The sequence below is a fragment of the Peribacillus sp. NPDC097895 genome (genome assembly GCF_050277555.1).
In the GTDB taxonomy this organism is placed as follows: Bacteria; Bacillota; Bacilli; order Bacillales; family DSM-1321; genus Peribacillus.
On sequence record NZ_JBNNSH010000001.1, the window covers coordinates 1970753 to 2346693 of the forward strand.

Annotated in this window: 348 protein-coding genes, 2 rRNA genes, 1 other RNA gene, 14 pseudogenes and 5 riboswitches (1 of these 370 cut by a window edge); of the genes and pseudogenes, 128 read left to right on the forward strand and 237 right to left on the reverse strand. The window is 38.9% G+C overall.

The features are described from left to right. The 10 genes and pseudogenes from ACQKMH_RS09450 to ACQKMH_RS09495 all read left to right on the forward strand — a co-directional run. Positions 1-434, forward strand: partial view of an SDR family NAD(P)-dependent oxidoreductase gene (locus tag ACQKMH_RS09450; RefSeq protein ID WP_427587128.1) — the 3' portion only. Its footprint begins 313 nt before the window's first position; only the last 434 of its 747 coding nucleotides appear in the window; its start codon lies off the left edge, out of view; the stop codon is at positions 432-434. A gap of 95 nt (positions 435-529) precedes the next feature. Then, the gene (locus ACQKMH_RS09455) at positions 530-778 is read left to right on the forward strand and encodes a hypothetical protein (protein ID WP_427587129.1); all 249 of its coding nucleotides are present in this window, start codon (positions 530-532) and stop codon (positions 776-778) included. Further along, a pseudogene (locus ACQKMH_RS09460) lies at positions 760-897 on the forward strand (3-hydroxyacyl-CoA dehydrogenase family protein); the annotation flags it as partial. The gene ACQKMH_RS09455 and the pseudogene ACQKMH_RS09460, both read left to right, overlap by 19 nt. A gap of 81 nt (positions 898-978) precedes the next feature. After that, positions 979-2127 (forward strand): acyl-CoA dehydrogenase family protein, encoded by a 1149-nt coding sequence (locus ACQKMH_RS09465; protein WP_427587130.1) that lies wholly within the window; start codon positions 979-981, stop codon positions 2125-2127. Between the two features lie 13 nt (positions 2128-2140). After that, a complete protein-coding gene (locus ACQKMH_RS09470; protein WP_427587131.1) occupies positions 2141-2920 on the forward strand; it encodes an enoyl-CoA hydratase/isomerase family protein in 780 nt (259 codons plus the stop codon). A gap of 62 nt (positions 2921-2982) precedes the next feature. Then, the gene (locus ACQKMH_RS09475; protein ID WP_427587132.1) at positions 2983-3735 is read left to right on the forward strand and encodes an SDR family NAD(P)-dependent oxidoreductase; all 753 of its coding nucleotides are present in this window, start codon (positions 2983-2985) and stop codon (positions 3733-3735) included. A gap of 374 nt (positions 3736-4109) precedes the next feature. Further along, the gene (locus ACQKMH_RS09480) at positions 4110-6197 is read left to right on the forward strand and encodes a heterodisulfide reductase-related iron-sulfur binding cluster (RefSeq protein ID WP_427587133.1); all 2088 of its coding nucleotides are present in this window, start codon (positions 4110-4112) and stop codon (positions 6195-6197) included. A gap of 218 nt (positions 6198-6415) precedes the next feature. Beyond that, complete coding sequence (locus tag ACQKMH_RS09485; protein ID WP_427587134.1) at positions 6416-6943, forward strand: acyl-CoA thioesterase; 528 nt, start codon at positions 6416-6418, stop codon at positions 6941-6943. Positions 6944-7532: 589 nt separating this feature from the next. Further along, entirely contained in the window at positions 7533-8105 is a 573-nt protein-coding gene (locus tag ACQKMH_RS09490) for a site-specific integrase (RefSeq protein ID WP_230155893.1), read from the forward strand. 83 nt (positions 8106-8188) lie between these two features. Further along, complete coding sequence (locus ACQKMH_RS09495) at positions 8189-8668, forward strand: DinB family protein (protein ID WP_427587135.1); 480 nt, start codon at positions 8189-8191, stop codon at positions 8666-8668. 299 nt (positions 8669-8967) lie between these two features. Here ACQKMH_RS09495 and ACQKMH_RS09500 read toward each other — a convergent pair whose 3' ends face one another. Continuing rightward, entirely contained in the window at positions 8968-9363 is a 396-nt protein-coding gene (locus ACQKMH_RS09500; RefSeq protein WP_427587136.1) for a GyrI-like domain-containing protein, read from the reverse strand. A gap of 353 nt (positions 9364-9716) precedes the next feature. Between ACQKMH_RS09500 and ACQKMH_RS09505 the strand changes: the two genes are divergently transcribed. The 4 genes from ACQKMH_RS09505 to glaH all read left to right on the forward strand — a co-directional run bounded on the left by ACQKMH_RS09505 (position 9717) and on the right by glaH (position 13259). Further along, positions 9717-10391: a GntR family transcriptional regulator gene (locus tag ACQKMH_RS09505; RefSeq protein ID WP_427587137.1), complete on the forward strand. Its 675-nt coding sequence runs from the start codon at positions 9717-9719 to the stop codon at positions 10389-10391. A gap of 14 nt (positions 10392-10405) precedes the next feature. Continuing rightward, a complete protein-coding gene (lhgO, locus tag ACQKMH_RS09510; protein ID WP_427587138.1) occupies positions 10406-11623 on the forward strand; it encodes an L-2-hydroxyglutarate oxidase in 1218 nt (405 codons plus the stop codon). A 27-nt stretch (positions 11624-11650) separates the two neighbouring features. Continuing rightward, positions 11651-11992, forward strand: coding sequence for a DUF3870 domain-containing protein (locus ACQKMH_RS09515; RefSeq protein WP_427587139.1), 342 nt, complete (start codon positions 11651-11653; stop codon positions 11990-11992). A 328-nt stretch (positions 11993-12320) separates the two neighbouring features. Beyond that, entirely contained in the window at positions 12321-13259 is a 939-nt protein-coding gene (glaH, locus tag ACQKMH_RS09520; protein WP_427587140.1) for a glutarate dioxygenase GlaH, read from the forward strand. Between the two features lie 413 nt (positions 13260-13672). Here glaH and ACQKMH_RS09525 read toward each other — a convergent pair whose 3' ends face one another. After that, a complete protein-coding gene (locus ACQKMH_RS09525) occupies positions 13673-14791 on the reverse strand; it encodes an NAD(P)/FAD-dependent oxidoreductase (protein ID WP_427587141.1) in 1119 nt (372 codons plus the stop codon). Between the two features lie 172 nt (positions 14792-14963). Here ACQKMH_RS09525 and ACQKMH_RS09530 point away from each other — a divergent pair, with 172 nt between their 5' ends. Both ACQKMH_RS09530 and ACQKMH_RS09535 read left to right on the forward strand, forming a co-directional pair. Next, on the forward strand, positions 14964-15557 hold the full coding sequence (locus ACQKMH_RS09530; RefSeq protein ID WP_427587142.1) for a branched-chain amino acid aminotransferase: 594 nt from the start codon (positions 14964-14966) through the stop codon (positions 15555-15557). 214 nt (positions 15558-15771) lie between these two features. Further along, positions 15772-16710 carry an MBL fold metallo-hydrolase gene (locus tag ACQKMH_RS09535; RefSeq protein ID WP_427587143.1) on the forward strand — a complete coding sequence of 313 codons (939 nt, stop codon included), beginning with the start codon at positions 15772-15774 and terminating at the stop codon, positions 16708-16710. 405 nt (positions 16711-17115) lie between these two features. Here the strand turns inward: ACQKMH_RS09535 and ACQKMH_RS09540 are convergent, their stop codons facing one another. Then, positions 17116-18210 (reverse strand): CdaR family transcriptional regulator, encoded by a 1095-nt coding sequence (locus ACQKMH_RS09540; RefSeq protein ID WP_427587144.1) that lies wholly within the window; start codon positions 18208-18210, stop codon positions 17116-17118. 307 nt (positions 18211-18517) lie between these two features. Between ACQKMH_RS09540 and ACQKMH_RS09545 the strand changes: the two genes are divergently transcribed. The 3 genes from ACQKMH_RS09545 (at position 18518) to ACQKMH_RS09555 (ending at position 21408) form a co-directional block, all read left to right on the forward strand. Then, on the forward strand, positions 18518-19663 hold the full coding sequence (locus tag ACQKMH_RS09545) for a glycerate kinase (protein WP_427587145.1): 1146 nt from the start codon (positions 18518-18520) through the stop codon (positions 19661-19663). Positions 19664-20081: 418 nt separating this feature from the next. Next, positions 20082-20429 carry a PadR family transcriptional regulator gene (locus ACQKMH_RS09550; RefSeq protein ID WP_427587146.1) on the forward strand — a complete coding sequence of 116 codons (348 nt, stop codon included), beginning with the start codon at positions 20082-20084 and terminating at the stop codon, positions 20427-20429. After that, the gene (locus ACQKMH_RS09555; RefSeq protein WP_427587147.1) at positions 20416-21408 is read left to right on the forward strand and encodes an HAAS signaling domain-containing protein; all 993 of its coding nucleotides are present in this window, start codon (positions 20416-20418) and stop codon (positions 21406-21408) included. Before ACQKMH_RS09550 ends, ACQKMH_RS09555 begins: the two co-directional genes overlap by 14 nt. Positions 21409-21626: 218 nt before the next feature. On the opposite strand, the gene ACQKMH_RS09560 is transcribed toward ACQKMH_RS09555, so the two are convergent. Then, positions 21627-22160: an IseA DL-endopeptidase inhibitor family protein gene (locus ACQKMH_RS09560; RefSeq protein ID WP_427587148.1), complete on the reverse strand. Its 534-nt coding sequence runs from the start codon at positions 22158-22160 to the stop codon at positions 21627-21629. A 696-nt stretch (positions 22161-22856) separates the two neighbouring features. Between ACQKMH_RS09560 and ACQKMH_RS09565 the strand changes: the two genes are divergently transcribed. The 4 genes from ACQKMH_RS09565 to ACQKMH_RS09580 all read left to right on the forward strand — a co-directional run bounded on the left by ACQKMH_RS09565 (position 22857) and on the right by ACQKMH_RS09580 (position 27766). Continuing rightward, on the forward strand, positions 22857-23249 hold the full coding sequence (locus ACQKMH_RS09565; RefSeq protein ID WP_427587149.1) for a sporulation protein: 393 nt from the start codon (positions 22857-22859) through the stop codon (positions 23247-23249). Between the two features lie 22 nt (positions 23250-23271). Continuing rightward, the gene (locus ACQKMH_RS09570) at positions 23272-24153 is read left to right on the forward strand and encodes a mechanosensitive ion channel family protein (protein WP_427587150.1); all 882 of its coding nucleotides are present in this window, start codon (positions 23272-23274) and stop codon (positions 24151-24153) included. Between the two features lie 455 nt (positions 24154-24608). After that, on the forward strand, positions 24609-25859 hold the full coding sequence (locus tag ACQKMH_RS09575; protein WP_427587151.1) for an MFS transporter: 1251 nt from the start codon (positions 24609-24611) through the stop codon (positions 25857-25859). Positions 25860-26284: 425 nt separating this feature from the next. Further along, the gene (locus ACQKMH_RS09580; protein WP_427587152.1) at positions 26285-27766 is read left to right on the forward strand and encodes a UDP-N-acetylmuramoyl-L-alanyl-D-glutamate--2,6-diaminopimelate ligase; all 1482 of its coding nucleotides are present in this window, start codon (positions 26285-26287) and stop codon (positions 27764-27766) included. Positions 27767-28048: 282 nt separating this feature from the next. On the opposite strand, the gene ACQKMH_RS09585 is transcribed toward ACQKMH_RS09580, so the two are convergent. Further along, positions 28049-28591, reverse strand: coding sequence for a ribonuclease H-like YkuK family protein (locus ACQKMH_RS09585; RefSeq protein WP_427587153.1), 543 nt, complete (start codon positions 28589-28591; stop codon positions 28049-28051). Positions 28592-29272: 681 nt separating this feature from the next. Here ACQKMH_RS09585 and ACQKMH_RS09590 point away from each other — a divergent pair. The 4 genes from ACQKMH_RS09590 to cobA (ACQKMH_RS09605) all read left to right on the forward strand — a co-directional run bounded on the left by ACQKMH_RS09590 (position 29273) and on the right by cobA (ACQKMH_RS09605) (position 36005). After that, positions 29273-30478 (forward strand): nitrate/nitrite transporter, encoded by a 1206-nt coding sequence (locus ACQKMH_RS09590; protein WP_427587154.1) that lies wholly within the window; start codon positions 29273-29275, stop codon positions 30476-30478. Between the two features lie 48 nt (positions 30479-30526). Next, entirely contained in the window at positions 30527-32848 is a 2322-nt protein-coding gene (gene nirB / locus ACQKMH_RS09595; RefSeq protein WP_427587155.1) for a nitrite reductase large subunit NirB, read from the forward strand. Positions 32849-32959: 111 nt separating this feature from the next. After that, the gene (nasC, locus tag ACQKMH_RS09600) at positions 32960-35110 is read left to right on the forward strand and encodes an assimilatory nitrate reductase catalytic subunit NasC (protein ID WP_427587156.1); all 2151 of its coding nucleotides are present in this window, start codon (positions 32960-32962) and stop codon (positions 35108-35110) included. Between the two features lie 115 nt (positions 35111-35225). Further along, positions 35226-36005, forward strand: a complete 780-nt coding sequence (cobA, locus tag ACQKMH_RS09605) for a uroporphyrinogen-III C-methyltransferase (RefSeq protein WP_427587157.1) — start codon at positions 35226-35228, stop codon at positions 36003-36005. 325 nt (positions 36006-36330) lie between these two features. On the opposite strand, the gene ACQKMH_RS09610 is transcribed toward cobA (ACQKMH_RS09605), so the two are convergent. Further along, a complete protein-coding gene (locus tag ACQKMH_RS09610) occupies positions 36331-36606 on the reverse strand; it encodes a MerR family transcriptional regulator (RefSeq protein WP_427587158.1) in 276 nt (91 codons plus the stop codon). 255 nt (positions 36607-36861) lie between these two features. Between ACQKMH_RS09610 and nirB (ACQKMH_RS09615) the strand changes: the two genes are divergently transcribed. From nirB (ACQKMH_RS09615) to ACQKMH_RS09675, 13 genes are all read left to right on the forward strand, one after another. Next, positions 36862-39279, forward strand: coding sequence for a nitrite reductase large subunit NirB (gene nirB, locus ACQKMH_RS09615; protein WP_427587159.1), 2418 nt, complete (start codon positions 36862-36864; stop codon positions 39277-39279). A gap of 17 nt (positions 39280-39296) precedes the next feature. Continuing rightward, positions 39297-39614 (forward strand): nitrite reductase small subunit NirD, encoded by a 318-nt coding sequence (gene nirD, locus ACQKMH_RS09620; RefSeq protein ID WP_427587161.1) that lies wholly within the window; start codon positions 39297-39299, stop codon positions 39612-39614. A gap of 327 nt (positions 39615-39941) precedes the next feature. Continuing rightward, the gene (locus ACQKMH_RS09625) at positions 39942-41567 is read left to right on the forward strand and encodes a family 14 glycosylhydrolase (protein ID WP_427587162.1); all 1626 of its coding nucleotides are present in this window, start codon (positions 39942-39944) and stop codon (positions 41565-41567) included. Between the two features lie 261 nt (positions 41568-41828). Further along, positions 41829-42254 (forward strand): OsmC family protein, encoded by a 426-nt coding sequence (locus ACQKMH_RS09630; RefSeq protein ID WP_427587163.1) that lies wholly within the window; start codon positions 41829-41831, stop codon positions 42252-42254. A gap of 358 nt (positions 42255-42612) precedes the next feature. After that, the gene (locus ACQKMH_RS09635) at positions 42613-42933 is read left to right on the forward strand and encodes a hypothetical protein (RefSeq protein ID WP_427587164.1); all 321 of its coding nucleotides are present in this window, start codon (positions 42613-42615) and stop codon (positions 42931-42933) included. A gap of 402 nt (positions 42934-43335) precedes the next feature. Next, on the forward strand, positions 43336-43794 hold the full coding sequence (locus ACQKMH_RS09640) for a hypothetical protein (RefSeq protein ID WP_427587165.1): 459 nt from the start codon (positions 43336-43338) through the stop codon (positions 43792-43794). A gap of 360 nt (positions 43795-44154) precedes the next feature. Continuing rightward, the gene (locus ACQKMH_RS09645; protein WP_427587166.1) at positions 44155-46089 is read left to right on the forward strand and encodes a transporter substrate-binding domain-containing protein; all 1935 of its coding nucleotides are present in this window, start codon (positions 44155-44157) and stop codon (positions 46087-46089) included. A 21-nt stretch (positions 46090-46110) separates the two neighbouring features. Then, positions 46111-47487 (forward strand): sigma-54-dependent transcriptional regulator, encoded by a 1377-nt coding sequence (locus ACQKMH_RS09650; protein ID WP_427587167.1) that lies wholly within the window; start codon positions 46111-46113, stop codon positions 47485-47487. Between the two features lie 171 nt (positions 47488-47658). Then, positions 47659-48666: a TAXI family TRAP transporter solute-binding subunit gene (locus ACQKMH_RS09655; protein WP_427587168.1), complete on the forward strand. Its 1008-nt coding sequence runs from the start codon at positions 47659-47661 to the stop codon at positions 48664-48666. Between the two features lie 19 nt (positions 48667-48685). Beyond that, positions 48686-49786: an ABC transporter substrate-binding protein gene (locus ACQKMH_RS09660; protein ID WP_427587169.1), complete on the forward strand. Its 1101-nt coding sequence runs from the start codon at positions 48686-48688 to the stop codon at positions 49784-49786. A gap of 82 nt (positions 49787-49868) precedes the next feature. Beyond that, positions 49869-50966 carry an ABC transporter ATP-binding protein gene (locus tag ACQKMH_RS09665; RefSeq protein WP_427587559.1) on the forward strand — a complete coding sequence of 366 codons (1098 nt, stop codon included), beginning with the start codon at positions 49869-49871 and terminating at the stop codon, positions 50964-50966. Next, positions 50930-51874 (forward strand): ABC transporter permease, encoded by a 945-nt coding sequence (locus tag ACQKMH_RS09670; protein WP_427587170.1) that lies wholly within the window; start codon positions 50930-50932, stop codon positions 51872-51874. The genes ACQKMH_RS09665 and ACQKMH_RS09670 overlap by 37 nt, the downstream gene beginning before the upstream one ends. Beyond that, entirely contained in the window at positions 51874-52680 is an 807-nt protein-coding gene (locus ACQKMH_RS09675; RefSeq protein ID WP_427587560.1) for an ABC transporter permease, read from the forward strand. The genes ACQKMH_RS09670 and ACQKMH_RS09675 overlap by 1 nt, the downstream gene beginning before the upstream one ends. A 35-nt stretch (positions 52681-52715) precedes the next feature. Here the strand turns inward: ACQKMH_RS09675 and ACQKMH_RS09680 are convergent, their stop codons facing one another. Continuing rightward, complete coding sequence (locus tag ACQKMH_RS09680; RefSeq protein ID WP_427587171.1) at positions 52716-53354, reverse strand: hypothetical protein; 639 nt, start codon at positions 53352-53354, stop codon at positions 52716-52718. 116 nt (positions 53355-53470) lie between these two features. Here ACQKMH_RS09680 and ACQKMH_RS09685 point away from each other — a divergent pair, with 116 nt between their 5' ends. The 21 genes and pseudogenes from ACQKMH_RS09685 to ACQKMH_RS09785 all read left to right on the forward strand — a co-directional run bounded on the left by ACQKMH_RS09685 (position 53471) and on the right by ACQKMH_RS09785 (position 74897). Continuing rightward, positions 53471-54802 (forward strand): FAD-binding oxidoreductase, encoded by a 1332-nt coding sequence (locus ACQKMH_RS09685; protein WP_427587173.1) that lies wholly within the window; start codon positions 53471-53473, stop codon positions 54800-54802. Further along, positions 54694-54981: pseudogene (locus ACQKMH_RS09690) on the forward strand (heterodisulfide reductase-related iron-sulfur binding cluster); the annotation flags it as partial. The gene ACQKMH_RS09685 and the pseudogene ACQKMH_RS09690, both read left to right, overlap by 109 nt. A gap of 351 nt (positions 54982-55332) precedes the next feature. Further along, the gene (locus ACQKMH_RS09695) at positions 55333-55788 is read left to right on the forward strand and encodes a HEAT repeat domain-containing protein (RefSeq protein WP_427587174.1); all 456 of its coding nucleotides are present in this window, start codon (positions 55333-55335) and stop codon (positions 55786-55788) included. Positions 55789-56186: 398 nt separating this feature from the next. Continuing rightward, positions 56187-58508 (forward strand): xanthine dehydrogenase family protein molybdopterin-binding subunit, encoded by a 2322-nt coding sequence (locus tag ACQKMH_RS09700; RefSeq protein WP_427587175.1) that lies wholly within the window; start codon positions 56187-56189, stop codon positions 58506-58508. Then, the gene (locus tag ACQKMH_RS09705) at positions 58508-59350 is read left to right on the forward strand and encodes an FAD binding domain-containing protein (protein ID WP_427587176.1); all 843 of its coding nucleotides are present in this window, start codon (positions 58508-58510) and stop codon (positions 59348-59350) included. The genes ACQKMH_RS09700 and ACQKMH_RS09705 overlap by 1 nt, the downstream gene beginning before the upstream one ends. Beyond that, the gene (locus tag ACQKMH_RS09710) at positions 59343-59819 is read left to right on the forward strand and encodes a (2Fe-2S)-binding protein (protein ID WP_427587177.1); all 477 of its coding nucleotides are present in this window, start codon (positions 59343-59345) and stop codon (positions 59817-59819) included. Before ACQKMH_RS09705 ends, ACQKMH_RS09710 begins: the two co-directional genes overlap by 8 nt. Before the next feature lie 62 nt (positions 59820-59881). After that, complete coding sequence (locus ACQKMH_RS09715) at positions 59882-60337, forward strand: hypothetical protein (RefSeq protein WP_427587178.1); 456 nt, start codon at positions 59882-59884, stop codon at positions 60335-60337. 642 nt (positions 60338-60979) lie between these two features. Further along, positions 60980-61801, forward strand: coding sequence for an alpha/beta fold hydrolase (locus ACQKMH_RS09720; RefSeq protein WP_427587179.1), 822 nt, complete (start codon positions 60980-60982; stop codon positions 61799-61801). Between the two features lie 339 nt (positions 61802-62140). Then, on the forward strand, positions 62141-62971 hold the full coding sequence (locus tag ACQKMH_RS09725; protein WP_427587180.1) for a methyltransferase domain-containing protein: 831 nt from the start codon (positions 62141-62143) through the stop codon (positions 62969-62971). A gap of 449 nt (positions 62972-63420) precedes the next feature. Then, the gene (locus ACQKMH_RS09730; protein WP_427587181.1) at positions 63421-64101 is read left to right on the forward strand and encodes a GntR family transcriptional regulator; all 681 of its coding nucleotides are present in this window, start codon (positions 63421-63423) and stop codon (positions 64099-64101) included. Next, positions 64088-65017, forward strand: a complete 930-nt coding sequence (locus ACQKMH_RS09735; RefSeq protein WP_427587182.1) for a DMT family transporter — start codon at positions 64088-64090, stop codon at positions 65015-65017. Before ACQKMH_RS09730 ends, ACQKMH_RS09735 begins: the two co-directional genes overlap by 14 nt. 310 nt (positions 65018-65327) lie before the next feature. Beyond that, the gene (locus ACQKMH_RS09740) at positions 65328-66047 is read left to right on the forward strand and encodes a MurR/RpiR family transcriptional regulator (protein WP_427587183.1); all 720 of its coding nucleotides are present in this window, start codon (positions 65328-65330) and stop codon (positions 66045-66047) included. A 127-nt stretch (positions 66048-66174) separates the two neighbouring features. After that, complete coding sequence (locus ACQKMH_RS09745; RefSeq protein ID WP_427587184.1) at positions 66175-67644, forward strand: glycoside hydrolase family 1 protein; 1470 nt, start codon at positions 66175-66177, stop codon at positions 67642-67644. 3 nt (positions 67645-67647) lie between these two features. Then, positions 67648-67959, forward strand: a complete 312-nt coding sequence (locus ACQKMH_RS09750; RefSeq protein ID WP_427587186.1) for a PTS sugar transporter subunit IIB — start codon at positions 67648-67650, stop codon at positions 67957-67959. Between the two features lie 29 nt (positions 67960-67988). After that, positions 67989-69335 (forward strand): PTS sugar transporter subunit IIC, encoded by a 1347-nt coding sequence (locus tag ACQKMH_RS09755; RefSeq protein ID WP_427587187.1) that lies wholly within the window; start codon positions 67989-67991, stop codon positions 69333-69335. A gap of 12 nt (positions 69336-69347) precedes the next feature. After that, the gene (locus ACQKMH_RS09760; protein WP_427587188.1) at positions 69348-69584 is read left to right on the forward strand and encodes a hypothetical protein; all 237 of its coding nucleotides are present in this window, start codon (positions 69348-69350) and stop codon (positions 69582-69584) included. Between the two features lie 12 nt (positions 69585-69596). Further along, positions 69597-70499, forward strand: a complete 903-nt coding sequence (locus ACQKMH_RS09765; protein WP_427587189.1) for an ROK family protein — start codon at positions 69597-69599, stop codon at positions 70497-70499. A 2-nt stretch (positions 70500-70501) separates the two neighbouring features. Next, on the forward strand, positions 70502-70816 hold the full coding sequence (locus ACQKMH_RS09770) for a PTS lactose/cellobiose transporter subunit IIA (RefSeq protein ID WP_427587190.1): 315 nt from the start codon (positions 70502-70504) through the stop codon (positions 70814-70816). A gap of 19 nt (positions 70817-70835) precedes the next feature. Next, positions 70836-72164 carry a 6-phospho-beta-glucosidase gene (locus ACQKMH_RS09775; protein ID WP_427587191.1) on the forward strand — a complete coding sequence of 443 codons (1329 nt, stop codon included), beginning with the start codon at positions 70836-70838 and terminating at the stop codon, positions 72162-72164. 659 nt (positions 72165-72823) lie between these two features. After that, entirely contained in the window at positions 72824-74140 is a 1317-nt protein-coding gene (locus ACQKMH_RS09780; protein WP_427587561.1) for a catalase, read from the forward strand. A 307-nt stretch (positions 74141-74447) separates the two neighbouring features. After that, positions 74448-74897 carry a DinB family protein gene (locus ACQKMH_RS09785; protein WP_427587192.1) on the forward strand — a complete coding sequence of 150 codons (450 nt, stop codon included), beginning with the start codon at positions 74448-74450 and terminating at the stop codon, positions 74895-74897. A gap of 86 nt (positions 74898-74983) precedes the next feature. Here ACQKMH_RS09785 and ACQKMH_RS09790 read toward each other — a convergent pair whose 3' ends face one another. Further along, positions 74984-75838 (reverse strand): STAS domain-containing protein, encoded by an 855-nt coding sequence (locus ACQKMH_RS09790; protein WP_427587193.1) that lies wholly within the window; start codon positions 75836-75838, stop codon positions 74984-74986. 511 nt (positions 75839-76349) lie between these two features. Here ACQKMH_RS09790 and ACQKMH_RS09795 point away from each other — a divergent pair. The 4 genes and pseudogenes from ACQKMH_RS09795 (at position 76350) to ACQKMH_RS09810 (ending at position 78902) form a co-directional block, all read left to right on the forward strand. Further along, positions 76350-76958 carry a DedA family protein gene (locus ACQKMH_RS09795; RefSeq protein WP_427587194.1) on the forward strand — a complete coding sequence of 203 codons (609 nt, stop codon included), beginning with the start codon at positions 76350-76352 and terminating at the stop codon, positions 76956-76958. After that, positions 76955-77427 (forward strand): annotated as a pseudogene (locus ACQKMH_RS09800) (CDP-alcohol phosphatidyltransferase family protein). The gene ACQKMH_RS09795 and the pseudogene ACQKMH_RS09800 overlap by 4 nt, the downstream one beginning before the upstream one ends. Before the next feature lie 185 nt (positions 77428-77612). Continuing rightward, positions 77613-77954: a cupin domain-containing protein gene (locus ACQKMH_RS09805; RefSeq protein ID WP_427587562.1), complete on the forward strand. Its 342-nt coding sequence runs from the start codon at positions 77613-77615 to the stop codon at positions 77952-77954. 255 nt (positions 77955-78209) lie between these two features. Further along, complete coding sequence (locus ACQKMH_RS09810; RefSeq protein ID WP_427587195.1) at positions 78210-78902, forward strand: aspartate/glutamate racemase family protein; 693 nt, start codon at positions 78210-78212, stop codon at positions 78900-78902. Positions 78903-81356: 2454 nt separating this feature from the next. Here the strand turns inward: ACQKMH_RS09810 and ACQKMH_RS09815 are convergent. The 4 genes from ACQKMH_RS09815 to ACQKMH_RS09830 all read right to left on the reverse strand — a co-directional run bounded on the left by ACQKMH_RS09815 (position 81357) and on the right by ACQKMH_RS09830 (position 86273). Next, positions 81357-81950 (reverse strand): NAD(P)H-dependent flavin oxidoreductase, encoded by a 594-nt coding sequence (locus tag ACQKMH_RS09815; protein ID WP_427587563.1) that lies wholly within the window; start codon positions 81948-81950, stop codon positions 81357-81359. A gap of 563 nt (positions 81951-82513) precedes the next feature. Continuing rightward, complete coding sequence (locus tag ACQKMH_RS09820; RefSeq protein WP_427587196.1) at positions 82514-83494, reverse strand: carbohydrate kinase family protein; 981 nt, start codon at positions 83492-83494, stop codon at positions 82514-82516. Between the two features lie 52 nt (positions 83495-83546). After that, positions 83547-85010 carry a glycoside hydrolase family 32 protein gene (locus ACQKMH_RS09825; protein ID WP_427587564.1) on the reverse strand — a complete coding sequence of 488 codons (1464 nt, stop codon included), beginning with the start codon at positions 85008-85010 and terminating at the stop codon, positions 83547-83549. Between the two features lie 21 nt (positions 85011-85031). Then, positions 85032-86273, reverse strand: a complete 1242-nt coding sequence (locus ACQKMH_RS09830; protein ID WP_427587197.1) for an MFS transporter — start codon at positions 86271-86273, stop codon at positions 85032-85034. An 832-nt stretch (positions 86274-87105) separates the two neighbouring features. Here ACQKMH_RS09830 and ACQKMH_RS09835 point away from each other — a divergent pair. Next, the gene (locus ACQKMH_RS09835; RefSeq protein WP_427587198.1) at positions 87106-88080 is read left to right on the forward strand and encodes a LacI family DNA-binding transcriptional regulator; all 975 of its coding nucleotides are present in this window, start codon (positions 87106-87108) and stop codon (positions 88078-88080) included. 280 nt (positions 88081-88360) lie between these two features. Here the strand turns inward: ACQKMH_RS09835 and ACQKMH_RS09840 are convergent, their stop codons facing one another. From ACQKMH_RS09840 to ACQKMH_RS09855, 4 genes and pseudogenes are all read right to left on the reverse strand, one after another. Continuing rightward, positions 88361-88693 (reverse strand): N-acetyltransferase family protein, encoded by a 333-nt coding sequence (locus tag ACQKMH_RS09840; protein WP_427587199.1) that lies wholly within the window; start codon positions 88691-88693, stop codon positions 88361-88363. A gap of 864 nt (positions 88694-89557) precedes the next feature. Continuing rightward, complete coding sequence (locus ACQKMH_RS09845) at positions 89558-90535, reverse strand: quinone oxidoreductase family protein (protein WP_427587200.1); 978 nt, start codon at positions 90533-90535, stop codon at positions 89558-89560. Positions 90536-91307: 772 nt separating this feature from the next. Beyond that, a complete protein-coding gene (locus tag ACQKMH_RS09850) occupies positions 91308-92135 on the reverse strand; it encodes a dihydrodipicolinate synthase family protein (RefSeq protein WP_427587201.1) in 828 nt (275 codons plus the stop codon). A 76-nt stretch (positions 92136-92211) separates the two neighbouring features. After that, a pseudogene (locus tag ACQKMH_RS09855) lies at positions 92212-92833 on the reverse strand (FMN-binding negative transcriptional regulator). Positions 92834-92955: 122 nt separating this feature from the next. Here ACQKMH_RS09855 and ACQKMH_RS09860 point away from each other — a divergent pair. Further along, positions 92956-94377, forward strand: coding sequence for a PLP-dependent aminotransferase family protein (locus ACQKMH_RS09860; RefSeq protein WP_427587202.1), 1422 nt, complete (start codon positions 92956-92958; stop codon positions 94375-94377). 812 nt (positions 94378-95189) lie between these two features. Here the strand turns inward: ACQKMH_RS09860 and ACQKMH_RS09865 are convergent. The 3 genes from ACQKMH_RS09865 to ACQKMH_RS09875 form a co-directional block, all read right to left on the reverse strand. Beyond that, the gene (locus ACQKMH_RS09865) at positions 95190-96086 is read right to left on the reverse strand and encodes an RCC1 domain-containing protein (protein WP_427587203.1); all 897 of its coding nucleotides are present in this window, start codon (positions 96084-96086) and stop codon (positions 95190-95192) included. A 501-nt stretch (positions 96087-96587) separates the two neighbouring features. Then, positions 96588-98654 (reverse strand): sigma-54 interaction domain-containing protein, encoded by a 2067-nt coding sequence (locus ACQKMH_RS09870; protein ID WP_427587204.1) that lies wholly within the window; start codon positions 98652-98654, stop codon positions 96588-96590. Between the two features lie 59 nt (positions 98655-98713). Beyond that, positions 98714-100141: a YfcC family protein gene (locus tag ACQKMH_RS09875; protein WP_427587206.1), complete on the reverse strand. Its 1428-nt coding sequence runs from the start codon at positions 100139-100141 to the stop codon at positions 98714-98716. A 370-nt stretch (positions 100142-100511) separates the two neighbouring features. Between ACQKMH_RS09875 and ACQKMH_RS09880 the strand changes: the two genes are divergently transcribed. Next, positions 100512-101654 (forward strand): M20 family metallopeptidase, encoded by a 1143-nt coding sequence (locus ACQKMH_RS09880; RefSeq protein WP_427587208.1) that lies wholly within the window; start codon positions 100512-100514, stop codon positions 101652-101654. A gap of 614 nt (positions 101655-102268) precedes the next feature. On the opposite strand, the pseudogene ACQKMH_RS09885 reads toward ACQKMH_RS09880, so the two are convergent. The 12 genes and pseudogenes from ACQKMH_RS09885 to cdaS all read right to left on the reverse strand — a co-directional run. Then, positions 102269-102373 (reverse strand): annotated as a pseudogene (locus tag ACQKMH_RS09885) (hypothetical protein); the annotation flags it as partial. A gap of 981 nt (positions 102374-103354) precedes the next feature. Continuing rightward, entirely contained in the window at positions 103355-105343 is a 1989-nt protein-coding gene (locus tag ACQKMH_RS09890; RefSeq protein ID WP_427587209.1) for an acetoacetate--CoA ligase, read from the reverse strand. A gap of 110 nt (positions 105344-105453) precedes the next feature. Next, on the reverse strand, positions 105454-106725 hold the full coding sequence (locus ACQKMH_RS09895; protein WP_427587211.1) for an ATP-binding protein: 1272 nt from the start codon (positions 106723-106725) through the stop codon (positions 105454-105456). 202 nt (positions 106726-106927) lie between these two features. Further along, complete coding sequence (locus tag ACQKMH_RS09900) at positions 106928-108067, reverse strand: acyl-CoA dehydrogenase family protein (protein ID WP_427587212.1); 1140 nt, start codon at positions 108065-108067, stop codon at positions 106928-106930. Between the two features lie 116 nt (positions 108068-108183). After that, positions 108184-109434 (reverse strand): GTPase, encoded by a 1251-nt coding sequence (locus ACQKMH_RS09905; protein ID WP_427587213.1) that lies wholly within the window; start codon positions 109432-109434, stop codon positions 108184-108186. A 119-nt stretch (positions 109435-109553) separates the two neighbouring features. Continuing rightward, complete coding sequence (locus tag ACQKMH_RS09910; protein ID WP_427587214.1) at positions 109554-110306, reverse strand: helix-turn-helix transcriptional regulator; 753 nt, start codon at positions 110304-110306, stop codon at positions 109554-109556. Between the two features lie 243 nt (positions 110307-110549). Next, positions 110550-111296 (reverse strand): type I methionyl aminopeptidase, encoded by a 747-nt coding sequence (gene map, locus ACQKMH_RS09915; protein WP_427587215.1) that lies wholly within the window; start codon positions 111294-111296, stop codon positions 110550-110552. 272 nt (positions 111297-111568) lie between these two features. After that, positions 111569-112366: an ABC transporter permease subunit gene (locus ACQKMH_RS09920; protein WP_427587216.1), complete on the reverse strand. Its 798-nt coding sequence runs from the start codon at positions 112364-112366 to the stop codon at positions 111569-111571. Positions 112367-112411: 45 nt separating this feature from the next. Then, a complete protein-coding gene (locus tag ACQKMH_RS09925) occupies positions 112412-113209 on the reverse strand; it encodes an ABC transporter permease subunit (RefSeq protein ID WP_427587217.1) in 798 nt (265 codons plus the stop codon). A gap of 6 nt (positions 113210-113215) precedes the next feature. Then, a complete protein-coding gene (locus tag ACQKMH_RS09930; RefSeq protein WP_427587218.1) occupies positions 113216-114100 on the reverse strand; it encodes an ABC transporter ATP-binding protein in 885 nt (294 codons plus the stop codon). Positions 114101-114168: 68 nt separating this feature from the next. After that, positions 114169-114792, reverse strand: coding sequence for a TetR/AcrR family transcriptional regulator (locus ACQKMH_RS09935; RefSeq protein ID WP_427587219.1), 624 nt, complete (start codon positions 114790-114792; stop codon positions 114169-114171). Between the two features lie 394 nt (positions 114793-115186). Then, positions 115187-115807 carry a sporulation-specific diadenylate cyclase CdaS gene (cdaS, locus tag ACQKMH_RS09940; protein ID WP_427587220.1) on the reverse strand — a complete coding sequence of 207 codons (621 nt, stop codon included), beginning with the start codon at positions 115805-115807 and terminating at the stop codon, positions 115187-115189. Positions 115808-116085: 278 nt separating this feature from the next. On the opposite strand from cdaS, the gene ACQKMH_RS09945 reads away from it, so the two are divergent. Further along, the gene (locus ACQKMH_RS09945; protein ID WP_427587221.1) at positions 116086-116406 is read left to right on the forward strand and encodes a 2Fe-2S iron-sulfur cluster-binding protein; all 321 of its coding nucleotides are present in this window, start codon (positions 116086-116088) and stop codon (positions 116404-116406) included. A gap of 246 nt (positions 116407-116652) precedes the next feature. Here ACQKMH_RS09945 and ACQKMH_RS09950 read toward each other — a convergent pair whose 3' ends face one another. Both ACQKMH_RS09950 and ACQKMH_RS09955 read right to left on the reverse strand, forming a co-directional pair. After that, a complete protein-coding gene (locus ACQKMH_RS09950) occupies positions 116653-117033 on the reverse strand; it encodes a VOC family protein (RefSeq protein ID WP_427587222.1) in 381 nt (126 codons plus the stop codon). A gap of 291 nt (positions 117034-117324) precedes the next feature. After that, the gene (locus ACQKMH_RS09955) at positions 117325-117816 is read right to left on the reverse strand and encodes a hypothetical protein (RefSeq protein ID WP_427587223.1); all 492 of its coding nucleotides are present in this window, start codon (positions 117814-117816) and stop codon (positions 117325-117327) included. A gap of 178 nt (positions 117817-117994) precedes the next feature. Here ACQKMH_RS09955 and ACQKMH_RS09960 point away from each other — a divergent pair, with 178 nt between their 5' ends. The 4 genes from ACQKMH_RS09960 (at position 117995) to ACQKMH_RS09975 (ending at position 120710) form a co-directional block, all read left to right on the forward strand. Then, on the forward strand, positions 117995-118462 hold the full coding sequence (locus tag ACQKMH_RS09960; protein WP_427587224.1) for a DinB family protein: 468 nt from the start codon (positions 117995-117997) through the stop codon (positions 118460-118462). A 130-nt stretch (positions 118463-118592) separates the two neighbouring features. Continuing rightward, positions 118593-119006, forward strand: coding sequence for a VOC family protein (locus ACQKMH_RS09965; protein ID WP_427587226.1), 414 nt, complete (start codon positions 118593-118595; stop codon positions 119004-119006). 511 nt (positions 119007-119517) lie between these two features. After that, complete coding sequence (locus ACQKMH_RS09970; protein WP_427587227.1) at positions 119518-120018, forward strand: VOC family protein; 501 nt, start codon at positions 119518-119520, stop codon at positions 120016-120018. Between the two features lie 131 nt (positions 120019-120149). Continuing rightward, positions 120150-120710, forward strand: a complete 561-nt coding sequence (locus ACQKMH_RS09975) for a DUF402 domain-containing protein (protein ID WP_427587228.1) — start codon at positions 120150-120152, stop codon at positions 120708-120710. 118 nt (positions 120711-120828) lie between these two features. Here the strand turns inward: ACQKMH_RS09975 and ACQKMH_RS09980 are convergent, their stop codons facing one another. Continuing rightward, positions 120829-121482: a lysozyme family protein gene (locus tag ACQKMH_RS09980; protein ID WP_427587229.1), complete on the reverse strand. Its 654-nt coding sequence runs from the start codon at positions 121480-121482 to the stop codon at positions 120829-120831. 201 nt (positions 121483-121683) lie between these two features. On the opposite strand from ACQKMH_RS09980, the gene ACQKMH_RS09985 reads away from it, so the two are divergent. Next, entirely contained in the window at positions 121684-121842 is a 159-nt protein-coding gene (locus tag ACQKMH_RS09985; protein WP_427587230.1) for a DUF4021 domain-containing protein, read from the forward strand. Positions 121843-122105: 263 nt separating this feature from the next. Here ACQKMH_RS09985 and ACQKMH_RS09990 read toward each other — a convergent pair whose 3' ends face one another. Together ACQKMH_RS09990 and ACQKMH_RS09995 are read right to left on the reverse strand one after the other, a co-directional pair. Further along, entirely contained in the window at positions 122106-122738 is a 633-nt protein-coding gene (locus ACQKMH_RS09990) for an SDR family oxidoreductase (protein ID WP_427587231.1), read from the reverse strand. Positions 122739-122776: 38 nt separating this feature from the next. Continuing rightward, positions 122777-122863: pseudogene (locus ACQKMH_RS09995) on the reverse strand (DUF2935 domain-containing protein); the annotation flags it as partial. A 440-nt stretch (positions 122864-123303) separates the two neighbouring features. Here ACQKMH_RS09995 and ACQKMH_RS10000 point away from each other — a divergent pair. Beyond that, positions 123304-125364, forward strand: coding sequence for a Na+/H+ antiporter (locus ACQKMH_RS10000; protein WP_427587232.1), 2061 nt, complete (start codon positions 123304-123306; stop codon positions 125362-125364). A 756-nt stretch (positions 125365-126120) separates the two neighbouring features. Here ACQKMH_RS10000 and ACQKMH_RS10005 read toward each other — a convergent pair. From ACQKMH_RS10005 to ACQKMH_RS10035, 7 genes are all read right to left on the reverse strand, one after another. Further along, positions 126121-126453 carry an AtuA-related protein gene (locus ACQKMH_RS10005; protein ID WP_427587233.1) on the reverse strand — a complete coding sequence of 111 codons (333 nt, stop codon included), beginning with the start codon at positions 126451-126453 and terminating at the stop codon, positions 126121-126123. Next, positions 126425-127810 (reverse strand): acyclic terpene utilization AtuA family protein, encoded by a 1386-nt coding sequence (locus tag ACQKMH_RS10010; RefSeq protein WP_427587234.1) that lies wholly within the window; start codon positions 127808-127810, stop codon positions 126425-126427. Before ACQKMH_RS10010 ends, ACQKMH_RS10005 begins: the two co-directional genes overlap by 29 nt. A 51-nt stretch (positions 127811-127861) precedes the next feature. Next, positions 127862-128725, reverse strand: a complete 864-nt coding sequence (locus tag ACQKMH_RS10015; protein ID WP_427587235.1) for an HpcH/HpaI aldolase/citrate lyase family protein — start codon at positions 128723-128725, stop codon at positions 127862-127864. A gap of 44 nt (positions 128726-128769) precedes the next feature. Then, entirely contained in the window at positions 128770-129930 is a 1161-nt protein-coding gene (locus ACQKMH_RS10020; protein ID WP_427587236.1) for a CaiB/BaiF CoA transferase family protein, read from the reverse strand. Positions 129931-129968: 38 nt separating this feature from the next. Next, positions 129969-131273, reverse strand: coding sequence for a CitMHS family transporter (locus tag ACQKMH_RS10025; RefSeq protein ID WP_427587238.1), 1305 nt, complete (start codon positions 131271-131273; stop codon positions 129969-129971). Between the two features lie 182 nt (positions 131274-131455). Beyond that, complete coding sequence (locus ACQKMH_RS10030) at positions 131456-132397, reverse strand: hydroxymethylglutaryl-CoA lyase (RefSeq protein ID WP_427587239.1); 942 nt, start codon at positions 132395-132397, stop codon at positions 131456-131458. A gap of 28 nt (positions 132398-132425) precedes the next feature. Next, positions 132426-133664: a CaiB/BaiF CoA transferase family protein gene (locus tag ACQKMH_RS10035; protein WP_427587240.1), complete on the reverse strand. Its 1239-nt coding sequence runs from the start codon at positions 133662-133664 to the stop codon at positions 132426-132428. A 254-nt stretch (positions 133665-133918) separates the two neighbouring features. Here ACQKMH_RS10035 and ACQKMH_RS10040 point away from each other — a divergent pair, with 254 nt between their 5' ends. Next, complete coding sequence (locus ACQKMH_RS10040; protein WP_427587241.1) at positions 133919-134584, forward strand: GntR family transcriptional regulator; 666 nt, start codon at positions 133919-133921, stop codon at positions 134582-134584. Positions 134585-135273: 689 nt separating this feature from the next. Here the strand turns inward: ACQKMH_RS10040 and ACQKMH_RS10045 are convergent. The 10 genes from ACQKMH_RS10045 to kdpA form a co-directional block, all read right to left on the reverse strand. After that, the gene (locus ACQKMH_RS10045; RefSeq protein ID WP_427587242.1) at positions 135274-135462 is read right to left on the reverse strand and encodes a carboxymuconolactone decarboxylase family protein; all 189 of its coding nucleotides are present in this window, start codon (positions 135460-135462) and stop codon (positions 135274-135276) included. Between the two features lie 48 nt (positions 135463-135510). Then, positions 135511-136260 (reverse strand): ABC transporter permease, encoded by a 750-nt coding sequence (locus ACQKMH_RS10050; protein WP_427587243.1) that lies wholly within the window; start codon positions 136258-136260, stop codon positions 135511-135513. Further along, positions 136261-137022, reverse strand: coding sequence for an ABC transporter ATP-binding protein (locus ACQKMH_RS10055; protein ID WP_427587244.1), 762 nt, complete (start codon positions 137020-137022; stop codon positions 136261-136263). Positions 137023-137221: 199 nt separating this feature from the next. Further along, on the reverse strand, positions 137222-137575 hold the full coding sequence (locus ACQKMH_RS10060) for a DUF1048 domain-containing protein (protein WP_427587245.1): 354 nt from the start codon (positions 137573-137575) through the stop codon (positions 137222-137224). A 71-nt stretch (positions 137576-137646) separates the two neighbouring features. Then, positions 137647-137967 (reverse strand): PadR family transcriptional regulator, encoded by a 321-nt coding sequence (locus ACQKMH_RS10065; RefSeq protein ID WP_427587246.1) that lies wholly within the window; start codon positions 137965-137967, stop codon positions 137647-137649. A gap of 1069 nt (positions 137968-139036) precedes the next feature. After that, the gene (locus ACQKMH_RS10070) at positions 139037-140836 is read right to left on the reverse strand and encodes a S9 family peptidase (protein ID WP_427587565.1); all 1800 of its coding nucleotides are present in this window, start codon (positions 140834-140836) and stop codon (positions 139037-139039) included. A gap of 138 nt (positions 140837-140974) precedes the next feature. Then, complete coding sequence (locus ACQKMH_RS10075; protein WP_427587247.1) at positions 140975-143290, reverse strand: universal stress protein; 2316 nt, start codon at positions 143288-143290, stop codon at positions 140975-140977. Positions 143291-143350: 60 nt separating this feature from the next. Next, positions 143351-143908: a potassium-transporting ATPase subunit KdpC gene (gene kdpC / locus ACQKMH_RS10080; RefSeq protein WP_427587248.1), complete on the reverse strand. Its 558-nt coding sequence runs from the start codon at positions 143906-143908 to the stop codon at positions 143351-143353. Positions 143909-143933: 25 nt separating this feature from the next. Further along, positions 143934-145973, reverse strand: coding sequence for a potassium-transporting ATPase subunit KdpB (kdpB, locus tag ACQKMH_RS10085; RefSeq protein ID WP_427587249.1), 2040 nt, complete (start codon positions 145971-145973; stop codon positions 143934-143936). 22 nt (positions 145974-145995) lie between these two features. Beyond that, a complete protein-coding gene (kdpA, locus tag ACQKMH_RS10090) occupies positions 145996-147669 on the reverse strand; it encodes a potassium-transporting ATPase subunit KdpA (RefSeq protein ID WP_427587250.1) in 1674 nt (557 codons plus the stop codon). A gap of 713 nt (positions 147670-148382) precedes the next feature. Next, positions 148383-148524: riboswitch (cyclic di-AMP (ydaO/yuaA leader) on the reverse strand. Positions 148525-148766: 242 nt separating this feature from the next. Here kdpA and ACQKMH_RS10095 point away from each other — a divergent pair. Further along, positions 148767-149141: a DUF2294 domain-containing protein gene (locus ACQKMH_RS10095; protein ID WP_179086106.1), complete on the forward strand. Its 375-nt coding sequence runs from the start codon at positions 148767-148769 to the stop codon at positions 149139-149141. Positions 149142-149687: 546 nt separating this feature from the next. Here ACQKMH_RS10095 and ACQKMH_RS10100 read toward each other — a convergent pair. The 8 genes from ACQKMH_RS10100 to ACQKMH_RS10135 all read right to left on the reverse strand — a co-directional run bounded on the left by ACQKMH_RS10100 (position 149688) and on the right by ACQKMH_RS10135 (position 159162). After that, positions 149688-150689, reverse strand: a complete 1002-nt coding sequence (locus ACQKMH_RS10100; RefSeq protein WP_427587251.1) for an NlpC/P60 family protein — start codon at positions 150687-150689, stop codon at positions 149688-149690. A gap of 28 nt (positions 150690-150717) precedes the next feature. Then, positions 150718-151800, reverse strand: a complete 1083-nt coding sequence (locus ACQKMH_RS10105) for a dipeptide epimerase (protein WP_427587252.1) — start codon at positions 151798-151800, stop codon at positions 150718-150720. Positions 151801-152260: 460 nt separating this feature from the next. Beyond that, complete coding sequence (locus tag ACQKMH_RS10110; protein ID WP_427587253.1) at positions 152261-153127, reverse strand: nitrilase-related carbon-nitrogen hydrolase; 867 nt, start codon at positions 153125-153127, stop codon at positions 152261-152263. Between the two features lie 65 nt (positions 153128-153192). Then, positions 153193-154677, reverse strand: coding sequence for a sodium:solute symporter family protein (locus tag ACQKMH_RS10115; protein WP_427587254.1), 1485 nt, complete (start codon positions 154675-154677; stop codon positions 153193-153195). Continuing rightward, positions 154674-154874, reverse strand: a complete 201-nt coding sequence (locus ACQKMH_RS10120) for a DUF3311 domain-containing protein (protein WP_427587255.1) — start codon at positions 154872-154874, stop codon at positions 154674-154676. The genes ACQKMH_RS10115 and ACQKMH_RS10120 overlap by 4 nt, the downstream gene beginning before the upstream one ends. A gap of 143 nt (positions 154875-155017) precedes the next feature. Beyond that, positions 155018-156250 carry a Zn-dependent hydrolase gene (locus tag ACQKMH_RS10125; protein WP_427587256.1) on the reverse strand — a complete coding sequence of 411 codons (1233 nt, stop codon included), beginning with the start codon at positions 156248-156250 and terminating at the stop codon, positions 155018-155020. Positions 156251-156306: 56 nt separating this feature from the next. Then, on the reverse strand, positions 156307-157926 hold the full coding sequence (locus ACQKMH_RS10130; RefSeq protein WP_427587257.1) for an amidohydrolase: 1620 nt from the start codon (positions 157924-157926) through the stop codon (positions 156307-156309). A gap of 345 nt (positions 157927-158271) precedes the next feature. Then, positions 158272-159162, reverse strand: a complete 891-nt coding sequence (locus tag ACQKMH_RS10135; protein WP_427587258.1) for a hypothetical protein — start codon at positions 159160-159162, stop codon at positions 158272-158274. Positions 159163-159442: 280 nt separating this feature from the next. On the opposite strand from ACQKMH_RS10135, the gene ACQKMH_RS10140 reads away from it, so the two are divergent. The 3 genes from ACQKMH_RS10140 (at position 159443) to ACQKMH_RS10150 (ending at position 163451) form a co-directional block, all read left to right on the forward strand. Beyond that, positions 159443-160234 carry a hypothetical protein gene (locus ACQKMH_RS10140; RefSeq protein ID WP_427587580.1) on the forward strand — a complete coding sequence of 264 codons (792 nt, stop codon included), beginning with the start codon at positions 159443-159445 and terminating at the stop codon, positions 160232-160234. Positions 160235-160692: 458 nt separating this feature from the next. Further along, a complete protein-coding gene (rocF, locus tag ACQKMH_RS10145) occupies positions 160693-161646 on the forward strand; it encodes an arginase (protein ID WP_230156089.1) in 954 nt (317 codons plus the stop codon). Between the two features lie 368 nt (positions 161647-162014). Further along, positions 162015-163451, forward strand: coding sequence for an amino acid permease (locus ACQKMH_RS10150; RefSeq protein WP_427587259.1), 1437 nt, complete (start codon positions 162015-162017; stop codon positions 163449-163451). 305 nt (positions 163452-163756) lie between these two features. Here ACQKMH_RS10150 and ACQKMH_RS10155 read toward each other — a convergent pair whose 3' ends face one another. Continuing rightward, on the reverse strand, positions 163757-164035 hold the full coding sequence (locus tag ACQKMH_RS10155; protein ID WP_427587260.1) for a hypothetical protein: 279 nt from the start codon (positions 164033-164035) through the stop codon (positions 163757-163759). Between the two features lie 442 nt (positions 164036-164477). Here ACQKMH_RS10155 and ACQKMH_RS10160 point away from each other — a divergent pair, with 442 nt between their 5' ends. Together ACQKMH_RS10160 and ACQKMH_RS10165 are read left to right on the forward strand one after the other, a co-directional pair. Beyond that, positions 164478-165809 carry an oligosaccharide flippase family protein gene (locus tag ACQKMH_RS10160; protein ID WP_427587261.1) on the forward strand — a complete coding sequence of 444 codons (1332 nt, stop codon included), beginning with the start codon at positions 164478-164480 and terminating at the stop codon, positions 165807-165809. 224 nt (positions 165810-166033) lie between these two features. After that, positions 166034-166225, forward strand: coding sequence for a DUF3934 family protein (locus tag ACQKMH_RS10165; protein WP_427587263.1), 192 nt, complete (start codon positions 166034-166036; stop codon positions 166223-166225). 177 nt (positions 166226-166402) lie between these two features. Here ACQKMH_RS10165 and ACQKMH_RS10170 read toward each other — a convergent pair whose 3' ends face one another. The 3 genes from ACQKMH_RS10170 to ACQKMH_RS10180 form a co-directional block, all read right to left on the reverse strand. Continuing rightward, positions 166403-166771, reverse strand: coding sequence for a DUF948 domain-containing protein (locus tag ACQKMH_RS10170; RefSeq protein WP_427587264.1), 369 nt, complete (start codon positions 166769-166771; stop codon positions 166403-166405). Between the two features lie 90 nt (positions 166772-166861). Further along, entirely contained in the window at positions 166862-167251 is a 390-nt protein-coding gene (locus ACQKMH_RS10175; RefSeq protein ID WP_427587265.1) for a DUF948 domain-containing protein, read from the reverse strand. 535 nt (positions 167252-167786) lie between these two features. Beyond that, a complete protein-coding gene (locus tag ACQKMH_RS10180) occupies positions 167787-167930 on the reverse strand; it encodes a recombinase family protein (protein ID WP_427587266.1) in 144 nt (47 codons plus the stop codon). Between the two features lie 187 nt (positions 167931-168117). Here ACQKMH_RS10180 and ACQKMH_RS10185 point away from each other — a divergent pair, with 187 nt between their 5' ends. The 5 genes from ACQKMH_RS10185 (at position 168118) to ACQKMH_RS10205 (ending at position 171346) form a co-directional block, all read left to right on the forward strand. Next, the gene (locus ACQKMH_RS10185) at positions 168118-168540 is read left to right on the forward strand and encodes a DoxX family protein (RefSeq protein ID WP_427587267.1); all 423 of its coding nucleotides are present in this window, start codon (positions 168118-168120) and stop codon (positions 168538-168540) included. A gap of 81 nt (positions 168541-168621) precedes the next feature. Then, on the forward strand, positions 168622-168951 hold the full coding sequence (locus ACQKMH_RS10190) for an ArsR/SmtB family transcription factor (protein WP_427587268.1): 330 nt from the start codon (positions 168622-168624) through the stop codon (positions 168949-168951). Further along, positions 168948-169370: an SRPBCC family protein gene (locus ACQKMH_RS10195; protein WP_427587269.1), complete on the forward strand. Its 423-nt coding sequence runs from the start codon at positions 168948-168950 to the stop codon at positions 169368-169370. The genes ACQKMH_RS10190 and ACQKMH_RS10195 overlap by 4 nt, the downstream gene beginning before the upstream one ends. A gap of 453 nt (positions 169371-169823) precedes the next feature. Next, positions 169824-170417, forward strand: coding sequence for a YdeI/OmpD-associated family protein (locus ACQKMH_RS10200; RefSeq protein WP_427587270.1), 594 nt, complete (start codon positions 169824-169826; stop codon positions 170415-170417). Positions 170418-171031: 614 nt separating this feature from the next. Further along, positions 171032-171346 (forward strand): hypothetical protein, encoded by a 315-nt coding sequence (locus ACQKMH_RS10205; protein WP_427587271.1) that lies wholly within the window; start codon positions 171032-171034, stop codon positions 171344-171346. 133 nt (positions 171347-171479) lie between these two features. On the opposite strand, the gene ACQKMH_RS10210 is transcribed toward ACQKMH_RS10205, so the two are convergent. After that, positions 171480-172166, reverse strand: a complete 687-nt coding sequence (locus tag ACQKMH_RS10210; RefSeq protein ID WP_427587566.1) for a hypothetical protein — start codon at positions 172164-172166, stop codon at positions 171480-171482. 277 nt (positions 172167-172443) lie between these two features. Here ACQKMH_RS10210 and ACQKMH_RS10215 point away from each other — a divergent pair, with 277 nt between their 5' ends. Beyond that, a complete protein-coding gene (locus tag ACQKMH_RS10215; RefSeq protein ID WP_427587568.1) occupies positions 172444-172650 on the forward strand; it encodes a YqaE/Pmp3 family membrane protein in 207 nt (68 codons plus the stop codon). Positions 172651-172724: 74 nt separating this feature from the next. Here the strand turns inward: ACQKMH_RS10215 and ACQKMH_RS10220 are convergent, their stop codons facing one another. The 3 genes from ACQKMH_RS10220 to ACQKMH_RS10230 form a co-directional block, all read right to left on the reverse strand. Then, the gene (locus ACQKMH_RS10220) at positions 172725-175295 is read right to left on the reverse strand and encodes a helicase-related protein (protein WP_427587272.1); all 2571 of its coding nucleotides are present in this window, start codon (positions 175293-175295) and stop codon (positions 172725-172727) included. A gap of 1298 nt (positions 175296-176593) precedes the next feature. After that, positions 176594-176773: a hypothetical protein gene (locus ACQKMH_RS10225; protein ID WP_230156111.1), complete on the reverse strand. Its 180-nt coding sequence runs from the start codon at positions 176771-176773 to the stop codon at positions 176594-176596. Continuing rightward, positions 176774-177523 (reverse strand): type II toxin-antitoxin system SpoIISA family toxin, encoded by a 750-nt coding sequence (locus tag ACQKMH_RS10230; protein ID WP_427587273.1) that lies wholly within the window; start codon positions 177521-177523, stop codon positions 176774-176776. A 269-nt stretch (positions 177524-177792) separates the two neighbouring features. On the opposite strand from ACQKMH_RS10230, the gene ACQKMH_RS10235 reads away from it, so the two are divergent. Beyond that, positions 177793-178878, forward strand: coding sequence for an MBL fold metallo-hydrolase (locus ACQKMH_RS10235; RefSeq protein ID WP_427587274.1), 1086 nt, complete (start codon positions 177793-177795; stop codon positions 178876-178878). Positions 178879-178913: 35 nt separating this feature from the next. Here the strand turns inward: ACQKMH_RS10235 and ACQKMH_RS10240 are convergent, their stop codons facing one another. After that, the gene (locus tag ACQKMH_RS10240; RefSeq protein ID WP_427587275.1) at positions 178914-179867 is read right to left on the reverse strand and encodes a DMT family transporter; all 954 of its coding nucleotides are present in this window, start codon (positions 179865-179867) and stop codon (positions 178914-178916) included. 317 nt (positions 179868-180184) lie between these two features. Here ACQKMH_RS10240 and ACQKMH_RS10245 point away from each other — a divergent pair, with 317 nt between their 5' ends. Further along, positions 180185-180511, forward strand: coding sequence for a YnfA family protein (locus ACQKMH_RS10245; RefSeq protein ID WP_427587276.1), 327 nt, complete (start codon positions 180185-180187; stop codon positions 180509-180511). 33 nt (positions 180512-180544) lie between these two features. Here ACQKMH_RS10245 and ACQKMH_RS10250 read toward each other — a convergent pair whose 3' ends face one another. The 4 genes from ACQKMH_RS10250 to ssrS form a co-directional block, all read right to left on the reverse strand. Next, entirely contained in the window at positions 180545-180946 is a 402-nt protein-coding gene (locus ACQKMH_RS10250; RefSeq protein ID WP_427587277.1) for a hypothetical protein, read from the reverse strand. A 100-nt stretch (positions 180947-181046) separates the two neighbouring features. Then, positions 181047-181178 (reverse strand): hypothetical protein, encoded by a 132-nt coding sequence (locus ACQKMH_RS10255; protein WP_427587278.1) that lies wholly within the window; start codon positions 181176-181178, stop codon positions 181047-181049. A 373-nt stretch (positions 181179-181551) separates the two neighbouring features. Continuing rightward, positions 181552-182919 carry an MFS transporter gene (locus tag ACQKMH_RS10260; RefSeq protein WP_427587279.1) on the reverse strand — a complete coding sequence of 456 codons (1368 nt, stop codon included), beginning with the start codon at positions 182917-182919 and terminating at the stop codon, positions 181552-181554. Positions 182920-183262: 343 nt separating this feature from the next. Beyond that, positions 183263-183450, reverse strand: a non-coding RNA gene (gene ssrS / locus ACQKMH_RS10265) — 6S RNA. 295 nt (positions 183451-183745) lie between these two features. Between ssrS and ACQKMH_RS10270 the strand changes: the two genes are divergently transcribed. Continuing rightward, positions 183746-183952 carry a twin-arginine translocase TatA/TatE family subunit gene (locus tag ACQKMH_RS10270; RefSeq protein WP_427587280.1) on the forward strand — a complete coding sequence of 69 codons (207 nt, stop codon included), beginning with the start codon at positions 183746-183748 and terminating at the stop codon, positions 183950-183952. Positions 183953-184273: 321 nt separating this feature from the next. Here the strand turns inward: ACQKMH_RS10270 and ACQKMH_RS10275 are convergent, their stop codons facing one another. Continuing rightward, the gene (locus ACQKMH_RS10275; RefSeq protein ID WP_427587281.1) at positions 184274-185572 is read right to left on the reverse strand and encodes a protoglobin domain-containing protein; all 1299 of its coding nucleotides are present in this window, start codon (positions 185570-185572) and stop codon (positions 184274-184276) included. A 751-nt stretch (positions 185573-186323) separates the two neighbouring features. On the opposite strand from ACQKMH_RS10275, the gene ACQKMH_RS10280 reads away from it, so the two are divergent. Further along, entirely contained in the window at positions 186324-187385 is a 1062-nt protein-coding gene (locus ACQKMH_RS10280) for a DUF3900 domain-containing protein (protein WP_427587283.1), read from the forward strand. 238 nt (positions 187386-187623) lie between these two features. Here ACQKMH_RS10280 and ACQKMH_RS10285 read toward each other — a convergent pair whose 3' ends face one another. The 3 genes from ACQKMH_RS10285 to ACQKMH_RS10295 all read right to left on the reverse strand — a co-directional run bounded on the left by ACQKMH_RS10285 (position 187624) and on the right by ACQKMH_RS10295 (position 189562). Beyond that, positions 187624-187896, reverse strand: coding sequence for a hypothetical protein (locus tag ACQKMH_RS10285; protein ID WP_427587284.1), 273 nt, complete (start codon positions 187894-187896; stop codon positions 187624-187626). A gap of 306 nt (positions 187897-188202) precedes the next feature. Further along, positions 188203-188406, reverse strand: coding sequence for a hypothetical protein (locus ACQKMH_RS10290; RefSeq protein ID WP_427587285.1), 204 nt, complete (start codon positions 188404-188406; stop codon positions 188203-188205). Positions 188407-188713: 307 nt separating this feature from the next. After that, positions 188714-189562, reverse strand: a complete 849-nt coding sequence (locus ACQKMH_RS10295; protein ID WP_427587286.1) for a pyridoxamine kinase — start codon at positions 189560-189562, stop codon at positions 188714-188716. Positions 189563-189771: 209 nt separating this feature from the next. Between ACQKMH_RS10295 and ACQKMH_RS10300 the strand changes: the two genes are divergently transcribed. Further along, positions 189772-190311, forward strand: a complete 540-nt coding sequence (locus tag ACQKMH_RS10300) for an ECF transporter S component (RefSeq protein ID WP_328143829.1) — start codon at positions 189772-189774, stop codon at positions 190309-190311. Positions 190312-190731: 420 nt separating this feature from the next. Continuing rightward, positions 190732-191115 carry a hypothetical protein gene (locus ACQKMH_RS10305; protein WP_427587287.1) on the forward strand — a complete coding sequence of 128 codons (384 nt, stop codon included), beginning with the start codon at positions 190732-190734 and terminating at the stop codon, positions 191113-191115. A 638-nt stretch (positions 191116-191753) separates the two neighbouring features. On the opposite strand, the gene ACQKMH_RS10310 is transcribed toward ACQKMH_RS10305, so the two are convergent. Together ACQKMH_RS10310 and ACQKMH_RS10315 are read right to left on the reverse strand one after the other, a co-directional pair. Then, entirely contained in the window at positions 191754-192260 is a 507-nt protein-coding gene (locus ACQKMH_RS10310; protein ID WP_427587288.1) for a GNAT family N-acetyltransferase, read from the reverse strand. 467 nt (positions 192261-192727) lie between these two features. Beyond that, entirely contained in the window at positions 192728-193870 is a 1143-nt protein-coding gene (locus tag ACQKMH_RS10315; RefSeq protein WP_427587289.1) for an Ig-like domain-containing protein, read from the reverse strand. A gap of 1527 nt (positions 193871-195397) precedes the next feature. Between ACQKMH_RS10315 and ACQKMH_RS10320 the strand changes: the two genes are divergently transcribed. After that, on the forward strand, positions 195398-196312 hold the full coding sequence (locus tag ACQKMH_RS10320; RefSeq protein ID WP_427587290.1) for an iron-hydroxamate ABC transporter substrate-binding protein: 915 nt from the start codon (positions 195398-195400) through the stop codon (positions 196310-196312). 159 nt (positions 196313-196471) lie between these two features. Here the strand turns inward: ACQKMH_RS10320 and ACQKMH_RS10325 are convergent, their stop codons facing one another. From ACQKMH_RS10325 to ACQKMH_RS10335, 3 genes are all read right to left on the reverse strand, one after another. Continuing rightward, a complete protein-coding gene (locus ACQKMH_RS10325; protein WP_427587291.1) occupies positions 196472-197746 on the reverse strand; it encodes an MFS transporter in 1275 nt (424 codons plus the stop codon). A 284-nt stretch (positions 197747-198030) separates the two neighbouring features. Further along, on the reverse strand, positions 198031-199218 hold the full coding sequence (locus tag ACQKMH_RS10330) for a CaiB/BaiF CoA transferase family protein (protein WP_427587292.1): 1188 nt from the start codon (positions 199216-199218) through the stop codon (positions 198031-198033). Positions 199219-199272: 54 nt separating this feature from the next. Continuing rightward, positions 199273-201069: an acyl-CoA dehydrogenase family protein gene (locus tag ACQKMH_RS10335; protein WP_427587293.1), complete on the reverse strand. Its 1797-nt coding sequence runs from the start codon at positions 201067-201069 to the stop codon at positions 199273-199275. Between the two features lie 431 nt (positions 201070-201500). Here ACQKMH_RS10335 and ACQKMH_RS10340 point away from each other — a divergent pair, with 431 nt between their 5' ends. Together ACQKMH_RS10340 and ACQKMH_RS10345 are read left to right on the forward strand one after the other, a co-directional pair. Continuing rightward, complete coding sequence (locus ACQKMH_RS10340) at positions 201501-202232, forward strand: IclR family transcriptional regulator (RefSeq protein ID WP_427587294.1); 732 nt, start codon at positions 201501-201503, stop codon at positions 202230-202232. Positions 202233-202284: 52 nt separating this feature from the next. After that, complete coding sequence (locus ACQKMH_RS10345; RefSeq protein WP_427587295.1) at positions 202285-202482, forward strand: DUF3898 domain-containing protein; 198 nt, start codon at positions 202285-202287, stop codon at positions 202480-202482. Between the two features lie 233 nt (positions 202483-202715). Here ACQKMH_RS10345 and ACQKMH_RS10350 read toward each other — a convergent pair whose 3' ends face one another. The 3 genes from ACQKMH_RS10350 to ACQKMH_RS10360 form a co-directional block, all read right to left on the reverse strand. Beyond that, complete coding sequence (locus tag ACQKMH_RS10350) at positions 202716-203135, reverse strand: hypothetical protein (RefSeq protein WP_427587296.1); 420 nt, start codon at positions 203133-203135, stop codon at positions 202716-202718. 823 nt (positions 203136-203958) lie between these two features. Continuing rightward, on the reverse strand, positions 203959-204921 hold the full coding sequence (locus ACQKMH_RS10355) for a peptidoglycan-binding protein (RefSeq protein WP_427587297.1): 963 nt from the start codon (positions 204919-204921) through the stop codon (positions 203959-203961). A 188-nt stretch (positions 204922-205109) separates the two neighbouring features. Then, positions 205110-205319: a hypothetical protein gene (locus ACQKMH_RS10360; protein ID WP_427587298.1), complete on the reverse strand. Its 210-nt coding sequence runs from the start codon at positions 205317-205319 to the stop codon at positions 205110-205112. Positions 205320-205573: 254 nt separating this feature from the next. Between ACQKMH_RS10360 and ACQKMH_RS10365 the strand changes: the two genes are divergently transcribed. Then, a complete protein-coding gene (locus tag ACQKMH_RS10365; protein ID WP_230156202.1) occupies positions 205574-205819 on the forward strand; it encodes a hypothetical protein in 246 nt (81 codons plus the stop codon). Between the two features lie 541 nt (positions 205820-206360). On the opposite strand, the gene ACQKMH_RS10370 is transcribed toward ACQKMH_RS10365, so the two are convergent. The 14 genes and pseudogenes from ACQKMH_RS10370 to ACQKMH_RS10435 form a co-directional block, all read right to left on the reverse strand. Beyond that, positions 206361-206828, reverse strand: a complete 468-nt coding sequence (locus ACQKMH_RS10370) for an antitoxin YezG family protein (RefSeq protein WP_377451212.1) — start codon at positions 206826-206828, stop codon at positions 206361-206363. Between the two features lie 42 nt (positions 206829-206870). Beyond that, positions 206871-207045, reverse strand: a pseudogene (locus tag ACQKMH_RS10375) (IS110 family transposase); the annotation flags it as partial. Between the two features lie 348 nt (positions 207046-207393). Continuing rightward, positions 207394-208092, reverse strand: coding sequence for an SMI1/KNR4 family protein (locus tag ACQKMH_RS10380; protein ID WP_427587299.1), 699 nt, complete (start codon positions 208090-208092; stop codon positions 207394-207396). A 55-nt stretch (positions 208093-208147) separates the two neighbouring features. After that, positions 208148-208720 (reverse strand): hypothetical protein, encoded by a 573-nt coding sequence (locus ACQKMH_RS10385; RefSeq protein ID WP_427587300.1) that lies wholly within the window; start codon positions 208718-208720, stop codon positions 208148-208150. Between the two features lie 341 nt (positions 208721-209061). Then, the gene (locus ACQKMH_RS10390; RefSeq protein WP_427587301.1) at positions 209062-209322 is read right to left on the reverse strand and encodes an immunity protein YezG family protein; all 261 of its coding nucleotides are present in this window, start codon (positions 209320-209322) and stop codon (positions 209062-209064) included. 1 nt (position 209323) lies between these two features. Continuing rightward, entirely contained in the window at positions 209324-209443 is a 120-nt protein-coding gene (locus ACQKMH_RS10395; protein WP_427587303.1) for an immunity protein YezG family protein, read from the reverse strand. Between the two features lie 471 nt (positions 209444-209914). After that, complete coding sequence (locus tag ACQKMH_RS10400) at positions 209915-210424, reverse strand: Imm6 family immunity protein (RefSeq protein WP_427587305.1); 510 nt, start codon at positions 210422-210424, stop codon at positions 209915-209917. Between the two features lie 435 nt (positions 210425-210859). Beyond that, entirely contained in the window at positions 210860-211135 is a 276-nt protein-coding gene (locus ACQKMH_RS10405; RefSeq protein ID WP_427587306.1) for a hypothetical protein, read from the reverse strand. A 345-nt stretch (positions 211136-211480) separates the two neighbouring features. Further along, positions 211481-211633 carry an immunity protein YezG family protein gene (locus tag ACQKMH_RS10410; RefSeq protein ID WP_427587569.1) on the reverse strand — a complete coding sequence of 51 codons (153 nt, stop codon included), beginning with the start codon at positions 211631-211633 and terminating at the stop codon, positions 211481-211483. An 85-nt stretch (positions 211634-211718) separates the two neighbouring features. Then, positions 211719-212225 carry an Imm6 family immunity protein gene (locus ACQKMH_RS10415; protein ID WP_427587307.1) on the reverse strand — a complete coding sequence of 169 codons (507 nt, stop codon included), beginning with the start codon at positions 212223-212225 and terminating at the stop codon, positions 211719-211721. Positions 212226-212238: 13 nt separating this feature from the next. Beyond that, positions 212239-214221: a ribonuclease YeeF family protein gene (locus ACQKMH_RS10420; protein ID WP_427587308.1), complete on the reverse strand. Its 1983-nt coding sequence runs from the start codon at positions 214219-214221 to the stop codon at positions 212239-212241. Further along, on the reverse strand, positions 214218-214508 hold the full coding sequence (locus ACQKMH_RS10425; protein ID WP_427587309.1) for a YwqI/YxiC family protein: 291 nt from the start codon (positions 214506-214508) through the stop codon (positions 214218-214220). Before ACQKMH_RS10425 ends, ACQKMH_RS10420 begins: the two co-directional genes overlap by 4 nt. Further along, entirely contained in the window at positions 214508-214936 is a 429-nt protein-coding gene (locus ACQKMH_RS10430) for a YwqH-like family protein (RefSeq protein ID WP_427587310.1), read from the reverse strand. The genes ACQKMH_RS10425 and ACQKMH_RS10430 overlap by 1 nt, the downstream gene beginning before the upstream one ends. 239 nt (positions 214937-215175) lie before the next feature. Next, complete coding sequence (locus ACQKMH_RS10435; protein WP_427587311.1) at positions 215176-215424, reverse strand: hypothetical protein; 249 nt, start codon at positions 215422-215424, stop codon at positions 215176-215178. Positions 215425-215786: 362 nt separating this feature from the next. Between ACQKMH_RS10435 and ACQKMH_RS10440 the strand changes: the two genes are divergently transcribed. Further along, entirely contained in the window at positions 215787-216197 is a 411-nt protein-coding gene (locus ACQKMH_RS10440; RefSeq protein WP_427587312.1) for a hypothetical protein, read from the forward strand. A gap of 154 nt (positions 216198-216351) precedes the next feature. On the opposite strand, the gene ACQKMH_RS10445 is transcribed toward ACQKMH_RS10440, so the two are convergent. The 11 genes and pseudogenes from ACQKMH_RS10445 to ACQKMH_RS10495 all read right to left on the reverse strand — a co-directional run bounded on the left by ACQKMH_RS10445 (position 216352) and on the right by ACQKMH_RS10495 (position 225122). Then, on the reverse strand, positions 216352-216645 hold the full coding sequence (locus ACQKMH_RS10445) for a hypothetical protein (RefSeq protein WP_427587313.1): 294 nt from the start codon (positions 216643-216645) through the stop codon (positions 216352-216354). 268 nt (positions 216646-216913) lie between these two features. Further along, a complete protein-coding gene (locus ACQKMH_RS10450) occupies positions 216914-217939 on the reverse strand; it encodes a serine hydrolase domain-containing protein (protein WP_427587314.1) in 1026 nt (341 codons plus the stop codon). A gap of 117 nt (positions 217940-218056) precedes the next feature. Beyond that, positions 218057-218887 (reverse strand): ammonia-dependent NAD(+) synthetase, encoded by an 831-nt coding sequence (gene nadE / locus ACQKMH_RS10455; protein ID WP_427587316.1) that lies wholly within the window; start codon positions 218885-218887, stop codon positions 218057-218059. Between the two features lie 34 nt (positions 218888-218921). Beyond that, positions 218922-220391 (reverse strand): nicotinate phosphoribosyltransferase, encoded by a 1470-nt coding sequence (locus ACQKMH_RS10460; RefSeq protein WP_427587317.1) that lies wholly within the window; start codon positions 220389-220391, stop codon positions 218922-218924. Between the two features lie 61 nt (positions 220392-220452). Further along, a pseudogene (locus tag ACQKMH_RS10465) lies at positions 220453-220596 on the reverse strand (isochorismatase family protein); the annotation flags it as partial. A gap of 135 nt (positions 220597-220731) precedes the next feature. After that, positions 220732-221169, reverse strand: a complete 438-nt coding sequence (locus ACQKMH_RS10470) for a hypothetical protein (protein WP_427587318.1) — start codon at positions 221167-221169, stop codon at positions 220732-220734. A gap of 313 nt (positions 221170-221482) precedes the next feature. After that, entirely contained in the window at positions 221483-222424 is a 942-nt protein-coding gene (locus ACQKMH_RS10475; RefSeq protein WP_427587319.1) for a hypothetical protein, read from the reverse strand. Continuing rightward, positions 222425-223309 carry a hypothetical protein gene (locus ACQKMH_RS10480; RefSeq protein ID WP_427587320.1) on the reverse strand — a complete coding sequence of 295 codons (885 nt, stop codon included), beginning with the start codon at positions 223307-223309 and terminating at the stop codon, positions 222425-222427. 1158 nt (positions 223310-224467) lie between these two features. Then, a complete protein-coding gene (locus ACQKMH_RS10485) occupies positions 224468-224542 on the reverse strand; it encodes an LPXTG cell wall anchor domain-containing protein (RefSeq protein WP_427587570.1) in 75 nt (24 codons plus the stop codon). 28 nt (positions 224543-224570) lie between these two features. Further along, positions 224571-224801: pseudogene (locus tag ACQKMH_RS10490) on the reverse strand (BclA C-terminal domain-containing protein); the annotation flags it as partial. 75 nt (positions 224802-224876) lie between these two features. After that, positions 224877-225122: a hypothetical protein gene (locus ACQKMH_RS10495; protein ID WP_427587321.1), complete on the reverse strand. Its 246-nt coding sequence runs from the start codon at positions 225120-225122 to the stop codon at positions 224877-224879. Positions 225123-225290: 168 nt separating this feature from the next. Between ACQKMH_RS10495 and ACQKMH_RS10500 the strand changes: the two genes are divergently transcribed. The 3 genes from ACQKMH_RS10500 (at position 225291) to ACQKMH_RS10510 (ending at position 226870) form a co-directional block, all read left to right on the forward strand. Next, positions 225291-225737 carry a CBO0543 family protein gene (locus ACQKMH_RS10500; RefSeq protein ID WP_427587322.1) on the forward strand — a complete coding sequence of 149 codons (447 nt, stop codon included), beginning with the start codon at positions 225291-225293 and terminating at the stop codon, positions 225735-225737. A gap of 347 nt (positions 225738-226084) precedes the next feature. Further along, a complete protein-coding gene (locus ACQKMH_RS10505; protein ID WP_427587323.1) occupies positions 226085-226507 on the forward strand; it encodes a LysM peptidoglycan-binding domain-containing protein in 423 nt (140 codons plus the stop codon). A gap of 75 nt (positions 226508-226582) precedes the next feature. Then, entirely contained in the window at positions 226583-226870 is a 288-nt protein-coding gene (locus tag ACQKMH_RS10510; protein ID WP_427587324.1) for a peptidoglycan-binding domain-containing protein, read from the forward strand. Between the two features lie 49 nt (positions 226871-226919). On the opposite strand, the gene ACQKMH_RS10515 is transcribed toward ACQKMH_RS10510, so the two are convergent. The 15 genes and pseudogenes from ACQKMH_RS10515 to ACQKMH_RS10585 form a co-directional block, all read right to left on the reverse strand. Beyond that, a complete protein-coding gene (locus tag ACQKMH_RS10515; RefSeq protein WP_427587325.1) occupies positions 226920-227360 on the reverse strand; it encodes a hypothetical protein in 441 nt (146 codons plus the stop codon). A 502-nt stretch (positions 227361-227862) separates the two neighbouring features. Continuing rightward, positions 227863-229392, reverse strand: coding sequence for an acyl-CoA carboxylase subunit beta (locus ACQKMH_RS10520; protein WP_427587326.1), 1530 nt, complete (start codon positions 229390-229392; stop codon positions 227863-227865). A gap of 23 nt (positions 229393-229415) precedes the next feature. Continuing rightward, complete coding sequence (locus ACQKMH_RS10525) at positions 229416-230198, reverse strand: enoyl-CoA hydratase (protein WP_427587327.1); 783 nt, start codon at positions 230196-230198, stop codon at positions 229416-229418. Between the two features lie 20 nt (positions 230199-230218). Then, a complete protein-coding gene (locus ACQKMH_RS10530; protein ID WP_427587328.1) occupies positions 230219-231118 on the reverse strand; it encodes a hydroxymethylglutaryl-CoA lyase in 900 nt (299 codons plus the stop codon). A gap of 17 nt (positions 231119-231135) precedes the next feature. Beyond that, positions 231136-231348, reverse strand: a complete 213-nt coding sequence (locus ACQKMH_RS10535) for an acetyl-CoA carboxylase biotin carboxyl carrier protein subunit (RefSeq protein ID WP_101221971.1) — start codon at positions 231346-231348, stop codon at positions 231136-231138. Positions 231349-231386: 38 nt separating this feature from the next. Then, a complete protein-coding gene (locus tag ACQKMH_RS10540) occupies positions 231387-232736 on the reverse strand; it encodes an acetyl-CoA carboxylase biotin carboxylase subunit (protein WP_427587329.1) in 1350 nt (449 codons plus the stop codon). Between the two features lie 12 nt (positions 232737-232748). Further along, on the reverse strand, positions 232749-234386 hold the full coding sequence (locus ACQKMH_RS10545; RefSeq protein WP_427587571.1) for an AMP-binding protein: 1638 nt from the start codon (positions 234384-234386) through the stop codon (positions 232749-232751). 120 nt (positions 234387-234506) lie between these two features. Next, entirely contained in the window at positions 234507-235649 is a 1143-nt protein-coding gene (locus tag ACQKMH_RS10550; RefSeq protein ID WP_427587330.1) for an acyl-CoA dehydrogenase family protein, read from the reverse strand. A gap of 73 nt (positions 235650-235722) precedes the next feature. Beyond that, positions 235723-236382 carry a TetR/AcrR family transcriptional regulator gene (locus ACQKMH_RS10555; RefSeq protein WP_427587572.1) on the reverse strand — a complete coding sequence of 220 codons (660 nt, stop codon included), beginning with the start codon at positions 236380-236382 and terminating at the stop codon, positions 235723-235725. Positions 236383-236558: 176 nt separating this feature from the next. After that, positions 236559-237320: a hypothetical protein gene (locus ACQKMH_RS10560; protein WP_427587331.1), complete on the reverse strand. Its 762-nt coding sequence runs from the start codon at positions 237318-237320 to the stop codon at positions 236559-236561. 28 nt (positions 237321-237348) lie between these two features. Then, on the reverse strand, positions 237349-238395 hold the full coding sequence (locus ACQKMH_RS10565) for a cytochrome d ubiquinol oxidase subunit II (protein WP_427587332.1): 1047 nt from the start codon (positions 238393-238395) through the stop codon (positions 237349-237351). Positions 238396-238410: 15 nt separating this feature from the next. Continuing rightward, positions 238411-239772 (reverse strand): cytochrome ubiquinol oxidase subunit I, encoded by a 1362-nt coding sequence (locus tag ACQKMH_RS10570; protein ID WP_427587333.1) that lies wholly within the window; start codon positions 239770-239772, stop codon positions 238411-238413. Positions 239773-240265: 493 nt separating this feature from the next. Then, a complete protein-coding gene (locus ACQKMH_RS10575) occupies positions 240266-240415 on the reverse strand; it encodes a hypothetical protein (RefSeq protein ID WP_427587334.1) in 150 nt (49 codons plus the stop codon). 200 nt (positions 240416-240615) lie between these two features. Next, positions 240616-240825: pseudogene (locus ACQKMH_RS10580) on the reverse strand (Glu/Leu/Phe/Val dehydrogenase dimerization domain-containing protein); the annotation flags it as partial. Positions 240826-241018: 193 nt separating this feature from the next. After that, on the reverse strand, positions 241019-241525 hold the full coding sequence (locus ACQKMH_RS10585) for an acyl-CoA thioesterase (protein WP_427587573.1): 507 nt from the start codon (positions 241523-241525) through the stop codon (positions 241019-241021). Positions 241526-241998: 473 nt separating this feature from the next. Here ACQKMH_RS10585 and ACQKMH_RS10590 point away from each other — a divergent pair, with 473 nt between their 5' ends. Continuing rightward, complete coding sequence (locus tag ACQKMH_RS10590; protein WP_427587574.1) at positions 241999-243450, forward strand: flavin monoamine oxidase family protein; 1452 nt, start codon at positions 241999-242001, stop codon at positions 243448-243450. Positions 243451-243546: 96 nt separating this feature from the next. On the opposite strand, the gene ACQKMH_RS10595 is transcribed toward ACQKMH_RS10590, so the two are convergent. Then, positions 243547-243744: a hypothetical protein gene (locus ACQKMH_RS10595; protein WP_427587336.1), complete on the reverse strand. Its 198-nt coding sequence runs from the start codon at positions 243742-243744 to the stop codon at positions 243547-243549. Positions 243745-243961: 217 nt separating this feature from the next. On the opposite strand from ACQKMH_RS10595, the gene ACQKMH_RS10600 reads away from it, so the two are divergent. Genes ACQKMH_RS10600 through ACQKMH_RS10610 form a run of 3 tightly spaced genes read left to right on the forward strand, consistent with a single transcriptional unit; the run spans position 243962 to position 247632 of the window. Then, on the forward strand, positions 243962-245440 hold the full coding sequence (locus ACQKMH_RS10600; protein ID WP_427587575.1) for a spore germination protein: 1479 nt from the start codon (positions 243962-243964) through the stop codon (positions 245438-245440). A gap of 18 nt (positions 245441-245458) precedes the next feature. After that, positions 245459-246550: a GerAB/ArcD/ProY family transporter gene (locus tag ACQKMH_RS10605; RefSeq protein ID WP_427587337.1), complete on the forward strand. Its 1092-nt coding sequence runs from the start codon at positions 245459-245461 to the stop codon at positions 246548-246550. After that, the gene (locus ACQKMH_RS10610) at positions 246547-247632 is read left to right on the forward strand and encodes a Ger(x)C family spore germination protein (RefSeq protein ID WP_427587338.1); all 1086 of its coding nucleotides are present in this window, start codon (positions 246547-246549) and stop codon (positions 247630-247632) included. The genes ACQKMH_RS10605 and ACQKMH_RS10610 overlap by 4 nt, the downstream gene beginning before the upstream one ends. Before the next feature lie 42 nt (positions 247633-247674). Here ACQKMH_RS10610 and cysI read toward each other — a convergent pair whose 3' ends face one another. Together cysI and ACQKMH_RS10620 are read right to left on the reverse strand one after the other, a co-directional pair. After that, complete coding sequence (gene cysI, locus ACQKMH_RS10615; RefSeq protein ID WP_427587339.1) at positions 247675-249393, reverse strand: assimilatory sulfite reductase (NADPH) hemoprotein subunit; 1719 nt, start codon at positions 249391-249393, stop codon at positions 247675-247677. A 27-nt stretch (positions 249394-249420) separates the two neighbouring features. Next, complete coding sequence (locus tag ACQKMH_RS10620) at positions 249421-251235, reverse strand: assimilatory sulfite reductase (NADPH) flavoprotein subunit (RefSeq protein ID WP_427587340.1); 1815 nt, start codon at positions 251233-251235, stop codon at positions 249421-249423. A 348-nt stretch (positions 251236-251583) separates the two neighbouring features. Between ACQKMH_RS10620 and ACQKMH_RS10625 the strand changes: the two genes are divergently transcribed. Next, positions 251584-252492, forward strand: coding sequence for a LysR family transcriptional regulator (locus tag ACQKMH_RS10625; RefSeq protein WP_427587341.1), 909 nt, complete (start codon positions 251584-251586; stop codon positions 252490-252492). A 306-nt stretch (positions 252493-252798) separates the two neighbouring features. Here ACQKMH_RS10625 and ACQKMH_RS10630 read toward each other — a convergent pair whose 3' ends face one another. The 12 genes from ACQKMH_RS10630 to ACQKMH_RS10685 form a co-directional block, all read right to left on the reverse strand. Then, positions 252799-253758 carry a VOC family protein gene (locus ACQKMH_RS10630; RefSeq protein WP_427587343.1) on the reverse strand — a complete coding sequence of 320 codons (960 nt, stop codon included), beginning with the start codon at positions 253756-253758 and terminating at the stop codon, positions 252799-252801. Between the two features lie 39 nt (positions 253759-253797). Then, positions 253798-254586 (reverse strand): SDR family NAD(P)-dependent oxidoreductase, encoded by a 789-nt coding sequence (locus tag ACQKMH_RS10635; RefSeq protein WP_427587344.1) that lies wholly within the window; start codon positions 254584-254586, stop codon positions 253798-253800. Between the two features lie 41 nt (positions 254587-254627). Continuing rightward, positions 254628-255137: an aromatic-ring-hydroxylating dioxygenase subunit beta gene (locus ACQKMH_RS10640; RefSeq protein ID WP_427587345.1), complete on the reverse strand. Its 510-nt coding sequence runs from the start codon at positions 255135-255137 to the stop codon at positions 254628-254630. A gap of 21 nt (positions 255138-255158) precedes the next feature. Beyond that, positions 255159-256460, reverse strand: a complete 1302-nt coding sequence (locus ACQKMH_RS10645) for an aromatic ring-hydroxylating oxygenase subunit alpha (protein WP_427587346.1) — start codon at positions 256458-256460, stop codon at positions 255159-255161. 39 nt (positions 256461-256499) lie between these two features. Beyond that, positions 256500-257285: an aspartate dehydrogenase gene (gene nadX, locus ACQKMH_RS10650; protein WP_427587347.1), complete on the reverse strand. Its 786-nt coding sequence runs from the start codon at positions 257283-257285 to the stop codon at positions 256500-256502. Between the two features lie 16 nt (positions 257286-257301). Further along, entirely contained in the window at positions 257302-258747 is a 1446-nt protein-coding gene (locus ACQKMH_RS10655; protein ID WP_427587348.1) for an aldehyde dehydrogenase family protein, read from the reverse strand. A 13-nt stretch (positions 258748-258760) separates the two neighbouring features. Next, complete coding sequence (locus tag ACQKMH_RS10660) at positions 258761-260449, reverse strand: thiamine pyrophosphate-binding protein (protein WP_427587349.1); 1689 nt, start codon at positions 260447-260449, stop codon at positions 258761-258763. Positions 260450-260478: 29 nt separating this feature from the next. Next, positions 260479-261270 carry an SDR family oxidoreductase gene (locus ACQKMH_RS10665; RefSeq protein WP_427587350.1) on the reverse strand — a complete coding sequence of 264 codons (792 nt, stop codon included), beginning with the start codon at positions 261268-261270 and terminating at the stop codon, positions 260479-260481. A gap of 105 nt (positions 261271-261375) precedes the next feature. Continuing rightward, a complete protein-coding gene (locus tag ACQKMH_RS10670; RefSeq protein WP_427587351.1) occupies positions 261376-262314 on the reverse strand; it encodes a VOC family protein in 939 nt (312 codons plus the stop codon). A gap of 126 nt (positions 262315-262440) precedes the next feature. After that, positions 262441-262974 (reverse strand): cupin domain-containing protein, encoded by a 534-nt coding sequence (locus ACQKMH_RS10675; RefSeq protein ID WP_427587352.1) that lies wholly within the window; start codon positions 262972-262974, stop codon positions 262441-262443. A 280-nt stretch (positions 262975-263254) separates the two neighbouring features. Continuing rightward, the gene (locus ACQKMH_RS10680) at positions 263255-264067 is read right to left on the reverse strand and encodes an IclR family transcriptional regulator (protein WP_427587353.1); all 813 of its coding nucleotides are present in this window, start codon (positions 264065-264067) and stop codon (positions 263255-263257) included. 139 nt (positions 264068-264206) lie between these two features. After that, on the reverse strand, positions 264207-265013 hold the full coding sequence (locus ACQKMH_RS10685) for an alpha/beta fold hydrolase (protein WP_427587354.1): 807 nt from the start codon (positions 265011-265013) through the stop codon (positions 264207-264209). Positions 265014-265695: 682 nt separating this feature from the next. Here ACQKMH_RS10685 and ACQKMH_RS10690 point away from each other — a divergent pair. Next, positions 265696-266985 (forward strand): MFS transporter, encoded by a 1290-nt coding sequence (locus ACQKMH_RS10690; protein ID WP_427587355.1) that lies wholly within the window; start codon positions 265696-265698, stop codon positions 266983-266985. 384 nt (positions 266986-267369) lie between these two features. Continuing rightward, entirely contained in the window at positions 267370-267552 is a 183-nt protein-coding gene (gene yppF, locus ACQKMH_RS10695) for a YppF family protein (RefSeq protein ID WP_427587356.1), read from the forward strand. Between the two features lie 206 nt (positions 267553-267758). Here the strand turns inward: yppF and ACQKMH_RS10700 are convergent, their stop codons facing one another. The 8 genes from ACQKMH_RS10700 to ACQKMH_RS10735 all read right to left on the reverse strand — a co-directional run bounded on the left by ACQKMH_RS10700 (position 267759) and on the right by ACQKMH_RS10735 (position 276638). Then, a complete protein-coding gene (locus ACQKMH_RS10700; protein ID WP_427587357.1) occupies positions 267759-269084 on the reverse strand; it encodes a gluconate:H+ symporter in 1326 nt (441 codons plus the stop codon). 54 nt (positions 269085-269138) lie between these two features. Beyond that, complete coding sequence (locus tag ACQKMH_RS10705) at positions 269139-269861, reverse strand: GntR family transcriptional regulator (protein ID WP_427587358.1); 723 nt, start codon at positions 269859-269861, stop codon at positions 269139-269141. Between the two features lie 17 nt (positions 269862-269878). Then, positions 269879-270892, reverse strand: coding sequence for a sugar kinase (locus ACQKMH_RS10710; protein ID WP_427587359.1), 1014 nt, complete (start codon positions 270890-270892; stop codon positions 269879-269881). Then, on the reverse strand, positions 270885-271640 hold the full coding sequence (dagF, locus tag ACQKMH_RS10715) for a 2-dehydro-3-deoxy-phosphogluconate aldolase (RefSeq protein WP_427587360.1): 756 nt from the start codon (positions 271638-271640) through the stop codon (positions 270885-270887). Before dagF ends, ACQKMH_RS10710 begins: the two co-directional genes overlap by 8 nt. After that, entirely contained in the window at positions 271637-272746 is a 1110-nt protein-coding gene (locus tag ACQKMH_RS10720) for a DgaE family pyridoxal phosphate-dependent ammonia lyase (protein WP_427587361.1), read from the reverse strand. The genes dagF and ACQKMH_RS10720 overlap by 4 nt, the downstream gene beginning before the upstream one ends. Next, positions 272724-273827 carry an amidohydrolase/deacetylase family metallohydrolase gene (locus tag ACQKMH_RS10725; RefSeq protein WP_427587363.1) on the reverse strand — a complete coding sequence of 368 codons (1104 nt, stop codon included), beginning with the start codon at positions 273825-273827 and terminating at the stop codon, positions 272724-272726. The genes ACQKMH_RS10720 and ACQKMH_RS10725 overlap by 23 nt, the downstream gene beginning before the upstream one ends. 406 nt (positions 273828-274233) lie before the next feature. After that, positions 274234-275826: a long-chain-fatty-acid--CoA ligase gene (locus ACQKMH_RS10730; RefSeq protein ID WP_427587364.1), complete on the reverse strand. Its 1593-nt coding sequence runs from the start codon at positions 275824-275826 to the stop codon at positions 274234-274236. A 365-nt stretch (positions 275827-276191) separates the two neighbouring features. Further along, entirely contained in the window at positions 276192-276638 is a 447-nt protein-coding gene (locus ACQKMH_RS10735) for a MarR family winged helix-turn-helix transcriptional regulator (protein WP_427587365.1), read from the reverse strand. Positions 276639-276760: 122 nt separating this feature from the next. Between ACQKMH_RS10735 and ACQKMH_RS10740 the strand changes: the two genes are divergently transcribed. Further along, the gene (locus tag ACQKMH_RS10740; RefSeq protein ID WP_427587366.1) at positions 276761-277948 is read left to right on the forward strand and encodes an MFS transporter; all 1188 of its coding nucleotides are present in this window, start codon (positions 276761-276763) and stop codon (positions 277946-277948) included. Between the two features lie 399 nt (positions 277949-278347). Here ACQKMH_RS10740 and ACQKMH_RS10745 read toward each other — a convergent pair whose 3' ends face one another. From ACQKMH_RS10745 to ACQKMH_RS10875, 27 genes are all read right to left on the reverse strand, one after another. Further along, positions 278348-279391: an oxidoreductase gene (locus tag ACQKMH_RS10745; RefSeq protein WP_427587367.1), complete on the reverse strand. Its 1044-nt coding sequence runs from the start codon at positions 279389-279391 to the stop codon at positions 278348-278350. Positions 279392-279444: 53 nt separating this feature from the next. Next, positions 279445-279867 carry a DUF1801 domain-containing protein gene (locus ACQKMH_RS10750; protein ID WP_427587368.1) on the reverse strand — a complete coding sequence of 141 codons (423 nt, stop codon included), beginning with the start codon at positions 279865-279867 and terminating at the stop codon, positions 279445-279447. Positions 279868-280353: 486 nt separating this feature from the next. Further along, positions 280354-281829 carry an N-acetylglucosamine-specific PTS transporter subunit IIBC gene (gene nagE / locus ACQKMH_RS10755; RefSeq protein ID WP_427587369.1) on the reverse strand — a complete coding sequence of 492 codons (1476 nt, stop codon included), beginning with the start codon at positions 281827-281829 and terminating at the stop codon, positions 280354-280356. A 174-nt stretch (positions 281830-282003) separates the two neighbouring features. Next, complete coding sequence (locus tag ACQKMH_RS10760) at positions 282004-283242, reverse strand: exo-beta-N-acetylmuramidase NamZ family protein (protein ID WP_427587370.1); 1239 nt, start codon at positions 283240-283242, stop codon at positions 282004-282006. Between the two features lie 12 nt (positions 283243-283254). Then, entirely contained in the window at positions 283255-285195 is a 1941-nt protein-coding gene (locus ACQKMH_RS10765; protein WP_427587371.1) for a glycoside hydrolase family 3 N-terminal domain-containing protein, read from the reverse strand. 212 nt (positions 285196-285407) lie between these two features. After that, positions 285408-286424, reverse strand: coding sequence for a MupG family TIM beta-alpha barrel fold protein (locus ACQKMH_RS10770; protein ID WP_427587373.1), 1017 nt, complete (start codon positions 286422-286424; stop codon positions 285408-285410). Further along, on the reverse strand, positions 286421-287788 hold the full coding sequence (locus ACQKMH_RS10775; protein WP_427587374.1) for a PTS transporter subunit EIIC: 1368 nt from the start codon (positions 287786-287788) through the stop codon (positions 286421-286423). Before ACQKMH_RS10775 ends, ACQKMH_RS10770 begins: the two co-directional genes overlap by 4 nt. Before the next feature lie 33 nt (positions 287789-287821). Continuing rightward, positions 287822-288679 carry a MurR/RpiR family transcriptional regulator gene (locus tag ACQKMH_RS10780; protein ID WP_427587375.1) on the reverse strand — a complete coding sequence of 286 codons (858 nt, stop codon included), beginning with the start codon at positions 288677-288679 and terminating at the stop codon, positions 287822-287824. An 11-nt stretch (positions 288680-288690) separates the two neighbouring features. Further along, positions 288691-289599, reverse strand: a complete 909-nt coding sequence (gene murQ / locus ACQKMH_RS10785; protein WP_427587576.1) for an N-acetylmuramic acid 6-phosphate etherase — start codon at positions 289597-289599, stop codon at positions 288691-288693. Positions 289600-290147: 548 nt separating this feature from the next. After that, positions 290148-291329, reverse strand: a complete 1182-nt coding sequence (locus tag ACQKMH_RS10790) for an ABC transporter substrate-binding protein (RefSeq protein WP_427587376.1) — start codon at positions 291327-291329, stop codon at positions 290148-290150. Between the two features lie 21 nt (positions 291330-291350). Beyond that, a complete protein-coding gene (locus ACQKMH_RS10795; protein ID WP_427587377.1) occupies positions 291351-292058 on the reverse strand; it encodes an ABC transporter ATP-binding protein in 708 nt (235 codons plus the stop codon). Further along, complete coding sequence (locus tag ACQKMH_RS10800) at positions 292051-292815, reverse strand: ABC transporter ATP-binding protein (protein ID WP_427587378.1); 765 nt, start codon at positions 292813-292815, stop codon at positions 292051-292053. Before ACQKMH_RS10800 ends, ACQKMH_RS10795 begins: the two co-directional genes overlap by 8 nt. Before the next feature lie 2 nt (positions 292816-292817). Next, complete coding sequence (locus ACQKMH_RS10805; protein WP_427587379.1) at positions 292818-293813, reverse strand: branched-chain amino acid ABC transporter permease; 996 nt, start codon at positions 293811-293813, stop codon at positions 292818-292820. Between the two features lies 1 nt (position 293814). Then, positions 293815-294678 carry a branched-chain amino acid ABC transporter permease gene (locus tag ACQKMH_RS10810; protein WP_427587380.1) on the reverse strand — a complete coding sequence of 288 codons (864 nt, stop codon included), beginning with the start codon at positions 294676-294678 and terminating at the stop codon, positions 293815-293817. Between the two features lie 1186 nt (positions 294679-295864). Then, complete coding sequence (gene coaA, locus ACQKMH_RS10815; protein ID WP_427587381.1) at positions 295865-296788, reverse strand: type I pantothenate kinase; 924 nt, start codon at positions 296786-296788, stop codon at positions 295865-295867. A gap of 324 nt (positions 296789-297112) precedes the next feature. Further along, complete coding sequence (locus ACQKMH_RS10820) at positions 297113-297259, reverse strand: hypothetical protein (RefSeq protein ID WP_427587382.1); 147 nt, start codon at positions 297257-297259, stop codon at positions 297113-297115. 128 nt (positions 297260-297387) lie between these two features. Then, positions 297388-297576, reverse strand: coding sequence for a hypothetical protein (locus ACQKMH_RS10825; protein WP_427587383.1), 189 nt, complete (start codon positions 297574-297576; stop codon positions 297388-297390). A 294-nt stretch (positions 297577-297870) separates the two neighbouring features. Continuing rightward, on the reverse strand, positions 297871-299571 hold the full coding sequence (locus ACQKMH_RS10830) for a sigma-54 interaction domain-containing protein (RefSeq protein WP_427587385.1): 1701 nt from the start codon (positions 299569-299571) through the stop codon (positions 297871-297873). 130 nt (positions 299572-299701) lie between these two features. Then, positions 299702-300103 carry a MaoC/PaaZ C-terminal domain-containing protein gene (locus ACQKMH_RS10835; RefSeq protein ID WP_427587386.1) on the reverse strand — a complete coding sequence of 134 codons (402 nt, stop codon included), beginning with the start codon at positions 300101-300103 and terminating at the stop codon, positions 299702-299704. Further along, complete coding sequence (locus ACQKMH_RS10840) at positions 300100-300552, reverse strand: MaoC family dehydratase N-terminal domain-containing protein (protein WP_427587387.1); 453 nt, start codon at positions 300550-300552, stop codon at positions 300100-300102. The genes ACQKMH_RS10835 and ACQKMH_RS10840 overlap by 4 nt, the downstream gene beginning before the upstream one ends. Before the next feature lie 17 nt (positions 300553-300569). Beyond that, entirely contained in the window at positions 300570-301334 is a 765-nt protein-coding gene (locus ACQKMH_RS10845) for an SDR family oxidoreductase (RefSeq protein ID WP_427587388.1), read from the reverse strand. Positions 301335-301354: 20 nt separating this feature from the next. Then, a complete protein-coding gene (locus tag ACQKMH_RS10850) occupies positions 301355-302530 on the reverse strand; it encodes an acyl-CoA dehydrogenase family protein (RefSeq protein ID WP_230156341.1) in 1176 nt (391 codons plus the stop codon). A 26-nt stretch (positions 302531-302556) separates the two neighbouring features. Beyond that, on the reverse strand, positions 302557-303708 hold the full coding sequence (locus ACQKMH_RS10855; protein ID WP_427587389.1) for an acyl-CoA dehydrogenase family protein: 1152 nt from the start codon (positions 303706-303708) through the stop codon (positions 302557-302559). Positions 303709-303744: 36 nt separating this feature from the next. Then, positions 303745-305346, reverse strand: coding sequence for a long-chain-fatty-acid--CoA ligase (locus ACQKMH_RS10860; RefSeq protein WP_427587390.1), 1602 nt, complete (start codon positions 305344-305346; stop codon positions 303745-303747). A gap of 302 nt (positions 305347-305648) precedes the next feature. After that, positions 305649-308093, reverse strand: coding sequence for a DNA topoisomerase IV subunit A (gene parC, locus ACQKMH_RS10865; protein WP_427587391.1), 2445 nt, complete (start codon positions 308091-308093; stop codon positions 305649-305651). Next, positions 308083-310068: a DNA topoisomerase IV subunit B gene (gene parE / locus ACQKMH_RS10870; protein ID WP_427587392.1), complete on the reverse strand. Its 1986-nt coding sequence runs from the start codon at positions 310066-310068 to the stop codon at positions 308083-308085. The genes parC and parE overlap by 11 nt, the downstream gene beginning before the upstream one ends. 404 nt (positions 310069-310472) lie before the next feature. Then, positions 310473-310883, reverse strand: a complete 411-nt coding sequence (locus tag ACQKMH_RS10875; protein WP_427587393.1) for a CoA-binding protein — start codon at positions 310881-310883, stop codon at positions 310473-310475. 495 nt (positions 310884-311378) lie between these two features. On the opposite strand from ACQKMH_RS10875, the gene plsY reads away from it, so the two are divergent. Then, complete coding sequence (gene plsY, locus ACQKMH_RS10880) at positions 311379-311966, forward strand: glycerol-3-phosphate 1-O-acyltransferase PlsY (protein ID WP_427587394.1); 588 nt, start codon at positions 311379-311381, stop codon at positions 311964-311966. A gap of 61 nt (positions 311967-312027) precedes the next feature. Here plsY and ACQKMH_RS10885 read toward each other — a convergent pair whose 3' ends face one another. Beyond that, positions 312028-313326, reverse strand: a complete 1299-nt coding sequence (locus ACQKMH_RS10885) for a protoglobin domain-containing protein (protein WP_427587395.1) — start codon at positions 313324-313326, stop codon at positions 312028-312030. A gap of 350 nt (positions 313327-313676) precedes the next feature. Between ACQKMH_RS10885 and ACQKMH_RS10890 the strand changes: the two genes are divergently transcribed. After that, the gene (locus ACQKMH_RS10890; protein WP_427587396.1) at positions 313677-313826 is read left to right on the forward strand and encodes a YycC family protein; all 150 of its coding nucleotides are present in this window, start codon (positions 313677-313679) and stop codon (positions 313824-313826) included. Between the two features lie 399 nt (positions 313827-314225). On the opposite strand, the gene ACQKMH_RS10895 is transcribed toward ACQKMH_RS10890, so the two are convergent. Then, positions 314226-314714, reverse strand: coding sequence for an NUDIX hydrolase (locus ACQKMH_RS10895; protein ID WP_427587397.1), 489 nt, complete (start codon positions 314712-314714; stop codon positions 314226-314228). Positions 314715-314803: 89 nt separating this feature from the next. Between ACQKMH_RS10895 and ACQKMH_RS10900 the strand changes: the two genes are divergently transcribed. Beyond that, positions 314804-315100: a HesB/YadR/YfhF family protein gene (locus ACQKMH_RS10900; protein WP_427587398.1), complete on the forward strand. Its 297-nt coding sequence runs from the start codon at positions 314804-314806 to the stop codon at positions 315098-315100. A gap of 43 nt (positions 315101-315143) precedes the next feature. Here ACQKMH_RS10900 and ACQKMH_RS10905 read toward each other — a convergent pair whose 3' ends face one another. The 7 genes from ACQKMH_RS10905 to acnA all read right to left on the reverse strand — a co-directional run bounded on the left by ACQKMH_RS10905 (position 315144) and on the right by acnA (position 320853). Then, a complete protein-coding gene (locus ACQKMH_RS10905) occupies positions 315144-315437 on the reverse strand; it encodes a hypothetical protein (protein ID WP_427587399.1) in 294 nt (97 codons plus the stop codon). 26 nt (positions 315438-315463) lie between these two features. Continuing rightward, positions 315464-315895, reverse strand: coding sequence for an acyl-CoA thioesterase (locus ACQKMH_RS10910; protein WP_427587400.1), 432 nt, complete (start codon positions 315893-315895; stop codon positions 315464-315466). A gap of 140 nt (positions 315896-316035) precedes the next feature. Continuing rightward, positions 316036-316281: a small acid-soluble spore protein Tlp gene (gene tlp / locus ACQKMH_RS10915; protein WP_427587401.1), complete on the reverse strand. Its 246-nt coding sequence runs from the start codon at positions 316279-316281 to the stop codon at positions 316036-316038. 72 nt (positions 316282-316353) lie between these two features. Continuing rightward, positions 316354-316497, reverse strand: coding sequence for an acid-soluble spore protein N (locus ACQKMH_RS10920; protein WP_230156360.1), 144 nt, complete (start codon positions 316495-316497; stop codon positions 316354-316356). 145 nt (positions 316498-316642) lie between these two features. Then, positions 316643-316771 (reverse strand): FbpB family small basic protein, encoded by a 129-nt coding sequence (locus ACQKMH_RS10925; protein WP_427587402.1) that lies wholly within the window; start codon positions 316769-316771, stop codon positions 316643-316645. A 629-nt stretch (positions 316772-317400) separates the two neighbouring features. Next, positions 317401-317934, reverse strand: a complete 534-nt coding sequence (locus tag ACQKMH_RS10930) for a TlpA disulfide reductase family protein (protein WP_427587403.1) — start codon at positions 317932-317934, stop codon at positions 317401-317403. Positions 317935-318141: 207 nt separating this feature from the next. Next, on the reverse strand, positions 318142-320853 hold the full coding sequence (gene acnA / locus ACQKMH_RS10935) for an aconitate hydratase AcnA (RefSeq protein WP_427587404.1): 2712 nt from the start codon (positions 320851-320853) through the stop codon (positions 318142-318144). Positions 320854-321238: 385 nt separating this feature from the next. On the opposite strand from acnA, the gene sspO reads away from it, so the two are divergent. Further along, positions 321239-321391 carry a small acid-soluble spore protein O gene (gene sspO, locus ACQKMH_RS10940; RefSeq protein ID WP_342605415.1) on the forward strand — a complete coding sequence of 51 codons (153 nt, stop codon included), beginning with the start codon at positions 321239-321241 and terminating at the stop codon, positions 321389-321391. Between the two features lie 165 nt (positions 321392-321556). Here sspO and ACQKMH_RS10945 read toward each other — a convergent pair whose 3' ends face one another. Beyond that, positions 321557-321820 (reverse strand): DUF2524 family protein, encoded by a 264-nt coding sequence (locus ACQKMH_RS10945; protein WP_427587405.1) that lies wholly within the window; start codon positions 321818-321820, stop codon positions 321557-321559. Between the two features lie 115 nt (positions 321821-321935). Here ACQKMH_RS10945 and ACQKMH_RS10950 point away from each other — a divergent pair, with 115 nt between their 5' ends. After that, entirely contained in the window at positions 321936-322079 is a 144-nt protein-coding gene (locus ACQKMH_RS10950) for a small acid-soluble spore protein P (RefSeq protein WP_061141525.1), read from the forward strand. A gap of 212 nt (positions 322080-322291) precedes the next feature. Here the strand turns inward: ACQKMH_RS10950 and ACQKMH_RS10955 are convergent, their stop codons facing one another. From ACQKMH_RS10955 to ACQKMH_RS11030, 16 genes and pseudogenes are all read right to left on the reverse strand, one after another. After that, positions 322292-323311 carry a thiazole biosynthesis adenylyltransferase ThiF gene (locus ACQKMH_RS10955; RefSeq protein WP_427587406.1) on the reverse strand — a complete coding sequence of 340 codons (1020 nt, stop codon included), beginning with the start codon at positions 323309-323311 and terminating at the stop codon, positions 322292-322294. Beyond that, positions 323308-324075 carry a thiazole synthase gene (locus ACQKMH_RS10960; RefSeq protein ID WP_427587407.1) on the reverse strand — a complete coding sequence of 256 codons (768 nt, stop codon included), beginning with the start codon at positions 324073-324075 and terminating at the stop codon, positions 323308-323310. Before ACQKMH_RS10960 ends, ACQKMH_RS10955 begins: the two co-directional genes overlap by 4 nt. Position 324076: 1 nt before the next feature. Continuing rightward, positions 324077-324280, reverse strand: coding sequence for a sulfur carrier protein ThiS (gene thiS, locus ACQKMH_RS10965; RefSeq protein WP_427587408.1), 204 nt, complete (start codon positions 324278-324280; stop codon positions 324077-324079). A gap of 14 nt (positions 324281-324294) precedes the next feature. Then, positions 324295-325419, reverse strand: coding sequence for a glycine oxidase ThiO (thiO, locus tag ACQKMH_RS10970; RefSeq protein ID WP_427587410.1), 1125 nt, complete (start codon positions 325417-325419; stop codon positions 324295-324297). A gap of 1 nt (position 325420) precedes the next feature. After that, on the reverse strand, positions 325421-326032 hold the full coding sequence (locus tag ACQKMH_RS10975) for a thiamine phosphate synthase (RefSeq protein WP_427587412.1): 612 nt from the start codon (positions 326030-326032) through the stop codon (positions 325421-325423). 41 nt (positions 326033-326073) lie between these two features. Further along, positions 326074-326850, reverse strand: coding sequence for an energy-coupling factor transporter transmembrane component T family protein (locus ACQKMH_RS10980; RefSeq protein WP_427587413.1), 777 nt, complete (start codon positions 326848-326850; stop codon positions 326074-326076). A gap of 16 nt (positions 326851-326866) precedes the next feature. Further along, entirely contained in the window at positions 326867-328333 is a 1467-nt protein-coding gene (locus ACQKMH_RS10985; protein WP_427587414.1) for an ABC transporter ATP-binding protein, read from the reverse strand. 12 nt (positions 328334-328345) lie between these two features. Beyond that, positions 328346-328930: an ECF transporter S component gene (locus ACQKMH_RS10990; protein WP_427587415.1), complete on the reverse strand. Its 585-nt coding sequence runs from the start codon at positions 328928-328930 to the stop codon at positions 328346-328348. A gap of 14 nt (positions 328931-328944) precedes the next feature. After that, on the reverse strand, positions 328945-329628 hold the full coding sequence (gene tenA / locus ACQKMH_RS10995; RefSeq protein WP_427587416.1) for a thiaminase II: 684 nt from the start codon (positions 329626-329628) through the stop codon (positions 328945-328947). Between the two features lie 129 nt (positions 329629-329757). Then, positions 329758-329885, reverse strand: a riboswitch (TPP riboswitch). Between the two features lie 265 nt (positions 329886-330150). Beyond that, positions 330151-330543, reverse strand: a complete 393-nt coding sequence (locus ACQKMH_RS11000) for an MFS transporter (RefSeq protein ID WP_427587577.1) — start codon at positions 330541-330543, stop codon at positions 330151-330153. Next, a complete protein-coding gene (locus ACQKMH_RS11005; protein ID WP_427587417.1) occupies positions 330510-331340 on the reverse strand; it encodes an MFS transporter in 831 nt (276 codons plus the stop codon). The genes ACQKMH_RS11000 and ACQKMH_RS11005 overlap by 34 nt, the downstream gene beginning before the upstream one ends. Next, entirely contained in the window at positions 331304-331489 is a 186-nt protein-coding gene (locus ACQKMH_RS11010) for a hypothetical protein (RefSeq protein ID WP_427587418.1), read from the reverse strand. Before ACQKMH_RS11010 ends, ACQKMH_RS11005 begins: the two co-directional genes overlap by 37 nt. 26 nt (positions 331490-331515) lie before the next feature. Then, positions 331516-331731, reverse strand: coding sequence for a hypothetical protein (locus ACQKMH_RS11015; protein WP_427587578.1), 216 nt, complete (start codon positions 331729-331731; stop codon positions 331516-331518). A 63-nt stretch (positions 331732-331794) separates the two neighbouring features. Continuing rightward, the gene (locus ACQKMH_RS11020) at positions 331795-331992 is read right to left on the reverse strand and encodes a hypothetical protein (protein ID WP_427587419.1); all 198 of its coding nucleotides are present in this window, start codon (positions 331990-331992) and stop codon (positions 331795-331797) included. A gap of 26 nt (positions 331993-332018) precedes the next feature. Continuing rightward, the gene (locus ACQKMH_RS11025) at positions 332019-332288 is read right to left on the reverse strand and encodes a hypothetical protein (RefSeq protein WP_427587420.1); all 270 of its coding nucleotides are present in this window, start codon (positions 332286-332288) and stop codon (positions 332019-332021) included. Then, positions 332285-332602: pseudogene (locus tag ACQKMH_RS11030) on the reverse strand (4-hydroxy-2-oxovalerate aldolase); the annotation flags it as partial. The pseudogene ACQKMH_RS11030 and the gene ACQKMH_RS11025, both read right to left, overlap by 4 nt. Positions 332603-332755: 153 nt before the next feature. Between ACQKMH_RS11030 and ACQKMH_RS11035 the strand changes: the two are divergent. Then, complete coding sequence (locus ACQKMH_RS11035; RefSeq protein ID WP_427587421.1) at positions 332756-333535, forward strand: protein kinase domain-containing protein; 780 nt, start codon at positions 332756-332758, stop codon at positions 333533-333535. Here ACQKMH_RS11035 and ACQKMH_RS11040 read toward each other — a convergent pair. The 17 genes from ACQKMH_RS11040 to ACQKMH_RS11120 all read right to left on the reverse strand — a co-directional run bounded on the left by ACQKMH_RS11040 (position 333532) and on the right by ACQKMH_RS11120 (position 348685). After that, on the reverse strand, positions 333532-333699 hold the full coding sequence (locus tag ACQKMH_RS11040) for a hypothetical protein (RefSeq protein WP_230156392.1): 168 nt from the start codon (positions 333697-333699) through the stop codon (positions 333532-333534). The genes ACQKMH_RS11035 and ACQKMH_RS11040 overlap by 4 nt on opposite strands. A gap of 324 nt (positions 333700-334023) precedes the next feature. Then, positions 334024-334296 carry an HU family DNA-binding protein gene (locus ACQKMH_RS11045; protein ID WP_230156393.1) on the reverse strand — a complete coding sequence of 91 codons (273 nt, stop codon included), beginning with the start codon at positions 334294-334296 and terminating at the stop codon, positions 334024-334026. 179 nt (positions 334297-334475) lie between these two features. Next, positions 334476-335993: a cobyric acid synthase gene (locus ACQKMH_RS11050; RefSeq protein ID WP_427587422.1), complete on the reverse strand. Its 1518-nt coding sequence runs from the start codon at positions 335991-335993 to the stop codon at positions 334476-334478. Between the two features lie 12 nt (positions 335994-336005). Further along, positions 336006-336542 (reverse strand): cob(I)yrinic acid a,c-diamide adenosyltransferase, encoded by a 537-nt coding sequence (locus tag ACQKMH_RS11055; protein ID WP_427587423.1) that lies wholly within the window; start codon positions 336540-336542, stop codon positions 336006-336008. A 14-nt stretch (positions 336543-336556) separates the two neighbouring features. Continuing rightward, a complete protein-coding gene (locus ACQKMH_RS11060) occupies positions 336557-337120 on the reverse strand; it encodes a nitroreductase family protein (protein ID WP_427587424.1) in 564 nt (187 codons plus the stop codon). Continuing rightward, positions 337099-337908, reverse strand: a complete 810-nt coding sequence (cobA, locus tag ACQKMH_RS11065; protein WP_427587425.1) for a uroporphyrinogen-III C-methyltransferase — start codon at positions 337906-337908, stop codon at positions 337099-337101. Before cobA (ACQKMH_RS11065) ends, ACQKMH_RS11060 begins: the two co-directional genes overlap by 22 nt. Before the next feature lie 14 nt (positions 337909-337922). Then, positions 337923-339323: a cobyrinate a,c-diamide synthase gene (locus ACQKMH_RS11070; protein ID WP_427587426.1), complete on the reverse strand. Its 1401-nt coding sequence runs from the start codon at positions 339321-339323 to the stop codon at positions 337923-337925. A 17-nt stretch (positions 339324-339340) separates the two neighbouring features. After that, entirely contained in the window at positions 339341-340465 is a 1125-nt protein-coding gene (locus ACQKMH_RS11075; protein WP_427587427.1) for a cobalt-precorrin 5A hydrolase, read from the reverse strand. Beyond that, positions 340462-341238, reverse strand: coding sequence for a precorrin-4 C(11)-methyltransferase (gene cobM / locus ACQKMH_RS11080; protein ID WP_427587428.1), 777 nt, complete (start codon positions 341236-341238; stop codon positions 340462-340464). Before cobM ends, ACQKMH_RS11075 begins: the two co-directional genes overlap by 4 nt. After that, positions 341235-341942: a precorrin-2 C(20)-methyltransferase gene (gene cobI, locus ACQKMH_RS11085; protein WP_098371853.1), complete on the reverse strand. Its 708-nt coding sequence runs from the start codon at positions 341940-341942 to the stop codon at positions 341235-341237. The genes cobM and cobI overlap by 4 nt, the downstream gene beginning before the upstream one ends. Then, positions 341935-343149 carry a precorrin-6y C5,15-methyltransferase (decarboxylating) subunit CbiE gene (gene cbiE / locus ACQKMH_RS11090; protein WP_427587429.1) on the reverse strand — a complete coding sequence of 405 codons (1215 nt, stop codon included), beginning with the start codon at positions 343147-343149 and terminating at the stop codon, positions 341935-341937. The genes cobI and cbiE overlap by 8 nt, the downstream gene beginning before the upstream one ends. After that, positions 343112-344245 (reverse strand): cobalt-precorrin-5B (C(1))-methyltransferase, encoded by a 1134-nt coding sequence (locus ACQKMH_RS11095; RefSeq protein ID WP_427587430.1) that lies wholly within the window; start codon positions 344243-344245, stop codon positions 343112-343114. Before ACQKMH_RS11095 ends, cbiE begins: the two co-directional genes overlap by 38 nt. 5 nt (positions 344246-344250) lie before the next feature. Continuing rightward, on the reverse strand, positions 344251-344898 hold the full coding sequence (locus ACQKMH_RS11100) for a precorrin-8X methylmutase (protein ID WP_427587431.1): 648 nt from the start codon (positions 344896-344898) through the stop codon (positions 344251-344253). A gap of 12 nt (positions 344899-344910) precedes the next feature. Then, the gene (cobK, locus tag ACQKMH_RS11105) at positions 344911-345681 is read right to left on the reverse strand and encodes a precorrin-6A reductase (protein WP_427587432.1); all 771 of its coding nucleotides are present in this window, start codon (positions 345679-345681) and stop codon (positions 344911-344913) included. Continuing rightward, a complete protein-coding gene (locus tag ACQKMH_RS11110; RefSeq protein ID WP_427587433.1) occupies positions 345678-346625 on the reverse strand; it encodes a sirohydrochlorin chelatase in 948 nt (315 codons plus the stop codon). Before ACQKMH_RS11110 ends, cobK begins: the two co-directional genes overlap by 4 nt. Positions 346626-346645: 20 nt before the next feature. After that, complete coding sequence (gene cobJ, locus ACQKMH_RS11115; protein WP_427587434.1) at positions 346646-348301, reverse strand: precorrin-3B C(17)-methyltransferase; 1656 nt, start codon at positions 348299-348301, stop codon at positions 346646-346648. Positions 348302-348319: 18 nt separating this feature from the next. Further along, complete coding sequence (locus ACQKMH_RS11120) at positions 348320-348685, reverse strand: (2Fe-2S) ferredoxin domain-containing protein (RefSeq protein WP_427587435.1); 366 nt, start codon at positions 348683-348685, stop codon at positions 348320-348322. 151 nt (positions 348686-348836) lie between these two features. After that, positions 348837-349026: riboswitch (cobalamin riboswitch) on the reverse strand. A 202-nt stretch (positions 349027-349228) separates the two neighbouring features. Beyond that, positions 349229-349422, forward strand: a riboswitch (cobalamin riboswitch). On the opposite strand from ACQKMH_RS11120, the gene ACQKMH_RS11125 reads away from it, so the two are divergent. The 5 genes from ACQKMH_RS11125 to ACQKMH_RS11145 all read left to right on the forward strand — a co-directional run bounded on the left by ACQKMH_RS11125 (position 349406) and on the right by ACQKMH_RS11145 (position 352285). Continuing rightward, the gene (locus ACQKMH_RS11125; RefSeq protein ID WP_427587436.1) at positions 349406-349561 is read left to right on the forward strand and encodes a hypothetical protein; all 156 of its coding nucleotides are present in this window, start codon (positions 349406-349408) and stop codon (positions 349559-349561) included. Its footprint overlaps the riboswitch before it by 17 nt. Before the next feature lie 40 nt (positions 349562-349601). Next, positions 349602-350345: an energy-coupling factor ABC transporter permease gene (locus ACQKMH_RS11130; RefSeq protein ID WP_427587437.1), complete on the forward strand. Its 744-nt coding sequence runs from the start codon at positions 349602-349604 to the stop codon at positions 350343-350345. A 1-nt stretch (position 350346) separates the two neighbouring features. Continuing rightward, positions 350347-350658 carry an energy-coupling factor ABC transporter substrate-binding protein gene (locus tag ACQKMH_RS11135; protein WP_427587439.1) on the forward strand — a complete coding sequence of 104 codons (312 nt, stop codon included), beginning with the start codon at positions 350347-350349 and terminating at the stop codon, positions 350656-350658. Beyond that, positions 350645-351421, forward strand: a complete 777-nt coding sequence (cbiQ, locus tag ACQKMH_RS11140) for a cobalt ECF transporter T component CbiQ (protein ID WP_427587441.1) — start codon at positions 350645-350647, stop codon at positions 351419-351421. Before ACQKMH_RS11135 ends, cbiQ begins: the two co-directional genes overlap by 14 nt. Before the next feature lie 18 nt (positions 351422-351439). Beyond that, positions 351440-352285 (forward strand): energy-coupling factor ABC transporter ATP-binding protein, encoded by an 846-nt coding sequence (locus tag ACQKMH_RS11145; protein WP_427587442.1) that lies wholly within the window; start codon positions 351440-351442, stop codon positions 352283-352285. Positions 352286-352373: 88 nt separating this feature from the next. Here the strand turns inward: ACQKMH_RS11145 and ACQKMH_RS11150 are convergent, their stop codons facing one another. From ACQKMH_RS11150 to ACQKMH_RS11175, 6 genes are all read right to left on the reverse strand, one after another. Next, the gene (locus ACQKMH_RS11150; RefSeq protein WP_427587443.1) at positions 352374-352586 is read right to left on the reverse strand and encodes a YozQ family protein; all 213 of its coding nucleotides are present in this window, start codon (positions 352584-352586) and stop codon (positions 352374-352376) included. Positions 352587-352929: 343 nt separating this feature from the next. Further along, positions 352930-354510 carry a class I adenylate-forming enzyme family protein gene (locus tag ACQKMH_RS11155; protein WP_427587444.1) on the reverse strand — a complete coding sequence of 527 codons (1581 nt, stop codon included), beginning with the start codon at positions 354508-354510 and terminating at the stop codon, positions 352930-352932. 26 nt (positions 354511-354536) lie between these two features. Next, complete coding sequence (locus ACQKMH_RS11160) at positions 354537-355709, reverse strand: acyl-CoA dehydrogenase family protein (RefSeq protein ID WP_427587445.1); 1173 nt, start codon at positions 355707-355709, stop codon at positions 354537-354539. 171 nt (positions 355710-355880) lie between these two features. Beyond that, positions 355881-356786, reverse strand: coding sequence for a LysR family transcriptional regulator (locus ACQKMH_RS11165; RefSeq protein WP_427587446.1), 906 nt, complete (start codon positions 356784-356786; stop codon positions 355881-355883). Between the two features lie 118 nt (positions 356787-356904). Further along, entirely contained in the window at positions 356905-358143 is a 1239-nt protein-coding gene (locus tag ACQKMH_RS11170; protein WP_427587447.1) for an MFS transporter, read from the reverse strand. 477 nt (positions 358144-358620) lie between these two features. Beyond that, positions 358621-359499 carry a LysR family transcriptional regulator gene (locus tag ACQKMH_RS11175; RefSeq protein ID WP_427587448.1) on the reverse strand — a complete coding sequence of 293 codons (879 nt, stop codon included), beginning with the start codon at positions 359497-359499 and terminating at the stop codon, positions 358621-358623. Between the two features lie 250 nt (positions 359500-359749). Between ACQKMH_RS11175 and ACQKMH_RS11180 the strand changes: the two genes are divergently transcribed. Beyond that, positions 359750-360373, forward strand: a complete 624-nt coding sequence (locus ACQKMH_RS11180; protein WP_427587449.1) for a chromate transporter — start codon at positions 359750-359752, stop codon at positions 360371-360373. A 47-nt stretch (positions 360374-360420) separates the two neighbouring features. Continuing rightward, complete coding sequence (locus tag ACQKMH_RS11185; RefSeq protein ID WP_427587450.1) at positions 360421-360966, forward strand: chromate transporter; 546 nt, start codon at positions 360421-360423, stop codon at positions 360964-360966. A 152-nt stretch (positions 360967-361118) separates the two neighbouring features. On the opposite strand, the gene ACQKMH_RS11190 is transcribed toward ACQKMH_RS11185, so the two are convergent. Both ACQKMH_RS11190 and ACQKMH_RS11195 read right to left on the reverse strand, forming a co-directional pair. Next, positions 361119-361658, reverse strand: a complete 540-nt coding sequence (locus ACQKMH_RS11190) for a hypothetical protein (RefSeq protein WP_427587451.1) — start codon at positions 361656-361658, stop codon at positions 361119-361121. A gap of 317 nt (positions 361659-361975) precedes the next feature. Continuing rightward, on the reverse strand, positions 361976-363316 hold the full coding sequence (locus ACQKMH_RS11195) for a Na+/H+ antiporter NhaC family protein (RefSeq protein WP_427587452.1): 1341 nt from the start codon (positions 363314-363316) through the stop codon (positions 361976-361978). 121 nt (positions 363317-363437) lie between these two features. On the opposite strand from ACQKMH_RS11195, the gene ACQKMH_RS11200 reads away from it, so the two are divergent. Continuing rightward, positions 363438-364310, forward strand: coding sequence for a LysR family transcriptional regulator (locus ACQKMH_RS11200; protein ID WP_427587453.1), 873 nt, complete (start codon positions 363438-363440; stop codon positions 364308-364310). Positions 364311-364380: 70 nt separating this feature from the next. Here the strand turns inward: ACQKMH_RS11200 and ACQKMH_RS11205 are convergent. The 5 genes and pseudogenes from ACQKMH_RS11205 to ACQKMH_RS11225 all read right to left on the reverse strand — a co-directional run. Beyond that, positions 364381-364767, reverse strand: a pseudogene (locus ACQKMH_RS11205) (dihydrofolate reductase); the annotation flags it as partial. Positions 364768-365353: 586 nt separating this feature from the next. Next, a complete protein-coding gene (locus tag ACQKMH_RS11210; protein ID WP_427587454.1) occupies positions 365354-366670 on the reverse strand; it encodes a Na+/H+ antiporter NhaC family protein in 1317 nt (438 codons plus the stop codon). Positions 366671-366860: 190 nt separating this feature from the next. Then, a riboswitch (SAM riboswitch) is annotated at positions 366861-366968 on the reverse strand. A gap of 311 nt (positions 366969-367279) precedes the next feature. Then, entirely contained in the window at positions 367280-367951 is a 672-nt protein-coding gene (locus ACQKMH_RS11215) for an SOS response-associated peptidase (RefSeq protein WP_427587455.1), read from the reverse strand. 60 nt (positions 367952-368011) lie between these two features. Beyond that, positions 368012-368167, reverse strand: coding sequence for a hypothetical protein (locus ACQKMH_RS11220; RefSeq protein ID WP_155727292.1), 156 nt, complete (start codon positions 368165-368167; stop codon positions 368012-368014). Positions 368168-368478: 311 nt separating this feature from the next. Continuing rightward, positions 368479-368682, reverse strand: a complete 204-nt coding sequence (locus tag ACQKMH_RS11225; protein ID WP_427587456.1) for a DUF3953 domain-containing protein — start codon at positions 368680-368682, stop codon at positions 368479-368481. Positions 368683-369883: 1201 nt separating this feature from the next. Here ACQKMH_RS11225 and ACQKMH_RS11230 point away from each other — a divergent pair. The 3 genes and pseudogenes from ACQKMH_RS11230 to ACQKMH_RS11240 all read left to right on the forward strand — a co-directional run. Beyond that, on the forward strand, positions 369884-370006 hold the full coding sequence (locus tag ACQKMH_RS11230; RefSeq protein WP_283902012.1) for a hypothetical protein: 123 nt from the start codon (positions 369884-369886) through the stop codon (positions 370004-370006). Positions 370007-370648: 642 nt separating this feature from the next. Further along, entirely contained in the window at positions 370649-371545 is an 897-nt protein-coding gene (locus ACQKMH_RS11235) for a S8 family peptidase (RefSeq protein ID WP_427587457.1), read from the forward strand. 50 nt (positions 371546-371595) lie between these two features. After that, positions 371596-372038, forward strand: a pseudogene (locus tag ACQKMH_RS11240) (GerAB/ArcD/ProY family transporter); the annotation flags it as partial. 227 nt (positions 372039-372265) lie between these two features. Here the strand turns inward: ACQKMH_RS11240 and ACQKMH_RS11245 are convergent. Together ACQKMH_RS11245 and ACQKMH_RS11250 are read right to left on the reverse strand one after the other, a co-directional pair. Then, positions 372266-372472 (reverse strand): hypothetical protein, encoded by a 207-nt coding sequence (locus ACQKMH_RS11245; RefSeq protein WP_427587458.1) that lies wholly within the window; start codon positions 372470-372472, stop codon positions 372266-372268. 376 nt (positions 372473-372848) lie between these two features. Beyond that, positions 372849-373331 (reverse strand): annotated as a pseudogene (locus tag ACQKMH_RS11250) (GH32 C-terminal domain-containing protein); the annotation flags it as partial. 521 nt (positions 373332-373852) lie between these two features. On the opposite strand from ACQKMH_RS11250, the gene ACQKMH_RS11255 reads away from it, so the two are divergent. Beyond that, on the forward strand, positions 373853-374092 hold the full coding sequence (locus ACQKMH_RS11255; protein ID WP_427587459.1) for a hypothetical protein: 240 nt from the start codon (positions 373853-373855) through the stop codon (positions 374090-374092). A gap of 568 nt (positions 374093-374660) precedes the next feature. On the opposite strand, the gene ACQKMH_RS11260 is transcribed toward ACQKMH_RS11255, so the two are convergent. From ACQKMH_RS11260 to ACQKMH_RS11270, 3 genes are all read right to left on the reverse strand, one after another. Beyond that, positions 374661-375512 (reverse strand): tyrosine-type recombinase/integrase, encoded by an 852-nt coding sequence (locus ACQKMH_RS11260; protein ID WP_427587460.1) that lies wholly within the window; start codon positions 375510-375512, stop codon positions 374661-374663. A gap of 162 nt (positions 375513-375674) precedes the next feature. Further along, positions 375675-375790 (reverse strand): 5S ribosomal RNA (gene rrf, locus ACQKMH_RS11265). A 63-nt stretch (positions 375791-375853) separates the two neighbouring features. Next, positions 375854-375941, reverse strand: a 23S ribosomal RNA gene (locus ACQKMH_RS11270); the annotation flags it as partial.

Genomic DNA, 375941 nt, shown 5'->3' on the forward strand with positions numbered 1-375941 from the left:
AATCAATTATTGACATTAATCTGATGGGTCAAATTCATACTTGTAAAGAAATATTGCCGATCATGATTGAGAATGGTTATGGGAAAGTTGTGAATATCGCTTCAGATTCAGGAAGAGTCGGTTCAAGTGGTGAAGGAGTATATTCAGCCGCAAAAGGCGGTGTGATTGCTTTAACAAAAACATTAGCTAGAGAAATGGCGAGACATAAATTAAATGTCAATTGTATTTCACCAGGCCCAAGTAATACACCATTGATTCAGGAAATTGGCTCGTATAATGAGGGCATTGTTTCAGCGTTAGAAAAAGCAATACCATTCAGGCGTTTGGCAGAACCAAGTGATCTTGCAAATGCGGTAGCGTTTTTCACTTCAGAGGAAGCAAATTATATTACAGGACAAACGCTCTCCGTTAATGGTGGATTAGCGATGTGTTAATCGCTTTCTAGAGGTATAGATCTTTTTTACAATTAACATTTCAAAAATGCCTTGTATCAATATCAATAGAAAGCCTCGACAGGCAGATAACACGCATGAATTTTCAATACTATTTATGCTTATTGGTGCTAAACCAGGATAAAAGTTTTTTCATTATGGAGGAAGATCATGAATCCGGTATATATAGACAATTCAGTTCAGAGCGCCGATTGGAAAATGGGTGTTACTTTAAAGGATGTGCAGTAGACTACCTAGCAGCAAAGGTTAATCAAGCGGTAGTTGATCGATCATATATCAAGAAGTACAAGATTAATGAAGTGATTTTGCTGAAGATATCGATATAGCGATTAAACTTGGATTAAATCATCCAATAGATCCCCTGGAAATGGCTGATCTTGTTGGTTTAGACATCCATCTCCGAAATATGGAGTATCTTTATCACAGTTTAGGGGATTGGTATCGACTATAAGCATTAGCTTGTTAAATACGTGAAAGCAGCGTTTGGGCAGGGATTTTAGCAATATAATCGAGAGGGCGTGAAGGTATGAATTTCGAACTAACCGAGGATGTAAAATTATTAAAAAAAGGAATTCGGAACTTTATTGATAATGAAGTAGATCCGCAGGCGATGTTAATTGAAGAAAGTAATGAAATTCCAGGAAGTATTATGGAAAAATCAAAGAAAATGGGATTATTTGGGCTTCATATTCCGGAAGAATATGGCGGACTGGGACTCGATATGGTAGGGAAGTGTGCTGCACTTGAAGAATTGGGAAGAACACATAATGGATATACAACAGTCATTGGTGGGCATACCGGCATTGGGGGTGTCGGCATTGTTGATATGGGAAATGATGAACAAAGACGCAAATATTTACCCGACATGGCAACCGGAGATAGAATTGGTGCATTTGCCTTAACAGAACCAAGTGCAGGCTCACATGCTACTAATCTGAAAACAACGGCCGTAAAGAAAGGGGATAAATATATTCTGAATGGAAGTAAGCATTATATTACTAACGCACCTATTGCTGATATTTTTACCGTAATGGCGGTGACCGACCCTTCAAAAGGCTCAAAAGGCATCACTTCTTTTATAATTGAAAAGGATTTCCCAGGGTTTCAAATTGGAAGCATTGAAAAAAAAATGGGCCTTCACGGGTCACATTCATCCGAAATATTCTTAGAAGATTGTGAAGTTCCTGCTGAAAATATTTTAGGCGAAGAGGGCCAAGGCTATGTAAACGCATTAAAGATTCTGGCAAATGGACGTGCAGGAATGGCTGCGCGAAACTTAGGATCAAGTGATAAATTACTCGAGATGTCGTTAGATTTTTCTCATATGAGAATCCAGTTTGGAAAGCCGATTTTCGAGCAACAAATTATTCAACATTATTTGGCAGATATGGCAATGGAAATAGAAGCATTGCGGTCTATGACCTACAGAATAGCCTGGATGGTTGATCAAAATATGAAAGTGATTAAAGAAGCAGCCATGGTTAAATTATTAGGTTCTGAAACGTATAATCGGGTTGCAGATAAAGCTGTACAAATTCATGGGGGAATCGGTTATATATCAGAATACCCAATTGAAAGATTTTACCGTGATGCCCGAATTACAAGAATTTACGAAGGAACGTCTGAGATTCAGAAGAATATTATTGCTGCTCAGTTGCACCGCAAATATCAATAAAGGGGGAGTTATAGTGAACTATCAAAATATTGTGCTTGAAAGAGATGACCGGATAGGTTTTATCACCATTAACCGTCCTGAAGTGCGAAATGCGTTAAATGATTTAACTGTATCCGAAATCCTGTCAGCATTTGAAGAATTAGAAAATGATCAAGATATTGGCGTAATTGTCTTTACAGGTGCAGGGGAGATGTCATTTGCCGCAGGAGCGGATATTAATCAGGTAACAAACAGGAACTCGCTTGATGCATTTGCTGCTAAAAATATGTCTGATGTGTATCGCTGTATAGAAAAAAGTAAGAAAGCAACTATTGCAGCCATTAATGGATTTGCACTTGGAGGTGGGTGTGAGCTGGCCTTGTCGTGTGATATACGAATGGCTTCTGAAAATGCTAAAATCGGGCTCCCTGAATTAAATTTATCGGTTATTCCCGGCGCTGGTGGAACGCAGCGATTAGCACGAATCATCGGTAAAGGCAGAGCCATGAATATGATATTAAGTGGGGATCTCATGACAGCGAAAGAGGCGATAGAGATCGGTTTAGTTTCATCTGTCGTTCCTTTAGAGAATTTACGGGCTGCTGTACAAGAAAAGGCTGAAAAAATATTAGCTAAAGGACCTTTATCCGTACAAATGGCAAAGCTAGTAGTCAATCGTGGATTTGATGTTGATATGGATACGGGATTGCTGATTGAAAGCTTGGCACAAGCTGTTTTATATGGAACGAGTGACAAGAGGGAAGGAACACAGGCTTTTCTCGAAAAAAGAGAGGCATCGTTTACAGGAAGTTAATAATTTAATCAAATTGCATGGTTATTTTTCTGAATTTTCTGGTTTTTAACGGAGGTAACTAGATGGATATCGGTTTCAAAGGAAAAAACATCTTAATTACAGGTGCCGCAAAAGGAATCGGAAGAGGAATAGCATTAGCTGCTGCTGCTGAAGGAGCAAATATTGGATTGCACTATCGTGAATCTGAAGCGGCGGTATTACAAGTTGCAAAGGAAATTAGTGATTATGGTGTGAAAGTGGCCCTTATTAAAGGAGATATTGCAAGATTGAAAGATGTCAAGCAGATGAAAGATACACTTGATCACGATCTAGGAAGCGTCAATTTTATTGTAAACAATGCTGGCTGGGCACAGGTGAAATCGTTCTTTAAATATGAACCGGAAGAATGGAAAAGGGAAGTAGATATTTGTTTTTACGGGGTGTTAAATCTCGTGCATACATTTATGCCTGAAATGATAAGTAAGAATCAAGGTAAGTTTATCAATATCGTAGGTGATTCAGCAAGGACTGGTGATCGGAATTTAATCGTTTCAGCCGCTGCTAGGAGTGGGGCGATCAGTTTTTTAAAGTCATTGGCTATTGATGGTGGTAGAAATAATGTGCAATGTAACACAGTGTCGTTAGGATTAATTGACCAAGGAGAATTAGGCTTTAGTGAAGTAGAACTTGAAAAGGTTTTAAAGCAATATCCTTTAAAAAGAATTGGTAAAGCGGATGATGTGAAGGGAATGGTTTTATTTCTATTATCTGATTCAGCAGATTGGATTACCGGACAAGTGATATCGATAACCGGTGGGCATAGTATGTTAGGATAAGGGCTTACAACACTACCTATAAAGCAAAAAACTATTGATATAAATTATAAACCTTTAATACTAGTAATGACCGGTTAATAGAATACGTTTTTAATAACAGGAGGAAAGGGCATGTGTATTTTCGTCATAATGATACGAATTTTTGATACAGAGGAATAAATTACGATAAGTTTCGAGGTTGTGCCAATGCTAACGGAGGAATTCAAAAAAAAAGCATGATTGATGCGGGATTCTAGAGTTTAAATGGGAGGAATCTATTTTTACTTTCTCCCATTTATTTAAAAGTTTTCAAAATAGTTGAAAATAATAGTATCGACATTTTGGTCCCAACAAAAGGAAACTAATTAAGAAACAACCATGAGGGGATGAAAAGGATGTTATCATTGCTGAATTTACTTGCTTTTCTAGCCTTGGCTGGATATGCAGTATATTTGTTTGTCAATCTTGTATACACCCGGTATTTGTTTATAAAGCTTGGCAAAAAAGCTGAGTTTGAACTAAACCTTAAAGAACGAATCAATCTGCTATTAATCAATGGCTTCGGTCAGTCAAAATTATTCAAAGACAAGAAAAGCGGTCTGATGCATTTAGTATTATTTTATGGATTTTTTATCATCCAAATAGGACTTATAGAACTCATCATAAAGGGATTTATTAAAGGGTATGAATTCCCCTTAGGTGAAGCGCATAAATATTTCAGTCTTTTACAAGAATGGGCTACGTTCCTCATGATGTTGTCCGTAATATATGCATTTTACCGTCGTTATATTGAAAAACTAAAGCGGTTGCAATGGATGCGTGATGGGAAATCAGCTTTCGTCATTATCGCCTTATTCATTCTAACTTTGTCGATCCTGCTTACATTGGGATTTGAAGCGATAATGTTAAGTCATGAACCAGATCTTATATATGCTCCATTCTCTGGTGCGATTGCTTTGATGTTTTCCAGCATCGGGGCAACGGCAGGAACTGTGTTGTACTACGTATTTTGGTGGGTTCATATGTTGACTGTATTTTCCTTTCTGGTGTTTGTACCACAGTCGAAGCAATTTCATGAGTTATTTGCCATGGTTAATATCTTCTTTAAGAAAAGTGGCCCTGTTGGAAAATTGAGGAAGATTAATTTTGAGGATGAAACAGCTGAAGAATTCGGCGTAGGTAAAATTGAGGATTTTACCCAACATCAATTGATTGATCTTTACGCATGTGTAGAATGCGGACGATGCACAAATATGTGCCCTGCTTCAGGAACTGGAAAAACGCTATCCCCGATGGCTCTCATTGTCAAGATGAGAAAACATTTGACAGAAAAAGGAGAAGCGGTAACCTCCAGACAGCCGTGGGCGCCTACTTTTGTTATAAAAAATACTAAGGACAATCAATTACCGCTAGCGGGGGCAGGTTCCAAAGAAGCAGCAGCAACAACTGAAAAAGTTAGTTTAATAGGGGATGTCGTGACAGAAGAAGAAATTTGGGCGTGTACGACTTGCCGTAACTGTGAGGATCAATGTCCTGTAATGAATGAGCATGTTGACAAAATCATCGACTTACGCCGTTACCTTGTCCTAACAGAAGGAAAAATAAATCCGGATGCCCAACGTGCGATGACGAATATTGAACGTCAAGGAAATCCATGGGGGATGAATCGTAAGGAACGGGCGAATTGGCGTGATGAATTAGAGAAAATCACGGTTCCAACAGCAAAAGAACTGAAAAAAGCGGGAGAAGAATTTGATTTTCTTTTCTTTGTCGGGTCCATGGGTTCTTATGATAACCGCAGTCAAAAAATCACAAGATCCTTCACGCGCTTAATGCATCATGCGGGAGTGAAGATGGCGATACTAGGGAATGAAGAAAAGAACTCTGGTGATACACCTCGACGTCTTGGAAATGAGTTTTTATTCCAAGAACTAGTGAATGCTAATATTGAAGTCTTTAAAAAGTATGATGTGAAGAAAATTGTCACAATAGATCCCCATGCTTATAACACACTTAACAATGAATACCCTGAATTTGGTTTAGAAGCAAAAATTTATCATCATACGGAATTGCTTGCAACATTAATAAAAGAAGGAAAGTTAACACCAAAAAATACTGTGAATGAAGTCATTACTTACCATGATTCCTGCTATTTAGGACGCTACAATGGTGGGTATGATGCTCCTCGTGACATTTTAAAAGCTATTCCAGGTGTTATGGTTGTAGAACCTGAGCGGAAACGTGAAACAGCTATGTGTTGCGGTGCTGGAGGAGGTCTAATGTGGATGGAGGAAGATACAGGAATCCGTATCAATGTTTCAAGAACCGAACAGCTTCTAAAAACCAATCCAACCATCATCAGTACAGGTTGTCCATACTGCTTAACGATGATCAGCGATGGGACAAAGACAAAGGAAGTAGAGGAAAAAGTACAAACGTTGGATGTCGTGGAAATATTAGAGAAATCGATAGTTCGGCAATAGAATGAGATTCTACTAGTTTAGTATGAAGGAAACGGGGACGGAACTACATTAATAAAACCGTCTTGTTGAAAGCTAATTTACTCTTAAACATAGATTTAAGAGAGCTTCGCTTACCACGTCCTTTTGAATGGGTTTGTCCTATTAACTTCTAGTTTCTTTATATTAAAATGTAGCCCATAACCGTTATATCAGATATGTATAGATAGAAGGAGGTAAGCATGAAAGCAAAATATTGTAGAGAATCAAGAGTTGTTCGAACAAGTCGCGTATTTCAAAATGATGTAAATAGTCATAATACATTATTTGGTGGTCGATTAATGAGCGATATAGATCAAGTTGCTTCCATTACCGCATTACGACATAGCCGCACAGATTGTGTAACTGCCTCAACGGATTCGGTAGACTTTTTATATCCAATCCGAACAACAGATGCAGTCTGTTTTGAATCGTATGTAACATGGGCAGGTACATCATCTATTGAAGTGTTTGTTAAAGTGATTGCCGAAGATTTAAAAAGTGGTGAGCGTAAAATGGCAGCGACTGCGCTTTTAACTTTTGTTGCATTAGATAAAGAGCAATGTCCAACTCGTGTTCCAGAAGTCATTCCTGAAACGGATGAAGAGAAAAAATTAAATGAAACTGCACCAGAGCGAGCTAGAATACGTAAAGTAAGGAAAGAAAAAAGTAAAGAATTATCCGTGTTTTATACAACAACTAGTCCTGGGATTGATAAGGTATACAGTTAATATAGATTTTGCTAGATAATAATTTTAAATAAAAACAAAAACCCAACTGCCTGGCCGGGACTTGCCAATATGAATGGCTGGAATCAAGGTACTAGCTGCATTCAATTTAAAAAAGCCGATGATTCCTTAGCACAAGGAATATCGGCTTTTTTAAATTGAAATAACTCTTCGTGTATGTTTTCCGCTTTTCGTACGACCTCTAAATAAATGGGACATGCAGACATTATAAATAATGAGAAAATTATAGAGAATATTCATATGCCATGTTTTCATAAACGTGTAGAAAAGACAAAAAAACGAGCTTCATATTTAGTTTTTAAAGGGGTTGTTTTAAATCACTAGAGTAATTGGTCTAGATTGAGTTAAAACGTCTCTATTGAATCTTTAGAGAGGTTATTTGATGTTGGTATTTTTTTGTATTAGCATGACTGATATTAACATAATATTCCGAATGTAACAAAGGACCTCTATTGATACATTCAAAATCCTTTTAAATCAACGTTTTTATGAGTATCTAATTTTAAAAAACTTGCCTTTTTTTCGCGTGTTCACGTACAATGAATTTAGGGGAAAGGGGAATGAGCCACTCATGCAAGCAACCTCTCAAAGAATCAAGAATGTCCAGCCGATACGCCGCCTGGATCACATAGAAAAGATGAAAAAGTCACTATTAAAATATTGCAGCTATAGGGATTATATGATGTTTACAATCGGGATAAACATTGGGTTACGTATAGGGGATCTTTTGCAGTTGCGTGTGAAGGATATTCTTGAAGGGACGCATATCGTCATAGTCGAGCAAAAGACAGAGAAAATTAAACGGTTCCTTGTCAATCCTCAACTTCGAAAGGAAGTAAGGAAATATGTCCGGAAAATGAACCTGAAAAATGAACAGTATTTGTTTCCAAGTAGAAAAGGAAATGGTCCAATCACCAGGGTACAGGCCTACCGGGTCTTAAATAAAGCAGCTGAAATGGCAGATATTCCGGATGTCGGTACACATACACTTCGAAAAACCTTCGGCTATTTGCATTATCAAAAATTCAAGGATATCGCGTTACTACAGCAAATCCTTAATCACTCCAATCCAAAAGATACGATGATTTACATAGGACTCACACAAGATTTGATGGACGAAACATTGATGGACTTCTATTATTAATAGAAAGGGGAAGTTATAACTTTTTCTGATTACTCAGTAATTTCCGTTTGCTCTTTATCGTTCTAAATAAGGGAGGTAGACCCGTGCAAACATTATTTCGATATAACTGGATGGTTCGTGCTGACTGGTATCATTGGTGTGAAGAGGTGGAGGAGGAAGAGCTTCTCCGCCCGAGAACTGGCGGAGTGGGGAGTATTCTGCAAACACTCTTCCATATAGTTGATGTAGAATGGAGTTGGATACGCCTTTTACAAGGAAAAAAAGAATTTAATGAGAGCTTTGAAAATTACGCGAGTTTGGGGAAAGTAGTGGAGCTGGACCTTGCTTTTCAGACGGATGTAAAGGACTTTGTTTACAGTTGGAAAGATGAAATGGAAGATAAACTATTTTACGATACCATGCCGGATGGGAGAATTGTAACGGATACTTGGGGTGAGATAATGCGGCATGTCATTGCTCATGAAATTCACCATGCAGGACAATTATCCATTTGGGCAAGGGAAGCAGGGAAAAGGCCTGTTTCAGCGAATCTTATTGGCAGGGGACTTCTATCCACCGAATAACTTTCTCATAAAGACTATAATATAGTCTTTTTTTGTTTCTCTAATACTTACTTTAGTATACTAAAAACATTTTACACTATTGTACTCTTATTTTTGAATAGGTCATGTAATGAGGATGAATCTGTCTATTTTCGGTAAAATGGAGTTCTAATATATTGGTTACGGTAATTATATTATGGTAACTAGTGATATGATAAATCATCACGTATTAAGAGTTTTAATAAGCGACGACATAATATTTTGTGATGATACTCTGTTTTGGCCACAAAAAAAAGCCTAATTGGCTTTTTTTTATGGCATTATTTAATCGCTATATGTATTTCCACTTTTCCATCAGGATAATATTTTTCAAAATCCAGACTATAATTCCTATTCAAATTTTTTTCATCTTCCAGCTGCCATATCTTTTTCCAAGTTTCACCTACTGAATGTCCTTCTTGTATGCATTCAAACACTTTGTATTTGTTTTCAGGAATGAGAATTTTTTCATTCGATAAAGGGCTTTCTATGGCAATTGATAAGGTATAATCACCACGATAATTATTTTCGTACTGGTGGTAAATACCATACTTCATATCATTTTCAATATTATAATCATTTGTTTTGCGCCATAGTGATCCGATCTTATCGAAAAGATCCTTATCCGAGAAATTATTCGTCCTTATTTCGCCAATCACGTAAACTTCTTTACTCATTAACTAGCAACTCCTTATTTGTATAAAATTGGATATTACCTCAATGATATCATATTCATATCAGATGACCAGCTTCTTTTGGTGCAATGGTATTTTTAGAGTTGGTCTTGTCGCTAGTTCGTGGTTTGGGCTTTGTTAATTTTAATGCTGTCGATGCAAATACGAAGTTGTTTAAATAGTATATATGGACGGGTGTCACAAATTATATTTATATATGAATTAGACGTTTTCCAAACATATTGTATCCAGGATTTTTTAAATTGGATACAATATATTTAATTTTCAGTATTGTAAACGCATTATTTACTTGATATAGTTAAAATTGTATCCAATATCGAAAGGTGGACGTTGAATTGGATAAAGCTAAATCCAATAGTGATAAGTCAACAATCGTTAAAAATGTAACAAAAAGCCTTAGGAAAGCGATTTTAAATGGGACGCTGAAAAAGGGTGAGCGACTAATCCAAGAAGAATGGGCCGATCGCCTGGATGTAAGCAGAATGCCCATTCGTGAAGCCCTTACACAGCTTCAAATGGAAGGGTTGGTAGAAATGGTTCCGCATAAAGGAGCTATCGTCACACCAATCACCCGGGATCATATCGAAGAAATATACCATACCCGGTCACTGCTTGAAGGACTTGCCGTGGAAAAATCACTTCCCTTTTTGACGAAGGAGGATAAAGAAAAATTAAAGGGAATTTTGATTGAGATGGAAGGTTTACAGTTATCTGATGAAACCAATGAGCATTATATCCAGTTAAATGCGGCTTTTCATGAAACCCTCCGAAAAGGGTGCCCTTGGCCAAGGGTTCAAAAAATGGTTGAAACGTTAGGTATCTCACCCATTGCTCCCAATTTACTAATTGATTATTACCCAGAAACGCAACGGGAACACAGGATGATATATGAAGCGGCACTAAGAGGGGATCCAACAGAATTAAGGGCAGCAGTAGAATATCACATTTTACGGACAAAGAATAATTTAATCACGTATATGGAGTTACTGAATACTAAAAATCATCAATAAAAGGAGTGTTAAATGTGTATGATTTCGCAATTGTTGGTGGAGGTATTGTAGGTTTATCAACGGGAATGGCACTTTATCAGCGTTTTCCCAATGCAAAAGTGGTAGTCATCGAAAAAGAGGCCGTTGTAGCTGATCATCAAACGGGACATAACAGCGGCGTCATCCATTCTGGTATTTACTATAAACCGGGCAGTTTCAAGGCACGGTTCGCCCGCCGAGGAAGCAAATCAATGACGGAATTTTGTCAAACGCATGGAATTGAACATGATATTTGCGGAAAGGTCATCGTTGCAACGAAGCCAGATGAGATGCCCCTTCTAGATGATTTATATACACGCGGTTTACAAAATGAGCTAGCTATACAAAAAATCGGTGTGGATGAGTTAAAAGAAATCGAACCACATGTTAATGGGCTTGGTGCGATTCGCGTCCCGCAAGCCGGCATCGTTAATTATCGACAGGTAAGTGAAAAGATGGCGGATATCATCAAGGAAAATGGCGGTGAAATCAAGCTGAATACAAAGGTGGAGAAGATTGACGAAGATGTTGATGACGTCATCATCGAAACGAACAACGGTACCATAAAGGCCAGGATGGTCATTAATTGCGCAGGGTTGCACAGTGACCGTATCGCAGCAGCCGCAGGGTATAAAACTGATATGAAAATTGTCCCGTTTCGCGGTGAGTATTTTAAATTGAAGCCTGAAAAGCGCTACCTCGTCAATCATTTAATTTATCCGGTACCTAACCCGAAGTTTCCATTTTTAGGGGTTCATTTTACGCGGATGATTAGCGGGGAAGTAGATGCGGGTCCAAATGCTGTACTTAGTTTTAAAAGGGAAGGTTATAAAAAAACCGACTTCAATGCGAAAGATTTAACTGAAGTATTAAGCTATAAAGGTTTTTGGAAACTGGCCAGTAAATTCATGAAGGAAGGGATGGATGAATATGTCCGTTCTTTTAGTAAAAAGCAATTTACGAAAAGCCTGCAGGAGTTAATTCCGGAGATTCAAGAAGATGATTTAATCCCTGCACCTGCTGGAGTCCGGGCACAGGCGTTACAGGATGATGGTAATATGGTGGATGATTTTCATATCATCATGGGGAAACGGACCATTCATGTATGCAATGCACCGTCACCTGCTGCAACAGCATCGATTGAAATTGGAAAAGAGGTCGTTAACCGCATTCCAGAACAAACACACTTATTGGAAGCTATATTGACAAAATAAAATTCATGAAAGAGAGGAAGAAGCCTCATGTTCAATGGTAAAACAATCTTTATTGCAGGTCATGCACGTTTACCTCAAGGGATGGCAGCGAAAAGTGTCTTTGAAACATTGACCATCACTGCAGAAATCGATGCTAAATACGGGGTTGTCCTGGAAGCATCTTGTACACTCGCAACAGAGCATGGCCGGGAATTTATTGGGCGTTTGTTAAAAGGGATCAGTTTAAACGATGGTGTTGAAGATGCGATAGAATCGATTCAATCCTATTATCGGGGGAAAGCAGCTAATGCCTTGATTGCTGCCTTGAAAGATTTGGATCTCCACTTTAAGCAAATTAAAGCAGGGGAAAAAACAAAACTACCAGGTTAGGAATATGATTTATCGGAATATTTTGTGAAAAGTGTTGACATTTTCACAAAAAAACGTTTTAATTGAATTAAGCTAATATTAAGACATTAACACCTTTTGGAAAATACCTTTTCAGAATCGTGTAAAGATCTTAATGATTGGAAACAGGAAAAATAAATCATACATAAACTGCATATTCGCTGTGACTCTATTTGCATAGAGCAGTGAAGTGAATATAAGCCAGTTGTACAGTTGGATTCCCATATTATTTGGGAATCATGTGCGACTGGCTTTTTATATTTCCCGTTAACTTTGTCACCTATATTACAAATAACAGGAGGAATTATTCATGAGCATTGCAGAAAAGAAGAGAGCTAAGTTTGAAAGGAAAACAGAAAAATACGAGGTGAAAGTTCACCCTCAAACGAGCCGTTTATATCATATTGAAATTTCAAAAGAGGCTATTGGCGCCTTTTTAGAAACCGTATCGAAGGATAATCAGTCTGTTCAACATCTGGAATATACACCTTATGCACGACTTATCATTGCATCATATCTATTGGAACAAGTAGGGGAAGAATTTGGCGAAGTGCTTCGTAACATCGTTCATGATCGGGATTCCGGCGGCTTCACTCTCGGCTTGGAAGGGGTAACTGAAAATACGGATGAATACGTTATTTTTGCAACGGCCATTTCATACCTGCTGGGAACGCCAAACCATGATGCGATGTCAGGAAAATATTATGCTCGATTTAGTGTTCAAGACACGGATAGCAGCGATTCATATTTACGTCAGGCCTATCGTTTATTTACACTTCATACGGACGGAACCTTTGTAGATGAACCAACGGACTGGTTACTGATGATGAAGACGATCGAACAAAATGCCCGCGGTGGCGAATCACGATTATTGCACCTTGACGACTGGAAAGAGCTTGATACGTACGTAAATCATCCATTATCAAGCCACAAATTCACGTATAAGGCCCCAAAAAGTAAAAATATTGATCAAGAAATTGATAGATTGACTTTCTTCAATCATAATAACAAACCTGGTGTATGCTTCATTGATCAATTTGTATATCCTGAATCCATTGAACAAGCAAAATACTTACGCGATTTATCCGCTTCATTGGAAAACGATGAAAATGTAATAGAATTGGAACTTCCTGTTGGTGATCTGGTTGTTGTTAATAATATTTTTTGGCTGCACGGCCGTGCAGCGTTCGAAAAGGATCCGAACCTGAACCGTGAATTACTTCGTCAGCGTGGAAGATTCAATCAATAGTATCATGTTGTAAACCCAAGTGTTTTTCTCCATCCCCAAACTATATTTTAAGATAAATACTTTTCAACCCTTATGGTTGGTAAGTATTTATCTTTTTTTTTGAAATGTTCTACTAAAGATTAAGTTAGTAAATAGGAATGTAAAAAGGTAACCATTGGGTCCTCTACGTTGCATTTTTTATGCATGCAGTTGTCACTATTTATGTTAGATGAGCGTCTTTAAAGTTGAATAAGAGGGACTGTTAAGTTGGTTTACTAAAGGTTCTGCAAAATTAATCTTGATTGTTGAAAAAATAAAAAAGACCACAGATGCATGATGGTCTTCTTTAACGTCTTTGATAATGTGGTAATATAGTTCAATTTAGATATTTGCAACTAGACCTACATTCAGACAGGTAGATGATGATTTGGCTTTTATATTTCTATAGCACCTCTTACATCATACTTTTCTAAATCGATATCAATATCTTTGTCTAGTGCGAGGTTAGCCAATTGCGCTCCAACATAGGGGCCCATTGTTAATCCGGAAGCTCCGAGACCATTTGCAACGATTATGCCATCCCAATCAGGTAAGGGACCAATAACTGGAAGGAATCCGGGCGTGAATGGACGAAACCCGACCCTTGCTTCAACAAACGTACTATCTGCCAAACCCGGGGCGGTAGTCATGGCTTTATTGAAAACTTCCTGCAACCCTCCTGCAGTCATACGATTATCGAACACTTCCGTATTTTCATGTGTCGCACCTGCGACAATTTTATTGTGATCGAATGCCAAAAGGTATTGATCACTGGGAGGCATGACGACAGGCCAGTTATTCGTATTTGCATTTGGTATTTCAAGATGAATGATTTGAGCTTTTTGAAAGCTGACTTGAAAATTCACGCCAAGGGGTTTCAGTAATTCCGGGGCCCATGCTCCAGCACAAACAATCACAATATCAGCAGGTAGGAATTCATCTTTTACTGTTACACCTAGCACTTGTGCACCGCTATATTTAAGTACAGCCTCACCATATATAAGTTTTGCGCCATTTTTTTGTGAAGCCCGCAATAAGGAATCACGAAGTGCCCGTCCATCGACCCGAGCGGCACCACTTACGTGAACTGCTGCATATTCACTGGAGAGAGGTGGGAATAGTGCACTTGTTTCCTCTGAGGAAAGTAATGTGATCGTCCCGATCTCCGGTGCATCTTCTTTCCGTTTTTGGGCTCTATTCTTCATTGCGATCAGTTTTTCTTCATCTGTATGTAAACTAATTGCCCCGACTTGGGCATAACCAGTCTCGGTTTCTCCATCTCGTTTAAGTTCTTCAATTAGCTCGGGATAAAAAGCCGCCCCATTTTTAGCAAGGTGATACCAAGCTTGATTGCGCCTTTGCGATATCCATGGGCATACGATTCCTGCAGCAGCAGAGGTTGCCTGTCCATTATCTTGGCGGTCTATTATGATCACTTCGGCTCCATTTTTAGCCAGCTGATAGGCAGTGGAGGCGCCCAAAATCCCAGCTCCGACTACAATGATTTTTTGCATATTTAACATCTCATTTCTCTCATATGTATAAACGCTTACCACTACTATATCGAAGACAAGGAACCATTGCCACAACCGATATTGTATTTTCTTTCACAAAGTTATTTTATCTGTAGTGAATATGCTATGATTAAAAAGGCATAAGCTTGAAAAGATACTAGGAGGACATACCATGTTAAAAAAACAATTGGAATCATACATATCAAAATCCATAATTGAAAACAAGGTTGAGTTGTTTAAAGAAGAGAGGGATTATGCAGTAAAGCGTGAATTGATCCCTGCTAATGTCACTATAGTGGAACTAGAAAATACATCTCGTTTTACAGATGCTTATATCGAGCGCAGCAATAAAGAGAGCGAAGAATTGATTTCTGTTGAGAAGTTTGCATTTTTATCCCAACCGATCGATTATTTAAAAAATAATAAAGAAGAATTCCTTTACTTTGAATCTAAATGGTTCGAATTAATCGGAGTTGAGGCACTTTCGTTTGAAGTGGATGATGTTTTTGGCACATATAACGCGATGTTCGGATTGAAATTCCAGAAGAAAATGGGTGAAGTTCTAAAAACGTATTTAAATAAGGAACTTCAAGAAGGCATCGGATCATTCAGTGTAATGTTTAACCAGGGCGACGGTCTATGGGATGTGAATTTTGCCTTGGATAACGTAAAAGGGTTTCGAGTAGACTTGTCATTAGAAGAAGCGTTTAATTTGATCCATCATTTTCTTTTTATCCTTGTTCAAACAATCGAGGAAGAAATGTAATTCAAAGGACTGTCATCAATTTTGATGGCGGTCTTTTTTTGCTCATATCTTTGGCCATTTTATTTTAATCAATGAGATAAATGTAGAAGCTGATTAGAGGAACATGAAAGAATTCGTCGAATTGATTATTGATATACCTTTATTTAGCAAATTCTTTTCATTCTGGTTTGAAGTAAAGGGAGATTGAAAGTTACATTGGAAGGAGAAGTTATACTTGCTGAACGAATTGAAAGTTACTCAAGTTACCATTCCAATGCCTTTTAGGCTGGACCATGTCCATTGTTTCCTAGCAGAAGGTAAAAAAGGATGGACAATCATCGATACGGGATTAAATAATGAAACAACAAGAGATATATGGAACCCCATTATTGAAAAATATGATATTAAAGACATTATCATCACACACTATCACCCAGATCATTTCGGTTACTCTGGAACTTTACAACAATTAACCGGTGCGGATGTTTGGATGACACAAGTGGATGAACATACGGGGACGACGTATTGGGAATCGGATTCACTGAAACAGCTTAAAGAAAATTATGATGCATGTGGAATGGATGAGGACTTAGCCGTAGCCTTATCCAGTGACGAAAGCAGCTTTATGCCTAAAGTAAAACCCTATCCTACTGTAAATCATCATCTTGACGAAGGGATGATGTTACGTTTTGGCAAGTGCGAGTATGAAGTGATTTTTACTCCTGGACATTCTGATGGTCTGATTTCCTTATACAATAAGGAAAATAGTGTCCTTTTCTCAACAGATCATATATTACCTAGGATATCTCCGAATATTTCTTATTGGTTTAAAGGGTTTTCCAACCCATTGGAAGAGTTTTTTACTTCTTTGAAAAAAATACAAAAGTTGGACGTTGAATATGTTATCCCATCACATGGGAAGCCGTTTCGAAATGCCAATGAAAGAATCAGCGAATTATTGGATCACCATCAGGACCGATTGCACCTCATTCACGAAAACATGAAAGAGCCTATTACTGTGAAAAGTGCTTGCATGATTCTGTTTGGAAATCTACCCATTCACGAATCTAGATTTGCTGTTGGTGAAACATTGGCTCATCTTGAATATCTCTTTTTGAATGACCAATGCAGAAAGTTTAAGCGTGATGGAATTTGGTATTATCAATCCATCTGATACGTATTTACTCATCTCTTATATGATTCAAGTTCATTTTATATGAGCTTTCAAACAGTGGGCAAACTCGAAGAAAATCGAGTTTGCCTACTGTTTTCTTATGACTTTTACAATTTAACTTTGATTGAAAGTAGGGCACTTGCTTTCCGCGGGCGGTCCGGGAGCAACCTCGGCTTGCTTCTGCGGGGTTTCCCCTAGGCGCACTTTTCTCGAAGGAGTCTCGTGCCTTCCGTTCCATCAACTTTGTTTTAATAGTTGGATGGAACTCTTATTGCTTGTCACCAAATTGTCCCTAAATTTCTTTCAGGATATTTCGAGGGATTTGACAGTCCCTTTATCGTCTTTATAGCTAATATGCTTTGCTAAACCTGCGGACTTAATAGGTCTAGAAAAAAATTTAATCCTTCAACTTTTCCTTTTCGATTGGTATATCCAAATGGCTAACTGCAAAGTTATAGCATCATTCAGCTCCTGTGGATTATAACCGGTCGTTTCCTTAATTTTTTTAATTCGGTATATAAGGGAATTACGATGGATATACATTCTTTTTGCACATTCCCCGATATTTAAGTTACAAAGGAAAAATTGGTGCAGCGTTTCAATTAATTTATCAGATAAGTTGCCTAATATTCTTTCTTGAAATTGCCGTTTAGTCCGTTCATCTAACTTTACCAGCAGAGCCTTTGTTTCCACATCAGTATATTTCGTTAAGGCTTGATTGACTTCACCTAGTAAAAGGGCAGATTCAGCTTCATGAAAGGTGTGGCATATGTATGATTCTTTTTCGACAATAGAGCCCATGCCGATTCGTATCACAAACCCTTTTGCTATTAATTGTTCGATGACTGTATTCATGCTTTGGATGATATTATTTTCAGTAAGGGCCGAAGTGAGAATGAATACTCGATTCACGTTCAGAAACCCAACAAGGGCGTGTTGTGTACCAAAAACATTTTCCATCATTTGAATCAATTCATTCTTTTTTAACGGATTTAATTTTAAGTCCATGATGCCAACTTGATAGGGAGGCTTTAATTTCATTCCAATCAGTTCTAGTCTCTGATCAATGGAGTGCTGATTAATCTTTTCCTTTAATAAGTCTTCAAATACCAATTCTTTCATATGTTGTTTCCATTCGAGTTGTTCTGCCATAAAAACTTGATGAAGCATCATTTCCGTAATCATTTTAACCAATTCCCCAAACTCCATAAGTTCTGTCGGATCACCGGTGATACCGATAACCCCAATAATTACATTTTGAAAGTTGATGGGTAAATTAATTCCTGGTAAAACGTCACCCCATAGATGACGATCCTTTTCATGAATGATTAATGGTTTACCAGTCTTCAGCACTTCGATCGCTCCAACATGCAAATGATCAATGCGTTCACGATTTCCAGAAGCGATGATTGTTCCTTTATCATCCATAATATTAATATTTCTATTAAGTCTCATTGTGGTTTGTTTGACAATTTCCATTGCAACTTCTTGGGTTAGCATACAAGTCATCCTTCAAGGTTTTTATAGTAAGTTATCCTATTTGGTAGCACAATGGTAAAAATATTTCATATAAACAAGCTATGTTTTTTTATGAAAAGGAATATGATACAAACTTTGAGCCTTCAGCTTTCTTATACATTATGAAATTGGGAAAATGGCATGAGCCCCTCTAAAATCATTTTTCTATATAGTATAGCCAAAAAAAACTAACATGTCATACTGATTTTCGTATAGGATGACCGATGATTAAATTATTCCTGAAGATTATAATTAATATAATGTAAATCCATTCGAGGAGGTATTCAGCATGAAAATTGTTATTGCACCAGATTCCTATAAAGGAAGTTTGTCAGCATTTGAAGCTTCGAAAGCAATCGAGCGAGGGGTCAGGAAGGCGCTTCCGGATGCCATGACGGAATTGGTTCCCGTAGCGGATGGCGGTGAAGGAACAATGGATAGCCTTGTGGCGGCTACAAATGGGCGAAAAGTTGAAGTGGCAGTAAAAGGACCATTACTTGATGAGGTACAGGCAGCATATGGAATATTGGGCGATCAGGAAACATGTGTGATTGAAATGGCAAGTGCATCCGGTTTATGCCTAGTCAATCCAGGTGATTTGAACCCGATGATCACTACTACGTACGGGACAGGGGAGCTCATTCAAAAGGCATTGAATGCTGGCTGTCGTAAGTTCATATTAGCGATTGGCGGAAGCGCGACCAATGATGCTGGGGTTGGAATGCTCCAGGCTTTGGGAATGAGAGTGATGGATGGTGAAGGTAAACCGATTGGATTCGGGGGTGCGGAGTTATTGCGTATATCTGAAATAAATACGGAAGATTTTGATCCAAGAATAGCAGAATCCGAGTTTTTGATTGCCTCGGATGTTCAAAATCCTCTAGTCGGTCACAATGGGGCATCGTATGTATTCGGACCCCAAAAAGGGGCGACTCCTGTCATGGTTGACATTCTTGAAAAAGCTTTATCTTCATGGGCTGATTTGGTCGAAAAAAAGACAGGTATTCACTTGCATGATAAAGCAGGTGCTGGTGCAGCCGGAGGAATTGGAAGTGCGTTTCAGGCATTTTTCCGGGCAGAAACAAAACGGGGCGTCGATATTGTTATGGAATATGCTAAACTAAGTGAAAAAATGTGCGATGCTGATTGTGTCTTTACTGGTGAAGGACAAATCGATTACCAAACAGCTTCAGGTAAAACACCCATGGGCGTGGCTCAAGAAGCGAAAAAGCACGGTATACCCGTATTTGTTTTAGCTGGTTCAATCGGAACTGGTATTGATGGTTTATATGACCACGGTATCACCAGCGTCCATAGTCTTGTAAACGCTCCTATGACATTAAAGGAAGCAATGGAAAGAGGAGCTGAATTTTTAGAACTTTCAGCTGAACAAGTAATGCGCACATTTTTGGCATCCATTAAAATTAGTGGGTAATCATTGTTTACGACACGCAAAAGTACAGGTAGTTCCATGTTTCCACTGAATTCCTAGTCATCACTTCATTGATTGCCCCAATGGTGCCAAAACGGATATTAAATGAGTTTTCCACTGGTTCTTGTGGCTTAAATCCAAGTGTATGATTACTTCTCGGTAGTCAATCCGTATGCTTACAAAGTTAAAAGGATGGCACCCTATTACAAGTAGTAGTACGTTAATTCCGAAGATGATAATAAGGGGCCATCTTGTCTGATTTTTATTAACGAAATGCAGAAAAGCGTAAAGCGCTTTTCTTTTTTGTGTACTTTTAATAAAATATATTTTCATTTTCATGTTAGTATTAGAACTAAAATAGTGTATGATGCATAGTATAAGGTATGGTGTACGTCACATAGTATAGAAGAGAGGTGATTGGATGAGCACATTACTTAATTCATTAACAACTGAGCTCCGCAGAGGCACATTGACATTAGCGGTTCTAAGTCAGCTCAAAAGCCCCCAGTATGGGTACTCGCTTGTCCAGCGTTTAGAGAAGTCAGGAATACCCATTGATCAAAGTACTTTATATCCGTTGCTTCGCCGCCTGGAAAAGCAAGAATTGGTGACCAGCAGCTGGGATACTTCTGAAAGTAGACCACGAAAGTATTATTCTTTAAGTGATTACGGGGATGAAATCTTCAATCAGTTAAAGCAGGAATGGGAAAAAACGTCTCAAGAGCTTTATATATTATTAAAAGGAGAGGATGAAGATGGAGTTAATTGAACTTTATATACAGGAAGTGACCCGCAGGCTGCCAGAAAAAAACCGAGAGGATATTGCACTTGAACTTCATTCTACAATTGAAGATATGCTTCCGGAGAATTATACCGAAGAAGACGTGAAAGGGGTTCTTTCAAAATTAGGAGATCCGGTTACACTGGCAAGTGGTTATAGAGATCGACCGATGCACCTGATTGGACCACGTTATTATGACGTATATATCAGCTTATTGAAAATGATTTTACCAATCGCGGCAGTTATTTCACTGATCGCATTACTTGGGGATAATCTGTTTAGCAATATTGGTGAAAAAACGGTCATTGAAGTTGTTATCATCATAATCGGGAAAGGAATAGCAGGTATCATCAGTACAGGAATCCAAGTATTTTTTTGGTTAACGCTTTTATTTGCCGTGTTAGAACGAACGGATACTTCAAAGGATCCATTGCCCTTAACGATAGGTTTGAAACGCTGGACTCCAGATGATTTAAAACATATTACGAACATTTCAAAGAAAAAAACGGTTCCAAAGATTGAGGTTTTTGGAAGTTTGCTAGGTATATCCATTTTTGCCGCCCTTTATTTCAATGCGGCCAATCTTTTGGGAGTCTATGAAAAAAGTAAAGAGGGACTCACTTTTGTGACACCTTCTTTTAATCAAGAGGTATTGAATTCCTATTGGCCGCTGATTTTTTGCATCATTATCTTTGGCGCCTTTCTGGCGATCTATAAACTGCTTGCAGGGCAATGGACCCGAAAACTTGCCTGGTTCCATGCTGGATATCAGCTTCTGACCACAATAACTTTCATCATCATCATCAGTAATCCGAATTTATTGACCGACGAATTTATTGCGTATATGTCAAAATTATTTTCAACTCTTGAATGGAATGTTTCAATATATTGGGGTCTCATCCTACTGACCACATTTTTTGCAGCATACGATTCTTTTCAAGGCTTTCGTAAAGCAAACATTCGTTAAGGCACAGCATGCTTGCTGTGTTTTTTTGTTTTAGAGTGTTAAAATTCGGCAGTGCGACAACGAAATTAAGGGAAAGCAACAATTAGAGAGTGAAGGGTGTATATAAATAATGGGAAGCTCTTTAATAGTGAGGTGGGAAAATATGCAAATAAAAAACCTCTTATGACATATAGTTTTTAACTATACGTCATAAGAGGAGTTTCAATTAAGACATGAACTTATTGAACTGCATCGAACTGATTGACTTTCCACGTAGATCCTGATTTGTAAAAGGTAACCGTTCTTTTAACAGACTCACCGTCGACAGTAGGTACAGTTAAATTATAGGATCTAACGTTTAGTTTTTGATAGACCAATTTAATTTTTGCTTTTTTCCATTCTAACATGCCGTCGCCGTCGCCGATAGGACGAGCTAATTTTCCTTTATGGGTAATGTATTTATATTTTGCCAACCCTTTTTCAACTGCATTATTAGTAAATGTTTCTGCTAAGTAGTCAGCCAGTTTATCTTTTGTATTGAATTCTTGGCAAAGGTAAGAATACTCTGTTCCTTTATAGTTGAACGTTTTTTGTGAACAAGTACGACTTTTATATCCATGTAATGCATTCCAAAAATGCTTGCTGGCATTATCGGCTATCTTTAATGCATTTGTGTCAGATAAATTCTGTGAAGTGGTTTGCGCTGTAACCCCCGAGCTTAATGTGAAAAATAGAATGATGATGGATAATAGCATACCTGAAAATTTTTTCATACTTTCTCTCCCCAATCCATATTAGGATACTTATGTAACGAAAGTGTAATTACTATTACAAATGTTACATTTATATTACAATAAATTTGCCGTAAGTAAAAGAGAAATCTTGTAAATTTTATTATATTTTTTTAGCTTTCTTTAAAACATGCACAAACTGTTCATTTTAATATCTCTAAAAGGAAGGTTCACCCCATTTTAAGTGCCCATTAGTGATTTATGGGTGAGAGGGGGTTACTTATATTCATATTACCCTTTCAAGTTCACCTAAAACCCGATTCTGAAATATTCAATATCTCCTATTCTTTATGATAAACAAACAAGTACATTCAATATATTTTCATTACGGTAAACATATGCTCAATGAACCCGATTTTCGGGCAGATTATTAAATTAATAGTATATAAAGGTTTGACAAACTTTCCATTCTTACCGTATGATAAACAATATACTTTAATATATTCTCCTAAGGGGAGTAGCTTTTACAACAATGTCGTCATTACGGAGTTACATACTCTCGGTGTTGTTGGCAACATATCGTTGTTAGCCAGACCTTACCTAATGGTAAAGGTCTATTTTCTGTTAAAAAACCTTTACCAAAATGGGTAAAGGTTTTTTTAGGTCTGTAGTATAGAAACTTTCAAGAAATGTATAAGTTGTTGGAAGAAAAAAATAATGATAAATGGAGTGTATTCTTTGATACTGAGAAAATCTTTGTTACTTTTAGGAATAGGGTCTGCACAGATAGATTTAATCCTTCCGAAAAACACGTATAAATCTGGTGAATGTATAAATGGTTATTTCTTGATTAAGGGTGGTACCTTGGAGCAAAGAATAAGGAGGATCGAATGTGATTTAATTATGGATACTCATTCTACCGGAATGGAAGAAGTCCTTAAGACGAGCACCATTTTGTCAACAAGAGAAATAAATTCAGGGGAAAGTAATGAAATTCCTTTTAACTTCTGTTTGCCTACTATGAAGGAGCCAAATAAGCGAGGGGTTTCCTATCGCCTTAAAACGAGACTAATTCTTGATAAAGGGATAATTGGCAAGGATGATGACTGGATTTTAATCGATTCTGAATAAGAGTTGAAATAGAGGTGAGAACATGAATATCTTAAAATTTACTGAGCTTGCTATTGATTATTTGGAAGAATTTTTATTATTGAGGCTTTTTATATTGGCTTTAATGTTATTGGCCATTTATTACATTTTGAATAAATTGGTTGAATGGTTCTTTCGAAGGTCCCATTTTTTTGAGGAAGAAGTCGAAAAAACGATACAGGGGGTTACTCGTTCTTCTCTTAGGTACGGCATTTCCGCTCTTTTCCTCATTTATCTGATTGGACAGTTTATAGACCTAAAAGGAATTTTAGCTGGAGCTGGGATTGTAGGGGTCGTTATCGGATTTGCCGCTCAGCAAATGCTAAAGGATATTTTATTAGGGTTTGTAAGGCTGTCAGATAATGAATTCCGAGTGGGGAATTTTGTGACGTTTAATGGGACAAGCTCCGGAACGGTTGAAGAAATCGGAATCCGGTTCATGCAGATTCGGGAATGGTCAGGAAAACTGCTGACCATTCCACACAGTGAAATCAGGACGATTCAAAATTATAATAAAGGGAAAATGCGAATCATTGAACGCATCACGGTTAGTTACCAAGAAAATCCTGATAAGGTGAAACGGTTGTTGGAAGATATATGTCTTATCTGCAACGAGAAGTATAGTGAAAGCCTTTTAAGACTGGAAGATGGCACACCTGAAGAGGATTTTAGATATATTGGCATCACGGATTTAAATCCGAATCTTAAATATGTTGGATATGAGCTATGTTTAGTGGGGCTTGTGAAACCAGATGATTACTTTGAAACTGCAAGAAATGTAAGGTTTGAGATGATTTCTGCCTTACATGAGCACCAAATTCAAATGCCATCTTCCCATTTACTTGTACAGACAAATCCAAAACATGAACGTTTGATGGAGAATTAAAAAGAATCCTCATTTTTACTTGTGCCATTCCGGGAAAGGGTCATGAAAAAAGGTGTTCATTCATTGGGCAGTAAATGATCCCTCCTTTCTTGCCCATGGAAGCGTAAGGGTATAACGGTCCCTCATTTGAAGAAGGACCGTTATTTAGACAAGACTTGAACAAGTTGGGGCAAAAAAAATAGGATGATTTTTATGAAATTTACCTTGATTAATGCGATTGATTCGATTATTATAAACTTAACATAAAATGGAAGGGTGACCTTAAAACAATGATCATTTAATCCTATTTTTTAAGAAAAAATGCGTGTTTAATACGATCTTTTTTTCTGGATAGGATTAGTCTGTACTTAAAAATACAAACAAAGATCATTGTATTCCTCCCATTGGGGATATTTTGCCTTTTTAATTTGTATTGTACTGCCTCCTGTCCAGATATTTTACAGGAGGTTTTTATATTGGAAAAAAACGCATCTGTACCATTAAGTAATAAGGAACCTAACATATTCACAAATCGTGTATTTCGGGCCATTATCTTTTCAGGCTTATTTTTACAAATAGGGATATGGGTACGGAATTTTGCCGTTTTGTTATTCGTCATGGAACAGACAAACGGTGATGCCTTTGCCATTTCAATGATTTCAGTAGCGGAATTTGCACCCATTTTTATTTTTTCATTTATTGGAGGAACGTTTGCGGACCGTTGGAGCCCGAAAAAAACGATGGTTTGGTGTGATATTTTAAGTGCAATATCCGTTTTTGCTGTGCTAATTGCCCTTATCTTCGGGACTTGGAAAGTGGTGTTTTTTGCAACTTTGATTTCTGCGATACTTTCACAATTTTCACAGCCATCGGGCATGAAGCTATTTAAGATGCATTTGCCAGAAAGTCAAATTCAATCAGGGATGTCAATATATCAGACTGTATTCGCTGTATTCATGGTTTTAGGGCCGATCCTCGGTACATTTGCATTCCAATCATTCGGAATCAACATCTCCATAGGGATTACTGGTCTAGCGTTTTTACTTTCCGCTGGTGCGCTGGCTTTCCTTCCAAAAGATCGCAAACTGGATGCGGAAGCCGTAAAAACAACAATATGGCAGGAAATGAAAAGTGGAGTGAAATATGTGCTGCAGAAAAAAGAACTGAGTCTTCTTGGTTTATGTTTTCTGGCAGCTGGCCTCGGACTTGGTTTCATTCAGCCGCTTTCGATTTTCCTTGTTACTGAACAATTAGGTTTGCCTAAGGAAAATCTTCAATGGTTATTCATGGTGAATGGCATTGGTATGATTTTAGGCGGAGCTGGAGTGATGATTTTTGCCAAAAAGGTAGCGCCTCAGAGATTATTAGCCTTAGGAATGCTGATGAATGCCATTGGATTAGCGGTAATGGGGCTTTCTACAAACCTTTGGATTACACTTACCGCCGAATTCTTTAATGGGCTTATGCTGCCTTGTATCCAAATCGGAATTAATACATTGATATTGCAGAGGACAGAAGGGGAGTTCATTGGAAGAGTCAATGGAATCTTAAGCCCGTTGTTCACTGGTTCGATGGTATTGACCATGAGCGCGGCAGGTATGTTGAAAGAGCAATTTTCACTCGTTGCCATATTTGAAATCGCGGCTTTCTTTTTTATTCTTGGGATGTTTTTCATTTTACCCTTGTACAATCAAAAAATGGAAACGAAATCCGTGGAAGTTCAATAGGAGCATTGAAAAAAGGGTTGTAAATGGTGTGATTAGCTTGACTGGAGATTATGAGATTACATTCTTCAATATAGGGAATTCCCCTAAGATGAGGTAGTTTCTTGCAGTTTGTCAATGTACTCTATACTTTGTGAACCTAAAGAAGGCAGCCGGCTTCCTCAGACTGTAGATAAACTCGATGAAAATTGAGTTTATCTACAGTTTTTTTTATTTTAAATATGAGACGTTACCCTTTGATAAGTAGGTTCTCACTGCCCCTGTTAAAAGATAAAAGAAGGTTATATTTTTACAATCAAATTAATTCTTGAATGACAAGTAATTTTGGAGTGCAGGTGAATACTAAAAATGGCATGTTAGTTAATATGATTTTTTTAAGACGCATATTTTGGAATAGGTGAATAGCTAATATAAAAGGAGAAAAGGTAATGATCCTTAAGGATATAATAGAAGACACATTCAACTGGGTTTTGCCAAAGGACGTTGAAGATATATTCATCACAGGTGTAACCGATAACTCTAAGGAAATAAAAAATGGATACCTTTTTGTTGCCGTAAACGGTTATAAGGCAGATGGACATAATTACATTAAAGATGCCATTCGTCTAGGGGCATCGGTTGTGATTGGGGATCGAGATATAAAAGGGGTGGATGTCCCTTATATACGTGTTAAGAACAGCCGCAAAGTATTAGCGGAAATCGCTAAAAGGTTTTTTGGGGATCCCAGCAATCAAAAAATAATGATAGGAATTACGGGTACGAATGGTAAAACCACAACAAGCTATATGCTTCAACAAATATTAGAAGAGAATGGAATATCCTGTTCCGTCATAGGTACGATACAACATATAATCAATGGAAACAAAGTCGATTCTCATAATACGACTCCCGGTACGGTGGAATTGAATACCTTACTGGCTGCTAGTGAGGACATGGTTGTCATTATGGAAGTGTCTTCGCATGGATTAGCCCAATACCGTTTAGAAGGAATTGAATTTGATTTCTGCGTCTTTACGAATTTATATCATGACCATCTCGACTTCCACGGAACGATGGAGGATTATTTCCTGGCAAAATTACTGCTTTTTGAAAAATTAAAAACCAATGGTCTTGCGATTATTAACGGAGATGATTTCTGGGGAGAAAAATTACAAGAATACTTACGAGAGAAGAAAGTCAGTACCTACGTTTTTGGTAAATCCAAGCTGTGCGATCTAATGATCACTAATTATAATACAGCAAAAAATCCCTTTATTTCATTGAAAGAGAATCATATATCTGTGAAAATCAATTTACCATTGCCTGGACTTCATAATTTATATAACGCAGCCGCAGCTTATTCGGTAGCGAAGATGTTCCCAATTAAAAAAGAGGATATTCTCTCCTCGCTTAATCGATTTTCTGGTGTTCCAGGAAGATTTGAAATGTATAAAAAAGAAGATGGTCCGACAATTGTCATCGATTATGCACATACTGCTGATGCCATTCATCACATGCTTCAAACTGCAAAAGAATGCGGGGCAGAAAAGATTTATCATATCTTTGGTTTCCGTGGTGGTCGAGATACAACCAAAAGGGCAGAAATGGTTAAGGTATCTTCAGAACTAAGTGATGTATCAATTTTGACGATGGATGATTTGAATACGGAGGGGACAGAGGTGATGGAAACATCACTCCATAAACTTCAATGCGATTACTCTTCTGGAAATGGGAAGGTTATTCCAGATAGGACCTTTGCTATTCAGGAAGCGTTACAAGCAGGGAAGGATGGGGATTGGATTATTATAACAGGAAAGGGAATGGAGAAATATAAACAAAATTTTGGCCTGCCTACTTTTTCTGACAAAGAAACGGTATTATATCTACAAGAAAAAAACAAAGGGGATTTTATCGGTTTCTTTGATCAATAGTAAATTGTTCTTAAGGAAGTCTGCATGATGTTAATTATTGGAAAGTAACTGCTCCCAAATGGAAATATGTTTTTGGTTAGATAACGATCCGTTGAGCTTGTACACCATTGGTTGAAAACGTTAAGGAAAACTCTAAAATTTAAACTGTTATTTAATTTAACATCGAATCATTATTATTGTGAAAATTAGAAATGGCTTTTGTCGACAAACGGAAAAAGATAGGGAAAAGATAAATCCAAATGTTCGCCGCTTAGGCGTCTTACCTATTGCTTTTGGCAACATTTACTCTTTCTTTGTATACCTGTTTGCATAACTTGAAGCAACGAAAGCATTCGGTTTAATTTTAGGTTCCACCCCCATGGACTCCATCCTGGCTACCATTTCTTTTACGAACTCACTTGTTTTGTTTCGTTTTCCAATCCCGATATCAATGTGGCCTTCCATGTTGAACGTTGCCCCTTGATATACAGCAGGCAGGACAATATCGATTAACTGATTTTTTCTTTCCTCCGTAAACATGGATACAATCCCCTCAGTTAACGACAATTCATGGGAAATACGTTCATGTAATTGCGTCATCCTTCTAGGTATCATCACTTTTCTTATACAAGCCCACACACCATTTCCGACCAGCTGTATCACAATGCCTGTTATGAAAACCGTATGTTTTTTATGTACTTGCGAATCTGTACCGATCATTAATCGGTAGTTACCCGCTGGATTTAATTTCATGAAATCTACAATGTGATCGAATACCTCTTCAAATGACATGTTTTTTTCCTGGAGATTTTGAAATGGAATATTATGAAATGGATATTGCTTCATATTTTATTGCACCCAACCTTTCCCCGACTTTTAATACGATTGAAAAAAATCTGCTTGTTCCCTTAAATACATCATATGATGGGGATCCTTGTTTCGTGCAGTAAGTAGAACCAACCCACAAATAAAGATGTCGTCATCATAATTCAAGAATGTGCTCATATTAAGGATGTAAAATCTTTAATGAAAAGTCTAATTTAGAGCTCTTGGTGGAACAAGCCACCTTTGCTGATGAAGGCTCATGGGATCGTATGGTACGGATATATAATTCCTTAATATTCATCAATGGAATGGTATCGTCTCCTAATATTTAATATGTAATGAAGTGAAGCCAAGAACCCGTGCTTCATTTTTTTTGTGAGAAGAATGTCATGGATGTTACGAAAAAATCTATTTGGAGTTAATGAATGATGCAGCCTTCTTTAACGGCAGAGTCTTGTAAATTTATATGTCACCTAGGTAATAATACTGACATGATCCTAAAGATTTGCAGAGTTAGAGGTTTATGAAAGGAAATCTAACCTGCAATTATGAAAATTCTCTCTACTAAACTTCATTAAAGAATCCGTATTATATATCTTTTAAAAAAGTGTGTGATGTTTTCTTACATAAACCAAGAAATCTCTCTTTTATAATAGTAAAATAAACGAATATTCAATTAATAAAGCATAGGAGAGATGAAAAATGAAAATATCTGATTTGAAAAAAAGCGGTCATGCCCCGTCATTATTAGCTTCATTTCTATATTTTGATATCAGTTTCATGATTTGGGTATTATTAGGTGCGCTTGGTGTTTATATTACAAAAGATTTCGGGCTTTCTCCAGCTGAAAAGGGTCTGGTTGTAGCTATTCCCATTTTGGGAGGCTCGTTTTTCCGGCTTGTTCTTGGTTTTTTGACAGATCGCATCGGTCCACGAAAAACTGCAATTGGAGGAATGCTTGTTACGATGATTCCACTTTTTTGGGGATGGTTGTTCGGAGAAAGTTTAGCAGAACTATATTTAATTGGGATTTTACTCGGAGTGGCAGGTGCAAGTTTTGCTGCAGCACTTCCTATGGCAAGCCGCTGGTATCCCCCTCACTTGCAGGGACTTGCGATGGGCATCGCGGGAGCGGGTAACAGTGGAACTTTGTTTGCGACATTGTTTGGACCGCGTATTGCAGAGTCTATTGGCTGGCATAATGTGATGGGTTTAGCGTTGATTCCTTTAACCATCGTGTTTGTCATTTATATTTTAATCGCAAGGGACGCGCCATCTCAACCGCCTGCAAAACCGATCAAGGAATATTTAAACGTATTTAAAATAAGAGATACTTGGTATTTCTGTATTCTCTATAGTGTTACTTTTGGGGGATTTGTTGGGTTTACTAGCTTTTTAAGCATCTTTTTTGTTGATGAGTATGGGTTAACAAGAGTAAGGGCCGGGGAGTTTGTCACATTATGTGTCATCGCTGGAAGCTTTTTTCGTCCCGTGGGAGGATTTATTGCCGATAAAATAGGTGGAGTTAAACTGCTTATGTTTTTATTCATTGGACTTACAATTTGTATGTTTGGTATTAGCTTTCTTTATTCTTTTTCTACTGTTACGATCTTACTGTTTATCGGAATGCTATTTCTTGGTATGGGCAACGGAGCTGTCTTTCAATTAGTTCCACAGCGATTTTCTAACGAAATTGGTTTTATTACTGGCATCGTTGGAGCTGCCGGAGGTGTTGGTGGATTCTTAGTTCCTAACATACTTGGAACATTAAAACAGATTACCGGAACATATGCTACAGGATTTGTAGTATTTTCAGCAATTGGAATTGTAGCTTTCATGATCTTGGTTCTAGCTCAGCTTTCATGGAGAAAAACATGGGTACTTGGAAAGAATTCAGTTAAGATTTAAATCCATGTAGTTATATTAGCTTCTTTCATTACTTGTTGGGGGGATAAAATGAATAAACAAAAGCTAGTCTTAGTAGGGAACGGAATGGCGGGATTGCGTTGCATTGAGTCGATTATAAGAAATGATCCGAATGCTTTTGAGATTACTATTTTCGGAAGTGAACCACATGTTAACTATAATCGAATCTTATTGTCGTCTGTGCTGCAAGGCAATACCTCCTTTGAAGATATTACGCTAAATGAACGGAACTGGTATACGAAGCATAATATCGAATTATATTCGGGAGAAACGGTCGTAAAAATCGATAAAGAGACTCGGAAGATAAAAACAGACAAAGAAAGGGAAGTCCACTACGATAAGCTTATAATTGCCACAGGTTCTGTCCCATTTATTCTTCCAGTTACCGGTTTTGAAAAAGAAGGAGTTATTGCCTTTCGGACGATTGAGGATTGCCAAAGGATGATTGAAACGTCACGGAAGTATAAAAAAGCAGTCGTCATTGGAGGAGGTGTATTAGGTCTAGAAGCAGCGAGAGGACTGCTAAATCTTGGGATGGAAGTGAATGTCGTTCATATTTCCAGCCATTTAATGGAAAGGCAGCTTGATTCAACGGCATCCATTTTGCTTCAAAAAGAGTTGGAAGACCAGGGAATGCACTTCCTTTTAAAAAAGGAGACACAGGAGATAATCGGCATTGAGCGTGTAGAGCGAGTCCGTTTTAAAGATGGAACGGAGCTGGAAGCCGATTTAGTAGTCATGGCTGCGGGAGTCAGACCGAATATACAGTTGGCCAAAGAAAGCGGAATTGATACAAATCGTGCCATTATTGTAAACGACCATTTAGAAACAAGCATCCCTCATATTTATGCGGTGGGTGAATGTGCTGAACATCAGGGCATTGTTTATGGACTGGTGAAACCACTATATGAACAAGGAGAAGTGCTGGCTAAGCACATTTGTAAGATGAAATGCCATGGATATCAAGGGTCGGTTCTTTCAACCCAGTTGAAAATATCAGGTGTTGAGTTATTCTCTGTTGGACAGTTCTTAGGGGATGAAACTACGAAATCAATCACAACTTTTGATGAAGTAGACGGCATTTATAAAAAAGTGGTCTTTCAAGGAAGAAAAATCATAGGTGCTGTGCTTTATGGAGATACAAAGGTCAGCTCTCGATTACTTGATCTGATTTTAAAGCGACAAGAAGTATCGACAGAGGTAAAAAGCGTGCTGTTTCACTCATCAGATACGAGTGAGGGTGTAATCGCATCTATGGCAAATCATGAAATCATTTGCAATTGTAATGCTGTTTCAAAAGGGGCAATCATTGATGCCGTTCAAAATAAAGGATTAACAACTGTGGAACAAATTAAACAATGTACAAAGGCTTCCGGTTCTTGCGGTGGGTGTAAGCCGGCAGTGTACGACCTTTTGGCATTTATTCAAAGTAATCCTATTGATGCTTCTAAGATACAAAAGGTAATGTGCTCATGTACGACATTAACGGAAGATGAAGTCGTGTATCAAATGCAGCTTCAAGACTTAACGTCTGTTCAAGCTGTGATGGATGTTCTGGGATGGGGAAATAGCGAAGGTTGTGCAACATGCCGGCCAGCACTGAGCTATTATTTAGGAATGATTCATCCAGAGTATGAAATGGAACAGGAAACTCTTTACATAAACGAACAAAAGAATGCAACTGTTCAAAGCGATGACAGATACTCTGTTATCCCACAAATGTACGGCGGTATGACGAATGCAAAAGCCTTGCGAAAAATTGCAAATGTTGCAGATAAATATGATATATCGCAGCTAGCCTTAACAAGTGAACAAAGGATTCATTTAATGGGTGTAAAAAAAGAAGATCTTCCAGGTGTGTGGGCTGATTTAGATATGCCTTTAAGTTCGAAATATGGCAATACCGTTCAAAACGTAAAAACATGTATCGGGGAACATGTTTGCCATTGTGATAAACAACAATCCATTTTACTTGCTGTAGACTTGGAAAAAAAATTGGAGCATCTATTAACACCTTACCGTATAAAGATGGGCATATCTGCTTGTATGCATAACGGTGCAGGATCAACAACGAAAGATATAGGTGTTATGGGCATTGACAGGGGCTGGGAAATCTATGTGGGCGGAAGCAGCGGACGTAATGTACGTGCCGGTGAACTGTTTTGTGTAGCCGGGACAAATGAAGAAGCGATAGAAATCATCATCGGCTTTATTCAATATTATCGTGAGACAGCTAACTATTTAGAACGTACTTGGCAATGGATTGAACGTGTGGGATTAATTCATGTTAGGGAAGTATTATTTGATAAAGAGCTTAGTCAGCAACTATCTCAACGATTGGAAATGGCGTAGCTTGGAGAAAGCACTAAGTGGCAAGTACCTACCTATGCTTTAAGACATACGGTAAATGTCTGGAAAAGGTGAAAATGTTCCAAAGAAATCCATGAGTAAAGGGTGGGAGACTTGACTGAATTACTATTAAAGTATTTCCGTATGAAGCAAATTGAAGTCCAATCAGAAAAAAGATATGATACACAATGTCCATTTTGCAGCGTGCAATGTAAGATGCAGTTACTGGAACAAACAATAGTCTCAAGAAAAAAGTATGTGACAATTGGAAAAGATAATCCAACCTCAGAGGGGCGCTTATGCATTAAAGGCATGAATGCACACCAACATGCGTTGCATAACGATCGAATTAAATACCCTTTGCTTAAAAAAAATGGCGAATTTATTCGCATATCTTGGGAGGAGGCATTAAACCACATTAAGGAGAATTTCACTAAGATTCAAACGGAAGATGGTATAAATGCATTATCCGTATACGGAAGTGCCTCCATTTCAAATGAAGAAGCATATTTGCTGGGGAAATTTGCAAGAGTAGCTTTGAAGACAAAATATATAGACTATAATGGCCGTTTGTGTATGTCCGCGGCCGCATCTGCTGCAAGCCAAACATTTGGTATGGACAGGGGCCTGACCAATAGCTTGTCAGAAGTTCCGTTCACAAAGTGCATTATCTTGGCGGGTACAAATATCGCGGAATGTCAGCCGACAATCATGCCATACTTTGAGAAAGCGAAAGAGAATGGGGCATATATCATTGCGGTTGATCCGCGAGAAACAGCAACAACGAAAATGGCTGACTTACATCTGAAAGTGAAACCTGGGATGGATGCCGCCTTAGCAAACGGATTATTGAAAGTAATCATTGATGAGGGGCTTATTGATGAAACATTTATTCGGGAACGTGCAAATGGCTTTAAGAAAGTTAAAGAGTATGTTTCCTCTTTAAAATTGGAAGAGATTGCATCGATGTCTGGAGTTCCAAGCGAACAAATCCGTAAAGCAGCTACAATGTTCGGGGAAGAACAATCAGGGATGATTTTTACAGCAAGGGGTGTTGAGCAGCAAACAGATGGTTCTGCAGCCGTTCGTAATTTTCTTAATATTCTTATTGCTACAGGCAAAATCGGAAAAGTTAATTCGGGGTATGGAGCAATTACTGGACAGGGAAATGGACAGGGAGCAAGAGAGCATGGCCAAAAGGCAGACCAGCTGCCAGGCTATCGTATGATCGAAAATGAAGAACACAGATTACATATGGCGAGAATATGGGGAATCGATGTAGATGATTTGCCAAGAAAAGGTGTATCTGCATTCGAAATGATCGAGAAAATAAATGAAGGTGAAATTACCGGCATGTTTTTAATGTGCTCTAATCCTATTGTCTCAAACCCTAATGCTAACTTTGTCAAAAAGGCTTTGAAAAAATTAAAGTTTCTTGTCGCAGTAGATATGTTTGTTTCAGAAACTGCTAGATTGGCAGATTTAATTTTACCTACTTCTTCTTATTTGGAGGATGAAGGAACGATGACAAATTTAGAGGGACGAGTCACCTTGAGGGAAGCGAGTTTTTCATCACCGGGAGAAGTAAAGCATGATTGGCAAATCATTTGCGACATAGCAAAAGTTCTGGGAAAAGGGGAGCATTTCTCCTTTCAATCTGCAGAAGAGATTTTCAACGAATTAAGAGTGGCAAGTCGCGGGGGAACTGCTGATTATTATGGTATAACGTATGATCGTCTAAGAAAAGAAGGAGGCATTTTGTGGCCGTGTCCAAACCTTGACCATAAAGGGACAAAACGGTTATTCGAATCGTCTTTTGCGCGCCCAGGTGGAAAGGCAGCTATGGTTGTCGTTAATAATGAGCCTATTGTTCCAAAAGAACGGACATGTATGGAGTTTCCCCTTTACTTAACAACCGGAAGGGTCATGTCGCATTATTTAACGGGAGTACAAACGAGAAAAAGCTCATCATTGGCAGCAAGAAATTTTGAATCATTTATGGAAATTCATTCGGATACAGCCAAGAAATATCACATTCCAGACAATTCTTTGGTCAAAATTGAATCAAGGAGGGGAAGTATTGTTGTAAGAAGTAAATGGTCAGATACCATTCGTCATGATACTATATTCGTTCCCTTTCATTGGGCAGACTCACAAAATGTCAATCGGCTCGTGTCGCAGGATTTAGACCCGACATGCAAAATGCCTGGTTTTAAAGTCAGTGCGGTAAACGTAAATCCTATTATTGAGAAAACGTCGAATTAAAGTGATATAACAATGCAGGTCCTATGCTATTTCAAAGGAAGATTAAAATACACACCCGAATAAAATTTTGAGGAAAAAGCATTTGTTCATGACTCATGAAAAAAGGGGCAATAGTATGGGAAAAGGTAAAGTTTATATTGTTGGTGCCGGACCTGGGGATCCAGATCTAATTACTGTCAAAGCAACCAAATGCATCGCGAAAGCAGATGTTATTCTGTATGATCGATTAGTAAATCGTGATTTGCTGCTATACGCCAAGAAGGATGCTAAATTCATTTATTGTGGTAAAGCGCCTGGTAAACATTGTGTCTCCCAAGTAGAAATTCACCAATTGATAATCAGTAAATCAATGGAAGGGAAAATGGTCGTTCGTTTAAAGGGGGGAGATCCTTTCATATTTGGACGAGGCGCTGAGGAAGCGGAAGAGCTTGTAAATCACGGTATTCAATTTGAGATAGTTCCTGGAATTACATCAGGAATTGCTGCGCCAGCTTATGCGGGAATTCCCGTGACGCATAGGGAGTGGGGAAGTTCCTTTGCAATTGTCACAGGACAACGTAAGACCGGTAAACTGGATAACATCCACTGGCACCATTTGGCACATGGTGTTGACACGATTGCTATTTATATGGGTATTAATAACCTTCCTTATATATGCAGTCAATTACAATCATGTGGAATGAAACCTCAAACCTCTATAGCTGTTATTGAACAAGGAACGACTGGCTTTCAACGGACCGTTACAGGCACGATCGAAACAATCGTGGAGGTTGTTAAAAGGGAGCGGATCTCCAATCCCGCAATGATTGTAATAGGAGAAGTAGTGAAATTATCCGGTGAATTATCATGGTTGTCAGAACGAACGAAAGATAAGGAGTTCGTACAAAAGAAATGAATTTGGTCATTCTTTATTATCTAGCTTGTTTATTTCCCTCGGGTAAAAGTGGTCAGTTCAAAATCCCATTTTAAGAATTCAGTCTCACCTCGTTATTGAAAATGCATCGACCAAACAAAGTGAGACTCCCCTTTATCGCCATGAATCTCCAGTAAATGAAAAAAAGGACATGGAAGATGCTATATCCATAGTAATGATAGATTTGTAAACAAACTCTAGTGGGAAAAAAGCATGGTATAAATTGGGGAATAGGTTTATCAGCGTCTAAACATGTGCGTATTGAACATAATTGAATCGTAAATATTGCTGTAAGGAACAAGTAAAATCAATTGCGCATCCCAAAGTGTGCATTTAATTGACCTTGCAGCATTTTTTTTCGCATTTTTTCCTGTTCGATTTTTTTAATTTCTTTTAATTTTTCCTGTCTAATTTCATTGGTTTGCACTCCATCCTCTATTTTATCGGCGATTTCCACTAATGCCTTGACGTCGGAAAAAGAGTATTTACGGTTACCACCCTTAGACCTTTCGGGGAAAACGAGTTTTCTTTCTTCATAATAGCGGATCTGTCTATCTGATAGTCCGGTTAATTCTCTGACCACTCCTATGGAAATTACTTTTCTGTCTATATAAGATTCTTTTTGCTGGACGATGAAAATCACCTCATTTTTGATTAATGCTAGATCAATAAGGATATTATATCCTAATTTTCTGAATATTTGTAACGAAAACTAACATTAATTATTAATTTTCAAAAATCATGTAAGATTTTATAACACGCTTGTTGTTATAAATAGTGACCTCACCTATAATCAAACTCATAATCCTTTCAAAAAAATCTTATTGGAGGAAAAAACATGGCTAAGCAGAAATTGGCACTCATTGGGAATGGTATGGCTGGAGTAAGATGTTTAGAAGAAATTTTAAAAATTCAACCAGAAAGGTTTGAGGTGACTGTCTTCGGAAGTGAGCCACATCCGAATTATGATCGAATCCAACTATCGAATGTATTGCAAGGGGCTACGACGATAGATGATATAACAATAAATGATTGGAACTGGTACAAAGAAAACAATATTACCCTATTTTCAGGTGAAATGGTCACGAACATCGACACGGAAAAGCAAATCATTTACTCAGACACAAATCGTGAAGTCGAATATGATCAATTAATTTTAGCTACGGGATCAATCCCTTTCATACTACCTATAAAGGGGGCGGATAAAAAAGGAGTGACAGCCTTTCGAAATATTGAAGATTGCGAAAAAATGATTGAATATTCAAAAAAAAATAAAAAGGCTGCAGTTATTGGTGGAGGATTACTGGGTCTTGAAGCAGCCAGGGGGCTTTTAAATCTAGGAATGCAGGTAGATGTTATTCACCTTTCGGAATATTTGATGGATAGGCAGTTAGATCCAACAGCAGGAAAAATGCTGCAAAGAGAGCTTGAAAGCCAGGGAATGAATTTTCATCTTGGGAAACAGACTCAGGAGGTTTTAGGTGAAATTGATGTTAAAGGATTACGCTTTAGTGATGGCGAGGAAATAAGCGCCGATTTAGTGGTCATGGCAGTTGGGATTAAACCAAATGTTCAAATGGCCGAAAATTGCGGCATCCCTGTCAATCGAGGAATTATCGTGGACGACTATATGGAGACAAGGATCCCGAATATTTTTGCGGTTGGTGAATGTGCGGAACACCGTGAGATGGTATATGGTTTGGTCGCTCCCCTATATGAACAGGGCAAAGTATTAGCCAAAAGGATTTGCGGGCTGGAAGGCAAAGCTTACGAGGGTTCAGTGCTGTCTACAAAGCTAAAAATATCTGGTGTCGATGTATTTTCGGCTGGAGAAATTTTCGAGGATGAACAAGCTAAATCAATCAAGGAATTTAATGAATGGAATGGTACTTACAAAAAAGTAATGATTCGAAATGGGAAAATTTCTGGTGCGGTATTATTCGGGGACACAACGGAAAGCAATAACCTATTGAGCATGATTAATAAAAATGCCGAAGTTTCCGAATATTTAGAAGTTGGAGCGAGTAAAGGACCCAGTGTCAGTCTTGTCACAACGATGTCAAATGAAGATATCATCTGTGGTTGTAATGGTGTAACGAAAGGCGATATTGTGACGGCAATCGAATCTAATGGGTTAACGAGTATTGAGGAAGTAAAAGGCTGCACAAGTGCTTCAAGATCTTGCGGGGGATGTAAGCCGTTAGTCGGTGATATTCTCGAAATGACATTGGGCGCTAATTTCAGTGAGTCAAACCAGAAGGAATCCATATGCACGTGCACCACTTTATCCAGGGATGAGGTTGTTGCTGAAATACGCGAAAAAAATCTGACCCATACTCGAGAAGTCATGAATGTTCTCGGCTGGAATACAAGTGATGGTTGCTCGAAGTGTAAACCAGCACTGAACTATTACTTAGGCATGATTCATCCTGTTGAATATGAAGATGAAAAAGAATCCCGCTATGTCAATGAAAGACTGCATGCAAATATTCAAAAGGATGGTACATTTTCTGTTGTGCCAAGAATGTATGGGGGCGTCACAAATCCTGATCAATTACGGAAAATAGCAAATGTTGCTGATAAGTATAATGTTAAGTTACTTAAGGTTACAGGCGGGCAAAGAATAGATTTGTTCGGCGTTGAAAAAGAAGACCTTCCAAGTGTATGGGCCGACCTGGATATGCCTTCTGGATATGCATATGGAAAAACCCTTAGAACTGTGAAAACATGTGTCGGTGAAAACTTTTGCCGCTTTGGCACCCAAGATTCAATCGGGCTGGGCATTGCCCTGGAGAAGAAATTTGAACGTGTAGGCACACCTCATAAGGTTAAGATGGCTGTGTCGGCATGTCCTCGTAATTGTGCTGAATCCGGTATCAAAGATCTTGGTGTTGTCGGTGTAGACGGTGCGTGGGAAATTTATATTGGCGGCAACGGCGGAACCCATTTAAGAGCCGCTGAATTATTATGCAAGGTAAAAACAAGTGATGAGGTAATTGAAATTACGGGTGCATACATTCAACATTATCGGGAGACTGCCAATTATTTAGAAAGAACGTCTGTCTGGGTGGAGCGTGTAGGGTTCGAAACCATTAAGGCGATTATTGGTGATAAGCAAAAAAGGATTGAGCTTAATCAACGTTTAAATGAAGCTTTATCGGTATTGCAAGAACCATGGAAAGAAATCATTGAGAGTAATGCGATCCAAACCGGTTTATTTCAAAAAGTGAAAATTCCAGCTATATCAAATAAATGAATATGGGGGAAGCCTAAATGGGGAAAACGCTTCAAAAGATAAAGGTTTCAACAGTAAAGGAAATGCCAAAAAATCTGGGGAAAACAGTAACCATAGGCTCTCAAGAAATTGCTCTTTTTCATTTAGCTAATGGTGAATTCCGAGCTATTGAAAATCGTTGCCCACATAAAGGTGGAGTTCTGGTAGAAGGCATTGTGAGTGGTGATTACGTCTTTTGCCCGATGCATGACTGGAAGATCAGTGTCAGGAATGGAAAAGTCCAAAAACCTGATAATGGCTGCGTTAAAACATTCAATGTTGAAATAGACAATGGCAATGTTTATATTGTTTTATAAAATTGAATGGAAAAGAAAAAGGATGATCGGGAACATATAATCTAAAAAGTAAAAATGGATCGTCCTTTTAAGGACTACCCATTTTTACTTTTCTTTGAGAAGTGAGCATCCAAATGAACAACCGGGAAGCCTGCTTAGCAAATACACTGCGAAGGAAATTTGAACAAAACCTCACTATTAATTGATAAATATTTCCAAGTGAAATATACTTTTTTGTATAGGAACAACTTTTTCATAAAGAAGGACGCTTTTGCATCATGACCCCTATGTTTTGATTTTTAATTAAGTCTCGGTTTCTACTATCAGTTTGGGGAAGAGGTGTTTTTTTTGAAAAAATTATCTATAGGCGTCGTTACCTTTATGCTGTATTTTGTTCCTTCATCAAGTACTTCACCTGTAATTGCAGAAGTAAAACCAGATTACAGGCTTTATGTGATGGCCCCATTGGGCGAAATAACAGATTGGGATGCATTTAAAGCAGAGCTTGTTCAATTGAAGGAACATGGAGTATATGCAATAACGACAGATATATGGTGGGGAATGGTCGAAAGTAAAAAGGATAATCAGTTTGATTGGTCCTATTATAAAAAGTATGGGGAAGTAGTGGAAGCTTCCGGTTTAAAATGGGTGCCCATTTTATCTACGCATCAATGTGGCGGTAATGTGGGGGATGATTGCAACTATCCTATCCCAAGTTGGCTCTGGAAGAAAGACACTGCCGAAAACATGGCCTTCAAGAGTGAAAGAGGTTATTGGAATAAAGAAGTACTTGCACCTTGGTGGGAAGGTACAGCCGTTCAATATGACGAATTGTACAAATCATTCGCAGAGAACTTTGCTGATAAAAAAGATCTAATCGTTAAAATATATCTTAGTGCAGGTCCAGCTGGGGAACTAAGATATCCTTCTTATCAAAATGCAGATGGTTGGGAATACCCTGAACGTGGACAGCTTCAAGTTTATACGGAGGGTGCAAAACGGGATTTCAGGCTTGCCATGAAAGAAAAATATTCGACTATAAAAAAACTAAATGCATCTTGGGGCAAAAAGTATAAAAACTGGAAGGAGATTCAACCGCCTATTAACGGGGATGAATTTTTCACAAGAGGTGGAGCGATCGACACACAATTCGGTAACGACTTTATGCAGTGGTATCAGGGTACTCTTGAAAAGCACCTTTCAAAAATCTCGAAATTTGCCCATAAACATTTTGATGAAGTCTTTGACGTACCAATTGGCGCTAAAATCTCGGGTGTTCATTGGAAAATGAATGATCCGCTCATGCCACACTCAGCTGAGTATAGTGCTGGGTACTATAACTATTCCCAACTACTTAATCAATTTAAGAAGTCAAATATGGCCATTACATTCACCTGTTTGGAAATGGGAGATCAAAACGCATATACAGCACCATATTATAGCGCTCCAAAAACGTTGGTTACCCAAATTGCTCATTTAGCTAATGAAAAAGGGATTTCATTAAACGGCGAAAATGCACTCCCGGTGATCAATAAGGAAGGGGGCTTTGATAATATTGCAGAAATGATTTTTAACTATGATTTTGAGGCCTTTACCTTCTTAAGAATGTCTAATTTATTCGATGAAGATGGAAATCCAACAGATGAATTCAAGATGATGGTAGATAAATTGGAAGGGAAATCAATTACCGTTACATTTACTGTTGAAAATGTACCTGCCAAACCGAATCATGGTGTTTACTTGATTGGTGATAGAGGGGAAATCGGCAGGTGGAAGCCTGAGGAACACGAATATAAGCTTACTCAAAATCCAGAAGGTAGCTGGAGTGGAACATTCCATTTAGCAGCAGATCGTTACTATGAATTCAAGTTCGTCATGAAAGATGAAAAAGGGAATATTACATGGCAAGACGGCGAAAATAATAGCTATAAAACTCCTGTAAAGGGCAAAGGAACCTATAAAACTTCATGGTAGATGGAGATTTAAAAAGCCTTGGAATATGAATGACTAACTAAGTAGGGCTTGTGGGAAGAATAGAAGGTATAGATTCCTTTTTTCGGCCCTCATGAAATGACGATTTCTTGAAATGTTACACTGGTCCCCTGTTTATTTTCGTACTATTGAAGGGGAGAAAAATGGCGGGAAATATTATGGTAAGACTAATCGATTCTTAATTGCTTTTAATAGATATGTTAACGATTTATTCGAGCAACAAGAAAGGGAGGAATGACATTAATGAAGACAATGATTAAATGGGAAGGGGAAATGGCCTTTTCTGGCGTAACTCCCTCAGGACATGAAATAAAGATGGATGCTGCCAAAGAATCAGGCGGAACAAATAGTGGAGCAAGACCTACAGAGTTACTTTTACATTCTCTTGCGGGATGCACAGGAATTGATATTGTAATGATTTTAAAAAAAATGCGATTTGAAACAACTGGTTTTCAAATAGAAATTGAAGGATCACGGGCAGAAAATCATCCAAAACGGTTTACCGATTTTCATATCCACTATATCCTCGAGGGGGAACTGCCTGAAGATAAAGTGGTCCGTGCAATCCAGTTATCGAAAAATACGTACTGTTCAGTGTACCACTCATTGAATGCAAATATTAGCATGAGCTATTCTATAAATGGTGTTAAAGGAAATAAAAAGTTATAAGGTTTAATGTAAAGTATAATATTTATTGACAAACAGCCTCCATTTCCTGCTCGAAACGGAGGCTGTTTTTGACAAAAATGAGCATTTTGATGAACGGATACCTCAAACATAGAACATTAACTACCCTAACGTGAAAACCCGAAGGAAGTAATTCCACGGAATGTTGATATCTGTATGGTTGGTATACTTCTATGGGCATTTACATCATTTAATCCAAAACCATTTATCGGTATAGATGGTCAATTTAGTAAGCAAGTTAGTCAGCAAGTAATCTAAATGTAATCCTTTGTCATTGGAATACCCTTGATGTTAGGAGTTTATCGATATAAACTTTATATACTGTTGAGGAGTGGTTAAGTTGAAAGAGATAACAATAGACAAATTGAATTTCAAAGATCATTTATCTATGATAGAACAATATTCATTGAAAGATTTCATGTTTAAATGGCTTGGTAGCCCTGAAGAAGGATTAGATGATTTTCTTCCGCTTACGTACACAGATCATGTCTTTGCAAAAATGGAAACAACATTGGAAACAAAAATAAAGATTCATGGTGATGAAACTTTCAGATATGTCACCATTACGGAAGATAATCAGATTGTAATAGGGTGCTTAGATTCGAATCAAGAACAAAGGTTTAGAATTTTGTCTCTGGAGGAGCGTTTGAAAAGCTACTAAAATATTTAAGGCTTTTACATTACGTTGCTAACTTTCCAGATTTGATTTATGTAATCAGATAAAAAAGACCATTCCTTATCAATTTTAAGGAATGGTCTTTTTTTTGTTCATTATGAACACGCGACCAAGAAGTTCGAACTTCTCCCCTCTTAACGGAAGGTTTGAACTGTCCCCAGCAGTAAAAGCCCTTTATCGTTTGCATTCGCGCCTGATATACAGGGTTACCTAGAACTTTGAGCGTTCGTTGTTCTCCCATCTTATCTTGACATGAGTTTGTTGCTCATTAATTTATAACGTTTGGATTTATTTTACAAAACCAAAACGATTATCTATTTTTCTAGTGTATTATTAAAGAGTGCAAGTTGATTAAAACTCTTGAGGGGGAATAGGGATGAGCGAGACGTGGGCGAGTTCAATAAAAACGCTTTTGAAGAAACGTTTGAGGGGCCGGGAAATCAAGGGAGCTATTATACTGATTCAAGACCTAATACAGGTATTTTTGGTACACTTGAGGGTATAACCGCAGAAGATGCTTCCCTTTCCATACATGGATCAACAATAGCTGCTCACTCAGACCATATACGTTATTATTTATGGGTAATTCGAACACTGATCAGTGGCATAGATTTTGAAAAGGATTGGGATGCTAGCTGGACCATAACTCAAGTTGATGAGGAGAAATGGTCGGAAATCAGGAAGGAATTACACAGGGAATACGCCTCTCTTTTGACCGAGATCGATACAATCGATTTAGAGAACTGGCTGACAAATGTCAACGCGACCATTGCCCACTCGGCTTATCACCTTGGAGCATTAAGGCAAATGATAAAGACGTTAGAAACTAAAAGTGATAAAACCTAATAAGGATTTCTAAATAGAGTATGAATTCCTGACTTAAGCCCAGCAACGAATGCTGGGTTTATTTTTAGTTTTAGAGTCTACATTACGTTATACTCTACCAGTCTATTTGCTTTTCACCTTTTAAGGATAGGTTTCATGCGTTTTGAAATACATAAATTTGTAGGTAATTGTTAGATTGTGTCAGATTTTCAGAATAATCTTTTACATTTTAAAGGGTTCAAGTCCTAATTGGAGAAGTATTATTATCAGGATGTTTTTTTAGCCGAGGATTGTTAACTGCATGAATATCGACAAAAAGGAGGGCTAGTAATTAAAAAACAGCTGTATAAATTACTTAGTATATTTTTTATTATTTTCTTTTTGCAAACATCGTGGTCTCATGCTGCCTTTGCCGAGCAAAGAACTTTTATCATTGCAGGAGAAAGCGCTCTTCCCCCGTTTTCATTTGAAAATGAAGCTGGTGAACTGACTGGTATCAATATTGATTTAATGGAGGAAATAGCTGAATATAATGGGGTTGATTTCGAATATATTCCGATGGGGATGCAAGATGCGGAAAAGGCCTTAATGAACGGAACCATTGATGCAATTGTCGGCAGTACCTATAGTACCGAAAAAGATTATCAGCTTGATTTCACTCAATCCTATTTCACAATGTCTCAGTCAATAATTATCCCTAGTCAAAGGAAAAAGGATATTCATACGTTAACGGATTTACGTGATTCGCATGTTGTTCTTGATCATAATACGCCAGTCATCAGCACTTTTCTGAATATGAGGAATACAAACTTAACAACTGTTTCGAATCAATATTCGGGTATTTTAACATTATTGAACAACCGTGCAGATGCTTTCATCGGAAACAAATGGACTGCAGATTTCTACTTGAAAAAATACCGCCAAGAAAAGCAGTACATCATTCTCGATGAAGTCATTGAGCCCGCCGATTATACGATTGCAGTTAAAAAAGGGAACCAAACGCTCCTTTTTATGTTGGACAATACACTAACTCAACTTAAAGCCAATCGAAATTTAAACGGGATAATCGATAAATGGGTCATGCCACAATCCAATCAAAAAATCGCCAGGTTGGAGCAATTCATAATTTGGTTAATCATAATCTTAACCGCAGTAGCCCTAATCCTTCTAATTATTTACATATGGAATCAAAAACTAAAAAAATCCGTTCATAGCCAAACGATGAAATTACATTTATTGAATATGGATTTAGAGAAACAACGTCAAAACATCGCTAATAGTAAAGCGTTCAAAGATCAAATTTTAAACAATATCAATACAGGCATCATAACATTCGACCTCGATTTCATGATTACTAGTTGCAATGCAAAGGCATCGGACATTCTTAACATTTCCAAGGAAATGATTCTGAATCTTTTGAATCATTCACAACTAATGAAGTTATTCGAAGCATCTCATCAAGATCAAAAAGAGAAAAACGGTACAGGTTCTTTTCGAATCTTGGTAATAAATGAGGAGAATGAACAGAAGGTCATTTCTTATTCCATGCATAAGATGTTCAATTCTGAAGAAATCCAAACCGGATACTTACTTTCCATGAATGATGAGACGGAGAAGAAAACATTGGAGAAAAAATTGGTTACACAAGAAAAGCTTCACGCACTGGGGCAACTAGTTGCAGGTGTCGCACATGAAATTAGAAATCCTTTAACATCCATTAAAACATTCATTGATTTACTTCCGAGTAAATATGATAATCCTCAATTCCGACAAGTACTAATGGAGTACTTGCCAAATGAAGTCAACCGACTAAATGCAATTGTTACTGATTTGATTGAATATGCAAGACCGCGCCCGCCAAATAAAACAAATTGCTATGCGCATGAACTTATATCATTACTTGCTTTTCATAAGGTGACGATGGAAAAAAAACAAATTAATTTTGAACAGGCAATTGATGAGGACCTTATATTTTATATAGATTTACAGCAAATTCACCAAGTTCTCCTTAACTTAGTGCTAAACTCCATTCAAGCCGTTGAAGAAACAAAGGACAAGACCATTAAAATCACCATTGATAAAGAGAATGAAAAGACTGGACGGATTACCATATTCGATACAGGAATAGGGATGAAACAGGAGGACCAAAACCATATTTTCGAGCCTTTCTTCACAAATAAAGAAAAGGGTGTCGGTTTGGGCCTTACGTTATCGTATAGGCTCATTAAAGAAAATAACGGAGATATCCAAGTCAAAAGCTATCCTAATTCTGGAACGACATTCATTATTTTACTGCCTTTGTATATTGAACAGTAGCCATGTAGGAGGACGAGTACTATGAAGATACATGTATTAGTGATCGATGATGAACCAGCTATTTGCACCGCTCTTAGCTTTGCATTGGAAGATTCTTATCAAGTCGTGACAACAACGGACCCGGGAGAAGGTCTTCGAAAAATCGAAAATCACTATTTTGATATTGTTTTGCTTGATCTACGAATTGGAAATATTAGCGGACTTGATATTCTTCAGAAAATCAAAAAAATAGCGCCTAACGTGACAGTCATCATGATGACTGCCTATTCATCCATTGAAACTTCGATCGAGGCCATAAAAAAAGGGGCCTACTATTATATTGAAAAACCCATCAATATAGAAGAACTTTCGCTGCTCTTGATGAGGGCTGCTGAATTCAAACAGATGTCCAATCAATTGGAGACACTTCATGAAGAATTGGAGATGCAAAGGGGGGGTGGGAACTTTCTTGGTAACAGCAAGGCTATGCACCGTATTTTTTCAATGATCGAAAGGGTGAAGGATATTGATTCAAGTGTCCTTATCACTGGTGAAAGTGGAACCGGAAAGGAGCTAGTGGCCCGGAACATCCATACGCTAGGAAGAAGGAAAAACAAACCCATGCAGATTGTCAATTGTGCTGCAATTCCGGAGATGCTGCTGGAATCCGAATTGTTCGGTTATGAAAAGGGAGCGTTTTCCGGTGCAACTCAAAGGAAGGAAGGGAAATTCGTTGCTGCGAATGGAGGCATTCTTTTTCTGGATGAGATTAGTGAAATGCCCCTTCCCCTTCAAGCCAAATTATTACGGGTGTTGCAGGAACGGGAAGTGACGCCCCTAGGCTCCAATACAAAAATATCACTGGATGTCCGTATTATAAGCGCAGCCAATAAAAACCTGGAACAAATGGTGATGGACGGGGAATTTAGGGAGGATTTGTATTTCAGGTTAAATGTCATTCCCATTCCCATGCCGCCATTAAGAGATAGAAAAGAAGATTTACCCATTCTAATGGATTATTTTTTGAAAAAACATGCTAAGGAAATGAATCGGGAAGACAAGACATTCTCAGCAAGCGCACGACGGATTTTGCTGGAGTATTATTACCCTGGGAATGTCCGTGAGCTTGGTAACATTATAGAATATGCGGTTGCTCTATCAAACTCGAAAATCATGGAAGATAGCGACTTGCCACAATATGTTCAAGAACAGAAGTTTATCTTTCAGCCGGATAGCCTTGACGAGGATGCAAACAGTTTTAGGATCCCCCTTGGCATCTCAATGAAAGAAATAGAGGAAAAAGTCATAACGGCCACTCTTCAATACTGTAAAAACCATCGGCAAAAAACAGCTCAAATTCTAAAAATTTCTGAAAGAAGCCTTCGCGATAAAATAAAGCTCATTTCAAAAGGAGAATAAAAGGCAAAAAAGATGTTTAGTATGAATCGGCATTTTTTTCTGGAAAACCGGCAAAAATTGCCGGTTTTTAACCGTGTACCATACAATAATTCGGCAAGATTTGCGTTTTAGGGCATTTTATCTATTTGGCATAGTACTTGCATTTTAATTCATTAAGAAAGGAGGGCCACTATGAAATATGGAGCACTCTTTATAAAAGTCGCTTTGTTATTTTGCTTTATAACAGGATGTACTTTTATGAATGAGCAGCAGGAAATATCTAAACCTGCTACTACCTTGATTCAGAGACAATTAACTTCAGAAGGACAGGGTTTAAATAATAGGATGCTAATCATTGCAACCGGAGATATGTCAGGTGTTTATTTTTCATTAGGACAAAAATTGTCATACATGTATGAAAAATATAACGGAGCCGTGTCGGGGACAAGAATCACCGATGCTTCCATCGAAAATACCGAGTTGGTAAGCCGGCATCGAGCAGAAATTGGTTTTACCACAGTAGATGTACTGGATTTGCCTGAAACCGATAAATCAAAGTTACGTGCTTTAACGGCCCTATATTCCAACTATGTTCAAATTGTTACTACTAAACAAAGTAATATTGATTCCTTAAAAGATTTAGTTGGGAAACGCATTAGTGTTGGTACGACCGGAAGCGGTACAAGGCTGATTGCAGAACGAATCCTTTTAGAAACGGATTTACCGCCTGATCAATTGAATTTATCCTATCTTTCTTTTTCTCAATCTGCAGAAGCATTGCGAAATGGTACCATTGATGCGGCTTTCTTCTCTTCTGGCATTCCGAATAATGATATCGCTTACATGTCCAAACAAACGGAACTCTCATTTATTCCAATTCCGGAAGACATCATCGAACGCCTTCAGAAACAATATGGCGTCTACACTCATAATGAAATTCCCAGTAATACATATAAGGGGATGAAAAAAAGTGTCAAAACGATTTCAATTAAAAATGTTTTGGTAACCTACGATGAAATGTCTGACCTGCATGCTTACAATCTTGTGAAAACATTTTATGAACATTTGCCTGAGCTACAGGATACACATCCGGCAGCTTCTGATATTTCAATTAATGAAGCAACCAAACAAGTTCCACTCGATTTTCATACAGGAGCCATGAATTATTTTACCGAACAAGGAATTATTGAAAATCAATGAAAAATGGGAGGTAATGACAATGAAGAAAGTATTAAGTCTTTTATCGATAATCGTATTGATTGCCCTTGCTGGATGTGGGAATCCCACTCCGCAAAAGCCAGGGGAAACAGCACAAACAAGTGCAGGTGAAAAAGGAGAGAAAAAAATAACGATCGCAGGTAACGGCGGAGTCATAGAAAGAACGATTCGAGATGAGATTGCACCAAAGTTCGAAGAAGAAACGGGTATCAAGGTTAATTATATTTCCGGTTTATCAGGTGAAATCCTTTCTAAAGTTGAATTACAAAAGAACGCTCCACAAATAGATATCGCCTTTTTTGTACCGGTTGATGTAATACGTGCCAAGGAGAAGGATCTGATTGTGCCAGTTGATGAATCAAATGTGCCAAATATGAAATCCGTCGACCCACGATTCACTGCGATTGAAAAGGCTGCTGCTCCTGTATTCGGCTTAGTCATTGCACCAGGATATAATACGGATACCTTTAAAAAGAAAGGATTAAAACCGATTGAATCATGGAATGATCTTATTTCTCCAGATTATGAGGGGAAAACGGCATTTTCAGATATTACGAATGACTGGGGTTTCAATACACTTAATGGTTTAGCGATTTCAAACGGGGGCAGCACGGAGGACATGGAACCAGGTCTTGAAAAAGCAAAGGATCTTGCAGGTTATTCCAATACTTTTTATAAAAACTCAACGCAAATGATGCCGGCCATTCAACAGGGAGCCGCTGATGTAACGGTCATGGGAAGTTACTCCATAGGTGAACTAGCCGTTTCAGGAGTTCCGATTAAAATGGCTGTCCCTAAAGAAGGTGTGCCGCTTCAAGCTTTCAGCGCGGGGCTTGTGAAAAATACGCCTAATAGTGAAGAAGCTCTTGAATTCATGAACTATTTAATAAGTGAAAAAGCACAAGCATTAATTTCCGAAAAAGGATTTTATCCTACGGTAGAAGGGATGAAAATCGCAGAAAAATATGAAGAGTCAATTGGACTTAAAGAAAGTGATAAAACATTCAAACCTGATTTTGCCAAGTTTGCCGAAATTCGTGCAGAGGTTTCCGACAGATGGGCGAAAGAGGTTACTCCTGAATTAGGAAAAAAACTAAAATAAAAAGGAGCGTGTTGATCACATGGAAGTATTAAAAAAAGACGTGGAAATCAAAAGGCATCACCTGGAGTCAGTCCCCCCGAGTGTGTCGAAAAAAAATGATGTGGAGATAAAGGGCGCGTTTAAACAATTTGGATCGAATGTTGTACTGAATGGCATTGATTTGGAAGTGAAACAAGGAGAGTTACTCACTCTTCTTGGCCCTTCCGGGTGCGGAAAATCCACAACCTTGAACCTCATTGCAGGATTCCTCGATGCCGATCGGGGCGAAGTCCATATTAAAGGAAATAATGTTACAAAAGTTCCGCCTTATAAAAGAGATTTAGGAATGGTTTTTCAAACATATTCACTTTTTCCTCATATGACTGTTTATGAAAATCTTAGTTTTGGCTTGAAGCTGCGCAAGGTTGGTAAAGCTGAACAAAAAAAGAAGATAAGTAAAGCACTTGAATTAGTTAAAATGTCTGGATTGGAGAATCGTTATCCAAGGGAATTATCAGGAGGTCAGCGCCAGCGTGTTGCGATTTCCAGGGCACTTGTAGTTGAACCTGAGCTCCTGTTGCTTGATGAACCCCTTTCAAACCTTGACGCCAAATTACGTCATGAACTGAGAGCTGAAATAAAGCGTTTACAAAAAGAAATTGGCGTAACGACCATTTTTGTAACCCATGATCAAGAAGAAGCTCTTTCCATGTCAGATCGAGTAGTTGTCATGAATGCAGGGAAAATTGAACAAATCAGTACTCCCACTGATATTTACAATCATCCCAAGACAGAATTCGTCTTTCAATTCATCGGTAAATCGAATTGTTTTGAAGGGAAAGTGTCAGCAGTGGATAAGAGGACAATTTCAGTCAAGATAGGTTCTGACATTTCTCATGTCGACGCGGATAATATCATGGGGAATGACAATGACTTGAAAACAGGGGATGAGGTGAAGATTTATATAAGACCAGAAAAACTGAAAATTGTTTCTGCTGAAGAAACCTCTTTATCACCTATTGATTTCCATCGTGCTAATATCAGCCAAATTAACTATCTTGGTACCTCATGGGAAATCAATGTTTTTTTACAAGGGAAAAGCATACAAGTATTAACCACTGACATCGATTCATCATGGAAAAATGGAAGTGAGGTGTTTATCGGATGGAGCCCATCAGAAGTTATGCTAGTCAAGAAATAAAACAGGAAACGAATCCGATTGAGCCGCAAAAGGAACCAAAATTAAAGAAAAGGAAAGTCTGGGTACCGGGATTACTCCTATTAACGCCAATCTTACTATTTATATTTGGTTTCTTTGTCATACCGATGCTATACATTTTATATTTAAGCTTCATATCCACAGATAATCTTGGAGCGAATGATGCTGTATATAGCATCAAAAACTACACCCAATTATTTTCCGATAGCTACTACCTATCATCCTTATGGTTGACTGTAAAAATCAGTTTATATTCGGTCTTGGTTGCTTTATTTTTAGGGTATCCGGTTGCTTTGACCATGGCAAAAAGTTCAGCTCGGATCAGAGGATATATCACTCTCTTGATCGTGTCACCCCTTTTGGTAAGTATAGTGGTCCGCAATTTTGGCTGGTACCTCTTGCTATTGCCTAACGGGACGATCAATCAAACCTTGATGTCCTTAGGGATAATAAATGCGCCATTGAAACTATTATTTTCGGAAATCGGAGTTGTGATTGGGCTTTCCAATGCCTATCTGCCCTTTATGATCTTATCCATCGTTGCCAGCTTGTATAATATTGATCCTTCCCTGGACAAGGCAGGAGCCATACTGGGGGCTAGCCCGTTCAGAAGGTTCTTTTCCATTACATTGCCTTTAAGTATCCCAGGTATCGTATCTGGTTGCATTCTTGTATTTAGTTTGTCAATGAGTGCTTATGTTACACCAGCACTGATGGGGGGAGCCAATGTACCAGTTATGCCTGTTGTCATATATGATCAAATAAATAACCTGCTTCACTGGACATTTGGATCTGCCCTTTCTTATATTCTATTAGCAACAACTGTCATTTCGGTTGCCATCTTTACTAGAGTATTTGAAAAAGGGAAATTCAAGGAGGTATTCCGATGATGAAAACGTTTGGTAGCCTTCGGATTGCCCTAGCCGTGTTGGCAATAATCTATATCTTGATACCGCTCATTGTGGTTATTCCCGCTTCTTTTACAAGTGCCAATTATCCAAGTTTTCCGGCTGACGGCTTCTCGTTGCAGTGGTATAGCAAAATCTTGGAGCGTCCTGAATTTTTGGAAGCATTTTTGAACAGTGCGAAGTTCGCCGCATTGGCTGCTCTTTTCTCCGTCATTTTCGGTACGCTGGGAGCTCTTGGCATCGCAAAATATGATATACCAGGAAAGTCATATATTACCGCCCTTTTAACTTCACCATTAAGTGTGCCGCAATTAGTTTTAGGAATTGCACTCTTAATGTATTTTACACCGATGATGCTCGCCGGTACGTCTACTGGTTTCTTAATTGCCCATATCGTCATATGTATCCCATATGTAATGCGGCTCGTACTAACCGGTTTAAGCGGTTTTGATTACAATCTTGAACGTGCAGCGGCTATACTGGGAGCTAACCCATTGACTGTATTCATGAAAGTGACGCTGCCTTTGATTGGGTCAGCAGCTATCTCAGGGGGGTTATTCGCATTTTTGACATCATTTGATAACGTAACGGTCTCTCTCTTTATGGTATCACCTGAAATGCGAACCCTGCCAATTGAGATTTTCTCGCAAATGCAGGATGCCTACAATCCGATCGTTGCTTCCGTATCAAGCGTGGTTATCTTCATATCAGTGCTACTAATCGTCATTCTTGAAAAAATTCAAGGTGTTGGAAAAGTTTTTGGTGGTTCTCATCATACGAACGGATAAAAAGTAATGTACCAATCAATCATATGAATATGTCATTAATACTCTTCATTCAAATGATCTAGACATCTTTTAGCTGCCAACAGTGGGGCCGTTAGGATCGGGACAGAAGGATTAACCTGCTTTGCGATATGCTCCATGCTATATTGGGAAAGCACAATCACTTCTGTCTTTCCATCCAATTGTTCCACCATCTTTATAACGCGGGCGTCATGTTCTTTCTTTTTTCCATGTGATAATAAGTGAATGATACCGGGATCCACCAATGATTGGATCATACAGTCTGGATTCTTGTTCAATAAGTAGTTTTGAAGGGCGATCGGTGTTTCTTTTACGGTTGAAACCAAGCCAATCTTCGTATAACGTAGTGCTTCGTCAAGCATAGCCTCATCTGAACGAAATAATTTTACAGTATAAAGAGGTTGTAAAATGGTAGTAACGTCATTAAAGGCAGAGCAAGTCAGTTGGATGCATGAAACACCGGAATCATAGGCTAAATTCACTAATGCAGAAAAGCGGTGAATGATGTCTGGAGTTAACTTGCCGCTTTTTTCCATCAAGGCGAGAAGGCTCGTATCCATGAAATGAAGGAGTTCAATGGTTGGAGCAACTTCCTGAAATGCCCTTTCAATTGGTTTTAGTGCTGTTGTGGTTGCGTGAATCAGTGCGATTTTCAATAAAAACCCTCCTACTCTTTTCACCATTATATCTAGCAAAACATTGAAATGCCATTATATTACATGTGAATGAAGTTTCCATAATATCTGTTCAGTCATGAAAGGAAGTGTGTAGCATGGAGAAAGAGGTCCTAGACTACCTTAGCCGCGTAATTCCAGGTGATAGAATATTCCTTGACCTGGCAGAAAGGTATTGTTATAGCTATGACGCTTCTTTTGGTGAATATTTACCACAAATCGTTATACAGCCAAAAAACGCGAAAGAAATCAGTGAAGTAGTGAAGTTGGCTAATATACACAAAATACCTGTTTACCCTCGGGGTTCCGGGACATCGCTAAGTGGCGGTCCCTTACCTGTTAAAGGAGGGATGGTTCTTGATATGACCCTTTTACGAGATAAATTGATTATTGATCGCGAAAATATGCTTGCCATTGTTTCTCCAGGCGTGATAACTGCAAATATCCATAAAAAAGCCGAGGAAGCTGGTTTGTTCTACCCACCAGATCCAAGCAGTTCAAATGTTGCCACAATAGGAGGGAATCTATTAGAAAACTCCAGCGGACCTAAGGGATTAAAATATGGAACGACAAAAGAATATGTTATTGGGTTAGAGGTGGTCACACCCACAGGAGAAATTATACGTACTGGCGGAAAGACCGTGAAAAATGTAACAGGGTACGATTTGACCCGTTTAATTGTAGGATCAGAAGGCACCTTGGGCATTGTGACAGAAGCCATCATTCGCTTAATCCCGAAACCGCAATCTAAAAATACATTTGTCGCCCACTTCAATCATTTGATAGACTCCGGCCATGCCATAACCAGCATATTATCGTCAGGAATTTTACCATCAGCCTTGGAATTAATGGATAATGCTTGTATCCGTGCTGTTGAAAGCTATCGGCCTTCAGGTTTGCCTCTCCATGCACAAGCCATTCTGATCATTGAAATAGATGGTCACCCTTTGGCCATTGAGGAAGAAATCAATAAATGTGCCGATTTATGCAGGGCTGAGGGTGCTTCCTACGTCAAAATCGCGGAAACGGAGGAAGAACGGCAAACCATTTGGAGTGCGCGAAAATTGGTTTCACCGGCGATTACACAAATGGGTCCTACAAAGATTTCTGAAGATGCGACAGTCCCACGCAGTCAAATTCCGGCGATGATGGAGAGATTGAACCAAATCCGGGAGAAATACGAGTTGAACTTGGTTGTTTTCGGTCATGCAGGTGATGGGAATTGGGGCCACTCCCCTTTACTGAAGAATGGCAAGGCATTGTTTCTTATCAAGATTCCTGTCATTTACGCAATGTTCAAAAGGTACAACAAGAACCGCGTTCCTTGCTGCAATCCATACCGGGAATTTCCTATGTGGAAATGGAAGGGTACGATCGTTGCTGTGCATCAGGAGGCATCTACAACCTTCTCCATTTTGATGAATCCATGAAAATCCTTGATGAAAAAATGAAGAACCTAAAAGAAACAAAAGCCACGACCGTTGTTACCATTAACCCTGGCTGCCAAATGCAAATGAGCATTGGCATTCAAAGGGAGGGCGCAGCAGCAAATCAAATTAAAAGCATGCATCTTGTTGAAATCCTAGCCAAGGCTTGCGGCTTGGATTGAAAAAGAGATTTTGAAAAAAGAAACGTCAGTATTTCCTGCTTCATTGGAGGAATTGCTGACGTTTTTATTTCTTCATTAAATCTTTCGGTATTAACCATAAATTAGATGGCTATAGGCGTAAAAGGTTATGCTGCCATGTCTGGGAGAACAATGAGGCAGAACATATATACGGAAACAAGGGGAAATCTTGTAGATTAAGTGTAAAAAGCGACATGTTAATAAGAAATATAACTATATTAAGATATGGAAAAGGGTATAATAAGTAAAGTACTAATTCATTATTGGTAGGGGATATTTGTAGGATCGGAAATAATTCCGTCACTATCCCGATTCATAAAGACAGAAGGAGAAATGATTCATTTGAATACTAAAGAAACAAAAGCTATCGAGTTACCTGCAAATTATGAGGAATTGAAAAAATCCGCCAATCGTAAATCCAATTGGAGAGAACGTTTAGATGCGATAGAAGAATTAGGTCAATCGAAAAATAAACAAGTAATCGATGTTTTAACACATATCATGAATAGTGATGCTGTCTATAAAGTTCAAGAAGCCGCCTACCGTCATCTGAAAAGATTAGGTGAAGATGTTCAGCTACCTGCTAGAAAAAAAGGCGAGTTGGTGAAAGGATTAACCAAAATCTTAGTACGGATCAAGAAAAGTTTACCAGAAAATCACACGTATTCTGATTTCAAAGAGAAATTGCAAAAGATGAGAATGGATATATATGATGCCTATGAAGGTGAAAAAGGAGCAGACTTTGATAAGTGGCTTGAAAACACTTGGTCTGATTTATCGAAAAGATAAACGTTCATCCACTAAAAGATAAATATGTCATATTTGATGTGGGAGCAAGATTTTTGCTCCTTTTTCTTATGTTTACCTATAAATTTATAAAATGGAAATACACCACTTACACCTATTCTATTACACTCCAAATGGGACATCCCCTACATACAAAAATTAAATGACTAAGTGTCTATAAAATGCAATCCAATAAAAACCATATTTTCTACCGCTTATTTCTTACTTAAACACATTTTCTTTATAACTCATCATAAAGTTATTGGAGAAGAGATAAGTGGGGAAACTTGTTCCTTTTTATGAGGAAAAATGGTTTGTTGATATTGAAAATATGAAAAAATACTTATTTTGGTAAAACGAAATAAATAACAATAAAATAATATTGATAACGAGGAGATTATATGGATATTATCGGAAAAGGAGTAATTCGTAAAGATGCATGGGATAAGGTCACGGGGCAAGCGATTTACACTGGGGACCATAACGAAACAAAAATACTCCATGTTAAAAAGGTAATTAGTCCTTATGCACATGCACATATCAAAAATATAGACAAAACGAAGGCTCAAAAAATTGCTGGTGTTCGAGCTATTATTACTGGTGGGAATTTACCGTTAACAGGCGAAGAAATTAGAGATCGGTACCCTATAGCTCAAGATAAAATCCGCTATCATGGAGAAGTTGTCGCACTTGTTGTTGCTGAAACACCGAAACAAGCAAAAATGGCTGCAGACGCCATTCAAGTGATTTATGATCTTTTACCTGTTATCAATTCACCAAGATCAGCCTTACACCCTAATTCTCCGATACTCCACCCAGATTTAAAAACCTATAAAAAAATATCCGAGGTATTTCCCGAGCCAGGGACAAATATAGCAAATCGAACAAAAATTAGGAAAGGAAATAAAAAAACAGGGTGGCAAGAGAGTGAAATCATTATTGAAGAGAAGTTTTCTTTTTCCCCTTCTGATCATGCAGCCATGGAAACAAGATGTTCTTTAGCAGAAATTCACTCAGACGGTAAGGTCGTTATCACTTCATCTTCTCAAGCACCATTCATGATTAAGCGTTTGATTAGTGATTACTTTGGTGTGGAAATCGGCAACGTCATCGTAAACACTCCACTTGTTGGAGGTGGATTCGGAGGCAAAGCCTCAGTGCAGCTTGAACTATTAGCCTATATCGCGTCAAAAGCCGTTAATGGAAGACTAGTAAAAGTTGAAAATAGTCGCGAAGAGGATATTTTGACATCACCTTGTCATATCGGACTAGACGCTTCTGTGAAATTAGGCTGTACACAATCTGGTTTGTTAAAGATGGCTGAAATGACGTATTTATGGGATGGTGGAGCATATGCCGACAAGGCAACTGACCTAAGTCGTGCTGGAGCAGTTGATTGCACGGGACCTTACCATATTGAAAATATTTGGTGTGATTCACTTTGTATGTATACCAATCATCCATACGCTTCGCCTTATCGTGGCTTTGCGCATTCAGAAGTATTATTTGCCTTTGAGCGGACTATGGATTCTCTTTCAAAAAAGCTCGGAATAGATCCACTTGAACTTCGCGAAATGAATGCCATACTCCCTGGGGATTCCACCCCAACGCAAGTTCAATTAAATTCTAGCTCGGTAGGTAATCTCCCTAAATGTATACAGGTGCTAAAGAAGAAAATGAATTGGGAAGAGGGCCAGTTAGTTAAAGTAAACGACAATAAAATAAGGGCAAAAGGGGTTGCTTGTATATGGAAGACTTCTACTATTGATACCAACGCTGGATCTGGTGTCATTTTAACTTTTAATCCTGATGGAAGTGTAAACCTTCTATCAGGATTAGTAGAAATTGGTACTGGAACGAAAACGGTATTGGCACAGATTGTTTCAGATATATTAAAGCTCGGTATTGATCGGGTTAAAGTTCAGATGGAAGTTAATACGCAAAATACTCCAGAACATTGGAAAACTGTCGCAAGCCGTGGGACATTCATGGCGGGGAGAGCAGCGATTCAGGCTGCTGAAGATGCGCTTTTACAATTAAAGAAACTTGCATCCAGTGTGTTAAGAGTTCCCGCCTCTGACATCGTCCTTGGTCATGAGAAGGTCTATGTCAGAGGGGAACCAAATATGGAGATTCCTTTTAACCAGCTAGTATATGGGTATACATATCCTGACGGAAGTTCAGTTGGAGGTCAGATCATCGGCAGAGGGTATTATACCATTCCACACATTACAAATTTGAATCCCGATACAGGTGCAGGCAAACCTGGTCCTGAATGGACAGTTGGTGCACAAGGGGTAGAAATAGAGTATGACATAAATGAATATACGTACAAGATAATAAGGGCAGTATCAGTCATTGATGCAGGAAAGGTTTTGAATCAAAAAACTGCAGAAGGACAAATAATGGGTGCAATGAGCATGGGCTTAGCTTTTGGTGGACGTGAAACCTTCTATTTTGATCACCTGGGCAGAGTGTTGAATCCTCAATTCAGAACCTATAGACCGTTAAGATATGGAGAAAACCCTGAATATGTTTGTGAATTTGTAGATACACCACAATTAGATGCTCCATATGGCGCTAGGGGGCTTGGGGAACATGGGCTTCTTGGTATGCCAGCTGCTTTAGGTAACAGTTTATCTTTGGCTGCTGGGATTCCTTTGAACCAATTGCCGTTACTTCCTGAACTCATTTGGAGGGGGAAGAGGGGGAGAAAATCGTAATGTTACCTTATAATTTTGATTATTACAAGCCACGAACGATAAATGAAGCAATTGAACTTTATCAAGTATTGAAATCACAAGAAAGAAAACCATTGTATTATGGTGGAGGCACGGAAGTTTTAACATTAGGACGTTTGAATTATGTTTACACCGATGCCATTATTGATTTAAAGGGGATTCCCGAATGCAATGTATTTGAGTTGCAACACCAAAATCTCATCATTGGCTCAACTTTGAGTTTACGTGTAATCGAAGAAAATAAGCTGTTCCCGTTATTATCGGATACTTCAAAGGAAGTTGCTGATTATACATCAAGAAATAAAATAACTATAGGTGGAAACATATGCGGTCAAATTTTTTATAGGGAGTCTCTCCTTCCATTTTTATTATCAGATAGCACTGTCATTATTGCAGGACCAAAAGGAACAAGGAAAGAATTGATTAGTGAGGTTTTCCATAAAGTGCTACGACTTGACGAAGGAGAATTTCTAGTACAAATTGTTACAGAAAAAGAATATCTGAAAGCAAAACACATTAGTGTAAAAAAGCGGAAGCAATGGGACACGGGATATCCGCTTTTAACTGTTGCAGCTTTAAAAAAAGAAGGATTTATTCGTTTTGCATTCAGCGGGCTCTGTCCACATCCGTTTCGATCAATTCAAATGGAAAACATACTAAATGATAAGAGTTTACCTTTAAAAGAACGAGTTTTAATTTCTCTTGAACATGTGCCATCCCCCATTTTAAACGATATAGAAGGATCTAATGAATATAGATTATTTGTTTTACAAAATACCCTTTTAAATATTTTGTCATATATAGGTGGTGAAGAGCATGAATAGCCATTCTTCGGGTGGTAAACGTACCATTCAATTAGAAATAAATAAAGAACGGTATGAGAGGGATATATTGGCATCAGATACATTGCTGGATGTACTTCGAAATGAAATTGGACTGACAGGAGCGAAACCTGGATGTTTAAATGGAGATTGCGGCGCTTGTACGGTGATAATAAATAAACAACCAATGAAATCCTGTATAATGTTAGCTATTGAAGCAATTGATACAGAAATTCTTACAATTGAAGGTCTCGAGAATACCCCGATACAGAGAGCTTTCGTGGAACATTTTGCTTTTCAATGTGGGTATTGTACATCAGGATTTATAATGATTTGCACTGCTTTACTCCTCAATGACAATAAGCCTAGCCCTGAAAAGATTCAAACATGGCTTTCTTCAAATATATGTCGGTGCACTGGATATAAAGAAATTGAAGAAGCTATACATTCAGTAATAAATCCTAGAAAATAAAAAATCAAACAATTATGTGACATTTGCCCGAATATATGAATAAAATGCCTACATGGGGAGTGGTGATATTGAATGAAACCTGTGTAGTTAATTCAGAAAAAAAGGTAATTCACTCCTTTCAACGCAGTCTCGAGATTACTACAGCCATCCTATTATTAACTGGACAAATTACAATCATTGGAGTATTTGTAAGGTCAGGAAGATTTAGTCTCTCGTTAGGCGGGCCTCTTTTTGGGGGGCATCGTTTAGAAGGGAGGGACCACTCGCAAATGGGAAATCTTTTTATCGATATATTGGACATCATTTTAGCTATATTATTAATCAATGATGTCATACATGTTACAGGGACATTTGTTTCGTCCGGTGATTTCTCAATAAATGTTTCCGGTCCGATTTTTGGTTATCCTGAAGTTGTTCCGGCTTTGCCAATTGAAGATTACAATTTTTTTAATACGATTGTAAAGAAGCATTATATCGTTCCACCAGAATTATTAACTACATTAAAAGGGAATGAGTAAAAATGTCATTGACAGATATTCCTACAATTAAAAGTTCGAGAAACAATGCCTTTCTAATAGCCATTCCCATTATCATCTTCATATTTTTTTTCACTCAGCAAAAGTCCACAGATGTCTAAATTATAATAAAGGAACCTACCTAAAACCTAGAAAAGATTGGGTTAGAAACTTTGAATCATTTACGGATTCAAATGAACTAGAAACACCCGTAAGGATTAGATCATGCATTATAGAGCGGAAGTACAATTTACCAATTAACTTTGATACTTTTAGAGTAATAAAGGTTTTAATCATTTCAGAGGTAAGGACTTTTTGTGGCTTTACCTTTTTTTGTTGTGCTGTCTGATGTTATATAGGGTAGAGATGAAAGCGAATAAATTTCGGACAAAGAATTGAAGGAGTCCATATCCACGATAAATCCATTTTTGAATAAACTTTGGATAAAAATCTAAAAACACAAGCATTAAATAGCAAACTAACATAGAAATGAGAGAGGGAATTTGATAGTAATTCCATTTACACTCTCTATATAGTTATTTTATCCATAGTCTATTCTAAAGTAATCCCCATTCTAGCCAGGAACTATGACCTGGCTTAATGCTAATAAGGTTTCAAAATACTTAATTCAGGAGGTAGATAAAAGTGGAAAAGAAAAAAATGATAATAAATGGAAAGATGGTATCTTATATCGAGAAAGGCAATGTTAATGATCCCCCAGTTCTTTTATTGCACGGGGTACCTGAGTCCAGCCTTTTGTGGAAGGAAATGATTCCATGCATTGTGTCTTGTGGATTTAGAACCATTGCACCGGATCTCCCTGGATTCGGCCAAAGTGAACAGTTTGATGAATCCTCAACATGGGAACGATATGAACAGTTTGTATCGGATTTTACAGGAGAACTAAAACTAGATAAATTCCACCTTATTGTACATGACTGGGGCGGACTTATTGGACTGAAATGGGCATGTGATCATCCAGAGAGAATACTAAGTCTCTTTGTTTCAAATACAACCATATCAGTAGATTATAAGTGGCACTCTCTTGCTCAGATTTGGAGAACACCAAATGCCGGAGAGAAAATAATGAAGCGCATGTCAGATGATCCCCAAGCTCAAACTGAATTGAAGAAAACGATTCCGAACATAGTTGACGAAATTCTGGAAGACTTCTTTCGTGTCTTTAGAACACCCGAATCTTGTAAAGTCATCTTAGATTTATACCGTTCCGGAAATATAGAAAAGGTAAAATCGTACAATCAAAAACTAAATCAGATCAAAATACCTGTCACAATAATTTGGGGAGAGATGGATCCTTATATACCTTTTGAGTTTGCCTACAAGCTCCAGAGAGAAGGTTTCCCACATGCACAGGTTCACATTATTCAAAACGCCGGGCATTTTATCCAAATCGAAGTGCCTGATAAAGTGAATTCTTATATCCAACAGCATTTTAAAAAAGTGTAAACCTTTTATAAGATAGATAGAATGGGAGAAGCGGATGAAACGTCAGTATTCCCCTTTTCGATTAATGTTAACAAAACTTTATTGATAATCTTATTGTATTATTAAAAAGAGTACCTATAAAATAGAGAAATAGAAAGCCCTAAAGCAGTGAGTCTTTGGACAAAACGCTGCAAGTAGTTGAGTATGACCAATTCTAATATGTTGAGAGATCATAATATAAAAAGGCTTTGTTCATTATCAGGAGCTGATTTGCAGCTCTTTTTCTTTTGCAACTATGGGGTATGAATAGTTTAAGAAAAAATTATTATACATAAATTATATAATTTGAGGAGCGCGCGGATGAAAACTGATAATTTTGATTATATCGAACTTTGGAAACAGGCAATGGCAGATCATACAGGGAAGATACCTAACAGGCTAAAAGACGATGCAGCAGAAGAAGCTTTTTGGTCTTCCAAGGTGGCAGAGAAAAAACAACATAAAGCGGATCCTTATGCAAAACATGTACAGCAAGAGTTATTGGCATTATTAAAACAGGATGATCATGTTTTGGAAATCGGCCCTGGATGGGGCAATTATACATTCGATATTGCAAAAGAAGTCAAGAAGTTAACTTGTATAGATAGCTCCAAAAGCATTATCAGTTTTTTGGAATCCCAGGCGAACGAAAAAGGTTTCGAAAACATGGAATTGATTCATGATAAGTGGGAAAGTGATACCAAAAGAGACAGATATGATGTAGTATTTGGTTTTAATTGTTATTACCGTATGACAGAAATCGGTCAAACCTTATTAAAAATGAATGAGTCAGCAACCCGTTTAGTTATCGTCGGTATGACAACTGGACCAGAAAAACCTCATTATATGGAATTGAAGCAACGAGGATACACGATCAATTTAAGAAAGAGGGATTACATACACATCTTGAATGTTTTATATCAACTTGGAATACTGGCGGACTGTAAGATCGTTAAATTGAAAAGTAAAAAAGTCTATTCCACCTATGAAGAAATGATTCGCGATAATACAACAAAAATTCTCGATGAACATTTTTCCTATGATGAAGTAAAAACGATTCTAAATAAATATGTGGTGGAAAAAGAAGGAGTTTTCGAATACGAATATCCGTTTCATGCCGCTTTGATGTATTGGAATCCGAAGGGTAATTGAATATCTTGGTACCTTTTTCCCGAATACTTTTTCCTCATTTTGAGGAACTTAAGGAAAAAGGTATTTTTATTTTAGTTTTTCGCAAAATATACTAATAAGTCTACAAAAAATGATGAGAAAACGGAGTGTGAATGATACATGAAAGAAATTACCGAAAAGAGATTTTGTGAAACGTGTAAAAAAGAGACAGTTCATACGGTAAGTGAAGATGCTTTTGAAATAGAATATTCCTGTAATGAGTGCAGTCAGCACCAAGAGATTTTCAAGACATTTTTTTAGAAAAATGTCTTTTTTTCTAGTTAAAGTGATAAGAGCACAAATTAATATGTAGAGATATCATTTGAAAAAATTGTACAGAGTTAAAATTTCTAAATTTATTTCCACGCCGTGTAATATGTGATATATTGCATATTACAAGGTAAATCATAATAGTAAGGGGGACATCGTCGTTGGTACATTCAACACAAAAAATCAATCGCACTTCTGTACGTGAAGAAGCTTATACAATTTTAATGGATTGGATTGTTCAAGGTACTCTCCTGCCAGGTCAACAATTACGTGATAAAGAATTAGCGGAACAATTAGGAGTTAGCCGTACCCCTATTAGAGAAGCACTGCTAAGGCTCGAAGATGAGGGATTTGTAGAAACTAAGCCGAGCCGTTCAACAATTGTGTCCCCTATTCGGTTCGATGAGATATTAAACGTCTATTCCATAGTATGGACACTTGAGAAGTTAGCCATGGAACAAGTTTTTGAAATCATTGAAGAAAAGCATATACATGAGTTGGAAGTCATCAATCAGCAGCTGAAAAAAGCAATGAACGAAGAAAATCAAAGTACTGCAGTACAGAAAGATGATGAATTTCATTCCATTTACATCAATCTTTCGAAAAATGATGAATTGAAGCGGATTCTTTCAGGGCTAAAACGAAAACTTATACGAATTGAACTGTTTTATTTTAATCAAGTACGTAATGTTCACCTTTCAATTGATGAGCATGATCAGATCATACAGGCATTAAGGCAGAGCAATCTCCCTTTGGTGCTTGAAACGATAGAAAAGAATTGGAAAGAAAGTTTTTATAGAATTCAATCGCAGCAGGAGGATAAGAAAAATGGGGAAGAATAATATGTTAATCGATCCTCTAGTTTTATCGTCTTCAAGGAATAAAGGGATTGCTTTAGTCCTTACAGGCGCAGTATTATGGGGGGTATCGGGAACTGCGGCCCAGTATTTATTTCAACGCCAAGGATTCAGTCCTGAGTGGCTCACGGTTGTTCGCTTATTGCTCTCCGGCGTCATCTTATTGGGGCTTGCATATAAAAAGGAAAAACAACAAGTTTGGGGAATTTGGAAAGCTAAAACCGATCGCTTTCAAATCATCCTTTTTGCAATTCTGGGTATGCTTTCTGTCCAATACACATATTTCGCAGCAATCGAACATGGCAATGCAGCTACTGCCACTGTTCTTCAATACTTAGCACCCGCCATAATCACATGTTATATAGCATTTCGTTTAAAACGTTTTCCAACCAGTACTGTTAGTATTGCTGTGATAATAGCGATTCTAGGCACTTTTTTGCTTGTAACAGGAGGCAGTGTCCGAGCACTTTCCATATCGGGGTGGGCGGTGTTTTGGGGAATTACATCAGCTTTTTCACTGGCTTTCTATACATTGCAACCATATAAACTGCTTTCAAAATGGGGTTCCATGATTGTTGTGGGATGGGGCATGTTAATTGGCGGCATTGCTTTTAGTTTCATTCATCCTCCATGGGCATTTGAAGGAAATTGGACGATTTCTTCCCTTTTTGCCGTTCTGTTCATCATCATTTTCGGGACGATCATCGCCTTTTATTTTTATTTGGAAAGTACAAAATACATCTCTGCTTCCGAGGTTAGTTTATTTGCATCGGTGGAGCCATTATCAGCTACATTTATTTCCGTTATCTGGCTAAATGTTACATTCGGTTTAGCCGAGTGGCTTGGTACACTTTGCATTATTATCACCATTACGGTTTTATCGTTAGTAAGAAACAAATAAAACTGGTTTTCAAATAGGCAGAGTGTATAAATTTGTAAAGCTAAATCAATCTAATAAACTTCAAATCTAGTTAAAATGAAATTATTATAGCTATCCACTCCGTTTTTTATCAAAGCAATTTCACATCATGTGAATTGCTTTTTTTGTATCGTTGATTAACTTCGCAAATTCAGCAGAACCATCCCTCCAAATAAACTATGAATTCACAGTAATAAAAGGAGAAATGGCATAGGAATCGAAATATAGATACGAGTATGGAAAATGAAAATGAGACTTTGGTCGTTAACTGACACTCAAAAGGAGTTTTTTTATGTTTACTAGAGAAGCCATTGCATCTTTTAATGAATTGGAATGTTCGCTGTATGGGTATATTACCAAAAATGCAGAAAAGGTCACATATATGAGGATAAGGGAGCTTGCAGATGAGACGCATGTTTCTACCTCTACCATCCTTCGTTTTTGCAGAAAGGTTGATTGCGCTGGTTACTCGGAATTTAAAGTGAAACTTAAGATATATATTAGTGAGAAGCAACATGTCAAGCTTAAGAGTACCCAGCATTCTCTGTCGGAATTTGTAGAGCGGACGTTAAAGGGAAGCTTCGAATCATATATCCAAGAAACGGCGAGGTTGATTGCCAAAGCAGAGAGTGTCATATTTCTCGGTATAGGGAGCTCGGGTATTATGGCTGAATATGGATCTCGATACGTTTCCAGTCTTGGGAAATCCTCCTTATATATTAAAGATCCTTTCTTTCCAATCCATTCGAAGTATTCCAGTAACAGTGTAACGATTGCCTTGAGCGTATCTGGAGAAACATCCGAAATCATAGAACTTATCAAATGTTTAAAAGAAGAGGGAAGCACCATTGTCAGCATAACCAATAATAAAGTCAGTACCATTGCAAGGATTTCCGATTTGAATATTTCTTATTTCGTGACAGAGGAATACAGTGGTAAATCGAATATAACCACGCAAATTCCAGTCGTGTATCTTTTAGAGGCGATTGCAAAAGAAATATACAAAAAATAGATTATTAGAAACATCCTGTTTCTTTTATGTAACAGGTGACAACTGACGACACAAAAAACAGAAAACGGGAATGGTATTTACCTCAATCGTGAAAGCGAATACAATTTCTTTAAGGAGAGGTGAGATAATGATTCATCGTAAGCGCGAACAATTCCCAGATGACTTTCTATGGGGCTCTGCATCAGCAGCATACCAAGTGGAAGGAGCATGGAATGAGGATGGTAAGGGTCCTTCCGTCTGGGATATTTACACCAAATTGGATGGAACGACTTATGAAGGTACGAACGGTGAAGTGGCGGTTGACCATTTTCACCGATACCGGGAAGACATTGCCTTAATGGCAGAAATGGGATTGAAGGCATATCGTTTTTCTGTAGCCTGGAGCCGGATTTATCCTGAAGGAAAAGGGAAAATCAATGAAGCGGGGCTAAGATTTTACGATGATTTGATTGATTACCTGCTAGAACACGGCATTGAACCCATTTTAACGATTTACCACTGGGATGTTCCTCAAGCATTAATGGAGGAATATGGGGCATGGGAATCGAGGGAGATCATCCATGACTTCAACGAATATTGCATAACGCTGTTCAAACGGTACGGAGGGCGGGTTAAGTACTGGGTCACTTTGAATGAGCAGAATGTATTTATCGGACTGGGATACCGCACTGGATTGCATCCACCGGGTGTAAAAGATCCAAGAAGGATGTATGAAGCCAATCATATTGCAAACCTGGCAAATGCGAAAGCCATACAATCGTTCAGAAGATTTGTACCTGACGGCAAGATTGGACCAAGCTTTGCCTATGGACCGACATATCCATATACTTGTGCCCCAGATAATATCCTTGCTTTTGAAAATGCCGAGGATCTCAATAACCATTGGTGGCTTGATGTTTATTGCTGGGGAACCTATCCCAAGATAAGCATGAAGTATCTAGAAAGAAAGGGTCTGGCTCCGACAATCCTGGAGGGAGATATGGAGCTTCTTGCCTTCGGAAGGCCTGACTTTATCGGAGTCAATTACTATCGAACGGGAACGGTGGAAATGAATTCGCTTGACGGCATTGAGCTTGGAGCCATGAATACGACTGGAAAGAAAGGCACATCAGAGGAAAGCGGAATACCTGGTCTATTCAAGTCTAAGAGAAATCCGCACTTAGATGCAACGAACTGGGACTGGGAAATTGATCCGACAGGCCTTCGCATCGGTCTTCGCAGATTGACCAGCAGATATAGGCTCCCGATCCTCATTACCGAAAATGGATTAGGTGAATATGACACACTCCTTGAAGGGGACGTGGTGAATGATGATTACCGTATTCAGTATTTGAAGAGTCATGCTGAGGCCTGTCAAGACGCCATCAGTGATGGAGTGGATCTCATTGGATATTGCACTTGGTCGTTCACGGATATTCTAAGCTGGCTGAATGGTTACAAGAAACGCTATGGTTTCGTTTATGTGAACAGGGATGAGCATAGTGAAAAAGATCTCCGGCGTATAAAGAAAAAAAGTTATTACTGGTATAAAGAGTTAATAGAAACAAACGGGAATAATTTACAGAATATTCAAACTACTTTTCAAGAGGAGGAATAAAGGATGAAAAAAATTCTATTAGTATGTGCGGCTGGAATGTCCACCAGCTTACTGGTAAATAAAATGAATGATGCTGCCAAAGCTAGGGGCATTTCCATAGATATTGTTGCCTTACCCATTTCGGAATGCGCAAAAGCGGCGGAGGAAGTGGACGTCGTGTTACTAGGTCCTCAGGTTAGGTATCAAAAAGCACAGGTGGACTCCATTGTTGTGGGAAGGGTACCTGTAGAAGTTATAGAAATGAGAGCATATGGAACGATGAACGGGAGTGCGATCCTCGATCGGGCTTTAGAGCTTATTGGTCAAAATCAATAACAAACAAACTTTGATTAAGGGGGTATATTATGGGATTCATGGCTGGTTTTGAGCGCGTAATGGAAAGAGCACTTGTTCCTGTCGCCGCTAAACTGAACTCTCAAAGGCATATTGTCGCTATTCGTGATGCGTTTATTTTAGCTTTTCCAATCACGCTGGCAGGTTCATTGATCGTTCTATTGAATTTTGCTGTGCTGGCTCCGGACGGTTTCATTGCAAAGATGCTGTTCCTGAATAAGTTATTTCCTAATTTAGCAGATTACCAGCAAGTATTTGCACCCGTTTTGAATGGATCAACCAGTATTTTATCGATTTTCATTGTCTTTTTAATCGCCAGGAATATAGCCTTAGCCATGAAGGCGGATGACCTTCTTTGCGGATTGACTGCCCTATCCACTTTCTTTATTGTATATCCCGCTTATACCGTTGTTGATGGGGCTAATTTTATTTCCACTCAATGGGTTGGCGCCCAGGGCCTATTCGTTGCCATGATTATTGGTTTGCTTGTGGGCGAGATCTTCAGTCGGTTGTCCAAATCGAAACGCCTTCAAATCACGATGCCTGCGTCCGTGCCACCAGCCATCGCGAGAACATTCAAAGTTCTTTTTCCAATCGTCATTATTACCGTATTATTCTCTGTTGGAAATGCGATCATTCTAGCAATCTATCCAAATGGGATTCATGAATTGATTTATGCAGTGATTCAGACCCCATTGAAAAACTTGGGAACCAATATTTTCTCGTTGATTGTCCTGGCCATTGTTTCGAATCTCCTCTGGGTTTTCGGAATTCATGGTCCCAATACGGTTGCGGCTATCAGGGAAGGAATGTTTGCGGAGGCAGGGCTTGAGAACCTGAACTATGTCGCTGCACATGGATCGGCATGGGGTGCGCCATACCCAGTTACGTGGGCGATCAATGATGCGTTTGCCAACTACGGAGGATCTGGCATGACCCTGGGATTGATCATTGCCATTTTCATTGCATCCAGAAGAAAGGATTATCGCGATATTGGAAAGCTTTCCATTGCACCAGGCATCTTCAACATCAATGAGCCGATCATTTTTGGATTGCCTGTCGTACTAAATCCAATATTGATCTTCCCTTTCATTTTGGTGCCGGCTGTAAACATCTTGATCGGATATATTGCGATCACAACAAAGTTGATCCCGCCTATAGCCTATGCAGTGCCGTGGACGACGCCAGGACCGCTTATTGCATTTTTTGGAACAGGTGGAAACTGGATGGCCCTGATTATCGGATTCGTATGCCTGGCTGTTTCAACCCTAGTCTATCTGCCATTTGTGCTAGCATCCAATAAAGCTGCAGCCATACTGCAATCCGAAGATGCCACTAATAACGACTTACCGGCATAGAAAGGAGAAAGAATGAACACTTATCAAATTCAAATGAATTGTGGGCAGATATCGTACCTTTGTGATTTTTTCTCGGTATATGAAGATGAACTAATAAAAACAAGCCTTCTATCCTCCAATCGGGTTCAGGCGGTATTTGAAGCTACGACTGCTCTTCAAATCAGAGAAGCGGTGATGCATCTGAAACAAGTCTTTCAGCAATCCAAGTTTGGCCCAGGGCTATATTATACAATTAAAAATATTTCGTAGAGGGGAGAAATCATGTCCAACTACTTAGCCTTAGATATAGGGGGAACAGAAATAAAATACGGATTGCTGACCGAATCGGGAGATATTTTGGAAAAGGGAAGATTTCCAACGATCCGCAATAATGGGAATGCCATTCTTCAAGCCATTCTAGCTAAAGTTTCCTTATTTCCAAGTTTACGAGGAATCGCCCTTTGTGCCCCTGGCTTTGTAAATGATCAGACCGGTTTTATTGAAATGGGGGGAGCCATTAATGATTTTGATGGCTTCAACATAAAAACCTATATGGAAGAAATGACGAAACTGCCTGTGACGGTGGAAAATGATGTGAATTGTGTAGCTCTTGCTGAGAAATGGTTAGGCAATGCTAAGGAAATGGAACATTTTCTATGCATGACTATCGGTACTGGAATTGGCGGAGCGGTTTTCATAAATAATCAATTATACAGAGGCATTTCTTTTGCTGCCGGTGAATTTGGATTCATGATCACCGATGGAATCAAGAGTGGTTCAGCTTTAAAAAGCACATTGAGCTGGAATGGTTCTATATCAGGCATCAGGCAAAGGTATGCCAAACATAAAGGAATTCCTGTTGAGGATGTAACAGGCGTAGATGTTTTTCAAGCGTATGAAGCACGGGATCCTATCGCTCTGGAAGAAGTTGAATCATTCTATGACAGTCTCGCAATCGGAATCCATAACTTGTATTTCATGTTTAACCCAAGCAAGATCTTGATTGGAGGAGCTGTAAGTGCAAGGGAAGAATTGATACCAGAGCTAAGAAGAAGAGTCGAATCATTAAATGGATATATACAAGGAAATCGTATTGAAGCATGCCATTTGAACAATGATGCAGGGTTGATCGGTGCTTTGTATCATCATCTGCAAACATATGTACAACAAGGAAGAAGGGAATAGCCATGGAAGGATTGGAAGCTGTAGCGTTTCAAATCATCAGTAATGTTGGAACAGCGAAGAGTTTGATCATGGAAGCATTATATGAAGCAAGAGATGGACGGTATGAAGAGGCAGAGGACAAGCTGAAAGAATCCCGCTTTTATATGCTCGAAGGCCACCATGCGCATTCAGGGCTTATTCAGCAGGAAGCATCAGGACAAAATGTGGAATTGTCACTTTTGCTTATGCATGCAGAGGATCAAATGATGAGTGCAGAAACAATAACTGACCTAGTTGCTGAAATGATCAGAATGTATCGGGAAATGCGACAAAAATAAGAATTGTGGGGTGTCTATTTTGAAGAATGGTATAAAAATTGTGACTATTGGTGGAGGCTCCAGCTACACGCCTGAACTGATTGAAGGCTTTATCAAACGGTATGACGAACTTCCTGTAAATGAAATCTGGCTCGTTGACATAAACAAAGGAAAAGAAAAGTTGGAGATCGTAGGAAATCTTGCAAGGAGAATGGTTGAAAAGGCAGGTCTGCCAATTGACATCCATTTAACGCTGAACCGGCGCGAAGCACTGAAAGATGCAGATTTCGTAACGACCCAATTCCGGGTCGGCCTATTAGACGCAAGAGCTAAGGATGAAAGGATTCCATTAAAGTACGATGTAATCGGCCAGGAGACAAATGGGCCTGGGGGTCTCTTTAAAGGACTCAGGACAATACCGGTGATTCTTGAAATCTGCAGAGATATGGAGGCGTTATGTCCTGATGCCTGGCTTGTGAACTTTACCAATCCAGCTGGAATGGTTACCGAGGCCGTCTTAAGATATAGCAATATCAAAAAGGTTGTGGGCTTATGCAACGTTCCGATCGGGATGAAAATGGGTATAGCAAAAGCTCTGGATGTAGAACCGGAAAGGGTACAAGTCGATTTTGCAGGATTGAATCATATGGTGTTCGGCCTTGATGTATATGTGGACGGAAAAAGCGTGAAGGATAAAGTAATAACCGCGCTAGGTAATCCGGACAATGAAATGACGATGAAAAACATTGCGGGCTTTGCCTGGGATCGTGATTTCATAAAAGGAATCGGCATTATTCCATGCGGATATCATCGTTATTATTATAAGACCGATGAAATGCTTGCCGAAGAAAAGGAATCTTCCGTAACAGATGGAACGCGGGCTGAGGTCGTTCAACAACTGGAAAAGGACTTATTCGAATTGTATAAGGATCCCGAACTAAATGTTAAACCGACTCAACTAGAAAAACGCGGAGGAGCATATTACAGTGAAGCGGCGTGCAGTCTCATCAATTCAATTTATAATGATAAGCGGGATATACAGCCAGTTAACACACGTAATAACGGAGCGATATCGAGTATTCCAGACGAATCAGCCATCGAAATCAACTGTGTGATTACAAAGGAGGGACCAAGACCCATTGCCATCGGCGACCTGCCAGTGGCAGTCCGGGGACTTGTCCAGCAAATTAAATCTTTTGAAAGAATGGCTGCTGAAGCTGCCGTTACAGGAGATTATCATAAAGCATTGGTAGCGATGACCATTAATCCTCTCGTACCATCAGACACTATCGCAAAAAAAATATTGGATGAGATGCTTGAAGCGCATAAAGAAGATCTGCCGCAATTTTTTAATCAAGTGAAATCTTAGATTTAGGGCAATGTGATGATAGGAAAAGATGACCCTTTTTAACAGGGGTCATCTTATTTTTACCACTACTAATGGTCATCCCTTAACCCTTAAAGTAATGATTATGAATTTTCATAGAGCATCATTCACCCGTTTACTGATAATAAAAACAATTGTCGATCTGCTATTTCCTACCTGATATTGTATTTTGTTGAATGGATAAGCATTTCACAAATAGTGTATATAATCATAATTGCCTTACAGTTCACATAAATATATCAGAAAGAATTGTGGACATGGGAGGTAGGATTATGGAAGAAAACAATGGTTGGTTTCAATTAGAAGCAAAATCTCCCTTAACAAGCACAACGCCCCTAAACAGAACGATATCCGAAAGTCCTTCGGTTCGGGAGCAAACCATGCAAAAACAAGATCAGAAAACTGAAAGAACCGATGATCATATATCAGAATCAATAATACAGGCTAACGAAAAAGAGCCTCAAAGACCCTCAGTGCAGAATACTGTAAAAAATGAAACAGGCAAAAGAAATTCCACGCATGACAATCTATCAAAATTAAACATACAGGCTAAAGAAATGGTTCCTCAAAGGCCATCAGTGCAGGATACTGTAAAGGATGAACCTATCAAAAGGAATAGCCCTACACAATGGGAAGGGGATATGCCCGCAGCTTTCCATTCACAGACTGTAGGTAAAAGAGGTCCCGTTACTGAACAGGACAGTATTTTGCATGAAACACTGGAGACTTTTGTCCATGAAAAAATCATAGAAAGGCCGGTACACGTCAAAGGCTTTGGCGCTTTCGGTTACTTTGAGAACATGCATTCAATGGCGGAATATACAAAGCTCAGCTTCTTGCAAACTCCTGGACAGCAGGTTCCCGTCACGGTGAGATTTTCGCTTGCCGTTAGCACGAAAGGAACACCGGATACTTCCCGAAATGTGCGCGGATTTGCCACGAAGTTTTACACGGAAGAGGGTATTTTTGATCTGATTTGCAACCATATTCCTGTGTTTTCCGTACGTGACGCCATACGTTTTCCAGAGTCCATCAAAGCCTTTTTGCCCTCGCCGAAAAACAATCTGATCGACCCCGAACGGTTTTGGAGCTTTGTTGCCAGAGCGCCGGAATCCACTCATTTTGTTGTCAGGCTCTATTCTGACGCAGGCACGGTAAAAAGTCTGCGCCATATCCCTGGCCATAGTGTGAACACCTACGTCTGGAGAAATGCCCAAGGCGTTCGCCATTATCTGAAATACCACTGGGTTCCTCTTGCTGGCGAGCAGTATATAGACAGTAAAGAAGCCGCCAGGTGGAATAGCGAGAATCCCGATATTGCAGGCAAGGATTTGTATGATACCATTGCAACGGGAAAGACCGTTGAATATGGGCTTTATGTGCAGCTTATGAATCCTGATGACGAGGCCACTCTTCCCTTTGATCCGTTGGATGATACCAAGGTCTGGGATGAACGGCAGTACCCTTTGATACCGGTTGGCCGGATGGTGTTGAACCGCAATCCGGATAACTTTATGGAGCAGGTGGAGAAAGTGGCCTTTTCGCCGTCTAATCTTTTGGAAGGAGCGGAACTATCAGACGATAAGATGCTGCAGGGACGCGCAAATATTTACACGGATTCACAGCGTCGGCGGATTGGTCCGGATTTTCGGGGAATACCCGTTAACGATCAGAAAGACTGGACACCGGCTTCACTTATAACAAGCGGAGAAGGAAGGTATGTGGAGGGGCATCTCGTAAGGTCCGACCTGTCCAAACAGGACGATTTCACTCAGGCCGGCCAGTATTATCTAACTCTTTCTCCTGTGGGGCAAGAACATCTGGTAAACAACCTTTCCGCCGATCTTGCCGGGATATCCCATGAGACGCGAAGCATTGTCCTGACCTATCTGAATAATGCTTCAGCGGAACTGGGGGAACGGGTTACCCGCCAAATTGAACATCAGTCAAATGAATAATTTTTTTGATATCACGGTGAATGGTAAAAGGTGACAAGGGAGGGTGCTATGATTAACAATAGCGCCCTATTTATATGTTTCATCAAGATAATTATCATTCCGCAGGGGTGAATGGATCAACACTCGATTTTTCTTTGTTCCATTCAAGATGTGCAACAGATGACGATCAAAAACAACCACTACATACATACATACGGATATTAAGGTTATTAATTGTACAAAGGAAAGTTAAGTGAAGAAGGAATAGAGCTGCTTAATAGAATTCATACAAACCGGATGATTGATGGTGTGTGCGAGGAGGTACTCATTGAAAACAATTCAAAAGATGTATGAGCATGTAAATTGGGCTAATCAACGCATTCTAGATACATTACAAAATGTTGGGGGTGACAACCAACAGGTGAAAAGATTATTTTCTCATATCCTTTATGCAGAACAAGTATGGGTAACTAGATTAAATGGAATGGATAGTTTACATTTGCCCATCTGGTCGGAGGGTGATATAGCGATTTGTGCAAAACTTATTAAACAAAATGAAGAAAACTTCAAAACATTTCTCACTGATATCGCAAAAACTGACCTAGATAACATAATAATTTACACAAATAGAAATGGAAAAGAGTTTAAATCTACTATACGAGATATATTAACTCATATAGCACTTCATGGTCAGTATCATCGCGGGCAGATTAACTTACGACTTCGCTTAGATGGTATTGAACCGGTTAACACGGATTTTATTACATTTATAAGATAAAATGATGGTAAGTGAGGCACTGCAAACAAGCAGATGTACGAATTCGTACATCTGCTTGTTTATATTTTATTTAATTCCCGTTTTGATTAAGGTTTTTTTAGTAATTGAATCTCATTGAATGCTTGTTGAAGATTTGCTTTCGAGTTTAATTTAGTTAGATTGATTTCGAGGCTCACCATTGTCTGGGCAACCTCTGGACGAATTCCTGTAATTATGGTCTCAACCCCAGTAAGAGATAAGGCATCAATTACTTTAAATAGCTGATTGGCTACCATCGTATCAACAAGCAGAACTCCAGATACATCAATGATGAGGTGAGATAGCTTTAGTTCATTAGAACGATTAAGTGTTTCTTCCATTAGTAAATGGGCTCTTTCTGTATCTAAATTCCCGATCAACGGCAGTACACCTATTCCTTTTGTAAGAGGAATGACCGGCACTGATAGTTCCAAAAATGCACTTTTCGCATTTTCCAACGTTTTCTGAAAGGATTTTACATAGGTCAGGCTAAAACTATAAACAGCTCGGTCTAAGAGGGGATCAAAGATATGGATGACATCAAATACGGTAGATGCAGCCATGTTTTTTTCTTTTACTTCTTTCTCAACGGCCTTCCATATATAGGTTCGGTAATAGCTCGTATCTTTTAACGCTTCGTCAAGTGGTGCTCCCAGCGTGTAAAAGTATTCCCCAGTTTCTTTCCCCCATTGGAATATTTTTTCAAAGGATTTTTCATTGTCCGCATGTTCAATTAACGATTCACCGAATAAGCTAATTAAATTACCTCGAATGTCCAAAATGTGTGCTTCTATTTGTTGAAACTCCTTTTTTTCCTGTTCGGTCATTTGGATTCCAGCCATTCTGTCTGTATGAACAGTGTGGGCAATTTCATGTTTCTTTTCTATAATCATTTTGCCTAACATTATTAATTCATTGTTCACAAGGGCTTCCTCCAGCCAATAATATAGATTACTTTTTTTACCTGCTCTTTATAATATAGTCTGTACCACCTTTAATGAAAAGCAAAACTTTAGCGTAAGCGGATAGAATAAGTATGATCATTATCGATTGTTAACTTATTGATAGTAAATTTGAATTGTCCTATTTGGAATTCATTAATGTATGGCAATAAAAACAGTTAAACCATGGGAAAAGGACCTCATGAAACGGTAGAGAGGCAGCGGAAAGCGGAAAAAAAACAAAGGAGACTGAGAGAGGTTATCAATGTCGAAAGTTAAGGATTTCAACTTAAAGGTGAACAGGTAAAGCCTATTTTCTTGGAATTCTGCATTCCTAACCCGTTATATGATTAACAGCCTCTTTATTTTTGTTAAATGGAATCATGAATTTTTTTGTTCATTTAACCTAAACATAAAATAGTTTACACACACATTTTGTATATTTTTCTTTTCGGATGATTGTTTGATATTACCTAAAAGGTGGAGTGAAAAAGTGGAAAATCAAATTACTTACCTTCTAGAGCATTATGGGTACTTCGGAATAATATTTGCTTTAATCGGAGGTATTGTAGGACTTCCTATACCCGACGAGGTTCTCCTTACATATATTGGTTACAATGTGTTTCAAGGGAAGTTATCTTACTTAATTTCAATAATAAGTGCCTTTGTAGGAGCAACGGTGGGGATTTCGCTTAGCTACTTCATTGGTTATAAATTTGGGCTGCCTTTATTAGAAAAGTTTGGACCTAAAATTCACATTACTGAACAAAAAATTAATAGAACAAAGAATTTGTTCAAAAAATTCGGACCTTATCTGTTATTATTTGGTTATTTTATTCCTGGTGTGCGCCACCTTACAGCGTATATGGCAGCTGTCAATCGCTTCTCTTTTAGAAAATTTATTATTTACGCCTATGCTGGGGCATTAATATGGAGTTTTACTTTTATTACACTAGGCAGGATATTAGGGGAAAATTGGACCAATGTTGAACTGTATATTTCAACATACAGAATTTATTTGATAACGAGTACCTTGGTTCTTACAATATTCATTTATCTTTTATGGAAGAGAAGAAACCGATTAAGAAGGGGGATTTCATAAAAGTCGCTTTAAGGAGCAATGTGGGGTTAATTGTCAAACATCAATTACCTAAATTTTTGGAAGTAGCATCGGTTTTCATTTTCTTTTCGGCTTTTTTTGATCTTCTTGATGGAAGGGCGCAAGAAAATTAAAAGTGAACAGTGAATTTGTTGTGGAATTGGATTCCTTGGCTGATATTATTAGTTTCGGAGTAACTCCTGCCATTCTATTTCATTCTCTAGCAGCACCAACGATTTTAACGTCTTTGGCATTTATCCTTTTCCCAACGATGGGAGCATTAATATTAGCTAAGTTTAGTGTTAAATCAACCATTGGATATTATAAAGGATTACCTTTTCCAGCTACTGGATTACCTTTGGCTGGTATGGGTTTCTTTTTATATAGCAATGCGTGGATTACTTTATTGCTCGCTTTTTTAATGGTAAGTCCAATTAGGGTATTTGTAAAAAAGCTAATAACCTCTTCTTGACAGACCTCTGAAAAACGTTGTAAGGCCATAAAAATATTCTTAATGTTGATAACCAAAGTTGCTGACGCAGCTCCTGCAATAACAGGGGTTGCTTAGGCAGCCTTTTTTTTACGACACTCACGGACAAGATCGTTCCATAAGGAATGCGTAAGAATGTATTATAAATACAAGGGGGAATAGAAATGATGAAAAAAAGTAAACACAATGCTGAACATTACATATGGGGAGACAATTGTGATGGGTGGCATTTAGTGAAAAATCAAGATTTAAGTATTATTCATGAACGTATGACTGCACATACAACTGAAATAAAACATTATCATCAACACGCACGCCAATTTTTCTTTGTCTTATCAGGTATAGCGACCATTGAGGTAGATGGAAAAGAAATTAACTTAAATCAGCAAGAGGGAGTGGAAATTCCTCCTTTGGTGCCACATCAACTGTTTAACAAGTCAAATAATGAAGTTGAGTTTTTGGTGACTTCTCAGCCGACAAGTAAAGGTGATAGGATATTAGTTGACTAGAACCAATAACGAGACGAGCTCCTTTTAGGCATCCAGCGTCCTTGGACAACCTTTGAAACCCCATAGCCGTGCAATTGGACATGGATGATTTAAAGAGGGTTTATGAAGCCCTCGAAGGCTTAGAGAAAGAGGGGAAATCTCCATTCAAACTGCTATTGTACACAAACATACATAACCATGCAATAACCAAACTGTACAAAGTCCTTGAATGCAAATGGGTTTTTCTGTATATATCAATGAAAAGGGGAATGTTTCATGAAAACAATTGGCCTTATTGGCGGAATGAGTTGGGAGTCATCTCTAGAATATTATCGTATTATTAATGAACAAGTGAAAAACAAATTGGGAGGATTACATTCAGCCAAGTGCATTTTATACAGCGTGGATTTTGAAGAAATCGAACGCTATCAAGCTCAAGGAGATTGGGAAAGTTCTGGTAAATTATTGGGGGATGTTGCTCAGTCTTTGGAAAAGGCAGGTGCAGAAATTATTGTAATTTGTACAAATACGATGCATAAAGTGATCGAATATATTGAAGAAAAAGTTAGCTTACCAATCCTGCACATTGCTGATTCAACGGCTAATCAAATTCAAAAGGCCGGAATAAGAACGGTGGGCTTACTTGGTACTAAGTATACGATGGAGCAAGACTTTTATAAAACAAGAATTGAGTTTAATGGTATTAAGGTTTTAATACCAAATGATGAGGAAAGAAAAGTAATAAATAAGGTAATTTATGAAGAGTTATGTTTAGGGGAAATTCAACAATCATCAAGGGATTATTACAAAAAGGTTATTAAGAGGTTAGTTGATGATGGAGCTGAAGGAATAATATTAGGTTGCACAGAAATTGGATTATTAGTAAAACCAGAGGATTCAGAAGTACCTTTATTTGATACCACGGTAATTCATGCCGTTGAATCTGTTAATATGGCATTAGAAAAATAATTCAATTACTACTTTGATCTGAGGTAGATAACTTTTTATTTCATCAACTAACTGGTGCGGTGGCCGAAGATCAGAGCTGTCGTTAAGGCAGCCTTTTTCTTATTACACTAATGAGAAAAGAAAATTTACTACCTTTTTTAATTATTAAAGATCGGTTCACTTTTTGCTGCTCCATTAACTGTAAGGCAATAGAATGAAAGGGAGAGGAGGCGTCATTCTGGCGTCTCATTCCTCTTTATTAATTCTACGGTGCCGCGGATCATGTTCTAAATAGTTGAATAATGTGTGAAGACCATAAGGAGATGTAGGCATTTTTCATCAGCTTAAAGTGTTTTGAATACCTGTTGAGATGTCAGAGTTAATGTAATTACCTAATGATTTTAAACACCAAATACAGCATTGATTGGCTAATCAAAACGGCGCATACTGGACGATTTAAGATCATCTAAGTCAAATGATCGGTTGTTAGCAATTAAAAACTCACCACAGAGCTTTAAATTGAATACGGAACAAGTTCAATTTCTTCAATGGACATGAGATAATCATCTGCAGCTTAAACTGAACTCCTTGGAATTAATCAGTTCAACCGAAGGAACTATGTTTGAAACCATCTATTATGAGAACCAACCAACTTATAGGAAGAATCATGAGAGTTATATGAAGCAACATGGATAGTCAACTTAAGAGAAGTTAGGGGATACTAATGAAGCATATGAGAACTGAAGTTGTAATCACTTAAATAATTATTTTTTTATTCTAGTTTACATAATATATATTATAGGAAGTTATAATTTTATTGATGATTTTATCTCATATCTTAAGAATACTTAACTTAGTGAGACAGAATACAAATTTTTTAATAAAACCATTATTAATTTATTATTTTTCATTTTTTTCCCTAATGACTCATTGGTTTAATACTTTAACTTTAAGTAAATATTGTTATTATTAAAAAAATGATTGATCTTCAATTTTAGTTTATTTTCGGATTAAACATTGGCATTTAGCTTTGCTTGGATTTATGGTAATCTCACAATGTGTTAACCAATGTCATTTAATTCACTGATTTTTATTCTAAATCTCCGTTTATCTGTTAAGTGCTAATATATTTCGTTTTTGGGCATTTTTAATTTATGGATGCTCAATGATCAAGTAATACTTTATTTCACTTATTATTTACCAAACTTAGTCTTTTACTCTGAGGATCTGTAATTGCTTTGTTGTAATAATCAAATCAATCGTAGTATTTCCCTTCGTTTAAACCTTCACTTTCACCCTTTCTCCATCCATTCGCCTTAATGGCTAATACATATCCATATGGTATACCATTCTCTTCAGATGCCCTTGACTAGTCATATCTTTTTCCATGTTCATTTAACTGAACCAATTCTGCATTTCGAGGTACAGGGAATTCATATAAATCTATTTTGTTTTTCCATTCCTAGAGACAAATTCAAAGAACCGATATCTAAAAATTCTATATTATAATCTGAAATGTCCTACTTAAGTGATCTAATTTATAAAATTTATTATTTTGATATATAAAATAAATGGCAATATGAGAAAAATCACGGGTTAACACTTTTATATAATTATATAGATATAATTTATTTCAATGACGAGTCAAAAGGTTTTTTATCTTAAAAGTTCCGCTTTCTTACTGAAAGTGATGATAGGGTCCTCTATTTAACCACAAAATCCCCCTATTTGCCTTTTTCATTTATCTGATAGCCCATGTAATGAATGCCATTAAAAAGTAAATGATTTATAAATCTTAATGATGATCAATCCGCTCTATATAAAATTTATTTCTAATGGAAAGAATTGCGTTTCAAGGAACTGCTTAGATATATCTGCAACAGCATGCAATGAATCATTAGAAATCTGCCAAGAATCATAAGGTAAAACCTTCAATCGAACTTGTGTATAAATACTATCTACTTTTTTTAGCAACTCCCCCTTTGTTACCATGAGTGCAATTCATTTATAAGTTAATCGTGAATGCTAACTTCTCTTTTTACAAATAAATGATATAAAAAGTTCAGAAATCAAAGCAGCTTATAGAAAATTGCGAAATGAACTTGTATAAAGCCCTAAGGCATTGTCTGATTAAATGGAATAATATTGTTATGTAAACTCTAATCGCCAATAAATTTGGTTCTTTTACATCTGATAACTTAATGAATAATTCAAGGTTATTATAATCTGACTGTATTTTTTAAAAAGTTTCTGAAAGTTGATTAACAAGTAATGGATGAGTTAATGTGTTTTTTTCTTTCTTGAATTGTCTTTTCGCGTCATAGTGGCGAATAAACCGGTCTTTCCTTCAACTTTCTGTCGTAAATAACTGTAAAGTTCCCTTCATTAAGAGGAATATTTGAAAAAGCCCATACTTGAACACCTATAAAAAAGAAACACGAAATCCACCTTGATCTCATGTTCTTGATAGATTATTTATGTTCGAATTGATTCGATACGGCTTTGTATGAATTCGAACGAGTTTTTTGCTTCTTGTACGATTTGGTTTATGAGTTCATTGACGGTCAAAACTTCTTTTACCAGGCCTACGGATTGACCGCACGACCAGATGCCACCATCTAAATCTCCATCAAAGTATACTTTTTTGCTCCTTTGTCCCGTTATTAGCGGAATAAGGTCTTCTAAAGTGGCTCCTTCACTTTCAAGTTTGTCCACTTCTTTACTGACGGCATTTAATGCTACACGTGAACGACTGCCAATATTCCGTTGGATGACAACCGTATCCAGCTCATCGGCTGATACCATCCAGTTCTTCACGTTATCATGAATCGACGCTTCTTGCGTTGCCATAAAGCGAGTTCCCATGACAATCCCTTCAGCTCCGAGTGACAAGGCACTAATAAGGCCTCGGCCATCCGAAAATCCCCCGCCTGCTATTACAGGTATTGAAACGGAGTCAACTACTCTAGGGAGCATGACAAGCGTGCCTACATCCCCCATGCCAGGATGCCCCCCTGTTTCATTCCCTACAATAATTATGGCATCGACTCCTAATTTCTCTGCCGAGATTGCGGTTTTGACCCCTAATAGGCTTCTTCACAATACCCCAAAAACAAAGAGCCGCACATCCAGCAATAATTCCACCCGAAATAAATGCTAACGTGTAAAGTACATCCCCTTTCCAGATCATGCGCTTTAATAATTGATATTGAACTCGATCGAAATTTTTCCACTTTGTTTTTGATCTTAGCTACTCACTCTTATGTATCCAAATTTACTGATATCCGTTTTTTTACTCCTTCTTCTACTTTTTTCTCTTTTATTTTATTAATAACGTTTGTAAAAGTGTATACAAAATCACGAACGTTCATAAAGTGTTTTCGAACTTTTACGAACATTAAAACAAGGTAATTTTGCATAAAAAATACCCGTTCGTTAAAGTGTATTTTTACGAACGGGATTTAAAATGATTATTTTGAGTAGAAAGAAGAGATTTTGCAGGAATTGAATGATAGTTCGAAAAACATGTCGAGTAATTAAAATCAGTTTGAATATCAATAATGACAAAGGTCTGGCGATTTTGAAACGCCCAATGTACGTAACTGGAACATTCTAATCCTCCTCTACCTATATCACGCCCGTTGAGTAGAAATAAAATTTAATACATGTCGTTTTCCAGGTGCTGCCTGAATAGCTCCTTTTACGGAAGCAGTGAGTGCTCCACTTGCATTTGCAAAAGTAAGTAATCGTTGATGATTTTCACTCACTCTTTCACATAGATTTTCATTAGATACTTCAAGTGACACTAGTTCGGATAAGAAACCTCCCATAAATGCATCACCTGCCCCTGTTGTATCCGAAACAATTACTTTAAATCCTTTGTCTTCATATTCCTCTCCATTTTCCAAATAAATTTTTGCGCCATCGCCTCCTTTTGTATATACGACTACTTTCACGTTACCGACAAAAAGGGATTTAATCGCATCTTTTTCCTTACTAATATTTGTTATAAAATATAATTCTTCATCGGATACTTTTACAATATCAGCTAGAGGCAAGAAGTTTAGTATGGTACGCCGACAGCTTTCTTCATCAGGCCATAAAGGAAGCCGGACATTAGGGTCAAAACTTACAATTCCACCTATTTTATTAAACCTGTCTATCACTTTTATATGAGTTTGTTTCATTGGACTTTCAACTAAATCCACTGAGCAAAAGTGAAGAATATCTCCTTGATTAAACCACTCTGACTTCACCTCTTCTGGTGAAAGTAATAAATCAGCTGTATTCTTTCGATAAAAATTAAAACTTCTTTCTCCGAAATTATCTACAGATACAAATGCTAATCCAGTTTCTCCTTCATCGCTTCGAATAATATAGGAAGTGTCTACATTATTTCCTCGAAGCACGTCCATTAAATAATCACCAAAATTATCATTAGCTATCTTGGTTAGTATGGCTGAATTTCCACCATATTTTGCAATTGCAATCGCAACGTTCATAGGAGCTCCACCGGCAACACGTTCAAAACCAGTAACCTCTTTTAATGATTTTTCTTTTTGAATAGGAATAAAATCAATCAATGTCTCACCAAGACAAAAAACCTTTTTCAATGTATTCACCCCTAAATTAGGAACAAGTGCTAGACACTTGTTCCTTGTTATTTTATTTCCAAATGTCTTTTAGGTTCCAATAAGTTATTTCCTTGACTTGTACATCACCCTTCTCAGTAAATAACTCAATACCTAGTCTATCTTCATTCGGATAGATACGACTTGTCATGGTCGTTTGTCCATCATTCGCAAAGATTTCAATGGAAGATCGGTCAATAAATACACGTAGGGAAAGCTCTTGATTTGTCTCAAGTATTGTGTTTCTAACACCATTTTCCACTTTTCCTGACTTGGAGCAATCAAGTGTTAGCTGTTGTTTATCTAAGTGATACGTTAATACTGTTTCTTCTTGGTTAACTCCACGAATCTTTAGACCTACAGATTGAGCACTACAATTAGTTAAGTCAAACACAGCTTTCACTTCAAGTAAATCCTCTTTCGTTTCTACCAAATAGCTTTCAGAAATGGATTGATTTATACACTCATTGTGTTCAGAATCACGTAATAAGATTAATTCCTCAACAGGATTCATTAAAATCTTGTTATTATCCCCTAGCGTTATTTCGCGTGGTAATGTTAAGGCTCCACACCATCCATCTGTTTTTGTTGGCATGTTTGACTCCCACATATCCATCCAACCAATCGCAATTCGACGACCTTTATCATCTAATAGTGTTTGAACTGCATAAAAGTCATGTCCATTATCTAATTCAGTAAATGATCCATGAACAAACTCGTTTGTTTCGTAATTATAATCTCCAACCAAATAACCTGTTTGGAATAGATTATTATATAAATCTCCATTTGATTTAATACCTTGAGGTGAGATCAGTAGAATATATTTTCCATCTAATTCAAAGAAGTCTGGGCATTCCCACATATACCCAAGTGAGCCGTCACTTTGTGCAAGAACGCCAATGTATTCCCACTTCAGTAAATCATAAGAACGGTATAAAATAACTCTTCCGACATTCTCCTTCGTCGAATTTCCTAAAACCATGTACCAGGCATCATTGTGCTTCCACACCTTTGGATCACGGAAGTGATGTGCACTATCTATTGGTGGTTTAGCAATAACCGGATTTTCTCCAACTTTCTCAAATGTTATGCCATCGGTACTGACCGCAATATTTTGATTTTGATAGAAGAGATCTTTTTCTTTGTCTGTATAGTGATGTCCTGTATAGATTAGGGTTAGTTCACCATTATTATCAACGGCACTTCCTGAGAAACATCCATCTGTATCACAAGCATCCCCAGGAGCTAAAGCAATAGGCAAATGCTCCCAATGAATGAGATCTTTACTTTTTACATGGCCCCAATGCATTGGCCCCCAATTTGCATCATATGGATGGCATTGATAAAATGCATGGTATTCCCCTTTATACTGTGCGAAACCGTTCGGGTCATTAATCCAGTTAGCTGGGGCCATGATATGGTAACCTAATCGATAACGATTATTTATTTTCTTGTTTGCAAGCTTCAGTGCCTCTTCAGCCTTTTTAATTCTATTAATTGTTAACATAATAACATCCTCCTATATTATCTTTCGTAACCTTTCCACATTGCCATTTAAGCCTTTGCTTTCTTTAGAACCTAATAAAGTAAAGATTGAAATAATGGTAAAACAGAAAACCATGATTCCCATGATAAGATAGGTATGACGAAATCCTACACTGTCGTATAATCTACCTGCGAGTGGTGAAAGAATAGATGCACCTACCTGAGAGGCAAATTGGAAACCAACTAGATAGAGCACAGAAGATAAACGTGTATCAAAATTCGCTGCTAAATATTTAAAAATAGCAATTAGCATAATAGGCAATTCTAGAGCATGAATTAATTTCATGGAAGAAATTCCGATTGGTCCAACAACAATTCCAGAACCGATGATTCGGAAGGACATTAAAAATCCTGCTAGAATTAAACTATTCTTTACACCAAACTTTTTTACGATAAACGGTGCAAGAAACATCATTCCAGCCTCTAAAAATACTTGAAATGAGTTTAGGTATCCAAATACTTGATTGCCTAACGCTTCAGTCGGAAATAAAGATGCGTAATAAAGAGGGAATTGCTGATCATAAACACTGTAGATACATGTCACCCCAATAATGTACATCATGAAAAACCAGAAATCTTTTAATAGAAAAAGATGTCCAACATCTTTTAGATTAATAGAGTTGGCTCTATTCATTTCTTGATCTGTCATTTCTATTTTCACAGACATAATAATGGCCACTAATATGATGGCCGAAACAGATGCAACCCAGAAATTGATATTTGGATTAATATTAAACAGCTGTCCTGCGAAAAATGTAGCTGCCGCCCACCCTAGAGAACCCCACATTCTTGATTTTCCATATTCGAAATCATATTTACGGCTAATCTTTTCAATATAGGATTCAATCGCTCCAATCCCTGCTAGAAAAGCAACTGCTAAATAGATTCCTCCAACAATTGCGCCCCAAAAGACATTGTATTTTAATAATGGTCCATAGATGAAAATATAAAATGGTCCTACAAATACGAGCAGCAAACTAATAAAAGTTAATACATTTTTCTTTAAACCTATTTTGTCAGATATATAACCATATAGTGGCTGCATACATAAGGCGAAGATAGCGTTTACAGAAAAGATAATACCTGTAGCTGACCCACTTAAGTTTATTTCTTGTCCTAACCAAATGGAAAATAAAGAGTAACTAGAAGACCAAGTAAAAAAGAAAAAGAAAAAGTACCCACTTAACATCCAATACAGAGTTTTTGAACCTTTCATCTTAATCGCTCCTTTAACTAGACATGTGTAAGAAATGAATAACTACTTGACGATATGAAAAAGAAGAAGTAGAAATGTGAATTTTAACTCCATTCATGGTTGTCGATTTTTAATGATGATACACTCTCTATTTAATACCTGTACCTGAACCACCAATCCCCTCTAAAATATAACGCTGAGCCACATTATAGATAATAATCAATGGAACGGTGGATATCGTCAGTACAGCCATGACTTGATTCTTCATACCTTTCACTTCCCCCTCATTATGTCTTTCGTTTTAAACAATGTTGTATAATAGCGCTTTCAACAAATTGTATGTCAACCGGTTGCATATGTCAATCGGTTGACATGTATTTTTTTTGAAAAATCAAACATTAATTTTCATTGGTAACGGACAGATGATTATTTTTGTGTAAAATGATAAAAAATATCATCAAGGAACGACACATCATTTAAAATGATCGTTAATCATTATAATTCAGTTACAAAAACTTCAAGTCAACTGTAATTAATCTCTAACTCTTGCACATATTAGTACTTTTCTCTAAAATAGGTGCGTGATCAGACTAATCTGAAATTATTTTATTATAGGGTTTTCCTAGTAGGTGACAGATTATGATATGCTATTAAACAGTTTATTATTGAATTTTTCATTTTTATCACCTTTGCTCTTTATACAATATTGATTCTAATGTTTAATATCTCTGTGAACCAACTGAGAAAATCTCAGTATTCAATCAATGGACAAAAACATGTAAACTTTATTCAAATGAGTAGTTAAAAAAGTTAAATAAAATGGATGTTTCTAAATAAGGTAGGAGGACATGAAATGAAGCCTAACATTCACGATGTGGCAAAAATTGCAGGTGTTTCATCAACAACAGTTTCCCGTGTATTAAATAACCGCGGTTACATAAGTGAAAAAACAAAAGAAAAGGTTTATAAAGCGATGGAAGAGATTAATTATTTTCCAAACGATTTAGCCCGTTCTCTATTTAATAAACGAACTAATTTAATAGGACTAATTATTCCAAATTCAAGTAACCCATTTTACGGTGAACTAGCCTTTCATATTGAAAGCATCTGCGCTTCATTAGGCTATAAATTGTTACTTTGTAACAGCTTAAACCGTATAGATAAAGAAGAAAAATATTTAGAAATGCTCATACGTAATCAGGTAGATGGAGTAGTCGTTGTGACATATAATCGAGGTATACTAAATTATGAGAAGCAGAATCTTTCTGTTGTAGCGATTGACCACTATTTATCGAAAAACATCCCTGTTGTTGGCTCTGACAATTATGGCGGAGGAAAACAAGCTACAGAATTATTATTAATGAAAGGTTGTCAGTATATTGTTCATATAAATGGACCAATTGAGTTGGAAACACCAGCAAACTTAAGAAGAAAAGCGTATGAGGATGTTATGAAGGAACATGAGAGACTACCAATTACATTTGAAGTTTCACCTCATCAAAGTCATCAAGAAGTAATCTCCAAGCTTTTTGATGAACATCCAGAAGTAGATGGGATCTTTGCAAGTGATGATTTAATCGCGGCATCTGTTATAGCTGAATCTAAAAAACGCGGAAAAGATATACCAACTCAATTAAAAATTGTCGGTTATGATGGAACAGAAGCCGTTCAAGTTTTACTGCCAGAATTGACAACCATACAACAACCAATTGATTTAATTGCCAAGACAGCAATTGATATTTTATTAAAACAAATTGAAGGTGAATTTAACAATTTTCCGTTTGAGACATATCTGCCTGTTAAACTTTTAGAAGGTGGAACGACTTAATTTTTTGTATTTGTATGATGGTTTTTGGAGGTGTCAAAACCGGTTTTGGTGCAAATACAAAGACGAATAGAAAAAAATTGTAGATTCACTCTAAATAGATAGTTATAAAAAAGAAACTGTATTACTTGAAGGGAGTCAGTTCACGTATTTTCTGGAAAAATGTGTACTTTCACGATTAATATGTAATTAAGCAGCATGCTAAAAACCCCTTAGGTCTCAAGGGGTTTAATGTCTTTCGTTTTTATTGTTTATGTATAGAAATAACGGGTTTTATTGTCTTCTAATACTTCAACAAAAACTCTATTGAAACTCCTATTCCTTGATATTCTTTAAGGAGATAAATAGATGTTAAATCACCAGAATTATTGACATTATTATTTTCTCTTTTTCCGCAATCTGCAAATCCTACGATTTCTCCCTCATTATTTTCTGCGACAAAGACATAATTTCCTTCTTTGGAGATATTACTATTCCACGCGTCAGTTCGCTGGTCATATGATAATTTCTTTAAAAACTCATCTGGAATAATGTTTTTATAAGTAGATTTCCAACTATCAACGTGTACTTTTGCAATATCTTTTGCATCTCCAAGCGTAGCTTTTCTTATATACATTGGATTCACCTCTTATAAAAATAATGACCAAAGTATATATTCCATTTAATTACAAATAATCCTTCTCTTATTAAACTAAACTGCCCCTATAGTTGCATAAGAAAAGGAGCTGCTGATCAGCTCCTGGTAATGAAGTAAAGCACCCTTTAGTTCAAGACAAATTGGGGTACGCAACGATTCGTTCTTTTTTGGGCCACTCACAAAAAGCTGGGGAGAATTCATTTATTTTGTTGTTGAATTTACCTTAACTTTTTTCTTTAGTGTTCACTTACAACAAAGTTGTTTAATTTTAATATTCCATACATTACACCGTTCGTAAATGGGACAGTTTTCAAAAAAATAGTTATTTAATTATCTTCACCCTGTACTCATTTTTACAAAAAATAAATAACAATAAAGTCGGTTAAATCTGCTTAAGCTTCAACAATTGCGCCCGATTCTGGAATATTGAAATATGGAAAGGCTGCTTGATTGATTTAACAACGTTGTGCAGTGACAATAAAGTCGTTTAAAAATAAGCTGTTCAAGGCATATTCTTACGTAAGTAATGGTCTCGATTCTTACCTTAAAGTTGTTTCATTTTGCACTGTCAACAAGACTGCATGATGCTCATTTAGGAAATATAATTGTTTGAAAAAACTGTGGAATGCGGGTTTTTGTGGTCATTAGCCACCTCGAATATCTGACATTTTTTAGGAAATATCTTGCATTGAAATTGCTATCGTTTTCTAAGTATGGTTCACGTCAAAGTTACGTTTATGGGGATCATGTAAGACCTACTAAATGGTTGACAGTTGGTCGATGAAGCAGGAAACTTCCGCCTCTTAGGCGGTGAGTAGTTCACCTATTCAAAACAGGTATTGTTTATTTCACCCGAAGCACTATTTTTCCCTTGGATGTCCGATTTTCGATACTCTCATGAGCTTTTGCTACTTCAGATAAATCCAGTACTTCTGTTACATCGACCTTCACTTCGCCACTTGCCACATAAGAAAGGGCTTTTCGTGCTGCTTGTGCAACGATTTTTGGATGGTACACACTTAGTAACTGTAGATTAAATCCAAGGACTGCTTTGCTACTAAACCAAAGTTCATTCGCAGATGGGGTAACGTCTGCTGCTTCACTTGCATTGCCCATGACAACCAATCGTCCTAATGGGGACAAGAGAGATAATCCTGTTGTTCTGGCTTCTCCTCCTACTTGATCAATGACAATATCTATACCACTACCTGCAATAGTTTGTGCGTATTCATCTCGTAAATAAACTTCGTCATAGCCTAAACTTTTGGCATATGCTACTTTTTGTTTGCTTCCTACTACTCCAATCACCCTACCTGCTCCAAGGGCACGGGCCATTTGCCCGATCGCACTTCCTACTCCACCAGCGGCAGCATGTACCAGTACCGTTTCGCCTTTTTGTAAATGTGCCACACTGGATAAAATCATCATGGCGGTCGTTACATTGGATGGATATGTTGCTGCTACTCGCATATCTACAGTTTTTGTTTCTTGATCCAACGGGATAACCAAATCCTCACTCACTTTCACTACCTCTGCATATCCACCTCCATTTACAATTGTTAGAGCTGCAACAGGTTGACCTACTCTTACTCCCATTACTCCTTCACCGATTTCTCGAATTGTTCCAGATACCTCAATTCCCGGAACAAATGGAAGCGCTAAATCCTCTACAACACCTTTGCGAAATAATACCTCCGCATAGTTAACACCTGCATAAGCAACATCAATTGTTACTTCTCCAATCCCAGGTTGTGGAGTTGCTACTTCTTTCTGTGTAAGTACGGATGCTTCTCCAAATTGTGGAATGATAATAGCCTTCATTTTTTCTCTTTCCCCTTTCGCTTGCCTGATAATTACTAGGCATTTTTTGTTTAATTTCTTTTCTATGATTTTATTCTAATAGCTACCAATATTATTACGAGTTTTTCGTTATACTAGTATTATCAGTAACACCTTAAGGAGAGAAATCTGGATGGAAAACAGAAATATAAAAGTGCTTGGGGAGTTTTTAAATTCACGACGAGCAAAGATTTCTCCTGATAGGCTACATGTTTCGACTGGCATGAGAAAACGAATTTTTTAAATAGAAGCATTATAAACCAGAGGTGATTTTCTCCTAACTGGCTCTAAATATGATTGCTGGCTGCTTACACCTAAAATGTTTTTAATGGTTCTGCAACGGACTAACATTCTTACACCTATGTTAGTTAGATTTTTTTTACGTACTATCCTGCCTTTATTGTCACCTTAAGAGGTAATTTGCGCTTATTTTAAGTGTTATTTTAAGATGCCTCATATTCCCCAACCCTTAATTCAATAAATTTACATTTACCATTCTATGCTAATTCTGTTAAAAAACATATCCCTTATTGAACTATCCTGCCCCGTTAGCTCTATAAGAAAAAAGAGCTGCCTAAGCAGCTCCCTTATTGAAGTAAAGCACCCGTCAGTTCATTAAGAAAATCGATTCTTATTAAAGAATAGAACCCTTTAGTTGAAGAACCTTGAGTAAGTAAAATAAATACCTACCCTTATAAAATGGGGCTAACTTTGTAGTAATCACACAAGTTTAAGAAAATAATGATCTATCTAATTAAATTATTCCAACTGGACTCCTGCAAATTCCCATTGGAATTCCCTTTTGATTAATACTTTTCTTTAGGTTTACTAAAGGTGACCCTTGATAAACTTGTTGAATGATGGTTTCTATCTTTACTCTTTCTTGTTGAGTAATATTTTTTTTCGTAAGCATTTTATTAAACCATTGACTGATTTCCATAGGTGAAATATTTCCAGCGATTGAAGAAAGACGATCAAATCCCTGTAATACTTTTTCCTCTAATTCCACTTCTCCACCAGCATAAAAATGAAAGTTGTTTCTGTTAATATCGTTTTTTAGTAGTCCAACTTTTTCTTTATTGCCAGCTTCTTTTAATCCAACTACTAATTCTATCTTACTTAACTCAATAATACTGTTTACTGATAAATTAAATCCAGTTCTTTTTGGATTGTTATATAAGATAGTAGGCTTATTACTAAGATTAATAATGGTTTTTGTATAAACTAATGCCTCTTCTTGTGTCGGTAGAACATACGGTGGATACCCAAGCAAAATACCTGATATTTTTGTAGTACGAATCTTTTTAGCTAGTTCTTCTGCTTCTTTTTGTCTAATAGATGACACCCCAAATAAAATTTCCATATTATTAATAAGTTCTTCTGCCAATACCAAACTGTTTATTATTTCAATTTTCTCTTTAAGGTTCAGACTATGCTGCTCACCAGTAGATCCAGAGACAAGAACAGACTTTACTCCTTGTTTATACAAATCTCTTATATGATCTATTGTCCCCTGAATATTTACAGATTCATCTTCAAAAAATGCAGTTGGCACAGCAATGTGAAATGTTTCTTTTAGCATAATACTATCTCCTTTATCCTTTTTTATCTCTACTTCAACTTACCTGCACCGTTACTGGAAGATCGTTTCAAAGACCTTATTTTTTCTTAAGTAGGTCTTTTTGCAGATAATCTTTCATATAAGATGCAATCTTTCGCTCATCCTCACTTTCAAATTTCTTTAGTTCTTGAATAACAAGCTTTCTCCGTTCGATTGAATGGTTCTGACTCAATTTCGCTTTTCCCTCTTTTTTTAATCTTGATTTTAAAACCCACAACGCCTTTTGTCATACCTTCCAGATATCTTGCATCGACTTCGTCTAATTGATAAGAACTGTCAGGTACTTCATATTTTTTTACTAAATCACTTAAAGATTCTTTTAATTCATCATCCTCAACAATTTCAACTTTCCCATATACATGGATTGCTAAATAGTTCCAAGTAGATACCGCTTGATTTGACTTATATCAAGAGGAAGAGATATAACAATGAGGGCCATGAAAGATTGCAAGAACATTTTGATTGTGAATGTCCTTCCGTTGAGAATTTGCTCGAGCGAGGTGACCATATAAGTATTCCTTATCTTCATCAATCATTAAGGGAATATGAGTTAAAGGTTCACCCTCATGTTGAGAGAAAAAAGTCACAAATCCTTACTCTTGAATGATGCCATAAATAATTTCATCATCTTCAATTTTAACGTGCGATGGGATGTACATTAGAACACACTCCTTTGCTTTTGTGATCACCAAAATGTAAACTTATTATAATAAAACAACTGGCATTATTAAAAGCGCCAGTTTATAAACATTTTAAAGAGCCAGTTTATAAGGAGGTTAATATGCTAGAAATAACGCCAACCTTAGATGTTGGAAAAAAAGAGCCCATTTATATCCAACTTTATGAGTATCTTAGAAAAGAAATACAAAGAAAAAATATCCCCCCTCACAGTAAGTTACCTTCTCAAAGAAATTTGGCAGATTATTTAAACGTGAGTCGTAACACGGTTGATGCTGCTTACCAACAACTTGTTGCTGAAGGTTATATTAGAAGTGAAGAAAGAAAAGGATTGTTTGTTGTAGAGATAAAAAATGACCTCTTCCTTATAGATTCTAACAACAACGATATGGATAAAACTGCAAATAGGGGATTTGATCATCTGGAAGATCAACCACCAAAGATTGAATACGATTTTAAGTATGGGGATGTAGATTTAACCCATTTTCCATTTAAGTTATGGCGTCAATTGACCATGAAAAGTCTCGCTGCCGAACAAGACCAACTGTTATTGTATGGAGATCCACAAGGAGAATTTGAACTTCGAAAACACATTGTTAGATACCTTTATCAATCTAGAGGAGTTAAATGTTCTGAAGATCAAATTGTCATTGGAGCAGGTACACAATACCTATTAAGCATGCTATGTAAAATGATTGGTAGAGAATTAGTTTATGGTATAGAAGAACCGGGTTATGACCGAGTACGCCTTATTTTTAAGGACTATGGAAGAACAGTTAAGCCCATTCATCTTGATAAAAATGGAATTAATGTTACTGAATTAACAGAGAGCGAAGCGAAAGTTGCCTACGTCACTCCTTCCCATCAATTCCCTTTAGGAACCGTTATGCCAATATCACGGCGCTTAGAATTGATAGAATGGGCGAAGGAGAAGGGTGGATATGTCATCGAAGATGATTACGATAGTGAATTTCGATACGAAGGAAAGCCTATTCCATCGCTTCAAAGCCTTGATCTATATGGAAATGTTGTATACATGGGGACTTTTTCCAAGTCACTAATTCCATCTTTGCGTTTGAGCTATATGGTACTTCCAACAAAGTTGTTAGTAAAGTACAATGAAAACTTTATTGGTTATATGCAAACTGTTTCAAGATTACATCAACATACTCTAAAGCTCTTTATGGAAAGTGGCCAATGGTCAAGGCATTTGAACAAAGTAAGAAATATTTATAAGAAAAGGCATAACGCTTTACTTACATCTATTAAAGCTAACATGAATGATCGGGTCCAAATAATTGGTTCAGGTTCTGGTTTACACGTGCTCTTGAAACCCCAGAATAACATGACAGAGAAAGAGCTCATCGCTACTGCTAAAGAGAAGGGAGTTTTAGTGTATCCAGTGTCCTCATTTTATGAGCGACCACCTTCTCAAGAATATTCTCAAGTGCTTCTTGGATTTGCCAGTTTAGATGAGAATAGGATTCATGAAGGTGTTCACTTACTTTCCAAAGCTTGGTTCTAACTAATGCCACTACCTATAAACATAAGCATACAAAAAGATGAAGAACCAATAAAGTCATTGGCTCTTCGATTTTCTTAGAACATTATAGTCTACCTAACTTCACCTGACTGTTAAGGCATTTATTATAGTCTCTTATTAAGCAACTGCCTGTTAGTTCTAGAAGACTTACTCCATTATATGGCCCTTTAATGGAATAACATGACTGACGTTTTTAAACAACTTTATTATGTTTTAAACGACTTTATTGTAAATTAAACAACTTTAATGTCACTTAACAGAATTCCTTATGGAACTAACCTGCCCCGTTAGTTCCATAAGAAAAAGCTGCCTTTAAGACAGCTCCGATCTACAGCTAACGCACCCGTTAGTTCAAGAAAAATTCATCTTAAATTCACTGAAACGTCTTTTTAATTCTTTCTTTAAACTCTTTAAACAAATAACCAAAACCAATAAATATAAATACAAAGGAAACAAATTCAACGATTTTAGAAGGATAATAGTATCCAAAGAAAGTAAGAAAATAAAATAGAAAACCAAATGATATATAAATTGATGCAATAAGCTGCCTCATAGTCCCCAATCCTTAATTTAACAATTTTAATAATTACCAATTTACTCTGATTTTGTTAAAAATAATATATTTCTTATGGAACTATCCTTCCCCGATAGTTGCATAAAGAAAAAACTGCCTTAAAGACAGCTTTGATCTTCAGCTAATGTACCCGTTAGCTGAAGAAGGAATTTTTACCTTTTATGTTTAATCCTTTTTTAAATTTACTAGTTGCAGGAACTGTATCCTTTTTACCCGAAAACTAATTGCCGGGCAGTTGGATGCCGCGTCTGCCGCTTACATCGCATTGGCCATATTCATTATCACCCACAGCAACCACCGTGCCGTCCGATTTTAGGCCGATGGTATGAGCGCAACCCGCCGCAATTGCTACAATATCGCACCAGTCACTTACATTGCATTGACCATACTCATTCCAGCCCACAGCCGCCACAGTACCGTCCGATTTTAGGCCGATGGTATGACTACTTCCCACCGCTATCGCCACAATACCGCGCCAGCCGCTTACATCGCATTGGCCTACCTTATTTTGACCCACAGCAACCGCCGTGCCATCCGATTTAAGCCCAACAGTATGAAGATAACCCGCCGCAACCGCCACTATGCCGCGCCAGTCGCTTACATTGCATTGGCGATACCTATTATTACCCACAGCCGTCACCGTGCCGTCCAATTTAAGACCGATGGTATGCCAGTCACCCGCCGCGACCGCCACAATATCATGCCAGTCGCTTACATTGCATTCACCTTCATTATTTCGGCCCACAGCTACCACCGAACCATCCGATTTAAGCCCAATGGTACGACGCCAACCCGCCGTAACCGCTACAATATCGCGCCATTCGTTTACTTCGCATTGGTCATGCTTATTCCAACCCACAGCCGCCACAGTACCGTCAGATTTAAGACCGATTGTATGAGCATTACCCGTGTTCGTCGCCATATGAACATTACCAGCCGCGACCGCCACAATATCGAGCCAACAGCTTACATTACATTGGCCATATTTATTATCACCCATAGCCGTCACCGTTCCGTCAGATTTAAGACCAACGGTATGACGACGACCCGCCGCTATGGTATCTTTAGGCCACCGTTTCACCTTTAACGCCGCTTCTTTCGGTGAAATGTAATCCATTTTTTACCTCCTTGAAAACAAGACCTATTTTATTATTATTGTATCACTTTTGCTTGTTATACTAACCTGCCCCTTTAGTTCCATAAGAAAAAGCTGCCTTAAGGACAGCTCCAATCTTCAGCTAAAACACCCGTTAGTTCAACAAGTACCCCAAAAATTGAATTTATACTTTACAATATAAGTTTACCTAATGAAGTAAAATCGGAAGTTAAAGGTTTTTAGTTTGCTCAATTAAGATACTGCAACCTTCTATCAACTAAATATTACAATTAAGAATGACACAACAAAAGCAGGAAGCATGATACACCATTGGGAAAATTACCCATAAGTCTTCTCGTAAAATTTTAAAAGGATAAAATATAGAATAAAGAAATATATAAGCGACTTTATCATTCTAATTGGATTGATAAAGTCGCTTTGTTGTTTTCTTATAAACTGTTTTTTGAAAAAAATGTGAGAATTACTTTCTAGAAACTTAAATATTTTGTACTAGATCCTTATTCACAATTTTAATCTACGAAGTATCTCTACACCCACTTCTGTAATCTCCGTTCCCTGTTTTTTAATTCCAACTTTAATGCATTTAGCTTTATTTAATATTGATAATCGATATCGCAATTGTGAATCAGACAAAAAATAAGGGAGCAATTCTTGCATAACTCCTCTCCCTACACTTATTTCTCTCTTTTTACAAATCCATAGTGCTTGTAGTATGGATTTAAAATCTTCTATGAAATTTCCTGTTTTTAAAAAGAGTAGTGTCTCATCAATCTCTGATAATGAATTATCTGATGAATTAACAGTTTCTTGTGATAATAAAATATGTTCTGGTATATGATTCTCAGTGACCATATTTCCTTCTACAATGACCATTAAATAATGGATGAAATTTTCAAGTTCTCGTATATTACCTGGCCAATTATAGTTCATTAATAGTTTTTTTACACTTGAGTCAAACATTAGATTTTTCTTTAATAATTTTAAAAAGAAATCTATTAGTATAAATAAATCTTGTTTTCTTTCTCTAAGTGAAGGGAGTTGTAACGGTAAAACATTTAGACGATAATATAAATCTTGACGAAACGTACCATCTTGAATCATTTGATGTACGTTTTGATTGGTGGCTGCAATAACTCGTACATTTATTGGTATGACCTTATGGCCACCTACACGCATAACTTGGCGTTCCTGAAGGACTCGTAAAAGGGAAGCCTGAATACTTAGTGAAGCATCTCCAATTTCATCCATGAAAATAGTGCCATTATGCGCTAATTCAAATAAACCCATTTTCCCTTCTTTCTTAGCGCCTGTAAACGCTCCACCTTCATAACCAAATAATTCACTTTCTATTAATGTTTCAGTTAACCCTGCAAAGTTTACTGCTACAAATGGACCGTCTTTCCTTTCAGAATTATTATGTATGGCCTGTGCAAATACTTCTTTCCCCGTCCCGTTTTCTCCAGTAATTAATACTGTATAATCACTTTGAGCCAACCGAATTGCTTTTTGTTTTGCAGATACCAGTAAATGGCTATTTCCAATAATATTATCAAATGAATATTTTGTAGTTAAACCTAACTCAGCGCTTTTTCGTCTAATTTCTTGTTCCATTCTTTGAACTCTTGTAACATCTTGAAACGTGATCACAAGGCCTGTTAGTTTTTTATTAAAGGTTAAGGGCACTTTCGTTACTAATAATGAACGATTATTTATTTGAAATAAGTTATCAAGTTGTTCCTTTTGATCAATAAACGTCTCATTAATCTGAAAACTAGGTATAACCTCATTGTAATGCTTTCCAATACAGTTAGACGGGAGTTGTAGAATTTGATGAGCATCTTCATTAATTAATGTAATGAATCCTTTTTCATCTAGCCCTATAATTCCTTCATGTACTGCATTTAAAACAGATTCTAATTTCTGTATTAGTTGTTTCTCATTTTGAATAGATAATGATAAATTCCTTCCCATCTTCACAAAATCTCTAAAAAATTCTGCTGTATAAAAATGGGACTTTTCTAAAGAAAGGTTCAAAAGACGAGCAATATCGAGCATAGTGGTTAAATCAATTGGTCGATTTTCTAAATTAATGATTTTTTTAATATGTTTAGGTACAAGTTCATCTTGTCCAAGCGTAATAGCAAAATCAATGTTTTCTGCCTGTTTGACATTTGTAACCCCAGGAACATAAGGAATTAAATTTAAATGCCCAAATCCGAAAGAGTGCAGAAGATCAATAGAATCTCTAACATTATTTATATAGTTAGTAACTAATAAAATATTTGTTTTTGGTGCCAAATCTAAAAGTTGCTCTAACTTTGCAATACGAATAGAACGTCTAGCAACCATAACAGGAATACTTGAATTCAATGCTTTAATAGAGTCTTCAAGCACTGGACTAGATAATAAAATTAAATCAGCGTTATGAATGATCTTCTCATTTAATTGTAGGGATTCATAACATGTCTCAATATAGATTTTTGAACCAAAAAACATTCTTAGATTTTCTTCAAATGTTTTGCATACTTTTTTGCTGATAGTCACAAGAAGTATAGTGGGCTTTTTCATCTTCTTCTCCTTACCACACGGTTGCATTTTGCTCTTATTCTATCAGATTTTAAAATAACTTAGAAAGGTCCCCATTTTATTAATACACCAATTGTTAAAAAGATAGCAGCTAGGATGGCCCATATAAGTGTTAACGGAATCATAAATTTAAGCCATTTACCATATGAAATACCACTAGTAGCCAGTATTGCCATTAGTACACCTGATGTTGGATTAATACAGTTTACTACTCCCTCCCCAAATAAAACGGATTGTACCGCTACCTGGCGAGTAATATGTAGCAAATCAGCAAGTGGTACCAATATTGGCATTAACATAGTCGATTCTCCTGAGCCAGACGAAATTAAAAAATGAATAGCTGCACTACCTATAAACATGCCAAGTGTTCCTGTAATTGGAGAAAGGGGAGCTAAAAGGGTAGAAAGACCATGCACAATCGTATCTAAAAGTTGCCCCTGTTCAAGCAAAATTATCACAGCTCGAGCCATTCCTACAATTAACGCCCCATATACAAGTTTCTGGCAACCATCCATAAATGTTTTGGCAATATCATTAACATTCATACGGGAAATAAGTCCAGCACCTATAGCCATAAAAATAAATAGACCTGCCATTTCGTTTTCAGTCCATTTAAAAATGAGCGTACAGATAATAAATGCTAGTAAAGATCCACCAGAAAACAATAAAATAATCTTATGTTGTAATGTTAGTTTCGGTGTTTTCATTTTGTTCTCATTTGTGCCTAATGAATTTGGAAACCTCTCTAAGCCCAGTATACTTTGACTAGCATCTTTCTGGATTTTTCGTGCATACCAATATATATAAGAAATAGTACATAGTAAGAACGTGAAATAAATGACAATGCGAAAGCTCATTCCAGATAATAGTGGCAGCTCAGCAATTCGCTGCGATAATCCTAATGTTTGTGGGCTTATCAGGGATACATTCCACCCTGCGTAAGTACCTAGATATATAAGAGATACCCCAAAAATGGCATCTAATTTTAATTTACGAGCAATCATTACTCCTATAGGGATAAATGCAATAACAGAGTTAACAATGATACCTGTGGTACCAAGTATAGAAAACATTAAACAAATAGGAATAATAAGTAGAAGAACTCTCCCCTTACATAAATTTATAACACTTCGAATAAACGTATCGATAGCCCCCGTCTTATCAATGACCGCTAAAGCACCACCAGTAAATAAAATAAGAAAGATCAAAGGAGCTCCAGCAACCATTCCGCTTTGAATTGCAGTAAAAATTTCAAGGAAATTAACAGGAGTAGATTCCACTAAATGATAACTTCCAGGAACAGTCATCGTAATGTCACCTTTTTTTACTCGATCAAACACCCCTGATGGAACAAGATAGGTAGCTATAGTGCAAATTATTAAAATATAGAACAAAAGGACATAAGCATCAGGTTTAAATAACTTTCTTCTAATAGGTTTATGAATCGTTTTTTGAGCTGTAGATTGCATAATATAATTTCCCTCCAAATTAATCTGTATGGTATTAAGAAACTCTCGCTATCCCTCCTTCACTTATATAGTGATTATTCAGAAATTTCACCTGAATATAACTAACACCATCTACCTAAACACAATGCAAAAAACATGCCAGTTTCTAAGATTAATAAATTATCCTTTTAAAGTAGTTTACATTAAAAAATTAGTATTTATAGGTCTATTTATTGGTTATTAATCAACCATAAAACACCCTATAAAAAAATTAATAGGTTAAAGATAGTCGATTTAATAAAAAATCAAAGTTGGCAAGGTTCTTGCAATAGTATTAATTAACAGTATATAAACATACAGAATTGTTTTACAGTTCAGAGGAGGAATTATTTTGAGTAAGTTACTAATTGAAAAAACCGTTTCTAGCTATCTGCAAGACCATGAACAAGCCATGTTAGATGATTTAATTGAATTCGTAAAAAAAGAATCACCTTCTTACAATAAAGAATTAGTAGATGAGTGCGGTACATATTTAAGCCAGCTTTTTCAAAGACGCTTAGACGTAGGATACGAAATAATAGAAGAAACAAAAGTGGGGAATCATCTGAAATTTACAATTGGAGAAGGAGAACAACAAATTTTGATCATAGGGCATTTTGATACAGTTTGGCAGGAAGGTAGACTTAAGCTTAGAAGAGAAGGAAATAAACTGTATGGTCCTGGTATTTTAGATATGAAAGGCGGCATTATCCAGTCTCTATGGGCAATTAAAGCCATCCAGGAACTCAAACTTTCATTAAATAAAAAGATCGTTTTCCTTTGCAATTCAGATGAAGAAATTGGTTCAATTGCTTCTAAAGAATACATTGAAGAAGAAGCAAAAAAAAGTGATGCTGTATTAGTTGCTGAACCTGCTGTGGCTGGGTCGGGAGCATTAAAAACAGCTCGCAAAGGTACAGGGATTTTCAAGATAAAAGTATGGGGACGTGCTGCCCATGCCGGTAACCATCACGAAGAAGGCATTAATGCTATTGAAGAACTAGCTCGGCAAGTTATTGTTTTACAAGAGTTAACCAATTATAAAAAAGGAACAACTGTAAATGTAGGAACTTTTACTGGAGGAAGTGGAACAAACGTGGTTCCAGAATACGCAGAAGCTCGCGTTGATTTACGTGTTTCAACAGAAGAAGCAGCAAAACGAGTAACGAATATTATTTTAAATTTAAAACCGATTTTAAAAGGAATTAAGTTGGAAGTAACCGGTGGTATGAATAGACCTCCAATGGTGAAAACTGAACAAACGAAAGAATTGTTTGGATGTGCTCAATCCATTGCATCGGAACTTGGCATGAAATTAGAAGAAGCATCTGTTGGAGGGGGAAGTGATGGGAATTTCACAGCAGCTATTGGTGTTCCTACTCTCGACGGTTTAGGTGCGTGTGGAAAAGGAATTCATGCAGAAAATGAACATATTCAAATTGAAACACTCGCTGAAAGAGCATCTTTATTTGCCAATTTGTTATTGAGACTGTAATTGCATGCAAACAAGATTGAATAACGTCAAAAGTAACTCTACATATAAGGAGTTTTATAACGTTAATACGAACAATTAAACAGTTAAAAGATTTGGACCGCCCCCAAACTAGGTGACGGTTCTTTTTAATATAAAAATAAAAAGAAGCCTCCTATATATATAAACTTAATTCTTCCACTAAACTGCCCCGTTAGTTCCATTAGAAAAAGATTGCCGCAACAACCTAGTTATTGAAGCAAAATCTGTTAGTTCTATAAAATAATTTATTTAATTGGATTTTCGTGTGTCCAAGGTTTAACTGGGTACACTTTTTTTGAATCAAGGAGAATTCCAAAAGAAAGAAGCCACTAAAGGAATGATTCCAGTAATTAAAACAACAAAACTATTCACCCTTCCCTGCCAATTTCTAACTATTTTAGCAGACTGTACTCAAGTCCCTTATTGAACAAACCTGCCCTTATAGTTGCGTAAAGAAAAAGCTGCCTTAAAGACAGCTCAGATCTTCAGCCTGTTAGTTCTATAAGAAAAGCGAAGCTTATTCAAGAATCGCGCCCGATTCTTGAATAAGCTTCGCTTTTCTACGACTGAAATTAATATGTTTTAAAAAAAACACTTTAGAATATTTTTACAAATATAGTGTTTAATAATGAATCAGCAGAGGAAATCTCTACCCCTTGGTAATAATACTTGACTATATCTTTATAACTTTTCCCTTCTTTCTGCTTATCCTTATTCCAGAAAAAGACACAAAAAAATGCTCACCTATTGGTAAGCTATTGTAAAGTAGTAGTATTATATTGAATGTTTAACCACATATCCTTTGCTCGAAGTAAAGAAGTTCTTCAAAAGTTGCCAGGAGTAGAGCAAACTATTTCTTTTCAATCCTATTAATCATTACTCACTTTAATTCCATATAAAATATACTTCTACTTCAACTCATGTTCGTATGAGTTTTTTTTATCATTTCCCGTTCTTCATGATTCAATTTCACGGACGCCGAATGGACTGCCAAGTGAGCTTGCCACCTGTATATGGCTTATTTTGAAATACAGCAAAGTCAATCAGAACGATATTTTTGCTATTTTCAACGATTAAAACAATAATGCCTATGATTGTGGCAACGAGTAGGACGATTGAAATCGGACTTATCCATCCTACTCTGCTCCGTAATTTATAAATACATTCAAGGCAATCATTATAATGGTAAAAATGATCAAGCCAGTGTAATCGAATTTATAGGCACCGTTTCCTTTCTGGTTTATCTTTCAGCAGAAACATACTAATTATTGCAAAGAATGAAAATCCACCTCCGCCACATGGAAAGTTGCGATTGCACCTTCGCAAAAGATATTACGTCTTTTCCCTTTTATCTTTCTCCTGCTTCCTCTAAATCAATTATAAGAATACTATTCAAATATAATGAGTCATTATTGGTATATTGCCTACAGGGACACTGTTGGATAGTTCTTATCGTCATCCAGGTGTTCATAAAGGCAGCGAAATTCATAATCATGAACTACTACGCCTGCAGCTCTGGATTTATGCTAATGAGCTTTCCTTTTTCGTACATCGAGTAAAAATATTTTCATGTTGACTTCGAAAATAAAAACCCATATCCAGAAATAGAAGTGCTTGTTGGGGAAATAGCACCAGGCCCATTAAACTAAAAAAGACGGAGCTTTTTACTCCGCCTTTGAATCTCAGAATATTTTTTTCTCATTTAGCTCAATGGCTAAATTCTTGAAAAATTGAAGCGATTCAGGGTTCCCCATGGAATCTGCATTCACCACTTTATCAAACTCGAAACCTAACAACACTTTACGTATCGGGACTTCCATTTTCTTTCCGTTCAACGTTTTAGGTATTTGATCAACAGCATAGATTTGGTCAGGGATAAAACGAGGGGACACTTGCCCTCTGATTTGTTCCTTGATTTTTGCTTTCAATGTTTCATCGAGGCTTAAACTTGGCTTAAGGACAACGAACAGCAGCAAGGAAGAACCGCGGCCAAGCACTTCCCTATCAATAATAAGGCTTTCCATAACCTCGTCGATCGCTTCGACAGCCCGGTAGATATCGCTAGTTCCCATACGTACACCGGAACGGTTGATGGTCGAATCGGAACGTCCGTAAATGATACAACTGCCCTTGTCGTCGATTTTTATCCAATCACCATGTTTCCATATCCCAGGATACGTATCGAAATAACTCTCGTAGTATCTTGTCCCGTTTTGGTCATTCCAGAAATATAGCGGCATGGAAGGCATCGGTTTCGTAATGACCAATTCACCGACTTCATTAATCAATGTTTGACCTTGTTCATCAAAGGCTTCTGCACGTACACCTAATGCTCTTCCTTGTATCTCCCCGATTCTTACTGGTAAAGTAGGAACACCACCTACAAATCCGGCACATACATCGGTTCCGCCACTGGATGAACTGAGCCAGATATCCTTCTTAACATTCTCATATACCCATTTGTATCCGTCACCCGACAATGGAGCTCCAGTAGAAAAAAGGGCCTTCAATTTCGACAAATCATAGTTTTCCTTTGGATTGATGCCTAACTTCATGGAATTCGTAAGGAATGGTGCACTTGTTCCAAAGAAAGTCATGCCTGTATCTTCAGCCAATTCCCAAAGGGCACCCATATTCGGATAAGAAGGACTGCCGTCATAAAGAACGATCTTCGCACCATTCAGCAAACCACCCATAAGGAGATTCCACATCATCCAGCCTGTCGTCGTAAACCAGAATACCGTATCCTCGGAAGTCATGTCTTGATGCAATCTTGTTGCTTTAAAATGCTCCAATAATATACCGCCATGCCCTTGTACAATTGGCTTTGGCATTCCTGTTGTACCTGATGAATAGAGAATCCACAGCGGATGATCGAACGGAACACGTTCATATGATAATTCCGCTGTTTCTATTAAAAGGTCATCCCATGGAATGGTATCTACTAGACTTTCTTTTAAAATCTTTTTATCTATGTAAGGAACCAATACTGTATGCTTGACAGTGACCAATTCTTTTTGAAGCTGTGAAACAACGGATGTTTTATCATATACATTTCCATTGTACTGATACCCATCAACCGCCAATAATACAACCGGTTCAATCTGTTTGAAACGATCTATGACACTTCTTGCCCCAAAGTCAGGTGAACAACTGGACCAGATGGCACCTATACTCACTGTTGCCAAGAAGGCTATGACCGCTTCGGGTATATTTGGCATATAGGCAACAACCCGGTCGCCGGATTTCACACCGAGTTTCCTTAATGAATGCGCGAATGAAGCTACTTTCTCTTTCAGCTCCCTCCAGCTAATCTCTTGCTGTTTGATATGTTCGGAACGAAAAAAAATCGCCGTTTTCTCTCCTTGATCATTCAATAATGCATTTTCAGCATAATTAAGCCTAGACCCCTCGAACCACTTCGCACCTGGCATTGAATGTTCCGTTAAAACCGTGTCATATTTCCTCCCGGCTTTTACCTCACAATATTCCCAAATTGAAGCCCAAAAGTCTTCCAGTTCATCAACTGACCATTTCCATAATTCGTGATAATCATGAAATGATAAACCCTTTTTTTCTTTTAACCATCCTACATATTGAGTCAATACCGTTTGCTCGATTTGTTCGTTTGTCGGTTCCCAAATGATTTGTCCATCTGTAAGCGATTTCATACAATCATCTCCCTTAGGTATCTAATGCATTATTGAATTTTTTCCTAATAATTGGTGGTTTAATTAAATTGTAAGGTATCGATATAAAACCGTCAATTTACACACTATACTCAAATAGGCTCATGGCTATGAAAAGGGAGGTTAATAGAGAAACATGTTCCTTTCCCTTGTACACTTGACACATGTATCGTGCCATCCATACTTTTGATAACGCTATATGAAACCATCATACCCAATCCCGTACCTTGATTTTTTGTCGTAAAGTAAGGCTCACCTAAACGGTATATTTGTTCCTGGGTCATTCCAATTCCTTGATCTTGTATCTTTATTTGGATCTTAGTGGCAGCTTGAAACAAATGTATGTATAATTCTCCCTCATGCTTCATCGATTCTATGCCATTCTTTAAGATATTGAACAAGCACTGTTGAAATTTTTTCCTGTCCCCCAATATATAATAAGCTTCATCTTCAAATAGGGATAACTTCAATTTAGTCCCATTATTGTTAGCCAAGGGAATGATACTGTTTACGACATGCTGAATTTCATCGGATACTCTTAATCTTTCGTTATTTTCAGGACTAATGGAAGCAAACGTCAAATAATCATTAATGACATCCGTAGCTCGATCTAATTCCTTCAGCGCAATATTCGCATACCTTACCTTTGTTTGTGTAGAAACGTCTTCACTTAACATTTGAATATATCCCCTCGTAACGGTAAGGGGATTACGAACTTCATGAGATATGCTTGCAGCGAGATGACTAACGACTTGTAACTTTTCCGCTTTCACTAATTCATCGAGAACCTGGAAATTCGCCAAAATGACTTCACATAGTATGATGACGACGACGATTCCTATGACCTGGATCGTAAAATATTGTTTCCATAGACTTATACCGATAGTAAGATCAAATATTTGAGTGGAAATAAACTGTGTAAGAATGTGAACAATAAAGATTAATGAGACACCGATGAAGATTTTTTTACTGACAGATATTTTGAGATAGTATTTAGATATAAAAAACAGGGAAATTCCAATTAACGGAAAAGTGATGCATGATATATAAAATCCATTTTCCCCCCCAGTTAAAAAACGAATAAGCAAAGTGATCACTATTAATATGATCCCTAACCTCCAGCCCCCATATAAACCGCCTAAAAGAAAAGGGATCCATCGAAGATCCCAAACAAAATCAACTTCAATGACAACTGGAAATAGCATACATAGGACAAGTGAAAGAATGGGGAAAATGGATAGGAACCATCCTTTTAATGAATCTAAACGATACACGAACTTCACTAGATAGCTCATTTGCAATAAAAAGAGCGGAAAAAGGATAATTAAAAAGTTAATCAGTAAATCTTTTGTTATAAGATTCATTTTCACACCGAACTTTCGATATTTTTCGAAGATTTAGACAGGTGTTTTAATAATAACAAGATAAAGAATGATAAGCTAGTAAAATTATCATGCGGGACTGAAAAAGAGGCAGCTAAAGCTTAGTGGTATCATCCAAAGAAAAAGAACGGGAAAAAACACTGAAACGACAAAGTCATCTCAGTGCCATAAGGAATTGTTTTCATTAATAAAGAGCTGATTTTGCGAGCAACGTGATTGTCGCATCATCCATCGGAGGGTTATGAAGTCCTGCACGGACATCCCTATAATAGCGTTGCAGTGGATTTTTCCTTTGTAAGCTTTTTGCTCCAACAACTCTCATCGCATTATCGACAATCGAAATCGATTTATTGACGACAGATAATTTAACTGCACCCAAATGTTTCGATAATTCTTCATGATCTTCGGGGTGCTGCTCCCATTTTTCAGCAACAGAGTAGAGAAAATGGTGTGCCTCGTTCAATTCAAGTTCCATTTCCCCAATTGTTCTTTGGACATTAGGAAGATCCCTGATCGGGCCCGTTAAACTATTGGGAGAATAGGTCTTCGCAAATTCCACAGCATAATTTCTGGAAGCCACAGCAATTCCCAAGTAGCAAGCAGGAATATGTAGGAGCCACGCTTCAGGTTTTCTTTTTTGACCATTGCTTTTCATGACATAATACTTTTCAGGCAGGCTGACATCATTTAACACTAAATCATGACTTCCTGTTCCCTGCATGGAAATCATATCCCAGGTTTCTTCTATGCTGACACCCAATTCATCACGGTGAACTAAAAAGGTGCCTTGCTGTTCATCTTCGGGTACCCATGCGGTTACAAGAAAAATATCAAGGACCGGAGAGAGTGTAGTAAAAGTCTTTCTCCCATTCAAACACCAGTGTTCCCCTTTTTTGATTGCAAATGTTTCCGGACGACCTCCACGCGTCGGGCTTCCTGTCCCCGCCTCTGATGCTGCCGTATTGATGAGAGCGCCTTTCGATACGTGATCAAACAATTCATCCATGACTTCTTTTTCCCAAGGTCTTTTTTCAGTTAAGGATAATACCGTTCCGACATGCCAACCTATTCCTAAAGCAGTTGGTCCGCAATGCTGAGCTATTTTTTCTTGGCATAGGAGAAAATCATATAAGGAACCACCGTACCCCCCATCCTTTTTTGCTAACGTTAATTTAGGGTATCCGAATTCTTTTAACTCCTGAATGTTTTCAAAGGGAAAACCATTTGACTCATCAAGTGCTTCAGATCGACCGGAAAAGGACTGAATCGCTTCCTCTAATTTTTGTAGATATTCTTTTTGCTTCTGTGATTGAAAAAAAGACATGAAGATCATCCCTTCTGTAATAAACGATATTCCTGACCCATCTAGCAGCAAAAAGCGTGACTACTAGAACTCCCCTTTATCATATCACTTTAGTGGAGTTTATGGTCTAAAACTGCTTATTCAGAGTCAATGTCTTCATTTTTATAATCTTTGTTCGCGTTCTTATAAGCTGCCTTCGCCTGATCCATATCTTTGTTTTCAATAAAATAAGCGATCGCAGCCTGACCGATTCCATAGGTGACCGCGCCGGCTACAGCACCTGAAACGGCTAGACCAGCTCCTGGAATGAAACGGACTGCTGCCCTGACACCTTCCCTGACGAGGAGGCCAATACCAACATTGATCCCTAATGCTGTAACGAATTCACTTGCCGTTTTAGTATTAATGTCTTTATCCGCGATAAAACCAATGACCACAATCATCAACCCTTGAATACCTGTCAATATGGGGAAATCGGCAAAAGGAATGGGCTCTGCACCAATTAAACCTGCGATGGCCGTAAACGTTCCCACGATTGTCCGCGCAAATTTCTTTTTAACGAATTGGCTTTGTATCGCTTTGGCCGTCTTCAGTTTCGCTTCACTGGGTAAGGCCTCGATTAAGTAATCAGATAGCAAATCGATGTTCCAACGCATATCGTATTCAATATTTCCATTTTCATCAAAATCAATATAAGAACAAATGGGAATGATGTTCAATAGTGGGATGTCACTTTCGATAAAGCGTTTGGACATCAAGGCGATGGCTTCATCAATATTCTGTTTTTTCTTAGGATTGGCATCAAAAGGCGCTTGTTTATAATGTGGCGGATCTAATTCATCCACTTGTGTGACTACACAGATAACGGGTACTTCATAATGGTGTATCTCTTTAACGATTTTGCGCAGCTTGTTCAACTCTTTTAAATCTTCTTCAATCCGTGAATCTGTTTCTTTTGCTTTAATCAGGAAAAGAAACACGTCAGGCTGTTCTTCAGTAACCGCTTTTATCAATTCATCCATCGGTGTTTCTTCTTCATATTCTTCTGTCGGAGCTTCACTTTCCCCCAATCCGCGTGAGTCCAAAAGACGTATTTTGGGCTCTGCATCACTGGGGTACCAAAGCCATTTACCCTTACCTGTTCCAGCTTTTACGGAACTGACATATTGCCGTTCCTGGCCAAACATCGCATTAATCAACGATGACTTTCCGGACCCGCGTCTCCCGACAAGAGCAATTCGCGGTTCCCTTGCATCAACTGTCATCGTTTTAAGCTTCAAGAGCTGGTCGAGCATTTTATTCTTTTTCGATTGTGAAATTGGCAGCTTATCTACCTGACCTTTAATGAAAGTGAATATGCTTCCCATTTCATCGTGTTTTTCTACCACCGTGCATTCCCCCTTGTTTTGAAGTTTTTTTATGTAACATTTACCCTTGAATGATTCAAGTTAAGCATGTTACTTGAATCTTCCTCACAAGAATAAGGGGTACCATTTCTGATAATGATTTAAGACTTTTCTTTTAGGAACATTACGACACTGGCCATGTATTTTTGGATTTCCTGTACTTGAAAAGCCGCGGAATCCGCAATCTGTTTGTAATGATGCTGACCTTCATCGGTGATTCGCAAATAACGTTTTGTTCGTTTTTCACTTTCCCACCTGCCAACAAGAAGTCCGTTCTCTTCCATCTCATGAGAAAGATCATATAAATACCCGTTAGAAGCAATCCATCCGAACTGATTTTTAAGCAAATCACCAATTTCCCCCATGTAAATGGGCTTTTTAGTAAAAGCCGCTTTTAAAGTGACATAACGGACAAGGTCCTTCACCGATATTATTTTCGAGAAATATGACCTATATTCTTCTGGAAGTTCATTAAGTACTGGAGGATTTTCACCCGAACCCCTCAAATCGAACATGAAGCGGTCAATGACCTTTTTCACTTCTGAAAACCGTTCAAGGAAATTCTTTTGGTACCATGCATAAAGCTCGTTTCCTTTTTCCGTTATTTGATAATAATTTCTTCCCTTACTTGTGTATAATGATAAATGGTTGGATTCGACAAGCGTATTGGATATTTTACATAGATAGTCATAGCTATGCACTTTTCCAGTAAACGTATTTTTCAGGTCCTGATGAATCGCCCTTGGATAATTCGCTTTTATTCTCAAAGAATGAAGTAAAAAAATCGTTAAAAATTCTCGTTGGCTTAACCCAACCGATTCTACAGTTGTCGATAATTTTTCCCCTTTCTTCACTGTCAAAACCTCCTTTTTATCCTGTTATATGACTCATCCATTAAATATTTCTTTCTTCTCCCTTATTATCCTGTGCTGCCACATATTAGTAAAGTGTTTAATCCCTAATTACGTAGTACTTATTTTTGCGGATTTGCTCTATATTGGGATAGATCAATTCAGAATATTCTGTCGAGGTTTATTATGGAATAGTTTCAACCAAAAAAAAGAAACAGCCCATGATTAGACCATTCCTTTTTTTGTTTACTGTTCCGTTAATATGATTGGATCTTCTTTTGTAATGACGAGAGTATGTTCATATTGAGCCGAAAGCTTTCCATCTGCCGTTTTTGCCGTCCAGCCATCTTGGTCCATTTTCATATGCCATGTTCCTGCATTCAACATGGGCTCAATCGTGATGACCATTCCTTCTTTTAGTCGTGCACCTTTACCAGGTTTCCCATAATGAAGCACTGTTGGGTCTTCGTGCATGGTTTTCCCGATTCCATGTCCTGTGAAATCGCGGACGACAGAAAATTTTTCACCTTCAGCATAAGATTGAATGGCATGACCAATGTCTCCGAGACGATTTCCTGCCCGTGCAACTTCGATGCCTCTATATAATGCCTTCTTGGTAACATCCATCAAACGCTGAGCTTCTTCTGAAACCTCACCGACTGCATATGTCCAAGCAGAATCCGCCAAACCACCGTTAAGATTCACAACCATATCAATCGTTACGATATCGCCCTCTTTTAGAGCTTTCTTTTGCGGGAAGCCATGGCATATTACATCATTCACTGATGCACACGTTGCATATTTGTAGCCATTATAGCCTTTTTGTTCCGGCGTTGCACCATGCTCTGCAAGATACTTGTCGACAAACTCTTCAATTTCCCAAGTCGTGATGCCCGGTTTGATCATTGTAGCGATTTCTCTATGCGTCGCAGCAAGAAGCTTGCCAGCTTCATGCATCAAATGTATTTCTCGTTCACTTTTTATTGTAATCATTTAAAATCCTCTTTCGTTTAATATCTTTTCTGATTGAGACTCCTTTTTTATCATATGCCTTTTTTCATATAAAAAGCAACCAAAAACCCGGTTAAAATCACCGGGTTAATAAATTGATCCTTTCCTTATCCATAATCAGCTGAGGACAAACAAAATAATTTGATGCCTAATACTTCTTCTGATCGTCTCTCATGTCTGGGGTTGTTAGCTCTGGCTTTTGCTGGACAAACTCGTCATCTTATACGCCATTGGATTAGAGTACGGTCTTTGTACTAAACATTCAAATCTCTTTTTTTATAAAAAACATAGGTTACGACCAAAAGTGTAAGAATCAAGATTAGTGAAATCACTACAAAGATTACATCCAAACCGCCGCCATACATTACATTTTCCGCTTCAAAATATTTAAATGGGGTAAGATATCTTAAGCCTTCAATGTTCTCATTCAAATCAATAACGATTGATAACATATACGTTAGTAAAAGGATTCCAGCCGCTACTGATGCAGCCGTTTTTGGCTTCTTTTTTACAGCGGCAAGTGCGCTGCCGATGACCATGAACAAGACCTGTAAAAAGAGCATTGCCGCCATTAATATCGCTATTTCACCATTAACCGCCTCACCATCGCTGTATTTCCCTAAAAGAATAATGGACGAAACGAATGTGGCGAGATTAAAAATTACGATATTAGTGAATGCTGCCAATAGCTTAGTTGTAATGACTTTACTTCTAGATACTGGTTTGACGAATAAAAACTCGGATGTTTTATCCCTTTCTTCTTTGGCAATAATGGTTGCTCCAAGCATTACCGCATGAATGGTGGCCATTAATAATAAATAGAGAAAAAGCATTCCATAGTAGCCGCTGGCCTTGGTCAAATCTAAATCACTGAAACCCAATACAGCCCGCATCGATTTTGGAATATCTGCGATCAAATCATTAATCGATTGCCCCGATGACGAATATGCTTCATATTTAGTCATTCCTGATGTCACCATAAGGAAGACACCGATGCTCCAAAATATGAGCGATTTTCGATGATGCTTCATTTCTTTTAAAAATATATTCATGACCCAACCCCTCCATTTAACTTCCCACAAGTAAAGCGAGCATTCTTAAACAGCATGTATATCCTTCTTGTTATAGACGACATAACTAGCTGCTATGGCAAGAAGGATAATAACTGCGCCAACAATCAAAAATGTTGCTTCATAGCTGGAATGTTTAATGATATAGGCCGCGTCGAAATATTTAAACGGCGAAATATAACGTTTCACTTCATCACCTGTCGTATTACTGAACATTCCCACAAAGTAGAAAACAAAGACAGTGGCAAGCGAGACGGTCAGCACGGATTTGATCCTTTGGACAATAATAGAAATGATGATCCCCAAGGCTAAGAATAGGAGTTGAATGAAAAAGATTGTAAGCGATAGCAAAAAGAAAATTTTCAAGCTAAACTCATCAGTCTTGACTTGTAATGCCACAAAGCTAGCTGCCGCGAAATAAACGATATTCGTCATAACAATCGAAACAAAAGCTGCCAATAACTTGGCTGTCAAAATCTTAGAACGGGTAACAGGCTTCGTTAACAAAAAGTCCGCTGTTTTTGCAAGAACTTCCTTGCTGACAATGGAAGTGCCTAGATTCATTGCCTGGATTGCTGCGCAAAGAGTAATAAACGATAATGGGAAGCTATAGAATCCTATAATAGTAAAGAAATTTTCTTGATTAAAACCAAGTGCGTTTCTTATCGTATCTGGATAATTTTCCAATACTTTTTTAAAATCCTCTGCATCCTCAGCAAATGAAGAATACATCGACATGAAAATAACGATGATCACAATTAACGATAGCGACCATATGATCGTAGACTTTCGATAAGCCTTCAATTCATGCATAAAGATATTCATAGTTTCTTAGGCCTCCTTTACGTAATAATGCATAAAGATCTCCTCAAGGTCCGGCTCTTCGATCCACAGGTTCGCGATTTCAATTTCCGCGATTCTTTTCAACACCGTATTGATATTACCTCTAAATAAAAAGCTGATTACGTTATTGTCGACTTCTAATTTATTGACTCCGCCGATTTGGAAATAATTCTTGTCTAGGGCAGATTTCGTCTCGATTTTAAATTTTTTATAGTTGTTCTCCTGTAACGTACTAATCTTTTCTACCGTTACGATTTTACCCTCTTTAATGATGGCAACTCGATTACATAATCTTTGAACCTCGCTGAGGATGTGCGAAGAAAATAGGATCGTTGCACCTTTTTTATTCTCTTCCTCTAATAGTTCAAAGAATTTTTGCTGCATTAATGGGTCAAGCCCGCTCGTGGGTTCATCCAAAATAATAAGTTTAGGTTCGTGGAGAAGCCCCTGAACAATCCCGACCTTTTTCTTGTTTCCTAAAGAAAGGTCATCAATTTTTTTATTTAGATCCAAGTCCATTATTTCTGCTAAATCTTTGATTCTCTTACTACAATCCTTTTTATAAAAACTGGCTGAGTATTTTAAAAGTTCCTTAACTTTCATATTGTCATAGTAAAAAACTTCTGATGGTAAATAGCCAATTTCCTTTTTTATTTCTGGAGCAAATCGAATACAGTCTTTCCCAAAGATCGTGGCGCTGCCGCTCGTTGGGTAAATGAGCGATAATAATGTGCGAATCGTTGTCGACTTCCCGGCACCATTCGGTCCAATAAACCCGAAAATTTCACCCTGTTCAACATTAAAACTAATATCGGATATTCCTCTAGATTTTCCGTAAGTTTTGGTAAGATTTTTAATTTCTATTACGTTCATTTATAATACCTCCCTTTTTCTCCTCAGTATGCGGTATTTACCAATTTCATATATGATTGATCACTGCCTTATTCGTACAAAGTATCCCTTAGTATTTCCAAGTATTCTTCCATTTCTGCCATTGTCTCATCGCTTGCGATTTGCTCCAGGGATAGGGACAATGCTTTTTCTTGCATTTGATACGCGAACCCTTCCACTGTCCAATTAATTATGTTAATCGCCTTTTTACTATCTATCCCTTTTTTAAATTTAGAAAGATCAATATCGGAAAATAATTTATTAAAGGAGCTTTCGAACAATTCCTTCCCCCTGCTGTTTATGTCCATTTTCACAGCAGGGGAGGTGTCTTTATAGATTGACTTAACGAAATTTAGCATTTCAGGATAAATTTGATATATTTCTATTTTCAGCAATGCGATTTGCCGATAGCGGACAAAAATATCTTTTTCTTCCCAATTTATTTTTTCCATAATTTTTTCCATTAGAATATCGATCATATGTTCATACAAGAATAAATATAATTGCTTTTTATTTTGAAAATAATGAAATAATAACCCCTTTGATATTCCTGCTTCCTTGACGATTTCATTGGTGGATGCATTGTCATATCCCTTCTGGGCAAATTCCTTTATCGCAGCATTTATTATACGGTCTTGTTTTTCTTTATCCATGTTCAAAAATTTTGAAAACATTGGTGCAGCCCTCTTTTCTTTCATTCTAAATTTACGGTTGACCACATCAGTCAATCAAATTGTACTATCGTTGACCTCTCTGGTCAATATTGTTCAAGCTATATTTTTTACAAAAAAATGAAATGGAATGTTTACTTAAATTGATACAGATTATCCTTGATAACGAACAAAAAGAAAGAGCCTGTTTTGAAAATGAATTTAATCAAAAACACGCTCTACATATATTCGTTTGAATCGTTCTTTTTGATAAAACCACCACCAAAGTTAGTTACTTTGAATAAAAATTCTTATTACTTCTTAACCTGTCCCTAATAAACACCTAATTTTATACACAACAATAAAGGGCCCAATACCTTTACAGTGCTCCTGAAGAAGGTTGCACAGAAAATTTCATCTATAGAGACCCATGATTGGTAATTGGGTACAGGTTCCCGTTTAAGGCGAATGAAACTCTGCCTGTTTCCTCAGATACAACCATTACAAGCGCATCACTTCGTTCAGTTAAACCTAAAGCAGCGCGATGGCGTGTTCCAAGCTTTTTACCGCCCGATGATCTATCTGAAAGTGGAAGGACATTTGCTGCGGAATTGATCTGATTAAGACTAACCAGGACAGCACCATCATGCAGCGGATTACCAGGAAAAAAAATTGATTCCAATAAAGAATGTGTTAACTCTGCTCCGATTGGAATACCTGGTTGTATCAAAGATTCAAGAGAATCCTCCCGTTGTATCACAATTAATCCCCCATGTCTCAGATTCGACATATTTTGTACGCCAATTGTTAATTCTGGATATTTGTCAGTAAAAGGAGACAAATAACAGTTTAAATAAAAGGTTGCAGCTTTCATATCAATGTTTACAAAATTTTCTTTGATTTTCTCAAAATTCCCAAGGAGACAATAGTTTTCATCATCCATTGCTTCTAAATTATTTTGTAAGGACGTTATTACTTGGCGAATATCTTCTTTTAAAATTTGTTTCATTGGTGAAAAGTCGCAATTGGCATTATTCACAGTCACGCACCTCCCTTTTCTTATAAATAAATTTGCCGCAAAAGTTTCGTTAATAAGGCTTGTTAAATATTTATTAATGTACTTAAAGTTTGTCTTTACGGGAATTATTTATTCATTGTGGAATAAGCATGTTAAACAAAAGTAGTTTTCTAATCTTCTTTCATCTTTAATGCCATCAATAATTGCTTCACATTTTATCATGTCATATGGGGCAAACTAAGACCCAAAACATGTTAGAGAGTAGTTGGAAGATATTCTATAATTTGAGGTGGTATAAAATGCCTTACGTAACTGTATTTGACCGGGGAACTTTTGAAGTTGAAATGGGAAAAAAATTAGTATTAGCACTAGAAGATAACGGTATAAATATTCTCCACCGTTGTGGAGGGAAAGCAAAATGTACGACTTGCAGAGTAGAAATATTGGCGGGTGATTTTTTCGAGGGCACAAATAAAGAAAAAAAGGCTTTGGAGGAAAAAGGAATGGAAGACCATTTGCGTTTATCTTGTCAAATATATGTGAGTGGAGACATAACCATTCGACCGATCATGACTGTAGAAAACTCTCGAATTGATGCTGGACCAAGACCAGCTGACTGAATTGAACCGATATATAGCGGACCATTCGTAAAAGCCTAACATCAAAAATATAAGCTTTAACCGGCATCATCTGATAGATTAAGCCCACTAACGAACAAAAATCCCCACAAAGCATCGACAGCAATCTGTCAACGTTTGTGGGGATTCGCATAACGGTTTGTAATGACTACTATTGTTATAGTGGTTCAGTTAAACATCAAAACGACTTATTATCGTTTCCTTAATTACGTTTTATTTTTATTTGAGTTACTTTTTTTCCATGACAGCAAAGTAGTTTTCTTCATTATCAGCAAAATTAAATACTCGTCCAGAAGGCATATTTACCATTTCTCCGACCTTGATGTTTTTATCCGAAAAGTCTTTATATAATTCATCGAGATTTTCCGAAAAAAACATTAAAGAGGGTGTATTAAGATTTAATTCAGGCTGCATTTTAGCAATGAATTCCTTATTGTGGAGAATGATACTCGTTTGTGCTTCCTTTGTTGGTGCAATTTCAATCCATCTCAGCCCTTGCCCGTTATCTTCCTCAGAAACTACACTAAACCCCACTTTTTCAGTCCAAAATTTCAATGTCTCATCTTGGTTATTTACATATAACATTATTTGACCGACTTGATTAATCATTTGCTTCCTCCCTTTCCATTGGCTCTGTTTTCAATAATATTTTTTCTTTTGAGCGTTATACCTATGCGTTTAACAGATAGCTACTTATCTAAATTATACTAGATGTAAACTTTAGTCAATTTCTACCATATTCCATCACTTCTAGGTAATTCAATAAAGGACGCGGCACCATTATTTTCATTGAAACCTTTCCAAATTGTTGCTAGAAACAGGACACTTTCAAATGTTCCTCATGTTTATGTATAGATATCTGCTGCGAACTTATCTCCATTGCTCCGCTAATCAAATCACTTACGAATTTTGCTTAATCATTTCTTCTACATATGATAACAAATCTGGGTACGACGATTTTGCTGTCAGACATTGCGCTGCCTCAGTTAAAGATAATATAGCTATATCATTCTTTTTGGAGTATAGAACTGACTCTTCTTTAATGGCTCTAGGCACTCCATCAAGTATAGAAGAATATTGAAATACCGAATCAAACTCATACCATTTATAATCCTTTTTGATTTCCCTTTTTATAACTTCTCCAATATATGCTCCGGTTCTTATCACAAACGTATCAAAATGAGCATCTAACAGTGACTTCCCCATTTCAGTAGTCATTAATCTTTTCGTATAAACATCAATATACCGAATGCTTTCAATAGTGAAGTCTAAATTTCTCTTCGTTAGGTTTTCTTGATCCCAAGTATCTTTTGACACATCCAGATACATAAGTTTAGCCATACCCTTTAAATCATTTGTTATTAATTTTGTTTTATTTAAGGAACCGAACATACTATGTAATATCTCCTTCATTAACTATCCAATCGTTACGACCATTATAATTATACATCTTTTTAAAGGGGTCTTCGCTGAAAATAAGAAATGTTGCTATTTATTGTAGAATTTGCAGGACTTTTCAATTTCCCATAGAACAACTATACAGAGTATTGAATCAAAAGGGAGTGAAAAAATGTTTCTATCGAAAGAAGGTTTGTTTGATATATTGGAAGGAAATAGGAGATTGACAATCCGGGCGATTGAATCTTTTCCTGAAGAGGAATTATTTCACTATACACCTGCTGAGAAGCTTCGTCCTTTCGCAGTGATGGTTAAAGAAATTATGAACATCGAGAGAGCTTATATGCGTGGAATTGCTCTTAACGAATGGGAATTTCAAGATTCAATTGCTTCAATTTCTAAAAAAGAGGATCTTCTGACAGCATGTGAAGAAGTAAGGGCAGAGACTAGAAAGATGTGGCAGAAAATTACCGAGGAAACACTCGAAGTGGTTGAAAAGGATCCATTTTTCGGACCCGCACAAAGCCATTTTTCGAGACTTCAATATGCCTTGGAAAATGAGATCCATCATAGGGGACAGGGTTTTATCTATCTTAGAACACTTGGGATTGAACCACCGGAATTTTTCGTCAGGGAATAGTCTAATTCATAAGCATATTTGAACATGAAGTGAGTCTATTAAAAGCAGCTTAATATCTTTGTGAATTATTTATAAAAAAAAGTGAAAGCTTAGGTATTCAAGAAACTATATTTGTTTAGGAGTGAGTTAAATGTCAGTTGATGCATATCTTAATTTTAATGGAAATTGTCGTGACGCAGTAGAGTTCTACGCACAGGTTTTTGGAACGGAAACACCACAAATCATGACCTTTGGAGAAACACCACCTAGCCCTGAATTTCCCTTGCCAGATGAAGCTAAAAATTTAGTCATGCATACAAGGCTAAATATTAATGGAAGCAATGTCATGTTTTCGGATGTGTTTCCTGGTATGCCTTTTATTGAAGGAAATAATATCAGCCTTGCATTTGTTTCTAATGATTTGGATGAAATCATATCGGTCTTTAATAAACTTAAAGAAGGCGGCACGGTTGGCATGGATCTTCAAGAAACATTCTGGAGTAAGCTATATGGTCAGTTAACGGATAAATTCGGAATTAATTGGCAATTCAACGTTGGTAGCTAATATATGTGATGTAACTTTTTTGAGGCATCTTCAATATGGATATGGGGCTTTTCACTAGTGAAAAGCTTTTATATCCTTTTTGGAATTTCCATCACCATGAGGCAAAAATGCCTGAAACTAGCATATGAAAAAAATACCTTTCGTTAATCCGTAGAGATGACATTATGGGGATGTTATATAAAGGCCTTTAAAATAAAGGAATTAGATAAATGATGGGTATAGTAAAAGATGAATAACACAAAGCGTTTATGACTTCACTCAATCCCTTATCGACCGTTCTTGAGAAATAACTTGGTGATAATTCCTATTGTTAATCCGTATCATTACTCCTTTTTCTTAAGCAATTCTTATGGTTATCGTTTACTTGGTTCATGATTAAGTGGTGTATAGTATTAGGGTACCTTCAAGATATTTAATCTGATCAAATAAATTCGCATTTTACTGATACCCCTATGGCAGCAGGGCATACTTATTAAAAACTTACTAAAATATATACCGAAAAGGAGAAATTATGAAAAACAAAATTCAAAGAATCACAACAAACTTGTGGTTTGATACACAAGCTGAAGAGGCGTCGAAGTTCTACACTTCTATTTTCCAAAATTCTAAGATCGGAAGAATCACTCGCTATGGAAATGAAGGAAATCAAATCCACGGAATGCCAGAGGGATCAGTAATGACCGTTGAATTTGAACTAGAAGGACAATCATTCGTAGCACTAAATGGCGGTCCGCAATTCAGATTTACAGAGGCAATATCTTTTATCATCCAATGCGAGGATCAAGAAGATCTGGACTATTATTGGGGGAAACTCTCCGAAGGCGGAGATGAAAAGGCGCAAGTTTGCGGTTGGCTGAAAGATCAATTTGGTGTGTCATGGCAAATTGTCCCAGCAAATCTATCCGAGATGGTAAATGACTCCAATCGTGAAAAATCGGAAAGTGTTATGAAAGCGCTGCTCCAAATGAAGAAAATTGACATGAAAACTTTAATGCAGGCATACAAGGGATAGGATCCTAATCTTGTAAGTTGTGCTTTTAAGTTGTACATCATTTTCCTGTGAGTACTCCGATTAGAAAAGAAACATCTCTCAAAGTATTCATGCAAATGATCTAGATAGCTTTTTAAGGAGAAATATAAACGATGGACAATATATTTACACCAGCCATTCAACGTGGAGATGAATTAATAGAAAGAAAAATCCGCTACGACTCATTAGTAGTAGAACATAACTGTTTGCTGTTAAAAGCACATAATCAACATGTCGTGCTTTTTCATGAAATCATGGATTCCTTCACGATGAACGCGGGTCATACAAAATTAACCATTCCTATTGGCAGTTATACAATCGCATATTATTGGAAAGATCGCCCTTATAATTTGTACATCTGGAGGGATCATGAAGGGAATTATTTAGGCTCCTATTTCAATATTGTAAAAAATACATATATGACGGATAGGTTGGTTTCTTTTGAGGATTTGATCATTGATATTTTGGTTCTTCCTAATGGGGATCACTTCATTTTAGACGAGGACGAGTTGCCTGTGCCTTTAGATCGATTTGAGAATGGGTCTGTCCGACAATCTCTAAACGCTTTATTGGATTCCATTGATCGTATCCTTTCTCAAACGATTTCTGATTCTGAGAATTCATTTAAACATGAAGACCTTCTTTCCTTGTGGAACAACGATAACAATTTATAGTTGTTATAGAATAGGTTCATCACAAAAGAAAGAGGCCTACATTCATTTGGTAGGCCAGTAGTCTTCATTGTATGGAAACAGATTTTAAAAATGTCACGTAAAAAGTGAAAAAGTTTTTTTACTCTCCATCTGCTTGAGCAGATATGCTTTCAAGTTCATCTATGTTCTTCTTTACCTTCGCACTATATGAGTAATCTCCGTAGCAATAGGGATAACGGAAATTTCCTTTGTCTCCGCCGCAATCATAAAGCGTGGGGTTTTTTTCGACCTGAATCATCGAGAACTTCTTCGCAAGCTCTTCAGAATGTTTGCCCCCTTTCTTTGCAATGTAATCAATATACCCAATTCCCATGTTATAAGCTTGAAGGATCGTAGCAAAGTCCACGTCCTTTTTGTTGCCGTATTCATTGATCCTCTTGAAATGTTTCACTCCATACTTAATGCTCTCCGTTGGATCTGTGATTGTATTCGGATCAAGTCCGGCAGATTCTGAGGCCTGCATGGGATCACCACCCCTTCCGCGACTTTCTTGCTGCATCAAAGCAATCAATGTAGAGGTATGCTCCTCGAGGCCATATTTTGCTAATTCGTTATTGAGAGGGGAACGATACTTTTCGACGTTCGCAAAAGAATTAAACGAATTTACCGATGTGGAAACATTGCCTGAAAACGGGCTTTTCATGATTTCCTTTATGAGCAAAAATGCAAAAATCAGGATAAAAATGATAAAAATGTTCTTTGATTTCTTTTGTTTCTTTCGTTTCTTCTTCACAATATCTCTCCGTTATTCCTAGGTTATATATTCATATATTAACAAATAGTAAGAGTAATAACTATTTAGAATACCATTTACATTGATCATGAAAAAAAGATTGCTTACACTTTTGAAAGGGTATCCTCATAAATTTCCGACTTAGTCCCAATAGTATATTTTTGTGACAATGAGACACCCTAGTAGTTGGAGGTGATATGTATGGATAAGAAAATTGATCAAGAAGAAATACTTGAAGTTAAAAATAAGAATAAATATACGAATGACTTTGGGGCAGATCCAGATGAACAAGAAATGAATGGTTTGTATGGGATGTTGGAAACCGAATATGAGGATAAGCTTCACGATAAAGAAAAGTAACGATTAGTACCTTTAATAGTTTTGTTAAGCGCCTTGTATGGCGTTTTTTTATGAGTTTCATCGCTATTGAACCTCTTGAAACTTGTTCTTTGGGTCCATACGCAGCTTTATCTAAACTGATTATTTGGAATACAAAAAACTATAAAGTCGTCAATTTCCCTATTCGTAGACGTTTTATCACTAACTATAAAGCATTACATAAACATCAATTTTCCATATTATAAAAAAGGGAGTGATCTAATACTGTCACTCCCTTTTCTTCATTAGTATAGTGAAGATTGTCCGCCATCAATCGGTATGACTGCCCCGTTGATGAAATCTGATTCCCCTGGTAAAAGGAAGGCGACTAAACGGCCGACTTCTTCAGGTTTACCAAAGCGTTTCTTAGGATTCACACTGACGAAATCCGCCATTGCTTCTTCCCATATCTCTCCTCCTATTTGCCTGAATGATCCTTCTACCATCGCCGTTAAGATAACGCCGGGTGCAATAGCATTTATGCTGGTTCCGTATGGACCATATTCTATGGCAGCTGTTTTTGTTAAACCTGCTACAGCATGTTTACTTGCAACGTACGCAGTTTGATTAAGCACAGCACGAATTCCACCGACAGAAGCAACATTTACCACTGCCCTTGACTCTTGTTCTTTCATGATTGGCAGAATGTATTTCATACCATAAAATACACCATTGATATTGATGTCCGTTACTTTGTTGAAAACCTCAATATCGTAGTCCGCCGTAGGTGCCTGTTTACCCTCGATACCAGCATTATTATAGAATCCATCGACTCTTCCGTATTTCCTGACTGTTTCGTCTACATAGTTTTTTACTGCTTCTTCATCCGATACATCTGCAGTGATCAAAAGCACTTCCGAATTTGGTGTAATTTCCAAAATTTTTTTTTGTTTCTTCTAAAGATGAATGATTTAAATCACCTAAAGAAAGTGTTTGTCGATTCAGCGAGTTTTGTTAAATAATAACATTCTTCACGCCACATATGATCTGCCATTAATGGGGAACCTCACTTATGATTTGTATTCCTTAGCCTACAAACTTATTAATACATTATGGACGATTTATCATTGCCGAATCGCTTAAATTGCTTTATATATGGTACCAACTGTATTACTGAAGATTTACTCTACAAAGCTCGTGAGCTTGGCCATCCTTCAACGTAACTGACTTGATCCATAATTATTGATGTTGACAGGATTAACGATTCCGTAGGCGGGTATGTTAGTAACATAAGTTTTTGTCTAAGCACTCTTTTCTTGAACAAAATATGCCTGCATGTCAGTAAGATGGATGCTGAATATAAATACAATACTTATATAGTAGGGGTTCTTTTTTAAAGGATTGATAATCACTTTAAAATGCCCCTGTTTTTTTTATCCTTTTAATAAAGGAACATTTGGTTGGGCCCGCAGACTAGACTATAAGAAAAGATAGGAGGACTCTATGTCGTTTTTGATCACTTTGCTCGGATTATTAGTTTCCATAATACTCGCTACGGTATTAAATGCCAAATGGTCTCGTATTCCACTACCGATTTACCAGATAGCCATCGGAGCAGCCCTTTCATTATTGCCACTTCGCTTATCGTTGGATTTTCATTCGGAATTATTTATGATTTGTGTCATAGCTCCACTACTCTTTACAGAAGGGAAAAATACCTCCCGAAAAGAAATGCTTGAATTGCGCAAGCCTATTTTGTTATTGGCTTTTGGGTTGGTATTTGTGACTGTGTTTGCAGGAGGGTATTTCATACACTGGTTAATACCGGATATGCCAATGGCTGTTGCTTTTGCTTTGGCAGCCGCAATTACCCCTACGGATGCTGTAGCGGTGCACTCGATTACAAAAGGTTTGAAGTTGCCGGGAAATATGATGCCGATCCTTGAAGGAGAATCACTTTTCAATGATGCCGCCGGAATCGTTGCTTTTAAAGTTGCCTTGACAGCTGCTTTAACAGGGGTTTTTTCTATAAAAAACGCTTCGCTTAATTTTATATTTGTGGCCTTAGGCGGAATCATGATTGGCCTCCTTTTCGGCTATTTAATCGTTAAATTACGATTGTTTTTACGGGTTCATGGACTTGAAGAAATCTCCATGTCTATCGTTATCGAACTGATTACACCTTTTGTCATATATATGGCAGCTGAAGAATTCCATGTTTCCGGAATCCTGGCAGTGGTTTCAGCAGGTGTCATTCATGGCATTGAGCGGGATCGCCTTCAGAGTTCCACAACTAAATTGCAAATTGTATCGACCAATACATGGTCAGTATTAGGTTATCTACTGAATGGGCTTGCATTTACTTTATTAGGATTTATGTTGCCGAGCGTTTATCAGGAAATCGAGTCCAACTTAAATAGGGGTGCTCTCTTTGGAATAAGTGTATTGATCGTTCTTTTATTATTGGTGATCCGCTTCATTTGGGTATACATCCTCCATGATACTTTCACAAAAAACAGAGTGAATCCATTAGAGCAATTCATTATGTCCCGGATTCATCGCGAAGAGATCAAAGTCACCGAGAATGTTACAAGATCACGATATGCATTATTGACATCCGTTTGCGGCATTCACGGAACCATTACATTAGCTACCGCTTTATCCTTGCCATACTTTATGCCGGATGACACCTTATTCCCTATGCGTAATACTGTCTTGTTTATCGCAGCTTGCGTTATTTTGTTAAGCGTCTTCTTGGCAACGGTACTCTTGCCGATACTAGTAAAGACACAGGCTGAATATGCAGATGAACGCCTAACCTCTGAGGAAGCTTATAAAATTGTATTAACAAAAACGATCAATCAGCTGAGCAAAGATACCAACATGGACAATCAAAAAGCGGTTTATCAAGTAATGGATGATTTAAATGAACAACTGATAGATTTGGAACGAGGCATTACGAATAGACCGGACAATCGGACAATACAGAACTTAGTGGAGCTAGGGGCCAATGCGGAATTGGAAGTCGTTTCTGGATTAGTCGAAAAAGGGACTGTATCGGAAACAACCTTTGAGCTATATAAAGTGTATATTTCAAGAACATTAAATTACATGCAAAAATCATACCTACAAAGAGCGTGGATTTTTTTGCAGGCATTTCTTTTCAAGAAAAAGCTCAATGTCAAATGGGATAAAAAATGGGAAGCAAAATTGGAGGACTCTTTGGATAAAAACTCGGAACTGATCCGGGAGTTCCGTAAAGCTCAAAAAGAAGCTTCAAAGGAAGCCATTTCGTTAATCAAACAACAAACTACACCAGAAAACCGACATGAAGTCATGTTTGTCATTCAAAGATATAATCGTTACCTGAATCCTTTCGGAACTTTAAGTGCTAAAGAAGCAAATCGCTTACACGAGATGGTGAGTCATTTCCAGTTGAATGCGATGCAAATCGAACGGGATATCATTCAGCAAATGGTTGAAGAGGATCGAATATCCACAAAAACAGCAACTGAGCTTAGACAAAACTTAATCTATAATGAAATGCTCATGATTCAAAATTGATATCAGAATATTTTACCCTTCTCTGTAAGATGAAAAATATTTTTCTGTTTTACTAATTTGAACGGGATCAAATCCCCCTACCGTTGCCAACAAGCTGGATCTAAAGGTAAAAACCCTGCTACGTCACTTTGACCGTGAATGGCAGGGTTTTGTAATATTATAAATGCCTAGAATGATTGATGCAGGATTTTGGGTATCCTCATGATGGTCAATTTCCTTCATTGTCCCGGCCTTTAATCCCGTAAAATTGAGTATTTTCATTACCTTCCTGATCAAAACCAGCCATAATGAACCTACTCTTCCTATCATATAACAGCTCTTGACAGCTTTGATCAATGGATGTAAGTGGATATGGAAAGGAATTTGGTAAATCTATTGCCCATAGAATACTTGCTGCTTATATTCGTGCTGAAAACAAGCTGTTTTTCATCAACCGCAAAATCACCAATGGAAAAAGTTCAGTAAAACTGTGTTTGTCAGCAATTTTTTTAAAATGGATTTTCATTCTTTACGGAAAGAGAAAGGTACCCTGCAGCTCTCTTTGCTCTTCAACTTATACTAACCAAGCAGTGATGGAATAACTTTAAGGTAGCGATCGGAATGTATAAGCCAAATGATGAAAAACAAATTGAAAGCTTAAATATTAGGTCGGAGTTCAAAAGAATATCTACTAGAATGGTTATATAGCTTATATCGTCCCCCAAATTTTAAAATACAAAAAACGAGCCCCTGAATTGGCTCGCCTTCGTATGAATATTAATAATTTGAGTTGTTTACATTGGCTTCCATATCGATTTCCATATCCATTAGAGCTGAGCTCAAGCTTTTTCCATGCCGATCCAAAGTAAGTGATTTTGTAACGCCTCCGCCTAGTGCGTTCTGCATGACAAAATTCAATGCTCCAATTTTTGGCAGTTCATACCTAACCACGTCACCCTTCACTATTTCATGAAAGTATTCCTTAACCTTTTCTGCTGTTACCTGTTTTTTTACTTTTTCATAATCTTCCATACGATAGACGATGACGGAAACATTTGAAATATTTCCTTTATCCCCTGATCTAGAGTGCGTGACTTGCTTGAGTTTCAATCTTGTCGACCTCCTCGTACGTTACATTGATTGTAATATCTTCGCTAGGAATAAGAATAGAGGCAATTGATACAACCTCTTGGACACTAACCCGCACACCACCGCCTCCAGCAGGCCCATTAGTATATAGAGCTTCCACCTCTTGGCCAATTAAATTAGCGGCTCCTTTATCAGCAGTTCTGGCTGCCACCCTTAATCGTACCTCCGATAGACTTTCTCTGTAATTCAAAGGTGCCGAAATAGAAGATCCATATAAAGAATTAGAACCAATATGATCGATTCTCATTTCTTGAATTTCAATATTGGCCTGAATCAACCGTTGTCTCACTACTTCTTCCGCCAGTCTTGACCTTCCCAAACAACCCGAACCACCGTAACTAATTTCTGCTTCAACTATGTATCCGTCCAAATAGCCGATGCTCGTTTTATAGTAACCGCTCTTCTCTTTTCCAGACACTCCCTTAATATGCACTTGGTTTGTTTCTTTTTCTATCACTTCTATTTGAGAAAAATCAGCGATAACATCGGGAGTAAGATATCGGGTTGGGTCGTGAATTTCATATACAACCTGTTCCTTTACGGTAGCAGTCGTAACCATGCCTCCCGAATCCTCAAGCTTGGTTACGAAAAAGTCCCCATTTTCCTGTACTTCGGCGATGGGATAACCGACATTCCATAAGTCCGGAACTTCCTTATACCCCGGATCTGCGAAATAACCACCGGTCACTTGGGCTGCACACTCGAGTAAATGACCAGCGGCTGTCCCCTTACCAAGTAGCTCATGGTCTGTATCCAGCCAACCAAATTCATGCTTAAGTGGTGCAACTACTAATGAAGGATCTGATACCCGGCCCGTAATTACAATGTCTGCCCCTTCCCGCAAAGCAGTAACAATCCCAGAAATACCGATATAGGCATTTGCAGAAATTATGGAAGACTTCAACTCTTTCAATGGGACCCCAGTTTCAATAATTGTGCAATCCATGTACTTCCCAATGCTCGGATATATATCATCCCCACTTACAGCTGCTATTTTTAAATTACTGATGCCTTTTTCCTCTGCTAAATGCTTAACAACCTTAGCGGCTGCGAGAGGGTTTGCTGCTCCCATATTGGTGATTAATGTGACATTATTCTCGACACACAGAGATAGAACCTTATCCATACGATACTTCAATAAATGGTTGTACCCCTTATCTGGATTTTTCATTTTCTCCTGCTGTGCAAGGGCAATTGTTCTTTCTGCTAAGCATTCAAAGATGATATAATCCAAATCTCCTTTTTGAATTAATTCCATCGCCGGCTCAATTCGATCGCCTGCGTATCCTGCACCTGAACCAATTCTAATCTTCTTCATAATAAAGTCCTCCCTTCAAGCTCCAGTAGGAATTGGAGCAATACTTGATCGTCACGATTGATATAAATTAACTGATTGAAGGGTACGCCTAGCACGTTCTACAATTGGAAGGTCAATCATATTCCCTTCAAGCTGCAAAACGCCTTCCCCTTTGGCTAATGCCTGTTCGAACGCTCTTACAATTCCTTCTGCTTCCTCGATTTCTTCAGGGCTAGGGGCAAATACCTGGTTTACAAGATCGACCTGATCAGGGTGAATGATTAATTTCCCTTGAAATCCAAGCTCCTTAACAAGCTGGGTTTCGGCTAGAAAGCCTTTATGATCTTTAATATCAACAAAAACCGTGTCAATAGGAGGTCCAACTCCCGCAGCCCTGGAAGTAACAACCAATTGGGATCTTGCATAGAGCAATTCATGGGCATTCTTCGTTATTATTGCTTTTATATCGAATGCATAGTCCATGGAACCGAATGCAAGCTGCTGAACTCTCTGACTAGCTGATGCGATTTCAAAAGAATTGTATAATCCTAAAGCCGACTCTATTAAAGGTACAATTTTTATTTGGCCTTTATTTAGATTCTTTTTAGATTCCCTTTCAACTAATAAATGATCTAAGGACATAATTTCTTCTTTGGTCTCAGCTTTCGGAAGTACAATTCCTGTCAAGCCGGAATCAATTAGATCAAGTAAATCATCGTAAAAATATGGTGTGTGGAATCCATTTATTCTGATGAAATTTTCCTTTTCCTGATTTACTTTGATAAATTTCCTTACTAACGCTCTTGCATCTTTTTTTCCTTCTGGAGAAACAGCATCTTCTAAATCATAAATGAATACATCGGCACATAATTGCTGCACTTTCTTTAATTTCTTTTCATCAGATCCAGGAATGAACATCCATGTCCGAGGAATCATAACCTCACCCCTTTTCTTGTTTCCATCATTAGGAAGTGAATGCCTTATATTTTTCCGATGATTTGGTTTTCAAATCCAAACTCCTTTAGGATAGACTCTGTATGCTCGCCAACATCCGGTATAGGATTCATGACCGGCTCCACATCTTCGAAGGTAACAGGGGGGATGAGTGCATTTATTTTTCCAGCAGGAGAATCGACTTCTCGCCAACGTTTCCGGATCTTCAATTGTGGATGGTTGATGAATTCCTCTACCGTATTTAAATGGGCATTCGCAATTTTTGCATTTTCAAGTTTTTCAATGATCTCACTCGAGTTCATTTTTTGAAAAACAGCGTCAATCATTTCCTTGAGAATACTGCTATTAGAAACTCGGAATGCATTACTATGAAACCTTCTATCAGTAGTTAATTCAGATTTTTCTAACACTTGTGTACAAAAGCTTTTCCACTCCCGCTCATTTTGAATGCCCAAGAATACTGATTTTCCATCCCCTGCAAGGAACGGACCATAAGGATAAATCGTTGCGTGATTTGCCCCAGTTCGCTTCGGATCCGTCCCACCATACCCAGAATAGTATAGTGGATATCCCATCCATTCTCCCAACGCCTCCAGCATTGAAACCTCCAGCACCTTTCCCTTACCTGTCCTAAAACGGGAAATAAGTGCAGTTAATATACCAGAGTACGCATACATACCTGCTGCAATATCCGCAATCGATATGCCTGTTTTCGATGGAGTGTCTTCTGTTCCAGTAATGGAAACGACTCCTGCCTCACATTGAATGAGTAAATCGTATGCCTTTTTATCCATATAAGGACCAAACGTACCATAACCAGAAATTCCGCAAATCACTAGATGAGGATATTTTTCTTTGAGGACATCGGAACGAAAACCAAGTCGATCAACAGCACCGGGTGCCAGGTTTTGAATGAATACATCCGCCTCCGAAAGCAGTTTATCCAAAACCATCTTTGCTCCATCCTGTTTTAGATCAAGCGTCAAGGATTCTTTCGATCGATTGAGCCAGACAAAGTGGCTCGACATACCGTGAACGGTTGAATCATAGTTACGTGCAAAGTCTCCAGATCCAGGCCTTTCTACCTTTATCACACGTGCTCCCAAGTCTGCTAATTGGCGAGAGGCAAAGGGAGCTGCCACCGCCTGTTCTAATGATACAACCGTAATTCCCTCAAGAGGTAACATTGAATCACTCCCAAATTGAATTTTTTAACCTGTCTTTTTTAAAAAGGTATTGCCCCTGTAAGCAATGCCACGATTGTCATCACGATAGTACTTCCAAAAGCCCAGAAAAAAATCTTTTTCTGCAGATCTCCTAAATCGACCTTACATAATCCAATGAGGACAAAAACAGACGGATTCAATGGACTCAAGGGAAAACCCGTTGTTCCGTTCCCTAATAAAGCAGCCCTGCCAATTTCTATTGGGTGAACTCCAAAGGCTGCCCCGGCCTCACTAAGGACCGGAAGTAGCCCATAATAAAAGGCATCAGGAGAAAAAATTAAACTTAAGGGCATACTGACCACGGCTACCAGGATTGGCAGATGTCCTCCCAGCCAATCCGGTATGGCTGAAACCATAGAAACAGCCATTGCGTCAATCATCTTAGTTCCAGAAAGAATTCCTGTGAAAATGCCAGCAGCGAATATGGTAGTACAGACCATAACCATACTTTGGGCATGAGAAGCAATTTGTTCTTGCTGTTTTTTCACGTCGGGAAAATTCACTAACAAAGCAATGGCGAACGCAACAATAAATAAGACGGGAACTGGAATTATTTCCATTATTAAAGCAACAATCAAAGAAATGGTTAAGATTAAATTGAACCAATAGAGTTTCGGTAGACTTGATGACATTTCTAGTGTTGCCGCGATTTCTCCCGATTCCATTGAATCGCCTTTGTTCGAAATCTTAATAATCCCTATTCTTTTACGTTCTTTCTTACCAAATATATACGATACAAATACTACCCATACAGCTCCAGATAACATGGCTGGAATAATGGGATTAAACAATTCGGAGGATTCCGCCCCAAGGGAAACCATTGCCCTAGCTAGCGGCCCTCCCCATGGAATAATATTCATGACACCCGCACCCAACGCTACTACCCCTGCTAAAGTAAGTGAGCTCATGCCCAACCTCTTATAAATTGGCAACAATGCCGTGACTGTTATCATGAAAGTTGCAGATCCGTCCCCATCCAAAGCAACTACTAAAGTTATGAAAGACGTGGCCATCACTATTTTTAGAGGATCTCCTTTTGCAAAACGAATGAGCCGGGATATCATTGGGTCAAATAAGCCTCTATCAATCATCAAACCAAAATACAAAATGGAGAAACCAATCATAATACCTGTCGGTGTAACTTTTGCAATTCCATCCAACATCATTTTCCCTATTTCCAAACCAAAACCGCCGATAAGTGCAAATATAATCGGCACAAGTGCAAATGCGATTAAAACTGAAACTCGTTTTGACATTACTAAATAAAGAAATGTACCAATCATCAGAAACCCTAAAATAGCCATTCACATATCCCCTTGTAAATGATTTATTTGTAGCCTTCATATCTATTTCAAACGAAAGGATTTGAGGAAAATTTCTAAAAACCATTCAAACTCTCCGAGAAAACGGTTACATTTCTTATCATGAAGAGAAATCACAAGTTGCTCTTTATGGAGGGAGTGATATATATTTGAATGAAAAACGGTTAAGAGTTCTGTTTTACAATATCATCGGTGTTATTTTCTGGGGTGAATGGATTTGCTATTTTGTGAAGGTGACCAGTCAATGTACGATTCGTCATTTTTTTTATCAGAGTTACACAATGCATTAGTTTATCAAAATCAATGCCAGTCTCTATTCCCATTTCATGAAGCATGAATACAAAGTCTTCAGTTGCATCGTTTCCTGCCGCCCCCGGCGCAAAGGGACAACCACCTAATCCTCCTATGGAAGTATCAAAAGATGTGATACCCGCTTGCAATGCTGCTAATGAGTTGGCTTTTGATAAACCATAAGTATCATGGAAATGGGCTGTGATTTTTGCAGTGGGTGAGAGATCCAATGTTTTACCGAACAAATGATATACATGCTTAGGATTAGCCCGGCCAATTGTATCGCAAAGCACAATTTCATCCACATTTAATTTTTCTAATGCCTGAACTAGACCAAGGGTTGTCTCTTCCTGAACCGGACCTTCATATGGGCAATAAAAAGCTGTTGAGATATGGAATCGTATGAACATATTTTCCTTCTTAGCCTCCTCTACGACAGAGGATAACTGGAATAAGGACTCTTCAATGGACATCCTTACATTTTTTTTATTGAACGTCTCACTTGCCGCAACAAACAAGGCCAGACTGGTTGCCCCTTCATCTTTAGCCAAATCAAATCCCCGCTTATTCGGAATCAATGTCATATATTGCACATCTTCTCGTTTGTTGATATTTCTAAAAACTTCGGCTCCATCTGCCATTTGTGGTACATGTTTGGGTGAAACGAATGAAGTAGCCTCCATTCTTTTAATTCCCGTCTCACTCAGCGCATGTATCAATTGCAATTTCGAATCAGTTGGAATAAAGATTTTTTCATTCTGAATTCCGTCCCTTGGTCCAGATTCTATGATTTCAACACGTTTTGGTAAGTTCATTATTATTTCATCTCCTCATTTTGTACTGCTATTTTTTCAGCTTAATAGTTTCATGATCTGAAATAACCCCGGAAGCGAGCCACTCATCATATTTATCCTCCGCTAGTTCCAAATCCCCCTTTAAAACCTTTTCTGTGTGCTCTCCTAGTTTTGGACCAGCCCAATTAATACTTCCGGGAGTTTTGCTCAACTTGGGTACAATGCCTGGAACTTTAAGCTTTCCAAGGCCTTCAACATCCATTTTATAGATCATTTCCCTAGCAAGGAAATGTGGATCATGCATCATGTCCTCAACACTATAAATTGATCCTGCGGGTATGTCTGAATCGTCAAGCAATACCAAGGCATCAGCTAAATTATGTTGTATTGTCCAACCACCAATTACTTCATCTAGATACTCAGCATTCTGGACACGACCGTCATTCGTCGAGAATTTAAGGTCATCTCTTAAATCAGGCCTTTTGATAACGTCCATAAGCCTCTTGAAAATGCCATCTCCATTTGCACCGATTACAATGTATTTCCCATCCCGGCAAGGATATGTATTCGAAGGAGCAATTCCTGGTAAGGTGCTTCCGGTTCTTTCACGAACCACTCCAAAATGGTCGTACTCTGGAACTGCACTTTCCATTAAACTGAAGATAGATTCATATAGAGCGACGTCAACACATTGTCCTTCTCCCCCAGGTTGGTCCCTATGATATACAGCCATAAGTGCCCCCATAACAGCATATAATCCAGTTACAGAATCTCCCAAACTAACTCCAACCCTTGTTGGTGGCCTATCAGGATAACCTGTTAAATAACGGAGCCCCCCCATTGCTTCTCCAATACTTCCAAACCCTGGCTTATTTCGGTACGGTCCATCTTGACCATATCCTGATACCCTGACCATAATGATCTTAGGATTAATTTTTCTTAAATCCTCATAGCCAAGTCCCCACTTTTCCATAGTCCCGGGTTTGAAGTTTTCAATAATAATATCCACTTCTTTTGTTAATTCCCTAATGATCTCCTGGGCTTCCGTTTTGCGTAAGTCCAATGAAATACTTTTTTTATTCCTGGATTGAACAAACCACCATAAGGATGTGCCCTCATATAGCAATCTCCAATTTCTGATAGGGTCCCCCTTTCCTGGAGGTTCTACTTTTATAACCTCGGCACCAAAGTCGGCCATTAATCTTCCGGCAAAAGGACCAGCTATCAAACTTCCTAATTCCAAAACCTTTAATCCCTTCAACGCACCCTGTTTTATATCTTCACCCATGAGCATTCACCTCTTTTTAATAGTTACATATAAATGCAAACAAAAAATTTCCTAATTTTTTGATAATTCTTATAATAATTGACAATTGTTTTAATGTCAACGGTTAACCGTCAACATATTATATGTTATAATTTGAACTATTAAAGTAGGATTTAAGCTTTTATTATTGAAATATATCTATGAACTGAAAAACCCTAATAAATTGAAGGCCATTTGTTAAATAGATATTAATATGTTTTATAGGGGGCACTATTATGAAAGAAATACAGAAAACTGAACTGCTTCATAATCAGGTATATCACATCCTGAAGGGTATGATTATAGACGGTGAATATCAGCCTGGAGAGCGTTTGGTCGAAACCAGGGTTGCTGAAAGAATCGGGGTTAGCAGGGGTACAATTAGAGAAGCCTTCCAGATGTTGTTGAAAGATTACCTACTCGTTCGTAATGGTAAGGCCATTTCCGTCTATAACCCTAGCGCACAGGACATAATTGATGTATATCAATGTCGAATAAGCCTTGAATCTTTAGCTGTTAAATTAGCAACTCAAAATATCACTGACGAAGAATTAAACAAGTTGGTTGAAGTTATAAATGACTCTAAAATAGCCGTGAAGATGAATGATACAAAAAAGCTTACACAACTAAATCAGGAATTTCACGATATTATTGATCTTGCTTCCCACAACCATCAATTAATCCAATTATGCGATGTTATCAAGACGAAAATACTCTATATAAGGACTAGTATTTTAAAAGTACATTTTAAAAACTTTTCAGATTTTGTAGATGATCATGAACGGATCCTTATAGCCATTCAGAGAAAAGATCCGGTACAAGCCGAACAGGAAATGCATTCCCATATCGAAAAAAGCCTCAATACAATAAAAGCAACTTTTAAGACCGTCATTGATCAATAAAGGATTTGATTTTCAATTTTTTGTAAAATAGAATTAAAAAAACAGCAGTACTTTCTTTAGTATTTCTGCCCCTCGCGTAAGAGGATATTATGAAAGGTTGTAAAATATCTATTACAGACACTTTAATGCATTGTAATATTAGCAAAAAGAAAGAGCAGCACCATAAAGGTCTGCTCTTTTATTATTATTGCATCACTTCAGATTACTATATTTTTGTGAAGTATGAAGATAAAAAGTCACAAAACAAACTATTGGTGGGCTCAGACGAGCTGTTACTATCATGTCATAAGGTGTATATACGGTGATCAAAGGTGCAAAAATAGAGATTCACTTTATTGTCATTATGGTTGAGGAAAAAGCCATTGGAACGGGAGCAGTTCTATAATCGATTGCACAACAAGATTAGTAAGGAACTATGAACAGACAACGAGTTCGAAAAACAGGCATCACAAATACAAAAGGAAAACCTTTTAATGCATAAGATAGAATAAAACAACTTAAAATCCGATTAAGGGAGAAAAACTCTCTCTTTTCGTGCGGCCTTAAAATTTTTTCCTTCAAGCGAAAAAAAACTATGAATCACATTCCAACTGAAATGTAATCCATAGTTCCTTAAGTTAATGACATTGATTACCAAAGCGGTTTTGCCTCGGAATCCACTCTTTTACTGTCAATTATATCTATGGGCTTTATTCTTTTAATTTCTCCACCTGCGAAAGAGCACTACCCGCTGTAAATACTTCTAAAGCATGCATGGCAAACCTCGAGTTGGGATAAGTGATCGAGCAGCCACCACTCACACCAATTTTGAGGGTTTCCATGATTACATCGATGGTTACCCGGCATGTAAGCAGTCTTCCATATGATAGCAAATGCATTCATCGCAGCGGCTGACTATTGATATGGCTAATCCCATAATGGTGTACTTACCCTAACTGGCGTTTAAATACTTTACTGGCGAAGAAGTAAGCGATGACCATGATGCCGACGCACCAGGCAAGCGCGATCCAGATATCGTTGCCGACAGACCCTTCATACAAGAGGGCACGAATCGCATTCACGATTGAAGTCACGGGCTGGTTCTCAGCGAACGCACGGACAATTTTAGGCATGGTTTCGGTGGGGACAAAGGCAGAACTGATAAACGGCAGGAAAATCAGCGGGTACGAGTAGGCTGTCGCCCCTTCCATAGACCCTGCTGTCAATCCGGGAATGATCGCCAGCCATGTCAGCGCCAGCGTAAACAGCCCGAGTATCCCAGCTACCGCGAGCCAATCCAGGATACCAGCGCTGGAACGGAAGCCCATCAATAGCGCGACAAGGATTACCACCACGACAGTAAGCGCATTGGAAACAAGCGAGGTCAACACGTGAGCCCACAATACCGACGAGCGCTTGATGGGCATGGTAATGAAACGCGCCATCAGCCCGCTCTTTACATCCGTAAACAGCCGCACGGAAGTGTAAGCGACGCCGGATGCGATAGCCATCAGCAAGATTCCCGGCAATAAATAATTGACGTAGTTGTCCGTGCCTGACTCTATGGCGCCGCCAAATACGTAGACAAACAGCAGCAGCATCATAATCGGCGTAATTGCAACCGTGATAATTGTATCCGGGCTGCGCATGATGTTGCGCATTAAACGCCCTAGTAATACCCCTGTTTTGCTTTTCATTTACAGTTCCTCCTTTTTGCCGATGATCGCGAGGAAAATTTCCTCCAATGTCGGCTGCTTCTCGATGTATTCAACTTTCGCTGGCGGGAACATCTCCTTGAGTTCGGTAAGGGTCCCAGTCGAGATGATTTTTCCGCCATGCAGGATGGCGATACGGTCGGCCAGTTGTTCGGCTTCCTCCAGGTACTGGGTCGTCAGCAAGATGGTCGTGCCGCCTCCGGCAAGCTCCTTGACGGTATCCCAGACTTCGATCCGCGCTTCGGGGTCAAGCCCTGTCGTTGGTTCGTCGAGAAAAATGACTTCTGGCGTCCCGATCAGGCTCATGGCGATGTCAAGCCGGCGCTTCATCCCTCCGGAATATTTGTCCGCCCGGCGGTTGGCCGCATCGGTCAGGCTGAATCTTGCAAGCAGATTGTCGGCGACTTGAGCGGGATTGGAAACTCCCCGCAACTTGGCGATCATCATCAAGTTTTCCCGCCCGGTGAGCATGCCGTCTAAGGCTGCGAACTGCCCTGTCAGGCTGATGCTCTGGCGAACATGATCCGGTTGACGCTGGACGTCAAAGCCGCCAATACTTACTTCGCCGTCATCGGCCTTCATCAGCGTCGAGAGGATATTGACCGTCGTCGTCTTGCCCGCTCCATTTGAGCCCAGCAGTGCGAAAATTTCGCCACGCCGCACTTCAAAATCCACCCCTTTTAAGACTTCCTTGTCTTTAAAGGATTTTTTTAACCCTTTTACAGAAATCGCTGCATCGTTCATACTTTTTTCCTCCTTATATTAAGCACAGCAAGGCCGCTTGTGAGCTTCGTAATTATCCGGTCGAGCGCCCTGCGAAGCTAGATTGCCTATTCTCTTCTATTTAGTCTGACTGATAATCTGTATAACTTATTACCGAGTTAAAATATAACTGAATAGCTAAGGTGGCAATTCACATTTGTAACCAGCTATTCAGTAAGCATTATCTATTGAATTTATTTTTTCCCAATCGCTCCATGATACTTTGATTCAAATCTTCACGATATTTGGCGACATAGGTTTTAGCGTTTGCCACTAGTTCGTCGGCAAAGGACGCCACGTCATCCCCTGTGATTTCCAGCACTTGTCTGCCTTCCGCCGCACCGGCTTCGAACAAATCGATTAATTCATACTGCATGTGCAGCATATCCATCCCGCTGCCCGCTGAGAAATTCCACATGTAGTTTTGAATTTTCTTGAAAACAAACTGGTAGTCCTCTGGCAGGGTTTCAACCCGTGCCATCATCATCTTGTACTCCCTTTTATCACCAATCATTTTTTTGAACATTTCCATCATGTTATTTTTCCTCCTTTTTAATAAAGCTGAACAAGACACTCCAGAAATATCGTACGGAATATCTTATGAAGCTAAATTGACTTTAAGACGTTGATTTTTGTTGATACAAAATCCCATTTTTCCCAAAATAATTCTAGTTCCTGGCGACCAGCCTCATTAAGTGAGTAAAACTTGCGGGGTGGCCCCATATCTGACGGTTTCCTTTCAATGTTCACCAGTTTTTTCTTTTCTAATCGCACGAGGATGGTGTAGACCGTCCCTTCCACGACTTCAGTAAACCCAAGCTCGTTCAGGCGCCGGGTAATCTCGTAGCCATAGGTTTCATGGCGGCTGATGATTTCCAGTACGCAGCCTTCCAGCGAACCCTTCAGCATTTCAGTTAAATTTTCCATGTTCAGAGCCTCCTCTATTTTGTGACTTATATGATAACGTAGTTCCGAGGGGAATTTATACTGAATAGCTTTTGGGAAATCACACTATTCAGTATTACTTATTACTTCTAAACTGTAACACTGAGTAGCAGAGGTGTCAACTTTTTCTTAAAAATATTATTGCCGCTCCACTATTCAGTGCTGTCGGTATCAAGTGTTACTTACTACAAGGTATGCTGTAACACGTAGTAGAGTGACTGTCAAATTGATTTTTTTAATTTTTTTTTTAAAAACCAGCTATCTCCATTGGATACAACCGATTTTCTTTATGGAGCATTTACTTCCTCCTATTCTTCTTTCACAATAATTACACCGCGGATTATTCCCAACCAGCAGCTATACAAGTAGGTTCCCGGTTTCTCTGGTGTGAAAACGATGAGGTTTTCTCCTCCTTCCAGTGACCAATTCCTTACGAAGAAATGTTTTAGAGTATTCCCGAAATGAAAGAAGAACTTTGTATACCTATGGTCTTAATAATCTCAGCAGAAAAGTAAATGTTTATTATGCACTCCTGCAAGATGTGGGGACGTTTTTCTTTTGGGGTTCACGGGAGCTTTAGTAAAATAACTGAGGATTATTCATGTAACTCCTTCACGTTTTTCACTTTTCCACTAACGGGCGCGATTATGAAATAACTCTTAGATTTAAACGACTTTTTAAGTGCGATGAAGTAACTATATCAAAAATTTAAATACTTTATTGTCACTCTACAAAACAACCTTGATTTTTTCTAACCTAAGCAGAATAATCAAGGTTTTTACTTCCAAAAAATATCTTAGTCTATAAAATTCGTGTTTCTTTATTTTTTTATATCGTAGATATGGAAATTAAGGCAAGCCTACTGCCCTTTTTACACGTATCTCGGCTGAACCCCTAAAAACGACTCATCAGGAAGTCCTATTTTTTACTAATCCCCAAACCGCCGAACTAAAACAACATCCAGCTTTCCTACATGAAAAACCCCGCTTCATCACTTTGAACGTGAATGGCAGGGTTTCTAATTTAAATAAATGAAATATTTTGATGCGGGTTATACTTTCTCTGTCACTGCTGTGAATCGCTTTAAGAATGAGAGAATTTTTTGATAAACAGCAATTTCATTTTCTTTTTTGGAAAATCCATGCCCTTCATCTTCTAAAAGCATATAATCAACATCTCTTCCTTTTTCCTTCAGAGCTTGAACGATTTGATCTGATTCCTCCTTGACGACGCGGGGATCGTTGGCTCCTTGAATGACAAGCATTGGTTTTGTCATGGAATCTAAATAGGTGATGGGTGAGTACTCGATTAGTTTTTCCTTATCTTTTTCCGGGTTTCCTACCCATTGATCCATAACTGGCTTCCAGTCTTCTGGAACGGAATTGATGAATGAGAATAGGTTGGATGGGCCGAAAATATCGACAACCGCTTTAAAATAATCCGCATGTCGTCCGTGGAGCAGAAGTGCCATATACCCTCCGAAGCTTCCGCCCATCAATAGAATGTTACCTTTTTGTACAAATCCTTGTTCGATCAGCCAATCCAGCCCTGCAACATTATCAAGGCGTGGTCCGCTTCCCCAATTTCCTTCTACCATTTTCTTGAATTCCAAACCATAACCAGTAGAACCGCGAAAGTTTGGAGCAAAAATACTGTAGCCTTGATTCAGGAAAAATTGAAAAGATGCTCTGAAGGATTTTCGTTCTGCCGCTTGAGGTCCTCCATGGGGCCAAAAAATGACTTCACCATTATCATTCTCCTTTTTTGACCTAAAAAATAACGATTCAATTTCCAAGCCATCAAATGTACGGTACTTGATAATGTCCGGTTCAACCAATTCATTTGAGTCGACCCCAGGTACAGTATATTTAGTTAGTGATACCCATTCGTCACCTGTTTTTTTGTAAATATTATGTGGCTTGGTTGCGCTCATGCCAAATAAGTAAAGCGTTCCTGTTGAAGCAACCTCAAGTTTATTAATGACGCTGCACGGCACAGGGATATTTCTCCAATCTCCATTTTGCAGATTGAATTCATATAATTGATCCTCTACACCCTTTTGGCTGGTTACATATAATAGATGATTCTCTTTACTATATTTCAAGACACTAAAACTCTCATTCTCCAATTCTTTAACTTTACTGAAATGGTTTGTTTCAAGGTTGTATGAAGCCAAATAGGTAAAGTCCGAATCATAATCAGTCAATAAATATATCATCGAATCTGTAACAAAAACACCGTCACTAACTGTGTGTTGTTTCTCAGTAGGCGGGGTAACCAGAATATTTTCGTTCCCGCGTTTCGCATAAAGAAGTGTATATGTATTAGCAAAGTGTTTATAGTATAGTAAGGTTTCTTCATCGGGACTGAAGCCAAATAAATAGGTCGCTGCATCTTTCCCCTCCAGTACCAGCGTTTCCTGTCCTGATTCTAAATCTAAACAATAGGCATTTAGAAAGGAAGGATTTCCTCTGGATGTCGTGTAATAGAGCTTTTTACCGTCATTCGATAATTTTGGCATGAAATTACGTGTATTTTCATGATGGACAATTTCCTTCATTGTCCCGCCCTTCAAAGGAATCCCGTAAAACTGAGTATTTTCATTACCGTCCTGATCAAAACCAGCCATGATAAACCTGCTCTCTTTATCATATAGCAGCTCTTGGCAGCTTTGATCAATGGATGTAAGTGGATATGGAAAGGAATTTGGTAAATCCATTGCCCATAGATTATACTTGCCGCTTAAATTCGTGCTGAATACAAGTTGTTTTTCATCTGGACTAACCGCAAAATCACCAATGGAAAAAGTTCGTAGAAATTGCTCAACATCATGTTTTGGAAAAGTGATCATCATTTGCAACCCCTTATATTTATAATATAATGAAAAATCTGTAATTAATTATACCATATTTTCCCTAATCAACACATATAAAGCGTTCCTGAATCCCAAATGATCTTCTCAAAATAAACACCTACCATGATATGAAATTTAATCGGCTACAATCAAAACATCAAGGTGTCTAGCTTCCCTTAAAAGACGAACAACAATTGACCCTCCCTTCATTTCTTGCCATCTCGTTCTTGCTGATTGCCCTAAAATAATTTGTGTAGCTTTTTTGTCATGTAATTGTTTCTTAATATCATGGACCACTGAACGTTTATTCCTGGTTGTATGCAATACAAAATGGCCTCCTAATCGATGTGTTAGGCTTACGAGTTTATCAAGAATCATCTCTTCATCAGTCCGCAGCTCTTTTTGATGTTTTACGAAAATAACAAACCAATTTGCTTTAAGACGATAAGCTATGCGGAATCCTCTTCTAATTAGACGCTCTGAATCCGCTTTTAGGTTGACGCTGACAAAAATCACTTCATCTTCTCTCCATGGTCCCCTTACACCTTCCTTACGTTTTAATGACTCTAACCTGTCATCCACTTCATCCGCCAATTCACGGAGTGCAAGTTCTCTCAATGCTATTAGGTTTTGTGTCTTGAAGAAATGGCTAAGTGACTGTTCCACTTTATCCATGGCATATATATCCCCCTCTACCATCCTTTGCCGGAGCGCCTTTGGGGAAATATCGATCAACTCAATTTCATCCGCTAGTTGTAGAATGCTGTCAGGTACTGTTTCTCTAACTGAAACACCTGTTATTTGCTTTACACTATCATTCAAACTTTCTATATGTTGAATATTCATTGTGGAAATTACCGAAATTCCTGAGTTCAATATGGTCATTACATCTTGATATCTTTTTCGATTTTTGATTCCTGGTGCGTTCGTATGTGGTAATTCATCTAACAGGACTACCTCAGGATTTCGTATCATAATGGCATCAAGATCCATTTCCTCCAATAATACGTTTTTATATGGAATGAGCTTTCTAGGCACGATTTCTAAATTCCCCACTTGGGAGGCAGTTTCTTTTCGCCCATGTGTCTCCAGTAATCCAATCACCACATCAAGTCCATTTTCTTTTAAGTGATTTGCCTCCCTTAGCATGGTATATGTTTTTCCAACACCAGGAGCAGCTCCGATATAAATTTTAAATGTCCCTCTTTTCACCCCTTCGACTTTTTCATGCAATTCATCAGGTGTGAGTCTGTGATATGGATTTCCACTACTTTTTTCCGTCTTTATTGCAGGGATGATTCTCTCCCCAAATGCTTTAACCCTTTCTGCTACAATAAATACATCAATGTTCTTCGATTTTCTCAATATTTTATTGATAATGGAACCGTTGATCATCTCCTCCCACGCTGACTTTTTGGATTGGCCTAGGATAATTCGGGTTATTTGATGCTGCATGGAAAATCGGACTATTTCATCGGCTATTTCGTCTTCCTTCATTATTATCTCAATAAACGTTCCCTTTAATTTAGTGATCAGCTTTTGCATGGACCTTTTAAAGATTTCTTCCTCTTTAGAGAGTTTTCTTGTTTTTGAGATAAAGGAAGCTATTATGAACTCACCGCCCAAACGCTTGGCAATTTGATCTCCTCGTCTAATTAATATAGAACCATTCAAATGATATTGCACACAGACCAAGATTCGCTCCGTTGCACCTGAAGGACCCAATAAACCCTCTTGTTCCCTTTGTTCAGTCAGATTCTCTTCAACTTCTTCAGCTAAATACCGAAGCGACAATTCCCGAAGAGTGGCTAAATTACCATTGTTGTAAAACTGTAACAACCCTTCCTCTTTCTTCTCGATTTCCCCTTTTTGCAGACGTTTTAAAATGGCTTCAGGGGTGACGTCCAAAAGACGTACTTCATCAGCATTTGTTAGGGTATCTTCGGGCACTGTAACTTGTAGGTGAAAGGGAAGTTTCAGGAATTGATCGGCAACTTCCTTCACTCCTTTCAACTCATAAATATTTATGGTCGTTATGACACTGATTTCATTTTTAATTAATTCTTTAACGTCGTCCAATCTGGTTGGATTTTTTGCATGACGATGATTTTCATGTGCTAATCGATCAACTAAAACCACCTCTGGATTCCGCTTGTAAATACCCTCCAAATCAAGATCCTGCCCAGTGTGTCCGTTTTGTTCCCATTCTATAGCAGGTATAAGTTCAAGACTGCCTAACTGTTTAAGCGTTTTAGGACTACAGGGCTTGCTGACTATTCCGACAACAACGTCAATCCCTCGTTTTTTCAATTCATTTCCTTCAAGAAGCAAATGGTAGGTCTTCCCCGAACCGCTCACAGCGCCAAGTATGATTTTCAGCCTTCCCCTTTGGATATTGGAAATCGACTCTAGAATTTCATCCGATGTTTTCCGGCGAAATTGTTCCGACATAATCCCACCTCCTCATTAGTTCTATTGCAATCGGAGAGTAAATCTCTCTCTACAACAAATTTATTTTAATTTGTCCAATGCTAGATTTAACTCTAAAACATTAATTCGAGGTTCCCCAAAAAATCCAAATGATCGGCTGCTCGTATACTTTTCCACTAGAAGATATATCTTTTTTTCAGACAATTCCCTTTCATGGGCAATACGGGGAACCTGTACCTTGGCACCATCAGGAGAAATATTGGGATCAAGCCCTGACCCCGAATTTGTCATTAAATCAGATGGTATGTCTGCTTTATCGACAGTAGGGTTTTCATCTAAAAATTTTGAAATATCTTTTTTTGTCCGATCAATGAGCTCCTCATTTGAAGGAGAATAGTTTAACGTGCCTGAATTAGCTGCATCATATTCAATAGATGAAACACGACCTTGAAAGTACCGAGAATCTTTAAACGATTGGCCGATCATTTCGGAACCGATTATTTCTCCCGATTCATTCTTAATTAAACTGCCCTCTGCTTTTGCGGACATCGTCAACTGTGCCAAACCTGTCATCAGCACCGGATAGGCCACTCCACATATGAGAAGAAGCACAATAACCAAACGTAAGTTTTTTAACATGGAATTCCACCCTTAATTTATATTTTTAAACCACTCTTAACACGACAAGAAGTAAATCAATCACTTTAATTCCAATGAAGGGAACTAACACTCCCCCCACTCCATAAAGGGCCAAATTCCGCTTCAACAATCTTGTAGCGCTCATAGGAACATATTTAACCCCTTTCATTGCCAATGGTATTAGCAATGGAATGATAATGGCGTTAAATATTAAAGCTGATAATATGGCACTTTGCGGTGTTGCTAAACCCATAATGTTCAGGGCTTTCATTTGAGGTATCGCCAACATGAACATGGCTGGGATTATCGCAAAATATTTAGCTACATCATTCGCGATGCTAAAGGTTGTCAATGCCCCCCGGGTCATGAGCAACTGTTTCCCAATGGATACTACTTCAATGATTTTTGTGGGATCTGAATCTAAATCCACCATATTAGCGGCTTCCTTCGCCGCGTTTGTTCCTGTATTCATCGCCAACCCTACATCTGCCTGTGCCAATGCAGGGGCATCGTTTGTGCCATCTCCAGTCATAGCAACAAGCTTGCCCTCCGCTTGTTCCCGCTTGATGACGGAGATTTTATCCTCCGGCTTAGCTTCTGCGATAAAATCATCGACACCTGCTTCTTTGGCAATAGTTGCAGCAGTTAAAGGGTTATCCCCCGTGCACATTATGCTTTTTATCCCCATTTTCCTTAACTCATCAAATCGTTCCTTCATGCCTGGTTTCACTGTATCTTTCAAGTAGATTGTGCCAAGTATACGGTTTCCCTCTGTGACAACCAGTGGGGTACCCCCTTTTTTGGCCACTTCATCACAAATATCTTTTAAACCGGCTGGCACTTCTCCCCCTTGATGCTCTATATATTTCATGATCGTATCAACCGCACCTTTTCGGATCCTTTTTCCATCAGAAAAATCAGTTCCGCTCATTCTGGTTTCAGCTGTAAATTCAATTCCTACCGAACCGGTTTTATTCAGCGTATTTTCAGGCAACCCGATTTTTTTTGCAAATTCTACAACGGAACGGCCCTCAGGGGTATCATCATGTAAAGATGCGTATACAGCATATTGGGTAAGCTCCTCCTGACTAATACCGCTAGCCGGTATTAAGTCAGAGGCCATCCGGTTTCCATGTGTTATCGTTCCTGTTTTATCAAGGATGATTGTATTGATATCACCAGCGGCTTCCACCGATTTTCCAGACTTCGCAATAACATTGAATTGTGTCACCCTATCCATCCCCGCTATTCCTATAGCTGAGAGCAAACCGCCTATCGTTGTGGGGATCAAGCAAACCAGTAAAGCTACAAGTGTAGCGATGGGTAAGGTAACGTGTATATATGATGCAATTGGCACAAGCGTCGTACATACAAGCAAAAAGATAATGGTCAAGCTGACCAGAAGTGTACCCAGTGCGATTTCATTCGGTGTTTTTTGCCTTTTTGCTCCTTCCACCAAATTAATCATCCGATCAAGGAAAGATTCCCCAGGATCTGCACTGACTTTAACTTTGATATAATCACTAATAACTTTTGTTCCGCCTGTTACTGAACTGAAATCTCCACCAGGTTCTTTTATTACGGAAGCTGATTCACCCGTGATTGCTGATTCATCTATAGCAGCGACTCCTTCGATGATTTCTCCATCGGTTGGTATTAAATCGTTTGCCTCCACTAAAACCATATCGCCTTTACGTAAATGCAAGGCATCGACTATTTTTATGGAACCATCTTTCTGGATTAACCTTGCTTTTGTATCCTGCTTTGTCTTTTTCAGGCTATTAGCTTGTGCTTTTCCGCGTCCCTCAGCAAGAGCTTCCGCAAAATTAGCGAAAATGATCGTTACAAATAAAATGATGGTTACTGCAACGTTATACCCCCTGTCAGCTATTCCACCAAAAATATCAGGGAATATAGACAGAATTAAGGTAATGACAAATCCCACTTCAACAACAAACATGACTGGATTGCGAGCCATGACTTTTGGATTCAATTTCTTGAGTGCATCTTTACCTGCCTCATAAACAATGCTCTTATTTAAATTTGCTATTCGCTCTGTACTCATTTGGAATGCTCCTTTTCAACATTTATCTAATCGTAAGCCATTCAGCAATTGGTCCAAGTGCCATTATGGGAAAGAAGGTCAAAGCTCCAATAATTAAAACCGTTGCTAAAAGAATGACAAGGAAGGTACCATTATCCGTTTTGAATGTTCCCATTGTCTCAGGAACACGTTTCTTTACAAGTAATGATCCTGCGACCGCAATCATTGCGAACATGGAAAAGTAACGGCCGAACAGCATGACTAATCCGGTGGAAATATTCCAAAAAGGTGTATTGTCACCTAAGCCTTCAAAACCGGAACCATTATTGGCAGCAGAAGAGGTAAACTCATAAACTACTTGAGAAATACCATGAAAGCCAGGATTTGAAATAGCTGCGGATCCCATTTGTGTCGCTAAAGCGATGGCGGTTGGAACTAATATGATCAATGGGTGGAGAAGAATGGTTATAGCTATTAATTTCATCTCCTGCCCTTCAATCTTCTTTCCCAAAAACTCAGGTGTACGTCCCACCATAAGGCCGGCAAGAAATACAGCCATTATTGAATACATGAGAATATTGATTGTCCCTACACCTTCTCCGCCAAATATACAATTCAACATCATCATTGCCAGTGGAGGTATACTTCCCAGTGGCGTTAGGGTATCATGCATATTATTTACCGACCCTGTAGTGGCCGCTGTAGTGATGCTAGTGAATAATGCACTCTGAGCCACCCCGAAACGAACCTCCTTCCCTTCCATACTCCCATTCTCTTGTGAAAGACCTATTTGCTCTAAAGATGGATTACCATTTTTTTCATTGAAATAAGTCATGCCCAAGAAGAGAACTAGCATAAGTCCCATCGCTGAAAATAAGATCCAGCCTTGCTTCTTATTTCTCGCCATATATCCAAACGTCAACGGAAGGGCAGCAGGTATAAGGAACATGGATAATATTTCTAATACATTCGTAAAACCATTAGGATTTTCAAATGGATGAGCTGAGTTAACCCCAAAGAACCCTCCTCCGTTTGTACCTATGTGCTTAATCGATTCCAGTGCCGCTACGGGTCCCCTTGCTATATGTTGGGTCGCTCCTTCTAATGTTTCAGCTACTGCAGTAGGTCCGAATGTTTGCGGAACCCCCTGGGACACAAGGATTAAACCAATCAAAATCGATAAGGGAAGCAGCACTCGGGTAATCGTACGGATTAAATCCACATAGAAGTTTCCTAGACTCCTCTGACCAGTCAACCCTCTAAAGAAAGCCATACATAATGAAAGGCCTGTAGCAGGGGTCGTGAACATCAAGAATATGATGACTGCCATTTGAGATAAATATGACAGGCCCGATTCCCCGCTATAATGCTGTAAATTGGTATTAGTGAGGAAACTTGCAGCGGTATTGAATGCCAGCAATGGCTCCATGCCGTCTACATCACTGGGGTTGCCTGGTAACTCCCCTTGGAAACGAAGAATCAAATAAGAGATAAAGAACATCACTAAATTAATCAATAATAGAGCCTTGGCATACTGCTGCCATGTCATATCATGCGTCTTAATTCCGGACAGTTTAAAGATATACCGTTCCATCCTTCCAAACACTCGATCTTGTTTCGTTATTTCAAGGGAATAAACATTTGTTAAATACTTAGCCAATGGCACGGCTAATATAATTGCAATTGCCAATACCATAACGATTTGTAATAGATCCATTTACAATTCCTCCGATAGTCACCATTAGTATTTTTCCGGATATATTAAGGCATGTATTAAATACAGCGTAACCGCTCCGACGATGATCATTAGAAACATTTCGCTACTCTCCCTCTTTTGATATGACTTTATTACAAAAATGAATGAACCCTAAAAAGAGAATAAACGGTGTAACCATTAGTAAAATTGCTAAAATATCCATTTTGTACCACTCCTCCCACACAGCTATTAACAACCTTTATTCCCATCCACCTCCTTAAAGGTAAGTATCTTAATCTAGAAGTTTTGCTAAAAACCTAAAATCGTTTCAATCGTTCAAATCTCATTTCTATGAATGAAATAGGACAATCTCTTTCGGTTTGTAACCACGTTGACTTATCCTTGGCAGGGGAAAACGTCAGTTAAGGCATAAAAAAATAGACCAATGCTTACTTCCCCCCAGTACAGCTGCCCTGCCCAAATAGATCTCTATCCCTACAGCGTCACGAGTTTTGACGCGTCAGAAAAAGAAAAATATGCAGAAGCAAACATATAGATGGAGAAAAGAAATCATTGGTCTACTTAACGCCCAGCAAGCCATAAAGCTTACTTTGCGATCCGCCTTCCAAGAAACCTTTTCAATTATAGGCATAATAAAAAGACCTACGGAAATGCCAGGCTGCCCTTTTGCTTTGACACAACAAAAAAGCCTCCCGAAATCAAGGTGGTCTTATGACCTCCTTCGCTTTAGCCGACGAAGTTAGCTGACGGGTAGGATGGCGAAAGAGTATCTCATCCCTTCTGCAAATGCAGAATTAACCCCAAAAATAGTGGGTCCTCCGTTCTCAATCACTTGAGATTTGGCCGATATCAAATTGTATTTCTTGACGTTATTGTACGCTCCTCACCGAAGGTTTGTAAACTCATATAAATCTTTAAAAACATCCATATTCGTTCATCACAGACCATATTTAACCATTTAATATACAAAACTGCTTTCTTTCTTTAAAATACTAACTATTTTGCCTTTTTCTAAAGTTTTTCAAACTGTTATTGACAAGAACTCAAACATGGCATTATGATAAACCCCATAAATTGGTCAGATAATTGGAGGCATTATGATAAATACAAAAAAAAGGCTTGAAGCTGAAATAAGTGAGGCATTCATTAAGTTCCAGCGCGAATTGATAGGAAGAGGACCTCAAGAAACTAAAACGTATATTATCAATGATATGTTGATAACCCGCTTCAAGGGTGTTCTGACTGTTGAGGAAAAGCACCTTGTGAGTCACAATTCCGGCAAAAAGCTTGTAAAGAAAATGCGTTCGCTGCTTCGTGAAATGTACACGAAGGATTACGAAAAAATTGTTGAAGATCATACGGGATGTAAGGTTCTTTCTTCTCACAGTGATATAAGCACCAAAACAGGTGAAAGAATTGAAGTGTTCATAATGGATAAGGATTTAGAGCGTCTTTTTGAAACCATAAAGTAAAAAGGCTATATAGATTCTACCAAATAAATATTTCAGTAAATTATCTCAAAAGAACTTTATATGAAGAAAACATCAGTGGGACGACAAAAATTAATGTACTCTTCACTGATGTTTATCGTCCTTTTTAATAAAAGGACAAATCCCCCATATGAAAACACAGATTGGTTTTTCCAGCTTAACATACCCTAAAATTATATAGAATTTCAGGTTATTCAATCCTATTCCTATCTTCAATTATAAGATACTTGCCTTCGCTTTGAATGACTGTTTTTCCCAAAACTTGTATCCATTCATTTTCATGCAACCCCATTTGAATTCATCACACATCACAAAAAATAAAATGAACCTAATAACAATAAAAATGTATATCAAAATATCAATTTTGAGGAAATAGATGGTGATGAGGAGACAAGAAGAAATGGTTTTTCACTGTATGCAGGAAGCAAAGGGCATTGATTGGTCATCCGTTAGAGATATTTGATAGCTTGATAGCTTGTTTACATATTAAAAAAACTGAGGGCACCGTGCTCTCAGTTTTTTTAAAAATTAATCAATATATCTTCTTGCTCCGGCATATTCTTCTCCGTATCCGGAAGTTTTTATTTCATCTATCCTTACATGTGTTGAGCTGTTTGGAGAATGGATCATGTTACCGTTACCGATATACATGCCGACATGATGGACCTTTCCTTTCCCTTTATCATGGGCAAAAAATAGTAGATCACCTGGTTGAAGATCTGCTTGTTCCACCTTTTTGCCATGCTGCGCCTGAATGGAAGAGTCCCTTGGGATCGTTATTCCATTAGCATGGTACATTGTATAAGTAAAGCCAGAGCAATCGAATCCAAACCCGGACATTCCAGCCCATAGGTAAGGAAGCCCTAAAAATTCTTTTCCTGATTCAACGATGTCCTCACCTGTTGGAATTGGAATTTGACTTTCGTTTCGATAGACAGACACCTCTTTTTTGTCTATCCATTTTGCACCATCCCCAGGTGTCATTACCTTTACCTTATCCTTTTTCAGCTGTAATAGCGGAAGACGAGTATCGAAGCTTACCTCCATGAATTTGGACCGATGTTTCGAATCTGAATAAAGCCAGGACCTTGTGGCATTTACAAGCGCAAATCCTCGCTTAAACTGATTCTCAAAGGATTTTCCCATCTTTAATTGCCCCTTTGGCATCCACCCGGGATAACCTGCATCATTACGGGGCGTTGGCTGATTGGCTACTGCTACTTTCACCCATTCGCCACGTTCTTCAAGAATAGTCACTTTTGAACCATATAACGCTTGTGTTTCAAGGTTACCCACAAGCCACAGTTTGTCTTCATACTTCATGGAGCCGATCCATGCATTCAAATCGACGGGGTTCGATGTTGAAGGGGCATCCAATTCCCTTAATAGACCCGGCTCCGTCCAAAGAGTTGCAGCAGTTACATCAACATAAGCGGTTTTCTCCTTCTCTTTTGAACTAGCTTCATTTGGACTGAATACTAAAATGCCAAGAGCAAATAAGGATAGCACTAAAACGGTTAACCTTTTCAAAATAAAAATCACCCTTTCGAATTAGTTATTATCGAGTAAAAGAGGATTTCCTCTTGACTCCGAGTCCTGGTCGATCGGAAATGAGGAGTTGATCTTTTATAAATTGAATGCCTTCATAGGGTTCATTCCTAATCCACAATGGTGCATCTAAATCAATCTTCGTTATATTTGGATGGGCGGTTGCCAGATGTGCTGCGGCTGCTACGCTTACGGATGATTCCATCATACTTCCAATCATGCATTCCACTCCGGCTGCTTCTGCCATATCAGCGATTTGAAGTGCACGGCGAATGCCCCCTGTTTTCATTAATTTAATATTAAGGAAATCAACAGCGTGTTCATTCAGGAGTCTCATTGCATCACGAGGGGAAAACAAGCTTTCATCAGCCATGATCGGCACTTGGACACATCTCCTTATTTCTTTTAATCCTTCGATATCATGGGCTTCCACGGGCTGTTCCACCAAATCAATGTTCAGCTTTCTTTCCTCGAGTTCATGAATGATGGAAATCGCTTGTTTTGTCGTCCACCCCTGATTTGCGTCAATCCTGATCTTAACCTGGTCGCCAACAGCATCACGAATGCAGGCAACTCGTTCCACATCACCCTTCCAGTCTTTTCCCAACTTTATCTTCAACGTTGAGAAACCGTCATCGATGAGGGACAATGCCGCCTTAGCCATTTCTTCAGGTTCATCCACGCTGACTGTCATGTCATTTTTCAGTACATTCGACTTACCGCCTAGGTATTGATATAAAGGAAGCTGCCAACGTTTGCTGACTGTGTCGTATAAAGCGATTTCAACAGCAGCTTTTGCACTTGTGTTACCTACACTGGATAGTTGGATCAGCTGTGAGAGTACATTGATATTTTCGATATCTCGGCCAATCAGGTTTGGAGTGATCACTTCTTCAATGATACTGACGATTCCCTTTGTAGAATCACCAGTGATGGCAACTGTAGGAGCTGCTGCCCCCACCCCTTCCGTTCCATTTTCCAACTTCACAGAAACATTGATATTCTCAATTTCCATAACGGTTCGCAACGCAGTTTTGAACGGCTTGACAAGCGGTAAGCTTTCAACTGATACTTGTAAACTTTCAATCCTCATAATAACAACCCTTCCTTATAGCTTGAGAGTATATATGATGTAAGACTGCCAAAATAGGTGCCCAGTAGACTGCCAAGTACAGCCATCAGGATTAGCTTCGACTGTAGTGTAACTATTTACGGTAACGATGGTTGACCGAATCTCGAAAGATGTCTTTTGATTGAATAATAGAAATTTTCATGGCAAGCTCCCCCTGCTAATCGCATTTACTTTTACTTGTACATTTCTTTACTAAATAGATTTCTTATTCGATCAATAAAACGAACATGATCATTCTCTTTCTATTTTAACCGATAAATGGCTCTTCTTTAAATAATAAGTCAGAATATTCATGAAATTTAACAATATAGGCGGTATTTATATGCTTGATTTGGGTACCATATTCCTTCATTTTTAATCCTCCATATGATATAAAAGAAAAAAAACACTATTAAAACAATAGTGTTTTTTCACATGATGATTATTTTAGTTCTCCATAAGGCTCATATTTCGCATACATTTCTTTTCGGCGATTACGATCTTTGAAAGTGGTAGCTGCACCACTTTGTCGATTCTCATAAAGTTCATCCATCTCGACTGTACCTGTGATCACAGTATGTTCATTCATTTCCGCCTCAGCTACTATACCATTCGCTGGCCAAGCGTTGTCACAAGGACTTAGTATACTCGCGCGCCCATATCCGTTCGGTAAAGGTGCCCCTGGTTCGCCAACAGTGGGACAATGAACGAAAAAAACCTGATTCTCGATTGCACGTGCATGGGCACAATGGCGCACTCGCCAAAAACCAGCCTCTGTAAATGTGTAGGAAGGGCAAAAAATGATGTCAGCCCCGTTTACCGCTAATATTCTTGAAATTTCTGGTATCTCCGCTTCATAGCATACAGCTATTCCAATCTTAACAGGACCTATGGAATACACTTCAAGATCGTTCCCTTCAGAAGTTTGCCATTTTGCTTCAGCGGGAAAAATATGAGTTTTTTTATGCTCAACGTATGAACCGTCTTTATCAAAAATATAGGCAATATTGAAGTATTCATTTTCACGCCGTTCCAGATGCGAGCCAGCAATGATTACCTGCTTTCTTTTCCTAGAAATGGAACGGAAAAGATTAATATATTGACTGGTGTATTCATCAATCTTGATAATGGACGAAGCATCCAATTCTCCAAAAGCCGCTGATAACCCGATAGTCACCAGCTCGGGAAAAATGATATAGTCCGAGTTTTCTGGAACTTGACTGATTAAGTCTTCTACTTGTATTTGAAATTCATTGAAAGAGGACACTTTTTCTACACGGAATTGACACGCGGTTATTTTAATTTTCACAAAAGACCTCCCAAATAGTTCTTCCAATTACCCCTTCCCATTGACTCAGATGACTAAAATGAAAGTCAGGAAATCTTATTCATATCATTCATTTCCTTCTCTTGCATAGTGATATGTTTAGTCAATGCACTTACAACGAATGTTACGATCATATTAATCAACAAAGCGATGACACCTGTGCTGATATCATTGATGACAGACGGGATATCCGGAAGAAATGTTGCAACCTTAACATTGGCAATTGTCGCATATAACACGATTCCTACACCTGCCAATATTCCTGACATCGCACCATACTTATTGATCATATTGTTTTTTGGCAAACTGCAAAACAAGGAAGGTGCCAATTGGGTGATCAAACTATATGACATGATATTCAAGATGGCCAGCGCTTCGCCTCCTGTAACCGTTACAATCAAAGCGATGATCGAGATGCCGATAATAATTAATCGTGAAACGATCAATTGCTGTTTTTCAGTCGCAGCAGGGACCAGAACTTTGAAAAAACTATTTGTCAGACCTACCGATGCTGCCATTAGCATGACGGAAGCCGGTACAAGGGCCGTCAATAAACCTGCCGCTCCGATCACCCCAATCACCCATGGATCGAATGTTTGAATCGCCAGCCGTAAAAGTGAGAGGTCACCGTCAGCTCCTTGCAAACCCGGTATTTCCATGATGGCTGTAAATCCAATGAAAAAAACGAAAAGCAGTAACAGGGTGTATAAGGGTAACGCAATCGCATTTTTGCGTAGGGTTCTTTCTCCATTCGACGATAAAACGACCATGAATGTTTGTGGCAGCAAATAAAATCCCAGTGCATTTAGCAAAACAGTGGACACAAACCAGGACTGACTCAATCCCTGATCTGCCAACACCAACATTTCTGGTTTAGCAGCTTGTACGGTTTCGAACATTGGCTGTATGCCACCGAAGTAATGAAAGGGAATGTATATCCCTAAAAAGATCACGACTACCAATATCATGAAATCTTTCAGTATGGCTGTCCATGCTGACCCATGAATGCCTGAAATCATTACATAAGTAGTTACGACTACAGCACCGATCACGCTTGCTGCCACTGGAGAAATGGCTCCATAGGATGCTTCTGAAACAATGATACCTAAACCTTTAAGCTGTATGACTATGTATGGGACAAGGGCTAAGCTTCCCAATACCGCAACGATCATCCCCATGGATCGGCTCTTGTATTTAGATGCAAAATACTCAGGCTGCGAGATAATGGAATGACGCTTTGAATATCTCCAGATTTTAGGAACCAACCAATATGATAGGACGTAGGCTAGGAATATATAGGCTGGAACATAATAAGCAGCGGCCCCTTTAGAGTAAGCCCAACCACTTCCGCCCAGAAATGTGAAAGTGGTATAAATTTCACCTGCTATAAGCAGAAAAATGAAGAATGTACCAAAGCCCCTGCCCCCTACGGCAAATTGCTCCATATCCATATCCTTCCCTTTTCTTGCTTTGATCCCTAAATAAAGCGCTAAAACCAAAAAGATGGATATGATGAGTAATGAAATATTCATTCAGGATCACTCCCTTTATTATCAGGATCGAACTTATAGACAATCAATAAGATAACAGATGCCATCACCATCCAAAATGCAACCCAAAATAACAAAAAAGGCATTCCCAATATGTACGGTTCTATTTTATTTGCATAAGGCAATAAGGCTAAGAACCCTATAAATGGAATCAAAAGCAATAGCTTAATAGCATTCAAATTATACCCTCCCTGTTAGTAGCTTCTTAACATTGATAGATAACCATCAGTAAAGCAGAATTTCATACTATACTGATGGATTTATAGCATCAAAGTTCGTTACAGTCACTTCCTGTTTTCAGCCAACAAACCATATGTTCACCTTAAGTGGACTGTATGGCAAGGACGGTTTCCAATAGTACATTGACCCCCTTTTCACAATCTTCCCAAGTTGTAAGTTCTTCTTCACAATGACTTTTTCCGTTGATGCTTGGCACGAATACCATGGCCGTAGGAATAATGCTAGCAATGAACTGAGCATCATGTCCTGCACCGCTTACCATTCTTTTATATGATAGACCTAATGAAATGGTTGATTGTTCAAGCAAATCACAAATTGATTTATCAAACCAAACAGTATCCCTATCCCATAATTTATTCACTTGGATGTCACAGCCACTCTCTGAACCTGTGCTTGCAAGACCTTGGATGATATCCTCTACCCGTTTGATGACCTTGGAGTCCTTATGTCTTGCTTCCAACGAAAAAACCACTTTATTAGGAATGACCGTATGGATATTTGGAAATACATTCACCCTTCCCATCGTAAAAACCAAATCGTCATCAAGCATGCCTAGTTTTTGACGAACCTCCATAATCAAACTATTCGCAGTGAAGAAAGCATCTTTTCTCATCTTCATTGGTGTGGTTCCCGCATGATCGGATTCTCCGGTAACTTCTATCTCATAGCACACCATACCAAGAACACATTCAACGACACCAATTGTTAATGATTCACGTTCAAGGATGGGCCCTTGTTCAATATGCAGCTCTAGAAATGCCGCCGCTTCTTTTAGACGTGACTCTTTATCCCCTGCATAACCAATGGCATGTAAGGCATTTTCGAAAGAGATTCCTTCACTATCCGTCTTTTGCATCATGATGGATTTTTCGAATTTACCTGAAAGAACTCCGGAAGACATCATGGAAGGTTCGAATCTGGCTCCTTCTTCGTTTGTAAAATTGACGATCATAACCGGAACTTTAGGTTGGATATTATTTTCCACGAGAGTGCGCACGACCTCCAAGCCTGCAGCTACCCCCAAGATACCATCAAACCGCCCGCCCTTTTTTACGGTATCCATATGTGATCCCATTACAATGGGCGGTTTGTTTTCAAGACCTGCTAAAGTAGCGTATATATTCCCCATATCATCAACTTTAATGGTCATTCCCAAGCCTTTACAACATGAGCAAAAGTAATCACGGACCAACCGATCTTCCTCGGACAAAGATAACCGTGTGACTCCGTTGTTTTCGGTGCGTCCAAAATCGGCAAACTCCTCGAGCGTACGGCTCAGCCTTTCACCATTAATGACTAATTTTTGTTTTTTCATAGCGAATATCCCCCTTCAAGATAACCTGCTAAAAATACATACGTACGTGCTCTAGATTATATTTCTACCAATGTTTCTCTATGATAAAGAATCTCTCCATTTAAAATCGTTGATTCGACTTTTAAATCCTTGATGTTCTGAGGATGGACTTTCAAAATACGATCATTCAATACGACTAAATCGGCCAGCTTCCCAACCTCTATGCTGCCTTTGACCTCTTCATCGAAACTCGCAAAAGCGCCATTCCAGGTGTATAGTTTAATGGCTTCCATGACGCTGATCGATTGACCAGTACCTATTTTCGTACCAGACTTACTTCTTCTATTAACTGCAACGTGAATACCTAATAATGGGTTATGATCAGTAACGGGTGCATCGGATCCACCAGCAGCCATGATGCCATTATCAATATAGTCACGGGCGGCGTACATGTGATTGACCCTATTGCCGTAGTGTTTGATATATATATCACCGAATTCATAAGGAAATGGAGGATTGGGGATTGGGATGATGCCAAGTTCTTTCATCTTCTTTTGTAAATCTGGAGCAGAGATACCAGCATGTTCTATCCTGTGTCTATGATCTTTTCTTGGAGATTCTTGCAGCGCTTTTTCCACACAATTTAAATACATTTCTATCGCTTTGTCACCTTGGGCATGCACGGTGATCTGATAGCCTTTTTTATGTGCTTCCCCTAATATTTGATAGATTTCCTCTTCTTCATAATAAAGAATGCCGGAATAGCCGGGATCACTCGTGTAGGGCTCGCGGGTTGCAATTGTCGGACCCGTACTGCTGCCATCCGTAAACAATTTAGCTGGTCCAATTTTGAATTTTTCGTCCCCAATACCGGTTACGACTCCCGACTCTACCATTTTCTTTACAAATTCATGCGAATTATTCAATGAACCGACCATCGCATAGATGCGCACACGTATATCCTTAGATTTAATGGCTTGCTGCATTAAACGGAAACTTTCAGGTCCAAAAGCTCCAGCTTCATGAATGCTTGTTATGCCTGAGGCGATGAAATGCTCCGAAGCGATTTTGACTGCTTTCATCAGTTCGCTTTCTGTATAACTTGCCATATCGGCCATTAACATATTTGCTGTTTCAATGAGTTTGCCTGTAATCCGTCCCTCCTTATCCTTTTCAATGATGCCACCAGCTGGATTCTCAGAATTTTCATCCAGTCCTGCAATCTCCATCGCCCTACGATTCACAACACTTATATGGCTGCAAGTTCTGGTAACCATTATGGGATGGTCCGTTGAAATGGCATCCAACTCCGAGATTGTTGGATAACGTTTTTCTTTCACATCGGTTTCATTGAAACCCCAGGCGCGGATCCATTCACCTTTAGGGATAACAGAAGCTTTTTCCTTAAGATCGTTTAACAAATCCTCTACAGATTCGATGTGTTCAGCTTTACAACTTATTGCCAACTGATTGACACCGTATAATATAAGATGAATATGAGAATCTATAAATCCAGGAAGTATAGACTTCCCCTGTAAATCCATCACTTTAGTTTCTTCTCCGATTAAAACTTTTATTTCCTGATTCGTTCCTACTGCCGAGATACGATTCCCATTAATCGCGATCGCTTCAGCAACAGAATTTTTTTGATCAACTGTAATGACCTCGCCGTTTATGAATACGATATCAGCTTTCAAACCCTCACTCCTTCCTTAATGATGGTCCATATTACTCGAACCATTTCTCCAATAATCACTTCCACATTTTTGTTGACTAAACTCCACTTATTGGAATATTCAGTTTTTAATAGATTCATTATATCTACATCAGATTGTGAAATCATTAGACAAATCGTTAAAAATTTTATCGTTATTTTATACTTTTCATAAGATTATGTCTTAATTTCATATGATTCACGGAGTCCACACTCTATTTATCATTCCTTAGAAAGGTATTGAAAGAACAATATCATCTTAGATTTCACCCTTCAAAAAAGGGTAGATACAGCTGCTGCTTCGCGTACCTACCTCATAAATCTATTTTTATTTATATCCCTCTTTCAATCTGCCGATAATCCCAATGGTCAAATACTGTTTATTGGCATTAAAATCCCACGGCCAATATCGAAGGGATAATTCACTTTTATCCACTTTTCCCAAATAATCTTTTATGCCAATCAATGCTGCTCCATACCCCACATTCGAAGCTAAGGCAAAGATGGCATTAAGCCCTTCATTAATGGTCTCCATATACTCAGGTTCGATCTTTAACATATCTGACCATGTAATATAAAATCCATCTTCTTTGATACATTTAGATATAGAGTGATTCAACGTACGCACTATCTGATCCCTAAGATCTAAAAATCCATCCTTTATCTCAGCTGCGTCATTTTCTTGATATTGGTTTTCAAAATGAGTAAGCAGGTCAATGGCCCAATTATAAAAAAGTTGAGTATATATGGCAGATGTTGCAACAATATCAAATCCATTATAATAGCTGGCGAAAATACTGTCAGAAACCTGAGTTAACCGATTTTCTATTTCCTTTACATACTGAACAATGTCCTCTGCCCTATCACCGCGTTTCAGCATGGATGTTAGGTGGTCTTCAAACATCACTTTATCAAGGCCTGTAACATCGATTTCAACAAGTTGGATTTTTTTTCGAGTATAATCAGGCAAATTATTCCTCGCTTTTTCCATACTTCCCCTATCAATATCAAATAAATATAGCGAGCTGCATTTAGAAGCAAGATACTCAATATCCAAATCATCGCAATTTCCTGCACCAACTATCGCCACTTTTTCAACAATCGCTTTTTTTGAAAAAACGGCATCGAATAATCCTGTGACTTGTTTACGATGCTGAGTCCACCTTGTCCTTCTTAATTCATCACGATTATGATTCATTTCTCTTTGAAATGTTTCCAAGTAAATCTCTCCCTTTGGGATACTATCAATTAAAATATTGTATCAAAGTATCCCGATAATGTGGAGAGCAAGCAAATTTGTATAGAATTTACACCAAAAAAGCTCACTCCTTCATTTCTCAATTTCCATAGATGTATACACTATACAAATTTTAGAATAATATGGTAATTGTTGAAGGGAAGTACAAATTTACAGGAGGATATATTTTGAGCAAAACAAAAAGATTTTACTAACTTTACTAATAGTTTTTTTAATCATTTTGGCAGCTGTCGTGATCCTTATGTTTTCATTCACACAGAGTATGAAGGCAAATCCTGATGAAGAAAAAAAGGTTAGAAATCAAGCTGAGCAATATTTAGAGAAAAACTTTGATGATTGGACAGAAAAATATGATGTCCTGTTCGATAATATGGGAAACAGCGGATATTTTGAATATGCAGCTAAAGTGAAACGTGAAAAATATGGCACTCAATTTTTAGTTTTCTTTAATGATGAAACAGGAGAAATGGAGGATCCCTTCATTTCCGATAAATGGAAAGATGATGCTGAAATGGAGATAAGGCCTTATCTTGAAAATGAACAAGGGAATGTGTTGATATCAAAGGATATGGGAGATATCGTAAAAAGTGATGAGTGGGAAAGGGTTCAAGAAAAAATAGGCGATTCCATTCAATTATCCGTGGTTTTTGATGAAGCGATTGGAAAAAAATTGAATATTGACCCGAACAAACCAGCCAGCTATAAAGATTACAAAGTTGCACCGACCGTTCGGATTACCCTATCACGTAAGAAACAAGATACAGATGACGACCGCTTTAATAAAATGATTGTTGCCCTTAAAAACGATGGAGTGCTTAAACATGGACATATGATAGTACGAATGGTGTGCCTTTGGAAGATGAGGACTGGAGCAAATCATTTTAAGGGTTTGAGATTTTTTCAAATAAAATACACAACAAAGATTTTTATCAATTTTTTCTTGAGCAGCGATTCGATAAAATTCTTTCAATCCCTTGGCTCCAGTCCTTTTTCCCGCTGTGTTCATCTTTTACTTTTTGTAAAAAGTACATGATATTTCAGATAATATATATATTTCGGAAAAATATATTATGCTAACAAAGTGAAATAAGGTGTAAAATCACCTATTTTTAGTCTATCTTATTATTCATTATGAGAAATATTAATCTTTTTACCTGAGTTATAGTCCTATTTAATGAATAAATGTACCTGGTAAAATGTATTCATGAACTCTATAATTCCGTTAACGATAAACGTTATATGGAAGGATTTCCCCCACTCCTATTGAGTTTTTAAACTCAATAGGAGTGGGGATTTCATTGCATTTTTTAATCATTTCATATACCTTACCTGGTAAAGTTTCGGCATCTTCGCAATATTTAAAATAGGGATATTAACCCAAGACTTTTACCCTTTTCCCAATCGTATAAATATTCAAAAAAATGTCGAGTTGAGTCATCTATACTTTTACCCTTATACTAGGGAAGAAAAATTGAAAGGGGAGAATTATACATGAAAAAGGAAATTTCAATCATTGGTGTTCCAATGGATCTTGGTCAAACTAGAAGAGGCGTCGATATGGGTCCTAGCGCAATCAGATATGCAGGATTGAGTGAAAGACTTGAAAGTATAGGATACACTGTTCGTGATGAAGGTGATATTAAAGTAGAAATACAAGAGAGAGCACAAAGTGATTTAGACACAAATTTAAAGAATCTGCAGGATGTAGCAGAAGGCAATGAAAAATTGAGTCAAAAAGTGGATGAAGTCATCCAATCAAATCGTTTTCCTTTAGTACTGGGCGGAGATCACAGTATCGCTATCGGTACATTAGCCGGTTTAGCAAAGCATTCTAAGAACTTAGGGGTAATTTGGTATGATGCACATGGCGATTTGAACACAGCAGAAACTTCTCCATCTGGTAATATTCATGGTATGTCCCTAGCTGTTAGTTTGGGCCTTGGCCACCCTGCATTGATTAACATTGGCGGATATTCTCCAAAAGTCAAACCAGAGAATATTGTCATTATTGGTGCCCGTTCCTTAGACCAAGGGGAAAAAGAGTTAATCAGGGAAAAAGGGATTAAAGTTTTTACAATGCATGAGATTGATAGATTAGGTATGACAAAAGTGATGGAAGAATCAATTGCTTATCTGAAAGAACGTACGGATCTTGTACATTTATCCCTTGATCTTGATGGTCTTGATCCAGATGACGCACCTGGGGTTGGAACACCTGTAATGGGAGGTATTAGTTACCGTGAAAGCCATCTTGCCATGGAAATGCTAGCCGAAGCTAATATCATTACATCTGCTGAATTTGTAGAGATAAACCCAATATTGGACGAGCATAATAAAACTGCTGAAGTTGCTGTCGCATTAATGGGCTCATTGCTTGGTGAAAAATTACTTTATGGAGCGGAAGACCAATTTAATACTTCAGATTTACTGGTTGATGTAAAATAGTTGAACTTCTTTATAGATAACTGGTATTGTATTATGAGAGATTTCGTTAAATAGATGGCCCAGTGGAAATAGCCCCTACTTCAACAGGGTGCATGTTACCCATTGAAGGATGGTCCACACGGAGCCATTCATCCCTAGTTTCCTGACGCTTGGCTTCCTTTTCTTTATAAGCGGCGCTACCTGAAATTAATTCTGCATTGGAACCTATCTATCTCTAAATGCAGAAATAATCTCTTATTCTAGGGAATTCAACAACATCTAAGATTCGAATCAAATCTTTTACATTTGTGAGTAAATTACACAAATTCCCTAATAACGTCCAGACATAAATGAAACCGTTTGCACCCATCAGGTAAAGGAGTTTTTCAATGAAGACAATAGAAAATCAGCCAAATGAATTAAAACGGAGCATGAAAGCAAGACATTTATTTATGATTTCAATAGGGGGATGTATTGGTACAGGCTTTTTCATTGGTTCAGGCTACACCATTCATGAAGCTGGGGCCATCGGTGCTATCCTCTCTTACATAGTCGGTGGTTTTATCATGTATTTAACGATGCTTTGTCTCGGGGAACTATCGGTTGCCATGCCTGTTTCCGGTTCGTTTCAGACATATGCGACTAAATTCATCGGTCCTGGAACAGGCTTTGCCATAGGATGGCTTTACTGGTTAGGTTGGGCTGTTACGGTTGCCTTGGAGTTTTTGGCAGCAGGACAGCTTATGCAAAGATGGTTCCCTGAATCACCCGTTTGGATGTGGTGTGCAATCTTTGCTTTACTCATATTTTTACTGAACGCATTATCAGCAAAGGCATTTGGAGAATCTGAGTTTGTTTTTTCAAGCATAAAAGTATTGGCCATAATCCTGTTTATCGTAGTTGGCGGTGCTGCCATGTTTGGTCTTATTGATATGAAAGGTGGACAAGAAGCACCATTTTTCTCCAACTTTTTCAGCGAAGGCCTCTTCCCGAATGGAATATCGGCCCTGCTTATTACAATGATTACAGTGAACTTTTCCTTCCAGGGCACAGAGCTAATCGGAATTGCCGCGGGAGAAAGTGAAAATCCAGAAAAGGTCATACCTAAATCGATCAAACAAACCGTTTGGCGTACCCTTTTCTTCTTCGTTCTTTCTGTCGCTGTTCTTTCAGCGATGATTCCAAGGGAACAGGCAGGAATTGTTGAAAGTCCGTTCGTTGTTGTTCTGGATAGTATCGGTGTTCCTTATGCGGCTGATATTATGAACTTCATCATTCTTATAGCGCTTTTGTCTGTTGCAAACTCCGGCCTTTATGCGGCAACACGTATGCTTTACTCGCTTTCTAAGGAAGGCATGGCCAGTCCAAAGCTCGGCATGGTAAATAAGCGAGGAATTCCGCTTAATGCCTTACTTATCACCCTTGCAATAGCTGGTTTGTCTTTACTTTCAAGTGTAGTAGCCGCCAAAACAGTGTTTGTTTTTCTTCTCTCCCTTGCAGGATTAGGAGCACAAATTGGCTGGATTGCCATCGCGGCTTGTCTTCTTGCTTTCAGAAGATCATATATCCGCAAAGGTGGACAGGTGGAAAACTTGAAATTCAAAGTACCGCTATATCCATTCATCCCCATGCTTGCCTTGATAGCAAACTGCATCGTCATGATCAGTCTAGCGTTTGTTCCTGAGCAGCGAATGGCCCTTTATTGCGGGGGAACGTTCTTCATTGCTTGTTATGCGGTTTATCACTTTAGAGTGAAGAAAAACAAGAAAGTGGAATCTCCAATGCAGGAGGTTGAATTAACTGCCGGTAAAAAAATGGTCATTTAAATGTAACCGGATTGTTTGGGAAGAAAAAATGGTGATAATCTTTGATACCCTACTTCCATAAGTTCAATGCTATAGAAAGAAAAAATGCCCTGGAGGTTTCCTAAATCCAGGGCATTTTTTTACAATTCTGACATACCCATCACCTAGGTAGCAATCATATACTAGATAACTTCACATGAGGTTCCCCATTTTTTATTTTTATGGACAAAAAATGGTACATCCCCTGTCAATGGAATGGTATATATAATAGGAAGGTAATTTTTCTGTTTCCCGTCAATATAATTTTGTTCTATTTCTTGTGAGATTTATCGATGATTTTTTTCTGTTGCATATTCTTTTAATCTAGGCAGGATTGGCTCTAAAATTTCCTTGGCTATGTAATCAGTATCCAATCCAATGAACCGTTCACTTTCTAATTCGACCGACCTCGCCTGCTCCGGATCGTTGCAAAAAATAAACGAAATGATTCCGTCATCTTCAGTCATGTCCACATATTTAAATGTAATGTCATGTTCTGTAAGACAACTTTCAAACGCAATGCACAATTCATCTATATTTGATTGACTAATAGATGTGAATTTCATATTGATCATCCCCTCTGCTAAAGGATAGCAAAATATAGCATGAATTACAAAACGAAAAGTAAGAATCAAACTCCATCGAATGATGCATGATTCATCATGCTCTCCTGCCCGAATTGAGCCTGTTGAACCAACATGCCCCCTTTATGCGCAGTATAAAATTAATTTTATTAATCTTTCATGCCTCTGACTGCAAAAGAAATGAAAACACCATAAATGAAAGAAGTTTTTTGATGGTGATGCAGGGTGTGTTAATAAAATCTTCACAAAAAACAATCCATTTCATCTCCCTTCCCCTTTCCCGTTTTATCTTTCAAATAAAGGATATCTTAGTAATTCCCTAGACAAAAACGGAGTACGTATCACCGCTTAATGGCGTTCATGATGAATAATCCATGGCATGTCTCATATCTTTATACAAACACCTTGTTAGGAGTGGGCCAGCATGAAGTCTTTTTATAAGGGAACGCTCATTTTGATTGTTGCAGCGTTTTTTGGTGAATGCATCGAATTTTTAGTGAACATGATCCTAGCCAGGGAGTTACACGAAGAAGGTATGGGGTTATATATGTCCCTATTGCCTATTTTCTTTTTGATATATGTGATTGCCAGCCTTGAATTACATATTTCCATTTCAAAATTCGTTGCCGAAAATAAGCAGGCATTGCATTATAACCTGATCATTCATGCTCTTAAAATGGCTGCAGTCGTCGTGTTGGTTATGTGTGTAGTCATGCCTTTCATCCTTTCCTTTTCATCGATTATGGACAAATATCATCCTTATATAAAGTGGTTGCTCATCGCCTCAATCCCCATCGTTGCATTTTCGTCGATTGCACGAGGCTATTTCATGGGTGTCCAACAAATGGGGAAGATTGCTTTGTCCAACTTTTTAAAAGATATCATTCAGTTCGGATTGCTTTTCCTACTCTTTAACTTATTTCATTTTAACCAAGAAAAGTCTCTGTTGATGGCCTTTTTTGTTTTGATAGGCAGTGAGTTCCTCGTATTTCTTTACTTGATCAACCTTCTGATCCTTCAAATGCGAATCATGGGACGCGGTATGAACTCACGAACAACTGGTAAACATGCACGACAAACGTTATTGGCCGTTTCGCTGCCGACTATGGGGTTAAGGATCTTTCATGCGATAACAAATGCGATTCAACCTTTTTTGATTCATACAGCCCTTCTTTCAGCAGGATTCGGTGCTGTCGTGGCTACTGAGCATTTTGGGATGCTTACTGGTGTTGCGATGACAATCGGCTTCTTTCCGGCTTTTATCGCGCATTCCCTCATGATCATGCTCATTCCGAATGTATCGAATGCCTACAAGAAGCAGGATAAGGAAAAATTAAGGGTCTTATTGCAAAAATCGATGTCATTTACCGTATTATATGGAGTTCCTGCGGTGTTCTTCATTTATTTCTTTGCGGAACCTTTGACCTCGCTCTTTTTTTCTTCAACATCCGCCGCTTACTATGTAAAATTATTATGTCCCTATTTCCTGTTTCATTTTTTTGTCATTCCCATGCAAGCCTATCTTATCGGCTTAGGTTTAGTGAAAGATGCTTTCATCCATACAGTATGGTCCCATATCGTTTCCTTTTTAATGATGTATATCCTAGGCTCTCAAGCTTCACTTAATATGGGAGGCATCATCTTAGGAATGAATACAGGAGCAGTTTTGCTAACTCTGATGCACTACTTGACCATTTGCAAAAAGATTGGGATAAGCATCTTATTAACGAAATCCAGATCCATATCAATAAAGTGATAGGCAGATGATCCATCGAATTCAAAAGCAGCAAAAACCAGTGCTTTAATTAAGCAAGTATATCTGCAAAATTCCATTCGTTTATGTGTTTCTAAGGATTTATCATAAAAATATTGAGCCTACCCCTGTACATATCACCGTAGTTGCTGTATATTTCAACATACTTGGGTAATAATCAAGTAAAATGGTTTAAACGAACCATACAATAGTAATGGAGTGATTTCATGAGTAAAGCTAAGGCTAAGAGTGGGACAGGTAAGGGTACCGGCACAGGAACGGGCAAGAAGGGCTGGAATCGTTGGAAAACGGGTGCCAACAAGAAAAAAAGCGCCAAGCCATATGTAAGTAAAGGCGTCAAACATTCCAATGACTCCAAGTCAGCGGGCCAACCTGCAGGTGACAAGACTGAAAAATAATTGGTTCGAATAAATCCACACAAGACATATGTTCCATATTCTCATACAGGGAGTTAAGATATCTGTATGAGAGAAATGGGTCTAATTTTGATATATAACCGGGTTAAATAGCTATACATATTAGTAAAAAGACACTCCCCATCCAGGTAGTGTCTTTCATGTTGAATTCTGTTCTTTTTACCTGATTTGGCCCTTCGGATTGATTGGATTGATTTTTTTCGGAGGAAAATCCGTGCGAAACCCGTTAGTAGTAGCTTTTTTAACAGAGTTTGTAACTGAATGTATCGCTTCTCCAACATCCTGCGCGGAATCCAAAAGCGGTTCCACCGTTTTCATTTTAGATTTAACATCATCAGTGATTTCGTTTGCTGTTTGCAATAGTTGTTTCGATTCGTCAGATAGATCGTGGATGGCATTTCTCACTTCAACCAATGTTTGATTGGCTTCTCCTATCGTAACCATTCCCTTTTGAAGTGTACTGATCAAAAAAACAACCAACCAAATGAACGCTAAAGCGATTGCAGCCACACTATATTCGATAATCATGATAACGCTCCCCTCTATAGTAAATGTAAAAGCGTTTAATCAAATATGTTAGTGGATCCCGGGGTGTCTTGTTTTTTTATGTGGCTCGTACTATTTTATTTTTATTTGTACGTCCTCAGCTTTTGCTTGAGTTGAAGAAACTGTCGGAGTGGACAGAAGATCTTTCGTATTAACCAAACTGGCTTCTTTCATGGAATTGGTTACATTATGAATCATTTCCCCAACATCTTGAGCGGATTCCAGCAAGGGATCGACATTTTCCATCTTGCCTTTTACATCCGCCGTTATTTGATTAGCAGAGTGGATCAATTGTTTGGACTCATGCGTCAATCCATGAACGGCATTCCTTACCTCTGCAAGTGTCTTATTTGTTTCCTCGAGCGTACCCATTCCTTTACGCAGCGTCTGGTTGACATTATATATCAAATACACAACGGCTCCAGAAACACTTGCCACACTTAATTTAATGAACATGTGCATTTATCCACTCCCCTCATCTAAATTTATGCTAGTATCCTTTTATTCATTCCCTAAAGTCCAAGCTTGTCCGGTCACTTTTGGAGAACTGAATTTACATATTCGAATATGCTTTCTTTGTCTTTTTTTCTATCGGTTAGATAAATCAGTTAAATACGGGTAAAGTCAACATTTTAACGAAAAATATGATAATGTACGATCCGATAATCCTTACTCTAAGGGTAAATCGGCTAGATGTGTTGATTAGGATAAGTGGTCTGGTTTTTCTTCTAATTTCTTATTAGCGAGCGGAGAAAATTAAGTATTGGTTCCTTGATCATAGTTAAAATTATACTCTCCTAAAAAGTTAAAATGTTCCTAACCCAACGGAGAGTGTGTTTTGATCATTTCATCGTCAGTTTTTTGTATTCAATAGTTTTTGATAAATAAACGGTATTCCAAATGCACTAATTCCTGAAAAGTTTCAATTAATTAAATGAAGTGTTTTGCGGAACGTGAAATACGATCTAATTTAGGTCTTCTTTTGTACTACCTTCAATCATTCATCTAGTTGCGTTCGTTCCTTTTTTACACCGGACACCTTATCTTGAAATATTTTTTCACACCCGAATTTTATAAGTGCTTCTAATTGTAAATCCAGGTTTTGATCTTGTGTCGATACCCGTCCATATCCAAAGATCATGATTCATTTCCCCTGTTAATATTTGAATTCAAATAATCATTAGAATAAAAAGGAAGTTAATTGACAGGACACCATTTGGTGTTGTATTATCAAAGTAACACCAAATGGTGTCCAATTAGGAGGTAGCCTTTTGGAAAGTTTGGAACCCGAATAAGTTTCACTTCAATCAATTATGAGAAGGAAACAAATGAGTAAAATTATCGTTACGGAAACAACCGCGAAAGTAGAAGCCCAGCCCCGAGGAAAAATGATTGCTTATTGGTCAGTCACATTACTACTCGCAGTATCTGTTATGTTAAGTGGTATCGGGCAACTTATGCAATATGGGGGAAACATCGAGTTAGTGACGAATCTTGGTTACCCATTATACGTCTTGACCATTCTCGGGACTTGGAAAGTGCTTGGAGCCATCGCTCTCGTCTTGCCAGGTTTTCCTCGGCTTAAAGAATGGGTTCACTCTGGTATCTTCTTTTTAATGACTGGTGCGGCTTTATCTCATGCGTATGTTAACGATAATGGTGATTTCGGGTTTTCTATTATCCTTCCGGTTTTATATGCTGCACTAAATATCGCCTCGTGGGCGCTACGTCCGAAGAGCCGCAAACTTTAGGAAGTTGGTGAAACTAACGTAAGACCCCTCGTACCATCCATAGATCTCTACAATAGAAAATCATATTTTGGAGGGAGTGTTGTGAGTGAGAACAACAGATTACGTGATGTGTTTGACGCGATTGCAGATCCAACTAGGCGCCGACTGATTCGTCTGTTAGCAGAGGCAGAGGAAATGCCGCTTCATGAATTAGCGGCACAGTTTCAAATGGGCCGTACAGGGGTAGCCAAGCATTTGACAATCCTTAAAGAGGCCGGACTTGTATTTGACAGAAAAGTCGGCAGAGAAACGCGATTTAGGCTAAATGCCTATCCACTCAGAGAAATTCAAGATTGGGTGGCTGATTACAGTAAGTTCTGGAGTACGAATATGTTGCGTTTGAAGCAACTTTTAGAGGAGGAAGAAGAATGAGTTTAACATTATCATTGGATTTTCAGTACACGACATCGATTGAGAAGCTTTGGTCCGCCTTAACCGATTCAAGCAAGCTTGCCAAGTGGGTGGTCAACATCCACAGCGGTCAGGCAATGGAAAATGATTTTAAACCCGTCATAGGACACCGTTTTCAATTTCGCACTCCACCGACCGAATATTGGGATGGAATTGTTGACGGCGAAGTGCTTATCGTGGATGAACCAAACCGGTTGTCCTATACGTGGGCCAGTGGAGGAGAGCAGCACACGATCATCTGGACGCTTCAGGATTTAGGCGACGGAAAGGTTAACCTTCATCTTGAACAAACCGGATTCTCCAATGCTCAAGCCCTCAATGGAGCCAAGTATGGCTGGAGTAAGTGGTGCGGCGAGCTTGAAAAGGTGTTGGAACAATAACCGCATTCGGTACTAACTATCCCCTCCCTCCAAGCTAAAATAGTGGAGAAATTTAATTTCAGACAAATTGAAAACCTTCCATTTGAAGCAAACTAGACTTAATACTCTAATGGAAGGTTTTGTCATGATTTTAAGTGAGTTGTGGCGACTGTGATAGCCAGCCAGATGGAATGAAATTGCAGGATATTGTGATGATTACTGGCTGACCACCAATCCTACCGAGCACTAATAAGGCCATAAACCGAAAAATCACTACATCCTTTTAAAGGCCAAATGATTGAATGTGCCAAGTTAAGATCAAAAGATTATTTAGATTGAATTGATTTCAAAGTTATTGATACAACAAAATATGATGACTTAATGGGACTAGGCAATGATGTCAATTGTGGAGAAATTAAGAATGCTCATTCTTGCCTGTCAGCTTATCGAAAAATTGAAGAGGAGAGTTCCTTGATGACAAATAGTAGAATGAATCCTAAGGTCGATGAATTTTTAAGTAAAGCTAAAAATTGGAAGGAAGAATATGAGAAGTTGAGGAATATCGTTCTTGACTGTGAGCTGACCGAAGAATTTAAGTGGATGCATCCTTGTTACACGTTTGAGAAAAAAAACATAGTTTTAATACATGGATTTAAAGAATATTGTGCGCTTTTGTTTCACAAAGGTGCCTTGTTACAGGATGCCAATGGGATTCTAATCCAACAAACGGAGAATGTACAGTCGGCGCGCCAGATTCGGTTCACCAATGTTCAAGAAATAGTTGAAATGGAAACCATCTTGAAAGCCTATATACATGAAGCCATTGAAGTTGAAAAAGCCGGTTTAGAAGTGGAATTTAAGAAGACAACAGACTTCATAATTCCTGAAGAATTTCAAAATAAATTAGATGAAATCCCTGCCTTGAAGAATGCTTTTGAAGCATTGACGCCGGGACGGCAAAGAGCATACATTCGTTATTTTTCTGAGCCCAAACAATCCAAAACTCGAGTATCAAGAGTTGAAAAGTATATTCAGGAAATTCTCAATGGAAAGGGATTAAATGATTGATTCATTGCATTCCTTTTGATATTCACAGACTGGCTAACCTTATGGCTTGCAGTAATCAGTGATACAGGTGCTGCCTTACTGGTCATACTAAATAGCATACATGAGGTTACTGCGTATAAAAGATAAAAAGTGAGCTGCTTCTCCCTCCTCCAATAGGTGAGTCAGCTCACTTTTTTATTTGAGTAAACTTTTTGAGATTCCTATGTAAAACAAGCAGACTTATTCAAAAGGAGTTAAAACAATTTATGAAGAATTATTAGTAAGAGCAAAAGTGAGTTTTCTACTCCAGGAGAAATAATCGGGCAGAGGGGTGTTTTTTATCGCTAGGGCATCGTGATAATGGCTCATAATTTCTTGAAAACGGCCTCTTTTTTTACTTCCATTCTCCCCCCTTGTTTACCTATTTATTGATTCCAATAAAATTGTGAGTGACGATTATTATGTATATTCTGGCGAGGTATTCGCTAAAATTATTATTATTCAGTTTATTCGTTTCTTTCCTTTTCAGAAACGGTTATAAGCCGTTTCTGCCTTTAATATTTTTAAAAAAATACAAAAATAAATATACAAACCCGTCCTTTTAGGCACACTACTATTAAAAACAGGAGGATACTATGACACCTCGTAATGTTCCAGTTAAAGATGAAATGAAAGAGAAAGAAGCACCTGCTTCGCCTGTTAAGGAAAGTGAAATAGCCCTACTTAACCGATTGTTAGGAGCGGTCATGAGATATTTATCAGATGATGAGCAAGAAGAAATTGATATAGAATATCTTCTTGAAAATACCGAGGGTTTACGGGATTGGTGGAACAACTATAGGGAACTTGATCGAAAAAGGGTCGAAGAAGAAATAAAAAATTCCCTGACCGATTTATCTTTGGAAGAACTTGAAACCATCCGCGAACAAATCCGTCATAAGGAAGTATAAAAAAACCTGCATAGGATTAACTTGGCCATACAGGATCCGGAATTTATAGCAGAACATTTTATTGAAACATCATGCCGTTAAAGCAGCAGGACCTTCATAAAACCAATTGAATGATTCATCCTAAGGATCCCGGTTAAATTCCGTTAATTGAGAGCTTTAATTCTAGTTGGTCGACCATGGAATCAACTAACGCATGCAATGGATGCACTATCGCCTGACCGGTCAGACACTCATACGTATTCGCTGCTTTAACCATTGAAAGTTGCGCTACCGAAAGCTGTTTTTTTTCTCGATTAAATTGGAGTAGGAAATTCACGATTTCCTGGTTATATTTTTCATCCAATCCCTGCATAATCAAGTCAAAGGTATTGTCGATGATGATAATTTCAACATCAACACCCACATCCCCATTTTTTTTTGCATGGGCATGCAAACGTTTAATTGTTCCTTCAACTGTAGCAGGGTTCGTGAATAGGAGGACTTGCGGTTGCTGCAACTGACAAATTAGTTCAAAATATGGTTCATCGATTTTAATAATAGGCTGAGATAAAGATAGTTGTTCTTCGTTTAATAAAGCGATATAGTTTGTACAGGTTATCAGGATGGCATCCACTTTACATTCGGCAATCCATTCAATTTGTTCTTTAACCCTTTTTTGAGCATCCGAATACATAAACTTCTCATCTAATCCCACTCGCTGCATCAATCCTGGGTCTACAAAATGAAGCCATTCAATATCGAATTTGGAGAACGCTTTTTCTATGTATTCTACATTTGAATAATGAGCATGCAAACAGCCTATCCTTTTTCTCATGAACATCCCGCTTTCACCAGACAGATTTCTAATCATTCTAACACACAAGACAGCATTCCTTTGTTTTTTCTAATGCCATTTACCTCCTGCTTTAATCGGAGGCACAGATATCCATCATGCTTGTTGGGAATGAATCGGGCACCCGAGCATATATTTATCAAGCAAATGGCATCATCTTAAAAATGAAACTGCTGGACGAAACCAATGAAGAGAATGTATCTTGTCAAAAAGAAATGATCATGTTAAGTCATGTGAAAATCCGTATATTTGGAGAGTGTTTCTTATTCTATATTTAATCGCGATTCTTTTTCCGCCATTAGCCGTATTGTTAGCGGGTAAACCCATTCAGGCTGTGTTTAATTTAATCCTCACCCTATTTTTCTATGTCCCTGGTTTAATTCATGCCATCTTAGTGGTGCATGATAAGAAAGCTGATAAGCGAATGAAGCAGCAAGCTGCACTAATTGCTAAATCGAAACGAAATGAATAAGCTTATCTATACAACCATACTTCAACCCGAATCCGTACACTGAAGGTGCCCGTTTTTCGGGTTGTTCAATCGGTTTAATTGTATCTGTGCGTCTTCCTATGCCCTCTATGGTAACAAGCATCACATATATGAAAACGAGAGTCATCTGGCAGCTTTTTTCCACAGCGCTTGCATTTTTTTTGATAATTCAGCATTTCATCTTTTAATTGATCATGAACGCCATCACTGATTTCTTCACGAATACGCTCCCAATAAACAGCTTCAGTCCTCTTGCCCATCCGATATAAAAATAATAAATGAAGGCCTATCGCTTTATAAGAAAGTTCCAATTCCTCAAGATTTCTAGTCTTGATGATCGGTTCAGGAAGATCACTGCTTTCGGCTATCGCCTCGACCGTTTCCAGCCATTGCCTGATGAGACTTGGTTCTTTGGCTGAAAAAGGGATATGCAGGAAACCATATAAATCCATTAAGGAAAAACGCGCTTCGATTTCGGTATCACGTATTAGCTCGTAAAGCTCCCTTTCTTCCGAGAGTGCAGCTTTTTTCGTGCCTTTAGGCGGCTCAAACCTCTCCCACATTTCGAAAAATGTTCCTAAGTTTCGGTAATACTTTTGAAATCGTTCGAATACTGCAGAAGTTGGTGCGATCGTAAAGGTTTGAACTGGCTCATCTACTTGTTCCAGCAACTTATTCATGATTTTAATCTCTGCTGTGAATGCAACCTTACCCGTGTCATAAATACCTTTTCTCCCCGCTCGACCTGCGATTTGTTTAACTTCTTGTGAAGTCAATCTTCTTCTTCGTGTCCCGTCGAATTTTTCATTTTCAAGAAAGACAATGCGGCGGATTGGCAAGTTCAATCCCATTCCTATCGCATCTGTGGCAACGACCACTGATGTTTCACCGCGATTGAACAACTCTATTTGCCGTTTTCTATTTTCGGGAGGCATACTGCCGTATATCATGCTGACATTATGTCCACTCTCTTTTAGGCGGGACGCCGTTTCCAATACCTGCCTTCTTGAAAAGCAAATGAGTGCATCCCCTTTTTTGGTATACTTCAACCCAAATTCCTTTTGTTCTACTTCAAGCGGTATTTCCCGTCTGTATTCGTGAAGTTCCAGATCTGCTTCATTCAAAAGGTTCAGAAGCATCACTTTGATATTCTTGCTCCCGATAATGTGTACTTCTTTTGCATTTGCTTGCGTGATTGCCCGAAACCACGAAAAGCCTCGATCTTTATCTGCAATCATTTGGGCTTCATCTATAACGATTACTTCATGGTAGTCTTTTTCATGAAACATCTCAACGGTACTAGAGATGTGATTCGCTCCCTCTACCGCCTTTTCTTCTTCACCGGTCTTTAATGAACAAGGAACTCCATCCGCATTTAACTTGTCATACACTTCCAGTGCCAGCAGTCTGAGGGGAGCCAAATACAAGCCGCTTTCCGCTCCTTTCATTTTTCGTAGGGCCTGATGCGTCTTACCGGTATTTGTCTCCCCGATATGCAATACATATCTAACTTTTTTCCCTAAGGATGGAGTATAGGCCTTTCCTATAATGTCATCGATCATCCTTTGCTCTTCTGCCTGCTTCTTGGCTAGTTCTGCCAATGCTTCAGCTTTTCTTCTTTCTCTGTTCGCCTCGTCCTTTTCAAATATTTCCTCGTGCAATGTTTCATTAAAAGGAATTCCCTCAAGTTTCAGTAAATCAGAAACGTATTCTTCTTGAAGTTCGTCAAAACAGGCCTGGGACAAATCAGCCAATTCATCCCGCAAAATACCCTGCAGGACTTCAACTGTCAACCTCTCCCCATATGACTCCAAAAAATCATGATGAAGTGCAGCAGGTAATTGGTTCAAGTAATTTTCAGGGGCAATTTTTACAATGAAATCCGATATTAACCTCTCATACCGATAGAAGTAATTTTCATATTCATAACGGTTCCTTCCCCAATCGAATAACGAATGGATATCGCCTGTCAACTCTTCAAAAAAATCAGTGACCATTAGATATTCAGTTGCTTGAAATCCCCCTTCTTCAACTAGTTTCTCTTCAAGCAAGTATGGATCGACGTATTGGAATTTAGGTTTATTATGAAGATCAGCTGCCAAAATCCCGGCAATATAATGCCTGACATGTAAATATAAAAGCAGTGAGCGTTCTTCAAAAAATGCATTAGCTCCTTCATGAAGTCTTTCTCGTATCTTCCACCGTTTCTTAGCTCTAAGCTGTTCTTCTTGTCGTTTAAAGAAGTTTTCCCTTGCCTTTTTATATCTCTTCTCCCAATCATCTTTATTTTCAGCAAAGCATTCGTTCATCCACGATAAAGCATTAAAGGGGCGGTACTTCCTTAATTCATTGCGGAACATACTATTGATCAGTTTGTGATCTGAACCTTCCGTTACAAAACCCCTTTCGCTTAGAAAAAGCTTTTTTTCCTTTCTGGGCACATCGTTTGATGCTTTATTTAACCAAACATTTATCCAAATTTGCTCAATGAAAGGCATCCTGTCGGATATATATGTTGCATATGAAGGCAATGTCTCTTGATTCTCTAAATAAAAATCCATATCCTGGATGATTTTTTCCTTTGTATTCTCTATAGCAATAGGGTATATACTTTCTAATTTTCCCATAATGATCCCCTTTTGAATGATCCTGTATGTACGTAAGTCTTACCTTTTATTCTCTCCAAAACATTTTTTTCAATGAGCACGTTACATTCGTTATCTCTATATAATTAAGACGGCTCATTAATTATGATAAGGAGCCGAAACCGCCAATCAGCTGTACCTTAGGCCGCGGCTTTAGTAAATGTAAAATTAGACAAGTTGTTTTAGGTAAGATACTCTTGCCATTTCATGTACCGCGTATATTACATGAGAACTAGACTGTTTGCTGATTCAAAGTAAATGATTGATCGTGATGAAAGTGACTGCTCATTCCATTCTTCCTTTTTGAACGATGAATGATTAAGAAAAATGAGATTTAAAACATTACACGATCTCGATAATCCAACAATGGAATCAATCCACCCTCTTATTTGAGTTTAGTGGAAATCCGGACAACTGTCACGGTATTGGCTTGGAGTCAATCATTATTCCAAATTTGAAAGAACATGCTTTGACTAGTGACAACCCTATAACGAAATTTTTTTTATAAGGTTCTTGAAATCATTGGTACATGATGTTTATTCGAGAAATACGGTTTAATTCATTGGAGCTTTGACAGTTCAAACGATCGTGCTTGGAAATGAGATATCAGGAGTCCTTTTGTCACGTCTTTACAATGGGAACTTCATTTATAATTATTTGAAATATTCCTTTGGATGTGGAGACGCCGTTCTTAATGCGGCTGAATGACTTTTACATCCTTTACAAGTAGGCAGTCATGTCAGACGTATCGGTGGTGATGTATTCATTGTATTATTTCATTCATCGCAATGTGAGTAATTAATGAAAAGCACGAAGGAAAACGCTGAATGATTATTATTCATCCACCATGCCCAATCTTAATAAGGGAAATGATTATTTCGTTTCTATCAGAGATAACTTTTATCCTAATAAAATGAAGGCCCTCATGAAAAGAACCGATCGTACAATGATATGGCAAAAGAGCTTGGTCGCAATAATATTCATACTTCGCAAATTGCGATTTTCAAAAAAAAAACCGTTCTCCATTGAGAGACCGGCTTTCCTTTATCTTAAAAAAATCCAACGTTTTGCTTTCAACCTTTGCAGAAGCCTAAGCAGATCAGCATTTTCCTTATGTATCCGTTTCTCGGATGGTGAAGCCGAGGGGGCCGGGATGTTCACTCTCTCGGGTTTTTTGTTCATATTCTAAAAAGACCCTTCCTATACTGTAGTTTTGAATAGTATATGCGGGTTCTTCTCTAAATATCATTCAGGCAAAGGAAAAACCTCTGCCCGGACCCTTATAACACATTTTTTAACATGCTGAAGCGTGCAGTTTTTTCTTTTTGTTTCAGGATAATGCGTTCATTCTGTTTCATTACTTTTTTAGTATGGGGGCTTAACCCTACATCTGGTATCTTTACCTGTGGTTTGATTACGGCAACTGAAACTTCACTTCCGGCTTTATCATAAATGCTCATTTAATCTTCACCACCTGGATTTTGTTTTATGACCATATCGAACATCATGATCAATAATGCTATTAATAAACAATCGACTTCTGAAACGAAGCTTTCTGATTTAACGTCAAGTATATAAGGTTCCATCAAAATACTTACAGGCTGAAGAGCCATTTTTTCTTCATCATTATAATACGTATCTTCTCTTTCCAATGTAGCACGAATGGTACTGCCATTCAAGTTCGGATGCCCATTTATCACCAATTGCTTGTCCTGTTCCGTTTTGAAAGAAAGAATTTTCACGTTCATCCCTTCCTTGGCTGCATATGCTTGAAGGAGAATGCTCAAATAAGCCAAGTATTCCTTATTCGTTTGATAAAACTCAGGAATCCCTTCTTTCTTCAATAGGTGAAACATATTCTTGACCTTTTCCCTATTGTCCGTTAATAGTTTGTCACTTTCCGCTACCGCTTTAGTTGCATAGGATAATTCATTGTCGCCGATTTTGGATATATACATGCTCAAGAACACAAACATATCAATCAGGATGAATACAATGGCCATAATCAAAAAGTTTTTCCACTCGTTGAAAATACTCATCGGATAGAAATTCCAGTAAATCAGTGCTCCTAGTATAAAAATGACATACCAGGTTTTTCGAATCGCTTCAATCTTTTTACTCACCCTGTCTTTATATTTCCAAGAAAGAATGACATAGGCCAATAAAGCAAAAAATACTACCCATACAAAGACTCTGAAAAACGTTAACAATCGTATTATCACCTTACCCCTCATACGCCGGTTACATAACTTATCACTATCTATATATTATTCATTATATATACCTCTTTCCCCTGCTTACGTAGTGTGAAACTTATACACTGGTCTTAGGAGTTTTCACTCGCTTGAAGAACACTTCCCATTTTTACCATCTCGGAGCCACCGCAAATATTTATGGGAGTTTGCAGTAAATAACCTTACCTTTTCTGTGATATGATAAGTTAACAAAAAGGTCTGATTCATATTGGAGGAACATATTCATGCTGAAAATTTTAAAAATCCTCATTTCTTTTTTTATTTTATTGTTACTTTTCCTTAAGCTCTATCCACCACTTGGGAGACGAACCTCCAAAGAAAAAGCGAAAAGTTTCAATGAGATAGAGCATTTTTCCAATGGGAAATTCCTCAATCTGATCCCTGCCAGTCAAGCGATGAGTCTTACACATACTGGTTCCATATTACGGGATTACATAAAAGGCAATCCAAGAAGGAGGCCTGACCACCCAATCGCAATGGGTACAAAAAGACCTGCATCTGTGAATTCCAATAATGTCACCTGGTTTGGTCATTCTGCATTCATGTTGGAATTAGATGGGAAAACAATTTTAGTGGATCCAATGTTTGGTAAAGCGCCCACTCCATTTCCTTGGTTTGGGAACAAGCGGTTTAGCGGGGAGCTTCCTATTGATTTGGATAGTCTGCCTCCTATCGATGCCGTTTTACTCTCACATGACCACTACGATCATTTGGATTATTTCTCTATTAAGAAATTAAAAGATAAGGTCGGTTCGTTCATAGTACCGCTCGGTGTCGGAGGACATCTTGAGAGATGGGGTGTAAAAAAAGAGCTGATTTCTGAACATAATTGGTGGGATGAAGTTACATTCAAAGATTTGCAATTAGTTTGTACACCTGCAAGACATTTTTCCGGAAGAAGTTTACGTGATGGCAATTCTACGCTTTGGTGCTCTTGGGTAATTAATGGCAATGAAGAAAAGGTATTTTTCAGCGGCGATAGTGGATATGGCAGCCATTTTAAAGAAATCGGCGAAAAATACGGTCCTTTTGATTTAACATTAATGGAATGCGGTCAATATGATGAGCGCTGGTCCACTATCCATATGATGCCTGAGGAAACGGTACAAGCGCACATCGATGTACAAGGAAAACTGATGATTCCCATTCATTGGGCTGGATTCACATTGTCTTTTCACGACTGGACAGATCCAATAGAACGGGTAACAAAAGCAGCAAATGAACTTGATGTCCAGGTCAGTACCCCACAACTAGGCGAACCAGTAATGATTGGGACAAAAGACTTCCCGCGAACAATCTGGTGGAAATAAAAAAGGTCCGTCCTCAAAGGATGGACCTTTTTTATTCATTTCACACTTTGCTCCCCTTTATATTCAAGATTCACTTTTATGGAATGTTCTTTCTTCCTTCCAAAATAATTCGTGCCTACAACACCTAAAATGATCAGTATGGACCCGGCTATATCATAGATTGTTATCTTTTCATTCAGAAAGAAAGCTCCTGCAGCAATCGTTACTACCGTGGAAAGATTTGCAAAAACACTCATTTGTGACGCTTTGATTTTTGATAAAATCGTATTCGATAATAACGATGTGACCAATGAAGCCAATATTCCCAAATACAATATGGAGCTGATGAATTCCATGCTCGACAATGGTGAAAAGAACTTCAGCATCGTTCCTTGCTTTATATGGGAAACCAGTGCAGCCACATTAAAAATGACAAAGCCTGTTCCCATCATGAAAAAGGACATTTCACCTGCTGTATAGTCCTTGGCAAGTGAGCGTGTCATCGTTGTATAACATGCCGTTGCGATACAGGATAACAGGATCAGCACCATACCAAGCATGTCGGAAAAATTGATTGTGCTCCCTTTCACCACAAAAATAAAAATGACCCCCACCACCGACAAAACAATCGAAAGCTTTTGATATAAAGTTGTTTTTTCCTTCAAGAAATATCCAGCTATCATCAAGGTTAGAATCGGTGTGACGGCAGATAAAATCCCTGCATCGGTTGATTGCGAGTACTTAAGTCCAAAAGTTTGAAAAGCAAAGAAAAAAGTTGGGAATAACAATGAAAGCGGAACCAGGTTTTTAACTGACTCCCAGCTATAATTCACCTTAATGACTTTTGCAGCGACAAGTATTAAAATGATGACGAAAGAAACGGAGAATCGAAACGCCAAAGTATCCATCGGATTCGATTCAGCAATGGCCATTTTCGTGAATAAGAAAGATAGACCGACAATACTTGAATGAAGTATGGCCAACATGTATGCAAATGTTCGCGATTTCATGGATGCAACTCCTCAACTAGATTACTATCGTTTATTTTTAGGTATAATACCCATCGTAACTGAATTGCAATCCAAGTTAGAGCTAAAAGATAATAATGCCTTAATCCGTTTAAAAGCTAAGATCTTTCTAGATGAATATGCGGGCTATAGAGTCCCTTTGAAAGTCCATCTAACTATCTTTTATAGAAGGATTATGCACATACTTTACAGGAGATGCTCCCATTCTGAAATATGGATTATTTTTAATAACACTGCCAAGCATGATCATTTTCCGTTTCAATATGTTAAATTTCAACGAGAAAGCGAGGTATACATATATGTTTGTTTCTACCATTATTTTCCTTTTGGCGGGTCTCGCCGAAATTGGCGGAGGATACCTTATTTGGCTTTGGTTAAGGGAAGGAAAATCCATTTATCTAGGTTTAGTCGGAGGTTTCGGGTTGGTGTTATACGGCATCATTGCAACTTTCCAAACGTTCCCTACTTTTGGACGTGTATATGCTGCATATGGCGGGGTTTTCATTGTTTTATCGGTTTTATGGGGATGGGGCATCGATAAGAAAACCCCTGATTTATATGATTGGATTGGAGCTGTTATATGCTTAGTCGGGGTTTCAGTCATTATTTGGGGTCCTAGACAGTAAAAAAATCTCCCTTTGTTGTTTGGACAATTTTCATTAATACATTTTCAGACAGTGATTCAGCCTCAATATACATAATATCAACTTCTCTTCCTGCCTGATTGCGGTCATATTGCTGAAATTATCCTGAATGAACCAAATCACTGCTGTAATGATGCAAGGAATGGCAAAAGCTAAAAAATTGCCTTGCAATGACAACTTCCTATCAAGCAGCACTCTACACAAAGTGGGAGCGAGTATTCCGCCATTTCTGCCGACACCCAATGCCCAGCCGACACCTGTAGAACGGATATCATTCGGATAATACAGGAAAACATATGCATTCGTTACGATTTGTGTACCTGTTGTCGTATCTCCTGCAATGCCAATCAGTACATAAAGCATGATCATGCTTAGCTTCAGGCTCAGCACCGTAAGGGTAATGAATCCAATGATCAAAAAAGTAACCAGAATCTCTTGGAACCATATCTGTCTGCAAGCCTCCCTCTAACGATAAAAAAGCCCTCTTATCAAAGAGGGCTTTCAACGAGTATAAGGATCAAGCTTCCAATGCTTCTTTCCGCTTTCTTTTCTTTGATTCAGTTATTAGATCAAAACCAAGGTAAAGGATGATGGCTCCGCCTAGCAATTTAATATATAACGGAATGTCCGCTACAAAGAAATAAATCATAGAGTATAAAACCCCTATAATGCATGACCAAAAAATAAAATGTTTTAAAATTTTCAAAGTAATGACTCCTCTCAAAAGATGAGATTAATTTCTAGTTCGCTCCATTTCAAGGAGGAATTAATTTATCCGTACCATCATTCTAACATTATTCATAATAAAATGGAGTGATACGCATACCGAAGTTATGAACATTTAAGCAATTTTTCGCGTGTATTTCATAATTGAAACGATTTTTTATTCAATCCGTTTGTAGTCAACTTTCGTAATTTCTGCTGAGAACGATAGGATGAAAGCCGCAGGAATGCCGTCTAAAACAAATATGCATGAAATGACAGCAAGGATAACCTTGCAAGACATTTCATGCATTTGATTTTTATAATACATTCACTTTATTGGATTCTATCCCTATTTCTTCATCTGTTTCCGCATGACCATTTTTATAATAAGCCATTTTCACTGGAACGAATGATAAAGCGATAGCCGCAATAAGACCTGGAATAGCGAAGGCAATGAAATTCAATTGGATGGGCAGCGTGATGGACAGTAAAAATCCGCCAAGGAGGGGTCCAAGCATACCGCCAATCCTTCCGATCCCAGATGCCACTCCTAGTGCCGTCGATCTAATGTTTGGTGGATAGTACTGGGATACATAGGCTTGGACAAGGTTTTGGGCGCCAATGGTACAGGCTCCCGCAATCGCCACCAACGTGTAAATCACAAAAGAACTTCCGCCCATTCCCAATAGTGTCAAGCTGACTGCCCCTAGCGCATACATCGGCACGAGCATTTTTTTAGATCCATATCGATCACATAGTTTAGCGATGATCAGCGTACCTACGATTGCTCCCCCTTGAAGAACGATCAAGAAACCTAAGCTTGAATTCAGCGCATACCCTGCCTCGATCATTAGCTTTGGAAGCCATGTATTCAAACCATATACCATCAATAGGCACATGAAAAAGGCAATCCAGAACATCAACGTGCTTAGAGCGCGAGAGTCCTTAAATAATCCAACAATCGGCATACTCGTATCTGTTTTTTTCACTTCTACAATTTCATCTTTAATGTCGAAGTTGCTCTCCGGACTGACCTTGGATAATATTCCGATTAACTCCTCTTTTCTGTTAATTCTGATCAAATGCGTCGAAGCCTCTGGTAAGCGCTTCATCATGAAGGGTAAAAATAATAATGGTATTCCCGCAAACCAAAATATTGACTCCCATCCTAGTGTTGGCATAAGCAGAATACCGAGTATCGGGGCAAGCATCCCCCCAAATGAATAACCACATAAAACGATCGAAACGACCATGCTCCGCATCGTTTTCGGTGCATAATCCGTCAATAACGCAATGACGTTCGGCATGATACCCCCTAGCCCCAATCCCGCCAAAAATCGGAAAGTAGAAAACGTTGTGGGCGTATTCGCAAATCCACATAATAGTGTAAATAAACTAAATAAAATCAGTGAAATCGCAATAACGTTTTTTCTGCCAATCCGATCTGCTAAGGTACCAAAGAAGATGGCCCCGAACATCATTCCAAATAGACCGTAGCTGCCCATAGCCCCCGCTTCCACCGAAGTAAGGTTCCACTCCTCCGTCAATACTGGGACGACCGTTCCGTAAACGACAAGGTCATACCCATCGAAAAGGATAATTATGAAACACCATGCCAGCAACCCAAAATGAAAGCGGTTAAATTTACTGTTACTAATAACCTCGGTTGTGTTAATCCTAGCCATAAAATTTTCTCCTCTCAAGGTGACTGCAGTAATTCCATCCAAATGATAGCGCTTACGAAAATCCTAAAAAAAGATAATCTCCCACTCTTATTTTATATAAATAGTGAACTAAGTTATCTATTTATTATTATAATGGGCAATTATCTGATATTTCAACAAAAACTTTCAAAATATTTTCATAAATCATGGAGCCCTAAAAATATCCCGTATGAAAGATATACTGCATTCAGGATTATTACATGGAATCATGATTTTCGATAACATTCATTTTTTTTCTATATATACATTCCTTAAAAACAACAAAAAACCAATCCCTTATCGGAATTGGTTTCTAATTCTAAATATGTAAGCCGCCATTGCCGTATTCAAGTAAGAAAGTTTTAAACCACCACTCCTCAAAGTGGGTGTTTGCAGAAACAATCCTGTTGTCCAAGTCAGTGACGAGGCATAACATTCCTGCTTCAATGTAAAACTCCCTATTACAGCTTAAAGGTTAAAACTTAATTATCATTACGAACAACGCAGCTTGTATAGTTATAATACCTAACTTCCTTCAATCTTGCAAGTTTTTTTTCATGTTACACCATAAGCTTGTTGAGGGAATACGGAGAATCTCCCTATCAAATGGTGCAATCCAATCGTGTGGTTTCCTGCAAGTGCTCCCTTTCTCTCCCTAAATCAATGTACAAAATTAGCTAGTAGAGATCCTCTTAAACAGAAGTATAATTTCAGCTGTTAAACCTTACAATAAATAGTAAATAACATTTGCAAATACTTGTCAGGAGTCTATAATATGAACTAACAGATTTGATTGGAGTGACTAGTTATGCTTTCAAACATTGGTTTTCCCGGTTTAATTTTAATCCTTCTTTTAGCTTTAGTCGTTTTTGGACCGAATAAGCTTCCACAAATCGGACGCGCAGTCGGCAACTCGCTTAGGGAGTTTAAGGATGCAACCAAGGGAATAACAGAAGAAATTCAAGAGGAATTCAAGGATGACGTTCAAGCGGCAAGAAAAGAATCGATAAAATAAAACATGAAAAAGACGCCTGCACGCAGCAGGCGTCTTTGATGCGTTTGAGGCGTAGAACCGTCAGGCCACATCCCGACGTTTAGCTAAAAGCATGTTCTTCGACTTACTCAAATTAGCTCATCGCTTTATTAATATAACATTTCCACTTTATTATTTCAAGAGAATTATTAAAATGGTTGATTTCGACATCACTTCTCAAATTGCAAGGCCCTATTTAAAAAGAGCTTGGTTTTGTTCTAAAAACTTTTTTGGGGATTTTTTAACAAAATATTCTATCGAGTTGTTTAATAAAATATTAAATATCACGAAACCCCTTTTAACTTACAAGTTCATCGTCGTTTGAGTCAGTTGATCCGAGGAAATGGCCACTTGATTGAATGCTTCGTTAATTTCATCGAATATATCATTCAGTTCTGTCATTTCTTTGGTGATTTTTATATTCTGCTCTTTTACTGAAAGCATGGCATTTGCTATATCGGTAAAAAATATGCCCGTTTCTTTTCCTTGTTGCGTTCCTTTAGTAATCTCCCCGGTAATCACAGAGATTGATGAATTCATGACATTGGTAAAATGAGCAATGCCACTAACCAGTTTCACTACTTCTGAAACTGATTCCTTGGTATTTTCTGAAAGCTTTCTAACCTCTCCGGCAACAACCGCAAAGCCTTTACCATTTTCTCCCGCTCTCGCCGCTTCAATCGCTGCGTTCAATGCCAACAAATTGGTTTGATCTGCAATTGATGTGATAATCGTGACGATTCGCTCAATTTCCTTTGAGGTCTTGGCCAGCTGTTCCATATCCTTGGAAATGATCGTCATTTGTTCCTGCGTTTTAACCAATCTCTTCTCTAACCCTTGTAATAGCTTTACTCCTTCTATTGATTTCCCCTCTGCAACTATGGCAATCTCTGACCCCTTTTGAGTAAAGTCGTGAATTTCTACTACCTTATTCGCCATTAATTGAGTGGATGAACTTGTTTCATGACTGATTGCTGCCAGCTCTTCTGCATTATGATTCACCTGCAGTTTAATCGTTTCTTTTTCTTCTAAGTTTTTTTGACGAATCCTTTCATTTTCAAGCTCATACGCCTCTAAAACTATTTGCTGCTCCAAATTGAAAATTTTTGTGACGGCCAGAATGTGATTCTGATATTGCTCAATATCCTTTATATTGGAAATCACATGAATGATTATTGATTGCAGTAAATCTTGAAAAGCACTCATATACCATTTTGGCTGCAGTCCAATTCGCACATGGACATGTGCGATAACGTAACGCTGTTTAATATACGCATCATTAATGGTTCCGCTAAACATTTCGAACATATGACGGTGCAACGTCTTTTTCAACCTGTCAACGGAACTGTTATCTGAAATGATTTTCATTAACGAGGATTCATTTTCTAGATTTTTATAAAAATTATCAACGATTTGGGTTAAATGTTCTTTTACTTTGTCTTGCAAAGAACGAATGATACATAAATCCCCAAGCGTTAAATGGATCATATCGACTTGAATTAATACACTCGGATATTCCGTGATGTTTATCCCGACTTGTTCCTTAAATTGCATGTAGTCTATTAAATCTATATTTTTTTTATTTCTCCATATACTTTTCATTATTGAAATGCCCTCCAATTTTTCTATCCATATATAATATTTCGACATACTACCTGTTAATCTTAATCTAATTTGATAAATTTTCCTCTAATGCAGATGATTTCACACAATAGTTATGAACCATATATGCTCAAACAAAAAACAACACTCCTGAGAAGTGTTTGAGTTTGTTGACAAAAGGGGGTTCCTATCCAAATGTTAAAACAAAGTTGATGAAACGGAAGGTACGAGACTCCTGCGGGAATACGCGTCCAAGGGAGACCCCGCAGGCGCCGAGGGCGGACCGCCCGCGGAAAGCGAGTGCCTGGAGTGGAATTCAACCGTCAAATTGTCATAGCCTAAAAAAACTGTACACAAACTCAATTATTACCGAGTTTGTCTTTAGTCTGAATCAACCCTCACTTTAATAACGACCATTCTGTTATTGATTCTATTCATTTATTTCGTACCTCTAGAGATCAATGAGTTCATTGTCATTACATTCAAAAACGCAGGCATTGACTATTCCATTTGATACTTTGGCATCTTTCCCATACGTTCAATAGATTCGATTTGGTGAGTTTTGAAAATTTCTAACCCTATTTACAATGAATATTTATTTTTCTATTTTTATTATTACGAAATAATAAACCAATATTTATCTAATCCTTGACACACCAATAGTTTGACGGAATCAAAGTACATCTCTATACTTATTAAGTCTTAAAAAAAGTACGGGAAATATGCTAAATAATTAGAGAAGGTGACATTCATGGATTTTACGATTGACTATCTGTCTTTTTATTTAATTCAAGTCGAAGGAAAAGGCGAACAGGCCGATAAGCGATTTAAACATTTTCAAACTCTAGATGCTGTAGAATACGAAGAAAGTCCTCTAAAGGATTTTTTGGATGGGGAATTGATGAAGATTTCCAAAAGAAAAGTGGACCGTCATCCAAAAACGGAACAAATACCGACGAAAATCGGTTCTTTTATTGTCGAAGAAGGACATGCACTTGATTCCAACCCTAATTACAATGTATTTAACCGTGTTCGCTATGCTAAATCGAAAGAAGAGTTCCAGCAGGAAAATGAACAATTCACAAGGTCTTATATTGACACAAGTGCCGTCCGTGGCGGTGTATTCCTCATTGCATCAGCAAAATTAACAAAGTATTTTGATGAGCCATTCGTATTCTTGTTAAAATGTGATTTCGAACCAAAGGTTGCTTCCATCTCGGATGAACGAACTTTGATCAGGCACGTTGAAATGGCAATCACCACAAAAAATATGAAATCGATTCAATACCCCTACATGCCCGAAGAAGGAATGGTCGAAGAAGGCGAGCTGAAAATCCACCAGGCCTCACATGCACGCTACTTCGAGGACTTCTTGAAATTCGTCGAATATGGCGAATCGATGCCAGAAATCATGAAAAACCAGGTCATCCACATGGTCCATGAACATGTATCCGCTCAATTCGAAGAAAACAGTGACGAACTGCACAAATTCGAACAGGACCTGGAAATCTGGGAAACCAGTGATAAACGAGAAATCCAAGAACGTCTTGAAACCCACCAAGTCGTCGAAGCCACTGCCCAGATTGTCGAGCATACACCTGAAGCTGAATTACGAATGAAGCTTGGGAGTACATCTATCAAAGGACTTCTAGCCGATTTTGGGGAAAGTATTCATTTAGGGAAGATTAATGGGAAGTATGTATTAATGATAGAAGCTGACACAATAGAATTCGATAAAGGCGTTTCCCCAATTGAATTTCATAGGCCGGATGATTTACAAGTACTAATTGAAAAAATCATAAATAAAAGTTGATGATAACCCGAGTTTTGTGAGCAAAAATGTGAGCAGTATGTGATCAATTTTAGACCTTAAAATACTATTAATACTCTTAAATCTAACTACTAACTTTTGTTAGTAGTTTCTCCAGTTTGTTTATTTTTTCTAAGTCCTATTTTCAATTAAGAAGTTAAATATATTTTTTAGAAATGCATGCTTATCATGAGCCTAAGTAAATACTGCTACTTAGGCTCTTTTCTTATAGAACTTGTTTTCATACAACTTCACGTTCTGGTATTCCAAAGTTATAAATTTCCCCTTGCCTGCCACGTTTAGGAAGATTCTTTTGCATTTTCTCATAAGATGTTAGCTTCCTCATTGTAGCGAATAACACTTCCACCGTGACTTTTGCAACTTCTTTATTACCTTTCCTATCGTATTTATCAAGTTGCTTCTTTAACTCGGTAATCTCTAACTCAGTGGCTGTGATAATTTCTTGGAGGACATCATTGGCGAGAGTAATGGAAGGAAGATATCTGTTATTCATTAGTTGATCACCCTGTATTCACAGATGTAGTCAACTGGAGAATCATAAGAAAAGTGTTCTTCATGCCATTGAACCACACCCTCTGATGTTTCTACGTTGTATGTAAACACTTCGCCAGATCCAGCTACATAATCGTGAAGGTCGTCAATAGTAGCAAGTTTGTATTACTGAAGAAAACCACCAATAGCAATTACTGGTGGTCTTTTGTATAAACAGGAAATTTATTGTAAAAAATATTATTATCACTAGCTTTTCTTTCTTTATTAATTCCCCTTAACTGAGCTGAGGTATATTCCTTAGCTTTTTTCATTCCTCTTCAAGCCAAGGTTTATCGTTAAGTTTACCCTTTTTTAATAGTTCATAATATAGGTGAGTGAATGCTTTAGCCATTAATTCCATATTAGGCTCATTAGCATAAGTAATTTTACAAGGCGGTCTATCTTCTTTATTTGTTTTTGCACTCCATGGAATTTTTACGTTTTTTAATTCTAAGCAACCTAATTGACGCATTTTCTTTATAATTTCTGATCTATCCTTATCAGGAAATAGAGCTTCTAATTCCTCGATTGTAGATAATATTGTTTTTTCTTCAAGTAATTTTTCTTAATCTTTGTAAAGGTCTATGGAAGTTAAATATTTTCAAACTTTAACGAACATAAATACTGGCTGTTGTGAGGTAAATAGAAAGTTTCCTTATTATTTAAGTGATTTTTTACAATATTCGGCAAAATATAAGTACTATTTGATTTATACAAAAAGCTCGGTTAGTCAAAAAGCCGAGCTTTTGTTACTCTATTTTTTCCATTTTTTACAGCATTCATAATAACATTCGTAAATATTTTTCGAAGTTAACTCCTTCTACTTTAGAAATTTGCTCCAAGGAGGAATCATTGATAGCCTCAGTCAGGAATGCCACTGCGAGCTGTACGGATTTTTCTAGGTTCTCTCCACGCATCATGCTTCCCATAATCACAGATGCAAATAAATCACCAGTACCTGAATAGCTTTCACCGTTATACTGCGTCGCACTATAAAAGGTTCTACTTCCGTCCAAATACATATTTCCGATAAACTGCTTCTCTGAATCTGCTGACGGTGGATTCATTCCAGTGATGATAACCTGAGCTCCCGTTTCTTGCTGCAACATATTCCCTGCTTCTTCTATCGCTTTAATATAGTCCTCTTCGTTAGAATAGCTATGCAGCTTTTCATAAGACAATCCAGTTAATAAACAGCACTCTGTAACATTTGGTGTAATGACATCTGCACGCTTCACCAGTTCTCTCATAAGTACCAGTAATTCATCGGTAAAAAGTTTATAGACTTCTCCTATATCCCCCATTACTGGATCAACAAGTAAAATGGTTTCTTTTGTATAAAATTTATCTAAAAAATGGAAAATATTATAAATTTGCTCTTCACCAGTAACGAAGCCGGTATAGATTCCATCAAAAGTTACATTAAGCTTGCTCCATTCTTCTATGAAGTATTTCATTTTGGATGTAAAATCTTCACAAAAAAAACTTGGATATCCGGTTTGCGCAGTCAATATCGCCGTTGGTAAAGGGCATGCCTGCACGCCCATGACCGAAAGAACCGGAATTGCAGCTGTTAATGAACATTTTCCAAAAGATGATAAATCCTGTAGTACAGCAACTTTTTTCATAATAACCTCCATATGGCCTATCCACTTTAAACTTTATTTATCTTATCATAAATCAGCTAAAAACAGTCATCTCCTCTCTCTTTTCAATACGTATAATATCTGTATTTTTTATCAACTGACCTCATAGTTTTTTAATAAATTGACACTTTTATAGACACCAGTCTTTTGCTAAAATCATAGGAAAATTCTAGTTAGGAAGGTATACAGATATGCAAAATACACAAAGTTATTCAAGGTCAAGTCAAAAAACTATGGATTTAATTATTACCGCAATGTTGATTGCACTTGTGTTCCTATCTACTTTCTTTTTGAATATTAAACTGCCAATTGCCGCAAATGGAGGGTTAGTTCATCTAGGAACAGCTATGCTTTTTATTGCATCTATTTTATTTGGTCCTAAAAAAGCAGCTCTTGCTGGTGCGATAGGAATGGGGTTATTTGATATAGTTGGAGGGTGGACATTGTGGGCACCTATCACCATTGTGGCGCGTGGTTTGCAAGGATATATAGTTGGTAAAATCGCTTGGTCAAAGGGTCGCAACGGTACTAGCATTGCTTTCAATGTAATAGCAACAATCGTTTCCATTCCATTTATGATAGCTGTTTATTATATTGGTGAAGGGATTCTATACGGTAATTGGATTGCACCTTTAGCTTCGATACCTGGAGATCTCGTTCAAAATATATTAGGAATTATCGTTGCCGTTCCAGTTTGTGTGGCTTTGAAAAAGGTTCATTATTTTAAGTAAATTCGCTATAAAGGTAAACGTCAAGTAGCCCCCAAATACTACATGGATGGTGTATTTCGGGACTAGGTTTTGTTTGCTTCCCTTTTTATCGGTACTCTGCATGCAGAGGGTAAACTAGATGACCACGACAAGACTTTATCTATTTCTTTTTTTCATTCTTAAGTCTTTTAACGTGAGCTCTCATTTTATCTAATTCCTTTTGGTTCAGCTCAAACACAAAACGACATCAGTGAGGAAGAAAACGGTTATGTTTTTGATGAAAGTTTCACTCAAGAGCAAATTGATAAAATAATAGCTAACGTAGAAAGTGAAGAGTTACAGGAACAGGCTGAAGAAGGAAATCTTTCACAGCCATATATAGACGATAGTGGAACATTTATTAAATTTGATGATGTAAAGGCTCTAGAAGATGGATTGCCGTTGGAACTTGTGCAGAAGACTAAAGAAGATTATGATAATGCTAATGCGTATTTAGCGAAACAACAACCCAAATTCTCTATTAAAGCAAAAGCAAAATGTGGGGGAACAAACAAATTTGTAGGTAATATTGTAGCTGGTACAGTATACGTTGATTCTTGTAAAACAAACAAAATTATTGCCATTATTGCTGGAGGAGGCGGAGCTAGTTCTCTTGTTGGATTACTTCCAGGTGGAGCAGCAATAGCTATTGTTGCAGTTGCAATATACACTATTGGTGGAGCGGTTATTTCTTACAATGCTGCAGATGGCAATGGAATCAAAATCAAGATTTTAAAAAATCCAATCACAGGCAAGGTTTATCCATACTGGGTAAAACCACAATAAATAATGAAAATGGTGATTGAAAAGTGAAGGTATTAAAATCTCTGTTAGTGTTGATGGCCGTAGCATGCATAACATTGAGTGCTTACACATACTTCAACCCGAATCAAATATCAACTCAGTCTTTATTTTTTATCACACCAGTTATCTTGTTGATATTATTAATGATGTTGGTACTCCAAAGACCAAAAAGTAAATAAAACTGCAACAAGTAATTATCACTCTCCTAGACTTTCTAGGGATTTAATGGTCTTTTTAAAGTCTCTATTAAGTTACTTTTCTAGAAAAATGCATTTTTAAAGGAGTCTATGTAGTTACAGCTACTTAGGCTCCTTTTATATTGTTTAACAAAAAATATTCAACTTTCCTTAGAGTTCTTTGGTAATGAACTATAGGAAAACGATATCGTAAATACCAATTCCACTGAATATATATGGACAATAAAAAGGCTCCTTCTTTCCGAATATAAAGTACTTGGCTTACTGTCTTTTCGTTTATGACTAAATATTAAGTTATGGAACACATCGTTGCGTCATTGTCGTTTTGCCCTTAAATGATTAACTCTTAGGATGTCATTATTTTGTTATTCTACAATCAAAAAACAATCACCTTATGATAAGGTGATTGTTTTTTGATCTTATTCATTCGATAGATAGTCGATACGCCTTCACAATGATACCATCATCAGCAGGTTGGAAGTCGAATTGCGGCAATCGTACAAAGCCCATACGTTCATACAATCGCATAGCAGTTTTCATAAAATCTGCGGTATGTAAGCCGATGTACTGTGAATCGTTTTCTTTTGTTCGACGAATACATTCTTTAATTAATCCCTCAGCAACACCTTTGTGTCGTGCCTGTGGTGTGACTGCAAGCATTCTTATCTCAGGATAATCTAACATGTCAACAAGTCCTTTGTAGGCATCTGATTTCGCAGGAAACAAAGCAACACTTCCTACCACTTCCCCATCTAATTCAGCAACTAGAAGTTCAACACCCCTCTGTTCATCGGCATCTGACGATATAGCTTTTTTCAGAGCATCCCAATGCCCTTCAGGAATGCTTTGAGCATGTTCTTCGTAGGCCTTCACTCTCTGTTCACGAATCATTTCTACTTCATTAAATAAAGCCTTACGAACTTTCACCATTTAATCCACCACTCCTCTTATTCGGCTACACCTTTAGAGTATACTCTCTATGTTTATAAATCCAAAAGAATATAAATGCAATTTAGTGTAATAAGGATAAATTATAGACATTCATATTTGTAAGATTTGCATAAAGAAAGAGTCCTTTTAATACTTTAACAAGTTTTTATCAATATCGAGTTCTATTATGGTAGTTAAAAACAAAGCTAAAAAAGAGAGGTAATACTCAGATACAAATATAATCCTAGTTAAACCTAGCTTACCTTCATTGTTTTGCTCTTACTCTTATTTCCTGATTTGTCTTGAGCGTATACATTTAATGTTGAACCCTTCTTTTGTGCCTTAATTTTCACTTTACACTCAAAATTTTGATTTTAAGCAATTGATCTGAAATAAAATTAAATAACACCGATAAAAATCGGCTATACAAAAAGCCGAGGAATTAACCCTCGACTCTTTCATTGAGTTTAGTGTTTTACAACTTTAGTAGTTGCCTTTGAACTAGTATTCCCTGCCTTATCTTTTGCAGTTATAGAAAGCGTAGTTCCTTTTTTCTGCGCTTTTATCTTGACTGAGTAGCTGCCCTTAGAACTAGATTTTGCTGAACCGAGGGATTTACTTCCTGCCTTAACAGTTACAGTTGAGTTTGCCTCTGCTTTTCCTTTTACTACTTTATCGTTATCATCGACTTTATATACTGTTGGCTTCTTTGGTGCGACAACATCTTGAACAGTTACCGACACACTCGAACTGACATTACCTGAACTATCTTTAGCCGTGATTGTCAATTTAGTGCCTTCTTTTTGAACAGATATATTAATAGAGAATGTCCCTTTAGATGTTGCTTTTGCAGAACCTAACACTTTACTTCCATTTTTAACTGTAACCGTAGAGCCAGCCTCTGCCTTTCCAGTTAATACTTTGTCATTATTGTCAACTTTATTAACTGTTGGCTTTGATGGTTTTACATTGTCTACAAATCCTGTTGCGGTAACATAAATGTCCTCTTCTGTATTATTGTCAATGTAATCGTTATCTTGGTCTATGACCCCCACATAGTAGGTGCCCTTTTTAGCTTGGTACGCTTGTACTTCAACGCCCTCTTCATAATCACTACCTAAATATTCTAAGTTACTATTGTTAACGAAATCTTTTTGTACAGCCGCAAATACTAGATCAATAACATATGAGTCAGATACTCCTGCCACTAATAAAACTCCATTACTAGGTACAACTACTTTATGAAAATCCACATCTTCCAAAGGGAGCAATTGACCGACTGTGGGTTTTTCATATGAAGCACTATCTGCTGAGTCAAAGTCGTCATTGTACTCAGTTTCAAGAATATAATCGCTGCTGGAAGAACTACTCATTCTACCCATTTTGTTAAAGTCTTTAACTGAGTGCGGTTGAGAACCTTTTACTTCTGTTTCAAGTTGATTAATTGTTTTAGAATCAAAAATTCCTTTTTCAAGAGGTTTTTCCACCTGACGTTCAATAGCTTTCCTTAGCAACCCGTTCTCGTTTCCTTCTGCCTTAACAGAACCTACTGACAATGATGAAGCAAATAGACCTACAGCAACCAATGACAAAATACCTTTATTAAGCACAATTTTCCTCCTTGTAATTCATTATAAAGAACTATTTACTCCACCAATACTAATCCATAGGTACTTAAATTTCCATATATTTCAACATTTATATTTTGACAAAAAATTACATGATAAAATGTCGAGACATTATCTCCGCAAAAACTCTTTTCATGTTTACGCTGTATGTATACCCGCCTAACTAGAAAGCTTTCTCAGCTTTTTGAATAAATTTCCTAAAATAAAAGAACCGTATTGCAAGATGATTAGTTTCAACCTCTTGCAATACGGTATAAGAATATAACCTCTGTTTAACAGTTATCTTTCTAACAGTTGTCACATTTCCTGATTTATCGGTAACCTAATACGTTAGCTTTTTTCACTAGGGTTACTAGGTGTCTTATTGGGTTCTATAATGAACTGTTAACTGGATTTTTATAATCATTTGTGCTAATTGAATATACTTGGAGCCATAACCACATGAATGAACTTTTCCCCTTCGTTCATATGAATCATATCATGGATAAATTGGTTCAATGAAATCACTCTTACTTAGGGCAAATAAAAAACGACTGAGCATTGTGTCCAGACTCCTTTCCTGAAATTATTTTTGGTATGTTGGTTTTTTAACTGCTATTAAAACCCAAAAAACCATGATTATTGGAATAAAAAACAAATTTAAATTAATTTTTTTATCAACGATAATTGAAAAAAGATCGTTAATTATTAAACTAAATAAGCTTAATAAAATGCAAATAAGCAAAGAATGTATCGATAATTTCATCATCTTTATTCTCGAAAAGTCAGGTATATCCAACATTGAGTTTCCCCCTTAGTTTCGGATATTTCACCAATACCCTAGTGCTTTACACGCGTTTTTAACTTTAGGTTTTTTTTTACCCCATTTGCGGCTAGCAGAATAAGCTCCTAATTTATACAAGTCTCAGCTCCAAATACAAGTTTTAAAGTCTTGTCTATTGCTGGAGGCGGTGCAGCATGTATCCCAGCAGCTGACGCTGTTAATGACTATTTGATTAAAATCTAATTGTATACGTAATTCCTTCTCTAATGATCTTATTTCACTTTCAATTCAATTAAATCTTCCGAAGAAATTTCAATAAGTGCATGTTGGAGATTAATATTTAGTAGATAAACCATTTTCTTTAGCATAATCCAAGTATAACTTAGTTACATGGTCGTATCATCCTAGATAAGAATCAGGCATTTATGATGTCTTGTAAAGATTCTCATATGATTTGTGTACTTAAAAAGGAAGTAAGCTAAGCCTTTACTTCGTTGTTCGACTAAACTACGCTTCATGAAATTACCTTCCTCTATATTTGCATAAAGAAAGACTTGCCACAGCAAATCCATCATTGAATAATCACTTTTTTCCATATACCTACTTAAGAGTCCTTACTTCATTTAGTTCACCAATCTAACGAAAGCAATTGACAATGATTATCATTACCATTAATATTTGAAGTAGTCATTGAAAATGACTATCATTATTAATTACACATTAAAATTAGCAAGGAGAAAATCAATATGAAAAAGCTATTCATTCCATTCCTACTCTTGTTCATACTTATTCTTAGTGCTTGTGGGAACAACAAGACAGTGAACGAAAATAATGCATCCAAGACTAAAAAAGAAACAGTTACGTATCAATCTGAAAATGGCCCTATTGAGATTCCTAAAAATCCAAAAAGAATAATTGCTCTCTCCAATGGACCTAATGTTTTGGCTTTAGAGGGTAATATCGTTGGCATTGATCAATGGACTAATATGAATCCCCTTTTTAAAGAAAGACTAAAGGGAGTGGAAGTCGTATCAGAAGATAACCTGGAAAAAATCATTGAACTGGAACCGGACCTAATCATAGCGGGATCTGAGATGAAAAATATTGATAAATTAAATGAAATTGCCCCTACCGTAGTATACACTTGGGGAAAATTAGATTATTTATCACAGCAAGTAGAAATCGGTAAAGTCTTAAACAAAGAAAAGGAAGCAAAAGATTGGGTTAATGATTTCAAAGAGCGTGCAGAATCCGCAGGAGAAGCCATACGAGCAAAAATTGGTGAAGATGCAACCGTTTCTGTTATTGAAAATGATGCTAAGGAGTTTTATGTTTTTGGAAATAATTATGCCCGGGGAACAGAAATATTGTATCAAGCAATGCATTTAAAAATGCCTGAAAAAGTAAAAGAAAAGGCACTTAAATCCGGCATTTATGTCCTCTCATCGGAAGTGCTTCCTGAGTATACTGGAGATTATATTATCTTTAGTAAAAACCCAGATGTTGTTAATTCGTTTGTGGAAACCGAGATGTGGAAAAATATACCTGCAGTTAAGAACGATCGTATCTTTGAAATAAATAGTAAAGCATCCACTTACAGTGATCCAATCACTTTAGAGCATCTTCTGGAATTTTTCGAAAAATCATTTCTTAACAATTAGTATGCAAAGAAGGAATTCTTATTAATAGAATTCCTTCTTCTATTTTTTAAAAGGGCTGTTTTCCTGAAGAAATATTCTCCACCCAATTTAAAGTGTTTCTGAGCCTGTGTTTAAATGTTCTATCATACGTTAGAAATGAATACTCACTATAGATAATGCTTACATAGATTTATTATCGTAAGCGCTTTCTTTTTGGTAAATTGTAGGATTTTCTTTTATTTCAAATGGATCGTACATTTTTTCCCGTATAAACAGTGCTGGAATTAATGCTGATATCACATAGGCAATGGCTAGCGTAGCTAATCCGAATCCAATTGAATAGGATTCCGCTATGATACCGATGAGAAATGGAGCCATCGCTGATCCGACTCTTCCAACATTATACGATCCCCCTACAGCTGTACCACGAATATGTGCAGGAAAGCTTTCAGCCATGTAAGTTGCATTAACCGCATAAGGTATACCATAGAGAAAACCTAGTAAAGTAAGGAACAGAATAATGTTGGACGGTGAATTATAAAGATAAACGATTGGTAAGACAATTGCCGTAGAGAAACCTCCAACTATAAACATCATTTTTCGACCGTATCGATCTGCCAGCCAACCTGCAATGATCTTACCTAAAATTGCCGCTGTATAGGTTCCTACAATATACCCTGTCATTTTTTTAAAATCAAAACCTAAATCAGCAACAATATACGTCGGTAGCCAAGTACCAATGCCAAAATAAGCAAATTGTAAGAAGGTCGCAGTAAGACCCCAAAATATAAAAATCTTTCTTGCTTTTGAATCTTTGAAAATCGTTGTCCACTCGTTTTTCTTATTACCCTTTTGTTTTTGCACTTGCGCTCTTTCCTTCCACCCTGGAGGTTCAGGAATCCTGAATCTAATATAAATTGCCAAAAGAACAGGTACAACAGCGATAAAGTAAAGAGGTCTCCATCCGTATTCAGGCAAGATTGCACCAGCCAATAAAGCTGCCACTAAATAGCCTGCTGAATAAGCTGCTTGTAGTGTACCTAATATCGTTGTTCTTTTTTTTGTAGGTACATATTCAGCCATAAGCATCGTAACGATGGTATATTCCGCCCCAATCCCAATAGCAGAAATGAAACGAATTACGATAAATTGTTCGTATGTTTGCGTAAATCCAAGTAAGCACGTTCCAATTGAGAATAGAACCATCATCCAGGTTGCCATTTTTACCCGCCCATAGCGATCAGATAACCAACCACCACAGATTCCACCGACGGCCATCCCTACTAAGGACCATGTAGCAATGAGCCCTGCATCTGCTTTACCAATATTAAACTCTTCCATTAGACTGGGCATCGTGATAGAAAGCATGATTAAGTCCATTCCATCTACCAGAAGTCCTAAAAAGCAAGCGACGAATACCACAATCCAAGTCCTATCTGACTTACTATTATTCATACTCCCCCCCTGATTTTTGGATTATTTACTTGTTAAAAACGGTAAACATCCATTTAATGTAAGCGCCGTTAATTTGAAGTTGAAAAACCCTCCGATGATAGGAATGTATGATGATGAAATTGTTTTCATCACAGCTTCGTTTTCCCATATTAGTTTTGTTCATTTAACATGGCAATAGCTACAATTTTATTACTTACATATAGATTAATTAGAGGAATTCTTTACAAGCTAAATACGTTTTTAACAGAATTCATATTAATCTATATTTTAGATATCAGATGTTTTCAAATAACCTGTTCCTTCTTCAACATTTCAATTTTTTGTTTATTATACCCTAATTCTGACAGCACTTCTTCCGTATGCTCCCCATGTAAAGGGGGATGCCTTTCGATAGTGACGGGTGTATCCGAAAGTTTTATAGGTGATCCTAAAAGCTTTACAATTCCAACCGTTGGATGCTCTACTTCCTGAATCATTTGCCTTTCAAGCACCTGTTCATCTGTGAAGACTCTATCTAAAGTATTGATTGGACCACAAGGAATATTGCTTTCTTGCAAGATTGTAAGCCATTCATCTGCTGTTTTTGTTAATATTTCTTTTTGTATTATAGGAATTAAAGCGTCTCTATATATGATTCTTGTATTAGCCGTTACAAAGCGGTCATCCTGTGATAATTCCTCTGCATTTATTAATGAACAAAGACGCTGGAATTGTCTGTCGTTTCCCACCGCAATGATTATCTCCTTATCTTTTGTTTTAAAATTCTGATAGGGAACTAGGGTCGGATGCTGGTTCCCATATCGTATAGGTGGGTTTCCTGTGTTTAAAAAACCTGTTCCTATGTTAAGCAATGAAGCAACCATGGAGTCCAAAAGAGAAATGTCACAATGCTGACCACGGCCGGTATGATTCCTTGCCTCCAAAGCAGCTAATATGCTAATGGTGGAATATAGACCTGCATATAAATCGGCTAGGGCAATCCCGGCTTTTACTGGTTCACCATTTGGTGTGCCATTGACACTCATAAACCCACTCATTGCCTGAGCAAGAAAGTCATATCCTGGCAATTGCTTATAAGGACCTGTATGTCCAAATCCTGTAATGGAGCAGTGAATGATTGTAGGATTTAACGTTTTCAAGTCTTCATATCCCAGTCCTAACCGCTCCATCGTTCCTGTCTTAAAATTTTCTACAATAACATCAGATTCCTGGATGAGTTTTTTTATGATTTGAATTCCTTCTTCTGTCTTTAAATTCACCGTTATGGCACGTTTATTTCGATTTACTGCCATATAATACAAACTAATATCTTCAATGTCCGGAGGAAACCATGTCCGTGTTTCATCCACGAAATCCGGCCCTTCCACTTTAATGATATCTGCACCCAAATCACCTAAAATACTTGTACATACAGGCCCTGCGACCACTCTACTTAAATCAAGAACTTTTATCCGGCTTAATGCTTTATCCATTGTCTCGCCTCTATCCTTTTACGTTATCCTGCTACTTATGATACATATTGATGTTTAGATATTCACGTCTTGTTTCACGTTTTCCAACAAACCTTTTACAGCACTTTCTGGTACTTGGTCAAAGTCAACAATAGCATCAAACCATTGCAATAATGATGAATCAGTGTAGTTAAGTTCATCCAATTTACTAGAAAGCAAATAACGATAGATGTACTGCAATGTCATGTATAATTTTCGATAGTTTTCTTGAACTGTAATTTGCACTTCTGCTTCATTCAGTAAAAGACTGGAAGTAAATATATGATACATCCGGTTCATTAATTGTTTGGCAGGAAGATCCCTTTCTGGTCCATTCAGTTTCATTATTCTTTTTGATTGCGCTTCAACTTTTTTGGAAATTTGCATAAGGATCTTCCCAATCTGTTTCGACAAAGGATTAATAATGCCATCTAGGCGATTGTATAGGTCGTAAAAAAAGATTTCTCCTGCTTCGTCTTTCACTAACGCTCTTACAACGTCCAATGCAACAATATTCGTGGTACCTTCCCAAATGGAACCCACGTGAGCATCCCGTACAAGTTTTGAGTTTATCCAATCTTCGATATATCCATTTCCTCCCCTAGCTTCCATCCCTTCAGAGGTGGAATTTCTTGCCCGTTTACAAATGTATCCTTTTAACAATGGCGTTAAAATTCGTAAGAGCCTTTCTTCTTGCCGGTTTCCTTGATCAGATTTATCATAAACGGAAGCTGTGTAAAATGTGATAGACGCAGCAGCTTCGCAATCTAGTAATAATTCAAAAATTGTTTCTTTCATAAGGGGCTTTTCAGACAAAGAACTGCCAAATGCTACACGTCCCCGAGCTGAAACGAGTGCTTCCAAGAAGCTTCTTCGCATCATTGCACTAGAACGTACGGCGTTCGATAACCGTGAGGAATTCACCATTGACATCATTTGTTTAAAACCCTTGGTAATATCCCCTACAACATACGCAACGGCTCCTTCAAATGTCACCTCACCAGAAGCCATATCACGTGTTCCGAATTTATCTTTTAGACGATTCACTCTGTAGTTATTTAGAGATCCATCTGGTAGTTTTCTTGGCATTAAAAACATCCCAAGTCCTTTCGTACCCTCAGGAGCGCCTTCAGGCCTTGCTAAAACTAATGCTACATCTGCAGAAACATTAGAACAAAACCATTTATCGCCCCAAATCTCCCAATGATCATCAACTTTCCTTGCAGTTACATTGTTAGCACCAACGTCGGACCCTCCTTGCTTCTCTGTCATGAATTGGGCCCCGGTCCATAATGTATCTATATCTGTACTCGTCATACGAGACAAATAGGTTTCTTTTAATTCCTGATCACCAAATTTACTTAAGACCCGCACAGCAGAATCAGTCATGCTCATCGGGCAAGCTAAACCAAACTCAGATTGAACGAACAAATACCAAAACCCATACTTTAACACGTGCGGCAGTTTCGTGGGAAAACCTAGCACCGGTTTATGAGACATAGCGACAAGTGCGAATTTTCCATATCCTAAAGACTCCATTTCTTTATAGGAAGGATGGTATTGAACGTTATCTACCCTTACTCCTTTTGCATCGTAATTTATTAACTCAGGAGTATGCTTATCCGCCATTCGGGATAATTCATCTAGCTGTGTTCCAGCTATTTCCCCCAACTCCTTTAAGTGAGGAAGGGCACGTTCATAATTTTCAGTAGAAAGATAATGTTTAAGTATAAAAGACAAATTTTGATCTTCTTCAAAAAAGTTTAATCCTTTCGTGTCGGGCATCGCTCCAGAATAGGCTTTTGATTTAGAATTCAATAATTTCACGCTCATAATTTCCTCCCCGATTAATGTTTTACTTTACGTTGTCATATCATTTTTGCTTCTGTTTCCGTAGTCAGACACTGCATTAAGCTATTCGTTTTGCGTTTCCTATTTCACTCCCTTCTCTTATTTTATTCATAATAAAGGAATCCTAATTCCTATAATATGAATATAAAGTTAAAATTCAGAAAAGTCAATTTATTATTAAAACACAGAAATATTGTTTTTCGCTTCTTTCGAAATAGGAGTTCATACAACATTTTTAATAGAAGAAAGAAGTGCCCAACACTTCACTTTTCGTTGAATTTTTCGAGCATCCCCTTTAATGATTGCAGTGACAAAGGAACTAATCCATCTCAATAACTGCCCCATTTCCTTGCTATGATATAATATTTTTAATAATCATTTTATTATGGAATTTTATTTGGAGGATTTTATTTATGAACACTAAGATTTCGTCTACGGTGCAACGCGCAATCAAAATTATCAATTATTTAAATGAAACACCTGGTCCACAAGGAGTTAAAAATATCAGCGAAAACCTTAACATTTCTCCCCCTATCACTCATCGTCTGCTTACTACGTTGAAAAATGATGGTATGGTATTCCAAGATATAGAATCAAAAAAATACTCACTTGGTACGGTTTTTATTGATTATGCAAATAAAATAATGACCGATGTACCTTTTATCTCTATAATTGATCCGCAATTAATTAAATTAAGAGACGAAACTCAGGAAACGGTAGGTTTTTATATGTTAACGAGCATGATCAGGATGTGTGTAATTGAACATGTAAGTAATCAGGAAATAAGCAGAAGAGCAGGGGTTGGTAATAGGATTCCACTACATCTTGGCTCAAGCGGACGTGTAATTTTGGCATTCCTTAGTGAAGGTTTACAAGCACAGGTATTAAACATTCTTCCAGAGGAAGAAAGAAAAATACTCAAACAACAACTGGAAACGATTGTAAATACCCGCTACTCAATAAATGAGGAAGAAATCACGAAGAATGTAGCTGCATTATCAGCACCTATATTCGGTGCAAAAGGGAAAGTCATTGGGGCTATTTCTATTTCAGGGCCAGTCTTTCGATGGAATAAAGAATCGATGGAACAACATATCTCTCTATTGTTAAAAACGACTGAAAGTATTTCAAAATCATTATATTAAAGTAAGATTGCAGCATACTGATGGAGAATGATATCAGCAAGCCGAGTACCGTATGAAGCTTGGGAGTATGTCCCCCAAAGGACTCTTGGCAAATTTCGGCGTTAGCAACCATTCAGGGAAAATTCACGGGAAATATGTATTGAAGATAGAAGCCGATATGAACCAATTCGCTAAAGGTGTTCAGCTGATGGAATTCGCTAGGCTTAAAGATTTGATGGAGTTTGTGGAGCGGATTAGCAGAAAGGTTTGAAAGGTAATTAAAACGTGTATTTGAGCATTATATTACCACTAACAGTCTTACAAAAGGTTGCCTAGAACATCCTTAACAGACAGAGGGAATATTAAAAGCATTCTCTCTGTCTGTTTGTACTACAAATCCAAACATTCTTTTGATGAAACGACATAACCTTGCTTTTTATAGTTTATCATTCGTTTTTTTCATATTGTCTTCCTTCTTACCAACTTCCGCCCAATTGGCCGAAGTTAGTAAGCTATGCGGGATACTTGCTTAAATTGATCCTTTGTGCACTGAATGAGGGTTTCGTTCTCCTCGCCGTCTTCGTCAATCAAATAAATATACGCATTCGAAGTGTCTTTTTTCATTGCTCGGACAGCAACATCTGTGATTGCACCGACTGATCCTACAAGTGCTGTACTTAGAATTGTGTTGCTTTTAGTTTTAGCACCGTTACGATTTCGAGTTTGTTCCCACTCAATCCGTGAAAGTGTGAAGTGCTTCTGTCCAAATGCCGTTGTGACCATAACCTGGCCTGGCTCTCTTCCCTTCATTATCGACATTTTATTAACGAGTTTTTTGCCTTCTACATGATCGGTTAATACTTGACCGCCTGCCAATACACCGACTGAAACCTGAGGTCTAAAAACCTGTTTCCAAAATCGCATAAAAGCACCGCCCCTTTTCCAATATACTATATTATATATACGCATCCGCCCACGAATTGGTTCATCATGCCTTGTTTGTATCCTTTACCCCTCACTCTCTTCGGCAAGGATGCTCCCGGATGAGCGGCCGATATTAAGTCACCTCTGCTCACCGGCAAATAACACAAAAAAGGCCGCTGACAAAACGGTCAGCAACCCGATATTAAAGTGCCCAATGCCCATGTTATATTAGATGATCGCGGTATTCTTTAATCAGTTGTGGTGTGATCTGCTATAAACATGAACTCCTTTGGCCTCTCAATAGATTAGCATACCCCAACTGGGGTTACACTAGTGTCCGACTAAAAAAGAGCCTATATGGGCTCTTAAAATAAAGTCTTAATGAATAATTTTATCCATCCAAAAAAAGATATCCATAACGGTATGCTCAAAGATGTACCAAACAAAAGACCTTTCAAGAAATTACCTTCGTGTTTACTCACCATATTGAACACACCTTTCGGCTTCCTATTCTTGAAATCATTATAAATGAAAGCGCTTCCTTTGTATATGAGTAGTTCGACACAGTATGTTGAATGCTCTTCAATGAAAAAGGAATCTGTTAATTTTCTTGTTTGAAAGTCAAGATTAGAGGTGACTTCTTCCTTTTTAATAAGGTAGCAAGGATAAAAAATAGGGATATTGAATGAACAAGTTCATAGCCAAAAATAACCCACCCAAATCAATCTTTCTTAGGACCCAACAAAAAAGCCCTCTCTTAAATGATGGGCCCTTTCCGTCACCTGAAATCATTTTGGCAATCTTGTTTCAACTCAATTTCATATTATCCGAATAGTTTTGCAAATGTATCTTCACCAGCAATACCATCGGCAGATAATCTTGCAGCCCGTTGGAATGCCTTCACCGCCGTTTCCGTTCCACTTCCAAAGATACCATCCATGCCATGTGGATAATACCCTTCCATATAAAGTGCTGCTTGAAGGATATAGGTGATATTCCCTTTTGCCCCTTCCCTCACATTAGGTGAAGCCGCTTTTGTTTGAGGTCCCCATATTCCATCAACAATAAGCTTTGCACCATATTGCTTATTCAATTCGGTTTGGAAACCCTTGATCAGCGCTTTTTTAGTATTCTGACCATAATAACCATCCACATCTATTTTCACATGATAGCGGCTATTCAATGTCTTTTGAATGGACTTGATTGTTGGATTGCCACTGTCCTTAGGAGGTGTGTCTTTATCAATGACTTCCGATTCAACTTGTGTTACCGGTGGAGGGGTTCCATTCACTTTTGATATTAAAATAGGCTTAATTCCTGCTTTTAACTGAGAATAAGAAAGTCCGCCCGTCATATCCAAGTGCGGGTAATCTTTAAAATTTGACCAATCCCCGCCCCAAGTAAAGCCCAAGGATTTACCAATAGCCGCTGCCCTTCTCCATTTTTCATCAACTGTCCATAGCGCATTCTTTCCATCATCACTGACTATGAAATAGTCAATGGCTAGTCCATAGTTATGATAAGATTGACCTGGCATCGCGTTTGTCACGACCGGTTTCGATAAATCACTATAGTTTATTCCATTGTAGCTATAACCTAGGCGACCTTGACCATACAACTTAGCTTGCTCTTCCATAGAACGATAACCTGCGCTGATTTGCACGAAAATCCCCTCTTGGTATGCCCGTTTAACCATTTCCAATGCTGCTTCTTTAACGACTGGGTGTATCCCGCTACCCATATTCTTTTCTGATCGATCCATTAAAGTTTCTAATTTAACTGTCAATATAATCACCTCCTAATATGTTATGGCACATAGTAGGAAATGCTTGTACAACTACCTTGACGTTACAAAAAAACGCCCGAATTTCTTATTTTTATATCATAAAATCCCTTTATATTTAAAATTTATGAAAAACGAAGTATGAGGTTAAATAAAAAAAGCACGACCCTTAGGGAATGTGCTTTGTTCTTTTATAAAGGGTTATTTTGATCTTCTTTCCCCTTACCAATAACTCTTATCAACTCATCCAGCTTTTCATTTCTTTCCTGATCTAATCTTGTCTTGGCATTAATGAATTTTATCACTTTAATGACAAAATAAATACTTAAAACAAGCAGTCCCAGATAAAACAAAATTGGTATGATTGCAAAAAGACCGATTAAACTGCTGGCATGGTCCATGAAAATTCCTCCTAAATGTAAAATATACTATTATTATACAGTAAAAACAGAATTAGAAGGAGAACTACACAAAAATCATCCACAGCTATCAGCACACCCCATTCATTTCATTCTCCCCATTATATAATCTATATAGAATCTTCTTTATTTATTACGTAAATCCGTAAAATTGACTCTATTTCAATCACTTAAGTTTTGCCTTCCAAACTTTGCCATCATATAATGGAGCTATTAAAGCTGAAGGGGGAATGCAAATGAACGAAGGTAGAGATCCATTCGTATCATCACTCGCTTCTCATTTAAATAAAAGGCTCACTCGTTTAGCGGAAGAAAGGGATATCAAATTAGAAAGATTGTTGGATAAATCCGTCGAATTGTTACTTGAATATATGGAAGATAACGAATTGATCAATGACCATGTTAAGTTAAACAATGTTGAAGCCATAAATAAAAATAATGAAATCATTCAGCAAAGCCGACAAATCCTCAATAAAGATTAGCTCAAAAACACTCATCCATCACGGTTGAGTGTTTTTATGAATTATTATCCCTCTCACACTTTCTTAAGGCGTACTAAATAAAAAAGGACAGTCGCTAGGACTGCCCCTGTAGTGTAAAGGCATACAGATTAATGATGATCCCTTTTTTTGCATTTTTTACATTTACAACGCTTTCCAGGGTACCATACTTTACTCGGGTCATTGTTCTCAAAACATTTTTCTACAAAACAACAATTTATCTCCATGCTAACACCCTCCTTACTATTGTATATGCAAGGTCTGATGGAAGGTGTGGACAAGTAGCTAAAATTTTCGACGTGAACGTAAGTTACTTCATTTTCCATGATTCTGGACAATTTCCCATGCTACTTTTTTCTAAGCCACTTTTTTGAAGTAAATCTAAATGAATTTAAGTCCTCATGACCTATTATCTGAAGAACTTGATATGACGTGAGATGATACATATTCTATTTCAACAATGAAAAGACCTTAACTTTACCGTTAAGGTCTTATAAAAAATACAAGCTTTTCTTATCCTCCATTATTCTTTCTTGAGGTATTCTTCTAAAATACTCTTATCATATTCAGATTCAGGTAAAAGGCCTAAACGATTATATTCCCAAATAACCCTTCTTTCGTGATCATCTGCATCTGATAGATCTTCATAATCATAGTCAACTTTAAATTTTCCTGAACTTTCTAAAGTAAAAGTTAAATTGGTCCATTGTTCTTGATTATTATTTTTAAATTCATCTGATAATTCTTTTAAGACCTTTATTAACCTCCGCCATGTATCTCGATACTCCCTTCTACTAATACTATGTAATTCAGGGATATCATGGCTATATATGAGTGTATCATTAATATTAGACTGATAGAAAAAGAACGCAGTCCCTGTCCCCTCAGTAATTTCTCCATACAAAATTACTTTACTCCATTCTTCTGGAATCATCTCATTTACAGTTTGAGCTATATTCTGATAATAATCATTTAGTTTTGATTCATTCAATTTTATCCCCCTGCTCTATTTTCAAATGTTCTTAATAGTTTTATGAAACACTAGGTTCCTAGGCAGTTTGCTCCTACGGCCACTTGTACTTGCTGTACGGATAGGTTGTAAAATAAAGCGTGCAGCGCCCGATTTCCTTGTTTGCTTATATGTGCCTTGCCTTTTAGTAAACAGGTGGACTCGCCGCAAATCGAGCTAATTTATTGGCATTCGAAAACGTATTACGTCATATATCTCAACTATAGCATCATTCATGTTGTCAAAAGCATTAATATCTTATAAAAAAACACCTGATTCTAAAAGGAAATCAAGTGCTCTATTAGTAGCTATTTAAAGTAACTCATAACAAATATTATCTTTATACTAAAAAGCTTTGTTTTTTGCTTGTTCCCTGTACCCCATATTTGGATGTTTAAAGTGTCAATTATTTTCATAAACCAAGTATCATTATAAGACTCCTTGATAGTACAAACTTCATGAGAAATGATTTTGACTAACCTCATTAAGATTACTTTGTGATTGGTAGACTATAAATATTGCTATTTCCAGATTATTTACATATTTTTTAATTGTCTTGAAGCCCTATTACAATCCATTCATCTACAATATCCCAGAAATCCACATTATACTCAGGCTTATCATTAGTAAACCATAATGTCGCTACGTCATCGATACAGTTTTTTAAATCTATAGCAACATATCCTCCCATGCCATTTTCAAAAAAACCATATGTTGATGCCATATTAATTCCTAATGGTTCATCTAATTCTTCATGTATTCCCCATTCGTAATCCTCAAAATGAGTAATGCGGTCTACTGGTACAAGCCCCATAGCTCTACTTGGCAGATAATAAAACCCATTGTGTAACTTTTCATAAAATCCCTTAATAGATACTGGAACATTTGACCAATTTTTTTGCATTTCTGAAATATTAATAGAATTGGTCGGTATACCACCTTCATAATAAAGAATTTCGTCATTTTCACTCATTACGCTATATAGTACTGCATATTGTCCATTATCTACAATTAGTTCAATTTCTAATAAATTCTCTTTCAAGTATGATATAGTATTACTCAATTCTTTTTCACACACATTATTCCATAAAGCTATTAGTTTATCTTTCTTTCTAGTTTTATCTGTTTCTTTAAATATCTCTATCCATTTTTCAGGCATATTTTCCTTTTCAATATTGAGTAAGTCTTTGTTAGATACAAACTCGATACTTTTTCTGTATTGTTTTAAAAAAGATAATTTATCCACCCGAAATCACTCCTTTTTATTTATCCTATTAAATTCATCTATCATCTTTTGTATCTCAATTTCTAGTTCTTTTTCTTTTAATATCATTTTCCCTAAATTCAGGATTTACTGGAATATTTTCCTTTTTATAGATGTACCAATCTGCAAATGATTTTGAACCTTTAGATGTATTAGCTGCTTCACTAAGACCTATAAAATTCTCCACAAAATTAACAATTTCCTTCTGTTGATTGTAAGTTAATGTGCCAAAACCTTCCATACGAGCTATTTTCTCTAGGGAAACAATATGGTCTTCATGCAGTTTTTTATCAATTATTTTTCCAGGTAAAGCAAAATCCTCAGTTCCAATAATATCATCAATATTTTTGTTAACTTCTCTTTGTATTTTAGAAGACGGCGATGCTCTTCTTAATTTAGCATATGTCTCTCTCATTGGGAATTTTCCTTTCGCCGTATCTTGCGCCTTGCGTAATGTTTTTATCCGTCCCCTTAGGAATACTCTCCCCTGAAGCACAGCCTCTACTTTGGTATCCTTAACCGTAAATTTCTGATAGGCTTCCTTAATTGTCTGCTTTTCCATTACAACTTGGGGAAGGTTTGGTCCTCCTGCGAGGGAAACTTGTTCCACACTTATACGTTTAGGAATTTCCTTTTTACCTAGTTCTTCACCTATATTTTTTAATGTGGTTTTTCCTGATCTCGCTATGTCTGTTATTGTTGCTTGAACCTTCTGAACCTGCTTTTGCGCAAACTCCTTGCTGTAAGGAATGAACTTTGTACCACTCGCTACTTTTTTCTAGGCCACCTTGCCTTAAAGTAAATCTATATGATTTTAAGTCCTTTCGGCCTATTTTCTGAGAAGCCTGATATGGATAAGATGATACATTTTCTATTTCAACAATGAAAAGACAAAAGACCTTAACTTTTGCGTTAAGGTCTTACAAAAGAACAAACATTTCTTGTACTCCATTATTCTTTCTTAAGGTATTCTTCTAAAATACTCTTATCATATTCAGATTCAGGTAAAAGACCCAAACGAGTATATTCCCAAATAACCCTTCTTTCGTGATCATCTGCATCTGATAGATCTTCATGATCATAGTCAACCTTAAATTTCCCTGTACTTTCTAAAGTAAAAGTTAAATTGGTCCATTGTTCTTGATTATTATTTTTAAATTCATCTGACAATTTTTTTAATTCATCTAAATAATTTATACCATATTTTACCATATTATTCTTCGTTTAAACTATATATTTCAGGTATATCATGACTATAAATAGGCACTTCACTATTAGGAGTATAATAAAAAAAGAAAGCCGTACCGGTACCGTCAGCAATTTCACCGTACATTAATACCTTTGACCATTCCTCTGGTATAGAAATTCATTAATAGTTTGATCTATTAGTTGATAAATACTATTCAGTTTAATTTCATTCATACTTACCTACCTCCTCTATTTTCAAATATTCTTAATAGATTTGCAAAATCATCAATAACAACATCAAAAATTGGTACTTCCTAATTGTTATTTTCCTTTGGCTTTATCAATCCTGACTATGCAATCTGTATAATAATCATTTCTATTAGACGAATACTTAATATGTGCCTTTAATTTATTCTTCCATTAATTATTTGGTCTGATATACCCTTACCCGTAGCAAAAGTTATTATCTGTATAGTTAATACTTAGGAATAAAGAAGGTGATAACTGGTTTACCAGTTATCACCTTCTTAAACAAACCAAATTATCAATAGACCAAAAGTTCTATTGTAAGTCTTGAAGTACGTAACACAGACATATCCATAGGTTTATTGCATGTTTAAAATAATTTTATAAATTCTTCCCTATTTATTAGGATTTTATTATCTGTACACAGATAATCATGAAGAACTGATTCCATTCTCTCAATTTCATCTACTGTGAGAAAACTGGTTTCAACTGCACTATTTAAAAAGATTGTGATACTATCGGCATTAATACCTTCCAGTGATTGTGGTAAATATTTTACTTTTTCTAAATTAAAAGCTTCCCAAGATGTATAAGCAACAGCATCAACTAGTAGTGACCATAGTCTAGCAATATTCATTTCTTCTTCTTCCTCAGCAAATTCTGAGATTCCTGTATAGTCTGCATTATCAATAAGCTCATACAGTTCATCCCCAGTTACAGCATGGGATTCTACCCATAACCAACATTTATCCAATGCTTCTCTCCCTTCTGAATATCTTTCATCGTCTTTACTGATTACAGAAAATACTCTTTCAGCAACAGTTAAAACAAAGCCCACTTTTACTTCACTTTGTATATTATCAAATAATTTTTTTTCCATGAGTTCCTCCTTATATTTATTCGATTTTCCCATCTTTTAAAACGAAAGAGAGCAAACCATTGGTTTTAATACTGTCATCAATCTCCGATGTTACGACTATTGTTAGGTTGGGATATTTCTTGCTAGCTTGATAAAATATACCACTTTTTTCAATTGGATAGGGTTTCAGCAATCCTTTACTGCACTTATTACAAACACCTCTCGGATTAGATTGGTGAATTCTTAAAGTTCCTGTAATATCGCTTGGATCGATTTCTGCTTTTTTGACAACAAAACTCCTTCTTCAGCATGCCTTGTGAACTGTGCTAATTTAGGGTTTTTTAAATGAACATACGGGGCCCTAATATCCCTATTAGGTAAGATTTCGTCTAATGAAGGTAACCCTGCTTCTTTTCTTACTTCTGGAGATCCTCCTTTAAAAGTTAAATCTTCAAGTCATTTGATATCTGTTCTACCCACAGCTATTGTATTAGTCTCAGGAACATTCCACTTTTTCCTTAATTCATCCAAATCAACTTTGCCAACCTCAATCTTATTTCCAGTACTACTAAGGTTCTTTGTTTCACCCGTACCCTTAGGAATACTCTCCCCTGAAACACCCTCTACTTTGCTATCCTTCACTGTGAATTTCTGATAGGCTTCCTTAATTGTCTGCTTTTCCATCATAACTTGGCGAAGGGTTTTTCCTCCTGCGAGGGATACTTGTTCCATACTTATCCGTTTAGGGATTTCTTTTTTACCGATTGCTTCAGCTATATTTTTTAACGTGGTTTTTCCTGATCTCGCTATGTCTGTTATTATAGCTTGAGCCTTCTGAACCTGCTTTTGCGCAAATTCCTTGCTGTAAGGGACGAACTTTGTACTACTTGTATTTGATCACGACTCTGCCTGAGGTCAGTAAATCCATAATCTTATCTATAAATATTTTTAGACCTAACGGCCTATTATCTGAGGAGCCCGATATAACTTAAAACGATAAATACTCTATTTCTACAATGAAAAGACCTTAACTTTTGCGTTAAGGTCATAAAAAGAACAAGCTTTTCTTGTCCTCCATTATTCTTTCTTAAGGTATTCTTCTAAAATACTCTTATCATATTCAGTTTCAGGTAAAAGATCCAAACGAGTATATTCCCAAATAACCCTTCTTTCGTGATCATCTGCATTTGATATATCCTCATATACATAGTTAACCCATCTGCTAACAATTTACATAACCTACTTTGTTGTTTTATTAGCGCGTGTAAGACAAGAACTTAAAGGCAAAAGGCTGAACAGCCCTTTGTATAATTACTTATTCAATGCTAGATAAAATTTGTTTTCTTATATTTGCATCAATTTTATTATTTGAATAATTATCTTGTAAGCTATCAATTAAACGATAGATCATTTCATCCGTTCCTTGGTTAATTTCTAAGAAATTATTTAAGAAATGATGGAATAGATCTTCATCCACTGATTCTATTGGAGCAGGTAAATATTTTTCCCCTTGCTCAATGTAAGCTTTCCAATCAGCAAAAGCAATTGCATCAATAATGCAGTTCCAAGCCTTCATCTTTAATTCGTTCTCCTCAAATTGCATTAGAATCAATAGACCTGTTTCATCAGCATTATCTAAAAATTGATAGATAGTATCTCCAGAAATGTTTTTGTTTTCAACCCAACTCCAGCATAAGTCAATTGCTTCTACTGCATCTTTATACCCAGAAGAGTTCGAAAGCATGCCAATAACTTTTTCAGACAAAGTTAAAAGAAATGCTACCTGTAAATCAGTGTTCATTTCATTAATTTTTTCTATCACAAACTTTTCCTCCTTATTCAATCAAAACTCCATTTTTCAAAATAAAGGATAATTTCCCAGCAGGTTTAACCCCCTCTACTGTCTCAGAAGATAACTTTATGGTTAACTCAGGGTACCTTTTACTTAGTTGCATGAATATTCCTGGTTTAACATTTGGATTAACAATTCCTTGTATACAAGTTGTACAGGCACCTTTTGGATTAGATTGATGTAAATTTAATGTACCGGTAACCTCCTCTGCCTTCAATCCTACTCTTTCAACCTCCAAAATGAATTCATTAATTACACCTTCCTCAGCATGTCTAGTAGATAAAGGATGGGAAGAAGGTGACTTAATTGGCCTATTGGGCATTACTGTGTCTAAATCAGGTAAACCTGCTTCTTTTCTAACTTTAGGTGAGCCACCCTCAAATATTTTACCTTCTAAACCTTTTACATCTGTTTTTCCAATAGCAATTGTTTGAGTTTCAGGAACACCTAGTTTTATTCTAAGAGTTTCCAAATCCTCTTTCCCTATGTTAATACCCGGTTTACTCCCAGTTCCATTTAAACCCTTACCACCATCACTCTTCACCGCAAACTTCTGTACAATATCCTTAATAGTCGTTTTATCAAAAGTGACATGCTTGAAGTTGTTTCCATACGCCGTGGCTAATTCTTCGACCCTAATCCGGAGAGGTACTTCCACATTGCCGATTTGCCGGCCGAATGCTTTTGCTTTCTGTACCTGCTTTTGCGCAAATTCCTTGCTGTAAGGGATGAACTTGGTACCACTCGCTACTTTATCGGCGACTTTCGCCGCACCTGCCACACCGCCGATTCCGAGTGCCATCAACAGTCCGTTCTGGCGCTGTTCCTCAGTTAGCTGGTTGCCGAACATGTCTTTGCCGGTGACCGCTTCGCCGAGTCCGTTGGCTGCGAGAAGTCCGTATATCCCGTATTCGGTTTTCTGGAGGAGGCTAAAGCCTTTTGTCGTTTTATAGGCATCGAGCGCGTGGTTCGCTGCGTTGAGCCCTTTGGCCGTTTTGTAGATGGCGCTGCCGCCTTTGATGGCCCTGCCGGCCCAGCCGACGACGGGGATGAATCCAGCGGCTGCCATGGCACCGGCAGCGATTCGTTCGGCATCGGACAGCTTGCGGCCCGTTACTGGATCGACTCCGGTTGAGGCCCTGATAGAATCATAATATCCCGTGAATTCCCCTGTAAAGGTTTTTGTCGTATCCCAGGCTTTTTCATACCATGGGCGGTTTTCGAGTTCTTCCATTTCCTGTTCGATTTTCCGGGCTTCTGCTTGCTGCTTTTTGAAGGTCTGATAGTCTTTCATCTGACCGGCCACTTCATCCTTCACTTGATAGACGTCACTATTCTTGAAGGCCGATTGATTGAATGTCATCGGCGAAACGTGGCCGTCCTGTTTGGTGGCATCAAGCAAGGCACGGAAGAGGCCAACGGCCACGTTTTCCTGCCCGATGGACACATCATATTCCTCGACCAATTGCCGGTCGACATTCTCGACCTTTGTCACGGTGTCATCCAGTCTATGCCCGGCCAGCGTGATTTTTTCATTAAAGTCCTTTTGGTCGAACATATCAAGAGACAGGATATCGTCAATGCTGTTCAGGATCCTTTGAAGATCGTTCGCTTGTTCATCGACAAGCGACTTCGCTTGGTTGATGCCGTTTGAGACTTCGCCATCTAAAAAGGGAACCTCAACCACCGTATTTCCGGATAGGTCCGCCTCTTCCAGACTGGCTGGAATGCCTTCCAAAAAGCTGATCTGGGTAGTGAATAGTTCCATCCAGGCGTCCGCCACCTCGATTTGCGCTTCATAAAAGCTTTTAATGGCGGCAGCACCAGCTCCCTGAAACTCGTTATCCAGGCCGACGATGCCCTGAAATTCCTTTTTCAGGGCTGCGACTTCCTTCTTTAGTTCTTCATATTGCTTGGCGCGCGACTTGGTTGCGGCCGTCAATGTCTCGGCTTCATATATTTTCATCGCGTAGGGTACCCATGTGAAGACGTATGGGCGATGGCTTCATCCTGTTCTTTTAATAAGTCTATGTTGGCACGGGTATCTTCCACATTTTTCTGGACGATTTTGATATATTGCTCAAAGACCTTTTCCAGGTTCGTTTCCCTGTCGATCCATTTCGCGGTGAATTCCAATTTATTATTGCCTAGCTCGCCTGCCGGCAAATTTCCAAGCGTGACTGTACCAAGTGCCGTCTTCACCTGATCGACTTGCTTCGTTACGGCAGGATGATTCAGTTTGATTGTCGTCATTAAAACAACCGCCTTTTTAAATCTGAAATTTTACTTTCCAGCTGCTCAAATGCCTCTTCGCCTTTGCTCAAAAGGGAATCGGCTTCATGTGCTATATTCCCCGCTATGCTTAGTAGCGTATTCTCGGCATTCAGCTTTGTAATCATCGCCTCGATTTTCCATTGATAATCGTCATAATCGTCATGAATGATACTAAACATCACATTATAGGCATCATGACGAGATTCCTGAAATTGTTCCGATCGATTCCCTGTCCAGCTGCCACCTAGCTCAGGGTCTTTTATTTTCCTAATCTCGCTTAAGCACATGCTTTGCTCTTTTATAATATCGTTCTTCGCATTTTCTAAACGCTCTATTTTCACATTCAAATCAGCTTTTTTACCGGAGATAGCAGAGTGTATAGTACTCAAAATATCTGCATAAACCATGAAACTCACCTCAGAAACAGTATAATCCTACACTAAATGTCATATTTTCCTATTTAATATTATAAGGATTATAGTCCGAGAGTTAAATAGGGAGAAATATGCTATTTTGTCAGTTGAAAGAGAAGATTGGCATAAAAAAGTCCCTACATACCATATTCTTTATACCCGCCATTTTACCAATTTTAAACAAGTGAGCAAAATATCATCTCATTGGATTCTCTATAAAAATTCCAACCAGTTCATTCAAACTGCCCATGACTGTATCTGCGCAACAAATCATCCCGAACAAATTCCCTGCAAGTGGAAGATAAATGTGACCGTTCGGGATGAATCAAATCACCAAAAGGCAAATCACCGACAAATTTAACTTCACCTTCAAAATCCTGTCCGGATTCAGCATCAAAACCGATTACTTTCACAAAACAAGTTTTGTGTCCGGTTTTCATAAAATCAATTACTGTTAACACATGATTATGTACATCATTCATTCTTTTTTCCTCCAACTCTAAGCATTAAGTTTTACTAACTTTATAAATAAAGAAACCGATCAAACAATCATGGCTAAGATTGCTAAAGGCATTAAATACATTGGAAATAGGCACTCCTGCTTTCCATGAATTACTTTATTTTTCTATGTATTTTGTTCAATCTACCCTTATTTAACTAACTTACATGTCCTGACTTCTTCATTCACTTATGCTTTTTTTACGTTTCCCAGAATATACTTCTCTTAGCATGTTTATGATTTCACATTACTACCATCGAAGGTCAGTCTGGCAACTCCGAGGACCTCTCCTCTTCTATATAGATTTATAACCTGCTATAATCTAAGGATTGGAGGTGTGAAAAAATGAAAGAAATCATCCAGATATTAGCTGAAATCGTCAATAATCTTCACGATTTCATCCTATTCTTTGTAAGCGACACATTAAATTCAAATGCTACAGACAAAGATCTGCATTTTTGGATAATGGGAATCATCGGTATCATCATATTTTTGTTCGTGTTATTTTTATCTAATTTAATTGCCCGGATGCGTTTTGGGATTACAATACTCTCTTTCCTTTATACCTTTACTGTCATGGTTGTTTTAGTATTTGCCATTGAAATACAGCAAGCCCTCACCAGCAGGGGGAATATGGAATTTCAAGATGCTGCGATAGGTCTTTGGGGCTTCATCGTATTTTTCATCGTTTTTGCTGTACTATCATCCATCTTCCTTTTGGTGAAGAATTTTTTCAGGCAACCAAAAAAAAGGTAACGATAGGTCACCTTGCTTAAGATATTCCTTATAGCGGTTCGAATTTTTTATTGACGGAAATCAGGAAAAACTCTCTGTAGGACCATCTAAAATCGAAAGGTAAGGTTTCAGGGAATTAGGTTTCGAGACGATGTAACTGAACACCAAATATTAATTACTTCTGTTCATTTTCAGTAAATAAATCGATGCTAAACAGATTAAAAGAATCGTCGTCATGATTACGTTCCTGTTCATATCCGGATATTTCAGAACTATTTTCCCTGCGACGGCGATTCACTTCCCGTAATTCCTCTTCTAGAAATTCTGCTTGTCCGTGGGATAGCTTAATCGTGATTTCATTATTTTGATCATCTGCAGCTTTCAAGAGAACATAGCTATCCGCTGCATTTCGTAAAGTTACATTACTTAGTGTTAAATTCATGTTTGCGAGTTCATATCTTGCTTTCATAACGTAAAAAGAACCTCCATCGGATCATACCCGTTAGAATTATGTATATTAAATATACTCTACTTTAAGATATTTAAATATACAAATCCTTTGTTTACTACTTTAGAACTAAAAAAAGCATCAATCCCGATAAATCTTTACCATGCTTTCTGACAATCCGGTCATCAAGACATGTTTTGGAACCGATGTCCATTAGAATAGCTGATAACTCGGGGTTCAAGAAATGCTCATATTAAGGAACCTTTCCTAATCGAAAGGTTCCTTTTTGTTATAGTTCTTTCTCAATCGCACAGGTAATATCGTATGGACCCATGCTTTCATTTGAGGTAATGACGGTTTTGATTCGATTTGCCGGATATACCGCAGAATTGAAGCTTACACCTGGGTCATACCCCATAAGATGATATTTGAAAATCTCGTCATTTTTTTTATTTATCCATACACCATACCCATAGTATTCCCCTTCATCTTTCGTAGAAATATGGGGTTTCAATAAAAGATTGGTATATTCTTGATTTAGTAACTGATTAGAAAATAACCCTTCCCAAAACCTGAACATATCTGATGCAGTAATATATGCCCCTCCATCCGCACCGCCTTTAATCGGAAGGGAATAAACATTTGTTCTCCATGTTCCGTTTTCATCGTCAATGTATCCTAGCGCCGTTTTTTTAGGGAGCTTGTCCATGGAGAAGTAACCGGAATCTCTCATTTCACAAGGCAGAAAAATGTTATTATCGATATATTCGGAAAATTCAAGTCCGGTTAGTTCCTCAACAATCAATCCCAATAAAATATAGCCGGCATTATTATAATGAAATCGTTCCCCGGGCTCGAACATCATCATGTCATTTTGAAACATCGGCAGGAAGTCTTTTAATCTTTTTATATGGTACATCGGATTTTTCTGCCATAGCTCCTCAAAATCGGCCATCACGTTTTCATCAAAGTAATCAGGAATACCCGATGTGTGTGTTAAGAGGTGATGTATCGTTACATTTTGATGGAAATCAGGAAACACGATCGAAAGACAGTCTTTTAGCTGAGAATTAAACTTAAGTTTCCCTTTTTGTATTAACTGGCAAATGGCTATCGCGGTAAACAGTTTACACCCTGAAGCAATTCCGAACCTTGTTTCAGTCGTATTCATCATTTCATCCGAGCGATTGGAATAGCCATGGGCTGAGCTATGGATCAGAACATCTCCCGCTTTCACACCAATAACACCCGAGAATTCAATTTGCTTGCTGGTTTCATTAATTCGCCTGGATAAATCCATATGTAAAGTAGACATTTAGTTTCCCCTTTGCCGGAAAAATTTTCATTAAAGATGTGTTGGCCATTGTGCTAGGTATGGTCCTGAAAAAAACCCGCATCTTATGTGATGCGGGATTACTTTTCTCAGCTTCTTTTATTTCCACCATGTATCATAAACATTAATGGCTTCATTCCGTTTATGTTCGGTTTTGGTATACCAACCCTCGATGATTTCGGCAGCCTCCGTTCTGATTTCCTTACCTTCAAGGTAATCATCGATTTCATCGTAGCTAACACCTAAAGCTACTTCATCAGGGATTAACGGTTTATCATCTTCTAAATCGGCAGTTGGAATTTTCGTATAAAGACGCTCAGGAGCACCGATGAATTTCAGAATTTCCTTTCCTTGCCTTTTGTTTAATCTGTATAATGGGATGATATCCGCTGCACCATCACCATGTTTCGTAAAGAAACCTGTGATTGCTTCAGCTGCATGGTCTGTCCCAAGCACGACTCCTTTGTATAGTCCGGCTAAATCGTATTGCACCTTCATTCGCTCACGTGCTTTGACATTTCCTTTTAAGAAATCCGATAGCTTTTCAGGCACAGCTTCTTCCACTGCCTTTACTGAGGCATCCACCGCACCCTTGATGTTGACTGTTACCGTTTGGCTTGGCTTGATGAATTTCAAAGCCAGTTGCCTGTCTTCTTCATCAGCCTGTACTCCATATGGCAAGCTTACAGCAACAAACTTATAGTCGCTTTGGTTCGTTTCTTCATTCAATTCATTGACAGCCGTTTGGGCAATATACCCCGCCAGTGTTGAATCTTGCCCCCCCGATATTCCAAGTACAAAACTTTTCAGAAACGTATTTTTCTTCAAATACCCTTTTAATAGATCGACACTTTTCCTGAATTCGACTTTAGGATCGATCGTGGGTTGGACAAGTAATTTTTTTACGATTTCTTTTTGTAATGGACGCATTGGCATAGCCCCTCTTTCTAATGAAATAGCTTTGTCATTTCGTAAGCATTCTCTCTACATTGGCTTTAACTTCATCTATATTCCTCATTTTATTATCCCAACAATCCTGGCTCAGGTCTACCGGATATTCTTCAGGATTAAGTGCACGAAGGTATTCAGGCCATAATACTTGAAGATTTTTTTTCGTGAAGGCCTTGATTTCGTCAATGGATGGTAATTCATAGATTAAACGGCCTTCCTCGAAAATATTCTCATGCAAATCAACCGCATCGAAATCCGTGACAAATTTACTTAGGAAGGTATGGACAGGATGAAACATTTTTAATTTTTCCTGTTCCTGCGGTTTTTCATATTCCATGGCTAAATAATCGCCTTCAGCATGGTGGTTCACTTTATTGATGATTCGGTATACCCGTTTTAAGCCAGGAGTCGTGACCTTTTCAGGATTAGAAGAAATCTTGATGGTATCTTTCATATTCCCATCTTCCCCTTCAATTGAAACCATTTTATAAACAGCACCTAGCGCTGGCTGATCATAAGCCGTAATCAATTTCGTTCCGATACCCCAAATGTCTATTCTAGCTCCTTGCTGCTTCAGGTTGATGATCGTATATTCATCCAGGTCATTGGAGGCAACAATCTTTGCATGATGGAAACCTGCAGCATCCAGCATACGTCGTGCTTCTTTAGAAAGGTAAGCTAAATCGCCGCTATCAAGGCGGACGCCAATGAAATTGATTTTATCGCCCAGTTCCTTCGCAACACGGATTGCATTCGGAATGCCAGAACGCAATGTATCATAAGTATCCACTAAGAAGACACAGTCTTTGTGTGAAACTGCGTATTTATGAAATGCCGTATATTCATCTTTGTAAGCTTGGATCATGGAATGGGCATGTGTTCCTGAAACCGGAATGCCGAACAGCTTTCCAGCTCGTACATTACTAGTAGAATCAAAACCTGCAAGATAGGCTGCTCTTGCTCCCCAAATTGCAGCATCCATTTCTTGTGCTCGTCTTGAACCGAATTCAAGGGCTGATTCGTCGCCGATGACTTGTTTGATACGTGAAGCTTTAGTTGCCACGAGTGTGTGATAGTTCACAATGTTAAGCAATGCCGTTTCTATGAGTTGGGCCTCACCAAGCGGTGCCTCCACCCGTAATATCGGTTCATTGCCAAAGACAAGCTCCCCCTCTTTCATGCAACGAATCGCTCCCGTGAAACGGATGTTCTTCAAATAATCCAAAAATTCTTCATCGTAATGCAAATCCGTTTTTAAATAGTCGATATCACTTTCCGAGAAACAAAAGTTCTGAAGGTAATGGACAATTTTTTCAAGTCCCGCAAAAATCGCATATCCGCTGTTAAATGGAAGTTTTCTGAAAAATATCTCGAAAACGGCCTTTCGGTCATGTGTTTTATCTTGCCAATAAGTTTGGGCCATATTGATTTGGTATAGATCCGTGTGTAAGGCGTAACTGTCGTCGTTGTACTTTTTTTCCATGGATAGTTCCTCCCAAAAGAGAAGCATTCGCCTCCCTTCTATTCTGTTGCGTGTATGGATATTATAGAATGGTTGCTCCAAGAGATCCTTTAAAATGCCCAAGCGCCCATTCGTGGCCGGTTTCATTGAATGAGGCCACCGCATTTTCATATATAAAAATAGTATAGCCTAAATTGTAGGCGTCAATTGACGTATGTAAAATGCACTTATATGAATAGATAGTATATCCTAAAACCCGCAGGGCACCTGTCAAGGCAAGGTTTTTTTAACTCATTATACAATTTTACTTCAAAAGTACAAAATGGTATAGAAAAAAGACCGCCTTTCAACGGTCAATAAGCTATATTTTTTCAACCCTTTCATGTCTTTTTACTACTTGTTTCATCATTTTTTCAATAACTAATGCCTGTTCCTCACACTTCGTTTGGTAAGCCATTATCATTTGTTTCAGGTCAGAAACTTCTTCCATTAGTTGTTCTACAGTTAGGTTTTTAAGCTCTTTTATCGAAGAAAGGTTCTTTTTACCCCTTAAATCCTCATGAATTTTATCAATTTCGATAAGCAGAGTTTGATACCATTTTTCTAAGTATAACTTTCTGTCGCCAGTATACAAGCTCCTCGGTGTTAATTGTAAAGTCGAGGCTATCCTCTGTAAAACTTCTTCCTTGCTAAGCTTTTTAGTGAGATATATCCCCTTCTGGGCTCTCCTAATAAACGTTCTTTTTGCACTGGCAGTGCCTCGAGTTAAATCAGCATGGGAAATTAGTTTCTTAGCCATTGATAACACCGCTCTTCTCAAATTCATCCATTTGCTTTGCTGTTGGACTCGGAACCTTCCGATAATACTTGTTGATGTATTTTTTCGCAGTTTGTTTTACCTCTTTTTCAACAGCTTCAGCTTCCTTTTCTGAAAGATGCTTAAACTTTCGGAATAACTCCTTAAACGTCTCTCGGTTTAAGTCATTTTTAATGTCGTCTATCCTTACCGGAAGCGTTCTTTTCTCTACTCTACCTTTTGTCTTCTTTAGTAAAATTTCTTGGTGATGAACAAAAACAACCTACTATCTTCAATGGATTCATCATTCCACATTTCAATGATTTTCAGATAGATTTTTTCCTGAAACCTCCTGCTTTTCATAGCCATCAACGATGGAGTAAAGAAGAGTGTTTCGCGAAATTTTACTTCTAAGGTAACGCATAGACATTTTTTCGTCATGATGCCCTAGGACAAACTGGGTAGCCTTTATATTTCTTGTTTTGACCTGTACTACGGTAGCTATAAAATGCCTAAATCCATGAGCACCAATCTCAAACATAGAACCGTTATTATTAATCTTATATTCTTCTATCTCTTTTACTCGAGGAAGAATTCTATCTTTCAAAAAACCCCTAAAAGCAGTTGTTGGTAGAAGTCCGTTGACATTATTTTCTTCGAAAAGATGATCATACTTCAGCTTGTTATTAGGATTAGTAATTGCCTCCAATTCATTTTCATGGAATCGTTTCTGAAGACGTTTTATCGCTTCAATTCCAACGTCATCAAACAGAAGGAACTGAGCATTAACATTTCCAGCCTTATCTCTGTATATGGATGTTAACCCTAAAAAACTATCACTGTTTAACATAGGATTTAGGCAGTCTACCTCAAGGTTATGAACAAAAGAAAATCGAACAGGACAAGACCCGACAATAAGCCAGAAGTCCCTACATAACGCTTCCCTTTCAGTTTCAGGAACATATGCATACCACTCCTCAATTATCCTTTGAGCTAATCCTTCAATCGGAAAAGCACGTCCCTCGCTATTTTCCTCCTCTGCTATTAGAGCACGACTTATTTTTGACGATAGCCCTTCAGGGTAGTCAATAGTCTTTGGAAAATCAGGGTACTCATTTAACCCCCATTCAATAAACAACCTAGCATCAATAACTTGTGCATAAGTATAAGACGTGCCGTACTGTAGATCTAACCAGTTATAATAAGCCCAGAACTCCTTTCTTTGGAAGTTTGACAGTTGTATATCTTCAGGTATCAATTAAAATTTAAGTTCTTTAATTGTAGTTAGTATAATTGGGTATTTTGAAGCTAATTTATTGTATTCATCATCTGTGACTTCTTCAAAACCTGAAATGGAAGATGTACAATCTTCTAACACATAAATTGAGTAATCCTTGTGATTTATCATTTCAAACTCTTCCACAATCTGTTTGATAGTCTCAAGTACACAGTGAGACTTAGCCTCTCCACCAATAACTATTGTTTTATAATTCTGCAATTGACTTAAAAGATTTTTGTCTGTTAAATCCGTTTTTGAATACTCAGGTTTTATTATTCCATACATTTCAGAAATAGGATTTAACCCTTTTGTCACGTAATGTACATCCTTCTCTTTATACAAAGAATAGGCAAATAACAAGTTTGATAACTGCGTTTCAATTGCTGCACCAAATGTACCTTGTAGGCAATGGTAACTCCAAATTATCAAGGACTTCTTTTCAGTTGCCTCTAGTCCACGAAGATACTCTAAACTTTCTTGCTCTTGGTAAATAGGTGCCCACTTACCTTCTAATACATCTTGATAAGTAATAACCGTAAATGGCTCAGGATACTGTCCTTTATCATTTACCCACCAAGCAGGATGAAAGATTTGTTTCGGCTGATGTATATCTAAACTCATAAAAATATCATCTATAGCATCCACATTTTCATAAATGAACTTAGCAAAGTTTCTAACGTCTTGATAAGAATTAGTAACAGCCAGATTTCCTTCTTCCAAGAAGTCATTTTGAAAATCAATACCAATTACAGCCACTTCTTTATTACTTGTTGGATTAGAATTTAAGTTTTTTAAATTAGGCTTTTTTGTAGTCGCTTTCCCGACTAAATTAATATCAATTAATTCTTCAAATAAAATATTCATTTTGTTCATTCTCCTCCTAAAAAAGATTTATGTCTTCAAATTCTCCCCGGCGTTTTCTTTGTAGACTATCAATATCAATGGACTGGCTGTTCGCTACAATATTGACAGGGTTCCAACGGACAGATTGTCCAATCACCTGTTAAAACCTTTTTGTGATTCTATACTTACTCATTCTGGCTGACTTCCAGTAAGTCTGTGGCAGGATTCCGAAGCTATGCCAGAGAGTGGAGTGATCTATCCACTAATACATCCCCGATTATAGTTGCATTCTGGGAAAAGTTGTGCGTTTGTCTTTTATCGATTTAACTTTTCAGATTAATATGCAATTTAAATTTCTGGCTGCCTACATAGGCATACTGTACCGAAATGTTTAGTTTTGATAATGGGATATATTATGCAATTTCATTAAAGTTGTCGCAAGATAATTATGTCTCAATCCTCTTCCAACCAATTGTAGAAAGGAACATTACTGGGAGCAGAATTTTCATTTTTGTTCACTATTTGTAAAAACTCATCTTGCGTAAGTTCATGTATCTTTTTACTCTGATTTCTTTGTAACTTTATTGGAACTGCATCAGGACTCCAATTCTCTTCAATTGCTTTCTTGATAAATCCTTCAACGTTTCTTACCTTTTAAGGAGATTGCTGCATAATCAGAAGTACTTCCAAACTTCTCTGAATGCCTACATGAGATAGCAATACAACCATGTCTTCTGTAGGTGAGGTTATAAATACTGCTTTAAATGCAAGAGTAACTAGGTCTCTGTTGTGCTGATTATTTTCTTGATGGTTAACATTGGTGGATGGCACGGAAGGAGATTGGGGTGGTACTTGTTCGAAATTCATGTAAGTTAAGTCATTTTCAGGGATACGCCATCCCTGTACGTCGCTGTTCTTAAAAGCGTTAGGGAATTGTTTACCAGACCTGAGCCAACGTTTAATGGTTTCCCCGCTTTTGCCAAGTCTAGAAGCAACTTATGATACTGTTAATGTCTGATTATTTGTTTTTGAATGTCCATTAATCGATGGTTTTGATAATTGGATATCCGCCGCTGGTATTTTCCATCCTTCTTTATCAAAATTGTTATGGGCATTTGGAAAAACATCGCCTTTACGTAACCACCTCCGAAGCACCCGTTAATTAAATTAGAAATTTAATTACCTTTTCTTTGTCCTCTTAAAAAATAAATAACCTAACACACCTAAAATTAATGCTATACCTCCGAAAACAATTACTTGAAGTTGATCCTCCTGCTGATAAGAGAGTAGCTACTAAGAGTATACTGCTAGATAATTGCAATGAAATTGTGTCACCAGCAGTTAGGTTTACAATGACATCATTATTAAAGGTTGAAACGCCTATAACTGGTCTTAATATAGAACCTGGAATTGGAGTAGTACCATTTAGCAAAATTCTTGAACCAGCTCCTATTCCGAGTGCAGCTGTTGTGTTAATTTGATAGGTAATGTAGTAAATTGAAGTATCTTGTATTTAACTAATACCATGCGGAGTCCGAGAATACCAAAAAGGTTTATATAGTGACTTGATATAATATAACCTTCACATCTATGCGAGTCGAGTGATAACAAGATGTGCTGAAACAGGTCTTGTTCCTCCAGCCAATGGAGTGATGGTTAGTGCTGTTGAATTGCCAGCAGGATTTCGTACAGTGAGTATTGAATTGATGACTGTCGTTTGTACAAGAGCCATTTCTACTATCTGAGAAGTACCGGTTGCTCGACCCACCACCGTATAAGCTAGATCCGCGCCATTAAGAGTTAAAATAAGTTGTCCTGCCTCAGTCACACTCACCTGAAATAAGACTTGGTACGTGCCAATTTATGAGTTAGTTGCCAAAAGAGAAGGTACTTCAAAATAAGCTGTCCTATGGGTGGCTTTTTAATTTTAGTTTAATGTGAATGTATGTTTATTTAATAGGAAAAGATAATTGTATAGGTTTCAAATGTAGAGGAGTGTAAAATGTTTTTTCATATTATTATTGGTTTTATTCTGCCTTGGATTTTGGGAATTTATTTGTTTAAAAAACATAGAAGGCTGTTCATTATTTTTTATCCAATTGGTTCAGCTACGAGTTTTATGATAAATGAAATTGGGTTTACCTACTTTTGGAAGATGGATAAAACCCTTGCTTCATTTTCGTATGACCTTGGACTTTTTCCTATAGCTTGCTGTTTATTTATTTGCAGTATTCATTTAGAAAAACTGTCCACTCTAACTTCATTTTTAATCTTTACATTAGGTACCGATTTATTGGAACTTTCAATAGTGTTACTTGGAAAATTAGATTATCGAAATGGATGGAATATATATTGGTCTGCAGTTAGTTATTTGCTGGCATATTTAATCGTATATGGGTATTACAAATTAGTTTTAAATTATTTTTCATTCAACAAACGGCTTGATTAAGGAAATAGGTAACACAAAAAAGAAAAATTTTAATTTAATAGGAGACGATGGGAAATGAACTTTAATTGCCTTCCTCAATTAGTTGATATGAGAGGTGAATTAGAATTAAATGGTACTTACTCAAAGCGAACCAAATCATTTACTCACCGTGTATGGCATCATTCATTAACAAGAAAGAGTTTGGGTGGATCTGTTGCTGCTAGCTTTGCCAAGTACCATGTAAAAACACTCGGTTGGCCTGGATGTGGTTATGCGTTAGCTATTGAGCCTAAGAATATAATTAATACTCCGAATGGTAAAAGGGCTAGGTTGTATATGCAAATGATATTGACCGTAGGACATACCATGTGGGAAACAGCAATCAATTTTCTCTCGGTATTTGTGTTGCTGGTGATTATCGATATGACACTATGGATGAAGCCACTCTTGCAAGTATTGCCGAACTTCACACCGCATTTATTAAAGGTGGAATAGGGAAGTATGATAAAGCCCATAATGAAATGCCAGGATATAGTTGGAAAGCTTGTTGCGAGTATAACTACATAAATGCGTTTGATTGGAAAGGTTCAAAAACTCCATCCAAACCAGCTCCTGCCCCTGCGGTCTATACTATCCAGGAAGGTGTTACCTTATGGAGCATTGCACATAAGGACGGCACTGGTGGCGTTCAAGTTGAGGATTTAATTAAAGCAAATCCTGGTATCGATCCTACTAAATTAAAAATAGGCCAGAAAATTTATTTTGGAAATGCTAAATACGTGGTTGTTTAACCTGACAATATTAAAAAACCTGATGTAAAAGTGGACGTTACACCAAATCCTATTGTTCCTTATCCGGGGATTGTATTGAAAGAAAAAGCAAAAGGAATGAAAGTGGTCGATATTAAACGTGTGCAGCGCGCATCTGGTATGGTCGAAAAAGATGTCGATGGTAAATTCGGTCCTAAAACTACAAAGGCAGTGAAAGTTTATCAGAAAAAGCAAGGATTAAAGATTGATGGTCCAAAACTTGGAATCGGATGTTTTAAATCAATGATACAAATCCCTTCTCCTTATATAAAAAAACTCTCGAATTGGAAACCCGAGAGTTTTTTATTTTTCATAATATTTTATAAGGGTTGGACTATCCTTTGAGGGATTAATTTCTTAGTTCCCTTATGATCACTTATTGTTTTCGTTCATATTAGTTGGAATATGCAGCAGCAAAAAAGCTTTCAGGACCCGTACGCGTTGGTAAGATTACTATTCCGGCAGGTATACTTATGAACGATTGATAAATTAAAAAGTCGGAAGGGGAAGGTGGATTAAAGTCTGCTCCAGCTAGAGTGAATACTGTTTCGGAGGCGACTCCTAGACCTGCAACTGGTAATGTTATTTGACCTGAATATACGAGAACCCTACCGGGCCCTGTCCCTCTATAAACTTCAACGTTGACAGGAGTTAGTAAGGCAGCTAAAGTGCTTAGGGTAGCTGTGAAAGTAAATTCCACCCTAATATTGGGTCCTGCACCTGCAGTACTTAAACCTAGTGTTCCGAATAGGGCTGGTGTAGTGGTTACGGGGATGGCGATAGAGTTTCTAAAGCTAGCATTCTGCGAAATCTGTGAATCTAAAAATTTACCCATAAATTTCACCTCCTTATAACCATATACCACATCATATGGAGACAGATCTATTTATGTTTGGACAAGCATACAGTTTTAAAAAAAGAAATTTCATATTCGTTAGTCTAAGATCCGAATTGTCTTGAAGGTATCTTTTTTATACAACTAACTGGTGCATTAGTTCCCTAAGCTGGCCAAAAAGATAACTGTAGATAAAAAAACAAGTAAAGCGACTTTCACCGAATTTTTTGCTGCATAATTAAACGCCTTTACTCATCTTGAGTAAGGGCTATTATTTTGTTTTAGGCGTTGTTAAAGGTTGCTGCTGATTTTGATGAACTTAGGGGCGTATTCACTTCTTTCTCTATACCAAAAATGTACAAGCAAACTCTAAAAAAAATCATAATATAAAGAGGACAAACTTAAAAAAGGAGAGAAGTTTATTCTTATTATTAGAAAAATCATTTATTTTACGCATGATAAACAGCCCGGTCAAGATGACCGGGCTTGTTTTCTTGAATTTTTAGACGGGATAGACTCCGTGTTTACGATCGGTAAATGTCAATTTTTTACTGACATATGCTTCAAATCGGGCGCACAATTCATCACGCAGGTCATTTGGCTGAATGATTCCATCAACAATCATTTCGGAGGCTAGGCGGTAGATATCGATGTCTTCATTATATTCATTGCGCTTCTGTTCGATGAAGGCAGGGCGCTCTTCTGGTTCCATTGCATTGATTTTATTGGCATAGACTGCATTTACCGCAGCTTCTGCCCCCATGACCGCAATCAATGCCGTCGGTAAGGCAAGAACGCAGTCCGGTTCAAAAGCGGGACCAGCCATCGCGTATAGTCCAGCACCATAAGCCTTACGGACAATGACAGAAATCTTGGGAACAGTGGCTTCACTCATGGCCGAAATCATTTTCGCACCATGGCGAATGATCCCTGCCTGTTCGACCTTCGTCCCAATCATGAATCCTGGTATATCCACCAGGAACAACAGCGGTATATGGAAGGCATCACATAAATTGATGAACTTGGCTGCCTTATCAGCTGAATCATGGAACAGGACGCCGCCCTTGACACGCGGCTGATTGGCAATGATCCCTATCGTTTGCCCATTTATCCTGGCAAGACCAGTAATTAATTCGGGGGCAAATAACTTCTTGATCTCACAAAACGATTGCCTGTCAATGATCCTGTCGATCAAGTCATACATATTAAAGGCTGCATTCTGATTTTTCGGAATCAGTTCTTCCAATGTTTTTTCAAATTCAGCAGGCAGCTCAGGTTTTGTGGCTTTAGGCTTTTCTTGATAATTTCCTGGAAAATAGCTTAAGTATCTGCGTGCAAAAGCGATGGATTCTTCTTCAGACTTAACAAGCACATCCCCGCATCCCGAAACAGAACAATGCATTTTCGCCCCGCCCATTTCCTCTTCGGTCACCTTTTCGCCAATGACCATTTCTGCCATTCTCGGTGAACCTAAATACATGGAAGCATTACCATCAACCATTACGACAATATCACAAAAAGCAGGGATATATGCCCCTCCCGCTGCAGACGGACCGAACAATAGACAGATTTGCGGGACTTTTCCAGATAACTTCACTTGATTGTAGAAGATCCGTCCTGCACCACGGCGTCCTGGAAACATCTCAACTTGGTCCGTAATTCGAGCACCTGCAGAATCGACTAAATATAGAAGTGGCAACTGTAACTTATCAGCTGTTTCCTGAATGCGAATGATTTTCTCGACGGTCCTTGCTCCCCAGGATCCAGCTTTTACTGTCGAATCATTGGCCATGACACAGACTCTCTGTCCGTTGATTTTTCCGATGCCTGTAACGACACCATCTGCTGGAAGCCCATCACTGGCACAATTGGCAAAGAATGCGTCTTCAATTTCAACCCCTTCATCAAAAAGTAACTCCAGCCGTTCACGTACGAAGAGCTTTCCTTTTTCAGCATTTTTTTGATGGTATTTTTCTAAACCGCCTTTTTTAATCGTTTCAACCGTTTCGGTTAGTTTATCCGTCGTTACCATTCATGTTCCTCCTTCAATTGAAATCATTGACCCGTAAATACCGGCTTGCGCTTTTCCTTGAATGCTGACAGACCCTCTAGTCGGTCCCGGGTTTGCAACGTTATCTGATAACAGTCTTTTTCAATTTGCAGTCCTGTTTTCAGGTTCGTATCAGCCCCTTGGTTGATCGCAGCTTTTGCTGCCCTTAGTGCTAATGGGGCATTGACCGCAATTTCCCCAGCCAGTTTTTTCGCTTCCTCAAGTAAATGTTGGGGTGGATACACATGACTGATGATATTCAAGGCTTGTGCCGTTTTTGCTTCCAGTCTCCTGGCCGTAAAAATCAGTTCTTTCGCTGTTGGCACTCCGACGACTCGCGGCAGGCGCTGAGTACCGCCTGCACCTGGAATGATTCCTAAGGCCGTTTCTGTCAGCCCCACCTTTGCCGTTTCCGAAGCGATGCGAATGTCACAAGCTAGTGCCAACTCCAGTCCTCCGCCAAAAGCCGAGCCGTTAATTGCTGCGATGACTGGGACTGGAAGGTTTTCTACAGCGGTAATCGTGTCACCAATCAGCTTGACTGTCTCCTTGACCTTATCATCATTCATCCCTGCTCGTTCCTTAAGATCCGCACCAGCACAAAAGGACTTTTCCCCAGCCCCTGTTAAAATCACGGTTCTCAAATTGGAATCATTCTTCAGTTCATCCAGCCCTTCGAATAAGCAATGAAGCAATTCTGTCGATAATGCATTAGCAGCATCAGGACGATTCAAAGTCACGATGGCAATTCCCTTTTCATCATGACTGATCTCAACTAATGAAGTCATAGCTTCCCCCTCCATTCCTCTTATTGGGCGTTATATACAGCCATCTGATGGCTAGGCAAAGGTTTCTCTAGAAAGCTTTGTATCATGGACGCTGCCTTTATTAGTTTTTCTTGATTGATACCTGTTTGAATCCCCATATTATGAAGCATATGAATCAGGTCATCCGTAGCCACATTTCCGCTCGCCCCTGGAGCATATGGGCATCCGCCCAAACCACCGAGCGAAGAGTCGAAAATCTCCACTCCATAATCCAGTGATTGAAGTACATTGGCAAGTGCCATGCCCCTTGTATCATGAAAATGGAGGGCCATTTTGCTTATATCATATCTTTTAACAGCCCGTTCAAGGAACAAGGCAACCTGTCTCGGTGATGCAACACCAATGGTATCACCCAATGAGACCTCATTGATTCCGTATTCAAAAAGTTGGTCACAAACGCGGAAAACCTGTTCGGGTGAAACCTGCCCTTCATAGGGACAGCCAAAAACAGTTGAAACATATCCCCTAACCGTTTTCCCGCTTTTTGCTGCTGAGCCGATGACATCCTTCATTACTGGAAGAGTATCGGAAATCGATTTATTGATGTTTTTAAGATTATGGGTTTCACTGGATGACATGAAAACTGAAATTTCATCAATATTGGCCTCAATAGCCGACTCAAGTCCCCTTTGATTGGGGACTAGAGCGGCATAAGTGATATCGGGGTTGCGCTTAATTCCCTTAGCTACCTCAATAGAATCACTCAATTGGGGAATCCACTTTGGATGTACAAAAGAAGTCACTTCTATATAAGATAGGCCTGTTTCAGAGAGCTGATCGATCCAATCGATTTTGCTTTGTGCCGGTATCATGACCTTTTCATTTTGGAGCCCGTCACGCGGACCCACTTCCTTAATTGTCACATTTTCAGGCCAAATCATCTTACCACTCCGTTCTTTTATTCAATGACCGCCAATACGTCGCCCTCATTTACAAAATCCCCCTCATTTACTTTAAGTTCTTTAATGGTACCCGCTTCCTCTGCGGCAATGGGGATTTCCATTTTCATCGATTCCAAAATAATGATATCCTGTCCGTCGGTTACACTTTGCCCTTCATTCGCTACGATTTTCCATACGCTTCCTGCCATGCTTGCCTTTAATTCTGTCATTTATATTCCTCCTGATCATTAATGTTTTTAAACAAGGTCTATACAGTCAATTTTTTAATATATTTGTCAATGAAATCCGTGGTCGTATCACCTTGGGAAAAAGCTTCATGTGAGATGATTTCCTTGAGAAGCGGAATGTTAGTTTTTATTCCCTCTATATTATAGTTGTCCAACGCTTCTCTTAACCTCTCGATTGCTTTTTCCCTCGAATCGCCGCTCACTACCAATTTGGCGATCATCGGGTCATAAAAATGGGATACGACGGATGTTCCATGAACAGCCAATTCATGGCGGATCCCATCCCCTTCCGGAAGTTTCATGCTGGTGATTTTCCCCGGTGCTGGATAAAAGGTTTTAGGGTCTTCAGCATATATTCGTACTTCTATCGAATGTCCATCCCTATTGATCTCTGCTTGAGTGAATTCCAGTTTGTTACCCGAGGCAATTTTAATTTGCTGTTCGACTAAATCGAGTCCTGTAATTTCTTCGGTGACTGGATGCTCAACCTGAAGGCGCGTATTCATTTCAAGAAAATAAAAGTTTTTATCCGCATCAACTAAAAATTCAAGTGTACCAGCATTGCTATATCCGATGGACTTAACTGCTTTGATGGCAGCCAACCCCATTTTGTTTCTTGTTTCTTCGTCCAGGAATGAAGAGGGAGCCTCTTCCACGACCTTTTGGTGGCGCCTTTGAACGGAGCATTCCCGTTCCCATAAGTAAACAGCGTTCCCAAAGGAATCCGCTAATACCTGTATTTCAATATGACGAGGCTTATCTATCAATTTTTCAATGAACATATCTCCATTGCCAAAAAACAACTGGGCCCGTTTTTGGTTCCCTTCGAAGGCTTTGGAAAGTTCTTCCTCATTAGTCGCGGCCTGCATGCCGATCCCTCCGCCTCCGGCTGCTGCTTTCAACATGACTGGATAGCCAATCTTCTCGGCAACGGCTGCCGCTTCTGCACTATCGATTAATGGACGTGAAAATCCAGGAACCAATGGAAGTCCCGCTTGCTCCATCTTTTTCCTTGCCTCGACTTTATTGCCCATCTGCTGGATGACTTCTGGTTTGGGTCCGATGAATATCAAGCCGGCTTCTTCGCATGAACGCGCGAAATCTGCATTTTCACTAAGAAATCCGTATCCAGGATGAATGGCCTCAACGCCTGTTTCTTTAGCAATTTCTAAAATCTTCTCGACGTTTAAATAGCTTTCCTGAACCCTCGGGCCTCCTAATAAATATGCCTCATCTGCTAATCCCACAAATGGCGAATCCGAATCTGCTTCGGAATGGACGGCAACCGTAAGTATTCCCAACTTCTTACATGTCCGGATAATACGTGATGCTATTTCTCCTCTGTTTGCGATAAGAATTTTTCGAATCATTCGATATCCTCCTTATTTAGTACGTTCCGTCAGTAGGTCAAGCGTTTGTTCCCGCAGCTTATACTTTTGAATTTTTCCGGATGCCGTCATTGGATAAGCATCGGTAAATCGAATGTATCGGGGAATTTTATGAAAAGATATTTTCCCTCTGCAATACTCTATCAATTCTTTATCCGTCAGGGTTTCTCCTGCTTTCAATATGATCCATGCCGCTACCACTTCCCCATACTTCTGATCTGGAACCCCAAGTACCTGGACATCGAGAATTGCAGGATGCTGATAGAGGAATTCTTCTATTTCGCGCGGATAAATGTTTTCCCCTCCACGTATGATCATATCTTTCAGCCGGCCTGTAATCTTGCAATAGCCATTTTCATCCATCACGGCCAAATCTCCCGTGTGAAGCCAGCCTTCAGGATCGATCGCCTGCTCCGTAGCTTCCGGGTTATTATAATATCCCTTCATTACATGGTAACCTCTTGAACAGAGTTCCCCCTGTTTGCCGCGCGGAACTTCTTCTCCAGTAGCTGGGTCTATAATTTTCACTTCCACCTTCGGCAGTGCCCTTCCCACTGAGGAAACCCGAAGCTCGATCGGGTCATCCGTTCTAGTCATCGTAATTCCCGGAGAAGATTCGGTTTGACCATAAGTAATCGTAATTTCAGAGATTCCCATTTTATTCACCACGCTTTTCATGACTTCGATCGGACATGTGGAGCCTGCCATGATTCCCGTCCTCAATGACCGTGTATCATATTGGTCGAAGTCATCGAGATTAAGTTCTGCGATGAACATCGTCGGTACACCATGTAACGCCGTACATCTTTCTGTTTCAACGGCCTGAAGGACAGTACGAGGATTAAATTCCACGATGGGCACCATTGTGGCCCCAACGGAAACAGAGGCCATCGTACCAAGGGAACAGCCGAAACAATGAAACATGGGAACGGGTATGCAAAGCCGATCATCCTTCGTAAGCTTCATGCATTCAGCGACGTTCAATCCGTTGTTGACCAAGTTGGAATGAGTCAACATCACTCCTTTTGGAAATCCTGTCGTCCCTGATGTGTATTGCATATTAATCACATCATCGGAAGCTAATTCCCCCATCCTCATGTCCAATGACTCCTCCGAAACGAATGCGCTCCCGCTAATGACTTCATCCCACGAAAACGTGCCCGGGTAACTTGTTTTGCCTAAAACGATGATATTTTTCAATTTTGGTAGTTTCTCAGATTGTAATTTTCCAGGTTTTGCAGTTTTCAATTCAGGGACAATTTCATACAGCGTATCTATATAGGAATGATCCTTGTATTGTTCCATCAAGATGATCGTCGTCGAATCCGACTGCTTAAGCAGATATTCCAGTTCAATTGAACGGTAATTCGTATTGACCGTAACCAGCACCCCGCCCATTTTCGCGGTTGAAAATTGAGATATAAGCCATTCAGGTTTATTGGACGCCCAAATAGCGATATGTTCCCCTTTTTTAATATCAAGTGACATGAACCCCCGGGCCGCCTGTCGGCAAATCCTTTCAAATTCGCTGTACGTATGGCGAAGTCCAAGCTCATGGTAAACCACCGCTTCATTATCACCGTATTGTTCAGCAGTCTTTTCAAGCAGTTTTCCGATCGTAACATCTAGCAAATCAGACATCAAACTCCTCCTATCAAATAAAAGTAAGAATGAACGCTTTTTGCTGTATAGATAACATCTGCTTTTCCCCTAAATGAACCATGCATTTTTGTTCATTTGCGCTCCAAAAGATTAACAGCCTAATTGTCTGGCGATCACGATTCTTTGAATCTCGGATGTGCCTTCCCCAATTTCCAATAACTTCGCATCTCTTAAATAGCGTTCCACTTCATATTCCCGCATATAACCAGAACCGCCATGTATTTGAATCGCTTGATTGCTTGCCCGGAACGCGGTCTCACTTGCAAAAAGCTTGGCGTATGCCGCTTCCTTAGCAAAGGGCTTTTTATTGTCTTTTAACCAGGCAGCCTTATATACCATATTCCTTGCCAATTCAATTTCCATGGCCATGTCAGCAAGCTTGAATTGAATCGCCTGGAAACTTGAAATGGATTTACCAAATTGAACGCGCTCTTTTGAAAAAGCCAAGGCCTTATCAAAGGCTGCTTGTGCAATGCCGACGGCCAAAGCGGCAATTGAAATCCTCCCTCCATCCAACGTGAATAAAAACTGTTTGAATCCTTTGTCTGGATCACCCAATAAATTTTCCTTTGGCACTCGGACATTATCAAGGATGATTTCACACGTATTGGAAGCGCGAACGCCCATTTTTTCATAATTGCTATTGATGGTCAGCCCTTTGGTATCCGTTGGCACGATGAATGCCGAGATGATGTTTTTGCCATTGGAATCTTTGCCCGATACAGCAGTAACGGTGATGGTTCTTGAATAGCTGGCATTGGTTATCCATGTTTTCTCACCATTTATCACATATTCATCACCTTCTAATACCGCACTCGTTTTCGTACCGCCCGCATCCGAACCCGCATTAGGCTCTGTCAATCCGAAAGCTGCCAGAGTTTCACCGGTCGTGATGGGAACCAAATATTTTTGTTTCTGTTCCTCGGTTCCGAAATAGTAAATGGGACTTGCTCCGAGCGAAACCGCTGCTGCATAGCTTAAGCCTGTTCCTCCGCAAGCCTTGCCAACCTCTTCAACGGCAATCGCATACGATATCGTATCCCCTCCAGAACCGCCATATTCTTCAGGGAACGGAATTCCAAGCAATCCGAGTTTCCCCATTTTTTTGAATACATCCTCCGCAAACATCGACTTTGCATCTAACTCTATCGCAATCGGTTTAATTTCCTTTTCGGCAAATTCCTTGACCATTTCCTTAATCATCTGCTGTTCTTTTGTAAGTGAAAAATCCATATGTTCATTCCCCTTTCTATTGAGACCGACTAGTTGGTCTGTACAAATCAAGTTTTACTGTTTAATCCACAGCTTATTGGTTCTTCAGTAAAAATGGCTGGGTGATTTCCTCTTCTTTTTGTTTATCTGTCAATAGGGCATTCAGAATTAAATCTACGTATATATCACCGATTTCATCGATCGTTTTTCCACCGTCCCTTTTGTACCATTTGTAGGACCAGTTCACCATGCCCAGAATGGACATTCCGGTAATTTCCACCGGCAATTCGCTGCGGAATACTCCCTTGTCAATCCCTTCTTGGATGACGGAAAAGATTATTTCTTTATACATCTGACGCTTTTTTTTGATGTCTTCAACATAAGGTGGTTTTAAGTATATGCTTTCTTGATAGAAAACTGAGATGTGTGGTTTATAGAGGTCAAAAACTTTAACGAATGATTGAATGATCTTTTGCATTTTTTCTGTCGGATGGGTACTTTCTGAAATGGCTTCCTGTGCTTTAATTAAAACATATGAAATAAAGTAATCATGGATGACAAATAAGAGTTCATCTTTGGAAGAGAAATGGTGATAAAAACCACCTTTGCTAGTTCCGCATGCCTTAACGATTTCGTTAACGGAGACACCATGAAAACCATGCTGATCGAAGAGCGTCAACGATGTTTCAATTATTTTTTCTTTTAACTCCGTAAGACTGCACCCCCTTTTGTATCCGCTTACATTTAACAACATAAAGAGTGTGGCTATGTAGTTAACTGGATTCATTTAGATTTTACCAAATATTTAAAAATTGTCAATTTTTAAATACAAAAGAAAACAGCCCCCATGAACAAGAGCTGTCATCAATAAAACGGAGGGATAGGCAATGAGTCAAAATAGAGTCCTATCCTTTTTACCATACACATTGCCTATTCATTCTTTTTTGCCTTGACTGGCATGACCTTGGCTTTTACTAACTTCCAGCCCTTGTCATAAGTCCATACCGATTTAATCTCCAATATCGGCTCACGTTCATCGGATCCTTTTACATGTTGGATCCCCATGAGCCCCTTTCCTTTGCCCAAAACGGACTTGAGGTCAAGCGACGAGTATGGATCAACCAAAAGCTCGGTTGGTTCATTTAGCTTTCCATCGTGGTAAATGCCCAATTCATCATACGTTTGTTTTCTAGAACTGACATCTATCACCACAGGATTTTGTCCTTCAATAATGATTTCTGCTTTGTAACCGTCAAGAAATTGGGCCATTACAGGGACCGATGGCGGTACTTCCAGTTCCTGCACTTTCCCTTCTTTGAACGTATAGGCGTAACTGGTAATCAAACGATCCTTGCCTGCCATCAAAACCGTGACCAATACGTCCTGAATCCCATCCTTATTCAAGTCCGCAACCTTTATATCAGGATTATACCCTGCATCCAGCGGGACCCTGATTGTATGGCGATTGCTTTCAACGCTCAATTCAATTTTTTTCAGAAACTTGCTTCCTTTCTCATATGGCAGTCCTTGGACCTGGATGATATCTATTTTCTGGTCACCTGTTACATCTCTTTTGGTGGAAATATATGTGCCATCGACTTGAAAATTTTTATCATGTGCCTCAACTGCTTGATAGCTCAAAAAGAGTGAGATGACTAAAACCGCATATTTTAGCAGATCTAACTTTTTCATAATGATAACCTCTCTTTTCCAAGATGGACTAATTTGTCATTTGCCGCCGTTTGAACTTTCGACGCTGATCTTTCATGAAGATGGACCAGAAATAATAGAAACCAGGAACTAATATCGCAAAACCGACGATATATGTGGCAAAAACGGCCCGGAATGATGTCGGGTCGGTAAACCCTGAAAGGATCGTGACATTTGGATAAATGATATAGGGTAAATGAGCAAGTCCATAAACATAGCTGCCGATTAAATACTGAATGATGATCGCGATTACGGCAAGGCGAGGCATTCCTTTGACTTCACGCTTAGAAAAATAGGGAAGATACAAAGCTATCCCGCTAATGATAAAAAAGATTAGCGAAACGAGTAACAATGCTGAGTTTTTCATCATCCCATCATAAAGCCAATTCGCTTCATTTTTTAATGTGAACATCACCATCAGTGCCATGACTAACATGAGCGGTCCGGTTATCATCGCATCCCTGCGGTATATTTTGTATGCTTTCATTTCATCAGCCTGTTTGGAGTAATCAGATAGAAGCAATGATGATAAAAAAAGCGTGCTCATAATTCCAAACCCCACAAATGCATACTCATTAGGACTCATGAATAGTTTAGAAAGATTCAATTCTTCATTTCCTCTCACGCCTTCGACAAATCCAAGGTGTGTGATTGGCAATACGCTGATTAATAGCCCGGGTATGATCAATCCCGTTAATCCTGATATATACGTTAGCACTTTTTCATATTTATCTACGCTATGTGAAAAAACCAAGAACGCACTCCTAATACAAAGAAGCACCAAAATAAGGCTCGCTGGAACGATCAAGGCTACTCCAATCGGAAAAACTGCACCTGGAAATAAACTATAAATCGCAATAACAAGACCAACGACAAAGGTATTAGTCACTTCCCACGTTGGTGATAAATAGCTGTTCGCTATCTTCGTAGCATTCGTTTCTTCCTTCTTAATGTAAGTCATGGCCCAGAAGCCAGCGCCAAAATCCATAGAAGCCATGATGGCATAAAGAAAAATAAAGCCCCAGACCAGTGTTATTGCAAGAAGAGCATCACTCATTGACCTTCCCCCCTTTTATGAGTTCGAATCGAAAAGCCTCACATCTTTCTGTTCGGCTTTATAAATATCATCCATCACAGAATGACGTTTAAAATAATATAAAAGTGTAAACACGACAGATACGCATAAAATGATATAGACAAGAATGAACATCGTGAATAAAAAACCAAGATTCTCATACGAAGTTACTGAATCCGCTGTGGTAAGCATCCTGTATATCGTCCATGGCTGCCTGCCTGTACAAGCAAAAATCCAACCGCATTCAATCGATATCACCGAAAGCGGACCTGCAGCAACAAACAGCCAGAGAACCCATCTCGGGTACGACTCCTTCTTCAGCCACTTATTCCATACCAATGCAAACAAGGCTAATGCAATTAAGCCTGAACCAATGATGACCATGGCGTTGAATAAGATATGGACATAAAGCGGCGGCCAATACTCTTCTGGAAAATCATTCAAACCGGTTACGACCGTATCGAAACTGTTACCTGATAAGAAGCTTAAAACCCATGGAAATTCAATCCCATACTTCACTTCCTGGGCTTCCCTATCTGTATAACCGAATAATGTAAGACCTGCATGATCCTTCGTTTCGAACAAGCCTTCAGCGGCCGCCAATTTCTCGGGCTGTTCCCTATATAAATGCTGGGTTGTCGCATGGCCGTTGAGTGCCGTCAAAAAAGAAAAAACCAAACCTAAAACGATACTGAGCTTCAGTGCTTTTTGGTGAAAATTATATTCAGTAGTGCCATATTTGTTCTTTAACATCTTATAGGCTGCAACTGCCGCTACGACAAATGCGCCTGTGGTATAAGCAGTCAGTGCCGTATGTCCTGCTGTCACTAAGAAGCTAGGATTAAAAAATGCCGCCCAAGGATCTACATCGACTATTTCCCCATTTTCAAACCGGAAACCAGCAGGTGTCCCCTCGAAAGCATGGACATTTGATATCAATACAGCTGAAGCCATCGCTCCGAATGCAACAAAAAATAAACTCACGATACGTGCCCATGGCTTGATTTTTTCAGCAGCGTACACGTAGATGGACATGAACAATGCTTCAACCATGAATGCATAAATCTCGATTTGGAACGGGAGCGCCATGACACGTCCAATCACTTCCATGAATCCAGGCCATAATAGGGACAGTTGCACACCTGCAATCGTACCAGTCGGGATTCCGACCCCCAGTAACACTCCTAATGTTTTGGTCCAGCGTTTGGCCATGACCACATACTGTAAATCCTTTGTCCTTTGATACATCAATTCCGCGGCCAACATCATCATGGGCAACCCGACGCCAATCGTTGCAAATATGATATGTACGGCCATATTCGTCCCGAACATCGCACGGGCCATTTGTATATGATCCATACTTTCTTCCTTTCTAAGCTTTGTCTCTTGGTAGTATCTCCGCGGGAAAGGAAAATATTTAATAATATTCCACAATCTAAGTTTTCATAGGTTTTACAGAAGGTCAGAATTTTATTTAATGATTTTTTTGGATGTTTGTTTATTGAATATTCTATCGAGGTTATTATTAAGATATATTTACTTCGGTTGATCGCTTCTTAACCGAGTGTATTCATGTATGCTTTGAAATCAAGGTTTCACTCAATACAGCGGCCGCCCCATTCCCGACCATCTCAAGACATATTGTAACCGCCAAAAGGTGCCGTCAAGTTGATGATAGCTACTCCGCTTCCATCAATACACTTGTCCGGCCCGTATACGATAAACTGAAAGTACCTTCTTATTTCCCCGTCAAGGCTGCCAATTAATACGGTGTGCCGTTTGCAATCTTAATTGCTTCCTTGACACTGTCAAACTACATCGTAACGAAGACCGGACGAAAGTTTCCTTCTTGTTAGATCGTCATTTCGTTCTTAACATCAGCAAAAATAGTAGATTTCACATAGAAGTCTCCGTCCAAACCTTTTGGCTTGCCTGAACCAACAGCGATAACTTTCGCACCTTCCTCAATACTTTGTTGAAGAATTCTTGATTCTTGTACCACTGCTGCTAAACACCATTGATAACACTAGGAGTTGAATCGAGGATTGCCGCGAATTCTTCAAAATTCTCTAAAGAACTGTTTATTCAGTTTATATTTCCTTCACATTAAAATACACACATACCCTACAATATTGTAGTCTATGTGTGTATTGCGGCCAGCATTGACTATTGTCCAATTTCAAGAATAATTTTCCTTTAAACGCCTTTTTCTCTACCAAAAGGAAGATCAAAAAACCCACATTTTAAACTCATCCACATGGATAAAGCAGTCACTTCTGGATGAAAACGAACTCGTCCCTTTATAGGCCCAACTATTTCATTTTGTTGAGAACGACAGCCAGTGAAAACTGTTACTGAACCATCATCATCACCCATTCGAACAAGAATTCGTACAGGAAGGATTCGAAAAGGTTATTTCAGTAACCGTACATTTCAATGTCATATCCTAACTTTTAAATTACTTTTTTAAAATTAGACTAGGTTGAACTTAGCAAATTTAATATTTCACTTTGCCTATTGTCCGGTTTTTCAACTTGATCGATATGGATAAGGACTGCCTCTTGCCTTCTTTGCACCTCATAGGTTAGAAGTTTCAATATGAAAGTTAAGGATAATCTACATTTAAAAACGTAGCCACATCTTTGCTTTTTTGTTTTCTCTGATTCCGCATCCTTGCTCGATCTAATGCCGTTTCATGTAATTTTTTTTCTTCCTCTGTCTCCGGTATAACTTTTGGAACACGTGTTGGACGTTTATGTTCATCAAGTGCAACAAATGTTAATAGAGCAGTCGCTGCAATTCTGCGTTCACTGCTTTTTAAATCTTCAGCAATAATTTTCACAAATACCTCCATTGAAGATGTCCCTGTCCATGCGACATAAGATATAAAACAAACTGAATCTGTTGTCCGAATGGGATGTAAAAAGTCAACTGAATCTGTTGAAGCAGTTACACATTCGCTTCGACTATGACGTGCTGCAGAAATCGACGCTACTTGATCGACGTCACTCATTAATCGGCCGCCAAATAATGTATTATGATTGTTCACATCATTTGGGAATATACGACTTGTTCTTATCACCCTTGATTCTCTGCAATATTTTGCTTCAATAAACCCGTCCTCCTAAAACATGGGACCCGAAATCACCTATGTAAACTTTTATATAGTTATATTATGATAAAATTTTGAACTTTTTATCCTTAAAACACTATCAAAAGACAAAGATTGAAAATACATTATTGAAATTCGAAACAATGAATTTAATCATTTTTGAAAAACTTCCTTGCAACGCTTGATGCCACAGGTATTTAATATCCACTTTCTTTATAGCTTGATCATCTTTTAACCACGAATCAGATTATTCATTTCCTGCACTTTTAAATTATCTAATAACTGAGTATTCCACATAAAGGATAAACATAGTGGAATATGATAGCCATAATCAATCATGACAATTTATTGAAGATCCTTCATAAATGGAGACCCATTAGGAATATGATAGCGTAAATCCCAAATAGGAAAGTGTAACCCAGAGAGGAGAAAACACTTTGTCCTTTTTCAGAAATTCGCTTTCACCCGATCAAATGCTGACTGCGATCAGATACGGCCTTGGACCTTCCCAAATCCCAAAAAAAATCATAATCATTGGTGCCGGCATGTCTGGGTTGGTTGCAGCATCCCTTTTAAAACAAGCGGGGCACGATGTAACGATATTGGAAGCAACCGGGAGGGTCGGAGGACGTGTATTGACCATACGGGAGCCATTTTCAGAAGGTTCCTACCTTGAAGCCGGTGCCATGCGCATTCCGAATTATCATTACTTAGTGGCTGAATATATCAAGAAGTATGGTTTACGAGTCAACACTTTTGTGAACACCACTCCTAATGATCCCATTTATGCCAATGGAATCAAGACGACCGCTGCCATCTATCAACGGAACCCGGATATACTGAGGTACCCTGTAGCTCCCCATGAAAGAGGAAAAACAGCTGAGGAATTACTCAACATGGCAATTAAGCCTGTAACTGACTTTATCAATCAAGACCCCATTAATAATTGGAAGATCGTCGTTAATGAATTTGACAAATACTCCATGAGTTTCTTTTTGCAGTACAATCCAGTAGGGGTGAGCCTATCATCCGGCGCGCTTGAAAGCATTAAAGTTTTATTGGGTATAGAAGGATTCCCTGAACTTTCTTTTCCTGCCTTACTTCGGGAGCTAATGCCAATCTTTAATCCAGAGACAAATTTTTACTCAATCGAAGGAGGCAACGACAGGCTTCCATATGCTTTTCTACCTGAATTGAAGGATAATCTAAACTTCAGATATGAAGTGACAAAGATCATTCAACATGATAATCAAGTAACCATCCATTCCAAACATACTCAAAGCAGAAGACCCTTAACGGTCACCGGTGACCTTGCCATTGTGACTATCCCTCTTCAATTGCTGCAATTTATAGATATTGAACCCCGGAATTCCTTTTCCCATAATAAGTGGAAGGCAATAAGAGAACTTCATTATGCTGCGTCCACAAAAATTGGACTTCAGTTCACACATAGGTTTTGGGAAAAGGAAGGAATCTTCGGAGGTAAATTGACGACCGATTTACCCATTAGATTTTCTTATTACCCCAGCCAAACGAGCAACCAGAGTGAATCTGGTCTCATCTTAGCAAGTTATACATGGGAAGATGATGCCACTTTATGGGATATACTTCCAGAAAATGATCGTTTACAACACGCGTTGAAAAATTTGGCAAAGGTCCATGGAAAACAAGTGTATGATCACTTTTTATCAGGAGCTTCTTATAGCTGGACACTGAATCAGTATGCATTTGGCGCTTTCTCCATGTTTAAACCTGGTCAGGAAACGGACCTGTTTCCATACATCCCAACCCCTGAAGGAAGGGTCCACTTCGCTGGCGAGCATACTTCAACTGTACCAGCATGGATTGAAGGAGCCATTCAATCCGGAATCGCGGTTGCACATGAAGTGACGAATCTTCCTAAAACATTCGATGTGCCCTTATAAATGAAGGGACTTCCCCTTATTTGACCATGACTCAACTAAAGAGCACTTGACAAAAAAAACCTTCCCAATCGGAAGGTTTTTCATTCGTATGACCATTCACTTTATCCCTCCTTTTGAACCAAAGTCTCCGATCCTTATGTCCACTTCATAATTAATAACAGCTTTACTTAAACCGGTGGATTCATAACCGGGAATGAACACCTCTTTAAAAACTACATCATCTTGCATATCCATTAGGGATTTCAAATTTTCCTGTTTTTGATCCAATCTTTTATGCAAGGTCTTGGTTTGCATGGTGAACTTCTTTAATCAAAAGCGTTTTATTCTTACTATCCTCCTTTTTTCATCTTTATATTCGATGAAGGAAAACGAGATTAAAAATAACAACCCTATTCAAAAATGGTTAATATGTAATTTAATTGCAAATGATAGGATAATAAGCTTGAGGTTAGAGGTGACAACAGTGTTTAACCGCAGAAAGTTCAATAAAACAAACCAACAAAAAAACGATATAAATAACGAATTAACTAAAATTTCCGATGTAAGGGATCTATTTAATGCCCTTTCTTTATCTAATGATTTCATGAACCATCAAGGAACATATAATGGCGTAGGTTATTGGGTTTCTTTTTACCGCTCATTAATTGATGCGCAGGAGCTACACAAAAATGTTCTATCTGTCCTACCATCTTTGGAAACGATCAATTTGGAACAAATGAAAGATAGCATTCCAATAGAAGACACCCTCATCACCAGCACGAAGGTTGTGATTGAGGAAAGGATAATGCGAGGGGCAATTGCGATTCGATTAGATTCGAATCTTGATGAGTGTTTGTTGATAAATATTGCCGCCAGCCGTGGTCGACAAGTTGATAAACCCGAACTTGAATTTGGAATCATAAGTCCTCAAGAAGCTTTCGTCGAGGATATTGATATCAATCTGAACCTAATCAGAAAAAGGCTGCCCATACCAGAGTTGCAGGTGAATGAAACGACTGCGGGCACCTTAACTAAAACAAAGATCGCCGTTTTATCTATAGAAGGAATTGTTGATAAGAAAAATGTTGATACCGTTATGCAAAGGATCAAAGACGTAGATTTTGACGAAATATTGGATGGATCTCATCTCGCACAAATGCTTTATGATGATTCAAATACCATGTTTCCCCTTTTTCTATATACGGAAAGACCTGATCGCATCACAAGTGCATTAGCTGAAGGTAAAGTAGCTCTGATCGTAGATAGGTCCTCTTCCGTTTTAATTACCCCAACCATTTTCTTGGAGTACTTTATTACGATGGAAGATTATAATATGCCTTGGATTCCAGCATCGGCATTCCGTTTATTACGAATATTCGCGGTCGCTTTTTCCATATTTGCTACTCCCATTTATGTAGCCGTTCTGACTTATCATTATGAACTCATTCCAAAAGACCTTTTGGAAACAATTGTAACATCAAGGAACTTGATTCCTTTTCAGCCATTGATTGAAGCGCTATTTTTAGAAATTTCCATTGAGTTATTACGTGAAGCAGCCGCCAGGCTGCCAACGAAAGTTGGTCAGACATTAGGTATTGTCGGCGGTATCGTTATCGGACAAGCTGCTGTTGTAGCAGGCCTGACCAGTAATATCTTGTTGATCATCGTTGCCCTATCGGCACTGGCATCATTTGTAACGCCTATTTATAAAATGGGCAATGCCATTCGGTTACTTCGGTTCCCCTTTTTATTGGGGGCTCAAGTTTGGGGGCTTCTTGGAATTTCCATATTGTCAGTTTTTTTGATGACACATCTTATCAAGCTAACTTCGATGGGACACCCATACCTGGAGCCCATATATCCCTTCCGCATGAAAGATTGGAAAGACAGCTTTGTTCGGCTTCCGATTAATCTTTTTAAGTCGCGACCTGTAAATTTACGCACACAAAATACAGAAAGACAGGCACAGACCAAAAAATCACCAAACAAAAAAAATGATTTTAATGAATGACTTGAATGAGGGTCCTATATGAACCAAGCAGGTGTTAATGAAAAATATAAGGTTTCACCGTTCTATGTGTTTTTTTTAGTGCATTCGATGCAAACAGGAATAGGTGTGTTGAGTTTTCAAAGAGTTTTAGCGAAGTCAACGGGGACGGATGGCTGGATGTCGATACTCCTAGCCGGACTGATCGTTCATATTTTCATTTGGATTATCTATAAAATCTTCAGTATTGTACCTGGTGATATCATTTCAGCCAATAAGCAAGCATTCGGTAAATGGATTGGGAATTTCTTCAGTCTATTATTCGTTTTTTACTTTTTGATTCTTGGGATGACTGTCATGATCAGCTATATAAATATCATACATGTATGGATGTTTGAAGAGGTAGGTTCTTGGGCTTTTTCTTTGGCTTTCTTGATTCTGATTTACTATATAAATACGGGAGGGTTCCGGACGATTACGGGGATTACCTTTTTAAGCAATATATTAACATACTGGCTTTTATTTGTTCTTTTTTATGCCTTGAAATATTCTGAGTTCACCAATTTGCTTCCTATGTTCACCCACAGCCTATTGGATATTATGAAAGGAACTAGAGAAACTTCCTTAACTCTGATTGGCTTTGAGTTGATCCTGATGTTTTATCCGTTCATCAAAGATGCAGAAACTTCTCAAAAATATGCTCACGCCGGAGCTTTTATGACAACGTTAATAACCGTGTTCGTTTATGTAGTTTCACTGGTCTTTTATTCACAAAAACAGTTGGTCTTAAATATATGGCCTACACTGACAATGACCAGCATTGTCGAATTGCCCTTTATTCAACGGTTTGAATATATAGATATTTCATGGTGGGCCATAGTTATCATTCCAAACATGACCATTTCCTTGTGGGCTGCCAGCAGGGGTATCAAGCGCTTATTCAATGTCCAGCAAAAGTATCCGTTATGGGGGATATCGATTTTTATTCTCCTTATCAATATTTTTGTTTTTGATATCGATTCCATTTATGTATTGAATAAAATAATCAACCCATATGGGGTGCTTTTCATTTTTGTATACTTACCTCTTTTATTGGTCATCATCTATATAAAGAAAATGAGGAATCGTTTATGAGAAAATTACTTCCTGCTATCTTGGCTCTTTCCCTTCTTTGCAGCTGTGCACAGCCAAGAGTGGTTGACGAGGTTAATATGTCCCAAGCCATTGGCTACGATTTAATCAAGGATGATATGATCGAAGGAATATTCGTCATCCCCATTTTCCAACAAGATACGATGGGTAAATATCAAATCTTAAGCGGAAAATCCACGACGGCGAGTGATGTCCAGGCTGTCGTTTCCAAAAAAGCGGATAAGCCGGTGTTGCTGGGACAGACTCGCATCATTTTGTTCAGTGAGGAAATCGTTCATAAAATCGGAATTACAGAACTGACCGATTATCTTTATCGTGATCCCCAACTTGGCAACCGGATTATCTTGGGCATCGTCGAAGGAAAGGTAAAGGACGTCATTAATACGAAACCACCAAATTCGAATGTGAATATTGGAATTTTTTTATCGGATTTAATTAAACAACAAAATATAACCGGGAACGGACCGGATACAAACCTTCACCTTTTTTTAAGACATTCTTTAGAAAGTGGAGGTGATTCGTATCTTCCTATCATAATAAAACGTGGTAATCATGTAGCTGTTTCCGGTAATGCCTTGTTTCATGAAAATAAGATGGTCAGTAAAGTGAAAACTGGAGATATGTTTGTTTTCAAGACTTTAGTTCAATTTCACAGACGGGGAATTTACAAATTCAAATTAAAAGACAAGAAAAAAAGCTATATTGTAGTGGAAAGTATCCGAAGCGGATCAAATTATAATATATCCGACTCAGAGAGTCAGCCCTCCATTACGATTAACATCAAAATTAATGGTCAAATCAAGGAATCAATGAGGAGTGATGACCTTACTAATAGAGAGATGGTTAAAAAGATAGAACACGATATGGAAGATGATTTAAGCAGACAGGCAAACCGCCTTATTGCAGAATTTCAGAAAAAAAACATTGACCCCATTGGCTTAAAGGAAAAATACCGCGCCAAAAATAAAAAAATGACCTATGAACAATGGAAAAAGATATATCCCACGATGGACATTAAAGTAAAAACTAAAGTTAACATTATTCAAACTGGCGTATCGGAATGAAAAGAGAGGCAGGAATGCATTCCTGCCTCTCTTTCGTTTTAGTCAATCATGAAAATTCGTTCCGTCCGTCACTTCTTTTACGATGCCTGCCTTGATGACAAAGTCTCCGAAATGCTCTCCTTCCTGCCGTTCTTTCGCATAACGGGAAAGAAGTACACGCAACTCTTTTAAAATTTCTTCCTCACCAATGTTTTCACGGTACATTTTGCTTAGTCTGCTTCCATCGAATGCAGCACCGAGATACATATTATATTTCCCAGGTGCTTTACCGATAAAACCAATTTCTCCGAGTGCATGCCGGGCACAGCCATTCGGGCAACCCGTCATGCGGATCGTGATTTCTTCGTTCCGCAGTCCGTTTTCATCAACGATGGTCTCAATTTTATCAAGCAGAACCGGCAAATAACGCTCTGCTTCTGCCATTGCCAATCCGCATGTTGGAAGAGACACACATGCAATCGAGCTACGGCGGAGGGCTGAATGATGTGCACCATCCGTCAAACCGTATGTTTCAAGCAATTCTATGATCTTTTTCTTTTTCTGACTTGATACATCGGCAATGATCAGGTTTTGATTGGCGGTCAAACGGAAATCACCCGTATGGATTTTTGCGATTTCGCGCAAACCGGTCATCAGCTTATAATCATTGATATCGGCGATTCGGCCACCCTCGACAAATAATGTAAAATGCCATTTTCCTTGCATGCCTTTTACCCAGCCATAGCGGTCACCATTATTGTCAAAATGAAATGTTCTCGCTTCCTCCAGTTTCCATCCTAACCGATTTTCAAGTTCAGCCTTTACCGGTTCGAGCCCAAGCCTGTCAACCGTATACTTGAACCGTGCATTTTTCCTGACGGAGCGGTTTCCGTAATCACGCTGAATTGTAATGATCTTCTCAGCCACATCCACTATTTTGTCTGGCTGGCAAAATCCGATTACTTTGGCTAGCTGGGGATATGTCGCTTTATCACCGTGTGACATCCCCATACCGCCCCCGATCGCCACATTAAAACCAACGAGTTTTCCACTTTCAACAATTGCTATGAAGCCAAGATCCTGAGAGTAGACATCAATGTCATTGGATGGAGGAACCGCAATGCCTATTTTAAACTTCCTTGGCAAATAAAGTGGTCCATACATTGGTTCGACTTCTTCCAATTCAGGTGTTCCGACTACTTTTTCTTCATCAAGCCAGATTTCATGGTACGCCCTTGTTCGGGGCAATAAATAATCACTCAATTTTTTCGACCATTCATATACTTCAGAATGGATTTTGGATTGAAATGGAATCGAATTGCACATTACGTTCCGATTTACATCTCCGCATGCCGCGATGGTATCGAGCATGCACGCATGTATTTCCTGAATGGTTTTTTTCATATTCCATTTTAAAATACCGTGCATTTGAAACGTCTGTCTTGTCGTCAATTTCAAAGTGCCGTTGCCGTATTTCTGAGCGAGGTCATCCATAACAAGCCATTGAGATGGCTGTGCAACCCCACCTGGCATGCGGACACGCAGCATGAACTGATAGGCAGGCTCAAGTTTTTGTTTTTGGCGTTCATTTCGAAGATCCCTGTCATCCTGCAAATAGCTGCCGTGATGTTTCATTAATCGATTGTCATCATCTGGAATGCCGGCGCTGATTCGATCGAGCATCACTTCTCCCAGTGTACCTCGCAAATAATTGCTTTTTTCTTTTATTTGCTCAACATCACTAGGCGGGCCTTCCGGTGCTTTTAATAGTAGGTTCACCATGTTGTTATCTCCTTTTCAACCTTATTTTCAGTACACATCACGTTGATAGCGTTTATTCTGTTGCATTTCGTCTAGGTAAGCTTGCGCATCAGCATGGCTCATTTGACCTTCTTTTTCAATGATCTCAATAAGCGTATTATGGACGTCATGTGCCATATTTTTTTCGTCACCGCAAATGTATACCGCTGCTCCCTCTTGAAGCCATTCGTATAATTCCCTGCTCTGCTCCTGCATCCGGTGTTGTACATACACTTTTTCATCCGTGTCACGCGAAAAGGCAACATCCATTTTCGAAAGTACACCTGTTTTCAACCACTTTTGCCATTCAGTTTGATATAGGAAATCGGTCACGAAATGCTGATCGCCGAAAAAGAGCCATGTTTTACCTTTCCCATTCATTTCTTCCCGCTCCTGGATAAAGGATCTGAACGGAGCAATTCCTGTCCCAGGACCAACCATGATGATTGGAGTGTCTGGGTTCTTAGGCTGCTTGAAGTTCTGGTTATGCTGAATGTAAATAGGCAGCGTGTCCCCTTGCTGTATACCGTCGGCACATAAAATCGAGCAGACACCTTTTCTTTCCCGTCCGTGGCTTTCATATCTGAGAGCTCCGATTGTCAAATGCACTTCATCCGGATATGCGGATAAGCTATTCGCGATCGAATAAAGACGGGCTGGCATTTTTCGTAGGATGGAGACGAACTCTTGCGCCGATTCACCCCATGAACCAAAATCACGGACAAAATCAAGCAAATCACGGCCTTCACGATATTCTTTTAGTTTTTCTTCATTTCCAGGTGATAAAAGTGCCTTTAAATCTTCATTCCCTGAAAGCTGTGCTGCTTGCTCAAGGAGTGATTTTGTTAATACGGTTATTTCAAAATCGGAGATGAGCGATTCCCTAAATTTCCCAAGGTCGCCTTGCTTGTTGACCTTCACGACTTCTTCTGGATCCCAATTGAGTTCCTTTAGTAGCATATCCACTAAAACCTCATCATTCTGCGGATAAATACCAAGGCTGTCACCAGGTTCAAATGTTAGGCCAGAGCCTTCCAGTGATAATTCGAGATGGTGTGTCTCTTTGTTGGAGCCACGGCCGTTCAAGTTTATATTTTCCAGCACTTCCGCTTTAAACGGGTTCGTCCTGGAATACGTGTGATCATTTACTGGAGCTGCTGTTGCTGGAACGGCGGAAACTGTACTCCCTTGCTCCTCACTTAAGCTAAAAAGGACTCCTTCCAGCCATTCTGCAGCAGGCTCATCATAATCAAGGTCACAGTCCGTCCGCGGGAAAAGCCGTGTCCCGCCCAGTTCTTCCAAGCGCTTATCGAATTGTTTTCCCGTTTCACAGAAAAACTCATATGAGCTGTCCCCAAGCGCCAATACGGAAAAATGGAGATCTTCAAGACTTGGCGATCTTCTGCCATGAAGGAACTCATGGAATGACAACGCATTATCCGGTGGATCACCTTCTCCGTGCGTACTTACCACAATAAGAAGATTCTGAACTTTTTTCAAGTTGTTCACTTTATAGTCATTCATGGATGAAATGGTTACCTGATATCCATTACCCTCAAGTGTTCTTTTAGCATTATCAGCCAACCCCTGAGCATTTCCCGTCTGTGAACCGTAAAGGATGGTAACCTCTTTTGATATTGTCTTTTCGCTAGGTTGAGCTGCCAATACCTGTACGTCTGCTGTACCTGTATTGGAAACTGACAAAGTCGCGGTCAGAAAACCGCTCAGCCAAACTTTTTGTGTTTCAGTCAAGCTTGGAAGTAGCTTGTTAAGAAGCTCTGCCTGTTCATGATTAAAAGGACTGTTACTTACCTGAAGTTGCACGTTTTCCACCTCACAAAGGAATATAAACTTATCTTAGTTGATTCTTATGTATTACGAGTGGGTATAAACTTTTTCCCGATCTATGGAATTCATTAATTCGCTTACTCCTATAGACCAAGTTGGTTTTAACTGTAAAAAAATTTAGAAAATTCCGTTCGCTAAAGGATGGAACAACTTTTCACAGCTCGCTATAAATAAAAATAAAGTTATTAAGGGCGATTGCCTTCCCTAGTCTAGACTCTTCCTAAAATAAGTTTCTCATTAAACTTTACCTGAAGGCGCATCATTAGTAAAATATATATAATTTATTGCAACTATTAAGAATATTAATAACAAGGCGGGATTCCTATGTATTATGATGCTTTAAAAACATTTGTGACCCTTGTAGAAGTCAAAAATTTTACAAAAACAGCCGAAATGCTGCTTATGTCACAGCCAAGTGTAAGTTTACACATAAAAAAATTAGAAGAAGAATTTCAAACCAAATTATTTCTACGCTCCCCTAAATTCTTAAAAGTCACATTAACAGGAGAAATCCTGTACGATCGTGCTAAGCAAATGCTCACCATCTATGAACAGACAAGACAAGACATTTTAGAACATGATAAGTCCATCAAAGGCGAATTAAAGATAGGGGCAAGTTTTACAATAGGAGAATACATATTACCTTCATTACTCAATGACCTTCAAAAGGACTATCCGGAACTTGAGCTTCAAGTTGTAATTGGAAACACCGAAGAAATTGTTCAAGCCGTTCGGTTATACAAAGTGGATATTGGTTTAATCGAAGGTCAAACAAACGAAAAAGAGCTTTCCGTACACCCCTTTATGCAAGATGAGTTATTCGTCGTTTCTTCGAACGATCATGAGCTCGCTTGTAAACGCGAAGTAGCGATTACTGACCTACATAACCAAGCATGGGTAACCAGGGAAGTTGGATCTGGTACACGTGAATACCTTAACCACGTCATACGTTCAAATGGCTTGAAAATTAAATCGATCCTTACCATAAGCAGTAACCAAGGAATTAAAGAAACACTTATAAAAAATGGCTCAGGACTCGCTCTTCTCTCCCGAAGTGTCATTGAGAGGGATGTTCAAAATAAAATCCTTTCTATTATACAGTTGAAAAATGAGTCCTTTAACAGAACGCTTTCATACGTTTATTCTCCCATCATGGAAGACAAAAAAAATGTAAAAACATTTATACGTGAATTAAACAAAAAATGGCCTTTGAAAACAAAACTGACCGAATGAACATTACCGAAAACGCTTTCATAAATCTATTACATGTATAAGACCTAATGATGTGTATATCAAACTAAATAAATTTGTAGCACCATTTCGCAATATTTCCAAACATAGCGATTCATGGTTGGAAATATTGCATGCCATTGCCTTATACATGCTTTTTGATTCTACGGATTTCACATGTCTAGTGAATCAGCTAGTAGGAGAATGCTGAAAAATGGCTGTACGATAGTTTAACCTAACTATGTAAGTGTGATGAGTTCAGGCAATTGCAGCCAGAACACCTATTGATGGTCACACGTGAACAAGATTTTACTTTTCAAAACGTTCCAGCAGCTCAATAATCACCTTATAGGTCGATGTTGTATCCATATAGGCATATCTTCCTTTTCCGTTAAAAAAGTTCCCTGTCTGTATGACCGGATAGCCCATTTCTTCTAATATCTTCATTTTAGCCTCCATGTCTTTAACGACAAAAGAGATATGGTGAACACCCTCACCATATGTTTCAAGATGATCTTTCCACGTACTAGGTGATTCGCCCGGCTCGATCAATTCAATCTGAATGAACGGAGTATCGATGAACATATATTTTGCTTTTCCTTCGGTGGGCTTCCCTTTGTAAATCACATTTGTAATTTCGGTTGATCCAGAATGAATGATGGGAGGTTTTTCAATACCCAACAACTTACAATATGCATCTGCAGCCGCATCCAAGTCTTTTACAACGAACGCAAGCTGTTCCACTTTGTTAGTCCCTAATAACGGCTGAACGCTTGCATCTTCTGGTTTTTCCCATGCCGTTTTTCTTGGCTCATCACTTTCAAGCAGTTCAACTAACGTTTTGTGATCATCTAGTGTATCCACATATACATACCGGCCGTCACTCGAAGTGAATTCACCCGTTTGCAAAGTTGGGTATCCACTTTTTCCCATGATAGGCAACCTCTTTTGGATGGAGTCTACATCAAAAGCAACATGGTGGATCCCTTCACCTACTTCATCCAGGAACTCACGCATCGTTCCTGGATTTTTATCGGGTTCTACTAGTTCAAATTGGACGGTTGGTGTATTTAGAAAAGCCAGTTTAGATCTTGACTCCGTTGGTACACCTCTAAAGGTCACTTTCGATACTGTACTATCACCCGTTAGAAATGGATCTGTCATCTTAATGCCGAGCAATTTTGTAAAAGCTAGATTAGCAGCTTCAATATCTTTTACAACGAATGCTAATTGATTTATATTCCTATTGCCCAAAAGTGGTTCAGTCATATTTATAAACCTTCTTTCTAAGTCTATTTAGGTATAAAATCAACCAAGTCCACGAACTGACAAACCACCATCACTGGAAATGACTTCGCCAGTAATTGCACGCGCTTCGTCCGAAGCTAGGAGGACATAAGCACCAACATGATCTTCGGGCATCTGGGCAAGCTGAAGTGGGTTTCTTTTCTTTATGCTGCTGGCCTTCGTCTCATTATCCACGATTTTTACAAATGGTCTTAGAGGAGGTATGACCGATAATGCTGTCAGTGTTCCTCCAGGTGCTACAGCATTAACGCGAATATTCGGTGCGAGTTCGAACGCTAGTTGCCGCATCAAACCGATTTGAGCATGCTTGCTGGCTGTGTACCATACGCCGCCTCCATCAGGATAGAAACTTGCACCAGATACGGTGAAAATAATATTCCCATTCGTTTTTTGCAGTTCTTCAAGAGCTGCTTTCGCACCGAAGAATGAACCTTTAACATTAATATTGAGCAGAAAATCATATGCTTCGGAAAGTGCATCGGGAGTTACATCGGAAAATTTTGCAAATCCATCGAAGACTCCTGCATTAGCAATGAAAACATCTAGCTTTCCAAATTGCTCGACAGTGGCTTGTACAGCCTTTTCATTGTCTTCGTATTTGCTTACATCTCCTTGGTTAATGAGAATCTCTTCTCCAAATTCTTCTTTCATTTTCTTTAACGTTTCCAAAGAGCGGCCAATGATGCTGACTTTTGCCCCTTCCTGAATAAAACGTCGAGTGACAGCTTCCCCTATACCCGAATTGCCTCCGGTAATCAACACCACTTTATCCTTTAACCCCGTTGCCATTATAACCAACCTCCATATGATCTTTTATGTGCTAGTCAATATTATACGAAGATAGCAAGATTCCTAGTATTTATCGTTGATTGGTCAACAATGAATACCCGTTTGGAAAGTTTCCATTTACCATCTTCAAATATGAATTCATCATTTCTTTCCCCCGAAATCAAATCGTGTTGAATATCGGTGCTGCGGCTTCGATAGATAAGCAGATAGCTCTTCACGATTGCCTTTTCCCCTTCAATGTAGTCTTTAACGCTCACGTTAGACACAAAACGCCGTGTTCTTGATGGCGGGATTTCGGCCCATGCATAATCCGTTTTCAATCGATCCACACGCAGCCTCAACAGCTCGATATCATCGTTAAAGGTGAACATGTCTGTCGAATAATCCGGACGTTCCACACCTTCTTTATTAACTCGCACAGGCATTTGATAGCGCAAGCTAGAGTGCATTAAATCGAACCAACCATCAAATTCAATATCATCCAGTAATTCTGCTTCATCATACAACCACTGTTCAAATTCACATTTAATCAGCATTTTTTCCACGTTCATTTCCTTTCCTCCTCCCGTATATCATTTCGTCATCAATTCCATCCAGTATTTGTAAAAATTACGTTGGCTCGCTTCTGTGAATTTATCATCGTAAGCAATACCCGGCCCTATAAAATCAACAGGTTCACGATGAAGACCCATAGTATAATTATAGGTTAAATTCTTTATAAAAGGCATTGGGCCTTGGGCTGCTTCAGTAATGTCCGTAAATACCTCCGTATCATCCTGTTCAAAAATACCGGATGGGCTAAAGGTCAAGATAAACGAATCTCTTGACCGGTCTTTCCAATCTTGAGAGGCGTTCTTTTCCACAAGCATCCAAGCAATCACTTCCATTTTATTGTGACCAATTGGGCGCCACATTCTAATGGAAGTGTTAGAGATAAACTGTTCTTTGATTTTTGTATGAGAAATTAAGAATGACAAGTTCGGGAAAACGTTTCCAATCATATTCTTTAAGTTTGATAACACTTCATACTGTTCTTCAGACAAATTACTTTTAAATTCTTCTTTCAATTCTTCCGGGAATGCGAAGTCGGGATTCGGTGTCCCTAAATTTAATCCATGGCCGTTATCCATATGGATTTGAAAACCACGCTTCGAATAGGTTGCGTTGGGTACCATGCCCAGTTTTGCAATGGAACCATGTGTGACCATCGTGTGATAGGAATCACCAACAAAGTTATCCGAACCCACTTTCCAGTTGGAATTGACAATGAATCTTTGAGGGACCCCGATCACTTCCATTTCAGCGCGCCCTACGAGTAAATCCAAATACCATTTTATATCGCCAAGAAAATCTTCAAGCGGCTCTGCTTCTTCGTTCCAAGTTCCAAATAAAAGACCTTTATAGGATTCCAGTTTCACTTTGTGAAGACCCATTTCTGAACGGTCAAGCGTACCTCCATAAATATCCTTTTGCAGGGGCACCCCCACGAGCTCCCCTGTGTTTTTAAAATTAAAACCATGATAAGGACATGTAAATAAAGATTTGTTCCCCTTATCTGCACGACATAGCTTCATTCCACGATGTGTGCACATATTGTAAAATGCGCGGATTTCCCCTTCACCATCACGCGTGATGATGAGCGAGTAGCCAGCAAGTTCGCGGGTCATGAAGTCACCTTTGTTGGGAACTTCAGATTCATGGCCGACAAAGACCCATGTTTTCAAAAACACTTTTACATGTTCGATATCGTATACCTTTTGATCTCCCAGGAGGTATGCAGGTATGACGCCTTCCTCTGGTTTAACCGTTTCGTTCAAATAGTTAACAACTTGCTGTTTAGACATTTCTTCTAATGATTTATCTGTTTTAAGCATATTTTTTCCTCCCCCTTCATTAGCTTGATCTATCATTCATTACCCGATTTGAAGGCACTTTTCCTTGTTTTGCAGCGTAGCCAAAACACTTAACGCGGCTAGATAACTCGTTTTTGGATTATTTGGCATCGGATCATTTTCCACTTCAAGCCTGAATTTCCCGAACGAACCTGACGCTTCAATTAGGTGAATGTTTTTCGTCACATTTGGATCGGCAATGATTTTCACTTTCGTCTTTTCAGGTCCAAGGCCAGCCAAAGACAGCACAATCGCCACATTAATATTTCTCGGAAACTGCTTGATCGCTTCTGAAGCCGTTCCTTGGAATAAAACCGTTTCTTCTACCAATGACGAACCTGGTGGCAATGCGTTGGGAGGCTTTCTCGTGGTAATGCAAACGGATTCAAGTCCATCCACAGCTTTTGCCGATTTAAGTACATCAAGACCTCCGATCGCACCAGACGGTAGGTAAATATTAACGTTATTATTTCTGCAAATATTGTTTGATTCTTCTGCAAAGCCAGCATCCGCCATCACTCCTATGCTGCTTAGCAAAAGATCTTTTCCGCTTTTAAGAACGGTCATTGCATACTCTTCTGCAGCTTCAATCGTGGCTGCTTCTATGACTACATCCACATCCGATTTAAGAAGTGCGTCGACATCCCTATAGGACTGTGTACTAAATTCCTCAGCTAGTTGGGCTGCGATTTCTTCACGGCGTGCATAAATCGAAACGATTTTCCCACCTGGAAGAAGTCCGTCATTATTTATTGCCTGAAGCAGGAATTTCCCGATGTTCCCGCATCCGATTAAGCCTAATTTCATGAAGTTTCATCCTTTCTCAATCAGCAAACCCGAATGAATCTGCAAAGAATTCCAACCCACAGTGTCTTGTTTCCCGGGAAACACCACTTTCCTTTAAACCAGGGAAATCCAGAGCCAAGTCGCTGAAAACGGTATGATTATTATGGAAAACCGCACCAGCTTCAAGGCGATCTGCCATTTCGATAGCAATATCTTCATTCTCTGTCCAAATAGATGCACGCAGGGCAAACTCACTATCATTCGCTAATTTTACAGCTTCATCAATATCATTGAAAGGTAAAATTGGAATGATGGGTCCGAATTGTTCGACCCGAACCACTTCACTTTGCTGATTGACACCTGTAATAATAGAAGGAAGCATATAGTAACCTTTATCCCAAGTTTCTGGATTTAGTTGAATGCCAGCAGTGATTATGTTTCCGCCTGAATGAACCGTTCTTTCAATCAAGCCATTCACGTAGTCATACTGTGCTTTATTATTCAATGGACCCATTGTTACATCAGGCTGAATGCCATCACCAACAACCACCCGATTAAATTCTTTAGTCAGCTTTTCAACAACCTCATCAAAACGTGATTCTTGGACGTACACTCGTTTAACCGCAGAACACACTTGACCTGCGGCTCGTAAAATCCCCATCCTCAAACGTTTGATTGCCGCTTCATCCAAATTGGCGTCCTCCATGATGATAGCAGGATCATTGCCGCCAAGTTCCATATATACTTTTTGTAGATTTCCAGCTGACTTCTTCATTATATCTTTTCCGGTTTCTGTACTCCCGACAAATGCCACTGTCCGGACGCGGGAATCCGAGCAAAGTTTGTCACCGATAGCTTTTCCTGATCCTGACACTATATTGATGACTCCAGGAGGAAAGTGTTCCGCTACTACTTTCAAACAAGTCATAATCGTTAATGGGCAATTCGTGGCAGGTTTTACTACAACAGCATTGCCTGCTAAAACAGCAGGTATGACCCGTTTAAATGTTAATATCATTGGAGAATTCCACGGTGTGATAATTGCCGTGACTCCTCTTGCCCTTCTTCTGATTTGGACTTTTTGTTTTCCTGGAAGCACTTCTGGTTTCCACCAATCAAGTAACTCTGTCGCACTGCCCTTCATGACTTCAACACAGCGTAATAAATCCTTCTTAGCCTCAACAAGACTTTTCCCATTTTCCCGGACAAACATGGTTACATTTTCTTCAATTACTTTTGATAATTCTGCTGCCGCTGCATTCATTCGACTAGCCCGATCACATATATCCGTTCGCGACCATGTTCTAAAAGCCTTTTCAGCCGCTTCAATAGCATCATTGACGATTTCCTCAGAACATTTTGCCACCTGGCCAACCACTTCCGATGTGTTTGCAGGATTGCTCACATCAGCTTTTTCTGCACTTTCCATCCATTCTCCATCAACAAGGTATTTTCCTGAAACAAATGGGTACGTCGAAATCATTCAAATTCCTCCATTATAATTTTTTGGGCTTGAAAGCTTCCGCAGCTCCTGGAGGTCCTCCAAATGGCTTGGCCATCGGTCCCACAGCTTCCATATCAACAACGATCATTGAAGGCTTACGTCTTTCTTTCGCCCTTTTCAATTCGGATACGAATTCATCTCCAGACCCAATCCTGACAGCATTAAAGTGCATGGATTCTGCCAGTTTTACAAAATCGGGACTCAATAAATCCACGGCTACCTGTCGCCCATACGCGGCTGTTTGAATATTGCGAAGAACCCCATAGCCTGAATCATCAAACAATACGATGATAACTGGTAAGTTTTCTTCAGCTGCCGTTACCATTTCCCCGACATTCACCATAAACCCACCGTCTCCAGCCATCAGAACCACGGTTTTATCCGGACACCCCATTTGGGCACCAATTGCTGTCGGAAGACCTTGACCAATTCCGCCCCCTGATGCATGAATGGAGGTTCTCGGCTCATGGATTTCAAATAAACGGCTGCCCCAAACGTTTGCCTGTACAGTTACGTCTCGAACTAATATCGTATCTAACGGTAATATCTCTCTCATGCCATCTACAAATTGCTCATAAGGACCTAACGTTTCTCGAAGTTGAGCGCGCACTTCATTTCTAAGCGAACGGACCTCTTCTAAATAAGAAAGTTCCGCTTGTACTGAATTTTCTTCAAGCTTCTGATTAATGGCAGCAAGCATATCTTTTGCATCGCCAACCAAACCTAGCGTTGCTTTATAGTTTCGGTTAATCGCCTGCAAATCCGCATCGATCGCTATATGTTCTTCAGGCACCGGCACCTTCCAATTGGACGTTTCATTTCCTCTAAATCGGACGCCTACGCTAATCAATAAATCCGCATTCCTTAAAAACTCTTTTGTTGGCTCATAAGCCGCAAAATGTCCTATGCATTGTTCATGGTTTTCCGGTATCGAACCTTTTCCAGATTGACTGGTTATTACTGCTGCACCCAGGATCTCCGCCAATTTTCGCAACTCTTGCGTGGCATTGGCACTGATGACCCCACCTCCGGCCCATATCACGGGACGGCGTGCTGCAACTATTTTTTGTACGGCTTGTTCAGGAATGAATGCATTTGACTTTATTTCAACCGATGATTCCCGTACCCCATCGAGCGAAAGATCTTCTATGATAGCCGATTGGTAGTCAATAGGAATCTCCAATGTAACCGGTCCCGTCGGCGCAGTCAATGCTTCAGTTATCGCCTTCCTTACAACTGCAGCAGTTTGGGCAGGATTTCTAAGCCTTACAGCATTTTTACAAGCACCACTCATCATAGAAAGCTGGTCTTTACATTCATGTATGTATCCTCTGCCCGTTCCAAGATAAGAAGAAGCAACTTCCCCTGTAAGATGTAGAAGAGGGACGCCAGCGGCCCAAGCTTCCACTAATGAACCAGCCGCGTTTCCCGCCCCTGTTCCAGTACTGGTAATCACTACACCTAATTTACCAGTAGCGCGGGCATATCCATCGGCCATATTGACTGCACCGCTCTCTCCGCGGGAACAAATGAGTTTAATGCTTCCTTCTCTAAGAATCGCATCATAGATAGGCATATTATGAATACTGACAATCCCAAAAGCAGCTTCCACTCCTGCAAGAACTAGCTCCTTTACGATGGAATCGGCAGTCGTGAACTCTATTTTTTCTTGTATTTTCATCGCGTTATCCTACCTTTTTTATAATATGATTATAATGCCTTACCGATCGCTCCTGCCGTTTCAATTGTCGAACCCGCTACATAACTTGCTTTGTCTGAAGCAAGAAAAACAATGACACTGGCGACTTCTTCCGCTTCGCCTACACGACCGAGTGGAATATTCCGTTTCTTCGCAAGATCACCGTAGTATTCTTCCGGATCCATATCCGGTGCATTTTTCAATCTTCTACGCTCCCATTGATCAGTCCGGATCAATCCAAGACTCACGGAATTCACTAGTATATTGTCAAAGGCTAGTTCCTGGGACAGCGTTTTGCTTAAATTCAAGAGACCAGCGCGTGCTGCTGCAGTCGCTACCATGTGACGTTCCGGTTCTTTAGCAAGTGTTGCATTAATATTAATGATCCGACCGCCTCCCCTTTTCACTAAATGAGGGTGCGCAGCACGAACCGCATATATGATGGCAAAAAACTTTAATTGAATTTGTTCATCCCACTGGTCATCCGTAATGTCAAAAAAGTAACCCATCACGCTTTGACCGGCTGCATTCACCAATATATCGATCCCGCCGAACCTTTCAGCCGTCCCATTAATGAAAGAATCCACATCCGATTTTGAGGTGACATCACAAGTTGATGCAAAAATATCTGCCTTATCACCAAATGTGAGCAATTGACTTTGAGCATTTTCCATACGCTCGCTGCTTCTGCCGCATATAGCCACTTTCGCTCCCTCAGCTAAAAACATTTCTGCTGTTTTTAAGCCCACGCCCGACGTGCCACCCATAATGACAGCCACTTTTCCTTTCAATCCTAAATCCATTCTCATCACTCCTTTTCAAAGCCATTTTCCTTAAACGCTGTCCCTTAATAGTAAAAAAAGGTAACTTTCACGCGCATGGGAAATGGGGGATAATGTAACTTCTCCTCATTTTTCCGCCAAGACTGAATCCTCTATATCAGCATCCACCCAGCCCGGATCAGGATCTCCTCCCATAGCTTTGCGTGCTTCGGGCTTCGGAGGCCCAGCAATACCCCATTGATCCATTAAATGCGGTACCCGTTTCCATACACGCGCTCTCCATTCTGATTCATCTTCAATCGTTTCCAAATAGCATGTATACTCCATAACGAAACCGCCTGGATCCTGAAAATAACAGAAAATATTGTCTCCAGGACCATGACGCCCAGGTCCCCAAAGTTCTGACAGCCCCGCTTTTCGAACATTGCTTATGCCGCGCATCAGTTCATCCACGGAATCGACTTCGTAAGCAATATGATTGACGGAGGCATGTACATCTTGGTTAAAGGCAATGGAATGATGCTTCCTATTGCACCTCAGAAAAGACATTTGATGCTCGCTCCAATCAGTCACTTTAAAACCAAGTACATCTGTATAAAACTCAACGATCATATCTAAGTTTTTTGTGTTCATGACAACATGATTCAGTTTCACTGGATCTACATTTTTATTGTTCCAAATGGATGTTTGAACCTCCACCCAAGCTGAAAGCTCAATCACTCGGTTTTCTGGATCGATGAACCTCAGGCCATAACCAGCACCTGCTTCCTCCAAATATCCAGGTTGTTTAATAATTCGAACTCCCTTTGATTGCAATAACTCAGCTGCACGGTCCACTGCGTTTTTATCGACCATGCCGAAAGATATATGGTGCAACCCACGTTTTTCTCCATTATGAAGGCTTAAAATATGATGTTCCGGTCCAGCGCCGCGAAAATAAACGGTATTCTCTTCTTCTGGAACATCCACTCTATCCAGACCCCAAACCTTTTCATAAAACTCTGCTTGCTTGTCAAAATTCGGCGTAATCAAACCAATATGTCGTAAATGAGTAATTCCAAGCATCTTTTTTATACCTCCCATAAAATAGATTGCTTTTTTGATAGGTTGCATGGACCACATTTAACAATCTAATCGAAAAGGGCGCCTCATTAATTTTCATAATGCAGGTGCCCCTCTTTGGATAAATGATCAGTCTTTAATGATGGCTTCTCTTTCTTTGGAGCGTTGCATACGTAGTTCTTCCAGCGCGCTTCCTTCAGGATATGTTGGCAGGTTAGGCTTCACGGCCCCAAGCATTACAAGCATGCGCGCCTCGACATCCCCGTCATTCCTAATTCCCCGATACACTCCAGGCGGGCTGCTGATGCAGTCTCTTGCACTTAGTTTGATCTCATGCACTTCGCTATAGCTATCTTCTTGAATCAAAGCCGTAACTTCACCCTCAAGAATGAAAAACACTTCTTCTACATCATCGTGAAGGTGTAAAGGTCCGATACATCCCGGCGGAAGCACCATCGTACTGAGTGTAAAATGCTCACCAGCAATTACATTCGTATCATTATTCGCCGTGGCCCCACGTCCGATATATCTCATCTGTGCACGTTTATAAGCTGGATCGATTTCTTCTTGGAATTTCAAGACGTTCCAATCAAGTGTACGGTCTTTCAATCTAGCAACATGTTTTTTTTCAAAGTCTTTCACTGAAAAAGTTTCTTTTGTCATTTTAAAAATCCTCCCTTATTGGTTGTTTCTAACTTGCATTGTGTTTCATTAGCGAAACATTGTTTTATCTATGAATTAATTCTAAAATGAAACCCTTACATTGTCAATGAATTTTTAGAATATTTAAAACTATTTTTATAATCCGAACAATCCACTCTCTTGGATTAACTTGAAACATCTCAACCGAATAGTTCATTTCCTAAACGACAAAAAAAGTGTGAATACCCTATAAGGGTATCCACACTTTCAAAATTTCATTTTTCATATTGACACTCAATCATTATAAGAAATCTTCATGTTGAAACGGCTTAGCTCCACTATATCCCATATAAACGGATAACTGACGAGATACCTCCAACAGTTTCGGCAAGGCGATTTTATCGATGAAATCTTCCTGGTAAGCCGACTCTGTTGCCACGACATTCAAGGCAGCTAATACTTTTCCAGCCCGGTCAAAAATTGGAGCGGCAACGGAACGGATCCCTGGGTGAAATTCCCCGCTTGTCATTGAATAACCATTTTCCCGAATGGATTCCAACTGTTTTTGAAACTCACCCGGCGTGGTAAGGGTTTTATCTGTATATGGAGTGAGGTTTGAGATTTTGAACATTTGCATAAGCATTTCTTTCGGCTGATAAGCCAAAAGTAATTTCCCATTGGCCAACGCATGTGCTGGCAGTCGTAAACCTATGTTTACATTGACGGCGGATACCCCTCTGATAGGGGCACTTCCTACATACACAACTTCCTGCCCATCCAAAATGGACAGATGGCAGGAGGCTCCGATTTCATCACGAAGGGCCTCCATATAAGGCTGGACTATTTCCTGGAATTTCAAGCTATACAAATAACTGAAACCCAATTCAAGGACTTTAGGGGTTAAACTATAACGTTTTGTATGTTCATCCTGTGACAGATATCCAATATTTTGTAATGTAAATAATAATCGATAGGGTACTGTTCTGCTTACTCCCAGTTGTTTTGCAATTTCTGAAAGCGATAAACTCGGTTGTAGTTCATTAAAGAGCTTAATGATTTCCAATCCTCTTACCAATGAATTCGCACTGTATTTCTCTTTTTCTTCGCTTGCCATTCAAGTATTCCTCCCGTTGTAAAAAAACTATTCAGTTAAGCTGACTGTATCAAAATTGACACCTTGAAAGAAAAAAACTGCAGTATATGTACAACTTAGCCTGTAAGTTACTTAGTAAATGTTTTGTATCTTGCTTGCTTCATTTTTGGCCAATCTGTTGTCTCTGTAAAAACTGTGTAACCAATTCATTGAACACCCTTGGATCCTCCTGATAGCATAAATGGCCGGCATTCGGTACGATGACAAATTCGGAATTCGAAATCAAGTCATGAAAAATTCTTGATTCACTCACAGGTGTGACCTGATCCAGTTCACCACACATCACCAATGTCGGAACAGTAATGGAAGAAAGGATATTCATTTGGTTTAAATTTGATAAAGAGTAAGAGACAGAACGATATCCAGCAGGACGCACTTGCGACATGATGCGCTCAGCTTCCTTCACCACCTCTGCAGAAGCATTTGGCGACACTAGCGCTTTCACTCTTTTTTTTGCAAGTTCACTTGGTTTTAACGTATCGATGGACTGTAATCTATTCTGAAGTTTTCGCTTATTTTCTTCTGGGCTAACACCAGCTGCCCCACGTGTCGCATCGGAAATGATCAAGGCATCAACCATTTCCGGAAAACGGCTTGTAAAATCAATAGCGATTGCCGAGCCCATCGAATGACCGAGCAGGTAAACGGATTGCAAATCAAGACTATCAAGAAATTCTTTCAAAACATCCGCAAACTGTGAAAATTCGTGAAATTCTGCTTTAGGATCGGAGCTTTCCCCGTACCCTGGTGCGTCCCAAGCAATTACTCTAAATTCTTCATTCATCTGACTGAGCTGTTGACTCCATGATTGAGAATTATTCCCTAAACCATGCAGGATAACGAGAGCTTTACCTTCTCCCGATTCCCGATAGTGTATCGAGCATTCTTTTAATTGACTAATTGGCATCCTTTCCAACCTCACAATCCTTTTCTCTTCATGGATAAATAGTTTATGTGTTTATTAATTAAATCATATTTACATATATAAAACTATTCGAACGGTCCACCTTCATTGACGTACCGATAGAATTGATCACCCCATATGCAAATAAAAAATAAAAAAGATCACTCATATGGTCCGTCATTTACACCTTGTAATTTTCCATAATAAGTATTTCACATATAAAACATTATACCTGAATTATAGATTTTTCTGATTTTAAATTCAATATCAATAAGTCGGAATTTTTAATAATTTAATATGAATTATTTTTTTTTACACAAAAAATCAAATCTTGATTAGGTCCTTCATCTGATTCTCCAAAAAGATTTCTGCATACAGGATACAATGAAAAATGATTCATCATCGTTTATTATTCTAAATATAAAAAATTATCAAAATATTAAATTGACAATCAAATCTATTTATTTTATCGTTAATAAAGTAAAACTATGTTTTCCTAGCAAAACACTACTCATGCATATTCATTTGTCATTTTTTTGAAGAAAGGTGGGATATTGTTCCTTAAAGTGAATTCATCAATAGTAGTTTTCTTTATTTTAAGTGGGTAAACCGAAATTACTTATTTTCACTGGTGAGTGTTAAGTGTGTTTTAAGTAATGCTAACAATTGACAAGGAGATGGTATTATGTTAAATGGGCAAAAAAGATGGTTGTATATTGCCGTTCCCATTTTTTTCTTTTGGTTTTTCGGACAAATTGATAAGGTTGGCATTTCCATCATTCAAACTGATCCAGAATTCTTGAACGCACTCGGTATAACAGGCGATGACAAAAATGCAAAAATTGGTCTTCTTTCATTTGTTTTCACCATAGCTTATGGAGTGTCCAATCTTTTTTGGGGCTTCATCATCGATAAATTAGGTGCTCGAAAAACAGCCATCGCCGGTTTATTCGTCTGGACAATTACCATGATTACGTCTGGCCTGGCAAATTCATATGAAGTGTTTTTATTAAGCAGGATCATTCTTGGTTTTGGTGAAGGGATGATGATCCCTGTATCCGGGAAATTCATATCCAACTGGTTTAATAAACGCGAATTAGGTAAGGCCCAGGCATCATGGCTTACCGGAAACTATTTAGGTCCGGCGATTGGAGCCGTTTTATTAGTTCTCGTAATATCTTTACTCCACTGGCAAGCCGCTTTCTTTATGCTTGCAGCCTTCAACTTATTTATTAATATCCCTATGTTCATCTTCATGACTAGAAATACACCTGAAGAGCACCCCCGAATCAGTAAGGAAGAATTGGCATTCATTCGCCAAACATATGACCAAGAGAATGAAAGCAATGCTTCTGAGAATAAAAGCTTCGCTCAGGATTATCGTTTCTGGATAGTCTGGTTCGGCATGCTCGTATGTTCATTCCTTTTTTTCGGCATCAGCATTTGGCTCCCTACCTATCTTATTGAAGCGAAAGGGTTTGAAAAGGAAGGGATGTCAAGCATTACTTCCCTGTCTTGGTTATTTGCTTTAGGATTTGTCGTGGCATGCGGTTATCTCGCCGACAAAACGAGGCGTCCGAGTTTGATGGCCTCGATTCTATTTTCATTGACAGCTGTCTTTTTAACAGTAGCAGTCTTCATCCCCAATCCTATTATGGCCGGGGTATGTATGGGACTGGCAATGGGATGTCAAGGCGGTGTATTCCACCTAAGTAATATGCTCATGGTAAAATACTCAACACCCGAAACGGCCGGACGGGCTGCGGGTCTGTTAGGATTCACGAATATCATGGGCGGCTTTTCCAGCTATATTATGGGCTGGCTTCGCGACTTATCTGGAGGGGACTTCAGTACATCGATTGCCATGCTGATTTTCGCATCCATCTTAGGTTTAGGAGCATATATATTCTCCATAAAAAAAGAAGCGGCAGAACTATCTTTATCGCCTTTGCCTGAACAAAAAATCCAAGTATGAAGTGAGATTGTAGGCTCCATGTAAAATCAGTGTGAACATGGGTTTATATCATTGTTAGAATTTTCAGCCCTTGAATTCTCAGGGGCTTTTTCACCTTCTTTTGGATAAAGATTAACGTTTATAACCATTTTTCCATCAGCCCCCCATTCATTCGATCATCTTGAAAACATCAAGCAGGTTAATTAAAGGGATATGCAGAGTAAAAAGAGCTCATCCCTATCGGTATACCTCTTTTCTCATTCGCCGAAAATAGTTTGTCCCCCTCAAACCATTTCTTTATTTGTATAAAAATGTCGATAGTTAAAATATTCAAAAAATGATAATTACTTGAATACCCGTGTTATATTGTTAATGAAAAAAATACTAGTCAAGTAAGGTGAGTGTGTGACTATAGAAGTTTTAATACTCCATTATATCCAGGAAAAACGTCAAAAGCCTAATCATGCCAATGAATTGTTGGATTATATTCAGAAAGAATATGTAAACGGAAAGCTGTCAATCCTTCAATATAAAAGTCTCTGTCAGGACTTATATCTTCGAGGTGCTAAACAAACATATTCTGGATAATACTTAATACCCCTGTAATGGGGCTACCACTTCGAGAAAATTTGTTACTGGCCAGTTGCATCGGACTGTTATAGATATTCAATCCTTTTCATTTACTAGCAAGGAACCATCACTTATATTTTTCAAATTGAAAAGCCCCCGTGAAATGTCACCAATGACATTTCACGGAAGCTTGCTTTGGCAATTGCAATATTTCCTTATACTCACTAAATGAATATGTCCAATATTAAAACAAGGCCGAATGCCACAAAAGAAAGTAAAGTTTCCATGACTGTCCATGTTTTGAATGTTTCTTTAACAGTTAATCCCATATATTCTTTCACTAACCAGAAACCGGCGTCATTAACATGAGAAAACATAAGGGAACCGGCTCCCGTAGCAATAACAAGTAATTCTAAGTTAACACCAGTCATATTGGCAACGACCGGTGAAACGATCCCAGCTGCTGTGGTCAAAGCGACGGTTGCAGAACCAGTGGCAATCCGGATCAATCCGGCCACCAAGAATGCTAGGACGATTGGTGATAATGATATTTCTTCAGACATGGAAGCGATTGCAGTCCCTACACCACTGTCAATTAAAATTTGCTTGAATCCGCCACCAGCACCGATAATAAGGATTATGGAAGCTAATGGCAATAAGCATTCTTCCGTTAACTTTTTAATAAGTGATTTGTCCATACCTTGTCGGTAGCCCAAGAAATAGTAAGCTGCAAAACAAGAAATTAATAAGGCGATCACTGGGCTGCCGATAAATAATAAGAACTTTTCAATGGAACCCGGTAGTGGCAGATAAGGCGCCACTACAGTTAAGACCATTAACAATACAGGCAGAAGGATGATAAAGAACGAAATTCCTGTTCCTGGTAATCCACTTGACTTTGTTTCCACTCTGATTAATTCAGGTTCCCCAACAGGAATGACCCGTTTATGAATCCATTTTGCGAATAAAGGTCCTGCAATTACAGCTGTAGGGAATGCGATGATCAAGGAGTAAAGAAGTACGTGACCCATGTTTGCATTATAGATACCTATTGCTGTCATGGCTCCCGGATGCGGTGGTACCAGCCCATGCACGATCGATAAACCGGCAAGTACTGGTATTCCGATTAATAAGATGTTCACTTTGGTTGACTTACGAATGGAAATGACCAAAGGCAGCAATATGACTAAACCAACTTCAAAAAATACCGGTATACCGATGATGAAACCAGAAAGAAGCATGGCCCATGGCAGATTTTTCACTCCGAATTTATGAATGAAGAAGTCAGCGACCTGCATACCAGCACCTGAGTCGGACATCATCTTCCCTAAAATGGTCCCTAAGGCCAAGATGCCAATAAGGTGACCAAGGACAGCTCCGACACCGGTTTCATAAGCTCCTACAATTTTGTCCATAGGCAGACCGGAAAACACAGCTAAAAATAAACTGGCTACAGTCAAGCTTATGAATGCATGCCATTTCCACCATGATACCCCCAAAATAACAATGACGATTGCTAACAGCGTGATTCCTAATAAATATAGCTCCATATGTTCTTCCCACCTTCAAGAAATCGCTTACAATTGAACCATACAATAAATCGATTATTGTACCGGCTCGTTATATGTCACAATGTAGTTCTGTTTGGCCGTGTTATAATATCCTTCACTATATTCCATGACATTTCCGTCCCCATCACTGGAAATCCGAATCCTTTTTAGTACCGGGCTATTGTTTTCGATTTTCAGTGTTTCGCAAATGTTATCTGAAGCGATAGCAACGGCAAACTCATCTCTGAATGTTTCAAGTTTGACGTTTTGATCTTCCAAAAAGCGGTACAAAGAACTGATTTGGACCTCTTGTATCTCATCATGGTTTAAATCAAGTGAAACATAATGTGTAAAGTAAATATAAGGTTCATTATCCAATAAATATATTCGTTCGATCCGTATGCAATGTTCACCAAATAAAGAATGCAGCTTAGAGTCTGAAGAAAGGTCAACTTGACTTATGTTTAACACTTTCTTTACCATGAAGTGCCCTTCCTCCACCAATAGCTCTGTGAAACGCTTTCCTTTTGAAAGTTTGACAATCGAACCATTAGCTATGACTCTAGTGCCTTTGCCGCTTTTCTTTTCAACATAACCCTCTTGCACGAGTTCTTTTATTGCATTTCGGACAGTGACCTTACTTACATTAAATTCTTCTTCCAATAGAGGCTCAGAGGGAATGTTTGTGTCGATGGCATAAACCCCATGTAAAATACGATCCTTCAATATTTCTTTTATCTGTAAATACATCGGTCCATTTTTTCTGTTCACATTCATTCCTGATCTCCTGCCTTTTATCTCTTAATATCTTCCATTTTACCTTCCATTGCCGAGAGTATCTCCTTTTCGGTTGCCAAAGGAGTATCCCCAACGACAGTACACGCCAGCATTCCTGATACAGCCGCAAAGCGAACTGTCTTTTCAGGGGAATATTCCAGCAATTCGCCATGTAAAATTCCGCTGGTATAAGCATCGCCTGAACCTATTCTATCATATACGGAAAATGATAGGATATCGGAAAAGTAAAATGTTTCTTCCTTGTGCATGTATCCCCTCAATGTATGGGTATTATCATTGTTGATCGAACGATGTGTCCCTGCTATCGATTGAATATTGAATTTTTTGGCCACTTCAGGAATTAACTCATTAAGCTGCTCTTCTCTTGTGGAGCCTTTTGACTTCATTCCTAAAATATATAAAGCGTCTTTTTCATTCATCATGACGATATCAGCCAAGTAAAGCATTTCTTCATAATGAGACTTTGCGTCAGCGTAACCTCCCTCCCATAAGGAAGGGCGGTAATTGCAATCGAAACAGACCGTACCGCCTTTTTCTTTGACTTTTCTAGCCAGAACCTTCATACTTTCTCGAACGTTTTCTGACATCGCAAGCGTGATTCCACAAAAATGGATGATATCCGTTTTTTCCGCAATCATATCCATGTCATAATCGGATAAGGACGCTGTATTAAAACTGCTTTCCAGTCGATTTGAATATGTGACACGGCTCGCCCGTTGTCCGAAACCATTTTCCAAAAAGTACATCCCCAAGTATTTTCCGCCTCTATAGAAGAAGTCGCGTCCAATCCCTAAGCGCTGCAAAGAAGAAACCGCCGAATCCCCAAGCGGGTTATCTGGTAGTTTTGTCACAAGATACCCATCATGCCCAAGCTTTGTCATCGCAGAAGCAACGTTTACCCCCGTGCCTGAAAAGGAGTATTGTAATGTGTTAGCCTGTGTTAGCATTTCATAACCTGGTACCTGCAAACGCATCATTACTTCTCCGAATGCTACAATTCTTTTAGGCATGTTTTTCAACCAATTTTTTGGTTATGGCTAATAATTTTCGTACATCCTCCCCATTCGTTTTTCCAGTTTCGTTATCGATGATGGAAGAATAGACATGGGGAATGATTTTTGGCACTTTTGCTTCTAAAGCTATTTCCAGAATGGTTTCGAAATTTTCTAAATCGATTCCGCCAGTTGGTTCTAAAGCAAATCCCTCTTCGCCACAAGCTTTTGCCACTGCACGATATTCATCTTCATGCTTCAGCCCTTTCATCGGGAAGTATTTCAGAGCATTTCCACCCATATCACGAACCAATGCTATGGCGGATTTAATAGGGACAATGGCAGTTTCACTTGCACCTGCACTTACTGGACCAGTGGAAATATTCACATAACCAACTTTACCCGTTGGAGAAACTAGTGAATTTATCCAACTATCCTTCTCACCTAAATTGGCCCTTGTAGCACCTACACTTGGGAAAACCTGATTAATATGACTGCCAGGGTAGTATTTTGCAATTTCTGCGACAACTGCTGCCTGTCTATTATCACCAGCGCCCAAACCAATTGAAACTGCTTCATCAATGGCTTCCCCGTACTCTTTCATTGCTGTAACGCCAGCTTCTACAGTTGGATAATCCTTAGAAAGCACACCCACCAATACATGACCTTCCGCTGCTTTAAAGACTTCCACTGCATTTTCCACACTATTAGCTAGTACATTAAGGGCTACACGATCATTCAAAAACCGTTTGTTTATGTTAGTCATCCTTGATTTCCTCCTAAAATGGTTCTTAACTGAGCTTCAATTACGTTGATATCATCACCTTGCAATGGACGTGGATCTATATCGAAAAACCCTTGCCGTATACCATAATCACGCGTATAAATGGCAATATCGCCATTTCTAAGCTGCTCGTTCACTTCTTTCGCCGTTGTTTCCGCAATTGAAGGATCGATGGAAATACGTGCTCTATATATGGCACGACCCGCTTCATCTTGTACAATCGTTACTTTTACGCCATCGATTGAATCGAGGGATGTGAGCACTTGTAAACTTGCTTTTTCTTTCTCGCTATTATCCGTTTTGACAAAATACTCATCCAAAGCCTGAAGCAGCCCAAAGGTAGTTTCTTTACCAACCTTCATGCTCCTGCCGATACAATGCAATTGAACCTTTAGCCATTCAATATATTTTTTTCTGCCAGCAACGATACCTGATGTTGGTCCTTCAATGGCCTTTGACCCACTATAAATCGCTAGATCGGAAAATTGTACATATTTCGCCAAGTCTTCCTCCGCTGCTGCATCAACAATCAGAGGGATATTATTTGTTTTGGCCACTTCCCATGCTTCTTCGACCGATATCATATTTTTTTGAACGGCATGATGTGATTTTACGAATAAAATGGCGGAAGTATTTTCATTAATGGCATCCGCAATATGCTCTGCTTTTCCTTCGTTTGCATACCCAACTTCAACCAACTTTCCGCCACCAAGGTAAATCATGGTTTCAACCGGTGCACCATACTGGACGTTATGGCCTTTCAACATGATGATTTCATTTTTTTGAATAGGATCTTGATGAAGTCTTTCGCTTTTCCTTCTGTTCCCTTCAGTCACGATCGCTGCTACGGATAGGGCGATTCCACTGGATGCAGAGTTTACGACAACCGCTGCTTCGGATTGAAGTAAATTTGCTATATGCTGACCAGATTTATCGACCAAATCAGAGACTTCAACATAATTTTGTCCGCCTTTTTTCATCGCGTCCATCACCGTGTCAGTTGGAGCAGAAACTCCCAATATGCTCATTCTTCCGCTTGCATTGATGACTCTTTTCAAGCCGTATTTAGCATTCAATGAACTCTCCATTTATAACCACTCCTTTTACGACAACTCTTTTATCTGCCATTCTTTTTTCGCCTTCGGAATCCAGTAAAAGGGTCGACTCATCTTCGATTGAGAATAGTGTCAGGTTCGCAATATCCCCAACTGCAATCCTTCCAAGCTCTGGCTTATGCAACCAAGCTGCGGCATTAACCGTAACTGCATCGATTACCTCTTTTAATGGATATCCGAGATACAAAAATTTAGTAAGCACACTGGCCATGCTAAAAACTGGCCCATTCACTCGGTTTCTCCGATATATATCCGTACTGATGGTATTGAAGCGGATCCCCTTCTTCTTCGCCGTTTCAGCAGTCGGAAAAGAAAAGCTTGCTGTCCCATGACCGACATCCAAATGTACACCTCGTTCAATCGCTTTACTGAACTCAGGTAAGGGCTCTCCATTCTCATCAAATAAATTATTGGCTTTACCATTTAAGTAATGTGTAATAATGTCTTGTTTTTCAAGTAAATCAAGGACCTCCCTAATATCAGGTGGCCCTGAACCGATATGAACCATTAGTGGTAAACCAGTATCAGCCGAGAACTTCCTAGCGATTTTTAATGGCTCGACACCATTTGGACCAACCACACTTTTACTTATTCTCGCTTTTAGTCCAACGATAAAATCACCGTGCTCGGAAATAGCCTTTCTTAATTCCGCTTCGTCCAGCCATGAAATATCCGATAACTCATCAATCCTTTTCAATCCAATCCGCGAAATATTCAGAAAGGCGAAAACGTTCGTTTTTGAATTTTCACAACTGCTAACAAGATCGGATATCCTGTCCGCCCCGGTACTTCCTGCATCAATGATCGTTGTTACACCTGTTTTATATCCAATTTCATCAACATCATCACCATAAGGATCAAATTCTGGGAAAGCATGTACATGCATATCAATCCAGCCGCTGGAAACAACAACTTTGTCCTCATAATCTATTATTTCATCTCCAGTTGCAGTTCCGGGCAGAGCGATTTCTTTAATCGTCCCATTTTCCAATATGATATCCGCTGCATTTCCCTCTAACATCCTTACATTTTTCAGAACTAACCTACCTGTCATTTTCCTCATCCTTTTCGGTAAATCCTATCGATTGTAAGTAGCTTTGTATACGTTTCCAATGAATTGTGAGGATTCATTTCATTCTCTTTACAGAAATAGATTATCATATATCCTCAAATTAATCAATATAACGTTATAATGTTTAATCTAAATTTACGAACTTCGTTAATAAAAAATATCAATTCAAATGAAATGAATTCCTTCCCTTCTAGTGTGTTCTCATTCTTCGCCTTTTAATCAAATAAGGGTGCTAACTAATATGTCCCGGAATACAAAGTACCCATGAATATAGAAAAACTCTCATTATACAAGTCTATTAGACACACAAAAACAAAACCAAGAATGCTGAAGCCTGAGCATTCTTGGTTTTGTTTTTGCAATATAGTGTCTGTTTTTACATTAGCCTTTAATTTACCTTTTTCGATCCTTTCCAATGGATTTCCCTTAATCGATATTTTTGCAGCTTTCCTGTTGCCGTTTTCGGTAAAGATTCTACAAATTCAACCATTGTCGGTGCTTTAAAGTGAGCCATTTGCGATCGGCAAAAGGTAATGATCTCATTTTCTGTCACATCCGCTTTCGGGTGCAGTACAATGATTGCCTTAGGCGTTTCACCCCATTTATCGTCTGGGATGGCAATAACCGCCGCCTCCAATACATCAGGATGTTTATACAATACCCCTTCCACTTCAGTCGAAGAAATATTTTCTCCTCCGGAAATGATTAAATCCTTAGCCCTATCCTGTATTTCAATATATCCATCAGGATGGGTCACTGCCAGATCCCCTGTGTAAAACCAGCCATCCCTAATGGCTTCTGCCGTCCTTTCCGGATCCTTATAATACCCTTCCATGACAACATTTCCGCGAGTGATGATTTCCCCTAATTCCTTCCCATCCCAAGCGACCTCTTTCCCGCCTTGATTGACCACCATCGTTTCCCCATTAAAAACCAATTCAATACCTTGTCTGGCCTTTATTATGGCTTGTTCTTCCGCTGATTTTGCTTCAAATTCATCGTTCCACTCGTTATATAGGATAAACGGGGAAGTTTCCGTTAATCCATAGACATGTATCATATTCAAACCAAGGATTTCTTGGGCTTTATGAATAAGCGCTGCTGCTGGAGGAGCTCCTGCCGTTGCCATCCGTGGCCGTACCTTGATATCAGTATCTTTTGCTTTAGGATCATTCACTAGCATATTGACGACAGTGGGTGCTCCACATAACAATGTAATATTATGCTGTTCAAATAAATGGAGGATATGAGGGGGATCAACTTTTCTTAAACATACATGAGTCCCGCCAGCAGCCGTGATCGCCCATACACCGCCCCACCCATTGGCATGAAACATTGGTAGGGTATGGAGGTACACATCATCATGCTTTAATCCAAGGTGATAAATGAAATTGGCAGCATTCATGTAATTACCGCGATGTGTCAACATTACCCCTTTTGGTTTTGATGTCGTTCCGCTCGTATAATTAATAGTCAAAAGCTGATTTTCATCGATTTCACCCTCTGGCAGTCCAGCTCCATCATTTGTATGCAGGATGAAATTCTCATAGTCTATTCCAGGTAAAGTGTTTTCATGCCCTTCAACAGGCACGATAATGATTTTTTCCAATGATAATTCAGTCAAGATTTTCTCGATTGGAGCCGTGAATTCCTCATCGACTATTAGTATTTTTGAATCGCTATGCTTAATGATATATTCCAAATCCTCAGCAGAAAGCCGGTAATTCAATGGCACCATAATCGCACCGATCTGACAAATGCCATAAAAACATTCCAGCATATAATGAGTATTTGGCAGCATTACTGCAATATGGTCGCCTTTTTCAATTCCTGAAGAAAGTAATGCTTTGGAAAGTTGATCGACCCGTTTCCCGAATTCTCTGTATGTAAACTCTTTCTCTTCATCGATGACAGCCACTTTATGAGGATAATATTTTACGGCCCTGCGCTTCCAATCCATGGGGGTTAATGGTGAAAACATTTTACCCAACTCCTTCTATTATTATCTTCATTGCTTATATTTATTAAAATGAAGCGCAATCCTCTGCCTGGTTCGTTTATCAGGAGAGTCACCGAGAAAGAACCCTTAGATGACTAAGACCGTTTCACCTGACCTTTAGACCACCGGTGAATGGAAAAAATCGAAAACAGAATTAAATCGAGGGGGATGGTTAAAAACAAAAAGTTAGTGAAAACGCTTAGAGTTAATCGACTATTCCGACAATTCACCCCCTAAAAGCAGTGAGATTAGAGAAGAATTCACTGCTTTATTAAAAAAAGACCTGATGAGATGAACGATGGTGCTTTTTCTTTCTATTATAATGGAACCATTGCCCTTTAGTAAGACTATATTTTATTCTCTAAACATGACGACACATGTTCGGTTAGTTTCCCCACGATTTGTTTAAGGCGGACGGTTTCCTCTTCATTTAAGACGCTATAAAAGTCACGAAAGATTTTGGCGAAGCACCTATTGATGGAATGATAGGTTTCTCGTCCACTTTCGGTGGATTGGATGTAAACGACCCGGCGATCATCCTCACTATGTACCCTTTCAATCAAATTCTTCCGTTCGAGCCGGTCAATTAGTGCAGTTCCAGCAGCAGGTTTGATCTTCAAATGATTCGAAACATTTTTGGCAGCTATGGATTCGTCCAAGACTATTAATTGCAGTGCGCGAAACTGTACAGAAGTCAAATCGTATTTAACCAATAACGGTTCCACCAATTCCTGTGAGAGTCTACTTAGCTCTTTGATCTCAATATGTAAATTATACAATTCACTTGAATTCATGTTTGACAATCCTTTCTTATTGACAACTATCTATCTAAAACTATAACATAATTAACGTATCAAAAAATTAACCATGCGAATTAAATTGGTTATTGATTTCCAAAGAGAAAGAGAGGCTGTCCATGTCAGCAGAACAACGAAAAAAGATCATAATCCTCATGATCAATATGTTTATAGCAATAGGAAGTTTCGGTATCATCATTCCCATTTTACCTGCATACCTTGCCTCCATTAATCAAGGCGGAACAGCCGCCGGCCTAATGATCGCCATTTTCGCAGGTGCTCAACTTATCTTTTCGCCAATTGCGGGGAAATGGACTGACGAATTTGGGCGCAGAAAAATGATTATTTATGGATTGGTCGGTTTGACTTTATCCATGTTTATTTTTTATGCAGTCAATTCCATTTGGTTATTGTATGCTTCTCGTATAATCGGTGGAATTGGAGCTGCTTTGCTTATTCCAGCAATATTTGCTTATGTTGCAGATATCACCACATTTGATCAGCGGGCTAAAGGGAATAGTTTAGTATCTGCCGCCATGTCACTTGGAATTGTAATCGGTCCAGGGATTGGTGGATTTTTAGCTGATTTTGGCTTAAAGTTTCCATTTTTGATTTCTGCGCTTGTATCATTATCAGCAGTGGTCTTTTCTATTTTTGTTTTAAAAGAAAGCGAAACGCCACAAGTTGCCCAAACTACGGAAGCTAAGAATGAATCGATGGTTCGCAAGATTGCCTTATCTGTAAAAATGCCTTATTTCATCCCACTAATCATTACACTTGTAATGAGCTTTGGATTAATGGCATATGAGTCAGTAGTTGGTCTTTATCTTGATAATCAATTCAATTCAAGTCCTAAGGACATCGCCGTCATGGTTACAGCTACCGGAATCGTCAGCGTAATCGTTCAACTGTTTGTCGTTGACCGGATTGTACGCCGTTTCGGGGAAATTAATGTGTTGAATATCTTTATCAGTGTTGCAGCCATCGGTTTCCTCCTATCACTTTTTGCTTCAAGTTACTTGATTTTCTTTTTAATTTCACTAATCATCTTCCTTTCCACGTCCATCTTACGTCCAGTTCTGAACACGCTGATTTCGAAGATGGCAGGTAATGAGCAGGGCTTTGCCATGGGTATGAATAATGCATATATGAGCATCGGAAATGTGCTTGGACCCACTCTTGCCGGAATGATGTATGATGTCCATATTACCTATCCGTTCATGTTAGGCCTTTTCCTCTTAATCATTACATTAATGATCACCATGGCTTGGCAAAAACGATCTCTTCATTCGAAGGCATTATCCTAGAGCTGAAGAAAGCAATATCCGTTTAACCCCATAAAGAAAAACCCCGGATAGCGCTCACTATTCGGGGTTTTTTTTATGATGTTTATTTTCCTATTTTAATCACGAGTAAAACGTTCGAATACCAGAGTATTTGCTCAAAATTCACGAGTAAACGTTACAAATACACAAATACGCTTCCAACTCTCGAATACTTGCTCCAAACTCTTCTGTTCAAAATCATACGAAACGCTCGAATTCAAGAGTAAATGCTCCGATTGTCTCTTTGGTAGCTTTTTCCCTAATACACCGGAATTCGTGCAATTGACCACAATAAAAAGAGGCCTTTTTCCTCTAATTGAGAAAAGGCCGCCTTTTATACAGTCCTTCTCATTCCATATGGTTATAAGGGGAAAATGAATTTCATTTAATATAAACGGCTTTCTTCCCTTTACTACTTTCAAAAGCTGCATCAATGATTCTAATGACGGAATGGCCCTCCTGAGCAGTGACCGGAGCTTTTTTCCCATTCAAAATACTCTCAGCAACTTCCTGGTAATACGTTAAATAAGAACCATGTTGAGTTTGAATGGTTTCATGTGTCTCATTTTCTCCTTCAATCGTAACTAAGTGACCATAAAATTCAGGATCATCTGCACCCCAAGAGTCATCCAACGGTTTTTCCCCTTCACTTAGAGCTGCCTCTTGGCCATCAAGACCATACTTGATAAATGATCCTTTACTTCCATGCACCTGAAAGCGCGGTCCATTAACCGGAACGATTGAGCCTGAATGCAATATTACTCTTAGCTTTTCATATGCTAAAATCACATGGAAATAATCATCCGTTTCGGCATTCTCTTTTTGGGAAAATACATCTGCCCATACGAATTGCGGCAACCCAAACAAATTCAAGGCTTGATCGATGAGATGTGACCCTAAATCATATAACATACCTGATCCCGGGCCTGGCTTTTCTCTCCATCTATCCCTGACCACCGGCCTGAATCGATCATAATGTACTTGGTATGTATTGATTTCCCCAAGCACACCATCATTGATAAGTTTTTTTACCGTCAAAAAGTCATTATCCCATCTCCGGTTATGATAGACACTTAATAGGAGTTTCTTTTCCTCGGCAAGCTTAATGAGCTCTTCTGCCTCCCAGGCCTCCACTACCATAGGTTTCTCCAAGACGACATGTTTACCCGCTAACAAGCTTTGTTTGGCCATTTCAAAATGCAACCCGCTTGGTGTCGTAATAACCACCAAATCAATGGATCCGTCTTCAAGAATTTCATCCAAGCTCCCTACCACTTCCACGTCCTTCAAATCTTTTTGGACTTTTTCCTGTTTGGAACTGACTACTTTCGCTATTTGAAATTGCCCTAATATACTAAGTAAAGGCGCATGAAATGTAGCTCCTGACAATCCGTATCCCACTATACCCACTTTAATTTTTCTCATTTTCGTTCCCACTCACTTTCTTGTTCAATCTAAAAAACATGCACTTACCTTTATTACACTTCAGGATATTTTCCTCTCAGAAACTTTACAGACTGATTAATTAATTCTTCCAAAACATTGATGTTAATATCTGCCACTTTATTGATGTACACACAGGCTTTTCCGGAAGTGTGTTTTCCAAAAGCCTGCAATAATTCTCCCCTTTTTATGTCACCCGGAGCAAAATATAAACTTATTTTTGCTTTTCGAGGTGAAAAGCCAACTAGTGGAGCATCGCCTTCGTGACCAGATTCATATTTATAATGGTAGGTACCGAATCCTATGATACTCGGTCCCCACATCTTTGCTTCAAACCCTGTCGTTTTTGTGAATATATCCAATAATTCATATGCATCTTCACGCTTTTTAAGATTATCGATTCTCTCAATGAACTCAATGACACTGCTGTCCGTTTTTTTGGTTTTTTGTTGATACATGATCGGAACCACTCCTCCCACACTAAAAAGTAGTACAATTAAAAGGTTATCCTATGCTCTAAACTTAGAGGTTGACATTTATGTATACAGCTACAGCTTAAACAAATCTTGAGGATCATTTCTGTTGATGGGTTTACAGGAAATCTCAGCCATTTACAATAGACAATATGGAAATCCTGACTTTCAAATGAAAGACTGAAGAGATTCATTGATAAACTTTACCTAATGCCCTAATTATATTATAGAACATCGATTCGTTTTATTCTAATTTCAGAGCAGTGTATATATAGATAAATCTTCAATATTATATATGTCCCTAATATGACACCTCTATATTTGTAGTTCTTGATTTCTCATAAAAACCACTACGATCAGATAGGATACAGAGGCACAATACTGATCGTAGAGTATCCACCTATTTACATTCATAAACCAGTAGTTTCATATAAGTAGAATTGGAAGGCACAATTTAATTGATCCCAAACCTTATTGTCTTCGGATCTTTTCAATTTCATCAGCTATGAATTGTACCTGCGTCCCTACAATGACTTGAATGCTTTGAGGACCAACGATATTAATTCCTGCAACCCCTGTCGAGTTGATTTTATTCTGATCGACAGCCCCCATATTCTCCACTTCAACCCTTAAACGGGTAACGCAGTTATCAACAGATATTACGTTATCGTCTCCGCCTAATCCCTCATAAATCGCAGAAGCCATAGCAAAGAATTTACTCTCATTAGACTCGACTTCACTGCTGGCCGCTTGTACATGCTCCCCTCCACCTTCAAGCTCATCATCTGGGTCATCAGCTCTACCTGGAGTCATTAAATTGAACTTGGCGATCAAGAAGCGGAATAAGAAATAGTAGATGACAGCAAAAACCAGGCCTTGAAGCAGTAGCATATATGGTTCATTTGCCAAGGGCAATCTTGAACTCAAAACAAAGTCAATAAATCCAGCACTAAAACCAAACCCTGCTGTCCAATGGAAAGTTGCAGCAATAGCTAACGAAATTCCGGTCAATAAGGCGTGCACCACAAAAAGGGCAGGTGCAACAAACATGAAGGCAAATTCCAATGGTTCAGTAACGCCTGTAAAAAAGGAAGCGAATCCCGCTGCGAGCATTAATGAAGCCACTTGTTTTTTCTTCTTGGTTTTTGCCGAATGGTACATGGCAAGAGCCGCAGCAGGCAAACCGAACATCATGACAGGAAAGAATCCCGCTTGATACATGCCTGTGGTTCCTTTTATTCCCTTTCCTGCCCAGAAATTGCCGATATCATTAAGTCCTATTACATCAAACCAGAACACGGAGTTTAACGCATGATGTAAACCCGTTGGAATCAACAGCCGATTGAAGAACCCATAGAGTCCCGCTCCCGCCGCACCTAATTCACTTATACCTTCACCAAATATAACTAACCAGGAGTAGATAAGCGGCCAAACGAAGAATAATATAAGGGAAACCAGCAACATAGCAACGGCAGTAAGTATGGGGACAAGCCGTTTACCACTAAAGAAAGCGAATGCATCCGGCAGCTCGACCTTACTAAACCGATTATACATAGAAGCTGCGATAAGTCCAGAGAGAATTCCGACAAATTGATTTCCTATTTCCTCAAACGCTGGATTAACATCTTTAACATCGACTCCCTGCAGCATAGCTACTGATTCTGTAGAAAGCAATGTCGTTACGACTAGATACGCTACTAACCCGCTCAATGCGGCTGATCCGTCTTTACCTTTCGACATTCCCAATGCTACCCCTACTGCAAACAGGATAGACATATTGTCAATGATGGAAGAACCAGCTTTGATTAAGAAAGCCGCTAACGGACTTCCCGCTCCCCATCCTGCTGGGTCTATCCAATAGCCGATCCCCATCAAGATGGCTGCTGCCGGCAATACGGCTACTGGAAGCATCAAAGAACGACCAATTTTTTGAAGATATTTTTTCATCCCGCTTTCCTCCTGACCATTACAGATTTAGGGTAAACCCCATATTCTATTAGACAACGCTTCCTTCCGTTTTAGAACTTCAATTCATATTTTAATTTACATATAACCATTACTCCTCCTTCAAGTGATCCCAAAAAAAAGAAAAGTCCAAATCGACTTTTCCTTTTTCACCTTTTATTTATAGAGCAAGTAATGTTTGCGAACCTTTTTAAAAGCATTCTGCTTTACTTGAAATTCTTTCATGATTTCATTTACGGATGAACCATCTTCAATTCTTGACCTTACCCAGCCATTTCCAATCAATAGACTGAAATTGTTTGCTTTGAGGAATTCAAAATCACCTGGATATAAATCATGAATGGTCTTGATGATATGAAGTCCAGTAGGTACGGCCTTGAATTCCTCTCTATCCGTTACATAAATCTCCACTCCATGGCTTAGTGTACCTGCATGCTTTGAGAACATAGGTGTAAAAGAGGCTGCCCTGAATTTTACGCCAGGTAACCGTAATGCATTTAATTTAGCGGCAAGTTCATCGCTGTTTATATACGGCGCACCAATCAATTCGAATGGTTTTGTCGTGCCTCTGCCTTCCGAGACATTCGTCCCCTCAATTAATCCTGTAGCGGGATATACGAATGTAGTGGAAACTGTCGGCATGTTCGGTGATGGCATGACAAACGGGAGCCCCGTATCGTCATAATCCATATCTCTTTTCCAGCCTTTCATCTGGATGACCTTTAGATCTGCTCCAATATTAAATTCCTTATTGAACAACGTTGCGAGTTCCCCAACTGTCATCCCATGCTTAAGCGGTATTGGGTACAAGCCAACAAACGATGAGAATTCAGGTTCAAGGACAGGTCCATCCACCGACTCCCCGCCTTGTGGGTTCGGACGGTCGAGCACGATAAAGGGAATATCATTTTCTTTTGCTGCTTCCATTGCATAAGCCATCGTGTAAATATACGTGTAATAGCGTGTTCCGACATCCTGGATATCAAAGACAAGGACCTCAACATCTTTTAACATTTCAGGCGTCGGTTTTTTCGTTTTACCATATAAGCTATAAACGGGTAACCCTGTTTTTTTATCTATATAATATTCCACACTTGCACCAGCTTGCGCATCTCCACGCACTCCATGTTCTGGACCAAATAACGCCGTCAACTGAATATCCGGATCGTCATGAAGTAGATCGACGATACTGGTTAATTTAGAATCGATGCCAGTTGGATTCGTAATCAATCCGACTTTTTTTCCTCTTAACACGTTCTTTTCTTCTTTTAAAAGGACTTCAATTCCAGTACGGACTTTTTGTTTTTTCTTCTCTTTGACAGCCGTTACACTTTTTGAGGAAACGATGCCGAAAGAAAGCAGACAAATGGTAAATAAGATCATGATTCTTTTCAATTTGTTTCCCCCTTATTTTTTAATGGGCTTTCCTGATTTTACATCTAATCCATATCCAAATTTATAAAGACTTTCAGATGGTTTAGTCACTGATGGTATATCGACGGGCAAAGTGCCTTTAGGTCTTGATTCTCCAAAAATCGTCGAGATGCCTGCAGGAATATTGGGCTGTCGATAACGCCCATTAGAATAACCTTTATATCCATATACAGCAAGCACCGCTTTCGCTTCCTCGAAGTTTGCAACGTCATAAGGGTTTCTTAAACTCATTAAAACAAATTCTTTATCTTTCTTCTTAGCATGATTCATGACCGCTCTTGGAAAGGCTGTTGCCCACTTTGAAGGATCTTGAATGCTATCATCGATCACACCATCCTTGATAGCCGGATCGTTTTTGACAATATAGGAACCAGTTATGACAAAGTCTGCTTCATCAATAAGTCTTGCCACTTGATCTGTAAATGATTTTTCCGAGAAACTCATACCCGATACTTGCACTTTCTTTATTTTCTTTTTCTCAGCTAATTCGCTGATGCTCCTTTTCATCGATTCAACTTGGTCATCAAAAGGAGCAAGAACTAAAACTTTATCATTTTTCTTAGGTTTGAACGGCAATGTTCTGCCTTCATTTTTCAATAGAGTGATGGCATTCTCCGCGATTTCCCTTTCTTTTTTCAAATGATCTTTATTTCCGACCAATTGAAGCGCGGTTTTGATTTTTTTATCGATTGGAGTTTTATCAGGGCTTAAAATCCCTCTTTTCTTTTTTAATTCCAGTATCCTCGTTACGGATTGATTCACTTGATCTAGAGGAATCTCCCCGCTTTCCACTGCTGCTTTCACCGCATTGAATACAGAGGTGATATTTTTTTCCATTTGAAGCGAATTTACTTGTGCAGGCATCAAGGCAATATCGACTCCCGATTTCAGGGCAAGGACCACGGCTTCTTCCTGTCCGAAGTTGTCTGCAATGGCTTGCATATTCAGAGCATCTGTAACGACAACGCCGCCAAAACCCATTTCTTCACGTAATAGACCTGTGATGACCTTATGTGACAACGTTGCAGGAACCATAATTTCTTGTCCATCTTTTTTACTGATATAGGTAGTGTCATCGAATGCAGGAAATTGAACATGTGCAGTCATCATCATATCCACTCCAGCATCGATGGCTCTTTGAAAAGGAACCAACTCTATGGAACGCAACCGCTCTTTATCATGAGAAACAAGGGGGAGACCATAATGACTATCGACCGCTGTATCTCCATGGCCAGGGAAGTGCTTGGTCGTTGCTATCATATTCTGATTTTGCAATCCTTTTATTGTCTGAATGCCAAGTTTTGATACAAGTTCTGGATCAGAGCTGAAGGATCGAACGCCAATAACTGGATTTCCAGGGTTATTATTGACATCGACAGACGGACCAAAATTCACATTTATGCCGAGTGACGATAGTTCCCGTCCAATGATTTCTCCAGTTTTATAGGCGTAACTCTCTTTTCTGGCTGCACCAAGTGCCATATTTCCAGGGAGGTTCGTTCCAGTTTGAAGGCGAGTTACGATTCCTCCTTCCTGATCAATCGTTATGAACAGCGGAAGGTCTGGGCTTGCCATCTGTAAACCATCGGTTAGCCGTACCGTTTGTTCGGTATCGATTACATTCTCAGCAAACAGGATTACACCGCCTAGATGATATTTTTTAATGATGCTTGCTACTTCAGCGTTCATTTCAATAAACCCCGTGGCCTTCCCTTCTCCTTCTTTCTTCCAATTACGAAAATCCGGCATGAGCATTTGACCGACTTTTTCATCCACCGTCATGTTTTCTACGATCTCCTGAATATCCATTGCTGGTTGTTCATTCTCTAAACCCTTTGCTGTCGCATTCCCTCCAAGAAAGAATATAACCAAGAATACTGCGATCCCAGCAGAGGCCCATTTTTTCTTTATCATTAGGGTTCCTCCTTTATACTTTTTTAGTTCTTGTATCAACACTTCCATGCCCACTACGATGAAAGAGTTAAAAAAGAAAGGAAAGTACCTGTATGGATCCTCTAAAGAAAACAGGTGGAATCCACGATCATTTCAGCCGCCTTTCTTTAACAAGCCTTCATGTCAAAATGGGAAATACCCCCGCTTACCCCAGAATCATTGATCGTTGGAACTCACTGGCCGTCACTTTTCAGAACTATGGATTGACCAGGTTTTAGAAGCGCCAGCAGAGGGAGATCTTCTTCTATAACTTGCCCTATCACATTAACTCGATGATCTTCCCTCATATCTTTCCTGCAAATTTGAATCTCTCCCCGATACCGTCCGTATGCATGATTGTCCATCGTTATGGATCCATGGCTGCGTGCAACTGTATTACTCGGTTCAATTTTCACTGTAACCCGGGTATTTTGCAGCCGGTATACATCTTGAGAAACATCTGGCCTCAATTTGTACTGACCACTTTGCAAAATTCTGGATTTCATTCTAACAGATAGAATATTTTGATTTTTATAGGCCGATAGATTCTCAAGTAAATCATTCTCCGTTCCTTGATCTCCAACGAAAACGCCTTCGACATAGTGAAACAGCTCAACACCGGCAGCGTAAGGATTCATCAGCCTGTGTTTTTCAAGCGTCGGGAGCCCGTCATGCAAAGGTCCTCGTTTATTCCCTGCACCCGGGATAAACGCAAAAATCGGTATCCCGTATTTCTTGAACATCCGATTTTGTTCATGGAAGAAATCTTCCTCAAGGCCCGTTTCACGCCTTGGATAAAAGTTATGCCAAGCTATTAATTTTTCCGGTTCCACTCCGCTTTGAAGCACGGCTAGAAGTTCATCTTCAGTCAACGTACTTGCGTTTAGTGAAAGGGAAAACATCTTTGATAAAGATGTAACCGTTTCTTGGTCAAACCCATCATCTAGCCTAATTCCTTTAACTCCTAATGGCGATAAATCTGTTAATTTACAGATTCCCAAATGATCGAGCGTGTTTGATGAGACATCTGCATGAATTTCCATTCCAAAAGATTCCGAGAGCTTTAAAAGTTCAATCATTCTCTGTACGAGATCACCCGTCTCTTCAGGAATATGAAGCGAGGTAAACGCTCGCTTCACTCCTAAGTTAGCAGCATGTAAGATTTGGGATTCTGCATGTGGATCCTGTAGATAAAAAGAGATTCCGATCACTTGAATTCAACCGCCATTTCATCTTTAAATCCAAACAAATAGGTAAAAATAAATCCTGCTACGTAGGAAAGGAACAACCCAGCCAAAAACAGGCCGATTTGGTTAGCATGCACTAAAAAGGTAAGCGGCAATCCAGATACACCGATGGCCGACGTTGCAATTCCGAAATGAGCTTGGAATGCTCCCCCTACTCCTGCGCCTAAACAGGCGGTTAAAAAAGGCCTGCCAAGTGGAAGCGTCACTCCAAATATAAGAGGCTCGCCGATACCAAGCATCCCTGACGGAAGTCCGCCGCCGATTGCTCTTTTTAAACTCGCTTTCTTTGTTTTCATATAGATGGCAAATGCTGCGCCTACTTGGCCCGCACCTCCCATGGCCAAAATGGGAAGAAGGGGATCATCTCCAATCGAATTGATCAATTCTAGATGAACAGGCGTCAAACCTTGATGTAACCCAGTGATGACAAGAGGAAGGAAGGCGGCACCAAGCACGAATCCAGCTACAACACCGCCGAAATCCAATACATTCAATAACCCTGTCGTAATGGCATCCGATAAAAATCCGCCTACCGGCATAAACACAATGTACGTAACAATCCCAGTAATGAGCAAAGCGAAGGTTGGCGTCAAAATGATATCCAGTGATTGTGGAATGAATTTCCTGACCTGTTTTTCCACCAAAGCTATAAATATCGCGGCAAAGAGAACTCCGATTAACCCTCCGCGGCCAGGGAGTAAATTTTCACCGAACAATGAAATGTCGCCGACAGCCGGATTGATGACCAAGATACCCGCCAGTGCCCCAAGCGCGGGCGAACCACCATACTCCTTTGCCGCATTCGTCCCTACCAAAATTCCCAAGTAGGCAAACAACCCAGACCCGATAACGGTTAAAATGATAGCTAATTGCGATTCTGCTGCAAGCCAGCCCGCTTGAACGATCGCTTTTGTAATTCCGGTTATCAAACCTGATGCTACTAATGCGGGAATTAGAGGAATGAATATACTTGCAATCCTGCGTAAGAATAGTTTAAAAGGTTTTGCGTTTTTCCTATTTATCTCTGATTTGTTCTTCGAGGCCATTTCTTTTAAGTTCAAGCCATCAGAAAACGCTAAAAGCTTTTCAAATTCTGCATGAACCTTATTGACCACGCCTGGTCCTAATACGATTTGTATCGTTTCCTCTTCAATGACGCCAAGAACGCCTTCCGTATTTTTTAAATCTTCCATGTTTATTTTTGAACGATCGATTGGCAATACCCTGAGTCTGGTCATGCAATGTGCTGCTGATGCTACATTTGATGCCCCGCCCAATTTCCCCAATAACGCTTCTGCTAAACTGGCGTACTTCTCTCCCTTGCCCATTCAAAAGCCCCCTTTTTCAATATTTCGAAATGTTCATTTATAACGATCTGTCATCGATTTAATTGCAGCTTTTGTGTTATCAATATATTGGACAGTTTCTTCATATTGCTCTGAAGCCATCCCCAAAAACAAAATATCAATCATATATAACTGTGCCAATCGTGAGGATGTTGCAGCACTTCGAAACGGTGCTTCATTCGAAAAGGATGTATATAGAGTCGCATCACACAACGAAGATACCGTTGTTTGACCAAAATGAGTCAGTCCGATCGTTTTGACCCCACGTTCTTTTGCTAGCTTCAGGATATTGACAACTTCAGGTGTTTCACCGGAAAATGAAATGGCAAAAACGATGTCATTTTCATCAGCATTGGCAATCAAGGTTGCAACTAAATGCATATCTGTAAAAGCCGTTGCCCCTCTATTGATTCGAAGCAATTTTTGCTGGGCGTCTGCAGCAACTATATGAGAGGCACCCACTCCACAAAAGTGGACGGTTTTAGCGTTCAGCATCAGCGTAATCGCATGTTTGAGATTGTTATGATCGATGATTTCAGATGTGTCGCGAATGGTCTGAATCGAATTACTCGTCGTTTTTTCTACAATCCGATACAGTGATTCCAAAGGCTCGATATCCCGATAGCCCTGTTCAACAGTCTTCATCAAGTCCCCAGCTATCCGTATTTTTAAATCTTGAAATCCTTTAACTCCGAGCGATTTACATAACCTAATAACGGCAGCCCCGCTTGTTTTAGCAGAGGTACTCAATTCCTGTACAGTGCTATTCACCACTTCATGAGGATTTTGAAGAATATATTCTGCTAGTTTTTGTTCCGATTGCGGGAGCTTGCTCAACATCGTCTGTATGATGGATAATCCTCCTGTAGCCATTGGACCTCTCCTTAATCTTCACAGATCGAGATGGCTTTTCTGACATCTCCATCCGCTTTTTCTAGTAACTCCCTTGCTTTAACATAATCTGTTGACGTTTTTATCATGACGATTGCTGGTTTAACTTGATTATTTGCTTTTTCAAGCATTTTAGTGGCAAGATCATAATCAGCATCCGTTACAGTTTCGATAATGCTTATGGCACGATCCTTCAGTTTTTGATTGCTTACCTTTACATCAACCATCAGATTTTCATACACTTTTCCCACTCGGATCATAGTAGCCGTTGAAATCATATTGAGGACCATTTTCTGAGCGGTTGCCGCTTTCATCCTTGTGGACCCTGTTAAAACTTCTGGTCCGACCACCACTTCAATCCCTATATCGGCTTCTTCTGTGATGCTCGCATTTTCATTGCACGATAAAGCCACCGCTTTTGCCCCCACATTTCTTGCATAACGTAAAGCCCCTCTCACATATGGGGTACGGCCGCTTGCAGCAATGCCAATAACCGTATCATTCGCTGTAAGATCCACGGCCATTAAATCACATTCCCCAAACTCTTCTTTATCCTCCGCTCCCTCAATGGCCCGAACAAACGCCATTTCCCCTCCTGCGATTATTCCCAGCACCATTTCAGGTGGTACGCTGAAAGTCGGCGGACATTCCACGGCATCAAGAACACCGAGTCTTCCGCTCGTTCCTGCACCAATGTATATGAGTCTCCCTCCTTTCTTTACCGATTCACAAGCCCATTCAACTACTGTACTGATTTCTGGCAAAACCTTCTGGACGGCTACTGCAACTTTTAGGTCTTCCTTATTGATTGCTGAAATGATTTCCAACGTATTCATGCGATCGAGGTTCATCGTCCCTTCATTTCTCAATTCAGTCGTTAATGAACGCAGATGTTCTTCCATAGACAAATAAGTCCTCCTATTATTCTTTTCTTAAATATAATTTCATTTTTCGATAGATAAATTTGAAATTATATTTCATATTATATTCAATGATAACGCTTTCATTACTTTGGGACAAGATTTTTTGTAATAATTGTAAGATATAGATCATTTATTCCTTTAAAAACCCAAGCGCATCCGTATCTCTTTAGAATTCAATAAAAAGCCTTAAATGGATCTCCCTACCTTTATCAAGTTGCCGCCGTTCCATTTCTTTACCTAATAGGCGATGGCAATCACGATATCAAACAACATTCTCTTTTGCATGTAACATGGCAGCCATCTAGCTAAATTCACTCCATGCTTGAAATAATGGAGCGAATTGCCATTATCTACTCTATCATCGGAACTTTCTATTTTTGGCACCACCTATTTTTTCCAAAAAAAGCGTGTACATTGCCCCTCCAAATTGAGGGGACAACGTACACGCACAAGAAATATACCAATATGCTAATCTAGGAAGCTGCTTCTTATCTACCTTGATGGATAAGTCCCATCCCTTTTTTCCCTTAGCGAACGGGCACCACTTTTCCATCTTCAACCGCTCCCACGATAATGGTCGATGCGAATCCGCCATTTTCATCAATGGAAGGAATATCGTATATTTTTTGATCTGGCCCGATATTTGTAAGCCCATCCTGCATGTGTTCACGAATAGCCTTAGCATCATCAACACTTCCTGCAGATTTCATCGCTTCTACAAACGCATACATGGCAATATAATTCAAACCGACTTCGGAGCTCGGATCTTCCTTATATTTTTTTTGATATTTCTCAACGAAGGCTGGCACTGCTTCTTCATCTGAATCCATCAGTGGCAGAACACCTATTGAACCTTCCAATGTTTCATATGATCCTGCAATCGGCTTCATTTGATCTAGCTTTGCCTGATCCATAATAATGAAACCACCTTTAAACCCTAGCTCCCGAGCTTGCTTCGCCACTTTTGCCGTAGGTTCCGAAGCACCCCCGATAAACAGCACATCAGGATCTTTTTTCAAAGCATTGGTAACAATCGTAAAGAAATCGGTTTCTTTGGCGAAATCAATGGATGAATTATAAACGACCTTACCCCCTTGCTTTTCCCAATGTGGAAGAACCGCTTCCGTCCAGTCTTTACCATATTGAGAAGCGGTCGGCAATGCTGCAATTTTCTTGCCGAAATGCTTCATTGCATATGTTGTAAAAGGTTCGATATATCCTTCGTAATTCGGTGGAATTCGAACGGTCAATGAATTTCCGCTTTCGGTCACTGACGGTTCACTCGTATATGCGCCAATGATGAATTTCTCTTGTTCATTAAAGACCTGCAGTGCCAGTACACCCCCGCTATGCGGTGTAAAAATGATCGGCGTATCATATTCCTGAATTAATCTTTTAGCATTCGCCCCTGTTTCATTTGGTAAGTATTTATCATCTAATGATACTAAATTCAGCGTGTATTTCTTACCCTTTACATCAAATCCGCCTGCATCATTAATTTCATTGACGGCCATTTCGACACCGTTCAAAGTCCGTTTCCCATATAGAGCTGCTGCCCCACTTAATGGACCACTAAAACCAATATTCACGACATTATCACTTTTCCCTTTACTGCCACTGCTGGACGCGGGACTCTCTCCTTTATTGCAACCAGCCAAAACAATCATAATTAACACCAGAAAGACCAATGATACTTTCAGTTTTTTCATATATATCCCCCATTCTTTTTTTCATGCTCCAATATATGCTTTCTTTACTTCATCATTGGCTAATAATTGACCTGCTGTCCCTTGAACGACAATTTCCCCATTTTCATAGACATATCCTTTATCTGCAATTCTAAGTGCCGCATTCGCATTTTGTTCAGCAAGCAGGATCGTGATTCCCTCACGGTTTATTTCTTCAATGACTTGAAACATCTGTTCGACAATTAGGGGCGCGAGTCCAACCGAAGGCTCATCAAGCATCAACAATTTCGGTTTGGACATCAACGCCCTTCCTATTGCCAGCATTTGCTGTTGGCCGCCGCTCAGGCTTCCGGCTTCATTCTGGTGCTTTTCTTTTAAAATAGGAAATAAATGATAGACGTATTCCAACAAACCCCTGATTTCCGCCTTGTTCTTTCGATGAATATAGGCACCCATCCTCAGGTTTTCCTGGACAGTCATTTGTGGAAATAGTTTACGGCCTTCGGCACACTGTACTATTCCTTCCCTTACATTCTTGTCCGGGGCCCTGCCTCCTATGGGAATGCCTTGAAAATGAATTTCTCCCTGTGACAGCTTACTGATTCCGCTGATTGAACGAAAAGTCGTACTTTTCCCTGCCCCATTAGCTCCTAACAATACAACGATTTCCCCTTTGGCAACCTCGATATTCACATGTTTAATGGCAGTAAAACTCCCATAAGCCACTGCAACATCCGTTAACTTAAGCACTCGCACTACCTCCCAAATAGGCTTTAATCACCGCTTCATTTCCGCGGATTTCCTTAGGTGTGCCCTCGGCAATTTTTTCCCCGTAATTAAGGACCATGATGTGATCTGCCAAATTCATGATCATATGCATTTTGTGCTCGATTAAACATACTGTCAGTCCCGAATGATTTAATTTTTTAATCAGTTCCGTCAGACCTTCCGTTTCATCCGGATTGATTCCGGCAGCAGGTTCATCAAGAAAGATAATTTCCGGTTCCGTTGCAAGGGCTAGGGCAATGGCTGTCCGTTTCTTTTCCTCCTGAGAGATGCTAGATACCATTCTGTCGGCCGATTTCGTCAATCCAACAATATCAAGTACTTCCATTGCCTTATCCCGGCATGCTGCTTCTTCTCGTTTTAAACGTTTCGTTCTTAGGATGGCATCCATCAAATTGGATTTTGTTCGAAGTCTATGCCCGACAATGACATTATCCAACACGGTCGATTGATCAAACAGGCTTGTCGTTTGAAAGGTCCTTGAAATCCCAAGGCCCGCTATTTCATTGGCACGGAGCTTGGTGATGTCAATCCCTTTAAATAGCACCGTCCCTGAACTTGGTCGATGAAAGCCACTGATCAAGTTGAAAAATGTGGATTTCCCTGCACCATTCGGTCCGATGATTGCATTGATTCTTCCTTTTTCAATCATAAAATCCACATTATTGACCGCCGCTAATCCACCAAACCGTTTTGTCAAATTCTTCGTTTCAATCAGCAAGTTCATCCCTCCTCCGCTTTAATGGGAAATTCATTTCTCACCCCTGATATTTTCTTACCTTTTCGCTTGCTCTGCCAATCAAAGACGGCTCCTGTGATTCCGCGTGGATAAAAGATGATGATCAATGTAAGCAATGGACCGAATATCAACATTCGATATTCTTGAAGGAATTGAAGGTTCTGTGAAAGGATCACAAGCAGTAATGTACCAACCAACGGACCTGAAAGTGTTCCGATTCCACCAACCAATAAATACATCAAAAGATCGAACATGATGGATGTGGAACCAATATCAGGCCCAATGAAACGAATGAATGAAGCATACAAGGCTCCTGCCAACCCAGCGAAAAATGTGGATAGGACAAATGCGGTCAACTTATTCTTCATGGTCGATATGCCAATCGTTTGAGCGAGGTCCTCGCTGTTCCTGATGGCCAAGTATGTCCTGCCTGTCAACGAGCGGATAATTCGATAGACGATTAAAATGACGGCAAGCAAGAAAATGAGGACTAGGTAATATTGTGAAGCAGCAGTTTCGAATGTGATGGGACCGATATTCCCAGGAGCAGGGATGCCGATCAATCCTCTGACACCCTCTGTAAGCCCCTCCCATTTATCGATGACCAGATAGATGATGTAACCCACACAAAGGGTATATATCGCGAAAAAGTGTTCCTTTGTCCTTAATGCGATCAAACCGATTAAAAAACCAATGGCACAGGTGATTAAACAGGCTCCAACAAGTGCCAGCCAAAAGTTCATTCCCGTTTTAACCGTCAGCAGGCCGAGCGAATATGCCCCAATTGCAAAAAATCCAGCATGTGCAAGTGAGAGATAACCTGTATAGCCTGATAATAAATTGATTCCATAAACAGCTATCGCCCAAATGAATGAAAGTGTCAGCATGTGAAGATAATAGTCGTTTTGTGCGATAAAAGGGAATGAAAAAGCAAGGATGATAAGAGCAATAAGTCCATTACGTTTCGTTAAAATCTTCAAGCTACCTCTCCCCCTTGGCAAAAAGACCTGTTGGCTTCACGGTTAATATTACGACTAAAAGAACGAAAGCAATGATGTCCTTATAGTCATTAGAAATATATGTTGCGCCAAGGCTTTCGCTGAAACCTAGAATATATCCGCCAACGATCGCACCCGGAATGCTTCCCATCCCACCCAGTATGATAATGACGAATGCTTTTAAGATGACTAAATGCCCCATTCCTGGAAAGACAAGGTTAATCGGTGAAGCCAGGGATGAAGCGATGGCGGCTAATCCCCCAGAAATCATGAAGGTCAGCATCGCAACTTTATTAATGTTGATCCCCACCAATGACGCACCTTCACGGCTTTGGGACATCGCTATTATCGTTGAACCGGTATACGTTTTCTTAAGGAAGAGATAAAGTAAAACCATCACCGCAATGGCTGATACAATGATCAATAAACGCTGAAGGGTGAATGTCAAGCCCATGAAATTGACGACTTGTCCGTATGGAGATGTCATTGTATGGAAGTCGGCACCCCAGACAAATTGGGCGAAAGCTTCAAGAAAAAGAAGAATGCCGATTGCTGCAATTTTATCGTGCAATGGAGGTGCCTCCCTTAACAAACGGAACACGAAACGCTCCAAAAGGACACCCAACAAGCCAACAACGATAACGGATACAAACATGGCAATCCAGTAATTGACCCCATATAATGTCATCATCGACAATGTGATATACCCACCTAACATATATAGGGCACCATGCGCAAAGTTCGGGATATGCAAAATTCCATATACTAGCGTCAGTCCGAGGGCAACTAGACTATATACGCTGCCAATCGTCAATCCATTAAAAAGCTGCTGGATCAAAATATCCATTTACTTCCTCCCTGAATAATTATTTAATTTTACTTGGCCGCTCATTCACTGCTTGCACACGATCCTGTCCATATTCGGAAAGCACTCACCTTTAAGGAAACCAATTATTATTCGCTAAAACAAAGGATCTCTTTCATACCATTTCTTCCTTGACCAGCTGGCGCTTTTAGTTTTACCATCAGCATTACGCGGCAATGGTTGTTTGTTTTTACATGAAATTCCTAAGACACTTTATCATGGTTCAACAAATGATAACAATGACCATTTAATGCTTCTTGATCGATAACGATTCCAGCGACGACAAACGCTATAAATATACCACTTGTCCAAAGGGACTGAAGCTCACCACCTACTTATATTCATTTAAGAAGTAACTGATAAAGCCCTTGTCTTGATAGCGCTTTCATTTTTGATCAAGTATCCATTGCGCATCTTCTGGAATCCACCGATTTTCCCTTACAGTACTTAAGGGATTGAATGGTATGAAGATCATTCCCAGTTTGATCGCCGGATAATGGGCTTTTATACATCATGATGATGACCAAGCTGGAAGCCAATTTTATTTCCCAGCCTTATACCATGCTGCTGCAGTCCATACACATTTCATTTAAGTAATTATTCGTTCTAAAATGAATGCTGGCAAATCCCAAAATATCACGTCCGTGTTGTAAAGTTTTCTTTACTCTTCTCTGAATGACGGCTTAACCATGGGTATACGTCTGGATCGTTCAACCCTCTCACCTCGCCCTTTCTACAGAATCATTCCGTAGAATAATTTTCCTATTATGAATGCAAGTACCGTGCCATAGTTAAAACACAATCAAAACAGCAAATTTACCAGGAGTGGAATTCATTATTGAATTGTAAAAATGAAATGAAAGGGTGCCATATGAGTTATCCGTCATTCAATTTTGACTGAATAAAACCATTTCTGAATTAATTAGAGCATTTGACTGAAAACGGTAAATTACGGGACACTTAAGAAGGTCATTAAGCGCAAATCGACAAAAATAAGGGGTTACCGATAAAGTAACCCCCATACTCACCTATTCTTTTCACTGACCTTCAATCGATATTTTTTAAATTTCCTTATTGCCTGGAAACTGCATGTTCAAGCGGCGCTGAATTAAGTTTTTCATAAAAATTCGTTAACATAGAGTAATGGACCTCGACGAACAAATATGCTTTATAACTTTCGTAAAAAGATATTTTCAACGTTATGATTTGATCCTTTCTTTAAAACTATATTGGCTCGTCCTTTTGTCGGCAATATATTTTCAAGTAAATTCATTAAATTAATTTCTTCCCAAATTTGAGCCGCTTGCTTAATAGCATCTTCTTTAGACAAGTTTGCGAAACGACCAAAATAGGATTTGGTATCTTGAAAAGCTGTTTCTTGAAGCAAGAGAAACCTCTCTATATACCATCTTTCTATGTCCCGTACCTCAGCATCAACATAGAGTGAAAAATCAAAAAAGTCACTGACAAATATTTGACTTTCTTTGTCAACTTGTAGAACATTAACACCTTCCACTATTAAAATATCTGGATTACAGATGGTTTGCACTTCATTTGGCAGAATATCATACGTCAAATGTGAATAGACCGGTGCTTCTACTTTATCTTTCCCTGCTTTTACATCTCCGATAAAATTAATTAATTTTTGAGTATCATAACTTTCAGGAAACCCTTTTCTTTTCATCAGTCCGTTTTTTTCTAAAATAGCATTTGGGTACAAAAAACCATCTGTTGTAACTAAGCCTACGTTTCTATGATTGTCCCATCTAGATAATAATATCTGAAGTATCCTTGCTGTAGTACTTTTCCCTACAGCAACACTCCCTGCAATTCCAATAATATAAGGTACTTTTTTAGCGTTATTTTTTAGAAAGGAAGTAGTAGCGGTATGAAGTTGCTGAGACGCTTTGACATATAAATTAATTAAACGAGTCAAGGGCAAATAAATCTCTTCTACTTCATCAATGGATATTTCTACATTTATGCCCTTTACATTTTCTAATTCTTCTTCAGTTAAAGGAAGAGGAGCATGATTTCGTAAAGATGCCCACTCTTTTCGATCGAATTCAAAATAGGGAGTATAGGAACTCATGATTTATGTTACCTCACTTTTTAGAGTTACGTTCATCCTTAGGAATATTTCTACACTTATCTGTTTTTTTCCATTCTCACGCATACGATTCATGGTTATTAACGCATTTCTATATCTTCATCCTTCATAGCCCAATCGCCTGATGTTCAAATCTTCCTGCGTCGTGTCCTGGAAACCTTGAAGGGCTTGGCGGCGGTAGGTCTGATCGTTCATGAGCTGAACCTGCCCTTTTGAAACGGCGGTACCAGTTAGAGTCTCCTCTAGAACCAATTCAGATTTGTCAGGTGAATGGATAGCTTCTTACCCATTTCATTTATAGCCGTTTTATGTGCCTCTGCTTTTTTTTTGACCAAAATTAATCTTGAACAATCCTGCAATAACAGCATACACTTCTTGAGCACCGTCTGCTATAGAATCTGCCAATGCCTTTGTATGTTCACCTTCGCAATTATAGACAATATAGATTTTCATAAAAGTTTCCACTACGCTTGGATGCAGTCATTTCAATTTTCGTCTACAACGAGATTTTGATTTTAGCATTCATACCAGGAAGTACTTTGGCAGATATTGCATTTCCTTTTGTAACAGATTTACCTTCCTTAATATCCTATTCTTTGAGTATACCAGAAGCTGGTGCTACCCATTTGATCCATGTCTGCAGATACCTTCGCATCATCGGTTTTAACAAAGTTCTCATTTTGAAAATAAAAGTAAGCACCGCCCACCAGCAAAGCAATTATAACAAGAATAACCAAAATATTCGTAATTATCAAACGATCTTTTCTCATACGAATTTCCCCTTTTTATTTTCCGATGGAAGACAACAACATGATAATGCCAACTATCAAAAGAATGGTGAATAAATCGTGGTAAGCTCCTAGATGCACACCTTTTTGGCTATTCACACCCCTCGAAGGAAAGACTTGTAAAGTATTGAGGCCCAAAAGAAAATAACGTTAATATAGACTTGAGCACATATTCCGTAAAAAGGGGTTTCTTTATTTCGCCATTCATATTTAGGCAAAAAAAACTGCACCTTCCTTTGTTAGATGTTGTCCAACAAGGGGAGGTGCAGTTTTTACTCACCTATTCTTTTCACTGACCTTTAAGCGATATTTTTTAAGTTTCCTTACAATTGTTGCCTGGCTCGAATCAAGGGCTTCTGCGATTTCGTATGTAGTTTGGTAGGTTTCCGCCGCTTTCGTCAAGATTTCCTTTTCAGCTTTTTCCACCGCTTCTTTTAGAGTTAGGGGTGAATGATAGTTCGACTGATCCAGCTTATCCGGTCGATATTCTTCCGGCAGATCGTTGATCGATAATAATTGATTATCCGTTAGCACGACGAGCCTTTCCACAATATTAATCAATTCACGGACATTTCCTGGCCAATCATGTTGAAAAAAGTATTCTTTCAGTCTCGAATCAATTTCTTTTGAAAATTTATATTGTTCGTTTGCTTTCGTTAAAAATAAGTCAGTCAATGCTAAGATATCTTCTCTTCTTTCCCTTAGTGGAGGAATTGTAATCGGAATGACATTCAGCCTATAAAAGAGGTCTTCACGAAAATCACCGGATTTGACCATTTCCGATAAATTGCGGTTCGTGGCTGCTATTATGCGAACATCGATTTTCTTTGGTTTCGTTCCTCCGATTCTTTGAATCTCCCTTTCCTGAAGGGCCCGAAGTAGCTTTACTTGCAGTTGCAGGGGAAGCTCCCCAACTTCATCCAAGAATAAGATTCCACTCTCTGCCAGCTCAAACATCCCTGGTTTACCTTTTTGATTGGCGCCGGTAAATGCTCCTCCTTCGTATCCAAAAAGCTCCGATTCCAATAAATCCGCCGGAATGGCCCCACAATTTATTTTAATGAAATCTCCTTTTTTAGATCGGATGCTCCGATTATAAATATTTCGTGCAAGCACATCTTTTCCAACGCCCGTTTCTCCTAGAATGAGTACGGTCGCATCAATATCCGAAATTCTTTCAGCAATCTCATAAATCGATTTCATTTTATCACTGACAAAGACGACTCCATCCTTACTTGTTATCTTCCGCAGTTTTTCAATTTCTTGCTTGTATTGATTATTCAATTCATTCACTTTCGTCAACTCATGCATCAGTTCATTTAAATCAGATAAATCCCTTATATTCGTAACGACTTGCTCTATTTCCCCATTTTCATTAAAAACGGGACTTCCTGTTATCAATGTTTCTTTTCCAGCATAATTATCCTGTACGACAGATACCGTTCGTCTCAGCTTTACTACCTTATGCGTCACCGAGGCATTCAAAATGCCACGTTTAATTAGTTGGTCCACCGACTTACCTATATAATACTCTTTTGGAATGCCAGTGATCCGTTCAATTGCTGAATTCGTATACAGAGTGATCCCTTGTTGATCGGTGATATATATTCCATCATAGGAATTTTCGATAATGGCATCGAGAGCGCGATTCAGTTTTTCCGATTTATGAGCATCACTCAATAAATCATCCAAAAATTGTGTTTCACTGCCTATATAAAGAATATTGTCATTATCGATTTGTTTCATTAATAAAAATAAATACCGTTTGTCACGCATTCTTGCAGCTGCAAGTCTTTTATTATCGAGAAATTGCCACTCATCAAATAGTTCGGTTAATGTTGTATTTCCATTGTGATTCACCAATGGATGGAAGTACCTGCCCCAATCCTTGATCCGGTCTTGAGAATCCAGGACTAGTGCAGGAAAGGTCATTCCTTTGAGCAAATTAATCTGAGAATCCTGTTTTACTTGATTCATTACTATTTCACCGCCGCAAAAAGAATTCTTTTTAAGTACAATTCTGGAAAAATTTCGAATCTCCTTTAAAATTGTCGAATTTTACTCCTAAAAAAAGTAGTGATGAAATAAATTTCATCACTACTTTCCGTCAGAAGACCTTAAAAATAACCTCTCCACTGATTGCTTCCTTACCCGATTGATTAGTGGCTGCAACTTTGAAAAAATACCTATCTTCTTTTTTTTCTATTAAATCCGCTTGAAGGGTTATCACATCATTCAAGAAAACCATACCTTTGAAACGAATCTTGTATTCTTCGATAAATCCGATTTCATAAAGATTACTGAAAAGCTTTGCAAGGTTCCCCATCGTCCACATACCATGTGCGATGATTCCGGGAAGACCTGCATTTTTTGCTTCCTCATCAATCGTATGAATCGGATTGAAATCGCCAGATGCACCAGCATACTTAATGAGATCCAACCGAGATACAGGTTCCAGCACAATAGGGTGTAACGAGTCACCAATATGGAGTTCGGTTATTGTCGTCACTTACTCATCACCGTCCTTCTGATCGTTTCATTAATAATGACAAGCTGTTCAGCTGTAAAAACAATTTCCCCTTTTGCATCGGTCCCATAATTTTTAAAGGCCAGAAATCCCATTTCCCCTTGTTTTCCTTTTTTCTCATAGTAATCCTTCACTTCCGTGTAACAGGTGATTTCTTCCCCAACCTTAAGCGGCCTGTTGTAGCGGTAAATCTGCTCGCCATGTATCAACCCCTTGCCCGGAAGGTTCAAGCTTTCAATTGTTCCAAAATCAAAGACCCTGGGGAAAGTAGGTGGTGCAATATTCGCTCCATATCTTGATTGTCTTCCTATTTCTTCATCGATGAAAATCGGGTGGGGATCACCAATTGAAAATGCAAATTTTTTAACGGCTCCCCGTTCAACTATATTTTTAACAGGTTTGGATCGTTTTCCAATACTTTCGTTGAACATAATCTCCCGCCTTTCCCTTAATTTTTTGGACCGCCCGCAACATATAAAACCTGCCCACTAATGAATGAGGATGCTTCATCGGCAAAGAATGCAACAGCATGAGCAATATCACTTGGCAAACCGCTTCTAGCAACAGGAATACTGTTCGCCCTATCCTGGATGAATTGCTCAAAACTCACTCCCACCCGTCTGGCTGTTTCTTTCGTCATTTCGGTTTCGATAAAGCCAGGTGCAACCGAATTCGCTGTTATCCCAAATTTACCGAGTTCGATCGCAAGGGTTTTTGTTAACCCCTGAAGTCCAGCTTTTGCGGCTGAATAATTAGCCTGTCCGCGGTTCCCGAGGGCTGAGGTGGAAGATATATTGATGATCCTTCCATATTTATTTGCAACCATATGCTTCTGAGCGGCACGTACTGCATTGAAGGTACCTTTTAAATGTACATCCATTACCGTTTGCCAATCTGAATCGGTCATTTTAAAAAGCAGATTATCTCTGATGACCCCTGCATTATTCACCAGAATATCAAGAGAACCGAATGTGTCAGCTATTTCCTTTATGGACGCTTCGACTTCTTCGGATTCCACCACATTGGCCACCCTTGTGAAAATGGTATACCCCTTATCCCTTAATTCATTTCCTGTTGATGTCAAGACCTCTTCATTGATATCGATAATGGCCACATTTGCGCCTTCACTTGCAAATAACTCGACAATCGCCCTGCCAATTCCTCTGCTTCCACCTGTAACTAATGCGGTTTTACCTGAAAATCTCCCTGTCATACTCATTTCCTCCTAATCTATTATAAGAATTGTCCTAATTTAACATGTCCCTTAATTAAATTTCTGGAAATGATCATCCGCTGTATTTCATCTGTTCCATCATAGATCCTCCAAAGCCTAGCCTCACGGTACCAACGCTCGATAGGAAGTTCTTTCGTATAACCCATGCCACCGTGTATCTGCAATACGCGATCAACGACACGATTCCCCATATTCGCTCCATACAGTTTGGCCATCGAAGCTAAATGGCGATTATCTTCTCCATTATCCAGGGTGTATGCCGCATTCAGCACAAGCCACCTTGCCGCTTCGATTTCTACAGCCGAATCAGCAATTTGCCATTGAATAGCCTGACGCTCAGCAATCGGCTTACCGAATGTAACTCGTTCTTTCGCATAGTCTATAGCCATTTGAAGCAATCGTTCTGCAGAACCGACTGCGCGTGCGCCCACGATCCATCTTGCAAACCCAATCCATTCCAAACCTAGTTTATAACCACCATCTATCTCTCCTAATATGTTTTCTTCAGGTACCCTTACATTATCGAAAACTAAACCGGCAGGTCCCCATTCTCCCATTGTATTGATATACTCGGATCTCCAACCCATGTCACGGTCTACAATGAAACAGGTTACCCCTTCTGTGCCTGTTGCTTGATGACGTTCCTTGTCGGTAACGGCGATGACCATGACGAAATCGGCATCATTTCCACCCGTTATGAACGTTTTTTCTCCGTTAAGCACCCATTCGTTACCTTCTTTTACGGCTGTCATTTTAATATTTCGTGTATCGGAACCTGCCCCCGGCTCCGTCATCGCAAAACATGACTTTTTCTCCCCGTTAATGGTAGGAATCAGATACTTCTTTTTCTGTTCTTCATTTCCATAATATAGAATATTGTCCGCTGAGCCGCCAAAACTGAAAGGTACAAACGTTTTTGATACTTCCATCAAGACAATGGCCATCATAAGCTGGCCTAAGTCTGCCCCGCCAAATTCTTCCGGCGTATTGATGCCCCAAAAACCCGCTTTTTTTGCTTTTTCCTGTAATTCTTTTAATGTCCCCTCTGGTAAACTAGGTTTCCCTGCCATTTCATTTCGAAGTACTTCATTTTCCAAGGGTATCAATTCGTTTTCCACGAACTTGCGTATTGTTTTTTGTACCATTTTTTGTTCATCCGATAGCCTTAAATCCATTATAACCCCTCCACTTTCCAATTAGACTAGTTTTGATATTTTCTCTTCAATTGTCCAGTAATGATATTTTTCTGGATTTCGGATGTACCTTCATATATTCTAGTGATTCGGGCATCCCGGTAGAAACGTTCAACTGGATAATCCTTCATGTATCCCAGCCCGCCATGAATTTGAACGGCCTTATCAGCGACACGATTATAAACTTCTGAACCATACAACTTCAGCATTGCCGCTTCTTTAATGATTTTTTCTTTTTGATCGACCATCCAAGCGACTCGGTATGTGAATGAGCGGAGTGCTTCTATCTCCATGGCCATTTCTGCAATCATATGTGATACAGCTTGATGATCAATGATCGGAACATCAAACTGCTCACGCTCAGTAGCATATTTAGTCGATAGATCTAGCAGGTATTGACAGGACCCCAAATTTCTTGCAGCAAGACCTGCTCGGCCATTTGCAAGGATTTTCAAGGCATTTACATACCCTTGTCCAACGTCCCCCAGTACATTTTCAGCCGGAACCTCGCAATCTTCAAAAACCAATTCGGCCGAATGTGAACCTCGAAGTCCCATCTTCCTTTCCAAGCTACCCACACTAAAACCCGGAAAACCCTTTTCTACTATGAATGAGGTGATTCCTTTTGCGCCTTTATCTTTGTCTGTTACGGCCATAACTGTAAAAATATCTGCTACATCTGCATTCGTTATATAATGCTTAGTCCCATTCAGGATATACTTATCGTCGCTTTTGACTGCCGTCATTTTGAGATTCGTCGCATGGGATCCAGCTGCTGGCTCAGTTAAAGCAAAAGCGCCAATTTTATTACCGCTTGCCATATCTGGCAAGTATTTTTCCTTTTGCATTTCATTGCCCATTTCGACGATCCCAACCGTCCCAATACCTGTATGGGCACCAATCAAAGTGGTATATCCATTATGTGTTTTGCCGATTTCCTCATACAAAGCACATTTCCCTACCATACCGATGCCGAGTCCACCATACTTTTCCGGGATACTAAGTCCGAATAACCCGATATCCTTCGATAAATTTATGATGGATTCTGGAATATGGTCTTCATCCTCTATCTGCATGGAAAACGGATCGATTTGCTCTTCGATAAACTGGCGTATATTTTCTTTTAAAAGCAGGATGTCTTCATCTAAACGAAAATCCATTTGCATTCCCCTTTATACGATTTAATGGTAGCGTTTTCATATTTTATCCGAATAAGCGATATATTTTTCTTGAAGCTTTCGTTTTAAGATTTTACCGACTGCAGTCTTGGGCAGTTCATTTTGAAATGTGATTATTTTAGGTACTTTAAAAGCAGCTAGCTGTTTTCGGCAATATTCCTTCAATTCTTTTTCAGCTATCCATTCATTTGGCTTTAGAACTACCGCTGCATGTACTGTTTCACCCCGATATTGGTCGGGTACACCAAACACGGCAGCTTCCAGTACCTTAGGATGGCTGTATAGAACATCTTCAATTTCAATTGGATATATATTAAAACCGCCTGCAATGATCATTTCTTTCTTGCGTCCCACAATGTAAAAGTAGCCATCTTCATCCATCTTGGCAATGTCACCGGTATACAGCCATCCGTTTTGAATCGTTTTCTGCGTCTCTTCGGGCATACCCCAGTAACCTTTCATCACCTGTGGACCCTTGATGACCAATTCGCCTGGAGTATTGACCAAGAGGGATGGCTCACCAGTGATGCTATCAATAATGGCGGCATCAGTATTTTGTATAGGAATCCCGATGCTTCCGGGTTTTTGCAGCCCACTAACCGGATTACGGTGTGTCACTGGTGATGCCTCGGACAGGCCATATCCCTCTGCAATCTTTGATCCACTCACTTCGTTAAACCTTGACAAGACATTCAGGGGCAATGGCGACGAACCCGAAACGCACGATTTCAATGAATCCAGTTCAAATGGATGTGACTGGTAATATTGTAATAACGCAATATACATAGTAGGTACGCCAGGAAAAATAGTCGGTTTACGCTTTTTTATAATATCGACGATCTCCGCCACCTCAAACCGAGAAACAATAATTAATTCTCCGCCATTATAAAACGTCAGGTTCATCCCTGAAGTCATGCCATAAACATGAAATAATGGAGAAACGGCAAGTACCCTTTCCCGCCCCTTTTGTGTATTGATTCTTGAAGTAGCCGCACTTTGCAGCGTATTGGCCACGATGTTTCGATGGGTTAGCATCGCTCCTTTTGAACGCCCTGTCGTTCCTCCTGTATATTGAAGGACAGCGACATCTCTAGCAGGATCAATTGGTACAGAGAAATCTGCCTCATTTACTGAAAGCAGCTTTTTTGTCATTTCACATTTACCTTTTTCCAGCGATACGCTCAACATCTTTTCAACATCCGTTTGGGCTATAATGGCTTCAACTATTGGCAATAAGTCATCTAGCACAATGATGTACCTTGCACCTGAGTCTTTCAGGACATGTATCAGTTCGTTTGCCTTGTACATAGGATTGATTTGGACAACAATTGCACCATTTAAAAGCGTTCCGAAAAAACTGATTGGATATTGCGGACAATTAGGAAGCATAAGGGCCACCCGATCTCCCTTTTCAATCCCTTCATCAGCAAGAACGCGGGCACATCTTTTCACTAACCGCCCTAACTCTGAATATGTATACCTTTGCTCCATGAACGTAACCGCTATTTTATCCGAATATTGTTCGACTGAACGGTAAAATAGGTCTGTCAAAGACATTTCAGGAATATTAATCTCCATTGGATTTCCGGACGGGATATGCTTCTTCCAAGGTCTATCCATTTGTCCTCCCCTTTCTTCATTCATAAAAATAAAGAAGTCATACTATCAATATGCAAGGACTGTGCCAAAAATAAAGCGTTAAGTTAAGTAGATTCTATTAATATGAAAATTCAAAATTGAATTATTTGTTGTCACATTACGATTATTAGGTTTGTATTATTAAGATTTAAAAATGACTCAATAAGTCATTTTTGACTTAAGAGGGGCATGTTTGGGGATTGGTTTCTTAAACGAAATAACATTTCATTTGGAAAAATGAAACGGGATGCTGATCATGATCAGCATCCCGTTTAAAAGATGATTCACTGCTCTAAAGCAGACTCATCTTCCAATGATATTTTCCACAATTCTTTCGCTTTTCCACTAACGGTTTCATCAAAAACAAATGATCCATTCGTGTATCGATCATGGTTTTTTAATGAAGCGGCATGGATGGTTTCAATGGTTCCCTTTTCCGAAAGGATGAACAGACTGTCGGTTTTGTTAACGGTATCAAATCCAATGACCCGATGAGGATTCGATTTCAATTCCCTTAAGACCACGACACCGCGTTTTGCCCGGCTCGTTTTTTCAAACTCGGTTAATTTCATTTTCTTGATGGCACCGCGCTGTGTAACGATAAGGATAGATTCTTTACTATCTTTGGCTAAAACCTTTCCGCCAATAACATAGTCGTCTTCTTTCAAATTAATCCCCTTGACACCTGCTGCCCTTACACCGACAACACTTACCTCTTCTTCATCAAACCATAAACCATAGCCGTAATGGGTGACAAGGAATAGATCCGCCTGTCCATCTGTATGATGGACATCGACCAGTTCATCATCACCTTTCAAATTGACACCAACTAACGGTTTTGAATGTCGCTGGGCTTTATAAGAAGCTATTTCAGTCTTTTTCACCATACCGTTTTTCGTGATGAACACCAGGAATTGCGGCAGGGTGAAGTCTTTGATAGGAATCGCTTTTATGATTTGTTCTTCCCTGTCAATTGGAATGATGTTCGCGATATGCTGGCCGGTTTCCTTCCAGCGAATATCAGGAAGCTGATGAACTGGGCAATAGAGATAGTTCCCCTTTGATGTGAACAGCAATAGGACATCGGTTGTATTCATTTCCAGTCGCTGGAGCAGGCGATCGGAATCCTTCATGCCAAAATCGAGCCCGCCTGATGCTGCATATGACCGTAATGATGTCCGTTTGACATACCCTTCTTTCGTCACTGTCACCATCACGTCTTCACTCGCAACCAAAACTTCAAGATTGATTTTGATTTCTTCAATTTCTTTTTCGATTTTGGAACGCCGTCCATCATCAAAGCCCTTTTTAATGAAACGAAGTTCTTTTTTTATTACTTGAAGAAGCACCTTTTCACTGCCAAGGATCTTGGTCAATTCCTCAATTTTGTTTTTCAATTCCGCTGCCTCTGCCTCAAGTGCTGTGATATCCGTATTTGTCAGTCTATATAACTGTAAGGAAACAATGGCTTCAGCTTGCGCTTCTGTAAAAGCGAATTTAGCAATGAGGTTATCTTTGGCATTCCGTTTGTCTTTGGACGCACGGATGACGGCAATGACTTCATCCAAAATGGACAAGGCTTTCACTAAACCATCGACGATATGTGCCCTGTCATGTGCTTTTTGCAATTCATAACGGGAACGGTTCACAATTACCTCTTTGCGGTGTTCGATATACGCATCGAGCATTTTAGGCAGGCTCATCAATGTTGGCCGTTTTTTATATATCGCGACCATATTAAAATTGTAAGCTACTTGCAGATCGGAATTTTTATATAGATAATGCAGGACGCCATTGGCATCCGCTTCTTTTTTCAGTTCGATGACAATTCGCAGGCCGGTACGGTCCGTTTCATCCCTTACTTCAGCGATACCCTCGACTTTTCGGTCAAGACGGAACTCGTCCATTTTCTTAACAAGGTTCGCTTTATTGACTTCATATGGGATTTCGGTGATGACGATCTGCTGTTTGCCGCCACGAATCGTTTCCACCTCCGCCAATCCGCGAATGATTATTTTCCCTTTACCTGTTTCATAGGCTTTGCGAATGCCTTCAATCCCTTGAATGATACCGCCTGTAGGAAAATCCGGTCCCTTAATGAGCGTCATTAAATCAGCGACTGTCGCTTCAGGTTTATCGATTCGCATAATGGCAGCATCAATGACTTCACCTAGTTGATGCGGCGGGATTTCGGTTGCATAGCCGGCAGAAATCCCTGTGGAGCCGTTTACAAGCAAGTTAGGAAACATCGCTGGTAATACTATGGGTTCTTCCGAAGTATCATCAAAGTTCGGTACAAAATCAACCGTCCTTTTTTCAATATCACGTAACATCTCGGAGGCAATCGATGAAAGCCTCGCTTCTGTATACCGCATCGCAGCAGGCGGGTCACCATCAATACTACCATTGTTACCATGCATTTGAACCATGACGTTCCGCAGCTTCCAGTCTTGGCTCATTCGCACCATTGCCTCATAGACAGATGAATCTCCATGAGGGTGATAGTTACCAATTACATTACCGACCGTTTTGGCAGATTTCCTAAATCCTTTTTCCTGCGTATTTCCTTCTACATGCATCGCATACAATATCCTGCGTTGAACAGGTTTTAATCCATCCCTAGCATCTGGCAGTGCCCGATCCTGGATAATATATTTACTATAACGCCCGAAGCGATCTCCAATAACCTCTTCTAGCGGCAAATCTCTAAACGTTTCTTCAAATACCATCGTTATTGACCTCCTCTTCAATCGACATATTTTCATTATCTAAAATATTCGATTCTTCTTCGAGACCAAAAGCGACATTGGCTTCAATCCATTTACGGCGCGGTTCAACCTTGTCACCCATTAAGGTGGTCACACGTCTTTCTGCACGGGCACCATCATCGATCTTCACACGTATCAAGGTCCTGGTTTCCGGATTCATGGTGGTATCCCATAATTGATCGGCATTCATCTCACCCAGCCCTTTATAGCGCTGAATCATATAGCCTTTCCCCACCTTGTCTATCGCTCCCTGAAGTTCCTCATCACTCCAAGCATATTCAATGACTTCCTTCTTCCCTGTCCCTTTACTCACTTTATATAAAGGTGGCAAGGCGATGTAAACCTTTCCTGACTCAATCAACGGCTTCATATAGCGATAAAAGAAAGTGAGCAGAAGCACTTGGATATGGGCCCCATCTGTATCGGCATCAGTCATGATGATCACCTTATCATAGTTGGTATCCGGCGTATTGAACTCCGCCCCGACCCCTGCACCGATAGCATGAATGATCGTATTGATCTCTTCATTTTTAAAAATATCCGCTAGTTTCGCTTTTTCCGTATTGATAACTTTACCCCTTAGTGGCAGTACTGCTTGGAAACGGCGATCGCGCCCTTGCTTTGCGGATCCTCCAGCCGAGTCCCCTTCGACAAGATACAATTCATTCCGCTCAGGATTTTTCGATTGAGCCGGCGTTAATTTTCCTGAAAGGATGGCATCGGATTTTTTCCGTTTCTTCCCGCTTCTTGCATCTTCACGTGCTTTGCGCGCTGCTTCTCGGGCCTGGAACGCTTTAATCGATTTTTTAACCAAAAGGGTGCTCGTGGTTGGATCTTCTTCAAAAAAGTAGGCTAAGTGCTCTGACACAATGGAATCGACTGCAGAACGGGCTTCGCTTGTTCCAAGTTTGCTCTTGGTTTGTCCTTCGAATTGAAGAAGTTCTTCAGGGATACGTACAGAAATTATTGAAGACAAGCCTTCACGTATATCGGTACCTTCGAGGTTTTTATCTTTTTCCTTCAATAGACCCATTTTTCTTGCATAATCATTAAATGCCCGTGTCATGGCCGTCTTTAAGCCAATCTCATGGGTGCCGCCGTCTTTTGTACGAACGTTATTTACAAAGCTTAAAATATTCTCTGAATAACCATCATTGAATTGAAAGGCGAGTTCGACTTCTATCCCATTTTGTTCCCCTTCTAAGCTGACTACACTATGAAGGGTCTCTTTTTCTTCATTTAAATAATCAACAAACGCTTCAATTCCATTTTCATAGTGAAAAATTTCATTATGGTCGTTACGCTCATCCGTCAATTCTATCTTCATGCCTTTTAAAAGAAAAGCTGATTCGCGAAGACGCTCGCATAAGATATCATAATTAAAAGTCGTCACCGAAAATATTTTTGGATCGGGCTTAAAGTGGATTTTCGTACCAGCTTGATTGGTTTTACCGATTTTCTCCAGGGTAGTTTCTGGCTTTCCGCCATTGAAAAACCGTTGTTCGTATATGAACCCGTCCCTTTTGATTGTCACGACAAGCCATTCAGACAACGCGTTAACGACCGAAGCACCGACTCCATGAAGGCCTCCGCTCGTTTTATATCCACCTTGTCCAAATTTACCCCCTGCATGAAGTATCGTCAAAATGACTTCAGGCGTCGGTTTACCCAATTTATGCATGCCAATAGGCATTCCGCGCCCTTTATCTGACACACTTACACTGTTATCTTTATGTATTTTCACACTAATTTGGTCTCCATAACCAGCCAAAGCCTCATCTACGGAGTTATCGACAATCTCGTACACTAAATGATGAAGTCCGCGTGCATCAGTACTGCCGATATACATACCGGGACGTTTTCTGACCGCTTCGAGTCCTTCCAGTACCTGAATTGCATCATCATTGTACTCGATTGTTTTTACTTTCTTTGCCACAGAAATTCCCCTTTCCTAACTAAACACAATTTCCGGGCCAAATCATACTGCAATGAAATGACTCACTAGCTTTAACAAATTAATTCATACGTTAATATCATATAAAAAGTATAATACTTTCACGAACAAAGAACAAGTGTTCTATTTTTTTCGTCCCTTTTATTAGCGTTAGCACCTTTTGTGCCTGTCACCTTTGTTGAAAACGTATCATAGCTACCCTACTAATTGTAGCGGTAAATTTTCATTTGGCAAATATACTTTTACTTTTTTAATCAAATTAATCTCAAATTTGCTTGGCTATGCCCGCCTTGCTAATAGCCCGCTATAGCTGGGTCTAATTGATTTTCTCCAGTTGAGACATCGGCAAACCTTTAAAAAAGAGCGGAATTTCCGCTCTTTTTTTATTACTTAGTAAGGGCGTGTTCGACTTTTATACATCGATCCATGATGACAGTATAACCTTTTTCTTTCAAAAAATTATAGGCTTCCTCATTTTCTACACCCAGCTGCGCCCAAAAAATATCAGCATCTAGTTCTGCAAATTCTTTGGCAATCTCCGGTAGAAACTCTGAACGGCGAAAAACATTGACGATATCGATATGCCCTTCAATATCTTTCAGGGCTTTCACTGCCTTAACTCCCAATACTTCAGATACAGCTGGGTTTACCGGGATGATTTCATAGCCGCTATCCTGCATGGCCTTCGATACCATATAAGAAGTACGCTCAGGATTATTTGATAAACCGACAACAGCGATACGCTTCGATTTTTTCAACATCTGACCCATTTCTTCCCTGCTTAGATTTTCTATCATACTTATCAATCCCCTTTATAATAAAATGTAATAATTGCATAAAGAGTATACCTTAACAAAGATATTTTACAGAGAAAACCTGATTATTACCATAATAAAGAAAAACAATTATATAACAAAGAAAAAGCATTTTTAAAGGTATGTCCCTCTCAATTATCGTTATGTTCATACAGACTACCATGTTTTTCATCAATTTATACTAGTGGGTATCCTTGATTTATATTTAAGAAAATAAGAAAACATAAACCTTTTATCATTCAGAGAACTTAAACGTATATCAAAAGATGCATGCTCATCAAGGGAAATTCATTTTTTTAGAGGATTTTTTTTCGGACAGCCATACCATTTTGTCACGAAAATGTTACAATAAGAGAAACTTATCAGGTATTTTAAGGCTGTTTTTAGCTATTTCACGACTTTTTTTGAAAAAGGGAACTATCAGCCTCTTAAACGTGATAAAATAAGAAGATTTTTCTTTAAAGAAAGGGTCATAGAATGCTTACATTTATCACTATACTGTTTGCCTACTTGATTGGATCGATTCCTTCCGGTTTAATTATTGGAAAAACCTTTTACAAAATCGACATCCGGGAGCATGGCAGTAAAAATCTGGGCGGGACAAATACCTTCCGGACCCTAGGTGTCAAGGCAGGGCTTACCGTTACGATCATGGATATACTTAAAGGGACTTTAGCTACTTTTCTTCCTGTATTGCTAGGCGTGGATATGAATTTATTGCTAGCCGGCGTTTTTGCAGTCATCGGGCATATGTTTCCCATTTTCGCAAACTTTCGGGGCGGAAAAGCGGTGGCAACATCTGCTGGTGTCATTCTTGCTTATGAACCATTATTTTTTGTAGTTGCCGTTATCATATTCTTCATTACCTTATACATATCCAAATATGTCTCGCTTTCTTCCATGATTGCTTGTCTTCTTGCTCTTATATACAGTTTAGTATTTCATACTAAGGATTGGGCCCTTATTATTGTAATGGCTATATTGACGATTTTCATTTTTTACCGGCATCGGGCGAACATCAAACGTATTATCGATAAAACTGAACCAAAAGTCAAATGGTTTTAAGAGGAAGTCTTGACGCATATCCAAATATAAAAAAGCCCGTCCGCACGGGCTTTTTTATATTCTATAATTCATTTGCCGTGTTGTTCAGGATGCCCGCATGTCCTGACACCTTTTCAGTAGAGTTCCCTATATCCTGGATGACAGATACTAATCCCTGTATTGTCATTTCCATCTCTTTTGAATCCCTTATATTTCCTTCGATCAATCCTATAATTTCATTGAAGGACTTTTCGGTTAAATCCGATTCTTCTTCACCTGCTTGAACAACTTTCTTGACCTTGTGTATGGAATCAACCACTTCTTTCATAAATTCACTGGAAGTATGAACGATTGCATCTATCTCAGTGATTGAATTTTTAGTCTGTTCAGCAAGCTTCCTAACTTCATTCGCAACAACCGCAAATCCTTTACCATGTTCACCAGCACGTGCTGCCTCGATGGCTGAGTTCAATGATAGTAAATTTGTCTGGTCGGCTATCCCCTGTACAAGCTCTACAAACTCGGTAATGCTTAGGAAGGATTGGTTTAACAAAATGATATTTTCATCGACATTTTTCATGAATATAACAAGGTTTTGTATCTTTTCCGTCAAGATCTGCATGCGATTCTGCCCCTCTTCAGCTATCGTTCTTGAATGAAGTGTTTGTTCAGCCCGCGTTGCAATTTGCTCTTTGACATAATGCCCGTTTTCTATCAACTGTTTAACGGATGCATCCGTTTCTTCACTTAATAATAGTACTTCTTCACTAATCAGCGAGATTTTCTTTTTCACTTCCTCTTTGATTTCATTATAATGATTTTCCCTTGCTTTTAAATTTTCCGCTTCATAGGCTTCAAGTACTAACTGCTGTTCGAGATTGAGTACTTTTCCTATCGCTGTTATAAGTGCCCGTTGCTCTTCTTCATTCTTTGTTTGTTCATAGACAATCTTCAGCAATAAATTCTCTACATTTTGAAAACCGGATGAATACCAGCGGGGCTGTAAGCCAATTCGATAATGAGTCTTCGCCACCTTCGTTCGTAATTCAACAAATTCATCGTCAATCACACCATTGAATAGGGATAGCATATGAGTAATAAGCGTTTTCCTCAATTTTTCCACTGTACTGTGCTGCGTTATTATCCTTTTCAAATCAGGAACCTGTAAAATCGTTTGATAAAAGGCATCCACAACTCTTTCGACCTGAGGTTCGATTGCCTCTCTAAAAGCATGAATCAATTTTAAATCGAATTCGTTTAAATCAATGATATTTACCTGAAGGCTCACTTGTACACTGCTTACATTCAATATACCATCCATTTCTTTTGCTTTTTGAAGCCAGATTGCTTTTTCCGGCTTCGCTTTTATGAAAAAGCCCATTTCCTGCTCCCCCTGTTCTTATAGATTGCGATTAGGTGAACCTTAAGAAATACTATCAAAACAATCTGAACCTTTATACCTGTTTTATCTAAAAACAATGACTTACCCGTAATAAAAACCAAAAATAATAGTTCGTTAAGACTACACCTTTTTACCTTATACTGCCCTCCAGCCCACTCGTTGTCAAGGTTAAATGCACTAGGCGATTCCTGCATTCATTTACGACTTTCCATCAAAGGTGTGGTAAAGGTTACTTGTTTAATGAAGAAATGGCCATGTTAGGATTGAATAATAGAAGAGCACAGGCTAAACTGGAACTAGTTAATAATCTACTAATAGGAGAAATATCCATGAAACCATTACAAATCTCACCGGAAACCGCATTAAAGTTATCCAAGTCCCTTAACTTACCCTTGGAGCAAATCATGCATATGCCTACACCCATCTTGCTGAGAAAGCTTGCAGAGGCTGAAGCAAAAGAAAATGAAAATACAAAATAGCTGCAGGAATCTGCAGCTATCAGACTGTAGGCGAACTTGATTTTCATCAAGTTTGCCTATATTTTTTATGGTTTTTACGATTTAAACGTTGATGGAACGTATCGTTAAATGGAGGCCGCCATTGATTTCTCCTTCATTAGCAGTCATAGAATTCATTGTAAACATATTCATGTTTTCGAAAAAATCCTTCTATTGTGGGTGTTTGTGTATATGGCAAGACAGGTGTAATCTCATTTGCAAATAACTATCCCATAATTTGGGTGATGTATAAACTGCATCTGCGGCAACAGCTTCGGGATTTCCAGCCCGGCTGGTGGAATCCTTGAAGTATTGTATAACGACTACAGAAGGATATCGTGAATACAAAACACCGAAAAAAAAACCGCGCATGGGCGGTTTTCAATGGTTCAAAGTCAACTTTCTCGCAACATGTGGCAAATGCTTCTTTTTGACGGATATTAATTGATCATTTTCATAGATACAAGCAAATTCCTGTGGTGGGTCATCCAATAATATATCGCTTAGGTAATACTTTATGTTGGACACGACTTCATCCGCCTCCATTACCCATTGATATGGCTTCCACGCAAGCTTTCCTTCATCACAGGTACTAAGTCTACCCCCAGTATCTTCAGCTCGGTAGACATACATTCCACCCGTTTGGTTCCATGTCACTAACCCTCGAAAGGTCAGCCTCTTCACCCTTAATCCAGTTTCTTCAAGAATTTCGCGTTCCATCGATTCAAGAATGGTTTCACCTTGTTCTATTTTCCCACCTATACCATTCCATTTATGCCTATTCGGTTCTTTTTTGCGAAATAACATCAACACTTCATCTTCGGTAGATCTTGTTCGAGTTATGAAACATATATTATATATAATTTCCATGGTGTTCCCTTTCTGAAACGCACAATATTCGCATCTACTTCATTATTACTTTATACTTAAATGACGAACCTTTAGGAAGGAGAATTAGTATGAAACTAACCATTTCCGATCAAGCAGCTAAGTGGTATATTGATGAGTTGGAGCTACAAGAAGGCTCACATTTGCGCTTTTATGTAAGATATGGTGGATATAGTTCCGTCCAAAGCGGATTTTCATTGGGTATCATGCAAGAAGAACCTGAAAATGCAGCAGCCGTATCAACAATAAATAAAATTAATTTCTATGTAGAAGAAAAAGATATCTGGTATTTCGATGGTCATGATTTACATATTACCTTTAACGAAAATCTGACTGAACCTGAATTCCATTATGAAAAAAGTGCATGACCATTCAGCAGCTTCCTGTAAGCTGCTGTTGCTTTTTTTCTAATTAATCAAGAAGCAGTTCATTAATATTTTCCGCTTTAAGAATTTCCTTTTGCTTATCACCTAATAGGTCATAATGCGAGTAGCCATCCTTCCTGTGATGGATCCACTCTTTTTTCAGACCGTATTTCTTACCCCACTCCGATAATCGATCTAAATCTTTGCACCCCACTTTTGTGACCGTCTTGCAACCAGGAAATCGGTCATCCAGCCAATAATGAGTTAAAAAGGCTACTTGACCTTGATCGATTTGCTGCTTCCAGGCCACTACATCTGCCCGTTTAATGCCAAAAGCCATTTATCAAATCACCTCAATTATTATAATTAAACCAGTTCATCCTGTTTTTTATTTTTCTCATAGGCCTCATGCCAATCTGGAAACATTCGTTTGATGGATATTGGGCGGAAGCTGTCCTTTTTAACACAAACGTGTGTGGAATGACCAGTGGCCGCCACTTCACCTTTCCCATTAACGATTTCATAACCATAAATGACCCGAATGCCGTCATACATTTCGATCCAGGTCTTTACCTTTACCTTATCACCATATCGGACAGGTGTTTTATACGATGCTTGAATATCCATGACAGGCGAGAGGATTCCATCCGCTTCCATGTCTGCATAATAAAACCCTAAATCATTGATCAATTTTGTTCTGCCTAGTTCCATCCATATAAAATAATTTGCATGGTAAACGACACCCATTTGGTCCGTCTCTGCATACCGCACTTCAATTTCGTTTTCTGCTATGAACATTTTCTTTCCCCACTTTCATTTCTAAAGCAATATAAACATTTTACCATAACAGCAGTACAACATTCATTTAAGCTGTTTTAACATGAAAATGGAAGGGGAAGAAAGATTTCGATCTTCTTTCTCCCCCATTGCCTATCCACTTAAATATTATCGTTATTATACCCGCTTTCCCGTGCTTCTTGTTCATCTTGCATTTCTTCCTTCATGCCATCAATGCTCTTTCTTCTCCGCTCATTTTTTGCCTCTATTGCCACTTTCTCCTCCGCTGACGAGAATGATAAAGTTTCATTTGCTTCGGCTATGTTCTCTTCAGTATTTTTAATCGCATCCTGAATTTTTTCAACATTATCCAAACGATTATCCTGATTGTGTTTATATGAGCCCATTATTTTCACTTCACTTCAATTTAATTTTAGTTTACATAATAATGTTATTGAAAATCGTCAATCAAGTCACCCTTACTCGCCTTTAGTTTGAATTACCTGAGCATGTTTGCCTGATTTGTCCTGCATTTGCTTGCCATTATTCCCTCCGGCTGCTCTTGGTTGTGTTCCAAGATGGCTCGGTCTAAAGTGTTTGGAATCTTTTTTTGGATTACTCATTTTATCGCCTCCTTCTCTTATCATGGATAAAAAGGAGGCATTTCATGATTGCCAGTTTTTGAAAAGGCCAAGAAAAAGAGCCAGCACATTGAAGGGGACCTTCATAGTACTGGCTCATATTTTCGAAAATAAACCTTGGCAAATGTTATTCAGCCTTTTGCATATGTCTTTTTTCAAGACGTTCCTCAAGTCTTTCCATTTGTTTAAGGTCCATCAGTAATTCCCTTTTATTTTCTTTAATTAATTCTTCAAATGTTCTTTTTCTTTTTTTCATGATTTTCACCTACTTATTTTTAGTTTATTATTCAGCATGGCCAAATTAACGTAAAATTATGACTATATGGTTCCCATTTCATAAATTGTCATAATTATCAGTTTTTTCAAACCGATAATTTTCTATTACTACGCCCTCTATACTTTAACCCTTTTTAATGAATATTAACCAAAAATTTTGAATTTTTTTAAATCTTTTCATTAACTTTTGACAATTTTGTTAACATATTTTAATTCCATGAGAAAACGGAACCGTGTAAAGGTTCCGCCAGACTGTACAACGTCAATAATATAGGTATTGAAATTCGAACGTTGATTGGCACGGAGTGCACTCGCTTTCCGCGGGCGGGTACGCCCTCGGCGCTTATGCGCCTGCGGAGTCTCCATTGGACGCGTATTCCCGTAGGAGTCTCATACACCCGCTCCAATCAACTTATTTAAACAGTTAGATAGACGATTAAAGAAGTTGAAACCAAAATGGGTCAGCGTTGGTTTTTAGGTTACGTTTTCATGATAAAGTGTCTGATGTCTCAACGTTCGGGAAAAATTATAAGCGTCGCTTTAAAGATAATGACCTCGGAAGACGTCACTATTCTCTATAACTGCCCAAAAAAAGTCAAAAAGGTTCCGTTACTGCATGCTATTGATATTTCGTTCCATATCCTTTAGTTGCATGGCCGAAATTACCTTATGCCTGATGATGCCTTCTTTGTCGATGAAGTACGTAGTCGGAATGCTAAGAATCTTATAAAGCTCATTTACTGGATTTTTTGCACTTTGACTGTCCAATGGAATGGTAAAAGTAATCCCATTTTCCTCTGCAAATGCTCGGACATCGTTTTCCGGGTCAATATTGACAGCAAGAATGACGACATCATCACCTGCCTGCTGCGAATATTTCTGCATATCCGGCATTTCCTTTTTACATGGCGGACACCACGTAGCCCAGAAGTTCAACATTACCTTTTTCCCTTTATAATCCGATAATTCAACCTGTTTACCATCCAAAGTCTCTAGGGAGAAATTCGGCGCTTTCGCTCCAATATTCAATCCTCCCAAGGAATCTTTTTCGTCATTTTTGGTCGGTTCATTACCCATCGCTTGCACGATCGCTACCGTAATCAGTGACAGTAAGACAACCGCAGCAATAATTTTTTTAACCATACTCGTCCCCCTAGTCCCATTACAACCAAAATATTTGCCAGTTTCCAGAAATAGAACAACTTCCTATTCCATCTTAACAATAAAAGGATATCCGGAAAAGTGCTTATCCTATAATCATATCATGTTATTCCTCTGTTTCATAAACTTGACACATACAAAAAAAAGCGGTAAACCTCACTTGTAGGTTTACCGCTTTAAAAAGCTGAATTAGCCTTTTAATTTATTACGTAATACCATTTGAAGGATACCGCCATGACGGTAGTAGTCGATTTCGATTTCAGAGTCGAAACGAACAAGTACATCAAATTCTTTTACGTTTCCAGCTTCATCAGTAGCTGTTACTGTTACGATATCACGTGGTTTAACTGTTTCGTCGATTTTAACAGCAATCGCTTCTTTACCAGTTAATCCTAGTGTTTCAGCGTTTTCGCCTTCTTTGAATTGAAGAGGAAGAACACCCATTAACGCAAGGTTAGAACGGTGAATACGTTCGAAGCTTTCTGCGATAACTGTTTTGATGCCAAGAAGGTTAGTACCTTTTGCAGCCCAGTCACGAGAGCTTCCCATACCGTAGTCTTTACCAGCAATTACAGCAAGACCTGTTCCATCAGCTTTGTATTTCATACAAGCGTCATAGATAGCCATTACGTCGCCAGTTGGCCAGTAAGTAGTGAAACCACCTTCTGTACCTGGAGCAACTTGGTTACGGATACGAATGTTAGCGAATGTTCCGCGCATCATTGCTTCATGGTTACCACGACGAGAACCGTAAGAGTTAAAGTCACGTGGTTTCACTCCGTTTTCACGAAGGTAGATACCAGCTGGAGTATCTTTACCGATTGCACCTGCAGGAGAAATATGGTCAGTTGTTACTGAGTCACCGAATTTACCTACTACGCGCAAGCCAGAAAGCGGGTTAACGGAACCTGGTTCTGGTGATAATCCTTCAAAGAATGGAGGATTTTGAATGTATGTTGATTTAGAATCAAAAGCGTAAATCGCTTCGTTGCTTGTTTGGATTTCATTCCAACGTTTGTTATCGTTGAATACTGTTTCGTATTCTTTACGGAATAATTCCGGTGTAACCGTTGATTTAACAGCATCGTTAACTTCTTCTTGTGATGGCCAGATATCAGCAAGATACACATCGTTGCCGTCTTTATCTTTACCAAGTGAATCATTGTTAAGATCGAAGTCCACAGTACCAGCAAGTGCATATGCTACAACCAAAGTTGGAGAAGCAAGGTAGTTTGCTTTCACTAATGGATGAATACGACCTTCGAAGTTACGGTTACCAGAAAGTACTGAAGTTACCAGAAGATCTGCTTCAGCAACTGCCGCTTCGATTTCATCCGCTAATGGACCTGAGTTACCGATACATGTTGTACAGCCGTAACCAACTACGTTGAATCCTAATTGATCAAGGTATGATTGAAGACCTGCATCACGAAGGTAACCAGTAACAACTTTAGAACCTGGTGCCAATGATGTTTTTACATAATCCGGAACAGTCAATCCTTTTTCAACTGCTTTTTTAGCAATAAGACCTGCCCCAAGCATTACGTATGGGTTAGAAGTATTTGTACAGCTTGTGATTGCAGCAATTGCGATCGCACCTGTTTTCATTACCGTTTCTTTACCATCGGCAAATTTAACAGTTACTTCTTTATCCAATTCAGAATTGTCCATGCCGAAACCTTGGTTACCCATAGGTGCATTGATAGCATCATGGAAAGATTGTTTCATTTGAGAAAGTGGAATCAAATCTTGCGGGCGTTTAGGGCCTGAAAGGTTTGGTTCAATTGCTGAAAGGTCGATTTCCACAACATCATTGTATGCTGGATCTTCGTTTTCAGGAGAGTAGAACAATCCATTTTCTTTGCAGTAAGATTCAACCACTTTAATTTGTTTTTCATCACGGCCTGTTAAGCGCATGTAATCGATCGCTTCTGCATCAACAGGGAAGAAACCAACTGTAGCACCGTATTCAGGAGCCATGTTAGCGATTGTTGCACGGTCAGCAAGTGGAAGGAATCCTACTCCAGGACCGTAGAACTCAACAAATTTACCAACTACGCCATGTGCACGAAGAACTTGAGTCACTTTCAATGCAAGGTCAGTAGCTGTTGTTCCTTTAGGAAGTTGACCAGTCAGTTTTACACCGACTACTTTAGGTACCGGGAAGTATGAAGGCTGTCCAAGCATGCCTGCTTCTGCTTCGATACCGCCGACGCCCCAACCAAGAACACCAATACCGTTGATCATTGTAGTATGAGAATCTGTACCGAATACAGAGTCAGGGAATACTTCAAAATCTCCGTTTGGAGTTTCAACTGCATGCACTACGTTCGCAAGGTACTCAAGGTTAACTTGGTGAACGATACCAGTTGCTGGTGGAACCGCACGGTAGTTATTGAATGATTTTTGAGCCCAGCTTAGGAACTGGTAACGCTCTGCATTACGTTCGAATTCAAGATCCATATTGGCATCAAGGGAATCGATTGTACCTGCTTTATCAACTTGTACAGAGTGGTCAATTACAAGGTCAACTGGAATTTCCGGGTTGATTTTGTCAGGATCTCCACCAAGTGCAGCGAATGCATTACGTAGAGAAGCTAAATCAACGACAACTGGAACACCAGTGAAATCTTGTAGGATAACACGAGATGGTTTGAAAGGAACATCTATATCTTGTTGCTCGCTTGTTCCCCATTTAGCAAGGTTCGCAACATGTTCTTTTGTGATTACTCTTCCGTCTACTTGGCGAAGTACCGCTTCAAGTAACACTTTAATGGAATATGGAAGGCGAGATACTTGGCCGTCCCCTGCTTTTTCAATAGCGTCTAGGCTGTAGTAGTTGTAGCGTTTTCCTTCAATTTCAAAGGACTTACGCGCTTGGTATACGTCATTTTTCGTCATGAATATTACCCCCTATTAAACTGTCAGAACGTATTCTGCACATAAAAGTAAAACCTGGTTCACTGAAACCATGTTTACAATAAATATAAGTAAAAAAGTTAGTTTGTCGAATTTTCTCTCTCTTCTCCCACCCTAACTCTTCCTTCAACTTAATACTAATATAGAATTGAGTATAAGTAAATATCAAGAAAGTTATTGTTTTTGATAAGTTTCTCTTATAGAAAAAAATCCCTCACATATTAAAGTGCTTTTAGATAGCCTTGCTGATATGCCGTTTATTGAAAATCCTCCCATTTTTGACCTGATAAATTATTCCAGTAAAACTTATTACTCATGCATACATAATCATTCAGCATTATCGCATTCTATGGATGGAGGTGTCGAAATGACAAAACAAAAGGCTAATCATGTAATACCAGGCATGAATGCGGCAAAAGCGCAAGGTAATGGAGCGGGATTCAATGATGAATTGGGAAATGAACCGCCATTATCCGAAATGCAAAGGCAAAATAATAAAAAAAGAAAGAAAAACCAATGATCTTCCTCATCTCTAGGTTTTAAACAGGAAAGGCTTTTTGAAAATGCAGATACTCTGCATTCCTCAAAAAGCCTATTCCATTCTCACGTAAAACGCGTAAACTTATGAGTAAAGTGCATAAACCTCACGAGTAAACGAGGATGGATTCTGAACAGAACCAGTCACTCAATAGTCCTCTGAATTGACTTCATTGACGATAGCTTGTATATCCTGTTCGAATTGTTTCAATTGTTCTCGCTGATGCTCGGAAGCAGTGACTAAAGCAGATTGTATTTGCTGATAGGCCTCGTTCACTTCTTGCTTCACATGTTTCAATTCTGTGCCGTAGTTCGGTTCGGTCTTTTCTAAGGATGAATATACATCATTTACTTGTTGGTAACTTTGCTGGGCTTCTTGGAATGTCCTTCGCTTATCTTGTTTATCCTGCATTAGTGTTCAGCTCCTTAATTAGTATCCATCCATAGGATGTACGAGGTTTTCAAATATATGTATATGAATAAAATTTCACGGACTGATTATCTTAAGTAGTAGGAGGGATCAGCACATGAACAAAAATGATGGTAAAGATATTCGAAAAAATGCACCTAAAGGAAATAACCCAGGACAACCTGCCCCGCTAAGCGGTTCACATAAGGTGAAAAATAGACAGCACTCCCGTCAGAAACATAACAGCGGTCACGATATGTAATGTAAGCTTTTATATATGCGTTCCAAAACGAAGCGGTGCCCCCCTTTTAAAAGGCAGACACCGCTTTTCTTCTATTGATATTTCCGCAAAAACAAAACGCGGATAGCAAAAAACTTCCTATTATATACCCGTTTTTTTGAGCGATTCTTTCACTTACCCAAAACCGTTTATAGTGAATATTTAGTGATAGCCATTCCTGTTATCAAATTTTTTCAGCCAAAATAACGGTGATATAACGTTTTGGCCTCTGCAATATCTTTTGTTCCATGAATCAAGGCTCGTCCGTCTTTAAAAACGACCAACCGATGGGTTCCGATTGTAAATGAAAGTAAATAAGGATTTCTTTCGATTTTACCACCTTGGGCAAGCAGATTTTTTTCGAGTTCCACAAAATCTCTATCGTGCTTCATCGACGGCCGAATCTGGACAGAGTCCCTTCCGCATAAAACAGCTGTTTTTGTTCGATTCGAATAAGAAAGATGGGGATAGGTTGGATTCTTCCCACATGACAAACAACTGTCATTTTTTAATTTCGCTACATTTATGGATGAATGTTCGTTTTTCCAAAGATCAAATGAAACGATTTTGTTTCTTAGGGATGCATAATCATCGACAAGAATTTTTAAAGCTTCTGTCATTTGATGGGCAACGACGGTTTGTACGGCAGGGCTAATGATTCCAGCCGTATCACAAGTCAGCCCACCAATTGGAACCGTTTCCAGCAAGCAATTCAAACATGGGGTCACCCCAGGGATCACCGTGAAACTTATCCCATAACTCCCTACACAGGCCCCGTAAATCCAAGGTATTTTAAATTTTTGTGCACTATCGTTAATAAGCATCCTCGTATCGAAATTATCAGTTGCGTCCACTATTAAATCCACGCCACAAACGAGCTGCTCCAGTTCATCAACCGAGACATCAGACACAAGCGATTTTACGATAACATCTGAATTTAACGCATTTAAACGATTCTTGGCAGCCACTGCTTTTGGGATTCTTTTTTCAGCATCCTCTTCACAATAAAGCTGTTGTCTTTGAAGATTGCTCCACTCAACATAATCTCTGTCAACAATGGTCAGTTTCCCAATTCCTGCACGTACAAGGCCTTCCGCGCTTCCCGTACCGAGAGCCCCCGCTCCAATCACCAATACATGTTTTTGGCGAATTTTCGATTGCCCTTCTTCCCCTATTGGGACAAAAAGAGCTTGACGTGAATAACGCTCATTCATCCAATGCTCATTCCTTCAACTGGACTGCTTGCAATGGCGTACTCATTTTTTTCTATTCTGCCGGCTTCATACCCCAAGCGACCTGCCTCAATGGCAAGTTTCATCGCTTTCGCCATTTTGATTGGATCTTTTGCACCGGATACTGCAGTATTAAGCAGAACACCATCTGCCCCTAATTCCATGGCGATTGTTGCATCTGAGGGTGTTCCTATTCCCGCATCAACAATTACTGGAACCTCGGATTGTTCCATGATGAATCGTAAGTTCAGTGGGTTTATAATGCCTTGACCTGAGCCAATTGGTGAAGCACCAGGCATGATTGCATGGCAACCCACTTCTTCAAGCCGTTTTGCTAGCAACACATCATCCGAAGTATAGGGTAATACGATGAATCCAAGTTTCACTAATTCTTCAGCGGCTTTTAAGGTTTCAATAGGATCAGGCAGTAGTGTTTTTTGACAACCAATGACTTCTACCTTAATCATGTCACATAAACCAGAGGCCTTTGCAAGCTGGGCTATGCGCACTGCTTCTTTAGCCGTTTTAGCTCCTGCTGTATTGGGAAGGAGTGTATATTTTTTCAAATCCAGCTTTTCTAAGAAATTAGGTTGAGTGGCTTCAAAGATATTCATTCTCCGGACTGCAAAAGTTAATATTTCCGTCTCTGAAACTTCCACCGATTGCTTTTGAACATCGAAATTCGGATATTTTCCAGTACCTAATAATAATCTTGAAGAAAATTCATAAGAACCAATCTTTAACATATCATCCGCCTCCTACAAAATGTACAATCTCTACCTTGTCACCATTTGACAAACGTGTTTCACTTTGATTTTCTTTTGCCAGTATTTCATCATTCAATTCAACGATCACTACTTTATGATGTAAATTAAAGTGTTGCAAAAGTCCTGTAACAGTTGACTCATCTGCAGGAATACGTATTTTTTCCCCATTAATAATCAATTCCAATTCAATCACCTCCATTAAGAAAAAATGGTCTGTATCGAACGATTCAATCGAAAAGCGGACCATTCAGGTTTGGTCTTTCTTTCCACAAGATCCGCTATAAGCACGCCTGTAATTGGAGAAAGAAGGATACCATTCCTGTAGTGACCCGTTGCAATGAAAAGCCCTTTGTATGCTGGATGCTCACCAAAGTACGGCAGGCCATCACCTGTTTGAGGGCGTATGCCTGCCCATGTTTTTTCCCATTCGGTTCCTTTTATTGCTGGAAGCAATCGCGTTGCCTTTTCTATTAACGTCGAAATCCCTTCCATACTTACCTTTTGATCGAAAGTGTTCGCTTTAACCGTTGCCCCGACGATGATTCTCCCGCCAACTTTGGGTACAAGATAGCAGCCATGTGAAAAGATCGTTTTTTCTAGCAATGGACGATCAGCCAGGACGGAAAAGCACTCTCCCTTTACCGGGTAGGTATCGAGGTTTATCCGTGTTTTTTCAAGGAGGAAAGCACTCCACGCCCCACTTGCTACAATTACATTTTCACTAGAGAATTCGCCTATATTAGTGACCACTCCTTTTACAGAGCCGTTCTCCGTACGAAAATCAGATACATGGACAAATTCCTTGATATCAACACCAAGGGCAGTTGCAGATTTACTAAAAGCGAGCGACAGACTTGTTGCTGAGACTTGTCCATCCTTCGGGATATACATGGCACCCTTAATCTCATCCGAAAGAAGCGGTTCCGATTTCCTTATATCGGCAGTCGGTAACCATTCCGCCTCAAGTCCGGCGTTTTGCTGGATTTTGATCATGTTCTTCAACTCGGCTACCTGATCATTCGTTAATGCCACTTTAAACATACCTTTATTCACTAATTCGATATCTATCCCGCTTATGTCTTTCAATTCTTCTGCAAGGGCTGGAAACATCCCCCTGCTTTTGCTTGCCAATGTAAAAAGGGGGTTATCAGCTTCCAACTCGGATTGTGCTCCTAACATCCCGGCTGCCGCACTGGATGCTTTACTACCAAGTCTATCTTTTTCCAATAAAAGGACCTTTTTACCTCGTTTGGCTAATTGAAAAGCAATGGATCCACCAATTACTCCTCCTCCAACAATGATTGCATCATATATGGAATTCATCTTATGTCTCCTTTCCTAAAGACTTCAAATATTCTTTAACGGCTATAACCGGATTTTCAGCTTCAAGCACACCTGACATGACCGCGATTCCTTGTGCCCCCGCATCCCGCACGACATGACAATTGGAAGGTGTTATTCCGCCTATTGCAATAATCGGAAGATTGACATTTCTTGTGATTGCATGAAGTTCCTCCACTCCCTTGGGAGGAAGGCCGCGTTTCGAATCCGTTTCAAAAACATGTCCATAAATCGCGTAATTGGCTCCATTACGGAAGGCCGCTTTCGCGTCATCCATGGAATGGATCGAACAGCCGACACTCATCTCTGGAAATGATCCTTTTACAACTCCGGCATCTAAACTATGAAAAGCCAATTGCACACCAAATACTTTCTGTGCCCAAGCTACATCCACTCGGTCATTAATGATGATTTTAGATAATGGGATCTTCTTGTCATGTAATAGGGTTACTGCTCGATAGAGATCTGATGCACTCATATGCTTTTCCCTTAAATAGAAGAAATCAACATATTCCTGAATGCTTGAAGCAATCTCCACGAACTTTTCAATTGGCTGTTTCCCAGTTGAAATAATATGCAATTCCTGTGCATTCATACTAATAACCCCTTAACTAGTAAAGTGACAATCTTATACATTCAAATAGGCAGTAATGGGAATTGAATCGATAGATAAAACCCAGCCAACAGCAGGATGATAAAATACAGAATGAATCCATGGTCTTTTTTTGAAAACCCAAATTCATAATAGTATGTTCGATCCCGAGTGTCTGAAAATCGCTTCGCCTCCATCGCAACCGCGATTCGGTGAGCTCGCCTAATGCTTCCGGATAACAACGGGATGGAATAGGCTTTCATTTTAAAATATACCGATTTAATCCCTTTTCCCTTTTCAAAACCGCGTACCTTCATCGCGTTTCGTATCGTTTGGAACTCCTCCATCATGATGGGGATGAGCCTTAATGCCGCCATGAAACTATAAGCATATTTCGGTTTAAGCTTAACTTGCTGCATTAACGAATAAAACAAGTTCACGGGTCTCGTCGTCAAGGAAAAAGTTAAACCTAGTGCCGCAAAAAGCAAGGCTCGAAAGCCTACCAGTAATCCCCTCATGAAACTTTCTTCCGTAATCGATATAAGACCCCACTCAAACCAAAGTGTCTCACCTTTACCGAATAAAATCATTGCTAGAGAAGTGGATATAAAAATGAAACAAAACGGGATGGACAAAAGCAAGATGCGTTTTATCGAATGCCCGGTAAAACACAAAAATAAGAGTAAAACTCCAAGCGTCACATTCATCATATAATTCAGATCATGAATGAATAACGCCACAATGCATAATACAATCAATGCGACAAGTTTAAGGCTTGGATTAACCTTATGGAGCCATGTTTCTGCACTTGAAACAATCACCTACATGACACTCCTTTTATAATGATAAAACTTTGGTCTCCACAAATCCGGATTGGGTGCTGACCTTTTCATCACTTATTACGTTCCCATCTTTTACCGTCCAGATCCTGGTTGCAAAGTTATTTGAAATATGATCATCATGAGTTACCATGATCACTGTTATTCCGCGCCTTCGGTATTCCTCAAACCATTCCAGTAATGCAAAGGTATTTTTCGAATCTTGACCAAAGGTGGGCTCGTCCAAGAGAATGATTTTTTTTTCAATTACGATTGAGGCAGCGACGCTTAAGCGACGCTTTTGACCCATTGATAATTGAAACGGATGCTTATCTCGATGCGCCTCTAGGCGGAACACTTCGAGCAATGAGTGGACTCTCTCCCCTATTTCTTGTTGCGTTCTTTTGTCAATTCGCAATGAATAAGCAATTTCTTCATATACAGAATTTGCAACGAACTGAAACTCAGGATTTTGAAAGACAAACGTCATATGATCGGTTAGATTTTTCACCCTTTTAATAGGGGTCCCCATCAATTCATACGTGCCATTCGTTTTTATGAACTGCATCAGTGCGTGCAAGAGAGTACTCTTCCCCGCACCATTTTCTCCCCTGATTACAATCCATTCACCTGAATGGACCTGTAGCTCTTCAACTTTGATTTTCTCTTCCTTTTTCCGAAAACCACTAAAACCTTGGACTTGCATAAGGGGAACACCGTCACTGGATTGGTCTTCACGAACCGGTTTATTGTCGTGTATATATTCATCCCAAACACCAGGGAACCAAATTCCGTGTTCCTTCATTTCATTTTTATATAGGGAAAGGATGGTATCTTTTGGACCATCAGCTATGATTTGACCGTCACCATTAAAAAGCACGATTCTATCGATGAATTCTAAAACATGGTCAATTTTATGTTCCACGATAATAACGGTCTTGTCTCGTCCAATTCCCTTCAACAAGTCCCAAATTTCTTTTGTTCCTTCCGGATCAAGCATAGCGGTTGGTTCATCCAAAAATATCACTTCTGGTTCAAGTGCCAATACCGAAGCAATCGCCAGACGCTGTTTCATGCCGCCTGATAATGTATCAATACTTGTATGAATAGTCTTTAGTTTCAATCCAACTTGACGGAGATGATGTTGAATCCTCTCTTTCATTTCTTGCTTAGGAACAGAAAGATTCTCAAGGACGAAAGCAATTTCCTCATCGGCAAATGGCATGCAAAACTGACTATCAGGGTCTTGAAAAACATATCCCCATGAAGAAGGGCACTTCAATTCTTCCGCTTTCATCGGGACTTCGATGGAATTTGGTATCAATCCACTTAACACTTGTAAAAGTGTGGACTTTCCACATCCTGATGGTCCCAGCAATAGAACTTTTTCACCTCTATCAAACGAGACGGATAGGTCCTTGAATAGCAAGGACTCACCTCCGGGAAATTTCATTCTTAACTTCTCTACATGAACGATTCGTTCCATGGTCATCAACCTCTACTTTTGGTCCAGTTCTGCATAATCCTTACTGGAAACCGGACGTACAAGATTAGTTACTCCTGTTGCTTCCAGGACTTTAACTAGATAGTAAGCAGTCACACCGGCAAAGAAAATGGAGCCTATGAACCTCGCAATCATGAATAACAAGAGATTCCAAAGAGAGAGCGCACCTATTTCCCCATATGCAAAATCCATGAGAACTGATCCCAGGCAGGATGCTATCGCCGCTAATACAGCGACCGACATATTGAACTTTTTATATCTGAACGCCATGAAAACCAGTTCCGCGAACAATCCTTGTACAACTCCATATAAGAGTACGGTTAGCCCCCAAGGTGAACCTAGAAAGAATTCTCCGGAAGCTGCAGCAATCTCTGCCAGTAGCGCCACACCCGGTTTTCTCAAAACTAAAAAGGCAACGGGTCCAGCTATAAACCACATTCCATAAATAAGTTGATCTACATGTAATCCTAATGGTTTAACGGAATAATAAAGTGAACCCCAAACGATATAGACTATTCCAAATGCCACGGCAATCACGATCGTGACTAATATATCCGTTAATTTCAACCCTTTTTTCATTGTTTCAATCTCCTTTATACCTCTAATGTTTCCTTATGCACCGGCCATGTCTCTAGACGATAAGCCATTTCCCAAAATGAGTATTCATATTGGCTGCTAAGAATAAAATGCTCCTTCATTCTTACCCTATCTTCATCTGTTACTTTTTCAGCAATCTCATCAAGCCTTGCAATTTGTTCTTCGACCAAAGAGCGGAACCACTCTCCTCCGTAAGCCGCTATCCATTCTTGATATATCGGTTCTTCCGGTTTACACTCTTTCAGCTTTTCGCCGATTTCATAATACAGCCAATAACATGGCAAGATAGCTGAAATAACATCCCCTAAATGACCAGAATATGCCGCACGATACATATGGGAAGTGTAAGCATAAGCAGTCGGTGCAGGTTTGAAATTTTTCCTTTCTTCTTTTGTGATGCCTAATCTCTCAGAAAAATTTTCATGAAGCTTCAACTCCGCTTCATATGTTCCTTGTGCATGGCCGGCAAGCCTGCTTGTTGTATGTAAATCTGTAGCCTTGACTGCTCCTAAAGCTTGAACTCTGGCAAAATGTGATAAATAATAGGCATCTTGCTTGACATAAAAACGAAAACACTCCAATGGCAATGTGCCATCGCCTATTCCTGCAACAAATGGATGGTTAAAACTTGCTTCCCAAATATGATCGACTTCCTGACGGATTTCCTCTGAAAACTTCATCTTCTTTACCTCCAAATTTTATTTTTCCAATGAATGATACGGGAAAAAACCTCCTCTTTTTTGACAAATAAAAAACCACTTTCTTTGACGTAAAGAAAGTGGTTGTACTTGAAATAATACAGAAACGTATTGTTCCAGACCCCACTTCCCTACGCTGGTATAAACCAGATCAGGTTCTAAGGGTCTTAAAGTCATACTTTAATCTCAGCTTCTCAGGTAAAATAACTTTTACCAATAAAGCACCCCTAGTGGTACAAATTGTATATATAATTCATTTGCCTTTATATTAACACGATAAATCCAATTGTCAAACGTATTAGAAAAGTTTTCAAGCATTGATGTAGATTAATACTATATAGGATTAATAGCCTTTCAAGCTTGTATATCCCTCTAACCCTGCGATCTATGCTGGTTGGATTGATAAAAAAAGGTTGAGAAGTTTATTTCGTTATTTACTCGTGAATTCCGTTGATTTACTCGTGAGTTTGCGTGTTTTACTCGTGAATTCCGCTACCTATTAATTTATGCATTTGTTGTTGCTTTTAGTTTTATATTTTCCTCAATCTGTGGTTTATCATAGCTGCCATACTTCTCTTTCACAACCCGTAACGCCAAGGCCGCCATTATGCTCGGAACTGTGAAGGCCATAAATGCATTTTGTGGCGAATAGTTTGCAGCCAGCAATAAACCTATTAATGTAGGGGCAACAATCGCTCCAATTCTACCAAACGCCAAGGCCCAGCCTATCCCGGTGGTCCTTATCTCCCGTGGATAATACTCGGAAATATACGTATTGGCCAAATTCATCGTACCCACTGTACAGGCACCTCCAAAAGCGATTAAAATATATAATGCTACTTCATTTGAGGTTAATCCTAATATTACAAAGCATACCGTACCAATGGCACAGAGAATACAAGCACTCTACTATGGCCCATTTTCCCAACTAAGTACCCTCCAATTATCGATCCGCCAATTTGCCCTATCCCCAATATAAGATTGAAAGATAAACTGGATGTAAGGCCGTATCCGGACTGCTGCATGATTTTCGGTAACCATGTATTGAGTCCGTATTCCATAAGTAAACAATTAAAGGCAGCTACCCAAAACGCAAATGTACTAAGAGTACGCTTATCTTCAAAGAGTTTCTTGACTGGAAAGCCTTTTGCCCTTTCTTGGACCTTGGCAAACTCATAGTCGTCCGAGTCTTTATCGTCGCCCTCTGGATCAATGCGGTTCAGAATTCCGGCAAGCTTTTCCCCTTGTTTTCGAATAACATAATAGGAAAGAGATTCAGGAAATTGCTTCATGAAGAATGGCAGTGCCAGTAAGGGAAGCGCCACAATCCAATACAATACCCTCCAACTTATTTGTTCCATCACATACATTCCAATTAAAGAAGCAAGAATGCTCCCGATTGAATAACCACAGTACATTGTGGTTACAATGAGCACCTTATACTTTTTGGGTGAGTATTCCGCCATTAAGGAGATAACGTTTGGCATTAATCCTCCCATCCCCAAGGCTGCTATAAATCGCATGAACGAGAAAAAGGCAGGGTTTGGAGCGAAACTTGAAAGTAATGTAAACACACTGAATATACATATGCTAATGGCAAGTACTTTTTTTCTCCCTATTTTATCCGCCAGGGGTGCAAAAATGAGGGCACCTACCATCATTCCGAACAATGAATAACTGGCGTCAAGCTCCATTCCTCCATCATCAAAGGTAAACCTACTCCGTACATGGCTATATCAAATCCATCGAAGGTAATTGCGAACAAACACCACATAAAGACCATTAATTGCAAACGGCCAAATTTACTATTCCCCACCACTTCCAAAGCATGAACTTCACGCAATTATTTCCCTCCTCTTTGCGAATTTTTCACGATATAACATGTAATGTCAGTTTCACCAATTCACCGTAATCTGCTATAATTTCATCATTTTTCTGTATGGAAACGGCATCTGTAATCCCGCCTACTAAAACAATCATTCCAGCCTGAATGGAAAGTCCTTCACGGCTAATCATTTTTACAAGTTCCACAATGGAATGAATGGGATGATCGAGTACAGCTTCCCCACGACCCCTCTTTTGTATTTCACCATTTTGATAAAGGGTAACTTCTGCTTGAGCCCAATCCGTGTGATATGGTGAATAAGCTTAATTGCTAAGCAGAATTTTGGCTGAAGATGAGTTATCCGCTACTACATCTGTAAGTGTAAAGGAAAAATTTTTATAACGGCTGTCAATAACCTCTAAAGCAAGAAATACACATTCTACAGCCGGCCAGACATCTTTTGCCGTTATATTTGCACCTTTCAATTCTTCTTTGAACAAAAAAGCAAATTCAGGTTCCACTCTCGGATGAATGAATTCCCCAACTTTTAATACTGGTTAGTTAGTTCCATCGCAGATGTCAACCTGCCATAGATCGCTTCCTCTACCCCTACTTGCTGTTGTTTAGCTTTGCTCGTCAAGCCCATCTTCCACCCGATGAATTTGTTATCACCGGTGATTGTCTCATTTATGCTCAGCTTCTGAATTTCATAGGCTTGATTTACTGTGAGTTCAGGATTGGATAATGTAAGTTTATCCATTTCACGGCCATTTTTTTGCGATTCGGCTACCCTTTTTGCTAGTTGAACTAGTTTCATCTCATAGTCCCTTCTTTCTGCAGTGCCATTTGCTTTGCTACTTCAATGATCGTATCTTCCTGTCCGCCAACGACTTTTTGCCGACCAAGCTCCATCAAAATATCCCGAGCGTCCTCTCCATATTTTTTCGACGCTTTATTTGCATGCAATAAAAAGCTGGAGTAAACGCCACTATAACCCATGATTAAACTCGAGTCTGTTATTTCCTGGGGCTTGGGCATGATTGTATTCCCAACCTCCTCCGAAAGATCAAGCATTTTATATAAGTCAATATCAGTACGGATACCCAGCCTATCCAGCACGGCAACAAGCACTTACAAGAATCATTAATAAAAGAACTCCCCGAAGTAAAGACTTTCATTACCGCATGATCAAAAATCAATGTTAAACTATCCATGTTCAGTTCATCTTATTGTTATATGTGTGCTTGATTCGAATAAATGAAAGTGGTGAGGGAAGTTTCCATTTTGCGTACCATTAGAAAGATTTATCAATTTTTTGTAGATATACCTTTAAAAAAAGGAGTGGTTTTACATAACCGCTACGAAATCACTACTGTAATCGGAACAGGAAGCTACGGGATCGTTTATCATTGCACGGATTTGAAAACGAATGAGAATAAAGTGATCAAACAACTTCGGAAAAGTAAACGCCGCAGCAAAAAAGAGCTGAAACAGTTTGAAAATGAAATTTTCATAATACGTATGTTAAATCACAAAAACATGCCCATATTTCACGAAAAATTTTCAGATGACGGGAATGTTTATTTTGTGATGAATTTCATTGAAGGGGATAATTTAGAAGACCATATTTTCTTAAATCATATAACATTCAATGAGAAAGAGTCTCTATTTTTTCTTGAACAGCTGGTCGAATTAGTATCTTATCTACACACCCATGACATATACCATCAAGATTTGCGTATTCCAAATATTTTACTTAAAAGCCATGAGCCTATTTTGATAGACTTTGGTTTGTCTAAAATGAACGTTACGGCCGATTTTGCAAAGGAATCCATTTTGGAGCTGAAACGGCAGGATTTTTACGACTTGGGAGAGATACTCTTATATATACTTTATACGACGTACCCAGCCACAAATAAAAAGGCTCTTCCTTGGACAGAAGAGCTTTCGTTAGAAAAAGAAACCGTGCATATACTGAAAAGGTTATTAAGCATCCAAGAGCCTTATTCAGATATCAGTGAAATCTCATTGGATCTGCAAGCTGCATTAGAGAAATTGCATTAGCTGCTGCTGCCCCGCCCTTTTCTCTTATAGCGGTCACTTCCGCTCATGGGGGATCGTTTATACCCTCGGCTGCTGCTACTGCTGCCTCGGCGATAATGACCATGTCTTCGTTCACTGCTGCCTTGGGAAAGTTGTTTGATTTTTTTCATTATTTTCCTTAACATATCTTTCACCTCTTTTGTTTAGTTTTAAAGCCTGTTATTCATTTAGCCTAACATAGCCACCGGATAAACCTTATTAATAAGTACTATAATTTTTTTTCATTTGTGTTACATCCCATTGCTGCTTACAAAGAACCTTCTAATGGCCTTTACATAACTATCCCCTTCCTAACAAAAAAGATTTTTGTTAAACTTTTCCATTTCATTCCACTTTAAATTCTAATCATCGATAAGTAAAGACTAAGGGAAGCGGGAGTCCTCTTACGAAAATGTCACAACAAAAAACCCCGGCGATATTTGATCGCCGGGGTTTTCTTCATTCATATTTTATTTTACAGCTTCTTTTAATTCTTTACCTGCTTTAAAAGCTGGTACTTTGCTGGCTGCAATTTGTATTTCTTCACCTGTTTGTGGGTTTCTTCCTGTACGAGCTGCACGGTCGCGCACTTCAAATGTACCAAAACCAACTAGTTGGATCTTTTCTTCTTTAGCAAGTGTAGTCGTGATTGTTTCAAACAATGCATCCACTACTTTTTTTGCGTCTTCTTTTGTTAGTTCAGCTTGTGCTGCTACACTGCTCACTAATTCTGTTTTATTCATATGAACACCTCATCCTTTTATATTCTTTAAAATATGTAGAGAAGACAACATAACATATCTTATATACGTCTGTCACTTAATATGGCTAAATAAAAGGAAGTTTAACCTTTTCCTAATGTGTTTTCAGTGGGTAAAAGGCTTTGATCAACAGGATAAAATGATTTTGCCGTGTACATTTTTCAACTTTCCGTGGTTTCCAGCTGCAGCCATTGATAGATGGTCTCCATATCAATGTTTTCTTCCAAATGGGAAGCTAATAGATTATACGCTTCTTCCCTTCGCTCTGAGTCGCTTTGAACGTTTTCCTTCACTTCCTCCAACCCCTTGTTCTTTCGAATTTGGTTGACTAGTAATCTAGTAAACAAGCGATTATGGAAAATTCCATGAAGATATGTGCCCATGACCTTGTTGTCAGTGGATATGGCTCCATCCTCTCTTCCATCCTTCAATAAAAGAAAAGGCCTTACTTCTGATTCCAAAGTCGTTCTGCCTAAATGAATTTCGAAACCGCTCAAATTCATTTCATCTTCCATTACCCCAACAGAAAGGAAACCTTCCATTTGTACCGTTTTCTTATCTACTTGAAATACGGTTTCCACCGGTAGAAGCGAAAGTCCTACTGCGTTGTCTCCATTGCCTTCGACTGCGTCAGGATCGAAAAGTTTAGTTCCAAGCATTTGAAAACCGCCGCATATACCAAAAATAATTGTTCCTTGTTCACGTAGTTTTTTAATGGGACCATCCAATCCCATGTGCATGATCCACTCTAAATCTTCCATCGTGTTTTTTGTACCCGGCAAAATAAGAAGATCAGGATTACCTAACTCATGGATACTTCCTACAAGCCGGACACCCACTCCGGGTTCATCAAAAAAAGGATCGACATCGGTGAAATTGGAGATCCGCGGAAATCTCAAGACAGCTACATCGATCGGAAACTCAGCTGTTTTAGGTTTTTTAAAGCGTAAGGAAGAGAGTGCCAATGAATCTTCCGCTTCTATATTCACTTCTAAATAAGGAAGCACTCCGAGAACCGGAATACCGGTTTCCTTTTCGACCCATTCAATGCCGTCGTCCAATAATTCACGCATGCCACGAAATTTATTGATGATGATTCCCTTTACACAATCGCGCTCATCTTGATCCAATAAGGCAAGTGTCCCAATGATGGATGCAAATACTCCACCACGGTCAATATCTGCAACTAAAATGACAGCAGCATCCGCAAGCTTTGCCATTCGCATATTTGCAATATCGCGGTCCTTAAGGTTAATTTCAGCAGGACTTCCTGCTCCTTCGAGCACGATGATATCATATTCATCTTGAAGTTTCTCAACTGATTTACGAATGATGGGCATGGCTTCCTGGACAAATTGATTTCGATAGCTTTTTGCATTCATATCAAGAAAATGTTTTCCGTGCACAATGACTTCCGAAACCATATCCTGCTTCGGTTTCAGTAGTATTGGATTCATATCAGTGGTTGCCGTGATTCGTGCTGCCTCTGCTTGCACTCCTTGAGCCCGCCCGATTTCACCTCCATCCAAGGTTACATAAGAATTCAAAGCCATGTTTTGTGATTTGAATGGGACGACACGTAATCCTTTATTGGAAAAAGCCCGGCAAAAGGCCGTACAAATCAAACTTTTCCCTACATCTGATGACGTCCCCTGAATCATAATGGATCGTGCCTTCATTTCGACCACCCCCTAAAACTCTAATCCTTTGACAGCGCCGATACCCTCGTCATAATAATGCTTGGTCGCCTCAATGGATGAAACCAAATCCGCCATTTCCATCAGCTCTGGCTTGGCATCCCTTCCGGTAATGACTACATGCATATGAGAGGGACGATTACGAATCGCTTCGATAATGTCATTCAGTGGCAAGACATCTTCAATCTGGAATTTGGAGATGGCTAATGCATTGTTCAACTCATCCAGGACGAGTAAATCGATGTCAGGATCACTAAGTGCCTGTTTAGCTTTTTCCCATGCTAACGATAATGCGTGGCGATGCTCTTCCGGTGTCTTGGTCCATGTAAAACCAATCCCAAGCTGTTCCATGTTAACGCCTAATTTATTTAAAGCCAACGCTTCTCCATATGTACGTTCTGGTGATTTTATGAATTGAAGGAATTTAACATTCATTCCCCTTCCGATTGCCCGTAAAGTCACCCCTAATGAAGCAGTCGTTTTCCCTTTCCCATTTCCCGTATAAATAAGCATTAATCCTCTGCGTGCCATTATCTAATCCACCTTCATAGCCAAACTGTTTTTTCTATGTATGAAGTCCTTTTAGTAGCAGGAACTGGTTGATCATCTTTTGGATATCCGACAAAAATGGTGCCGATCACTTTTTTGTTTTCCGGTGAACCGATAAACCCGTGCAGTCGTTCATCCCTGACAAGACCGACTCCCCTAGTACGCCAAACGAATCCAAGACCAAGTTCTTTCGCGGCAAGCCACATCGAATGAACGGCACAGCAAGAGGCAAATACATTGTCTTCGGATGAATCCGGATCGTCAGGCAGCAAATCAGAAGTCACAACGATGATTAGCGGGGTCGTCTTTACAACTTCCAGTGAACTGTCAATCAATTTTGGTTTGGTCGGGAATCGTTCATGTAAATAACTTTCAGCCAACCTTTCGTAACGGAGCTTCGCTTCTCCCTTGATGACATAAAAACTCCACGGTTCACGCAGTCGATCGTTAGGGGCATATGTAGCTGCTTCCAATAGCATCCTTATTTTTTCATCTTCCACGTCTTTATCTTCGTAATTCCTTATTGCTCTGCGTTCCTTCAATTCTTGAATGATGGACATTCCGACTCATTCCCTTCAATAATGGACTCTGATTCAATCACTCTATCAAACCACTGGATTTTTTCTCTTAATTGGACGACATCGCCAACTAGGAAGATTGACGGATTTTGAAATTCTTCTTTCAAGGCTAGCAAAGGAATCGAATTCAACGTACCGGTAATCGTCCTTTGTTTTTCTGTCGTACCCCATTCAATGACGGCCACTGGCGTATTACCGTCCCTGCCATGCTCCATCAATTTCTCACAGATAAACGGCATATTCCCTATTCCCATATAAAAGGCGATGGTATCGATACCTTGAGCCAATGCCTGCCAATTCAGGTTATCTTGCCCCTTGTAATCACGTCCATGTCCTGTCACAATCGCATAACTAGACGCATGATCACGATGGGTAACCGGGATGCCCGCATAAGCCGGAGCCGCGATTCCCGCTGTGATTCCTGGGACGATATCATATTCAATCCCATTGGCAGCAAGTATCTCGGCTTCCTCCCCACCCCGCCCAAAGACAAATGGATCTCCGCCCTTTAGACGAGTTACATTTTTTCCCTGCAAGGCTTTTTCTACTAAAAGTTCATGAATTTCATTTTGTATGAGATGATGTCTCCCTGGTGATTTCCCGCAATACACTAGTTCTGCGTTTTCTTTTGCATAGGTTAATAGTTCTGGATTGACTAGTCTGTCATATGCAATGACATCCGCCTTTTGGATACATTCCAGTCCATATACCGTAATCAGTTTCGGATCTCCGGGACCCGCACCGACCAGATGTACTTTTCCCGGTTTCATGCTCGTGCCTCCTCTTAATCTTCAAAAAATACCTTTTCCTTGCTAGATCTGTTTTTTTGTTTTAAGCAAGCATCCATCCAATTCTCTACAAGTGTTGGATTGGAAGCAAAATGAAAGTGAGTATACCCAGCAACAAGGTTACCCAATACACAACCCTCTTGTTTCGAGCCAAATCTACCTTTAGCCTCATACGCATGTGGAAGTTCAGCATTTGCTTCAAATGTCGAATAATGAAATTCATGACCTTTTGCCTGCTCATGATCCTTGATTAAAAAATTGCTTGGAGTTCCGGTAATTTCACGATATCCAAGTGCTGCAAGCTTTTTCTGCATTTTAATCCTGCCTGGAATCACCCCTGCCATCTGATGCGTTTCTCCGGAAGTGGTTTCAATCGATTGACTCAAAAACATGAAACCGCCACATTCCGCCAAAGTAGGTATCCCCTTATCAATGGAGCTTCTGATGGATCTAATAGCACTCACGTTACCGGAAAGTTCGGCTGCGAATTCCTCAGGAAAACCGCCTCCAAGGTATAAACCATCAGCTTCTAATGGAACTTCATCCCCTATTAATGGAGAAAAATACTTGATGTTCGCCCCTTTCGCTTCGAGCAACTCAAGGTTTTCTTGATAATAAAAATTAAAGGCCGCATCTTTTGCGACGGCAATGCACACGCCTTTTTTATTTTGGGGCTGAAATATATTTGAGTTTCCACTTGAAACGGCGCTTGTCTTAGACAAACGGTACAACTGATCGACATCGATGGTTTCCATGACTAATTGTGCAAGTTTATCGAAAAACGGGTTAAGTTCCCCACGCTCAATAGCAGGAATTAAGCCCAAATGACGGCTAGGAATATCAATATCCAATTCCCGCTTCATATATCCCAGCACCGGAATATCGCATTCTTGTTCGATGGCCGCTTTAACTATGTTGTAATGCCCCTCACTGCCCACTTGATTGGCAATGACCCCAATGATGTTCGGACCGGTTGAAAAGTCCTGAAACCCTTTAACAATGGCGGCTGCACTCCGCGCCATGCTGGCACAGTTGACAATCAACAACACAGGGCTTTGGGTGATCATGCTGATTTCAGCCGTCGATCCTGTATTCGATAACGGACTTTTGCCATCGAAAAAGCCCATGACTCCTTCAATGATTGAAATATCAGCTCCGATACTTGCTTTGTTAAGTATTTCGTTTACGGTATCGTGTTCAAACATCCAACTGTCAAGATTACGTGAAGTCCGTCCTGTAACTGCGGTATGATAGGTTGGATCAATATAGTCAGGACCACATTTGAATCCTTGAACGGTATAGCCTTGCTTCTGTAGAGCTGCCATGATCCCGATTGTCAATGTCGTTTTTCCGACACCGCTTCCGGTACCCGCAATGACCAATCTTCTATCGTTCATTCATGTTCCCCCCCTTCTTAAAAAGGAATGATCCCAACTGATATGGTAACGTTCCCCGACTTTTTCTTAACCAGGGCCAATTGTTCCGCTTTTGTATAAATTCTAACAGCTGGTTCACTCACACCGTATGCCCCTGTGTATTTAAAAACTGTGTCGGATGGCGCTTCGATTTTAGCTTGATTAAGCTCCACCGGTTCATAATGCACAAATTCCCAGCCAAATTTCTTCACTACTTCAATCAAGCCGATTTCGTCTTTCTTTAAAGATATTGTACAGATCGATTTAACACTTTTTATGGAAAACGATAATTCCGTAAGTGTTTCTGCAATTACCTGCTCAATTTCAGCAGCCGATGTTCCCCTATTACAACCAATACCGAGAACAATGACTTTTGGACGATAAACGATACCATTTTCCAAGATCTTCTTTTCCGACTCGCTAAGCAAGCGGTGAGTCACGACCAGAGCTGCTTGTGGCTTTGCGTGAAGCGCTTCTTCAATGGATGGGTAAACGATAATTTGCTCAGGTAATGCCGTTTCATACGACCACCAGTTCCGTTCACCTGACTCCTGTACAACAGCAACATGCTCTTCATTCACAACGGACGCACTTACTGGCGTCAATTTTTCTGCAGAATCCCAAATCCAGCCAAAGCGCTGGCCGAATAAGTCGACAGGAATCGTTTTTTGTACATCTGAAGCCGTCGTGATTATAGCATTTGCGTCAAGGGCTGCTGCAACTTCCTTAGTCAGTTCATTTGCACCTCCAAGATGCCCTGACAATACGCTTATAACATTTTCTCCCTTGTCATCAATGACAACCACACCTGGATCCGTTTTCTTATCCTTTAAAATGGGGGCAATCATCCTGACGACCGCTCCGAGTGAAATAATTAAAATGATTCCTTTATACTCCTTGAATAGAGCTGGTAAAAGCATACGGACACTTCCCGAAAAAAGCTGGATCTGTTTGCGTTCCTCGTCCCCTTTTTCAAACTTGCTCATGTAATAAAGATCGGCATTCGAAAAAACGGTATGTAATTTTCGGGCTAGCTGGACACCATGCTTAGTAATTGCCACGATTGCATAGGAATGTGATGTCTTAATGGGAGCAAGCTCCTCTTCTTTCAATTCAATGATCATGGCTTGACCCCTTTTCGGTAACCATGGGTAAAGCTCGCATCATATAGTTTTGAACGATACTCATCTTTATCATGGATATTGGGGTCCAATGCCCAACCTGCCAAGATCATGGCATGCTTACGGATTCCATTTTTGCGCATATCATCGTCAAGATTCGATAAGGTGGTACGGACGATTTTTTGGTCCGGCCATGTTGCCCGTTGAATGACGGCAACAGGCGTATCATCTTTCCAACCGGCTGCCTGGAGTTCTTTGACGATTTTTTTTGTCAAGGTCGCGCTCAAGAAAAGGGCAATCGTACAATGATGACTCGCTAAATCCCGTAATTTTTCAAATTCCGGAACCGGTGTACGTCCTTCAGCTCTCGTTAAAATAAGTGTCTGGGTTAAATCGGGTATCGTCAGCTCGGCACCAATAGCCGCTGCTGAAGCGAATACCGAACTTACGCCAGGAATTACCTCATAACCAATATCCTCTTTCTTCAATAAGACAATCTGTTCCATGATTGCACCGTACATGGCAGGATCACCTGTATGGATTCTGGCAACCATCTTTCCTGCTTTAACACGATCAACCATTATGCCAACAATTTCTTCCAAATGCATGCCAGCCGTTTTCAGGACCTCGGCATCGGATTTTGCCTTAGCAATGAGTTCTTCATTCACTAAAGAATCCGTATATAAAATCACATCAGCCGTTTGGAGAATGTTCAATCCTTTTACAGTAATCAAATCCGGATCGCCCGGGCCGGCACCTACAATATATATCTTCATTTCCTCACCACCATCAAAGTTAAATATTCCAGTTCAAGTCCTTCCAATTCACTTACTTTCCAAATCACTTCTTCATCGGATGTGACTTTGGTTACGACCGATGCCTTTTCAAGCAAATCTAAATCTTTTAAAACAGTAATCATTAAATCAATGACTTTTGCCACTTTGATGAACACCACGGCATCATGATCTTCAATCGCCTTCTTCATCGCTTCATAATCATCTCTTGCAGGAACGATCGCGACATGATCATCCCCATCAGCCAAAGCGATGCCCAGCCTTGACGCAGATCCATTAAACGAAGAAATGCCTGGGACTGTCTTGATTTCGACTTCTGGATGCAACTCCTGCATCAATTTCATCATATGTATGAACGTACTATATAAAAGCGGATCACCTTCCGTAACGAAAGCAACATCTTTTCCTTCATTTAATTTTTGCCAAACCTTTTCAACCGTTCCGTTCCATTCCCGATCCAAAATCGCTTGATCTTTCGTCATCGGAAATACAAGGCCCAGCATATCTTTCTCTTCAGGACGAATGTATACTTCAACGATACGATGGGCGTAGCTTTTACTTCCTTTTCTTTTTTTCGGATACGCGATGACCGGAGATTCCTGAATCACGCGAAATGCCTTTACTGTAATAAGCTCTGGATCGCCCGGGCCTACCCCAAGGCCATATAATGTACCAAGATTACTCATTCGTGTCTTCCTTTCGTTTTGCAGTTATGATATAAACCGGATTAAGTGGTACAAATCGGTTCATTCCCAATATCGGCTTACTTCTGGAGATTTGCGCATGCATGATGGACGTGTCAAATCCAGCTTCCCCAAATGCCTCATTAGCCCGGTAAAGATTCTCTATTGTTGCAGCGTTAAGAACGATTCTGCCACCTTCTTTCAACCTTTTGCAGCAAGTATTGATTAGATCTACCATTTCGCCGCCAGTCCCGCCAATAAAAATCGCATCTGGATCTGGAAAGGTTTCCAAGCCTTGCGGAGCTTTTCCATGAATCGCTGTTATATCGGTACGAAATTTACGTTGATTTTGATAACAATTTTCTAAATCAGGCTCGTTTTTTTCAATTGCATAAATTTGGCCTTCAGGTGCAAGCTTAGCTGCCTCTATTGCCATGGATCCCGTACAAGTCCCAACATCCCAAACTACACTGCTTTTCTTTAGCTTCAATGCATGCAGGCTTAATACCCGGATTTCCTTTTTGGTAATGAGGCCTTTATCAGGCTTCCGTTGTGAAAATTCTTCATCTTCTATCCCTAATGACCAACTCGGTCCTTCTGTTTTCCGTTTTAAAATGACGACGTTCAACGGGGAGAATTCCCGCTCCATCATTTCATCAAGTTCATACCAACCTGAGGTTTCCGTTTCCCCTTGAAGATTTTCGGCCACAAATGCCCGATATTCAGTCATTCCATACGAAAGAAGATATTTAGCCAATTGATTGGGACTATTTTCAACATCAGTAAGCAAGGCAACTTTTGCTTTCCCATCAATTCTTTGTGCCAGCCCTTTCATACTGCGACCATGTACACTAACTAGAAAAGCATCTTGCCAGCTCTCCCCCATTTTTGCAAAAGCAAGTTGAATGGAACTGAAATATGGGTAAACTTCCATGTTGATTTTGCTGGAAAGATAGCCTCCCATTCCGTAAAATAATGGGTCGCCGGATGCTAAAATAACAGTTGGGCGAGTTTCCTCCTGCAGTTGTTCTACAATTGTTTTCAAACCGCCCTTTATGATAATCTTTTTGCCAGAATAGTTTGGAAAGAAGGATAAGACCCGCTCGCCTCCGACCAGCACTTCACTTTCTTCTATCCATTGGGCATATTGAGGCAGTAAGCTTTCCTGACCGTTATCCCCTATCCCGATTAATCTCATCGATTGACTCAATTCCAACAGCCCTTCCCAATAATTGTCCTTTCAACGAATAAATCGCCGTTTCCATTTCAATGCCACCCTTCACTTGCTTTATTGCAGAGTGACAGCATGATTCACATAGTTTATTAAAAAATTCAAAATTATTAATCTCTGACATCATATCCCCGACTTGTGAAGCGGTGTTTGCATTCTTGATTTCAAGAACAAGTTCATCTTCAGCTCCGACGCTTTGGGCAATTTCCGATAGAAATCCGAAATCGACCGGAGCACTTTTTGAATGGACCATCATTACACCTTGGGCGACTTTTGAAAATTTCCCCATCATGCCGACCAATGATACCTTTTTAATTCCCTGCCTTTTGCATTGCTTTAGCGAGAATCCTACAAAGTCACCCATTTCAATAAACGCTTCTTCAGGTAAATCGGGAAGAAGGCCCATTGCATACTTTTCACTCCGCCCCCCAGTGGTTAGGACAAGATGCTCACACCCACTCGCTTTGGCGACACTGATAGCCTGGACGATACTTGCCATATAGGCGGAACTGGAAAAAGGGACGACAGTGCCCCTTGTACCTAAAATGGAAATTCCGCCCACGATCCCCAAGCGGCCATTTAATGTTTTTTTTGCAATTTCTTCACCTGCCGGAACGGAGATAACGACTTTCACACCTCTATCAATCTTAAATTCTTCCAATGTTTGCTGCACAGTGGTTAAGATCATTTTACGAGGTACGGGATTAATGGCCGCCTCCCCTACCGGAACGGGAAGTCCAGGTTTGGTCACACGACCGACACCAGTCCCCCCATCCAAGATAATCCCAGGAGCATCCAGCCAACTGACAGTAGAGATGATGTGGGCCAGATGAGTCGCATCCGGATCATCCCCGGCATCTTTAATCGTTTCAGCACTCACCGAATTTTCCGTTATATCATATTTCTCAATCGTGAAAGTGGCATCTCGGCCGATTGGCAAGGAAATGGTTGCCTCCTCTAGTGCATCCCCCGTGATCAAAGCGGTCAATGCCGCTTTGGTCACGGCTGTCGAACATGCTCCCGTCGTATATCCATGACGCATTTGTGAGGGGTCTTTTTTCACTTTCTTTTCCATTTTTTTTAACTATCAGCTAAAAGGGAAATTGCGTTCAATGCTGCAACAGTGACAGTACTTCCACCTTTTCGGCCAATATTCGTAATGAATGGCACTTCTGTGATCTTAGCCAGTTCCTCTTTCGATTCAGCTGCAGAAACAAACCCAACTGGCATTCCAATAATTAAGTCCGGTTTGGCAATCCCCTCTTTAATAAGGCGAATGAGTTCTAGTAATGCGGTAGGCGCATTTCCAATGGCATAAATGCCGCCTTCGTTTTCCTTTACCGCTTTTTGCATCGAAATGATCGCTCTTGTCGTATTCAAACGTTTGGCTTCGACCATTACATCTGGATCTGATATATAGCAATGCACATCCCCGCCATGTTTTTGAAAACGGGTTTTGCCTGTACCGCTTTCGATCATTTGAACATCCGCAATGACATGCCTGCCTTTGCGAATAGCATCCACACCAGCTTGAATGGCTTTGGGATGGATGATGACACTTCTTCCCAATTCAAAGTCGGCTGAAGCATGAATGACCCGGCGGACGATCTTCCATTCATCTTCGGAAAAATCATGCTCCCCCATCTCTTCTGCAATGATTGAAAAGCTATAATCATATATTTTGTCCGGGTCTACTGTCAGTGGTTTAAAATCTGTTTTAAAATCCATCGTGCATTCCTCCTATTTTTCGTTTAACTGATTATTCAATTCGGCAATGACATGATCAAAACTGGAATGGACATTTTGATAGTCAACATTTGGACGGGAAATCATGATTGTCTCGATTCCACATTCCAACGCGGCTTCCAATTTCTCATCAACCGCTCCGACCTTGCCGCTTTCTTTCGTTATCATCAATGTGACGCCATACTGGTTATATAGAGCTTTATTTAATTCTTTGGAAAATGGACCTTGAATCGCAACGATATTTTTTTGTTCAATGCCTAGCTCCGCGCATTTTTCCATATTGTCCATTCGTGGCAGCATTCTCGCTATCACCCTAGTATTCTCGAGCCCCACCAATTCTTTTGCGAAGACAGCCAGGGTTTTACTTCCTGTCGTGAGCATGATGACTCCCCGTTTTACGGCGGCAAGCTTAGCAGCTTCCTCATAATCACGAACCACTATCAGTTTGTCATTCTGAAACCGTTGACTTTCACGCTCATAACGAATATAAGGAACATTTGCTGCCTTTGCTCCGTTAAGGGCATTTTTCGATGCTTCTTCCGCAAATGGGTGACTTGCATCAACTACAGCCTGAAAGCCTTTTTCGGTGATTAAAGAGGTCATTTCCTCTGAAGTTAATCGGCCAATACGTGAGGTTATCCCAGCATCTTGCAAACTCTTCGCCGCCGAATCGGTTACAACAGTTGCCAAAACCCGGAATCCCTCCTGCTGCATTTCAATCGCTAATTCCCTTGCATCACTTGTGCCCGCCAAGAACAAAATCATTTTGACGTCCCCACCGCTTGTTCATCATGATCATGGTCGTGGTCATGATCATGATCGTGGTCATGATCGTGGTCGTGATCTTGGTCATGATGGTGATGGCCATGTTCCTCATCATGGTGATGGTGATGATGCGCATGTCCATGTTCCTCAACATATAGACGATAATTTTCCATATCACGCGCCCCGCTTGATCTGCCTTCACTGGCTTCCGTTACACGTTCTTGGAGGATGTTTTGTAAGGTTGGATGATACCCAAAATACTTCGCCAAAATAAATTCTTGGTCAAGATATTTCTCTTGGTAGCCTTTAAGCATATTCTCCATTCTTTCCATTAACACACCCGTGAAGAGAAAGTATGGCAGCATCACTATTTTTTTTGCTCCTAACCGGATGCATCGTTCAATGCCTTCATCAACGTGTGGGTCCGTTACACCCATGAATGCACTTTCGATCCACTTCACGTTTAGCTTCTCCCACAATAATCGTGAAATTTTATAGATATCACTATTTGCATCAGCATCACTACCACCTCGGCCAATCAGCAATATTGCTGTCTCGGGGTGTTCAGAGGCTGTATCGAATCCAGCTTCCGCAAGACGGTCTGTCAGGATTGTCAAAACATCATGGTGGACCCCAATGGTTTGACCATATGTGAATTTCACTTCTGGATACTTGGTTTTCCCATCCTCTATTTCAGCTGGGATATGTAATTTTGAATGTCCTGCATGCAACAAAATGATCGGTATGACGATAACTTCCGTAGCGCCCCGGTTTACACAATTTTCAATGCCTTTGGATATATTTGGTTTTGCAAATTCCAAAAAGCACGTTTCAACCAAGTAGGCATCATCCATTGACGGAATCATATTTTCAATAAACTTGAGGACCTCTTCATTTCCTGAAGCCAAGCGGCTTCCGTGACCTACGAATAATACTGCTTTCATTTACTTTCCCCCTCTTAAAATTAGTCTTCGCAAGGCGCAGGCTCTATGTGTATTTTGGGAGCAATGTCCTGATAAGAATAACTCTGAATCTTTTTGGCACGTTTAAAGTATTTAAACAGACGCTCATTTGGATGGGCATTTTGCTTATACTCTTCGACAATGTCCGTGATCAAGGCAACAAGCTGTTCCGGATCAATGCCTTCCGCAACCGGCTGACCTGGATGGGCTGTTCTTCCAACCGGTTTAGCTCCAAGGAATAAGTCAAATTTCCCTTTTCGGAAGACAATCCCGATGTCATCCATCACGGCGCTATAACAAGCCATTCCACACCCATTAAAACCGATGTTCAATTCCTTAGGCAATTTCATGCCCCCAAGGACCCGTTGTATTTCGTCTGCATAAGGAATGGATTCGGTTTTTTCACCATCACAGAAATCACACGCTTTTAATGTCAATACATCTCCAATAGGTGATAATAGAAAGTTTGCTGATTGTAATTTCCAAGTGATGTTCTCCGGATCCGTTGTCGGAATCTTTAAAACGATCTTATGATTTGGCGTGTATTCCATCGTTCCCTTTTCCCCGACAACTTCCGCCAGTGTCATCATTTGTTTGGGAGTGAATTGTTTATTCGCCACCCCTGGACTGACGGCAAGCTCAAACACCGACTCCATTTTTTGCTGAACAATCGGCTTAATGGATTGCTGAACGGTTTGACCCTTGACTCTTGACAGGGCTTCCATGGCCATTTCAAAGGAAGCGAGCTTCTTTTCTGGTGCTTTTGTAAGTAATCCAACTCCTCCGACAGACTCGGTGAAGGATTCCTGTATGGAACCAGCTTCTTGATCTAATGCCCACGGTTCTGCTTCTTTTTGCAGACGCTGATGCGGCTTCAATGTTTGTTTTTCCGAATTCAACGTATACTTTCTTTGATAGCCTCTTGGTGTGATGATTTTGTCGTCATATAAAAAGGTAGATGAATTCCCAATAATGACGGTGGTCAGCATTCCAATATCGTGATTCAACATATCTTTTAAATTCGTGATGACAATATCCTGACGATCGCGATATGCACTTTTCACCAACCCGACAGGTGTATCGGGTGAACGGTAGCGAAGCAGAATTTTCTGTGTTTCAACTATTTGCCTTGTCCGTCTGCCGCTTCGAGGATTATAAAGGGCAATGACAAAATCAGCCATTGCAGCAGCCTCCACCCTTTTAGCGATAAGATCCCATGGAGTTAAATGATCACTGAGGCTAATGGTGCACGAATCGTGCATGACAGGTGCCCCAAGTAAAGACGCACATGAATTAATGGCAGAAATACCAGGAATGACTTCAATGCCTACCCCCGTTTCTTCTTTCCACCCTTTTTCAATCAATACTTCATAAACCAATCCAGCCATTCCGTAAACACCAGCATCTCCACTGGATATTACAGCTACTTTCTTTCCCAACTCCGCTTGTTTGACTGCTTCCTGTGCACGTGATACTTCTTCAGTCATTCCCGTACTAATAATCGTTTGATCTGTAAGCAGCCCCTGAATGAGTTCAACATAAGTTTTATACCCAATGATATAGTCACTTTCTTGAAGGGCTTCAACAGCACGTTTGGTAATATGTTCAAAATTCCCTGGACCAAAGCCCACGACGAATAATTTACCGTTTGTACTCATTAAGACATCTCCTTTTACTTATTTGTTCTTTGAAATACCTGTATGAGCAGGAAAATCTGGATTTGGGGCCATTTCCCCATCAGTAAATTGGTAAATCATTTGAGGTACAAACTCCCCATCATCAATAGTCCGCACAATCTGCCGACCAAAGTCTGGGGAATCCACTCGATACCATTTCCCTTGGGGATAGGCAATCACAACGCAGGCATCCTTGCATCTTCCGTTACAGCGAGTCCTCGTTGTATGTATTTTCAGATCCAATCCCTTTGAAGTAATTTCATCGCGAATGGCTTGGGTCACTTCTTCTCCGCCTTTTTTCATGCAACTGCTCCCATTACAAATCAACAGATGCGAGTTTGTCCCCTGCAAATTCCAAGTTGTCATCTTCTTTCTCCTCCAGTTCAGGGAAAAGGCAAAATAAAAAACCTTAACATTAGAGTTAAGGTTTAAAAAAACTATATGAAAGAGAAGCACTCTGCAAATATGCAGAATCTCCCAAAATCGTCATAGTTCCTCTACCTTTCCCTCCGAAAAGTATTATACGATTTTAAAAGCAGGTTTCCTGGCTTACGCATCATTTTACTTTGTCCCTTCCCGGCATTCAGCCAGTGGTCATCGACAATTTCATCAGCGTTTACAGTAGCGGGGGCTGCATCGGATTTTCACCGATTTCCCTATTATCCCTTGCCTTTTCATGCAAGAGCACTTTTAAAATGAAATATTTGGTTTTATTATACAATTCTAGCTAACTTTATCTATCATATAACAACTTTAGCAAAATTCAATAGTTTATTCGGACTGTTTAGAAAAGTTTAATCGTTTTAATCCAGCTCCCATGCCTTTCCTTCCTATGTTTCTCAAGGCAAAAAAAAATAGAGTATAGCTGGAATTATTTCTTTATGATACACTATACGAGAATTTTCAATATAATTACATATGTTTTATGGTGCTGAATTTCTCGGGATTCAGCTTAAAAGGGAAGCCGGTGTAAATCCGGCGCGGTCCCGCCACTGTAAAGGGAAGTCCTGTTACCGTAATTCATCCACTGTCAAATGAGATGGGAAGGATGTAACAGGATGATGAACCAAAGCCAGGAGACCTGCCATGAAGCGTGAAACTGTTTCAGCCTACGAGGATGGGTGTGCGGATCAGGCAGAATGGCCCATGGTTGGTTTATGCTGCAAATTCCTGTTCATTACGCACTTCTTTCTTTTGAGAGAAGTGCTTTTTATGTTAGGTTGGGCACCGCTTTTCTTCTAAAGCTTTGGACAGAAAATCATGAGTGTTGAAAGGAGAAAGAATGAAAAAAATCAATTGGAAGATACTTTATTTTGTCATTTTACTGTTTTTTGTCCCAAAACGTGCAATGGCCATGCATATCATGGAGGGCTTTTTACCGATTGAATGGGCCATATTCTGGTGGGCTGTGACCTTGCCATTTTTAATCTTGGGATATCGCTCCATTAGGTTGAAAGTAAAGGAAAACCCAGAAACCAAAATGATGCTCGGATTATCAGGAGCATTTGTATTCATTTTGTCGGCTTTAAAAATTCCGTCCGTAACGGGTAGCTCTTCACACCCTACCGGAGTTGGTTTGGGTTCCATATTATTTGGTCCATTGGCCATGAGTGTCATCGGTTCCATCGTTTTATTATTTCAAGCTGTTTTACTGGCTCATGGAGGATTGACCACATTAGGAGCCAATGCCTTTTCCATGGCAGTATGCGGACCGTTCATTGCGTACTTTATCTTCAAGGGTGCAACTAAATTGGGTTGGTCTTTCTCTCTTGCCGTTTTCTTGGCAGCCGCTTTTGGAGATTTAGGAACGTATGTGGTAACTTCCGTCCAACTTGCACTTGCTTTTCCATCCGAGGTAGGAGGATTCATGGCTTCATTCACTAAATTTGCAGGGATTTTTGCCCTTACCCAAATCCCCTTGGCAATCAGCGAAGGATTATTGACAGTCGTCGTGATGAATTTTTTGAAAAAATACAATTTAGGCGAATTGAAATTGCTGCGAGTTTTATCCAAGGAGGTCCGTTAACATGAAAAAAAGTTTACTTCTGCTTTTCCTGGTCGTCATTCTTGCAACTATACCGTTAATCACCCAACAAGGTACGGAATTTGGAGGTGCTGACGGGGAGGCTAAAGATGCCATCAATAAAATCCACCCAGAATATAAGCCTTGGTTCAATAGCATTTGGGAGCCGCCAGGTGCAGAAACCGAAAGCTTATTATTTGCCCTGCAAGCTGCAATCGGAGCCGGTTTCATTGGATACTTCATTGGCGTAATGAGGCAAAGAAATAAGCAAAACAAACAAGAAACGCCCGAAAAATCCAAGCATGCTACTCATTGATAAGTATGCCTATTTCAATGGGCTAAAGGATGTACATCCAGTGGAGAAGATGATTTTTTCACTCTCCCTTTTACTGTTTTCTTTAACGGTAAGGGATATGAAGGTTTCACTTATCACGTTTACGGTAATGAGCGCTTTAATCATTTTTGCGGCAAGAATCCCGTTCACTTATTATCTTAAATTACTCTTATTACCAGGTTTTTTTATATTATCCGGTACACTTACGATCCTTTTGTCTTTCACAAGTGAATTGAATTCAATATCGAATATATGGTGGTCCTGGAAGGTCGGAAATTGGCAAATATTCATCAGCGATGACAGCATTGGTTTGGTGATCAATTTGATTTCTGTCGTATTGGGCAGTATTAGCTGCTTATATTTCTTAACCTTAACGACCCCCATCACTGTCATTCTATCCGTGCTACGGAAACTGAAGGTGCCTTCCCTATTGATCGATTTAATAGAATTGACCTATCGCTTTATTTTTATTTTTTTAGATACAGCTTTAGCCATTCATCGATCACAGTCCTCCCGACTTGGGTATAGTTCGATAAAAAAAGGCATTAGATCTCTCGGTTTACTGATTTCATCCTTATTTTTAGGAGTATTCCAGCGCTCTGGGCAATTGACGATGGCCATGAATGCCAGAGGATATCAGGAGAGCCTTACATATATCGATGATCCTTACACCTATTCTTCACGCAATTGGCTGATCGGATTTGTCATACTGGGAAGCTTAATCTTTATTTATGGATATATGTAAATTGGAGGCAATACAAGAATGGAAGAGCATATTTTTAATATAGAAGGCCTCACCCACCGATTCGCAGATGGGACGTTCGCTTTAAAGGATCTATCTGTAACGATTCAACAAGGTAAAAAAATTGCATTATTAGGCAATAATGGAGCCGGTAAATCGACTCTATTCCTCCATTTAAATGGTCTTTTACAGCCTACTGGAGGAACAGTCAGATTTAAGGGCAAGAAAATGAAATATGACCGTAAAGCATTATTATCCTTACGAAAACAAGTCGGAATCGTTTTTCAAGATCCCGATTCTCAGCTTTTTTCCGCTAATGTTCAACAGGATATTTCGTTTGGACCGATGAATTTAGGCTGGGATATAAATGTAGTGCAGGAGAAAGTAAAATGGGCGATGGCTCAAACGGAAGTAACGGAGTTGAAAGACAGGCCCACCCATTTTTTAAGCTTAGGACAAAAAAAGCGTGTCGCCATTGCAGGGATACTCGCCATGGAACCAGATGTCTGGCTTTTGGATGAGCCTACTGCTGGATTGGATTCTTATTTCTCCAGACAGATCATGGCTCTGCTGGACAGTATCCATCAACCGGACAAAACGATTATTTTATCCACACATGATGTTAATTTAGCCTACCAATGGGCTGATGAAGTCATTGTCATGAACGATGGCAAGGTCATATACCAAGGAGATCCTGTATCTGTTTTTCATGATGAGGAGGTTTTGCTTCAGGCACATCTGGAGAAACCATGGGTATTTGAAATGTTTCAAGCCCTTAATCAATCAAAGATACCCGCAGCAAGGGACCTTACTCCAAGAACGAAGGAAGAGTTGCTTCAAAAAATGGAGACAGTAAGTATTTATTAATTACATATCCCCCAGCTTGTTTCATCATACAACAAGCTGGGGATTTAGTCGTTATATCTTTAAAATATCAGAAATCTATTCATTTCCTTTATTCCTTAGATCCTTCTTTTTCAATTTCAATATCTCTCCCGTTTACATCATCAACGACTGCTTTTATCTCGCCTTCCGCATAAGTATCCGAGACTTGTTCGTGGGTTGTAGCCAGTCCTGAGGATAATGTATCTTCCCGTTTATAATCACTGACATCATATGTTCTTCCGGCAATTTCCGAAGATTCTTTTTTTGATTGCTTGCTATCCATTGTTTTCACTCCTAATTTTCAAATTTCAACATGTCAGATTTTGATTGACAGCAGGTAATAAAGACAAAGGTATTTTGTGTAAAAAACGAGGCAATATTCAATAATGATAAAAAAAGGAAGGAAAAGAAAAAAAGCTTACAAGTAACATCCCTTCTCAAGGACTTTACTTGTAAGCATAATGAAGACTGAATCAGCCCTTGCTTGACGGGATGACTGACATCTGCCGTTTACCCTTGTTCTGCCTCTTTTAACAGTCCTTCCTTCAAAAGCATATAAAAAACACTTTCATTTCAAACGAAGGAATAGAATAGTTTGGGCAGACCTTGTATTAAGATAACCTCTTCTAGATGGTTAGAATACCTTGTGCAAACATCTTTCTTATTTCTTTCTTATCAATTTTCCCAATCGGCGTTAATGGAAACGTATCAAGAAAATAGACTACTTTTGGAACCATATACTTAGAAGTTCTTTGTTTGCAGAAATCAATTAATTCCTCACTAGTACAGTTCATCCCTTCTCGCCGAGATACAACGACACATACTAATTCCCCCCAATCTGGATGTGGAACACCTATACAGGCAGCTAATGCAACAGAAGGGTGCTGATTCACCACTCGTTCCACTTCTGAAGAATATACGTTCATCCCGCCTGTAATGATCATATCTTTCTTCCTATCTACAATGAAAAGGTAACCGTTTTCATCCCATTTACCAATATCACCAGTGTAGAACCAGCCATCACGGATGTATTTTTGGGTCAGATCAGGTCTTTGATAATAGCCCGCCATCATTGCTGGTGATTTTACGATAATTTCACCAAGCTCGGATGGTTTTACATCATTTCCTTCATCATCAATCAGTCGAACTTCGGTAAAAATGCACGGTTTTCCACAGCTTTTCAAAATTTCCGAATTGTTATGATAAGCCCATAGATGAGCGCTTTTCGATAGTCTAGTAATGACAATATTACACTCTGTCATGCCGTATTGCTGGCGCATAATAGGCCCGAATACTTCAAAAGCTTCCTTAAGGCGCTTTTGTGAAATTGGTGACGCGCCGTAGAAGATATTGCGCATGGAGCTCATATCATATTCCATCTTCTTTGTCTGATCAAGGAGTCTGTATAACATGGTCGGTACCATGAATGTCGTCGTAATTTTATGTTCCTTTATCGCCCGTATGAATGCTGCAGCGTCGAATGAGCCCATCACATAGACATGTATGCCGGAAACAAGGGATCTCCAAAGTAATGAACCGGCTGAATGCACAATAGGCGTACTTAACAATACTCGGTCTTGGTCGTCCAGCGGGTCTTCGATAGCTGCAGAAAGTATGGCGGCGCCGAGTCCTTTCTGGGAATGCATGACACCTTTGGGTGTACCAGTCGTCCCTCCTGTATATGACAGAAGGGAAATGTCTTCCGCTTCAGCTATTGGCAAGTCTAGATTTTTTATTTCTCTGGGCCATTCATACCGTTCAAACTCCTCTGGATAATTAATATTAAAGCCTGGGAGCCCAATGACATGGACACTGTCCTTCTTCATTTTCATTTCTTCTAAATACTCAATGATGGGGTCAAAGTGTGACTGTGTGGCTATTATGACCACTTCTGGTTTTGCTTCCTTTAAAATGAATGTTAATTCTCGTTTCCCCAGCTTTTCACTTACTGGCACTAAGGTAGCTCCACATTGCTGGATGGCCAAACCAAACATCACACTTTCCAAACTGTTTGGAATGATGGACGCTATGCGAACCCCCCTGCCTGCACCTATGCGAAGTAAATAAGAAGCAATAAGTGCTGTTTTTTTCCATAACTCGTCGTAGGTTATTGTATCTCCGGTTGGCAACATCGTAATGGCGGGCAGCTCGCCGAATCGTTTCATTCCTTTATTCAACAGTGACTGAAATGTCAAATTATGCAGCACGTATTTTTCCTCCCTCGAAAAAGGTTTCACCCTTTTAATAGTGATTTGGCAATTGTATTTTTTTGAATTTCTGAGGTTCCACTTAGAATCCGATACATCCGTGCACTCCTGTACATTTTTTCTACTGGATGCCCTTTTACCAAGCCTTTGGAGCCAAAGATTTGGATAGCCTTGTCAGCCACACGGCTATTTACTTCTGAAGCAAACAGCTTAGCCATGGATGTGCCTGCTCGATCCTCTTTTCCTTGATCAATTTTTTCAACCACATCATAGACCATGCACTTTGCTGCATAGATTTCTGTCGCCATTTCTGCGAGCATATGCTGAATTGCCTGGAAGTCACCGATGGGCCGGCCGTGTTGGACCCGCGTTTTAGCATGTTCAATAGATAAATTGAGAAGGTGTTGAGCCATTCCGATAAAGCCGGCCGCATGGGAAGCGCGGTTTGTGTTTATTCTTTTCAATCCGAGCAGCAACCCTTTTCCTGGTTCTCCGATTATATTGGCGGCAGGCACTCGACATTGATTGAAATTCAATTCAGCATGTATGCGTTCTCCTGATAAGGGAACTTGAATGTCTCCTAGTTCAAACCCCGAATGTTGTGGTGTTTTTTTATCTACTAGGAAAGCGGTGATTCTTTCTTTTTCTCCTTTCTGAGATTCTTTTGCTATGACAATGGCGAAATCAGCATAGGGGGCAGCACTGATAAAATGTTTTTTCCCATTTAATATATAATCATTTCCGTCTTTAACGGCTGTTGTTTCGATAGCAAAGGCATCTGATCCAGCATTTGGTTCTGTAAGGGCAAAGCAGCAGCTCGCTTCTCCCGTCACAACGGGCATCACATATTTTTCTATTTGCTCCTGTGTAAAATTTTCCAACATCTGACCAATTCTTAGCGGTCCGCCAATCTCGCCTATAACCTGTCCCCATAAAACTGCTCCAGAACGGGCCAATATTTCCTTGAACATGCATAATCCCTTTAAGCTAACATCTTGTCCACCATATTTTTCAGGGAGGTTAATTCCGTAAAAGCCCAATTCCCTGGATCGTTTCCTTGCCCATTGTATGGCTGCCATCGGGATATCCTCTTCAGCGTTCAATCCATGTTCCTGTTCATATGGAAGCAATTCATTGTGAATGAAATCCTCCAATTTTGTTTGAAGTACCTCCAATTTCTCTTCCTGTGTTGTTACCATATGTTTCCCCTTTCACTTTTTTTATTTTTGTTGAACTATTTAAATATTTGAAATGTTATAAAACTAATTTTAAATGTAAATAATATTTAAGTAAAATAAGGATATATGATGTAAACATAAAAAATATTTATGTAAATACAAAAAAATATTAGTCCCCTTCAGCATAGGAAACTAATATTTAAGAGCAGTGTAGAATTCGAGACATTTAATAAACTCTCTGGCAGCTTTTGAAAAATACTGCTTCTTAGAGCGAACATAACCGAATTCCATTGAATTATTTTCTAGCTCCACCAACGGAATGGCCACAAGTTCCCCGCTTAGGAAATAGGGGTCGCTGTTAACTCCAATATCATAAGAAAAGGCAATGGCTAATCCCTCAGCGACGGTTTTTTTGATGATCTCTGTATTATTTGTGAAAAACAAAATATTCATCTCACCATAATGATCAAAAAAAGCTTTGATGAACGCCTTCATTCTTGGTCCATTATAAACGACCAAACTTTGGTCCATTAGCTCTTGTGGGGTTATGCTTTTACGGTTGGCTAAAGGGGAATTCTTACTGACCGACACAATCACTTTTGCTTCCATTAAGGGTTGAAATTCCAACTCATTTTCTTTTGGTTTAACCTTTGGAATATTCAATAGCCCGATGTCTATCTTATCATTCAGTACATCTTCGGTTATCTCTTGTCCCCCTTTTTCTTCAATCACGATTTTCACCTCGGGATACTTCTTCTTAAATAAGGCCAAGGATTTCGGCAAAACCGTAAGAAATAAACCTTGAGTAGAGGATAGCCGTAACTCTTTTTCCATCGTATCTGAATGTATTTGTGCACTATCTCTTATTTCTTCCAATTTGCTTAATACTTCAAGAGCTTTCTGGATGATTTCCTTTCCGTCTTCAGTAGGTATGGTTCCTAACCGTGACCGCTTGAAGATTTTTATACCTAATTCCTTCTCCAGACTGGTAATGGCCATGCTGATTCCAGATTGAGAGATATGGAGGCTCTCTGAAGCCGTGGAAATCGAGTTAACCTCGGCTACCTTGATGATATATTCCAATTGTTCAATATTCATGGTTCATTCTCCTTCTAGCCTATTACTAATATCATACCTCGAACAGAAAGCCCTTTCAATTTTAGAGAAATGGAATCAGGACACCTCAAACTGTCTCCTCAAAAGCAGAATGCCAGTTTTATACTATGGTAGTAGTTTTTTCGTATTCTTTAGCTGGTTGTGCCTGATTATTTTTAATAGATATGGCAACAACCGTTCCCAATAACGCTATTATTACCAAAAACAAGAACGCTGCATTATAGGAGTCATTGAACAAACTGATAATCAAACCGAGGGCCAAAGGAGAAACCGCACCTGCAATTTGACCAGCAAAAGTTACGAGTCCGGAGGCAGAACCGGTAAGTTCCTTTGGTGAGTATTTTATAATAATCGTATATAGAACGGTTCCAAAGAAAGACAGCGCTACGGAGTTGAGAGTGAGATAAGTGATGATAAGTGCTATGGACGTGGCGTTAGACATTAAAAAGAGAAAAATTGCCGATAATATTGCGCCAGCAGCGGCAAGATACTTCTCCCGGTTAGCCATATGCTTATCCAGAAGCCATCCGCTTACATTAAACATCAAGAAACCAAAAATATAAGGGATGGCCAATAAACCCCCGGCGGCTATTAAATCAACCCCTTTTTCCTTAACTAAATATATAGGCATCCAAGTGATCAGACCATAGTTAATAATATTGGATATAAACTTGAATGTTATGAGTTTCCAAATATTATCGATTTTAAATAACAGTTTCAATGCAACCTTTTTTTGTTTCGATTTGTCTTTTTTAACCTCTTGAGTTTCTTGTGGCTTTAGAATGAACCAAATTCCGAAAGAAACTAATATCCCTAGAATTCCGGCAATGGTAAACATGCCCCGCCAACCGAATGCTACCACCATCGAAGCGGCAAGTGCAGTACCTAATATCCCGCCAATATTCTGGGCAGACAGGAAAAACGAATTTGCCCGGCCCCGTTCTTCTTCCGGGAAGTTATCTCTTATAGTGGACATACTGGCAGGATAGAAAGGCCCTTCACCTAACCCGAACAGAAAACGAATGAATAATAAAGATATGAATGACCAAGCAAATCCAGACATTACAGTGAACAAAGACCAACTAAACAAAGAAATAGTCACCATGACCCTGGTTCCATACTTATCGGTCATCCATCCGCCAAGCGGTTGCATGAGAGAGTAACTAACAAAAAATATACTAATTAAAAAACCTGTTTGAGAAGTATTGAGCTGAAACTCATCTGCGATTGGAATTATCCCGACATTTATGGCAACACGATCAAAAAAGCTTAAAACCATTCCAACGAATAATAGACCACTAATAATAAGTTTTCGTTTCTTACTTGCAAACAGCTGCATTCCTCATCACTCCATTTTTTTATATTTTCACAAAACTATTTTTCTCAGGGAAGCGCTTACAATTCCATTTAAAATGCCAAAGCTTGAAATTCCACTTTTCTCTTATTGATTTTTGTTCTGTGACTTTTAGGAGCGTTTCATTGAATGTTGAAGCAGTAAACTTTCTCTTTTTTTAGAAATTTTTAGAATAATATGAATTTATTTTATAATTAATTTGCCATTAAGTATATTTCCTATTTCTAATAGTAACTTCAATTTTATTTATATAAAAACGGCTTAATTCGTTTGATTGGCTAACCGTAGGCTGAACAACCAAATACAAAATGCCCCTCTCGATAGAGAAGAGCTGAATAATTAATGCGGTATATTCAATTTGCTATGACTTTTGCAAGGTAAGGGGGCTGGGGCCACACCGTAACCACGAAACCGAAAACGCTGCCAAATTGTAATAGTAAACCATGGTAGTGCTTTCATTCCTTATCGAAGAAAATTCACAAATTTAGACACCCCTATTTTATTAAAACGCTTGTTTCTCCTGACTAGCCAAAGATTTCTTGTTATATCTATTCCGGAAATACCGACTTCCCTCAAAAAACCTTGTTCCAATTCCCTGGCCACTGACAACCTTGGCAGAATACTGATTCCAAGTCCAGCTTCCACCGCACTTTTTATCGCTTGTGTACTTCCAATCTCCATATAACTTTCTATTTTTTCTAAAACCCCATGCTCCCTTAACATGTTTTCTACGATAAGCCGTGTCCCTGAAATGGATTCACGCCAGATCATCCTTTCATTTCCCAATTCCTCTAACTGGATTTCTTGTCTGTCTTTCCATGGGTGGTCGGATGGACAAACCAATATCAATTCGTCTTCGCCGAATTGGTCAACAATAAAATCGGTGTTTTCCACAAGTCCTTCCACCAAGGCCAAATCAATGACATCGTTTGATAAATCCTCTAGAACTCGGGGGGTATTTTTTATCGTTAATGTCACTTTTATTTCAGGCTGTTGTTTTTTAAATCTCCCAAGCAAGCTCGGCAACAAGTACTCACCGATAGTCAAGGATGCGCCTACTATGAGGTTTGCATTGTACTCGCCAGTTGATTGCTGAATCACTACTTTTGAATGGTTGAAATCATTTACAATAGCTTTTGCAAAAGGGTATAACAATTTGCCCGCTTCTGTAACTCTCAGCCTTCCTTCCTCACGGTCGAATAACAAAGTGTTATAATGATTCTCCAATTGATGAATTTGCCTCGTTACGGCGGGTTGAGATAAAAAGCTTAACCTCGCTGCCTGGCTTATGCTTCCTTCATCCACCACTAAACAAAACACTTTTAGATTTTCTAATTTCAAGAAGCCGACCTCCTTGTCTTTAAAATGGTTATATAAAATGATAGCATCATATAGGCAAATGGTGAAATGGAAAAACACCACGATATTCCCTGAACAGGTGAGCCTAGTCAATGATTTTATATAAAACGGATAAAACTTCTGGGTATAACGTTTTGTTATACCCGATGATTTTGTTGCAATTTACCCATTCCTTTTTCTTTGATATGTTAATAATAAGATTTATACAGAGCAGAAGGAAGTGACTGATACAATGAAAGGACAATGGAAAACACTGTTCCAATTATTCTGGACCTTTTTTAAAATATCACCTGTCACTTTCGGAGGAGGATTTGCGATGATCCCTCTAATCGAAAAAGAAGTTGTGGTGAAGAGAAAATGGCTGAAAAGCGAAGAAGTAACGGATGTTTTTGCATTATCTCAGTCTGTACCGGGGGCTGTCGCAATTAACTCTGCCACCTTTATCGGCCATCGAATTGCCGGAATGAAGGGCGCAGCGGCAGCCATGATCGGTGTTTCATTACCTACCTTTTTAATTGTACTGCTTCTCGGCATTTTATATTTTTTCATTCAGGATAATCCGAAGATAGAAGCCGCATTCATATCGATTAGAGTTTCAATAGTAGCCATCATCGCCTTCGCAGCTATCAAGATAGGAAAAACAGCTATTGTTGACAGATCAACTTTCTGTATTCTAATAGTTGGAATTCCCGTTCTTTTCTTCGTTCAACCTGTTTTAGCTATATTAGCAGGAGCAATAGCAGGTATTGTGACGATCTCCATTAAGAGGAAATTAGGTTACGAAGTCAAGATGGACCGAAAAGATAGGAGAAAAGAAGAAAACGATTTCGAACCTTTCATGGGCGCTGGCATATAGGTGAATCAATAAAGGGTCTAACTAATTTCAAGAAAGCGTGTGATAGAATGATGGAATTGTGGGAGTTGTTTAGCACCTTCTTTATTATCGGCTTTGTTTCGTTTGGAGGCGGATACGCCATGATTTCCGTAATAGAATCGGAAGTCTCACAGCATGGCTGGATGACGACGCAACAATTTACCGATGTAATTGCTATTTCCGGCATGTCGCCTGGTCCTATCACCGCCAATAGTGCCATTCTCGTTGGCTATTCAACTGCTGGATTCGCAGGAGCCATATCATCTGCGCTCGGAATCTTGCTTCCTGCTATTATTTTCGTAACCGTTATAGCCACCTTCTTCAGTAAATTGAATCATTATCCAATTATTCAATCCATGTTTTATGGATTAAGACCCATTGTTACTAGTTTAATCCTCTTTGCAGCGATCAGTTTTGCTCTTTCCAATCATATGATTGCTCTGAACTTTTCATGGCATACGATAAGCTTATTACTCGTTTTTGGATTATCGTTATTTGCCTTAATGAAATTACGCTGGCACCCAGCCTATGTAATTATTCTTTCTGGTTTAGTTGGTGTTGTCCTCTATTCATGACGCCGACCTTGATTTTGTTGGATTATATTAAGGATAGGTTTTTACATTCGGTATAGATGGGATGTCCTCCATTATGTACGTAATGGAAATCGCACTATTATCGGCCTTAGTTTATACAGGAACATCTTAATTTATCATTCTTACAATATATTTTAAGTCCAATAAGTGGGGCAGTCCGTTGGATGATAACGATGCCGATAAACATCTAGTTGATTTCTCACACCTGCATTCCCGTAGCTGATGTTTGCAATCCTCTCTATCTCGTATCGTCTTCTAAAGAATGGCCCGAGTAAAGCTGTGACATTAAATTTCTTGTGTAATTGGCGTTCAATCAAGGGGTTAAGAGAAGTTCGCCATTTTTCCCCCAGACTATAATCCATGGATTGACTAACTATAGGAGCAGTTTGTAATCCCCGATGGATTATCACTATGAGTGCTCCCACTGCCAAAATTGTTATCCCAAAAGCCATCCACCCAACCAGAGAATAAACGTCGCCTTCAATAAAGGCTAACGAAGTGGAACCAATCAACCAGAAAAGTGCAAAGAACGGTAGCTCATTTATTACCACAAAGTAAGAACCTAAAGAATTAAAAATTCGAGGGAAGTTGTTCGGTGCTACTGCGTAATACGTGCACCAAGCGACAAAAAGCACAGAAATAAGGTAACCGAATGGAATTGACGTAGTCATCACGCCCTTTCGGAGATATACAATGGCAATAATTTGTTTCCTCTAGGAATTCGATGTTTACTTATTATATCATCTTAAATTCCAGTATCACCTGATGATTCTTCCCAACATCTTAGGTATACCTAATAATCGTTGCCCCTTATGCAATGCCACTTTTTACTATATGTAAGATCCTTATATTAACTCTTCAGTATGAGCAAGTGGGAACCCTCATTTCACAAAACCGTCCATTTGTAACATAAGAAAAAAGCGATCCTTCATAATGAAGAAACGCTCCCGATAAACGTGGAATCTATAGGCATGGATATAAATAATTATATTCAATGAACCTTCGATATAGATTGCTGCTTTGCAAAGCGCCAGACAATTACTCTAATCAATCTAAATAGTGGTACTAGATAAAGAAAGAAGGCATATGGAATATATCCTGTACCAACTGACAGAACTGCTGCTGGAAAAGTTGCAGCAATATTCCAGGGAACTAAAGGTGCAATAACTATGGACGTATTTCCAATATCAAGAGCAAGATCAGATTTATCCATATTCTTATTTGCATAAATCTTCTGCATGAATTGATGAGACGTTATGATTGCAAAGGTCTGACTACATCCAAAGAAACAGCCGGCGATACTGGTTACTGTTGTAGCAAAAAGGGGGCCAAATCTGATGCTGACTTTTTCCACGGCATTTTCAAAGTCTGCTAGCATGTTTGTGCCTTCAAATATTCCCGCATAGCAAGATGAGATCATGACGATCAGTATTGATTGTAACATTGTTAATATCCCACCTCCGTGCAAAATATCTGTGATACTACTGGCAGAATCTATTTTATAACCAAAAATCATAAAATGAATTAGCTCACCGACGGATTTAGACTGAAATAGGATACTTTCGACAAAAGCGATAATGATGCTAACAACCAACGCAATTCGTACATCCATTTTAAATACGACGAATAATAAAATTACAATTGCAGGAATTAGAATAGCAGAATTCAAATTATAGTAAGCTCGAAGTTCAGTACTAGTATCAAGAAAACCAATATGAAGAGGATTCTTCACTGATAACATCAGATAAATACCAATAACTATGATAAACGGTACAATTGTAGTAAAAAACATTCGTTTTAAATTTACGTAAAGATTGGTTTCTGTCAAAATTGCAACCAAGTTGGCACTAGAAGACAACGGAGAACTTCTCTCACCAATATAGGCGGCTGTTATAATGACACCGGCAGTTAAATCTAAATTAATATGGCTTGCTTTAGCCATTATTATAAATACAATACCAATTGTTCCAACTGTTCCGAAGGATGAGCCAATTACTAATGAAACTGCACAAGTAATAATAAAAGCTGAAATAATAAAGAAGTGTGGGTTAATAATCTTAATTCCGTAGTAAATAAAAGCAGGCACCGTTCCGCAAGCCATCCAAATAGCTGTTGAAGCTCCTAATAGGACCAGAAGAATATAAATTTGATTAGTTTTAGAAGCCCCTTTCAAAACCATTGATAGAACGTCTTTTATATCGAACCCTCGTTTAAAGGAAAGAAACGATAGGATACCTAATCCCAATATAAGAGGGTACAAAATGTTAATGTTTTTGAAGATGCTAAAAATCAGCATACTAAATATAATTAAAAGTGAAACGAATATATCCATAAAACTCTCTCCCTTATTTATAACAATTAGTTTTATTTTACTAAACATTTATTTATAATAAAAATATCTAAATAATATAGAATTAATACTCATTTAGAATAAATTAAGGTCGGAGATGTTTATGATGGATATTAAACAACTGATTTATTTTTTAGCTATTGCTGAAGAAGATAGTATAACCAAAGCAGCAGCCCGATTACACATGGCTCAACCACCACTTAGTAAACAGTTAAAAATGTTAGAAGATGAATTAGAGGTGAAACTGTTTGAAAGAAACACGAGAAATTTAAAAATTACGGACGTAGGGAAAAGGCTGCAATACAGGGCAAAGCAGATTATAGAGTTAACTGAAACAACAATCAGTGAATTGAAGGATTACGATGAAGGAAGTCGTGGAACATTACGAATTGGGACGCTTGCCTCTACTGGCGATGCTATTTTGCCTATACGAATATATAACTTCAATCAGTTATATCCTAATATTAGTTTTCAAATTAAACACCGTAGTACACCAGAGATTTTAGATATGTTAAAAAAAGGATTAATAGATATTGGTATCGTTCGCACTCCCATCAATTCAGAATATTACGATTCAATTCTCTTGCCTGAAGAACCTATGGTTGCAGTGACAGCTGGCACACCATTATGGGAAAAAAATGAATCATCCATAACCCTCTCTGATCTAGCAGATCAGCCATTACTTGTACTTAATAGATATGAGAATATAATTACGCAGGCGTGTCGAAATGCTGGATTTGAGCCTAATATACTTGGGAAAATTGATGATACTAAATCAATTCTACTCTGGGCAAACCTAGGCATAGGAACGGCAATTGTTCAGCGAGATTGGCTAGAATTATTTAAAAATGCTGATTTAAAGTATAAGGAAATATCAGAAGCATCATTAGTTACGCAGACTGCCATAGTTTGGATGAAAAATCAGTATATGTCCTCTGCCTCTCGTCACTTTCTTGAAACATTTCTTACAGACTGAAATTTAAAGGCGGTCATTATCCATTCTAATTCTATTTTATTTAACCAGGAGGTGTGATAATCATCTTAAACTAGACTGCACCGTTAGATGTATAAAGAAAAAGCGCCCTTTCATAAACATGAAAATCGTAGTTATAAGGATGTTTGTCATTCATAACCCCTTCAAAAGATATTTCATTCCATTTATTGAAATTAACTTTTGGAAAAAAAGTATCTCCTTCGAATTCATGATGAATTTTTTCAATATACATCTTCTCAACATAAGGGAGAACATATGATCAATCTGTTCTCCCTCGAAAATAAAAATCTCTTCTTCATCTTTAAATAACTCAAAATCATCTTCGTTTGAATAGGTAATTTCACAAGAGACAAAGTTAAAATCTTTGTCTCTTGTCAAAAAAATATTCCTACTGTCAGGTAAAGCCCTCCGATGACACGAGGCTCTTTCTACCCAATATGTACTTTCCATCTATAGTGCTTTATCCACAACATTTGGTTCGTCCTTTAGAGTTGACTCCTTATACTATTCACAATCCATATTCCTATCAGCAAAGGAAAAAAACTTTACAACTAGAATCAATCAGTGTCTTATATATAAAAAGGGTATTTCCAAGTCGTAAAACGACTTAATTAAGAGCACTAATAGCCTAGTACTACATTAAATAATTCACAATTGTGGCAGAAGAGTTGCATTTTTTCCTTGCCGCAATGCATTTTCAGATGACACAACCACCCTCTTTTGCTTTTCTACCATAAGACTTTATGCACTCCTATATTGGTCTAAATTTGTGAACCAACGTGAATGCGTACGGTTTTACAAAACAGTCACTAATGGTTACTTGGATCGTTCTCCTTTGGTTTACCGAATATAAAACAAAAACCGCACGAGTGAAAAAAACACTGTGCGGTTAAATATATAATAGTTTCAAGGATTGGCGCGTCTTCAAAGGAGAAACTGTGGCTATATTGCATTTCTTCCGCTTCTCCCATACATCTCTTAGTTCTTGACCCCCTGTATCTAATGATTCAGGGGGTTGTTTCATTTTAAGAAGCACGTTTCTTCGTTACATCTACTCCCGCCTGAAATCGTGGAAAACCAATCAAGATCGCTATTACTCCACAAACGCCAATTAAAAGTGGGTAATATGAATATGGCAAGATGCTAATCGGAGAAATCTTTGCTACCCCCGCCGCTACCAGAAGCTGGGCCCCATATGGAATTAACCCTTGGATACAACAGGCAAAAACGTCAAGCAGGCTCGCGGATTTACGGGGATCAATCCCATACTTTTCAGCAATATTTTTGGCAAGAGGTCCGGCAATGATTATTGAAATCGTGTTATTGGCCGTTGAAAGGTTCGTCAAACTAACAAGCCCGGCAATGCTGAATTCAGCGCCTTTTTTTGTTTTACTATTTCGGGTCACGACTTGGAGAAGATAATCAATGCCGCCATTATGCCTGATGACAGCCACCATACCTGCAATCAAAATGGCCAGGAAAGAGATTTCATACATTCCCGCCATCCCCTCTCCCGTTTTTTGAATGACATCCAACAGTTTATAACTGCCATCCGCCATACCGATAATTCCTGCAAATACTATTCCAGTGGTAAGAACCAGGAACACATTGACTCCTGCCAATGCTGTGATCAATACACCAAGATAAGGAAGGATCTTCACCCAATTATATGAATGTTGGGAGATGGCGGCTTGTTCTCCCATCGTTAACATTCCAAGGATGACACATGTGATGATGGCAGCAGGTAACACGATGAAAAAATTCACCTTAAACTTATCCTTCATTTTAGTGCCCTGGGTACGAACTGCCGCGATTGTCGTATCTGATATGAAGGATAGGTTATCACCAAACATCGCACCACCGATAACGGCGGCCATTGAAAGGGCAAGCGATATGTCAGTTTGCTCACTAATTCCCACCCCTATAGGTGCAAGCGCTACAATCGTTCCCATACTTGTCCCCATTGATAAAGAAATAAAACAAGCGATAATGAAAATCCCTACCATTAAAAGATTTTGCGGAAAAACCGCTAGGGCAAGATTCACCGTTGATTCAACTGCCCCCATGCCATTTGCAACTTCTGAAAAAGCGCCGGCCAAAATGAAAATGATAACCATTAACATAATATTGGAGTCCCCGGCACCTTTACAAAAGATTTCAACCTTTTCATTGAAAGACTCTTTTCGATTCATTGCCAATGCGGCGGCTGATGCAATTGAAATCGCTACAATCACAGGAAATGAATAAAAATCTCTTGTAATGACCCCTGAACCTATAAATAAAATTAGAAAAACGACAAATGGGATCAACGCCCATGGATTCCCTTTATTGTTTGTACTCATGATGAACACCTCTTTTTATTTTTCCCATGACATGTGTCACAGCTCTTATTCTTTTAACAGCTTTCGCAAATTCCCCCTATTAAAAGATGATAATATCCCAGTCATGGAAGAATGCTTAAAAAACTGTAAGCAAAAAAAGACCCCTTCTTTTAAACACAAGAAGAGGTCTTTTAATTTATAAAAAACACCCTCCTTATCTTTCAGGCGAGAATCTGCCTGCTGGATTTGGCACAGCACTCCTATTAAGTCTGCTGCCGAGACATCTTCGGGCCAGTCCCTCCGTCTCTCTTGATAAGAAGATTTACATTATATAGTGAAAATAATATCAAATGTCACGATGTCCTCAGGATAGTGCAGGCTGGAAACTTGCCGAAACCACTCTAAGTATAGACGAGTCCACTCTCTGAAAGTGACATCGAATGTCAAAATGAAAAGTAAATATAAGAGTACAGCATTTTGTCTATTATCGCAAGGTTAAGTTAAAAATTATTTCACATGATTAAAAACGGATTTTTATAAGTGCAGTAAATAAGTTTTATTAACATTACACTACCTAATATCGCCATTTATTGGGAAGGAATGAATATAAAAAAGAGGTCTAAAGACCTCTCAACAAATTTGTTGTATTAGGTTAGGTGAATTATTTTTAGTCGAGTTCACATCAGTCGATACTTCAAATGCTTCCATCTGTTCCGAATCGAATGACTTTAAATATTGCTGCAGATAGGCCGCATCATTAATGGATGGATTCAACCAATCTTTTTCATCTTCCGGTTTAAGGATGACTGGCATTCGATCATGAATGCTGGTCATTAGCTCATTAGGAACGGTTGTTATAACAGAGCAAGAATAGATACTGATGCCTTCGGGAGATTTCCAGGATTCCCAAAGACCGGCCATTCCAAATGGAGCATGATTCTTAAGTTTTATTCGCATCGGTATTTTTCGCTCGGGTGTCTTCTTCCATTCATAAAAAGAGTCAGCGACTATCAAGCATCGTTTCTTCTTATACGCATTCTTGAAGCTTGCCTTCTCAGCAATGGTTTCTGCCCTTGCATTGATCATTTTGTAACCCACTTTTTCGTCTTTTGCCCAAAAAGGAATGAGTCCCCACCGAAGATATCCAAGTCGATTCCTAGTTCCGTCATTAATGACGGAGAGCACGGAGTGGGAAGGTGCTATATTATAACTGTATTGGTATTCCTCATCAAATGATCCTTGGATTTCAAACCGTTCTTTTATTTCTTCAATGTCAGTGAAAAGGGTGAAACGTCCACACATAATATCGCCTACCGTATAAAGATTTATTACAGTGTAACAAATGGAACGGGCGGGCACAAATCAGCGTTCTAAAATCCTGATGTCGGTAAATGGTTGATTAAATAATTCACTGGAAATTAAAAGAGTGCCAAGGACTTCTCTTTCATCTTCAGCTTTAATGATTTCTGACAAAATTAAAGTACTGCCATTCCTGACCGTTACATTATATTCATTCATAAGATCCCCCCTCATAAGACTAGATGGTTGTTATTATAAACCAAAAAACCAGAAGTATCAGTATTGAACTTTGGTAGAGTCATAGTTAATCCTCTTATGGTGAGTCTGCCATAGATGTTCCTTTAAATACTGTTGCTCCAAAGGTTTAATCAATCGTAGTAATGCCGGGACCGTAAATCCTTGTACGGAAGCGTTACATTTACACGTACGTAAAAAAGACTATCCATGAATTTAGTGAAATATGTTAATTTCATGGATACTAAATGATATAGCACTCGTAGGATTCTTGATTATAATTGAAATAGCGTGCTTTATAAATTGGCTTTGTTAAACATTAATGTTGATTTTTTGAACAAATAAAAGAGACCACTTATTGTGGTCTCTTTAGTGCATCCTATGGAAGCAAAGAAAATAAATAAAGAGATAGCAATATTCATATACCCCCAAAATCCTTTTCTGTCTTTTTGAAGTTCGGCTAATCCTGTCACCAACATAAGTGCCCCAAGGAAAAACACTTAATACGCCTGGACACCAGAAACAAAAGAACTAACATTAAATGATGCTAGTAATGCAAAATCCAATACAAGCACTCCCATAAACACAGACCAACCTCATATTTTTAAGAAGTAGTAGTATTGAAATCTCCGGTCCTCCTAACCTTGGGGGGATTGGTATCAAAATTTTCTTTCAGACTTATTAATTTAACGCCTTAGTTTTCAAATATATACAAGATTGATAAGCTCTCTCGTACACAACCTTTAAAAACTTTTAGTTATCACTACCAGACATTTACTCTGCTAAGACCTTCGTACATTGATATTGTTTAAGCATATCTAATTGTCGATTTAAGCCTAGCTGCTGTGTACTTTAATATTCTTTTTTTCTTCTTTTTCACAATTACATTTCTTGTTTTTTCTTTTCCCACAAATGATTCCTCATATATGTACGTACTGGCTTGCACACTATTACTACTACAATATATAAGCGGTTCTTAAAATCATACTTTACTCAAACTAATAAACTTTATTTCAAGGTTACACATGGATTCATCATAGCTGTATGAGATTTTTGATCGTGAGCATCATTTTGCTAATGCCCACATTATGTTAAAGAGCCCTTGCCTACTAACCAATATATCTTTGTGAAATTAATATATTCTATCGAGTTGTATACCATAATACATAACAAGTAATTTGTTTATCAACTCCTTATGCCGCATAGCACGGCAAGATATAGGGAATGACGTAGTCTGCTCGAACCTCTTTTAGTCATACGATTAATGGTTGCCGTAAACATACCCAGTGAGTAAAGGCACATCCTGTTAGAGATAGTTACACCACAATAGGTCCCTTGGGAACCAAGAGGTTTGTCGTCTTTCACTTTTATTGTTTACGTATGAATTTATTCAATTAAAAAAGGATATTTTCTCTAAGTCCTCTTCCGGTATCGGGCCCGCCTATTTGCACCAGAACCTTCCCATTTAGTAAAGCCTTCTTCCCAACGTTTTTATTAATTTCATATTGATCTATATGAAAACATGAGCAAAATAAAGAAAAACTTCAAAAACATGAGATTAGTCCCCATGACGCTCGCTTTCATTCGCTCATTACCAATAAATTGTCACTTTAATAAGGAATATCGACTTCGTAAAAAGATAACAAAAGAGAAATGAATGACAGTCATTCATAACATAATAAATCAAGGTGGTAATTTCACATGTTAAAATTATGGAAATCCGTTATTGAGTCGTTAGAGGTTCTAGATAAGGCTTATCATATAGCTGAAAAGAAGCGCGAACTTTCTTATGTAGAAATGTTCAAAAAAATAGCAGCCAAATAAATAGAGAGGTGATTTGATGCATGTAGATTGCAAAGTATGATCCCCTGTTCGTTTCCAATATGGAATGAGCAGGAGATCCCTTTTATTTGATGCTGTATAAATTCTCTTCTAGGCGTATCATCAATATGAAGGTTCTATACGCTAAAGAAAGAAATATTTCTGATACATGTATATGAGATACTAAAATCCCTTTAAAATCAATCATTTGTACAACGTATCAAGTAGGAGGACCCTATTATACAAACCTCTTAGCTTTGATATAACAGCGTTTGTAATTTTCTACCTATGTTGTTCAACAATCACGACTGATTGCTGAATATGTAAACGGTGATATATCTACTCCATCTCAATTAAATGTATTTTGTTTTAGTAAACTAAAATATCAAATTAGCTAAGGTTTATAGCAAAAGCTTGTCTCCATTCATAGGATAAAGAAAGGCTGTAATCAATGTTATTGGATTCAGCGTTCCTAAACGGGTTTTAAGTGTGGATTCCCCTCAATTGTTATTACAAAAGGAGGTGTTTCTGCCCGTCTTAGGGTTAATATGAAGGGAGAGGCTAGAATTGCCAAATGTTCAATTAGTACCCTTCCAAGTAGAAGGAATAACAGAAAATACCTTGGAAGTTCCACGAGGTATTAGAATGATTCGTGCACGCTCTATTTGGAGAGAAGGGTTTAAGGGTGAGAACATAGTAGTAGCCGTAATCGATACAGGATGCCAGTCAGATCACCCTGATTTGATTGGTCAAATTATTGGTGGATATAATTTCACGGACGATTATTATGGTGATCCTGTCAAATTTGCCGATAATAACGGACACGGGACTCATGTTTGCGGAACCATTGCAGCAGCAGAAAATGGTTTTGGAGTTGTAGGTGCAGCACCTAAAGCCAAGTTGCTGGTACTTAAGGTTTTAAATGGATCAGGAGAAGGAACAACAGAAAACATTACGTCAGCTATCAATTACGCTGTCAATTGGACAGGTCCTAATGGCGAAAAAGTACGGGTTATCTCGATGTCATTAGGGGGACCGGATAATGATCCGGCCTTACATTCGTCGATTATAAACGCCGTCCAATCTAATATAATGGTCGTGTGTGCCGCGGGAAATGAAGGCGATGGTAAGTCCGAAACAAACGAGTACAGTTATCCAGCTGCATATTCGGAAGTTGTGGCAGTAGGCTCAGTTGACCGGCGTGAACGCATTTCCAGATTTAGTAATTCTAATGGTGAAGTGGATTTAGTAGCCCCTGGGGAGAAAGTTGTATCAACTTTTCCTGGTAACCAATTTGCCGTCTTATCAGGTACATCCATGGCTGCCCCACATGTGTCAGGAGCTGTTGCGCTTTTGATAAATAAATTTGAAACAATACTTGGCCGTAAATTAACAGAGTTAGAAGAATTTAATGAACTCATAAATAATACAGTTTCGCTGGGCAAACCAAAGACTCAAGAAGGGCATGGAATGCTGAAACTAAATCACCAGAAATTAGAAAATATAAAAAAAGCTTTAAGGGAGTTTACCAAATCTAGGTAAATGTGTATTTTCTTTATTATCGGATTATCTTCCCCCTTTAATTGCATAAAAAAGCCGTTCTAATCGGAACGGCCATACCTTTGATCTTTTATGTAATAACGGTCATTATGGTCAACGGAGCGTTTTCCGTCGATGGAGTAGTTACAAGAATATGGCCGACCCTTGATCTCATGCTTGAAATCACCGGTTTGATCTTTGAACGGTTTGAGTCTTTGTTGCTCGTGATATGGATGATTCAAATGTTTTCCAGCTTACGATAACCTACTATGCAACTACTTTAGGGCTGGCTCCACTCTTCAAAAAGAACATTCATCCATTTATGTATAGATCAATTCCGGTTATTTACATAATTTCCATAATTCCTATAAATATCAATGACCAATTTAAATTTGGGGATATGATCGGTAATTCCGTGCTTTACTTAGTTGGTTTACTTCTCTCTCTTCTCATTGTCTCGAGATGGAAGGGTAAAAAGCATGAAACAAAATCATAACAATGTACGGCCCCTGCAGGATGCTGAAGCAGAAAAATGATGCCATCTAGGGTTTTGATCTGAAGAACTTACTCGATAACAAACCTTTTTTTATACTTTTTCTTTAAGTTACATAATCATAACTATTGCCAGAAAAAGTAAAAAGGAGTGTCGATATGAAGGTGGTTCTTCAAGCAATTATAGGTTCAATTTCTTGTAATCTATGTATTCGTTATGATGTTAGTCGGTTATATAGGTTGCGTTTTTGAATTTTCAGTTCTTAATTCATCTAACTCTTTTAATTCTTTTACATTTTTGATAGATTCTTTATTTTTCTCTGCAACAGCAATGCTTCCTTTTCCTTGCAAAGGTGGAATAATAGATACAAACAGTGGAATAATCATTGACCATAATACAAATTTATATCGATTCTGCTTTCTTTTACCAACCGTCATCTTATTTCCCCCGAATTAATTGATAAGGGGCTAACCAGCAAAATGCGGAAAACATACGCTAAGGTTCTGTTCAGAAAACCTTAAGTTTCTTAACACCTTATAGCTAAAGGATTTATGAGGATTTTCCTCATCTGTTGATGTTCAATAACTCATTCATTTATCTATTTTCAGTTAAAATGACAAAGATAAGTTTCAGTACATATAAGACAGTCTTAGCGTATAGAAATCGTGCTTTTTCTATGTCGGAATTTGCTTAACGTATGTTTTGCGCGAAATGTTGGTGGTACGCCTTTTAGTAAATGTTCATATTTGAAGAGTCATTTCTTATAAAAGAATGTATGTGTACACATATGAAAGGTATCTGCCAAGATGAGGTTCAATTAATCGAATCAAAGTGTGTAACCTTCACATTCTTAAAGATCGCTTTGCCGCCCTCGGAGAAGAGAGTAATTCCTTTATCTTCAGCATGAGGGAATATTAAGTTTGAATATGCAGCCTGTCCATCATCCACAAAAACTTCAATACTCGTTTTATCGACGAGAATCTTTAAATGAACCTTCTTCTTACTGGCATCAAATGGTGCAGTACTTTCAACGAACTGATTCGTTTCGTCAGGTTGATCTGTGAATGCTCGATTGACATAAGAGTAATTTTCTTCTGCAGAAATGCCTACGTCAACGTGGCGTTTTTGATCATCTGACTCCCTGAGCCTTAATCCTGTTTTCTTAAAATCCGACCATAATAGATCTGCCTCTATTTGATAGGCATCTCCTTTAACATCAAGTGTTTCCGAGCCATCCACTTCGATTTTATCAAAAGAATTCGTTGAGCTAGTCAATTCTTTTAATGCTTCTGAAGGCGATCACTTTTATCGATTTTTTCGTTTCATTCGCTCCTTCATAGATGCCGAACTGGTTATCCGGTAAATTATTTTAATCAAACGATTGATTAAAATATAAAGAAACTCGTCAAAGATTATATGATTTTCTGTTTGTGCTTGAAATAAATTAGTGTTTCTAGGACGCTCAGTAATGACCAAGGGTTTTTGCTCATATTTCTATATGAAATCCTTGACAATGTAAGCGCTTTCTTTTATAATAATAATAATAATAGGTTGGATGGCATGCGTGGCCGTCATAGTATCTGGCGTAGGTGGGGCCAATACCCGGAAAGTACATAGAAGAAATCCCTTATTTTATGCAACAGCTAGCTTCTTCCGAATAGGAAACAGTGATTCATCAATCATGTTATTCAAATACAAAAAAACTCTGTATTCGGTCAAATTCAGGGTTTCCCTAACTTGAAAGCTCCCCTTAAGATCCCTTATATTTTATTACAAATATGTATGCTAGTTTTATTGGTAGAATGAGGAGGTGCTTTATGGAGAACAAAAAAAGTTCCCTTTACGATGAATTACCGTTAGAATTATTGGCAGGATTTTATTATGAAATAAATAAGAACATTGAAAAAGGAATCTTGTCTGGTGCAATGTATCATGAAATTAGATTAATTGAACAAACAGCATTAAAAAAGGGTATCTCACTTGAATACCTACATGACAAGGGTGCTTGTATAATTGAAGCCGAGAAACTACTAAGAGAAACAACCCTGCAACCCTAAATAGTAGAATAAGCAGTCCATGATGTTTTCTAGTCTACCCTAGGTGAGGCCAATACCTGGAACAGTATATAGAATAAATTCCCTTTTATTAACCCTCTTGGCTACCAAAGGGTTGTTTTGGTGCTAACCTACAGTTTTTTTTTTACTTACGTGGAAACAAGAAAGTCAGAACAAGTAGAAATAACCCTGTACCAGCTTCTTTACGGCCGTTTTTATGATATCGTTCAAAATAGATAATGTCCCTTTTGCTTCCCCCTATTTTCTACTAATCCTCCTCATTATGGCCCCCTATGGCCATCAACGATAAATTGATAACACCGAGTTCTTCTAATAAAAATCAAGAAAAAAGCACTCATATTATGGTGCTTTTTCTGTAGCTAAACGGAGGTGGCATTCACCAAAAGAGATCATCGCCTTAAAAATTCCTAGTCTTTTTAATCTGTCCTTTAAAAGGCCTACACTTTATAAAAGAAATGCTATTTTTAAATCATCAGCAAGAAATCCCCCGTGCCATTTGAACTTATATAATGAAGGAATACTTCTTGTATATCGTTAAGTATTCCCAATCCTATAAATTATCAAAAGTATTTTCAATGGCTGAATCCAATTCTTCTTTTCCTTCTCCTATATAACGTTTGGTCATGTTCAAATCTTTATGCCCCATCAATTTTGAAACGGTTTGAAGGTCTATCCCCTTATCGATTAATGTTTGGCAAAACGTATTCCGCAGCTTATGGGGAGTCGCATTATATTTAGTCAGCATATATTGCACGGACCTTGGCGTTATGCGCTGATTCACACTGGATATGAAGATGGCTTCCGTTTCCATATTTAAAAATTCCTTGTATACCCTAATCTTTTCACTAGCAGTCATGGAGAGTGGAATCTTCCTGTCTATATCACCTTTTGAATCCCGGATGAGGATATATTGCCTTTCTCCCTCTTTTTGAATGTCACTATGGTTCAAATCACAAAGTTCGGACACCCGGATACCCGTATGAATCATTGTGTAGACAATAGCAATATTCCTAAAATGCCCAGAGGCCTCGATTTCTTTTAGGAGAGCAGCTTGCTCAAGCATGTTCAGGGCTTTTGGCGGTTCTTCGTTCTTTTCCTTTGCTTTACGATCGATGTTGAGGACGATTTCTGGTTTATCAAGGAACCTGGAAAACATGGTAATGGCTGAATAATGTTTTTCAATCGTTCCGCCACTCTTATTTGACTGTTCCATATCATCTAAATAGGTTTGGACGTGGGATTTTTCAATCTCTTCCACCTCACCTTTAAACCATTGAAGAAGCTGGGAGATGACTCCCACATAGGTTTTAATCGTACCATCGGATTTATTTTGACCCATTAACCATTTCGCAAAAGAATGAAGAATTTGTTTATTGTCCAGGATTTCTTCTTTACTGGTCATTCGAGAAGCCCCCTACCAAAATCATGCTATTAATAAGCCTTTCCAACGAATTGTGGAATTTATACAAAAAAACCTTAGGATAATCCTAAGGTTTAGAATGCGTAGATAGGATTAGAACCTGTTTATACGGGTTTATGAATCCTAATTGATGTGATAAATATTGCTTGGCGGCGTCCTACTCTCACAGGGGGAAACCCCCAACTACCATCGGCGCTGAAGAGCTTAACTGCCGTGTTCGGAATGGGAACGGGTGTGACCTCTTCGCTATCGCCACCAAACATATCAGGAACGTTGTTCCTTCAAAACTAGATAATAAGAAGGTATTTCATTTTTTTAAAGCGTTGGTTAAGTCCTCGATCTATTAGTATCAGTCAGCTCCACATGTCGCCACGCTTCCACCTCTGACCTATCAACCTGATCATCTTTCAG

Bases quoted from the DNA above. Each gene is read 5' to 3' on its own strand.
- ACQKMH_RS10280 (WP_427587283.1), top strand. From the start codon at position 186,324: ATGGATTTTACGATTGACTATCTGTCTTTTTATTTAATTCAAGTCGAA.
- ACQKMH_RS11180 (WP_427587449.1), top strand. From the start codon at position 359,750: ATGAAAGGACAATGGAAAACACTGTTCCAATTATTCTGGACCTTTTTT.
- thiO (WP_427587410.1), bottom strand. From the start codon at position 325,419: ATGAATTCCATATATGATGCAATCATTGTTGGAGGAGGAGTAATTGGT.
- ACQKMH_RS10330 (WP_427587292.1), bottom strand. From the start codon at position 199,218: ATGGATAAAGCATTAAGCCGGATAAAAGTTCTTGATTTAAGTAGAGTG.
- ACQKMH_RS10565 (WP_427587332.1), bottom strand. From the start codon at position 238,395: ATGAGTGATGCTCTTCTTGCAATAACACTGGTCTGGGGCTTTATTTTT.
- ACQKMH_RS09925 (WP_427587217.1), bottom strand. From the start codon at position 113,209: ATGAATATCTTTATGCATGAATTGAAGGCTTATCGAAAGTCTACGATC.
- ACQKMH_RS10300 (WP_328143829.1), top strand. From the start codon at position 189,772: ATGCAAAATACACAAAGTTATTCAAGGTCAAGTCAAAAAACTATGGAT.
- ACQKMH_RS10885 (WP_427587395.1), bottom strand. From the start codon at position 313,326: ATGGGCTTTTTCATAAAAGCGAAGCCGGAAAAAGCAATCTGGCTTCAA.
- ACQKMH_RS11185 (WP_427587450.1), top strand. From the start codon at position 360,421: ATGATGGAATTGTGGGAGTTGTTTAGCACCTTCTTTATTATCGGCTTT.
- ACQKMH_RS10945 (WP_427587405.1), bottom strand. From the start codon at position 321,820: ATGCAGGATAAACAAGATAAGCGAAGGACATTCCAAGAAGCCCAGCAA.
- ACQKMH_RS11255 (WP_427587459.1), top strand. From the start codon at position 373,853: ATGGAGAACAAAAAAAGTTCCCTTTACGATGAATTACCGTTAGAATTA.
- nirB (WP_427587159.1), top strand. From the start codon at position 36,862: ATGGCTAAGCAGAAATTGGCACTCATTGGGAATGGTATGGCTGGAGTA.
- ACQKMH_RS11130 (WP_427587437.1), top strand. From the start codon at position 349,602: ATGAAAAAAATCAATTGGAAGATACTTTATTTTGTCATTTTACTGTTT.
- ACQKMH_RS09590 (WP_427587154.1), top strand. From the start codon at position 29,273: ATGAAAATATCTGATTTGAAAAAAAGCGGTCATGCCCCGTCATTATTA.
- ACQKMH_RS11025 (WP_427587420.1), bottom strand. From the start codon at position 332,288: ATGAAACTAGTTCAACTAGCAAAAAGGGTAGCCGAATCGCAAAAAAAT.
- ACQKMH_RS09525 (WP_427587141.1), bottom strand. From the start codon at position 14,791: ATGCAAAAAATCATTGTAGTCGGAGCTGGGATTTTGGGCGCCTCCACT.
- ACQKMH_RS10665 (WP_427587350.1), bottom strand. From the start codon at position 261,270: ATGGATTTAGGATTGAAAGGAAAAGTGGCTGTCATTATGGGTGGCACG.
- ACQKMH_RS10705 (WP_427587358.1), bottom strand. From the start codon at position 269,861: ATGAATGTGAACAGAAAAAATGGACCGATGTATTTACAGATAAAAGAA.
- ACQKMH_RS09540 (WP_427587144.1), bottom strand. From the start codon at position 18,210: ATGCTAACCCAAGAAGTTGCAATGGAAATTGTCAAACAAACCACAATG.
- cysI (WP_427587339.1), bottom strand. From the start codon at position 249,393: ATGGTGAACCTACTATTAAAAGCACCGGAAGGCCCGCCTAGTGATGTT.
- ACQKMH_RS10775 (WP_427587374.1), bottom strand. From the start codon at position 287,788: ATGGGCAAGGGAGAGAAGTACGCCAGTTTAGCAGAAGCGTTATTGGGG.
- ACQKMH_RS10360 (WP_427587298.1), bottom strand. From the start codon at position 205,319: ATGGACCATGCCAGCAGTTTAATCGGTCTTTTTGCAATCATACCAATT.
- ACQKMH_RS10730 (WP_427587364.1), bottom strand. From the start codon at position 275,826: ATGTTTTCACCATTAACCCCCATGGATTGGAAGCGCAGGGCCGTAAAA.
- ACQKMH_RS10745 (WP_427587367.1), bottom strand. From the start codon at position 279,391: ATGAGAAAAATTAAAGTGGGTATAGTGGGATACGGATTGTCAGGAGCT.
- ACQKMH_RS10535 (WP_101221971.1), bottom strand. From the start codon at position 231,348: ATGACAGAATTAAAGGCAAGCATGGCAGGAAGCGTATGGAAAATCGTA.
- ACQKMH_RS10295 (WP_427587286.1), bottom strand. From the start codon at position 189,562: ATGAAAAAAGTTGCTGTACTACAGGATTTATCATCTTTTGGAAAATGT.
- ACQKMH_RS10445 (WP_427587313.1), bottom strand. From the start codon at position 216,645: ATGAAAGCAAGATATGAACTCGCAAACATGAATTTAACACTAAGTAAT.
- ACQKMH_RS09745 (WP_427587184.1), top strand. From the start codon at position 66,175: ATGATTCATCGTAAGCGCGAACAATTCCCAGATGACTTTCTATGGGGC.
- ACQKMH_RS10325 (WP_427587291.1), bottom strand. From the start codon at position 197,746: ATGAATAATAGTAAGTCAGATAGGACTTGGATTGTGGTATTCGTCGCT.
- nadE (WP_427587316.1), bottom strand. From the start codon at position 218,887: ATGCGTCCATTACAAAAAGAAATCGTAAAAAAATTACTTGTCCAACCC.
- ACQKMH_RS10810 (WP_427587380.1), bottom strand. From the start codon at position 294,678: ATGGATATTTTGATCCAGCAGCTTTTTAATGGATTGACGATTGGCAGC.
- ACQKMH_RS11060 (WP_427587424.1), bottom strand. From the start codon at position 337,120: ATGTCCATCATTCAAGAATTGAAGGAACGCAGAGCAATAAGGAATTAC.
- ACQKMH_RS09705 (WP_427587176.1), top strand. From the start codon at position 58,508: ATGTTACCTTATAATTTTGATTATTACAAGCCACGAACGATAAATGAA.
- ACQKMH_RS09950 (WP_427587222.1), bottom strand. From the start codon at position 117,033: ATGATTAATCAAGTCGGTCAAATAATGTTATATGTAAATAACCAAGAT.
- ACQKMH_RS09550 (WP_427587146.1), top strand. From the start codon at position 20,082: ATGAGCACATTACTTAATTCATTAACAACTGAGCTCCGCAGAGGCACA.
- ACQKMH_RS10290 (WP_427587285.1), bottom strand. From the start codon at position 188,406: ATGCGTCAATTAGGTTGCTTAGAATTAAAAAACGTAAAAATTCCATGG.
- ACQKMH_RS11245 (WP_427587458.1), bottom strand. From the start codon at position 372,472: ATGACGGTTGGTAAAAGAAAGCAGAATCGATATAAATTTGTATTATGG.
- ACQKMH_RS09490 (WP_230155893.1), top strand. From the start codon at position 7,533: ATGCAAGCAACCTCTCAAAGAATCAAGAATGTCCAGCCGATACGCCGC.
- ACQKMH_RS10420 (WP_427587308.1), bottom strand. From the start codon at position 214,221: ATGAAAATATATGAAGCCGAGACATTGACGGCCGCAACCAAGTCGCGC.
- ACQKMH_RS09630 (WP_427587163.1), top strand. From the start codon at position 41,829: ATGAAGACAATGATTAAATGGGAAGGGGAAATGGCCTTTTCTGGCGTA.
- ACQKMH_RS11145 (WP_427587442.1), top strand. From the start codon at position 351,440: ATGGAAGAGCATATTTTTAATATAGAAGGCCTCACCCACCGATTCGCA.
- ACQKMH_RS11050 (WP_427587422.1), bottom strand. From the start codon at position 335,993: ATGAAGGCACGATCCATTATGATTCAGGGGACGTCATCAGATGTAGGG.
- kdpB (WP_427587249.1), bottom strand. From the start codon at position 145,973: ATGAGTACAGAGCGAATAGCAAATTTAAATAAGAGCATTGTTTATGAG.
- ACQKMH_RS09655 (WP_427587168.1), top strand. From the start codon at position 47,659: ATGAAATATGGAGCACTCTTTATAAAAGTCGCTTTGTTATTTTGCTTT.
- ACQKMH_RS10610 (WP_427587338.1), top strand. From the start codon at position 246,547: ATGAGAAAATTACTTCCTGCTATCTTGGCTCTTTCCCTTCTTTGCAGC.
- ACQKMH_RS10675 (WP_427587352.1), bottom strand. From the start codon at position 262,974: ATGACAAAAGAAACTTTTTCAGTGAAAGACTTTGAAAAAAAACATGTT.
- ACQKMH_RS10210 (WP_427587566.1), bottom strand. From the start codon at position 172,166: ATGTTCATGAGAAAAAGGATAGGCTGTTTGCATGCTCATTATTCAAAT.
- ACQKMH_RS10955 (WP_427587406.1), bottom strand. From the start codon at position 323,311: ATGAATGAGCGTTATTCACGTCAAGCTCTTTTTGTCCCAATAGGGGAA.
- ACQKMH_RS10350 (WP_427587296.1), bottom strand. From the start codon at position 203,135: ATGCGATTTTGGAAACAGGTTTTTAGACCTCAGGTTTCAGTCGGTGTA.
- ACQKMH_RS10960 (WP_427587407.1), bottom strand. From the start codon at position 324,075: ATGTTAAAGATTGGTTCTTATGAATTTTCTTCAAGATTATTATTAGGT.
- ACQKMH_RS09455 (WP_427587129.1), top strand. From the start codon at position 530: ATGAATTTTCAATACTATTTATGCTTATTGGTGCTAAACCAGGATAAA.
- rocF (WP_230156089.1), top strand. From the start codon at position 160,693: ATGAAAAAGGAAATTTCAATCATTGGTGTTCCAATGGATCTTGGTCAA.
- ACQKMH_RS09700 (WP_427587175.1), top strand. From the start codon at position 56,187: ATGGATATTATCGGAAAAGGAGTAATTCGTAAAGATGCATGGGATAAG.
- ACQKMH_RS10345 (WP_427587295.1), top strand. From the start codon at position 202,285: ATGAAGCTTGGGAGTATGTCCCCCAAAGGACTCTTGGCAAATTTCGGC.
- ACQKMH_RS10310 (WP_427587288.1), bottom strand. From the start codon at position 192,260: ATGGTGAAAGTTCGTAAGGCTTTATTTAATGAAGTAGAAATGATTCGT.
- ACQKMH_RS09760 (WP_427587188.1), top strand. From the start codon at position 69,348: ATGAACACTTATCAAATTCAAATGAATTGTGGGCAGATATCGTACCTT.
- ACQKMH_RS09805 (WP_427587562.1), top strand. From the start codon at position 77,613: ATGAAAAAAAGTAAACACAATGCTGAACATTACATATGGGGAGACAAT.
- ACQKMH_RS10990 (WP_427587415.1), bottom strand. From the start codon at position 328,930: ATGAAAAAAGGGTTGAAATTAACGGATATATTAGTCACGATCGTGATT.
- ACQKMH_RS09695 (WP_427587174.1), top strand. From the start codon at position 55,333: ATGATTCATTTGAATACTAAAGAAACAAAAGCTATCGAGTTACCTGCA.
- ACQKMH_RS10115 (WP_427587254.1), bottom strand. From the start codon at position 154,677: ATGAATATTTCATTACTCATCATATCCATCTTTTTGGTTTTAGCGCTT.
- ACQKMH_RS09865 (WP_427587203.1), bottom strand. From the start codon at position 96,086: ATGGATTACATTTCACCGAAAGAAGCGGCGTTAAAGGTGAAACGGTGG.
- ACQKMH_RS09685 (WP_427587173.1), top strand. From the start codon at position 53,471: ATGGAGAAAGAGGTCCTAGACTACCTTAGCCGCGTAATTCCAGGTGAT.
- ACQKMH_RS10165 (WP_427587263.1), top strand. From the start codon at position 166,034: ATGAGTAAAGCTAAGGCTAAGAGTGGGACAGGTAAGGGTACCGGCACA.
- ACQKMH_RS10150 (WP_427587259.1), top strand. From the start codon at position 162,015: ATGAAGACAATAGAAAATCAGCCAAATGAATTAAAACGGAGCATGAAA.
- cobA (WP_427587157.1), top strand. From the start codon at position 35,226: ATGGGAAAAGGTAAAGTTTATATTGTTGGTGCCGGACCTGGGGATCCA.
- ACQKMH_RS09875 (WP_427587206.1), bottom strand. From the start codon at position 100,141: ATGCAATCTACAGCTCAAAAAACGATTCATAAACCTATTAGAAGAAAG.
- ACQKMH_RS10425 (WP_427587309.1), bottom strand. From the start codon at position 214,508: ATGACGACAATCAAACTGAATCATCCTGCCGTAACGAAGCAAGTCGAT.
- ACQKMH_RS09740 (WP_427587183.1), top strand. From the start codon at position 65,328: ATGTTTACTAGAGAAGCCATTGCATCTTTTAATGAATTGGAATGTTCG.
- ACQKMH_RS09480 (WP_427587133.1), top strand. From the start codon at position 4,110: ATGTTATCATTGCTGAATTTACTTGCTTTTCTAGCCTTGGCTGGATAT.
- ACQKMH_RS11075 (WP_427587427.1), bottom strand. From the start codon at position 340,465: ATGATCATTGAATTGAAAGAAGAGGAGCTTGCTCCCATTAAGACATCA.
- ACQKMH_RS10275 (WP_427587281.1), bottom strand. From the start codon at position 185,572: ATGAAAAGTATATGGAGAAATAAAAAAAATATAGATTTAATAGACTAC.
- ACQKMH_RS10185 (WP_427587267.1), top strand. From the start codon at position 168,118: ATGAGTAAAATTATCGTTACGGAAACAACCGCGAAAGTAGAAGCCCAG.
- ACQKMH_RS10780 (WP_427587375.1), bottom strand. From the start codon at position 288,679: ATGGCTACAGGAGGATTATCCATCATACAGACGATGTTGAGCAAGCTC.
- ACQKMH_RS10205 (WP_427587271.1), top strand. From the start codon at position 171,032: ATGACACCTCGTAATGTTCCAGTTAAAGATGAAATGAAAGAGAAAGAA.
- ACQKMH_RS10025 (WP_427587238.1), bottom strand. From the start codon at position 131,273: ATGGCTATTTTAGGGTTTCTGATGATTGGTACATTTCTTTATTTAGTA.
- ACQKMH_RS10335 (WP_427587293.1), bottom strand. From the start codon at position 201,069: ATGAGCGTGAAATTATTGAATTCTAAATCAAAAGCCTATTCTGGAGCG.
- ACQKMH_RS10570 (WP_427587333.1), bottom strand. From the start codon at position 239,772: ATGGATCATATACAAATGGCCCGTGCGATGTTCGGGACGAATATGGCC.
- ACQKMH_RS10015 (WP_427587235.1), bottom strand. From the start codon at position 128,725: ATGATTCCTCGGACATGGATGTTCATTCCTGGATCTGATGAAAAGAAA.
- ACQKMH_RS09545 (WP_427587145.1), top strand. From the start codon at position 18,518: ATGAAAATTGTTATTGCACCAGATTCCTATAAAGGAAGTTTGTCAGCA.
- ACQKMH_RS09500 (WP_427587136.1), bottom strand. From the start codon at position 9,363: ATGAGTAAAGAAGTTTACGTGATTGGCGAAATAAGGACGAATAATTTC.
- ACQKMH_RS10405 (WP_427587306.1), bottom strand. From the start codon at position 211,135: ATGGAACAAGTATCCCTCGCAGGAGGAAAAACCCTTCGCCAAGTTATG.
- ACQKMH_RS10095 (WP_179086106.1), top strand. From the start codon at position 148,767: ATGATAAATACAAAAAAAAGGCTTGAAGCTGAAATAAGTGAGGCATTC.
- ACQKMH_RS09975 (WP_427587228.1), top strand. From the start codon at position 120,150: ATGGACAATATATTTACACCAGCCATTCAACGTGGAGATGAATTAATA.
- ACQKMH_RS11200 (WP_427587453.1), top strand. From the start codon at position 363,438: ATGATGGATATTAAACAACTGATTTATTTTTTAGCTATTGCTGAAGAA.
- ACQKMH_RS10450 (WP_427587314.1), bottom strand. From the start codon at position 217,939: ATGTCTACTTTACATATGGATTTATCCAGGCGAATTAATGAAACCAGC.
- ACQKMH_RS09965 (WP_427587226.1), top strand. From the start codon at position 118,593: ATGTCAGTTGATGCATATCTTAATTTTAATGGAAATTGTCGTGACGCA.
- ACQKMH_RS10640 (WP_427587345.1), bottom strand. From the start codon at position 255,137: ATGAACGTGGAAAAAATGCTGATTAAATGTGAATTTGAACAGTGGTTG.
- ACQKMH_RS09660 (WP_427587169.1), top strand. From the start codon at position 48,686: ATGAAGAAAGTATTAAGTCTTTTATCGATAATCGTATTGATTGCCCTT.
- ACQKMH_RS09580 (WP_427587152.1), top strand. From the start codon at position 26,285: ATGATCCTTAAGGATATAATAGAAGACACATTCAACTGGGTTTTGCCA.
- ACQKMH_RS10200 (WP_427587270.1), top strand. From the start codon at position 169,824: ATGACAAATAGTAGAATGAATCCTAAGGTCGATGAATTTTTAAGTAAA.
- ACQKMH_RS10680 (WP_427587353.1), bottom strand. From the start codon at position 264,067: ATGGCAAGCGAAGAAAAAGAGAAATACAGTGCGAATTCATTGGTAAGA.
- ACQKMH_RS10860 (WP_427587390.1), bottom strand. From the start codon at position 305,346: ATGGATAGACCTTGGAAGAAGCATATCCCGTCCGGAAATCCAATGGAG.
- ACQKMH_RS10140 (WP_427587580.1), top strand. From the start codon at position 159,443: ATGTTTTCATTCACACAGAGTATGAAGGCAAATCCTGATGAAGAAAAA.
- ACQKMH_RS10195 (WP_427587269.1), top strand. From the start codon at position 168,948: ATGAGTTTAACATTATCATTGGATTTTCAGTACACGACATCGATTGAG.
- cobJ (WP_427587434.1), bottom strand. From the start codon at position 348,301: ATGAGTACAAACGGTAAATTATTCGTCGTGGGCTTTGGTCCAGGGAAT.
- ACQKMH_RS10855 (WP_427587389.1), bottom strand. From the start codon at position 303,708: ATGGATTTTCGTTTAGATGAAGACATCCTGCTTTTAAAAGAAAATATA.
- ACQKMH_RS10625 (WP_427587341.1), top strand. From the start codon at position 251,584: ATGTATTATGATGCTTTAAAAACATTTGTGACCCTTGTAGAAGTCAAA.
- ACQKMH_RS11210 (WP_427587454.1), bottom strand. From the start codon at position 366,670: ATGAGTACAAACAATAAAGGGAATCCATGGGCGTTGATCCCATTTGTC.
- ACQKMH_RS09935 (WP_427587219.1), bottom strand. From the start codon at position 114,792: ATGTTTTCAAAATTTTTGAACATGGATAAAGAAAAACAAGACCGTATA.
- cobM (WP_427587428.1), bottom strand. From the start codon at position 341,238: ATGAAGATATATATTGTAGGTGCCGGCCCGGGCGATCCGGATTTGATT.
- nagE (WP_427587369.1), bottom strand. From the start codon at position 281,829: ATGAAAAAATATCTTCAAAAAATTGGTCGTTCTTTGATGCTTCCAGTA.
- ACQKMH_RS10105 (WP_427587252.1), bottom strand. From the start codon at position 151,800: ATGAGGATTGAAAGTTTACAAGTATCAGTTGAAAGCTTACCGCTTGTC.
- ACQKMH_RS11135 (WP_427587439.1), top strand. From the start codon at position 350,347: ATGAAAAAAAGTTTACTTCTGCTTTTCCTGGTCGTCATTCTTGCAACT.
- ACQKMH_RS10645 (WP_427587346.1), bottom strand. From the start codon at position 256,460: ATGCTTAAAACAGATAAATCATTAGAAGAAATGTCTAAACAGCAAGTT.
- ACQKMH_RS09570 (WP_427587150.1), top strand. From the start codon at position 23,272: ATGAATATCTTAAAATTTACTGAGCTTGCTATTGATTATTTGGAAGAA.
- ACQKMH_RS10055 (WP_427587244.1), bottom strand. From the start codon at position 137,022: ATGAACGATGCAGCGATTTCTGTAAAAGGGTTAAAAAAATCCTTTAAA.
- ACQKMH_RS09985 (WP_427587230.1), top strand. From the start codon at position 121,684: ATGGATAAGAAAATTGATCAAGAAGAAATACTTGAAGTTAAAAATAAG.
- ACQKMH_RS10850 (WP_230156341.1), bottom strand. From the start codon at position 302,530: ATGGATTTAAGGCTATCGGATGAACAAAAAATGGTACAAAAAACAATA.
- ACQKMH_RS10530 (WP_427587328.1), bottom strand. From the start codon at position 231,118: ATGATTTGGCCTGAAAATGTGACAATTAAGGAAGTGGGTCCGCGTGAC.
- ACQKMH_RS11150 (WP_427587443.1), bottom strand. From the start codon at position 352,586: ATGGATAGCAAGCAATCAAAAAAAGAATCTTCGGAAATTGCCGGAAGA.
- ACQKMH_RS10655 (WP_427587348.1), bottom strand. From the start codon at position 258,747: ATGATTTCGACGTACCCATTTGTTTCAGGAAAATACCTTGTTGATGGA.
- ACQKMH_RS09850 (WP_427587201.1), bottom strand. From the start codon at position 92,135: ATGCTAAAAGAAACATTTCACATTGCTGTGCCAACTGCATTTTTTGAA.
- plsY (WP_427587394.1), top strand. From the start codon at position 311,379: ATGCTTACATTTATCACTATACTGTTTGCCTACTTGATTGGATCGATT.
- map (WP_427587215.1), bottom strand. From the start codon at position 111,296: ATGATTACAATAAAAAGTGAACGAGAAATACATTTGATGCATGAAGCT.
- ACQKMH_RS09945 (WP_427587221.1), top strand. From the start codon at position 116,086: ATGCCTTACGTAACTGTATTTGACCGGGGAACTTTTGAAGTTGAAATG.
- ACQKMH_RS09860 (WP_427587202.1), top strand. From the start codon at position 92,956: ATGCTAGAAATAACGCCAACCTTAGATGTTGGAAAAAAAGAGCCCATT.
- ACQKMH_RS10170 (WP_427587264.1), bottom strand. From the start codon at position 166,771: ATGATTATCGAATATAGTGTGGCTGCAATCGCTTTAGCGTTCATTTGG.
- tlp (WP_427587401.1), bottom strand. From the start codon at position 316,281: ATGGGCTCATATAAACACAATCAGGATAATCGTTTGGATAATGTTGAA.
- cobA (WP_427587425.1), bottom strand. From the start codon at position 337,908: ATGAAACCGGGAAAAGTACATCTGGTCGGTGCGGGTCCCGGAGATCCG.
- ACQKMH_RS10845 (WP_427587388.1), bottom strand. From the start codon at position 301,334: ATGACAGGGAGATTTTCAGGTAAAACCGCATTAGTTACAGGTGGAAGC.
- ACQKMH_RS11110 (WP_427587433.1), bottom strand. From the start codon at position 346,625: ATGAAAGCAGTATTATTCGTAGGTCACGGAAGCCGCTTGGCTTCAGGA.
- ACQKMH_RS09930 (WP_427587218.1), bottom strand. From the start codon at position 114,100: ATGAACGTAATAGAAATTAAAAATCTTACCAAAACTTACGGAAAATCT.
- ACQKMH_RS10070 (WP_427587565.1), bottom strand. From the start codon at position 140,836: ATGATCACTTTTCCAAAACATGATGTTGAGCAATTTCTACGAACTTTT.
- ACQKMH_RS10020 (WP_427587236.1), bottom strand. From the start codon at position 129,930: ATGTTACCTCTTGAGGGAATTACGGTTGTATCATTAGAACAGGCGGTG.
- ACQKMH_RS10125 (WP_427587256.1), bottom strand. From the start codon at position 156,250: ATGAAAAAACAAAAATTAGTCATTAATGGTGAAAGGCTGAGCCGTACG.
- ACQKMH_RS11045 (WP_230156393.1), bottom strand. From the start codon at position 334,296: ATGAATAAAACAGAATTAGTGAGCAGTGTAGCAGCACAAGCTGAACTA.
- ACQKMH_RS10790 (WP_427587376.1), bottom strand. From the start codon at position 291,329: ATGAAAAAACTGAAAGTATCATTGGTCTTTCTGGTGTTAATTATGATT.
- ACQKMH_RS10975 (WP_427587412.1), bottom strand. From the start codon at position 326,032: ATGAATGCACAGGAATTGCATATTATTTCAACTGGGAAACAGCCAATT.
- ACQKMH_RS09770 (WP_427587190.1), top strand. From the start codon at position 70,502: ATGGAAGGATTGGAAGCTGTAGCGTTTCAAATCATCAGTAATGTTGGA.
- ACQKMH_RS10925 (WP_427587402.1), bottom strand. From the start codon at position 316,771: ATGAAAAAAAGAAAAAGAACATTTGAAGAATTAATTAAAGAAAATAAA.
- ACQKMH_RS10840 (WP_427587387.1), bottom strand. From the start codon at position 300,552: ATGTTCAACGAAAGTATTGGAAAACGATCCAAACCTGTTAAAAATATA.
- ACQKMH_RS10825 (WP_427587383.1), bottom strand. From the start codon at position 297,576: ATGAGAAAAGATCGTTTGATAATTACGAATATTTTGGTTATTCTTGTT.
- ACQKMH_RS09840 (WP_427587199.1), bottom strand. From the start codon at position 88,693: ATGTATATAAGAAAAGCTACGCTTGGAGATGCAAAAGATATTGCAAAA.
- ACQKMH_RS10560 (WP_427587331.1), bottom strand. From the start codon at position 237,320: ATGAAAAAGTTAGATCTGCTAAAATATGCGGTTTTAGTCATCTCACTC.
- ACQKMH_RS09465 (WP_427587130.1), top strand. From the start codon at position 979: ATGAATTTCGAACTAACCGAGGATGTAAAATTATTAAAAAAAGGAATT.
- ACQKMH_RS10950 (WP_061141525.1), top strand. From the start codon at position 321,936: ATGAACAAAAATGATGGTAAAGATATTCGAAAAAATGCACCTAAAGGA.
- ACQKMH_RS10260 (WP_427587279.1), bottom strand. From the start codon at position 182,919: ATGGCTAGGATTAACACAACCGAGGTTATTAGTAACAGTAAATTTAAC.
- ACQKMH_RS11195 (WP_427587452.1), bottom strand. From the start codon at position 363,316: ATGGATATATTCGTTTCACTTTTAATTATATTTAGTATGCTGATTTTT.
- ACQKMH_RS09810 (WP_427587195.1), top strand. From the start codon at position 78,210: ATGAAAACAATTGGCCTTATTGGCGGAATGAGTTGGGAGTCATCTCTA.
- ACQKMH_RS10595 (WP_427587336.1), bottom strand. From the start codon at position 243,744: ATGCAAACCAAGACCTTGCATAAAAGATTGGATCAAAAACAGGAAAAT.
- ACQKMH_RS10605 (WP_427587337.1), top strand. From the start codon at position 245,459: ATGAACCAAGCAGGTGTTAATGAAAAATATAAGGTTTCACCGTTCTAT.
- ACQKMH_RS10050 (WP_427587243.1), bottom strand. From the start codon at position 136,260: ATGAAAAGCAAAACAGGGGTATTACTAGGGCGTTTAATGCGCAACATC.
- ACQKMH_RS09765 (WP_427587189.1), top strand. From the start codon at position 69,597: ATGTCCAACTACTTAGCCTTAGATATAGGGGGAACAGAAATAAAATAC.
- ACQKMH_RS10830 (WP_427587385.1), bottom strand. From the start codon at position 299,571: ATGAATCAAGTAAAACAGGATTCTCAGATTAATTTGCTCAAAGGAATG.
- ACQKMH_RS10320 (WP_427587290.1), top strand. From the start codon at position 195,398: ATGAAAAAGCTATTCATTCCATTCCTACTCTTGTTCATACTTATTCTT.
- ACQKMH_RS11005 (WP_427587417.1), bottom strand. From the start codon at position 331,340: ATGGAGCTTGACGCCAGTTATTCATTGTTCGGAATGATGGTAGGTGCC.
- ACQKMH_RS10365 (WP_230156202.1), top strand. From the start codon at position 205,574: ATGAACGAAGGTAGAGATCCATTCGTATCATCACTCGCTTCTCATTTA.
- ACQKMH_RS09780 (WP_427587561.1), top strand. From the start codon at position 72,824: ATGCCCGCAGCTTTCCATTCACAGACTGTAGGTAAAAGAGGTCCCGTT.
- ACQKMH_RS09530 (WP_427587142.1), top strand. From the start codon at position 14,964: ATGTTAAAAAAACAATTGGAATCATACATATCAAAATCCATAATTGAA.
- ACQKMH_RS10515 (WP_427587325.1), bottom strand. From the start codon at position 227,360: ATGGGTAAATTTTTAGATTCACAGATTTCGCAGAATGCTAGCTTTAGA.
- coaA (WP_427587381.1), bottom strand. From the start codon at position 296,788: ATGAGTTCCTATACTCCCTATTTTGAATTCGATCGAAAAGAGTGGGCA.
- ACQKMH_RS10220 (WP_427587272.1), bottom strand. From the start codon at position 175,295: ATGGGAAAATTAGAAAGTATATACCCTATTGCTATAGAGAATACAAAG.
- ACQKMH_RS10245 (WP_427587276.1), top strand. From the start codon at position 180,185: ATGTTTGTTTCTACCATTATTTTCCTTTTGGCGGGTCTCGCCGAAATT.
- ACQKMH_RS10900 (WP_427587398.1), top strand. From the start codon at position 314,804: ATGAAACTAACCATTTCCGATCAAGCAGCTAAGTGGTATATTGATGAG.
- ACQKMH_RS10000 (WP_427587232.1), top strand. From the start codon at position 123,304: ATGTCGTTTTTGATCACTTTGCTCGGATTATTAGTTTCCATAATACTC.
- ACQKMH_RS10160 (WP_427587261.1), top strand. From the start codon at position 164,478: ATGAAGTCTTTTTATAAGGGAACGCTCATTTTGATTGTTGCAGCGTTT.
- tenA (WP_427587416.1), bottom strand. From the start codon at position 329,628: ATGAAGTTTTCAGAGGAAATCCGTCAGGAAGTCGATCATATTTGGGAA.
- ACQKMH_RS11040 (WP_230156392.1), bottom strand. From the start codon at position 333,699: ATGTTAAGGAAAATAATGAAAAAAATCAAACAACTTTCCCAAGGCAGC.
- ACQKMH_RS10765 (WP_427587371.1), bottom strand. From the start codon at position 285,195: ATGATAAAGAAAAAATGGGCCTCTGCTGGGATCGCAGTATTCTTGGTT.
- ACQKMH_RS11055 (WP_427587423.1), bottom strand. From the start codon at position 336,542: ATGGCACGCAGAGGATTAATGCTTATTTATACGGGAAATGGGAAAGGG.
- ACQKMH_RS10175 (WP_427587265.1), bottom strand. From the start codon at position 167,251: ATGCACATGTTCATTAAATTAAGTGTGGCAAGTGTTTCTGGAGCCGTT.
- murQ (WP_427587576.1), bottom strand. From the start codon at position 289,599: ATGGAAGAACATCTGCGTTCATTAACGACTGAATTGAGAAATGAAGGG.
- ACQKMH_RS10460 (WP_427587317.1), bottom strand. From the start codon at position 220,391: ATGGAAAAAAAGTACAACGACGACAGTTACGCCTTACACACGGATCTA.
- ACQKMH_RS11120 (WP_427587435.1), bottom strand. From the start codon at position 348,685: ATGACAACTTGGAATTTGCAGGGGACAAACTCGCATCTGTTGATTTGT.
- ACQKMH_RS11170 (WP_427587447.1), bottom strand. From the start codon at position 358,143: ATGCAGCTGTTTGCAAGTAAGAAACGAAAACTTATTATTAGTGGTCTA.
- ACQKMH_RS10060 (WP_427587245.1), bottom strand. From the start codon at position 137,575: ATGATGGAAATGTTCAAAAAAATGATTGGTGATAAAAGGGAGTACAAG.
- ACQKMH_RS09475 (WP_427587132.1), top strand. From the start codon at position 2,983: ATGGATATCGGTTTCAAAGGAAAAAACATCTTAATTACAGGTGCCGCA.
- ACQKMH_RS10720 (WP_427587361.1), bottom strand. From the start codon at position 272,746: ATGGAGAGTTCATTGAATGCTAAATACGGCTTGAAAAGAGTCATCAAT.
- ACQKMH_RS09650 (WP_427587167.1), top strand. From the start codon at position 46,111: ATGAAGATACATGTATTAGTGATCGATGATGAACCAGCTATTTGCACC.
- ACQKMH_RS10685 (WP_427587354.1), bottom strand. From the start codon at position 265,013: ATGCCAATTAGTCAATTAAAAGAATGCTCGATACACTATCGGGAATCG.
- nirB (WP_427587155.1), top strand. From the start codon at position 30,527: ATGAATAAACAAAAGCTAGTCTTAGTAGGGAACGGAATGGCGGGATTG.
- ACQKMH_RS10435 (WP_427587311.1), bottom strand. From the start codon at position 215,424: ATGAATGATGTACATAATCATGTGTTAACAGTAATTGATTTTATGAAA.
- ACQKMH_RS11070 (WP_427587426.1), bottom strand. From the start codon at position 339,323: ATGAACGATAGAAGATTGGTCATTGCGGGTACCGGAAGCGGTGTCGGA.
- ACQKMH_RS10340 (WP_427587294.1), top strand. From the start codon at position 201,501: ATGAACACTAAGATTTCGTCTACGGTGCAACGCGCAATCAAAATTATC.
- ACQKMH_RS09750 (WP_427587186.1), top strand. From the start codon at position 67,648: ATGAAAAAAATTCTATTAGTATGTGCGGCTGGAATGTCCACCAGCTTA.
- ACQKMH_RS10395 (WP_427587303.1), bottom strand. From the start codon at position 209,443: ATGTACGGTGAAATTGCTGACGGTACCGGTACGGCTTTCTTTTTTTAT.
- ACQKMH_RS11125 (WP_427587436.1), top strand. From the start codon at position 349,406: ATGAAGCGTGAAACTGTTTCAGCCTACGAGGATGGGTGTGCGGATCAG.
- ACQKMH_RS10630 (WP_427587343.1), bottom strand. From the start codon at position 253,758: ATGACTGAACCACTTTTGGGCAATAGGAATATAAATCAATTAGCATTC.
- ACQKMH_RS09725 (WP_427587180.1), top strand. From the start codon at position 62,141: ATGAAAACTGATAATTTTGATTATATCGAACTTTGGAAACAGGCAATG.
- glaH (WP_427587140.1), top strand. From the start codon at position 12,321: ATGAGCATTGCAGAAAAGAAGAGAGCTAAGTTTGAAAGGAAAACAGAA.
- ACQKMH_RS10520 (WP_427587326.1), bottom strand. From the start codon at position 229,392: ATGGTAACGACGGATAAACTAACCGAAACGGTTGAAACGATTAAAAAA.
- ACQKMH_RS11235 (WP_427587457.1), top strand. From the start codon at position 370,649: ATGATTCGTGCACGCTCTATTTGGAGAGAAGGGTTTAAGGGTGAGAAC.
- acnA (WP_427587404.1), bottom strand. From the start codon at position 320,853: ATGACGAAAAATGACGTATACCAAGCGCGTAAGTCCTTTGAAATTGAA.
- ACQKMH_RS11260 (WP_427587460.1), bottom strand. From the start codon at position 375,512: ATGACCAGTAAAGAAGAAATCCTGGACAATAAACAAATTCTTCATTCT.
- ACQKMH_RS10875 (WP_427587393.1), bottom strand. From the start codon at position 310,883: ATGATAGAAAATCTAAGCAGGGAAGAAATGGGTCAGATGTTGAAAAAA.
- ACQKMH_RS10075 (WP_427587247.1), bottom strand. From the start codon at position 143,290: ATGTCGGAACAATTTCGCCGGAAAACATCGGATGAAATTCTAGAGTCG.
- ACQKMH_RS09845 (WP_427587200.1), bottom strand. From the start codon at position 90,535: ATGAAGGCTATTATCATTCCACAATTTGGAGAAGCATCCGTACTTACA.
- ACQKMH_RS10590 (WP_427587574.1), top strand. From the start codon at position 241,999: ATGCTGACTGCGATCAGATACGGCCTTGGACCTTCCCAAATCCCAAAA.
- ACQKMH_RS09675 (WP_427587560.1), top strand. From the start codon at position 51,874: ATGAAAACGTTTGGTAGCCTTCGGATTGCCCTAGCCGTGTTGGCAATA.
- sspO (WP_342605415.1), top strand. From the start codon at position 321,239: ATGACAAAACAAAAGGCTAATCATGTAATACCAGGCATGAATGCGGCA.
- parC (WP_427587391.1), bottom strand. From the start codon at position 308,093: ATGGTATTTGAAGAAACGTTTAGAGATTTGCCGCTAGAAGAGGTTATT.
- ACQKMH_RS11165 (WP_427587446.1), bottom strand. From the start codon at position 356,786: ATGAATATTGAACAATTGGAATATATCATCAAGGTAGCCGAGGTTAAC.
- ACQKMH_RS10500 (WP_427587322.1), top strand. From the start codon at position 225,291: ATGTTTTTTCATATTATTATTGGTTTTATTCTGCCTTGGATTTTGGGA.
- ACQKMH_RS09585 (WP_427587153.1), bottom strand. From the start codon at position 28,591: ATGAAGCAATATCCATTTCATAATATTCCATTTCAAAATCTCCAGGAA.
- ACQKMH_RS10890 (WP_427587396.1), top strand. From the start codon at position 313,677: ATGAAACCATTACAAATCTCACCGGAAACCGCATTAAAGTTATCCAAG.
- ACQKMH_RS09920 (WP_427587216.1), bottom strand. From the start codon at position 112,366: ATGAATATATTTTTAAAAGAAATGAAGCATCATCGAAAATCGCTCATA.
- ACQKMH_RS10400 (WP_427587305.1), bottom strand. From the start codon at position 210,424: ATGGAAAAAAAATTATTTGATAATATACAAAGTGAAGTAAAAGTGGGC.
- cobK (WP_427587432.1), bottom strand. From the start codon at position 345,681: ATGATTTTGTTCTTGGCGGGCACAAGTGATGCAAGGGAATTAGCGATT.
- ACQKMH_RS10905 (WP_427587399.1), bottom strand. From the start codon at position 315,437: ATGGCTTTTGGCATTAAACGGGCAGATGTAGTGGCCTGGAAGCAGCAA.
- ACQKMH_RS10065 (WP_427587246.1), bottom strand. From the start codon at position 137,967: ATGGAAAATTTAACTGAAATGCTGAAGGGTTCGCTGGAAGGCTGCGTA.
- nadX (WP_427587347.1), bottom strand. From the start codon at position 257,285: ATGAAATTAGGCTTAATCGGATGCGGGAACATCGGGAAATTCCTGCTT.
- cobI (WP_098371853.1), bottom strand. From the start codon at position 341,942: ATGAGTAATCTTGGTACATTATATGGCCTTGGGGTAGGCCCGGGCGAT.
- ACQKMH_RS10035 (WP_427587240.1), bottom strand. From the start codon at position 133,664: ATGGGTGAAGATATAAAACAGGGTGCGTTGAAGGGATTAAAGGTTTTG.
- ACQKMH_RS10555 (WP_427587572.1), bottom strand. From the start codon at position 236,382: ATGTTGTTAAATGTAAGCGGATACAAAAGGGGGTGCAGTCTTACGGAG.
- ACQKMH_RS09560 (WP_427587148.1), bottom strand. From the start codon at position 22,160: ATGAAAAAATTTTCAGGTATGCTATTATCCATCATCATTCTATTTTTC.
- nirD (WP_427587161.1), top strand. From the start codon at position 39,297: ATGGGGAAAACGCTTCAAAAGATAAAGGTTTCAACAGTAAAGGAAATG.
- ACQKMH_RS10155 (WP_427587260.1), bottom strand. From the start codon at position 164,035: ATGAAATTCACATCTATTAGTCAATCAAATATAGATGAATTGTGCATT.
- ACQKMH_RS10700 (WP_427587357.1), bottom strand. From the start codon at position 269,084: ATGGAGCTATATTTATTAGGAATCACGCTGTTAGCAATCGTCATTGTT.
- ACQKMH_RS11215 (WP_427587455.1), bottom strand. From the start codon at position 367,951: ATGTGTGGACGTTTCACCCTTTTCACTGACATTGAAGAAATAAAAGAA.
- ACQKMH_RS09515 (WP_427587139.1), top strand. From the start codon at position 11,651: ATGTTCAATGGTAAAACAATCTTTATTGCAGGTCATGCACGTTTACCT.
- ACQKMH_RS09870 (WP_427587204.1), bottom strand. From the start codon at position 98,654: ATGAAAAAGCCCACTATACTTCTTGTGACTATCAGCAAAAAAGTATGC.
- ACQKMH_RS10930 (WP_427587403.1), bottom strand. From the start codon at position 317,934: ATGGTTAAAAAAATTATTGCTGCGGTTGTCTTACTGTCACTGATTACG.
- ACQKMH_RS09710 (WP_427587177.1), top strand. From the start codon at position 59,343: ATGAATAGCCATTCTTCGGGTGGTAAACGTACCATTCAATTAGAAATA.
- ACQKMH_RS09955 (WP_427587223.1), bottom strand. From the start codon at position 117,816: ATGTTCGGTTCCTTAAATAAAACAAAATTAATAACAAATGATTTAAAG.
- ACQKMH_RS09555 (WP_427587147.1), top strand. From the start codon at position 20,416: ATGGAGTTAATTGAACTTTATATACAGGAAGTGACCCGCAGGCTGCCA.
- ACQKMH_RS10920 (WP_230156360.1), bottom strand. From the start codon at position 316,497: ATGAGTAATCCAAAAAAAGATTCCAAACACTTTAGACCGAGCCATCTT.
- cbiQ (WP_427587441.1), top strand. From the start codon at position 350,645: ATGCTACTCATTGATAAGTATGCCTATTTCAATGGGCTAAAGGATGTA.
- ACQKMH_RS10045 (WP_427587242.1), bottom strand. From the start codon at position 135,462: ATGCATTTGCTATCATATGGAAGACTGCTTACATGCCGGGTAACCATC.
- ACQKMH_RS09485 (WP_427587134.1), top strand. From the start codon at position 6,416: ATGAAAGCAAAATATTGTAGAGAATCAAGAGTTGTTCGAACAAGTCGC.
- ACQKMH_RS11100 (WP_427587431.1), bottom strand. From the start codon at position 344,898: ATGGATTTTAAAACAGATTTTAAACCACTGACAGTAGACCCGGACAAA.
- ACQKMH_RS09670 (WP_427587170.1), top strand. From the start codon at position 50,930: ATGGAGCCCATCAGAAGTTATGCTAGTCAAGAAATAAAACAGGAAACG.
- kdpC (WP_427587248.1), bottom strand. From the start codon at position 143,908: ATGTTAAAAAACTTACGTTTGGTTATTGTGCTTCTTCTCATATGTGGA.
- ACQKMH_RS09895 (WP_427587211.1), bottom strand. From the start codon at position 106,725: ATGAATCTTATAACAAAAGATTTACTGATTAACTTTTTAATTATCCTT.
- ACQKMH_RS10010 (WP_427587234.1), bottom strand. From the start codon at position 127,810: ATGAAGAAGATTAGAATTGGTTCAGGTGCAGGATACGCAGGCGATCGA.
- ACQKMH_RS10525 (WP_427587327.1), bottom strand. From the start codon at position 230,198: ATGACTTCATTAGTTGAGATCAGTCATGATGAAAAGGGAATTGCCATC.
- ACQKMH_RS09755 (WP_427587187.1), top strand. From the start codon at position 67,989: ATGGGATTCATGGCTGGTTTTGAGCGCGTAATGGAAAGAGCACTTGTT.
- ACQKMH_RS10430 (WP_427587310.1), bottom strand. From the start codon at position 214,936: ATGGTTTATGCAGATATTTTGAGTACTATACACTCTGCTATCTCCGGT.
- ACQKMH_RS10235 (WP_427587274.1), top strand. From the start codon at position 177,793: ATGCTGAAAATTTTAAAAATCCTCATTTCTTTTTTTATTTTATTGTTA.
- ACQKMH_RS10225 (WP_230156111.1), bottom strand. From the start codon at position 176,773: ATGAGCATTTATGATAAAGCCGGAAGTGAAGTTTCAGTTGCCGTAATC.
- ACQKMH_RS10660 (WP_427587349.1), bottom strand. From the start codon at position 260,449: ATGAAAATACAAGAAAAAATAGAGTTCACGACTGCCGATTCCATCGTA.
- ACQKMH_RS11095 (WP_427587430.1), bottom strand. From the start codon at position 344,245: ATGGAAAAGAAAGTGAAAAAAGACCCCTCACAAATGCGTCATGGATAT.
- ACQKMH_RS10180 (WP_427587266.1), bottom strand. From the start codon at position 167,930: ATGATCTTTGGATATGGACGGGTATCGACACAAGATCAAAACCTGGAT.
- ACQKMH_RS10710 (WP_427587359.1), bottom strand. From the start codon at position 270,892: ATGCCTAAAAGAATTGTAGCATTCGGAGAAGTAATGATGCGTTTGCAG.
- kdpA (WP_427587250.1), bottom strand. From the start codon at position 147,669: ATGGATCTATTACAAATCGTTATGGTATTGGCAATTGCAATTATATTA.
- ACQKMH_RS09835 (WP_427587198.1), top strand. From the start codon at position 87,106: ATGAAGCCTAACATTCACGATGTGGCAAAAATTGCAGGTGTTTCATCA.
- ACQKMH_RS09735 (WP_427587182.1), top strand. From the start codon at position 64,088: ATGGGGAAGAATAATATGTTAATCGATCCTCTAGTTTTATCGTCTTCA.
- ACQKMH_RS10440 (WP_427587312.1), top strand. From the start codon at position 215,787: ATGAAAGAAATCATCCAGATATTAGCTGAAATCGTCAATAATCTTCAC.
- ACQKMH_RS10725 (WP_427587363.1), bottom strand. From the start codon at position 273,827: ATGACAGGTAGGTTAGTTCTGAAAAATGTAAGGATGTTAGAGGGAAAT.
- ACQKMH_RS10270 (WP_427587280.1), top strand. From the start codon at position 183,746: ATGCTTTCAAACATTGGTTTTCCCGGTTTAATTTTAATCCTTCTTTTA.
- ACQKMH_RS09890 (WP_427587209.1), bottom strand. From the start codon at position 105,343: ATGAAATCGCTTACAGATGGACAAATCATTTGGGAACCGACAAACGAA.
- ACQKMH_RS10740 (WP_427587366.1), top strand. From the start codon at position 276,761: ATGTCAGCAGAACAACGAAAAAAGATCATAATCCTCATGATCAATATG.
- ACQKMH_RS09830 (WP_427587197.1), bottom strand. From the start codon at position 86,273: ATGAAAGGTTCAAAAACTCTGTATTGGATGTTAAGTGGGTACTTTTTC.
- ACQKMH_RS10240 (WP_427587275.1), bottom strand. From the start codon at position 179,867: ATGAAATCGCGAACATTTGCATACATGTTGGCCATACTTCATTCAAGT.
- ACQKMH_RS09960 (WP_427587224.1), top strand. From the start codon at position 117,995: ATGTTTCTATCGAAAGAAGGTTTGTTTGATATATTGGAAGGAAATAGG.
- ACQKMH_RS10670 (WP_427587351.1), bottom strand. From the start codon at position 262,314: ATGCTTGGAATTACTCATTTACGACATATTGGTTTGATTACGCCGAAT.
- ACQKMH_RS10040 (WP_427587241.1), top strand. From the start codon at position 133,919: ATGAAAGAAATACAGAAAACTGAACTGCTTCATAATCAGGTATATCAC.
- ACQKMH_RS10030 (WP_427587239.1), bottom strand. From the start codon at position 132,397: ATGAACTTACCAAAACGTGTTGAAATCATAGAATCTGGACCAAGGGAC.
- ACQKMH_RS10470 (WP_427587318.1), bottom strand. From the start codon at position 221,169: ATGGCTAAGAAACTAATTTCCCATGCTGATTTAACTCGAGGCACTGCC.
- ACQKMH_RS09970 (WP_427587227.1), top strand. From the start codon at position 119,518: ATGAAAAACAAAATTCAAAGAATCACAACAAACTTGTGGTTTGATACA.
- ACQKMH_RS10735 (WP_427587365.1), bottom strand. From the start codon at position 276,638: ATGAATTCAAGTGAATTGTATAATTTACATATTGAGATCAAAGAGCTA.
- ACQKMH_RS10550 (WP_427587330.1), bottom strand. From the start codon at position 235,649: ATGGATTTTTCACTTACAAAAGAACAGCAGATGATTAAGGAAATGGTC.
- ACQKMH_RS09900 (WP_427587212.1), bottom strand. From the start codon at position 108,067: ATGTCTTTTTTTCAATCACAGAAGCAAAAAGAATATCTACAAAAATTA.
- ACQKMH_RS11230 (WP_283902012.1), top strand. From the start codon at position 369,884: ATGTTAAAATTATGGAAATCCGTTATTGAGTCGTTAGAGGTTCTAGAT.
- ACQKMH_RS10480 (WP_427587320.1), bottom strand. From the start codon at position 223,309: ATGAATATTTTATTTGAAGAATTAATTGATATTAATTTAGTCGGGAAA.
- ACQKMH_RS10690 (WP_427587355.1), top strand. From the start codon at position 265,696: ATGTTAAATGGGCAAAAAAGATGGTTGTATATTGCCGTTCCCATTTTT.
- ACQKMH_RS10255 (WP_427587278.1), bottom strand. From the start codon at position 181,178: ATGATTTATTTCTTTGTAGCGGACATTCCGTTATATATTAAATTGCTA.
- dagF (WP_427587360.1), bottom strand. From the start codon at position 271,640: ATGACTAACATAAACAAACGGTTTTTGAATGATCGTGTAGCCCTTAAT.
- ACQKMH_RS11220 (WP_155727292.1), bottom strand. From the start codon at position 368,167: ATGAATGAATATAATGTAACGGTCAGGAATGGCAGTACTTTAATTTTG.
- ACQKMH_RS11160 (WP_427587445.1), bottom strand. From the start codon at position 355,709: ATGGTAACAACACAGGAAGAGAAATTGGAGGTACTTCAAACAAAATTG.
- ACQKMH_RS10285 (WP_427587284.1), bottom strand. From the start codon at position 187,896: ATGAATAACAGATATCTTCCTTCCATTACTCTCGCCAATGATGTCCTC.
- ACQKMH_RS10390 (WP_427587301.1), bottom strand. From the start codon at position 209,322: ATGGTAAAATATGGTATAAATTATTTAGATGAATTAAAAAAATTGTCA.
- ACQKMH_RS10910 (WP_427587400.1), bottom strand. From the start codon at position 315,895: ATGTTCATAGCAGAAAACGAAATTGAAGTGCGGTATGCAGAGACGGAC.
- ACQKMH_RS10820 (WP_427587382.1), bottom strand. From the start codon at position 297,259: ATGAAAATCTATATTGTCTATAATTGCGAAGGTGAACATACAAAGGCA.
- ACQKMH_RS10895 (WP_427587397.1), bottom strand. From the start codon at position 314,714: ATGGAAATTATATATAATATATGTTTCATAACTCGAACAAGATCTACC.
- ACQKMH_RS10540 (WP_427587329.1), bottom strand. From the start codon at position 232,736: ATGATTCGAAAAATTCTTATCGCAAACAGAGGAGAAATAGCATCACGT.
- ACQKMH_RS10750 (WP_427587368.1), bottom strand. From the start codon at position 279,867: ATGTATCAACAAAAAACCAAAAAAACGGACAGCAGTGTCATTGAGTTC.
- ACQKMH_RS10635 (WP_427587344.1), bottom strand. From the start codon at position 254,586: ATGGCAACGGGGTTAAAGGATAAAGTGGTGTTGATTACCGGAGGCAAT.
- ACQKMH_RS10985 (WP_427587414.1), bottom strand. From the start codon at position 328,333: ATGGAACGAATCGTTCATGTAGAGAAGTTAAGAATGAAATTTCCCGGA.